The 461373-nt window shown below is 35.9% G+C and carries 405 protein-coding genes, 3 tRNA genes, 3 rRNA genes, 1 pseudogene, 2 riboswitches and 1 other annotated feature (1 of these 415 running past the window's edge); of the genes and pseudogenes, 85 read left to right on the top strand and 327 right to left on the bottom strand.

Features of this window, described 5'->3' with window-relative positions; all coding sequences use genetic code 11:
- The 3 genes from galT to AC4BB7_RS04520 all read right to left on the bottom strand — a co-directional run.
- Positions 1-1196, bottom strand: the 5' portion of a protein-coding gene (gene galT, locus AC4BB7_RS04530; protein ID WP_490484558.1) for a UDP-glucose--hexose-1-phosphate uridylyltransferase. The gene continues 286 nt to the left of window position 1, outside the view; the window shows 1196 of its 1482 coding nt (coding positions 1-1196); its start codon is at positions 1194-1196; its stop codon lies off the left edge, out of view.
- Between the two features lie 116 nt (positions 1197-1312).
- The gene (galE, locus tag AC4BB7_RS04525) at positions 1313-2305 is read right to left on the bottom strand and encodes a UDP-glucose 4-epimerase GalE (protein ID WP_086312023.1); all 993 of its coding nucleotides are present in this window, start codon (positions 2303-2305) and stop codon (positions 1313-1315) included.
- A gap of 60 nt (positions 2306-2365) precedes the next feature.
- Positions 2366-3526 carry a galactokinase gene (locus AC4BB7_RS04520; protein WP_490484557.1) on the bottom strand — a complete coding sequence of 387 codons (1161 nt, stop codon included), beginning with the start codon at positions 3524-3526 and terminating at the stop codon, positions 2366-2368.
- Between the two features lie 192 nt (positions 3527-3718).
- On the opposite strand from AC4BB7_RS04520, the gene AC4BB7_RS04515 reads away from it, so the two are divergent.
- Positions 3719-3886, top strand: coding sequence for a DUF3042 family protein (locus AC4BB7_RS04515; RefSeq protein WP_010760505.1), 168 nt, complete (start codon positions 3719-3721; stop codon positions 3884-3886).
- Between the two features lie 56 nt (positions 3887-3942).
- On the opposite strand, the gene AC4BB7_RS04510 is transcribed toward AC4BB7_RS04515, so the two are convergent.
- From AC4BB7_RS04510 to AC4BB7_RS04475, 8 genes are all read right to left on the bottom strand, one after another.
- Positions 3943-5808, bottom strand: coding sequence for an FAD/NAD(P)-binding protein (locus AC4BB7_RS04510; protein WP_490484556.1), 1866 nt, complete (start codon positions 5806-5808; stop codon positions 3943-3945).
- A gap of 33 nt (positions 5809-5841) precedes the next feature.
- Positions 5842-6201, bottom strand: coding sequence for a DUF488 domain-containing protein (locus AC4BB7_RS04505; protein ID WP_490484555.1), 360 nt, complete (start codon positions 6199-6201; stop codon positions 5842-5844).
- A gap of 136 nt (positions 6202-6337) precedes the next feature.
- Positions 6338-6736: a rhodanese-like domain-containing protein gene (locus AC4BB7_RS04500; protein WP_086312019.1), complete on the bottom strand. Its 399-nt coding sequence runs from the start codon at positions 6734-6736 to the stop codon at positions 6338-6340.
- Between the two features lie 15 nt (positions 6737-6751).
- Positions 6752-7723 (bottom strand): ROK family glucokinase, encoded by a 972-nt coding sequence (locus tag AC4BB7_RS04495; protein ID WP_086312018.1) that lies wholly within the window; start codon positions 7721-7723, stop codon positions 6752-6754.
- Positions 7724-7942: a YqgQ family protein gene (locus AC4BB7_RS04490; protein ID WP_010760500.1), complete on the bottom strand. Its 219-nt coding sequence runs from the start codon at positions 7940-7942 to the stop codon at positions 7724-7726.
- Between the two features lie 16 nt (positions 7943-7958).
- Positions 7959-8669 carry a rhomboid family intramembrane serine protease gene (locus AC4BB7_RS04485; protein ID WP_086312017.1) on the bottom strand — a complete coding sequence of 237 codons (711 nt, stop codon included), beginning with the start codon at positions 8667-8669 and terminating at the stop codon, positions 7959-7961.
- A 9-nt stretch (positions 8670-8678) separates the two neighbouring features.
- A complete protein-coding gene (locus AC4BB7_RS04480) occupies positions 8679-9218 on the bottom strand; it encodes a 5-formyltetrahydrofolate cyclo-ligase (RefSeq protein WP_490484554.1) in 540 nt (179 codons plus the stop codon).
- A gap of 120 nt (positions 9219-9338) precedes the next feature.
- Entirely contained in the window at positions 9339-10271 is a 933-nt protein-coding gene (locus AC4BB7_RS04475; RefSeq protein ID WP_086312015.1) for an alpha/beta fold hydrolase, read from the bottom strand.
- A gap of 116 nt (positions 10272-10387) precedes the next feature.
- On the opposite strand from AC4BB7_RS04475, the gene AC4BB7_RS04470 reads away from it, so the two are divergent.
- Positions 10388-10918 (top strand): shikimate kinase, encoded by a 531-nt coding sequence (locus AC4BB7_RS04470; RefSeq protein ID WP_490484553.1) that lies wholly within the window; start codon positions 10388-10390, stop codon positions 10916-10918.
- A 44-nt stretch (positions 10919-10962) separates the two neighbouring features.
- On the opposite strand, the gene AC4BB7_RS04465 is transcribed toward AC4BB7_RS04470, so the two are convergent.
- From AC4BB7_RS04465 to AC4BB7_RS04435, 7 genes are all read right to left on the bottom strand, one after another.
- Positions 10963-12696 (bottom strand): Na/Pi cotransporter family protein, encoded by a 1734-nt coding sequence (locus AC4BB7_RS04465; RefSeq protein ID WP_490484552.1) that lies wholly within the window; start codon positions 12694-12696, stop codon positions 10963-10965.
- Between the two features lie 243 nt (positions 12697-12939).
- Positions 12940-13659: an MIP/aquaporin family protein gene (locus tag AC4BB7_RS04460; RefSeq protein WP_490484551.1), complete on the bottom strand. Its 720-nt coding sequence runs from the start codon at positions 13657-13659 to the stop codon at positions 12940-12942.
- Between the two features lies 1 nt (position 13660).
- Positions 13661-15496, bottom strand: coding sequence for a type 1 glycerol-3-phosphate oxidase (gene glpO / locus AC4BB7_RS04455; RefSeq protein ID WP_490484550.1), 1836 nt, complete (start codon positions 15494-15496; stop codon positions 13661-13663).
- 17 nt (positions 15497-15513) lie between these two features.
- Entirely contained in the window at positions 15514-17022 is a 1509-nt protein-coding gene (gene glpK / locus AC4BB7_RS04450; protein WP_086312004.1) for a glycerol kinase GlpK, read from the bottom strand.
- A gap of 287 nt (positions 17023-17309) precedes the next feature.
- Positions 17310-18782 (bottom strand): helix-turn-helix domain-containing protein, encoded by a 1473-nt coding sequence (locus tag AC4BB7_RS04445; RefSeq protein ID WP_490484549.1) that lies wholly within the window; start codon positions 18780-18782, stop codon positions 17310-17312.
- Entirely contained in the window at positions 18772-20106 is a 1335-nt protein-coding gene (locus tag AC4BB7_RS04440) for an FAD-dependent oxidoreductase (protein WP_490484548.1), read from the bottom strand. Before AC4BB7_RS04440 ends, AC4BB7_RS04445 begins: the two co-directional genes overlap by 11 nt.
- Before the next feature lie 156 nt (positions 20107-20262).
- The gene (locus AC4BB7_RS04435) at positions 20263-21177 is read right to left on the bottom strand and encodes an LCP family protein (RefSeq protein ID WP_086312001.1); all 915 of its coding nucleotides are present in this window, start codon (positions 21175-21177) and stop codon (positions 20263-20265) included.
- 131 nt (positions 21178-21308) lie between these two features.
- Positions 21309-21477: riboswitch (M-box (ykoK) riboswitch) on the bottom strand.
- A gap of 267 nt (positions 21478-21744) precedes the next feature.
- Here AC4BB7_RS04435 and AC4BB7_RS04430 point away from each other — a divergent pair.
- The gene (locus AC4BB7_RS04430; protein WP_490484547.1) at positions 21745-22242 is read left to right on the top strand and encodes a hypothetical protein; all 498 of its coding nucleotides are present in this window, start codon (positions 21745-21747) and stop codon (positions 22240-22242) included.
- 79 nt (positions 22243-22321) lie between these two features.
- Here the strand turns inward: AC4BB7_RS04430 and AC4BB7_RS04425 are convergent, their stop codons facing one another.
- Positions 22322-22714 (bottom strand): DUF4809 family protein, encoded by a 393-nt coding sequence (locus tag AC4BB7_RS04425; RefSeq protein WP_490484546.1) that lies wholly within the window; start codon positions 22712-22714, stop codon positions 22322-22324.
- A gap of 261 nt (positions 22715-22975) precedes the next feature.
- On the opposite strand from AC4BB7_RS04425, the gene AC4BB7_RS04420 reads away from it, so the two are divergent.
- Entirely contained in the window at positions 22976-23806 is an 831-nt protein-coding gene (locus AC4BB7_RS04420; protein WP_086311998.1) for a YusW family protein, read from the top strand.
- Positions 23807-23874: 68 nt separating this feature from the next.
- On the opposite strand, the gene AC4BB7_RS04415 is transcribed toward AC4BB7_RS04420, so the two are convergent.
- The 3 genes from AC4BB7_RS04415 to AC4BB7_RS04405 form a co-directional block, all read right to left on the bottom strand.
- On the bottom strand, positions 23875-24924 hold the full coding sequence (locus AC4BB7_RS04415; protein WP_490484545.1) for a WxLIP family cell surface protein: 1050 nt from the start codon (positions 24922-24924) through the stop codon (positions 23875-23877).
- 85 nt (positions 24925-25009) lie between these two features.
- Positions 25010-25612 carry a WxL domain-containing protein gene (locus AC4BB7_RS04410; protein ID WP_086311996.1) on the bottom strand — a complete coding sequence of 201 codons (603 nt, stop codon included), beginning with the start codon at positions 25610-25612 and terminating at the stop codon, positions 25010-25012.
- Positions 25613-25647: 35 nt separating this feature from the next.
- Positions 25648-27846, bottom strand: a complete 2199-nt coding sequence (locus tag AC4BB7_RS04405) for an adhesive domain-containing protein (protein ID WP_490484544.1) — start codon at positions 27844-27846, stop codon at positions 25648-25650.
- Between the two features lie 578 nt (positions 27847-28424).
- On the opposite strand from AC4BB7_RS04405, the gene AC4BB7_RS04400 reads away from it, so the two are divergent.
- The gene (locus tag AC4BB7_RS04400; RefSeq protein ID WP_490484543.1) at positions 28425-28964 is read left to right on the top strand and encodes a DUF924 family protein; all 540 of its coding nucleotides are present in this window, start codon (positions 28425-28427) and stop codon (positions 28962-28964) included.
- 111 nt (positions 28965-29075) lie between these two features.
- Here AC4BB7_RS04400 and AC4BB7_RS04395 read toward each other — a convergent pair whose 3' ends face one another.
- Positions 29076-29501, bottom strand: a complete 426-nt coding sequence (locus tag AC4BB7_RS04395; protein WP_490484542.1) for a hypothetical protein — start codon at positions 29499-29501, stop codon at positions 29076-29078.
- Between the two features lie 397 nt (positions 29502-29898).
- Between AC4BB7_RS04395 and AC4BB7_RS04390 the strand changes: the two genes are divergently transcribed.
- Entirely contained in the window at positions 29899-30114 is a 216-nt protein-coding gene (locus AC4BB7_RS04390) for a hypothetical protein (RefSeq protein WP_490484541.1), read from the top strand.
- Positions 30115-30130: 16 nt separating this feature from the next.
- Positions 30131-30580, top strand: a complete 450-nt coding sequence (locus AC4BB7_RS04385) for a hypothetical protein (RefSeq protein ID WP_490484540.1) — start codon at positions 30131-30133, stop codon at positions 30578-30580.
- A 61-nt stretch (positions 30581-30641) separates the two neighbouring features.
- Here AC4BB7_RS04385 and AC4BB7_RS04380 read toward each other — a convergent pair whose 3' ends face one another.
- From AC4BB7_RS04380 to AC4BB7_RS04340, 9 genes are all read right to left on the bottom strand, one after another.
- Positions 30642-31403: an alpha/beta fold hydrolase gene (locus tag AC4BB7_RS04380; protein WP_490484539.1), complete on the bottom strand. Its 762-nt coding sequence runs from the start codon at positions 31401-31403 to the stop codon at positions 30642-30644.
- 89 nt (positions 31404-31492) lie between these two features.
- Positions 31493-32401, bottom strand: coding sequence for a hypothetical protein (locus AC4BB7_RS04375; protein WP_490484538.1), 909 nt, complete (start codon positions 32399-32401; stop codon positions 31493-31495).
- Between the two features lie 251 nt (positions 32402-32652).
- Positions 32653-32802: a 50S ribosomal protein L33 gene (gene rpmG, locus AC4BB7_RS04370; RefSeq protein WP_002296119.1), complete on the bottom strand. Its 150-nt coding sequence runs from the start codon at positions 32800-32802 to the stop codon at positions 32653-32655.
- Between the two features lie 127 nt (positions 32803-32929).
- On the bottom strand, positions 32930-35053 hold the full coding sequence (locus AC4BB7_RS04365; protein WP_086311989.1) for a penicillin-binding transpeptidase domain-containing protein: 2124 nt from the start codon (positions 35051-35053) through the stop codon (positions 32930-32932).
- 183 nt (positions 35054-35236) lie between these two features.
- Positions 35237-37177 carry a threonine--tRNA ligase gene (gene thrS, locus AC4BB7_RS04360; protein ID WP_086311988.1) on the bottom strand — a complete coding sequence of 647 codons (1941 nt, stop codon included), beginning with the start codon at positions 37175-37177 and terminating at the stop codon, positions 35237-35239.
- Positions 37178-37558: 381 nt separating this feature from the next.
- Positions 37559-37738, bottom strand: a complete 180-nt coding sequence (thmT, locus tag AC4BB7_RS04355) for a 2-hydroxymuconate tautomerase (RefSeq protein WP_086311987.1) — start codon at positions 37736-37738, stop codon at positions 37559-37561.
- Positions 37739-37806: 68 nt separating this feature from the next.
- Entirely contained in the window at positions 37807-38433 is a 627-nt protein-coding gene (locus tag AC4BB7_RS04350; RefSeq protein WP_490485117.1) for a class I SAM-dependent methyltransferase, read from the bottom strand.
- Between the two features lie 41 nt (positions 38434-38474).
- Positions 38475-39944, bottom strand: a complete 1470-nt coding sequence (locus AC4BB7_RS04345) for a L,D-transpeptidase family protein (protein WP_086311985.1) — start codon at positions 39942-39944, stop codon at positions 38475-38477.
- A gap of 428 nt (positions 39945-40372) precedes the next feature.
- Positions 40373-41224, bottom strand: a complete 852-nt coding sequence (locus AC4BB7_RS04340; RefSeq protein ID WP_490484537.1) for an aminoglycoside 6-adenylyltransferase — start codon at positions 41222-41224, stop codon at positions 40373-40375.
- Between the two features lie 162 nt (positions 41225-41386).
- Between AC4BB7_RS04340 and AC4BB7_RS04335 the strand changes: the two genes are divergently transcribed.
- Positions 41387-41968 (top strand): YdcF family protein, encoded by a 582-nt coding sequence (locus AC4BB7_RS04335; protein ID WP_490484536.1) that lies wholly within the window; start codon positions 41387-41389, stop codon positions 41966-41968.
- A 180-nt stretch (positions 41969-42148) separates the two neighbouring features.
- Here AC4BB7_RS04335 and AC4BB7_RS04330 read toward each other — a convergent pair whose 3' ends face one another.
- From AC4BB7_RS04330 to AC4BB7_RS04270, 13 genes are all read right to left on the bottom strand, one after another.
- Positions 42149-43222 carry a WxLIP family cell surface protein gene (locus tag AC4BB7_RS04330; RefSeq protein WP_490484535.1) on the bottom strand — a complete coding sequence of 358 codons (1074 nt, stop codon included), beginning with the start codon at positions 43220-43222 and terminating at the stop codon, positions 42149-42151.
- 93 nt (positions 43223-43315) lie between these two features.
- Entirely contained in the window at positions 43316-44053 is a 738-nt protein-coding gene (locus tag AC4BB7_RS04325; RefSeq protein ID WP_490484534.1) for a WxL domain-containing protein, read from the bottom strand.
- Between the two features lie 62 nt (positions 44054-44115).
- On the bottom strand, positions 44116-46320 hold the full coding sequence (locus tag AC4BB7_RS04320) for a hypothetical protein (RefSeq protein WP_490484533.1): 2205 nt from the start codon (positions 46318-46320) through the stop codon (positions 44116-44118).
- A 151-nt stretch (positions 46321-46471) separates the two neighbouring features.
- A complete protein-coding gene (locus AC4BB7_RS04315; protein WP_490484532.1) occupies positions 46472-46600 on the bottom strand; it encodes a hypothetical protein in 129 nt (42 codons plus the stop codon).
- Between the two features lie 205 nt (positions 46601-46805).
- The gene (locus AC4BB7_RS04310; protein ID WP_086311980.1) at positions 46806-47525 is read right to left on the bottom strand and encodes a YebC/PmpR family DNA-binding transcriptional regulator; all 720 of its coding nucleotides are present in this window, start codon (positions 47523-47525) and stop codon (positions 46806-46808) included.
- A gap of 96 nt (positions 47526-47621) precedes the next feature.
- Positions 47622-48791: a nucleotidyltransferase gene (locus AC4BB7_RS04305; protein ID WP_490484531.1), complete on the bottom strand. Its 1170-nt coding sequence runs from the start codon at positions 48789-48791 to the stop codon at positions 47622-47624.
- Between the two features lie 124 nt (positions 48792-48915).
- Positions 48916-49653, bottom strand: a complete 738-nt coding sequence (locus AC4BB7_RS04300) for a class I SAM-dependent DNA methyltransferase (RefSeq protein ID WP_086311978.1) — start codon at positions 49651-49653, stop codon at positions 48916-48918.
- Position 49654: 1 nt separating this feature from the next.
- Complete coding sequence (rsfS, locus tag AC4BB7_RS04295; RefSeq protein ID WP_071877577.1) at positions 49655-49993, bottom strand: ribosome silencing factor; 339 nt, start codon at positions 49991-49993, stop codon at positions 49655-49657.
- A gap of 178 nt (positions 49994-50171) precedes the next feature.
- Positions 50172-50774: a bis(5'-nucleosyl)-tetraphosphatase (symmetrical) YqeK gene (yqeK, locus tag AC4BB7_RS04290; protein ID WP_490484530.1), complete on the bottom strand. Its 603-nt coding sequence runs from the start codon at positions 50772-50774 to the stop codon at positions 50172-50174.
- Positions 50764-51408, bottom strand: a complete 645-nt coding sequence (locus AC4BB7_RS04285) for a nicotinate-nucleotide adenylyltransferase (RefSeq protein ID WP_086311976.1) — start codon at positions 51406-51408, stop codon at positions 50764-50766. Before AC4BB7_RS04285 ends, yqeK begins: the two co-directional genes overlap by 11 nt.
- An 18-nt stretch (positions 51409-51426) precedes the next feature.
- On the bottom strand, positions 51427-51738 hold the full coding sequence (gene yhbY / locus AC4BB7_RS04280; RefSeq protein ID WP_025873132.1) for a ribosome assembly RNA-binding protein YhbY: 312 nt from the start codon (positions 51736-51738) through the stop codon (positions 51427-51429).
- Positions 51739-51769: 31 nt separating this feature from the next.
- Positions 51770-52885, bottom strand: coding sequence for a ribosome biogenesis GTPase YqeH (gene yqeH, locus AC4BB7_RS04275; RefSeq protein WP_490484529.1), 1116 nt, complete (start codon positions 52883-52885; stop codon positions 51770-51772).
- Entirely contained in the window at positions 52882-53409 is a 528-nt protein-coding gene (locus AC4BB7_RS04270) for a YqeG family HAD IIIA-type phosphatase (protein ID WP_086311974.1), read from the bottom strand. Before AC4BB7_RS04270 ends, yqeH begins: the two co-directional genes overlap by 4 nt.
- A gap of 219 nt (positions 53410-53628) precedes the next feature.
- Here AC4BB7_RS04270 and AC4BB7_RS04265 point away from each other — a divergent pair, with 219 nt between their 5' ends.
- On the top strand, positions 53629-54021 hold the full coding sequence (locus AC4BB7_RS04265) for a VOC family protein (protein WP_086311973.1): 393 nt from the start codon (positions 53629-53631) through the stop codon (positions 54019-54021).
- Positions 54022-54073: 52 nt separating this feature from the next.
- Here the strand turns inward: AC4BB7_RS04265 and AC4BB7_RS04260 are convergent, their stop codons facing one another.
- The 24 genes from AC4BB7_RS04260 to AC4BB7_RS04145 form a co-directional block, all read right to left on the bottom strand.
- The gene (locus AC4BB7_RS04260; protein WP_086311972.1) at positions 54074-54859 is read right to left on the bottom strand and encodes an acetyl-CoA carboxylase carboxyl transferase subunit alpha; all 786 of its coding nucleotides are present in this window, start codon (positions 54857-54859) and stop codon (positions 54074-54076) included.
- 2 nt (positions 54860-54861) lie between these two features.
- Positions 54862-55728 (bottom strand): acetyl-CoA carboxylase, carboxyltransferase subunit beta, encoded by an 867-nt coding sequence (accD, locus tag AC4BB7_RS04255; RefSeq protein WP_086311971.1) that lies wholly within the window; start codon positions 55726-55728, stop codon positions 54862-54864.
- Between the two features lie 14 nt (positions 55729-55742).
- Positions 55743-57113 (bottom strand): acetyl-CoA carboxylase biotin carboxylase subunit, encoded by a 1371-nt coding sequence (locus AC4BB7_RS04250; RefSeq protein ID WP_086311970.1) that lies wholly within the window; start codon positions 57111-57113, stop codon positions 55743-55745.
- A 7-nt stretch (positions 57114-57120) separates the two neighbouring features.
- Entirely contained in the window at positions 57121-57540 is a 420-nt protein-coding gene (fabZ, locus tag AC4BB7_RS04245; RefSeq protein ID WP_010760451.1) for a 3-hydroxyacyl-ACP dehydratase FabZ, read from the bottom strand.
- Positions 57541-57665: 125 nt separating this feature from the next.
- Positions 57666-58157, bottom strand: coding sequence for an acetyl-CoA carboxylase biotin carboxyl carrier protein (accB, locus tag AC4BB7_RS04240; protein ID WP_086311969.1), 492 nt, complete (start codon positions 58155-58157; stop codon positions 57666-57668).
- Position 58158: 1 nt separating this feature from the next.
- Positions 58159-59394, bottom strand: a complete 1236-nt coding sequence (gene fabF, locus AC4BB7_RS04235) for a beta-ketoacyl-ACP synthase II (protein ID WP_490484528.1) — start codon at positions 59392-59394, stop codon at positions 58159-58161.
- Positions 59395-59420: 26 nt separating this feature from the next.
- Positions 59421-60158 (bottom strand): 3-oxoacyl-[acyl-carrier-protein] reductase, encoded by a 738-nt coding sequence (fabG, locus tag AC4BB7_RS04230; protein WP_490484527.1) that lies wholly within the window; start codon positions 60156-60158, stop codon positions 59421-59423.
- A gap of 3 nt (positions 60159-60161) precedes the next feature.
- Complete coding sequence (fabD, locus tag AC4BB7_RS04225; protein WP_490484526.1) at positions 60162-61091, bottom strand: ACP S-malonyltransferase; 930 nt, start codon at positions 61089-61091, stop codon at positions 60162-60164.
- Positions 61092-61135: 44 nt separating this feature from the next.
- Positions 61136-62092, bottom strand: coding sequence for an enoyl-[acyl-carrier-protein] reductase FabK (fabK, locus tag AC4BB7_RS04220; protein ID WP_086311965.1), 957 nt, complete (start codon positions 62090-62092; stop codon positions 61136-61138).
- 186 nt (positions 62093-62278) lie between these two features.
- Entirely contained in the window at positions 62279-62503 is a 225-nt protein-coding gene (locus AC4BB7_RS04215; RefSeq protein ID WP_010760445.1) for an acyl carrier protein, read from the bottom strand.
- A 51-nt stretch (positions 62504-62554) separates the two neighbouring features.
- The gene (locus tag AC4BB7_RS04210) at positions 62555-63514 is read right to left on the bottom strand and encodes a beta-ketoacyl-ACP synthase III (protein WP_490484525.1); all 960 of its coding nucleotides are present in this window, start codon (positions 63512-63514) and stop codon (positions 62555-62557) included.
- 15 nt (positions 63515-63529) lie between these two features.
- Positions 63530-63970 (bottom strand): fatty acid biosynthesis transcriptional regulator FabT, encoded by a 441-nt coding sequence (gene fabT, locus AC4BB7_RS04205; protein ID WP_170922906.1) that lies wholly within the window; start codon positions 63968-63970, stop codon positions 63530-63532.
- An 808-nt stretch (positions 63971-64778) separates the two neighbouring features.
- Positions 64779-65009 carry a YkuJ family protein gene (locus AC4BB7_RS04200; RefSeq protein ID WP_010760442.1) on the bottom strand — a complete coding sequence of 77 codons (231 nt, stop codon included), beginning with the start codon at positions 65007-65009 and terminating at the stop codon, positions 64779-64781.
- Positions 65010-65109: 100 nt separating this feature from the next.
- Positions 65110-66000 (bottom strand): NAD(P)-dependent oxidoreductase, encoded by an 891-nt coding sequence (locus tag AC4BB7_RS04195; protein WP_490484524.1) that lies wholly within the window; start codon positions 65998-66000, stop codon positions 65110-65112.
- A 75-nt stretch (positions 66001-66075) separates the two neighbouring features.
- Complete coding sequence (locus AC4BB7_RS04190; protein WP_490484523.1) at positions 66076-67299, bottom strand: glycosyltransferase family 4 protein; 1224 nt, start codon at positions 67297-67299, stop codon at positions 66076-66078.
- 21 nt (positions 67300-67320) lie between these two features.
- The gene (bgsA, locus tag AC4BB7_RS04185) at positions 67321-68367 is read right to left on the bottom strand and encodes a cell wall glycolipid biosynthesis glucosyltransferase BgsA (protein ID WP_086311959.1); all 1047 of its coding nucleotides are present in this window, start codon (positions 68365-68367) and stop codon (positions 67321-67323) included.
- A gap of 285 nt (positions 68368-68652) precedes the next feature.
- Positions 68653-68726: transfer RNA gene (locus AC4BB7_RS04180), tRNA-Asn, on the bottom strand.
- Between the two features lie 10 nt (positions 68727-68736).
- Positions 68737-68852, bottom strand: a 5S ribosomal RNA gene (gene rrf / locus AC4BB7_RS04175).
- A 96-nt stretch (positions 68853-68948) separates the two neighbouring features.
- Positions 68949-71860 (bottom strand): 23S ribosomal RNA (locus AC4BB7_RS04170).
- A gap of 187 nt (positions 71861-72047) precedes the next feature.
- A tRNA-Ala gene (locus AC4BB7_RS04165) sits at positions 72048-72120 on the bottom strand.
- 83 nt (positions 72121-72203) lie between these two features.
- Positions 72204-73764 (bottom strand): 16S ribosomal RNA (locus AC4BB7_RS04160).
- Together the 16S, 23S and 5S rRNA genes with 2 tRNA genes alongside form the textbook arrangement of a ribosomal RNA operon.
- Positions 73765-74320: 556 nt before the next feature.
- The gene (locus AC4BB7_RS04155) at positions 74321-74830 is read right to left on the bottom strand and encodes a GNAT family N-acetyltransferase (protein ID WP_490484522.1); all 510 of its coding nucleotides are present in this window, start codon (positions 74828-74830) and stop codon (positions 74321-74323) included.
- A gap of 130 nt (positions 74831-74960) precedes the next feature.
- Positions 74961-75332 (bottom strand): hypothetical protein, encoded by a 372-nt coding sequence (locus AC4BB7_RS04150; RefSeq protein ID WP_170923060.1) that lies wholly within the window; start codon positions 75330-75332, stop codon positions 74961-74963.
- Positions 75333-75396: 64 nt separating this feature from the next.
- The gene (locus tag AC4BB7_RS04145) at positions 75397-75765 is read right to left on the bottom strand and encodes a CvfD/Ygs/GSP13 family RNA-binding post-transcriptional regulator (RefSeq protein ID WP_086315679.1); all 369 of its coding nucleotides are present in this window, start codon (positions 75763-75765) and stop codon (positions 75397-75399) included.
- 198 nt (positions 75766-75963) lie between these two features.
- On the opposite strand from AC4BB7_RS04145, the gene AC4BB7_RS04140 reads away from it, so the two are divergent.
- Entirely contained in the window at positions 75964-77130 is a 1167-nt protein-coding gene (locus AC4BB7_RS04140; RefSeq protein WP_490484521.1) for a MalY/PatB family protein, read from the top strand.
- Between the two features lie 63 nt (positions 77131-77193).
- Here the strand turns inward: AC4BB7_RS04140 and AC4BB7_RS04135 are convergent, their stop codons facing one another.
- Positions 77194-77781 (bottom strand): peptidylprolyl isomerase, encoded by a 588-nt coding sequence (locus AC4BB7_RS04135; RefSeq protein WP_025871441.1) that lies wholly within the window; start codon positions 77779-77781, stop codon positions 77194-77196.
- Between the two features lie 226 nt (positions 77782-78007).
- Between AC4BB7_RS04135 and AC4BB7_RS04130 the strand changes: the two genes are divergently transcribed.
- Complete coding sequence (locus tag AC4BB7_RS04130) at positions 78008-79021, top strand: NAD(P)/FAD-dependent oxidoreductase (RefSeq protein ID WP_086315677.1); 1014 nt, start codon at positions 78008-78010, stop codon at positions 79019-79021.
- Positions 79022-79062: 41 nt separating this feature from the next.
- Here AC4BB7_RS04130 and AC4BB7_RS04125 read toward each other — a convergent pair whose 3' ends face one another.
- Positions 79063-79305 carry a DUF1450 domain-containing protein gene (locus AC4BB7_RS04125; protein WP_490484520.1) on the bottom strand — a complete coding sequence of 81 codons (243 nt, stop codon included), beginning with the start codon at positions 79303-79305 and terminating at the stop codon, positions 79063-79065.
- A gap of 86 nt (positions 79306-79391) precedes the next feature.
- On the opposite strand from AC4BB7_RS04125, the gene AC4BB7_RS04120 reads away from it, so the two are divergent.
- Positions 79392-79898, top strand: coding sequence for a phosphatidylglycerophosphatase A family protein (locus tag AC4BB7_RS04120; RefSeq protein ID WP_086315675.1), 507 nt, complete (start codon positions 79392-79394; stop codon positions 79896-79898).
- Positions 79899-80710: 812 nt separating this feature from the next.
- Here AC4BB7_RS04120 and AC4BB7_RS04115 read toward each other — a convergent pair.
- From AC4BB7_RS04115 to AC4BB7_RS04085, 7 genes are all read right to left on the bottom strand, one after another.
- Entirely contained in the window at positions 80711-81583 is an 873-nt protein-coding gene (locus AC4BB7_RS04115; RefSeq protein WP_490484519.1) for a hypothetical protein, read from the bottom strand.
- A gap of 361 nt (positions 81584-81944) precedes the next feature.
- Entirely contained in the window at positions 81945-82577 is a 633-nt protein-coding gene (locus AC4BB7_RS04110) for a hypothetical protein (protein WP_490484518.1), read from the bottom strand.
- Positions 82574-82771, bottom strand: coding sequence for a P-loop NTPase family protein (locus tag AC4BB7_RS04105; RefSeq protein WP_212637431.1), 198 nt, complete (start codon positions 82769-82771; stop codon positions 82574-82576). Before AC4BB7_RS04105 ends, AC4BB7_RS04110 begins: the two co-directional genes overlap by 4 nt.
- A 384-nt stretch (positions 82772-83155) precedes the next feature.
- Positions 83156-83228 (bottom strand) — tRNA-Lys (locus AC4BB7_RS04100).
- A gap of 112 nt (positions 83229-83340) precedes the next feature.
- Positions 83341-83472, bottom strand: a complete 132-nt coding sequence (locus AC4BB7_RS04095; protein ID WP_086315672.1) for a FeoB-associated Cys-rich membrane protein — start codon at positions 83470-83472, stop codon at positions 83341-83343.
- Between the two features lie 4 nt (positions 83473-83476).
- Positions 83477-85630 (bottom strand): ferrous iron transport protein B, encoded by a 2154-nt coding sequence (gene feoB / locus AC4BB7_RS04090; RefSeq protein WP_490484517.1) that lies wholly within the window; start codon positions 85628-85630, stop codon positions 83477-83479.
- Between the two features lie 4 nt (positions 85631-85634).
- Complete coding sequence (locus AC4BB7_RS04085) at positions 85635-86102, bottom strand: FeoA family protein (RefSeq protein ID WP_086315670.1); 468 nt, start codon at positions 86100-86102, stop codon at positions 85635-85637.
- A gap of 470 nt (positions 86103-86572) precedes the next feature.
- On the opposite strand from AC4BB7_RS04085, the gene nrdH reads away from it, so the two are divergent.
- The 4 genes from nrdH (at position 86573) to nrdF (ending at position 90476) form a co-directional block, all read left to right on the top strand.
- Positions 86573-86797, top strand: a complete 225-nt coding sequence (gene nrdH, locus AC4BB7_RS04080) for a glutaredoxin-like protein NrdH (RefSeq protein WP_010760423.1) — start codon at positions 86573-86575, stop codon at positions 86795-86797.
- Between the two features lies 1 nt (position 86798).
- Complete coding sequence (nrdI, locus tag AC4BB7_RS04075; RefSeq protein WP_010770961.1) at positions 86799-87176, top strand: class Ib ribonucleoside-diphosphate reductase assembly flavoprotein NrdI; 378 nt, start codon at positions 86799-86801, stop codon at positions 87174-87176.
- Complete coding sequence (gene nrdE / locus AC4BB7_RS04070; RefSeq protein WP_490484516.1) at positions 87157-89316, top strand: class 1b ribonucleoside-diphosphate reductase subunit alpha; 2160 nt, start codon at positions 87157-87159, stop codon at positions 89314-89316. The genes nrdI and nrdE overlap by 20 nt, the downstream gene beginning before the upstream one ends.
- A gap of 197 nt (positions 89317-89513) precedes the next feature.
- On the top strand, positions 89514-90476 hold the full coding sequence (gene nrdF / locus AC4BB7_RS04065) for a class 1b ribonucleoside-diphosphate reductase subunit beta (protein WP_490484515.1): 963 nt from the start codon (positions 89514-89516) through the stop codon (positions 90474-90476).
- Positions 90477-90546: 70 nt separating this feature from the next.
- Here nrdF and AC4BB7_RS04060 read toward each other — a convergent pair whose 3' ends face one another.
- Positions 90547-91977, bottom strand: coding sequence for an LPXTG cell wall anchor domain-containing protein (locus AC4BB7_RS04060; RefSeq protein WP_490484514.1), 1431 nt, complete (start codon positions 91975-91977; stop codon positions 90547-90549).
- Positions 91978-92244: 267 nt separating this feature from the next.
- Positions 92245-93372 carry an AI-2E family transporter gene (locus AC4BB7_RS04055; protein WP_490484513.1) on the bottom strand — a complete coding sequence of 376 codons (1128 nt, stop codon included), beginning with the start codon at positions 93370-93372 and terminating at the stop codon, positions 92245-92247.
- 160 nt (positions 93373-93532) lie between these two features.
- Between AC4BB7_RS04055 and AC4BB7_RS04050 the strand changes: the two genes are divergently transcribed.
- Positions 93533-94354, top strand: a complete 822-nt coding sequence (locus AC4BB7_RS04050) for a DUF92 domain-containing protein (protein WP_490484512.1) — start codon at positions 93533-93535, stop codon at positions 94352-94354.
- A gap of 71 nt (positions 94355-94425) precedes the next feature.
- Here the strand turns inward: AC4BB7_RS04050 and AC4BB7_RS04045 are convergent, their stop codons facing one another.
- The 20 genes from AC4BB7_RS04045 to AC4BB7_RS03950 form a co-directional block, all read right to left on the bottom strand.
- Positions 94426-95133: an MgtC/SapB family protein gene (locus AC4BB7_RS04045; protein ID WP_490484511.1), complete on the bottom strand. Its 708-nt coding sequence runs from the start codon at positions 95131-95133 to the stop codon at positions 94426-94428.
- A 117-nt stretch (positions 95134-95250) separates the two neighbouring features.
- The gene (nagB, locus tag AC4BB7_RS04040) at positions 95251-95952 is read right to left on the bottom strand and encodes a glucosamine-6-phosphate deaminase (protein WP_490484510.1); all 702 of its coding nucleotides are present in this window, start codon (positions 95950-95952) and stop codon (positions 95251-95253) included.
- Between the two features lie 130 nt (positions 95953-96082).
- A complete protein-coding gene (locus AC4BB7_RS04035; protein WP_490484509.1) occupies positions 96083-97204 on the bottom strand; it encodes an LCP family glycopolymer transferase in 1122 nt (373 codons plus the stop codon).
- A 139-nt stretch (positions 97205-97343) separates the two neighbouring features.
- The gene (locus tag AC4BB7_RS04030; protein WP_490484508.1) at positions 97344-98510 is read right to left on the bottom strand and encodes a nucleotide sugar dehydrogenase; all 1167 of its coding nucleotides are present in this window, start codon (positions 98508-98510) and stop codon (positions 97344-97346) included.
- A gap of 37 nt (positions 98511-98547) precedes the next feature.
- Positions 98548-99666, bottom strand: a complete 1119-nt coding sequence (glf, locus tag AC4BB7_RS04025) for a UDP-galactopyranose mutase (RefSeq protein WP_490484507.1) — start codon at positions 99664-99666, stop codon at positions 98548-98550.
- 43 nt (positions 99667-99709) lie between these two features.
- Entirely contained in the window at positions 99710-100732 is a 1023-nt protein-coding gene (locus AC4BB7_RS04020; RefSeq protein ID WP_490484506.1) for a nitroreductase family protein, read from the bottom strand.
- An 11-nt stretch (positions 100733-100743) separates the two neighbouring features.
- Complete coding sequence (locus tag AC4BB7_RS04015; RefSeq protein ID WP_490484505.1) at positions 100744-102147, bottom strand: lipopolysaccharide biosynthesis protein; 1404 nt, start codon at positions 102145-102147, stop codon at positions 100744-100746.
- 22 nt (positions 102148-102169) lie between these two features.
- A complete protein-coding gene (locus AC4BB7_RS04010) occupies positions 102170-103354 on the bottom strand; it encodes a polysaccharide pyruvyl transferase family protein (protein ID WP_490484504.1) in 1185 nt (394 codons plus the stop codon).
- 89 nt (positions 103355-103443) lie between these two features.
- Positions 103444-104478, bottom strand: coding sequence for a glycosyltransferase family 2 protein (locus AC4BB7_RS04005; RefSeq protein ID WP_490484503.1), 1035 nt, complete (start codon positions 104476-104478; stop codon positions 103444-103446).
- The gene (locus AC4BB7_RS04000; protein WP_490484502.1) at positions 104471-105544 is read right to left on the bottom strand and encodes an O-antigen ligase family protein; all 1074 of its coding nucleotides are present in this window, start codon (positions 105542-105544) and stop codon (positions 104471-104473) included. Before AC4BB7_RS04000 ends, AC4BB7_RS04005 begins: the two co-directional genes overlap by 8 nt.
- A gap of 217 nt (positions 105545-105761) precedes the next feature.
- Positions 105762-106679, bottom strand: a complete 918-nt coding sequence (locus AC4BB7_RS03995; protein WP_490484501.1) for a glycosyltransferase — start codon at positions 106677-106679, stop codon at positions 105762-105764.
- A gap of 40 nt (positions 106680-106719) precedes the next feature.
- Positions 106720-108672, bottom strand: a complete 1953-nt coding sequence (locus AC4BB7_RS03990) for a hypothetical protein (protein ID WP_490484500.1) — start codon at positions 108670-108672, stop codon at positions 106720-106722.
- Between the two features lie 35 nt (positions 108673-108707).
- Positions 108708-109493: a DUF4422 domain-containing protein gene (locus tag AC4BB7_RS03985; protein ID WP_490484499.1), complete on the bottom strand. Its 786-nt coding sequence runs from the start codon at positions 109491-109493 to the stop codon at positions 108708-108710.
- A 25-nt stretch (positions 109494-109518) separates the two neighbouring features.
- Positions 109519-110166: a sugar transferase gene (locus AC4BB7_RS03980; protein ID WP_490485116.1), complete on the bottom strand. Its 648-nt coding sequence runs from the start codon at positions 110164-110166 to the stop codon at positions 109519-109521.
- A gap of 142 nt (positions 110167-110308) precedes the next feature.
- A complete protein-coding gene (locus tag AC4BB7_RS03975) occupies positions 110309-111073 on the bottom strand; it encodes a tyrosine-protein phosphatase (protein ID WP_490484498.1) in 765 nt (254 codons plus the stop codon).
- A 24-nt stretch (positions 111074-111097) separates the two neighbouring features.
- On the bottom strand, positions 111098-111799 hold the full coding sequence (locus AC4BB7_RS03970) for a CpsD/CapB family tyrosine-protein kinase (protein ID WP_086315654.1): 702 nt from the start codon (positions 111797-111799) through the stop codon (positions 111098-111100).
- Between the two features lie 11 nt (positions 111800-111810).
- Complete coding sequence (locus AC4BB7_RS03965) at positions 111811-112641, bottom strand: YveK family protein (protein WP_490484497.1); 831 nt, start codon at positions 112639-112641, stop codon at positions 111811-111813.
- A gap of 124 nt (positions 112642-112765) precedes the next feature.
- On the bottom strand, positions 112766-113581 hold the full coding sequence (locus AC4BB7_RS03960; RefSeq protein WP_490484496.1) for a hypothetical protein: 816 nt from the start codon (positions 113579-113581) through the stop codon (positions 112766-112768).
- Between the two features lie 84 nt (positions 113582-113665).
- On the bottom strand, positions 113666-114649 hold the full coding sequence (gene dapF, locus AC4BB7_RS03955; protein ID WP_490484495.1) for a diaminopimelate epimerase: 984 nt from the start codon (positions 114647-114649) through the stop codon (positions 113666-113668).
- A 133-nt stretch (positions 114650-114782) separates the two neighbouring features.
- Positions 114783-115391 (bottom strand): superoxide dismutase, encoded by a 609-nt coding sequence (locus AC4BB7_RS03950; RefSeq protein ID WP_086315650.1) that lies wholly within the window; start codon positions 115389-115391, stop codon positions 114783-114785.
- Between the two features lie 168 nt (positions 115392-115559).
- On the opposite strand from AC4BB7_RS03950, the gene AC4BB7_RS03945 reads away from it, so the two are divergent.
- From AC4BB7_RS03945 to AC4BB7_RS03935, 3 genes are all read left to right on the top strand, one after another.
- The gene (locus tag AC4BB7_RS03945; RefSeq protein WP_490484494.1) at positions 115560-116372 is read left to right on the top strand and encodes a DUF1189 domain-containing protein; all 813 of its coding nucleotides are present in this window, start codon (positions 115560-115562) and stop codon (positions 116370-116372) included.
- Between the two features lie 143 nt (positions 116373-116515).
- Positions 116516-117607: a flavodoxin-dependent (E)-4-hydroxy-3-methylbut-2-enyl-diphosphate synthase gene (gene ispG / locus AC4BB7_RS03940; protein ID WP_490484493.1), complete on the top strand. Its 1092-nt coding sequence runs from the start codon at positions 116516-116518 to the stop codon at positions 117605-117607.
- 102 nt (positions 117608-117709) lie between these two features.
- On the top strand, positions 117710-118672 hold the full coding sequence (locus tag AC4BB7_RS03935; protein WP_086315647.1) for a phosphoglycerate dehydrogenase: 963 nt from the start codon (positions 117710-117712) through the stop codon (positions 118670-118672).
- Positions 118673-118720: 48 nt separating this feature from the next.
- Here the strand turns inward: AC4BB7_RS03935 and AC4BB7_RS03930 are convergent, their stop codons facing one another.
- A complete protein-coding gene (locus tag AC4BB7_RS03930) occupies positions 118721-119656 on the bottom strand; it encodes a glycosyltransferase family 2 protein (RefSeq protein WP_086315646.1) in 936 nt (311 codons plus the stop codon).
- A 416-nt stretch (positions 119657-120072) separates the two neighbouring features.
- Here AC4BB7_RS03930 and AC4BB7_RS03925 point away from each other — a divergent pair, with 416 nt between their 5' ends.
- Positions 120073-121560, top strand: coding sequence for a helix-turn-helix domain-containing protein (locus AC4BB7_RS03925; protein WP_490484492.1), 1488 nt, complete (start codon positions 120073-120075; stop codon positions 121558-121560).
- Between the two features lie 137 nt (positions 121561-121697).
- On the opposite strand, the gene AC4BB7_RS03920 is transcribed toward AC4BB7_RS03925, so the two are convergent.
- The 8 genes from AC4BB7_RS03920 to nox all read right to left on the bottom strand — a co-directional run bounded on the left by AC4BB7_RS03920 (position 121698) and on the right by nox (position 129394).
- Entirely contained in the window at positions 121698-122009 is a 312-nt protein-coding gene (locus AC4BB7_RS03920) for a HesB/YadR/YfhF family protein (protein WP_086315644.1), read from the bottom strand.
- A gap of 115 nt (positions 122010-122124) precedes the next feature.
- Positions 122125-122790 carry a potassium channel family protein gene (locus AC4BB7_RS03915; protein WP_086315643.1) on the bottom strand — a complete coding sequence of 222 codons (666 nt, stop codon included), beginning with the start codon at positions 122788-122790 and terminating at the stop codon, positions 122125-122127.
- 238 nt (positions 122791-123028) lie between these two features.
- The gene (locus tag AC4BB7_RS03910) at positions 123029-123661 is read right to left on the bottom strand and encodes a response regulator (RefSeq protein WP_086315642.1); all 633 of its coding nucleotides are present in this window, start codon (positions 123659-123661) and stop codon (positions 123029-123031) included.
- Complete coding sequence (locus tag AC4BB7_RS03905) at positions 123636-124739, bottom strand: sensor histidine kinase (RefSeq protein WP_086315641.1); 1104 nt, start codon at positions 124737-124739, stop codon at positions 123636-123638. Before AC4BB7_RS03905 ends, AC4BB7_RS03910 begins: the two co-directional genes overlap by 26 nt.
- On the bottom strand, positions 124736-125467 hold the full coding sequence (gene liaF / locus AC4BB7_RS03900) for a cell wall-active antibiotics response protein LiaF (protein WP_086315640.1): 732 nt from the start codon (positions 125465-125467) through the stop codon (positions 124736-124738). Before liaF ends, AC4BB7_RS03905 begins: the two co-directional genes overlap by 4 nt.
- A gap of 178 nt (positions 125468-125645) precedes the next feature.
- A complete protein-coding gene (gene greA, locus AC4BB7_RS03895; protein ID WP_025871513.1) occupies positions 125646-126119 on the bottom strand; it encodes a transcription elongation factor GreA in 474 nt (157 codons plus the stop codon).
- A 250-nt stretch (positions 126120-126369) separates the two neighbouring features.
- Entirely contained in the window at positions 126370-127512 is a 1143-nt protein-coding gene (mltG, locus tag AC4BB7_RS03890; RefSeq protein WP_422392092.1) for an endolytic transglycosylase MltG, read from the bottom strand.
- Positions 127513-128056: 544 nt separating this feature from the next.
- On the bottom strand, positions 128057-129394 hold the full coding sequence (nox, locus tag AC4BB7_RS03885; protein ID WP_086315638.1) for a H2O-forming NADH oxidase: 1338 nt from the start codon (positions 129392-129394) through the stop codon (positions 128057-128059).
- Positions 129395-129601: 207 nt separating this feature from the next.
- On the opposite strand from nox, the gene AC4BB7_RS03880 reads away from it, so the two are divergent.
- Positions 129602-129970, top strand: coding sequence for a hypothetical protein (locus tag AC4BB7_RS03880; protein WP_490484491.1), 369 nt, complete (start codon positions 129602-129604; stop codon positions 129968-129970).
- 67 nt (positions 129971-130037) lie between these two features.
- The gene (locus tag AC4BB7_RS03875) at positions 130038-130541 is read left to right on the top strand and encodes a cupin domain-containing protein (protein WP_490484490.1); all 504 of its coding nucleotides are present in this window, start codon (positions 130038-130040) and stop codon (positions 130539-130541) included.
- Between the two features lie 135 nt (positions 130542-130676).
- On the opposite strand, the gene AC4BB7_RS03870 is transcribed toward AC4BB7_RS03875, so the two are convergent.
- On the bottom strand, positions 130677-131348 hold the full coding sequence (locus AC4BB7_RS03870; RefSeq protein ID WP_170923056.1) for an HAD family hydrolase: 672 nt from the start codon (positions 131346-131348) through the stop codon (positions 130677-130679).
- Position 131349: 1 nt separating this feature from the next.
- Positions 131350-132219, bottom strand: coding sequence for an SPFH domain-containing protein (locus AC4BB7_RS03865; protein WP_086315636.1), 870 nt, complete (start codon positions 132217-132219; stop codon positions 131350-131352).
- A 165-nt stretch (positions 132220-132384) separates the two neighbouring features.
- On the opposite strand from AC4BB7_RS03865, the gene AC4BB7_RS03860 reads away from it, so the two are divergent.
- Both AC4BB7_RS03860 and AC4BB7_RS03855 read left to right on the top strand, forming a co-directional pair.
- Complete coding sequence (locus AC4BB7_RS03860; RefSeq protein ID WP_490484489.1) at positions 132385-133356, top strand: ring-cleaving dioxygenase; 972 nt, start codon at positions 132385-132387, stop codon at positions 133354-133356.
- 21 nt (positions 133357-133377) lie between these two features.
- Entirely contained in the window at positions 133378-133998 is a 621-nt protein-coding gene (locus AC4BB7_RS03855; protein ID WP_490484488.1) for a flavin reductase family protein, read from the top strand.
- A gap of 90 nt (positions 133999-134088) precedes the next feature.
- Here AC4BB7_RS03855 and AC4BB7_RS03850 read toward each other — a convergent pair whose 3' ends face one another.
- From AC4BB7_RS03850 to AC4BB7_RS03835, 4 genes are all read right to left on the bottom strand, one after another.
- Positions 134089-134442 (bottom strand): iron-sulfur cluster biosynthesis family protein, encoded by a 354-nt coding sequence (locus AC4BB7_RS03850; protein ID WP_490484487.1) that lies wholly within the window; start codon positions 134440-134442, stop codon positions 134089-134091.
- Positions 134443-134528: 86 nt separating this feature from the next.
- Complete coding sequence (locus tag AC4BB7_RS03845; protein ID WP_086315632.1) at positions 134529-135020, bottom strand: gamma carbonic anhydrase family protein; 492 nt, start codon at positions 135018-135020, stop codon at positions 134529-134531.
- 130 nt (positions 135021-135150) lie between these two features.
- Positions 135151-136917, bottom strand: a complete 1767-nt coding sequence (gene efrB, locus AC4BB7_RS03840; protein WP_086315631.1) for a multidrug efflux ABC transporter subunit EfrB — start codon at positions 136915-136917, stop codon at positions 135151-135153.
- Positions 136914-138644, bottom strand: coding sequence for an ABC transporter ATP-binding protein (locus tag AC4BB7_RS03835; RefSeq protein ID WP_490484486.1), 1731 nt, complete (start codon positions 138642-138644; stop codon positions 136914-136916). Before AC4BB7_RS03835 ends, efrB begins: the two co-directional genes overlap by 4 nt.
- A 193-nt stretch (positions 138645-138837) precedes the next feature.
- On the opposite strand from AC4BB7_RS03835, the gene AC4BB7_RS03830 reads away from it, so the two are divergent.
- From AC4BB7_RS03830 to rnjA, 3 genes are all read left to right on the top strand, one after another.
- The gene (locus AC4BB7_RS03830; protein ID WP_490484485.1) at positions 138838-139227 is read left to right on the top strand and encodes a YbaN family protein; all 390 of its coding nucleotides are present in this window, start codon (positions 138838-138840) and stop codon (positions 139225-139227) included.
- A 292-nt stretch (positions 139228-139519) separates the two neighbouring features.
- Entirely contained in the window at positions 139520-139732 is a 213-nt protein-coding gene (locus AC4BB7_RS03825; RefSeq protein ID WP_086315628.1) for a DNA-directed RNA polymerase subunit epsilon, read from the top strand.
- Position 139733: 1 nt separating this feature from the next.
- Positions 139734-141404, top strand: a complete 1671-nt coding sequence (gene rnjA / locus AC4BB7_RS03820; protein ID WP_490484484.1) for a ribonuclease J1 — start codon at positions 139734-139736, stop codon at positions 141402-141404.
- A gap of 54 nt (positions 141405-141458) precedes the next feature.
- Here rnjA and AC4BB7_RS03815 read toward each other — a convergent pair whose 3' ends face one another.
- Entirely contained in the window at positions 141459-141908 is a 450-nt protein-coding gene (locus tag AC4BB7_RS03815; RefSeq protein WP_086315626.1) for a universal stress protein, read from the bottom strand.
- Between the two features lie 177 nt (positions 141909-142085).
- Between AC4BB7_RS03815 and AC4BB7_RS03810 the strand changes: the two genes are divergently transcribed.
- A complete protein-coding gene (locus AC4BB7_RS03810; RefSeq protein ID WP_086315625.1) occupies positions 142086-142235 on the top strand; it encodes a hypothetical protein in 150 nt (49 codons plus the stop codon).
- A gap of 334 nt (positions 142236-142569) precedes the next feature.
- Here the strand turns inward: AC4BB7_RS03810 and AC4BB7_RS03805 are convergent, their stop codons facing one another.
- The 4 genes from AC4BB7_RS03805 to AC4BB7_RS03790 form a co-directional block, all read right to left on the bottom strand.
- A complete protein-coding gene (locus AC4BB7_RS03805) occupies positions 142570-142770 on the bottom strand; it encodes a cold-shock protein (protein WP_010760372.1) in 201 nt (66 codons plus the stop codon).
- Positions 142771-142917: 147 nt separating this feature from the next.
- A complete protein-coding gene (gene radC, locus AC4BB7_RS03800) occupies positions 142918-143586 on the bottom strand; it encodes a RadC family protein (protein WP_170923067.1) in 669 nt (222 codons plus the stop codon).
- An 87-nt stretch (positions 143587-143673) separates the two neighbouring features.
- Positions 143674-144336: an HAD family hydrolase gene (locus tag AC4BB7_RS03795; RefSeq protein WP_170923055.1), complete on the bottom strand. Its 663-nt coding sequence runs from the start codon at positions 144334-144336 to the stop codon at positions 143674-143676.
- A 205-nt stretch (positions 144337-144541) separates the two neighbouring features.
- Entirely contained in the window at positions 144542-145867 is a 1326-nt protein-coding gene (locus AC4BB7_RS03790) for a bifunctional folylpolyglutamate synthase/dihydrofolate synthase (protein ID WP_490484483.1), read from the bottom strand.
- Between the two features lie 364 nt (positions 145868-146231).
- Between AC4BB7_RS03790 and AC4BB7_RS03785 the strand changes: the two genes are divergently transcribed.
- Together AC4BB7_RS03785 and AC4BB7_RS03780 are read left to right on the top strand one after the other, a co-directional pair.
- On the top strand, positions 146232-148799 hold the full coding sequence (locus AC4BB7_RS03785; protein WP_490484482.1) for a YfhO family protein: 2568 nt from the start codon (positions 146232-146234) through the stop codon (positions 148797-148799).
- Positions 148800-148820: 21 nt separating this feature from the next.
- Positions 148821-149414, top strand: coding sequence for a TVP38/TMEM64 family protein (locus AC4BB7_RS03780; protein WP_086315619.1), 594 nt, complete (start codon positions 148821-148823; stop codon positions 149412-149414).
- 258 nt (positions 149415-149672) lie between these two features.
- On the opposite strand, the gene AC4BB7_RS03775 is transcribed toward AC4BB7_RS03780, so the two are convergent.
- From AC4BB7_RS03775 to AC4BB7_RS03745, 7 genes are all read right to left on the bottom strand, one after another.
- Positions 149673-152318, bottom strand: a complete 2646-nt coding sequence (locus tag AC4BB7_RS03775; protein ID WP_490484481.1) for a valine--tRNA ligase — start codon at positions 152316-152318, stop codon at positions 149673-149675.
- 151 nt (positions 152319-152469) lie between these two features.
- Positions 152470-152689 (bottom strand) — a binding site (T-box leader).
- Between the two features lie 44 nt (positions 152690-152733).
- Complete coding sequence (tpx, locus tag AC4BB7_RS03770; protein ID WP_490484480.1) at positions 152734-153225, bottom strand: thiol peroxidase; 492 nt, start codon at positions 153223-153225, stop codon at positions 152734-152736.
- A 105-nt stretch (positions 153226-153330) separates the two neighbouring features.
- A complete protein-coding gene (locus tag AC4BB7_RS03765) occupies positions 153331-153984 on the bottom strand; it encodes a redox-sensing transcriptional repressor Rex (RefSeq protein ID WP_086315616.1) in 654 nt (217 codons plus the stop codon).
- Between the two features lie 155 nt (positions 153985-154139).
- Positions 154140-155345 carry a tRNA uracil 4-sulfurtransferase ThiI gene (thiI, locus tag AC4BB7_RS03760; RefSeq protein WP_490484479.1) on the bottom strand — a complete coding sequence of 402 codons (1206 nt, stop codon included), beginning with the start codon at positions 155343-155345 and terminating at the stop codon, positions 154140-154142.
- 43 nt (positions 155346-155388) lie between these two features.
- Positions 155389-156537 carry a cysteine desulfurase family protein gene (locus AC4BB7_RS03755; RefSeq protein WP_490484478.1) on the bottom strand — a complete coding sequence of 383 codons (1149 nt, stop codon included), beginning with the start codon at positions 156535-156537 and terminating at the stop codon, positions 155389-155391.
- A 111-nt stretch (positions 156538-156648) separates the two neighbouring features.
- Positions 156649-158370: a septation ring formation regulator EzrA gene (ezrA, locus tag AC4BB7_RS03750; RefSeq protein WP_086315613.1), complete on the bottom strand. Its 1722-nt coding sequence runs from the start codon at positions 158368-158370 to the stop codon at positions 156649-156651.
- A 229-nt stretch (positions 158371-158599) separates the two neighbouring features.
- Entirely contained in the window at positions 158600-159265 is a 666-nt protein-coding gene (locus AC4BB7_RS03745; RefSeq protein WP_490484477.1) for an HAD family hydrolase, read from the bottom strand.
- A 195-nt stretch (positions 159266-159460) separates the two neighbouring features.
- On the opposite strand from AC4BB7_RS03745, the gene AC4BB7_RS03740 reads away from it, so the two are divergent.
- The 3 genes from AC4BB7_RS03740 (at position 159461) to AC4BB7_RS03730 (ending at position 163282) form a co-directional block, all read left to right on the top strand.
- On the top strand, positions 159461-160813 hold the full coding sequence (locus AC4BB7_RS03740) for an aspartate kinase (RefSeq protein ID WP_490484476.1): 1353 nt from the start codon (positions 159461-159463) through the stop codon (positions 160811-160813).
- A gap of 128 nt (positions 160814-160941) precedes the next feature.
- A complete protein-coding gene (locus tag AC4BB7_RS03735) occupies positions 160942-161706 on the top strand; it encodes an ABC transporter ATP-binding protein (RefSeq protein WP_490484475.1) in 765 nt (254 codons plus the stop codon).
- Positions 161699-163282: an ABC transporter gene (locus AC4BB7_RS03730; protein ID WP_490484474.1), complete on the top strand. Its 1584-nt coding sequence runs from the start codon at positions 161699-161701 to the stop codon at positions 163280-163282. The genes AC4BB7_RS03735 and AC4BB7_RS03730 overlap by 8 nt, the downstream gene beginning before the upstream one ends.
- Positions 163283-163543: 261 nt before the next feature.
- Here the strand turns inward: AC4BB7_RS03730 and AC4BB7_RS03725 are convergent, their stop codons facing one another.
- From AC4BB7_RS03725 to AC4BB7_RS03710, 4 genes are all read right to left on the bottom strand, one after another.
- Positions 163544-164074, bottom strand: a complete 531-nt coding sequence (locus tag AC4BB7_RS03725) for a pyrophosphohydrolase domain-containing protein (protein WP_086315608.1) — start codon at positions 164072-164074, stop codon at positions 163544-163546.
- A gap of 72 nt (positions 164075-164146) precedes the next feature.
- On the bottom strand, positions 164147-164986 hold the full coding sequence (locus AC4BB7_RS03720; protein ID WP_490484473.1) for a Cof-type HAD-IIB family hydrolase: 840 nt from the start codon (positions 164984-164986) through the stop codon (positions 164147-164149).
- Between the two features lie 33 nt (positions 164987-165019).
- Entirely contained in the window at positions 165020-165853 is an 834-nt protein-coding gene (locus AC4BB7_RS03715; protein ID WP_086315606.1) for a DUF72 domain-containing protein, read from the bottom strand.
- Between the two features lie 149 nt (positions 165854-166002).
- Entirely contained in the window at positions 166003-166740 is a 738-nt protein-coding gene (locus AC4BB7_RS03710; RefSeq protein WP_086315605.1) for an acyl-ACP thioesterase domain-containing protein, read from the bottom strand.
- A gap of 447 nt (positions 166741-167187) precedes the next feature.
- Between AC4BB7_RS03710 and AC4BB7_RS03705 the strand changes: the two genes are divergently transcribed.
- From AC4BB7_RS03705 to AC4BB7_RS03695, 3 genes are all read left to right on the top strand, one after another.
- Positions 167188-168033: a helix-turn-helix domain-containing protein gene (locus tag AC4BB7_RS03705; protein WP_086315604.1), complete on the top strand. Its 846-nt coding sequence runs from the start codon at positions 167188-167190 to the stop codon at positions 168031-168033.
- 241 nt (positions 168034-168274) lie between these two features.
- On the top strand, positions 168275-168859 hold the full coding sequence (locus tag AC4BB7_RS03700; RefSeq protein WP_490484472.1) for a lytic polysaccharide monooxygenase: 585 nt from the start codon (positions 168275-168277) through the stop codon (positions 168857-168859).
- Between the two features lie 24 nt (positions 168860-168883).
- Complete coding sequence (locus AC4BB7_RS03695) at positions 168884-169933, top strand: chitinase (protein WP_086315602.1); 1050 nt, start codon at positions 168884-168886, stop codon at positions 169931-169933.
- A gap of 48 nt (positions 169934-169981) precedes the next feature.
- Here AC4BB7_RS03695 and AC4BB7_RS03690 read toward each other — a convergent pair whose 3' ends face one another.
- The 5 genes from AC4BB7_RS03690 to AC4BB7_RS03670 all read right to left on the bottom strand — a co-directional run bounded on the left by AC4BB7_RS03690 (position 169982) and on the right by AC4BB7_RS03670 (position 178820).
- Positions 169982-170605 (bottom strand): recombinase family protein, encoded by a 624-nt coding sequence (locus tag AC4BB7_RS03690; RefSeq protein WP_086315601.1) that lies wholly within the window; start codon positions 170603-170605, stop codon positions 169982-169984.
- Between the two features lie 48 nt (positions 170606-170653).
- Positions 170654-172795: a peptidase domain-containing ABC transporter gene (locus tag AC4BB7_RS03685; RefSeq protein WP_490484471.1), complete on the bottom strand. Its 2142-nt coding sequence runs from the start codon at positions 172793-172795 to the stop codon at positions 170654-170656.
- 12 nt (positions 172796-172807) lie between these two features.
- A complete protein-coding gene (gene lanM / locus AC4BB7_RS03680) occupies positions 172808-175921 on the bottom strand; it encodes a type 2 lanthipeptide synthetase LanM (RefSeq protein ID WP_490484470.1) in 3114 nt (1037 codons plus the stop codon).
- Between the two features lie 109 nt (positions 175922-176030).
- A complete protein-coding gene (locus AC4BB7_RS03675; RefSeq protein WP_139844071.1) occupies positions 176031-176219 on the bottom strand; it encodes a serine-rich class II lanthipeptide in 189 nt (62 codons plus the stop codon).
- Between the two features lie 129 nt (positions 176220-176348).
- Complete coding sequence (locus AC4BB7_RS03670; protein ID WP_490484469.1) at positions 176349-178820, bottom strand: SpaA isopeptide-forming pilin-related protein; 2472 nt, start codon at positions 178818-178820, stop codon at positions 176349-176351.
- A 259-nt stretch (positions 178821-179079) separates the two neighbouring features.
- Between AC4BB7_RS03670 and AC4BB7_RS03665 the strand changes: the two genes are divergently transcribed.
- Positions 179080-179952 carry a helix-turn-helix domain-containing protein gene (locus tag AC4BB7_RS03665; protein ID WP_086315597.1) on the top strand — a complete coding sequence of 291 codons (873 nt, stop codon included), beginning with the start codon at positions 179080-179082 and terminating at the stop codon, positions 179950-179952.
- A gap of 28 nt (positions 179953-179980) precedes the next feature.
- On the opposite strand, the gene AC4BB7_RS03660 is transcribed toward AC4BB7_RS03665, so the two are convergent.
- The 6 genes from AC4BB7_RS03660 to AC4BB7_RS03635 all read right to left on the bottom strand — a co-directional run bounded on the left by AC4BB7_RS03660 (position 179981) and on the right by AC4BB7_RS03635 (position 186574).
- Positions 179981-182350: a vWA domain-containing protein gene (locus AC4BB7_RS03660; protein WP_490484468.1), complete on the bottom strand. Its 2370-nt coding sequence runs from the start codon at positions 182348-182350 to the stop codon at positions 179981-179983.
- Positions 182272-182931 (bottom strand): hypothetical protein, encoded by a 660-nt coding sequence (locus AC4BB7_RS03655; RefSeq protein ID WP_490484467.1) that lies wholly within the window; start codon positions 182929-182931, stop codon positions 182272-182274. Before AC4BB7_RS03655 ends, AC4BB7_RS03660 begins: the two co-directional genes overlap by 79 nt.
- A gap of 17 nt (positions 182932-182948) precedes the next feature.
- Positions 182949-183821, bottom strand: a complete 873-nt coding sequence (locus AC4BB7_RS03650) for a BsaA family SipW-dependent biofilm matrix protein (protein ID WP_086315594.1) — start codon at positions 183819-183821, stop codon at positions 182949-182951.
- Between the two features lie 62 nt (positions 183822-183883).
- Positions 183884-184642 (bottom strand): hypothetical protein, encoded by a 759-nt coding sequence (locus AC4BB7_RS03645; protein ID WP_490484466.1) that lies wholly within the window; start codon positions 184640-184642, stop codon positions 183884-183886.
- Positions 184643-184679: 37 nt separating this feature from the next.
- Positions 184680-185729 carry a BsaA family SipW-dependent biofilm matrix protein gene (locus AC4BB7_RS03640; protein WP_086315592.1) on the bottom strand — a complete coding sequence of 350 codons (1050 nt, stop codon included), beginning with the start codon at positions 185727-185729 and terminating at the stop codon, positions 184680-184682.
- 92 nt (positions 185730-185821) lie between these two features.
- Positions 185822-186574 (bottom strand): signal peptidase I, encoded by a 753-nt coding sequence (locus AC4BB7_RS03635; RefSeq protein WP_490484465.1) that lies wholly within the window; start codon positions 186572-186574, stop codon positions 185822-185824.
- A gap of 481 nt (positions 186575-187055) precedes the next feature.
- On the opposite strand from AC4BB7_RS03635, the gene AC4BB7_RS03630 reads away from it, so the two are divergent.
- Positions 187056-187625 carry a recombinase family protein gene (locus AC4BB7_RS03630; RefSeq protein ID WP_490484464.1) on the top strand — a complete coding sequence of 190 codons (570 nt, stop codon included), beginning with the start codon at positions 187056-187058 and terminating at the stop codon, positions 187623-187625.
- A gap of 216 nt (positions 187626-187841) precedes the next feature.
- On the opposite strand, the gene AC4BB7_RS03625 is transcribed toward AC4BB7_RS03630, so the two are convergent.
- The 3 genes from AC4BB7_RS03625 to AC4BB7_RS03615 form a co-directional block, all read right to left on the bottom strand.
- A complete protein-coding gene (locus AC4BB7_RS03625) occupies positions 187842-188156 on the bottom strand; it encodes a DMT family transporter (protein ID WP_490484463.1) in 315 nt (104 codons plus the stop codon).
- On the bottom strand, positions 188153-188488 hold the full coding sequence (locus AC4BB7_RS03620; protein WP_490484462.1) for a DMT family transporter: 336 nt from the start codon (positions 188486-188488) through the stop codon (positions 188153-188155). Before AC4BB7_RS03620 ends, AC4BB7_RS03625 begins: the two co-directional genes overlap by 4 nt.
- A 1680-nt stretch (positions 188489-190168) precedes the next feature.
- A complete protein-coding gene (locus AC4BB7_RS03615) occupies positions 190169-191497 on the bottom strand; it encodes a C1 family peptidase (protein ID WP_490484461.1) in 1329 nt (442 codons plus the stop codon).
- A gap of 143 nt (positions 191498-191640) precedes the next feature.
- On the opposite strand from AC4BB7_RS03615, the gene AC4BB7_RS03610 reads away from it, so the two are divergent.
- Complete coding sequence (locus AC4BB7_RS03610; protein ID WP_086315586.1) at positions 191641-192015, top strand: GntR family transcriptional regulator; 375 nt, start codon at positions 191641-191643, stop codon at positions 192013-192015.
- A gap of 14 nt (positions 192016-192029) precedes the next feature.
- Positions 192030-193412 (top strand): DUF5808 domain-containing protein, encoded by a 1383-nt coding sequence (locus AC4BB7_RS03605; protein WP_490484460.1) that lies wholly within the window; start codon positions 192030-192032, stop codon positions 193410-193412.
- A gap of 315 nt (positions 193413-193727) precedes the next feature.
- Here the strand turns inward: AC4BB7_RS03605 and dagF are convergent, their stop codons facing one another.
- From dagF to AC4BB7_RS03570, 7 genes are all read right to left on the bottom strand, one after another.
- The gene (gene dagF / locus AC4BB7_RS03600) at positions 193728-194471 is read right to left on the bottom strand and encodes a 2-dehydro-3-deoxy-phosphogluconate aldolase (RefSeq protein WP_010770858.1); all 744 of its coding nucleotides are present in this window, start codon (positions 194469-194471) and stop codon (positions 193728-193730) included.
- Positions 194472-194499: 28 nt separating this feature from the next.
- Complete coding sequence (locus tag AC4BB7_RS03595) at positions 194500-195591, bottom strand: DgaE family pyridoxal phosphate-dependent ammonia lyase (protein ID WP_490484459.1); 1092 nt, start codon at positions 195589-195591, stop codon at positions 194500-194502.
- Between the two features lie 99 nt (positions 195592-195690).
- Positions 195691-196527 (bottom strand): PTS system mannose/fructose/sorbose family transporter subunit IID, encoded by an 837-nt coding sequence (locus tag AC4BB7_RS03590; RefSeq protein ID WP_010770856.1) that lies wholly within the window; start codon positions 196525-196527, stop codon positions 195691-195693.
- A complete protein-coding gene (locus AC4BB7_RS03585; protein ID WP_010770855.1) occupies positions 196527-197276 on the bottom strand; it encodes a PTS mannose/fructose/sorbose/N-acetylgalactosamine transporter subunit IIC in 750 nt (249 codons plus the stop codon). Before AC4BB7_RS03585 ends, AC4BB7_RS03590 begins: the two co-directional genes overlap by 1 nt.
- Before the next feature lie 22 nt (positions 197277-197298).
- Positions 197299-197796 carry a PTS sugar transporter subunit IIB gene (locus AC4BB7_RS03580; protein WP_490484458.1) on the bottom strand — a complete coding sequence of 166 codons (498 nt, stop codon included), beginning with the start codon at positions 197794-197796 and terminating at the stop codon, positions 197299-197301.
- A gap of 16 nt (positions 197797-197812) precedes the next feature.
- Positions 197813-198220, bottom strand: a complete 408-nt coding sequence (locus tag AC4BB7_RS03575; protein ID WP_086315583.1) for a PTS sugar transporter subunit IIA — start codon at positions 198218-198220, stop codon at positions 197813-197815.
- Between the two features lie 563 nt (positions 198221-198783).
- Positions 198784-201606 carry a sigma 54-interacting transcriptional regulator gene (locus AC4BB7_RS03570; protein WP_490484457.1) on the bottom strand — a complete coding sequence of 941 codons (2823 nt, stop codon included), beginning with the start codon at positions 201604-201606 and terminating at the stop codon, positions 198784-198786.
- A gap of 163 nt (positions 201607-201769) precedes the next feature.
- Between AC4BB7_RS03570 and AC4BB7_RS03565 the strand changes: the two genes are divergently transcribed.
- Positions 201770-202249 (top strand): GNAT family N-acetyltransferase, encoded by a 480-nt coding sequence (locus AC4BB7_RS03565; protein ID WP_086315581.1) that lies wholly within the window; start codon positions 201770-201772, stop codon positions 202247-202249.
- A gap of 118 nt (positions 202250-202367) precedes the next feature.
- Here AC4BB7_RS03565 and AC4BB7_RS03560 read toward each other — a convergent pair whose 3' ends face one another.
- From AC4BB7_RS03560 to AC4BB7_RS03495, 14 genes are all read right to left on the bottom strand, one after another.
- Positions 202368-202985: a P-loop nucleotide/nucleoside kinase family protein gene (locus AC4BB7_RS03560; protein WP_490484456.1), complete on the bottom strand. Its 618-nt coding sequence runs from the start codon at positions 202983-202985 to the stop codon at positions 202368-202370.
- Positions 202986-202989: 4 nt separating this feature from the next.
- On the bottom strand, positions 202990-203853 hold the full coding sequence (locus AC4BB7_RS03555; RefSeq protein WP_490484455.1) for a class II fructose-bisphosphate aldolase: 864 nt from the start codon (positions 203851-203853) through the stop codon (positions 202990-202992).
- 24 nt (positions 203854-203877) lie between these two features.
- The gene (locus tag AC4BB7_RS03550; protein ID WP_490484454.1) at positions 203878-204279 is read right to left on the bottom strand and encodes a tetratricopeptide repeat protein; all 402 of its coding nucleotides are present in this window, start codon (positions 204277-204279) and stop codon (positions 203878-203880) included.
- A 14-nt stretch (positions 204280-204293) separates the two neighbouring features.
- Positions 204294-205583 carry a PTS sugar transporter subunit IIC gene (locus tag AC4BB7_RS03545; protein ID WP_086315577.1) on the bottom strand — a complete coding sequence of 430 codons (1290 nt, stop codon included), beginning with the start codon at positions 205581-205583 and terminating at the stop codon, positions 204294-204296.
- Positions 205584-205612: 29 nt separating this feature from the next.
- Positions 205613-205918 (bottom strand): PTS sugar transporter subunit IIB, encoded by a 306-nt coding sequence (locus tag AC4BB7_RS03540; protein WP_010770846.1) that lies wholly within the window; start codon positions 205916-205918, stop codon positions 205613-205615.
- A gap of 39 nt (positions 205919-205957) precedes the next feature.
- Positions 205958-208042: a BglG family transcription antiterminator gene (locus AC4BB7_RS03535; RefSeq protein WP_490484453.1), complete on the bottom strand. Its 2085-nt coding sequence runs from the start codon at positions 208040-208042 to the stop codon at positions 205958-205960.
- Positions 208043-208260: 218 nt separating this feature from the next.
- A complete protein-coding gene (locus AC4BB7_RS03530; RefSeq protein ID WP_010770844.1) occupies positions 208261-208461 on the bottom strand; it encodes a heavy-metal-associated domain-containing protein in 201 nt (66 codons plus the stop codon).
- A 36-nt stretch (positions 208462-208497) separates the two neighbouring features.
- A complete protein-coding gene (locus AC4BB7_RS03525) occupies positions 208498-208944 on the bottom strand; it encodes a CopY/TcrY family copper transport repressor (RefSeq protein WP_490484452.1) in 447 nt (148 codons plus the stop codon).
- 246 nt (positions 208945-209190) lie between these two features.
- Entirely contained in the window at positions 209191-209709 is a 519-nt protein-coding gene (locus AC4BB7_RS03520) for a GrdB-related putative oxidoreductase (protein ID WP_490484451.1), read from the bottom strand.
- A 15-nt stretch (positions 209710-209724) separates the two neighbouring features.
- Positions 209725-211083, bottom strand: a complete 1359-nt coding sequence (gene celB, locus AC4BB7_RS03515; protein ID WP_490484450.1) for a PTS cellobiose transporter subunit IIC — start codon at positions 211081-211083, stop codon at positions 209725-209727.
- 21 nt (positions 211084-211104) lie between these two features.
- A complete protein-coding gene (locus AC4BB7_RS03510) occupies positions 211105-211434 on the bottom strand; it encodes a PTS sugar transporter subunit IIB (protein WP_086315575.1) in 330 nt (109 codons plus the stop codon).
- Between the two features lie 24 nt (positions 211435-211458).
- On the bottom strand, positions 211459-212412 hold the full coding sequence (locus tag AC4BB7_RS03505) for a glycosylasparaginase (protein ID WP_086315574.1): 954 nt from the start codon (positions 212410-212412) through the stop codon (positions 211459-211461).
- A 164-nt stretch (positions 212413-212576) separates the two neighbouring features.
- Positions 212577-212900, bottom strand: coding sequence for a heavy metal-binding domain-containing protein (locus tag AC4BB7_RS03500; protein WP_010770838.1), 324 nt, complete (start codon positions 212898-212900; stop codon positions 212577-212579).
- 89 nt (positions 212901-212989) lie between these two features.
- Positions 212990-213865, bottom strand: a complete 876-nt coding sequence (locus tag AC4BB7_RS03495; protein WP_490484449.1) for a helix-turn-helix domain-containing protein — start codon at positions 213863-213865, stop codon at positions 212990-212992.
- 332 nt (positions 213866-214197) lie between these two features.
- Here AC4BB7_RS03495 and AC4BB7_RS03490 point away from each other — a divergent pair, with 332 nt between their 5' ends.
- Entirely contained in the window at positions 214198-214812 is a 615-nt protein-coding gene (locus tag AC4BB7_RS03490; RefSeq protein WP_490484448.1) for a CPBP family glutamic-type intramembrane protease, read from the top strand.
- A 69-nt stretch (positions 214813-214881) separates the two neighbouring features.
- Here the strand turns inward: AC4BB7_RS03490 and AC4BB7_RS03485 are convergent, their stop codons facing one another.
- The 17 genes from AC4BB7_RS03485 to AC4BB7_RS03405 form a co-directional block, all read right to left on the bottom strand.
- Positions 214882-216201 (bottom strand): Sapep family Mn(2+)-dependent dipeptidase, encoded by a 1320-nt coding sequence (locus tag AC4BB7_RS03485; protein WP_490484447.1) that lies wholly within the window; start codon positions 216199-216201, stop codon positions 214882-214884.
- Between the two features lie 30 nt (positions 216202-216231).
- A complete protein-coding gene (locus AC4BB7_RS03480) occupies positions 216232-216954 on the bottom strand; it encodes a GntR family transcriptional regulator, LSA1692 subfamily (RefSeq protein WP_490484446.1) in 723 nt (240 codons plus the stop codon).
- A gap of 76 nt (positions 216955-217030) precedes the next feature.
- Positions 217031-217867, bottom strand: a complete 837-nt coding sequence (locus AC4BB7_RS03475) for a YitT family protein (protein WP_490484445.1) — start codon at positions 217865-217867, stop codon at positions 217031-217033.
- A gap of 130 nt (positions 217868-217997) precedes the next feature.
- Positions 217998-218531, bottom strand: coding sequence for a dihydrofolate reductase family protein (locus AC4BB7_RS03470; protein WP_490484444.1), 534 nt, complete (start codon positions 218529-218531; stop codon positions 217998-218000).
- Between the two features lie 173 nt (positions 218532-218704).
- Positions 218705-219388, bottom strand: coding sequence for a uroporphyrinogen-III synthase (locus AC4BB7_RS03465; RefSeq protein WP_490484443.1), 684 nt, complete (start codon positions 219386-219388; stop codon positions 218705-218707).
- The gene (hemC, locus tag AC4BB7_RS03460; RefSeq protein WP_490484442.1) at positions 219385-220293 is read right to left on the bottom strand and encodes a hydroxymethylbilane synthase; all 909 of its coding nucleotides are present in this window, start codon (positions 220291-220293) and stop codon (positions 219385-219387) included. The genes AC4BB7_RS03465 and hemC overlap by 4 nt, the downstream gene beginning before the upstream one ends.
- A 46-nt stretch (positions 220294-220339) precedes the next feature.
- Positions 220340-221125, bottom strand: coding sequence for a formate/nitrite transporter family protein (locus tag AC4BB7_RS03455; RefSeq protein ID WP_490484441.1), 786 nt, complete (start codon positions 221123-221125; stop codon positions 220340-220342).
- A 256-nt stretch (positions 221126-221381) separates the two neighbouring features.
- Positions 221382-222362, bottom strand: a complete 981-nt coding sequence (gene cobA, locus AC4BB7_RS03450) for a uroporphyrinogen-III C-methyltransferase (protein ID WP_490484440.1) — start codon at positions 222360-222362, stop codon at positions 221382-221384.
- Positions 222363-222364: 2 nt separating this feature from the next.
- On the bottom strand, positions 222365-222670 hold the full coding sequence (gene nirD / locus AC4BB7_RS03445) for a nitrite reductase small subunit NirD (RefSeq protein ID WP_490484439.1): 306 nt from the start codon (positions 222668-222670) through the stop codon (positions 222365-222367).
- A gap of 2 nt (positions 222671-222672) precedes the next feature.
- Positions 222673-225075: a nitrite reductase large subunit NirB gene (gene nirB, locus AC4BB7_RS03440; RefSeq protein WP_490485115.1), complete on the bottom strand. Its 2403-nt coding sequence runs from the start codon at positions 225073-225075 to the stop codon at positions 222673-222675.
- A 218-nt stretch (positions 225076-225293) separates the two neighbouring features.
- Positions 225294-225851 carry an NAD(P)H-dependent oxidoreductase gene (locus AC4BB7_RS03435; RefSeq protein WP_010770825.1) on the bottom strand — a complete coding sequence of 186 codons (558 nt, stop codon included), beginning with the start codon at positions 225849-225851 and terminating at the stop codon, positions 225294-225296.
- Complete coding sequence (locus AC4BB7_RS03430; protein WP_086315561.1) at positions 225848-226288, bottom strand: MerR family transcriptional regulator; 441 nt, start codon at positions 226286-226288, stop codon at positions 225848-225850. The genes AC4BB7_RS03435 and AC4BB7_RS03430 overlap by 4 nt, the downstream gene beginning before the upstream one ends.
- A gap of 110 nt (positions 226289-226398) precedes the next feature.
- On the bottom strand, positions 226399-226845 hold the full coding sequence (locus AC4BB7_RS03425) for a precorrin-2 dehydrogenase/sirohydrochlorin ferrochelatase family protein (protein WP_086315560.1): 447 nt from the start codon (positions 226843-226845) through the stop codon (positions 226399-226401).
- Positions 226833-227570 carry a sirohydrochlorin chelatase gene (locus AC4BB7_RS03420; protein WP_490484438.1) on the bottom strand — a complete coding sequence of 246 codons (738 nt, stop codon included), beginning with the start codon at positions 227568-227570 and terminating at the stop codon, positions 226833-226835. Before AC4BB7_RS03420 ends, AC4BB7_RS03425 begins: the two co-directional genes overlap by 13 nt.
- 10 nt (positions 227571-227580) lie before the next feature.
- Complete coding sequence (locus AC4BB7_RS03415) at positions 227581-228228, bottom strand: response regulator transcription factor (RefSeq protein WP_010770821.1); 648 nt, start codon at positions 228226-228228, stop codon at positions 227581-227583.
- A complete protein-coding gene (locus tag AC4BB7_RS03410; protein WP_490484437.1) occupies positions 228225-229244 on the bottom strand; it encodes a sensor histidine kinase in 1020 nt (339 codons plus the stop codon). The genes AC4BB7_RS03415 and AC4BB7_RS03410 overlap by 4 nt, the downstream gene beginning before the upstream one ends.
- A gap of 9 nt (positions 229245-229253) precedes the next feature.
- Positions 229254-229682 (bottom strand): GAF domain-containing protein, encoded by a 429-nt coding sequence (locus AC4BB7_RS03405; RefSeq protein ID WP_490484436.1) that lies wholly within the window; start codon positions 229680-229682, stop codon positions 229254-229256.
- A gap of 102 nt (positions 229683-229784) precedes the next feature.
- On the opposite strand from AC4BB7_RS03405, the gene AC4BB7_RS03400 reads away from it, so the two are divergent.
- From AC4BB7_RS03400 to AC4BB7_RS03380, 5 genes are all read left to right on the top strand, one after another.
- Entirely contained in the window at positions 229785-231299 is a 1515-nt protein-coding gene (locus AC4BB7_RS03400) for an amino acid permease (protein ID WP_490484435.1), read from the top strand.
- Positions 231300-231446: 147 nt separating this feature from the next.
- Positions 231447-232223 carry a MurR/RpiR family transcriptional regulator gene (locus AC4BB7_RS03395; RefSeq protein ID WP_086315555.1) on the top strand — a complete coding sequence of 259 codons (777 nt, stop codon included), beginning with the start codon at positions 231447-231449 and terminating at the stop codon, positions 232221-232223.
- 151 nt (positions 232224-232374) lie between these two features.
- Complete coding sequence (locus tag AC4BB7_RS03390; protein WP_490484434.1) at positions 232375-232794, top strand: hypothetical protein; 420 nt, start codon at positions 232375-232377, stop codon at positions 232792-232794.
- A 240-nt stretch (positions 232795-233034) separates the two neighbouring features.
- The gene (locus tag AC4BB7_RS03385) at positions 233035-234366 is read left to right on the top strand and encodes a PTS sugar transporter subunit IIC (protein WP_490484433.1); all 1332 of its coding nucleotides are present in this window, start codon (positions 233035-233037) and stop codon (positions 234364-234366) included.
- Positions 234367-234506: 140 nt separating this feature from the next.
- Positions 234507-235937 (top strand): 6-phospho-beta-glucosidase, encoded by a 1431-nt coding sequence (locus AC4BB7_RS03380; RefSeq protein WP_490484432.1) that lies wholly within the window; start codon positions 234507-234509, stop codon positions 235935-235937.
- A gap of 294 nt (positions 235938-236231) precedes the next feature.
- Here AC4BB7_RS03380 and AC4BB7_RS03375 read toward each other — a convergent pair whose 3' ends face one another.
- On the bottom strand, positions 236232-236519 hold the full coding sequence (locus AC4BB7_RS03375) for a hypothetical protein (protein WP_490484431.1): 288 nt from the start codon (positions 236517-236519) through the stop codon (positions 236232-236234).
- On the bottom strand, positions 236494-236796 hold the full coding sequence (locus tag AC4BB7_RS03370) for a hypothetical protein (protein ID WP_490484430.1): 303 nt from the start codon (positions 236794-236796) through the stop codon (positions 236494-236496). Before AC4BB7_RS03370 ends, AC4BB7_RS03375 begins: the two co-directional genes overlap by 26 nt.
- An 848-nt stretch (positions 236797-237644) precedes the next feature.
- On the opposite strand from AC4BB7_RS03370, the gene AC4BB7_RS03365 reads away from it, so the two are divergent.
- Positions 237645-237896 (top strand): hypothetical protein, encoded by a 252-nt coding sequence (locus tag AC4BB7_RS03365; RefSeq protein ID WP_490484429.1) that lies wholly within the window; start codon positions 237645-237647, stop codon positions 237894-237896.
- Positions 237897-237978: 82 nt separating this feature from the next.
- Here the strand turns inward: AC4BB7_RS03365 and AC4BB7_RS03360 are convergent, their stop codons facing one another.
- The 3 genes from AC4BB7_RS03360 to AC4BB7_RS03350 form a co-directional block, all read right to left on the bottom strand.
- Positions 237979-238332 carry a type II toxin-antitoxin system PemK/MazF family toxin gene (locus tag AC4BB7_RS03360; RefSeq protein ID WP_490484428.1) on the bottom strand — a complete coding sequence of 118 codons (354 nt, stop codon included), beginning with the start codon at positions 238330-238332 and terminating at the stop codon, positions 237979-237981.
- Positions 238329-238601, bottom strand: a complete 273-nt coding sequence (locus AC4BB7_RS03355; protein ID WP_490484427.1) for an AbrB/MazE/SpoVT family DNA-binding domain-containing protein — start codon at positions 238599-238601, stop codon at positions 238329-238331. Before AC4BB7_RS03355 ends, AC4BB7_RS03360 begins: the two co-directional genes overlap by 4 nt.
- A 141-nt stretch (positions 238602-238742) precedes the next feature.
- Positions 238743-240965: an ATP-binding cassette domain-containing protein gene (locus tag AC4BB7_RS03350; RefSeq protein ID WP_490484426.1), complete on the bottom strand. Its 2223-nt coding sequence runs from the start codon at positions 240963-240965 to the stop codon at positions 238743-238745.
- Positions 240966-241289: 324 nt separating this feature from the next.
- Between AC4BB7_RS03350 and AC4BB7_RS03345 the strand changes: the two genes are divergently transcribed.
- On the top strand, positions 241290-242021 hold the full coding sequence (locus tag AC4BB7_RS03345) for a MerR family transcriptional regulator (protein WP_490484425.1): 732 nt from the start codon (positions 241290-241292) through the stop codon (positions 242019-242021).
- A gap of 301 nt (positions 242022-242322) precedes the next feature.
- Here the strand turns inward: AC4BB7_RS03345 and AC4BB7_RS03340 are convergent, their stop codons facing one another.
- From AC4BB7_RS03340 to AC4BB7_RS03275, 14 genes are all read right to left on the bottom strand, one after another.
- Complete coding sequence (locus AC4BB7_RS03340) at positions 242323-242640, bottom strand: hypothetical protein (protein ID WP_086315538.1); 318 nt, start codon at positions 242638-242640, stop codon at positions 242323-242325.
- Positions 242633-242902: a hypothetical protein gene (locus AC4BB7_RS03335; RefSeq protein ID WP_490484424.1), complete on the bottom strand. Its 270-nt coding sequence runs from the start codon at positions 242900-242902 to the stop codon at positions 242633-242635. Before AC4BB7_RS03335 ends, AC4BB7_RS03340 begins: the two co-directional genes overlap by 8 nt.
- 164 nt (positions 242903-243066) lie before the next feature.
- Positions 243067-243351, bottom strand: coding sequence for a hypothetical protein (locus tag AC4BB7_RS03330; RefSeq protein WP_490484423.1), 285 nt, complete (start codon positions 243349-243351; stop codon positions 243067-243069).
- A gap of 19 nt (positions 243352-243370) precedes the next feature.
- Positions 243371-243679, bottom strand: coding sequence for a hypothetical protein (locus AC4BB7_RS03325; protein WP_490484422.1), 309 nt, complete (start codon positions 243677-243679; stop codon positions 243371-243373).
- Positions 243680-243700: 21 nt separating this feature from the next.
- Positions 243701-244957, bottom strand: coding sequence for an alpha/beta hydrolase family protein (locus AC4BB7_RS03320; RefSeq protein ID WP_490484421.1), 1257 nt, complete (start codon positions 244955-244957; stop codon positions 243701-243703).
- Entirely contained in the window at positions 244954-245361 is a 408-nt protein-coding gene (locus AC4BB7_RS03315) for a hypothetical protein (RefSeq protein WP_490484420.1), read from the bottom strand. Before AC4BB7_RS03315 ends, AC4BB7_RS03320 begins: the two co-directional genes overlap by 4 nt.
- 108 nt (positions 245362-245469) lie before the next feature.
- A complete protein-coding gene (locus AC4BB7_RS03310) occupies positions 245470-245793 on the bottom strand; it encodes a hypothetical protein (protein WP_490484419.1) in 324 nt (107 codons plus the stop codon).
- The gene (locus AC4BB7_RS03305) at positions 245794-246210 is read right to left on the bottom strand and encodes a hypothetical protein (RefSeq protein ID WP_490484418.1); all 417 of its coding nucleotides are present in this window, start codon (positions 246208-246210) and stop codon (positions 245794-245796) included.
- Between the two features lie 644 nt (positions 246211-246854).
- On the bottom strand, positions 246855-247385 hold the full coding sequence (locus AC4BB7_RS03300) for a DNA-3-methyladenine glycosylase I (RefSeq protein ID WP_490484417.1): 531 nt from the start codon (positions 247383-247385) through the stop codon (positions 246855-246857).
- 111 nt (positions 247386-247496) lie between these two features.
- Positions 247497-248420 (bottom strand): transketolase family protein, encoded by a 924-nt coding sequence (locus tag AC4BB7_RS03295; RefSeq protein WP_490484416.1) that lies wholly within the window; start codon positions 248418-248420, stop codon positions 247497-247499.
- Positions 248420-249250, bottom strand: coding sequence for a transketolase (locus AC4BB7_RS03290; protein ID WP_490484415.1), 831 nt, complete (start codon positions 249248-249250; stop codon positions 248420-248422). Before AC4BB7_RS03290 ends, AC4BB7_RS03295 begins: the two co-directional genes overlap by 1 nt.
- The gene (gene ulaA, locus AC4BB7_RS03285; RefSeq protein WP_490484414.1) at positions 249250-250617 is read right to left on the bottom strand and encodes a PTS ascorbate transporter subunit IIC; all 1368 of its coding nucleotides are present in this window, start codon (positions 250615-250617) and stop codon (positions 249250-249252) included. Before ulaA ends, AC4BB7_RS03290 begins: the two co-directional genes overlap by 1 nt.
- A gap of 23 nt (positions 250618-250640) precedes the next feature.
- The gene (locus AC4BB7_RS03280) at positions 250641-250922 is read right to left on the bottom strand and encodes a PTS sugar transporter subunit IIB (RefSeq protein ID WP_490484413.1); all 282 of its coding nucleotides are present in this window, start codon (positions 250920-250922) and stop codon (positions 250641-250643) included.
- A complete protein-coding gene (locus AC4BB7_RS03275; RefSeq protein ID WP_490484412.1) occupies positions 250919-252970 on the bottom strand; it encodes a BglG family transcription antiterminator in 2052 nt (683 codons plus the stop codon). The genes AC4BB7_RS03280 and AC4BB7_RS03275 overlap by 4 nt, the downstream gene beginning before the upstream one ends.
- A 769-nt stretch (positions 252971-253739) precedes the next feature.
- Here AC4BB7_RS03275 and AC4BB7_RS03270 point away from each other — a divergent pair.
- The 4 genes from AC4BB7_RS03270 (at position 253740) to AC4BB7_RS03255 (ending at position 257398) form a co-directional block, all read left to right on the top strand.
- On the top strand, positions 253740-254339 hold the full coding sequence (locus AC4BB7_RS03270; protein WP_490484411.1) for a LemA family protein: 600 nt from the start codon (positions 253740-253742) through the stop codon (positions 254337-254339).
- Between the two features lie 6 nt (positions 254340-254345).
- The gene (locus AC4BB7_RS03265) at positions 254346-255152 is read left to right on the top strand and encodes a TPM domain-containing protein (protein ID WP_490484410.1); all 807 of its coding nucleotides are present in this window, start codon (positions 254346-254348) and stop codon (positions 255150-255152) included.
- Positions 255153-255333: 181 nt separating this feature from the next.
- Positions 255334-256602: a PTS cellobiose transporter subunit IIC gene (gene celB, locus AC4BB7_RS03260; RefSeq protein ID WP_490484409.1), complete on the top strand. Its 1269-nt coding sequence runs from the start codon at positions 255334-255336 to the stop codon at positions 256600-256602.
- Between the two features lie 73 nt (positions 256603-256675).
- Positions 256676-257398 carry a GntR family transcriptional regulator gene (locus AC4BB7_RS03255; RefSeq protein WP_086315523.1) on the top strand — a complete coding sequence of 241 codons (723 nt, stop codon included), beginning with the start codon at positions 256676-256678 and terminating at the stop codon, positions 257396-257398.
- A 56-nt stretch (positions 257399-257454) separates the two neighbouring features.
- Here AC4BB7_RS03255 and AC4BB7_RS03250 read toward each other — a convergent pair whose 3' ends face one another.
- The 8 genes from AC4BB7_RS03250 to AC4BB7_RS03215 all read right to left on the bottom strand — a co-directional run bounded on the left by AC4BB7_RS03250 (position 257455) and on the right by AC4BB7_RS03215 (position 266142).
- On the bottom strand, positions 257455-258855 hold the full coding sequence (locus tag AC4BB7_RS03250; protein ID WP_490484408.1) for a glycoside hydrolase family 1 protein: 1401 nt from the start codon (positions 258853-258855) through the stop codon (positions 257455-257457).
- Between the two features lie 143 nt (positions 258856-258998).
- Complete coding sequence (locus tag AC4BB7_RS03245; protein ID WP_086315521.1) at positions 258999-259757, bottom strand: ABC transporter permease; 759 nt, start codon at positions 259755-259757, stop codon at positions 258999-259001.
- On the bottom strand, positions 259754-260404 hold the full coding sequence (locus AC4BB7_RS03240; RefSeq protein WP_170923053.1) for an ABC transporter ATP-binding protein: 651 nt from the start codon (positions 260402-260404) through the stop codon (positions 259754-259756). The genes AC4BB7_RS03245 and AC4BB7_RS03240 overlap by 4 nt, the downstream gene beginning before the upstream one ends.
- 176 nt (positions 260405-260580) lie before the next feature.
- On the bottom strand, positions 260581-262878 hold the full coding sequence (locus tag AC4BB7_RS03235; protein ID WP_490484407.1) for a lectin like domain-containing protein: 2298 nt from the start codon (positions 262876-262878) through the stop codon (positions 260581-260583).
- 615 nt (positions 262879-263493) lie between these two features.
- Positions 263494-264339 carry a VOC family protein gene (locus AC4BB7_RS03230; protein WP_490484406.1) on the bottom strand — a complete coding sequence of 282 codons (846 nt, stop codon included), beginning with the start codon at positions 264337-264339 and terminating at the stop codon, positions 263494-263496.
- Between the two features lie 25 nt (positions 264340-264364).
- Positions 264365-264961 carry a nitroreductase family protein gene (locus tag AC4BB7_RS03225; RefSeq protein WP_086315496.1) on the bottom strand — a complete coding sequence of 199 codons (597 nt, stop codon included), beginning with the start codon at positions 264959-264961 and terminating at the stop codon, positions 264365-264367.
- Positions 264962-265124: 163 nt separating this feature from the next.
- Positions 265125-265490 carry a DUF1304 domain-containing protein gene (locus tag AC4BB7_RS03220; RefSeq protein ID WP_086315495.1) on the bottom strand — a complete coding sequence of 122 codons (366 nt, stop codon included), beginning with the start codon at positions 265488-265490 and terminating at the stop codon, positions 265125-265127.
- Positions 265491-265503: 13 nt separating this feature from the next.
- Positions 265504-266142, bottom strand: a complete 639-nt coding sequence (locus AC4BB7_RS03215; RefSeq protein ID WP_086315494.1) for a nitroreductase family protein — start codon at positions 266140-266142, stop codon at positions 265504-265506.
- A gap of 103 nt (positions 266143-266245) precedes the next feature.
- Here AC4BB7_RS03215 and AC4BB7_RS03210 point away from each other — a divergent pair, with 103 nt between their 5' ends.
- Positions 266246-266557 carry an ArsR/SmtB family transcription factor gene (locus AC4BB7_RS03210; protein WP_490484405.1) on the top strand — a complete coding sequence of 104 codons (312 nt, stop codon included), beginning with the start codon at positions 266246-266248 and terminating at the stop codon, positions 266555-266557.
- Positions 266558-266600: 43 nt separating this feature from the next.
- Here AC4BB7_RS03210 and AC4BB7_RS03205 read toward each other — a convergent pair whose 3' ends face one another.
- From AC4BB7_RS03205 to kdpF, 10 genes are all read right to left on the bottom strand, one after another.
- Entirely contained in the window at positions 266601-267542 is a 942-nt protein-coding gene (locus AC4BB7_RS03205; protein ID WP_490484404.1) for an NADP-dependent oxidoreductase, read from the bottom strand.
- Positions 267543-267814: 272 nt separating this feature from the next.
- Positions 267815-269098, bottom strand: a complete 1284-nt coding sequence (locus AC4BB7_RS03200; protein WP_490484403.1) for an ABC transporter permease — start codon at positions 269096-269098, stop codon at positions 267815-267817.
- Positions 269099-269779 (bottom strand): ABC transporter ATP-binding protein, encoded by a 681-nt coding sequence (locus AC4BB7_RS03195; protein ID WP_086315490.1) that lies wholly within the window; start codon positions 269777-269779, stop codon positions 269099-269101.
- A 222-nt stretch (positions 269780-270001) separates the two neighbouring features.
- On the bottom strand, positions 270002-271120 hold the full coding sequence (locus AC4BB7_RS03190) for a glycerate kinase (protein WP_490484402.1): 1119 nt from the start codon (positions 271118-271120) through the stop codon (positions 270002-270004).
- Between the two features lie 31 nt (positions 271121-271151).
- Entirely contained in the window at positions 271152-271835 is a 684-nt protein-coding gene (locus tag AC4BB7_RS03185; RefSeq protein ID WP_490484401.1) for a response regulator transcription factor, read from the bottom strand.
- A complete protein-coding gene (locus tag AC4BB7_RS03180; RefSeq protein WP_490484400.1) occupies positions 271835-274507 on the bottom strand; it encodes a DUF4118 domain-containing protein in 2673 nt (890 codons plus the stop codon). The genes AC4BB7_RS03185 and AC4BB7_RS03180 overlap by 1 nt, the downstream gene beginning before the upstream one ends.
- Positions 274508-274578: 71 nt before the next feature.
- Positions 274579-275109: a potassium-transporting ATPase subunit C gene (locus AC4BB7_RS03175; RefSeq protein ID WP_490484399.1), complete on the bottom strand. Its 531-nt coding sequence runs from the start codon at positions 275107-275109 to the stop codon at positions 274579-274581.
- Between the two features lie 223 nt (positions 275110-275332).
- Complete coding sequence (gene kdpB / locus AC4BB7_RS03170; protein ID WP_086315485.1) at positions 275333-277393, bottom strand: potassium-transporting ATPase subunit KdpB; 2061 nt, start codon at positions 277391-277393, stop codon at positions 275333-275335.
- Positions 277394-277412: 19 nt separating this feature from the next.
- Positions 277413-279095 (bottom strand): potassium-transporting ATPase subunit KdpA, encoded by a 1683-nt coding sequence (gene kdpA / locus AC4BB7_RS03165; protein ID WP_086315484.1) that lies wholly within the window; start codon positions 279093-279095, stop codon positions 277413-277415.
- Positions 279092-279172 (bottom strand): K(+)-transporting ATPase subunit F, encoded by an 81-nt coding sequence (gene kdpF / locus AC4BB7_RS03160; RefSeq protein WP_069635352.1) that lies wholly within the window; start codon positions 279170-279172, stop codon positions 279092-279094. The genes kdpA and kdpF overlap by 4 nt, the downstream gene beginning before the upstream one ends.
- A gap of 308 nt (positions 279173-279480) precedes the next feature.
- On the opposite strand from kdpF, the gene AC4BB7_RS03155 reads away from it, so the two are divergent.
- Positions 279481-279567, top strand: a complete 87-nt coding sequence (locus AC4BB7_RS03155; RefSeq protein ID WP_490485114.1) for a type I addiction module toxin, Fst family — start codon at positions 279481-279483, stop codon at positions 279565-279567.
- A 134-nt stretch (positions 279568-279701) separates the two neighbouring features.
- Here AC4BB7_RS03155 and AC4BB7_RS03150 read toward each other — a convergent pair whose 3' ends face one another.
- Complete coding sequence (locus AC4BB7_RS03150) at positions 279702-280175, bottom strand: glutathione peroxidase (protein ID WP_086315483.1); 474 nt, start codon at positions 280173-280175, stop codon at positions 279702-279704.
- Between the two features lie 83 nt (positions 280176-280258).
- Positions 280259-282595 carry a helix-turn-helix domain-containing protein gene (locus AC4BB7_RS03145; protein ID WP_490484398.1) on the bottom strand — a complete coding sequence of 779 codons (2337 nt, stop codon included), beginning with the start codon at positions 282593-282595 and terminating at the stop codon, positions 280259-280261.
- Between the two features lie 188 nt (positions 282596-282783).
- Between AC4BB7_RS03145 and AC4BB7_RS03140 the strand changes: the two genes are divergently transcribed.
- Genes AC4BB7_RS03140 through AC4BB7_RS03130 form a run of 3 tightly spaced genes read left to right on the top strand, consistent with a single transcriptional unit; the run spans position 282784 to position 286544 of the window.
- Complete coding sequence (locus tag AC4BB7_RS03140; RefSeq protein ID WP_490484397.1) at positions 282784-283980, top strand: M20 family metallopeptidase; 1197 nt, start codon at positions 282784-282786, stop codon at positions 283978-283980.
- A gap of 2 nt (positions 283981-283982) precedes the next feature.
- Positions 283983-285383 carry an MFS transporter gene (locus AC4BB7_RS03135; RefSeq protein WP_086315480.1) on the top strand — a complete coding sequence of 467 codons (1401 nt, stop codon included), beginning with the start codon at positions 283983-283985 and terminating at the stop codon, positions 285381-285383.
- 15 nt (positions 285384-285398) lie between these two features.
- On the top strand, positions 285399-286544 hold the full coding sequence (locus AC4BB7_RS03130; protein ID WP_490484396.1) for an ArgE/DapE family deacylase: 1146 nt from the start codon (positions 285399-285401) through the stop codon (positions 286542-286544).
- Between the two features lie 68 nt (positions 286545-286612).
- Here AC4BB7_RS03130 and AC4BB7_RS03125 read toward each other — a convergent pair whose 3' ends face one another.
- Together AC4BB7_RS03125 and cls are read right to left on the bottom strand one after the other, a co-directional pair.
- Complete coding sequence (locus tag AC4BB7_RS03125; protein ID WP_490484395.1) at positions 286613-288094, bottom strand: AcpB/EbpR/MafR family transcriptional regulator; 1482 nt, start codon at positions 288092-288094, stop codon at positions 286613-286615.
- A 110-nt stretch (positions 288095-288204) separates the two neighbouring features.
- Complete coding sequence (cls, locus tag AC4BB7_RS03120; RefSeq protein WP_490484394.1) at positions 288205-289701, bottom strand: cardiolipin synthase; 1497 nt, start codon at positions 289699-289701, stop codon at positions 288205-288207.
- Between the two features lie 394 nt (positions 289702-290095).
- On the opposite strand from cls, the gene AC4BB7_RS03115 reads away from it, so the two are divergent.
- Genes AC4BB7_RS03115 through AC4BB7_RS03100 form a run of 4 tightly spaced genes read left to right on the top strand, consistent with a single transcriptional unit; the run spans position 290096 to position 293536 of the window.
- The gene (locus AC4BB7_RS03115; protein WP_086315476.1) at positions 290096-290305 is read left to right on the top strand and encodes a hypothetical protein; all 210 of its coding nucleotides are present in this window, start codon (positions 290096-290098) and stop codon (positions 290303-290305) included.
- Positions 290306-290337: 32 nt separating this feature from the next.
- The gene (locus AC4BB7_RS03110; RefSeq protein ID WP_490484393.1) at positions 290338-291477 is read left to right on the top strand and encodes a M20/M25/M40 family metallo-hydrolase; all 1140 of its coding nucleotides are present in this window, start codon (positions 290338-290340) and stop codon (positions 291475-291477) included.
- Positions 291474-292319 (top strand): YitT family protein, encoded by an 846-nt coding sequence (locus tag AC4BB7_RS03105; protein ID WP_490484392.1) that lies wholly within the window; start codon positions 291474-291476, stop codon positions 292317-292319. The genes AC4BB7_RS03110 and AC4BB7_RS03105 overlap by 4 nt, the downstream gene beginning before the upstream one ends.
- Before the next feature lie 47 nt (positions 292320-292366).
- Positions 292367-293536 carry a hypothetical protein gene (locus AC4BB7_RS03100; protein ID WP_086315473.1) on the top strand — a complete coding sequence of 390 codons (1170 nt, stop codon included), beginning with the start codon at positions 292367-292369 and terminating at the stop codon, positions 293534-293536.
- Positions 293537-293605: 69 nt separating this feature from the next.
- Here AC4BB7_RS03100 and AC4BB7_RS03095 read toward each other — a convergent pair whose 3' ends face one another.
- From AC4BB7_RS03095 to AC4BB7_RS03085, 3 genes are all read right to left on the bottom strand, one after another.
- Complete coding sequence (locus tag AC4BB7_RS03095; RefSeq protein ID WP_490484391.1) at positions 293606-294862, bottom strand: MFS transporter; 1257 nt, start codon at positions 294860-294862, stop codon at positions 293606-293608.
- 273 nt (positions 294863-295135) lie between these two features.
- Positions 295136-296524 carry a dihydrolipoyl dehydrogenase family protein gene (locus AC4BB7_RS03090; protein ID WP_490484390.1) on the bottom strand — a complete coding sequence of 463 codons (1389 nt, stop codon included), beginning with the start codon at positions 296522-296524 and terminating at the stop codon, positions 295136-295138.
- A 240-nt stretch (positions 296525-296764) separates the two neighbouring features.
- Positions 296765-298201, bottom strand: coding sequence for a glycoside hydrolase family 1 protein (locus AC4BB7_RS03085; RefSeq protein ID WP_086315470.1), 1437 nt, complete (start codon positions 298199-298201; stop codon positions 296765-296767).
- Positions 298202-298763: 562 nt separating this feature from the next.
- On the opposite strand from AC4BB7_RS03085, the gene AC4BB7_RS03080 reads away from it, so the two are divergent.
- Positions 298764-299306: a LysM peptidoglycan-binding domain-containing protein gene (locus AC4BB7_RS03080; RefSeq protein WP_086315469.1), complete on the top strand. Its 543-nt coding sequence runs from the start codon at positions 298764-298766 to the stop codon at positions 299304-299306.
- Between the two features lie 359 nt (positions 299307-299665).
- On the opposite strand, the gene AC4BB7_RS03075 is transcribed toward AC4BB7_RS03080, so the two are convergent.
- The 6 genes from AC4BB7_RS03075 to AC4BB7_RS03050 all read right to left on the bottom strand — a co-directional run bounded on the left by AC4BB7_RS03075 (position 299666) and on the right by AC4BB7_RS03050 (position 305775).
- Positions 299666-301192 (bottom strand): bifunctional metallophosphatase/5'-nucleotidase, encoded by a 1527-nt coding sequence (locus tag AC4BB7_RS03075; protein WP_490484389.1) that lies wholly within the window; start codon positions 301190-301192, stop codon positions 299666-299668.
- A gap of 6 nt (positions 301193-301198) precedes the next feature.
- The gene (locus tag AC4BB7_RS03070) at positions 301199-302413 is read right to left on the bottom strand and encodes a metallophosphoesterase (protein ID WP_490484388.1); all 1215 of its coding nucleotides are present in this window, start codon (positions 302411-302413) and stop codon (positions 301199-301201) included.
- A gap of 17 nt (positions 302414-302430) precedes the next feature.
- Positions 302431-303204 carry a phosphonate ABC transporter, permease protein PhnE gene (gene phnE, locus AC4BB7_RS03065; RefSeq protein ID WP_490485113.1) on the bottom strand — a complete coding sequence of 258 codons (774 nt, stop codon included), beginning with the start codon at positions 303202-303204 and terminating at the stop codon, positions 302431-302433.
- 5 nt (positions 303205-303209) lie between these two features.
- A complete protein-coding gene (gene phnE, locus AC4BB7_RS03060; RefSeq protein ID WP_086315465.1) occupies positions 303210-303989 on the bottom strand; it encodes a phosphonate ABC transporter, permease protein PhnE in 780 nt (259 codons plus the stop codon).
- Positions 303986-304753 (bottom strand): phosphonate ABC transporter ATP-binding protein, encoded by a 768-nt coding sequence (gene phnC / locus AC4BB7_RS03055; protein ID WP_086315464.1) that lies wholly within the window; start codon positions 304751-304753, stop codon positions 303986-303988. The genes phnE (AC4BB7_RS03060) and phnC overlap by 4 nt, the downstream gene beginning before the upstream one ends.
- A gap of 83 nt (positions 304754-304836) precedes the next feature.
- The gene (locus AC4BB7_RS03050) at positions 304837-305775 is read right to left on the bottom strand and encodes a phosphate/phosphite/phosphonate ABC transporter substrate-binding protein (protein WP_490484387.1); all 939 of its coding nucleotides are present in this window, start codon (positions 305773-305775) and stop codon (positions 304837-304839) included.
- Positions 305776-306478: 703 nt separating this feature from the next.
- Here AC4BB7_RS03050 and AC4BB7_RS03045 point away from each other — a divergent pair.
- The gene (locus AC4BB7_RS03045) at positions 306479-306958 is read left to right on the top strand and encodes a hypothetical protein (protein ID WP_490484386.1); all 480 of its coding nucleotides are present in this window, start codon (positions 306479-306481) and stop codon (positions 306956-306958) included.
- A gap of 97 nt (positions 306959-307055) precedes the next feature.
- Here AC4BB7_RS03045 and AC4BB7_RS03040 read toward each other — a convergent pair whose 3' ends face one another.
- The 25 genes from AC4BB7_RS03040 to AC4BB7_RS02920 form a co-directional block, all read right to left on the bottom strand.
- Positions 307056-308063 (bottom strand): ABC transporter substrate-binding protein, encoded by a 1008-nt coding sequence (locus AC4BB7_RS03040; RefSeq protein ID WP_490484385.1) that lies wholly within the window; start codon positions 308061-308063, stop codon positions 307056-307058.
- Positions 308064-308100: 37 nt separating this feature from the next.
- A complete protein-coding gene (locus AC4BB7_RS03035) occupies positions 308101-308865 on the bottom strand; it encodes an ABC transporter ATP-binding protein (protein ID WP_490484384.1) in 765 nt (254 codons plus the stop codon).
- Between the two features lie 2 nt (positions 308866-308867).
- Complete coding sequence (locus AC4BB7_RS03030; protein ID WP_490484383.1) at positions 308868-309959, bottom strand: FecCD family ABC transporter permease; 1092 nt, start codon at positions 309957-309959, stop codon at positions 308868-308870.
- A gap of 37 nt (positions 309960-309996) precedes the next feature.
- Positions 309997-310617, bottom strand: coding sequence for a nitroreductase family protein (locus AC4BB7_RS03025; RefSeq protein ID WP_490484382.1), 621 nt, complete (start codon positions 310615-310617; stop codon positions 309997-309999).
- Between the two features lie 198 nt (positions 310618-310815).
- Complete coding sequence (bglX, locus tag AC4BB7_RS03020) at positions 310816-313032, bottom strand: beta-glucosidase BglX (protein ID WP_490484381.1); 2217 nt, start codon at positions 313030-313032, stop codon at positions 310816-310818.
- Positions 313033-313034: 2 nt separating this feature from the next.
- A complete protein-coding gene (locus AC4BB7_RS03015; protein WP_086315457.1) occupies positions 313035-314303 on the bottom strand; it encodes a PTS sugar transporter subunit IIC in 1269 nt (422 codons plus the stop codon).
- Between the two features lie 113 nt (positions 314304-314416).
- Positions 314417-315244 (bottom strand): AraC family transcriptional regulator, encoded by an 828-nt coding sequence (locus tag AC4BB7_RS03010; RefSeq protein ID WP_086315456.1) that lies wholly within the window; start codon positions 315242-315244, stop codon positions 314417-314419.
- 167 nt (positions 315245-315411) lie between these two features.
- Positions 315412-315948 carry an HdeD family acid-resistance protein gene (locus AC4BB7_RS03005; RefSeq protein WP_086315455.1) on the bottom strand — a complete coding sequence of 179 codons (537 nt, stop codon included), beginning with the start codon at positions 315946-315948 and terminating at the stop codon, positions 315412-315414.
- A gap of 188 nt (positions 315949-316136) precedes the next feature.
- Positions 316137-320996: a MucBP domain-containing protein gene (locus tag AC4BB7_RS03000; RefSeq protein ID WP_490484380.1), complete on the bottom strand. Its 4860-nt coding sequence runs from the start codon at positions 320994-320996 to the stop codon at positions 316137-316139.
- 226 nt (positions 320997-321222) lie between these two features.
- Entirely contained in the window at positions 321223-322275 is a 1053-nt protein-coding gene (locus tag AC4BB7_RS02995) for a WxLIP family cell surface protein (RefSeq protein ID WP_490484379.1), read from the bottom strand.
- A 136-nt stretch (positions 322276-322411) separates the two neighbouring features.
- The gene (locus AC4BB7_RS02990; protein ID WP_490484378.1) at positions 322412-323134 is read right to left on the bottom strand and encodes a WxL domain-containing protein; all 723 of its coding nucleotides are present in this window, start codon (positions 323132-323134) and stop codon (positions 322412-322414) included.
- A 90-nt stretch (positions 323135-323224) separates the two neighbouring features.
- On the bottom strand, positions 323225-323449 hold the full coding sequence (locus AC4BB7_RS02985) for a hypothetical protein (protein ID WP_207111917.1): 225 nt from the start codon (positions 323447-323449) through the stop codon (positions 323225-323227).
- A gap of 9 nt (positions 323450-323458) precedes the next feature.
- Positions 323459-323776 carry a hypothetical protein gene (locus tag AC4BB7_RS02980; RefSeq protein WP_490484377.1) on the bottom strand — a complete coding sequence of 106 codons (318 nt, stop codon included), beginning with the start codon at positions 323774-323776 and terminating at the stop codon, positions 323459-323461.
- Between the two features lie 2 nt (positions 323777-323778).
- The gene (locus AC4BB7_RS02975; protein ID WP_490484376.1) at positions 323779-324882 is read right to left on the bottom strand and encodes a WxLIP family cell surface protein; all 1104 of its coding nucleotides are present in this window, start codon (positions 324880-324882) and stop codon (positions 323779-323781) included.
- Between the two features lie 34 nt (positions 324883-324916).
- The gene (locus AC4BB7_RS02970) at positions 324917-325570 is read right to left on the bottom strand and encodes a hypothetical protein (RefSeq protein WP_490484375.1); all 654 of its coding nucleotides are present in this window, start codon (positions 325568-325570) and stop codon (positions 324917-324919) included.
- A gap of 72 nt (positions 325571-325642) precedes the next feature.
- The gene (locus AC4BB7_RS02965; protein WP_490484374.1) at positions 325643-326392 is read right to left on the bottom strand and encodes a winged helix-turn-helix domain-containing protein; all 750 of its coding nucleotides are present in this window, start codon (positions 326390-326392) and stop codon (positions 325643-325645) included.
- A 262-nt stretch (positions 326393-326654) separates the two neighbouring features.
- A complete protein-coding gene (locus AC4BB7_RS02960) occupies positions 326655-327746 on the bottom strand; it encodes a tyrosine-type recombinase/integrase (protein WP_490484373.1) in 1092 nt (363 codons plus the stop codon).
- Positions 327747-328767: 1021 nt separating this feature from the next.
- Positions 328768-329058 (bottom strand): CRISPR-associated endonuclease Cas2, encoded by a 291-nt coding sequence (gene cas2, locus AC4BB7_RS02955; protein WP_490484372.1) that lies wholly within the window; start codon positions 329056-329058, stop codon positions 328768-328770.
- Positions 329059-329067: 9 nt separating this feature from the next.
- Positions 329068-330099: a type I-C CRISPR-associated endonuclease Cas1c gene (gene cas1c / locus AC4BB7_RS02950; RefSeq protein ID WP_490484371.1), complete on the bottom strand. Its 1032-nt coding sequence runs from the start codon at positions 330097-330099 to the stop codon at positions 329068-329070.
- Positions 330096-330749 (bottom strand): CRISPR-associated protein Cas4, encoded by a 654-nt coding sequence (gene cas4 / locus AC4BB7_RS02945; RefSeq protein ID WP_490484370.1) that lies wholly within the window; start codon positions 330747-330749, stop codon positions 330096-330098. The genes cas1c and cas4 overlap by 4 nt, the downstream gene beginning before the upstream one ends.
- A gap of 1 nt (position 330750) precedes the next feature.
- Positions 330751-331608, bottom strand: a complete 858-nt coding sequence (gene cas7c, locus AC4BB7_RS02940) for a type I-C CRISPR-associated protein Cas7/Csd2 (protein ID WP_490484369.1) — start codon at positions 331606-331608, stop codon at positions 330751-330753.
- Positions 331609-331611: 3 nt separating this feature from the next.
- Positions 331612-333534 (bottom strand): type I-C CRISPR-associated protein Cas8c/Csd1, encoded by a 1923-nt coding sequence (gene cas8c, locus AC4BB7_RS02935; protein WP_490484368.1) that lies wholly within the window; start codon positions 333532-333534, stop codon positions 331612-331614.
- Positions 333534-334265 carry a type I-C CRISPR-associated protein Cas5c gene (cas5c, locus tag AC4BB7_RS02930; protein WP_490484367.1) on the bottom strand — a complete coding sequence of 244 codons (732 nt, stop codon included), beginning with the start codon at positions 334263-334265 and terminating at the stop codon, positions 333534-333536. The genes cas8c and cas5c overlap by 1 nt, the downstream gene beginning before the upstream one ends.
- Positions 334266-334309: 44 nt before the next feature.
- On the bottom strand, positions 334310-336739 hold the full coding sequence (gene cas3 / locus AC4BB7_RS02925; protein WP_490484366.1) for a CRISPR-associated helicase Cas3': 2430 nt from the start codon (positions 336737-336739) through the stop codon (positions 334310-334312).
- A 669-nt stretch (positions 336740-337408) separates the two neighbouring features.
- A complete protein-coding gene (locus tag AC4BB7_RS02920) occupies positions 337409-337501 on the bottom strand; it encodes a type I toxin-antitoxin system Fst family toxin (RefSeq protein WP_490484365.1) in 93 nt (30 codons plus the stop codon).
- An 832-nt stretch (positions 337502-338333) separates the two neighbouring features.
- Between AC4BB7_RS02920 and AC4BB7_RS02915 the strand changes: the two genes are divergently transcribed.
- Positions 338334-338606, top strand: a complete 273-nt coding sequence (locus tag AC4BB7_RS02915; RefSeq protein WP_490484364.1) for a hypothetical protein — start codon at positions 338334-338336, stop codon at positions 338604-338606.
- Between the two features lie 277 nt (positions 338607-338883).
- On the opposite strand, the gene AC4BB7_RS02910 is transcribed toward AC4BB7_RS02915, so the two are convergent.
- The 5 genes from AC4BB7_RS02910 to AC4BB7_RS02890 form a co-directional block, all read right to left on the bottom strand.
- Entirely contained in the window at positions 338884-339159 is a 276-nt protein-coding gene (locus tag AC4BB7_RS02910) for a type II toxin-antitoxin system RelE family toxin (RefSeq protein ID WP_490484363.1), read from the bottom strand.
- Positions 339156-339377: a type II toxin-antitoxin system RelB family antitoxin gene (relB, locus tag AC4BB7_RS02905; RefSeq protein ID WP_490484362.1), complete on the bottom strand. Its 222-nt coding sequence runs from the start codon at positions 339375-339377 to the stop codon at positions 339156-339158. The genes AC4BB7_RS02910 and relB overlap by 4 nt, the downstream gene beginning before the upstream one ends.
- Positions 339378-339601: 224 nt before the next feature.
- On the bottom strand, positions 339602-340222 hold the full coding sequence (locus AC4BB7_RS02900) for a DJ-1/PfpI family protein (protein ID WP_490484361.1): 621 nt from the start codon (positions 340220-340222) through the stop codon (positions 339602-339604).
- Between the two features lie 297 nt (positions 340223-340519).
- Entirely contained in the window at positions 340520-341458 is a 939-nt protein-coding gene (locus AC4BB7_RS02895; protein WP_086315431.1) for a helix-turn-helix transcriptional regulator, read from the bottom strand.
- A 170-nt stretch (positions 341459-341628) separates the two neighbouring features.
- Positions 341629-342285, bottom strand: coding sequence for a Crp/Fnr family transcriptional regulator (locus AC4BB7_RS02890; protein WP_086315430.1), 657 nt, complete (start codon positions 342283-342285; stop codon positions 341629-341631).
- A gap of 252 nt (positions 342286-342537) precedes the next feature.
- On the opposite strand from AC4BB7_RS02890, the gene AC4BB7_RS02885 reads away from it, so the two are divergent.
- Together AC4BB7_RS02885 and AC4BB7_RS02880 are read left to right on the top strand one after the other, a co-directional pair.
- Positions 342538-343737 (top strand): MFS transporter, encoded by a 1200-nt coding sequence (locus AC4BB7_RS02885; protein ID WP_086315429.1) that lies wholly within the window; start codon positions 342538-342540, stop codon positions 343735-343737.
- A gap of 15 nt (positions 343738-343752) precedes the next feature.
- Entirely contained in the window at positions 343753-343935 is a 183-nt protein-coding gene (locus AC4BB7_RS02880) for a hypothetical protein (RefSeq protein ID WP_490484360.1), read from the top strand.
- A 369-nt stretch (positions 343936-344304) separates the two neighbouring features.
- Here AC4BB7_RS02880 and AC4BB7_RS02875 read toward each other — a convergent pair whose 3' ends face one another.
- From AC4BB7_RS02875 to AC4BB7_RS02830, 10 genes are all read right to left on the bottom strand, one after another.
- Positions 344305-345126 carry a MetQ/NlpA family ABC transporter substrate-binding protein gene (locus AC4BB7_RS02875; RefSeq protein WP_086315427.1) on the bottom strand — a complete coding sequence of 274 codons (822 nt, stop codon included), beginning with the start codon at positions 345124-345126 and terminating at the stop codon, positions 344305-344307.
- A gap of 17 nt (positions 345127-345143) precedes the next feature.
- Positions 345144-345818 carry a methionine ABC transporter permease gene (locus AC4BB7_RS02870; RefSeq protein ID WP_490485112.1) on the bottom strand — a complete coding sequence of 225 codons (675 nt, stop codon included), beginning with the start codon at positions 345816-345818 and terminating at the stop codon, positions 345144-345146.
- Positions 345815-346546: a methionine ABC transporter ATP-binding protein gene (locus AC4BB7_RS02865; protein WP_490484359.1), complete on the bottom strand. Its 732-nt coding sequence runs from the start codon at positions 346544-346546 to the stop codon at positions 345815-345817. The genes AC4BB7_RS02870 and AC4BB7_RS02865 overlap by 4 nt, the downstream gene beginning before the upstream one ends.
- A gap of 15 nt (positions 346547-346561) precedes the next feature.
- Complete coding sequence (gene lplA, locus AC4BB7_RS02860) at positions 346562-347575, bottom strand: lipoate--protein ligase (RefSeq protein WP_490484358.1); 1014 nt, start codon at positions 347573-347575, stop codon at positions 346562-346564.
- Between the two features lie 366 nt (positions 347576-347941).
- Positions 347942-351229: a KxYKxGKxW signal peptide domain-containing protein gene (locus AC4BB7_RS02855; protein WP_490484357.1), complete on the bottom strand. Its 3288-nt coding sequence runs from the start codon at positions 351227-351229 to the stop codon at positions 347942-347944.
- Between the two features lie 337 nt (positions 351230-351566).
- Positions 351567-352658 (bottom strand): tyrosine-type recombinase/integrase, encoded by a 1092-nt coding sequence (locus tag AC4BB7_RS02850; RefSeq protein WP_490484356.1) that lies wholly within the window; start codon positions 352656-352658, stop codon positions 351567-351569.
- Between the two features lie 1016 nt (positions 352659-353674).
- Positions 353675-354367: a thioesterase II family protein gene (locus AC4BB7_RS02845; protein ID WP_490484355.1), complete on the bottom strand. Its 693-nt coding sequence runs from the start codon at positions 354365-354367 to the stop codon at positions 353675-353677.
- A gap of 21 nt (positions 354368-354388) precedes the next feature.
- Positions 354389-360019 carry an amino acid adenylation domain-containing protein gene (locus AC4BB7_RS02840; protein ID WP_490484354.1) on the bottom strand — a complete coding sequence of 1877 codons (5631 nt, stop codon included), beginning with the start codon at positions 360017-360019 and terminating at the stop codon, positions 354389-354391.
- A 2-nt stretch (positions 360020-360021) separates the two neighbouring features.
- The gene (locus AC4BB7_RS02835) at positions 360022-367617 is read right to left on the bottom strand and encodes an amino acid adenylation domain-containing protein (RefSeq protein ID WP_490484353.1); all 7596 of its coding nucleotides are present in this window, start codon (positions 367615-367617) and stop codon (positions 360022-360024) included.
- Entirely contained in the window at positions 367610-377053 is a 9444-nt protein-coding gene (locus tag AC4BB7_RS02830) for an amino acid adenylation domain-containing protein (protein WP_490484352.1), read from the bottom strand. Before AC4BB7_RS02830 ends, AC4BB7_RS02835 begins: the two co-directional genes overlap by 8 nt.
- 331 nt (positions 377054-377384) lie before the next feature.
- On the opposite strand from AC4BB7_RS02830, the gene AC4BB7_RS02825 reads away from it, so the two are divergent.
- Positions 377385-378071 carry a 4'-phosphopantetheinyl transferase family protein gene (locus AC4BB7_RS02825; RefSeq protein ID WP_086315417.1) on the top strand — a complete coding sequence of 229 codons (687 nt, stop codon included), beginning with the start codon at positions 377385-377387 and terminating at the stop codon, positions 378069-378071.
- 131 nt (positions 378072-378202) lie between these two features.
- Here AC4BB7_RS02825 and AC4BB7_RS02820 read toward each other — a convergent pair whose 3' ends face one another.
- From AC4BB7_RS02820 to AC4BB7_RS02800, 5 genes are all read right to left on the bottom strand, one after another.
- Positions 378203-379444 (bottom strand): MFS transporter, encoded by a 1242-nt coding sequence (locus AC4BB7_RS02820; protein WP_490484351.1) that lies wholly within the window; start codon positions 379442-379444, stop codon positions 378203-378205.
- A 138-nt stretch (positions 379445-379582) separates the two neighbouring features.
- Positions 379583-379786 carry a hypothetical protein gene (locus tag AC4BB7_RS02815; protein ID WP_490484350.1) on the bottom strand — a complete coding sequence of 68 codons (204 nt, stop codon included), beginning with the start codon at positions 379784-379786 and terminating at the stop codon, positions 379583-379585.
- Between the two features lie 20 nt (positions 379787-379806).
- Positions 379807-380034 (bottom strand): hypothetical protein, encoded by a 228-nt coding sequence (locus tag AC4BB7_RS02810; protein ID WP_086315414.1) that lies wholly within the window; start codon positions 380032-380034, stop codon positions 379807-379809.
- A gap of 20 nt (positions 380035-380054) precedes the next feature.
- Positions 380055-380741, bottom strand: coding sequence for an ABC transporter permease (locus AC4BB7_RS02805; protein WP_490484349.1), 687 nt, complete (start codon positions 380739-380741; stop codon positions 380055-380057).
- The gene (locus AC4BB7_RS02800) at positions 380738-381451 is read right to left on the bottom strand and encodes an ABC transporter ATP-binding protein (RefSeq protein WP_490485111.1); all 714 of its coding nucleotides are present in this window, start codon (positions 381449-381451) and stop codon (positions 380738-380740) included. Before AC4BB7_RS02800 ends, AC4BB7_RS02805 begins: the two co-directional genes overlap by 4 nt.
- A 247-nt stretch (positions 381452-381698) precedes the next feature.
- Here AC4BB7_RS02800 and AC4BB7_RS02795 point away from each other — a divergent pair, with 247 nt between their 5' ends.
- Positions 381699-382286: a TetR/AcrR family transcriptional regulator gene (locus tag AC4BB7_RS02795; protein ID WP_086315411.1), complete on the top strand. Its 588-nt coding sequence runs from the start codon at positions 381699-381701 to the stop codon at positions 382284-382286.
- Positions 382287-382308: 22 nt separating this feature from the next.
- Positions 382309-382545 (top strand): hypothetical protein, encoded by a 237-nt coding sequence (locus tag AC4BB7_RS02790; protein ID WP_490484348.1) that lies wholly within the window; start codon positions 382309-382311, stop codon positions 382543-382545.
- 97 nt (positions 382546-382642) lie between these two features.
- Here the strand turns inward: AC4BB7_RS02790 and AC4BB7_RS02785 are convergent, their stop codons facing one another.
- The 4 genes from AC4BB7_RS02785 to AC4BB7_RS02770 all read right to left on the bottom strand — a co-directional run bounded on the left by AC4BB7_RS02785 (position 382643) and on the right by AC4BB7_RS02770 (position 388483).
- Positions 382643-384070 (bottom strand): family 1 glycosylhydrolase, encoded by a 1428-nt coding sequence (locus AC4BB7_RS02785; protein ID WP_490484347.1) that lies wholly within the window; start codon positions 384068-384070, stop codon positions 382643-382645.
- Between the two features lie 48 nt (positions 384071-384118).
- Entirely contained in the window at positions 384119-385978 is a 1860-nt protein-coding gene (locus tag AC4BB7_RS02780; RefSeq protein ID WP_490484346.1) for a beta-glucoside-specific PTS transporter subunit IIABC, read from the bottom strand.
- Positions 385979-385982: 4 nt separating this feature from the next.
- Positions 385983-386831: a PRD domain-containing protein gene (locus tag AC4BB7_RS02775; protein WP_086315407.1), complete on the bottom strand. Its 849-nt coding sequence runs from the start codon at positions 386829-386831 to the stop codon at positions 385983-385985.
- Between the two features lie 203 nt (positions 386832-387034).
- Positions 387035-388483 carry a glycoside hydrolase family 1 protein gene (locus tag AC4BB7_RS02770; protein WP_490484345.1) on the bottom strand — a complete coding sequence of 483 codons (1449 nt, stop codon included), beginning with the start codon at positions 388481-388483 and terminating at the stop codon, positions 387035-387037.
- 162 nt (positions 388484-388645) lie between these two features.
- Here AC4BB7_RS02770 and AC4BB7_RS02765 point away from each other — a divergent pair, with 162 nt between their 5' ends.
- Positions 388646-389437 (top strand): MurR/RpiR family transcriptional regulator, encoded by a 792-nt coding sequence (locus AC4BB7_RS02765; protein WP_086315405.1) that lies wholly within the window; start codon positions 388646-388648, stop codon positions 389435-389437.
- Between the two features lie 23 nt (positions 389438-389460).
- Complete coding sequence (locus AC4BB7_RS02760) at positions 389461-390063, top strand: hypothetical protein (protein WP_490484344.1); 603 nt, start codon at positions 389461-389463, stop codon at positions 390061-390063.
- Positions 390064-390260: 197 nt separating this feature from the next.
- Here AC4BB7_RS02760 and AC4BB7_RS02755 read toward each other — a convergent pair whose 3' ends face one another.
- From AC4BB7_RS02755 to AC4BB7_RS02680, 16 genes are all read right to left on the bottom strand, one after another.
- Positions 390261-392546, bottom strand: coding sequence for a glycosyl hydrolase family 18 protein (locus AC4BB7_RS02755; RefSeq protein ID WP_490484343.1), 2286 nt, complete (start codon positions 392544-392546; stop codon positions 390261-390263).
- A 311-nt stretch (positions 392547-392857) separates the two neighbouring features.
- Positions 392858-393652, bottom strand: a complete 795-nt coding sequence (locus AC4BB7_RS02750) for an LssY C-terminal domain-containing protein (protein ID WP_490484342.1) — start codon at positions 393650-393652, stop codon at positions 392858-392860.
- Complete coding sequence (locus tag AC4BB7_RS02745) at positions 393653-393868, bottom strand: hypothetical protein (protein WP_086315401.1); 216 nt, start codon at positions 393866-393868, stop codon at positions 393653-393655.
- A gap of 215 nt (positions 393869-394083) precedes the next feature.
- Positions 394084-394659, bottom strand: coding sequence for an aggregation-promoting factor (gene apf, locus AC4BB7_RS02740; RefSeq protein ID WP_086315400.1), 576 nt, complete (start codon positions 394657-394659; stop codon positions 394084-394086).
- Positions 394660-395096: 437 nt separating this feature from the next.
- Positions 395097-396326: a hypothetical protein gene (locus AC4BB7_RS02735; protein ID WP_086315399.1), complete on the bottom strand. Its 1230-nt coding sequence runs from the start codon at positions 396324-396326 to the stop codon at positions 395097-395099.
- A gap of 21 nt (positions 396327-396347) precedes the next feature.
- On the bottom strand, positions 396348-398123 hold the full coding sequence (locus tag AC4BB7_RS02730) for a glucosaminidase domain-containing protein (RefSeq protein ID WP_490484341.1): 1776 nt from the start codon (positions 398121-398123) through the stop codon (positions 396348-396350).
- A 17-nt stretch (positions 398124-398140) separates the two neighbouring features.
- Positions 398141-399277: a hypothetical protein gene (locus AC4BB7_RS02725; RefSeq protein WP_490484340.1), complete on the bottom strand. Its 1137-nt coding sequence runs from the start codon at positions 399275-399277 to the stop codon at positions 398141-398143.
- Between the two features lie 880 nt (positions 399278-400157).
- Positions 400158-402116: a heavy metal translocating P-type ATPase gene (locus AC4BB7_RS02720; protein ID WP_490484339.1), complete on the bottom strand. Its 1959-nt coding sequence runs from the start codon at positions 402114-402116 to the stop codon at positions 400158-400160.
- 184 nt (positions 402117-402300) lie between these two features.
- Positions 402301-403938: a peptide ABC transporter substrate-binding protein gene (locus AC4BB7_RS02715; RefSeq protein WP_490484338.1), complete on the bottom strand. Its 1638-nt coding sequence runs from the start codon at positions 403936-403938 to the stop codon at positions 402301-402303.
- A 33-nt stretch (positions 403939-403971) separates the two neighbouring features.
- A complete protein-coding gene (locus AC4BB7_RS02710; RefSeq protein WP_490484337.1) occupies positions 403972-404349 on the bottom strand; it encodes an OsmC family protein in 378 nt (125 codons plus the stop codon).
- A 161-nt stretch (positions 404350-404510) separates the two neighbouring features.
- Entirely contained in the window at positions 404511-405827 is a 1317-nt protein-coding gene (locus AC4BB7_RS02705; RefSeq protein ID WP_490484336.1) for a metallophosphoesterase, read from the bottom strand.
- Positions 405828-405941: 114 nt separating this feature from the next.
- The gene (locus AC4BB7_RS02700) at positions 405942-407366 is read right to left on the bottom strand and encodes a 6-phospho-beta-glucosidase (protein WP_490484335.1); all 1425 of its coding nucleotides are present in this window, start codon (positions 407364-407366) and stop codon (positions 405942-405944) included.
- Positions 407363-409255, bottom strand: a complete 1893-nt coding sequence (locus AC4BB7_RS02695; protein WP_490484334.1) for a beta-glucoside-specific PTS transporter subunit IIABC — start codon at positions 409253-409255, stop codon at positions 407363-407365. The genes AC4BB7_RS02700 and AC4BB7_RS02695 overlap by 4 nt, the downstream gene beginning before the upstream one ends.
- Positions 409256-409363: 108 nt before the next feature.
- Positions 409364-410200, bottom strand: a complete 837-nt coding sequence (licT, locus tag AC4BB7_RS02690) for a BglG family transcription antiterminator LicT (protein WP_490484333.1) — start codon at positions 410198-410200, stop codon at positions 409364-409366.
- Positions 410201-410386: 186 nt separating this feature from the next.
- Positions 410387-410719: a thioredoxin family protein gene (locus AC4BB7_RS02685; protein ID WP_490484332.1), complete on the bottom strand. Its 333-nt coding sequence runs from the start codon at positions 410717-410719 to the stop codon at positions 410387-410389.
- A gap of 73 nt (positions 410720-410792) precedes the next feature.
- A complete protein-coding gene (locus tag AC4BB7_RS02680; protein ID WP_490484331.1) occupies positions 410793-411560 on the bottom strand; it encodes a MerR family transcriptional regulator in 768 nt (255 codons plus the stop codon).
- Positions 411561-411658: 98 nt separating this feature from the next.
- Here AC4BB7_RS02680 and AC4BB7_RS02675 point away from each other — a divergent pair, with 98 nt between their 5' ends.
- Positions 411659-413401 carry an ABC transporter ATP-binding protein gene (locus AC4BB7_RS02675; protein ID WP_490484330.1) on the top strand — a complete coding sequence of 581 codons (1743 nt, stop codon included), beginning with the start codon at positions 411659-411661 and terminating at the stop codon, positions 413399-413401.
- Positions 413401-415176 carry an ABC transporter ATP-binding protein gene (locus AC4BB7_RS02670; protein ID WP_490484329.1) on the top strand — a complete coding sequence of 592 codons (1776 nt, stop codon included), beginning with the start codon at positions 413401-413403 and terminating at the stop codon, positions 415174-415176. The genes AC4BB7_RS02675 and AC4BB7_RS02670 overlap by 1 nt, the downstream gene beginning before the upstream one ends.
- Here AC4BB7_RS02670 and AC4BB7_RS02665 read toward each other — a convergent pair.
- Positions 415173-415460 carry an MFS transporter gene (locus AC4BB7_RS02665; RefSeq protein ID WP_490484328.1) on the bottom strand — a complete coding sequence of 96 codons (288 nt, stop codon included), beginning with the start codon at positions 415458-415460 and terminating at the stop codon, positions 415173-415175. The genes AC4BB7_RS02670 and AC4BB7_RS02665 overlap by 4 nt on opposite strands.
- 253 nt (positions 415461-415713) lie before the next feature.
- Between AC4BB7_RS02665 and AC4BB7_RS02660 the strand changes: the two genes are divergently transcribed.
- Complete coding sequence (locus tag AC4BB7_RS02660; protein ID WP_490484327.1) at positions 415714-417573, top strand: Ig-like domain-containing protein; 1860 nt, start codon at positions 415714-415716, stop codon at positions 417571-417573.
- A gap of 127 nt (positions 417574-417700) precedes the next feature.
- On the opposite strand, the gene AC4BB7_RS02655 is transcribed toward AC4BB7_RS02660, so the two are convergent.
- Positions 417701-418504, bottom strand: coding sequence for a hypothetical protein (locus AC4BB7_RS02655; RefSeq protein ID WP_490484326.1), 804 nt, complete (start codon positions 418502-418504; stop codon positions 417701-417703).
- A 278-nt stretch (positions 418505-418782) separates the two neighbouring features.
- Positions 418783-418954, top strand: a riboswitch (Lysine riboswitch).
- A gap of 149 nt (positions 418955-419103) precedes the next feature.
- Here AC4BB7_RS02655 and AC4BB7_RS02650 point away from each other — a divergent pair.
- The 3 genes from AC4BB7_RS02650 (at position 419104) to AC4BB7_RS02640 (ending at position 424495) form a co-directional block, all read left to right on the top strand.
- Positions 419104-420687, top strand: coding sequence for an ABC transporter permease subunit (locus AC4BB7_RS02650; protein ID WP_086346433.1), 1584 nt, complete (start codon positions 419104-419106; stop codon positions 420685-420687).
- A 132-nt stretch (positions 420688-420819) separates the two neighbouring features.
- Positions 420820-421560 (top strand): amino acid ABC transporter ATP-binding protein, encoded by a 741-nt coding sequence (locus AC4BB7_RS02645; RefSeq protein ID WP_490484325.1) that lies wholly within the window; start codon positions 420820-420822, stop codon positions 421558-421560.
- A gap of 178 nt (positions 421561-421738) precedes the next feature.
- A complete protein-coding gene (locus AC4BB7_RS02640) occupies positions 421739-424495 on the top strand; it encodes a SpaA isopeptide-forming pilin-related protein (protein WP_490484324.1) in 2757 nt (918 codons plus the stop codon).
- Positions 424496-424597: 102 nt separating this feature from the next.
- On the opposite strand, the gene AC4BB7_RS02635 is transcribed toward AC4BB7_RS02640, so the two are convergent.
- The 19 genes and pseudogenes from AC4BB7_RS02635 to AC4BB7_RS02545 all read right to left on the bottom strand — a co-directional run bounded on the left by AC4BB7_RS02635 (position 424598) and on the right by AC4BB7_RS02545 (position 447957).
- Entirely contained in the window at positions 424598-425164 is a 567-nt protein-coding gene (locus AC4BB7_RS02635; protein ID WP_490484323.1) for an LOG family protein, read from the bottom strand.
- Positions 425165-425208: 44 nt separating this feature from the next.
- The gene (locus AC4BB7_RS02630) at positions 425209-425847 is read right to left on the bottom strand and encodes a histidine phosphatase family protein (protein ID WP_025871164.1); all 639 of its coding nucleotides are present in this window, start codon (positions 425845-425847) and stop codon (positions 425209-425211) included.
- A gap of 418 nt (positions 425848-426265) precedes the next feature.
- On the bottom strand, positions 426266-427156 hold the full coding sequence (locus tag AC4BB7_RS02625) for an NAD(P)H-dependent oxidoreductase (RefSeq protein ID WP_490484322.1): 891 nt from the start codon (positions 427154-427156) through the stop codon (positions 426266-426268).
- A 119-nt stretch (positions 427157-427275) separates the two neighbouring features.
- Complete coding sequence (locus AC4BB7_RS02620) at positions 427276-427707, bottom strand: hypothetical protein (protein ID WP_490484321.1); 432 nt, start codon at positions 427705-427707, stop codon at positions 427276-427278.
- 412 nt (positions 427708-428119) lie between these two features.
- Positions 428120-431386 carry a bacterial Ig-like domain-containing protein gene (locus AC4BB7_RS02615; RefSeq protein ID WP_490484320.1) on the bottom strand — a complete coding sequence of 1089 codons (3267 nt, stop codon included), beginning with the start codon at positions 431384-431386 and terminating at the stop codon, positions 428120-428122.
- A 246-nt stretch (positions 431387-431632) separates the two neighbouring features.
- Positions 431633-432382: a hypothetical protein gene (locus AC4BB7_RS02610; RefSeq protein ID WP_490484319.1), complete on the bottom strand. Its 750-nt coding sequence runs from the start codon at positions 432380-432382 to the stop codon at positions 431633-431635.
- Positions 432379-433353 (bottom strand): DUF5067 domain-containing protein, encoded by a 975-nt coding sequence (locus AC4BB7_RS02605; RefSeq protein ID WP_490484318.1) that lies wholly within the window; start codon positions 433351-433353, stop codon positions 432379-432381. The genes AC4BB7_RS02610 and AC4BB7_RS02605 overlap by 4 nt, the downstream gene beginning before the upstream one ends.
- A complete protein-coding gene (locus tag AC4BB7_RS02600; protein WP_490484317.1) occupies positions 433350-435950 on the bottom strand; it encodes a YfhO family protein in 2601 nt (866 codons plus the stop codon). The genes AC4BB7_RS02605 and AC4BB7_RS02600 overlap by 4 nt, the downstream gene beginning before the upstream one ends.
- 18 nt (positions 435951-435968) lie before the next feature.
- Positions 435969-436538, bottom strand: a complete 570-nt coding sequence (gene lepB / locus AC4BB7_RS02595) for a signal peptidase I (RefSeq protein WP_490485110.1) — start codon at positions 436536-436538, stop codon at positions 435969-435971.
- A gap of 35 nt (positions 436539-436573) precedes the next feature.
- Entirely contained in the window at positions 436574-437254 is a 681-nt protein-coding gene (lepB, locus tag AC4BB7_RS02590) for a signal peptidase I (protein WP_490484316.1), read from the bottom strand.
- Positions 437255-437276: 22 nt separating this feature from the next.
- On the bottom strand, positions 437277-437942 hold the full coding sequence (locus tag AC4BB7_RS02585) for a YccF domain-containing protein (protein ID WP_490484315.1): 666 nt from the start codon (positions 437940-437942) through the stop codon (positions 437277-437279).
- A gap of 16 nt (positions 437943-437958) precedes the next feature.
- Positions 437959-439050 (bottom strand): WxLIP family cell surface protein, encoded by a 1092-nt coding sequence (locus AC4BB7_RS02580; RefSeq protein ID WP_490484314.1) that lies wholly within the window; start codon positions 439048-439050, stop codon positions 437959-437961.
- A 256-nt stretch (positions 439051-439306) separates the two neighbouring features.
- A complete protein-coding gene (locus AC4BB7_RS02575; RefSeq protein WP_490484313.1) occupies positions 439307-440113 on the bottom strand; it encodes a WxL domain-containing protein in 807 nt (268 codons plus the stop codon).
- Positions 440114-440143: 30 nt separating this feature from the next.
- Positions 440144-440944: a WxL domain-containing protein gene (locus tag AC4BB7_RS02570; RefSeq protein ID WP_490484312.1), complete on the bottom strand. Its 801-nt coding sequence runs from the start codon at positions 440942-440944 to the stop codon at positions 440144-440146.
- Positions 440945-441283 carry an EF2685/EF0750 family sortase-dependent surface protein gene (locus AC4BB7_RS02565; RefSeq protein ID WP_490484311.1) on the bottom strand — a complete coding sequence of 113 codons (339 nt, stop codon included), beginning with the start codon at positions 441281-441283 and terminating at the stop codon, positions 440945-440947.
- A 16-nt stretch (positions 441284-441299) separates the two neighbouring features.
- Positions 441300-444125 carry a hypothetical protein gene (locus tag AC4BB7_RS02560; RefSeq protein WP_490484310.1) on the bottom strand — a complete coding sequence of 942 codons (2826 nt, stop codon included), beginning with the start codon at positions 444123-444125 and terminating at the stop codon, positions 441300-441302.
- A gap of 77 nt (positions 444126-444202) precedes the next feature.
- Positions 444203-444865, bottom strand: coding sequence for a helix-turn-helix domain-containing protein (locus AC4BB7_RS02555; RefSeq protein ID WP_490484309.1), 663 nt, complete (start codon positions 444863-444865; stop codon positions 444203-444205).
- Between the two features lie 191 nt (positions 444866-445056).
- On the bottom strand, positions 445057-446175 hold the full coding sequence (locus tag AC4BB7_RS02550; RefSeq protein ID WP_490484308.1) for a tyrosine-type recombinase/integrase: 1119 nt from the start codon (positions 446173-446175) through the stop codon (positions 445057-445059).
- A 353-nt stretch (positions 446176-446528) separates the two neighbouring features.
- A pseudogene (locus AC4BB7_RS02545) lies at positions 446529-447957 on the bottom strand (IS1182 family transposase).
- A 181-nt stretch (positions 447958-448138) separates the two neighbouring features.
- On the opposite strand from AC4BB7_RS02545, the gene AC4BB7_RS02540 reads away from it, so the two are divergent.
- From AC4BB7_RS02540 to AC4BB7_RS02515, 6 genes are all read left to right on the top strand, one after another.
- On the top strand, positions 448139-448897 hold the full coding sequence (locus AC4BB7_RS02540; RefSeq protein WP_490484307.1) for a LytR/AlgR family response regulator transcription factor: 759 nt from the start codon (positions 448139-448141) through the stop codon (positions 448895-448897).
- Between the two features lie 21 nt (positions 448898-448918).
- A complete protein-coding gene (locus AC4BB7_RS02535; RefSeq protein WP_490484306.1) occupies positions 448919-450187 on the top strand; it encodes a sensor histidine kinase in 1269 nt (422 codons plus the stop codon).
- A gap of 109 nt (positions 450188-450296) precedes the next feature.
- Entirely contained in the window at positions 450297-450785 is a 489-nt protein-coding gene (locus tag AC4BB7_RS02530; RefSeq protein WP_490484305.1) for a GNAT family N-acetyltransferase, read from the top strand.
- Positions 450786-450900: 115 nt separating this feature from the next.
- Positions 450901-452253, top strand: coding sequence for a branched-chain amino acid transport system II carrier protein (brnQ, locus tag AC4BB7_RS02525; RefSeq protein WP_490484304.1), 1353 nt, complete (start codon positions 450901-450903; stop codon positions 452251-452253).
- A gap of 254 nt (positions 452254-452507) precedes the next feature.
- The gene (locus AC4BB7_RS02520; RefSeq protein ID WP_490484303.1) at positions 452508-454025 is read left to right on the top strand and encodes a helix-turn-helix domain-containing protein; all 1518 of its coding nucleotides are present in this window, start codon (positions 452508-452510) and stop codon (positions 454023-454025) included.
- A gap of 79 nt (positions 454026-454104) precedes the next feature.
- Positions 454105-454440: a hypothetical protein gene (locus tag AC4BB7_RS02515; RefSeq protein ID WP_490484302.1), complete on the top strand. Its 336-nt coding sequence runs from the start codon at positions 454105-454107 to the stop codon at positions 454438-454440.
- 194 nt (positions 454441-454634) lie between these two features.
- Here AC4BB7_RS02515 and truA read toward each other — a convergent pair whose 3' ends face one another.
- From truA to AC4BB7_RS02475, 8 genes are all read right to left on the bottom strand, one after another.
- The gene (gene truA, locus AC4BB7_RS02510; protein WP_490484301.1) at positions 454635-455381 is read right to left on the bottom strand and encodes a tRNA pseudouridine(38-40) synthase TruA; all 747 of its coding nucleotides are present in this window, start codon (positions 455379-455381) and stop codon (positions 454635-454637) included.
- A gap of 19 nt (positions 455382-455400) precedes the next feature.
- The gene (locus AC4BB7_RS02505) at positions 455401-456198 is read right to left on the bottom strand and encodes an energy-coupling factor transporter transmembrane component T family protein (protein ID WP_490484300.1); all 798 of its coding nucleotides are present in this window, start codon (positions 456196-456198) and stop codon (positions 455401-455403) included.
- Positions 456195-457064 carry an energy-coupling factor ABC transporter ATP-binding protein gene (locus tag AC4BB7_RS02500; RefSeq protein ID WP_490484299.1) on the bottom strand — a complete coding sequence of 290 codons (870 nt, stop codon included), beginning with the start codon at positions 457062-457064 and terminating at the stop codon, positions 456195-456197. Before AC4BB7_RS02500 ends, AC4BB7_RS02505 begins: the two co-directional genes overlap by 4 nt.
- Positions 457040-457879: an energy-coupling factor ABC transporter ATP-binding protein gene (locus AC4BB7_RS02495; protein ID WP_086315362.1), complete on the bottom strand. Its 840-nt coding sequence runs from the start codon at positions 457877-457879 to the stop codon at positions 457040-457042. Before AC4BB7_RS02495 ends, AC4BB7_RS02500 begins: the two co-directional genes overlap by 25 nt.
- Positions 457880-458184: 305 nt before the next feature.
- Positions 458185-458871, bottom strand: coding sequence for a winged helix-turn-helix domain-containing protein (locus AC4BB7_RS02490; protein ID WP_490483038.1), 687 nt, complete (start codon positions 458869-458871; stop codon positions 458185-458187).
- A 25-nt stretch (positions 458872-458896) separates the two neighbouring features.
- Positions 458897-459523, bottom strand: a complete 627-nt coding sequence (lepB, locus tag AC4BB7_RS02485) for a signal peptidase I (protein WP_490483039.1) — start codon at positions 459521-459523, stop codon at positions 458897-458899.
- A 13-nt stretch (positions 459524-459536) separates the two neighbouring features.
- Entirely contained in the window at positions 459537-460214 is a 678-nt protein-coding gene (locus AC4BB7_RS02480) for a hypothetical protein (protein ID WP_086314058.1), read from the bottom strand.
- Between the two features lie 24 nt (positions 460215-460238).
- A complete protein-coding gene (locus tag AC4BB7_RS02475) occupies positions 460239-461318 on the bottom strand; it encodes a WxLIP family cell surface protein (RefSeq protein ID WP_490483040.1) in 1080 nt (359 codons plus the stop codon).
- Positions 461319-461373: the final 55 nt, after the last annotated feature.

Raw genomic sequence — 461373 nt, 5'->3', positions numbered from 1 at the left:
ATATTCTCTTTTTTAATATGTTGAACCTCTTGATGAGGATGAAAAATACCATCTGGGTGTTCAACAGAGGTATTGTTGTCACGTAAAACCAAATCCATTTCAAATAATTGCCCCTTGCGGCGGGCAATAGGAGTTATCGTGTGATGAGGTGTTCCATCTGCCGAAAATGCTTGAATCGATACATCCTCATCAGAATAGTTCCGCCATTTTTCTAAAATCAACGAGGCTGCTTCAACTAAATCTTCTGAATTAGGACTTTGCAAGCGAATCACAGACATCGGCCATTTAACGATTCCTGCATTCATTAAAGGATAGTCACTTAATTCAAAGTATTGCTCGATCTCTGCTTTTTCCATCGGGAAAATATGACGTCCAGCTTGATAATGATTGTGAGTCAAAATCGATCCTCCTACAATCGGTAAATCAGCATTAGAGCCCACAAAATAATGAGGTAGGACTTCAATGATCCTAGTCAATCGTTTAAAGGTTTCTTTTGAAATCACCATAGGACGATGCTCTTCTGACAGAATAATTGAATGCTCATTGTAATAAGCGTAAGGTGAATACTGAAACCCCCAACTTTCGCCATCTAAATTCATTCGAATGATTCGATGATTGGTCCTAGCTGGATGATTGACCCGACCTTTGTATCCTTCATTTTCCATACACAAAACACATTTAGGATAATCAAGCTGACTGTTTTGGCGTTCAGCTGCAATTTGTTTTGGGTCTTTTTCTGGTCTTGATAAATTGATCGTGATCTCTAGTTGACCATATTCTGTTTCAACAGAAAAAAGATTATTTTTTGCAATTGCTCTTGTTTTGATATAGTCATTCTCTTGGCTTAGTTTATAGAAGTAATCCGTCGCATCAACTGGATCTTTTTCGTAATATTGAGCAAAAAGAGCATTGACGACCGAAGGCGGTGGTGTAAGAAAATCCATCAATTGTGCTTCGAAAATTTCTAAATCCGTTGTTTCCTCTTTCACTTTTCCATTTTTTTTAGCTTGAGCAACTAGTTCATCCAATAATTCCAATGATGACTTTGTCACTAATTTTGGAGAAATTGGTTCTAACGATTCTTCTCCAAGTACGCCCAACACACGATTTTGCAAATAAAGCCGATCTAGTTCCATCCATCCACCTGCTTGAATTGCTAGCGTCACAAAATCTGTAATAGTTTGACTAATTGACACAACGTTTCCTCCTAAATATAAAAGCTAAATAGGCTCATTTTACTCCGATTAAAAATATGAGCGCTCTTTAGACTATATTTATTTTTTATTTTTGTTCAATGAGACTGCCTTGTAAACTAGAAAGAATCATATCCTTTTGGATGGCTGACATGCCAGTCCCAAGCTGTTTGAATGATCTGTTTGATATCTGTCACTTGCGGTTGCCAATCTAAAATCGTTTTGGCTTTTTCACTAGAAGCAACCAATTTACTTGGATCTCCTAAGCGACGCGGTAGTACTTTAGCTGGAATTTCTTTGCCAGTTACTGCTCTTGCTGCTTCTAGCATTTCTTTGACTGAATAACCAGTGTTACTACCTAAGTTGAAGACATTACTTTCGTTGCCTTTTTGTAAGTAGTCCAGCGCTGCAATATGAGCTGCGATCAAGTCTTCAATATAAACATAGTCACGAATACATGTACCATCTGGCGTATCGTAATCATCGCCATAAATCCCTAGGTACTCTCTTTGGCCTAACGCTGTTTGTAAAATAATTGGAATCAAATGCGTTTCTGGATCATGATCTTCACCAATTGAAGCATCTGATTTAGCCCCTGCAACATTAAAGTAACGTAGCGCAACATAACGCATACCATATGCTTTGTCACACCATTTCATCATCTTTTCCATCATTAATTTACTTTCGCCATATGGGTTTTCTGGATTTGTCGGCATCGTTTCTACAATTGGCATCTCTTTAGGCTCACCATAAGTCGCAGCTGTTGAAGAGAATACAATGTGCTTAACACCAAATTCTTCCATTACTTCCAACACGATTTGTGTGCCTTGCACATTATTGTTAAAGTAAACTAGCGGCTTTTCTACTGATTCACCGACTAATGAACTTGCAGCAAAATGGATCACGCCATCGATTGTTTCTTTTTTGAAAACACTCTGCATAAACGCTTTATCTCTAATATCGCCTTGATAAAATGTAGCTTTTTCATGAACAGCCTGTTTGTGACCAGTCTGAAGATTATCGACAACAACTACCTCATACCCTTTTTGAATCAATTGATCCACTGCATGGGAACCAATGTAGCCTGCCCCGCCTAAAACTAAAATTGACATGTTACTGCCTCCTTATTGATTGTCTGCGAAATGAATATCCTTTTTTTCGTATTCCTTATTTTACAGCTTTCTAGCTCCGTCATCAACATTCGCAACATAAAAGTCTGCTGAGTAGCCAATTTGCTCTTGATACGTTTGTCCAACATTCTTAATAAAACGTGCCAAGTCTGCTTCTTTTACTAAAGCAATTGCACAACCGCCAAATCCTGCTCCTGTCATCCGAGCACCTAATACACCAGGTTGTTTCTGAGCTGTTTCTACTAAAGTATCGAGTTCGATCCCTGTTACTTCGTAATCATCTTTTAAAGAAGCATGAGACTCATTTAGTAATTGACCGAAGCGATTTAAATCATTTTTAACAAGTGCTTGTTTTGCTTTGATCGTTCGTTGATTTTCAGTTACGGCATGCTTTGCCCTTTTAATCAACGTTCCGTCTTTAATGATTGGTTTATTTTGTTCAAAGCACTCTTCTGTTAATTCTCCTAATGATTCGATTGATAAAATAGTTTGTAAGCGACTCAAAGCGAGTTCACATTCTGCTCGGCGTTCATTATATTTTGAATCCGCCAATTCTCTACGTTTGTTTGTATTCATGATTACAATCACATGCTCACCAAATTCTGCTGGCACCAGCTCATAATCTAGTGTATTTGTATCCAACAAAATAGCGTGATCTCGTTTCCCCATACCTATAGCAAATTGATCCATGATCCCCGAATTCACACCAATAAAATGATTTTCTACACGTTTTCCTGTAATCACTAAATCCAACATTTTAATATTTAACGCAAATAAATCATTTAAAATAACCCCAGTCAACAATTCGATCGAAGCAGATGAAGAAAGACCTGCACCATTTGGAATTGTTCCGTAAAAGAGAATATCAACACCCTGCTCGATAGGATACCCTTGTTCAATTAAATAAGAAATCATTCCTTTGGGATAATTCGTCCAATCATGTTCTTTCTTATAAGCTAAGTCTGTTAATGAAAGTTCAATAATACCTAACTCAGAAAAATTTTCCGAATACAATCGAATCATTTGATCCTCTCGTTTTCTAGCAACTCCATACGTTCCGATTGTAATCGCTGCTGGGAAAACAGAACCGCCATTATAATCTGTATGCTCCCCAATTAAATTGATTCTTCCTGGAGCAAAGTATATTTCTGCAGAAGCAATTCCAAAAACAGAATGAAACAACTCTTTTAATTCATTTTCCAAAATTTCCACCTCTCCGTTCTTTTTAGTAAATTTATTATAAAACATTTACTAAACATTTACAAGTTTTTTTCGTAAAACGGTTACAAAACTACTTTTTAAATGACTCGAAAAGTCCATTGCTCCTCTCTATTGGATTTTTTTCTTACTTTAGTTCATAATAGAGGTGTCTAAATAACAGAGAGGAGAATGTATATGAAAAAATTTATTTCAGGTATGCTTGTAGGAACAGCCGTGACATGTGCTGCGGTTGTAGGATTTGCAGCTACAATCAAAAAAACAGTTCTTGATCCAATCGAAGAAAAAGAAGATATGATTGAGGAAAACCGTAAAAAAGCAATGCGTAAACGTATCTCTCGATAAAGGGCTAAGTGAACAAAGCGCTTAATTCAACTAAAAAAACAAAAGAAAACAACTGTTTACATATCGTTGTTTTCTTTTGTTTTTATTTTGCCTTCAAAAATGTTTCTCGCAATCAAATCTGCTTCCCTTAAATTCCAAGGATCCGTTCCTGGTCTAGAAGTAGTTGCGGTTAGCCAATGAACACCTTCTGTTGGAATTCCATAACAAAATAATCCAGTGATCACTTTTCCTGCTTTTGATTGTATTTGATTTGTTTTTGCATCTACTAAAAGTGCACCCGTATAATAAACATCACCTGATCCTAATTTCACCTGATGTAAACTTGCCGTTTGATCTCTTAAAAGCTGCTGAACTAGTGGATTCAAACTAAATTGGTTAGCTATTTTGGGCAATCTAGCCTCTATCAAAAAATGCGTTTTGAATTTTTGTAATGGGTATTTTTTTGAAAACCCGACGAACCAATCTGCTTCTGTTGTTATCTGCATTTTTGGTCCCAGCAGTGTCACCACTCCAGCATTGATCAGTGCCTTAAGTTCAGCAGTTCTTTCAACAGGAGGACCAATAGATAAGAATGCATTTAATGGCGTAAACCAATCCCACAGCCATGTTTTATACTCATCATTTGAAAACAGTTCATGATCTTGCATAAAACGAACTTCATCCCGCAAATCTTTCAAACTATCCAAAGCAGCCGCAAAAGGTCCAGCTATCGTCCCTTTTTTTGCTTCCTTAAAATCCCAATTCAAATAATCAATAATGAATTTCTGAAAAGAATCTTCATCTCCTACATTTTGATCTGGACATTGAATAGCAGACCAATCCCAAAACTCTTTTTTATGAATTCCATATTTTTCAAGGATCGTATCTGCGCCTCTTGTACGAATAAACTCTTCATTAAAACGTGGCTGATTCACATTCGGATATTTAGCAACGATCAATGCCGAATAATAAGCAAATTCTACTTCTTTTTTTAAAAGCTCAAAAAACTGCTCTGCAGAAAAATTCCCTTTTCGCTTAAATTTATTCAAACTTTTTTCTTTTAGAAAACGTGGCTGATATTCTTCCCCGTAGCCTTTTTGGTTAACACCTCTAGCATGGTATGGAATACCCCGACTTGACCCCGCAATAATTTTAGGTTCTTTACCAGAAGGAAAATAAATCAATTCTCCCTCTTTTTCTCGGAACTCTCCACCACGATCACTTGTCAGCAAGGTGAGATAATCATAAAAAACTAAACCCAACCCTCTAATCAAAACAGGCGTGTTCTCGGTTATTGCTTCAAGGTATGCATCCGCTGCATTTTTAGGTGAAGAATAAAATAATCGATGATCACTTGCAAAAGCAGCCAGCTCTTTCTCGTTTCCAATCAATTCATTTTCTTGATGGCCTAGTGCTAAAATAACCGTGTCTACTGTTGTTTCTACCGCTTTTGTATACACTAAAAATTTATCCTCTTGCATTTTCACAGCCCGAACGGTGTCTTTAAAAAATTTTACTGAGGTCTGCTCTGTCATCCTCGTTTGAACATATTCATAAAACCACTTTTGATATAATCCATAAAAAACGCGTGAGCAGTGGTCGTTTGGCCCTAAGTTTTCACACTCTTCAAGTAAGATAGTTCTATTTTCAAAATTATGTTTTTTGATAAACTCAGTCGCCTCACTTTGAGCCCATTCATATAGATTCGGACCTTTAGCAACGGGACCTTTTGTACTCAATGTTTCATCTGTAAATAACGTGACATGCGAGGCAACTGAATTCATCAATAAGGATAGTGGTTGATCTTCTCGCCACACCTTTCCCCCTGGACCATACGGATCAAACATTGTAATCTGAATCACCTGTTCTTCTCTTGACCATTCAACTATTCTCTCAAAAATCGAAAGTCCTCGAGGTCCGCCACCAACAATCGCTATTTTCATACTTTTCCTCCTTTCGTTTTATTCTCTTTTCATTCATTGATTTATTTTTTCTAACATTTCCTGAAGGACAACTGCATTATTATGTACTTCATCTTTTGCCCCATAAACTAAGGTAACTATGGGGTGTTTGTTTATAATTTGAATAAGTCTTTGGCATGCGTCATTCGCTTCACCAGCATTTAATTCAATTAGATATTTTTCTTTAAATTGGGAAAATTTATCGGGTTCATGGTTGAACCATTTTCTAAGATCATTGCTAGGTGCAATTTCTTTTAACCACAAATTCAAGTGTTCTTTTTCTTTTGACACACCTCTAGGCCATAAACGATCAACTAGTACTCGGTAACCATCTGTGTCTTCAGCTTCTTTGTATGCTCTTTTGATTCGGATCATGCTGATCACCTCTTCTTTATTTTATCCTAATTAATAAAAAAAGAAACGATTTACGATTTTGATCTCGAAGAAAAAGCACAGAGAAGTAAACGTTGTCCAGTTTTGAACACTCGTTTATCTCTCTGTACTTTATTGATTAAGCATTTTTCTTTTTTGTTTTACCAGTCCAGCCTTCATAGCCGCCTTTTAAAATATATAAATCTTTGTAGCCATTTTTACGTAATTGATTCGCCGTACGAATACTTAATGATTTTTTTTGATCATAAATGTAAACAGGTTGATCTTTACGAATTGAATTCATCGTTGTTTTGATGGTTGTGTAAGGCATGTTTCGTGCACCAAGAATATGACCTGCATCAAATGAGTCTTTTTCACGGACATCAATGATTTGGGCTTTTCTCATACCTTCTTTAAATTCTTCTTCTGTGATTGTTTTGGCAGAGCGTTTTGCCATGATTCTAAGATATAATTCGTTGATCCCCATTGCTAGTAAAATTGTTAATAAAATTCCATTGATAATCCATAAAACGTTCATTCCAAAATCCCTTTCTTACTCTTTCTCCATAAATTGTAATGCAAGTGAAGCAGCACCGATAACGCCTGCTTCATTCCCTAATTGGGCAAGTTTAACTTGCGTGCTATTACGAACTTCCGGGAAAGTAAATTCTTCAAAATATGTTTGAACACGGCTACGTAAAAATTCACCTGCCGCAGAAACGCCACCGCCAATGACCACACTAGATGGATTCAAGGTATTCCCTACATTACCGATTGCAAGACCTAAGAAATAACATACACGATCGACCACCATCAAGGCAAATGGATCATCAGCCTGCGCATACTCAAAGACGTCTTTACTTGAAACATCTTGACCGTCATCAATAGCTTGTTTTAACTGAGAATCACCCGCATATTCTTCCGACATATGACGAGCAACCCGAACTACCCCTGTAGCACTAGAGACAGTTTCTAGACAGCCACGTTTACCACATGTACATTCAAACCCACCAGGATCAACTGTTACATGTCCAATTTCACCAGCACAGCCATTAACACCATGTAATAAATTGCCTTCAGCTATAATACCGCCGCCAACACCTGTCCCAAGTGTGATGAACACAACATCTGGATTGTTTTCGCCAGCACCTTTCCAGCGTTCACCTAACGCCGCTACGTTGGCATCATTATCTAAAACAAAAGGAATTCCTGTTGCTTCTTCGATTTGTGCTTTTACATTTTGCTTTTTCGTCCAGTTAAGATTATAAGCACCAACTACTGTGCCTTTTTTAATATCGACACTCCCAGGTGTGCCCATGCCGATCCCAATAAAATCATCATGCTTCATCTCATAAAGAGAAATTCGGTGATTGATTGATTCGATGATATCCGGCACGATATGACTGCCTTCATCTAGAATATTGGTTTCAATACTCCATTTTTGCTGAACATCTCCATCTGTTGTTAAAATCGCAAACTTAATCGTTGTTCCGCCTAAATCAATCCCAATCAATTTCTTATCCATTTACTCGGTTCCTTTCTCAGTCGCTCTGCTTTCTTCAATTCGATGTTCTCGTTGCAAAACACTTCTCGCATGGAGATACGTGTCTCTATCAATCAAGTGACCTTCATAAATATTTTTCAATTCAATCATCATCAACTCGATATCATAAATTCTAGCACCTACATAAATATAAATGCCGAATTGTTTAAATAACTGCTGTACATCGTATAGCGTTTCCATTAAATGCACTTCCTTATTATACAAGTAAACCGAATTTTTTAAAACCCAAGACTAGACAAACACCTAACAAAAATACGAAAATGATTCCGGAAATGATTCGTTCATGGATATTGAACTCATCAGAACGATCTGGTACAGCTAAAGCAGACGCAACTAAAAGCCCGCCAATCAAGCCTCCGATATGGCCCATGATGTCCACAGAACTACTAAATAAGTTAAAAATCAAGTTGATTCCAATAAAGGTCGCATAGCGCTGAACCATAAATGAAATCGCAGGATTATTTCTAAAATGACGACCAAGAATAATGAACGCACCAAATAATCCAAACAAAGATGTGCTAGCACCCGCTGAAATACTATTTGGTGAACCAAAGGTAAAACTAATAATATTTCCAGCCACACCACTCAATAAATAAATCAAGAGATAGCGCCAATGACCATAAATACTTTCTACTTGAGAGCCCACATAATAAAGTGTCACCATATTTACAACAAAATGCAGCCAACCGATATGTAAAAACATCGGAGTAAAAAAGCGCCAATATTCATGTAAATAAAGAATTTCACCTCGCGACATCGCTCCCCAGTTGACCAAAACCTGACCATTTTCAGATCCACCTGTCAGTTCCATCCCTAAAAAAACAATCGTAGTGATTCCTAGTAACATATAGGTTACTAGTGGTTGTTTCAATATTCTTTTAATTTTCATCTGTGTTTGATAATTCATGTGTTCCTCCTAGCTGATAAATAATCGTTTTACAGGCAAGTCAAACATTTCTGCCTGCCAATCTTCTTGAATCTGTTCACTGAATACCAAACTGCATGTTTCCCCCTGATAGTGCTTTAGGAAACGATCATAAAAACCTCCCCCAAACCCAATTCGAAAGCCGTCATGTGTAAAAATGATCCCTGGTACCACGACTAAATCGATTATTTCATTAGAGACAACAGATACATCTTGCGGCTCTTCCACACCAAATGCTGTTTTTTCAAAAACAGTTTCAGGCGTTACAGTATGAAATGTCAGCGTTCGATTTTTACCAGTGATTGGCATCAACATCTGCTTTCCTTCTTGCCAACCTCTATGAAGTATAATATGCGTATCAAATTCAAAAGCAAGTGGTTTAGTGATTGCGATCGTTTTCGCATTTTTCCAACATGGATCGTTAAATAGCGTCTGACTAATTTTGTGTTCTTTTTGCTCTTTTAATTCTGGATGTTCTTGAAGCCATTTCAAGTTTGCCAAACCGAGTTTCCTTAGTCGCGTTTTTTCCACAATCAACCCTCCCTGATCAGAAAAATCCTCCACAAAAAATTACTTTACTTTTTCACTTTTTTATCTTTTTAACCTTACTTTGTAGTGTATATAAAAACCCATTAAATAGCAAACAGATTTCTAGTCTTTTACGTCAAGATCTAGTCTTTTTTGCAACCAATTACTAATCGCTTTATAGACCTCATCTTTTTCTTCTTCCAGTAAAATTTCATGACGTAAATCAGTAAACAAAACAAGAGACACATCTTTGATTCCAGCCTCATCAAGTTCTTTTGCAACTTTTCTAGGACCTTTACCAAAATCCCCTACTGGATCTTGTTCCCCACTGATTACTAAAATCGGTAAATCTTGGTCGATATTTTGTGCCCAGCCATTCCGATTTGCTCCATCAACTAATCGAAATAACGTATAAAAACCGTTATTGGTGAATGTAAAACCTGTTAACGGATCTTCTTCATAACGTCTTACATTTTCTTGATTTTTACTTAACCAATTAAAGCTTCCAGCTTCTGGAAATTGCTTGCTAAAAGAGCCAAAAGCCATATGATCCAGCCATTTATTTTGTTTTTCTGGAACAGTTAGATTCAAGCCTTTCGTTAGAGAAAGGGCTACTGATAACATCGAAGCATTTTTACCTGTTCCCATAAAAATAGCACCGCTGATGTCAGATTTATATAGTTGTAAATAATTGCGCAAAGCAAATGAGCCCATACTATGACCCAACATAAAATGAGGCAAGTCTGAATAAGTATGTTCGATCCACTCTTTGACCTGATGAATATCTTCCAGGACAAAAGTTACTGGCTCTCCTTGTGCGAAGTATCCATGCTTTGGTTGATCGCTTGCTACAGATTCACCATGCCCTAAATGGTCATGCCCAACCACAATAAAACCTAAATTATTTAAATATTTAGCAAAATCATGATAACGCTCAATATATTCTGCCATTCCATGGATGATTTGAACCGTTCCGATTGCCTCTTTATCAGGTTCCCAACAGATAAAATGACTTGTAGTTGTTTGATCGGATGACAAAAAAGTATTATGTTTCATATTCTTCCCTCTTCTCAATTGATAGTATTTATTATAAAGTATTCTTAGTAAATGAAATAGTCTAATGTGCATTTTCTTTTAAGATTATTTCTTATTTAAGCGGAGGAAGAATAAAGATGAAAATTCAACTCATTGGCGCCTCTGGTACTGGAAAAAGTACCTTGGGAAATTATATTGCTGAAAAAAAGCAGATCAAGTGGATCGATACGGATGACTATCTTTGGAAAGATGAGAATTTTTCTGAGACTTATCCAATCCAGCAGCGCTTAAAAATGTACCATGATGATCGTGAAACATTCGAGCACTTTATCGTTTCAGGCTCAGTATTTTCTTGGAATCCTACTGGTTTTACGGATCGAGATCTTTTAGTTTTTCTCATGTTAGATGACGAGCAACGATTCCAGCGTTTAATAAAAAGAGAAATAGTTAGAGGCGGTATTGACTCACTCTGGTTAGATGAACAAGGACACCAAACCAATGACTTTTTAGAGTGGTGCAAAACGTATTATACCGCTCAAACGCCTTCTGATATTGGGACATTTGCTGAGCATAATTATCAAATCGCCCATTCCAAAAGCCCCGTTTTAAAACTCGATAGTAATCAATCTTTGGACACTTTGTATCAAGCGATCCTGCACAACTTATAAAAGAACCCTTTATGACTCTTAAAACAAGTCACAAAGGGTTCTTTTTATTCCTGCGGTTGAAGAGTAATTACTGGATTTATTGACTGATCTACTGTAATTTCTTCTGTTCCATAACGTTCACCTAAAACATACTTAGCCATATGGATGGTACGATCACTCATTCGCTCTAGGTTGGATGCTATATCAATAAATAGCACTCCATCAGCCGCTCGACCTTTACCACTATTCATGATGGAAATATATTTTTTGCGAAGCATTTTGACCATTTGATCGATCTGTTCTTCCCGACTCAGCATATGGGCAGCCATTTCTTTGTCATCATTTTCAAAAACAACTAAAGAATCACGAATATTTTTCAAAACTTTCTCAAATAAATCGACCACATCTTCATCATACAAAATCAGTGTATCACGTTCAGAAACTTTACCAGCTTTTTTCTCTTTGGCTTTTTGTTTCTTTTCAAGATGGATTGCTTCATTGAGATTTTGAATAATATTCCGGCAATGATCGCCGATTCGTTCTAAATCCTTTGTTAACTCCAACATCATCGTTTGCTCATGACTTTCGGAAATCGTTAATTCTGTTGCCGAAAGTTGTACCAAGTATTCAGTCAAGCGATTATCCGTATCATTGATCGCAGTCTCATACTGGCTTGCATTTTCCTTGTCGATACTGTCTTGTTTCTCATAATAAGATTTTGTTGCTTCAAAGGCACCTAAAACATATTCACCCATTTGTAATAGTTCGATTTTAGCTTGATTCAATGCTAAGGTAGCCGAATTTTGAATAATTGATTCATTTAGATTTGATGGTTTAAAATCAATACTTTTATCTTTACCAGGAATAATTTTCCTGACAAGCCACTCGATTTTGTCGATAAACCAAAACTGGATCAACAAATTAGAAATATTGAATAAACCATGAGCAACCGCGATCTGCATTGCAGGTTTTAAATCCAACAAGCTAGAAATACGTACCACAACCGCTGTAAATGGCGTCAGTAACGTCGTAAAAATAATTGCTCCAACTAGATTAAAGATTACATGAGAAGCCGCAGTCCGCTTCGCAGCGACACTGACGCCTAACGCTGCGATCACAGCAGTGATTGTTGTACCGATATTGTCGCCAAACAAAATTGGCAGTACTGCACCAATTGCTAAGCTCCCTTGGCTATACAATTGCTGTAAGATCCCGATCGTCGCACTAGAACTTTGCAAGACCATTGTAAGCAAGGTTCCGATCCCCACACCTAGAATAGGATGATGAGAAACATCTACCATTAAATCTGCAAATTGAGGCAAGGTACTTAACGGTGCCATCCCTTCTCCCATCAACTTTAGTCCATAAAATAAGCAACCAAAACCAAACAAAATTTGCCCTACATTATTGACTCGCTCTCTTTTAGAGAAAAACAGTAAAATCGATCCCACTCCAATGATCGGTAACGAATATGAGCTTAAATTAAACCCAATAATAAATGCAGTTACTGTCGTGCCGACATTCGCCCCCATGATTACCCCGATCGCTTGACGTAAAGACATGAACCCAACACTAACCAACCCCACTGTCAAAACCGTCGTCCCAGAACTACTTTGAATAATTGCTGTCACGATCAATCCAGCTAATACGGACCTTAATGGTGTAGATGTAAAAGTGTTCAAAATTTCCCGTAACGAATCCCCTGCAGATTTCTGCAGACCATCCCCCATATACTTCATACCGAATAGAAAAATCCCTAATCCTCCGAGAAAAGGAAATAATATTTCTTGATAGGACACACTTGTTCCTCCTTTATTTTAAAAGCTGAAGAGGCTTGTTCTGCCTTGTCTGAAAAATAGGAAAAATCGACTGGATGCTTTTTATCACATCAACTCCATTTAAGAGTACAGAAAAACACCCCTCTTGTAAATAAAATATCTGTTTTTTTCATAAGAAAATTAGTTAGCCCTTGATCAACTCATCATAAAAACAAAAAAAGCGCTGAAAGTAATCACTTCCAACGCCTGAACTTACGATAAAAATCAAACCATCAACATATAAACACCGGAAGCAATAGCCGCACCGATCACAGGTCCAACGATAGGAACCCATGAATAGCTCCAATCAGAATCCCCTTTTGTTGAAATCGGTAATAATTGATGAGCTAAACGAGGACCAAAATCACGTGCTGGATTGATTGCATACCCTGTAGGTCCACCTAAAGACAAACCAATCGATAAAATCAATGCCCCAACAACTAATGGATTTAAACCATCTGTAAAACTGTGTTGTGAGAATGAAAGTAATCCTAAAACTAAAACGAAGGTACCAATTACTTCTGTAACCATGTTCGCTGGATAATTACGAATAGCAGGACCTGTAGCAAAGGTTCCTAAAATCGCTCCTTGATCTTCTGTTGCTTGCCAGTGAGGTAAATAAGCTAACCACACTAAAACTGCCCCAACAATTGCTCCAAGAACTTGCGCTACAACAAACGGTACAACTAAACTCCATTCAAAACTTCCCGTCATCGCCATTGCGATCGTCACCGCTGGATTTAAGTGAGCAGGCCCCATATAGCCTGCAACATAAACGGCAATCGTCACTGCCATCGCCCAACCAAAAGCAATTACGATCCAACCAGACGCTTCGGCTTTACTTTTCTTTAAATTAACTGCAGCACATACGCCATCACCTAAAAGAATCAAAATCATCGTGCCTAAAAACTCACTGAAAATCTGTGTCATATTTGAAGTATCCATTTTACTTCGTCCCTTCTTTCAATGTACTCAAGTCAGATTCTGCAATTAATTGATTTAGCTCATTGGTATAGTGTTCTTTTTGCTCTTTAGACCAATTATAATAATGACTCATTTCAGAAATCACACCTTCTTTGACTTCATCCAGCGTATCTCTCATAAAGAGCAAATGATTTGTTCTACGTACAAGATAATCCGCAGGTGTCAGTGCCATTTCATTTTCTAATGCATAGTGCAATGCTAAGGTTTCAGCTAAGCTTAAACCTGTTACCACTTCCGTTGTCGAAATTTTTTCAAAAAGTTCTGTTACATTTGAACCATAAAGATGAGCAAGATACTCTGCTTCTTCTTGGCTCAAACCTTTTTCCATTCCTAATACGGCCAGATCATTTAACTCATTTTCCACGTTTGCTGCATCAAGATTTCCTCCTGAAACAGGATACGTTTTAGAATCGATCAACTCAAACATGCAATTAAATTCTTCTTTCAAAATACGTTGAATTTCCTTCAACGCACCCTCTGCCATCTTGCGATAATCTGTGATTTTCCCACCTGATAATGTCAATAATCCATCATCTGAGCGTTCTAGCAAACTACCGCGGGAAACAGCTGAAGGATTTTCCTTGCTTTCAGCCAATGAATCTTCTAAGTTATTCAACACATTTTCGACATCAAAACGTGTCGCTTGCTGATTTTTATATTTCTCAACAATAGTGATAACTTGATCGAAACTTTCATCAGAAACTTTGCCATTATTGCCGCCATTATAATCAGAACCGCCATTTTCTGAAATCAATGGTCTAAGACCAGCCCAACTGGCTTCAATATCATTGATCGTTACGTTTGCTTTAGGATAATGGCTATTGACGATTTCCAGTAAATAATCAACATCTTCTTGGGTAACAGTTGGATGTTCATAATCGCCTGTATAATCTGTATCCGTTGTGCCAAAATAGGTTTTCTTCTCTCTTGGAACCACGAAAACCATTCGACCATCATGCTTTCCAGTATCAAAATAAGTTGGTTGAGGTACGTATAGTTTGCTACTGTCCACAACAAGATGAACCCCTTTTGTCGGACGCATTTGCGGCACTAAGTTTTCTTTCGTATCCAATCCTCGAACTTTATCTGACCAAGGTCCTGTCGTATTGATTATTACTTTCGCTTTGATGTCAAGCTGCTCACCTGTTAGGATATCTTCTGCTTTTACACCAATGATTTTGCCCTGATCATTTTGAATGAATCCAACGGCTTTGACTTTACTGACCATCAGTCCGCCATCAGATGCGGCACGTTTGATATTTTCAATCACCAGACGAGCGTCGTTATTTCTAAAATCAAGATAAACACCGCCCCCTTGCAGACCTTCACTTTTTAACTGAGGCTCTCTTTCCAGTACTTCTTCTTTTGTCAACGTATAATTTTCATATTTAGTTCCGATCACATTTGCTAAACGATCATAAAGATCCATCGCCACTTTGACCGAAAACATATTAAACGTTGCTTTTGGTTCATCATAAATCGGTAAAAGCATTGGGTCTGGCTTTGGAATATGAGGCGCAATTGCTTGAACAACTGCGCGCTCTTGGACTGTATCTGCAACAACTTCTACATCAAAATTTTTCAAATAGCGTATTCCACCGTGAACTAGTTTAGTGGAACGAGAGGAAGTTCCTTCTGCAAAATCCTGCATTTCGATCAAACCAGTTTTCATACCAGCAGCACTTGCTTGTAAGGCAACACCAGCTCCTGTAATACCGCCGCCAATGATCAATAAATCTAATTCTTCAGACTTCATCTTTTCAATAGATGCTTGTCTTGTTTTAATTGAAAATGACATACCACTCACTTCTTCCTTTATTTTGATTTATGTTTGAACATTTGTGTGGCTGCGACTGCTTGTTGCCACCCTTCATATAAATCATCCCGTTCTTCATCAGGCATTTTAGCTTCAAACACTTGTCCATCTTCATAAAATTCTTTTAACTCATCTAAGTCTTTCCAAAAACCAACTGCTAAGCCGGCTAAAAATGCTGCACCCAATGCAGTTGTTTCTAGATTTTGAGCTCTTTGAACGGATGTATTTAAAATGTCTGCTTGAAATTGCATAAGCAAATCGTTATTAGCCGCTCCGCCATCTACTTTCAAGATTGGGATAGCGATTCCTGTATCCTTTTGCATCGTATCAATGATATCTCTTACTTGATAAGCAACCGCTTGCAAAGTAGCTTTTACAAAATCTTCTCTCGTCGTTCCTCTTGTTAAACCAAAAACAGCTCCCCGTGCATCTGAATCCCAATAAGGTGCGCCAAGTCCTGTAAAAGCAGGTACGACATATACTTCATTTTTATTATGTGATTCTTTTGCTACAGCCTCAGATTCAGCAGCAGTTTGAATCATCTTCAAGCCATCACGCAACCACTGAACGGCAGAACCTGCTACAAAAATACTTCCTTCTAAAGCATAATACACTTTGCCATTGATCCCATAACCGATTGTTGTTAATAAATTATTATCAGAAAGCTGAGGTTTTTCACCTGTATTCATCACGATAAAGGAGCCTGTACCATACGTATTTTTTACCATGCCAGGTTCAAAAGCCATTTGTCCAAACAACGCTGCTTGTTGGTCTCCTGCCATACCTGAAATAGGAATTTCACTGCCATAGAAATGATAATTTTTCGTCAATCCATACACTTCTGAATTCGATGTCGCTTTCGGCAGCATTACGCGTGGAATATTCAGAATATCTAAAATATCTTGATCCCAATCTAGATCATGAATATTGAATAACATCGTACGACTTGCATTGGAATAATCTGTTACATGAGTTTCTCCGCCAGTCAATTTCCAAACCAACCAAGTATCGATCGTGCCAAATAATAGCTCGCCTTTTTCAGCTCTTTCTTGTGCCCCTTCTACATTATCTAAAATCCAGCGAACCTTCGTTGCTGAAAAATAAGCATCTACGATCAATCCCGTTTTTTCATGGATCATGTCACCATGTCCGTCTTCTTTTAATTGATCTGCAATCGGTGAAGACTGACGCGATTGCCAAACGATTGCATTATAAATCGGTAATCCTGTTAATTTGTCCCAAACAACCGTTGTTTCACGTTGGTTGGTAATACCGATTCCGGCGATATCAGAAGGTTTGACACCTGACTCGATCAAAGCACCTGCGATAACTGACTGAACGGAATTCCAAATTTCATTTGCGTTATGTTCTACCCAACCAGCTTTAGGAAAAATTTGCGTAAATTCTTTTTGAGAACTGCCAATGTTATTCCCTTTTTTATCAAAAATAATTGCTCTTGAACTTGTTGTTCCTTGGTCGATCGCCATGATATACTTTTGTTCTGTCATTGTTGATTCCTCCTAATGTTTAAAATCCGAAGTGTTAGCCCATTTCATTAGATCAAATAAAAACATAATAGACACAAACTCTCTCTTTTTCCTCAGAAACTAGCTACAATTTGAAAACGCTTTATATTTCATGTATTTATAATATACGCAAATGCTTTTATAAAAACGTCATCTTTTTTTTTATTTCAAAAATAAATGAAAGTTTTTCTGAATAAGCCCATCCTACTAATGAAAAAGCCAAAAATAAAATAGCGAACTATCTTTGTTTTCGGCTTTTTCCCCTTAACTCATCTTTTATTGTGCAGTTCTCGAATCTTCATTCTGATTTGATTGATATCATAAGACGATCCCAGTTCTGAAAGCACATAAACTTCTTTAGCAGAACGGTAGTAACTGGGCTGCATGATATTTGTGATCATCAGATCGTAGGTCATTTTCGAATCGTAAGGCTCAATGGTCAGACCATTTAAATTTTTCAAGCTCAAGACCAATACCTGAGTCATTACTTCTTTATACAAATGATCCATCTTCAAATCAATTCCGATTCGAGTTTCACCGACAATTTCAAAATCAATGATTGCAAGAACACTAAGATACTTAACAAGCGACCATTCATGTAAACTATTGCCTTTTTCATAACGTTCTCCAAAACATTCCAAACTCCTGTCTAAAAGGGTATGAGAAAACTCCGCCAATTGATGACTGGACAAATTCTGTTCCTTTTGCCAAATATTTTCCCGATCAAACAGCTCTAGCTCTCCTTTGAAAAAGTAAAGCCGACTATGAATCTGAGAGAAATAATAAAAAATCTTCTTCTCAAGGTTCGGGAAAAATTTTTGTGGACGATAATACAAAATCACATGCTCTAAGACAAACGTATCCGCTAGTGATGTTGGTGTACGTCTTCCTCGAATCAAACTATAATCAGCAAAATCAGATTCCGCCAAAACCGACATACTTGTTAAAAAGATAAAATGCAGTAAGCTTTCTTCTTCATCGATTTCAAGAGGATATCGACTAAAGAACCGTAAAACAAAAGAACGAACTGTTTTAAAAAAAGGATCTTGTTCATATACTTGACTTTTGCTGTATAATTCTTTAAATGTTTTTGGCTGTACTACGATTCTTTTCTTACTGATCGTCAACCACAAACTGATTTTTAATTTACTATGCTCTTCAAAAGTAAGAGTCAACGCTTTTTCTAGTGCTTCAATGATCCTCAGATTTTGAACGGTCAATGTTTTTTCCTGATGAACTTCATAAGGTGTCAAAAACCAATAAATTTGAAAATAAAAATAACGAATCTGCAACTCTTCCCCTTTTAATTGACCATTGCGGATTTTAAGATCGAATTCTTTGAGTAACAAATTTAACTCTTTGATTTTTCTGAATAAAGAAGACTCGCTGATCATAAATTTAGTCGTCAACTGAGCAATCGTAAATTCACGATAATGAAATAAATAATCAATCAACTGAAACTTGATCGATGCTCGAACATAATCTTCTATAACCTTACTAATAGAAAACTGATCTGACATATGGATCGCCACCCATTGCCCGTCATAAAACAGTGAGCAGTCTTTTTCGTATGGTTTCAAATAATAGCCTAGCTCTTTTAAATCACTTTCAAAAGAAGCTTTTGACACTCCTGAATAATCCAATAACTCAGTATCCTTGATCCGGCCACCAGCTAAGATCACCTTCTTTAAAATCCCAATTTCTCTTGCTTCTTTTTTGTCTAATAAGGCTTCAATCTTCATCCGCTTCACTCCACAAACCTTCAAAACCTAGCTGGTTCGTGATATCTATCACGTTGGAATAATAAGGATGATATAAAAAATCTTTTTGATAAAAAGTTTCTAAGGTTTGCCCCGTTTGGATTCCAAGTGCCAATGTATTGATTTTCTCCAAGATATCCGCTTTTGAAACCAATTGCGCCCCTAATAGTTTATGACTTTCTTTTTCATAAATAATTTTACCGAAAATTGTTTCACTACCAGAAAATAAAGAGCTTTTTTGCTGAACATGAGCAACCGAAATAGGCTGGTCATGAAATAATCCTTCTGCTTCCGTCAATCCTGTACTCGCTATATAATAGTCCACAAGTTTTGTCCCGATCGTTCGAATTGAGCCGACAAATGGCGTAGTTGCTTCTACAAGGTTTTGAGCAACAACTAGTCCCGTTCTTACGGCATTGTTCACTAATGGGATGTAAATTGATTCATTAGATAAACTGTAAGGCACTTGAATACAATCACCGATCGCAAAAATATCTGCTTGGGACGTTTGCAAATACTCATTCACAAAAACGGTCTGATCCGTGTGTGTTCTGATGTGTTCATCTAAATAAGCTAAGTCAGGGCGAACATTCATCGCAAAAATGGCACTATCACATATTAATTCAGACTTTTTTGTTTCGATCAAAAGACCTTCGTCCGTATCCATGACTTTTTCTACGGTTTCATCAAAATGAAACACAACACCACGAGCAACCATTTCAGCTTGTACTGGTCGAATCATTTCTTCATCGAAATACTTAAAGAGCAAATAATCCATTCGCTCAAACAGATGTACTTCTTTGCCTTTTTTTAGCAACGTATCTGCTGCTTCTCCGCCAATTTGACCACCGCCGATCAGTGCTACTTTATTACTATTTTCTAAGTGGTTGATCGCATCCAACACCCCTGGTAAAAATTTATATTTTAAAACTTTTTCTGAATCACTACCGAGAATTTTCTGCGACCACTGACTTGAACCTGTTGCTAAAATCAATTTATCAAATGACATAAAAAAGTCTTCATCCTGTTTTTCATATTTGATGATATGCTGTTTTGAGTCCATGCCAACTACTTTTGCACTCATCAGCAAAGTAATCTCGTTGTCGATCAATTGTTGTTCCGAAATAAACTGAGCCGTTTCGATCGGATCGATCCTCTCATTAAAATAAAGATTGATACCTCCCGATAAGTAGCCGATGGTTTGTTGTTTCTCGATTAAATGGATTTCAGCTGTGGGATATTTTTTTCTGATCGCTAAAGCAGCTGATACTCCAGCAAATGAAGCACCGATGATTACGACTTTCACAGTAAAACCTTCTTTCTAAGTAAACCGTTTTCCTAAAGAATAGCATACCCCTGCTCTTAACGCATAGAAATAAGCTGATATATTTCATATCAAAAAAAATCTGTCTGCTCAGTATAAAAAGAGCAGACAGATCACGTTCACTTGTATGATTCCATTTTACTTATCTTTCATAAAATCTTGAATTGCTTGAGCATTTTTTTGTTCATCAAGTTCGATCACGCTTCCTGATTCCGTATAATCATTAAAATTCCATGATCCTTCTACTGGAACTGAAAGTGATTTTAAGGGCTTCACTTTTCCAGAAAGAAAATCCTTCGCCAAATCGATCAATAAACTTGTTGGTACATTTGTATCGATTTTGCCGACCATTTTCCCAGCAACTTGAGGAAGTTCCCAGACTGGAATCAAATCTTTAGATTGCTCAACTAGCGCATCCATCACTTGCTGCTGGCGTCTGATTCGACCAAAATCGCCTTCTTCATCCATTCTAAAACGAGCATACTGCAATAAACTATTCCCATGCAAGGTTTGCTTTCCTTTCAGAATATCCACACCATCTAAGTTAATATCTTTTTCAGCATCGATCGTTACCCCTTTTGGATAAAGTTCATCAATGATGTCACTAAATTCTTTAAAGTCCATGACAACATAATAATTGATCGGTAAATCAAAGTTGGTTTTCAAGACATCTTTTGTCATTTGTGCGCCGCCATATGCATAGGCTGCATTTATTTTATCTTGCCCGCCATCAGGGAACGTTACATAGCTATCCCTCATGATTGAAATCAATTTAGGCTGTTTGGTTTTCCCATCATAGTGAGCGACCATCAACGTATCTGAGCGTCCTTGGTCTTCATCATCATCTCTAGAATCATTCCCAACGACCATGACCGTTAGCTCTTTGTCACTCGTTTGTTCATCACCCGTAAAATTTTGGTTCTTATTAGGAAGTTTTGATTCACTCTCCTCTTTGGCTGTTTGGAAGGAAATCGCCGCATAACAGCCTGCGCTTACAATCACCAGCAGAATTGATAACAGGGTAATAATCATTATTTTTACAGATTTTTTCATTGTTTATTCCTTTCTACAGCTCTATTCATTTCTTGGATAAAAGAAAAATCCCCGCACCAAGAAAACTCAGCGAAGGGATTAGATTACAAAGTTTAAATACATGACATTCGCCACTTACTTATAACTTACCATGATCTTCTCTTCGTTGAGTTTTAGCACTATATAACGTAAAAAGCATTGCTTTTAGCTACTTTGGAAAACGCCTTAATTCGACGAATTCTGTCCTACCCGTGCCTGTCTTTCGACATTTCTGAGCAGTAGCCTATGTTTATATAGGAGCCTCACCTAACAAGTATTTAATTCATTTTAAACTATAAGCGTATCGTATCACAAAGTCAAATTAAATTTTATATAAGAGACTCACTTTTACAACTATGTTATTTAATTGAAAGTACATTACATCTAAAGCTACATTAGATACCCAACATAATAAACAAATATTCCAAACTAAAAAATCTTTACATTTTCTTAAATAATAGCTATTTTCTATCAAATCGTAACTTTCCATAGACAGACAAGGGTTTATCTGTTTCAATGTTTAAAGAACCTAACATTGGGAGGATAAATATGGAAAATTTTTTAGAGAAACAACAAGAATTCTTTTTCAGCTTTTTAACAGATAGTATCGATAATTTTCTATTAGATCATTCTGATGATACCTTTTATGTATTTGCTTTAGACTGCACTATTTATGAAGAAGGTGAAATCAACCTTTACTTTAATACCGTAGACCTTTGGCAAGAAACAACCGATTATTATACAAGTAAAGGTCATACTTCATCACAGTTAGAAGAAATGAAATATAATGCTCGTGACTGGGATGAAAATCAACGTTTTGCCACTCTTCATCTATTTGACGATTGGGTGGAAGACGAACAAGATATCGAAACAGTTCTTGACTGGCTTTGTAAGCAAATAGTGCTCTTAACGGATAGTGAATCATTCGAGCGTATTCCTAAAACAGAAGATTTCAAGGTATTGGTTTACGATCATGGTGAAAATCCATCTGACTCACAAGAAAGATTTGAAAAAATCGGAATGTCTGAACTTTTTCAAATAGAATAATAAAAAAGCCTAACTTTTGGGTCTCACAACAGATTGCAAAAGCAGGCTTTTCTATTTTCTTGAAGTTTGTCTTCACCAGCTAAAAAGAAAATGCTAACTCTTCCAAATTAAAAAGTGTTACCAGAATTTCATTTACTTTCTCTGCTAATTTTTTCTCATCTCTGATCTGATCATTTGTTTCGATCTTTGTTGCCTCATTTGAATAAGTCAGAAAATCATATTCTTCTTTAAGTGTGATTTGATAATCAGCTTTTTTATATAATGTATAATCATCAATCTCATCCATTTGATATTCGCGTTTGTAACCATTTTTTAACACAATCGCATTTAGCAACGTGTTGACCGTCAAAGCTTCTAAGAGAACTGTTTCTTCATCTAATTTCAATGTATAATTTTCATCTTCAATAATGCCGCAAGCATTACAGCCTCCATCTAATAAGTTGACCGTTCTAGTGATTATCGCTTTTTTCATCTGTACAACTCCTTCCTTCTATTTCTAAACACATTATATCAAAATCAAAACGCTAATGAGACACTATTTTTCCTAAAAAAAATCATTACACACAAATAAGGCTTTTTTTAAATAAAATAAATAGTAAATGACGATAATAACAAATATATTTTAAACATTATGAGAAATTACTCATATATATTTACTTTATATTTACTTTAGATAATAATATAGACAAGCTACTGTTCATAAAACAGTAGCAAAAAAGAGGAGGTATTTTTTATGAAATTTTTTAAAGGTATGATGGTTGCAGGTTTAGCAATCAGTTTATGTTCTGCTAGTTTAGCAACAGTATCAAGCTCAGCAGATGCTGCAACAGTGGTGGAGTCAAATTACAATAAGACAGTTACTTTATTTAATAAAGCGGACATCTTAGCGTACACAGGTTTATCATTAACTAGTTCAAATGTATCATCTGTTTATAATGAATTAGTTAAAGCAAGTACATGGGAAGCTGCAGGTTATAGTTCATCACAAGCAGCTGTGATTGCAAGAGATTTTGGTAGAAACTATTACAAATCAGTAAACCTATTGCAAAAAATGACTTATCAAAATGATTTACATCTTAAAGTTATTTTAATCACTAAAGGCTATGTAAAAGCAGAATTTGGTTTACAATCATACTATGTTCCAGAAGCGCCAGTTACTCCAGAAAAACCTGAAGAACCTGAAGTTCCTGAAACTCCTGAAGTACCAGAAACGCCCGTTACTCCTGAAAAACCAGAAACACCTGCTGAACAATCTGATTTGAAAAAATTAGAAATTCAAATTAAGTATACTACTGGACAACAAATTCAATTACAATATCAAGTGAATTCTAACGGCACGATCAAAGCTCAATACCAAGATAAATCAAACAAAGTTCAACTACAAGGTAGTGCAGCTGAAGAAAAAATCGAAGGAATCATCGCTGGCTTAGACTTGAAAAATGGTAGTGAAAAAGAAATTACTTCACACATTTTAAACAAATTGGGTCGTGGTTCAAGCTACAAACAATTCCAATATCAAGCTCAATTTAACGACAATAAACAAGTTAAATTTAAACTTAAATAAGCAATAGAATAATCAATCATCAAAATTAAAAGACCTCTTTTCTATGTTGTAGAAAAGAGGTCTTTTAGTCACTTAATCTGTTTCTTTTTCCGCCACAAAATGTATGACTGAATCAATACTAGTAAAACCAATAAAATAATTAGTAAAATCAACCAAAACGGTACTTTACTTTCCACCTTAGGTCCCTTGTTTTCTTCATTGATCTGTTTTGCCTGTTCTCTTGTAATCTCAAACTCATTTTCAAATGTCCATTTTTTACCATCTTGCATAATCTGAGTATTACTGATATATTTTCCAGCTGCTAGTTGTCTTTTGATTGGTACAGGGAAATCCATTACAGAATCAGGTGCCATTTCTAGCCCCTCTTTTTCTAATTTGATCAGAGGAGCTTTATCTCCTTTTTTTTGGATAATAAATTTTAGATCCATTTTTTTTGAGATTGCTGCATTTTTATTCCGAATAGAATGGATCACAGATATTTTCTTACCTTGTTTTGATTTCGCTACCTTTACTGAATCCATTTCATAATCTGGTAAAATCGTGACATCCGTTTCATTCAGCACAACCCCAACAACATAATGAAATCTTTGTTGGATGGTCACATCTTCATTTTTTGTTTCACCCTCAGATAGATTTTTGGTAAAACGTAATCCACCCACTATAACACCATCATATTTCTCTTTTGGTATCTTCAAATGAAAGCGAGCAATTTTCGTTTCATACGGCTGTAAAGAAATAGTTGTTTCTAGTACTTTAACCAAAGATTCAAAAGGATATTTCAAGCTTTTATCTTTGACTCCTTTTACCGTATAATCGATCATCCCTTCTTCTGTTGTCGTAGCATTTATTGCGTTGATCGACACTGAGATCGGCGTATCTTCTGGATTCACTAGCTTGACTTGTAATTCTTGTTCCTCTTCCGGCTGCATTTTTAAATCAAAATAAGATTTATTGAAATCGATTTGATTCTGGGGAATCACAGCTTGTACATAAAAACTATTTGTTTCATTACTCTTTTCCTGCGCTAAAATGGTCTTCGCATTGAATAAACCAAATAAAAAAATAAGTCCGACTGAAAATAAGATCTTGATGCCCTTTAACCTATAGCAACTATACATATAAATCACACCCTTCAATTTAATCAAAAAAAGAGGGCGGAATATACTAATGCTCATTCCACTCTCTTTAAATCACTGTTTGATGTTATGGTGCATCGGCTAATGTCCAGTCGATTGTAGAAGTGTGTTTTCCAAGAGTTGCCATTGCGGCTGGTACATCAAGTGTTACACCTTTACTTTGGGCGTCCGGCCAAGTAAAAGACCATGTCCCTGCCCCAGCACCTGCTGCGGCAGTTGCAAATGGTGACGCAGTTGAAGCGCCACTTGTTAATTTGATTGTATTAACAGGTGTTGGTGCATCAGCATCACTATTCGTTTCAGCTTGGGTATTTTTAAAATTCAAACTAGCATTTGGCAATGAAGCTGCAGCAGAACTATTTTTAAATCCATTCAATTTCCCACTAAGTTTCCAACCAGCATTTGTCCCTCTGGCATCTGAAACAACAACATTGATTGCTTCTGGATTTGTCGGAATGTACGATGCATCATTCACTGAAATCGTTTGTGACGCATAACTGATCGTAGAAACTGCTTCTAAGGTTAAAGCACCTGGGGTAAAAGTGACATCCAAATCAGTTGACTTATTAATATCAGCAGCTGACGCAGATTGTCCTAAAAATAATGTACCAAAAACAACTGATAATAATAAAACTTTTGAACTAGTAGTAACGCATCTTGAACTCTTCATTTTATACACCCTCTCTTTATTGGTGAAGCTTATATTTATTTGGCACCGACAGAAACAATCGTTCTACCGCTTGAAGCTGTTTCAGTGCCAAGTGTTGCCGTTGTATTAAAAGTAATTGATGTGCCAGCTGTTAATTGGCGACTTGAAATATCTAACGTGAACGTACCGTCTGAATTAACAGGTGATTCTTCGTACACATTACCAGGAAATCTTACTCTAACTTTAAATTGAGTTCCTTCTGGAGGATTAACGATTTTTACAGACCCTTTAATCATTGTATCTCCAACAAAAATTGGCATTACAATGGGTGTTGAAACAACATATCCTTCTAATGAAGGAATCTTGCCAACCGCAAAAACTACGCTTTCACTATTTTTACCTATGAAGGACAGTGGATGTTCTGCAATCGTAACAAGTCGAAGTGGATTGCCCTCTTTTAGATTTTTATCAGCTATAGAAATGGAGTAAGTACCGTCTTTTTCAATCGCTACTTTTCGAGATGAACCATCTAGAAATTGAACTTGGATAAATAATTCAGTCCCTGTTGGAGCATTCTTTGTGTCAACGGAACCTGTGATAAACTTACTGGCCTCATTTACAGTTTTAAATTGTGGCTTTGGCACTTGGTAGCTTTTCAATGGGTCAAGGATCACTTGCTTGATTTCAGGCTCACTGATTTTTGTTCTTTTGCCATCACTTGCTTCTACCACTACTTTTAATTGGTCATTCCCTTGAGGCTGATACTTGCCAAAAGGAATCGTAAAGCTTCCATCTTCATTGATCAATCCAGTTAGACTGGTGTCACCAGGTAACACGACCTTCGCTATAAACGTCACACCATTTGGAACTGGTTGATTTAAATCAACCTTGCCTTTAAGACTTGGCATCCCTTCTAGAATATCTGCAGTTACTGGTTTTGCAACAACATAATGTATAAAGGGATCCGCTATTACTTGCTTGATTGTTGGTTCGCCATTTTTACTATATTTACCGACAGTTGCTTCGATCACAATTTTTAATTGATCATTCCCTTTAGGCTCATAATCACCAAACGGAATCACAAACGTCCCATCTTCATTGACCGTTTCAGATAATATAGTTCCATTTGGTAATTCTGCTTTCGCTTTAAACGTTATACCTTCTGGACTCGGTTTTGCTATAACTACACTTCCGCTAAGACTAGCCATTCCTTCTTTAACATCTTCAACATTAGGTTGTGCGATTGGATAGTCCACAAGTGGATCCTCTTCCACCTTATCGAAATAGAGATTGATTGCATCACCATTTGCATGAATCGTATTTAGTAATTCTAAATCGATCACTGGTTTATTAACCGCCATCGCAGTCACTTTTGCTTTCTCAGCTGTTACGTCTAAAACTTTAGTAGTGAAATTAAAATCAACATCTCCAAGAACATTAGCTTGTAGGGCTTGTGTTAAGACATCAGATGTTCCATTCGCTATTTTCCCTACAAGATCAAGTAAACTATTGACAACTGGTTTTAATAACTCAAGAACTGGATTCAAAATAGCTAAAAGGCCAGTAAATTTTAATCCAGCAACAGCTTCTTTCAATGGATCAAATAACTTTGCATACGTTGTACGAACATATTGTCCTAAACCATCTGTGAAATCGACCATCACATATTTTCCATCTGGTGATAACTGCCCTTCAACCGTCGCCTGATAGCTACCTAAATCTTGAAGAGAGTTCAGCCCTTCAAACGCTTTTTCCAAAGAATCCAGCTGTAAGCCTAAAGGCTTCGCGAGCCCCAAGAGTCTGGTTACAAGCCCGCCTACTTTTAAGACCAAATCTTTGACTACCGGAACATCACCTGGAACGATCGGTAGTAGTTTAGCATTGGCGTTGATCAAAATCGGTCCATTGATTTTTCCTCGTAATTCTTCTGGAATCGCAAAAACAATGACTTTCGGTGAAGCCAATCCAACATCAGCAACTGCAGTTCCTTTAAAAGAAAGATCTAAATTATATGTAGAATCAGCATTTTTTTCCAACTTAACACCATCATTGATGACTGTTCCATTGTTGGCAGATAATTGTGTTCCTTTTAAGATACTAACATCTGCTAAATCAGCGGGACTTGCCGCTTCCATAGCACTTACTTCATACTGAGTTTTGTCTCCAATGAAGGGGAGAGAACTTGGTATGATTGCCACCACCAACAAAATTGTAACCCCCACTAACGAAACTTTAGAACGGTAAAACCTTTTCATGATTGCCTCCTTGATTTAACGCATAAAGAGTTCTTAGTCTAGGAAAAAGAAATCCTATTGCGAGATGGGATAAAAGTGAATAGCTTATTCAACTTTTAAACAAATTTATCTATTTACTTCTAGGTTAACCTGCTAGACAAATCAGTAATACATGATTGCATTGTAAAGAATACTATCTATATAATTTTATTTCAACTATTACGATTGTATTCCTGCTTGATAAATGCTTTTAAATGACATGTTTTATTGATGTAAAGTGAGTGGAATCCAGATAAACGGTGGGAGCAGAAGCAATCCCTTTGGAAATAAAGTAAAATTCACAAAAATTTGAAGAGCAATTTTCGTGAATTCCTTCTTATTTCTCGGGATTAATCACTCCTGTCCCAACCTCTTTACAAACAATCCACTTAAACAAAAAAATATCCATAGTTCTAAAGATTGTAAACCAGTATTCAACTAGTAAAATAACCAATATTTACTAATCAAAAAATGTAGAAAATTTCCATTAAAAGCCTTTTTAATAACCTATGTGATATAATAATTCAAAAGAGAACACACTTGAAATTGGAGGCATCATTATGAACTATCAAAAAATACTTACATTTTGGTTCGATGAATGTGAACCTAGTCAGTGGTTTAAAAAAGATTTAGTCTTTGATCAATTGATCAAAGACAGATTTTCAGGTATTCATGGAAAAGTTTCTCAAGGTGAAAAAGCTTCTTGGCGAAAAACTATTACAGGACGTTTAGCTGAAATCATTGTATTAGATCAGTTTTCACGGAATTTATTCAGAGATGAACCTAACTCTTTCGCTTATGATGGCATGGCTTTAGTTTTGACTCAAGAAGCCATTGCGACAGGCGAATCAGCACAATTATCTACGCAGCAACGTGCATTTTTATATATGCCCTTGATGCATTCTGAATCCTTAGTGATTCATGAAGAAGCGATGAAGTATTTTGGCGAAGCTGGTATGGAGTCTTATCTTGAATTTGAAAAGAAACATCGTGACATTTTGATTCGCTTTGGACGATATCCACATCGAAATGAGATCCTAAATAGACAATCAACTAGTGAAGAGATTGCCTTTTTAAAAGAACCTAACTCTTCATTTTAATCAAAAATTTAGAGAAAACGGATTACATCACCCTCTCCATATAGATGTCCATGAAACAAAGTGAGAGATTGGGCCATGACTCAAAGAGTCAAGCCCAATCTCTCGTTTTCTTTATAATGTCCAATCAAAGTTGTAATGTTTTTTCAAGTTAAATTCCTGCTGACTTTGTTCAAGAATCCCCAAAAGCTGATCCTCAGGAAACTTGTCAACATCCAAGGTTTTCAAATTGATATAATAATAAAGTTCACTTTCTTCTTCAAGCAATAGGGCATATTCATCATTAAAGTCCAGACGATCAAAAAATCCTGAAACAACAATTTGTTCATCCTCACGTTCGATAATCAAACTATCCCTTTTGGCTGATGTTCTTGAAAGACTAACACTATTTGCAATATTAATAACATGTCCTGTACTTGTCGCCCCCTTTTCTATATTGTTTTTTGGAAATATTTCCTGATACGCTTCACTATACAAAAAGGCAATAATTATTCCAATAACCCCAACAAACATAATAATTCCTATCACTTTTTTTACCATATACTCACTCTCCTTTTTCTGTAAAAATATAGTCATACTCTCTAAATTTTAATCAAACTACAAAATTATGTAGTTTAATATTGAACGTTATTTTATTTAGACACATCAGCTAACCAGTAAAAATACCTCCATCTAACTCTATCAAATAGATTCTTACTATTTGATAATAACTCATCTTACATATAAAAATAAATACTTACTAAAACAATTTTGATTAATGAACCTCGACAATCCTACTTTTTCCTCTTGATCCTTTTCTCATAGACAATCTTGTTATTGTAATTGCTTAAAAAACGAACTGTACCAATTTAACTAAAAAAAGTGCTTGACTATACTATTGATAAAACATATTATTTAAAAGAAATTTAAATAATAAACATAGAAAAAAGTTTAAAAATTGAAAAATATATTTAAAAAGAAGCCTTTGTTGACAATTTTAGGTATTTTATTAATCGGCACATTTACTTTATTTAGTTTAAAATCTGTAGCGGATAAAGTTGTCTTATGGGGTGGTGAGGAAAACATTGAAAAAATCAATAACAACCTAGACCAATTAGATACAATGTTAACTTCAAAAGAAAAAAAAAATTACCGATTTAGAAGTCCAACTTAACCAAAGAAGTAGTCAATTGACCCAAAATGAAACAGATTTGACGAATTTAAGAAGTCAAATAACAAATTTAACCAATGATAAAAATCAAATACAAGGAGCAATCACCTCCTTACAATCACAGCTAACTAATAAAAATGATGAGATCAAACAAAAAATTGTTGAACTACAACAAAAAGATACCCAGATTCAGCAAAAAATTGAGGAAGGCAAGCAAAAAGAAGCAGCCAAACAATTAGAAATCGATGCAAAAAATAAAGAAATTACTACATTAAATCAAAAGATCAATGATATAAACAATGAAAAAAATACACTTCAAGCTCAGTACGACGATTCACAACGAAAATTAGTCGATGCTACCAACCAAATCACCAGCTTGCAAGACTACGTCAAAAAACTAGAAAAAGCTAAAAATGATGCAGCTTCAGTGACTGCAAAATCCAATAGAATTATTGATCAACATAAATAAAAACAGACCTCTGCTAAAACTTTCGTTAGAATGTTCGAAAGTTTGAGACAGAGGTTTATTATTAATTGACTAATTGACTTTCAAAAAAATCGGCTACGACGTCCATCATCTCACCTTTGACCAAGTGTCCATCTCCCTCTCCAGTAAGAAACTGACTATTCTTAGCATAAGGTTCAGTCTCTATCCTTCGATAAAAATCCGCCATATCTTCATAAGGTATTTTAGGATCTTTTGTTCCGTGCCAAAATAAAATAGGACGCTGCGCTAACTTTTCAGGATTCTGTGAAAGGTCATAATTAGCGACCCAACTGAGCAATAAAGGTAAATCTTGCGGGACAAAAAAATCCAGTTCTGCAGACCGTTCCATTACACGCTCAATATAGCGTAGTGGAGCAGGTGTCCCCATCATACAAGCTGCCGTTTTTATTTCTGGATGTTGTGTCAATAAAGCACATGTTGTGATTCCCCCCATTGAAACACCTCCAACACCAATGTTTCCCTCTTCAATCAGTTGTTGCTTATCGAAGTGACGGACTAGCTGTGCAAATTCAATAATATTGTATTGAATACTCGACCAAAACGTTACTGACGGAATCGGAGACACTGGTCCAGTTTTTCTTTCACCATGGTTCATCGCATCAGGCAGAATCACACGCATTCCTTTTTTGGCTAACTTTCTAGCTTGAGTTAATGATAACTCCTTTGATGATTGCCAACCATGATAATAGATAACTAAAGGCAATATGTTATTTTTATTTTCTTCCGCGACAACTTCTAATACGGGAATTTTTTTAATATATCGATGCCTAATACTAATTTTCATATTTTCACTCCTAAAAAAACTTCTTGTTTTCTAGTATACATCTTAAACTAACATTCACTACTATGTTTAATATTACGCATTAAAAGACTCTATCGCTTATTTTTTTTTCGTCGTTTTAAAAGAACCCTTATGCGCAGCAGTGTTAAAATTATTACAACTACACCTATTATTCGAATAAAAATGATCATAACCATTCCTGATAAATCATTTTTATTCTTATTCTTTACCTCATAACTTTCTTTTATCACCTTTAAAGCCTCTGGTGGAATAGGATAATTCGTTACTCCTTCTTTTGTAATATCACAAGCATCCGCATAATTGCCTAAACCATCGCTTGCTCTGAGGTACATCTTTCCCTCAACAGCTTCTCGATTTAAATCAATAGTAAATCGGCCGTTTTTATCAACTGAAGCTTCTTGATAGTGATAGTCTTCATTATCCGTATAGAAAAGTTCGATTTGATACGTATTTATTGATAGTGGCATTTTCACTTCACCAGATATTGTTTTCTTTTCTTTATTAAAATTTATCTCTGAAAAATATATCGTTGGCTTATCACTACGAACCTGATATGGTACATTTTTGTAATGATAAATAACTCCTTCTTCTGAAGTAAAACATAAATCGGTTGAATAAATTCCAATTTTATTGGTTTTGACTGGATCCTTCTCATAATACATATCTTTGATCTTAATTTTATCCCGATAAAAAATCGTTTCAATGAATCCACTGTAACAGTTCGTTGGAGCATTTAATACGAATTGCGCAAAACTCATGTATGGACTATTATCAAAAGGAAACTCCAAATAGACTTCCTCTTTTTTTCTTTTACTATTCGTTGTTTTCCCATTTAAAATCTGCTTACGAGCATACCTACTCGTCAAGTCACTTGAAGCATCGAAACTTGATTCAGAAGAAAACTCTCCAGTGTTCTCTCCGTAGCAAATGCTAGGTAAAAATAAAAATACCAGACTAAACAACACCATCATCTTTTTCATAAAAAAACTCCTTCAACAACCTTGTAACAAAATAGTAACACAACTGACATCATATAGACATCTTTTAGATATTTTTAATTTTTTCTTAACTTTTGGTCATTAAATAACTAACGTCACCTTTTATAAAGTATAAAGAATTTTTTCTATAAAGCAAAGTTTATTTTTTGCTTTTGCATTTATTTAAGTATAATGACAAACAAAAAAGCTTTGAATCCATAGATGACAAGGATTCAAAGCTTTGAGTCAAAACCTTATTTTGTTTCACGGTGTAAAGTAACTTTTCTTTCACGTGGGCAATATTTTTGCTTTTCCAAACGATCAGGATTGTTACGTTTATTTTTGCTTGTAAGATAGTTACGTTCTTTACAAGAAGTACATTCTAAAGTAATGTTTACGCGCATGTGTTTTCCCTCCTATATCTAATTTCGTATTTCTAAGATATTTCTTAGCCTCAAATATCATATCATGTTTATTCAAGAATTTCTACCCTTTTAGCTAAATTTGTAAAGGAAAACTACTTTACAAATCTTATTGCGCTTTATATTCAGCATACGCATTAACGATGGCTGTAACCATTGATTGATTCGGTCTAGTACTTTCGCTGGTTAGATGAGGTAAAATCACACTAACGGCAATTTCTGGGTCATTATAGGGGGCATAAGCCACTACATTACTATTAACAGTAACATGTTCCCCTACATTGGTTTCAGCTGTACCCGTTTTAGCCGCAATATCAAGTGCTGCGCCTTGCATATATTTTCCTGTCGTAAAGACGCCATTTCCGTGTACAACATCATAAAAACCTTTTTGTATAATTTGCATTTGTTCCGGAGTGATATCAACTTTATTCAATTCTTTAGGTTTCGTCTCTTCTTTTAATTCGCCAAGTGAACCATCTGATTTATTATCGTAAATCCCTTCAACCACATGTGGAGCTAATCGAGTACCGCCATTGGCTACAGTCGAAGCATATTGTGCTAATTGCATCGCTGTATACGTATCATACTGACCGAAAGACAAATCAAGTAAATGCCCTGGCATTGGCGCACGATCAGGATTATCAAAGTCTTTATTTGTGAATCCTGTTTCTTCTCCAGGTAAATCGATTCCGGTTGGAACTCCCATTCCATATTCACCAAATGTTTTACGTAATACGTTGAACAGGGTTGGGTCACCTGTTTTATAAGGCAATTGCATATTATATTGATAATCTGTGTTCATCATTTTTAATACTAATTTCATCATGTAAGCATTGGACGAATACTCCAGCGCTTGTTCCGCACTCAGAGGAATTTGATTTCCTACAATCGTGTTATTAAAGACAGAAGCTTTCTGCTTACTCCCAAAAATTTGAATTGGTTCATCGATCAACACATCATTTCCAGAAATCACACCTTGTTCATAACCTGCTGATATCGTGGCACCTTTGACGACAGAACCTGGTTCAAAAGCTTTATTGATCGTTGCCAGTGGATTAGATGTCAACTCATTTGTCGCTAAATCGCGATCTAACGCAACCATAGCCATCACAGCCCCTGTCTTAGGGTTCATGACAACAACATAAGCACCATCAGAATAAGCAGCATTTCCTGTTGCTAATAGTTGTTGATACTGTGCCCGGACCACTTCCTCGATTTTCGCCTGAAAAGCCATATCGATCGTTAATTTTAAGTTCTCACCTTTTTTACCTTCTGATACAGGTGTTTGTGTCACAATTTTTCCATTACTATCTAACGTTACTTCTGAAATTGCTTTTTGACCTTGAAGAACATCTTCGTATTGTTTTTCTAAGTAGCTAGTCCCTACACGATCATTTAGTTCGTATCCTTTAGCGATATACTCATCTGCTTCTTCTGCTGGTAACCCAGCCTTTTGAGAGGATACTTTTCCTAATAGGTTTTTGAGATCTGTATCGGTTGGGTATTCTCGATCCCAGTCCATTCCAGTTGAAACACCAGCGATTTCTGAAGTGTGTTCTCCGATTATCGCAATTTCATCTTGAGTGACTCCTTCATTTTTGATGAAGGCCGTATTTAATTCTCCCACAGAATTCATTCGTTTAAAAATTGTCGCAGCTTGTAATGTATGCTCGTCAAAATTGATCTCTTCCGGTGTTACTTTTTCCACCGTTTTAACATACAATGTTCCTTCATCCGTAATCTTATTCCCTTTTTCATCAACCTTGTCTGCATCTTTCAATCGCTTTTGGGCAGCTTTTAAATTCTCTGGATTAGCCAACCAAAAGTCTTTTTTGTCCCGCTCGGTCAATTCATCTGCTGGAACATGGATCAAATCATTTACTTTATTTGCAATCGGCACAAGATCTTTCGTCTGAACCTTTTTACCACGTGTGTAGGTAATAGCTAAATTAGCTTTATTCCCAACAAGTAAATTGCCTTTAGCATCATAAATCTGTCCACGAGGTGCACTACTTTTGATTTTTAATATTGAGTTCTCTTCGGCTTTTTGTGCATACTGCTGTCCTTCAGCAATCTGCAAATAGCCTAAGCGAACAATCAACGCCACAAACAAACCAAAAATCACAAAAAACAATAAGTTCAAACGGAACGGAATATGGGATTTTTTATTCTTTTGTGTGATTGGTTCTTCACTGTCATTTTTTAATTTATCTAAAAAGCTCATTTTTTTCATTTATTGTTAATCCTCCATATGAGAAAAGTCTCGCTTCTCTATTGTAACGAAAAAATGCAAAAAAAAATAGAGGGAATCCTCTTACTAAGAAAATATTTAATTTTTATTGAATAAATGAAGAAAAAAGTGTTTAGCCTCTCGTGATTTCCCAGAACTAAACACTTTTTCTTCATTTCTTTACGATTATCTTCTACTATAATTGCCTACATCAGCAACCATGCTATCAACAAAGATATTTAAATCGATGACTTCTGTTTCTTTACTGCCATAACGACGGATGTTAACCGTTGCATCATCCATTTCTTTATCTCCAACAACGATTTGATAAGGAATTTTTTGTGTTTGAGATGCACGGATCTTATAACCCATTTTTTCATTGCGGTCATCTACTTCGATACGTAAACCTTGTTCTTGTAGACGTTTTTTCACTTCATATGCATAATCTGAATGTGCTTCAACTGATACTGGAATAATTGTCGCTTGAATTGGAGCTAACCAAGTTGGGAAAGCGCCTTTGTATACTTCTGTCAAGTAAGCTACGAAACGTTCCATTGTTGAAACGATCCCTCTGTGGATAACCAGTGGACGATGTGTATTTTCACCATCTTCACCTACATAAGTCAAATCAAAACGTTCTGGTAATAGTGCGTCGATTTGAATTGTAGAAAGTGTTTCTTCCATTCCTAATGCAGTTTTTACTTGAACATCAAGTTTAGGACCATAAAAAGCTGCTTCACCTTCTGCTTCAAAATAATCAATTCCAGCTTCATCTGCTGCTTCTTTGATCATTGTTTGAGATCTTTCCCACATTGCATCATCATCAAAGTATTTTTCTTTATTGTTTGGATCTCTTAAGCTTAGGCGGAAACGATAATCTGTTACATCAAAATCAGCGTATACTTCTACCATTAATTTTAATGTACGCAAGAATTCTTCTTTGATTTGATCTGGACGAACAAACGTGTGGCCATCATTCAACGTCATTTCGCGTACACGTTGTAACCCAGATAATGCTCCTGATTTTTCATAACGATGCATCATACCAAGTTCGGCGATTCTAATTGGTAGTTCACGGTAGCTGTGGATATCGTTTTTATAAACCATCATATGATGTGGACAGTTCATTGGACGTAGAACTAACATTTCGCCATCTCCCATATCCATTGGCGGGAACATATCTTCATGATAGTGATCCCAGTGTCCTGATCTCTTATAAAACTCAACATTGGCCATGATCGGTGTATACACATGTTGATAACCTAAGCTAATTTCTTTATCTGTGATATAACGCTCAATGGTACGACGAATTGTTGCACCTTTTGGCAACCAGAATGGCAAACCAGAGCCAACGTCTGGATTAAGCATGAATAAATCTAGCTCTTTCCCTAATTTACGGTGGTCGCGTTCTTTGGCTTCTTCACGCATTTTGATAAATTCTTTTAAGTCTTTCTTATCGAAAAAGGCTGTTCCGTAAATGCGTTGCATCATTTGGTTGTTAGAATTCCCTCTCCAATACGCACCTGCTACTGATAATAATTGGAATACTTGGATACGTCCAGTTGATGGTACATGGACACCACGACATAAATCAACGAAATCACCTTGGTCATAAACAGTGATAACTTCATCTTCTGGAAGCTCTGAAATCAATTCAACTTTGTAAGGATCGTCTGCAAACAATTCTAATGCTTCGTTCTTAGATACGACTTTACGGACGATCGGGTTGTTTTCTTTCACGATCTTCATCATTTCAGCTTCGATGGCTGGCAAATCTTCTGCTGTTATTGGATTTTCACCATTATCAGTATCATAGTAAAAACCAGAATCAATGGCTGGACCTACACCGAATTTGATCTTTGGGAATAAACGACGTAAAGCATTGGCCATTAAGTGAGCAGATGAATGACGTAAGATACCTAACGCATCCTCATGATCTGGTGTTACGATTTCAATACTTCCGTCTTCTTCGATTGGACGAGTCAAATCTATTAATGTACCATTGAATTTCCCTGCTAATGCTTTTTTAGCTAAACTATTGCTGATGCTTTTAGCAATGTCTAACGTTGATGAACCAGCCTCAAATTCTTTGACTGCGCCATCTGGAAAAGTAATTTTGATTGACATTTTTGTTTCCTCCTTTAGTAAACTATGATTGAAAAGATCGTATATTCACTTTATTTAGATCGTCTTTTTCAAACTTTTTGCAAAATACAAAAAGTCCTAGCACCTGACACTAAATCAGATACTAGGACGAAAAATTCGTGGTTCCACCTATTTTTAAACACAGCAAACAGCCATGTTCCTCAAGCGTATTAACGGTACGACCGCCTTTGTTTCGACAAAGGTTGGAAAAAGTGGTCATTCCTTGCGCGGGTCTGGAAAATTTTCAGCCAAGATTTTCCTCTCTAAAAGACTGCTTACAAGTTCAGTTGTCTTTCTCATCAATCATTTATGTGTTAATTTAAACACTTCTTCAACTAAAAAGCAAGTATTTCTTAAAAATGATTATTTTTTCCATTTTCCACCTTGTGCATAGCGGTCTTTTTTCATTTCATTTACGATAACATGGATATTTTCTTGTGGTGCTCCTGTATTTCTAGAGACAACTTCTGTGATCTCTTTGACCATGTTCGTTAGTTGTTCTTCACTACGACCTTCAATCAACTCTACATGAATAAATGGCATCTATTTCCCTCCGTTCACTTTTTGTAATTCTTTATAGTACAATCATAACATGTTTAGATTCTATTCATTCATTTTTCTGCACTCAAAATAAACAATGACGCCTCTTGATTCATAAATAGTTTCTTGCCATGATAAAACGTTCTACTTATAACAGATTTAAACCCAAGTTCCTCTAATTGCTTACCTAGTTCGGTCTGTGAAAAGCCGTTATGCACTTTCTCATGTTGAACGTTTTCATTTTTGTTAAAGTCAACGATCAAAATACGCCCCATTGGATTCAATGCTGAATACAATGATCTCAATAGATCTAGTGTGTCTGGAACATGTAACAGAACCAAAGAAACAACGATTAAATCAGCTTTTATATCAAAAGTATTCTCATTAGAAAAACTTCCAACAATCGTTTTTGCATTTGTTTCTTCCAGTTGGTCGATTTTTTGTTCCACGATACGAATCATTTCTTTTGATGGATCAACAAATACTATTTCTCTAAATTTATCTGCAATCTGAAGCCCAATCAATCCCGTCCCACAACCATAGTCGAGTGCGATTTCTCCTGAAAAATTTCTTAAATCTTTCTTGATTTCCTCAGCGATAATGCTTGCTAATTCTAATTGTTTCGGTGAATCATACCGATGGGCGATTTGATCAAAAATATTCATATGCTCCTTCTCCTCTTTAAACGTTCTTACTATGATAAAAAAAGAAGCCCTATCGGACTTCTTTTAGTTTCTTTTTAAGCAGGTTCACCATAGTCAACAGGCTTATCAAATTCTCCTGGGGCATCATCATAGATATGTCCATAAATGATTACAGGCATTCCTGCATACGCACCATTAAAGATTTGAGCCACGGCTGCTCCTGGTGTGTTGATACACCCATTACTCCCAAAGTTGGTCTTATATGCTTCTTTGTTACCAAAATACTCTGCTTTATAGTCTGCATCATGAATTCCAATTTGGGTTACCACACCACCGAAACTCTTCAATGGCATCCAATACTTGACCGGTACACTGTAACTTGATCCGTCTAACATTTCTCCTTCCAATTTTGTATCTGTATCTTTATACAAAATTGTGTGGAAGCCAGGAACAGTTGCTGTTCCCTTATTGTAGCGACCTGTGATCACATCTGTTTCAACTACTTTTACACCATCTTTAAAGAAATACATTTTTTGATCATTTAAATCAATTTCCACATAATCTTTATCAACTGTGGTTGACTGATTTACATCTCCATCGATCGGCACTGTGATCGTTTCGGTATCTTTATCACTATTGATCGCTTGAACAAGTAGATCTCTTGTTTGCGGCATATTGATATCCCAACCATAGCTACCATTATTTTTATACTTAGTCGTCACACCATGAACATTTTTAAAGATGATCGGTTTGTAAATTGAACCATATTTTTGATTCGTTTGTTCCACCCAAGCATAAACTTTATTCGGATCGACATTTCCACTTTCATCCATAAAGGATTGCAATTCTTCTTTGGTCAAAGTTAATTTTTCACCATTGATGTCAAGTGTGATTGCTTTATTTTCTTTTTTTGATAAGAGCGTTAGTTTTTCTTGAAGACCTTTATCATCTTTTGTCACTGCTGGCTTTTGATAAAACTCTTTCACATCATATACATAACTACCCTTGTTTTCATCTACATCTTTTAAAACTTGGTTCATCAAAGCTTCTTTATCAACAGTTGTTCCTGTTTGCTCAGGTATAATTTGATAATTACCCTCAACTTTTTCGATTCTAGCATCCTGACTTGGCGTTCCTTCTTCAAACGTCAACTCACTTAATTTATTTTTCAATTCTGATTTGTAATCTTCATTGATCGGTAACTTGATTGCTCGGTCACCAATATTTTGTTTCAAATATTCTTCTGTAATCTCATATTTTTCAGGTAACTCTATCTTTTCTTCTTTATCATTTACTTTAATGATAACAGATTCGGCTTTATTCAATTCTTCCAGTTTCTTTTTTGCAGCTTTTGCATTCAATAAACTGATATCAACACCATTAGCCTTTGCTGAAATAAAAAAGTGAGATTGGAAATAAACAAGCCCACCAGTAAAGACTAGTGCTAAACAAATCAACAAACCAACTACTGGAACTAACCATTTCTTTTTCTTATTCGGCTGATTTTTATTTTGGGGTGATCTTGCATTTTTCGCCGAGCGACTAACTGATTCTTCATTTTCCATTGAGCTATCTTCCTTTTTGATTATTTATATGCTTACTTTGATTCCACGCTTTTTCCTGTTTTAGACATAAATCGAAAGGAAGTCATCTTCCTGAGTATCTTGAAATTTTTCTACAATCTTCTGTAAGAAAGTTAGTTTAACGCTAGTTTAGTTAAATTTCTCTCAATCTTCAATTATTTTGCTTACATATGAGAAAAAATTCATATTTTATGTATAAATGCTAGTTTTTGACTTTTATCTGTTAAACAGGACTCAGCAACTCTCAAAATTTTGATACAGTGTACCTATCATTCTACCACACATGAGGGAGAGGAAAAAAGACTATTTGATGATATCTTTTATAAAATTCTAATTTATTTACGATAAACTTTAAAATGTGACTTGAACTTTGCTCGATACATCAAAAAAGTGCGATCTATTCAGTAAACTTATTGTCTGAAACTAAATTTTTTTGTATAGTCCATCACTTTTTCAGCGGTTTTTTGATCATAAATCAAGTTATTTTTGTGTGAGATTGCCTTTGCCACAAAATCAAATTGTTTTTGTAAAGTGAGCAAAGCAGTCCATGCAGCAGAAACACTCGAAACATCCATTGTTTTTAAGACAGCTTTGTATTGTTCATCTGACAAATAATTAGGTAAATATTTATAATTTTTCCCTACACTGAAATGATCTCCCTGATCAAAGCCCACTTGCCAAGACAATAATCGGAAAAGTTCTTTTCGACAGTTCTCATTCAAATGATCAGCTGCATAAAACAACTCATTACGACACAACCCCTTAACAACATATGTGCTGACCCACCAAAATTCATTACAGCAATCCGAAAATTCAGCCTGACTTGGACGTTTGATCCAATATTCTTGATCTGTGGCTTCTGTTAAGCTAGGTAGTAATTGATTTTTATCTAATAAAATAGTAGCTAAACGATCTCCTTCATTCCAATTGTCCGCCTGCTCCTTTGGACAAAGAGTCAAATCAATCCGATTGCCATCTTCAAATAGCATCAAATAGGTAAATTTCCCATTTCTTGATGGTGGAAACAAAACCATATCTTCTGGTGTCTGCATAATCAAACGTGACCCAAACTGATCGATCCACGTAGGATCTTCGATAAATTCCTCAATCGAATCCACAATATAAACAATATCATAATCTTGAAATGAATCTTTCGGAACATTCTTGTTTGTCCGAGAACCATTCATTCCAACAGCAAGTATTCTAACATCATTTGCGGCTATATCTAAAATCAATTGAAACATCTCTTCCTCTGCCCTCATAATTCCGCCTCCTATTTTTAGCTTTGTAACTATAGTATAAGACAAGAGAGCCTGCTATGTTATACTTTCTCTTAAAAACGTTAAAAAATTGTTAAAAAGAACTATATCCTATCTATTAAAATTTGTTTATCTACTACACTAGATATGAAAGGTTGTGTTGTTATGAAATGGGTGAAACGAATTATGTCGATTGTTGTAGGTTTAGGAATTATTTATGCTGGACTGATTCTTTTTTTGATTATAAGTGGAACAAAAGATCAGCCAACGAAAACCCCTGATACGGTGCTTATTTTAGGTGCTCAAGTAAAAGGTTCGTCAAAAGACAATACCTATCCAAGTACTGTTTTAAAAGAACGATTAGATGCAGCGATCCCTTATTTGAAAGATCATCCAGATGCAACAGTCATTGTTTGTGGCGGTCAAGGATCTGACGAGCCAGATAGTGAAGCCAATGTGATGGCTGAATATTTAAGAGTACATGGGATCACACAAAAACAAATCCTGATCGAGGATACATCCACTCGTACAAAAGAAAATATTCAAAATGCTCAACATAAACAAGCGCTAGGAAACACAGTTATCGTTACAAGTGATTTTCATATGTACCGCTCAAAACTTTTAGCAAAGCGCTTAGGAATAACCAAAATCAGCGGACTTCCTGCGATTTCTAAGTCTTCTGCTACTTTCAAAACCTATGTTAGAGAAATCTGTGCGTTAGGCTATGGATTGCTTTTTGATCATTGATTTTATCTTAACATGAGAAAAAGAACCCGTCCTTTGGGGAAGGACGGGAAAGGAGTTAAAAATGAAAAAGTGTTTTGTTAGGTTGTTGTTGGTATATTTACATAATACTAGGTAACTATGAAAAAAATGTGATATTTTTTCTTTTATTTTATTACTATTTACACTTTCCAATTTAAACCTCTATTCTTCTGATTTAGTTAAGCTTTTTTTTAACTGCTCATATTTTTCCTGTTGTCTTTTTTGTTCTTTTTTCATTTTTTGATTAAAGTAATAAATAATACCTAAAATCACTGCTAAAATTCCTGCTCCTATTCCAACAATCAAATTCCATGGAAATTGATTGTTGGAACCAGGAGGCAAGTTAAGTGCTGTCGCATTATATTTTTTTGCTTCTTTTTCCTCTATTTTAAACTTTCTTTCCCATGACCAATCTTTATAACCATCATTTGCCTTTAGCTTAACAGTGTAATTTCCCGCAACAAAAGGTTGGTCCTTTAAATCTATTTTATAGTTAAAATTCGTATTGGGTGCCATCGTTAAAGATTCTTGATGGTTTTCATAGCGTGGTTTGGTTTCATCTTCATAGTAAAGTTTCGCATCTAATTGTAGTTTTTTGATCATTGCCGCTTTTTTATCTTGAATATTCATAATGACAGCATTATTTCCATTTAATTGAGTCGCCTTAACATCATTCAATGCTAACTCTGGTTTGACTTCTTTATCTGTCTCGCTCAGTAAAACCCCTACAACATATGAAAAACGGTTACCAACTGCTAAAGCCCCTTGACTTTGTGCTTCTTTTTCTTCTTTTTGCTCGAAATAAAGACCACCTAAAACGTATCCGTCAAACGGATGTTTTGGGATATCCACTGTACATTCAATTGTCTTATTTGATTTTTTTGGTAAAATGATCTCCTTAGGCATAGAGGCGATTTCACTGAATGTAAAAACTGCAGATGAATCCTTTTTGGTATCCTTATAAGAGTAATCAACAACACCATTGTCGTTTGTGATAGCTGAATTTGCTGAAGCGTAAACCGTAATCTCTTCGTCTGTATCATTTGTCAATTCTATACTAAGTGTTTGAGTTTCTCCAGGCACTACTCTTAAATCGAAATAACTAATCTCTTTACTAAGCTGGTTTTCTGGTAAGATCGCCTTCACACTAAAATCGATTTCACTAGCTTGACTGACTGATCCAATAGTCAAAAATAATAATAAAATAATAGCGGCTAAATATCTCCTCTTCTTCATACCTAAAACTCCTTATAATTATACTGAAAAGAAGCCTATCACAAAACAGCTTCTTTTCAGTCTCTTAACACCCATTTTCAGATAACCTATTCGTTAAAGCGGACTATCATTCAACGTCCAAGTAAGTGTTGTTTTATATTGATTATTCGCAACTTTGGTCGTTGCGTTAGGCACGGTCAATTTAACTCCTTGAGCTGCTCCCGCACCTGATCCAAATGCAAGTGTCCAAGTCCCCATCCCTGTAGAAACTAATGCTGTAGCTACTGGTGATGAAGCTGCACCGGTAGGATCCAAAGTCACTGGTAATGTTGTCGGTGCTAATGCAATTAATTCTGTAGAATTAGGTGTTGCAGCTACAAAACTCATCTGAGCATTTGTTAAAACAGCTGGAGTACTATCGGCTGTTTGAAACTGACCATTTTGCTTCACTGTTAATTTCCAGCCAAGATTCAAGCCCCGTTTATCCGTTACTTGTGCGTAATTAGGGACACTGATCAGTGTCGAAAGTGAATTTTGAACTTGGTCTAATTGCGCATAGTAGGTGGCATCAACAGTTTGAATCACTTTAGTTCCAAAGTGAAAATTAGAGACATAGTCCAAACTAAGTGGACCGCTAGTTCCTGGTTGATGAGGATCTGCTGGATTCGGCGTTACTGGCTCAGTTGGGTCTGTCGGATTAACTGGTGGTGTTATTGTAGTGTCTTGAGAGAAACTGATATCTGCATTTGACGTCAACGACCCTACATTAACGGCTTCTCCAACTATTTCTCCTATAAATCCGCAAGAAGCAATGACACCAACAGTTAACAAAGAACCTAAAATCTTTTTCATTATTACTACCTTCTTTCAGTTTTTATTTTAACTTCTCACTATTTTAAGAAGCCAAATCAAAATTATAAAGGAGCATCTGATAATATCCATTGTAATTGAGCTGTGTATGACTCATTTACATTGATATTTACACTAGGTGTAAGATTTAAAAAAACACCGTTCTGTTGATTCCATGAAATCACAACATTATTATTATCAGAAGAAGTATAGGCATACGCTTCTGAAGCAATTGTAGTTATTGCAGCATCTTGACCATTTTTCCGATAGACAAAAGCTTGGTTAATCGTTTTATTCGTCGTTGTAGATTTCATCGGTTGACTTTCTCTAACAAGTAAGTGCCACTGACTTTTAGCCACTCGACCGTCAGCAACGATCATTGAAGTATCTACTACGCTCGGACTGTATGTTGTTGTTTTAGTCGGAACAGGTATACTTTTAAACGAGATCTGCTGAGGTGATTGAACAAAACGCAACGTACCATCTCCTACTGGAATTGAAGTTGCACTATTTTGCGGCGTAATCGCTGTGTTACCACCATCAACGCCTCCTATAATACTGGAAAACGGCAGCGATTGTCCTGTCATATTTTGAGCAATAACACCGGTATATTGCAATTTAAAACTTGTATTTGGCTGTGTAAAATTATTTATTGCCAAGGGATTTTGATAATACCAATATTGCATGTTCAAAGTAGAGTCCGTTAAAAGCTGTGCTCCTAACACCGGTGTTTGAACACCAGTATTGGAAATTCTGGTCAGAGTTACTGGACTTAACTGGGATAGTCCATTTGGAACGTATGCTTTTAACATTTGCTGTCCCCATGTTGCTGGCTGATTCGTCAAAGTTGTTGTCAGTGTATAGCGAATGGTTTGACCTGTGACTGCAGATGGTGCTGCTTCCCAATTTCCTTGAGCATTTAATCGTTCAATCGTCTGTATAACTGAAATAGTGGGTGTTAAATAAGGAATCGTTTGGCTGTATCCCGTGCTCGTTACCAACACATTTCCAGTACGGTCACTTAATCCTCGAACCGATAAACTAACTGTTTCCCCTCCATTAAACATTGGTAAATTTGAAAATTGAAAACTCCCATTTGCATTTAATGGCGTTGTGTATACAGTTCCCCCATTGATTTGCAGAGCTACTCGATATGTCCCTGCATTCGTTTGTCCTGCAGATCCAGAAAGCTGAGTACCGCCTGGTGTTACTTGAATGGCTGTTACTGGCTGAATCGGCCAACTAACTGATTGCGCTATCGATGATGGACTTTGAATATAATTACTTGTCGTTTTTGATTGGGCAATAATAAGTGCTGTAACACTATCACCATATTGTAAAGCAGATGCTAAAGATGTGCTAAAATTTCCCGCTGCATCAACTGGTATACTATTGATAACAATCGGCGCAGATGTCCCATCGGAGCGAGTAATTGTCAGTTGAACAGTGTAAGTATAAGCACTATTTTGGACTTGTTGAATCTTACCTCCAATAGATGTCTGTAAATTCAAAAGCGGACTATTTAAACTAGGTGCTGTAACATTTGGAACACCAGTCCCGATTGACATAGAGGGCAGAGCAATCACACCAGACTGGGAAACATTTCCTAAAACTAAATTTATAATGTTCAAGCCATCCGTCGATGAACCAAAGACTCCTTTAATAGGATAGTTTACGCCGTTACTTGCTGGTGGAATCGTGATGCCATTTTGATACAAAACTGCTACATCAAAACTGAAACTAACTGCCCAACGGCTAAGGCCTAATAGACCGACAAGATTGGTAGGAAATGTGACATACACTGAATTATAGGTGCTACTATACGCCAATGTAAATCCACGTGTCGTATCATGAATATTATAAGAGGTACTTCCAATTATCGGAGCAGGAACAGTTACCGTACCTGTAAGCAGAGCTAAGAAACTCTGTTGCTTTGTCGTACTGCCGTTGATTTGATTTGCGATTTCAGCCGGCAATTGAAGCATGATTAGAGGTTGTCCTCCTAAGGATAAATCTAGCGTAGGTGTATAAGTATACGTCATTGTAATAATTGATTGCCCTGTTCCACCAGTTGTGTAAGTTCCACTTAGTGCACCAGATCCAACAGTAACTAGTCGTTCCTGAACATCCCTCATTACTTCTGGTTGCTCGTTTTCAACTTCAGTTTGTTCACTGATCGTTTCATCCTCTGCAAACGCTTGATTTACCCCGACCTGAAAAACACTCAGTATCAATCCTAAAAAAAATAGAAATAACCACTTATGTTTCACTACGACGCCTCCTTTTACTAGCCGTTGTTTAGCGTACCTGTTTCCAATAGTATAAAATAATAAATAATTATTATTTAAAAATTATTTTAGATAAAAAAAAGCCTAATAAATATTGGTTCAATTGTTTCGTTACATTGATTCTATACTGTGGTTACAATAAAGTAAAATATTTGCGATTGCTATTTTTCGTTTCAACGATTTGAAAATACTGGTCTAAAATTGGCTTCTCTTCTTTCTTTATTGATAGTTTTTCATCAACTGGTTGATTACAAGTTCTCATCTATATTTTCACACGACACTAAATTCTCAAAAATTTAGATAAAATGCTAAATATTTGAGAATTTAAAACAAAAATGCTATTATACTATTGTTCTTAGTTTTTTCATATTGTGTTTCCCTTCATATAGTGTGTGTATGAAGGGTTTTTTTTGCTCAAAAAAATGGTTGGGCATAACTCTACGAGTCACATCCCAACCACTATTTTCTTACTCACCTAAATCAACATTGTGATAAACCTTTTGAACATCATCAAGATCTTCCAAAACATCGATCATTCGTTCAAATTTTTCTAGGTCTTCTCCAGTTAATTCCACATCATTTTGTGCAATCATTTCTAATTCAGCTACTGAAAATTCTTCAATGCCTTTTTCTTTCAGTGCTTCTTGTACTGCATGCAGTTCTTCTGGTTCTGTATAAACGATGATTTGACCTTCTTCTTCTGTAACATCACGAACATCAATGTCTTTTTCCATCAAATATTCAAGGATATCATCTGCATCATCACCAGCAAACCCAATAACACCAGTATGGTCGAACATATAAGCTACAGCACCACTGACACCCATATTTCCACCATTCTTACCAAATGCCGCACGAACATCTGAAGCTGTACGATTCACGTTATTCGTCAAAGCATCCACAATAACCATTGAGCCGTTTGGTCCAAATCCTTCATAACGTAATTCAGAATATTGTTCATCACCAGAACCTTTTGCTTTTTCGATTGCTCGATCGATGATATGTTTCGGTACATTATATGTTTTTGCGCGCTCGATAACAAACCGTAATTTCTGATTTGCTTGAGGGTCAGGATCACCCGATTTCGCTGCTACGTAAATTTCAATACCGAATTTTGCATAAACTCGGCTGTTATTTGCGTCTTTGGCAGCTTTTTTCTCTTTAATATTTGCCCACTTACGACCCATATTCTCACTTCGCTTTCATTCATTATTATTATTTTGGATTGTATTGCCTTTATCATTATACTTGGCAAATGGACTTTTGTTAAGTGTTTTTTGCTTTTAAGAGATACGAATTGGAAAACGGCCAAAACTTTGTTCTAAAATGCGCTGATTACCTAACTGATAAAGCTGATTACTGCGGATATCTAACGCTAATTGAGAATTCAAACGCTTTGACACCTTTGTGACCAAGGGCAATGCTAGATTCTTTTTTTTTTCTCGTAAAAAATGTTGTCCTTGTTCTGTGAAACCCAGAACTTGTAAATGACTGTTATTCCAAGAATTTTCTATTTCCTGTTGTTTCACATTATTTAGAATGTAAGTCGCCAATCGTTGCAAGCGCGTCCATGTATAGCGTTTTGTTTTTGCCTGCTCCATAAAATTTTGAAAAGAATCAGAAGTCTTAGCTGCTTCTTGTAAGCGATATTCGATGCCTTCTTTCATTTGGTAAATCTCTTGTAATTCAGTAATCGAACTGCTGATCAACTTATATTTTAATAAAGTCCAATAATCTTCCCATGAAACGGTAGCTGAATTCGCCAAATCAATTGCTACTTGCTCTGGCAATACTTGCTTGATTTGATCTAATTTCTCTGAGAAAACAGCTTTCCTAATTGCAGTAGCACTGGCAAAATTTTGATATATGTTGGTATCATGATACCCTGCTTGTTCTCTCTTTAAAGGATACAATGTCATCGGTTTTTCATACGCAGCATTTTCTTTTGCATAACTTAATCCTAAAATATGATTAGGTGAAGAAAAATCCAATCCATTTTGCGGATATAACCTACGAAAAACTTCTGTCATCTGTTGTGGATAACTCATACCGTTATTTTTGATTTGTTGATACGTTTGATCGATTTCTGTTTGGTTCTTATTCACAAAATCCCCAAACTGTTCATAATCCATCTCTGTCTGATTATCTGTACCAAAACATAGTCCATCACAATGTAAAGCCTGAAGCAACTTGATTCCACCTGCGGCAAAATAGTCGGCTGATTGCACCGCATACGCAAACGGTAATTCAATAACTAAATCGATGCCATGATTCAAGGCTTCTTTAGCTCTTGTCCATTTGTCTATAATCGCAGGTTCGCCTCGTTGTAGGAAATTCCCACTCATTACAGCTATCACAACTTCTGCACCACTTAACTCTCGTGCCTTTTTTGCATGATACAAGTGTCCGTTATGAAAAGGATTGTATTCAACAATAATGCCGCAACTTTTCATCTTTTTCTCCTTCATTCAGATCATTTCTATTTGAATTTCATCATACCATGTTTATTTCGGTACGAAAACAAAAGAAAATGAGCGAACTAAACTTTTAAAAGTTTTGCTCCGCTCATTTCCTTGATTATTTTTTACACACAAAAAACCAGCGTTTGCTTTCTTCTGTAGGTGCATCGTCTGTGAAATCTGCATAAACTGAAACATCCATAAAACCAGCACTTTCCAACATCATCAAATAGTTCTCCATTGTATAAGTACGTTCTTGATGCAATTCATCTTGTCGAATAAACAATTCGTCATTTCCATGCTCTTTCACAAAAAATGTTAAAAAGTGTTCGATGCTATGCTCTTTTTCTCCTGGATAGCTATCCCATAAGAAAGCAAATTCTTCTGTCTGGTAATGATAGCTGTATTCAGGAAATACTTTGTCGACTTGATAAATAGAATGGACATCAAAAATAAAGACACCCTCATCTTCTAAGGCTTGATAGACATCGTCAAAAACTTGTTGTACTTCCTGACGGTTTGCCATATAACAAAGTGAATCAGAAAAACAAGTGATGGCATGATATTGACCCATTTCAGATAAATCCATCATGTTCCCTTGGACAAACTGAACCTGAACTTCTTCTTCCGCTGCTCGTTTACTCGCCATCATCAACATTTCTTCAGATAAGTCCAACGCTGTTACTGTAAATCCCGCTTTAGCAAAATTCACAGCTAAAGCACCTGTCCCACAAGCCATTTCTAAGACATCCTTTTTTCCTTCTGGTAAATGACGTTTTGAAAACGCCAACCACTGATCATAAAGGCTGTCATCCATTACTTCATCATAAACGAAAGCAAATGTTTCATATGCCATATTACTCGACCCAAGCGTGAAGATCAACCATTGGTGCATCTGACCAAAGTTTTTCTAAATTATAAAATCCGCGTTCTGCTGATTGGAATACATGAACAATGATATCACCTAAATCGATCAATACCCATTTGCCGCCATCTTTTCCTTCAATTCGTTTTACTTCCACATTTGCTTCTTCTTCTTTTTCGATAATTTCTTCTACAATGGCATTGATTTGACGTTCACTTGTTGCTTGGCAAATCATAAAGTAATCTGCTAAAAGTGAAATCTCATGCACATCTAAAGCGACAATTTCCTCTGCTCTTTTTGAATCCGCTGCTTTTACAGCGATTTCTAAAATCTGTTGACTATCTATGATGGTTTCCTCCCATTATTTAATTAAATTTTTTTATCACTGATGAACGAGTTCAATCAGCTTTTCCTTGATTCAGCTTCTCAAAGCAGCCCTTGAGGAAATTAGACAATCTTCCCATGGAACAAGTAACCTTCCATGATCAGTTTCCTTAATCTCTAAAGAGCTAATCGCTCTGCTCAGCTTTTCCTACTACCCAATAATTATATGTCTCAATTGTTTTAGGATAAATTTTTTGTTCTTGTTCAATAAGATGTAACAAGGTATGTTTTGTTTCGTAAGCAACTGCTTCATCCAAATCAACTAAAGCAAGTTCTCGTGCTTCTTTTACACCAGGAAAATGTCGACCTGGTTCGATATAGTCTGCAACATAAATAATTTTATCTAGTAAACTCATTTTAGCAGCACCTGTCGTATGCAGTCGAATTGCTTCTAAGATCTCTTCGTCGTCGATTCCAAGTTCTCGTTGAACCATACTCGCACCGACAAGACCATGCCAAATCGCATTGCCATAATCGAGTAAATCTTGATCGTAGCCATCACGCTGTATGATTAGCTGAAATTCTTCATCTGGACGTTCTTTAGCATAATCGTGGGTCAAAGCCGCAATACTTGCTTTTTCTTCTGAGGCACCATATTTAGCCGCAAGCGCTACAGCCATTTCTTCAACACCTAAAACATGTTTAAAACGGCGCTCACTCATATGCATCTGGACTTTTTGCATCAGTTCTTCTCGTTTAAACGTCGTATATTTTCCGCTAAAATCCATCTACATACAGCCCCTTCTCTTCTATATAGTGTATCACACTATCAGGCAATAAGTAGCGTGCTGAACAACCATTGTTGATTTTTTCGCGAATCAGTGTGGAACTAATATCCATTTGCGGAACATCTACCCAAATGATTGGATAAGGGGTAATCGTTCCATAATGCGGACGACGAATACCGACAAAACTTGTTAAGGTCAATAATTCATCAATCTTATGCCACTTTGGTAAATATTCTACCATGTCTCCGCCAATGATAAAATAGTAATCTGTATCTGGGTTATTTTGTGTTAAAGCTTTCATTGTGTCATATGTGTAACTTTTTCCTTTTCGGAACAATTCGATAGGCTCAACAGCTAAATTATGATTGTCAGCAATTGCAAGTTCCAACATTGCTAATCGATGTTTACTATCTATCGTCTTTTTTTCATCTACATGAGGCGGTAAATAAGTAGGCATCAAATAGACTTTGTCCAACCCAAGCTGTTGTTGTACTTGATCGGCCATTACTAAATGTGCCAAATGAACCGGATTAAAATTCCCGCCTAAAATTCCTACCTGTTTACGCTTTTGAAAAAGCTCTGCTTCTTCTACAATTACTTCTGCTTTTAATGCTGCATTCGTATTTGTCCCCATTTTTCTTACCTCCAAGTTTTAAATTGCTTTAACTTCTTTAGAGATCTTTTGATATTTTTCGTTAGATGATGGTTTAAATAAAACTAATACACGACCAATGATTTGAACGATATCACAATGAATATCTGCTTTTAATGCAGCGGCTACATCTTCAGCGATTTCATCGGTATTTTGTAATAATGTGACTTTGATCAATTCACGTTTTTCTAATGCTTCATTGATTTGTACCACCATCGCAGAATTTAACCCGCCTTTACCAATTTGAAAAATCGGTTGTAAATGGTGCGCTTGACTACGTAAAAAACGCTTTTGCTTTCCTCTTAAATCCACTAATTTTCCTTCTCTCTGTTCCTATCTCTTATTAAATCAAGGCTTTTCTTCTTAACACATCGACACCTTTTGGAGCCCAGCCAGCAACTACACATGGTTCTGTTACTGTGATCCAGCCAAGTCCAGCAAATACAATATCTGTCTTCTCTTTAATTGAAAATTCAAAGCGAACCAACTCTGGAAATGCCGTCACTTCATCTGGACGTGGTGGTTGCAATAATCCGCCCACATGTTTTTCGTAAAAAGCATCAGCTGTAACTGATTTAGTACGGTGGATCGATAAATCATTTGACACATAAGCAATAAATGAACTACGCTCTCCCTGAATGAAATCAAAACGAGCCAAGCCGCCAAGAAATAGTGTTTGTTCAGGATTTAATTGATACACTTTGGGCTTGATTTCTTTTTGTGGCGCAATGATTTTTAAATCTTTTTTCCCAAGATAATGCGCCATTTGATGACGATGAATGATTCCTGGTGTATCGATCAAGAAATGTCCATCATCTAAGGGAATTTCAATTTTGTCCAATGTCGTTCCAGGAAATTGTGATGTTGTGATAACATCTTGAACACCTGCAGTCTGCTTAATGATTTGATTGATCAACGTTGATTTCCCAACATTTGTCACACCAACTACATATACATCTTTACCTTCACGATATTTTTCGATCGTCTCAAGTAAGTTTTCCATTTCTTTAGGTTTCTTGGCACTAGTCAACAAAACGTCAACAGGACGCAAACCTTCTTCATGGGCGCGTTCTCTCATCCATTGAATCATTTTAGGTTTCTTTAATGATTTCGGCAGAATGTCGACCTTGTTTCCTACCATCAAAACAGGATTATCACCGATAAAACGATGTAACCCAGGAATCAGAGAACCATTAAAATCAAAAATATCAACGACATTTACGATCAATGCATCTTCTTTGCCCAATTCATTTAACAAACGTAAAAAATCATCATCCGTCAATTGAACGTCTTGAATATCATTGTAATGTCTTAAACGAAAACAGCGTTGGCAATAAACTTCCCCAGTCTCCATTCCTTTTTCAAATGCTGCTCTTGGCGTATAACCTAACTCATTTGGTTGCTCTGTTTGAATGACCGCACCACAACCGATGCAGTGAATTGCTTCTTGCTCACTCATTCTAGTCCGCCTTTCCATATCATATCTGGATGCTTCTTCGCTAAATGTTTCATGATTTTCCGTTCAAAAAAACGATTGATTCGTGTATTCCACCCGTCTGTATCAACGATTGGACGAACTAAAATATTTCTGATCCCAGCAGCATTTGCCCCACGAATGTCTGTCATGATCTGATCACCGACCATCACTAGTTCTTCTGGTTTTAACTGCAGTCTTTTTTCAGCTTCTCTGAACCCTCTTGTAGAAGGCTTCAATGCTCTAGATACATACTCTAGATCAAATTTTTCTACCGCACGTTTGATACGGCTAGATTTATTATTTGAAACGACCACAACTGGAATTCCTGCATTTTTCATTTCTAGAATCCACGTCAATAACTCTTCCGTTCCATCTGGATTATCCCAAGCGATCAAAGTATTATCCAAATCTGTCAACACAGCTTTGATTCCTAATTTTTTTAATTGGTTCGGCGTGATTTTATAAATCGCATCGACCATCCAAGTTGGTTTAAATTTTAAAAACATAGTAACTCCTCTCATCTCCACGATGAACTTTCTCATAATGAAAGGAGTACTAAGCTAGCACTCCTCCAATTTGTATTATACTGCATTTTCCTAAAAAATTCTATAAATGCCAACCATAATTTCGCTCATTCAAAATATAACTAACAATCACTATTTTTCTCAAGTACCTATTAATGTGCTAAACTTCTTCTAAAGTAAAAAATGAAGTGAGGGAATTTAATGACGGTCAATATAAAAAAAGCATCTATCAATCTCTTTGTTCCAGATACAGAGATAGCGATGACACTTTATGAAAAAATATTTGATGCAAAGAAAATAGAACTATCGGTTACAGATAAAATAAAATCTGGACGTTTTAGTATTGGAGAAAGCCTCTTTGCTCTGGCAGATGAACAACCAGAAAGTGGTGGAAAATCCCCTTTGACATTACAAGGAACACCATTTTGCATTCAGTTAATCTGTGATAATGTGGAAGAACTTGTTGAAAAAGCATTAAATTCAGGTTTTAATCTAGAAATGCCGATCACCATTGTTCCTGAGAAATTTAAAGTAGCAAATATTAAAGACCCTTTTGGCTTTGTTTGGTCGATTTCTGAAGTTTATACGGATTAATGCATATATAAAAATGGAGCAAGCCAAATTGGGCTTGCTCCATTTTTTATACTCAATATTTACGAAAGCGTTGATAGCGATTGTCCAATAAGGTTCCTGTTTCCAGTTTGGAAAGCTCAGAAAATTTACTAATAAGGGCTTTTTGTATCATTCGATTAATCTTCGATTGTTCTAATACTTCACCATTCATTTCTTCTGGAATCACTCGATCAATGATTGTTAATTCTTTTAGCTCTGTCGCTGTAATTTTCATTAATTCTGCGGCTTCTTTAGCTCGACTTCCGTCTTTCCAGAGAATCGAGGCAAATCCCTCTGGTGATAATACCGCGTAAATCGTATGCTCCAGCATCCAAACTTCATCTGCTACAGCAAGTGCTAATGCGCCACCACTGCCACCTTCACCAATGATGATTGCGATGATTGGCACACTTAAATCAGCCATTTCTATCAAATTTCGAGCGATTGCTTCCCCTTCACCACGTTCTTCCGCTTCAATTCCGCAATAAGCGCCAGCAGTATTGATAAACGTAACAACCGGACGACCAAATTTTTCTGCTTGCTTCATTAAACGCAAGGCTTTACGATAACCTTCTGGATGCGGTGCACCAAAATTCCGCTCAATATTTTCAGGTAAGTTACGTCCTTTTTGGATTCCAACAACTGTTACAGGTTTTTCTTCTAATGTTGCAACACCACCTACAACAGCTAAATCATCGCCAAAATAACGGTCTCCATGAAATTCAATAAAGTCATCAAAGATGGCAGCAATATACTCTAAGGTAGTATAACGATCCTGAGCTCGAGCTAGCGTGACAATATCATTGGCTGTTTTTTCCATCGCTATTTCCACCCTTTCATCGTATGAATCTTGACTAATCTACTAAGTACTTCCTGCAACTGATTTCTAGGAACAATTTTATCAACAAATCCATGATCCAATAAAAATTCAGCTTTTTGGAAATCATCTGGTAGCTCTTGACGAATCGTTTGTTCGATCACTCGACGACCTGCAAACCCAATCAAACTTTGAGGTTCAGCTAAAATAACGTCGCCATCCATCGCAAAACTAGCCGTGACACCGCCAGTTGTTGGATCCGTCAATACAGTAATATACAGTAAACCTGCATTACTATGTCGTTTAAGTGCACCAGAGATTTTTGCCATTTGCATCAGAGAAAAAATCCCTTCCTGCATTCGTGCTCCACCTGAAGCTGTAAAAATGATCACCGGCAAGCGCTGTTCTGTTGCTCGTTCAAATAAACGAGTGATTTTCTCACCTACAACAGTTCCCATACTTCCCATAATAAAATTGGCGTCCATCACACCAATACCGATTTCTTGGCCGTCAATTTTAGCTTTCCCCGTCAATACTGCTTCATGTAATTCTGTCTTTTCCTGCATAATAGCAATTTTATCCAAATAATCAGGAAAATCCAACGGATCTTTAGTGACTAAATCTGTATCCCATTCTTCAAAACTCTTCTCATCTACCGTCAATGCAAGACGTTCCCAAGCACCGATTCTAAAGCTATAACCGCAATAAGGGCAGACTTTTTCTGCCCCCATATCTTTTGTGTATAACGTACGTTTGCAACAAGGGCATTTAGCCCACATGTTATCTGGAACTGCAGGTTTTTTTACAGAAGATTGGTCGCCCGGGCGATTTGGATTGATTCGAATGTAGTTTTTCTTTTTAAATAAAGCCATACACCTGCTCCTTTTTAATTATCGCTTTCTGGTTCCCAATTTGGTAAAAATGTTTCTTGTAAAAAACTCGTATCATACTCACCAGCTAATACATTTTCATGTGTAATAAGATCTAGCTGAAATTCTGCATTCGTGATGATCCCCTCTGTTACGATCTCATGTAACGCCCGCTGCATCTTCATCAGCGCATCCATCCGGTCATTTCCATGTACAATCACTTTAGCGATCATTGAATCATAGTAAGGCGGAATCGTATAGCCTGAATACATCGCACTATCAACTCTTAATCCCATTCCGCCACTTGGAAGCAACAAATTCTTGATTTTCCCAGGAGAAGGCGCAAAATTAAAGGCAGGATTTTCAGCATTGATCCGACATTCAATCGCATGACCTGAAATCATGATATCTTCTTGTGTATACGCTAATTCTTCACCAGAAGCCACTTGTAACTGTGCTTTGACAAGATCGATCCCTGTCACCATTTCAGTAACAGGATGTTCAACTTGAATTCGAGTATTCATTTCCATAAAATAAAATTCACCAGATTTATCCATCAAAAATTCGATTGTTCCAGCATTTTCATAATGAACAGCTTTTGCTGCACGCACAGCCGTTTCACCTAATAATTGACGTTTTTCAGGTGAGATTGCGATCGATGGTGATTCTTCAAGAACTTTTTGATTATTTCTTTGTAAAGAGCAATCTCTTTCGCCCAAATGAATCACATGCCCATACTGATCACCTAAAATTTGTACTTCGATATGACGTGCTGGATAAATAATTTTTTCCAAGTACATATCATCATTACCAAAAGCTGCTTTTGCTTCTTGTTGAGCAGAAGTAAAGTGCTGAGGTAGTTCTTCTTTACTCATCACTTTACGAATTCCCTTACCACCGCCGCCAGCTGCTGCTTTCAGCATAACAGGATAACCTATATCATCAGCAATTTTTAAAGCTTCCTCAACAGAACTGATCACACCAGTGCTTCCAGGAATAACTGGAACTTTGGCTTTTTGCATCAATTCACGTGCATTGATTTTATTGCCCATTGCATCAATCGTTGCTGCTTTTGGACCGATAAAAGTAATATTGCATTCTTCACACATTGCCGCAAATTGGCTGTTTTCTGATAAGAAACCAAAACCAGGGTGAATCGCTTCTGCGTTCGTTACGATAGCCGCACTTAAAACACTTTGAACATTTAAATAAGAGTCTGCCGCTTTCGCAGGACCTATGCAAATCGCTTCATCTGCAAGTTGTGTGTGTAACGCTTCTTTATCCGCTTCAGAGTATACGGCAACAGTCTGCACGCCTAATTCACGACATGCACGAATGATCCGAACTGCGATTTCTCCTCTATTTGCAATTAAAACTTTTGAAAACATAGCTCACCTATCCAATCATAAAGGTCAATTCTGCTTCCGCTACTTTTTTCCCGTTCACAGTCGCAGTTCCTTTGCCAATACCGGCTATTGATTTTACTTTCATAATTTCTACTTCTAACATCAAAGTATCACCTGGAACAACTTTTTGTCTAAATTTAGCTTTATCGATACCACCAAAATAAGCTGTTTTACCCTTAAAATCTGGCATAGACAGCAATGCTACCGCGCCTGCTTGAGCTAACGCTTCAAGAATCAAAACCCCCGGCATAACAGGCTCTCCTGGAAAATGCCCTTGAAAAAAAGGTTCATTGATCGTAACATTTTTTTTGGCAATAACTTTTTCACCCACGACGATTTCTTCAACTGTGTCTAACAGTAAAAAAGGATAACGATGGGGAATAATTTCTTTGATTTCTTGAATGTTCATAGCTACACTCCTTTGCTGTGAAATACAGCGGATATTTTTTATGAGCTGATGTTAAACAGTACAACGAATGAAGTGTTCGTTGATTCTTTATTTGTCTTGATATTATTTCTGCAGTAAATTTAATTCTAAGAAGTCGCTACACGGAATAGCGGTTGATTAAATTCAACAACATCCTCATTTTGTACCAACACTTCACTGATTACACCATCTACAGTGGACGTGATTTCATTCATAAGCTTCATCGCTTCTACAATACAAATGACCTCACCTTTTTTCACTGAATCTCCTACTTGCTTAAAGTTTTCTTTATCTGGAGCAGGTTTTAAGTACACAATCCCGACAATTGGAGAAATGACTTCTTCTGTGTTTTCCGGTTTTGTTTCATTTTTTACAGTCTCATTTACAGTTTCTTTCACTTCTACTGTTTGACTAGAAACTTCTGCTGTTCCTTGGCTTACTATGTTGCTGTCAGCTGCTTGTTTTACTTCATTTGACGATTTTAGTGCCACTTTATTTTTATTCATATAAAGACCAAAAGAACCTTCTTTAAGGTCAAATTCTGTTAGTGTTGATTGATCAAATTGTGATAATAACTCTTTTACTTCATTGATATTCATCTTAATCCTCCCAACGTTTTAAACAAAGTACTGCATTATGACCACCAAAGCCAAAAGAATTTGTTAAAGCATAATCAAATGTATGTTTTTGACTTTCATTGGTGACAATATCGATTTCGATGGCTTCATCCACTTGCTCAATATTGATCGTTGGTGGAATAAATTGATGTTGTAAAGCATTCAAAGTAGCAATTGCTTCAATACCACCGGTTGCACCTAATGCATGTCCTGTCATACTTTTAGTACTGCTGACACGAACATTTTTAGAAGCTTCACCCAATGCCGTTTGAATGGCTTTGGTTTCTGCAACATCATTTGATGGTGTACTTGTGCCGTGGGCATTGATGTAACCTATTTTAGAAGCTTCGATTGTCGCTTCATCAATTGCCAGTCTCATAGCTTTAGCAGCTCCACTTCCATCAGGTCTAGGTGATGTCATATGATATGCATCACAATTTGAACCATATCCAACAATTTCACCCAAGATTTTGGCGCCTCTATTTTGTGCATGTTCCAAAGACTCGAGAACTAATATCCCCGCTCCTTCTCCCATCACAAAACCACTGCGGTCTTTATCAAAAGGAATCGACCCTCTATTTGGATTTTCTTCTGAGGTAACGGCTGTTAATGATGCAAAACCTGCAATGCCTATTTCAGTAATTGAGGCTTCGGTTCCTCCTGCTAGTATTACATCTGAATACCCATGTTTAATATTTCTAAAAGCCTCACCAATTGAGTTATTCGCTGTAGCACAAGCGGTGACAGTTGCGGTACATGTTCCTCTTGCTCCTACACGTAAAGCGATATTGCCTGCAGCCATATTTCCAATGGCCATTGGTATAAATAAAGGTGCCACTCTTTTAGGTCCTTTTTCACGCATTCGGGTCACCTGATCTTGTATGGTTTGAAGTCCACCGATTCCAGAACCTACCATAACACCAAAACGATCAACATCTATTTCATCTATATCCAATTTACTCATTTCCATTGCTTCTAATGCTGCATAAATACCAAAGAGAGAAAACATATCCATTCGTTTAGCATCTTTTTTGGCAAAATACTTATCAAAAGGAAAATCCTTTACTTCTGCCGCTAATGTAATACCCGTCTCAGCTGCATCAAACTTTGTAATTGGACCAATCCCGTTTTTCCCTGTTTGTAAACTTTCTAAAAAGGTTTCTGCATCATTCCCAATTGGAGATGCTACACCATAACCTGTAATAACTACGCGATTCATTCAACCGCTCCTTTCATGCTTATTCATTAGCCGTGCATGACTAAACCGCCATCTACATTCAAGACTTGTCCTGTAATATACGGGCTTTTTGCTAAAAAGATAGCTGTATTCGCAACATCTTCCACTTGACCAAAAGATTGCAATGGAATTTGTTGATTCATTTGTTCTTTGACTTTATCAGATAACACTTCTGTCATTTCTGTTTCAATAAAACCTGGCGCAATAGCGTTACATGTAATTCCACGTGCAGCAACTTCTCTGGCTACAGATTTTGTTAAACCGATGACCCCAGCTTTACTTGCAGCATAATTAGCCTGACCGATATTCCCCATCAGACCGACAACACTAGACATGTTGATAATACTTCCACTACGCTGTTTCATCATCTTTTTGATTGCATGTTGTGTCATATTGAATGTTCCCGTTAAGTTAATTTGAATACAGTGAGTAAAGTCTTCTTCAGACATTCTCAATAATAGTTTATCATTAGTAATCCCTGCGTTATTCACTAAAATATCAATCGAGCCTAAGCCATCAACAATAGCTTGAATCATTTCTCCAGCAGACTCAAAATTAGCAATATCTCCAGAAACACCGATACATTTAACGCCAAAAGATTCTATTTCTGCAATTAAATCAGTGCTGATTTCTCCACGTCCATTTAGGGCAATATTGGCGCCTTCTTTTGCAAAAGCTAAAGCAACAGCTTTACCAATGCCACGCGTACTCCCTGTAACAAAAACGTTCTTTCCTTTTAAATCCATTCGTTACCTCCCGTCCAACAGTGCTTGCGCTTCAGACAATGTTTTTTCATCTTCGACACGAGCTGTGTTGATTTCTTTATCGATTTTCTTGATAAAACCAGTCAATGTTTTACCTGGTCCAACTTCTATAATTACATCAACATTCATTTTTTTAATTGTTTCGATACTATCAGCAAAACGAACAGCAGACATGACTTGTTTTTCTAATAACTCTTTGATCTCTGTTTGCTCCATTACTTGTGCTGTAGTATTACTTATCACAGGAATCGTCATTTCTGCAAAGTTTATTTTTTTCAGTTCAGCTGCTAATCTTTCAGAAGCTGGTTTTAACAGTGCTGTATGAAACGGACCACTGACTTTTAGCGTGACCGTCCGCTTCACACCAGCTTCTGTTAATAACTCGACAGCTTTATCAACAGCAGGTGTTTCGCCACCAATCACGATTTGTTGAGGCGTATTATAGTTTGCAGGGGACACGATTCCAAAAGAACTTGCCTTTTGACAGCATTCTTCAATCAATGAACGATCTGCATTCATTACTGCAACCATCTTCCCTGTTCCAGATGGCGCAGCCTCAGCCATGAATTTACCTCTTTTAGCTACTAGTTGAACAGCCTCTTTAAATGGAATCGCACCACTAGCAACAAGGGCACTGTATTCTCCAAGACTTAATCCGGCGACAATATCCGGCTGATATCCTTTAGCATTCAAAAGACGATAAAAAGCAACACTAACTGTTAAAATCGCGGGTTGTGTGTACATTGTTTCGTTTAACTTGTCATTTTCAGTAAAACAAAGCTCTGCCATATCATAACCTAGAGCATCGCTTGCTTCTTGAAATGTTTCGCGAACAATCATCTCTTGATCAAATAATTCTTTACCCATTCCAATATACTGAGCACCTTGCCCACTAAATAAAAAAGCTGTCTTCATTACTTTACTCCCTTACATTAAATGCTAGATAAATTTAATCGTTCTTACAGCCAGCGACTGCATTCAGCGGCCATAACTTTCTTTGTTTCACTAATATAAGATTCAATAATTTCTTTTGCAGTTTCTTCTTTTGTTACAAGACCTGCAATTTGTCCGGCCATAATCGATCCATGATTCACATCTCCATCTACAACTGCTTTACGCAATGCCCCTTGACCTAATTCATCAAATTGCACGAGATCTGGATTGGCTTTTCTTAGTTCTATTTTTTCTAAGCGATCATATTCATTGGTTAACTTATTTTTGATTGCTCTCACAGGATGCCCAAAATGTTGGCAAGTAACAGTTGTATCGACATCTCTGGCTTTAATGATCCTTGCCTTATAATTTTCATGTACTGTACACTCTTTTGCGACTAAAAAACGCGTACCAACTTGAACTGCATCTGCGCCTAACATTAGTGCAGCTGCCATTCCGCGACCATCACCAATCCCACCTGCGGCAATAACTGGAATAGTCAACGCATCTACAACTTGCGGTACAATACTCATTGTCGTCAGTTTACCTATATGTCCTCCAGCTTCCATCCCTTCAACTATCACTGCATCTGCTCCAATTTTCTCCATTCGAACACCTAATGCAACAGAAGGAATCACTGGAATTACTTTAATTTTATGTTCTTTAAAACGAGCCATATATTTGCTAGGATTCCCCGCTCCTGTAGTAACTACTGGTACGTTCTCTTCACAAACTAAATCCACAATATCTTGTGCAAATGGCGATAACAACATAATGTTGACGCCAAATGGTTTATCTGTTATTTTTTTGATTTTCTTAATCTCAGCTTGAACAACTTCTTTTGGCGCATTACCTCCAGCAATGATGCCTAAACCTCCAGCTTCAGAAACAGCACCCGCTAAAGAAGCGTCTGCAATCCACGCCATGCCCCCTTGAAAAATGGGGTATTCAATTTCGATCAGCTCACATATCTTTGATTGCATAAATTACATCCTTAAAATCCTAGAATCATTAATCAAAAAAGAGCTGGAACAAAACCCTATAAGTTTAGTACCAGCTTTTTTAATTCCAACGAGCGGTGTGAAAAAAGCAAGGCTTTTCAGCAATTGTTGAGAATCACATAAAGACTTGCTCATCCAACTTTTTATTTTACCTAATCGCTTTAATTATTACGCTTTTTGTTTTTCTACATATGTTACCAAATCTTGAACAGTAGTGATACCATCTTCAGATTCAATTTTAATATCAAATGCATCTTCGATTTCATTAATGATTTGGAATAAGTCTAAGCTATCCGCATCTAATTCTTCTTGAATGTTTGTTGTTAATTTTACTTCCTCAGGTTCTTTACCTAATTCTTCTACAATAATTGCTTGAATTTTTTCGAATACCATGTGTATATTCCTCCAATAATTTTCTTTTTTTAGTTTATATAGTTACAGGTTTTACAGCGTTAAGAGGATTGATCCCCACGTTAAACCGCCGCCGTAGCCTGTTAACACAATTTTTTGTTTGGAGCCTAATTGAAGCACTCCCTTTTCTATTGACTCATCTAATAACAACGGAATACTTGCACCAGATGTATTACCATTATGTTCCATATTTGTGAGAAATTTTTCTCTTGGAACTTTGAGTTTTTTTGATATTTTCTCAATGATGCGTTTGTTGGCTTGATGCAACAATAAATAATCAACATCGTCTTCAACAATTTCCTGAATATTTCTGGTCACATCGTTTAATGAAAAATCATAGATATCTCTACCCGTCATTTGTAAATATGCTGAGCCTTCAGATCCTCCAGAATAAAAAGGACTTTTATTCTCTACATAGCCGGAAGTCAGTGACTTTCCTCTTTTTCCATCAGATTGAAGTTTTTCTTTGAGGAAATGTTCTTCATCACTAGCTTCAATGAGTACACCGGCCGCGCCATCTCCAAATAATACAGCTGTACTACGGTCGTTCCAATCCAGAACTTTTGATAATGTCTCTCCACCAATGATCATTCCTAATTTATGACCAGTACGAATTAATTTTTCTCCCACACTTAATGCATAAACAAAACCTGTACACGCTGCACTGACGTCAAAAGCAAAAGCATGTGTGGCCGAAATACTTCCTTGAACAAGACAAGCTACAGAAGGTGTACCATAATCTGGTGTCATTGTTGCGACAAGAATAAAATCTAAATCTTCTGCTTTTCTACCAGATTTTTCCAATAGCTTTTCAGCTACTTTAATACATAAATCCGAAGTATTTTCATTCGTAGTAATATTTCTTGAGCGTATGCCTGTTCGACTAGAAATCCATTCATCTGAGGTATCCATCATCATTGAAAGATGATCATTTGATACAGCATTTTCAGGAACATAACGGCTCGTACAAGTTATTTTCGCGTATTGATTCATCTTGATCCTCACTTTTTATTTATATTCCTTTAAGAAATCATGAAGATTTTTCAATGCTTTTAATAAAGCTTTTTCTTCTGCTTTATCCATTCCATTCAAAATTCTTTTGACCATTTCTCTATGGAAATGCTGATGAACACGAAAAAGTAATTTTCCTTTTTTGGTCAAACCTAACTTGACTACTCGGCGATCATCTTCACTTCGTAAGCGCTCAACATAGCCTTTTTTTACAAGGTTATTAATCGCTACTGTCAATGTTCCTACAGTGATTGACAATTCTTTAGCAACTTCTGAAGATGTTTTCTTCTTATACATTCCAATTGCTTCAATTGTGTGCATCTCAGTAATGGATAAGTCATTGAATTGCGATTTTTTCAATTCAGATTCTTCAATTGTCAAAATATCATTAAAAACACTGACAAGATAATCATTGACTGTTTCTAAATTAGGTTCCATTGTGTACACCATCCATATACTTTGATTATCAAATCATTTGATGTTCAAACTATATCGCATATAAAAAAAGATTGCAAGTAAAATCTTTAATTTTTAATTTTTCTTAATCATGGGATGAAGAAAATCAATCACTTAACCCAAAAAAAAAGAGAGTAGATCTTGACAATTTAACTATAGTTAAAAAACATTTGGCAGTTCTCTCTGAATTTACTATCATTTCATTTAGTTTGAATGTCAAACTATTTCTAATTTATTTAATAGAACGGAACACAATAATGTCTTTGAATCCCCTAGTATTAGATACACTTGTAGCATAAGTTCCTATCGTTCAAGGAGGAATTCAGTTTGACTAAATTAGCTGGTGCTGTCGGACGTAAAGGTGGCATTGCTATTCTGTCCACTGCAAAAATCGGCTATCAGGAAGAACTTTTTTGAAAACTCACCAATGAGAGCTAATATGAATGCTATAAAAAAACAGCAGACTTTTTTGTAATCGAAGGACCTAAAGCTGGTAGATATTTAGGATTTAAAGCTGAAAAGTTGGAAGAAAGTATTGCCCACATGAATGAAGAGATTATTAAAATTATAGAAACGGTCAATGGTTTTGCTAAAGAATTCAACCAAGCTATTATAATCATTTTACTGGTTCTAATGCGTTTAGAATAAAAGGAAAAACAACCGTTAAAGCGATTTTTGCTGAATTAAAAACTTCATAAATAAAAAAATCCTGTGGCGTACAAAATTGTACGCCACAGGATTTTCGATTATTATCATTAATTTTTGTTAAATACTTACTGAAACTTTCTAATTATTGAATTAAATCATAAATTTCCATCGCAACAATATCAATATTATCAAATTGATAACTTTGTTGAGAATCAGTTTCAGTTAATTCGAATGTTTCAGTTGATTTATCATAAGTTACGATACATTTTTCTGCACCTTCACGTTCAAAACGACGAACTTGAATTTCATTGTCTGTTGCTTCAGTCATTGCTTCAAGTCGCTTGATAATCGCCACAAGTTGTGAATGTTTCATAAATGGGCCTCCCTTTAAAAACTAGTTCTGTACCATTGTATCAAAACATTGTCTTTCTTGCATGATTTTTCGTCATTTTTTTTAATTTTTTTGCTGTTCTTTAATTTTTAACAGATGGTTGTTTCCCATCTGGCCACCAAAGCTTGATCAAGGCTTGTGTTCCATCATCCTCAAATCCTTTATTAGCAAGCTTTTCATAGAGTTCTGTAGCCAATTTAGTAGCGGGTAACTCAAGATTCAATTTCTCAGCTTCATCTAAGGCAATCTTTAAATCTTTGATAAAATGCTTTACAAAAAATCCAGGAGAATAGTTTTCATTTAAAATTCTTGGGCTGTAATTACTTAACGACCAGTTAGCTGCACTTCCACCAGATAGCGTTTCAATGACTTTATTTAAATCTAGACCAGCTTTATTAGCATACACCATCATTTCAGTCATTCCAGTCATTGTACCTGCAATCATAATCTGATTAGCCATCTTAGTATGTTGACCCTTTCCAGAAGTTCCGTGTAACGTAAAAGTTTTTCCAAATGTCTCAAAAATAGGCAAGACTTGATCATAGACTTCTTTATCACCGCCCACCATAATGGTCAGTGTCCCATTTTTAGCTCCTAGATCGCCTCCAGATACAGGAGCGTCTAATGCATCTCCACCCAGTTCATTTGCTCTTGCAGCTATCTTTGTAGCCAATGTTGGTGTGCTTGTAGTCAAATCAACAACTATCTTATTCTTAATCTCTTTTGAAAAGATGCCATTTTCATCGAAGTAAATCGTTTCAACATCTTTTGGAAAGCCTACCATTGTAAATATAATATCACTATTTGCGACAACATCAGCAGGAGTATCTTGCCAAAATGCTCCTTCTTTTACAAGCTCATCAGTCTTGCTTTTAGTTCGATTATAGACGTTTACATTTAATCCTTTTTTCATCATATTTCTGACAATTGCAGCACCCATGACTCCAGTTCCAATAAATCCAATTTGTGGCATTATCATAATCCCCCTATTGTTTTTAATCAAAAAACTTCTAACCTTAGTATAAACCAAGACTAGAAGTTTTAACATTTATTTTCTTAAAGATGTAAATTTGACTTTGATTCGTTCGATTGAAGCCGCAGCTTCCTTCTCTAAAGTCAATTGATCATAGTATTTGATCATATCTTCATAAAATTCAAGCATTACATTTCCAAAACGAGTTGCTGATATTTCATAAAGTTTTCCCTTTAAAACAGCTTCATCTGGTTGGATTCCTGACTCAACATAGTCAATAAAAGTTGGTGCAAAGTCTAAATCTGTTTTAAATGTCCGACCTAAGCTTTCATGATCAAATAAATTATTCAAATAGGCATTTCCTTCAACTATACAAGGAACACCTGAGGCCATCGCCTCAGTATAGGTCAGTCCTTGTGTTTCTGAGGTCGACGCACTGACGAAGTAATCAGCTGCTTTATAATAGATAGCAACCTGATCATTTGGCACCTCGCCAACAAATTGAATCTTATCACTTAATCCTAGTTCTTCACCTAAACAGCGCAGTTTATCAACATATGGGCCATCTCCTACAATCACGAAACGTGCATTGGAAAAACGTTCAAAAATAGCAGGCAAACCGTTAACTATTGCTTGAATATTTTTTTCATATGAAATACGGCTCAAAGACAATAACATGATATTGTCTTCAGTCAATCCCAACTCTTCTCGAAGTGCTGTTTTCATCTCAACTGTAATATCTGGTCTTTCAAACTTTTTAATGTCGATTCCTGTTGGAATAATCCTCATCGGTGATGTTACACCGTATTCTTTTAACTTATCAATAACTCTTTCACTTGGACAAACAACACCAGTTGTATGATTGGCAAAAAAACGAGAAAAATACTTTACATGAGTTGGACGTACAACTTTTCCCTTAGCGATATAATGTAAATAATCTTCATACATCGTATGATAGGTGTGAATAACAGGAATTTTAAGCTTTTTCCCAACCATTTTTCCTAGCAAACCAGCCCCAAATTCTGTATGAGTATGAATCAAATCTAAATCCAATTCTTTCGCAATCAAGTAAGCATACCACATACCACGTACTACGATCCGACGATCTTTAAAAGATACAAACGGAACACTTGGCATCCGAATAACATCTTCTTCAAATTCTTTTGCATTTGGATCAGTCGTCGTAAAAATATAGACTTCGTGTCCTTTTTGTTCTAATTCTTCTTTAAGTGTTTTAATTGATGTGGCAACCCCACTAACTTGGGGAAAATATGTATCTGTAAAGAAACCAAATTTCACTTTGTTCCCCTCCATTAATTTTTAATTTTCCTGATGTTTGCATTCAGCTTGTTCTACTACTGCAGTACCTAAAACTTTTTCATAAACACTTTTTAACTCATGACCAATTCGTTCAATACTTTTTTGTTTTGCAACGTCATAACCTGCTTGGCGTGTATTCGGTATTTTATCTTCAATAAGTGCATCAATAAAATAAGAAAATTCTTCATTTGTTTTTCCCATATAACAGTTTACTTTATCTTCAAGCCAGCCTTTATATACAGGAATGTCCCTTACCAAAACTTGTTGTTTACTAGCCAGAGCCTCTAATATGACAATTCCTTCTGTTTCCTCATAAGAAGGAAAGAAAAATAAATCTGCTGCTGAATAGGCACCTTCAATGATATCTCCTTTAATGTAACCAGGGAATAAAACATTTTCAGGATGATCTTCCTTAACTATTGTTCTAATGGTCCGAGGGATCGAATACATAGGCGTATGTCCAAACCAGATAAAACGATAATCAGGAAATCTTCTTGCAAGTTCAACAAAATCAATAATACCTTTTCTTTCAAAATAAAGACCTACACAAATAATTACTTTTTGTTTTTCTTCTATTTTAAAATACTCTCTAAATTTTTGTTCTTTTTCTTCAGAACGTTCAAAGCGTTTCAAGTCAATCCCATTTGAAATTGAAGCAATTGGAACTGTTATTCCATACCCTTCTAATAAGTCCTTAGAATAAGGTGTAGGTGTAATCAAATAGTCTGCTTTAGAATACAAACTAACTAAGTATTTTTTAACTAAAGGAGAGACCTGATTGGACCCGATAAATGAATTTCTGAAGTCTTCCTCTGTTGAGTGGGCGTGATAGATGACCTTTTTCCCTAATTTTTTTGCTTTATTTACCATACTATGGCTATTTATTCCATAAGTATTAATATGTAAAATATCGTAATCCGTACAATCAGCATCTAGTGTATACTCTATACCTACTTCAGAGAGTGCACGCTTCTGGTGGTCTAACGCTCGTCCTATTCCAGACTTGGCTAATATTTTCTCACCTTCAAAATATAATAAAACCTTCACGTTGCCCCTCCTAACTTCTTAAAAATATTATAACATAGCTTAAAGAATCCTCACTCAATCTAAAGTCGTAATTTAATCTAATCACAAACATTATATCAAAAAATAGCTCATGAAAGCCATTATTCCACAAAATAGATCATTAACATGACAAAACTGTTAGATTAAGATAAGCAATTTTACTCCTTAAGATCATTATTTCATCTTTTGTTGTTTCTATCAAATAATAAAATTTATTTTACAATAAAATAAAAAAAAACGAAAACTTATTCAGTCTTCGTTTTTTTACTCCGGCAGTAGGACTCGAACCTACGACATCATGATTAACAGTCATGCGCTACTACCAACTGAGCTATGCCGGAATAACAACTAGCGTGGCGACGTCCTACTCTCACAAAGGGAAACCCTTCACTACAATCGGCGCTAAGAAGCTTAACTTCTGTGTTCGGCATGGGAACAGGTGTATCCTTCTCGCTATCGCCACCACACTGGGTGTTGTTGCTATTAAGTTGAGTGATTATTCACTCAAAACTGGATTGAAGTAGTAATCAAACATTCCGAAAAAACTTTTTTATTTCGTTTCTTTGGTTAAGTCCTCGACCGATTAGTATTGGTCCGCTCCGTACATCACTGCACTTCCACTTCCAACCTATCTACCTGATCATCTCTCAGGGGTCTTACTTTCTTAAAGAAATGGGAAATCTCATCTTGAGGTGGGCTTCACACTTAGATGCTTTCAGCGTTTATCCCTTCCCTACATAGCTACCCAGCAATGCCCTTGGCAGAACAACTGGTACACCAGCGGTAAGTCCATCCCGGTCCTCTCGTACTAAGGACAGCTCCTCTCAAATTTCCAACGCCCGCGACGGATAGGGACCGAACTGTCTCACGACGTTCTGAACCCAGCTCGCGTGCCGCTTTAATGGGCGAACAGCCCAACCCTTGGGACCGACTACAGCCCCAGGATGCGACGAGCCGACATCGAGGTGCCAAACCTCCCCGTCGATGTGGACTCTTGGGGGAGATAAGCCTGTTATCCCCAGGGTAGCTTTTATCCGTTGAGCGATGGCCCTTCCATGCGGAACCACCGGATCACTAAGCCCGACTTTCGTCCCTGCTCGACTTGTAAGTCTCGCAGTCAAGCTCCCTTCTGCCTTTACACTCTGCGAATGATTTCCAACCATTCTGAGGGAACCTTTGGGCGCCTCCGTTACTCTTTAGGAGGCGACCGCCCCAGTCAAACTGCCCACCTGACACTGTCTCCCACCACGATAAGTGGTGCGGGTTAGAGGGTTCATAACACAAGGGTAGTATCCCACCAGCGCCTCCACCGAAACTAGCGTTCCGGGTTCATCGGCTCCTACCTATCCTGTACATGTGGTACAAACACTCAATATCAAGCTACAGTAAAGCTCCATGGGGTCTTTCCGTCCTGTCGCGGGTAACCTGCATCTTCACAGGTACTAAAATTTCACCGAGTCTCTCGTTGAGACAGTGCCCAAATCGTTACGCCTTTCGTGCGGGTCGGAACTTACCCGACAAGGAATTTCGCTACCTTAGGACCGTTATAGTTACGGCCGCCGTTTACTGGGGCTTCAATTCTGAGCTTCGCCGAAGCTAACCCATCCTCTTAACCTTCCAGCACCGGGCAGGCGTCAGCCCCTATACTTCATCTTTCGATTTTGCAGAGACCTGTGTTTTTGATAAACAGTCGCTTGGGCCTATTCACTGCGGCTGACCGAAGTCAGCACCCCTTCTCCCGAAGTTACGGGGTCATTTTGCCGAGTTCCTTAACGAGAGTTCGCTCGCTCACCTTAGGATACTCTCCTCGACTACCTGTGTCGGTTTACGGTACGGGCAGTTGTTTTCTCACTAGAAGCTTTTCTTGACAGTGTGACATCAGGAACTTCGGTACTATTATTTCCCTCCCCATCACAGCTTGTCCGTATAGAGTAAAGCATTTGACTCTACTCAAGACTTACTGCTTGGACATGCACTTCCAGTCGCATGCATTCCTTAGCCTCCTGCGTCCCTCCATTGCTCAAACAAAAACAACTGGTACAGGAATATCAACCTGTTGTCCATCGCCTACGCCTATCGGCCTCGGCTTAGGTCCCGACTAACCCTGGGCGGACGAGCCTTCCCCAGGAAACCTTAGTCATACGGTGGACGGGATTCTCACCCGTCTTTCGCTACTCATACCGGCATTCTCACTTCTAAGCGCTCCAGCCGTCCTCACGATCGACCTTCAACGCCCTTAGAACGCTCTCCTACCATCACACCAGAGGTGTGATCCACAGCTTCGGTAATATGTTTAGCCCCGGTACATTTTCGGCGCAGGGTCACTCGACTAGTGAGCTATTACGCACTCTTTAAATGGTGGCTGCTTCTGAGCCAACATCCTAGTTGTCTGTGCAACCCCACATCCTTTTCCACTTAACATATATTTTGGGACCTTAGCTGGTGGTCTGGGCTGTTTCCCTTTCGACTACGGATCTTATCACTCGCAGTCTGACTGCCGAATATGAATGAATGGCATTCGGAGTTTATCTGAATTCGGTAACCCGAGATGGGCCCCTAGTCCAAACAGTGCTCTACCTCCATCATTCTTAACTTCGACGCTAGCCCTAAAGCTATTTCGGAGAGAACCAGCTATCTCCAAGTTCGTTTGGAATTTCTCCGCTACCCACAGCTCATCCCCGCACTTTTCAACGTACGTGGGTTCGGTCCTCCAGTGCGTTTTACCACACCTTCAACCTGGCCATGGGTAGATCACATGGTTTCGGGTCTACGACTACATACTCATTCGCCCTATTCAGACTCGCTTTCGCTGCGGCTCCGGCTCTTCACCTTAACCTCGCATGCAATCGTAACTCGCCGGTTCATTCTACAAAAGGCACGCCATTACCCATTAACGGGCTTTGACTTGTTGTAGGCACACGGTTTCAGGATCTATTTCACTCCCCTTCCGGGGTGCTTTTCACCTTTCCCTCACGGTACTGGTTCACTATCGGTCATTAGGGAGTATTTAGCCTTGCGGGATGGTCCCCGCGGATTCCGACGGAATTTCTCGTGTTCCGCCGTACTCAGGATCCTCCTAGGTGTTGCCAACATTTCGTCTACGGGGCTATTACCCACTTTGGCGAACCTTTCCAGATTCTTCGACTATCTTGACAGACTACCACAACGGAGTCCTACAACCCCAACAAGCAAGCTTGTTGGTTTGGGCTCTTCCCGTTTCGCTCGCCGCTACTCAGGGAATCGAATTTTCTTTCTCTTCCTGCAGGTACTAAGATGTTTCAGTTCTCTGCGTCTACCTCTAACCAGCTATGTATTCACTGGCAAGTAACATCCTATAAAAGATGTTGGGTTTCCCCATTCGGAAATCTCTGGATCATAGCTCACTTACAGCTCCCCAAAGCATATCGGTGTTAGTCCCGTCCTTCATCGGCTCCTAATGCCAAGGCATCCACCGTGCGCCCTTATTCACTTAACCTTATGACCTTACGGTCAGTTTGTTTGGTTCGTTTCTCTAGCGATAGAGGCGTCACCAATAAAATAAGCATTCGAACTATTTTAATTAAAAAACTCATTCAACGCGGTGTTCTCGGTTTGTTTTGATTACTTTTTTACTTCAATATCCAGTTTTCAATGAACAATTCTAGTAACCCATTGGTTACTAATGGAGCCTAGCGGGATCGAACCGCTGACCTCCTGCGTGCAAAGCAGGCGCTCTCCCAGCTGAGCTAAGGCCCCGTGGTACTTATTAATTTGAGAGTAAACCTCTCAAAACTGAACAAAGTGTCGACGAATGTGTAAGTTTCCGTAATATTCCTTAGAAAGGAGGTGATCCAGCCGCACCTTCCGATACGGCTACCTTGTTACGACTTCACCCCAATCATCTATCCCACCTTAGGCGGCTGGCTCCACAAGGGTTACCTCACCGACTTCGGGTGTTACAAACTTTCGTGGTGTGACGGGCGGTGTGTACAAGGCCCGGGAACGTATTCACCGCGGCGTGCTGATCCGCGATTACTAGCGATTCCGGCTTCATGTAGGCGAGTTGCAGCCTACAATCCGAACTGAGAGAAGCTTTAAGAGATTTGCATGACCTCGCGGCCTAGCGACTCGTTGTACTTCCCATTGTAGCACGTGTGTAGCCCAGGTCATAAGGGGCATGATGATTTGACGTCATCCCCACCTTCCTCCGGTTTGTCACCGGCAGTCTCGCTAGAGTGCCCAACTGAATGATGGCAACTAACAATAAGGGTTGCGCTCGTTGCGGGACTTAACCCAACATCTCACGACACGAGCTGACGACAACCATGCACCACCTGTCACTTTGTCCCCGAAGGGAAAGCTCTATCTCTAGAGTGGTCAAAGGATGTCAAGACCTGGTAAGGTTCTTCGCGTTGCTTCGAATTAAACCACATGCTCCACCGCTTGTGCGGGCCCCCGTCAATTCCTTTGAGTTTCAACCTTGCGGTCGTACTCCCCAGGCGGAGTGCTTAATGCGTTAGCTGCAGCACTGAAGGGCGGAAACCCTCCAACACTTAGCACTCATCGTTTACGGCGTGGACTACCAGGGTATCTAATCCTGTTTGCTCCCCACGCTTTCGAGCCTCAGCGTCAGTTACAGACCAGAGAGTCGCCTTCGCCACTGGTGTTCCTCCATATATCTACGCATTTCACCGCTACACATGGAATTCCACTCTCCTCTTCTGCACTCAAGTCTCCCAGTTTCCAATGACCCTCCCCGGTTGAGCCGGGGGCTTTCACATCAGACTTAAGAAACCGCCTGCGCTCGCTTTACGCCCAATAAATCCGGACAACGCTTGCCACCTACGTATTACCGCGGCTGCTGGCACGTAGTTAGCCGTGGCTTTCTGGTTAGATACCGTCAAGGTAAGAGCAGTTACTCTCCTACTTGTTCTTCTCTAACAACAGAGTTTTACGATCCGAAAACCTTCTTCACTCACGCGGCGTTGCTCGGTCAGACTTTCGTCCATTGCCGAAGATTCCCTACTGCTGCCTCCCGTAGGAGTCTGGGCCGTGTCTCAGTCCCAGTGTGGCCGATCACCCTCTCAGGTCGGCTATGCATCATGGCCTTGGTGAGCCGTTACCTCACCAACTAGCTAATGCACCGCGGGTCCATCCATCAGTGACACCCGAAAGCGTCTTTCAAATCAACACCATGTGGTGTCGACTGTTATGCGGTATTAGCACCTGTTTCCAAGTGTTATCCCCCTCTGATGGGTAGGTTACCCACGTGTTACTCACCCGTCCGCCACTCCTCTTTTCAAATGAGTGCAAGCACTCGGTAGAAAAGAAGCGTTCGACTTGCATGTATTAGGCACGCCGCCAGCGTTCGTCCTGAGCCAGGATCAAACTCTCATAATAAAAGTTGAACACAATCCGAAGATTGTTAAGCTCATTTGTTTGCTAGCATATTGCTTCGCTTTGTTAAAAATTGTTGTTTGTTTTTACCGTTGTAAAAACAACCTACACATTTGGTTCGTCTTACTTTGTTCAGTTTTCAAAGGTCTACCGTGTTACCTCGCAGCAACTTTTATATCGTATCAAATCTTCGATTTGATGTCAACACTTTTTTTAAAAAAAAGTTTCAAAGTTTTTTCTGCTTGATGTTATCGAATGTTTCGCGACAACTTCATTAGTTTATCAGGTCGTTTGTTATTTGTCAACAACTTTTTTCCTGATTTTTCAAGTTTTTTTAAAACCTGAAATGTTATTCTATTTTTGTCGTTTGGCGTATTTCATCAGTGCCTTGCGACAAGATATAATATAACAAGTTTTTCTTAATTGGTCAACCATTTTCTTTAAAAAAATTAAAAAGTTTTTTCTTCGATTTTGTTACATTTAAATGTTCTTTCGTCTTTACGATATAAATTTCATTTCACATTATAGTTTACATTGAAATACTATCTAATCACGATTGTTATTTCATATCATACGAAAATAGTTCGAATTTATTTCCTTTTGAATCGGTTGAACTTCCCACGTTAATGAATTCATTGCTTCTATAAAATCGTACCAACTTCTGATTACTGGCTAAACAATCTAAGCGCAATTCAGAGACTTCACCGCTAAATCGTTGCTTTAATGCGTTTAACAATTCTTTTCCATATGCATTTCTTCTATAGAGTGGTCGGATGATTACACGATGAAAGTAACAGGCCGTTTGATCGAACCCAAACTCTTGCCAAAGCATTTTATCCCATTCCGTTGGTACTTTCCATGCAGCTGCCATTCCTACTAGTTCGTTTTTACTATTATAGAAGAAATAGACCTCTCCTTTTCCAACAGCATCAGCTAAGCCATGTTTATCTTTTCCTTGTAAAACATCTGACCATTGATCACTACCTGTTTCTTTCAGCCACTGCGCACTTTCTTTCAATAATCCGATAGCCGTTTTAGCATCTGTGATTTTTGCTTGCTCTAGTTTCATAATGTATCCTCCATAATAAATTTAAAAAAAGACGGTACAAAACCATACATTAGGTTTGCTCCGTCCTTTAATTCTAGAATAAAAGGTGTACAGTAAAAATATCCTTTTATCTTTATGTATCTGTTTAATTTTAAAACATCGGGACTCCTTCAATATCATAAGAAGCTAGTAAATTTTTTAATTCAGATGGTTTTTCCCACACATAGTTATCATTGATTGTAGGAACTGCATGATCTTCATTCATTTCAAATACAAATAAAGGCATATTTTCAGCATCCGTATGTGCATTTGTTAGCTCTACTAAATTAATTGAAGTAACATCTAGTTGAATTTCTTCTTTGAAAACTTGCAACATACTTGCTAATCCCGTCATATCTTCAGAAACTTTTGTTGTAACAAACGCCATTGACTCACCCACTGGATGAACAAGAAACTTCTTTGAACCATCATTTAGGTTCAGCATAATAGTACCAGCGACTTTTTTGTTAGACAAAACATCCACCTCAATTAATTTTTGTTTTCAGAAACTAGGAAAATTGTACCATATTTTCTGAAAAAAAACAGAATTATTTCTCGAACAATTCATCCATGGCTTCATCAGTCCAGATAGGGAGCTCTTTTCTTAACGTTTCAAAGCCAATTTTTTTATTTTTGTTCGTAAAATATTTTTTACGTCGGTGGTTTGGCGGCAATACTTGGGTTTCTAAAGTTCTTAAAGATAAACTAATTTTTTGTGAATATTCATCAATATCGATTACTTGAACTTTGACTTTTTCTCCAACCGTTAATATGCTATGAATGTTTTTAGTATACCCTGCCTGTACTTCTGAAACATGTATTAATCCTTGAACTGTGTCGCTCAATGAAACAAAAGCACCATAGGGCTGTAGTCCTGTGATTGTTCCGTTAAGAATCAATCCTATTTTGTATTCCATATTAGTATCCTCTTTTCATTATTCCCATCAAAATAATTATCTCAACTAAAATGATATCACGTTCCATTAAAAAGTGCATGACTTTATTTCTACTATATATATTATTGATTCTTTTTGTTCATATTTTATGAAAACTCCATTATACTATAGTTAAGTTTTATTTAACGAAAAATAGTTTTAATAGAAAGGAAGAATTGAATGATAGAATTTGATACAGTCTATAATCGCCGTAATACAAATTGCTCTAAGTGGGATTCCATTAAAGATACCTACGGAGAAGATGGCTTATTGCCATTATGGATAGCTGATATGGATTTTAAAGCGAATCAACCTGTGCTAGATGCATTAAAAGAAAGTGTAGAACAAGGTATTTTAGGGTACTCACCTGCTCCTGATTCATTATATGAAGCAATTCAGAGTTGGCAAAAGCGGCACCATGATTATTCTGTCAATAAAGAAGCAATCCTTTTCAATAGCGGTGTTGTGCCAAGTCTCTCTTTAGCTATTCAAGCTTATACTGAACCTGGTGATGCAATTTTGATCCATGATCCAGTCTATCCTCCGTTCGCTAAAGTTGTAGAACAAAATGATCGGAAACTCGTTCGAAGTCGATTACTAATTGAGCAAGACCACTTTGTTATGAATCTCGAAGAGATAGAAAAACAAATTATTACCGAAAATATCCGTCTTTTCATCCTTTGTAACCCTCATAATCCCGGCGGACGTGTTTGGACTAAAAGTGAGTTGGAAGCTTTCGGTAAATTATGTGCAAAATACGATGTGCTTGTTGTCAGTGATGAGATCCATCAAGATTTGATTTTTGCTCCTCACGTATTTACGACATTCACAAATGTTCACTCAACATTCAAAGATTTTTCGATTACTTTAACCGCTGCAACGAAAACATTTAACCTAGCTGGCATTAAAAATTCAATGATTTTTATTGAAAATCCTGATCTACGTAAAAAATTTCTGGTAGCCCAAGAACGTAATTCTCAAAATGAAATCAATGTTTTCGGTTATGTTGGAACAGAAGCGGCCTATCAAAATGGCGATACTTGGTTAGAAGAATTGCTTGTTTATCTTAAAGAAAATATCGACACTGTCAGTGAATTCTTAAAAGCTGAACTTCCTGAAGTCAACATGATGAGACCTGAAGGAACTTACTTGATTTGGTTAGATTTTTCTGCTCTCGGTTTAACCGATGCACAATTACAAAAACAACTGGTGCATAAAGGAAAAGTTGTCCTGAATCCAGGAATTAGTTTTGGTCCTGGCGGCACACAACATATGCGTCTAAATGTTGCTTGTCCAAAAGAAACTCTTTTAGAAGGCTTACGTAGAATCAAAAATGCTTTTGAATAAAATAAAAAGTGGAGTCTAAACGGTCATATGTTTAGGCTCCACTTTTTTTACGTTACAAAACTATTATTCGCTGATTTCGACTTTTTCGATCACTACATCAAAAGTTGGACGATCTTGAGAATCTCTTTGTACTCCGCCGATTTCATCAACTACATCCATGCCCTCTACAACATGTCCAAAGACAGTGTGGCGGAAGTCTAGCCATGGTGTTCCACCTTTTTTATACGCTTCGATCACCTCTGTAGGGAATCCTGCTCCTTCTAATTGACCAAACATATTAGCTGGTACGTTTTGATTGTTTACGATGAAGAATTGACTTCCATTAGTGTTTGGTCCAGCATTAGCCATTGATAGCGCCCCGCGTAAATTGAACACATCTTTTGAAAATTCATCTTCAAATTTTTCTCCGTAAATACTTTCCCCGCCCATACCTGTTCCAGTAGGGTCGCCTCCTTGAATCATGAAGTCAGGGATCACTCGATGAAAGATTACACCATCGTAGTACCCTTTTTTCGCTAGTTGAACAAAATTTTCAACTGTTTTAGGTGCATGCTCTGGGAAAAGTTGAACCGTAATATCTCCGCGGTTCGTTTTTATCACGGCTTTAGGGCCTTTAACATTTGCTAAATCTAATTGTGGAAATTCTGACATACTTATTTCCTCCTCGTTAATTTTTACTTACTTATAATATCATAACGAAGTTCACTTGGAAATTCCAATATCTTTGATAATCTTTTAAGAGAAACTTTTTTTCACAAACTCCTACTTGCTTTTTTCTGTTACAAGTGATATTTTGTGAAAAACGATATACTACATTTTTGGTTTCATTTTTTATAGATGAAAACTTTTTTTATTATAGAAACAGGAGGAAATTTTGATGTCTGATTCAAAAAACATATATGATCTAACCATCGTCGGTGCAGGTCCTGTCGGCCTTTTCGCCGCTTTTTATGCAGGGATTCGTAAAGCAAAGACTAAAATCATTGATAGTTTGCCCCAACTTGGTGGTCAGTTATCGACGCTTTACCCTGAAAAATATATTTATGATGTTCCTGGTTTTCCGGCAATCAAAGCGAGTGAACTGATTGAAAATTTAGAAAAACAAATTGCTCCTTTTGCTCATGAAACTTGTCTAGAAGAAGAAGTGAAGAATTTGGTTCAAGAAGATGGCTACTTACGCATCGAAACATCCAAAGGTGTTCACTATTCTAAAGCGGTCATCTTTGCGATTGGAAATGGCTCATTCCAGCCTCGCCGTTTAACCATTGATGGTGCAGCAGAGCTTGAAGGGAATCATGTGCATTATTATGTTACAGATATGGACAAGTTTTCTGGAAAAAAAGTTGCTATAGCTGGCGGGGGTGACTCTGCTATCGATTGGGCCTTGATGTTAGAACCTATCGCAGAAGAAGTTTCGATTATCCATCGTCGACCTGAATTCCGCGGGCATGAGCATAGTGTGGATAATTTAAAAAACTCTGAAGTCTCTATTTATACGCCTTATGTTATTGACCAATTATTGGTAGAAAACAACTCATTCAAAGGCATTCAATTAAAAGAAACAAAAGCCGATAATTTTGAACAACTTGATTTGGATTCATTGATTATCAATTATGGCTTTACTTCATCACTAAGTCATTTAAAAGACTGGGGCTTAGATGTCAGCCGAAATGCGATTGAGGTCAATTCAGATATGTCCACAAATATTCCTGGCGTATATGCTGTTGGTGATATTTGTAATTATGATGGCAAAGTAAAACTGATTGCCACAGGTTTTGGTGAAGCGCCTACTGCTGTAAATAATGCATTGCACTATATTAAACCTGACGCAAGAACTCAGCCAATGCATAGTACTAGTTTATTTGAAGGAAAAGAAGCTAAAATACTTTAATAAAAAATGGAACCTGCCGTTTTACGGTAAGTTCCATTTTTTTATCCCATTTCTTCCTGCCAACGTAAAATAGCTTTTTTTACATTTTCAACCAGCTCTTCTGGTGTAACACCAGTTATTCGTTCGCCTTCAAACAAAACAAAGAATGTTTGAGCACAAAGAACACATTCATTCATACAAGAATAAGAGATTACATCACCATTTTCTTCAATAAACGGATCACTCAACAATAGTTCTGCGCCTTTGGCTAAATTTTGTTCACAACATTCTATTAGTGGATTCATTGATCTTCTCCTTGCATTTTTCTCTTTAAATAGTATACCATTGATGTATCTTAATTTTAAAATTGAAGCATTTGGAGGTTATCATTTTGGTCATACAAGGAGAAACGTTAGAGAAAAAGGCCCGTCAGCTATTAAAAGATCGCGGTGTCGAAATGGAAGATTTAGCAGAGTTAGTTTTATTTTTACAAAAACCTTATATTGAAGATCTTGATTTGGCAACTTGTATGGAAAATATTGATAGTGTTTTATCAAAACGTGAAGTTCACAATACGATCATTACTGGTATTCAGTTAGATATCTTAGCTGAAGAAAAAAAATTACTGCATCCCTTACAAGAAATTTTAGAGGAAGATGAAGGTCTTTATGGTATCGATGAAATTTTAGCACTTTCGATCGTTAATGTTTATGGCTCAATCGGTTTTACCAATTATGGGTATATCGATAAAGTAAAACCAGGTATTTTAGCTAAGTTGAATTCCCATGAAGGACCACAAGTTCATACATTCTTAGATGACATTGTCGGTGCAATCGCGGCAGCTGCTGCCAGTCGCTTGGCTCATTCTCAACCAGACAAAAGCAGCATTACGCAATAACTATTTTAATTATAGAATAAGAGCAGAACCTGATTGTACTAAGTTTTTTTGTACTTAGATTTAGGTTTCTGCTCTTTTTTACATTTTTAACGGCTTTTCAATTGCTTCAATAGTAATTCTTCTATTATAATAAGTTTAAAGTATATGACATCCTCTTATACTTCTGTTTAAAGTTACCACTATAGGCAACAAGAGTTGCTTCTGATTTTAAATGAGCACATTTTTCAGTCGTTGATTTTCTTCCCCAATAGATAAATCAAACGCCTATAGTGGTAAACTTTATTCATTATACCCCAAATCGTTAAATCATACTTACCTCCAATATATACGCATGTTCAACAAGGATATTTAAAATAAGAGATAGAAGTAAAAAATAAAAAACGGTATCAGAATTCCTTCCAATACCGTTGTATCGTACAATAAGTAAACGCTAGCATGTTCACCATAACAAGTATTTTTAGGGGTAGATATTTTCCTAAAAATTGAGTACAATGAATCATGTCAGTGCTTTTGCATTGACGAGGGCAACTTGATCGGTCAGTGTCTTGACTTATCAGGGCTTCGTAGTTTGGCGGCCACCAAACTGTGAAGTGCCTTTTTTATTTTATTATTTCACTTCTATCCTGTACTCATTGTACAAGATGAGTGAATGTTTCGTCAATGCTGATTCTGCTTTATTTTTCCATTGAAAATCGATCTTTCTTTAAACAAATAATAGGCGTAAGGCTTTCATCAATATTTTTTGATTAGTAGAATTTTTTATTAATCTGCTAATACTTTGTTTAAATTCCTTGAAAAAACAATTATTGGCTTTATTGATTTGTCGATACAGCCATTTTAAGTGCTTGTATGGCATCGAAGTGTTGAATCGTGTAGACAGTCGTTCCGATTTGCCATACTACTGAATTCGTTTGGTAACTATCACTTACACTGGCAGTTAAAGAGATTTGACCAACATTTTGTGGTGCTGGCAGCATTGCTGTTTCTAAATAGGCCACTGCTTCTTTGGCTAAAGGTTCAGCCACTTCTCCACCAATATTAGATGCTCTCACAACCATACTCCAGTTTCCTTCTTGCCATGATAAGAAACTAGATCCTGCCGCGCCTTGTTGATACCCTTTAATTCCATAGCCTAGATCAATCTGACTACCACCATTATCAATAATTTGATTTACTGCGCTAGCAGCGGCGTCAGCCGAACCATACGTTTTTTTCTCAAATGAGGCAATTGGTTGTAAATCATTCACTGCAAGATCATTGACCACAATCCCATGATCTTCAGCATAATATAAAATTCTGAAGTTTCCTTGATCAGCAGCGCTTGTCGTTGCTGCCGTTAAATATTCAGCTGTTCTGCTTGTTAGTATGGCTTGTGGTAAGCGATCATTTGGAAAAGCTGAACTTAGCTGGCTTAAAACTGCATCTGCTTGTTTAGCAGGTGTATTATTTTCTGACTTCACAGCAGATTGACTTTCACTTGTTTTGGTTTCTGATGAAGCTGAAGATGAGTTTGTGGAACTTTGACTTGTGGTACTAGATTTTGTTGTACTCCCTTTAGTTGTTTGGCTTGTTTTTTCTGTATGCTTAGCGGAAGTTGAACTTTCAGCCGTCTTGCCTTTGCCTCCACAGGCAGCTAGCGATAATCCTGCTAGTAATATAAATGAATAAATCAGTTTCTTTTTCATCTTTTCCCCTCCTGTATACTTCTTTTCTTTAGTTTATCATCAAATAACGGAATACTCACTTCATATGATTATTATGATTGATCGGTCAAAAATAAACAAAAAAAGAGAACGCATATTCCATCTTCTAAACGTCCGAAGACGCCGACAGAATACCATTCTCGTGGGTTTGGCACCCAATGGGTCGTAAGGGGCTCGAACCCATGACCCGCTGATTAAAAGCGGTTTAATTCAAATCACATACAAGTAAATATTATCGCTATTCCCTTTTTATGCTCTTTCAACCATTTTTATTAGTATAGTGTTCAAAGAACTAGACCACTAAACTTTTTTTATGAACAAAATATATTTCTCTGAATTAGTATTATGATATTGGAGTAACTGATATAATTAGATCTTTGTTCCCTGATTTTTTAAAGAAGGAAATGATAGTATTTTGCTTCAATGACTTTACAATATCAGTAGAATTATCAAACACAAAATCTTCTAAAACATTATTTATAAACCCCGTATTTTCATTAATATCCTGTATTTGACAGAAAACTTTACCTTCCCCAATAATTTCAAATCTGTATTCTCCATTTATTGAATCTGGAACAAAAAAATTACCATAAGTATTTTTCAAACGAACGTTGCCGTTTTTTTCTAAAGGTAAATATTTTTCTTTTGACGGAGTTAAGTAGACTGAGCTTTTCTTTGGTGTTTGAATCTTGTTTGTATTATAAAATGCTTGATTACGTATAACATCTTTTTTATTTAAATTTTCATTAGCTAAAAACAACTCTTTGCTGTTGATTTCAGATACATCGTAATATCCTGATGCTAGTTTCTCAGAGTTTGCTACTACTGTATAAGTATTATTATTTTTTAAAGTCGTTTCTTTAGCTAGATTATTTTCATAAGTAAAATTGTCGGAATTATTATTATTATTAAAAAGCTTTATTCCGACAAAAACAATCAAGCATACACACACAATAAACAAAAATACTTTTCTCATGAAACAATACTCCCATCTTTGATAGCAATAATCGAATCACATAACTCTTCTATATCTTTTTTATTATGGCTAGCGATAACAATGATTCTTCCATTGGATTTTAATTCTTTTATAAGCTGATAAAATCTATCTATAGCTTCATCATCAAGCCCGTTCGACAGCCAAGACATTAACCACAGTACTTTCTTTTTCATTTTTCATCCTCCTAAAATCATTGGAATTCAATGAATTCCAGAGCTAATTGTAACATTCACAAAAAACAGAGTCAATTTAATCTTCCATTTTGTTTTAAACATCCATTTATTGAAAAAACATGCGGTATCTACGAACAAAAACTATTGAAAGTTGGCATCGCTGATACGTAGATCATTCGACGAAATAGTTTGGGGAAAAGAGTTTCAATACTTCTGCCTAGTTTCTGAATTAATCTCAAACAGCTTAATTTTATATATTACTGCATATTTACTATTTTTTAGAAGGCAAGTAGTCTAGAAATACAAAAAAAGAGAACGCATATTCCATCTTCTAAACGTCCGAAGACGCCGACAGAATACCATTCTCGTGGGTTTGGCACCCAATGGGTCGTAAGGGGCTCGAACCCATGACCCGCTGATTAAGAGTCAGCTGCTCTACCAACTGAGCTAACGACCCAAATAATTTAGTACTTAAATATTGTAGCACTTGAAAGTCGTTTATTCAAGAGGAAACGTCAGATACAACAAAATAAATTACGCTCGTTTTATCTCATTATATCTGACCTTTTTTACTCCCCTTGTTCTTTTTTTACAGGACATGTCGTATGACAATCATCGCAACTCTTCCCTTTTTTGATACGAGAATAAACAACATATCCAGCTCCACCAAAAATCAATACTGCTAAAATGAATGTTGCCATATACTTACCCTCTTTCTAAAGTCGCCATCGTCACTACAGGTTCTATTGTTACTTTTGGCTTTCTGACTAAGTAATAGCCCATGACTATCACAAGTAATGCTGCAATAAATATGCCAGCTCCAATTTGACCCTTCTCAAAGATCACGTGTCCAAATTGATAGATAATAAAGCTTACCACATAGGCTAAACCACATTGATATCCAATCGCGCCCCAGGTCCATTTCCAGTCGCCCATTTCTCTACGAATCGCACCAATCGCTGCAAAACACGGTGCGCATAATAAATTAAAGACTAAAAATGAATACGCAGCGACAGGTGTAAAAGCACCTTGTAAGGCTGACCAAACTTCTACACCATCTTCCGATACTTCTCCTAAGTGTCCAAACAAGATACCAAAAGTGCCAATTACGTTTTCTTTTGCCACTAAACCGGTTATTGTAGCGACCGCGCCTTGCCAAGATCCCCACCCAAGTGGTGCGAATAGTGGTGCAATGACTTTCCCTAAGTTTGCCAAAATACTTTGGTCAGCCTCTGCCTCTTGCAATGTAAATGAATAAGTGGAAGTAAACCAAATAATAATACTCATCACAAAAATGATCGTTCCTGCTTTTTTCACAAATGATTTACTACGATCATAAGCATGACGGAGCACACCACGTAATTGCGGCATATGGTACGCTGGTAATTCCATGATAAATGGAGCCGGATCTCCCGAAAATGAACGTGTTTTCTTCAACGCGATTCCTGATAATACAATTGCAGCGATCCCAATAAAATAAGCGGATGGTGAAACCCAACTACTTTTTGGAAAAAAAGCGCCCGCAATCAAAGCAATGATCGGTAATTTTGCTGAACACGGCATAAACGTCGTAACCATGATCGTCATCTTACGATCTTTTTCATTTTCAATCGTACGACTGGCCATAACTCCAGGCACACCACAGCCTGTCGCAATCAACATGGGAATAAACGATTTACCTGATAAACCAAACTTCCTAAATAAACGATCCATCACAAACGCAATTCTCGACATATAACCACAATCTTCTAAGAACCCCAAACATAAGAATAAAACGACTAATTGCGGCAAGAAACCCAAGACTGCCCCAACTCCCGCAATGATCCCATCTAAAATCAAACTTTGCATCCACGGTGCTACTTGCCAATTCACTAATAACCCTTCAACAGTATTTGGTACAAAATTGCCAAACAACTCATCATTGATCCAATCGGTTCCCATTGTGCCTACAGTTTGAATCGCTAAATAATAAACGAACCACATAATCAAAGCAAAAATCGGTAAAGCCAACCAACGATTGGTGACGATGCGATCAATTTTATCACTTGTACTGAATGTGATTTCATTTTTTTCGATCGAACAAAGAGCCGTTAAACGGGTAATAAATTCATATCGTTCATTGATTACGATGGCTTCACTATCATCTCCAAAAATTTGTTCTGTGATCTTAATGATTTCTTCTATTTCATTTTGTTGTAACGAGCTTAACTCTAATTCTTCATGGACTCTAGCATCTCTTTCGAATAATTTAATACTATACCAGCGGACTTGTTTCTCCACTACATTGTTCCCTAATACATCCATGATTTCATTTAAGGCGGCCTCTAAGCGATTGTCATAAGTCGGATAGTTTAATTCTGAGGAAGAGGCTTCTACTGCTTTAACTGCTTTTTTTACTAACTCGTCAAGTCCCCGATTTTTCAACGCGCTAATCCCTAGTACATCCACACCTAAACCATAAGAAAGTTTTTCAGTATTGATTTTCCTTCCAGTTTTATCTAAAATATCCATCATATTCAATCCAACTACAACAGGAATACCCGTTTCCATCAATTGAGTCGTTAAATACAGATTTCTTTCTAAATTTGTCGCATCAACAATATTGACGATGACATCTGGTTCCCCAGTTAGTAAATAGTCTCTGGCAACTACTTCTTCTGGTGTGTATGGAGAAAGAGAGTAAATACCAGGTAAATCTTGAATCGTTATTTGTTTCTCTTTCTTTAGCTTGCCTTCTTTTCGCTCGACAGTCACACCTGGCCAATTTCCTACATATTGATTTGCCCCTGTTAATGCATTGAACGCTGTTGTCTTTCCACTATTTGGATTCCCCGTCAGAGCAATGTGCTGTTCTTTCATTTTTCTACCCCTCTTTCTGTACCAAGACTAATTCTGCTTCATTTTTTCTTAACGTTAATTCATACCCGCGAAGATTGATTTCGATTGGATCCCCTAAAGGCGCCATTTTTCTGACAAGAATATCCACCCCTTTGGTTAGTCCCATATCCATCAATCGTCTTTTGACCGCCCCTTGTCCGTGAATTCCAATTACACGGGCTTTTTCACCCACTGTTAATTGATCTAGAGATAGCCAGTTTTCTTCGTCAATGCTTTTTTCTACTATTGTAATCTGTTTTAATACAGATAAATTGATTGCAATTCGGCTGTTGCGCAACAAAACAATACCATTCTCACTAGAATAATTCACCAACACAACTTTCCCACCCGGCACAAGACCAAGATTATTCAAGTGCTTTTTCGCAAAACCTTCTGCCTGTATCTCTTCAATTATATAAACTTTGTTCAACTTTGCCTGTGCCAGTGTCAACATTGTGTGGTCCTCCTATTTTTTGTCAGTTTTAGCTCGTGAAATTATCTATTCAAACCTATTTCATGATTGTGAAAAAGTTTCATAAAAAATACCATTGATATTGATAATCGTTCTCATCAAGTATACCTTTTTGTGATACTTAAATCAATCTTCTTTCTACCTATAGTAAGAAAATATTTCCCCCACAAAAATAGGTTCCCTTTTTTGTGTGTCTCTTATCGATTGGCCACTACATCTTGTGCTTTACGAATAAAAAATTTCAAGTCAAAATTTAATAAATTTCTTTTTTAAACACAAAAATAGCAATAAAAGTCGCTCAAATCTAGAGAATACGTGCTTTCATATTTCTTTCAAAAACACAAAACATGGTATTACATCTAAAAACAACCACAATATGTAGTGCCTAAGTGTTGACTTTTTCCGTGAGAGATTTATACTAGTGAAGTAAACTAATTGAGGGGGAATTAAAAATGAACGTAAAAATCTTTTCTAAAAATAATTGTATCCAATGTAAAATGGCAAAACGCTTTTTAAGCGAGAATAATATAGCATTTGAAGAAGTAAATATCGATATCCAACCAGACGCAATCGACTGGTTAAAAGAACAAGGATTCCAAAGTGTTCCGGTTATCACTTCTGATGCTACAACAGTTGTAGGATTCCGTCCTGATCAATTAAAACAATTGGCTAGCTAAAATGAAAATTGTTTATTTTTCAGTCACCGGACAAACGAGACGCTTCATTAAAAAATTGGATTTAGCAGCTTATGAAATTGAGCCTGCGAATCCTTTTTTTGAGATAAATGAGCCTTTTGTCTTAGTCGTTCCTACTTATGACCAAGAAATCACTGAAGTAGTGAACGATTTTCTTGATTACAAAAACAATCAAGAATACTTGCAAGGCGTTGCTGGAGGCGGAAACCTCAATTTCGCAGAGTTATATGTGTATACAGCCAAAGACATAGCACGTGATTACAACGTTCCAATGCTTTTTGCGTTTGAATTTAGCGGCACGAACGAAGACGTGGAATCCTTTAAGAAAGTAGTGAATGAACTTGAGTCTAAAAGAAATTAAAGATGTTAGCTATTTTAAGCTGAATAATGAGATCAATCGTCCTGTAGATGGACAAATTCCTTTACATAAGGATAAAGAAGCGTTGGAAGCTTTCTTCAAAGAAAATGTTCTTCCTAATACAAGAACTTTTAATACTATAGAAGAAAAAATTAATTACTTGATCGAAAATGACTACCTAGAAACAGCATTTATTGAAAAATATTCTATGGGTTTTATTGAACAACTATATACGTTTCTTGATGAACAACAGTTTGAATTCAAATCATTTATGGCAGCGTACAAGTTTTATTCACAATATGCACTTAAAAATAATGAAGGAACTGAATACTTAGAAAGCTACGAAGATCGTGTGGCTTTCAATGCATTGTATTTTGCTGATGGCAACGAAGAATTGGCTTTAGTTTTAGCTGATGAGATGATCCACCAACGTTACCAACCTGCGACACCTTCTTTCTTAAATGCTGGACGTAAACGTCGTGGTGAGCTTGTTTCTTGTTTCTTGATCCAAGTGACAGATGATATGAACAGTATCGGCCGTTCGATCAACTCTGCTTTACAATTATCACGTATTGGCGGCGGTGTGGGGATCACATTAGCAAATTTACGTGAAGCCGGAGCACCGATCAAAGGATACGAAGGCGCTGCTAGTGGCGTGGTTCCTGTTATGAAATTATTCGAAGATAGCTTTAGCTATTCTAATCAATTAGGTCAACGTCAAGGCGCTGGAGTTGTTTACCTAAACGTTTTCCATCCAGACATCGAAATGTTTCTTTCAACAAAAAAAGAAAATGCGGATGAAAAAGTTCGTGTGAAGACTTTATCTTTAGGTATTGTTGTTCCTGATAAGTTTTATGAATTAGCTCGTAACAATGAAGATATGTATTTATTCAGCCCTTACAGTGTAGAACGTGAATATGGCGTGCCTTTCTCTTATGTTGATATTACAAAAGAATACGATAATCTAGTGGCTAACCCTAAAATTCGCAAACGTAAAATCAAAGCCCGTGATTTAGAAAATGAAATTTCTAAATTACAACAAGAATCTGGCTACCCATATATCATCAATATCGATACAGCCAATAGAAGTAATCCTGCTTATGGCAAGATCATCATGAGTAACTTATGTTCAGAAATTTTACAAGTTCAAACACCTTCTGTTTTAAATGGCAAACAAGAATATGAAACACTTGGTACAGACATTAGCTGTAACTTAGGTTCAACAAATATCGTCAACTTGATGGACAGTCCTGATTTTGGTAAATCTGTTCGTGCAATGACACGTGCGTTAACTTTTGTGACTGATGCATCTGATATCGATGTGGTTCCTTCTATTCAAAACGGCAATAAACTAAGTCATACGATTGGACTCGGTGCAATGGGTCTGCATACTTTCTTTGCTAAAAACCATATGGAATATGGTTCTAAAGACTCACTTGATTTCACCAATGTTTACTTTACTTTATTGAACTACTGGACTTTAGTAGAAAGTAATAACATTGCTAAACAATATAACGAAACTTTTCATAATTTTGAAAAATCAGATTATGCGAATGGTTCCTATTTTGACAAATATATTGAAGGAGACTTCACACCACAATCAGATAAAGTCAAAGAAATCTTTAAAGATATTTTTGTTCCAACTTCTGAGGACTGGGCGAACTTACGTGATGCAGTGAAAAAAGACGGTTTATACCACCAAAATCGTTTAGCTGTAGCACCTAATGGTTCTATTTCTTATATCAATGATACAAGTGCTAGTATCCACCCGATCACTCGTATGATCGAAGAGCGCCAAGAAAAGAAAATCGGAAAAATTTACTACCCTGCTCCTTATCTAGCAAATGATACGATTCCTTATTATACATCTGCTTATGACATGGATATGCGAAAAGTAATCGATGTCTATGCGACAGCGCAACAACATGTGGATCAAGGAATGAGTTTGACATTGTTTATGCGTTCTGAAATTCCAGAAGGTTTATACGAATGGAAAGATTCACCAAAACAAACAACACGTGATCTGAATATTTTACGACACTATGCTTTCCATAAAGGCGTTAAATCGATTTATTACGTACGAACGTTTACAGATGATGCTGAAGAGATTGGTAGTAACCAATGTGAAAGCTGTGTGATCTAAAAAAGCGGTATAGGCTTGACCAGCTCTTGAGCAAGTTAGGAAATTTTTTCAAAGATACTCTTTGTCCTTTAAAGAAATTTATCTACTTGTCGATAGAGCTAGCCTGTGAAGCTGGATCAACGAAACAAGGCGCCCTCTGGTCGCCTTGTTCTATGATTTACTGTATTTTATTGTAAAGGTAATGAGGAGGAAAATACATGGCAAGATATTATGAAGCAATCAACTGGAACGCTATCGAAGACGTGATTGATAAATCAACTTGGGAGAAACTAACAGAACAATTTTGGTTAGATACTCGGATCCCTTTATCAAATGATCTAGATGACTGGAGAACTCTTTCAGACCTCGAAAAAACAACTGTAGGTTACGTCTTTGGCGGTCTGACCCTGTTAGATACTGTTCAGTCTGAAAGTGGTATGGAGCAGTTAAGAAATGATGTCCGTACACCACATGAAGAAGCGGTTTTAAACAATATCCAATTTATGGAATCTGTTCACGCTAAAAGTTACTCATCGATTTTCAGTACATTAAACACTAAAAAAGAAATCGACGATATCTTTGAATGGACAAATACAAATGTTTATTTGCAAACAAAAGCAGAAAAAATCAATGAGATTTATAAAAACGGTACACCATTAGAAAAGAAAGTTGCGAGCGTATTTTTAGAAACGTTCTTATTCTATTCTGGTTTTTATACGCCTCTTTATTATTTAGGAAATAACAAACTAGCAAACGTTGCTGAAATCATCAAATTGATCATTCGTGATGAGTCTGTTCATGGGACTTACATTGGATACAAATTCCAATTAGGATTCAATGAATTATCTGAAACAGAACAAAATGAAATGAAGGATTGGATGTACAACCTTCTTTATGAGTTGTATGAAAATGAAGAGCGTTATACTGAAGAATTATATGACGGTTTAGGCTGGACTGAAGAAGTGAAAACCTTCTTACGTTATAACGCTAACAAAGCCTTGATGAACCTTGGTATGGATCCATTGTTCGCTGATACAGCAAATGATGTTAACCCAATTGTTATGAATGGTATCTCTACTGGAACAAGCAATCACGATTTCTTTTCTCAGGTCGGTAATGGTTACCTATTAGGGACTGTTGAAGCGATGAAAGATGACGATTATTTGATTGGTATGGATTAATACTTTCTCTTAAAAATCAAAAAAGTCCCGGATAAAACTGTTTCAGTGTTTATCTGGGACTTTTTTATCTTTATTTACTATTTCTTTTTCTGCTATATATCGTCACAACACCAATAACTAAAATAAATAAGCCGATAACACTTAGGAAAAATCGATTTTTCTCCCCAGTATTAGGAAAAGCTGATTTTTTAGAAGTACTTGCTTTATCAGCAGTTTTTCCTTCAGGTTTTTCTTTTGATTCAGGTGTTTGTGTTCCAAATTTATTATCCGTTATCGTAGTCACAGCTGAATACGTTCCTAACTCCTCATCTAGAGCCATGAAGTAAGCATTTTTACCTGCTTCTAGAGTAAAATAGCCCGCTCTATCCGTAATAGTTTGTTTTGTTGTATAAGGTCTCATTTGTTTTATATCTGACAAATCTGCCTTAAAATCTAGTGTTGCTGCAACTCTATTACCATCTCCAAAAATCGATACGTTTGGTGCTGGTTCTCCATTTTTTGAAAGTACTCTTCCTCTTATAGTATTCGTACTTTCGTCAAATGAATCAAATTGAATATCGTATGCTGCTGAATTTTCGATCACTGTATATCTGAATACTTTAGTGACAGGAATCTTTCCTTCAGGTGTATTATTTGTGAAACTTGCTTTTACATAGTTGATTCCTAATCTATCAGTCGGTGTTCCTAAAAACTTAAAATTATCATATGATGCATGATGAAAGTGAGCATTCTCTTCTAGCATATCCGTGCTCAAAGTATCTCCTTGGTATAATAAAATGGATGTAGACATAAGGTCTTCTTCATTCATACTTTGTTCGTGAATAACCAAATATTTGAATAAACCGGTAGCCTCTTTGCTTCCATTTTCGTCATTGACCGTAAAGCTTGCTCTAACTATCTGAGGACCTAACTTATCCGTTACAGGTACTTCCAATAACTTAAAATTTGCATAGGGTTTGTTATTTTCTTTTGCATCTTTTTGTAACATATCAGCGGTCAGTTTCCCGTCTATCATAACAGTAACATTCGTACTGATCACTTCTTCCTCTGCTGATTTACGTGCAATCACTTGGTATTCAAAAATTGCAGTATTATCAGAACTTCCACCAGGTCCATGTGCTGTGTAACTGGCTTTTACATAATTAGTTCCAGTTTTTTCAGTTGAAGCTTCTTCTAAAAGTTTAACGTTATCATAAGGAGCATGCCCTTCATGCATATTCGCTTGCAACATTTCAGCGGTCAGTTTTTCTCCTTGAAATAGAAATAATGATGTTTTGATTACATTTAATTCTGTTTTAGATGCAGAAGACTCAGTTACGTCTTCTGAAGTTGCTGTTCCAGTCGTTAGATTCGTTTCATCTATAGCCGATGGAATAGTACTTTCCACAGTCGATACTGGTGTTTCTGATTCAGTCGATGAAGCTGACGTATTTTCTTCCGCCAATACGCCTATCGGAAATAGCCCCCCTATTAATATTAAACACATAACAATTTTTTTCATCTTAATCCTCCTGTTCTTTTCCAAAACCACTCCGTAACAACATCGTAACACAACAGTAACATTAGACAAGTGATTTTCAAAAGAATAAGTACTCTTAAAACTTTCTTAATATCTATTTATATAAGCTGATTCAGATCAAATGCATATATTATGACATCAGTTTATATTACGAAATCATTACAAATCCATAATCATTACGGCTAAAAGAAGAGGATGGAGCAAAAACGTTTATTCAGCTTTCAAAAAGCTGAGGTATCACGCAACGCATTATATATCAGTCCCAATTTGTTCCTCTAAGGCCTGCTTCTTACCTTCTTTTCTAAGACTATAAATCTTACTGATATTAATAACTAACGTCTTGATCACTGCATAAACAGGAATACAAATCAACATGCCAATAATGCCCCCAACGCTTCCAGATGCAATTAATACCAATATGATCGTCAATGGATGAATATTCAATGATTTTCCCATTAATAAAGGCTTGATTAAATTCCCATCTAATTGTTGAATCACTAAAATAGACAATGCCATATACAATGCCTGCCAAGGAGAAATAAATAGACCAACTAAAATCGCTGGAACTGCGCCAATAAAAGGGCCCACATAAGGAATAATATTCGTCAAACCACAAAATACAGCCAATAGTAAACTATAAGGTTGTTTAAAAATTGTCATCGCTATAAAACTTAGTATACCAATAATCAAAGCATCTAACACTGTACTGCTGATATAGGCTGACAACGTTTGATTCATCTCTTTGACCGTTTGTCTTAATTCATTTCGAATACTTTTAGGAAAGAAATGCGACATTGCATCTAAAAATTTATGACCATCTTTAAACATAAAAAACAAAATGAAAGGTACTGTAAAAAGTAAAATGAAAAACTTCAGCAAGACACCAACGATTTTAGACAAACTACTCGTCACTCCAATAATCGCAAAATTCAAAATATTACTGATCGTAATGTTTGCCTTATCTAATTGTTCCTGAATATTAAAACTTTTTACTCCTTCTAAATTCCCTAAATCATTCAACCACTGGTTCATCTCTTCTGCATAACTAGGAAGTGACTGACTTAGCTCTAAGGACTGATTCACCAATTGAGGAACAACATTCATGATGACAAGTGTAATCAATACAATTAAAAATGTAAACGAAAGTAGAAACCCAGCAATCCTAGGTAGCCCCCGTTTTTCTAAAAAAACGACGATTGGATCAAACATATAGTATAAAAATCCTGCAATCAGCAAGGGCATAAAAACTGCAGATACCATCCCTAATATAGGACTAAAGATATTCGGCATTTTTAGCAAAAAGAAGACGCCAATAATCGTCAGTACAATTTCTACTGTCCAAAATAACAATTTTGATTGTTTAAATAAAGAACCCATATAAAACCTCCAATTCATGATACATTCATTCTACCATTATTTTTCAGTATAAAAAGAGTATTCTGTATTTGGATAATTGAAATTTCTCCTCCGAATTTTATAATCATTCCATGATATACTTATTCTGTTAATATAAATCAATTGTTTAAAGAGGTGTCTCATGACTATTTTCCTTTATAAATTATTTCTAGGCTTTATCACAGGAAGTCTTATTGGTACATTCTCCTACATTACTAACTTACTCACAAAGTCTGGTGCTTTTGCTGTACTTTTTATCGCTATAATCGTGTGTGGCTTTGGACCATGGTTAACTTGGGCCTTGCTTATTTTATTTTTTACCAGTTCAGGCTGTATCCATTTTGCAAAAAAGATGCTGAAAGTAAATAACATTGACACAATTACCGAAAAAGGACACACCCGAGATGCTTGGCAAGTACTTGCTAACAGCCTTCCAGCAATTACTTCTTTGATTATTTTCTACTACACCAAAAATCAATTATTCTTAATTGGTTATGTTAGTGCAATCGCAGGAGCAACTGCAGATACTTGGGGTTCCGAGATTGGAACGTTAAGTAGAAAGGCCCCTCGATCAATCATTTCATTTAAATCAATCGAACAAGGAATTTCTGGTGGCGTCTCTGTACTTGGGAGCATCGCCTCGTTTTTTGGTAGTCTGCTAATTTCAGTGAGCTTTTGGCTGCTTTATGAGTTATATCACACTTCTAACCTTTCAGTATCTATGTTACTTCTCGTACCACTTATTTGTGGTGTTGCTAATGCTTTTATAGATAGTTTATTAGGAGCAACACTTCAAGTGAAGTACTCCTGTCCCGTCTGTGGGCAAGTAACTGAAAAAAGACAACATCACCTAAATCAAACACAACGAATCAGCGGTATTTCATGGTTAACAAATGATTGGGTCAACTTTTTTAGTGGTTGTTTAACGGTCACGTTAAGTTGGTTCATTGTTTTTTATCTGTAATAAAAATAAGGCACTCTGAAAAATTCCACTTTTCAGGATTGCCTTATTTTTTCTTATGCTATAGGATTAGTTTAAATACTGACTAATCGTAGTTTGGTTATATTTTTATAAATCGACAGATCTTCTATAACTTCAGCGTAGGTCATACCTTTTGGTAAATCAATGGTATAAATGTTTGTATAGATTTGTGTGTCTTCAACTAAAACTACATTAAAGTTTACATCTTCGATTTCTATTTTATGTTCTTCAAAATATTGATTGATAAATTCTTTGGTTTCCTGTTTGTGTATATAACGGATTTCTAATTTTTTTGTTGTTGGTACATGGATTACTTTTCTCACTAAGGTCAGAGCAGTAAAAACACCTATAGAACTGGTAATCGCAATCGCATAGTACCCCATTCCGATCGCAATTCCTAAACCAGCCACCGCCCATAGCGAAGCAGCTGTTGTTAGTCCTGTGACAGACTGTTTTGTTACAATGATCGTTCCTGCACCTAAAAAGCCGATTCCGCTCACTACTTGAGCAATCAAGCGAGCTTGATCCGAACGAATCACTCCAGTCAGTTCTGGATGATTGATTGCATCTTGTAAGGCGCTTGCAGCAATTTCAACTTGAATCAATGCGATGATCGTAGCACCCATACAAACTAAAATATGCGTTCGCATACCAGCTGGTCGATTTTTATATTGCCGTTCAAAGCCGATCACTCCACCAATCAGCATCGCTAAGCATAGCCGAATAATAATTTCAGGAACTGTTAAATCTATATCCATCATACTTATTCCTCCTACCACTCTTCCATTTCATTATAGCACTAATTATAATGCTGGGCATGATGCTCATCCAAAAAAACTGTGACCCAAGTTAAATACTTCGATCACAGAGTCTTATTTTTATAATTTACTTCCGGCAGCTTCATCAATGATAACCACTACGTCAGAGTGATTTTGTAAAGCACTTGCTGGCAAATCAACAGAAACAGGCCCATCGATCATTCCTTTGATAGCGTCCGCCTTAGCTTCGCCATATGCCATTAAAATCATTTTCTTGCCTTTCATGATTGAACCGATTCCCATAGAAACAGCTCTTGTTGGAACATCTTCTACTTTTTCAAAATTACGTTTGTTTGCATTGATTGTAGATTCTGTTAATTCAACTACATGAGTTAAACTATCTAGAGGCGTTCCTGGTTCGTTAAAACCGATATGGCCATTTTGACCAATTCCTAGAATTTGAATATCAATTGGATTGCTATCGATAATGCCTTCATAATGCTTGCATTCAGCTGATAAATCCTCTGCCTTACCATTTGGTACGTATGTGTTCTTGAATGGTTTTTTGTTGAATAATTGGTCGTTCATGAAATAACGGTAACTTTGATCGTCATCTCCACCCAACCCAACATATTCATCCAAGTTAACAGAAGTCATATCTGTAAAATCTAAATCACTTGCTGTCATTTCTTTATATAATGTTTCCGGTGTGCTTCCTGTAGCAAGACCTAAAACTTTAGCGCCGTTGTTCATGCCTTCTTTGATCAATTCAAATGCTTTTTTTCCGCCTTCTTCAGCGTTCGCTACTTTGATAATTTCCATTAAAAATTGCTCCCTTATGTCCATATTTGGTATAGTCCAATTATAACACCCTATAAAAAAGATTTCTAGTCTAAAATGATTAGAAAATAAAAAAAACTTCTATTCCTTTTCAAGAATAGAAGTTTCCTAATTAATATCCGCCGGAATATACCTCATTCGCGGCATTTTGATCCGTATATGAATTTGGATCAGCATTTGCTGCATCCTGAGCGTAACCATAGCTATTCGTAGTATCTGACACTCCAGTGCCGCCATATTCATACGAGCCAGTCTCATTACCACTAATATAATTACTATAGTTGCTATTATCTTTTGCTTGCATCTCTTTATTTTCAGGTAAACCTAACTGAGCCCGCAAGTTTGTTTGCACATCATATAATTTAGTCGGATCTAAAATTTGGTAATAAATACCGCCAATTTCTTGACCCTCACCTTCTAACTGTAAAGAGTCGATATCTTTGAATGCAGGCATATACTTCTTCTGAATATCTACCATATTATCCCAAGTCAAATCCGTTTTTACATTATCTTTTACAGCATCTAAAATCTTTCTATATTTGGCAACGCCATCTAAACTGATGACTTTATTCACGATTTTTTCAACAACTTCTCTTTGGCGACGTTGACGTCCAATATCCCCTTCCGGATCTTCTTCACGCATCCGAGCATAGGCTAAACCAGTCTCACTATCAAGCTTGATATGACCTTTTGGAACTGTAATACCATCTAATGTAAATTCAAATGGATTATCAACTTCAATACCACCAACAGCATCAATTAAATCTTTCATACCTTTCATGTTGATCGATACATAGTTGTCGATTGGAATATCTAATAAGTTTTCAACTGTATCAATCGCCATCTTTGCACCACCAAACGCATAGGCGTGATTTAACTTATCTTCTGTGCCGTATCCAACGATATCAGTTAAAATATCCCGATCCAAACTGATCATTGTAGATTTTTTTTCTTTAGGATTAATAGTAACTACCATTGTCGTATCAGAGCGACCTTGTTCTGTTCGTCCTAAATCGCCAGTATCAATTCCCATCAGTAAAACTGAAAAAGGTTCTTGAGCATCAATATTTACCGCTGTCTCTCTTCTTTTAGACGTACGATCAATTGACTCATATACACCTTTTACTGTACCAGTTGCATCAGAATACATTTTAATCCCGTATGCACAGAAGCCTGCAACTGAAACAAGAACTAATCCTAAAGCAGTTAATATTACTTTTTTCCATAGGTTCATAAGACACTTCCTCATTTTTGCAAGAATAATTCATGAAATCTATTTTCTCACAATTTGAACCACGCCGCAACTTTTTTGGGGAATTGGCATGATATCTTAATGTATTTGTAAAATAATGCTCAGTAAAGATAGTTAATTACTAATCTCTTCTGAATAAATCCCGAGTGTAGACTTTCTCTTCACAGTCACTGAGCTCATCTTCAAACCGATTTGAGACAATAATATCTGAAATTTTTTTAAATTCTTTAAGATCTCTAATAACTTTAGAATTAAAGAAAGTATCCTCTTCTAAAGTTGGTTCGAATACGACTACTTCTACCCCTTTGGCTTTCAATCGTTTCATTATTCCCTGAATCGAAGAATATCTGAAATTATCTGAGTTTGCTTTCATTGTTAATCTAAAGATCCCTACAACTTTAGGCTTTTTCGCTAAAATTTGTTCAGCTATAAAATCTTTTCTAGTCGTATTTGCTTCCACGATTGCACTAATAATATTATTTGGCACTTGATCATAATTTGCTCGTAATTGCTTCGTATCCTTAGGCAAACAATAACCTCCATAACCAAAAGAAGGATTATTATAGTGCGTGCCAATTCTTGGATCTAGCCCCACACCTTCAATGATTTGTTTAGCATCTAAGCCACGCACTTCAGCATAAGTATCAAGCTCATTAAAATAAGCGACCCTCAAAGCTAAATACGTATTAGAAAACAATTTGATTGCTTCAGCTTCTGCAGAATTTGTTAAAAGAATTTCACTGTTTTTTTCAGCAGTATTTTCTAAGAACATGTTTGCAATATTCTTAGCACGTTCAGAGCATTCGCCAACAATGATTCTAGAAGGATATAAATTATCGTAGAGGGCTTTTCCTTCGCGAAGAAACTCAGGTGAAAATATAATATTTTCTGTATTGTATTTCTTCTTTAGAGAATCTGTATAACCCACAGGTACTGTAGATTTAATGATAAAACACGTATCTGGTTTTATTTTCAAGACTCTTTCTATCACAGACTCAACTGTAGCAGTGTTAAAATAGTTTTTCTTTTCATCATAATCTGTGGGTGTTGCAATGATCAGGTATTCTCCAAATTGAACTGCGGTTTCAAATTTTTTTGTGAATGTTAAATTCAAATCTGAACGTTCTAAAAATTCATTGATTTCAGGATCTTCTAGAGGAGAGCATTTATTATTCAGCATATCAATTTTTTCATCTATAATATCATATGCGATGACTTCTTCCTTTTGAGATAATAGTAGTGCATTTGCCAGGCCAACATACCCTAAACCGATAATCGATAATTTCATACACACACTCCTTTTTTAGACATCTTAGTTTATAAATCTACCTGTTGTTCCCAAATTCTTTTTTTACCGCTATCAAAGCTTCATTAATAACCATATGCATATCATAGTATCTATACATACCTAATCTTCCACCAAAAATAACTTTATTCTGCTCTTTTGAAAGTTTCAAATAACGCTTAAATCTTTCTGTATTTTTTGCATCATTTACTGGATAATAGGGCTCATCACCTTTTTCCCATTCTTTTGAATATTCTTTTGTAATAACTGTTTTTGACTGCTTGCCAAATTCAAAGTGTTTATGTTCTATTATTCTCGTATAAGGTACTTCTTTACTAGTATAATTAACTACGGCGTTCCCTTGATAATTATCAATATCTAATTCTTCTGTCTCAAATTTTAAGGATCGATATTCCAGTTCTCCGAATTGATAATCAAAGTATTGATCGATCATACCTGTGTAGACTATTTTATGAGCTTCCTTCTCAAATTTTTCTTTATTTTCAAAATAATCAGTATTCAGCTCAACTTCTATATTAGGGTGATCAAGCATTTTTTCAACAATCTGCGTATATCCACCAATTGGAATCCCTTGGTATGTATCATTAAAATAGTTATTATCATAAGTAAACCTAACTGGTAACCTTTTAATAATGAATGCAGGCAGTTCAGTGCAGGATCTCCCCCACTGTTTTTCTGTGTACTCTTTTATTAGTTTTTTATAAATATCAGTTCCAACCAAAGAGATAGCCTGCTCTTCTAAATTTTCAGGCTTTTTTCCTTCTAATATAGCTTTTTGATTTTCAATAACTATTTTTGCTTCCTCAGGTGTTACCACTCCCCATAATTTGTTGAATGTATTCATATTGAATGGTAAATTGTATATTTCATTTTTGAAATTAGCAATCGGTGAGTTGATGTATCCGTTAAACTCTGCAAATTGATTCACATAATCCCAGACCTCTTTGTTACTTGTATGAAAAATATGTGCCCCATATTTGTGAACATTGATTTCATTGATCTTCTCCGTAAAAATATTCCCTGCAATATGATTTCTTTTCTCAACAATTTTTACTCTTTTACCAAGTTTTGCTGATTCATGTGCAAATACCGCTCCAAATAATCCCGCTCCAACAACCAAATAATCATAATTTCCCATCAAATGTCTCCTTATCCCAATTACTATTTTTTATTCTCAAAAATTAACTTAGCACATTTATAATTTTCTGTGCATCTTTTCTTGTAGATTTAGGCACTACATTAGATTCAGCAAAATTTCCAATTGAGATGAACATAATCAAATCTTCCGTCTCTTTAATATTTGCTAGTCTTCTAATACCATCTTCTCTATCAATCGTTTGATTTGTGCTCAATGCGCATGCTGCTAATCCAACATACTCTAAAGAATACAATAAAGACATCGAGAACATTCCACCGTCTACATAACTTTGATTTCGTTCTGGACTTCTAAGATATACTTGGTTATTACCAGTGACCAGAACTAAAACGGGAGGAATTGGATAGCCATTTAATCCTCCTTGTAATGTTAATAATTCTTTTATTGTTTTATTATTTGTAATTATGTATACTTTCCATCCTTGTCTATTACAAACAGAAGGGGTTTTCATTGACAATTCGATTGCTTCATATACTAACTTTATATCCACAGTTTCATCTGAATAAGTTCTCACACTATGTCTTTCTTCACTTAATTGCTTAAAATCTTTACTTCTGTTTAGAGCTTTATCTTCAATTGATATTTCCAGTACACCCGAGCTAACAGAAGAAATTTCATTTATAAAATCAACTGGAATTAATTCGGAAAAACAACTGATCCTTTCATGGATATCATAATTATATGCCTCATGAAATTTCCTATACTCTAAAATTGCCGAAACAGCCATTTGATAGACATAATCATTTTCATCATACTTTTTTTCCTTATACAATTTCATATCATTATACAAATTTTGAAAAACAGTTTTTCCAAAGCCTAACCTCAGCTCATCACCAGAGTGCGTCATTCCCTTTTCTATAGCATGAACACTATAAATAATTCTTGAAGCAATTTGATCATAACTATCAGCTTTTTCAGTTAAAGAAGCTGATTCCCAAAATCTATTCATATCTCTTTTTTTAAAATCTTTAAGCTCTTTACGAATCGCATATTTTTTATAACCATTTATCAGGCTATTTGGTAACACTTTTTTTAAGGTACTTTTCATTTTTGATTCTCCTATTTTCTTTTCATCATATTTCCATATACTCCAACAACTACATCATAATTTAACACCAAAGCAACCACTATACCTATCGCTAAATTAATTAAATTACCAATTAAAGAATTATAATAACATAGACCGCACATGATGATTACGGCTAACATACTCCAAAATATTTTTCTCCATCTATACTTTATTTTAACCCATCGTGTCAAATCTCTTCCTCTATATAAAGCCATCACTAAATAGCTGATAATTCTTGAAAAAGAAGCTGCATATAATCCTAGATATTTGATAGCTAACAGCACTAAGACAATATTAACCGCCCCGCCAATTATTGAAGAGATCGCGATATGTTTAGTTTCTTTTAAAGCTACATATATTCCACCATAATAAGAAGTAATACAAGACAATAATACTGCTATATACAATATTGGAAGTTGAGCATACGCTTCTGCATACGATCCTTTTATTAAGAGTTTGAATAAAAATGGTGTTATACTAATCAATAAAGTAGTCATTCCTACCAAAACTGATGTTAATCTGTTAAAAATCGAGCTATAGTAGCTACTCACATCTGAGTCTGCTACAACTTCAGAAGCATTCTCTTGCCAAGATAGATTAAAAACATCATAGAATTGTCCCAGTAGGTTAGGGATTTTATTAGCAACAGCATAGATAGCATTAAATTCTATACCAAGAGCGGCAGTAATAATCAGTCTGTCTGACAAACCTACAACCCATAGTGAAATCGAGCTAGGAACTATTGGAATTGAATATTTCAGCATTTTCCTTAAAAGCTTGAAATTAAAACTTTTTACTTCTAACCAATGAAATAGACGTATTTTTTTTATTAAATAGATTAATGCAATTAACTGTGCCAAATTCAGCGATAGCATTAGTCCTATTAAACCTAGCTTAAGAAAAAACAACATTATAACGACTGTTATAACATTGATAGCAGAATTTAATACCGCACTGAATGAATAACTTTTAGTATCACCAAAACCTCTAGATACTTGCATTGCTAAATCAAGAAAAGTCCCCAAACCTAAATACACACATACTAATAATTTTTCATCAACCGTCATGTCCCCTAAAAAAAGTGAAACTATCCCAAGTGAAATAGTGGTTGATAATACTATAAACAGACAAGCTGTGGTAATTATTTGCCTTAAATCCTTTTCCTTCTCACGAAAGTCAATCATAAACCGAAAGGCCGCTTGTTTTATCTGTAACGTCACGATAGGGATAAATAATGCAATTAAAATACTTAATAAATCAAAGGTCCCATACTCTTTCTTCGTTAGATACCCTGTATAAAGCGGCAAAGTCACTATAGCAGCTAATTTGGGAAGAAATGTACCTATGCTTAATATTAATGTGTTTCTCAATAATTTCTTTTCTCTGCTTACCACTATGTGCCTCCTTCACTGTCAACTACTCAAATAACGCAAGACTATTGGCTTTTTGCTTCTCAGTTATCATATTCTCAATTACTTTTGATTCTTCATCATAGTTTTGATTGATAAAATACAAAGTGTTATTCAGCTTTTCTACATCTATATCATCTCTTACATCAAATAGATATTTTTCTTGTTTAAAGTTCGTTAATAATTCATAATATTTTGTTGCCCAGCCCACTGCAATACAAGGAATCCCATGTTTGTATGCATGAACAATTGAATGGTAGCGAGAAGCAATCAAGTAATCAAATTGAACCACTAACTTCTCATACTCGATGCAACTATACTCTTCTTTCAACAAGTTCAGTCTTTCTTCTTTTGGAAAACAATCTTTTAATTTTTTACAGATACTTAAATCTTCTATGGAATGACTAATTAAATATACATGTTTACCCATTTTTAGTAATTCTGTAATCATTGCTTCATACGTTTTAGTAACATTTTCTTGATTCCCGTGTTCAAAATTCTTTTTGTTTGGTAGGATTGCAACACTATTGTCTTTTATCTTTTCTGTCTTCAAATCTGGAATATTTTTATAGATATTTTTAAGTTCTAAGCTTTTACCAAATAACACCATATCCTCACACAATTGAACATTATCTAACCCAAACTCTTTTAACATTCCTAGCCCTTCATGTTCTCTAGCATAGATAATTTCTGGATGACTCATCACTTTTTTTATAAACGATCTCATCATGAAATGATTGGGAAATTTATAATTAAAAGGTCCAAAAGATTGAGGATATACATGCACAGGTATATTATATTTTCTTCCCAAATTGATTCTCAACAAATAGGTTACTTGAATACTTTGCTTCCAAACTGATGATAATGCGTAACCACTGACATCAATGATCAGATCAGTATTTTCCAATATTTCTTTCAACCGTTGTATATCAACCTTGTTTATCCTTTTTAACAAAGATACTGATTTAAATATGTTTCCAGTCAAATAGAGCAGATTTTTTAAAGAACTATCACAAATTTCAAAGTTATAATTTCGCTTTTCAGCTTTAGATCTCTTGTAATCCCCACTGGAAAAAAGTACTACTTTTTTATCTGGGTATTTTCGAGCAATTTCATTGACTACAGAAAAAGTCATAGCTTGTGCTCCTTTATTATATAAATCTCCTCCAGTTATTACCACATACCTTGTCATTATTCTCTCCTCAATTCATTATCCTAATCTTTTTAGTAGCCGTTCATTCTCTGAAAAATCAAAAACCTAAACATGATTTCTTATAACTATTAAATAATGTTTTTTAGCAAACTTAGTTTTGACAAAACATAAAGTAAATAAAACTTTTTCCTTTTGATTCCCCAAAACTTAATTTTCCTAAAAAAAGTCCGCGAGTCATTTAATCGCAAATCTAATAAAACTTCCTTAATTACTTTATCCTCTATAAAAAAATGAAATTTTTCCTTTTTTATTTTGATGCTGCTATTGTTGTTTTTATTCAAATAATCCTTCTCAAAGAGGTCAATAATCAAGCTAGCAGCATAATAAGCCAAATAATTTGAGTACTCGTTATTACTAAAATGATTGTTCTGAGATAACTCCTCTACTAACTTCAAATAGGTTCCTGCAATTTCAGGATTATATTTATTGTTGACTGAATTGACATGATCTAACCTATAATTATATATACTTTTCTCAACAGTTTTAAAAACAGGTTCTTTTCGAAAAACGTTTATCATAAATAACGCATCTTGCCTTTTTATAATTCCCTCTCGATAAAAAAGACCATTCTCAGTTAGGAATTTTCTTCTAAACATTTTTGCCCAAGGCGTTCCTAAATAATATCCTGAATTTTCATTATAGTCCCATTTCAAAATTGAATAGATCATCTTTAGAGATGATTGTTCGTTAGATTCAATTAATGAGTCTATTTCATACGTATTTATTCTTTTATTTTGCTTTACTGTACTGTACCCCAGCAACAACAAATCCACATTTCCATCTATATTTGATAGATAATCTAGATTGAAAAAATCGATATAATCATCAGGATCTAAAAAGAATAACCATTCTTTTTGCGCTTTTTCCATACCGACATTTCTTGCAACTGAAACCCCTTTATTCTCTTGAAAAAAATAGATAAACCGATCATCCTTTTTTACATAATTGTTGCAAATTTCTTTAATATATCCGTCCGAGCCATCATCAATTAATAAAAACTCACAACTCTCTTCAACTAAATTATGTAATTTTTCTAATCCTTCTATTAGAATAGATTCCTCTGTATTATAAATAGGTAAAATGAAACTAACTGACTTACTCATGTACTTCTCCTATTTTTTTATTTTCACTCCCAAAAATCATTAAAGTATACCCGAAACTTAAAAAGAGTATAATAAAATAAGTGTATGGAAAGAGAAGCGTTGCGTAAAGTATGAACAATACTAGTGCAAAAACCAAGACTGATATACTTTTTACTTTTTTAGAATATATAATGCTACCAACAAGAGGAATCAAATACATCATTGTTAAATACAAGCCACCTTGGCTGAGCAATTGCATTATAGAATTAGATAAAAAGCCATTTTTGTTAGTTCCAAGTAACTGGTCAAAAATACTCCTATCCAAATAACCGTGCCCTAATATTGGCTTGCTTTTCCATGCTTGCAGCCCAACAATATAGTCATTCTGTCTAACTGAAACTGAATGACCTCCATATAAAGACTTTTGGACAAAAACAATATATATAACAGCCGCAGATAATATTGCTAAAAAAAGAAATAATAATAACAATAACATGTATCCATATGACCTTATTCCTTTAGAAAAATACTGTATAAAAATATATGAAACGACTAACACTATAGCTAATACAATACCAATTGTTGAAAAAGTTGTCAGCATTGCCAAACTTAATATAACAACAGATAAAATTTGCGGTTTGTTGTATAAATAAAGTTTAGCAGTTAGCGCTACTACTAATTGTAGAGCATACATTGGTGCTTCAGCGAAAATTGCCGAGTTTCTAAGAAATAGTTCTCCATTGAATAAAATAGGCTGTGTTTCAAAATAAATATTATAGTATGACTTTACATATCTTGCCGTTCCCCAATCAAGAAATCTAAAGCTATTATTTTGAATAACATTTAAAATACTCCCAAAAAAATAGAAAAACAAAGAGATACAGGCAATCATCAACATTATATTAGAATATTTTCGAATAAAAACTTTACATACTGATGGATCTTTAAACGAGACAAAATAGACAATTAATATAGGCAATAAAATACTGTAATTCAATAAATAGTTACCTACATTGCCTACATTCCCAATAATCAGATAAAGAAGAGAGTAAGCACTAATCATCATAACTGTTACTATGGTTCTCATTGACAAACGCTTATCTGTTTTAAATGAGCCTAAATTTTTAATTGCAATTGCGACTAAACACACTATTACGGATATAAACAAATAATTAATTAATGCACTCTTTCTCGGCTGTATATAGACGCTTGAAGAGTATATAATAATTAAAATTACCAATGCATAGTCAATACACTTAGAAAATATCTTACTTATTACTTTCCCCTCCTTTTTACTGTATAACTTATGGAAGATACTTAACGTTTACTCCCATGACACCGTGATTAAATGCTTTATAAGCATCATAAACCAATCTCATTGAGGCTATTTTCCCTCGGTCTCCTCTTTTTTTAAGCAAAGAACCAATCAAGGCCTTATAATATTCAAACTTTATTCTTCTATGGGCAACGGCTTTGTCTTTGCTATAAGTCTGCATCATACTCCATCTGTTTCGATAACCGTAATAATCTTTCCATACGATTTTTCTATCTCTACCAGAATATCTGATCAATTCTTTTCCTACTTCATGATAGATAGTTGCCTCCGAAACATTAATGATGTTAAACTTTTCTCTAATTTTCATGGAGTACTCTACATCATCATACCAAATAAAATAATCTTGTCTTGGAAGTCCTATTTGTTTTATAACTTCTTTATTGACAAGTAAACCTACAAATGAAACAATATCTAGTTCAAAATTCTTATTGTATTCCTCTTCAGACACATCATCAAATAGAGATACTTTATCTGAAATCAGTCTTCCTCTGTGAGCTGTATTGATTTTACCATTCTCATAAACACTACCAGAAAAACATTTTACATTAGGATTGCAATCGCCATATTCTTTGATTTTCTTGAAAAAATGTTTGGATAAAATAGCATCATCATCTGAAATACTTATCCATTCACTATCATCCAACATAGCTGATTCTATGCCTTTTTTAAATCCTCCTGCACCACCAATATTTTCTGTTAAGTTTACAACTTTAATTTTTGAACATTGACCAAATTTATCTTCTAACATTTCCGAAGTACCATCTGTTGAACAGTTATTAACAACGATGATTCTGTTCACTTCTAATTCCTGATTCAATATACTTTTTAAGGATTTGTATAATAATTCCTTACGATTATACGTAACCACTACTGAAGTTATCTTCATTTGATTCAAATTCCTTTCATTCTTAGTAACGCGATCTATTTTATCTCTTTAACAGTTTTGAATAGATTTTTCCATAAGATAACTTTAGTTTAATTAGCTTTTTTAAAAATCCAGTTTTCCATCTAGAATCTGAAAAATCTTTTATAAATTTTTTAGGGTTTATCAGATAATAGAATACACTTTTAGGATTCGCCAGATCATACAATTGTGTATCATGATATCTTATTTTCCCAAAATACTTTATATTTTTCATCGTTGGATTCTGTCCAAATTCCTTCATATTGAAAAACAAATCATCCTTCTCATAGGATAAAAGATCAGACAAAATAGACTTATTATATTCTGATACAAATTTCAAAGAGCTTGTCTGAATTTCATTGACTATTCCTTCTTCTACTTCTCCTGAGTATTCATATTTTTCAAATTTAGGTAATGGTTGATTTTCCTCCCATTGGTACTCTTTGGTTGAACCCATAGGTGCTAAAAAACAAGTCTCAAAAAGTCCCATAAAGGATCTAATACTATCTTGCTCATCATAATTAAATAAATAGCCCTTACTCTTAAGATTATTTTGTTCAATCACTTTTTTAGCTTCAGAATTCAATCCAATAAAATAGCCCTCAACGTTAGCATCAATTTTACTAACTGCTAATGCCTGTTCAAAATAAGACTGCATATTGGCTCTCCAGCCAATATCAATAATTGCTATATTGCCAGAAAAATCAAATGATTTTAAGTAAGCTGTTACCAGTTCTTTTTTAGCTTTATTAGCAAGGAAAACTTTTTCTTTCAGCAAATAAAAAAAAGTAGCATAGTTTTCTTTATTTAAAAAATCTTTTTTCAATAGTATCTCATCTAATTTATAACCTTGTGCTTCAAAAAAATCATAAAAAACGGCAATATCCAAATAGTTATCAAATAAGTTTATAACCTCTCTAAGTGTAAAGGAAACTCCTAATCCTGCATTAAAGCAGAAACTTTCAGCAGTATCAAACATTTCATAAACAACCACAGGTCTTAAACTTTTTCTAGAAACATAAATATATTCCGTTCTATATTTTGGATACAATAGTGAAAAAGCCTTTTGCATTATATAACCATCTCTTGAGAAAAATAGAATTCTATCATATGCTTTGTTCTCTAAAGATTTCTGTAACCACTCAGTAAAGCCTAATAAAACTGGCCCAAGACAAGAGAAACCAAATTTACTGTATTCACTGATATCTTTGCTATTAATCCTATTTTCAATAAATGCCGTTAAACAACGATACTCTAATGTTTGCGGTATTTGCTCTCTTCTTTTATCATTAAATCCATACCTAGAAATATAATATGAATCAATTTTTTTCTTTCTAGAACCAACTAAATCAGCTTGGATAGAGTCTCCCAAATGTATTATCTTATTCGAACGACCATTTTCTGACTTCAATAAATAGTCGTATAAGGTACCGTTTTTCTTAGTAGCTCTTTTTTCAGAAGATATCAGTAGTTTTTCATAATTAGTAAATCCATTCTTTAACAGAATCTCTTCTACTACTACTTTAGGAAGATACATATCCGACACGATATAAACTTTTTTATGATTCAGTAAACACCAATCATAAACTTCTTTGATTGTCGTTGAAGCCACGCAGATTCTTTTCTCGATCTCAATTTCAATTGTTTTTAGCTCAGCTAGTATTTCAGGATCAAAATCTTTTATTTCAAAAAAAATATCATCATATAAAATCTCTTCATACTGAGTTTTTTCCCTAGCGATCCTTTCAGCTTCTAATCTAGTCTTTTTATAGTTATAAATCTTATGACGTTTCTCTTTAGTTCTATTAAAATATCGTTCAACTAAATCAAATACATCTGCTGGAACATACACATCGCGTTTAATCAGAGTATCAAAAATGTCAAAGGATATTATGTCATAATTTTTTATTTTATTAATAATTTGTGTACTACTTTTTTTAGGATAAGAAAGAAGCAACTTTTTTATTCTATTCATTCTACCCACTGCTCCCCACTAGCACTCTTCATTTCTTAAAAACTGGATTCAAATTTTTTTCCAAAAAACTTTGCTTTTAAAAAAGAAAAAACCTTTTTTTTAAAATTTACCTTACCCATGTATGTATATGGAAACTCCTTCAATTTGGCAGAATTTTGTTTCAACCATACATTGAATAGTATTTCACTTACTCTTCCTAAGTATCTCTTTTGAAAATCAGAGTATCCACTACTATCTATAACTTCTTCTAATTCAAACAAAATATCAAATAACCAGTTACAGTATGCATCCATATATTCCTTATTCATAATAAACATATTAAACATATAAGCACTTCTTGACTCCATTACTGCTACAAATGAGTCTTCATACTCAGGATATTTTTTCTTAATGATTTCTAGACTTTTATCCAAGTGCTCAGAATAATGAGTGTGAGAATAATGAGTATAAATTGTTTCTATATAATAGTTTCTTTTGCTTGGAACAATGATTTCATTTAATGATAAATACTTTGATATGTCTGCTTCTGAAACAACTTGTTTATATTTATCTTTAAAAAACCAAGTATATCTATTCTTTGTAAAATATCTTCGGTAGTGTACCAATCCAATATAGTCGGAATCTAGGTTTTTCCATGCCCAGTATAAAGCAGTCAGTTCACAGTATAGATTATTTTTGTTTGAAATATTCTCTCCAGTATCATCCGTTTGATACCCCAAATAATCCTTACCATATTTTCCAACTTGCAAAGGTAGATATAAATTATCTTCTGGCATTTGACACTTTTTATGCGTCGCAATTATAACTTTTATTTTCCCCAACTAGTTACTCCTTTTATTCTATTTTTTAATGTCCATTTGAGTTATTCAAACATAATACCACCGTAACAGTTTTCAATAATATCTTAAAATCATTCATGAGTGATTGATTATTTATATAACGTAAATCAAGTTCTACCATCTCCTTAAATCCGATACTATTTCTGCCACTGATCTGCCACAAACCTGTGCAACCAGGCTTAACACCTAATCGCTGCAAATCATTTTGACTATATTCAACGACTTCTCTTTGTAACGGCGGACGCGGACCTACTAATGACATCTCTCCTTTTAATACGTTCAAAAGTTGAGGCAATTCATCGATACTTGTCTTCCGAATTTTTTTCCCGATTTTTGTCACTCTAGGATCATCTTTTATCTTGAACATAGCACCTTCGATCTCATTTAATTCAATCAAGTCATGGAACTGCTCCTCAGCATCTGTACACATAGAGCGGAATTTGTACATGGTAAATAAACGGCCTTGTTTTCCCACTCTTTTTTGTGAAAAGATAACTGGGCCATTTGGATCCTCTTTTCGTATTAAAATAGCAACAATTAAAAACACCGGACTTAACAAAATCAAACCAAGTAAACTACCAAATATATCTATCATTCTTTTAGTCAGTCTAAAAGATAAAGATCGTTGTTCAGAAAATTCAATTTTTTTGTGCATACTTCTGCCAACATCTACAAACTTTCCCTCCAAATTTAACCACTCCTTTAGCATAAAAACCTATACCAACAATGTATTTAATTCTATGTTTTCTTTGACGATTATTATGTAGCTACTATTCCTAAAAAAACAGCTTCTCCCTTTAAAATAAGCCGAATTTTTTCTTTTTGATTTCTCTAAAAATAGGCTTTTGGACATCATCCCCATTTAAAATATCTCTAGCCATTCGCTGCATTGCCTCGACATATTTATCGCCCATATCTTTTGCAATAGCATCATATGCTTTTTTCATAAAAAAACCGCGCTTGCTAATATTATGCGCATCTGAAGCCATCATGTAGACCATATTATGTGCAACCATCAGTTTCGCAGTTCGCTCAATTTGTTTGCCGAAAACACCGACATAACTTGGCGCCGTCAATTGAGTCAACACACCCATCTCTAAAAATGGCAATAGTTTGTTGGGTTCTTGAATAAACTTGCTATTTCTTTCTGGATGAACGATTACAGGTATGTGACCAGCTTTTAGCAACTCAAAAAATAAATGCTCTGTATATGCAGGAATGTCATTGCTAGGAAGTTCAATCAAAATATAGCGATTATCAAGATCTGCAAATAAAATATTTCCTGTCTGGATTTGCTCTGTTAAATCTCCGCTGATTCGCACTTCTTGTCCTTCAAATAAGGTAAGCGGGATACTTCGAAAATCTAATTCTTTCTGTAACTCTGCGACATGAGTAATTACCTGACCAGCAGGATTATCATATCTGCCATTATTATGATGAGGTGTACAAAGAATATGAGTAATTCCCTGTTTTACGGCCATCCTAGCCATATCAAGCGAATCGTCGATTGTTTGTGCACCATCATCAATTCCTGGTAATATATGGCAATGTAAATCAATCATTGGCTTTTTCCTTTCCTGCGATTATTATGAACCGTAGTAATAGCCTTGATCTGCTACATTTTTAGAGCCATTGTATACGACACCTAAAATATTCGCATCTACTAGTTCTAATAAACTTTTAGCTTTCAATAAAGAATCTCTTTTTGAGACATTTTCCCGGACGACTAAAATCGTTCCGTCTGATTTTGATGATACGATTTGTGCATCTGTTACCGCTACGACTGGTGGCATATCAAAGATTACCAAATCATACTGTTGTTTTAATTCCATCATCAATTCTTTCATTCGTCTAGAGTCCAACAACTCGGAAGGATTTGGCGGCTTAGGTCCACTTGTCATTAAGAACAAATTATCAACACCTGAAGCTTGTACCACTTGATGCAGTAATGTTTCACGGCTCCCTAATAAAGTACTTAATCCACGGATATTATCCAAAGAAAATGTTTTGGCTACTGTTGGTTTACGCATATCTGCGTCTACTAACAGCACACGTTTACCCGAATTAGCAAATACAATAGCCAGATTGGCTGAAGTCGTAGACTTTCCTTCGCTTGGTCCTGAAGATGTGATTACTAATGTTTTTAGATCTCTATCTACCATAGCATATTGGATATTTGTTCGAATCGTTCTATATTGTTCAGAAATTGGTGAAGACTTATCCGCTAATGTAATTAAGCTTACTGCTTTAGTTTTCTGCTTTTTTTGAGGCCTTACTTTATTTGTCATTCTATACTCCTTTAAACTCGTGGACGACTTCTACGTGCTGGGGGTGTAGAGTTATCTGGTTTACTGTTTTCTTTTGGTGCAGATCTAGGAACATCTCTGTTTGGATATCTTGAATCGTTAGAAAATGATTCTGAAGGTGTGCGGACAACTTTTGCGTTTAATTCTTTCGCTGTCATATTAGGAACAACTCCCAATATCGTAAATCCAAGTTCATCTTCCACGAAACTGTCATCCTTAATCGTTTTGTCAAATAGTTCTAAAATAAAGGCTACAGCTACTCCAAACATAACTCCTAAAGCCAACCCAATAATCAAGTTTAGCTTATTATTTGGGGACACTGGGTTCACATTAGCTGTTGCTGCCGATATAATCGTGATTTTATCCACATTCAACATATCTTTAGCTTGCTCTTGAAAAACTAAAGCTGTTTGATTGGCAATATTTTGTGCCACAATTGGATCTGTTACTTTAGAAACAATAGAAAACATTTGTGAGTTTTGTGACTGATTTACGGAAATACTTTCTCCCAGCGCTTCAACTGATAAATCATTTTCATGCTCTGTTTTCATTCTTTGTTGTACTTCAGTCATCACAGTATCGCTTTTGATCAAGTCTTTATAGGTGTTGATCATTTGTAGATTTCCATTGATATCATTAACATTCGTTGTTTCATTTTGCGGTAATCGAACAATTAATTGAGCTTGAGAACTGTATTTAGGCGTAATCACAAAATAGGTTAACATTCCAGCAACACCTAATCCCAAAAACATACTGACAATAATTAAACCAACACGTTTCTTCAATACTCCAATTAATTCTTGTAAACTGATCGTCTCTTCCATTTCTTCCTCCAATTAACTACATACAAATAATTATAAATTCTAGTTGAATCAAGTACAAGGTTATTTGCAAAGAATACACTATCAATTATTTCAAGAATTATTGAAATAATTGATAGACAGGTCATTATTCATTTTGTTGAACTTCATCTTGTTCAGTTGCTGAACCATCGATTGCTTGCTTTTCTAGCAACTTATCAATGACATCCAATTGATCTGATAATTCTTTTTTCAATGTTTCATTTTTAATCTCAGATAGCTGATTGAAAATAAAAATAAAGTTTTCCATATTTGCTTCACTCGTCAGGACTCCATCACGATTCATTTCAGCGATGGATTGTTTTATCTCATTGTATTGTTTAACTTGAACGTCCATTTGATCTAATACACTAGTGATTGCCTCGCTCCATTGATTTTTCATTTTGGAAACATCATTGCGTATCTTTATAATATCCTCTGCAGTTGTATTTTCTTTTATAACAACATCTAGATTTTCTGTTGTCCAGTCAGTCGGAGCTTGAACAAGTAAGTCACTTACTCTTTTTTGAATGCCGCTTTTGTTTTTGACCTCTTCTATTTTAAGCAATAGTTCTTTTTTGCCTTGCCATACTTCCGAGTTGTCTGTTAAGAAATCTTTGCTTTTCAGTCCAAAATCTACTGCTTCGGTTTTTAATATAATGATATCTCTTTCTATATCCTTTATTTTTGCTTTTTCTATTGGTTCTACTAAAAATTCTTCTTGATCATTTTGATACAATTGACGGATTTGTTTGTTCAAGCGTTTGATTTTTACAGCTTCGCTTTTTATCGTTGATTTTGCATACTCAACTTTTCTTTGTTGTTCTTGATTTGCCTTTGACCTTATCCCTATTAAACAGATGCTAATTGAACTTAGGATAACAATTATGTAAATAATTTTACCAACCCAACCACTTTTTACCACTATTACACTCCTTTTAAAGATACCTTTCTTTTCATAACCAACCTTTTATTATTGCCATTTAGACATACCAACCTTGTACGTCTGCTAATTATTTCTTTTGATAGATTCTAAAAATGCTATATAGTCTGTTTGCTCAATCGTTTCTATAATACTTAACTGTCCAAATTGCCCTTGGGTAACTTCTGCTAAAGTACCAGCTATCAAATGTGTTACCGTCGCATTTCCTATCAATTCCATCCAATAACCGTCTGAATCCTCTTCATGCACCACGGTTTTTACCATACCGCCAGTATTTTTGACAGTAATCGTTTCGTTAAATTCACCATTGTACAACAATACATACATCAAGCTACTCGCACACATTGCAGTTCCACAAGCATTAGTAAAACCAACTCCACGTTCAAACGTTCGAACAAAAATTTGATTTTCACCTAGTATTTCTACAAAACTTACATTGACCCCATCAGGAAATAGAGGATTATCTCCATTTACATATGTTGCAATTCGCTCAAACTCTCTGCTCATCAGTGTTTTATGATCTACAAATGCAATCAGATGAGGATTAGGAACTGCTACAGCTGAAAATTTTAATTCACTTGATAATTCTGGAATCACTTCATTCATGATCGTATTTTTTTTAGTGTTCATTGGGAGTGCTGCCGCTTCAAAACGGACAGGTGAAATCTCAACTTGATAGGTTACTACTTTTTCTGCTAGTTTAGGTGCTTTACGTACCTTGAGATCTGCAAACATTGTTTCTACAGTAAAGGATTCTTTGTTGTATTTTTCAGCTAAATACCTAGCAACCGTACGTAATCCATTACCACACATACTCGCTTCACTGCCATCACTATTGATCACACGCATCTTCGCTAGTGACTCTCCTTTAACGACTTTTTGTACCAGTAATAGACCATCTGCTCCACCCAAAAGTCCCGTATCTCTGTCACACAAAAAAATGCGTAAATCATTGATTTCCTTATCGGTTAATGGTCGTTCCAACTTTGTTTCATCTATCAAAAAGAAATCATTTTCAGATCCATGAACCTTCTGCATAGTTATATCCATGACAAAACTCCTTTATTCTCTGCCTTTACAGATTTTCTATCCTTAACTATTAGTATGCCATAAACAAAAAGAGGAAAACAGTGTATTTTACTGTTTTCCTCAAAAAGTTTATAAAAATATTCTTTTTTTCTGGTTATTTAGCCGCTGCAAAACGTTTGTTGACTTCATCCCAGTTTACAAGATTCCAAAATGCGTCAATATAATCTGGACGTACATTTTTGTAATTTAGATAGTAAGCATGTTCCCACACATCTAGTCCTAAAACAGGTGTTTTACCATCCATCAAAGGAGAATCTTGATTAGGTGTTGAAGTAATTTCTAGTTTGCCGTTATTTAAAACTAACCATGCCCAACCTGAACCAAAACGACCAGTTGCAGCTACTTTAAATTCTTCTTTTAATTTATCGAAACTACCAAATGTTGAATCAATTGCCTCTTTGATATCACCTGTTGGTGCGCCACCTGCATTAGGTGCCATGATTTCCCAGAAGAAGGCATGGTTGGCATGTCCGCCGCCATTATTACGTACCGCTGTACGAATATCTTCAGGAATACTATCCATGTCAGCGATCAACTCTTCAATTGATTTAGTGCCAAGTTCAGGATGTTTGTCGATTGCTGCATTTAAGTTTGTCACATACGTGTTATGGTGTTTGTCGTGGTGTAGATGCATTGTTTCTACATCAATATAAGGTTCTAATGCGTCATAAGCATAAGGTAAATCTGGTAAAGTGTAAGTCATAAAAAAATCCCTCCATTAATTAAGTATAAAGTTTCATACATTTATAGCATAACAGATTTTATGGCAACCTTCAAAGTAATTGCTTACAAAGTTTGGTATAAACTTGTTTTTCCCTGTTAACTCCTTTAAAATGACGTGTGTACTCAATTTCAAGTCAGGAGAAAATTTATGAACTCATTTACGCTCTTTAAACACTCATTATTTCAATTAAATGACCTCCATCAAGCAAAAAAAATGCCGTTTTGGAAAGTCATTTTATATGTTCTTTTTCTAAGTATTATTCTTGCACTTCCTATAACAAAACAAATCTTTTCCATAATGCAAGACATCAAAAATGATGGACAAAAAATTGCTGCAAAACTGCCCGATTTTAAAATTTCTGACGGAAAATTCCAAACAGCAAAAGGTGCTGAAGGATTCATTTACCAGACAAATTCTATCATCTTTACCTTTGACCCTGATGGAAAACGATCCGTTAATGATGTAACTGCTGATTCCGTTGGAAACGCTGTTGGTTTAGGCTTTTTACAAGATGAATTTGTTATCGCTCTGCCCAACTCAGGTGCTGCGGATTCACTACTGGGAGCTAGTCAATTTGAAGTCCCTTATTCTAAAGGGACGCTAGATGGGCTAAATAGTGATAATTTAAAAAAATCATTAGATGAAGCCAATGTCCCTTTTTGGATAAAGCTAGTTGTTTTTATCTTTACCTTATATCCAACTTTCATTAACTTGATCATCAATTTACTAATGGTTACAATCGGTGCTAACTTATATAGTAAAATTCGTTTATATAAACTACGCTTTTTAGACTGCCTAAAGATTTCAACTTATTGTGCGACATTGCCTGTAATCATTAGCAGCGTTCTTCATTTTATCAATTCGGCTTTTGATGATAGCTTTTTGATTGTCTTCATTTCTTTATTGATATTTTTCTTTGCTATCCGTAAAGAAGAACGACAAGTACCGCCTTTAGCTTAAACCTAAATAAGAAATAGCCGCTCTATTCTTAACCTTTTCTTAGATTCTCAGTTCTATTATTATATGTTAAGATAGACCATGAATTATACTTGTTGAAAATTAGTAACCAAAATAATTGCGCAGCATTAAGGAGAGAATTCATTATGGGAGAATTGACCCATCGTAAAAATACACGTCGAGTTAAAGTTGGAGACTTAACAATCGGTGGCAGTGATGAGCTTTTTATTCAAAGTATGTGTACAACCAAAACACATGATGTTGACGGCACTGTAGCTCAAATCAAACGCTTAGAAGACGCAGGTTGTCAAATCGTTCGTGTTGCCGTTCCAGATGAGGCTGCTGCGGATGCATTAGGGGCAATCAAACGTCAGATCTCAATTCCCTTAGTGGCTGATATTCACTTTGACTATCGTTTAGCTCTGAAAGCAATTGAACAAGGTGTAGATAAAATTCGGATCAATCCTGGTAATATCGGACGTAAGGACCGTGTAGAAAAAGTTGTTACTGCTTGTAAAGCAAAAGGAATCCCAATCAGAATTGGTGTAAATGCTGGTTCATTAGAAAAAAAATTCTTGCAACAATATGGTTACCCCACTGCTGAAGCTATGGTTGCTAGTGCAGTTGAACACATTAAAATACTTGAAGAATTAGAGTTTTACGATATCATTGTGTCACTAAAAGCTAGTGATGTTAATTTAGCTATCGAAGCCTATTCTTTAGCTGCTCAAACTTTTGACTATCCTCTACATTTAGGAATTACTGAAGCTGGGACAAAATTTTCTGGCGGGATGAAATCTGCAGCAGGCTTAGGTGCCTTGCTTTCTCGAGGTATTGGAAATACTTGTCGTGTTTCCCTTTCAGCTGACCCTGTAGAAGAAATCAAAGTAGCCAAAGAAGTCCTAAAAGCCTTCGGTCTGGCAAGTAATGCTGCCACACTGATTTCTTGTCCAACTTGCGGACGAATCGAAATTGATTTGATTCCGATTGCGAATGAAATAGAAGAATATATTGAACAGATCAAAGCACCGATCAAAGTGGCTGTTTTAGGCTGTGCTGTTAATGGTCCAGGTGAAGCTCGCGAAGCAGATATCGGAATTGCTGGTGGAAACGGCAAAGGAATGCTGTTCAAAAAAGGGAAAATCATCCGTACTGTTCCAGAAGAAATAATGGTTGACGAATTAAAAAAAGAAGTGGATATCCTTGCAGCAGCGTATGCTCGTGGAGAAAAAATATAAGTTACGTGATCCTAAAAAAGATTGAACTGTTTAATAAACAGTTCAATCTTTTTTTGTTTGCGGTACATTTTTGTTACAATAGACTAGCAAGGAGGAATTCAAATGGGACAACCACTAATCTATCTTTATGAACAAATGAAAGAAGAACAAGTTGAAACAATCAGACAAAGTGCTCCTGATCATATAATCATTGATGCGAAAAGAGAAGTACCGCAAATAATTGAGGATGATATTGAAATCATGTTAGGCTGGGACAAGGACTTAGGACAACGTTTGCTTGACTCAAAAACAAGTCACTTGAAATGGGTCCAATCTGTTTCTGCCGGTGTTGACTCATATGATTTAAATCGTTTTGCTGAGAAAGGTATTTTATTATCCAACGCTAGCGGCATCCATAGCATCTCAATTGCAGAACATGTTTTAGGTGTTTTATTGGCTGAATTTAGAGGAATCCGCGCCAGTATCGATAATCAGTCAAAAAAAGAATGGTCCACCAATAACATTTCCTACCAACAATTATCTATGCAAAAAATGTTGATTGTTGGAACTGGCCGCATCGGTCAACAACTTGCTGTCTTTGCACAAGGCTTAGGTATCCAAACATATGGAGTCAATACTTCCGGTCACGTAACAAATGGTTTTATCGAGTGTTATTCTCATAAGAATATGAGTCGCATTGTTAATGAAATGGATATTGTTGTGAATATTCTACCTCTAACCGATGAGACTTATCAAATGTATAATGAAAGAATGTTTCTTTCGATGAAACCAGGAACTGTTTTTGTTAATGTTGGACGTGGGCCTTCTGTTAATACAAGTGATTTAATTCATGCATTAAATACAGGCCAACTAAGTTTTGCAGCACTAGATGTCTTTGAAGAGGAACCTTTACCTGAAAACAGTCCACTTTGGACTATGAAAAATGTTTTGATTACCCCTCATATCTCTGGCTTAACGCCTAAATTCAAAACAAAATTGTTGACTATATTTATGCAAAATCTCAAACAATATTTGACCGATAAAACTCTAGCTAAAAATGAAATAGCGTTACACCAAGGTTATTAAAAAATACTGACTCGAATCACTAATGAATAGTTTCGAGTCAGTATTTTATTATTTTTGATCTTTTTCTGTTTCTTTAACAAGATAGATCGGGCGCTTTTTTGTTTCCAAGAAAATTTTACCAATATATTTTCCTATAATTCCAAGGCAAAGTAACTGAAGTCCTCCAACAAACAAAATGATACAAACCATAGACGGCCATCCGCTAGTAGGGTCCCCTTTGATAATCGTTCTAAAGAAAATAACAAGCATTGCAATAACGGATCCCGCACATGAAAAAGCCCCTACATAAGAAGCCAGATTCAATGGCGCTTCTGAAAAGTTCACGATTCCATCAATCGAATAACTCAGTAAACTCCAGAATGACCATGAGGTAGCCCCAGCTACTCGTTCACGATTCTCGTAAGAAATATACTCTGTATTAAATCCTACCCAGCTGAAAATCCCTTTTGAAAAACGGTTATACTCTGTTAATTCTAAAATCCCATCAACCATTTGTCTTGTCATCAAGCGAAAATCTCTAGCTCCATCGACCATTTCAGTTTCACCGATTTTATTGACTAAACGATAAAACATCTTAGCAAAAAAGCTGCGGATAGGCGGTTCACCTTCGCGGTCACCTCGTCTGGTGCCAACACAATCTAATTCTTTATTCGTCTCTAACATTTGAATCATTTTCGGCAATAATTCAGGAGGATCTTGTAAATCCACATCCATCACGGTAACTAAACTGCCTTTCGCCTCTTTAAGTCCAGCATATAAGCCCGCTTCTTTCCCAAAATTTCTAGAAAAAGAAAGAAAACGAACCTTTTCAGGATGTTCTTTATATAAGTTTCTCAGTGTATTTAATGTTTGATCTTTTGACCCATCGTTAATAAATATATATTCTATATCATGGTGAATTTGCGAACTCACTTTCTCCACTTCTTCAAAAAACAATGGAATGGATTCCTCTTCATTGTAACAAGGAACAATAATTGATAGCATGAAATTTCCTCCAAAAAAAAGTATTATTTGTTGATTATAGCATACATCTACGCCTTAGTAATAAAAAAATTACGAATAAGATCATGACCTATTTCCACACGCTCATGACAGTACCATAAAAATCACCTAAAACAAATTTACGCGATATAAATAACACACATTTTTTAATCGATTCATTTAAAAAAAACGAACACCTCAATAATTATAAGGTTTACAAACAAAAAAATAATATTAATGTAACTTTAAATAATTATTACATTTTTGATTTATATTTAATTTACAATTGAAATCTATTGAGCAAATGGTTATTATATAAAGAGAAAATGATTTTTAATCTATTAATATATTTATTTTTGTGAAATATATAACTTTCAATTATTATAAAAATCATAATTTATTACTAAGGGAGACTACATATGCTAGAAGACATTTTGTTAGATGACGTTGCGCAGCGTAAAATAAGCGTTTTTAATCAGTTATTGAACACCGCAAATGGTACATATAGCGTTCACTATTTTGAACAATTCACAGATTTTTCTTATGCCCGCTTAAACTCGTTGTTCTCTGAAATACATGAAGATCTCATGGAAAAACAAGGGCTTGCGTTATTAACTAGCCAAGGCAAAGTACATATTGATTTATCTAAGTTACGTGATATTCCATATTCACAATTTCTCTTTCGTAAAAGTTTGCCTTATAAATTTTTACTGGCAACCATTTTAGAGAAGAATTATACAATAGAAAATTTTTGTAGAGACCATTTTATTAGCCGGGCTTCCATTATCCGTAGACTACAACCATTGATCAATTATTTAAAGGATTTCGATATTCAGTTAAACTGTTCAAAACTTCAGTTAACTGGAAAAGAAAACTTGATTCGTATTGTTTATTTAAACTTCTTTTGGATCGCATCTTATGGAGAAGACCTATTTTTAGCGTTGGATGAAACCAAACGAGGCTTTGATTTATTTGATCCGGAAGATCGTCAATGGATGACATACACAGAACCTAGAGAATGGTATTTGCTGACAACGATTTCTCAGCTACGTATCAAAAAAAAACATTTCATTATCGAACCTCCGTTTAAACAATTGGCTTTTCCTAAAGTAAATATGTCCTTTATTAAAAAATTAGAGCAAGTAAATCTACCTCAACATTTCATAGAACGAGAATCCACTTTTCTTTCTTTTATGATGTTTTACTGGAATATTTATTTTTATGCAGATGATCCTAGAATTAGCTATGTAAAAGAATATATGACTAGCGCGCAGCAGCCTTTAAGTAATCTGATTGAACGTTTTGAAGATTTTTATCTTCCTTTATTCACAGAAAAACAACTTTCTGAGGCTGAGAGAGAGGTATTGAATATCAATATCTTTACTACTTGCCTCAATCACTCTGTGATAAAAGACTCACTACCACTAGCTATCAACTTTATGGAAACGTGTATAAAAAAACAAAACCCTTTATATGATCCTCTTTCTGCAAAAGTGAGAGAATTCCTTAAACAAATTGTTTTAACTCCTGAATTTACGTGGATAAAAAATTGTTTGGAAGACTTAACCTATATTTGTTCATTTTTATTACTTCCTTTTTATGAACGAAGTAATCCAAAATATCAATTGAACGTGGGTATTATTTTATCACCAAATGCTATTTTTCTGCAGTCTCTTTTTGATTTTTTAGAACAAATTTCCTTTATTTCAGTTTCTTTTGTTTCTTCAGCTTCTGAGGATGACTACGATTTTTACATAGCTGCATCAAAGCTTTTGATACCAGATAGAGTCAAGGATAATGGTAACTTCCAAGTCATTCCATTATCTCCTGCATTAGATTATCAAGTAGGACTTATTGATACGTTACATAAAAAATATACAGCCAAGTCTTCTTCTTTAGACAGCTGATACCGTTAAATCTATTTTTCTCTGTACACTAAACAAAAATATCTAGCTCCTTCGCCGCTATGTCGAAGGAGCTTTTTCCAGTCACTTGTCCCGCTTACTCTGTCTTTTCTTTCTAAATAAGTGAAATACGAGTCAGACTATTGTTTCAAGTCTTCTTTATTTCCAGCAAATTTATATTGAGGTTCCTCTTTTTCCTCATCATAATCCACTAATAAATCATATCCTTTAAAGAACCAATCGTCTGTCTCTTCGATAAAATAAGTAATTCCATCGATTACTTCTTTGACTAATGGCTGATCTGGTGCTTCTACAGACATTGCGATTGAAAATCCTTCATGAACATCTGTTTTACCATAAATTTTACCATAAAAACGAATACCACTATCTGAAGTGACACCTACTTCATCTTTGAACCATTGTTGTGCACGTGGTGTAATTGTTAATTCCATCTTTCATTTCCTCCTAACATAAAAGCATCGCAATCTCGTTCAGCCGAGACTAATGCCATCTCACTCCTTGTCATTTTAGCATATAGTCAAATTTTCAGGGAATAAACTGCTTACCCTACTCATTCATTTTTTCATCTAACAAATCAACGTCATCTGTTTCACCTACGACTAATAAGTTATCATTTTCTCTAACCATTTCTTCTGCTGCAGGTGATGTGATGACTTCAGATTTTGAGCGACGTATAGCAACAACCGTCAATCCAAACCGCTGACGGAAGTTTAATTCTCCTAATGTTTTGCCATAAAATTTTGGATTAGAGACACGCACCTCGGCTAAGGAAACTTCATTTGATAGCTCAATGTAATCTAAAATATTTCTAGAAACCAGTTTATGGGCAACCCTGATTCCCATATCTCTTTCCGGATGAACAACTAAATCTGCACCAATTTTTTCTAAGACTCTTGCATGGTATTCATTGACTGCTTTAGCCAAAACATTCGGTACACCCATTTCCTTCACCATTAAGGTGACCAAAATACTCGCTTGAATATCCTCTCCAATAGCCACAACTACATGATCAAAATTGCGAATACCCAAAGAGCGCAACGTCGCCTCATCCTGTGCATTTGCCACAACTGCGTGTGTTGCTATATTCATATATTCATTTACTCGATCTTCATTACTATCAATCGCCAGAACTTCTTGACCAGATTCAATCAACGTCTGACAAATACTGCCACCAAATCTCCCTAATCCAATAATTGCAAAATTTTGCTTCATGTTTATCATGCTCCTAGTGTTAAGTTTAATTTAAGTATAACAAACTGATACACAATTGAACAGAAACAGCGGTTCTATTTTATTATGCTTACCTATTGTTATACAAAGAGGTATAAAACGTTTTGAGAAAAGTTCAAAGCCACAGAGGAGCCAATCGCTTTTTCTTTTATTTCTTATTATAAATGCTAAAAAAAATAGAGAATAGAGTCATTAGTGGATGACTCTATCCTCTATTTCTTTATTTTGCCAATCCATGTTGAAACGCATAAATAGCTGCTTGTGTGCGGTCTTCAACATCTAGTTTCGCTAAAATATTTGAAACATGAGTTTTAACCGTTTTAAGCGTGATAAATAACTCATCCGCAATTTCCTGATTGCTGCGTCCTTTGGCAATCAACATTAAAATTTCATGTTCACGATTCGTCAAATCTTCATGCAACACGGGTTCGTGTTTTTTCGTTAAACGTTCCATCATTTTTGTTGTTACTTCTGGTTCTAAAACACGTTCTCCTCTAGAAATTGCTCGAATAGCATCTGCAATCTCATGAGCTGTCGAAGTTTTCAAAAGATAACCAGCAGCTCCTGCTTCAATTGCCGGATATACTTTTTCATCATCTATAAAACTAGTAACAATGATGATTCGAGCTTGCGGCCAATCTTTTAAAATCGCCTTCGTTGACTCGATTCCATCCATGACATCCATGACTAAATCCATTAGAATTACATCAGGTCTTAATTCTAATGCCTTCTCATAGCCAATCTGACCATTTTCAGCTTCTCCAACCACTTCAATATCTTCTTGAATCGACAAATAAGAGGATACGCCTAATCGTACCATTTCATGGTCATCTACTAACATTACTTTGATCACTTGCTAATTCCTCCTTTATTACAGGCACTTTGATCTCAACACTTGTTCCTTGACCTTTGAAGCTGATTATCTTAACAATACCGCCCATACCAGCTACACGTTCGCGAATATTTTTTAAACCGTAACTACCGGCTTTATTATCATTCTCACTCATATCAAAACCAACACCATCATCAACTAAACGCAATAACACATTTTTATCCACTTGATGTAAATAAACTTCAAGTTCTTTTGCTTTGGCATGTCGCAATGTGTTTGAAAGTAACTCCTGAACAATTCTAAATAGATGATCTTCGATGCTGTTATTCAAATGAACATCTTCAACATCCCAAGTCAATTCGATCTTGATTTTTGTTTGCAATTCTTTTAACAATTGCTCTATCCCTTTACGTAAGCTTTTTCCTTCTAAACTTACTGGACGCAAATGTAACAATAATGCGCGCATCTCAGATTGAGACGCGTTGATGATATCTGTTACCGTTACTAATTGTTTACGAAACATTTCAGGTGTCTCACTTCGTTGTGCTTGTTCATTCAGTGCTGATAGCATCATCATCGCAGCAAACAGCTGTTGACTGACAGAATCATGCAGTTCTCTAGCAAGCCTGTGCCGTTCTTCTTCTAAAATTTCTTCTTTTGTTTCCCCGTCCATCAATTGCGGACGGCTATTCAATAATTGCAATTCCTTTGACATTTCTAATAATTTCGTTCGGATTTTCAAGATATCTTGGTCAACTTCACCAATATATTGATCATTACTTGCATGCGGTACATTCTTAGTAAGAGCAGGGCTTTCATAGCTACCTCTTGCTAATAAGCGAAGTTTTTCTTCAATTCTACCATATTGTGATTTTTGTACAATAGATACGAGTAAAAAAGTTGATAATCCGACTAAAAGAGAAATCAGGATCATATGGAAAATCAAAGGAATGTAAAATACTTTCCTTTGAAGTAATTCCAACATCCAATTTTTCTGTTTGATTGAATGAAAATATGAAAATAATGTTAGTAAAACAACAATAAATGTGCTGCAAGATGCGTATAAAGAAAGCATCTGTCGAGACATCTTACCCATCATACGCGAATCACCTCTAGATCCCCGACTAATGTATTTGTGATGATTTTCAATCGACGGTTATTCGTATCAAAGTCATTGCTATAGACTTTTAAAGATTCATTTTTCAGATGGTATTTTTCTTCTTCAAAGTTAACATTTCCATAGAAAGTTGAATGTTCCAACATCACAGCAACACCTAATGGAACCAAAATTCTCGTCCGACCAAAACCTTTACGAATAATGATAATGCTATCATCTTTAGGTAATAATGTATTGCCTAAGTCAACGATTGTATCACCAGAAAGAATATCTATATTGATGTCATTCCACTCGTAAACATTACTTCCTATACGCTCATTGGCAAACCATGGACGCTTAAAACGACGACCGCTTTTCGGTTCTACATTTGTCGTTTCTACCATAATCATTTGTTTCTTTCTCCATGGAGCTCGTTGTGTGATATCAACGCCAGCGATCTCTACACCCTTTAAGCCAACAAACAAAACAGCAAATACTAACATCAGCCAAAAAGCGGGACTATTCATTACTCCGATCAAAATTAAAATGATTCCTAATACTAATTGAAAGTTATTGAAATTACTGCGATGAACTTTTTTCATTGCATATACAACACTTAAGATACCCAACACTAATAAAACAGCTAGACCTGGGTTATGTATAATTTGCCATAAAGCTAAAATAAAAAGTAATGATTCTACTACAATAAAAAAACGCCATGGGTTATTCATCATAATCCCCCTTCCTATGAAATTAGTATACCTTGATTCCCATATTAATGTTAGTTGCTAAAGCCCCATTTTACTATAGGACTTTAGCCCTAATTTTTTCAGTATCTATTCAGGTTTAAAGGGCAAGTCAAAGCTAATAATAGCTTTGGCCCGCCCTTTGTGCTTATTCATTGTTTTGTTAGCCAACTTTTATGATTCTTACCTGCATATCTCCACCCGGAGTTGCAATAGCCACTTGATCGTTCAAGCGTTTACCAATCAATGCTTGTGCAATTGGTGAATCATTTGAAATTTTACCAGAAAATGGATCTGCTTCTGCACTACCTACAATAGTATACTCTTCCTCATCACCATCTGGCAATTCAATAAATGTCACCGTTTTTCCAATCGAAACTTCGTCTGAATCAACACCACCATTATCAATGATCTGTGCAAAGCGAATCATATTTTCTAAGGTTGTGATTCGACCTTCTACAAAAGCTTGCTCATCTTTAGCGGACTCATACTCAGAGTTTTCTGATAGATCCCCAAAGCTTCTTGCAATTTTTATACGTTCAACGATCTCTTTTCGTTTAACTGTTTTTAGTTCTTCTAATTCTTGTTCTAATTTTTCTTTTCCTTCAAGTGTCATAGGAAATACTTTTTCTACCATGTTAATTTCTCCTTCTAAACTTACCACAATGTTTTATTTTGTTTTCATTGAAAAATTCCGCTTTCAATCCACAAAAGAGTACCACGCTTTAAGCAAATTGTAAATAATATTCACTTAATTTTTATAAATACAATAGATTTTCCTTGTAACAGAGCCCTTATCATGGTTCTCCTTGACTAGATTAATGGTAAAGCGAAACGAGCCGCCTAAATTATAGGTTGGCTCGTAATAAGATACGCAAACTTAAAAGCTATTCACTTTTTTCAGTTTCTGTGTTATTAACATATTTGTCCACAAATTCTTGATGTTGTTCATATGTCTCTGCAAAATAAACATTTCCAGTTGAGATATCTGCAACAAAGTAAAGATAATTATTTTGGATTGGATTTAAGACAGCGTTGATTGCTTGCTCACTTGGACTATCAAACGGTCCAGGACCATATCCGGTATTTTTATAAAGATTATACGGTGAATCTACTTCTAAATCTTTATACGTTACCAGTTCTTTGTGTTCACCTAGAGCATATAAAATTGAAATATCTGATTGCAATGGCATATTCGCTGCAATTCTATTAAAGAAAACTTGAGCGATTTTTTTACGGTCTTCTTCTTTCACGCCTTCTTTTTCTACCAATGACGCTAGTGTTAGTACTTGTTGGATCGTCATTCCCTTAGCATGAACCATTGGAATAAATGGCTCGATCACACTACTGGTTTTTGCGATCATTTGGTCAACAAAATCTTCTAACTTAGCATCTTTGTAATAGTCATAAGTTGCAGGGAATAAGTAACCTTCAAAGCGATAACGAACATCGCTTGCTTCAGCTGCACTGCCTAATAACTCTGGATACTTCTCTTTCATCTTATCGAAGAATGCTTGATTCTTCATTAGTTCGATAAATTGATCTTTCTTAAATTCGGTATTTTTCTCAATGGCATCCCCGATCTTATCAATATCAAAGCCTTCTGGAATCGTTACTTTTCCATCAGCCAACTGTGTGGGTTCAGCTGTTCCACCTTCTCTTAAAAGTGCACCGATCTCATCCAATGTCATGTTAGGCGACATTTGGTAGTAGCCAGCCTGAAAATCAGTCAAATTTTTAAATTTTGCGTAATAATTGAAGACCATTCCGCTTTTGATAACTTTACTGTCTTCTAAAATGTTGGAAATTTTTTTATTCGACGAGTCTTCTGGAATGTGTACTTGAACCAATTTTGTATCTTTTTTATCGAGTGGTTGCAATCCTGCATTGACATACTTATAAAAAGTGAAACCAAAAATGGCAATCACCAGTAATAGGACTGATGCAACGATCAATACGATCCGACTAACAATACGGTCTTCTTTCTTTCTGGTACGTTTGTTGGAATTATCCTCTTTAGGACTCTGCATGTTGTCCGTCTCTGATGAATCACTCGGATTTTCAACGCGGCTTGCATGATGCTCTGCACTGCGAGAACCGACTGATTCTACTACATCTGTTTTTTCTGGTTCACTCGGGTTTTCTGACTGGAAACGGTATGCCCGATTATATTCTGCTTCGTTATGCTGCGATAGGTTCTGAGCATTATGTTCAGAAGAAGCTGAATCCTCATTCTCAATTTCTTCTCCACGCAAAGAACGCAAGACCTGATCTTTGAATGAAGACTTGGAATGATCTTGATTATTTTGGTTATCTTCTGCCAAAACAAATCCTCCTTACTTTCTATGTATCTTCTTTAACTTTTACCATTATACATGAAAGCTTTTTAAATTTAAACTTTTTTAGAGAAAAGTCACTAACTTGTAAGATTTGTTTTCTTGATTTGTTAAAGAAATAAGGATCGGGATAGACGTTTATTTCTGAAAAAATTACCTCTGTTTTCGCTGTTCATTCATGCATAGAGCCCAAAACAAAACTGTATATTCGTTTTGTTTTGGGCTCTTTGATTTCAAATTATTCTGCGCTAAGCGCTGCCATTGTAATATAATTATAAGGTTGATTAAAATGCGGCAAGAAGAAAATGTCTAGTAACTTCAGTTTGTCGATCGTTACTTTTTCTTCGATGGCTAGTGAGAACATATGGATTCCCATCGAAATATCTTCATAGGAAGCCATCTGGGCTCCGACAATACGCCGAGAATCCTCTTCATAAACGATTCTGATTTTGACTTTATTGTTTTCTTTCATAAATCCAGGTTTTTGTAGATCTTCAAATTCAGTATATTTTATTTTCAAACCTAATTTTTCTGATTCTTGCACTGTCAATCCTGTAGAAACCATGTGATAGCCAAAAATAGAAATCCCATTTGACCCTTGAACACCAATTGATTCTAAAGGTGTTCCACCAACGTTATGCGCTGCGACGATTCCAGAACGAACTGCATTGGTCGCTAAAGCAATATAAGTTGTTTGTTGGACAGCATTTGAAAAAATCGTTGAACAATCCCCTACTGCATAGACATCAGGATCACTTGTTTGTTGATGAAGATCAACAAGGTATGCACCATTGTCAAACAACTGCAAATGATCTTTTCCTAAACCATTATTTGGTCTAAATCCAATTGCATTGATAACTAAGTCTACAGCATATTCTCCTTTGTCTGTTACGATAGACTCAACTTTTTCAGTTCCTTTGTACTCTTTTGCTAATTCACCATAATGAAGCTCAATCCCATTATCTGATAAGACTTTATCCATATCATCTGTGAACCATTTATCGTAGTAATTTGGCAAACATCTTTCTGCTGCGTCAAATAATAAAACATTCTTACCACGACGTTTTGCAGCTTCTGCAATTTCAACACCAATATACCCTGCTCCAATTACTGCCACAGTTTTAATTTCTTCTTTTGACATAGCAGCATCTACCGTCTGACCGTCTTGGAAAAGCTTTAAGAATTCAACATTTTTCAAGTCTCTCCCTGGAATGGTTGGATTGATTGGTGCTGATCCTGTAGCTAGAATCAATTTATCGTAACTTTCCGTAAATTCTTCACCGCTATGTGTTTTACAATGAACTATTTTTTTATCAAAATCAACAGTTTCAACACTTGTTTCCATATAAATTTTAGCACCTTTTGCTTCAAAGGCATCCTTATTCGTATAAAATAGATTTTCGTATGATTCGATTTGACGACCTACCCATAGCGCTGTCCCGCAACCAAGATAGCTAAGATTCGTATTTCGATCGATCATGACTACTTCTTGATCTGGATAAGTATCCAACAATGTGTTTGCTGCAGCGATTCCAGCATGATTGGCACCTACAATAACTGTTTTTGTTTTGCTCATAAGACTCTCCTTCATGTGATTTATTGAACTTAATTATACCCTAAGAAAAGGCTTTCTTTTCTCAATTTATCGCTATTTCATTAAAAAATTTGAGAAACTCTCATCTTTTTCACTAAATTACCATAATTTTTCCGTCTTCAAAAAATAAAGATTCAATTTCAATGACATAACAGGTAAAATGAATTATTGAAAGGGGTTAAATAAAAGATGCAATTTAAAAAAATATTACTGGGGTTGGTATCCGGATCAATGATTTTCTTTTTTACAGCTTGCACTTCGACAACTGAATCTGATGGTAAAGACGCGAAAACTATTGGATCAGTCACGTCTACTGAACGAACATCACGTTCTCAAAAAGAATTAGAAGAAATTTTAGAAAAAACAATTCCAGACACTGATAATCATTTTGAAACGAACGAGGAAGGATTAGAAGACTTCGTCAGATATGTGGAAGAGTTTTCACCACTTATTGAGCAGTCGATGATAGATAAAATCAGAGAAAATGGCGAATTATATTTTACTGAAGATCAAATGGTACGCTTAAATAAAGCGTTTGATGAGTCAAGTGCGTTATAATTTGCTTGTCTTCATTTGTTGATTTTCTAAAAACTCAGCAAACTACTTTTAATTTGGAGGAATGATCATGGAAAAAAATCAAGCTTACTGGATCGAACAACTTAAATTAGAACCACATCCAGAAGGTGGTTATTTTAGACAAGTTTTATGTTCTGAGCAATCGTTACAAGTATCAGCTGGCACAACGCGTCCTTACTATACGAGTATTTATTTTCTATTGACGAAAGGGAATCCTTCTCACTTTCATCGTTTAGTCTCTGATGAAGTCTGGTATTATCATGTTGGTTCCACTTTAAGTATTCATTTATTACATCCGAACGGCCGATATGAAAAGATTCGATTGGGTGCTGATTTGGAAAACGGGGAAGTATTGCAAGCCGTTGTACCAAAAAATGTGATTTTTGGTTCAACTATTGATGGAAACGATGAATTCGCTTTAGTAAGCTGTATGGTTTCTCCTGGGTTTGACTATCAAGATTTTGAATTATTTACAAAAAAACAGTTGAACATGCTCTATCCAGAGCACCAGAATATTATCGAGCTACTTGCTTATGATCAATTGCCGCAATAATAGAACGTTTAAAAAGAAGAGCCCATAACAAAACTAAAAATCAGTTTTGTTACGGGCTCTAAATCCGAATAAACGGCGAGAAAAAAGCATCTCCTTCGGAAATAAACGCTTTTGTCTAGATCTCTTCTTGCTTTACTATTTTGTAATTATTTCTTCGATTTCTTCAGGTGTTGAGACAATATAATCCGCCCCAGATTTTTCTAATTCTGCCTTATTTCCAAATCCATATAACACACCTATACAATCCAGTTCGTTCTCTTTTGCACCTAATATGTCATGGCTTCGGTCGCCGATCATTATTATTTCTTTCAACTGAGTTAGATTTGCTTCATTTAGGGCATAACGAATGACATCTCCTTTTTTTGATCTTTCACCATCTAAACTCGCACCATATATTCCATCAAAATAATGAGCTAAATCAAAATGAGCTAAGATTTGTTTTGCATAAATTTCTGGCTTAGAGGTTGCAATATACACGTTACAACCAGCTTGTTTTAAATCAGCCAACACTTTAGGTATCCCTTTATATATACGGTTTTCATACATTCCTTTTGCTTGATAATATTCCCGATAATAGCTCACAGCCTGCTCAGTTGATTCATCATCTAAATGATATGAATTTTTAAACGTATCATTCAAGGGCGGACCGATAAACGAATATAATTCTGTTGAATCAGGTACAGCTATATTCAATTTCTTTAAAGCATAAATTACAGAATGAATGATTCCTTCACCAGAATCAGTAATGGTTCCATCTAAATCAAATAAAATCGTTTTATATTGCATGAGAGACTCGCTTTCTTTCATTTTATCTTTCGTGAACTTCACCAGTATTTATAACAGGTTGTGTCCCCTTATCTGTGATGATCGATACTAAAAGATTATTGATCAATTGAACTTTTCGGTCATCAGTAAAATTAATTTCCTGACCATCTTCAATCTGTTCTAACGCCATTTGAGTCATGGATACCGCACCTTCAACAATGATTTGTCGCGCTGAAAGAATCGCTTTGGCTTGTTGTCGTTGTAACATTGCACTCGCAATTTCAGTTGCATAAGCAAGGTGGTTTAATCTCGTTTCAATCACTTCAACTCCTGCTACAGATAGACGTTCTTGTAATTCTCTGGCCATTTCTTCTGAAACTTCTGTTGTATTTCCACGTAATGTCAAATCATCATCGTTAAATGTATCGTATGGATATTGTGTCGCAATATGACGAATTGCTGTCTCACTTTGAATTTCTATGAAATCTTGATAACGGTCAACATCAAATAAGGCTTTCGCTGTATCAACTACTTTGAAAACAACCACTGCAGAAATTTCAACTGGATTTCCATCAGAATCATTCACTTTCAATAACGAACTATTGAAATTGCGCACTTTTAATGAAACATTGATTTTTTGAGTCAATGGTGTTGTAACAAATAAGCCATTCTCTTTGATCGTACCTAAATACTGCCCAAAAAATAGAATTGCTTTGGCTTGATTTGGACTCACGATCGTTAATGAACTTAAAAACAAAGCAGAAATTGTCCACAATACCAAAGCAATCGTGATCATACCAAAACTTTCGTCTGTTACACCACTATAAAAACTATACCCACCGATAACAATTAAAATAACCAAAACTATTAATGCAATATAGCCATTAACATGAAACGTTTTTTTCTCTTCCATGATTTCTCCCTACTTTCTTTAACCACTTAATATCAATATAGTACTCCTCTTTATTCTTTCCATCAATAGTTAGGAAAAGATAAAAGAGTTGCTTAATTCTTAGTTTAGATGTAAACTTACTTTTAGTAAGTAATTTAACAATAATACATTCGGAGGTTTTATATTATGGATAAACAAATTCACGGAATTCACCACGTTACAGCAATGACATCTAGTGCAGAAAAAATTTACCGCTTTTTTACAGATACGTTAGGATTACGTCTGATCAAAAAAACAGTCAATCAAGATGATATCCAAACCTACCATCTATTTTTTGCTGATGATCTTGGATCTGCCGGTACCGATATGACTTTTTTTGATTTCCCAGGGATTCCACAAGGGAGTAAAGGAACAAATTCTATTTCTCGTACGTCATTCCGGGTTAAAGATGATGCTTCATTAGTTTATTGGATCGAACGTTTTAATGAATATCAAATTGAGCACGGAGAAATCCAAGAACGTTTCGGTAAAAAATATCTTGAGTTTGAGGATTTTGATAAGCAGCAATATCAATTGATTTCTGACGAAAACAATCAAGGTGTATCAAGTGGGACGCCTTGGAAAAAAACAAATGTTCCAGCTGAGCATGCTTTGACTGGATTAGGGCCCGTTTTTGTAACGGTAGCAGATTTTGAACATATGCAGCGTGTTTTAGTTGAAGTTTTAGGATTTAAACTAGTTGATGCTGAAGGAAGTTTCCATTTATTTGAAGTTGCTGAGGGGGGCAACGGGGCTAGTATTATTGTCGAACATCGAAACGATCTCCCAGATGCTCAAGAAGGCTTTGGTAATGTGCACCATCTGGCTCTTCGCGTAGCGGATCAAGATGCTCTACGTTTTTGGATCAATAAAATCAATCAGCTTCAATTCCCTAATTCTGGATTTGTTGAACGTTTCTATTTTAAATCAGATTATTTTCGAGCTGCTCCTCATATTTTATTTGAACTGGCAACTGACGGTCCTGGTTTCTTACAAGATGAAACATATGAAACAGCTGGCGAAAAGTTGTCCTTACCACCATTTTTAGAAGGAAAACGCAAAGAAATCGAAGAATTTGTTCGTCCTTTTGATACATCCGATGCTAATAAGCCACGTTAAAAAAAGAATTGGAGCTGACTTATGCTACATTATTCAACGAAATACTTATCACAAAAACAAGCATATAAGTTTCTGTCTGGCAGTATCATTCCGCGCCCAATTGCGTGGGTAACAACAATGGATGATGCGCATAAAATTATAAATGCAGCACCTTTTAGCTTTTTCAACGCAGCTGCTGCCGATATACCATTGGTCACCTTATCCATTCTTAGACGAAATGGCGAAGTAAAAGATACTGCTAGAAATATTCTCGAAACAAAGGAACTCGTCATCCACTTGGTTAATGATCAAGTGATTGAATCAATGAATCAAACAGCCGCTTCTTTACGACCTGATCAAAGTGAAATCGTTGTAAATACCATTGAAACAACTGCCAGTAAATCTGTTTCAGTTCCTGGGATCACAGCTGCACCGATTCGTATGGAAGCGCGTCTACATCAATATGTTCCTATCAAAGATCATGAAGATCAAATTATTACTGACTTATTTATTGTCGAAATTACCGATTTTTATTTTGATGAAATTGTCTTTGATCAAGACAATGAGTACATTCTACCGGAAGTATTCAACCCGATTGCTCGATTAGCTGGTAATACCTATGCTCATATTGATGATCTGTTTGATTTGACTAGACCCGATTAAAAAAGGATGGGGCTGCTCCATCCTTTATCTGGATTCAGCATAAGTGGGATATGACTCTTCAGGTCATATCCCACTTATGTTTATTATCATCTATTTTGTTCGTAAATCTACGATTGGCACATTGCCATCTAAAGTACCACTAGGACTTTTAAGCTTAAGAACTTGTAAGCGAGGATCAACCTCCAACGTCATTTCTTCATCTAAATACCGTTTAGAATAATCCTTGATGTAAATAGCCCCAATATCTGAATCTAACACCAATCCAAAATCCGTTTTTTCTTGTAGTTGATCCAATATCAAAATACGAAAACTTGTATCAAGTGAACACACACCCATTTTAGAATACTTCCCAACACCATCATCTAAATCTAAAATAATCACTGATTTATTTTCAATGTAAGGGGTCAGCTTGACTTGAGCTGCATCGCTAATTTTTAAATACATGATTCTTCGCCTCTTTCTTATAAAATAAGTCTAACAGTATAGTAAGCTTTTTTCGAAAGATAAACGTTTAGTAACAGGAAAAAAGATCAAATCATCCTTGCTATTTTCCCATCATTAAATTCTTTTGATAGTTCAACATAGTGTTGAGCATTTTCTTTATTCTTACGAATCTCTTCTCTTGTCAATGGACGGATCACCTTAGCTGGTCGGCCAAATGCTAAAACATTTGGTGGAATTTGTGTTCCCTCAGTAACTAGTGAACCTGCTCCAATCAAACTATTTTTCCCAATCACTGCGTGATTTAATATCGTGCTACTCATCCCGATCAACGCGCCATCTTCTATCGTGCAGCCATGAAGCATGCACTGATGGCCGATCGTTACATTCTCACCTATCATAACAGGCGCATCTTGGTCAACATGGATCACTGTGCCGTCTTGAATATTGCTTCCAGCTTGAATAGTAATGGAATTATTATCGCCTCTTAGAACTGATTGAAACCAAATACTCACATCTTTAGCAAGTTTCACTTCACCATAAACATCAGCACTTGCTGCAATAAAATATTCTTTTGTCATATCGTTCACCTCTTCTAATATAGTTAGTATACCAAATTAAACTTAAATACTTCACTAGATACGCTTTTTAAAATTTTAATTGCACAAAAAAGGAAAGACGCCCAATCGGCTTGTCTTTCCTTTAGAGTTATTAATCGTAATCGCCATCTTCAGCAAATTGGCTGTTATACAGTTTTTCATAAAAGCCGCCTTGCTCTAATAGCTCATTATGTGTCCCTTTTTCAATGATTTCACCTTGATTCATTACGAGAATCAAATCGGCTTCACGAATAGTCGATAGGCGGTGAGCGATCACAAAACTTGTGCGTCCTTCCATCACTCGCTCCATCGCTTTTTGGATCAAGGCTTCTAAACGAGTGTCAACAGAACTTGTTGCTTCATCAAGAATCAAAATCCTTGGATCAGAAATCACTGCTCTAGCAATCGTCAGTAATTGTTTTTGTCCTAGAGAAACGTTATCTCCTTCAGAATTGATTTCCATCTCATAGCCATCTGGCATCGTGCGGATAAAGTGGTCAACATTGGCTGTCTTAGCCGCATCAACAACTTCATAATCTGTCGCATCTAACTTACCAAAACGAATATTGTCGGCAATCGTTCCTTCATATAACCATGCATCCTGTAAGACCATCCCGAAGACTGAACGAACATCACTTCTATCCATCGTCTTCGTATCAATACCATCGATTTTGATCGCCCCTTCAGTCACATCATAAAAACGCATCAATAAGTTGATCAATGTTGTTTTCCCTGCGCCAGTTGGACCAACAATAGCAACCGTTTGTCCTGCTTGAACCTCAAAATTCAAATTTCTAATCAATGGTTTTGCAGGATCATAACTAAAGCTGACATTATCAAAGTGAACGGCCCCCTGCACATTTTCTGGCAATGGAACATCGTGTTCATTTAATTCCTCTTCTGGCTCATCTAAAATTTCAAACACACGTGTCGTTGCCGCTGAAGCACTTTGTAATGCAGCAGACAATTGTGTGATATTTCCCATTGGTTGGCTGATCTGCCAAATGTATTGAATGAATGCCTGCAGTTGACCAACAACGATGACACCCGTTATAACATAGTAGCTTCCTAAAACTGCCATACCAATATAAGCACTATACGCTGTCATCTGAACCAATGGAAGCATCAATCCAGAAATAAAGGCCGCTTTAAATCCAAAATTATTTAAGTTGTGATTGACTTTTTTAAAGCCATCTAACGTTTCTTTTTCTCGACCATACAATTTTAACACGCTAAAACCAGTCATATTTTCTTGAACATAACCATTTAAATTCCCTAGCGCATTTTGCATCCCTTGGAAATATTTCTGTGAAATCCCAACGATCGTTTTAGATATCAATAAAGATAATGGAATCATCACAATCGAAATCAGCGCCATCAGCCAGTTGATATAAAACATCATGACAACGGCCATCACGATCCCAAGAATAGCCGAAACAATGTTGATAAAACTCTGCTGCATGGCATTACTAACAGCATCAACATCATTCGTGACGCGAGACAAAATATTTCCCTGTTGATTTTTATCAAAATATGAAACAGGTAAACGATTGATTTTTTCATCAATATCCCGACGTAAATCACGCATAGAATGTTGAACAACTGATGCCATCAAATACCCAGATAAAAATTGTGCTGCACAATAACCTAATCCAACAACTAATATCCAAATCAAACACTGAATAATATATGAATAGTTCAGGCCCTCACCTGCTGCAACATTATTACTGATCTCCGTAATAGGCAGGCCTGAAACATACGGCAAAGCTGCATTAAAAGCAACAGTCAAAATCGTGAAAATAACGACTAAGATAAAGGTACCTTTATAAGGTCCAATATATCTACCTAAGCGTCTAATGGAAGAAAGTGCGTTTTTCATGCTAATTCCTCCTCTGACAATTGAGAAGCAGCAATATCATAATAGATAGGGCAATTCTCAAGTAATTCACGATGGGTACCGATGCCAACGACATCCCCTTCATTTAACACAATGATCTTATCGGCATGCATAATTGTTCCTACACGCTGTGCTACGATCAAAACAGTGGATTCTGTTGTTTCCTTTTTCAAACGTGCTCTTAAATTCGCATCAGTTTGATAATCTAGTGCTGAAAAACTATCATCAAATATATAAACTTCTGGACGACGAATGACCGCTCTGGCAATCGCCAAACGTTGTTTTTGACCACCAGAGAAGTTTGTTCCGCCTTCTGAAAGAAGTTCATCATATCCATCAGGTTTTTGTGAAATAAACTCAGTTGCTTGGGCAATATCTGCTGCTAATTCCATTTCTTCTATTGTTGCATCTTCTTTACCATAGCGCATATTTTCTGCGATCGTTCCAGTAAACAATAATGCTTTTTGTGGAATATAGCCGATTTTATTGCGTAATGTACTTAGTTTATAATCACGTACATCTACTCCATCCAGTAACACTTGTCCTTCAGAAACATCATAAAAGCGCGGAATCAACTGGATCAATGTAGATTTTCCACTACCAGTACTACCGATAAAGGCCACTGTTTCTCCTGGCGAAGCTGTAAAGCTCACATCTCGAATAACAGGACTTTCTGAGTGTCCAGGATAAGCGAATGTTACATTTTTAAATTCTAAATACCCTTTTGTCTCAGTTTCAGTGATGCCTGCTTCATTTTCACGAATCACAGGTTCCATATCAAATGCTTCTTGAATACGACGAGCTGAAACAGCTGCACGAGGATACATCATGAAGACACTTGCAAATAACATAAACGAAAATAGTGCATGGAAAATGTATTCAATAAAGGCAATCAAATCTCCAACTAATAAGCTGCCTTGATCGATTTGCAGTGCACCATTCCAAATAATCAAGACCATGACGATATTAAATAAGAAGAAAAATCCTGGTTGGGCTGCTGCCATCAAACGGAAAAGACTCTTAGAACTTTTCGTATAGTCTTCATTCACTTTGCTAAAACGGCTTTCTTCGAATTTTTCGTTTACAAACGCACGAATCACTCGCAAACCAGAAAGATTCTCTCTTAAAATCCCATTGATTCCATCTAAGTTTTTTTGCTGTTTATTCGACAAAGGTTCAGATATTTTAGCAATCACAACTACTGCTGCTAAAAGAAACGGCAATGCGCCTAGAACAAACCAGCCTAATGAGGGACTTGTCCGCATAACCATATATAAACTGACAAAAAACATCATCGGTGTCATAAAGCCTATTCGTAAAATATTTCCCATAAACAACATGATTTGATAGGCATCATTTGTCGTTCTTGTAATGAGTGAAGAAACACCTATTGTTTCATATTCACGATGAGAAAAAGTCTGAACTTTTTCAAATAGATCATCTCGAATATCGCGTACAATATTTGTTGTCATTCGTGCGCCAAAATAACCTAACATGATATTCATTGCTACACCAATGACCGTGATCACAATCATCAACAAACCTTGTTGTTTTACATAATCATAATCATTGTTTTTGATTCCAACATCGATCATTCGTGCCAAAATCGTTGGTAATCCTAGTTCTATCAATATAAATCCAAAAACACAAATGAAATCTAAAAATAATAATTTCTTATATCTCATCGTGTAACGCCACATCAATTTCAATCAATCATCTCCTATTCCAATTTTTGACCCAGTGCTTTCACTATAGCATAAAACCAATAGCTAGGTAAATTATATTTAAACGAAAAACATACTTTTCACTCGAATCATCAACTGGACTATTTTTACTATGGTATAATGAGAATTACTTTAATTTTCACACTAAATATAAAATGAAAGTGATGGGATCGAAGCAATGAAAAAAATACTTTATATTTCTTTAGGTTGTCTCACATTTGGATTAGGGACAATAGGAATATTTCTGCCAATTTTGCCTACAACGATTTTTTATATCTTAACGGCATTTTTCTGGATGCGCAGCTCTGATTATTTATATACGAAGTTTATCAACTCAACTTATTATCAAAAATACATTCAAGAATCCATTGTTGAAAAGAAAATCACGCCTTTAGGTCGCGTAAAATTATTTACAACTTTATTTATTATTTTCGCAATTCCTTGTATTATTGTAGGTAATCCGTTCATGACAACTACATTAGCACTTGTTTTTTTGGCACATCTGATCGGTCTTAATTTGTATTTTAATAAAAAGAAAATTCCTCCTTTAAATGAACCAAATGAATAATAAGGTTTTCGTTAAAGTCACAAGTCTGTTTCTATACTTATTCACTATTTTATGATAAAATACGTTTAATTGTTGTACAGCACAACACAATGAACGGTTGAAAGAAAGTACAGTTTCCATAAAACAAGTAAAGTGAAGCAAAGTCGAGGCTTCATTTCATCATCAACATCTGTTTTTGATGTCAATTGTTTTTAAGGTGGACAGCCACCTCATTTTGTTGTGTTCAAAATTACAGTAAGAAATTTATAAAAATAAATAATTAACTGCTCTGGCAGATAAAGGAGAAAAAACAATGATATATAAAGTTTATTATCAAGAAACAAAAACAAGAAACCCAAAAAGAGAAGATACAAAATCTATTTACGTTGAAGCCGAAAGTGATGTTATTGTGCGACAACAAGTAGAAGAAAATACCCCATATAATATTGAATACATTCAAGCGCTGGATGAAAATCATCTTGCTTATGAGCAAGAACATGCGGAATTCTCTTTAACGGAGTTTTAATATGAAAGTAAATATAAAAAACAATGAGACTGGCGTTTTTGCGATAGGCGGTTTAGGCGAAATCGGGAAAAACACTTATGGGGTTCAATTTCAAGATGAGATCATCATTATTGATGCTGGAATCAAGTTTCCAGAAGATGATTTACTTGGGATCGACTATGTTATTCCGGATTACAGCTATATCGTTCAAAATCTGCACAAAGTCAAAGCGTTAGTCATCACGCATGGACATGAAGATCATATTGGTGGTGTACCTTACTTATTGCGTCAAGCCAATATCCCTATTTATGCTGGACCGTTAGCATTAGCTTTGATCACTAATAAATTGGATGAACATGGTTTATTACGTGATGCTGAGTTACATGAAATCAATGAAGATACAGTCATTCGTTTCCGTAAAACTGCTATCAGCTTTTTCAGAACCACACATAGTATTCCTGATGCGCTAGGTGTAGTCGTTAAGACACCTTCTGGTAATATTGTTGCAACAGGAGATTTTAAGTTTGACTTTACACCCGTTGGTGAACCAGCAAACTTGCACCGCATGGCAAAATTAGGGGAAGAAGGCGTCTTGTGTCTACTTTCAGATAGTACAAATGCGGAAATTCCAACGTTTACTAAATCAGAAAAAACCATTGGTTCTTCTATTTTAAAGATTTTTGAAAAAATCGAGGGAAGAATCATCTTTGCTAGTTTTGCTTCAAATATTTTTCGTCTGCAACAAGCAGCAGACGCTGCCGTTGCAACTGGACGAAAAATTGCAGTATTCGGACGTAGTATGGAAAATGCGATTGTTAACGGCGAACATTTAGGCTATATCAATGTGCCAAAAGGAACATTTGTAGATGCCAGTGAGCTGAATCAACTTCCTGCTGGAGAAACAATGATCTTATGTACCGGTTCTCAAGGAGAACCAATGGCGGCCTTGAGTCGAATTGCAAACGGTACTCATCGTCAGATTTCAGTACAGCCTGGAGATACAGTGATTTTCTCAAGTTCACCGATCCCTGGTAATACAACGAGTGTTAACCGTCTGATCAACTTGCTTTCAGAAGCAGGTGCTGAAGTTATTCATGGAAAAATCAATAATATCCATACTTCTGGTCACGGTGGCCAAGAAGAACAAAAATTAATGTTGAGCTTAATGAAGCCTAAATATTTTGTACCAGTACATGGTGAATTTAGAATGCTGAAAATCCATGCCTCACTTGCACAAGATGTTGGTGTGCCAGCAGACAATTGTTTCATTATGGAAAACGGTGATGTTCTGGCTTTAACAGCAGATGATGCTCGTATCGCTGGACACTTCAACGCCAATGATGTTTATGTTGATGGTAATGGTGTCGGTGATATCGGTAATGTTGTGTTGCGTGATCGCCGCATTCTTTCTGAAGAAGGTTTAGTTTTAGCTGTGGCTACTGTAGATATTAAGAATAAAGAAATTCTAGCAGGTCCAGATATTTTATCTCGCGGATTTGTCTACATGAGAGAATCAGGTGAAATGATTCATGAAGGACAACGTTTATTATTCAATGCGATTCGTGAAGCCTTACGTGATGAGAATTGCACAGAAGCGAAATTGTGTGATGCTATCTCAACTGCATTACAACCTTTCCTATTTGAAAAAACAGAACGTCATCCAATGATTTTACCAATGATCATGACTTCATAAGTTTGAATATAAAGAAGCAACTGACAAAAAATCTGTCAGTTGCTTCTTTTATTTCTATACTACATTGTTTACAACTAAAACGTTGGCCTTCGTATGGTTAACAACATAAGAAGTCGTTGAACCCACCATCAATCTTTCAAACCCATTTAAACCAGTTCTGCCGATTACAATTAAGTCGATTGGTTCTTTTGACTCTGTAAAATCAGCAATCAACGTTTTCGGATAGCCATACATAACGTATGTGAAAACTTGAGATACTCCTTTTTCAAGAGCTTTTGACTCTCTTTTTTTCATTTCTTCTTCTTCTCTTGTACGAAGATCTTCCATTAGCGTTCCCATTGACATTGTTAGTTCGCCAAAATAATTGCCCATTTCTTCAATGACAGATAAAATGTGCAATGTTGCACCATTTCGTTTAGCGATTTTTACTGCCTCTTGAAATGCTTTTTCAGATTGATCCGAACCATCTACAGCTACTAAAATATTCTTATACGACTCTCCCATGGTAAAAACCTCCTTCTTTATTAATTATATTATACTACTTAAAAGGGCTTTCATCAAAAATACTGCTGAGGGTAAAACTTTCCTCTTTACACTTCTGACAAGCCATGTTATAGTAATCATGGAATTTCGTTATCAGATATCGTTGCCTTTCAGAAGAATCAAGAAAGGAGAATTATTATGACATTTGGTAATAAAGTATTAAAATACCGTGTAGCACTTGATACAAAGAAAAATTTGTTTATGGCCATCGATGCAAATGACCAAGCAAATGTAGCTTATGGTATCACGATTACACAAGCAGTAAAAGAATTGAAAAAATCTATTTAAGGAGTTATCAACCTAAATGAGCGATTCAAGTTCTAATACGATTTAAAGGCGTCTAGTGAATGTTAATCACAGATGCCTTTTTTGTTATTTTCATTTTTAAACGTTTCTCATATTATATTTTTGGATCTAAATCATTATCAGACTCATGACTAACAATTCAAAACCAAACAGCGCTAAAAGAATTATTCAACAAGTTTATCACCACTTATAGAAAAATATAAGGAGAGACTACCTTAGAAACAAAATAAAAGACCACTTTCTTCTTAACAAATACAATCATCCCAACATAAAAAAACACCTAGCAAATTTGCTAAGTGTTTTGGAATGGATTAAATTAGTTTTTTACAACGTTAACTGCTTGAGGTCCACGATCTGAATCTTCAACGTCGAAGCTTACTGATTGGCCTTCTTCGATTGTTTTGAATCCTTCACCTTGAATCGCTGAGAAATGTACGAATACATCGCTACCATCTTCGCGAGAGATAAATCCAAATCCTTTTTCTGCGTTAAACCATTTTACTGTTCCTTGTTCCATTCTTTGTTCCTCCTCGTGCTTAAGCACTAAATATTGTAACATTGCCCGTGTACGATAGAGGGTTTTAAAATTAAAACTTCTATATTGTCCCAAACAAGATTACACATACATTGTACATGCGAACCCTTATTTTTGCAAGAAATCTAGTTAATCTGAAGCAAAAAAATTTTCCTCCCGCATACTGATGTAGACTTGTTCTCCGATGATGATATGGTCTAACACTTCGATACCCATCATTTTTCCACATTCCTGCATTCTTTGCGTGAATAGGATATCACTTTCAGATGGAGTTGGATTGCCAGATGGATGATTGTGTGCAAGGATCAAACGAGCTGCAGAATATTTCACCGCACTACGAAAGATTTCTCTTGGATGGGCAACACTCTGGTTCAGTGACCCTTTAAAAACAGTCTCTTGTTTAATAACTTCATTCTTAGTATTTAGATATAAACAGACCAAATGCTCTTGTTGAAAATCTTGTAATTCATAGATCAAATTTTGAGCAATTTGATAGCTAGAAGAAACTTTTCCCAGTTTCAGCTGCGTACTTTGCTGGATTCGATAACCAAATTCAATAGCAGCTCTTAATTCAATGGCTTTGATGCGACCAATTCCCTTGATTTCCATCATTTCAGTAAGTGTAGCATTTTTCAATTCGTATAAGTGATTGAAATAATTCAAGAATTTAGAAGCCACCTCCATCACATTTGTATTCTTCGACCCAGTTCTTAATAAAATCGCCAATAGTTCTTGATTTGATAAAGCCTTCTCCCCTACGATCTCTAGACGCTCACGAGGCAAACAATCTTCGGGCATTTCCCTAATAAATAGTTTTTCTTCTTTAAGCAAAAAAATCACTCCTTTACATGCTTCTAATAAAAGATACGCAAAGGAGTGAGAATGTTATTTTTTTAAATAGGCTGGTACTTGGGTCAAACTTTCAAAAATTTCTAAGGTTTTTTCTTTGATTTCATTCGTTGGAGCTAGTAAATCTGGAACCATAATCACGGGAATCCCTGCAGCATCAGCTGCCGTTACACCATGAAATGAATCTTCAAAAATCAAGGTATTATCCGCTTTTGTTCCAAGATTAGCGAGAGCTTTTTGGAATATTTCTGGATCAGGTTTTGCTCGAGTCACATCTTCTGCCGAAACAATTCCTGAAAAGCGTTCCTTGATTCCAGCACCATCTAGCAATAATTCAATTGCTGGACGAACATTACTCGAAGCAACGATTCTCGGAATTTCTTCTTGCTCAAGAAAATCAAGCAACTCCAAAACACCTTCTTTTAATGGAACTTCACCTGATTCAAACACTTGATACGTATCGTCATATGAGCGTTGGATAAACTCATCTACTTTTTCTTTCCCAAAATCTTGGTAGATCCGATGATAATTTTCTTGTACTTCTTCATCTGATACTCCTAAAAACTCCAAATAAACTTCTTTGCTGTATGGAAAATTCATCGCATCCGCTATTTTTTGTGTTGATTGATAATAAATCAGTTCCGTATCAAATAATAACCCATCCATATCAAAAATTACGCCATCAATTTTTTTCATCATTTCCTCCTTGTATAATCTTTAATGAACAACAGTTTTTATAACGCTTTTGTACTTTCCAATCTCTAGTAGTGTTGGAAGCAATGCTTCATTTAGTGCTTAGTAACATCTCTTGTCATACGACAAGTAATCACTTGAGCTGTTGGCATCACCTCATTTCTTCGTTGTGTATCTTAGCATGTTTCATATCAAAAGCGAAGTTGACTCGTTAAAGCGAACTTGCATTATTAGAACCTAAATTCAACAACAATTCCCGTACTTGAGAAACAAAATAAAGTGATCCCGTAACTAACATCAAATCATCTGCTGACATTTTTTCTAAAATCTCACCCAAACCAAATTGCCATAGTGAAACGATTTCCGTCTTATTATCTTCAAAATGTTCCATTTTTGTTAATTCGATTGCTCTAGGATAATCAAAGGTTGTCAAACATAAATGGACATTGGGTACTTTTCTTAAGATGGCAATCATTTGATCGATATTTTTTGACGATAACGCTGAAAATAAAATATGGATATCTCGATTTGGAAATTCTTTTTTCAAGTTTTCAGCCAAACGACGCATTGCATGGTCATTATGAGCACCATCTAAAATAATCAAGGGTTCATCACTGATTTTTTCCATTCGAGCAGGCCATTGCGCTTGAGCTAAGCCATGATAAACATCTCTATCAGAAAAATTGATTTGCTGTATCTCACAATAAAGATAAAACAACTGAATGGCGACAGCGGCATTTTCCACTTGATGGCGACCTAACAAGGGAACTTTGATTTTAGGTAGCTTGCCTGCTTCACCATAAAAATCAAAAACCTCTCCCCAGTTTTTATCTGGATGCCGATATTCTGCTTTGTAGTCTTTTTCATAACGATACAATCTGCTATGTTTTTCTCTGGCAACTTCATCGATCACTGCAAAGGCTTCTTCACCAATATTTCCAGTTACAACTGGAATTGTTTCTTTGATGATCCCGGCTTTTTGAAAAGCGATCTTTTCAAGAGTATCACCCAAAATTTCTGTATGGTCTTTTCCAATTGTTGTAATCGCCGTTAACATTGGTTTTACTACATTGGTACTATCTAATAAGCCACCGAGTCCAACTTCAACGATTGCAATATCGACTTTTTCATCTAAAAAGTAGTCAAGCGCCATTGCAGTTAGAGTCTCAAATTCAGTAATGCCTGCACTCTCAGTTTGCTGATCCATCTCTTTGATCAACTCTTGATATTTTTCTACATACTGAATGATATGATTGTCCGAAATTCCCTGTCCATTGATTGCAATTCGTTCGTTAAAGTGCTCGATATAAGGAGAAGTAAAGGTTCCTACCTTTAGTCCTAATTCTTCTAACATACATCTTAAGTAAGTTACTGTAGACCCTTTTCCATTTGTTCCTGCAATATGGATCGTTGGAACTTTTTCCTCAGGGTTACCAACTCTTTTCAATAATGCTTCTACTCGATCAAGTCCTGGTCTAGAACCAAAAGGCAGTCTACTATGAATCCAATCGATCGCTTCTTCTATCGTTAATGACATCTTATCAACTCCTCGTTATCTATTATATCGAAAGCTGAGTTGCTTTTCACTAATTAACGACTTTAATTCCATAAATGATCTATTCTATAAAAATAAGTAAACAAATGACGCAACTCTTTTAAATAAAAACAACTGTGATAAAATAAACAAGACTATATGTACGAAGTGACTACCGATTCTTTTGCATCACTACCTGATCCCGTGATAGACTAGAATCTTAGAGGTCGGTACTAACACTTTCTCATACATAGATAATTCTCAAAAATAGTATTTGTTGCAGGTAGTTCGTTTGATTTTCCATAATTGATTGGACCTTTATCCTAAAACAGTTACAAATCATTAGAATAGAGGAGCAGTATAAAATATGTCAAAAATAAAAAAAACATTATTGATCAGCGGGAGTTTTTTGATTCCATTCTTGTTGCTGATCATACTATGGTCGATTTTAGGTTTAGCACCTTTCGGAAATAACAATCTCTTAGTCAGTGACTTAGGGACACAATATATGCCTTTTTTAAGTTTATTTAAGCAGTTTTTTCAAGGCGAGACTTATTCTCTTTATTCCTTTTCTGATGCGCTAGGTGGAACGATTTTACCTTTAAGTGCGTATTATTTATTAAGTCCTTTCAATATTTTGGTATTACTTTTTTCATATGAACAACTTCCGATCGCAATTTTATTGATCATCACGCTAAAAATTTCACTTATGGGGAGTTCGATGTTTTACTATCTTCAAAAAACATATCGACACTCAACTAGTTCTACCTTGCTTTTTTCGACTTCATATAGTCTGTGCGGCTTTGTGACGGTTTATTGTTTAAATTTTATGTGGTTAGATGCACTGATTTTACTTCCCTTACTTGTCCTAGGAATCCAACACTTATGGGATCATAAAAAATACGGACTGTATTCGGCATCCTTATTTCTATCGATCGTAACGAATTATTATATGGGCTACATGCTCTGCATCTTCGCTGTATGTTACAGCCTTTATTGGTACTATCAAAAAACAGAGTCATCTAAAAAGAAATCCATTTGGCAATTTATTAAAGACGGTCGTTTGTTCTTCGTTACGTCTTTTCTTACAGGGATCAGCACAAGTTTTATTTTGATTCCAGCCGTAGAAGGAATGTTGGCAACAAAAAAGACCAACTTTGACTTGGAAACCTTTTTGCCTACGCCCAATTTTGGATTAAACTTTCTTTCGCAGTTAGGTCTTGGCAGTGTTAATTTTGAATGGCGTTTAGAACATTTACCAACGATTTTTTCTGGTATCTTGATGGTTTTACTTTTCATCGCCTTTTTCCAACTGACGACAATTTCTAGAAAAGAAAAACTTGGAGCAGGCTTTCTGATTGGTTTTATTTTCTTGAGTTTCTGGCTAGAACTAGTGAATACGATTTGGCATATGTTTCAAAGTCCTGCGGGATTTCCGTATAGAAATACCTTTATCTTTAGCTTCTTGATGATTAAATTTGCTTATGAAGCGTTTCTTAAATTGAAGGAAGGTGCAACTTTACGTCTCATTGTGCCACTACTTTTCTCTTTATTTTTGATTGTCGGGTATGTTTCTCTAAAGTTTTCAAAAGAAAAAGTCTTTCTGTTATCGGACGATTACTTTATTATTAGCTTACTTATCATTTGGTTGATTTATGGTTTAGTTGTCTTGATTCAAAAAATGCAGGGAAGAAACAGAAAAAGTATTTATGTACTATTATTTTTAGTGGTCTGTTCTGAATTAGTCTTTAATTTTTGGATCAGTTTTAAAGATATTCCATTTGGTGATCAAGAAAAATTTGCGCAAACTTATCGAATTCAAGATGAGATCATTTCTGATTTGAAAAAAGAAGAAGCAAGTTTATTTCGTATAAAACAAACAATTGATTCTGATACTGCTGGCTATAATGAGAAAAATAACGGCTACAATAATCCAATTTTATATGGCTATGCAGGGGTTTCAAGTTATACTTCTACTTTAGATGCTAAAACGCAAGATACACTACATGCTTTAGGTTTATATCAAAAAAATGATCGTAGAATTGCTTACGTAGATGAATCCAAAGTAATCAACTTACTTTTAAATGTGAATTATCAACTGACGCCTGAAATAAAAACACATCAAGAAAATCGTTCAACTGATCCTTCTACCAATGTTTATGAAAATGATGAAGCAATTGGGATCGGATTTTTAGTCCCTCAGGAATTTGCTGACCTTAAACTAGCGAACAATCAACCGTTGAAAAATCAAGAAAATATTTTACAACAAATTCAAAAAAATACGCAAAATTATTTTCAAGAAACAAAAAAAATAGCTTGGACAGCTCATGAGGATCAGAATTATACACTCACTACAAAAACAACAGCAAATGGCGAACTCTACCTTTATGCACCAGAAATCAATTGGGAGAAGATCACTTCATTTAAAGTAAATGGTGAAAAAATCCAACCTGCAGTTTATATCGCAACAAATCAATTATTTAATCTTGGTTACTTCAAAAAAGATGACGTTGTTGAATTACAACTTGAATCTGAAAAAGAGCTTGAAGATAACACACTCGAATTAAGAAGCTTAAAACAAGAATCGTTTCACTCATTTATCACCAAACAAAAGTCTCAAGCAATCCAACTTAAAGAAGAAGTCTCAGGTACATTGACTGGAGAAATCACCGTAGCAGAACCAGACAATTCATTACTTTACTTAGCGATTCCATATGACAAAAATTGGCAGATCACAGTTGATGGTAAAAAAGTCCAAGCGAGATCCGTTTTAGGCAATTTCACAGGTATTGAATTAACTTCTGGAGAACATCAAATTACGATGCATTACCGGCAACGGAATTTTATTATCGGAGTTTTGATTAGCATTTCTGTTCTTTTGGGCGTATTATTTTATCAACTACTAAAACGTTTCATACGACCAAAATCAGCCTAACAGTGAGAGGAAACTGCGTACATGGGAAGAAGAATTCTGAAACGAATTATCTATGCACTACCTATTATAGGAGTTATTTGTTTTACTGGTCTAGTACTTTACGGTTATTATAAAGGTATTTTTCATTCTGTTCAGTCTTTGCAGGATTTTATGAAACAGTTTGGCGAATATGCTGTGTTGATTTTTATCTTTTTGCAAATAGTCCAAGTCATTGTGCCGATTCTTCCTGGTGGTATCTCGACATTAGTGGGCATGCTGATGTTTGGGAGTATTCCTGGATTGATCTATAGTTATATTGGTTTGATGATCGGTGATGTTATCGTCTACTGGTTGGCGCGATATTATGGTAAACCATTTGCTCAACTTATACTTTCTAAAAAGCGTTATTTAAAATTCGAAAGAATGTTAGATCGCCCTGAAAAAGGGATTAAGAAGTTGATGATTGTTACGTTGTTGATTCCTTTTGCACCAGATGATTTGACCTGTTTGGTTGCGGGACTTGCTGAACTTCCATTTAAAGAATATATGAAAATTTTAGTTATCTTTAAATTTTGGTCGGTTGGAACTTACGGATATGCTTTGTGGTTCTTGTTTAATCATTTTTTGATTAGTTGAACTAAATAAACAAGGGGCTGGGACATAACTCTTCGAGTTATATCTCAGCCCCTTAAAATCCGAATAAACAGTGGTCAAGAAACAGCTACTACGTTACACTTCGATCACATCAACTTTTAAGTGCTAAATCACAAAAATTTGAAAAACACCGATTAGGAATCATTCAACATCGGAATTAAAAAATCCGTGTTTCTTGTCATTTTCGTGAATTCCTTCTTACTTCTCGGAACTAGACGCTTTTCTCTCAACTTCTTGTTTTCAATTCACTGTACGAAGTTGTGCAATTCGTTCTTTCACAACGACTTGTTTTTCTAAATAATCTTTCTCTTTTGCTTTCTCAGCTTCCACAACATCATCCGGCGCATTCGAAACGAAACGTTCATTCGCTAATTTCCCTTGCACACGTTTAACTTCCTTCGTCCATTTCTCTAACTCTTTCTCTAGACGTGCAATTTCTTCTTCCACGTTGATCAAACCAGCTAATGGTAAATATAGCTCTGCTCCTGTTAAAACAGCTGACATCGCTAATTCTGGCGCAATAATATCACTTGAAATCGTCAACTCTTCTGGATTACAGAAGCGCTCGATATAATTTGTGTTTTCGATCAAGAATTTATCCACTGCTTCATCATTTGTTTTGATTAGCAATGTGATTGGTTTAGACAGTGGTGTATTCACTTCTGCGCGAATATTACGCACTGCGCGAATCACTTCTTTTAAAACTTCCATCCCGCGAGCAGCTGTTTCATCCGAAAATTCTTCATGAACAACAGGATAATCAGCAACAACTAAGGATACACCTTGATGCGGAATATTTTCCCAGATTTCTTCTGTCACAAACGGCATGATTGGGTGTAATAGACGTAAAATTTGGTCTAGTGTGTGTACCAAAATACTACGAGTTGTTTGTTTCGCAGGTTCATTTTCGCCGTAAAGGATTTCTTTACTCATTTCGATATACCAATCACAGAAATCATCCCAGATAAAGTTATATAATTGACGACCTGCTTCACCAAATTCAAAACGATCGAATAAGTCTGTCACACGCGCAACTGTTTCATTTAGGCGTGTCAAAATCCAGCGATCTGCCACAGTTTTCTCACCATTAAAATCAATATCTTCATAGGACATACCTTCAACATTCATGATCACAAAACGACTAGCATTCCAGATTTTATTGATAAAGTTCCAAGATGCATCCATTTTTTCATAGCTGAAACGCATATCTTGACCTGGTGTAGAACCGTTTGACATAAACCAACGCAATGCGTCTGCTCCGTATTTATCGATCACTTCCATTGGATCAATTCCGTTACCTAAAGATTTACTCATTTTACGTCCGTCTTCTGCTCTGATCAGCCCATGCATCAAAACATTTTTAAATGGCGCTTTTTCAGTAAACTCTAAGCTTTGGAACATCATACGGCTCACCCAGAAGAAGATGATATCATAACCGGTTACTAATGTACTTGTTGGGAAATAACGCTGATAATCAGCTGCTTCTTCATCAGGCCAGCCCATTGTTGAAAATGGCCATAATGCAGAACTAAACCATGTATCTAGTACATCTGAATCTTGTGTCCAATTTTCTATATCAGCTGGTGCTTCCATGCCAACGTACATTTCACCTGTTTGTTTATGGTACCAAGCTGGAATTTGATGTCCCCACCATAATTGGCGTGAGATTACCCAATCGTGAACATTTTCCATCCAACGTAAGAATGTTTGGTTAAAGCGTGGTGGATAAAATTCTACTGCATCTTCTGTGTCTTGATTTTTGATGGCTTTTTCAGCAAGCGGCGCCATTTTAACGAACCATTGTGTGGATAAACGAGGTTCAACAACTACACCCGTACGTTCTGAATGTCCAACGCTGTGATTCATGGTTTCAATTTTGATCAAGCGACCCATTTCTTTTAGATCAGAAACAATCAATTTACGTGCTGCGAAACGATCCATACCTGCATATTTGCCAGCTAAATCATTCATCGATCCGTCTTCGTTCATGACGTTTACACGAGGTAAATCATGACGATTACCTACTTCAAAGTCATTCGGGTCATGAGCTGGTGTGATTTTTACCACACCTGTTCCAAATTCCATATCTACATATTCATCAGCAATGATCGGAATTTCTTTGTCTACTAAAGGGAGTGTAACAGTTTTTCCGATAATCGCTTGGTACCGTTCATCTTCTGGATGAACAGCTATCGCAGTATCGCCTAACATGGTTTCAGGACGAGTCGTTGCGATTTCCACAACGCCTGTACCATCTGTCAGTGGATAACTCATATGGTAAAACGCACCTTCGATATCTTTGTGGATAACTTCGATATCAGATAAAGCTGTTTTCGCTTTTGGATCCCAGTTGATGATATACTCACCACGATAGATCAAATCTTTTTCATATAAAGAAACAAAGACTTTGCGGACAGCTTCTGACAAGCCTTCATCTAAAGTGAAACGTTCACGGCTATAATCTAAGGAAAGACCCATTTTTGCCCATTGTTCACGGATATGAGAAGCATATTCTTCTTTCCAATCCCAGACTTGCTCTACAAATTTTTCACGACCTAAATCGTAACGGGAAATATCTTGTTCTGCTAATTTTTCTTCTACTTTCGCTTGTGTTGCAATACCAGCGTGATCCATACCAGGTAACCATAATGTATCAAAGCCTTGCATTCTTTTTTGGCGAATGATCATATCTTGTAACGTCGTATCCCAAGCATGACCTAAATGTAATTTTCCCGTAACGTTTGGCGGCGGAATTACGATAGAATATGGTTTTGCTTCTTTATTACCGTTTGGTTTAAATAAATCTTGATCCAGCCATTTTTGATAGCGTCCTTGTTCAACTTCTGTGGGTTGGTATTTTGTCGGCAGATTTTTTTCTTCTGTCATACAAGTTCCTTCTTTCTGTTTTTAATTTAAATGAATGCTGAAGCAACACACTAAGGTGACAATGCTTCTTATCAGTCGCCTTGTACTGTTCAACATCAGATTGCTTCACAATCTGTGATGAACATGAAAAAAGCCCTAAAATACTTTCGTATTTTAGGGCGTATAAACATTATACGCGGTACCACCTAAATTGTGTCTGAAAAATCAGACACCGCTTCATTCGTGAGGTAACGATCACTACTCGAATCATCTACTACATTCAAATCATTGACTCCCAAGCTACCTTCTTACTGGTTATGTGAAAATCTTCCACCAAATGATTTTCTCTCTAGGACGATGCCAGTAATACTCCTCTTGATCATGGTCTTTGGTTTATTTTAACATTGATATTGAATATAAGTCAATTTGAAAAAAATTAACGAGCTGCTTTTACCTTCTCCAATGCAGTACCATAATCAGGCTCTTCCGCAATTTCTTTAGAAATTGCTTCATAAACAATTTTACCGTCTTTATCGATCACAAAAATACCACGAGCTAATCGTCCCATTGCAGGAATAAATAAGCCGTATGCTTCTCCAAATGTTCCTTCGGTATCATGTAAAATTTCCATATCAACACCTTCAGCTGCACACCAATTTGCTTGCTCATCTTTTGTATTATTAGAAATCGTAATAAATTTTACACCTTCTACTTTAGCAGCTTCTTCGTTGAAACGTTTAGTTTGTAGAGAACATATTCTAGTATCAATATCAGGAACAACACTAATCAAGACTGGAGTACCAGTGAACTCACTTAGATTCACTACTTCGTCATTTAAATTTTTTAATGAAAAATTTGGCGCTTTCACTCCTACTTCAGGTTGTGTACCGATAATTTCTACTTCTTCACCTTTTTTTGTTACTATCATTATTTTCCCTCCTAAATTAAAAAAATGTAACGAGTTCGCCATTACAGCTAAACATCCTATGTTAAGTATAGAGGAAGGAACGATAGAAGACAAAGTTCTTGCCTTCTATACATTTTTATGTGGGAAAGTTTCATCAAAGTAAATCAATGTTTGCAACTCTGTTGTCAAATCGATATATTGAACGTTCACATTATTCGGAACAGTTACTCGATCTGGAGCAAAGTTTAAAATCGCTGTAATGCCAGCATCAACGATTTTATCAATCGCCTCTTGCGCAAATTGACTTGGTACAGTTGAAATCGCAACAGTCACACCTGTTTTTTTGACTTCTTCAGCTAGATTTTCCATTGGTTGGATAATTATATCATCAACTGATAGTCCAACAAGCTCTTCTTCTATATCAAACGCACAAACAATATTCAAGTTTTCATTTCTTCTGAAATTATTTTTGACCAACGCTTTTCCTAAGTTACCACAACCAATCAATGCAATTCGCTTTTCTTCTTGGGTATTTAAAATATGACTAAAAACTTCGATCAAGTATGGCACATCATAACCATAGCCACTCCGTCCCAATTCACCTAAGTGAGAAAAATCACGACGAATAGTTGCAGGCGGCACTTGAATGACATCACTAAATTCTTTTGATTTAATTCTCGTCACACCTGAATCTCCTAACATTTTCAAATAACGTAAGTACAATGGTAAGCGCCTTGCTGTAGCTTTTGGCATTGTTTTTTCTTTATGTAATTCTTTCATTTTCCAACCTCCTTGTTACTTAATTCACATATATAGTTTAGCATGCTTGAAGATACTCAGCAACTTGTTTGTGAAAAAAATAGCAGATATTAGAAAAACCTAATAAATAAAAAAGAACAGATTCGATAGCGTTATCAAGTCTGTTCTTTCAACTTTTATAGTAAATCGGAAAATTCTTCGTCGTATTCACTTGATTCAGTTATTTCACTAACTTTCAATCCAGCCATTGAGCGAGCCATTAATCCTTCTATATCTAATCGAGCTTCATAAGCTTGCGCTTTATCTAATTTTGGTCTCGTTTTAGGTTGAGGGGGTGCAAAAATTGTACAGCAATCTTCAAATGGTTGGATTGCTAATTCAAAGGTATCGATTTTTTCAGCAATCTCAATGATTTCGCCTTTATCCATCGAAACAACTGGGCGAATAATCGGAGTTGTGGTCACTTCGTTGATGGCGACCATACTTTGCAGCGTTTGTGAAGCCACTTGTCCCAGTGATTCTCCATTGATAATGACTAAGCCTTTTCTTTGTTCCCGAATCGCATCAGTCAAGCGTAACATCATTCGACGTGTCACAGTCATTAGATATCCTTCTGGCACAACTCGTTTGATTTCTTCTTGAATTTCAGTAAATGGTACTTCGATAAATTGGATACTGCCAGCATAAGGCGCGATTTTAGCAGCTAAATCTTTCGCTTTTTGCAGTGCTTGTTCACTGGTATACGGTGGGCTAGCGAAATGAACAGCTTCCACTTCTACGCCGCGTTTCATCGATAAGTATCCTGCAACAGGTGAATCGATTCCGCCAGAAAGCATCAACATGCCACGACCACTAGTTCCAACTGGCAAACCACCAGCACCACGAATCGTTTCATATGAAAGATAGGCACCTTCATTGCGGATTTCTACCCGAATATTGATATCTGGTTTCTTCATTTGTACAGAAATTTCTGGAAAAACCTCAAAAACTGCTCCGCCTAGTTCACGGTTTAATTCATTTGAATCCAATTCAAAACTATGATCAGAGCGTTTAGAAGTAATTTTAAATGTTTGACCTGGCTTATAAGCAGATTTGATGATTGTTTGAACCATTTCTCGAATTGCCGGCATTGTTTTTTCTACCCGAACACTAGGAGAAAAGTTTTGGATACCAAAGACTTTTTCTAATTTAGGCAAAATTTGTGCGCTGTCTTCACCATTTAGCAGTAAGTGCATTCGATCGCGGTCAGCATGGATTTTTACTGCTGGAAAATCACCAAGTACTCTTTTAACGTTTTGTGCAAGTTGGGAAATGAATGACTTTCTATTCTTTCCTTTAGTTGAAAGTTCACCGTAGCGAACCATAATTTCAGTATAATTCAATATGTTTCAATCCTTTTCTGTGAAGCTTGATTTTTTGATTCTTCTAGCCATTTATTAGCGAGAATTTTTTATAGAGTTGATTAAAGATAATCATAAATTGTTCGGCTTCTGCAATGGTATTACTTTCATCTAAGCTGACTCGAATAGCCGATGTTGCTAAGGAATCAGGGACCTTCATTGCATGTAACGTACTGCTAGCTAATTTTTTACGACTAGAACAAGCACTAGTTGTTGAGGTATAAATTTGTTTTTCCTCTAAGGCATGTACTAAGACTTCTCCACGAATCCCTTTTAAAGCAAAACATAAAATATGAGGAGCAAAGTCCGTGGTTCCCTTTGAGAAAACTGTCACGTTAGGATATTCTTGCAGTGCTTCGATCAGATAGCGACGAATGGTTGCAGTATGCTCAGGTTTATCTGCTTTCTTATCCATATATAGACGTAAAGCTTTCGCCATAGAAACGATTCCAGCAACATTTTCCGTACTGCTTCTTTGATTACTTTCTTGACCGCCACCATTTAATAATGGTTGCAGTTTACGTCCATGTTTCCAATAAATAAAACCAACACCTCTAGGCCCATGAAATTTATGAGCAGAAAAGGTTGCGAAATCCACACGCGGTGTCAACCATTTTTCCTGTTCGACTTTACTGATTGCTTGAACCGCATCTACATGAAAATGAATAGTTGGATAATCTGCTAAGCAATCACTAATTGCTTGAATGGGTTGAATCGAACCTATTTCATTATTAACAGCCATGATCGAAACTAAAATCGTATCTTTGCGAATCAGTTTGGCTAGTTCATCCACTCTCACAAATCCACGTTCATCAACAGGGGCTATTGAAATTTCAAAGCCATTTTCTGCTAATTGCCCCGCTGTTTCAGCAACAGCTGGATGCTCAATATTTGAAATAATGATATGACGACCAAATGTTTGTTTTTCTAAAGCAGTTCCTTTTAATACCCAATTATCGCCTTCTGTTCCTCCGCTTGTAAAATAAATCTCATTTGATTTCACTTGAATCAGATCCGCGATTTGCTTACGTGACTGTTCTAACAGTCGACTTGCTTGATTACCCAAATCATGTAAACTAGACGGGTTGCCAATAATACGTTGGCTTACTTTTATATAAGTATCTAAAGCTTGAGGATAAATCGGTGTTGTTGCACTGTTATCAAAATATATCATCTAAAAAACCTTCTTCTTTTGAAATTCTTTCCTATTATATACTTTCTAATTTAGTAGTTCAACCTATCGAACAAAATAAAAAGGTGAGACGCTTGTCTCACCCTTACTTATTTAAATCGCATCAAGATTATTGAAATAGAAATCTTCGATTCTTCTAAATGCTCCTGGTTCTACTCTTTCTAAAGCTGTCCCAATTTCATCTAGAGCATCTTGATATCTGTATTCTTTCGAGAATAGTTCTAAACTATTTTCCATCGCCACGCGAATTGCTTCATGTGTATGACGGTAACGATTTGCATATTGCATCATTTGTTCTGTCAATGCAGCAGAGTTAACTAAATCGTTTGTTTTCTTATCTAGTAATTCCAAGTCTTCATTACAAAGATCAGAAAGTTTTTTGATTTCTTCCATGTTGATGCGAATTCTATTTAAAGCCTTGCTTAGCTCTTCAATACGATCGGTTGCTACGAAGAAGAATTCCAAGTAATCAGCTGGTAATCCAGGTAAACGTTGTTTTTCAACATAACGTTTGATGTTGCGTAAACGGAAATCATATTGATCGACTTTTTCTTGAGCAACTTTTTCACCTTTACGTAAATCTTTCAATGAATCATCGATTTCTACTTGTTGATTTTCGATGTCATCTAGGATTTTATAGCAATCTTTAAAGAATGCTTGAACTTCTGAAAAAGGAATCGTATGCTCTTTTAATTTTGGTTCGAAATCTTCATAGCGGCGGATCAGTTCTTCGATTTCTGTTTGGAAGCCTCTTGAACGTCCTAACTCATTATGATTCAACGTATAACTTTGAGATGTATGATCTAATTCAATCATCAATTGACGATTATTTTTCAATGCATGAGCAATATAATCTCCGACCACTTTATGGTTGGTCATTACATATTTCTTAGCATTGATCTCACGTTCCATGATTTCATATAATGCATCGATAGCATTAGCTGTATCACGATTAGCTACTTCAACTGCATCCACTTCTGTCTTCTCTAAATCGACTGTTGAATTTTTAACACGTTTTTGAACACGTCTTAATTCATCTTCAAAATTCTTTTCTGGGAACACATAATGATCCGCAAGTAGACGTTTGTAGCCATCTTCGATCTCTTTTAATTGATCAGGGAAAGTCCGATTTAATTCGTCATAAAGCGGTGGGATCCGTTTCATCACATCATCTAACTCATATGTGTGACGTTCGGCATTTTCTAAAACTTCACGAGCTTCAATCGGATCTCCTGATGTATTCAATGTTACAAACTGAGTAAATTCGATTTCGATATTTTTGATTTGTTTTTGTAATTCAGGATAAGCAGAACCAAATTCTGATTTTTCATCATGAAGTAATTTACTGATCTCTTCGTAAACATCTAACGCTTTTTGAACTTCAAGTGAATTACGTTCTTCACTTTCACGCAGTTCTTTCAGACCGTTACGGATGATCTCAACTTCTGATTCCATCTCAGTCATCGTCTGATCAGCTTCAGCAACTGCCTTTTTCGCTTTCATAAAACGGAAGGTTTCATTTAAATTTTCTACTTCAAAAATCTGACTTTCTAGCTCTGCAAAAGAACGAGTAGAAATCTCGGTCCAACGCTGATTCCATTCTCTAAACGTGTTTTGACTTTGCCCGACCATGTGCATCTTCTTGACATCATCGACCTCTTCGATCACCGGCAAGTCGAACAGTTCTTCTTTCCTCTTTTCCAGATCATCGAGTTTCATTTGATTTTTCTTTCTCATAAAATAACCAACTAAATACAAAACTGCTGCGATGATTATTATAGCTAAAACTACGATAATGATCAGATTATTCTTCATTCATGGTTCCTCCGTTTATTAGTCCATATATGATATGCAACAGCTGATAAATAACGAAAACACCTTTATCTGCAGTCACAATATTCTCTTATCTACTTAATTTTTCTTAAAAACACCTACAGAAAATTATATCACAAACCCGTCCATCAAGCACTAACTAATTGTATTTTTTTAAGAAATGTTTTGACTTTGTAATATTGTAACAAAACTATTCCGCCTATTAGTTAGTTTAACCGACTTTCTCAGTCATTTGCAACTTTTTGCACACATCACTCAACGTCTCCAACTGGACATCCGCTAATTGCTGATTCATGCCAAACCGTTTATCTTTCAAGGCCCAGACACTTGCACCAGCATCATGAGCTGAGCGAATCCCTTTTTCAGAATCTTCGATTACCAGACAGACTTCAGGTTTCAGACCTAACTCTTGTGCTGTATACTCATAAATCTCGGGTGCTGGCTTACTCTGTTTAAATTGTGTGCCACTTACGATCACATCAAAATAGCTAGCCAATTGCCCCACTTTCAATACTTCTTGAATCACATCCATCTTTGAAGAAGAGGCCAAAGCAATTTTATAGCCTTTTCTTTTAAAAAACTGCAAGACTCGTTTCGCATCTGGATCGATCAAGTCTGTGTAATCAATCGGATGTTTCTCTTTATATTGATGATATTTTTCACTTAAGAAAACTTCATCATAGATTGTATCATTAACTTCAAGAATCGTCTCCCATAAACTCCGCATATCTGCTCCAATAAATAATGCGATCGGAATCTGCTCAATCGTTAAATCATATTCTTTTAAAAATGCTTTTCTACGTTGATAATAAAACTCTTCACTATCGACCAATACGCCGTCCATATCGAAAATAATTCCTTCATATCTTTGCGTCATTTTGGCGCTCCTTCATTTGACTATTCTTATTCAGCTCTACCAGTCTAACAAATGTTTGAAAAAAAATGAAGAAATTTGTTGAAAAATAACTGAAAAGATTGAATAATTGTCATTTTTGCAGTTGCTTTTCAGTCCATATTTCGGTATTCTTTTACTATTATAATGAAAAATCTATTAAAATTAGGAGTGAAAAAAGTGAAAGTCATAAAATTTGGAGGCAGTTCATTAGCATCTGCTGCGCAGTTAGAGAAAGTTTTACACATCGTAAAAGAAGACGCTTCACGAAAGTTTGTTGTTGTTTCAGCTCCTGGTAAGCGTTCATCAGATGATATTAAAGTCACGGATTTACTTATCACATACTATAATGCTTATTTAAATAATGAAAATACAACTGATATCATCGGAAAAATCGTTGGTCGCTATGAAGCAATTTTGGATGAATTAACGCTTGATAAAGACGTTTTAGGCAATATCCAACAAGCCATTCAAACCTTAGCAACTTTACCCAAAAAAGACAACCCTCATCTTTTTGATGCGTTTTTAGCTAGTGGTGAAGACAACAATGCTAAGCTAGTTGCTTCTTTTTTCCAGCAACGCGGCTTGAATGCTCGTTACAAAAATCCAAAAGATCTTGGGATCATTGTGTCTGATGAACCTGGTAATGCGCGTATTCTGCCTTCTTCTTCAAGTAAAATCAACCAGTTTAAAGAAACAGAAGAAATTTTGGTCATCCCTGGCTTTTTCGGTTTCACAGAAGCTGGAGATATTTGTACATTTTCAAGAGGTGGTTCAGACATAACAGGATCGATCGTTGCCGCAGGTGTGGAAGCTGATCTTTATGAAAACTTTACAGATGTTAATGGTATTTTTGTTGCCCACCCAGGGATTGTTCACGAACCAAAAACAATCAAAGAACTAACTTATCGGGAAATGCGTGAATTAGCGTACGCTGGTTTTGCAGTGCTTCATGATGAAGCATTGATGCCTGCCTACCGCGCCAATATTCCAGTGGTTATCAAGAATACGAATAATCCTGAACATCCAGGCACTTTGATCACAACTTCTAGAACGATAAAGCACGATCCAGTTGTTGGAATTGCAAGTGACCAGGGATTTGCCAGCATTTATATCAGCAAGTATTTAATGAATAGAGAGCTAGGATTTGGTCGGCGTTTATTGCAAATTCTGGAGGAATTAGGGCTTAGTTATGAACATATGCCTTCTGGGATCGATGATATTTCGATTATTTTGCGAGAGCGTCAATTAACGATCGACATTGAAGAGGAACTGATGAAACGTCTAGAACAGGAACTTGAACCTGACGAATTGCGAATTACACATGGTTTGTCGATGTTGATGGTCGTAGGTGAAGGAATGCGTCAGAGAATCGGTGTAATGGCGGATAGTACTGCTGCTTTGGCTTTTAATAAAATCAACTTGGAGATGATCAACCAAGGTTCTTCTGAGGTTAGTATTATGTTTGGAATACGTGAGGATCAAGAGAAAAAAGCGATTCAAGCGTTGTATCAAACTTTTTTTGAACGTTAACATATAAAGTAAATACACAGCGAAGTCCGAATATGGAGTTCCTGTGTGTTTTTTAATAGAAAGCATTTTCTTCAGGAAATGACCAGCGTATAATAAAAATAGGTTATAAAAAACGAGGAGGACTTATTATGATTGAGTTAGTTAACGTTAGTAAAAACTATGGATCAAAAGAAGCATTGAAAGAATTGAGTTTAACCATAAAACAAGGTGAGATTTTTGGTTTTCTTGGTCACAACGGTGCAGGCAAGTCGACAACTATTAAGAGTTTAGTGAGTATTATTGAACCGTCTAGCGGTTCAATTACCGTTGATGGATTAGAATTAGCGGAGCATCGACAATCCATTAAGAAAAAGATTGCCTATGTTCCTGATACCCCAGATATCTTTTTACAGCTGACAGCAAGTGAGTATTGGGATTTGATTGCTGCGGCATATGAACTTAAAGAGACACAAAAACAAACTCGTTTAAATGAATTAGCTACTTTATTTGATATGGTAAGTCATCAGGATGAGACATTAGCCAGTTTCTCACATGGGATGCGTCAAAAAACAATTATAATCGGTGCATTGTTACCTGATCCTGATATCTGGATTTTAGATGAACCTTTACAAGGTCTAGACCCCCAAGCAGCTTTTGACTTGAAAGAAATGATGAAAGCCCATGCAGCCAAAGGAAAGACTGTGATATTTTCAACTCACGCATTAGATACAGCACAACAGTTGTGTGATCATTTAGCTATTTTAAAGAAAGGTGAACTCATCTACAATGGTTCTGTTGATAATTTGTTAGCGCAGTCTCCGAATGAAACATTAGAGTCTATTTATTTAAAAATGGCTGGACGTCAATCAGATTCGCAACTTGTCGAACGTATCGAAGGTGAATCCTATGAATAAAACACAGTTGTTAGAATTAACGCGAGTCAATCTACGTTATGCGAATCCTCAAGTAACAGAACGGGCTCGAAAAAAAGGGAAAAGCGGAAAGGCTTTGACGAAAGCTCTGATCAACCAGTATTTACTATCTGGCGTTTTGTTTTTATTCATCTATGGCATGACAATGTTTTTTATCGACTTCAGTCAGATGCCTGGTTTTTTTACTTATTATGTAGCATTATTTAGTATTTTGGCTTTTTCACAAGGGATTTCGGTTATTTATAATGTCTTTTTTGAAAGTCAGGATTTACCAGCTTATTTGCCTTTGCCTTTTCGCCAAAGTATGATTTTTACAGCGAAAATTTTGGTAGTGACCTTAACCGTTACGCCTTTTGTCTTTCCAATGCTCATTGTATTTTTATTGACTGGATGGCGGTCTGGAATTTTTCTACCACTCATGATTATTTTAGCAATTTTGCTCTTTTTATTAGTCTTAGCAACGGTTTTTGCAGTTTGCTGTCTGATTGTTTTTGGCTTAACCAGAACTGCACTTTTCAAAAAACACAAAAAACTTGTTACTAGTTTATTGTTAGGCATTTCAATGGCGATTGCGATTGTCGGGATTATTTTTATGAATGGGCAAAGTTCTTCTATCGAGACAGGTCAAATGGACCGTAATCCGATTTCTGTTTTACTTCCGTTATTTTATATTGTCTCCAAACCTTTGACTGCATCAGGGCTAATTAGTTTCGTTGGGTTACTTGGGTTGTTTCTAGTATTGATGCTAGCTATCAAGGTGTTGATCTTACCAAAACTTTATGAACAACTAACGGATGCAACCACTGCTACAGGTATAAGTCGCCGTAAACACAAAACGAATCAAAATTTAAATCAATTGCTTATAAGTTATAATACGCAATTATTGAAAGAACCAAATTTAATTATGCAAGTTTTATCGAATTCTTTGCTGATGCCCTTGATCTTCATCGTAACATTTGCAATCGGTGGATCCTTAGATTTGAGTCATATCGATTTTCGTTTTGTCGGTGTAGTTTTTTTAACTGGTATTGCTCTAGCTTGTATGACGGTCAATCAGACTTCTTTTATCAGTAATATGATTTCTCTCGATCAAGAAAACTTTAATTTTATAAAGACTTTGCCTATTTCGATGTCTAAATATATGAAACAAAAGTTTTTGGTTGGCTTAATCATTCAATCTGTATTAACTGGTGGTATTGCATTGATTGGAGGGATTTTATTCCGATTACCGATCCTGTTTACTATCATTTTATTGGCAGGGGCACTGTTTGGCAGTTATCTGCTCTGTTTACGTTTTTTTGCCAGAGACCTTCGCTTTATCTTGTTGGAGTGGACAAGTGTCAATCAATTGTTTACTCGTGGTTCTGGAAGTGTAGGATTAGTCTTTACAATGATCGGCTCAATTTTTGTAAGTTTGATTCTTTTAGGCATTTATGGTTTTGCTGCCATGACTTTCCCCTTTTGGCCGCTTAATTTAAGTGTTTTGTTGCTCTTAATCATTGTGAGTTTTCTATGGATAAGACATTTTCAAAAAAACTTTTGGGATTCATTCAATTAAAACTGGATCCTAGTTTAAAGAGTGTGAGAATTTTCAAAAAACTGAAAATTCATCACACTCTTTCCTTTTTTATTGTTTAATCTTTATTTTGATTTTTCCACGTAAATACAATCATTTATAGTCTATTTAATGTCTTAGTTCACTAGAACTTTCTATTGAATCTGAATTTGTGATATGTCTTGATTTACAGAAAAAGTCTAAGTACATGCTATCAAAATAACTCAAAACAAAACGATTAGCGTTCTGTTTTGAGTTATGATTTCAGCTATTTTTTCCGTTCATTTTAGCTTCAGACTGACGTTTTATTTCTTCTTTAATTTTTGGTTCTGGCGCAAAATCAGCTTCCCAATTATTTGGTTTTAACACTTTATGTGTTACAGGATGATAGTGAGGCTTTCCATCGGGAAATATTTTCCCCATATTTGCCTCATGCACAATTGAAAATATTTCGGTCGGATCAACACCCAACAAGGAGAATGAACCATACGTAAAATATAACAGATCAATCAAAGCATCCACTTGTTCAACTAAGGGATCTTCTACTTTCTTTTCCTTGCTGAGCACTTTTTCTTCTGCCTGATCAACAGATGTTTTCAACTGAGTTACTAGTTCTTTAAAAACGACTGGATCATTATTCGCTGATCCATAAAGAAATTCAACCAATTCTTCTACTTTAAAACCAGCTCGATCTGACGCTTGTTTGGCAGAAAATGGTGTTGGCAGCTCAGGTCTTCTATTATCAAACTTTTGGTGAAAAGCTTCTGTCTTTTCAAATGGATTATCGATTTTCATTAGGTTCCTCCTAAGTATAAAAAAGTTCAGCCTGTTTTGAATGAAAAACAGGGTTCATCATTTTCAAAAAAACTAGTCAATAATATCATAATGCAACAACGCTTGATAGATTCCTTCTTTTTCATTCGTTGTGGTCACGTACTTTGCAGCTTCCTTTACTTCTTTTTCTGCATTTCCCATAGCGACACCAATACCGACGCCAGCTAGCATTTCTATATCATTCCAACTATCGCCAAAGGCCATCACTTCATCGAGCGAAATACCATAATAATCAACACACTTTTTAATTCCAACTAACTTTGAACCACCAGCTGGAATAATATCCACTGTATACGGATTTGAGCGCGTTATATGACAATTAGGCAATTGTTCTCTTAAAGCTTGTTCCTCTGATTTAGGACTTAAAAGAACACATTGATAAATCGGCTCTTTCAATACATTCAGGTCAAAATAACGTTGTGCTTTTCTATGAATCGAAAAGCGGCTGATTAAATTTTTGACAAAGTTCGCAGGAAAATATTTGGGTAAAAAACGGACAATTTTTTTAGCCCATTTATTTTGGCCAAAGCGCATCAGCGAACTACCTTCCAGACTACTTCTTGAGCCAAACATGATCTGACGATGATAGTGGTCAGAAAATGAAACAATCCTTCTTAGGGTTTCATCAGAAAAATGTGCTGATCGAATCGTTTCTTCCTCTGTATAAACCAATTGACCGTTGTAGACAACAAAAACATCTAAATTCAATTCATCTATTTGTTTGCTTAAATGAACAGGTCCTCGACCTGTTGCTACTCCACAAATGATTCCTTGCGCCTGAGCTTGAGCAATTGCTTTTTTAGTAGATATCAACGCTTTGCTGTTTTTATCCACCAAAGTGCCGTCGATATCAAAGAAAATAGCTTTAATCATGGGAATCCTTTCTTTAATAATTCTATGTTCTTTTTAAAACAGTCCCATTTGTTTGGGGTTTAAATTCTCATATTGTAAATTCAATGCCGCTTTCATTTCCAGCAAGTTGCCTGCCGCATCACCGCCAGAATTATTGTTAAAAATCACACCGACTTCTTTGGCTTCACGAGATAATTTTTCCACAGCTTCACTTAAATCTGCGATTTCCTCTGAGTTATAGCGATATAAGGTGCGCTTTTTACGCCAATCCTTGTCATTTGCCATCCACCCAGCAGCGTTACGTCCATGAAATCGGAACAAGACAAATTGATCATTCGTAACATAAGGGAAAAATGGCACTGGATTTGTAGGAATCTGCGGTTCATCGACCACAACTAATGAAAATTCATTGTTTTTCATAAATGACAGTGTTTGTTTAATGTATTTTGCGGTATACCAAGAACCATTTCGTAATTCTATCGCAATTGGCAGATCAGCAAACCAGCGGCGAATTTTTCCCAAATACTGAACGTTTTCCTTTGTGCATGCAAACGTTCCAGAAAATTGAATCAGAAATGCAAAAAGTTTACCACTTTCGATCATAGGCGTCATACTTGTCAGAAATGCCTCAATCATTTCTTCTTCGTTTTGATAATACTGCTGCCACTCGCCTTGGCAACTGATCCCACTATAGACTTTCATCACAAAACGAAAGCCATCTGGAACCGATTTAGTCCATTCTCTAACAGATTCTTGTTTGGGAATGCCGTAATAGGCTGTGTCCATCTCAACCAAAGGTAAATAACCTGCGTATTCATATAAAGTAGAACGCTTTTTTCCAGTTAACTTGTCATGTTCATTAAAAGAAGTCAAACCTAAACGAATCATAGAGTATGTTGTCCTTTCTATTCCTATCAATTCACTATTACGTACATATCGTTAAAATGATTATTTACCTATTATTTTATACTAAAAAAGACTAAGACAAAACAAAAAGTTGCCTTAGTCCCAAAATTTGATCTGGTTCTATCAGTCTATTAGCTTTTTTTCCATTTCATATTAGCTTCACAATAGGTTTGACCATCGATTCGAATTTCATGCCGCGTTGTTATTCCTTCTTCACCTTCAAGCATTTCATAATGGCTCTCTACTACCTGACCATATTCCACTTCTTTATCAAATTTCACATTAATAAATGTCGGCTCGTGTGTACTTAGAAAATCATAACCTAACACATCTAGCAACCAATTAAAGTAGATCGCATTATTAACATGCTGGTTCCCATCAATATCAAAATAACGAACACGATAGGGTAAAAAGTCCCCTGATTCCACTTTTTCGATTTTTTCACTACGATAAATTTTCTTGATTTTTTCACTTTCATACGGCTCGATGATTTCAGGAAGAACACTGCTCATTTTGCGATTTTCTTTATCCATCAAGACAAAAGTCGACTTGATCAACACACATTCGTTTCCTTGTTCATCATGAATCCAAAAATTTCGGTAACAAAAATATTTATTATACGCAATTGCTTGCGTCGTAATAGAGAGGTTTTCTCCAACTTTAGGTAAACGCGTGATATGGATCTCATAATTGGTAATAACCCAGCCAAGTCCAAACGAAGCAACAAAATCAGAACCACGTTCTAAGGCATCGCTTTGTTCTTCAGATGTCTTGATCACAACAGCTAGCATTGCTGGAATTGTCATTTTTCTTGTAATATCGCCATCATAATAGGCAACTTCATACGGGGTCGTAAATTTTTTTGCCATTGGATCTCCTCCTTTTTTTGCTTCTATAACTGTGTAAATTATAACATAAGTTACTGAATCGAGGATACAAATAATGATAGCTTAAACAGATTCAAGTAATCGATGTTTTCTCAAAATTGTTTTTAAGATATATTTAAAATAATTGTTAAATTTTATGTTTTTAAGATATTTTTTCTATATATTCCAAAAAAACTTTTCAAAGCAGAAGTGTCTATCCCTCTGTTCTAAAAAGTTTTTTAGTCTTACCTATTTGTTAAAAAAAAAACTCTATTCACTAATTTTTTTGCACTATACGTGACCAGTATTCCCGTAGACAAGCACTTCATTCAACAGATCCAAAAGTGTTTCCATCGCTATCCCTCCAAAAAATTAGTTGATTCTAAAAGAATAATACCATACTATTATATAAAACTAGAACTATAATGCATAAACATAGAGGGGAAAAATATGAGAATCAAAGGAGACATCATCCGAACAGTAAGGAAACAGAAAAAATTGTCGCAAGTAACTTTGGCCGCTGGAATTTGTACACAAGGAACCGTTAGTAATATTGAAAACAAAAATGTCTGTGATAGCCTTGAGATTCTTGATGCGATATGCAAAAGATTAAATCTTAGTCTAGAAAGTGTCCTAGATGACAATGACGAAAAGAAGTTAATGTCTTTATTAAACAATGTAGAAGAACTGTGCAATACATTTAAACATAAAGAAGCTCATTCATTGCTAAAAGAAACGTCAATAAATGTTGCTGATTTCCAAAATAAAGAGTTGGAAGTTCGCTGGTTTTACTTTATGGGCATCACTAACTTACTAGGTTATAACAATACAACAGACAGTTTATTTTATTTTTATAGAGCGGATGAACTTGGTGATTCAAATTCTATTTATGCCATTCTTTCCGTCAACAGCCTGGGGATCGTATATGAAATGGCTAATGAACTAGATAAAGCCCAAGTTTATTATGAGAAATCGATCGATATGCTCAAAAAAATGACGATAAAAATACCTATTGAAGCGACTAAGGTGTTTTTCAATACCGCCAAATTTTATTCATTGATCAAAAATTATGCAACTGCTTTTGACCTGGCTTCTGAAGGGATGCTTTTAAATCAGACCTATCAATCATTGTACATGTTAGATCTTTTAGCATATGAAGCAGCTTTTAACGACTTTATGAAGTCACCCGATTTAACAGCACCTGACTTTACTAGTGCGAAAGTTTTTGCTACCTTTAATAACAATCAAAATTTATTAGCTGTGATTGCTAACGATGAAAAAACCTTAACTCGTTAGATTAGCAGACAATGAAGAATCGTTCGTTTGGACCATGCATTCAGCATAATCTTAACGAGCGATTTTTTACTTTCTTCTGATTTATGCCACTAAACTATACATCTTTTTTGAAGAATATATTTCGCAAATCCTCTCACTGAATTATCATTTTAAAAATAGTTGCATATTATTGGAATAATATAAAATACCATGTTACATTTATTATTGTAAGCGCTACAAAATACTTTTAGGAGGAATTACAATGAAAAAAACAATGCTCAAAGCAGTACTTACACTTAGTTTATTAGCTGGAGGTTTATCTGTTTCAGCTACTGTCACCCATGCGCATGGATATGTTTCATCACCAGGAAGCCGCGCTTATTTCGGCAGTAGTCAAGGTGGAAAAATAAATAAAAATGTTGGCCGTGCTGAATGGGAACCTCAAAGTATTGAAACAACTAAAAACACTTTTATTCCAGGAAAATTAGCGAGTGCAGGTGTTAGTGGATTTGAGCCATTGGATGTTCAAACAGCTGATCTTTGGCATAAAACAGATATTACAACAGGCCCACTTGCAATCAACTGGACTTTAACTGCTCGTCATAGAACTTCTACGTGGGATTACTATATGACGAAGCAAGGTTGGAATCCAAATCAGCCTTTAGATATTAAAAATTTTGATTTGATCGGCCGTGTTGATGACAAAGCAACAATTCCAGAAGCTTCTGTCAACCATACGATTACCGTTCCTAGTGACCGTAAAGGGTATCATGTGATTTATGCTGTTTGGAATGTTTATGATACGACAAATGCTTTTTATCAAGCAATCGACGTCAACGTCAAATAAAACAAACTATAAGGAGACAAGCATATGAAAATCAAACAATTGATTCCTGCTTTTTTACTCGTTTCAGGTATTGCTGCCGGCAGCTTTTTTACAGCCACTCCTGCACAAGCCGCTGATTCAGCCAGCGAAATGGTTAGCGTAGCAAATAAAAAAGTCCTTGTTGGCTATTGGCATAACTGGGCTTCTAAAGGTCGCGATGGCTATAAACAAGGAACTTCTGCAAATATTTCATTAGCAGAAGTGAATAAGACCTACAATGTAGTTCCAGTATCCTTCATGAAAAGTGATGGTATTAGCCGAATTCCGACGTTTGCACCTTACAACAAAACAGATGCCGCTTTTCGTCAAGATGTCGCATTACTTAATAGCCAAGGACGTGCTGTCTTACTTGCTTTAGGTGGTGCTGATGCTCATATTCAATTAAAAACAGGTGATGAACAAGCCTTTGCTGATGAAATTATTCGTCAAGTGGAAACATACGGCTTTGATGGACTGGATATTGATTTAGAGCAATCTGCCATTACAGCAGGTGATAATCAAACTGTTATCCCAACCGCTTTGAAAAAAGTCAAAGAACATTACAGAGCACAAGGTAAAAACTTCATCATCACAATGGCACCTGAATTTCCTTACTTAAAACCAGGCGGCGCTTATGAAAAATACATTACTTCTTTAGATGGTTACTATGACTACATTGCACCACAGTTATATAATCAAGGTGGAGACGGCGTTTGGGTAGATGAAATCAACAAGTGGATTCCACAAAGTAATGATGCGCTGAAATATGAATTTCTTTATTATATGTCGGACTCTATGATTCATGGCACACGGACATTCTTAAAAATTCCAAATGATAAACTTGTGTTAGGACTACCTGCAAATGTTGATGGCGCTGGCAGTGGATATGTAATTGACCCAACAGCTGTTTACAAAGCGCTTGATCAGTTAGCAAAAGATGGCAATCCAATCAAAGGCTTGATGACGTGGTCAGCTAATTGGGATGTCGGCACTAACGTAAATGGGGTACCTTACAATAATGAGTTTGCTACTAGGTATGCTCGAATTTTACAATAAAAAATAAACAAAAAGAGCCAAATCATGTGAGATTTCGGCTCTTTTTGTTTATTTTTTTCCTCCGCTGCTGACTAAATATTTATTATTTTTGGATATATCAGCTGTTTTTTTAGTCCGATAAATCCCTTCTTTTCTTAAATGATGATAAATCGTTGATGTAGAAATACCACAGCGTTTTGAAATTTCCTCTGTTGAAATATCTGTGTTGTGATAAAGCTCAAGTGCTTCATTCACTTCATTGACAAGTGGGGGGCGGCCTAAAATGACACCCTTTTTTTTAGCTGCACTCAATCCTGCCAAAACACGTTCCCTGATCAACTCTGCTTCCATTTCAGCAAATGCTCCCATGATCGTAAAAAAGAAGCGCCCCATTGGTGTAGAGGTATCAATATTATTTTCAATGCTGACAAAATGAATATTTCTTCGATCAAACTCTTCTAACAATCCAAGCAGTTGCTTCGTACCTCTAGCCAATCGATCCAATTTAAAAATAACAAATGTATCACCAGGCTTCAAAATTTGCAAAGCTTTATTCAATTCATTACGAAAACTTTTGCGTCCACTTTCATATTCTTTGAATATTTGGTCGACACCATACTCCTCCAATGCTTGTTGTTGAGAATCAAATTTTTGATAGTGCGTACTGACACGCATATAGCCAATAACTGCCATCTTATTCTCCCCCTTATTTCTCCTTAACCCCAACCAGTAATCTATTTGCTATACGGCGTTTGTTGGATCAAAATAAATCGAATGGTAATAGCCTTCTAGAGCTAATAATTCCTGATGTGTTCCTTCTTCAACAATTCTTCCTTGATCCATAACTAAAATTCGATCAAAATGTTTAATCGTATTTAATCTATGGGCCACAATAATGCAGGTGAAATCGTACGTCTTTAAGCGGTTCATGATAAAGTTTTCTGAAATATTATCTAAAGAGCTTGTCGGTTCGTCCATTAAAAGTAAACTTGTTTCTTTTACCAATGCTCGAGCAATGGAAATCCGCTGCATCTGGCCTCCCGATAAATTCATTCCACCTTCTGAAATTTGTGTTTCTAATCCCAAAGGTAAATTCATGATGATTTCATCTACTCTAGAATCAAAGATTGCTTGCTCAACTCGTTCATCAGTGGCCTCAGCTTGATTCAACACAATATTGTCATATAAAGAAGCGTTGAATATTGTTGGTTTTTGATTAACAATACTAATGCATTTTTTTAGCGAGACGTCATCAATTTGTTTGAGATCGATATCGTTGAACCTGATTTGTCCTGAAGTTGTATCGTATAAGCCTGCCAATAACTTCAATAATGTGCTTTTCCCTGAACCACTTTTCCCTACAATTGCAACTTTATCTCCATGTTCTATCTGGAAAGAAACAGAATGTAAAATCTCTTCCTCAAAGTAGCTATATTTAAATGAAACATCTTCAACACTCACCGAATCAACCCTTGTTATTGTTTCTCCGTCAATTGCCAAACGAGGATTATCTTTTGCTTCTAAAATCTCATTTAGCTTACCAAAGTACGATCGTAAAAGTAAGAACTCTGTATAAGAATCAAAGACGGTGACGATTGGCGCAATAAAGGCTCCGGACAATGCATTAAAACTGATAAGTTCTCCCAATGTCACTTGTCCTTTTGTTACTTGAAACAGCCCTACATAAATCAGAACGATCGGCAAAATAAATTGAATGGATGTTTGAATTGTTCTAACCCACGTTGAAAAGCGATTTTTCTCAGCCCGTAACATAATTTGATTTTTGAATTCATTACGCCATTTTGCATAGAATTGATTTTCTGATCCAGACGATTTAACAGTTTCCATTCCTTCAAATAATTCTACCAAGATGCGCTGAACTTTAGATTGAGCAATCAGTTCTTTATTCGTAATACTTTGCACTCGCTTCGAGTTAACAACTGAAATAGCCCCCATCATAAATGCTCCGAAAATAGCAATTAGAGTTAATTTTAGTGATAAATTAACCATTAAAATTAAATAGATGAACACAAATAAAAAATCTACCGAGATTGTCAACATCCGTTGACTCATGATTTGCTGGATGATCACACTAAGGTTCGCACGAAAAATCAAATCCCCCGTTGAACGATTAACGAAGAAACGCAACGGTAAATGAATGATTTTTTTCATAAAGGCTTTCATCAAGGTTAAATCAAATAAATTTTCCAACACGATCAACACTAAGCCTCTTGCAACTTGCAGCAGATAATAAGCGATAAAAAGAATGGCGATCGTTGAACCGATTTGAAAGATATTAGAAACAGCAACATTTGCATTATCTATGATCATTTGCGTCAGTCTAGGAATTGCAATCGTCACCATTTGAATCAACAGAGTCAGGGCGATAAACAAGGCAACTTTTGCTTTTTGATCCGTTAATATTCCTTTTAAGATCAGCCAAGTAGCATTTTTTTTATTCTTTCGCTGTGTGATCGTAACGTCAACGTCTGTTAAAATCAAAGCAATATTAGAGAAGCTTGCTTCAAATTCTGCCCTTTTAATTTTTTTCCGTCCACTTGCAGGATCCAAAATTGTTGCTTCTTTCCCTGTTAGTTTCTCTAATACAATATAATGGCGTTCTTCCCAAAAACAGATCGTAGGTGTAGCTTGTTCCTCTAAAATTTCTAGATCTAGGACTCGAATCGCCTTTGTTTCAATTCCTCGATCCAATAAAATTTGTTTTAAATTTGTTAGTGTGTTTCCACCTTTAGGAACACCGTACACATCACGAAGGTGGCTCAGCGTCACATTATCGTCATAGTAGTTTAAAACCATCGTCGTACAAGCTAGCCCACATTCACTATGTTCACTTTGTTCAGTAAATGGCACTTTTTTCGTCAATATGATTCCTCCTTATTCCATTGGTAATTCCAAGGTTAGTATGTCTGCTGCTTGATTTGCATTGTGTATGCGTAACAGTTGGTGTCCAATACCGGCCAATCCTGTAAACAGTCCATATTTAGGAATCGTCGGCAGTCCTTCAAATGTATAGTTTTCTTCAAGAATTTTCTGATAAGCTTTTTTTACTTTCTCTTCAATAGCATCTTTATGTTGTTTGGTCGCCCAGCTTGATTTTCCATATTCGATCAAAAATTCCAAATCGCCAAAATTACCATGACATAAACAGTCATCTCTTTTTTCCTGATGGATCAAACGTTCTGCTGCAATTTGAACTTCTTTTCGTAAACGTGAATCTTCAAATCCGCTATTTAATAAATCTAAATAAGCCAAGCCGATTCCTGTTGATCCATAACACCACAAATCATTGACCATTGGGGGAATTGGACGTAAATCCAACCAACCATTTTGGGTAGGATCAAAAGTGGTTCTTTCTTTGACCAAACATTTTTTGATCAATAGCATAATTTCAGGATCTTTTTCAACTTTCAAAAGGCTATTAGCGGCATGGATCACTCCTGAGTAGCCATGTGCAAACCCACCTTGAGTAATTTTTTCAAGATCTAAATCGAAAAGTAACTGCTTAGCAAAAGCAAAATAGCTTTCTTTATTTGTTAGTTGATATAAATGAACAAATACTTTTATGATCGATGCTGTACCACCATTCCAATCATAACTTTCAATTACTTCCCCGTCATATCTTTCCATATATCGTGCAGCAATCGACTCTGCTGCCCTGATTAATTTAGAATCATGATTATAGTTATAGCTATAAAGTAATGGATAAACAGCAGCAAAGGAACCGTAAAAAGCTGAAACACTGTCCACATAATCTTCTTCAAGTTTCAAGACTAATGCTTCTGCTAATTCATATGGCTTTTGAAACTTCTGATCTTTTGTAATATGGTAGAGCTCACTAAAATATAAGTACATTCCGCTAATTCCGTCGTAAAAATTTTCATTCATGACATTGACGACATAATTATCTGGTGACGTTTCTTCAATATCTTTCCAGGCAATTGACTCTTCACCTAAAAAGGCAGCTTCAAGAATCGTTTCCCCCACTGCAACAGCCCCATCTAAAAAGTTGACTTGATGAATTTGCTCTTTTAATGGAACTGTTTTTTCCTGCAAATCGGTTGAATGATACAAGCCGAATGAAGTTTTTAGATAATCTAGCTGTTGCTCTTCTTCTAATTCAGAGTAATTTCTTAATCGTAAAATTTCGAGATCCAGAGCTTTTTCTTGGTACATATTTTTGATGATTTCACCTTGACTTGCCATTAAATCCTTGGTACTTGTGGGGTTAAAGAAAATCGGTACATCATGTTGCAGCATATCGCGCACTTCATAAGGTACGGGTTTGGAATTAGAATAGCCATGCATCCACAAATTTTCAAATAGTTTTTCACGTTCTATATAATCGACCATACAAGTAGGATGAGTTGAATAATCCAATAAGTCCCCGTAGCTTTGTGTTGTTTTGATCACGTTGCGGACTAAGCAATCTGAAAACGTCTTTTCTGCCAAGTGTGCTAGTGTTTGTTTGTTGTTTCTAGCAAATGCTGAAAACTCTTTAAATCCGTCAATGATCGTTTCGATATAAGGAACGAAATCAACTTTTTCACCGTTGAACAAAGGAATATTTTCTGCTGCATCTGTGATATGTTCTTGATACATAAACTGCATATTGACTGAATCAAAATTAATCAGTTTCAAGACTTTGTAAGGTAATTTTTGTTCTCCACCACTAAGAGCACTTAACTGAATCCCTTTTGTAGCACCTTCCACGTCATCTTCTGCTCGTTCTTCAAATAAATAGATTGGAACCAGACCACTCATGACTACAGATTCACCATTTTCCTGCATGACTTTCACGATTGCATTTTCACTGTCCGGCATTGGAAAATGATTTTGAATGATCGTTTCAAGATCGATCAAGACTGGATATTTTCCGAAAGCCAGAACATTTTCCAAATGGAAATCATTGCCATTCAACAAATATACTAAAGCTACAGTCTGCCCAAATTGACGATAATAGTGCGTAACATCCTCTTTCGACAAACATTCAGAATAAATCAATCGTTCTTCGAATGTGTACTTTTCTTTTATTATTTTTGTAGTCAAATAAAAATCGAATGCATTCTCCATCTCATTGATTTTCTGAACAAACTGATCAAAACGCTCACCAATCATTAAATTTTTTGGTTTAAAAACAACATCGATTTCGTTACTGAATGTTAGGATCGCTACCGATTTTCCTTGATCATGAGAATCTCCTGCTCCCATTTTTAAACCACTTAATGATAGAGGAAGCTCTACTTGAAAAATTTGATTCAACTCTGTTTCGCTTTCAGCTAGTGCTTGCAACAACTCTCTAAAATTAGTAAGTTGAAAATCGATCGTCTCAGCATAAAGTCTCATTAATACTGGATACTGATCAAAAAAATCAAGCAATTTTTCTTGTGTATCAAAACGAGCGATCAAGTATTGTTTGAATCCTTCTTTCTCATCTAGTGACTCTGAAAAGGACAGCTTCTCTTTTTCTACATGTAAATCATACACAAATGTGCGTAACCCTATGTCCATAAAACGATTGATCACTTCACCAATGAAATTTTCCATAGCAGTTGCTTGAATTTGGAGTGTTGGAAAATCCGCCACTATTTGATATAATTTTTTTTCAAAATAATCAATGTGCAAACGTAAGGCGTACGTAAAATTCGCTTTTTCATCATCAAAAACATCTTCAGATAAACGGTCCTCTTGCGACATTATCAATTTTGTAGTCTGCACCCATTGTTCTTTAGATATAGTCATAAAAATAGACTCTTTTTCATCTGTAGTTAATTCTTTTATCGCTAAACCAAAGTCCTCTTCAGTTAACTTTAACGATGCTAAAATTTCTTTAAATCGTTCATCTGTTACAGTTGTAGGACGCTTACGCCACTTTTTATAATTCTCAATTTGCCCTTTTGGAACAGTCATCTGGTTGTTTTTATAATATTCTTGTAACGCTTCATACCTTTGACGGATAGATGTGCCTTTGGCCAGGTTTTTTAGACTCATGTCAAACTCCTTTTGTTCGTTTATTTATGTAAAATTTCTTTAGTTAAAAACAAGTGCTAGACAAGCTTCCTATCAAGAGGAACTCGTCTAGCAACTTGATTATTTTAAATTACCACCCGCAACATCTTGAAGAGCAGCAGCTATAGCTACATCTTGTAGAGTAACAGCTACTTGATGATGATGAAGAAGATGATGATGACCAGCTCCATCCAAAGAAACTTCCTTGAACTTTATTCATTTCTTCCGGTGTTAATTCTTCAAAAGATTTCCCAACTTTTTTCTCAGCTTGTTTGTTCATAGTGTGTTTTCCTCCTAAATGATTAATAGTTTGAGATAATAAAATGTGCACTTTTATTATCATTTATTTAAAATAAATTGCGATTTAAGCAATCTATCTTAAAACAGTTCTTTTCTTCCCTAATTCAGCTTAGATGGTTAATCTGATAATAGTGAATTTGTTAGCTTCAATTTTGAATTTTGTTGGTGTAGTTTCATTTGAATATCCTCTTACAGTAGGTTCAATTTCATACTCACCAGGGGCCAAGTAAATACTGATTTGCCCAAACGTATTAGAAACTACAGTTGTTTCAAATGCTGCCCCTTTCGTACAAGTAATACTATATTCCAGCCCTTTTAATACCTGTTTTGTATCATTACTTGAAAGATAGACTAGAGCACGTCCTGGTATTTGTTTCGGTTTATTATAAAAAACTGCTTCTGCAATTTCTTCCACAACGATTTTTTTCGTTTGCGTTGGAGCATCAAGTTCGTAACCATCTGGGGCTTTGGTTTCAGTGATTGTTACTTCCCCTACCGGTAAGTCTGGAAAAAACAATTCGCCTTGTACATCTGTGACCCCTTTATGGCTATTTCCTGCCGAGTCAATTACTTCAAACTCTGCATTTGGTAACACAATGTCTGTTTCAAAACCATCTTCATCATTTGCATATTTCTTGATTTTTAAACCACCTAGGTTTTCTTTTTTGATATTCGCATGTCTAACTTCAGCTATTTTCCCTGATTCAACGGTAACTTCATAAAATGTTGAATCTTGCTCATAACCTGGTGGGGCTTCAATTTCGATTACATAGTATTTACCTGGGTCTAAATCTTCTAAAAGAATTTCCCCATTATCGTCTGTAGTATATGTCCCCAAGAGTTGATTGTTATTATCATAAATTTCAAATACGGCGTCCTTTAAATAAACCTCTGGATCAGAATCTTTAACATATTTGACGATTTTTAGAGAGCCAGCTGTAGGTACTTCTACTTTTTTATTGACTATATCAATAGATGCTTTACCTTCTGGATCTGTTTTAGATAGTGTGATAAATTTTGGTGTTGTATCTAATTCATAGCCTTCTGGCGCTTTTGTTTCAATCAATTTATACGTACCATATGGTAAATCATTTAATTGACCGATACCATTTGCATCTGTTGTGATTTTCCCGACTAGCTGATCCGTCACATTGTATACATCAAATTCAGCTCCAGCTAAAACAGTTCCTGCTTCATCCTTTTTCACTACTTCAAGATTTCCAGTTGTTTTTTCTTTTCTATTCTCTACAGTTACACTGATTACACCGTTTGGATCATCTTTGGAAACGACTACTGATTTTGGTGTCGCATCTAATTCATAGCCTTCTGGCGCTTTTGTTTCAATAAGCTCATACTTACCAAATGGCAGATCTTTCAATGTCCCAACGCCGTTAGCATCCGTCGTGATTTTCCCAACAACCTTATTATTTTCATCACGAACTTCAAACTCAGCGCCGGCTAATAAGTTGCCAGTCTCATCTTTTTTAATGACTTTAAGCGCTCCAGTTGTGATTTTTTTCTTGTTTATTACGCTAATCGTTGCTTTGCCATTTGGATCTGTTTTAGATAATGTGACATATTTTGGTGTTGAATCTAATTCGTAGCCTTCTGGTGCGAAATATTCGACTACTGTATATGTGCCATATGGCAGATCTTTCACCACAGCAATTCCATTCGCATTTGTGGTAACTTGCCCAACAAGGGTATTAGCGCTGTTTATAACCAAAAAGCTTGCGCCAGCTAAAACTTTACCATTTTCATCTTTTTTGACTATTTCCAGTTCACCAGTTGTGATTAGCTTTTTATTCACTATTGTGATAGTCGCTACACCCGTAGAAGAAACAGTAACATATCTCGGTGTTGTATCAAGTTGATACCCATCTGGTGCTTTAACTTCGATCAGCTTATATGTCCCATATGGTAGATTCCCTAAAGTTGCGATTCCATTGGCATTCGTAGTAATTCTTCCCATAAATTGGTTATTGGCATTATAAACATCAAACACAGCTCCAGATAGAACTTGATTACTTTCATTTGTTTTTACAACTTTAAGACTACCTTTTTGACTTGGCAGTGGTATATTGCATTTCGTTAAACAAATAAGCTGCCCTGGTAAGAAAAGGTTAAAGTACATTGGGCTGCTTTCTAATTGATAGCCCGCTGGTGCTTTCGTTTCACGAATTGAATAGTAGCCAAGCGGTAATGACCTCGTTTCAGCAACACCATTATAGTTTGTCTGAATCACTTGGACAGGACGGTTAAAGCTATCATAGATCGTAAATTGCGCCCCTGATAATCTTGCTTTTGTCCGATCATCATACTTGATTACTTGAACACCTCCACATAATTTTGGAACAAAAAATCTAGGTGTTATTTGTGAAGATCTAGGAAGTCCGCTCTGCATTGTTGATAAATAGTCATTTGATGATGTGTTTCCTCCAAACTGATTATTCATCACTGAAGTTGTGGACCATGATGCATTACTTTGAGTAGCTGCTTCAGCCTGTTTCCCTCCAAATACACTGATAGTAAATACAATTAAAACGAGTGAATAAAATAAATAGCTAATTTTCTGTTTCATACAATAAAACTCCCCCAACAAATTTGATTTTTTAACTTTTCCAAATGATGCTTTTTTAGTATGTAATAAACCAAATAAATAATTTGACCATTCGTCTCAACTCCTCTCTCATTTGAAATAAATTCCAAAATTTTCCGAATTAATTTAAATTTCTTTTTATTATCTACTAGTTATTTAATGTTTTTGCTATAATAACATAAGTATTACAAATTTTTTCACTAGGTAAAATATTTTATACCACCAGAGAGGAGAACTATTTTTGAAAAATTATGGAACTTTAATAAAGAAAATTCGACAAGAAAAAGGACTCAGTCAAAAAGATATCTACGATGGGATCATGACTAGACAAACCTATTATTTGATTGAAACAAATGTCAGCATGCCTTCTTTTGACAAATTTTTAATGATACTGGAGAAACTTTGTATTTCCGTTGAAGAATTTCTTGAGTTACTCGATTCTGAGGCATATCCAACAATCAACCATTTCTATCATCAATTAAGCCAAGCCGTTTTCAAAAAAGATCAAAAAGTATTAGATTCTATAATCGAAAAATCTCAGCAACTTTATACAACCACAAACAATAAAAAGTTCTTCCATTTAAACCTGATTACTCAAGCAATGACTTACGCAACGAATGAAACAAGTGAATCTGATGCCCTTAAGGCTTCTAAAAACTTGATGTTTCCGATCAAACAATATTTGATTGGTATTGATAAATGGTATCTCTATGAATTAAAGTTGTTGAATAATTCCTTGTATTGTTTTGAATTATCAGAGGCCATTGCTTTAGGTACCTTGGTTGGAAAAAAGATCGATACCCTTAGTAACATCGAACAATACCAAGAAATTAAATTGAGAATCTATCTAAACCTTTCATCTCTATGCTTAAATTATCAAAATTACGAAAAAACCTTATTTTTTTCTGCCTTGGCAAAAGAAAACGCTCAAACAGATTACCGCCTATTTGAAATGATCATTGCAAACTTGAATTATGAAATTGCCCAAGCAGCTATAAAAAAACAGTTAATGGATTCTCAAATAAGTCATTACCTTACTATTTTAGAAAGTTTAGGCTATCAATCTACAGTAAAAGAATACAAACGATTCCTGAAAAACAACACTATTTGTTGATTTTCATTTGTTTTTTATTCACTAATCATTAATAGCCAAAGTTATTTACTTTATAATCCCAACTATAGGGTCTAGGTGACATAATGGGTTCCCCACCACTATCTTTCCCCAAATCAGGTGTGATGAACATCGTTACCCAGTACTCATGATTTATTTGATAATCTAAAACAGCTTCATTACTCTTTACCAAGGCTGCTGTGTTACTCGATAAATGGGTCAAATTTAAGTTTTCATTTGTTGTTGTTGCAATAAAACCAAAAATTTTATAATACTCTGGTATTAAATCGGTGACTGTTAATTCTTTTTGCTGTCTCGCCAAGGTTATTTCATATTTAGTAAAAAGCTCTGCTGAAACTTCTGTTGACGTATCCTTTATTGTACTTTCAGAAATCAAGTTTAATTTTTGGTCTGTATTATCGATAACAGACTCGTAAAACCCTTTTGAGGGAATAACTAACTCCGAATTTGAATTAAGTACACTTTGCCTGATATTCAAACGAATCGTTTTCTTTTCAGGAATTTTCTTATTTGTAACAATTATTTGCTGGTGTGCGTATGCATTAAAATCCGCAGCGAATTTAAATTGGCTTTTAGTACTTGCAGTTGTTAGCCCATTAATATCAATCAATGTTTCATATTCTTGATTTGCTTTTAAGTTCTCTTCCACAACGTAATCTTGATCAGCTTTCCATGGATGGACTATTTTTTTGGTTTCGTTTGAATGAAGTGAGAAATGATCATTAATTGTGTATTGATCTTTTCCATAGTTAAAATCAAATAATTCTGTCTGATTATTTATTTCTTCACCTTTTTCATTTTCTACCTTTTTTTGTAAACTGACGATAATTGGTTTAACTTTTGGTACATCAAACTCTGCTTGTTTCATCGCATCATTGTAGTCTTTGTAAACAATCGTTGTTTTTCCATTTGTTGCTGCCAAGCCATTCGTATCAATAATATTTGGCTTTAATATTTCATTTTCAGCGCTTACGCGATACGTAATTTCAGCAAACATAACATCTTCGTCTGGATCATTAGAAACTGGATTTTTGAGAGAGCCAACATTCCAATTGATTGTAGGTCTTCCCAGTACATCTTTGATTTCAGCCGTTCCCTGAGTAACCGTGACGCCTCCGTCCATTTCAAATCCTACACCCATCGGATCAACAACAAATCCTGATTTGATGGCCCCGACGATTTCCCCTGCGATCCCGCTAAGAATATCTTCCAGGTTATTCGCAGTGGCTGAAAAACTTTTATCTTCAGAAGAAGCGATTTCTTTCATCGTTTTGTTTCCAGTTACTACTTCATCATCTTGAGAAGTAGAATCCATGTCCACACCGATCGTATAAAAGTCATCCACCAAGAGTTCACCATTTGACATTTTCTCATTTTTTGTGATCGTCGCTTCTGCTATTGCGCTGTGCGCGTGATTAGCCATTAATCGATTCTTTGAATTTTCTGGCATTTGTTCATATTCAGGAAACAATGCACCGTTGCGGTATTTTGCTCCATTTCCGTAATAGTTTCCGCCTTCTTTATTGATATACTTGTAATTGAAATTTTCTTTAGGTATTGTTTTGACACTTTCGTAATAGTCATAACCATTTTGCAAGTAGTCAAATTTCTCCATTCTCGCTAATTGATTATAAGGTGCAGTTGGTGGAAAACTGTATGTGGGTACGCCATCGGAAATTAAAACGATTTTTCTTTTTTCTCCACTTGCTTGTGCCATCACTTCCGCTGCAGATTTAATACCTGCTTGTGTAAAAGTCCCTCCATTTGGCACTGGCTCTAAAGCTCTAATTTTATCGATCAATAATTGTTTATGTTTTGAATCGACAAATTGATTGCTCCAACTGCCTTCATTAAACGTATAATCCGTTACCACTGTATCGTATGTGATAAGTGCAATTCTATTAACATAATCTTTTCGTAAAACCAACTCTACAAACTTTTCTGCAGCAACTTTTGATTTAATCATTCGATCATTTTCATTCATACTCCAAGAGGTATCAACAATCAAAACAACATCGGTCGGCGGTGGTGGAAATTGATTTCGTCCTTCGACACGTAATGTTATATCCCATTGATTGACCATCCCGACCACTGGTTCTGCCGTTTTGCTTAGGCTCACTTGTCCCGGTTTCAATACTGTTTTTTTTGCAGCTTTAACAGGTGCATTTGTGTATATTAAAGAACTTTGTACGACATAAACAGACCCAAAGAAGCATAAAATTAGCATGATCCATCTTAAAAATCTTAATTGCATTTTTTTCTTCAAAACGACATCTCCTTTCAATCGATACTCTGCTAGTACTACTCGTTGACTGTTTGTATTTTTAATAAATCGTCTATTTGCACCAACGGAGCGATCGTCGGTATTTGTCCATTCCACCAAGCATCTCTATAGGCATATCTGGTTGCACTGATTCCTTCTGCTTTGATTTCAAAAGATAATAAAACTCCTTTATATTCATCTGTGATACTTGCCTGATTCATTTTTACTTTAGTAAACAAATTGGCTGTATGCTCGTTTTTTTTTAGTTTCTTTTTATAATAAAAGTAGCCATCATTCCCATTGATCCAATCAGTTAAATTGTAGTCAATACTTAAAACTGGAGCTGGTCCATCAGTTGTTGCTGGTAATAATAAGATTGAACCATTTGCTTGCTTCTTTGTAAGAATCGGCAGTGCTAAAACGCGGATAAAACTTTCTTGTTCTCCCGTATTTTTTATAGCTACTTTTTTTAAGTAATCCTTTTCTGGTTCAAATGATGCTGGCGGATCGAATTCTTCTTCTATGGATGTTTGAAAATTCCCTACTCTAAATTCATTTTGATTTTGATCCCGATCTGTTAACGCCGCATACGTCTGATACAATCCAAATGAAAGACTAATAAGCATGACTAGAAAGCCAGCAAATAAGAAAAGCTGCTTGATGCTCAGATGTTTTTTTGAACCCTGCTTTTTTTTCATGCACTAATCCACTCCTTCTAGTCACTTAACCGATCATGATATAAGTCATATAACTCCCCAGAGCTCCCTATATTCCAAGAACTTAAAAGTCCTTTTGTTCCATCATGAGCATCCATCACTGGATTTAATTGATAGAGAGCACTTTTGAATTTATTGGGTGCACTCGCACTTAATCGGACACTTTTCATGACTGGCGTACTTATTTCGCTAGGTTGAAGCAACTCCGAATAATAAAAATACCCATTTTTATATAGCCAGTAGTCTTTCGTACCCGTTGGCGGTGCTGAATTATAGACATTGTCAGGAAAGAGTAATTGAAACCAACGTAATTCCGTTTTCTCTCTATTACTGTCTTTAAACTTATACATTTCTGTTCCCGTAAGCATATTCGGTACGATTGCTTTTTCTGAAATCAAATTTTTTCCGTCATGCAAATAAGTGCCCCCCGCGTTAGCTGCTGGCTGCCATGTTTCTGTGTTGCTCTTATCAACTAGCGGCAATATCTCTTGTGGCGAAACGGCTAAATTACCATTGCCAGTCTGATCTGTAGTATCTATTTTGAATGTTAATAGATATTCATATAAACTAATTCGAACAAATGTAGGAATGTTTCCTGTATTTTTGACTTGTATGACTTTTTTTGTGGTGATAGCTGGTTGCCATTCAAACTCTGGTTCAAATTCTTCTGTGATTTCTGCTGACAATCGTGAACCAACAAAATGATTGACCTCACTGTCTTCAGAGACAAACCAAGCATATGTACTTCCTAGAACCATCAAACCAGAAAAGAGAAAGGTACAGAGTGCAATGATCAGTTTAGTGTTTACTTGAGCTTTTTTCTTTTTTCTTCGTCTGTTTCTCTTTAAAGATTTGTTCTTATCCTTTTTCATACTGTAGCGCCTCCCATCATTTGATCGTTCTAAGAAACACAATTGGTATTTTCTTATTTACTTTAGTTTTTTTTCTCTCTGTGCGGTTTTTTTTCTTGTTTTTTATGTTTGACGATCAATAACGAAACTAATATCAAGAACAATCCTACGCACGAAAAAAGTAATGCATTGCGCCATTCTTCGCCTGTATTTGGAAGTCTCAACTTATTTATCAGCTTTTCCAAAAATGGTTTTTCTGGATCATCTGGATCGTTTGTATCTGGTAACGTTGTTTTCACCGCTTTAAAATGCCAGATATTTTCTACAACATTCTTTTTAAAAAAATCTCTATTAGTATATGTTTTGCCATCCAATTCAAAATGAGCTTCCAACATTCTGGTATCGCCCCCTTTAAATGTCCCTAGATTCAAAGGAATTGTTTTATCTTGGAGATTTTGCGTCTTATTTACTCCTGATAAAGGACCTTTATAGACTTCTTTTCCTTCATAGATCAATGTCATCTGAATCGCTTGAGACAAGTCTAATGAGCCTTCGATGATTGTTGGCTTACTTATGTTCATTGTTAAATGATAGGGGATATCTTTTTCAATATTGATGATTGTGATTTTTGTAGACCATTTTTTCCCCGGGGCTACATCTCTAATATCAACAAGATATTGACCATCATTTTTTATTTTGATTCCTTGATCATCACCAGCCACTATTCCAGGAGGAAGATTCGATTCAGAATGCACTTCTACAGGTTTTAAGGTAAGTGCTAGACTGAGCAGTAAGAATGCTCCTGCCAGTAGCCACTTTTTTCCCCTGCGTCTTCTTTTCATCCCTCTTCCTCCTCAAATATAGATAGCTATTTCCGATTTATTTAGCAGGTACTAATGCTTTCAAAGCTTCTGCTAAAGAATCATTGACACCTGTTGGTAACCAATCATCCACAGCATCTTTATAAGCTGCAATTCCTTGACCTTTTACAGTTAGGTCATAGATCAATTTACTGTACTCATTACCTGCTGTTCCTAGTAATTTAACTGCATCCATCAATTGTGTTGTATTCACACCTGGATTTAGAACACTTGTATAATAGAAGTAACCATCCGCTGCATTGAAATACCATTTGTCAGCAACTTTAGGATCTGTCGTAATATTGTTGAATGAAATTTGGATATTACCAGTTCCTGTTGCAGCAGGTGCATTCCAAACCAACGTTCCATCTGGCGTGAATGTAGGCGCATAAACTGGTGCTTTCGTCCATTCTTTTTCATCCGCTGCTTTGTATTCTAGTGATACATAGCTAAGCGTTGGTGTACCTGATTTCACTTTGATTTGATTTGATGCGTTACGAATAAATCCGTCGATACCGCTGGCATAATATAGCACGCCGCCTTTTTCAAACGCATAACGATACGTATAAGTCGTTTTTGTTCCCACTGTTTCCGCTTTTTCTTTAACTTTCAAGGTATATGTTCCAGCAAAGTCACCCGCTGCTACTGTTATTTTTGGTGCACCAGCAGTGTCAAAAGTAGAATCTGTGAATCCAGTCGGCGCATCCGTTCCTGGCAATACATAAACTTCCTTACTTGTTTTTCCTTCAAGCTCAGCACCAGTAGTTGGTTTTGCTTGATAATCTTTCAAAAGTTGCAATGATTCAGTTAAAGAAACACGAATCAATGTTTTGTATTTACCAATATTGGCAATCGCCACATCTTTATTTACTTCTGAACCTGGATCCCATTCGGTTGGCGGTTCAAATGTTTCCACCACTTCAATGTCTTTTCCAGTTGCAATTTGTCCTTCAAAGTGGTTGGTTTTTTGGTCTTCACTAGCAAACCAAGCAAACGTTGCCGCAGCAATAGCAGCAAGTGCAAATCCACTTGCTAACGCAAGGACTTTTTTCTTTCTGTTTTTATTCATTTCTCAAGTTCCTCCCAAATTTTTTTATTATTAACTTTTTAATATTGGCGTAGAAATTTATTGTTTCCCACCTTATTAAAAAGTGAATACCCTTATTTATTTAAAATGTAGTATCTGATAATTGTGATAAAGCCAAAAACTGAGATTAAAAAAATAATCGAAACAATCAGATTTTCACGCACAAAATTTAGAAAAGCACCTACTTTAGGGACTACAATAATTTTTTTCCCGACTACTTGTTTCTCATTAACAGGAACATCTTCTGCTAAATTGGCATCCCCTTGAGTAATATAATATGTGCCCTTTGTTTCACCTAGATGGTCTAGCTTTTCTTTTACTCTATGGGTCAAAAACGCTTGACTCGTGATACTTGGTCGAAACGTAATTATGTCTCCCACTTCAGCTGCATTACCAGCAATATTTTTTACAATAATGACATCACCTGAATGAAAACCACCCTTTTGTTTTTCAGGATCTCTAGGTACCATTGAATCCGTTAATACGCCAAAGAAGCGATAACCTAAAACACTCTTATTTGCATTTTTAGTCGTTGCAAACATAATTGATCCAACAATCATAAATAGAATGAAACTATAGAAAATAACATTAAATAGCACTGTATATACAGGATTTTTCGTCTTATGATATTTAGCTGGTTGCCTTTTTTTAGAAATTGGCCGTTGTTTTTTTTTCCTGTTTCTAGAATGAGATTGCTTATTGGCGGCCTTGGCTGTTGGTTTTGAATGACTTGCTATTTTTCTTTCGTTTGTTGAGTGTTTCGTTGTTGATTTTTTATTCTTTTTTCTTTTATTTGACTGTGGTTTCTTGTTTCGTTCTTCCACCATTTTTTGAACCCTCACTTTGCCTTGAACTTACCAAAAACAAGATCTTTCCATTTATAAGAAACAAGAAAACAACTAAGGCTTCAGCACAATTTCTTGAAGTTAATCTCAAGAAAAAAGGTGAATCATCAAAAAACGACATCATTCAAAGTGTCCAAAAAACTAATGATATTGAGAAAATCAACTAAAACGCAAAAAAAGAAATACACTTGAACGGATAAATCCCTTCATAGCGTATTTCTAATCGATTTTCTCTAAAAAAAATAACAGGCGTTTCAGCTCTATAAAAATCATTAGTTTATTATAGAGAAAACGTAATGTCAATAGTATTCAAATAATATTTTTTACTCTTTGTATTATTGTTTTTAAAGGAGGTGACTCAGATGATACGGAAAGTTCTACTGACCTATCAATAACTTGGAGAAAAACACAATTATTTTACCAAGAACGATTTAACTATTGAAAGTATTAGAGGTGTTTATGAATGGCCATTATTGGTTATATGCGTGTCAGCACGCACCAGCAAAAATTTGATTCTCAACAAAAAGCCCTTGAACGTTACGGGGTAGATTTTATTTACAAAGAACGTGAAAGTGGCAGAAAATCATCCAGAAGTGAACTAAATAAAGTGTTATCTTCTCTAAAACCAGGTGATACTTTTGTTATTTTTAAGCTTGACCGTTTATCTAGGGGAACAAAACAGCTGTTGAATTTACTCGAAGAATTTGATCGAAGAGATATTCATTTTGTCAGTATCCAAAATAACATAGATACAACAACCGCAATGGGTCGCTTCTTTTTTACAGTTATGGGGGCATTTGCTGAAATGGAGGCTGAATTGATTCGTGAACGAGTGATAGCAGGTCTTGAAGCAGCAAGAGAAAATGGCAAACAACTGGGGCGACCACCACGGACAAAAGAAGTGAACGAAGCGTTGAAACTTTATACTAATTCAGATCTATCTGTTCCAGAAATTGCAAAAAAATGTAACGTCTCTGTCCCAACCGTATATAATCATATAAGAAAACAAAACTTACTCAGAAAAGTGAATTAAAGACTGCATATAGAGTTTACACATAAAAAACTAAGAACATTTTATTATTCACACACACACTTAACGTAGCTGATTATCCCACTAAGTGGTACATATAAAAAGAAGTGAGTGGGAAGTCATATCCCACTCACTTCTAATCTAAATAAATGATAAAATCAAAAGCAACTCCCTCTTATTTCTTGGAATTAAACACTTCTGTGCAAACCTATCCTCTCATCAGCCAATGAGTTTCAAGCCAATCACCGACGCTAAAATAATTCCTATAAAAAGAATTCTGCGCCAATCTTTGGACTCACCGTAAAAAATCATTCCTAAAATAGCTCCTCCAGCAGCTCCGATCCCTGTCCAAATAGCATAGGAAACACCCATTGGTAAACTTTTCATAGCCAAATAAAGGAAAACAAAACTACTACCAAAGGTGAGGAATAATAAAAATAAAGACTTATTATCTTTATTTTTATTAAAACGATTGATTGAACCAACACCCAGCATTTCAAAAACTCCTGCAATAATTAAAAACAACCAACTCATTTTTGATCTGCTCCTTTCTCACCAGTTACAAATTTCAAGCCCATCACGCCAACCAGCAATACTAAGATCAATAGGATTTTTGATAACTTAAATTCCTCTCCGAAAAAGAGTATACCTGTAATGACGGTCCCTGCTGTACCTAATCCTACAAATACTGCATAAGCTGTTCCTACTGGCAAAGTTTCCCCGGCCTTTATCAATGCATAAAAGCTAATGAAAATAAATACAATGGTCAACAAAATTTCCCACCATGTATCACTATGTTTCATACCGATAACCCATAATACTTCAAAAAAAGCGCCGATCATTAATTTTATCCAATCCTTGTTCATATAAAAACCTCCTTATAATAAAAGCCTTGTCGGTACATTAGCCTCAACTTCTGAGAGACTAGTCCGCGAAGCTAGATAACACTAAAAGCAGAAAGAGCTCGTTCTGCCTTGACTGGAAAATAGGAAAAAATGACTGAGGGGTTTTTCCTCATTTATTTTTTATCTTTTTCCCGAAAGGCTAGCTCTTGATGCTAGATAACACTAAAGCTGAAAAAGCTCGTTCTGCCTTGACTGGAAAATAGGAAAAAATGACTGAGGGGTTTTTCCTCATTTATTTTTTATCTTTTTCCCGAAAGGCTAGCTCTTGATGCTAGATAACACTAAAAGCTGAAAGAGCTCGTTCTGCCTTGACTGGAAAATAGGAAAAAATGACTGAGGGGTTTTTCCTCATTTATTTTTTATCTTTTTCCCGAAAGGCTAGCTCTTGATGCTAGACAACATTAAAAGCTGAAAGAGCTCGTTCTGCCTTGACTGGAAAATAGGAAAAAATGACTGAGGGGTTTTTCCTCATTTATTTTTTATCTTTTTCCCGAAAGGCTAGCTCTTGATGCTAGATAACACTAAAGCTGAAAAAGCTCGTTCTGCCTTGACTGGAAAATAGGAAAAAATGACTGAGGTGTTTTTCCTCATTTATTTTTTATCTTTTTCCCGAAAGGCTAGCTCTTGATGCTAGACAACATTAAAAGCTGAAAGAGCTCGTTCTGCCTTGACTGGAAAATAGGAAAAAATGACTGAGGGGTTTTTCCTCATTTATTTTTTATCTTTTTCCCGAAAGGCTAGCTCTTGATGCTAGACAACATTAAAAGCTGAAAGAGCTCGTTCTGCCTTGACTGGAAAATAGGAAAAAATAACTGAGGTGTTTTTCCTCATTTATTTTTTATCTTTTTCCCGAAAGGCTAGCTCTTGATGCTAGACAACACTTAAAGCTGAAAGAGCTCGTTCTGCCATGACGATGGATAACTCACCAGTAAAAACACTCTCCTTCACCTAATACTTTTCACCATCAACTCGTCCCTCCCTAGCTTTTACAGACATGTTCCAAAACAACAAATAAAAAAAGTGCAATCAACAATTCTATCTATGGCCTAAGAATTGTTGATCCACACTTTTACTGATAAACAGCCGGCGCTGTTTATCTAAAGTTATTTGATTTAGTTTGTTTATTTCATCTATTGAAACTGCCTCTCATTTTACTCTACAAAAAACAATTTGGCAATAGCTAATTCTTCTCTTATTTATTAAATAAAACTTAATAATTCCATCGTTCCATAAAAGGCCGCCTAAAAGTATTCTATTAACCGTGTTAAGCATCTAAAATGTCTAAAAATCCAATCATTTTTACCGATATTCATTCTAGCTTTTTTTTGAAAACAATTTTATCTTATAAAAAGTGCAACTCAATCAGATAATTCTGAAAATTTTTGTCTCATGATTTTGTAAATCTAATCAACATATGATACACTTAGCTTATCAAAAAAAGATTCCTAGTGAATCGGTCAACGTTGATATTACTTACTTTAGGCGGTAGTAATGTCAACGTCTTTCTTTTGTCTATACAAATTATAACACACTAAAATCTTTTTGAAAATCTCCGTATACTTATGGTAACAAAAAAATCCCACCTCACACAAGATGGGATTAATATGCACTTATTAGGAGAGATTAAACCACTTTTTTGGCTTATGCCAAAGCCCCCATTGGGTCCCAAGGTGCTAAAACGGTTGGTTTTTGTTTCCAAACTTCTTGTAATTCTTGTGATAAAAGCTCTTTACGAACAACGATTTGATAGGTATATTCATCCATCCACTCATCACTCATCACAAAAAATCCTTTATCCCCGACTTTTTCACCCCAACTATTTTCCACTTTCCACTTAGTTGAAGCACCATCCACAAGGTCCACACCCGTTAAAACCATTGCGTGAGTCATTAAGCTTTCTCCAAAATCTAATCGTTCAGCCTTAGTCATTGTAAAATCGATATCGAATAAGTCATTCATATCATAAGCATCTAAGGACATAATACCGCTATCTCTTGTAGAAGATTGACCGACATCACAGCCAAACCAAACAGATTCTCCTTGTTCTAGCTGAGCGACAGCTAATTTTTTAAATGTAGTCATATCTACGTTGATATATTTTACTTCTTTTCCGCCTACCACATTCCCTAACATCTCTACAGTGTATGTTTGATTGTATGGTTTGTCTGCCGTTGGTGCATTGATTACACTTACATAATCATCTAAATTCACACCAACATATTTTTCATAGAAAGATTGTGGTGTTAAGTTTTGATCTAAATGGTAGTTTTTTTCTTCGTCACGGTATTCGAAATCGAATGTTTGTGGCGGGGTACCTAATGAAATCGCTAAAAAGTTGTAGACTTCACCTAACATTGCTTCTTTAGCCGCTTGAACTTCCGCTGTATTTTTTCCATTCGTTATCAATTCACGCAAAATCGTTGCATCTTTTCTAAGTTTTTTGTTCAAATAATTGTTGAGGTCGCGAGAGTTTGAGCTGTTACTGCTTTCAGGCATCGCTGTTTTTGGCACTACACCATATTTTTGAAATAGAGAAACGATCATATCCCATTGCCCACCATCTTGTTGTGGAGTCGCTAGTAGGAAAGCAACTTTACGACTGTCTAATTCTTGATCTGCGGTTGCGATGATGTTTTCGTAAAAATAATTAGATTTTTCATATTTATCCCAGAAAAATGTGTAGTTTTGAGAAAGCTCAAAATCTTTTAAATTAAAGCTATTGATCATTTTGTGTCTGAATGTATTCAGTGCTGCAAACATCCAACAACGCCCGCTTTGTTTTTGATTTGCGACTTTTCCAGTTGCAATATCAACTGAAAAAACTGGAACATTATTTACTTCAGCACTCAAGTTTTGAGCAGAAGCCGTAATACCATTTTTGATAACTCCGCGCTGTAAAGCATTTTGCTTATTATTTTCTACAAATGTATCGTGAAATTTTTGTGTAACGGTTGGTTCGATTACTGACATATTGATTCATCCTTTCACTCTTAGTATTCCTTTTTCATTATATGCCTGAATGTTCAATCCCTCAACCTTTAAATAAAATGTATTGTTTTTTTGCATCATATGTATTAGTATATATAATACAAAGACGCAAAAGAGGTGAAAGTATGTTATTGGAAATAGACGCTCAAAGTCAAACACCGATTTATCAACAAATTTGTCATCAACTCATTATCGGAATTGCTAAAAATAAGCTGAAACCTGGTGAAATGCTTCCTTCTGTTCGACAAATGGCTGACGAAATTGGTGTGAATATGATGACGGTCTCAAAGGCATATACTTTATTGAAAAGTGATGGTTATATTTTGACTGATCGTCGAAACGGGACTAAAGTAGCTGAAAAAAAATCGCTGGATCCTCTATTTCAACAACGATTTTTAAATGATCTAGAGCTATTATTAGCGGAGGCTTCTATCCATCAACTATCAGAAAACAAAATACAAGAGGAAGTCAAACAGATTTATAAAAAATTTGAACAGTAAAAGGTGTGTTGAAAATGAATTTTTTTCTATATTTATTGCTTATTGGGATTAACTTTTTAATGGCATTTACAGGGAGAATACCTGCAAATCCACATAAAAATGTCATTTTAGAAACGACTTTACCAAAAGATAAACTTCAAGATGAACAAGTTCTAATCGTCGCTAAGACTTATAAAAAGAGGTTACTGCAATGGGCAGCTGCTTTTGTGATCATTGCCTTACCAATTATCGCGATTCCTTATGACTCTTTGACATTGATTTATTTTTTGGCTACGCTGATTGGATTTATTGGTACTTTTTACTATTTAGAAATCGTCTATATTCGTAAAATGACTGTAGTCAAAGTAAAAAACAATTGGATACTACCAACAAGCCCGATTGTAGTTGATACAAAACTTGTCGCAAATAAAAATCGTAAATTGATTGCTGTTTGGTGGTTTTTGCCTAGTATTATTCTTACTGTTTCAGGCTCTATTTATTCTTTTAAGATTCTCGGTTTAGCGAACGGGAGTTGGATTTTCTCTCTTATCACAGTGCTTATCATGGGGCTTTTTGGACTTTTCTATTATTTTATCGCACGTTTTCCAGTAAATCCTGTAACGAGTGATGAAACTATCAATCAAAAAGTCAATGACTTGATGCGTCATCATTGGTCTGTTTTGATGGCTGTTTCTTCCTTTGTTTTTAGTCTGTTAGCGTTTATGCCTGCTCTTTCGATAACTATCCCTTATGAACAAATGATGGTCTTTTCGATTTGTTATGCTCTATTGATTCTGTTATTTGTATTGTTTACTTTTTATTATTTATTTTCAGCAAGAAAAAAACAAGATCAATTGATTGCTCAGGCAACAGAATATCGATACAGAGATGAAGATCAGTATTGGAAATATGGGATTTATATTAATCCAAATGATAAAAGAATTCTTGTGCCAGATCGCATCGGGATGAATATTACGACAAATTTAGGTAGAGTCGGCGGGAAAATTGCGATGGGAGCGGTTGGTGTCTTCGTTTTGATTGCATTGATTGCAGCAAGTATTCCGATGCTGATCAGTGATTTCTCAGCGAATCCATTTCAACTGACGACGAGCCATGATGGAATCCATCTATCTGCTCCATTAGCTCAAAGTAGAACGATCGATTGGAAGACTATCGAGTCCGTAGAACTGATCGACACATTACCAAAAGATAGAATCCGTGTTTATGGAACTGCTACAGAAAATTATTTAACTGGAGAATTTCAGGTTAACAATGAACCAGCTTATCTATTAGTTTTAAATCATAAAAAACCAATTTTAGAAATCAAAACTCCCGATAAACGCTACTATTATACAAATAAAAATAGTCAATTAACCGAAAAATACTACGAAACTATCCAAGCGTTGCGTGGAAAATAAAAATAAAGCCCGAACCAAACTGATTGTTCAGTTTGGTTCGGGCTTTTCGTACAAAAACGAGCTCTGTCAGCTTTTAGTTTATCTAGCTTCATGAGCTAGCGCTTCGGAAAAAAGATGAAAGTGGGCCGTGGCACAATACGCCACAGTCAACTTTCCCTATTTTTCTGTCTGCCCTGAACGAGCTCATTCAGCTTTTATCTTATCTAGCTTCATGAGCTAGCGCTTCGGAAAAAAGATGAAAGTGGGCCGTGGCACAATACGCCACAGTCAACTTTCCCTATTTTTCTGTCAGCTCTGAACGAGCTCATTCAGCTTTTAGTTGTTCAACGTATTTTTAATCATACCTAACAATGTTTTCACATCTTCTGGTCTTGTATCGCCTGTTTCTGAGTCGATGATCGAGCTGTATACGTGAGGGATGATCTTTTTCACGCCTGCGTCCACTGCGATTTGCACGATTTCTTCAAAGTTTTCTAAATCGATGCCCCCTGTTGGTTCTAGGTAGAAATCATATTTTGCACAGGCCTCTGCAACTGCTTTGTATTCTTCGATATGCGCTAATCCTTTCATTGGGAAGAATTTGATGGAGCTGCCGCCCATATCCTGTAATAAACGAATCGCTGTTTCGATCGTTACTTCACCTGCTGGTGTTTGGGAACTTAAGGGACCTGTGGCGATATTGACGATGCCGACTTTACCTGTTGGTGAGACTAAGCCATTAACGATCGTGTCATTTTGACCTAATAAAGCACGAGATGTCCCAACGCCTGTAAAGACTTGGTTGACGTGTTGCGGTTGTAGTTCTTTTGAGATTCTTGACACCATTTGACTTTGGTTTGGATCCCCTGCGCCTAAGCCAACTGATAACGCGTTATTGGTTTCTGCGGCATATTTTTTCATGTCTTCGATTGCGGCTTCATCGGTTGGGTAGTTTTTAGATAAAACACCTAAAACGATATGGCCTTCGGCCGCTTCGTAACAGTCTTTTGCGTTTTCTACTGAGTTGGCTAAAACGTTTAGGCAAATACGGTCTTCTAAATAGTTTGGTGTTAATGTCATGGTTGATTCACTCCTGTTTAATAGTTTTTTAATTCATGATTTCGCTTAAACGAGTCACGATTTTATTCATTTCTTCTTCATTGACAGAACGGATATCGAATTCGATGATCCCATTGTTGGCTTGGTATTCTCGGGTATAAATAGCGGGACTTTCAGCTTTTAATTCTTGGATGACTGCTTTGGCTGATTTCGCTCCGCTGACTTTGATACTGGCACGGTAAATATCTCTACCCGCTCCATCTTGAACGACTTTGGCTTCGATATTTGTGATAGTATTTAGTCCATCGATAAATGGGGCTAAGCGTGCTTGCATAGAAGCCCCTGCTTCACTGCCGTTTTTCACATAATCTTCTACCGCTTGGGTAAAGCCTAAGATATTATCTTTACCGATTTTCATTGCGCGGCCGATGCCTTTTCCTTGTAGGCGGATCCATTCGATATAGGCTTTTTTGCCGATCACAAGTCCGGCACTTGGGCCTTCGATGGCTTTGGCTCCACTGTAGATCACAAGATCTGCGCCTGCTTCGATGTATTTGAATAAGTCTTCTTCCGCTGCGGCATCAACGATCAACGGCAAGTTGTTCGCTTTGGCCACGGTTGCGGCTTCTTCCACACTTAACATACTTTTTTGAACAGTATGGTGGCTCTTGATGTAGAGAATCGCGGCTGTTTGGTCTGTGATCATCATTTCAATGTGTTCAGGTGAACACATATTGGCATAGCCTGCTTCCACCACTCGTCCCCCACCTTGTTCGACCATCACTTCAACAGGCGTGCCGTAATCGACGTTATGCCCTTTAGGTAAGATGATTTCACGTTTGGTGATTTTATCTGTGTATGGATGGTAAGCGTGATAAGCTGAACCTTCACCGATCAAGCCTGCCACACTTTGGGCGATGCCAGCAGATGCGGATGAAACGACTTGCGCATCTTCGACAGTCAATAATTTAGCTAGGTAAGCGCCTGTTTGAATGCTTAACTCACTCATCTCAAAGAAATGTTCCCCACCGAATTTTTGCGCGGCTAAGACATTCTCTGAGACTTTCGATACGCCTAAGATCGTCATTTTCCCTGAGGCATTGATGACTTCTTTTAGATTGAATTTTTCATAACTATCCATTTAAACTTTCACCCCTTCCAAAACATTATAACATTATATTTTTAAATGTAAAACTCAAGAAAGAGGATGAGAATTTATATTATCTCAACCTCTTCGTTTTTATAAAAGTCCTAAAAATGAACCAATAATACTGACAGCAACAATTGTTCCAATAATAATTCCATAACGAGGACCTTTTTTGACCATAAAGAAATAAATCAGGAACACCGCAGTCAACGGTAAAATCCCTTTCATGATTTGATCTAAAATATCTTGAACAACAATTGTTGCTCCGCCTGAAACATGGAATTTCATCGGGCTGGAAATATTCACATAACTTGCAGACAAAGCGCCCATCATCATCATTCCCAGTACATTTGCACCATAGATGACTTGTTTGATTTTCCCATCTTTAAGCAGTGCCATGATGGAGTTTCTACCAAGTGTATACGACTTATTGATCAAGCCCCAACTGATATACATCGTTAAAACTGTGTAAATCACTAACGGTCCTAAACCACCCATGATACTACCGTTTTTAGCAATAGGAATAAAAATTGAAATAATCAATGGCATGATCGCCGCCCAAACAATAGAATCACCAATGCCAGCTAAAGGACCCATCAGACCAGTTTTAATTGAAGTAATCGCAGAATCGCCAATATCAGCTCCGTTCGCACGTTCTTCTTCCATCGCTAGAGAAATCCCTTGAATCGATGCTCCAATAGTCCCTTCAGTATTAAAGAAGGCCAAGTGGCGTTTTAACGCCTCACGTTGTTCCTCTTCATTATCCGCATATAATTTCTTGATTGCTGGAATCATAGATGCACAGAAAATCAAGCTTTGCAGACGTTCATAAGAGTTGGATAATTCACATCCAAGTTGATAAATCCAAAAGGTTTTGCTAATTTCTTTTTTCGTTAATTTTTTTTGATTGATATCTGTCGTATTTTCCATTATGCTTCCCCTTCTTTCAGCGCATTATTTCTCACCAAGAAAGCCACACACGTACCGATTACCGCCACAGCCATCACTTCTGCACCAAAATACATAACGGCCACAAAACCAATGAGAAAATACGGAATCAATGTTTTCTTTCCAATAACCATGATCGTTAAAGCAAACCCTAACGCTGGCAACAAGCCACCCATTACTTCAAAACCGTGCATTAATTTTTCTGGAATAATATCTAAAAGAGTCGTTACCACTGATTGTCCGAAGAAATTCCCCGCAAAAACAAGTGGAAAACGTAATAAAAAGCCAACAAGTGCTGGGTACAAGAACGCTGCACGATAGATCCCTTTGTAATTTAAGTTTTCGGCATATTTATCTGCCATATGAACAAATGTTGCATTGACTGTTCTTCTGATTTGATCCATAAAAACACCTAATACTCCGAAGGGTACAGCTAAAGCAATCGCTGCTTCTGCATTCATTCCTACGCCAAGAGCAATCGGGATCGCAATGGCTGAGGCTAATGCTGGATCACTTGGAACATTTCCTCCCGGCGTTGATGTTACGCCTAAATAAACTAATTGAATGCCTGCACCTATCGTCATCGCTTCAGCAATTTTCCCTGTGGCAAGTCCTGCAACCATTGCTGCACATAATGGCTGAGACAACATTCCTGAAAATGTGTAGCCAAACCGCAAGCGAGCGAACCAATAGTATAAGCCCATTGTAATTGAAACACCTAAAACACCCATCTTTGTCACTTCCTTTTTTTAGTTATAATGAATTATATTTTTCAATCAATTTTTCGATCGGCATTGGATTATCTTCTGGAATCGCTTGGAAAAAGACGTTTAGATTTTTTTCTAGAAAACCATTTAGAACATTGACGTCATTTTCAGATAGATTGATGTTTTTAAGCACGTTTTTCCGTTCTGCGCCTCCACCTAAACCGCCAATTTGAATATCATTTTCGATTACATTTGCGTTGACCATTGCTTCTAAAGTAGGTAGATCGGGCACTAAGAATAGAACCTTGGCGTTGCTGTTAGGAGCCTCTTCTGCCCAATATTTTTGTGCTGATTCTACACCATAGATTTTCACTTCAACACCTGGAGGGGCTGCCATCACATAGATGCTTTGTAAGAACTCATCCTTCTCCAATTCATCACTCACTACAAAAATTTCATCTGCACCTAACTGTTGTAGCCATTTTGTTACCACTTGTCCGTGAATCAAACGACTATCTACTCTTGTTAATACGATTTTTGCCATGTTTATACTCTCCTATCTAATTGTTAGTTGTTGGTAATTGTAAAATCTGACAGTTATCTAATGATGCTTGTAAAATCTCTACTCCCGATTGTTCAGTGAAGGGCGTGGATTGTTTCATGATTGCATCTAAAAGCATTGCCGTATTCAAACCTGATATAGCCAAAATATCATAATCTCTTGAAAGCCTTAACGCTACATTACTTGTTGTTCCACCTTTGATATCTGTTAAAATAAGCAATTTCTCGCTCCAAGTGACGGATTTTAATTGTTGTTCTACACGTTTTATATATTCTTGTAAATTATCTTCCGGCTGTAAAACAACCTCATAAATATTCTCCGTCTCCCCAACGATCATTTTAATGCTCTTTAAAAGTCCTGCCCCCCAACCGCCATGGGTGAGTAGTATAATGGGTTCTTTTGTCATTTTTTCATCTCCTTAAATTAAAAGCGTAACGGGCTCGTTCAACCTTGACAGAAAAATAGGAAATTATGAATGACGCGCTCTTTGCCTTATTCATAATTTATCTTTTTTCCGAAAGGTTAGCCCGTGCAGCTAGATAACACATGGTAACAACGTTCAGCTTCGCTACACCTTGTACTTTTCAACATCAGTTCATTCTATTCACTGTGTTTCAAAGCAAAAGCGTAGTGGGCTCGTTTAGCTCTGACAGAAAAATAGGAAAATATGAGAGTGGCGTTCTTTGCCACAATCAGATTTTTTCTTTTTTCCGAAGAGCTAGCCCACGAAGCTAGATAACACAGCACATCTTCACCTATCTCAATCCAACAACCTTTTTTATTACTCTCCTTGCTTAACTAAATAGCAAGTCCTGTGCCAATAATCTGTCGTAAAATAAAACTCATTTAAAATGTACAATTAAATGAACTTAGCACATTACTGCGTAGTTTAATAATAAGGGCGAAGTTTAAACAGAAAAAGCCCCTAACACCCTCTGTTAAACAGAGTTACGGACTTCTTAATTATTCTCAATTGCCATAAAGCAATTCATAAATATATTTTATTTCTAATGGTGAAAATTGAACATTGTACGACACTTCCAAGGGACGAAAGGCCATTTTTATGACAGATGCTTCATTTGGGATGTCTTTGTACGACACATTATAATCAGATGTGCTGTATTCATTATTGATCACCAAACGTTCCACCGTACAACAAGTATGGATCAAAAAGCGCAACATGATTTTTTCATCACTATTCAAATTCAATTGTCGACACAAATCATCATAAATCTGGCTGACTTCGATTGATAAGCGTTGCGGATTTAACACAGTAATATGATTGATGATCGCTTTTAACGACAATCCATGTACGTAACGTTTCGCTATTTTATCTTTCAGCACTCGATTCTTTTTATCTGACATATCATAACCGAATAATAGCAAGAGACGTTCTACGCCTTTTTCTGAAAATAATTCTCCTAATGGAATAAATGGAATATCAGGTACTTCTGTTTGAAAAGTGCCCACGATCCCCACTAATTTTTCATCTGCTCGAATATGTTGGTGAATCCGCTCGATATCTTGTATTTCACTATTATCTAGTGTTAGTATTCGGATGTTTTGCAACACCTCTTCTTGGAAGACATCGATGATTAGTTTTTCGATTTTTAATGCCGTCCCAAGTCCAGTCATGCAAGAAACGATAAGTACTTTTGAATCAAAAAAATGCCCTTTTTTGCAAATAGATGAAAGGTGTCCTTTTTCATTCAATACAGGAAGTAAGTAGTTGAAATCAGTTGATTCATAAATTACTTCTCTAGAAACTTCAAGTAGTGATAACAAATTGATATTTTTGACCAGTAATACATCGATCCCAAATTCTTCACTGATCAGATTACCAAAATAAACCAGTGAGCCAATATCCACTAACAAAATCAATCGTTTATACTTATTGATTTTAATAATAGTTTTAACCTTCTCAAGTGTTTCTTCCACAGTTTGATGAATTGGCATATTGACAGCTTTTAGGAGATTACTAGAAAATAAAATATTAGAATATTCCGCCATGCTCGTAGCAGTCGTTGAGCCGTGTGCGACAACTATTACACCGCACTCGTCATTACGCTGATACTGGCTGTCTGCTTGTTTTAATTTTCTAAGCAGCAAGCCAAAATAAGTAATTTCTGTTTTAGGCAATTCTACTGAAAAAAGGGTCGAGACTTTTTCTACAATTTTTTTTGAAATATCATAATTTTCAAGTCGGCCTAACATTAACTGGCTAGAATACAGATAAAAATCATCATTAGGAATCTCCATAAATAACAAAGTAGAATAAACATGATTCGCCAGCACTTCTATAAGATTTTTTTGAATTGTAAAGCCTGTCAGTTCAGAGATATAAGCTGTTAATTCAGCTATTTTTTGCTCAAAGCTCTCATCAATGGTTCGCATCGATTGTGTTTTAGCCATCGGTTCAAATAAACGCATATCAAATAATTGATCGATTTTTTTCTGTAGAATCGAAGCCACTTCTTTTTGGGGAATATTGCTATTTTTCAAATTGGAAAATTCTTTTAATAAAAAATCATAGAACGCATCGTTGATTTTATCTCTCGTTGTAAAATAATGGCTGGCTGATGTTCGATCATCTGATTTTATCTTTAAGCTCTTACCATCCAAGAGTTCTTTTAAAGCAATTTGATCTTTCGCATCTTTTTCTAAAGGTTCTTCATTCAATAATAATGTTTGGTCGATCATCAATGACACTGATTGCTTTTCAATCTGTTTTAGATAACCTTGTGCACAAATGAATTGAATTTCGGATTTCATTTCCCCGACGTTACCTGTATATTTTTTAAACACTAATTGTTCGATCACTTGATACTGAACCGTGATATCTTTTTTGATTTTACGACTTTCATTTTGAAAAAATTTGATCACTAATTCGATTTTTTCTTGGATAGGTCTTTCTTTAACAGAAGGGAGCATCAGAGAGACAGGAATTCGACGGAGAAAGGTTTTTAAAAAGGTTTGCGAAAAATCTTCTGTTGTCGCAAAAATAAAGCGAATATTGACCGCTCTTTTAACATCCGCTTCACCCATTCTTGAAAAATAACCTTTATCCAGTAATGTGAAAAGTTTTTCCTGTCCCTCACTCGGTAACCGATGGACTTCATCTAAAAATAAAAAACCTTGGTCAGCATATTCAACAAGCCCTGCTTTATCTTCAACCGCTCCTGTAAAACTACCTTTTTTATAGCCAAAAAGATGAGTCGTCAATAGCTCTGGGTTGTTAAAATATTCTGAGCAATTAAAATAAATAAATGGCATTTCTTCACTTACAAATGTTTCGTAATAGCGATGGAGTGCTTCAGCCAATAACGTTTTCCCAACCCCAGATTCACCACCTAATAAAATGTTTAAACCATTTGGTGGATAGAGAACAGCTGCTTTTAATTTTTCAATACTATCTTTTAAACTGCCTTTATATCCGATGATTTCTGAAAACTCTTCTAACTTACGATTTTCTTCATAAAACGATTCATCTACTTTTTGTGCGTTTAAAAACATAGTCAATGCCTCTAAGTTTTTAAACGATAGTTGATCCTTAAAGGAACAGCCATAAATTTTTTCTAATTCCTGTTTACTAAAAAATAAAACAGGACGACTTTTCACTCTGACCGCTTCTTCTTTGGTCAGTAGTTTATTTAAATCTTCGCTGACAGTATTTCTTGCCAAAGATAATTGTTCACTGATTTCTTGAGCCGTAACCCCTTTCAATTGTTCAATTGTTTCTTGCTTTTTGGTTTGTTCAGCGAGAATATTGCTTACTTTTTCTAGCCGCTGCATATCTGCTCACCTCATTTGTTTATTAAGAATTATTATACTTGATTGCTTGATAAGTTAATAGAGGCGATTATTTTGCTAAAAAATACCCTATCTTGTAAATTATACTTTGACATATTTCTATTATGTGATTAAACTAAGCTTAGTGAATAGGAGTGAAGGAATAATGACTGTATTCAGTTTAAGAAAATATCAACAATCTGACCTAAAAGACATACTGACTATATTTAATGGAACAGTTCAAGCAATCAATAAAAAAGATTACACACAGCAACAAATCGATCAATGGGTCCAACTAACACCTGATTATGATCAATGGCATGCTAGACTTGAACCTACTTATGCAATCGTTGCCCTAAATCGAATGGAAGTGATTGGCTTTGGTAATATCACAGATACAGGTGAACTTGATTACTTGTATGTAGATAAAAAATGGATCGGCTATGGTATCGGGAAGATGCTAGCTAAAGATTTAATGGATCATGCACTGAAAGCTGGAGCAAAAGAGCTTACGGTCTATTCATCGATCACAGCCAAACCGTTTTTTGAATCACTTGGCTTTGAGCTAGTGGAACAAAAAGTAAAATACCGTAACGGTGTCATGCTTATGAATTATTTGATGGTTTATCGCAGAGATAAAAACTAAGCGATTCGTTTTATTAAGATTACTGAAAATCTGTATAAAGAGTATGAAATTCCTTAAAAACCGCACAATGCATAAAGCGCATTGTGCGGTTTTTGGTCAACTAATTGATGACTATTTTTTAATTTTCACTTTCGACTTTTCGTTTCAAATAGTGAATCAAATTGATATAATCTACTTTCCCATAATCAGTAACATCAAACTCATGAACTTCTCCTAACTGAAATTCGTTATATTTTCTTGTTTGGATTATTTGTTCGAATGCCTCTTTTGTAATGTGATTGTCCGCTTTGCTTCGATCCTCTAATTGATCAAGATAATGATAGTGTGTCATTAAATGACTGAGGTGCCGCTCTGGTTCCAGATCTCGCACGTTTCTTCTTTCCCATAACACATCAAAATCAGCAACTAAGCGAATCGTAATCACTTCGTACTCATAAGTATTGGCTAGTTTTGAAAGCGTGCTTTTTTGTTTATCGCTAAATGGATATTCTGACACAATCACTTGTTTCCCAGCATCCATATATAGCGCTAGAACACCATAATAAAAGCGCCAAACTCTCTTTTCTAACTCAGCCTTCTCAGCAAGTGAATCAAAACCAACTGAGTCAGCAAACAATTCTTTGCCTTCATCTGGTGTAATCAGGAAGATATTCGGAATCTGTTCCCTGATTTTTTGGATCAGATAGGTTTTCCCAGTTGCAGGACTACCAGCAAGTAAAATCAACAATTTTTTCATTTGACTACCCTATATGGATTGGATTTTCCACATTCAGAAACAAGCCTATTTTATGCTTAACGATATCGTGACACGCTTCATTAGCTGGAATTACATTGTAGCGTAATGATTTATTGACAGCTGTTTGTTCAAATGATTCTTTCGCTGTTTTAGTCCAATTAACTAAGAGTTCAGTCCCCACATTGAATTTACGGATACCATTATTAATTAGTTCAGGATAGTCTTCTTCTTTGACACCCGTTCCGCCGTGAATAACTAGTGGAATATCAACAATTGCGTTAATTTCTTTCAATAAGAGCAAATTAACTTCCGTTTTGGATTTAAATTGACCGTGATTCGTTCCGATTGCAATGGCTAAAGCATCGATTCCTGTGGCATCCACAAAAGTACGGGCATCTTCTGGTTTTGTGTAGACTTTGTCGTTTTCCTCTACATGGATCCCTTCTTCAGTACCGCCGATCGTTCCAAGTTCCCCTTCAACAGAAACACCCTTTTTATGTGCATATTCCACCACAGCCTTTGTTTTTAAAATATTTTCTTTAAAAGGTAAATGAGAGCCATCATACATGACTGACGTGTAGCCAAGATCGATTGCTTCTTTGATATCATCAAAGTTTCTAGCATGATCCAAATGAAGCACTGCATCCACCATTTCTTTTTCAGCCATTGTTTTGACAACTGAAACTAGTACATCGTACCCAATGTATTTGGCTGTATCCACACTGGTTTGGATAATGATCGGTGCACCCATTTCTTTGGCTGCTCGAATCATTTCTGGCAACATTTCTAAATTGTGGGCATTAAAAGCCCCCACTGTAAAATTCAATTCTTCTGCTGTTTTCGTGACTTCTTTCAATGTTGTATACATGTATTTCTCCCTCATCTTTCAATTTTACTGACCGCTGATCGTTACTTTTTTGGCGATTTGTCGCATATCGTCCATTTTATTCATCCACTGATCAATTCCAGCGTCATCACCATTTCTTGCAGCTTCTGCTCTTTTTTGATTGTACAAGCTCATTAATTTTTTGTAGCCTGATCCGATACTATTTTGATAGGACTGACTTTTTTCTAGCGCTATGACTGCTTGATCGATTTCATTTAGTTGTGCTAGTAATAAACCTGTTTCTTCGTATTTTTCAGCTAGTATTGTGTCTGTCAGCTGGACGCTATTTATTTCTAGCGCAAGTTCATCAACTTTTTTACGAAGTTCAATTTTTTCTTCCTCTGTCAAAACTTCTTCTACTTCTGGCTTCACAACGCTCTTTTGTTTCTTTTTCAGGAAATCAAACATATTTTCACCCCTTTTTAAAAAGCTTTCATGATCGGGCTTATGATCCAAGCATATAAGAGAGCCGCTGTGACAGTATCCACATCAGTCGCTGTAGCATTGACGAAGCCCATACTATTGAAGATCGTCACTAATAGTGCTGGTAATAACGTAATAAAGAAACCATGTGCGATCCCCCCGATGATTGCACCACGTCTGCCGCCAACTGCATTTCCAAAAATCCCTGCTGTACCACCTGCAAAAAAGTTAGTCAGCATTCCTGGTAAAATCATCGCCAAACCAAATGTCGGCAAAATGAACATCGCTAAAACAGCACCGATCGTGGTTGTGATAAAGCCTAGAATCACTGCATTTGGGCTATATGGGAAAAATACTGGACAATCTAACGCTGGAATCGCATTTGGCACTAATTTCATTGCAATCCCTCTAAAAGCTGGTACGATTTCTCCAAGTAATAAACGAACACCTGCCAGCAATACATACACACCGACTACAAATTGAATGGCTTGTAAAAAAGCAAACATAATATAGTTTTGATTGCCGGATAACGTTGACGCAAATGTTTCACCCGCAAACAATACCGTTACGATATATAAAGGAACCATCACGACCATCACAGACAAATACGTATCTTGAAGAAACTCAAAGGATTTCGGTAATTTAAGATCTTCCACCGACTTTTTGTTTTCACCACGTTCACCAAAAATCCAAGCAACACCTGCTTCAAATAAATAACCGATCGTACAAAAATGTCCCAAGGCAATATCATCTGATCCAGTTATTTTCCTAATAAAGGGCTGTGCGATCGCTGGCATAGCAACAGCGAAAACACCTCCGATAAATCCTCCGACAATGATCAGTACGATCCCACGAAGTCCGGCAAAATACCCAAAAACCGTCGTCATCGTCGCCATCCATAAAATCGCTTGACCTGTTAAGAAAATATACTTCCACTTTGTAAAACGAGCAATCAAAATATTAAATATAAAAATAGCTAAAAATGTTAACGCAATATCCCGTCCTAAGCCCAGCTCATTCATTGCTTGGCCATTGATCGCTTCGATAGAAGGAATAATTCCTTGCATATGAAATCCTTCTGTAAAAATCTCACCAAAGTAAGTCAGACTCCCCACAATAATACTAGAGCCAGCACTTAAAACTTGAAACCCTAACAATGTTTTTAATGAACCTGATAACACTTGACCAATCGATTTTTTCTGTAAAATCAATCCTAGCATAGCTATTAAACTGATCGTGATCGATGCCTGTGTCAAAATATTCTCGATGATAAAATTAACTACCCCCATGATAAAGCCCCTCCATTATGATTTTTTAGTTAAATAGCCCCTTTTGCTTGTAAAACTGGTGTGATTTTTTCATCTATTTCGGCTTTTGAAACAATATTTTTCAGATAAATGATCGCTGTTTTTTCTTCATCGATACTAAATTTTTCAAATTGCGTTTGAAAGTTTTGCGCGGTAATTATGATATCTGGATTCATAGAAACTGCTGATGAAATGTCTGTATGCTCAAGTTTTGCTTCCACCCCTTTCTGATTTAAGACATCTTCAGCCGCCATTTGAGCCGCAAAACTACTCCCTAATCCTGCTCCGCAAACAAATAAAATCGTTAGTTTTTTCATGATGATTCTCTCCAGTCATTTTTATTATTTTTGTTTCCTTTAACACTCTTCATATAAAATTGCTTCAAAATCAGAGACATTACTACACCGCACTAAACGATTTATTTTTGTCTCGTCGTTGATCAATTCAATCAAGCTTTTCATAATATTTAAGTGGGAAAATGAATCCACTGCTGCCAGACAAAAAATAATTTTTACAGGATCGTTGGCTTCATTGCCAAAGACAACAGGTTCAGCTAATGTTGCAACACTTATACCTAATCTATTAACGCCATCTTCTGGCCTCGCATGGGCTAAAGCGAGATGTTTTCCCATCACGATGTATGGCCCAAATTCATTGACAGAAGCGATCATTGCCTTTACATATGATTCTTTAATACAGTTTTCTTTTAAGAGTGGACGTGCTACTTGTCGAATCGCACTCTCCCAATCTGGACATTTTTCTAGTAACAAGATATCGCTTTTTTTCAAGACATCTTTCAGCATCGGCTGCAACTCCCTTTTATTTATCTTTAAATGATTCTGATCAAAAGTGGTCTCTAACTGTTGATAGATATCGCTAGAAATCGTACCGCCACTTTCTTTAACTAAATCAAGAACCTTATAAAATAACTCCGTAGAATCATTGTCATTATTTACTAAACGTTTAAATTGCCTATTTCGTTCTAAGAACTCTTGAATATTTTTTCGACTCTCTACTTTTATTATCGGATCTACAACTAAAATCGGCTTGTCAGGATAGGTTAAACTCAGTGTTGAAAAAATCAAATCAACATCTAGTTTTTTGATCAGTTCCATCTCACCTGTACTTAGAACAGCTACTATCTCAATACTAAATAATTCTTTCAAATGTTCTGCCAATAATCGACCGGTAGCTGTTCCGTGATTACAGACTACAACTGCCTTATAGGTATATTGCAGCTCTTGATTGATCGCACTTACCGAAGTCGAAAAGTGAATTGTCAAAAAGGCAATTTCGTCCTCACTGAGTTCATGTTTAGTGATTGCTTCAATCGTTGGCGCAAATGTTTCAATCGCAAAATAAATATTGCCGTAATACCGCTTTACCGTTTCTTTTAACGGGTTTAAAATTTGTATTTCACTTTTCACCCGACTGATCAAACCAGCCATATGACGATATAAGCCTTCATGTAGGGATTCTTCTTTTTTAGAAAAGGGAATTTGCGTCGTTTGTTCGACAAATTGAATCAGCTGAATCGACAACAATTGGGCTTGTACCCACTCAACAGAATTGCTTATGCTCCCAGTATCAAAGGTTTCCAACATAAACAGGATATAATTCAATTCTGATACCGGAGGTCTAACTGCTAAAGTGCGACACAGTTGATGAACAAAAGAAAGTCTGCGCTGATTTTGCTCCGTATCCCAAACTTCCCAATCAGAACTTGGAATCAATTCTTGTCTCAAATAGCGACTTAACCAAACAGCCGTAAACATGACTAACTGATTGCGATAAATATCTTCTCTTGAAGAAATTGTTTGATGATACACATGATCGATTTTTTTTAATACCTTTTTAGGAATATAGCGAAATAAATGTTTTTCTGAAACACTTAAACCAGCTTCTTTTTCATCAAGAAAGCGTAAGCTGTCAATTGATTGGTTGATCACATCGTAAATCATCGTTCGTATCGTTCGCTCTGATCCTTTTAAAACGATCCCTTGTTTAGGAATACTCAACACTTCGATACCATACGCGAGAAGAGTATTTCTGACCCTTCGCATATCTTCATCCATTGTACTTTTTGATATTTGATACTCTGATTCCTTTTGATATAAAAAAACAGGATGCTCCGACAAAGAAAAAGCCAAAATCAAGTCAAAAATCCGCTCTTCTCGGCTCAAATAGTCAAATTCATTTTTTTCATCAATGACGATCTCTAGTTGTTTTCTTTCTGATTGCTCTAGTGTTAAAACCATTCCTCTGTTTCGGATCGTTTTAATCTCTGACAATTTATGACTGATGAGAAATGCATTGATCTCTTTAATCTCATTTCTGATTGTTCGATTGCTGACTTGGAAATCCTCGCTTAATTCATCCAGAGTCAAAGAATAATCTGACCAAATAAATCGTTTAAATATTTGTATCGTTCGATCTTTCATTTGCTTCTCTCCTTGTCTGATTTCATTATATAGTTGGACGGGGTGATTGATTAGTGGAGATTGTTGCAACATTTAATTGCAAAATTGTAAGCGCAGACATTTTTTTTGTGTACTAGCAAATCGTTGCACCATTAGTATACAAAAAAAGTGTGGGCAAAACTGTTTTAGTTTTGCCCACACTTTTATTTGAATAAACATTCTTTTCGTTCAGCTTATTTTTACGCTACAGTAAATTTTGTTTCTGATAATGAATTTTGCAATTCAGTATTTGAAATTTCTCTATCACTTGTTACTGATGCTGATTTGTTCTCTAAATCGACATTTGCAGATTGAACCCCTGCAATTTTTTCAAAATTTTCTTTGACGATGTTTACGCACCCATCACATTTCATTCCGTTGATCGTTACTGTTTTTTCCATTGATAAACACTCCTTATAATTGTTTTTTTAGCACTACTAACTAACTAAATGACACTGACATTGCCCTTTGATACAGTTACAGGGCACTTCTTTTACTGCTGACTTTCGTTTTTCTTTCAGTAGTCTTTCCAATTGATCGATATCGTCAAAACTTAGTAGACTGTCATCGATAATTGACTCAAGAACATTTCCGACTTTCTTACTACAAACTTTGGCCAACAACTCTTTCGAGAGTGCCTCGATACTTTTGCGTTCTTCCACTAATGGAAAATAGGTAAACTTATTGCCATTACGTGTGGTACCTAACATTCCTTTATCGACTAAACGACTCAGTAAAGTCTTGACTGTGGTACTTTTCCACTCAGTTTTTTCATTAAGTATATCGGTCACTTCTTTACTTGTGGTTTCTTGTGTCGCCCAAGCAACACGCATGACTTCCCATTCTGCATCAGTGATAGTTAATGTTTTTTTATTATCTGACATAAAAAGTCTCCTTTTTACCGTTTTCTTGATCCACTAGTTAAAACTACACGTGTAGTCAATCAATATAATAATAATAGCTCTTTTTTTACGGTTTGTCAAAGGGGAGATTCCTTCTAATTTTGCTCTGACTCTCAATCTATAGAAACAGACGTAAAACAAATGCATTTGTTTTACGTCTGTTCCGCTTACTTATAGGAGTACTCTTAGAGTGTTATCTGCTTTGAACGGTTTGATAAGCTGAACTTATCAAAAGCAAACCTCTTTTTCTACTGTTGTCGTGTCTTGTCTATGTGCTTTTTTAGCAGTCAATCGTGCCATATTTTTAAATGAATCATTCAAGCCAATGCCGCCTTTTTTCGGCATTTTAACGATTGGAATTTGTCTTTTATAGTTCTCTGTCGCTGGGTTTTCAACAGACATTGCCGCAACTGCTGGAAGCCCATATTGATTAAAGGAAATCGCTAATTTAGCGGCCATTTCTCCAAAGTTTGGGTACTGCATGGCTGGACCACATAGAATAGCATCGGCTTCAAACTTTTTAGCAAAGCCTACAAATTTTTTCGTCACTTCTTCTTGATTTTCTAAATAATATTGATCCCCACAATAAAGAGTGGCTACAATTTGCGCATCCTGTTCTTCAAAGAATGGATTTAATGTCTGACCTGGCCCCATCGCTGCTTTCTTACCGCCAGGAGCTAAATGGGCATTTTCATCACTCCCCATTCCTGCCTGCACATGATTCAATACAAGTATAATTCTTTTCATCAAAGAACCTTCTTTCTAAATATCATCAAAGTCAAAATCATCGAAATCAATGTCTTCTTCTTCCTCTGTTTCTACTGCTTGTGCTTCTTCGCGTAAGTATTGATCGTCCATTACTTTAATAAATGGATAGTAGATAAACATTCCTAAAACAAATAGTAATCCTTGTAAAACAGCTCCTTGCCAGCCGCTTACCAAAAATCCTGAAAATATAATTGGTGTAGTCCACGGCAGCTGGATTCCATTTGTGAAAGGAACTAGCCCCCAATCCATTGCAAAATACGCAATAATGATATTGATCGTTGGTACTAAAGCAAACGGAATTAAAATCAATGGATTCAATACGATCGGTAACCCAAAAATAATCGGTTCATTGATGCCGAAAATTCCTGGCACTAAAGATAATTGTGATAATTTTTTAATTCGTTGGCTCTTACAAAAAATGACCATGACCACAATCAACGAAAGTGTGGAACCCGCACCGCCAAATGTGGCGAACATATCTTGAAATTGGCCAGTGATGATATTTGGAATTTCTTGCCCATGTTTATAGGCATCTAAATTTTCAACAGATAAGGCTCTTAAAACTGGATTAAAAACCGCTCCGACAACACTGCTGCCGTTGATACCGAAGAACCAGAAAAAATGTAAAAATACATAAGCAATGATCATTGCCCCAAGTGTATTACCTAATGCTAATAATGGCGTTTGTAAAAAGTCAAAAATAATTGCTTGCAAGTTGCCATATGAAGTTAAACTAACCAACCAATCTGCCACAAAGAAAATCATGACCACAATAAAACTTGGAATCAGAGCTTCAAAGGATTTCACTACAGTGGGAGGTACACCATCCGGCATTTTGATCGTCCAGCCTTTACTTAGTACCCAGACAAAAATCCGTGTGGAAATCAACGCAACGATCATCCCTAAAAACAAACCGTTAGATCCCATCCATTTTAGCGGTAAGCTCGCAACTTCAACTAATTGTTCTGTCCCTTCTGGCGTATACTCTGTGTAATAAGGCGTTACAATGAAAAATGACACCAATGCAATAATTCCAGCCTGCATTGCATCCACTTTAAATTGACGACCTAAACTGTAGGCAATACCAACCACCGCTAAAATTGTCATAACATCAAAACTCGCATTGGCAGGAACCGCCATATGCTCAGCCCAATCCGCTCCTAAGATCGCTGACATCCACTGATCCCATTGAGGCAAAGGAAAGTTTGCTATCAAAAGAAAAATAGAACCTACGATCAATAAAGGAGTAGAGAGTAAAAAGCCATCACGAATCGCGACAAGATATTTGTTTTCCCCAATGACTTTGGCCATCGGTGTCAAAATGCGTTCCAACCAATCCAAAAACTTTTTCATATAGAGACGCTCCCATCTTCGTTATTTTTTATTTGATTTAATTAGTTTCAATGCTTCTTTTAAGGCTTTTTCACCATCCATCATACCGTAGATTTCGGGTGTGATCGCGGCTACAGGAATTCCTTGCGGCGCAAATTGCTCTTTGGTTTTTTCAAGTAAAAAGCGAACTTGAGGACCTAATAAAATTGCGACTGGTTTCTCCTGATCCACTACTTCTTGCGCTCTAGCAACTGGAAATGCTGTAATTTCTAGCGGCATTTGATGTTTAGTGACCACTTCCATCATTTTGTTGACCATAATACTTGTCGACATCCCTGCATCACAAAATAAATAAATCTTCTTTTTACTCATGCTCTTCTCTCCTTCATTGGTTTATTAATCAATAGGTGCTTTGATTCGTTTTTCATAAGCATCCAGCCATTCTTGGGTGATCGGTTCAATGATCGTTTGATGATTTTCACCCATATTGGCTAGATAGATTGCTGGTTTTTCCTGGTCATTCGCTACACTAAAGGTAAACTCAACATTGGTAGCAACGCCCCATTGACCGGTATTATTCATTGCGATCAAAGAGAAGGCACCTGCTTTACCATAGCGTTTCGTCAACGTATCATGAAAGGTGTAAACTGCTTGATCGCAAGCTTCTTGTGGCGTTTTTCCTTCTCCCATCTGCCGAACGATTTCATAAGCCAAACATCCTTTCATCAAATCTTCTCCTAACCCTGTAGCCGTTGCTCCCCCTATTTCACTGTCCACGTAAAAACCTGATCCAGATAACGGCGAGTCTCCCACACGTCCAGGTTTTTTCATAAACAAACCAGAACTAGAAGTCCCAGCCGCCATACTGCCTTTTGTATCAAGAGAAATCGCGCCAATCGTATCGTGTCCATCATACGGACTTAAATTACTTTTCGCGATTTCTTCTACGCGCTTTTCCCAGATTCGATGAGCTCTTTGAGTCAACATATTTTTCCGTTCAAATCCATTAAGCATGGCATATTTTGTTGCACCATCCCCAACTCTAAAACTGTTGAATTTTTCGTCACTTAATTTTCTAGCAACAGAAATCGGATTTTTCGTATCTGTGATCCCAGCAACTGCGCCAATCTTAAATGTGTCTCCATCCATAAAAGCAGCATCCATTTCTAAAATCCCTTCAGCGTTAGGTAAACCGCCAAAGCCAACAGACTTATAGTATGGATAATCTTCAACGGTTCGAATCGTTGTCTCGATAGCATCTCCTGCTAGACCGTTGTTACTCAACGCTTCACTTGCTTGAGTGACACCATCGTGTGCCATTCTCCAAGTAGCGATCATTCCCCATGACATTTACATCCACATCCTTTAAAATAGCGTTTTCATTTTTATAATTGCATTATACACGATATATACAATTTAGTATATACTAAATTTGTTTTTACTAAAAAAGTAGGGTAAGACAAACATGGAACTGTTTGTGTCTCGCCCTACTGTTAATTGTGATTCCTATTATTTTACTGTTCTGTCGATTTAAATTTTACCGCTGTGCCATAAGCTGCCACCGATTGCATATCCGTTCCAATCGATCCTGAATCAAAACGCATCATCACAACGGCATCTGCCCCTAATTTTTCAGCATTGCTTTTTAAGCGTTCAATCGCAGTTTCTCTTGATTCTTCCAACATTTCTGTGTATGCTCGAATCTCACCACCGACGATATTTTTCAAATTGGCCCCAATGTTCTTAAACACATTTTTTGATTGTGTCGTCAGACCAAATACTTCCCCTAATACTTCATATTCTTTCCCTGGAATTTTTTCTGTTGTTGTAATAAGCATGATGATTCCTCCGTTTCTATTTGCACTTATTTTATATTCATTTTCTGAAACTATCAGAAAAAGTCTCCTATTTAGCACTTATGTTTCGCTCAATTGACAGATAATTTTTGATAGATAGACCTTGATAGCTCTGCTTGATGCTGATATCCCAAAACAGTAAATATTTCGATTGCTTGTTCAACTTTTTTTCGTCCAGATTTTGGTTCTCCCTTTAAGTCCAAAAGCAATCCTTCATAAAATAAACAATAGTTTCTAAAAAACATTTCATCCACACCCGTGGTAAACTCGTTCAGTTTATTCATCAAACGCTCCGCATTCACTAAGTCATTCGCTAACACCAACTCATGAATTTCATTAATCAAAAGCGTACAAATAACTTTTCTTCCCCGTTCAAAATTTTTATAACGATCAATTGATCGTAACAAGGTCTCAAAATACTCTGATTTCCTTTCATAATCGATATAATCCAATGTATTGGCAAACAACCTCAATTCTCCTAATGTCCACGTCTGAACCTTAGATAAGTATTCTTGAATGATCATTAACGAGTGCTTATCAATCACTTTTTTTGAATAGATACCTGTTTTTTCATAGGCAGTCAACTGTTCGATTCTGGCAGTTAATTCAGCGATTCTCAATTCAGCTTGCACAGAAGTAGGATTCTTTTGAAGTTTCGTCCTCATTGAAATTAGCCCATCTATATCATTTTGATTTCCTTTTTCACCATATTCATAGTAAAATTGCTCAATTTCAGATGAATGATACCCATTGTAAATATATAAAAATTCGTCCACTTCCATCGATAATTGCTCTAAGATCAACTTTAATAAATAAAAAGAAATTTCATGTTTTCCTTGCTCAAACCGAATTGCATAAGACTTGGACATGATTTTCTCATACAATTGTTTTTGCGAAATGCCTTTTTTTATTCGTAGTTCACGAATCAATTCCCCGTATGTTTTCATTCGTTTCCTCTACTTTTTTGGATTTCCTTTATAGTATCAGGAATATCGCTTGCTCACTAATAGAACGCTTTAGACATTATTTTTTGGTAGCAAATAGGCTACCTATTAAACGAATGCGTATTAATCGTTGTAAACTTCACCTTATCCGAAGAACTACTTGGATCAACAAGCACATCTTTTTCTTAATTTACTTATAGAAAGTATAATTGGTCAAAGACATTTCGGTTATTCTCTCTCGTTTGAGTTAAGAAATAGATGGGATTAAAAAAATGTTTACTTCTCGTGAGTCTTAGCAGATGGGTCTCATGAAATGTTAGTAGGAGGAATTTTAGATGAAAACAAATGATACTTTACCTAGCTCAACTATCGGACTTTTTGGTGGAGCCGTATTGATGATTATCGGATTTTGGGCCTTGATGACTTTTTCTTGGGCTTGGTGGGGACTTTTTGTTGGCGGTGCCCTTGCTTGGGTGTTAGCGTTTGGAAAAGAAAGTAAATCAGCATTTCGAGCCCCACGTAAATTATGGGTGATCCCTGTAGCGGTCCTCAGTTATTTTGTTATTGGACTAGTTATTGGATTACTTTCAAAAAGTTTAGGCTTTAACTGGGCAGCAAATCCTGCCTCTGGTCATTTAGGTGCAATTATTCTCATGTTGCCTTTTATGTTGATGGGTGAAGAATTATTAGGAATTGGGATACTAGAAGCGGCACAAAGTAAGGGGCTTCCTCTTATTGCTAGTACATTACTAAGCGCACTTGTTTTTGGCCTGATGCACATTCCTTCTTATTGGGATGGCTCTTGGTTCTCTACAGTGGCACATGTCTTACTTTTACAAGGTGTTGCTCGTTTGATTTTGAATATCGCTTACTTAAAAATGGGTAAGAGTATTTGGGGATCTTGGATCGCTCATGTACTGATTGATTTGATTGCTTTATCTGTAATGTAACCAATTTATAAAACAAAAGTATCCAGCTCCCTATCGTTTTAAAGGAGGTTGGATACTTTTTTATAGCGTTTATTTTTTTGCCGCTAGTTTATAAAGTGCTAAGGTATAAATTTCTAGATTTAGTAGTAAATCGTTTAAATCCATATATTCATTTTTATTATGAGCAATCCCTTTTTGCCCTGGAAATGAGGGACCGAAAGCGACGATATTCGGCATTGTTCTGGCATAAGTTGCGCCCGTTGTCGTAACCGGCGTACCATCTAATCCAGTGACTTTTTCATAAACTTCAGCTAATGCAAGAACATTCGGATCGTCTTTTGGAAAATTCGTTCCCTTCATACTTCTTACAATCACAACTTCCGTATGCGCCAATACAATCGCATGAACGCGCTCAATAATTTCTTCTTCTTGGAACGTGACAGGATAACGAATGGCAATCGACAATACCAGCTCCTTATCTGTCTTACGCAATTCATAAGGTGTTAGTATCAACTTGCCCGAATCTTCATCTGCTAATGCTAAATTAAACCCTTCACCATAATGCTTTTCGTGTAAAGAATCAAACACCCATTTAAAATATTTTTTAAGCGATTCCGCTAGACTTGCTTCATTCATCAATTTTTCAGCTAATAAGGTAATCGCGTTTACTCCTAGTTCTGGTGCATTTGTCGGTGCTCGTTTTCCGATTACTTCAACGTGTTGTCCATTCTTTAAGTCGACAATTAATTCGTCCGGCACATGATCTTTCGCTTGGTCGCCCTCAATCGACCCCAACGCTGACAAATCAGCTTCAGAAAATGGCGTTATCAGTTCAATATTAACGATTCCTCGTTCCCCATAAACGACTGGATATTTACAGTCTGGTGTAAATCCAAAAATCGGTGGTTGTTCTTCTGCTAGATACAAAGGCAAATCAGCAGAGCCGCTTTCCTCGTCTGTTCCAAAAATCACCCGAACCGTTTTTTCCAACGGAATGTCCAGTTCTTTCAGCAATTTCAATCCATATAAACATGCAAAAGCTGGTCCTTTATTATCCAAAATTCCTCTACCAAATAAACGACCGTCTTGTTCACTTAAAGAAAATGGCGTAAAGTCCCAACCACTACCAGCAGGAACCACATCTAAATGCCCCACAACACCAATATATTCTGGATCGTTCCCATATTGAGCAAAACCTACTGCATCGTTGACAATCTCTGTTTGAAAACCATAGCTTTCAGCTAACGCTAAAGTGGTTTCTAATGCTCGTCTAGGTTCTTTCCCAAAAGGTGCTCCTACTTCCGCTTGTCCCTTCACGCTTGGGACTTCCATGATTTTAGTCAACTCTTCTAAAAAATGTTGTTGATTTGTTTGAATAGCTGCTTTGATACGCGTTCTGATTGTTTCCATTTCTTTCACCTGACTTTTTTAGTTTTGATGCTAAGTTGTCGTGCGGTGTAGTGTATTTTTAAATGTATAACGATCCGCACGATAGTATGATGTATCATATAAAATCGGTGTGGCAGTAACAGAATAAGTGATTGAATGAACCATCAATAATGGCTCACCGGCTTCAACTTTTAGCAAAGGACTCAGTTCTTTTGTCACTAAAATAGCTTCAACTTCTTGATGAGAATACGCAATCTCGATTTGTTTTTCGATCAATTCAAACAGTGAACCTTGTAATTGTTTTTCTGTGACTTCGGGCAAATAAATCGACCGAATATATAAATCTTCTACTGTCATCGGTTCATTGTCGTATGAACGTAAACGAACTATGTGATACGCAGCCTCCTGATCGTTCAATTCCAAAGCCCTCGTGACTTCTTCTGGTATCTCTGTCACTAATTCAAAACGAATGACTTCGGTTTTTGATGTTTTGCCATAAGATTTTGCGGCTTCTGTAAATCCTTGTAATCCAGCACGTCCACTTTGGATTTTTTGCTGCGTCATCACATAGGTCCCTTTGCCTTTTTGTTTCACTAAAATATTTCTAGAAATAAGCTCATCGATTGCTTTTCTTACCGTTAAACGACTGACACCAAACTCCTTAGCTAAATCATATTCAGAAGGAAGGCGTTGTGAACTAACATAAAGGCCTTTATCGATTTTTTCTTGGATTTGCTTTGCTACTTCTTGAAAGACGCTTTGTTTTTTCGCCATTTTTATTCTCCTATCTAATCATATCCTTAGCTTTATTATAATCGAAAGTCGTTTCAAGAACTATCCTCACCAGAATTTACCATTCATAAAAAGCAGTATTGGTTGAGACGCCAGAAGAAACACTGACAAACGCTCCTGCATCAGCTTCATTCACTGCCTCATTTAATTGCTTCAACTCTTTTTTTGCCACTACTACAACGAGCAATTTCTTCTGTTGATGATCAAAGGCACCTTCCACATCGTTGATAACCGTGATTCCTCTCTTCAACGTTTGATGCAAGCGACCAATCACATATTCTGCTTGATTCGTCACGATCATGACTTGGACTTTTTGCTGCTTTGTGTTCACATAATCAACCATACGACCACTGATAAAAACAGACAATGCGCTATAAAATGCGAACTGCCAACCATAAAGAAAACCTGCTGCAAATTGAACACATAAATTAAAGATAATAAAAACCGTGCCGATACTCTTTCCCGTCGCTTTTCGAACAACGATACCTATTATATCTAAGCCCCCTGTGGAAAAATCACTTTTCAATGTGATCCCCACTGATATGCCATGCAGCACACCACCGAAGACAGCGCAAATCACAGGATCCGTTGTCAAGACAACAACAGGAATCATCCGCATAAACAATGCGGTCATAAACACAGCAAAAATCGTATAAACCGTAAACTCTCGATCGATTTTAAACCAAGAAACAACAAGCAAAGGTAAATTAAATACTAAAACCAGCAAAGGAATCGAGATCGTTCCCCATTGTGTCGTTTTTAAAACAGTGGAAATCAGTTGAGACAGTCCAGTAATGCCGTTAGCATAAATGTTTCCTGGTAACCAAAAGAAATTTAATGCCAATGAAGATAAGAAGGCATATGCTAGCGCTACCAATATTTTGTACGCCGCCAACTTTTTGATCGTAAAAATCTCCTTTCCTATCTACTTTTCTCTATTATACTAAGTATATACTATTTTGTATATACCGAAACAGAAATAAAAAAAAGAACGAATCGTATAAACCGATCCGTACTCATTTTACTTATTTATTAGAATAGGTTGTATACACCATATCGTTTTTCACGTAAACTTGCTCTACTTTTAACGCAACAGGTCCGTTGAATTCATTAAATAAAGGAATTCCTTTGCCTAAGATCTTCGGTATCGTTGTAAGAATATAAGTATCGATCAACTTTGCTTCTACCAATGGTGCAATAATACTAGCACCACCAACAATCCAAATCGCTTTACCCTCTTGTTTTTTTAATTCTTGAACCAATTCCACTGGATTTTGACTAGTAAACATTAATTTTTCAGTATTCTCATCTGGATGACTGGTGATAATATATGACATTTGCTCTTCATAAGGATATTCATCTGGGGATAACTCATTAACAACTTGATCATACGTTGTTCGCCCCATCACTACGGTATTGATTTTTTCCATTAATTCTTGATAACTCGTGTCTTCTTCAACTAATTCAATTCCGCCGCCTAAAAAGTCAATACTTCCGTCAGCCTCTGCAATATACCCATCAACACTTGCAGCAATGTATAAAATAATTTCTCTACTCATTTGAAATCCCCCTTATTATTTAAAAGCAAAGCAGACTATTCCGCAAAACTAACCAACTCATAATTCTAAAGTACAACAATACTCTGGACTACTCATTTTACTTGTTTTATTTTTCTAGTCAACTAGTTTGTTTAATTAAAAAAGCATCATTAAAAGGAACATCACTTGTCCTTTCAACAATACTTTTCTTTCATACAGACCTCATAGCCATCCTTTGTAATTGCTTGTTGAGTCGTAGAGCCTAGGCAATATAATTTAGGCATTTTTGTTAAACCAGTTTCCATAAAAACGGATAAAAATCGCTGCCATAATGAAGGGCTTGCAAGATACACTGCACTTACTTCTTCCTCTAGTAAGCATTTATTTAAACGTCGCTGACTATTCTCAGAGAAGACATTGTCATAAAGGATAGACGTATGCAAACAATGACCTTTTGCCATCAACTCAGCCTCTCCTAGATCATCCGCTAAATTACTTTTAGGATAAAAAATAGTCGTCGGTATCATAAATCTGCTTGACCATTCTTCAAACATGGTTTGCTTTGTAGGAACAAGGGCTTTAAAATCTACCGTCATATGATGTGTTAAAAGCACCTTCGCCGTTTTCGCTCCAATGACCGCAAACTTTTTTGTCTGCAGCTGATCGCTCATTTGATTCTGGAAAAAAAATTCCGCTGCATGCTGGCTTGTTAAAAAGACCCACTCGCACTGGTTCAACTTTTTTTCAAACGAACTGCTGGCATTTCTTTTCGTTAAAGTAAGTAAGGGAATTTCTACCGTTTTAAAGCCTTTTCCCTGAAAATACACACGATCCTCTTGATTATCTTCTATCAAACGTGTTAAAAGAATGTTCTTCATAATGATTCCTTAGCTATTCTATTTAATAAATGTTCTGCGACTTGCTTTCCAATACCGGCTAATTCTTGAACAACCACCGTTTCGGTAAAAGACTGCTTCAGTTCTTTGTCACCTAAAAACCCAGAAAAATGATAGTCTCTGCCTTCTTTAACTGCATAGGCCCCAATCGGGATATCACAATTTCCATTTAAGGTTGCTAAAAAGGCTCGTTCTTCCATCACTAATTCTCTAGTAGCTGGATGATTGATTTGCTGTAAAAACGCACGCATCTCAAGGTCTTCACTACGACATTCAACAGCCAATGCTCCTTGCCCTACAGCAGGTATACATTGCTCACTCGTTAAAATAGTATAAGGATAATTAGGAGCATCAAACCAATTTAAACGCTTCAAACCAGCAGTTGCTAGCACGATTCCATCCAATTGTTGTTCTTCCATCCGCTTCAAACGAGTCCCAACATTTCCACGAATGGATTCCACTTGGAAATCTTCCCGTAAGTTTTTCATTTGAAACTCTCGTCGCAAGCTACTAGTCCCTATTCTCGCTTTTTTTGGCAGCTCTTCAAAAGAAGTCACCTCACGAAAAATCAAACAATCAGAAGGATCACTTCTTTCTGGAATTGCCGCTAATGTCAATCCATCTGCCACTTTAGCAGGCATATCTTTCAAGCTATGTACTGCAAAATCGATTGTTCCTGCCACTAAAGCTTGCTCGACTTCATTGATAAATAAACCTTTTCCACCAATTTTCGCTAAACTGACAGAAAGCATCTGATCTCCTTTTGTCGTCATTGGAACAATTTCTACAAGAAACTCTCCATGAACTTTTTTCAGTAGATCCAAAACGATCATTGTTTGTTTCATTGCTAGGGGACTATTTCTAGTACCGACACGGACGGTTTTCATTTTGCTTACTTCCTTTATCTTTTCTTCTCTTCAATCATACTAGATTTTACTTTTTTGACAACTGCCCTGTACCAACTTTATAAGCTAAAAAGTATAGTCCTGCGACAAAAAAGCCGCCGCCGATAATATTTCCCAGATAAACACTGATCATATTTTGCCAAAACGCTGACCAAGTATTGCCTCCTAAAATAATCCCCATCGGAATCAAAAACATATTGGCCACAACGTGCTGAAATCCACAAATCACAAAACCCATGATCGGTAGGAAAATCCCAACGATTTTGCCGATAAAATCTTTAGCCGCAAAGTTTAAGTAAACCGCTGTACTAACCAAGAAATTACAGGCAATTCCTGAAAGAAATCCTTGTAAGAATGTATCTTTGGTTCTTCCAAGCGAAACCTGGATCGCCCGCTCTGCAAAATCCCCTTGCAATGCGCCACTCAGATAGCCAAAGAAATAAGCGACAAACAATGATCCCAACAAGTTAAAGATCGTCACGATCACAATATTCCTTACCCACTCTTTGCCACTGATTTTCCGAGCAAATAGCGCCATCGAAACAACCATCATATTCCCTGTAACCAATTCTCCGCCAGCAAGTAACAAACAAATCAATCCAAATGGAAAAACAGCCGCTCCAATCACATTCACCAATGATCCCCATTCTTTAGGCATCGTCCCCATCGCCCGAATCATCGCAATACCTGCCACTGCAATAAAAACACCTGCTAAAAATCCTAAAACTGCTAAAGTCAAAAAACTCCCCCGAGCCTTTTGAACCCCTTTTTCAATTGTAATATCCACTATTTCTGGTGGTTGAAGTGAACCCATATTTTTCCTCCTTAATTTAAAAGCTGAATGGGCTCGCTTAGGTTCGACAAGAAAATAGGAAAAATTAACTGTGACGTTCTTGGTCACATTTCATTTTTATCTTTTTCTCGAGATCCTAGCCCATAAAGCTAGATAGATTTAAAAGCTGAACGGGCTCGCCTAGGTTCGACAAGAAAATAGGAAAATAGGAGAGTGGCGCTTTTTGCCACAATCAGATTTTATCTTTTTTCCGAAGAGCCTAGCCCCACAAAGCTACCTAAACAAACCGTTTATTTAAAACATCCCACTGCTTTTTATACATTGTCCTTAATTCTTCATTCAAGTACACCACTTCATCAAAATAGTGATCCCTTAAATACTGCTGATGAACCTCATCAAAACGCTGATCTCGATTTTCACCAACTTGGATAGCATAGACATCTGCGCCTTGCTGAGTATACGAAATGATCGTTTCAAAATCGATTTTTTCTGTATCGATCAATAAAATTCGATGTCCGAATAAAGGCAATTGTTCAAACCAATCCGCGCCATTACGACAAGAAACCACATCACCTAAAATGATCAGCGAAGGATTTTGAATTTGATGTTCTTCAATCACTTCCACCATCGTTTGAATCGTTGCAGTAACCGTTCTCTGTCGTCCTAAACTGCCCCATTCAACGATAGCTGCTGGTAATTGAGGTGAGACACCTTGCTCTAAAAGCTTCTTTTGAGTGCTCTCTACTCGTTCTACCCCCATATATAAACACATTGTTCCGTTTGCTGTTAGTCCCTTAAAATCGATCGTTTCGCCACCTTGACGATGAGCAGTCGCCAAAGTCACTTTACTACTATGCTCGCGATGCGTTAAGGGAATACCGCTGTAACTACTAGCTGCTGATGCCGCTGTAACCCCTGGCACAATTTCATAACTGATTCCTTCACTTTGAAGTGTCGCAATTTCTTCACCAACACGACCAAAAATCCCAGGATCACCGCCCTTTAAACGAACAACGTTTTGTTCTTTCAAGCCTTCTTCCAATAATAATTGATTAATGTTTTTTTGCTTCAACACATGATTTTTCGGATACTTTCCACTATAAATAAAACGAGCTGACGCTTTAGCCAAATACAATAATACTGGATGGACCAGCCGATCGTAAATAATCACATCAGCTGATTCCAATACTCTTTTTCCTTTTAAGGTCAATAGCTCAGGATCACCTGAACCTGCTCCCACAAAATAAACTTTTCCCATCACTACACCATGACATAAACAAGATCTTCTTCAACAACAGTTTCGTATGCACGAACGCATCCTTCATCTGGCTCTTGAACTTGTCCATCAGTTAAATTGATTTTATAATCATGCAACGGACAAAAAACATACTCACCAGAAACCGTTCCTTCCGCTAACGGTCCTTGTTTATGGGGACAAACATTTTCAATTGCCTTGATACGATCATCACTTAAACGAAACACAGCTATTTTTTGTTCCCCCACAATGATTTCTTTTCCCATTCTAGGTGCTAACTCATCTATTTGTCCCACAAAAATTTTTTCCATCTTTATACTCTCCCCACTGTGTATAACTCTTGGCGCGTTTGTTGATCCTCAACCACTTCATCCCAAGGATTTCCACGACGTCCTGCGACTGCTTCATCTAATGCAGCCAACAATTCTTGACGTTTTTCAGCATTTAGCAACACTTCTTTTACAACCTCAAAGCCCATACGGTCGATCCATGGTGCTGTTCGTTCCGCATAAATACCTGTTTCGCGGTAGTATTGCAGCATTGCGCCACAAATGTCGATGACTTCTTGTTCGGTTTCAACAGTTGTTAGTAACACAGCTTCTTTAACTTCGGTTCCGCCATTGCCACCAACATAAATTTGGAATCCGTTTTCCACACCGATGATCCCAAAATCTTTTACGCCACTTTCCACACAACTTCTTGGACAAGCAGATACACCCATTTTAAATTTATGCGGCGTATCGATAAACTCGTAACGCTGTTCCAACTTAATACCAAGTCCCATTGAATCTTGCGTACCAAATCGACAGAAATTCGCGCCAACACAAGTTTTAACTGATCGAACAGCTTTGGCATAAGCCCCTGCTGACTTCATATCCAACTCTTCCCAGATTTTCGGTAAGTCTTCTTTTTTCACTCCGTATAAACCGATTCGTTGGCTTCCTGTTACTTTGACCATTGGTACATCATACTTTTCTGCGACTTTCGCAATCAAAAGCAACTGTTGTGGATTGGTTTTTCCACCGCGCATTCTTGGAATCACTGAGAACGTTCCGTCATTTTGGATGTTCGCATAGAGACGTTCGTTGACATAACGGGATTCTTTTTCATCTTCGTGTTCTTTAGGCCAGGCTACATTTAAATAAAAATTAATTGCTGGACGACACTTCGGACAACCTTCTGGATTTGTAAAATTCAGTTCACGGTAAACGTCATCGGAAGACGTTAACTTTTTCGCATAAATTTGAGTGACGATTTGATCTCTTGTTAAATCCGTACAACCGCAAATCCCAGTTGGTGCAGAAACAACTTCACCACCTAAAGCATAGGCTAAAACATCTCCAATCACTGATTTACATTTTCCACAAGAGCCGCCAGCTTTCGTATGTTTTGTTACATCTGCCACAGAAGTTAATTCTTTTTCATTGATCGCAGTCATGATCGTTTTTTTATCGATCCCATTACAACCACAAATTACTTCATCATCTGGCCATTCACTGACATCAGCGCTAGCCTCTTCACCAACCATATGGAGTAAAGACACAGGTGTGTATTCTTCAATGCTTTCATTTTTCTTTAAAATATTATAATAACGATTGCCTTCACTCGTATCGCCATACAGCACAACGCCAACGACTTGATTGTCTCTCACAAAAATCTTTTTATACGTGTAATTGATACCGTCAAAGGCTTCAATACTATTGATTCCTTCTACTTCTCTGATATTCCCAGCAGAATACAGATCACATCCAGATACTTTTAATGAGGTAAATGTGGTACTGCCTTGATAAGGTTTCGCTTCTTTGTCAGTTAACACATCTGCCAAGACTTTCCCTTGTTCAAATAACGGTGCAACTAAACCATAAACATGCCCATTATGTTCCGCACATTCCCCTACTGCAAAAACATCTGGAACATTCGTTTTCATAAAATCATCGACAATAATTCCGCGATTCACTTCGATAGCTGTTGTTCTTGCTAGTGTTGTTTCTGAACGAATCCCGATCGACATTACAACCATATCTGTTTCGATGGTAGTTCCATCGCTAAAGCTTAAACCTGTAACACGGCTTTCACCAAGTATTTTGTTGGTCGCTTTTTCCATTAAGAATTTCAAGCCTTGTTTTTCTAAATCAGCTTGCAGCATTTTCCCTGCTTTTTCATCTAATTGGGTTTCCATCAGCCATTTTTCTAAATGAACGACTGTGACTTCCATGCCTTGATCCAACAAACCTTTTGCAGCTTCTAAACCAAGCAAACCGCCACCGATCACGACTGCTTTTTGATATTTTTGAGCTGCTTCAAGCATATTTTCTGTATCCTCGATTGTTCTAAACCCGACAACACCAGGTAATTGAGCCCCTTCAATTGGTAATATAAAGGCTCTTGAACCTGTTGCTAAAATACATTTATCATAAGTGATTTCTTTACCCGATTTGGTGATGATTTTTTTATTGTTTGTGTCCATTTGGACTGCTGGATCATGATTGATTAGTTCAATTTGATTTTCTTCATACCATTCAAGTGGATTCGTAATGATCTCTGATACAGTCATTTTCTTTTGCAGGACATTACTCAACATGATCCGATTATAATTTGGGTATTGTTCTTCTCCAATGATCGTGATTTGATAGCGATCAGCATCTCGGTCTAAAATTTCCTCAATCGTCCGAACACCAGCCATTCCATTTCCAACTAAGACAAGCTTTTCTTTCATATTCATTTTTACACTCCTTTGTGATTTTTTGAGCAATACAATCTATGCTTCGTCTTTTTTAGAATAGCAAGAATGAAAGCAGGTGACTATTAGGGAATTACCTAATAACGATACAAAGCAACGCTTTTAAAATCAGAAAGGAAATTTCTTCTCTGTGCTCATACAAAAAAAGCAACTGCTCCTAATCAAGAAGCTAGTTACTTTTTATTTTCTGACTTTTAAACTTGCGCTAAAAATTGTTTTCTCTTATCTTCTGAGGCCTTGTTTAGGTCAATATACTTCCACTTCACATTTTTAATTCCAATATCTTTAAGCGTTCCTTTGATAAAAACCGTTTTGACATAATTCCCTTTAACATATTTTAAATACCACTTAGGAGCAGTACCTGTATTGATGATCGTTGTAGTCTTTATATTCGTAAATAATCCTTTTAAACTGATGCCTGAATCATCATACGCGATATTTTTCAACATGACTTTATCGAAAAAACCTTTGATGATGGCGGGAAACTCATACCACCAGGTAGGAGCAATAATAAACAGTTCACTGGTTTCTCCTAGTATTTTTTGATACTGACGAACAAGCGGATCCGTTGTTTCACCTTTGGAAAATAACGCTAGATCCTTTGCAGAAAAAACTGGATCAAAGTGCTCTTTATTCAAATCGATCAGTTGGTATTCTGTTCCTTCTGCTGCAAGACGTTGCTGTAGTTTTTCTAAAATCGCATGATTGTAACTGCCTTCCCATGGATGGGCGTATAAAATAGTCGTTTTCATTTTTTCTCTCCTGACTTAGATTGTTGAATTTCTTTATAAATAGTGTGGATTTCCTCACTGATTTCTTCTTCGTACTGTGCATATTCTTTTGCAACGATTTTTGGTTTCAATTCTTGGATCAGCTTTAAAACCATTTGTTCATGTTTGATTTTTTGTCTAATGTCATTTTCTTTTTTAGTCAATAACTGATTGGATCGTTCGCTACATTCATCACTTTCTGGAAACTCTAAAAAGTTCAATAATTCCTTAATTTCCTCTATAGAAAAACCTACGTGTTTCATTACAATTAAATATTCCAATAGGATTTTATCTTCTTCATCAAAAATACGATAACCATTTTCTTGGCGTTTGCCTATGACAATTCCTTGGCGTTCATAGTATCGGATCGTTGAAAGTGGAATGTCCATTTCATTTGCGACATCTTTCATTTTGTACATCAGCTCAGCTCCTTTTTTTATTTGTCTAACAGCATCTTAACATTGCACCAAAGAGCAATGTCAACAAAAAAACAAGTTACCTCACAAAAATCAGTAAAGTAACTTGTTTGCTATTCACAATCTGGATTTTGCTCAAAAAAGATCATTAGCTGTTCTTTCATTTTTTTAGTTTCTGTTGGATTTTTTCCATAAGTAGACAGCGCGATCAAATACTCATCCTGTTCAATCGTACTCATATTAAAAAAATCACTATTTTCTTTCTGACTACAATCATTGACCCATTGGTAATCCGCAGCATCGTCAACGATTTTTTGATTGACGATTTTGGAATCAGTACACGCAAAAATGAGGTGGGCTTCTTGAATATATTCCGCTTTGTATTTTGCTGTAATACATTTTACACCATCTAATTCTTCAAATTCCTGCAAAAAATTCGGTGCAACGACGGTTACTTGCCCTTTAGCCTTTAAAATCCCGACGGTTTTTCGTAATGCAATTTTCCCGCCACCGATAATCACGATATTTTTCCCAGTCAGTTCAAGCATTATTGGATACATGTGACGGCCTCATTGACAATTTGTTCTAAGTCATTTAGGATGCGTGGATCAAATTCTAATGTTGGCATCATAATAAAATCAGTTGTTGAAAATGTTTCTTTTAGTTTACTTTTCATGATCGTAATCAAATGACCATCAAATAAAAAGAAAGGTACGATTACAGGTCGCTGATGATTTGATACTTGTTTTTTGATTTCTTCTAGATAGTTTTCTTTCCCTTTTAAACTGACAGCAGCAATCGAAAAGCCCACTTGTCTCTGGATTTCTTCTGCTATTTCTACTAAAACTTCTTGCGGCTGCTCTGTTTGCTTTGTTCCATGAGCAACTAAAATCCCGACTAACTCATCATCTGGATAAGTCACTGCCGCTTCTTGAAATCGCTCCAACAAAACTTGGCGGCTTCCGTTTTTACTCCCAAATGTCTCAGTTTGAACAAATTGAACAGCTGGATGGCGCTCTTTTACTACGTCAAGTTCAGCGGGGATATCCACTAGCGCATGTTTTGCTGCAAATAATAAAACAGGAACAACGATTATTTTCGTGACACCGTTTTTGATCATTTTTTCCGCCACACTTGGAATCGTATCTGAATGGTTTTCTAAAAAGGCCGTTGCCTGATAAAAAGTTGGATCCATTCTTGCTTCTAGCTGTTGAATAAAATCCATAGCCGCTTGATTTTTTTCGTTTTTTTGACTACCATGAAAGACATAAAGAATTCCGATCATTTTTCTCACCTCATAAGTCGATTAATTGATGTTTCATACTATATTGCAACAATTCACTAAACGTTTCAAACTCTAACTTTTTCATCACATGAGATTTATGCACCTCTACTGTTTTGACGGAGATAAATAAACGTTCAGCGATTTCTTTATTACTATACCCTAAAGCAACTAAAGGTAAAATTTCCCGTTCTCGTTTTGATAGGCGTTCGTATTTTTCATCTTTTTCTGCTGGGTCAGCTTTTTTTAGCCAACGTTTTTTATCATACGAACCAAATAATGGATCGATCGCAATTTTACCAGCCATCACTTGCTTAATCGCTTCAAGTAATACCGTATCTTGAGAACTTTTAAGGATGTATCCTTTTGCGCCATATTCTAAGGCGGTTCGAACATACTCTTCTTCGTCATGCATACTTAAAATAATCGTCTTCACGTCAGGAAAATGCTCTTTGATGCGCCGAGTTGTTTGTAAACCATTTTCTCCTGGAGGCATCCGCATATCCATCAACACCACGTCTACGGGATACTTTTCAAGTAATAAAAAAGCTTCCGTGCCATCTGCCGCATCTCCTACCACTGAGATTCCCTTTTGCCCTTCAAGTAATAAACGTAAGCCACTTCTGACCACTGCATGATCGTCTGCTATGATGATATTCACCTTGTCACCTCCTGTTGAATCGGTAAATGTAATGTCACCGTTGTTCCTTCTAATTCTTCAGATTGAATGAGTAAATGTCCTCCGATGGATTCAGCTCTCTCTTGCATATGTAACAACCCCAAACCACGGCTGTACTTATTCACCTGTTGAAGATCAAAACCTTTGCCATGATCACGAACGTTGAGTATTAACTGTTCGTCTTGTTCACTTAATGTGACCCACAATTCATCAACATCTGCGTGTTTCACACTATTCATCACACTTTCTTGCAAAACCCGATACGTGATTGTTTCCACACTTTCAGGAAAACGTTTCGTTGTGATCATTGGAATAAAATGCAGCGCAACACCTGTTGTTTCTGTTAAACGATGCAATAAAGCTTCAATAGCTGGAACTAACCCTAAATCATCCAAAGCGGCTGGACGTAAATCAACCGCAAGTTGTTTTACTTCGCCAAGTAATGCGACAAAATCTTCGTCGATTTTTTGTAATTTTGTTGTCAGGTCTTCGGTTTGTTCAGTCCATTTTAATTGGCGTGTCTCCAGCATCAAACTATAAATACTTTGTGCAAGGCCATCATGAAGCTCTTGTGATAACGCTTTACGTTCATTTTCATGAGCTTGATTGACATATTCAATCAAACGTTTATTTTGGATCACCTGTTGTAGACGATCTTGAATAGCCATATGACGAATGCTCAATACGCTTTTTTGCTGATCTAACACAGTGTAACTTCCACTAAATTGTTCTTGAGCTCCCTGTGCATCTTCTAAAACCAACGGAAAGGCCGCCTGATCCCAGTCTGCTTTAACTTCGCAATCTAAGCATTTTTCCATTGTTGAATGCAGCATGCACCCTTCTCCTCTAGCTATTTCCAATACTTTTGCTAACGAGAATGGATAGATTTTTACTAACTCAGCCGCCGCTTTATTTTGTTTGATACAGTTGTTTTCTTCAATCAAAAACAAAGCATCTCTTGCTTCTTCAAATATTTTTTCTGCAATGTTCATATCCATTTTTCTCACCTATAAATAAACCATCAGTTCATTCGCTTTGCCTTGTGCAATAGTTAAAAAATCTTCGGTAATAGTGATTTTCTCTCGATAACCAACTAATAGAACGCCTTTTACTTCTCCCACTTTTAAAACAGGAAATGCTGCGATCGTTTCTAATTTTTCCGTTCGGGTAATTGGCAGTTCAACTAATTTTTCTGGTTGCTTTTGCAGATCCGTTGCTTGATATGCCCTGCCTGTTCGCCAAACGATGCCGCCAATTCCTTTGCCAACTTGCAGCCGAATGCGTTTATAATTTTGATTGGTATTGCCAGCCACATAACTCCAACGGATCACCCGTACTTTGGTCACTGCATTAACTGAGGATAATGCTAAAGCAACAAAATCAACTTGAAGTTCCTCTTTGATTTGAGCGATTTTTTGTTGAACTTGGTCCGTCATTTGACTACTCCTATTCCCTAATTTTTAATAAAAAGCTTGTTTTCTAGTCATTCTTCTCTTATTCTTAAGCCAACATCAATTTAATTTTAGAAGGATTTTTTTATGAAAACTACTACTACTTTTAGTCCTAAACGTTTGGTCATGATTATTACCATGACTGTTTTTTCTTTTTCTAGTATGACAACCGCTTTTTTCCTAATGGGACTTAAAGCTTTTCCCTATTTTATCGGCGCTGCTCTGTTTTATTTTATTCCTTACGCTATTATTATAGCAGAATTTACTGGCGTGTATAAAAACCATATTGGCGGTTTGTATCAGTGGCTCGCTGGGCATCTCTCTGAAAAGGTGGCTTTCACTGCTGCTTTTTTATGGTACTGCAGTTATTTTATTTGGATGATCAGCTTATTTATGAAGCTTTGGATTCCTTCCTCTATTTTACTTTTTGGTGAAGATTTAACTAAAAAAACCAGTTCGATTCCTTTTTTTTCTACATCTATTTTAATTGGTCTGTTATCGATTGGAGCGGTTTTAGTAACGTTATTTTTTGTTAGTAAAGGATTTAAGAGGATTGCTTCTTCACTGTATTTAAGCGGCATCATGATGACGCTTTTGATTTTCTTTTGTCTGGGTGGAAATCTGGTGCTTTGGCTCTCTAATCAGTCTAGTATTGTGCCAAATCTTTCCAACAGTTTCAATAGTGTTCAAGCAGGATCTTCATCTGGACAACCGCTGATTGAACAACTCTCTTTTTTGATTTTTGCCATTACAGCCTTCGGTGGTTTAGATACGATCGCAAGCTTAGTTGATAAAACAGGGAAACAAAAAAAACAATTTCCTAAGCTATTGATTTTCAGCAGTATTTTAGTCGTTCTGTGTTATTTTTTAGGCATCCTTTTATGGAGCGGAGGAACGAATTTAGCTCACTTAAAAACAAATAGTACGATTCACTTAGGAAATTTAATGTATGAATTAATGGAAAATTTAGGCTATGCTGTTGGTCAGGCTCTTTCATTAACAGCCATTCAAACTCAGTTTCTAGCTCAATTTCTTACTCGTTTTACTGCCTTAACGCTTTTGCTTTCTTACATTAGTTTATTATCTACTATTTTTTATCTGCCGATCCGCACATTGGTTGAAGGAACACCTAAACATTACTGGCACCCTCGCTTGAAACAAAAAAACAAAAAGGATATGCCGATTTATGCATTGCAGATTCAAGGTATCCTGATCAGTTTGTTTATTTTAGGGATCAGCTTAGGCAGTCAGTATGTTGTCTTTTTATATAATCAACTGACTTTGATGACCAATATCTCAAGAGCGATTCCTTATTTATTAGTGGCACTCGCCTATCCAGCATTTAAGAAAAAACAGCTGGCGGATAATCCAACCTCTGTTTTAGTTCGATCAAAAATCAGCGCAACGCTCATTAGCAATAGTGTCATTTTGAGTATTGCTTTGGCTATCTTATTTCAACTTTATCAGCCACTTTCAAAGGGGGACTATTTACATAGCCTGACCTTATTGTTGGGACCACTATTATTTACGTTTTTGGCCCATCTACTTTATAAACAGTTTCATAAAAAAAACGAAATCACTCAAAACAGTTGGGAAAGTTAACTGTTCCAACTGTTTTCTTTGTACGAATAAAATTATAGTAATAACAAGCGAAATAACAACGTTTCCTGTACAATAGAACTTGAACGCTTTTTTGTTTCTTATTTATAAAATAAAGGAGCCGCAATCTTTTGTGCAGGAGGAATCTTTTTGTTTGATTTAGAAAAAGTCCAATCGTTAAATGAATTGGAAATGCTCGTTTATCAATATATTTTAGAACATATGGACAGTGTGCCAAAGTTAACGATTCGTCAACTTTCCACCAATTGCCATGTATCCACGTCCACGATCTTACGCTTTTGTTCAAAAATGGGCTTTGATGGATTTTCAGAATTGAAATATGCGTTAAAAAAAGAAGAAGAGCAACAGCAACAGTCCTTTGATCAATATTACGCTGCTACGATGCACGTTGATTCTTTTTTAAAACGGCTGAATCAGCAAACCTATTACGAGACATTGAAACCTGCTATCAAGATGATTGTGTCTGCTCGTCATATCGTTTTTTCAGGTATTGGTACAAGCGGTATTTTAGGAGCATACGGCAGTCGCTATTTTGCAAATATGGGTCTTAATGCCTACAGCATCCGTGATCCCTTCACCCCCATTCCTCAAAGAGGTTTTGAAAATACCTTAGCGATTGTTCTGTCCGTTTCAGGAGAAACTACCGAAGTAATCAAACAGGTAACTGATTTTAAGCGGTCAGGTGCTCAAATTCTCAGTATTACCAATGATGAGCATTCAACGATAGCCCGTTTAGCTGATTACAATATTTCTTATTATATGCCCGATGAACGATCTATTTACACCGATCCTTATATCAATATCACGACACAAATCCCCGTTATTGCCTTGATTGAACTACTTGCTCATCAAGCAAGCAAGGAATTTGCTGAAAAAACAGATCGACTAGAAAACCGACCAGACTAAATTTTTTAAACCTATTCCTAATACCGAAATTTTGACAAAACCCTCAAGAGTTGCTATGGTTTTTGAGATGATGTACTCAGTGTTAGGAACGCAACATCATTCGGCCACTTAAATACATCTGATCTATTATAAAAGAGGAGCGTGACGATTCATGTCTTTTAACATCGAACATTTAGGCAACGAAGTAATCACTGGAAAACAATACAAATTTGCTATTCCTAAGACACCCGAAGATTTTGCTGAAGTGAATAACCAAAAACTAGAGATTTTGCCTACCGATAAGAAAATCGTGCAGGCTATCATCATCAATGATCCCGATGCAAGTAACGGTACTTATAAATATTTTATTGAAGATAGTGAAGGAAATCGAACCTTTACAAGGTCAGCTGGCGATTATGCTGTTTTCACAGGTACATGGGAAACATTAGCGGATATCGACCAATTTATCGGTGCAAGCTATGGTGAGCTTTACCAATCGAGTGAGTATGGCATTGGCGGAACCAATAATATTCAGCTACTCGACTTTGAACATCAAAAAATTACATTAAAACTGCCCGCAGTTCGTAAATAAAAATAAGGTCTAAAAATAAATTGCGTTTTGATTTATTTTTAGACCTTATTTTTGATTACTTTGTTTTTTTTAGCGGTACATGTTCCTCAACGTGCTCACCCTATTTTAAAACAACAAAATTTCTTTTATAGTAAACATGTAAACGTATTCAGTAGATTTAAATTAGAGCGGCGCTCTATTGAAATACTACTACACGCACTTATTTTCCGTTACTTTAGTTAACCAAAGGAGAGGTTTAGAATGAATGAATGGATCAATGAAAAAGTTCTACCACCCGTTTTAAAATTCGTCAATACTAAAGCGATTACAGCGTTAAGAAATGGGATGTTATATACCATGCCATTTACGATTGTGGGTTCGATTTTTCTATTATTAGCGAATTTACCAATTGAATCCGTGGCAAAATGGATCACCGACAGTGGTTTGGTCGTATACTTCAATCAGGCTTATGGGGCATCTTTTGCCATCATGTCAGTCTTTGCGGTAATTGGGATTGCTTATTCTTATGTGAAAACAGAAGGTTTTGAAGGCCTACCTGCCGGTATGATTTCCCTTGTTGTCTTTATCTTATTTATGGCTCCAGATGTAACTGATTTAGACAGTGGAGTAACGATCGGCAATGTCATCAATAAAGACTGGACTGCTGGTAAAGGAATGATCACAGCCATCATCGTTGGTCTTATCGTTGGTTGGGTTTACAGTTGGTTCTTACGTCACGATATTCGGATCAAATTACCTGAAGCTGTTCCTGAAAACGTAGCAAACTCATTTACTGCCTTGATTCCTGCTGCGGCTTTAATTACTGGTGCGATGTTTGTCTATATTTTCTTTGATAAATTCTTTAAAACAACGTTCTTTGATTTCATTTATGATGTCTTACAATCTCCACTTCAAGGTGTGACTGATTCCTTGGGCGGTGCGTTAGTACTTGGTTTCTTAGTCCCTTTATTCTGGTTCTTCGGTGTCCACGGTTCAACGATCGTCGGCGGAATCATGGGTCCGATTTTACAAGCGAACTCTTTAGAAAATACAGATATTTTAAAAGCTGGTAAAGAATTAACTGTTGCAAACGGCGGTCATATCGTAACGCAACAATTCTTAGATCAATTTTTAACAGTAACGGGTGCTGGTATGACACTTGGTTTAGTGGTATACATGGTGTTCTTTGCAAAATCTGCACAGTTCAAACAATTAGGTCGTTTGTCAATTGGACCTGCCGTGTTCAACATTAATGAACCCATCACGTTTGCGACACCGATCGTAATGAACCCGATCATGGCGATTCCATTTATTTTAACGCCTGTCGTATCATCTGTTATTACTTACTTTGCTTTGTACACTGGTTTAGTCCCATTATTCACAGCGGTTCAAGTGCCTTGGACAACACCGCCAATCATTTCAGGATTATTAGTTGGCGGTTGGCAAGCAGCTTTACTACAAGCATTTGTTTTAACGTTAGGATTCTTTATTTACCTACCATTTGCTAGAAAAATGGATGCTATCAACTATGCACAAGAAACAAATCAACCGATTACAGAAGAAGTGTTAGAAGAAATTGAAGCTGAAGCTTAAACACCCGTTCTAAACTAACTTAAACATCACTGCACAGCTGATCCGTTCAATTAATTCCTCCCAGCTGTGTAGTGATTTTAATGTTCAATATGAATTAAAAATAGAAATGAATAAATTTACAAGTTAAAGGAGTAGATCATATGTCAATTTTAAGAGAAAATTTTCTTTGGGGCGGCGCTGTTGCCGCTCATCAATTAGAAGGTGGATGGGATCAAGGTGGTAAAGGGGTTAGCGTTGCCGATGTAATGACCGTCGGTGCTCATGGTGTACCTAGACGAATCACAGATGGTGTGCTGCAAGGTGAAAACTACCCGAACCATGAAGCAATTGATTTTTACCATCATTATAAAGAAGATGTAAAATTGTTTGCTGATCTTGGCTTGAACTGTTTCCGAACATCGATTGCCTGGACACGAATTTTCCCCAATGGTGATGAAGCAGAACCAAATGAGGAAGGCTTGCAGTTCTATGATGACTTGTTCGACGAATGTTTAAAATATGGAATCGAACCTGTGATCACCCTCTCACATTTTGAAATGCCGTATCATTTAGTCACTGAATATGGTGGCTGGCGTAATCGTAAAATGATTGATTTCTTTGCGAAGTTTGCTCGTGTTTGTTTTGAACGTTACAAAGATAAAGTAACTTATTGGATGACTTTCAATGAAATTAACAATCAAGCAAATTATGCGGAAGACTTTGCGCCGTTTACCAACTCTGGGATCAAATACCAAGAAGGCGAAGATCGTGAAAAGATCATGTATCAAGCGGCTCATTATGAGTTAGTAGCTAGCGCACAAGCTGTTAAAATCGGTCATGAGATCAATCCTGATTTTCAAATTGGTTGTATGATCGCGATGTGCCCCATTTATCCGTATTCTTGTAATCCAAAAGATATGATGATGTCGGTCAGTGCCATGCAAAAACGTTACTGGTTTACGGATGTTCATGTTCGTGGTCATTATCCTAGTTTTATGGAAAACTATTTGGCACGTAAAGGGTTTGATTTAGATATTACGGAACAGGATTTGACTGATTTAACCCATGGTTGTGTGGATTATATCGGCTTTAGTTACTATATGTCATTTGCTATTAAAGATCATGATAAAGGCCCTGCTTTTGATTACGATGAATCGAAAGATTTAGTCAAGAATCCTTATGTAGAAGCTTCTGATTGGGGTTGGCAAATCGATCCACTTGGCTTGCGTTATGCGATGAACTGGTTTAATGAGCGCTATGAATTGCCTTTGTTTATTGTGGAAAATGGCTTTGGTGCGATCGATGAAATTGAACCAGATGGCACGATCAATGACCAATATCGCATCGATTATTTGAAAGCCCATATTGAAATGATGAAAGAAGCCGTTGAATTTGATGGCATTCCCTTGATTGGCTATACGCCTTGGGGCTTTATTGATTTGGTTTCTGCGGGAACTGGTGAGATGAAGAAACGGTATGGTTTTATCTATGTGGATAAGGATAATGAGGGACAAGGAACGTTGGCGCGTTCTAAGAAGAAGTCATTTGATTGGTATCAGCAAGTGATTAAGAGTAATGGTGAAGAGTTGTAAGAGGTTTTGATATAAAAAAAGCATGAGAGGATAAAACAAACGAGAAATTGTTTGTTTTGTCCTCTCATGCTTTTTCTCTGTCTCTTTTATTCTTCTATTGTATCTATAGCTTTTTTGAATTTGGAATAAATAAGGATACCAGCGATGCCAATTGCAATACAACAAAATCCAGAAAAGTATTTAGCCTTGATAAAGGCCCAAATGGAAAATACTAGTATAAAGCAAGAAATCCATAATATTACTAGAATTCTTTTTTTCATTTTTTTCTTAAATGTCATGTTAAAACTTCTTTCTTTAAGCTAAAGTATACCCATCATATCTGCGATCTGCTTTGTCTAGCCCACATGCAATAAAGTAACCCACACTAAAGTTTCCAACAACGCTACCTACAGCATCTATTGCACTAGAAATAAGCCCGCCAATACCAATACCTATTCTTGCAGCAATTTGTTTTTCTACAACACATGTAATGTTACGTCTATTCGCTCTAAGAATTTTCATCGTGGCTTGTGCACTCTTCGCTGCAGTACCAATTCCTATTACAACCAGTGCAGCATCAATAATTCCACCAATTTCTTCCAAAACATCGAGCTTGCATCATAGGATTAAACCCTTCCATCGCTAAGTAATTATCAACTGCTTGATTAATATTGGCTTCATCCTCAGGTGTTAGTGTATAAACATCAGCATCTTCTTCAGAGGTATTTAAAGAACTGCTTGCTTCAAGACCCATTTCTTCCTTTTCTGTTGTCTCTACCGCATCTACTTCACTTGCATAAACAGCGTAAGGTGCTGTCGCTGAACAAAATACTATTCCTGCAAAAACTGTTACTGCCAATTTAAACAACTTTTTTTTCATACATTATATCAACTTTCACTTTTTAGTTCTCATCGCGACAGAGTTAATAATATATTACTTTATGTATTTTTTCATCGTCAAGGTTTTTCTGAAAATTATTTTTCCATTTTAGTTTTATGACTAAATATTATCCATACTATTGGGAGAATCGAGCAATTTTCTCCCTTGTTCGTATTGACCATTCATGTCAAGTTCTTTATACTTATTGGTATAGGATAGAAACGAAAAAAGCTTTAAGAACTCGGAAACGTTCATAAAGCTTCATCACATATAAATAATCATTGGCACCTCAAGCATCCGGCGGGAACCAGATACTTAGAGGCCTTGTAAAGTCAGCAAGCACTGCCCAAACAAGTCGCCAATAGTCGCTAGCATTACCACTAGCTTCTTTCATTGTACAAAATTCAAGTGTCTTTGACTGCTTCTTTTTTGTATCGTTTTATTTGATGAGAAGTGAAAAAGTAAGGGTAGTTCATACTATTGATGAACAGGTATTGGGAAATTTTCCCGATATCTGTTTTTGTTTCTATCCTATTTTGTAACAACGACCTGATAGAAAATAAAAAACGGCACCTCACAATTTTGGCGGGAACCAAAATCATGAGACCCTGTAAAGTCAGCAAGCACTGCCAATACAAGTTGCCGATAGCCGATACCGAAGTACCAGCTTGTTTTATTGTACCCAATTTTAGTGTGAATTTCTACCTTATGTGAGAAATTCTTCTAAATTGCGTAGGCAAGTGTTCTGTGGTTGTGTCTATTGAAAACGATGAGGCGCGGGTCTGATCGTTTTTTGTTTGCCTATCTAGTTGGGCTTTCAATCAAATTTAGACTAGGAGAATGTGGATATGGGAAAATCACAGGAATCAAAAACAATCGGTTATCAGAATATTTTGGATGTAAAAACTTATTTGTATGAATTGAAAGAGTGGCATGAAGCATTGCATTTTATGCGTCATTTTCTTGATGGGAAGAAAATAAGAACTTCTGGCGAAATGCAAGCTTGTGCTGAAATGTTTGAAGTGGTTTATCAGAATTTTGGAGAATTGTTAGTCGATACTGAGGTTTGTTTAAGCAAGCTAGTGAAATCAAACGAATAGAATAGTTTCTACAAATAAAAAAAACAACTTGTGGAGTGCAACAAGTTGTTTTTTATTATGAGCCATGCCTATTTCTAGTTGATTAGAAAAACTGTTGGACAACTTTTCTTAGTCTATCCAATGTCATTTCATTTATTTTTGATACAGCAGACTGGTTAATTCTACATTCAGGATCAATACTCCTCAAATGCTGCAATAAAATCGTTCCATTTATTTTTTCACCTTCTGGTAAATCAATAAACAGTGGCGAGTCTCTGTACTTAGGATTTTCTTGATACTTTGCAGAACTACTGATAGGGGCTACGATGATTGTATTAAGAAAATTGTTGTATTGATTATTACTAACCACTACACAGGGTCTTATCTTGCTTGTTTCCACACCTTTTGTTGGGTTGAGATCAACAAAGACAATCTCTCCTTGCTGGAATTTTTTCATTCTGAAATAACCTCTTCACCAACATCTTCGCCCCAGTCGAATTCCGTTTCTTCATCTTTACCGTATTGCTGTTGCTGTTGGGCAACGACTTGCCAGATATCTTCTTTATCTTCATTTTTTTTCACAAGGATATCCCCATTTTCTTGGATCTCGAAAGCTAGTTCATCATGGGAATGAATGTCTAGGCGCTGACGAATTGGTTTTGGAATCGTTACTTGGTTTTTGGTTGTGATTTTTGCAACGATTGCTGTATGCTTTTTCGTTTTCATCAGATATCCTCCTCTTCGTAATTAATCTAACTTATTATAACACAAAAAGTAAGGAAAGGTAAGGAAATGCTATCACCCATCATTTTTGCATAAAGAAAGTTGAAGAGATACTTTTCCCCTCAACTTTCCGTTCTAAATCCTTTAAATAAATTGCCCCGTAATCGAGGGACTATGTTTTATGTCTCCTGGTTTCCCTTCAAACACAATTTCTCCACCTTGGTTCCCGCCATCTGGTCCAATATCTACGATCCAATCTCCTTGCTTGATCAAATCAACATGGTGCTCGATCACCACCACTGTATTTCCTTGATCTACTAAATGATTCATGATTTGAAGTAAATGCTCAATATCGGATAAATGTAACCCAGTAGACGGCTCATCCAAGACATAAATACTGCCTTTTTTGTAAAACTCACTGGCTAATTTCATGCGCTGACATTCACCGCCTGATAAGGTGTTCATCGGCTGTCCCAACGTTAAATAACTCAATCCGACTTGATCCATAGCCTTGATTTTTTTTAAAATTGCTGGCTCTTTAAAAAATTCCAGCGCATCTTCCACTGTCAGTGCTAATACTTCCGTGATATTTTTTCCTTGAAACTGATACGCTAATACTTCTTGTTTATAGCGCTTGCCGTCACATACCTCACATTCACTTTTGATCGTATCCATAAAAGCTAAGTTCGTTTCGATGTAACCTTGTCCTTTACAGTTTTCACAACCACCTTTGGAATTGTAACTAAATAAAGATGGTGAAACATCGTTTGCTTTGCCGAATAGTTTTCTAATATTATCCATGATGCCAATATAGGTTGCTGGATTGGAACGTGAATTTGTTTGTGCGGCAGCTTGATCGATCACGATTGCTTCGGGATACTCCGCTAAAAAGGAATCTTTGACTAAGGTACTTTTCCCTGAACCTGCTACACCTGTGATCATCGTCAATGTTTTTTTAGGAATCCGCAGTGCACTATCTTTTAAATTATGCATGTTTGAAGAACGTCCTTGATAAAACTCTTTCGCAGGTCGAACTTCGCTTTTTAATACGGTTTGATTGTTCAAAAAGTTTCCAGTTAGCGTATTTGATGAAAGTAATTCTTGATAGGTTCCTTCAAACATGATATTTCCGCCATGTTTTCCAGCTTGCGGCCCAACCTCGATTACATGATCGGCAATTTTGATCACATCTGGATCATGTTCGATCACGATCACAGTATTGCCTTTATCTCTCAGCTTAAACAACAATTCATTTAAACGATGGACATCTCTAGGATGCAGTCCAATACTAGGTTCATCAAAAATGTAAATCAAATCCACCAAACTATTGTTTAAATGCTTGACCATCTTCACACGCTGCGATTCACCGCCAGATAAGGTGGTCGTTTCTCGTTCTAAACTTAAATAGCCTAAGCCGATTTCAACTAAATGACTGATTTTTTCTTTCAAATTTTTAATGATCGGTTGTGCATTGGGAACTTCTAGTGTTTCTAGCACTTTCAGCAGTTTCCCAACTTCCATTGAGGTAAAATCAGCAATCGAATAGGCACCGACTTTCACAGCTAAAGAGGCTTTAGATAAACGTTTTCCATCACAAGTTGGACAGCACGCTTCCAAGGTATACTCATTGATCAACTTTTGTGTTCTTGGAGAAATTTCGCCTTCTTTTTGTAGATATAGACGATTAAATTTAGTGAATAACCCTTCGTAGGTTAAATTGACACCATCGATTTTGACTTTGAAATCTTTTCCATAAAGCAATGTTTCTAATTCTTGTTCTGTGTAGTCTTCAATTTTTTTATCATTATCAAAAAGACCTGAATCTAAATAACCTTTCATATACCATTCCGTGTTTTTGAATGCTGAAAACTGAATAGCTCCACTATTTAGAGACTGCGAGCGATCTAAGAATTTATCTTCATCGATGCGCACAGTTTTGCCGATACCTTGACATTCAGGACACATGCCTGCCTGATCGTTAAACGAAAAATAATTAGCTGTGCCAATACTTGGTTTGCCAAATCTTGAAAACAGAACTCGAAGTAAAGGATTGATATCTGTGATTGTTCCTAAGGTTGAACGAGAATTTCCGCCGAGACGTTTTTGATTGATGACAACGGAAGTCGATAAATTTTCAATACTATCCACGTCTGGTTGTTGATATTTAGGCAGAAAATTTTGGATAAAGGCGCTAAAAGTTTCGTTCAACTGTCGTTGAGATTCATTGGCTATTGTTTCAAAAACAATCGAAGATTTTCCTGAACCTGACACTCCTGTAAAAACAGTGATTTTTCGTTTCGGTATTTTTACAGAAACATTTTTCAAATTATTCTCTCTCGCCCCATTGATCGTTACATATTCTGTCATAAAAATCCTCCTTAAAATGAAAATGATCAACACTTTCTGCGAAAGTCTTGTACTGTTCAACATCAGTTCACTCTATTCACTGTGTTTCACAGCAAAAGCGGAACAAATCGGTTAATCCTGTAAAAAATTAGGAAATTGGCATTGAAATGTTTTTCATTTCACTGACAATTTATCTATTTTCCTAAGGATTGATTTGTGTAGCTGGATATCACCAGACTAACCCTATCGTAGCACATTCATGCAAGTTCTAAGGTTTCCGATTGTAATCTTTGTTAAATCAATTATAATAAGAGAAAACATTGTCATCCGGAGGAATAGTTTATAATGATTCGACCGATTGAAATTGCGAGAGAATTAACTATCAGCACAAGCTTATTACGCCATTATGAAAAAAAACAACTCCTTCCCTTGCCTGAGCGAAGCAACAGCGGTTATCGTCTTTATACAGAGGAAAGTCTGCACTATTTCCGAGCGATCAGAACGACAACGATTACTTATGGTTATCATGCGACTCAAAAAATCATGGCAGCGATCCAAGGTCATGATTTTACAACCGCATTCTGGTTATTGAATGAAGAGCAGGTAAAATTAAACCAACGAAAAAAGATATCTGATCAAACCTTAGCACTTCTTCATGAAGAAGAATGGCAAGAAATCACCCAAATGCCAACAAGGGGCTGGCTAACGATTGGAGAAACAGCTGAACGTTTAGCTATTACAGAAACAGCCATTCGCCACTGGACCAAAGAGCGGTTACTTGAAGTACCTCGAGATCCAGAGAGTAATTATCGAATGTTTGATGAACATGCGATTCAGCAATTATTATTTATCCGTATGATTCGAGCTTCAACTTGGTCACTGGATGAGGTTCGGAAAATCCTTGCTCAGTTTCAGGCTGATTCTCCTAAGCGGATGATCGAACTTGCAGAGCAATCCTTACGAGCTTTGAATGAGTTATTGAAGCGTCAAATGATTTCTACTAAATATATTTATGCATTGATTCAGTTTTTGGAACCAGAGTTTTTTGAAGATTTTCCTAGTACTGATTTTTATTAGATTACAACAAAGAGCTAGAGTTAAACTAAATCAATTTACTTATTCGCTCCTGCGATTGCTCGTCGCATAAAAAGAAATCATTTCTATAAGTTGAATAGCATCTTCTATATTTTTTCAAGGATATGTAGGATTCTAAGTAAAAAAATGATTGGGACATAACTCTACGAGTCATATCCCAATCAAGCGGAATCTGGATAAACGTTAGGAGCAGAAGCAACTCCTTCTGAATGAATGCTCCTGTCCCATCCTCTCGAAAAAAAGTTGAGGAAGAAAATGTAGTATTCTTTTTCAAATTGGCTGCTTATCTATTTTCATGTTTCCACTGTTCATAGAAAGTAGCTAACCGCTTGATATGAAGAGGAATACGTTCGGGTGAAGCTTCTAAAAAAGTCAATGCATTATTTTCTGCTGCAATCATTCGTTGGTCAACAGAAGTCATGATTTTTTCCATTTCTTGTTCTAGTGTGTGAAGATTATCTGCAAAATCTAAATGTTCTGCAACAGCTTCTGGATTATTAGGAAACTGTCCTTCTAGCTCTTTTTTTAATGCTTCACGAACATAAGGATAGTATTGTGAGGGATCCATTTCTACATTTATTTTGGGACGTTTTTCAGTCATGAGGTCCCTCCTTTGGTATTTCTGACGAGAGTGGTGGTACTAGGTGAAGGTCAGGTTTCTTTGCTAGTTGTTCAAGCCCCGACCACTTCTCCACCAATTTCTGTGTATCTTGAATCGTTTCAAGCATCCGGGCCATTATCTCACTAGTATTTTTTTCAACAGTCGCATGCATTTGTTGCTGCTTCGCTACAGTTTCCTCGCCTATTTTCCGGACAAGTTCTTTTTGCCGTTCCTTTTCACGTTCAAGTTCTTTTTCATCCATAAAAACACCTCTTTTTTATTTAATTGCTTAGTCAACATCATAAAGGATTATACCCTATTTCAACAGCTCCCGACGCGTTCATCAGTCGAAAAAAATCATTTGATCTATCTCTACATTAAAATAGAAGCCTTGTACCTTTCAAAGAACTGGAAAATCCATTTCGTCTATATTGATTGAATTTTCGAGGTCTGTTGTTTTATTGCCGCTTTTACTTTTTTTCCTGCTTGCCCTTTTAGAGAATTGCCTATATTACTCGATAAACTCTCTAAAGAACTTTTTAATTCATTTATGTACGTGTCCGTAATTGATTTTATTTCTTGTTCTCTTGATGCGTGCTCCATAAGTGCGGCAGTCCCTACGAAAGAACGAATATTATTTTTTTGTCGTGCTTTTCTAAGCTCCTTTAATCCTGCTTCATCGAGGATTTCATCTGTGAATATCTCTACCATACCTTTTAAAATGCTCCTTTTAATTTTCTAAATTACGTAGTTCTTTTCTGTAGTTCTGTTCTAACTCGTCCATCTCGTGTATTATTTTTTTTCTTTCTTGATTAAATTGATCCTCTAATTCCAACGATTCATTTTGGAAGTGATGATACGCTTCAGATATGGCTTCACGACCAAAAGGAAGTTTTCCTGCCCAATACTCTGTTTCTTTGATATAGTCATCTATTTCTTGAAATACTTTTGTTTTATTCCAAGCTAACTGATCTTCTTTTTCCTCACATATGCGTAACTCTTTTAGATACTCTAGCTTTAGTTCTTCTTCTTTATCCATTCTTAACGCATTCCTTTACAGTTATTCTGGTTGAAATTGTTTCGCTAATTGTTGATCAACAGATAATAGTGTTTCAATACTTCCATGAATTTCTGTTTTCAGCGTATCACAACTGCTTGCGATCTCTTTGTATTCAGCAATTTTCGATTCATTTCTCTCTTTAGGCCGATCAGAAACAATTGATTTACTGACACCTATAGATTCAAGTGCGTCTAGTACTTCTGGTTCGCTTAAATCAGGACCTAATGTTTTTCCTGCTTCTAAGGATTTTCGCCAAGAACGTTCTGCTTTTTCTGTTTGCCGACGAAGGAAACTTTCTGCTTCCAAAAACGTTGCATTGACTGTACTCATTTGTGCATTTAACACAAGAAGTGCTTCAACACTGTCTAAGAAGATAGCTTCATTGGCTGATAAACCGCCGCCACTTTTCTTTAACTTATTTCGCAAGAACTTCATCCATGCTTGTGTGCTGTTAAGAACACCTAGTAAGCGCTGTTTATCATTCTCAGCTCTTTTTTTGATCGCTTTTTCATTGAATGCATTGTCAGGAATTAACAAACGACCCGTCTTTTTATCAAATTCCCACATAGCCAGACTATGGTAAGCACCACCAATTCGATCAGCCATCTTTCCATCTTTTTCCATATCAATAATAATCGCAAACTCTCGACCCGTTACTCGAAGACCTCCGACAGCATCATTTCTATTGCGATAATTATAAAACATACCTGGGTTGTCTTTTGCCCATTTTTTTCCATCTTTTGACATCATACTTCCAGCATATGGACCATTGAATCCCACGTTAAGCCATTTGTTTTCTGCGGCAATGTAAAAAGCTAAACTTTCTCCTAAAGAATGACCTGTCGTTGTGATCGTCGCAAAAGGATATTTATTTCTAATAGACTCTGCGAATTGTCGGGCTGTGAGAGATTGAGGAACTACAGATTTTGGTGCTCCAAACCAATCAAATGATTTCAGTTTATCACTTCCTGCACCTACTGTTTGTATATCTGTCGCTATATCTAAACTATCTGATTGATTCGTTCCTGCATAGGCAATCACTACTTGTGTGGTGTCTGCTTTTCCGTTAACTACTGGGGCAACGGCCATTGCTTGCATTCCATTTTTGGGTTCATGTTTCACATCAAGAATTTCATATTTTTTTCCATCAATAGGAATAATCGCGCCTTTGTCCAATTTAGAGTTATATTTTTTATGCTTAGGATCTAAAAAATAAACAGTTTCACTCAATTGATTATATATTTTTTCAGATATCATATATTTACCTCAGTTCCATCAGTAAAAACCACTTTTATTTTATTTCTTGTGATTCCTTCTAGTTGAATTTCTGCATTTTCTATAACATAAGTTGCCATCTCCTCCCTTTCTTTCCAATAACTGAATCTAAATTGTAAGGATTCATCATTGAGATTAGTAAGAATAATATCCATAACATAAGATCCAGTCTGAGAATCTGGTCCATAGCTATCTATGAACTTCACAGATTTGATATTGGCAAATGTCTTTTTTAAAACAATTGCAGATTCTCGCTCTGTTTCCATTAAATTTCGTTGTTCTCCTCTAGCTTTTTCTCCTGATTTTTTATCCATATAAATTTTTCCTCCTATTCCAATAAACACTATAGTAATAACTACTGCTATTATAACAATCCGTTTATTCATTATTTCCTCCTGAAGATAGATGGTAAATTAATTACAATATAATCCAAATAATTTTATTATAAATTTCCTGAATAGCGTTATTTAATTTTAAACTTATCGTTACCTACATTAACGTGAGTTTAGTCGCTTAACTGTTTGTGTATCTGTCGCTATATCTAAACTATCTGATTGATTCGTTCCTGCATAGGCAATCACTACTTGTGTGGTGTCTGCTTTTCCGTTAACTACTGGGGCAACGGCCATTGCTTGCATTCCGTTTTTGGGTTCATGTTTCACATCAAGAATTTCATGTTTCACATCAAGAATTTCATATTTTACACTATTAAATTCTATAGTAGCTCCTTCTTTTAAATTAGGATTATACTTAGGGTGCTTAGGGTCTGTCCTATACACTCTATCACTGATTTCTTTGTATTCTTTTTCTGAAATCATTTATATTCCCCCCTTTTCTCCGCTTGTATAAATTACATCTACTTTACTCGTCGTGACTCCATTTTTTTGAATTGCTTCATCTATCACATCTATACTTCCAATATCATGTGCTTCTTTCCAATAACTAAAATTGACAGTAACAGATTGGCTATCTTCCGAAGTAATTGTCACTCTCATATCATAGGATCCTGTTATTTGGTCTGGTCCATAACTATCTAAAAAAACTATTTTTTTAAGACTTTGGTATTTATTTTTTAAAACAATTGCAGATTCTCGCTCTGTTTTTAATAAACTCTGTTGTTCTTCTTTAGCTTTATCTTCTGCTTTTTTATCCATATACAATTTCCCTCCAAATCCTATTCCTAATACAATTAAAATGACAAAAATAAATACTACTACTTTGTTTTTTTTAATCATCTCTTTTTCTCCAATCTACAGTAGTACCCATATCTGATACAAGCCACCTCATCTATCTAAATTTCTTACAGTCCGTGACCAATCACAGAAGAACTATTTTGATCTGTTCTTTCCACATTGTTTGCAACTTCGTTCAATTATTTGTTGACCTGTTCTAATAGTTCAGTAAACTCGCTTACTTTTGCATTTAAAGTAGTAAATTGATGGTTAACGTTGGCAAAACAACTACTTTCAAGGAACCTTATATCGTATTTTTTTCAGATTGTATTTCCTGTACAATATATACAACTTATAGTAAATCATATTTAATTTTACCACACTAATCTGTTGATTTTTTTCAAAATATTAAAAAAAGACCTATATTTCTGATAGAAAACAAGTCTTTTGACGGGGTCATTTATCATTCATAGCCAGACTAATGGTAAGCGTTGCCCCATCGATCAGCCATCCTTTTGTCTTTTCCATATCAATAATAATGGCAAACTCTCGACCGGTCACTCGAAGTCCTCCGATAGCATCATTTCCATTGCGATAATTATAAAACATGTCTGGGTTGTCTTTTGCCCATTTTTTCACATCATACTTCCATCAATAGGAATAATCGCATCTTTATCCTATTTTAGCGTTGTATTTCTAAGGAGTTATCATCCCTCTCGATTCAACACTTCATCTTGAATCATCCCACTAGCTTTCATAAACATATAGGTCACAACTGGGCCAACAAAAGTAAAGCCATGCTTTTTCATATCTTTCGCCACATTTTTAGATAGCGGCGTAACATTTGGCACTTCATACGCTTCTTCGTATACATTTAAATGAGGAACTCCGCCAACAAAATCCCACATATACTCAGCAAAACTGCCATATTCTTTTTGCACACCCAAAATCGCTTGTGCATTTTGAATCGTGGCATTGATCTTTCTCGGATTGCGAATCATTTTTGGATCGTTTAAGATTCTTTCTACATCATCAGGCATCATAGCCGCAACTTTTTGAATGTCCATATTATGGAAGTTTCTTAAAAAAGCATCTAGTTTACCAGCGGCCGCCTTCCAACTTAATCCAGCTTGAAAGGTTCCCACCGTTAACAGAATAAAAAGCAATCGATCATCATGCGTCGGTTTGCCCCACTGATTATGGTACCAGTCAAATTTTGATGGTTGTTTTTTTTTCATCTTTTTCTCCTATAAATAATTATTTCTTTTATAATAGCACAGTGAGGAAAGTTCGCCCTATCTTAATGAAAAAAAGAGCTTGGAATACATCCAAACTCTAAAACGACTCAACTACTGCAACAAATCACACATAGCCTTAGAAATATTATCTGCTTTCAAACCATAAACTTCTTTCAAATACTCTAACCTACCCACTTGACCGAATTGTTCTTTGACACCGATTCGCTTCATTTTCACCGGCTGATTTTCAGCAACGATCTCCGCTACAGCACTGCCCAATCCACCGATAACATTATGATTCTCTGCCGTTACGATTGGTCCTAAACTAGCCGCTTCAATTACGATTTCTTCATTCATCGGTTTGATTCTAAACAAGTCGATCACTTGAACTGAAATCCCTTGTTCCTCTAAATCATGGGCCGCTTGAAGTGCTTCTGCTACCATGATTCCACTAGCAAAAATCGTCCCATCCATCCCAGCTTTTAACTTACAGTATCCTTTGGAAAAGTCTTCATCACCTGTATATAAGGGATTCGCTTGTTTACGAATCGTCCGAATATAGAACAATCCTTGTGCGGTATGCGCATATTCTAAAATCGCTTTAAACTGATAAGGATCTGAAACTTCATATATATGATTTCTTGGAATCACCCGCATCAAGGCAAGATCTTCAAACGGCATATGAGTTCCGCCATTCATTTCAGCTGTAACACCTGGGTCGGTCCCCACGATCACCGCATGATTCTGAGCATATCCTAGAGAAAGAAAGACTTGATCAAAGGAACGTCTTGTCGCAAAAGGGGCAAATGTGTGAATAAATGGAATAAATCCTGTAACAGCCAAACCTGCGGCTGCCCCCATTTCTTCGGCTTCCATGATGCCCACATTAATGTAGCGCCTGCCAAGTTGTTCCTTTAACTTACTCGTCCCCATTGAGCTAGCTAAATCTGCTTCTAATGCTACAACTTTGGGGTCTTTTTCAGCTAACGCTAAAATCGTTTTTGTATAGACTTGCCGCATTTCTAAGTCTTTCATTATTGATTCACCTCGATCTTTTCAGCCAACGTTGCAATGGCTTCTTTAATTGCTGCTTTTCCTACCTCATCAGGTCGAATATGATGATTGTCCACTAATTCTTCAAAGTAAGGAACTCCTTGTCCTTTAACTGTATCTAAAACAATCGCCGTTGGTTTATCGATCATTTGTTTCGCTTGATTCAACGCAACTTCGATTGCATCAACATCGCCGCCATCCACACGCCAACTATTGAAACCAAAAGCCTGCATTTTTTCAACAAAATCAAACGGATCACAAATATCTGTTGTATAACCATCTAACTGTTTTTTATTATCATCGATCAACACAATTAAATGATCTAACTTCTGATGTGCCGCAAACTGAAACGCTTCCCAGCATTGCCCTTCATTTAATTCCCCATCGCCAACGATTGCAAAGGTATAATTTTCTTTCCCTAACAGCTGATTGCCTTTTGCAATCCCAGTTGCCGCTGAAATCCCTTGACCAAGTGAACCTGTCGTCATATCTACTCCAGGCGTTTTGATTCGATCTGGATGCGAAGGAAGATTCGTTCCATTTTGATTTAAACTGAAAAGAAACGCTTCATCAAAATAGTCCTTTAAAAACAACGTAGCATAAAGCGCAGGTCCTGCATGCCCTTTCGATAAAACAACATAATCACGGTCTGGATCGTCTTTTCTTTCTGGTGAAACATTCAAAACTTTTTCATACAAAACTGCTAACACTTCAACAATCGATAAACTACCGCCAAAATGCCCAAAACCTAAATTATCTAACTCTCTCATCGTATAATAACGAATCTGATCTGCAAATTTCTGCGTGTCCATTATGCAGCCTCCTTCGTTTCATTCACCTTTTTCTTGCCGAAAACCGTTAATCCAATCAATAATGCTAACACGGCTAAAACGCCAGCAACAACAGCGATTTGACCACCCATATCAGCTAATTTACCTAGGAAAATCCCCGTCACACCATAATCCGTATCAGAGAATGTCGAACCTTGGAAACCTAAATCTCCCATAACAGGCATCAATAAAATCGGCATAAAACTAATGATCACGCCATGAATAAATGAACCCACCACAGCACCACGGACACCGCCGGTAGCATTACCGAAAACACCTGCCGTCGCCCCACAGAAGAAATGCGGCACTACACCTGGAATAATCACAGTTGTTCCTGTAGCGATCATAATAAACAAACTAACGATTCCACCAACAAAACTAGTTAAAAAACCAATCAACACAGCGTTTGGCGCATAAGGAAAAACGATTGGACAATCTAATGCTGGAATTGAATTCGGTACTAATTTTTCAGAAATCCCTTTAAATGCTGGCACAATTTCAGCCAAGATCAAACGAACTCCAGCTAAAATCACAAAGACACCTGCCGCAAACATCCCTGCTTGTTGTAACGCATAAATAATATAATTAGTCCCATTGCTAAGGTTTTTAGAAATAAAGTCATTCCCTGCAAATAATGCCACGATTGTATACACGATTCCCATCGTCAATGTAATACTCACTGTTGAATCTCGTAAAAAGGACAAGCCTTTTGGAAAATTAATATCCTCTGTTGACTTCTCTTTATCTCCTACATATTTTCCGATAAAACCACTAAGCGCATAACCAAAGTTTCCAGTATGCCCCAATGCCACTGAATCATTTTTCGTGATTTGTTTGGTAAATGGCTGAGCGATTGCTGGGAAAATCGTATTCGCTAACCCTAACGCCAAACCACCGACTAACACTAACGGCACTGCACTCATTTTGGTAACACTCATAATCACCGCAATCATACAGGCCATATAAAGTGTCGCGTGACCTGTTAAATAGATATATTTAAACTTCGTAATCCGCGCGATCAATATATTAAACGCCATTCCCGCTAACATAATAAGTGCTGTATACGTTCCATATTTCGTTAAAGCTAAAGCAACGATTGCTTCATTATTCGGCACCACACCTTGCATATTAAACGCATGCTGGAACATTTCTCCAAACGGCGCCAGCGATCCCTCAATCACGCCAGCCCCAGCGGTTACGACTAAAAAACCAACAAACGTTTTGATTCCGCCACGGACAACATCTGAAATCGGCTTTTTCTGTAACCCTAATCCGAGAACCGCGATCAAGGCAACCAAAATTGCTGGCGTACTTGCGATATCGATCAATATATTTAAAATACTATTCATATTTTTCTCCCACCTTCTTCAGTTTAGAGTAACCCTTCATCCACACAAACCGCTTTGACCTTTTCTCTTAACTCATCCATATCAATAATACTGTCCAACACAACCACATTCCCTAAGTGCTGAGCACTAGCCGCTAAATCCCCACCTACAAAAAAGACATCCGCTAAATCAGGCGTTGCACTGCCCATATCATAATGCGCTACCTCAACACCTGTTACCCCCAATTCTTTTAACACACTGTTGATATTCATTTCCACCATAAAACTAGATCCTAAACCAGATCCGCAAACTGCTGCCATTTTCATAATGATTCTCCTTCCTTTACTAACTGAATGATTGTTTCTTGGTCTTTTGCTGCTAATAATTTCTCTAAATTCTCTTTGTTGGATAAAATTTTCGTCAAACTCGCCAAGGCTTTTAAATGCATTTCATTATCTACAGCTGCCAAACAGATAAAAATCGTAATGTCATGCTTTAGGTCATCTAAAAGTAAAACAGGCTCTTCCACTTTTAAAAGAGACATCCCCAATTGGTTGACCCCATCTTCAGGTCTTGCATGAGGCAATGCGATACCTTTGCCAATATGAATAAAGGCTCCATAATCTTTGACCTTTTGGATCATTGCTTCAATATAGCCCTCAGTAATTTTCCCTTGCGTTTTCAAAGGCTGAGCTGCATAAGCAATTGCTTCTTCCCACTCTAATTTTTTATCCGTCAACTGGATCATATCTGTCGTTAACAACTCCGATAGCATTGGCTTCTCATCTTCTTTCACTTTCAATTTTTTGATCATTTTGCGATTTAAGATACGGTAAATTTTTTCTTTGGTAACATCTTTTTTTAATTCGATATACGGTAATAAAGTCTCGATAATTTCATCTATAGAAGGAACTATGATTCCAGGGATCAGTAAATCTTCTTGCACACAACGGATTAAATTATTCTTTTCCAATTGAGACATGATTGGATTGACTAGATAGATTTTCTTTGGTGTATTCAATGGAACGCTAGAAAAAATCACATCATATTCAGATTCAGCAATACTTTCGAGTTGATCGACGGTTGTTGTTAAGCTAAAATCGATTGTTGGAAAGAGCTCTTTCAATTCTGATTGCATGATTAAGGATGAACTGATACCACTTGGACACAAAACCAATGCTTTATAACGGATCACCCGATTTAGCTCCCGTTGATTGCCAATTTCACCACCAAATAAAATCGTAAAATAACCAACCTCTTCGTCTGGAATTGGTTTACCCACCAACTTTTCTAATGGACACAGCGCCGTTTTGGTTAAGGTGAATATTTCACCATACTGTTCTTTGATTTCTTCGGTCAATACATTAGCTAGCGAAAATTGATACTTGATTCTAAAAAAAGCTGGCACCAAATGATAAAACAGATCTAGCAGTAATTTTCGATACGCTTTAAACTCAATTGCTGCTAAACGTTCCATTTCATGAATGATTTGGCTAGCGCATTCCAGCAAATATTCTAAGGCAGTATCTCTGATTTCCCCTTGCGTGATCGTCATAAAAATTAGAGTAAAATAAAATTGCTCCATTTCGGAATCTACTATTTCTGGGAACTGTCTCAAAAATTGCTGACTTGCTGAAAAAGCATTTAGTTCTTTTAAAGTAACGTCTACTTGTTCATCCACTCTAAAAGAATAAGTCTTAGCACGTCTTAAAACATAAGACATAAAATAAATCGTCTCTTCGATCCGGCTTGGAACAATCACTAGCTCATTGGCTTTGATCGTCTCAAAAAAATAAGAACGAACATCGGCTTCAAAAATGGTTGAATAGTTCATCAATCCCTTTGTCAAACCCCATTTTCCTGAAATTGACGTAACTACATTGGCAATCATTTGATGGGCTTGTATACGAATCTGTTCTTCAAGACCCGTCAAATAAAAACCTTTTTTTCTCGAATACTCTAAATTGAGTTGCTTCTTACTCAAACGTTCCCGCACCTTTTTGATATCCGCCAAAATGGTATTCTTACTAACTTGAAGAAATTCTTGATAATGATAAACAGATAAATCCTCATCTGCGATAAACGTCAACAGATACACTAGCGCTTGCCTTTCATACTCCGAATAGAAAATCTCTGTTTCTAGCTTTCCAAAATGAAGTTCCAACCATTTCTCAGATACTCTCTTAGAAAAATAAATTTTGTCTTTTTTCCAGTACACTTGCTCATAGGAAAATTTCTGCAGCTGCTCATTGAGTTTCCCTAGCTGATCGATGATCGTTTCAGCGGGCATTCCTGTGATCTCCTCGATTTCTTGAATGGTGTAACCTACTCCGTACGGCTTATTGATAAGATAACTCATTCGATAATCAATCATCTTGTTCCTCCTGTATTCACTATATAATGTAAACGCTACAAACCAAAGAAACGTTGGGTCTAATTTCGTTTTGACTTTTCAAAACGATTGGACTCAACTAAAAAAATAACAAAAAAACGAAGGAAGTCAATTGATTACTAACTCCATAGCTTTCTTGTTTACGTTTTAAACCAATACAAAATATAAACTCTGACAAACTATCCATTTCTATAGGAACGAATTATTTTTGAAAGTCGGTTTCTTTGGCTTATCGACTAAAAATCCTTATAATTAGCTTTATAAATCCATTTATTTATAAAAATAGGGCTTAAGATGGATGCTTCAACATTGCAATAATGTTACAATACCATTACATCAAGTTTAAAGAGCTCACTACACTTTTATTCGTATCTAGTTTCAAGAGCTAGTCTCTCGGAAAAAAGATAAAATTTGCTTGTGACATAAAGCGTCACAATCCTATTTTCCTATTTTTCTGTCGAGACTGGACGAGCTCATTACACTTTTATTCGTATCTAGCTTCACGAGCTAGTCTCTCGGAAAAAAGATAAAATCTGCCTGTGACATAAAGCGTCACAATCCTATTTTCCTATTTTTCTGTCGAGACTGGACGAGCTCATTACACTTTTATTCGTATCTAGTTTCAAGAGCTAGTCTCTCGGAAAAAAGATAAAATTTGCTTGTGACATGAAGCGTCACAATCCTATTTTCCTATTTTTCTGTCGAGACTGGACGAGCTCACTACACTTTTAAATTTTAGGAGGAAAAATTTATGAAAAACAACAAAACAAAATTTGGCTTGATTGCTGTGATCGTCATTGTGTTAATAGGCGTTTTCGGAATCAGTCAATACAACGGATTAGCGAAGAAAGAACAATCAGTTGAGTCACAATGGAGCCAAGTAGAAAACGTGATGCAACGTCGAGCAGATCTGGTTCCTAACTTAGTCAACAGTGTTAAAGGTAGTATGCAACAAGAACAAAAAGTCTTTGGTGATATTGCTAAAGCCCGTGAAGCATACGGATCTGCAAACAATGATTCAGATAAAATCAAAGCCAGCCAAGAGTTGGATCAATCTGTAGGTACTTTGATCAATGTCATCAATGAAAATTATCCAGAACTAAAATCAAATAACAATGTACAAACGTTAATGACTCAATTAGAAGGAACAGAAAACCGCATTTCAGTTGAACGTAAACGTTACAATGATGTTGTTAAAGAATACAACGAACAAGTGGTTTCTTTCCCTAAAAACATCTTTGCAAATATGATGGGTCTAGGTAAGAAGGATTACTTTAAAGCTGATCCAACAGCTAGCACTGTACCTTCTGTGAATTTTGATAATTCTACTAGCACATCTAGTGGGAAGTGATGATTCATGAAATTTTTTAGACGAGGTTTATTACCTAGCGTATTATTTTTCCTTGTCACCCTTTTCGTCAGCTTTCAAACACCAGCATTTGCTGAAAGCTTACCTGCTTCACCAGATCATTTTTATTTAGACCAACCAGGAATCTTGGATGAGACAACTAAAAATTTAGTTGAACGAAAAGGCGAGCTTTATAAAGAAAAACCAGAAGCTCCTCAAGTTGTTTTAGCTGTAATCAATTCGACTGATGGTGATAGTATTGATAGTTACGCACCCGATCTTTTTCAAAAATGGAGCATCGGAAATCAAAAAAAAAATAACGGCGTTTTGATTCTTTACGCAGTAAATGACGGTGAGCGGAATGTTCGGATCGAAGTTGGTTACGGCTTAGAAGACGTAATCACTGATAGTATTTCTGGAAATATTCTGCAACAGGCTAAGGATGATTTAAAATCAAGTAACCCTGTTTCAATCAATAAAGGTCTGCAGTATACATTTAATGCCGTAACGACCTTGATTGATAAACATTATGACTATCCTGCAGATAAAAATGCCTTGTCAAATGATGAAATAGAACAAGTTGAATCCGAAGACAGTTCAGATGGGGAAGGATTTTTCAGTGTTTTCTTTGTTCTTCTTATTATCTTACCGTTTCTATTCTCTAAAGGAGGACGTGGTGGTCGCGGCGGTGGTCCTTGGTATTGGGGCGGCGGCGGCTTTGGTGGCGGCTCTTCAATCGGAGGCGGAAGCTTTGGCGGCGGTGGCGGCTTCTCTGGAGGAGGCGGTTCTTCCGGCGGCGGTGGCGCTAGTATTTAAGAACTGATCGCACCTATTTTGGCTAGCTAAATAAAAAAAGAGTAAACCTTTTTGGTTTACTCTTTTTTTGCCCTTAAAATAATATATAATCTTTAAATACAAAAGTATAGACATTTACCAAGTAAAATGGTATATTATTTTTTGTAATCGATTACAAATCAAATATAAAGGACTGATTAGTATGAATGGTTTTATGGATTCTCTTGGCGAAAAAATCATGCCGCTTGCAAATAAACTTGGGCAAAATCGCTACCTCTCTGTTCTCAGAGATGCTTTTATGTTGTCATTTCCATTAACTATGTTCGGATCGATCATCGTTGTGATCAACAACTTACCTTTTTTCAGTGATGCGACCAAAGGAACTTTATCCTCTTTGTTTGGTAATGGTCAAAATGCAACAATGAGTATTATGGCAGTCTTTGTTACGTTCGGTATCAGCTATTATTTATCTAAATCGTATGATGTTGAAGGGATCTTTGGCGGAGCAGTTTCATTTGCTAGTTTTCTACTTTTAACGCCTTTTATGATGACGCTTGAAGATGGTACAGAAGTTTCTGGTGTATTATCTTTAGATCGTTTAGGTGCTAAAGGGATGTTTATTGGGATGATCGCGGCTTTTCTTGCTGGTGAAATTTATTGTAGAGTAACCAAAAAGGGCTGGCAAATTAAAATGCCTGATGGTGTCCCACCGGCTGTTGCTAAGTCATTTGCTGCGTTGATTCCTGCTATTTTAACGTTATCTGTTTTCCTATTTATCAATGCGATCGTGACAGGTTTATTCAATACAAATCTGCATGATGTTATTTACGAAGTCATTCAAAAACCGTTAGTTGGTTTAGGTAGTAGTTTACCTGCAACATTGATTGCCTTATTCTTTGTTCAATTCCTGTGGTTCTTCGGGTTACATGGTCAAATCATCGTCAATTCCGTAATGGATCCTATTTGGAATACCTTGATGTTAGAAAACTTAGATGCCTATAAAGCAGGAGAAAAATTACCACACATCATTACAAAACCATTTATGGAAACCTTTACGGTAGGTCTTGGTGGCTCCGGTATGACACTTGCAGTTATTTTGATCATGGCATTTATCATGAAGAAAAAACAATACCGAGATATTGGACGTTTAAGCTTAGCTCCTGGAATTTTTAACGTAAATGAACCCGTGATTTTTGGTCTGCCGATCGTTTTGAATGCAACGATTTTGATTCCTTGGCTCTTGGCTCCACTAATCGTTACAGTGCTTAATTATCTTGTAATGGTAGCAGGCATTGTTCCACCTCCAACTGGGGTTTCCGTTCCATGGACTGTTCCGATTTTCTTTAGCGGCATGTTAGCAACAAATTCCATCTTAGGTGGTATTTTACAACTTGTCGATTTAATCCTTGTTGGTTTGATTTGGTACCCATTCTTACGCTTATTAGACAAAGAAAAAGAAAGTGCGATTTAACTGCACTTTCTTTTTCTTTAATTGTCTATACATTCATAATCAGTTACAATACAGAAGAGGAGGTTGTAACGATATGAAGCCAAAATATGAAGAAATCGCAGATACCTTGCGTGAACGAATAAAAAATAATATTTACAAAACAGACACCTTGATTCCTAACCAAACCGACTTAGTAAAAGAATTCAACGTAAGTCGAATGACTGTAAAAAAGGCAATCGGGATTTTAGTCATGGAAGGTCTTTTATACTCTCAACGAGGTTCTGGGACCAAAGTATTGAATCGGTCTTTTTGGGATAAAGATACTTCACCTGCCAATGAATATGATGGTCTTAGCAAACAAATGCATGATCGCCATAAAGAGTTAAAAAGTGAAGTCATTTTATTTGAAGTGGAATTTCCTTCAAAAGAAGTCCAAGAACGGTTAGCTATTTCTAAAGAACAGCCTGTTTATAAAATCATCCGTCTTAGAATTCTGGAGAATGAGCCTTTTATTTTGGAACATACTTACATGCCTTGTGATCTAGTACCTGGCTTAACAACGGATATTCTGAAAGAATCGATTTATACCTATATTAAGGAACACTTATCGCTTGATTTTGCAGGAGCGTATCGAAATATTCAAGCAGATAAATCTGATAAATACGATCAACAATATCTAAACTGTAAAAAAGATGATCCGGTTCTTGAAGTGCAGCAAGTCGTCTATTCAAAAAATGGACGTCCTATCGAGTTTTCTTGTAGTCGAAATCGCTACGATCAAAGAAGTTACTCTATTTTAAATGTTGACTATGCCTAGTTAGAAAAAAGAATGTGAGGCCAAACCGTTTTCAGTTTGACCTCACATTCTGCGTTTTATTTATCTGTTACTGTATTTGTTTGAGCGACGGTTTTAAACCAATGCCCTGATTTCTTGATGGTTTTGATTTGTGTATGGATATTTGTAGAGATAAAGCCATAGCGGTTCTTATATGCATTTGCCCATGACCAACAATCGATCGGTGTCCATAAATGGTAGCCAAAACAATTTGAACCCTCTTCAATCCCTTGATGAACCCATTCTAAATGTTCTCGAATAAAATCAATCCGATAATCATCTTCAACTACTCCTTCTTCGTTCATAAAACGTTCCTCGCCAGAAATCCCCATTCCATTTTCAGAAACAAACCATGGAATATTATTGTAATTATCACGAATATTGATGGCAATATCATACAATGCTTTAGGATATATTTCCCAACCTCGGTCAATATTCATACGACGTCCCGGCATATTGTACTCGTCAAAATAACGATTTGGAAGCCACTCGCCCACACTATTGGGTGCAATATCTGGCGCTTTTACACGATTTGGATGATAGAAATTCACACCTAGAACATCGATCGTATTTTCTTTGATCACCGCTAATTCTTCTGATGTACTTTCCCAAAGGACACCATCTTTGATAAATAAATCAACTAACTCTTGTGGAAATTCACCATGAACAGCCGTATCTAAAAACATACGATTGTTAAATAATTCCGCAATATTTGCCGCCGCTAAATCTTCTGGACTATCAGAAGCGGGGTATGTCGGTGTTAAGTTTAAAATGATTCCGATTCTGCCACCATCATTTTGGAGTCCTAATTTTCTAAATGCTTGAATCGCTTTAGCTGATGCCAGATTTAGATTGTAGGCTACTTGCACCGCCTTTTTACCATCCACTATTTTTGGATAATGGAACTGGTGTAAGTATTCACCTTCAACAACTACGATGGGTTCATTATGTGTAAACCAGTCTTTCACCCGATCACCAAATAATTCAAAACATTTTTCAGCGAATTTCACATACAGTTCCACCACATGTTTGGATTCCCAACCACCATATTTATGATACAGCTCAACAGGCAAGTCAAAATGATGTAAATTCATCACAGGACGAATTCCAGCTTCTAAAAACGTATCAATTACCTCGTTGTAAAAACGAACTGCATCTTCATTAACCGTTCCAAGCTCCAAATCATCCATCAAACGACTCCATTGAATCGAGGTACGAACGCTATTTAAGCCAATTTCTTTCATCAAAGTAATATCTTCTTTGAAACTATTGTAAAAATTTGAGGTTACATCTGGACCCACTTGATCGTAAAAGTCAGTTGGCTCGATCTCATACCAATAATCAAACATATTCGCATGTTTTTTATTAAAACGTCCTTCACTTTGTGGACCTGATGTTGCAGCTCCCCACCAAAAATCTTCTTTAAATGTTCTTTGCATCGCTATCCCTCTTTCATCGAATCATTTTTCACTCATCGTATTCACTATTATTATAAAGCGAACCTCGAGAAATGTCTATACTTTTAATTACAAAGTATATAAAAAAGATAAGATGGATGTCATCTTATCTTTTAGAAAGTTTACTAAATAATCAATTGTTTTCTCTCATTATAATACTGTTTATACGCTAAATAAGTTGCAATGACCGAACCAATGCTTGTTGCAGAAAGCAGCATAAAAGTCACCATGATTTGATACTTTATCGCATGAACAGGATCCACACCAGCAAAAATCAACCCTGACATCATCCCTGGCAAACTAACAATACCAACCGTTTTCGCAGAATCGATTGTCGGCGCCATCCCTGTTCGAATGCTCGCTCTGACGATTGAACGTGAGGCTAGTTTGATATCTGCACCTAAAGCAAGTTTTTCAAGAACCGCTTGTCGTTGATCATGAAACAAGCTATCCATATTCCGATAACATAACCCAATCGCAATCATGGAATTGCTTGCGATCATCCCACTAATTGGAATAATTTGTGAAGGAATAAAACGAATCGCACCGGATAAAACCAGGACACCAATCGTCACTCCTGTACTGCAAAAGATCGCTAACAAAGAAATCAAAAAACTATTTTTAAGATGATTACTACGTTTTCCCGCATTCAATGCGGCATTAATGATGATGACCCCTGCCATCACGACCGTCAAAAGTGCATTATCTACTTGAAATACATACTTCAGCAGATACCCAACTAAAACTAATTGAATGATTGCGCGACACACACTAATAACAATATCCTTCGTAAACCCTAGTTTTTCTTTATAGCTGATTAGTAAGGCAACAATGACCAACATTCCAGCAAATAATAATGAAAGATCATTCACGGCTAAGTTCATTTTTCCTCCTCCAATCTTCCTGCTACGATTTTTTTAATGATTGTTGATTGCGCAATTTCTTCTGCGTCATGAGTCACACGAATCAAGGTCACATTTTGTTCTTGATTCAACTTCAATAGCCATTGATTGACGATTTGTTTACTCTCTTCATCTAAACCAGCTGTGACCTCGTCTAAAAGCAGAACTTCTGGTAGAAATATCACATTACGAATCAACGCAATACGCTGCTTTTCTCCGCCAGACAATTCGGTGATTTTTTTGTCGAGATAGCTTTCAGGTAGTTTTACTTCTTCTAGCAACTCTAGTACGTGGCTTTCTTGAAAGTCCTTTTTGCGTATTTCATATGGGAATATGAAATTATCCCGTACGGTTTCACCGAATAAAGAAGGTTGTTGAAAACAGTATGAGACTTGCATACGGTAATTTTCAGGTGTTAGTGTTGCGATATCGTCACCTTTAAAATAAATTTTTCCTTTTGTTATCGTTAATAACGAAGCAAGCAGCTTCAAAAAAGTACTTTTCCCACCACCAGATGGGCCAGTGATCGTCAGGTGACTGCCTTGTTCGATTTCCAATTCAATACTGTTGATAATTTGTTTATTTTCGATTTCATAAGAGATATGATCCGCCTTTAGAATTAGTTCCAAATTCTTTCACTCCTCGTGATTTCTTCACTTTTTATCATATCATATAATATCAACAATATTTCATAATTTATTAATCAAAAATAAGTTATCAGATGAGAATATGGCTTGAACCATACTCACACCTGATAACTACTTATAGTATATCTTGTATATGTTTTCTTTGTGAATAGTCAAATTTAAACCTTTGGTGGCGTTACCTTTATTCCTGGATTGTTGTCAGTCTGATAGGTTCCTTCCTTAAGTTTTAGATTTTTGCTTAAATCTAGTACTGATAATTGATTATTCCGAACATCTAGAGAAATCAACTGTAAGTTTACGCTTAAATCAAGAGCTTTTAGCTGATTCTCCCCGATGCTTAAAAAGCGAATCGCTGGATTATTTTTTAAGTTAATAGCTGTTAGTTGATTTTTAGAAATATATAGATTCTCAAGTTTCGGATTCTTGGTAATATCAATCTCTTTTAACTGATTTCCAACAAGTTCTAAATATTTTAAGTTAGGAAGCTTTGACGTATCGATGTTTCTCACACTTGTTTTACCCGCACCTAGCTCTAATAAGGATGGATTGTTTGAGAGATCGATTTTTGCAATTTTAGAATTGGAGTCTACCCTTAAATAGTACAATTTGGGATTTTTGGTCACATCAATTGCAGCCAACTCATTTAATCCTAAATATAGATGATTCAATTCTGGATTTTTACTGACATCGATTGATTCTAATTGATTACGATAGATACTTAAAAAACTTAGTTTAGGATTTCGGCTAAGATCAATTGTCTTTAATTTATTCGTGCCTAATTGCAGCGACTCTAATTTAGTACAATTAGTTATATCAATTGAAGTTAGTTTGCTTCCTGTAGCGTCAATCCATCTCAATTCTGGATTATTCTTTAAATCAAGAGTTGTTATTAACGATCCCGAAACTTCAAGCCAGTTAAGCTTTTTATTTTTACTAAGGTCTAATGTTGAAAGTTTTCCATCTTGAAATTTTAGATACTCTAAATTAGACAAATACTCAATACCTTGAGCATTATCTACTTCCTGATTGTGATATCCGCTTAACACAATAGATTTTATTTTATCTGCTTCTTCTTGTGTCAGCGAATCATGTATCGATTTACCTAGTTGTTTAGCAATCTCAGCAGCAAAATTTGGTGCTGGGAATACGTCTTTAATAAGTCCTAGGTTAACAGGCTCATTGCTGTTCGTATAAACATTAAATAGGTAATTTGTGTCACTCTCTTTTTTCCAATTGTTATTTTCATCTAAAGAGTGGCCTCTAAATATTTCTCTGCCTATTGCACCCAGTTCTGCTGGAATAGGCATTTTATCCAAATTACTTGGTTTAGTAAGCTTAATTACGACAGAAAACTTCTCTTTCGATGTAATTGGAATTGATTGCTCTAGTTTGATTGTTGCTGCACCAATGTCGGCTTTGGTTCCAGCTGCCACTTTGGTAAACCCTTCTAATCCTTTTGTTGGTACACCATTTGGATTAACATATATCTCATAAGGAACATTTTCAACGGCTGTCCGAATACTGATTGCATCAATTTTTTCTGCTTCTTTTGGTGCATCAAATACATGACCGAATGTTTTGCTGCTCTTTGTCTCTATGCGCCTTCCTCCATTTATAACTCCTTCACCATATTTTGCTTTGTAATTGTTAGGGCTTTCGACAGAATTAACAAAATATAGCTCTTGATTACGAAGGTAAGCATCTTCATAAGAGATATAATAGTACCCCTTTTGTCCCCAATTCGTTCCCCACGTATTTTTTGCAATAAAGGCGCCATCTCTAGCAGGTTTATATGTGAATTTATTTTTCGAAAAAGAATCATCCCAACCAACAATAGTGACCACGTGGTCAGGGTAATCAACTGCGTTTTGCACCAATACATTTTGTGAATCATGGTCAGTCCGATAAGATTGTAGACCATTTCTAGAAGAAGTAACATTACCATGGTTATAAATTGCGCTCTTAATTTTATTGATTCGATTGGTAATTTCATCTGCCGTATTCGTTTGGAAATTTGTCAATGCAGGTAATGTTGTAAATCCTTGAACATGAACCGCTGCTGGAACTTTTTCCAGTTCTTCTTTTGAATGAGAGCCTGGTCCGTCACTAGAAAAATCTTTTTCTAAGACTGGTCCTTGCCAGCCCATCGCTCTTTCAAAAACCATATCTGCACCTGAATATCCATTCTCCTCTAAAAGACGTGCATAGTAATCTCCGGATAGATCCGCTTGAATACCAGTTTTATTTACATAATTTTGTTCAGTTGCCGTCACTGCCGCATACGCCCAACAAAAATTACCTACTTGTTGTTTTACAGGTGTCACAGTTCCCATTTGCCTCGGATCAAAAGCAGCTGGATAACTTTCTGCTATCGCTTGCTTTGATAAACCAAAACTACAGAATGAAAATACCGCTAGCACACCAACACACCATTTATTTTTCTTTTTACTAATCATTTCCCAACCCCCAATTTTCTTTTTTCAAAAATACAAACTTTAAGTATTACAATGATAAGTATAAACAGATAACATTATTAAAAAAATAGATTTTCGTCAGACAAACATAGAATTTCTTTAGATTTTCACTATTTTTCTGGATCCCAAAAAAGAAAATCAAAATCTTCATCAAAATGGAAGCCTGATAACTAGGTGCATATTATCCATAGAATATTTTGAATAACAATCCATAGAGGAGAGAGATACTTATACGATAAAAAAATATATCCTAACTTCTGCTTTATTTTTTCCATCTTCAGTTATTAACTTTTTTTAGTAAGCTTAACTTCCCTAGCTTAATCATTTACTACTATATAAATCAAAAAAAGTGAGTGGGACATAACTCTACGAGTCATATCCCACTCACGTGGAATCCGGATAAACGATGGAACCAGAAGTAACTACTACATTACACTTCGATCACCTTGCTCCTTTATTTTCTAAGCGCTAAAGCACTAAGAGCTGAAGACTTTGGAAATAAGCTGAAATTTCTGTGACACACAACGAGGACAAATTGATGTTGCATAGTACCTACCTGGTTCTCAGAGTTAAATACTTTTCCCATTCTCTTCTTTATTAATATCCAAACTTAATCTTCATCCCATTTGGATCTTGGATCACTACTTGCTCATTTTCCTTCACATACTCAACAGAAGTTTCATCAAGCTGCTTAACAAACAACTCAAACGCTTCTCTAGAAGGCAACTGGAATGTATACCACGCTAAACCTAACTGGTTCTCACCAATTAAAGATACATGCTCTCCATTCCAAGTATTCGTCCCGATATGATGATGATACTCACCTGCGGCAAAGAATTTCGCACGTCTGCCAAAATTTGATTTTAAAGAAAAACCAAGCTTTTCATAGAACGTCTCCGTCTCCTCTAAATCTGCAACTTGTAAATGAACATGTCCAATTCTTGATACTGGTGCCATACCTAACCATTGACCGTCTGCTTCTGCGACGACGCCATCTCCATCCAATTCTTCCGTTACACCAATGATTTCTCCATCTGCTCGAATATCCCATTCTGTCATTGGTTTATCTCGATAGATTTCGATACCATTGCCTTCTGGATCACTTAGATAGATTGCTTCGCTGTAACCATGATCAGCTGCACCGATTTCAATATTATTTTGTAATAGCCATAACAAGCTATTCCCTAAATCTTTACGCGTTGGTAAGAGAAAAGCGGTATGGTACAATCCTGTTGTTTTATCATTTAGGATAGGATCAACAAGCTCTTCCAGAATCACAATTGCTTCAGAAGAATTCTGTGCACCTAAGAAAGTTGTATTTTGTTCTTTGTTCAATAAAACAAGGCCAATCATTTGTGTATAAAATTCTGTCATTGCATCCAGATTTTCCACTTTCAACTTCACTTGTTTTACGATCGTTTCTTTAGGTAATGTGTACACCATACTTTTCTCCCCCATTTGCTTTTAATTAGTTAAATTCTAAGAAACGCGCGCTATCTTCCATGTATTCTTTTTCGCCAGCTTCAGCTTCGATTGAACCGAAAACAAGTTGTGCTCTTAATTTCCATTGACTTGGAATAGACCATTCTTTCGCAACGGCTTCATCGATTACTGGGTTGTAATGTTGTAAGTTGGCACCGATATTTTTTTGTGCTAATGCAGTCCAAACGTTGGCTTGTGTCAACCCACTTGCTTGTTCTGACCATACTGGGAAGTTATCTGCATATAATTCAAATTGTTCTTGTAAGTTTTTAACGATATCCATATCTTCAAAGAAAAGCAATGTACCCGTTCCCGCTGCAAAGCTTTGTAATTTCGCTTGTGTATTTGGAAATGCTTCTGCAGGTGTCAAAGGTTTCAACGCTTCTTCTGTCATTGACCATAATTTTTTATGCGCATCGCCGAATAAGAAAACCACACGTTGTGTTTGTGAGTTAAATGATGTTGGGCTTTCTCTAACAACTTCTTTCACCAAAGCTTTGATTTCTTCTTGTGATTGAGGTAAGTTATCTCCTAAAGCGTAGATTGAACGGCGTTTTTTTAATGCTTGAATAAATTCTGTCATGTGTATTGCTCCTTTTCGATTCGAATTAGTTTTTAGATTACCTTCACAGTATATCGTCTTACTAAAAGTAAGTAAAGAGATTTGACTTACTTTTTATAAGTTTTTTCAAAATAAAAGAAAAAAGCCTAAGACAAGAGATTTCTCGCCTTAAACTTTTCTATTTCTATCTAAAAATCAACAGCGCTACAACTGTAATAATTGCCGGAATACCTTGTTTTATCAAAATCGATTTAGATGAAGTCAGTCCTCCATAGACTGCAGCAACAACTACACAGATGATAAAGAACATTACCACGCTCCAACTATTAGCAGCAAAAAATGCCCCCCATAAAATTCCTGTAGCTAAAAATCCATTGTACAAACCTTGATTTTTAAATAATGTTTGTACTCTTGGATCATTCAAAAATTCTTTATCCAATCCAAAGCTACGTTGTGCCGCAGGAGAGGTCGTTTGAAACATTTCTAAATATAAAATGTAATAATGTTCAATTGCAACGATCACAGCTAAAACTAAAGGAATAATATGCATGAGATTTCTCCTTCTATTTCCAATTTGTAATGTCAGTAGCTGGTAGTCGGTATGAAGGATAACCTTCTTCATTTGCTTTACCGATCGAAACAATCATCACTGGATAATAACGTTCTTTATCCATATCCAATGCTTCTGCAATTTTCTCACGCTCAAAGCCACCAATAGGGTTTGTATCGTAGCCATACGCACGAGCTACTAGCATCAAGTTCATCGCAGCCAATGCGCCATCGATCGTCGCCATTTCCTTTTTATCTTCTGTAGACATTTGCTCAAACAAAGGGCTCAACATCTCTAGTTGACGTTCTTTCACTTCTTGGGGCATTAAATTTTGTTCAACAGCTGTACCATAGATTTTTTCAGCATGTTCAAAGCTATTTAAATCACCAAAAATCACGATCATCGCAGCTGAAGTTTCATTTTGTACTTTATTAAAACGGACAAGAGGTGCTAAAGCTTCTTTCCCTTCATCACTTTCAACAACAGTAAAGCGCCATGGCTGCATATTCACTGAAGATGGTGCTTTAACAGTATCATTAATGATTTGCTCCATTTCTTCTCGGCTGATTTTAACTGTCGGATCGTAGTTACGAACCGATCTTCTGCCTTTCATGATCGTATCAAAATTATTTTCTTTATATGTGTTTTCCATAATATCCCTCATCTCTCTCTTTCGTTCGATTATTTTCGAACATTAAAAATATATCATTCCCTCCGTGATATGTAAAGTAGAATGTTTATGTTATAATCTGTTTATGAAAAATAAAATAGCCGATAACAACCATGATCCTGTTCTTCAAGCGCTTCAAGCTGTCAGTGATCCAATTCGTTTGAATATCCTTACTTGCTTATTACTTGATGGTGAAAAACGAATTACTTCAGAAAAATATAATATTGTAAAATCGACTTTATCTCACCACATAAAGTTACTGAAGGATGCTCAGCTGATTCAAGAAATTAAAATCGGAACTGCGAAAACCTATGTTTTAAATCAAGAGTACATCCAGCAAGAGTTGCCTGGATTAATAGAACTGATCCGCTTTAGAGCAGGAAACACAACTAAATAGACCATCCTCAACAAATTCACCTGTTGGGGATGGTCTATTTTATTTAGTCAGCCATCTTGATAACAATTTTCCCTACAGCATGGTGTGTCTCACTTAATGCATGCGCATCGTAAACACCTTGTCTAGAAAAAGGAAAGACTTCTCTAACTACTGAAATCACTTTTCCAGCAGCCATTAAATCAGCAATTTCTTGTAATTGTTTCCCGTTTGTTTGAAGCCAGATGCTTTCGGCTTTGATGTTTTTTTCTTTCGCCAATGCTTCATCTGCAATCCCAACGATTGAAATCAAACGTCCTGTATTCGGTTTTAACACAGAAAAACTTGATTTTTGGATATCGCCACCCATTGTATCAAATACTAAGTCGATATCTGTTAGGACATCTGCAAAATTCGTTGTGTGATAATCGATTATTTCATCTGCGCCTAGTTTTTGGAGCAATTCATGATTTTTTTCACTCGCTGTTGTGATGACGTAAGCGCCCGCTTGTTTCGCAAGTTGGATTGCATATGTTCCTACGCCACCAGCTCCAGCATGGATCAAGACTTTTTCGCCTTTTTGAAGTTTTCCATGATCAAAAAGCGCTTGTAACGCTGTCAAGCCAGCTAAAGGAACAGCTGCGGCTTCTTCAAAAGAAACATTTTCAGGGATTTTCGCTAACAAATCAGCATCAACGATCGTTTCCTCTGCATACGTACCAAAACGTGTGGTTTCAGGACGAGCAAAAACTTTATCGCCAACTTTCCAGTCAGTTACATCACTACCAACTTCTGTGATAACACCTGCAACGTCCCAGCCTAAAATAATCGGGAATGGCCAGTCAAACATTTGTTTTAAATAGCCTTCTCTTAATTTCCAGTCGATTGGGTTGATGGATGTGGCATGCTCTTTAACAAGCACTTGGTTTGCTTTTAACTCAGGTAAAGTTACGTCTTGTTCCGTTAGTTCTTCTTTACTGCCATATTGATTGATGACTACTGCTTTCATATTTAAGATTCCTCCGTTTTTAACTAAATGTGAACTCAGTATACTCCTTATTTTTTATTTAGGTAAAAAATATGCTTACAAAAAATAAGAATTTGATACAAAAGTGCCTATTGGCAAAGCCTTCAACTCTTAGTGGTTTAGGACTTAGAAAAAAGGGAGCACTGTGATCGAAGTGTAACGTAATAGTAGCTTTTTCACTACCGTTTATTCAAATTTTAAGGGGCTGAGATATAACTCCTCGAGTTATATCTCAGCCCCTTATACATTAGTTCTTATTCATAACGCAATGATTCAATTGGATCGAGTTTCGCTGCTCTACGTGCTGGTAATGTTCCTGCAAGGAATGCGATTCCCATGATTACCAGAATAATCACAGCAGATGAAGATGGTGAAAATTGGATCAATGTAAAGCCTGTTAATGATTTCAAGAAGGAATCAGCTGCGATTTGATTGATCAACGCACCTGCTCCGACTGCTCCTAAGATCCCTAAAAGAGAACCTAAAAAGCCAATCAACGCCGCTTCTACACTAAAAATCGTAAAGACTTTCCCACTGCTAAGTCCCATTGCTTTCATCAAACCGATTTCTCTTGTACGTTCTTGAACTGACATATACAACGTGTTGATGATTCCAAAACTTGCTGCTAATAAGGCAATCGCACCAAACATTGTTAGAACACCTGTAATTGCATTGATCACATTTCTGATCATGCCGATTTGGTCTTCTACTGTTTGTCCCATGTAACCCGCTTTATCTAACCGTTCTTTTACATCTGCGATTTCTGTCTTAGTCACATCTTTGCTCATTTCACCCATGATCAGACCATATTGTCCAGTCATCGCTTCTGGTAATCCTGCTTCATTGATTTTTGAAATTTCATCAACAAGAGAGCGATTCAATAGAGAGATTCCACCTTGTATCAAGCTAGTATTACGTACACCAACGATGGTCGCTTCAACTACTTTTTCTTCTCCAGTAGCAGCAGAAGGTGCTGCAATTTTAACGGTTTTACCAATAGCTTCTTCACTTGATTTATACCCTAAAGATTTCACATATTCTGGTGCTAAATTGAGTTGAAATTCTGAACTATTTTGGTCAAGCTTTTTGCCTGCTTCAAGATCTACATTCAGTTCTTCCACCATCGGCATTCCTGAAAAAACATATTTCTCATTGTTATTTCCTGAAATATAACTTGTTGAAACAGATTTCATTGCCTCTGCATTTTTTATGCCTTTGATCTCTTTGATTTTCTCAAGATCTTTACTATCTAAAGCTTCCTGTTGTTGCATTGAGCTTGTTTTTTTGTTTTCATCATATTTTTCTGGTTCGCCATCTTCACTAGGTCCCCCAGTCATTTTGGGTTGGATCATGATTTGATTTTGGCCGCCTACGCTGCCGACTTGTTTATCGATGTAATCATTGACTCCAATATTAACGCCTGTTGTAAGCGAAATGGTAAATGCCCCAATAAAGATGGCTACTATTGTTAAAATTGTCCGCCCTTTATTCCGCATTAAATTTGAACTGGCTGATTTTAAAATATCACTAAATTTCATCTACTCGTTCCCTCCCACAATTAATCCGTCACGCACATGGATTTGTCGATCACAGCGTGCGGCAAGTTCTGGATCATGAGTGACAATAATCAGTGTGATCCCTTTTTCTTTATTTAAATCAAATAACAGCTGCTCGATCTTCTCACCCGTTGTGGAATCTAAGTTTCCTGTAGGTTCATCTGCAAAAATGATTTTGGGATTATTGACCAATGCACGCGCAATACAAACCCGTTGTTTTTGTCCACCAGATAAGTTGTTGGCCTTATTATTGATTTTATCATCCAATTCAACAGCTTTCAGTGCTTCAAGCGCCATTTCTTTACGTTTGTTATTTGAAATACCACCGATTTTCAGCGGTAACATGACATTATTTAAAACTGTATCTTTAGAATTCATGAAAAATTGCTGAAACACAAAACCGAATTGTTTGTTTCGTGTTTTATCCAATTCTTTTTTGCTGATGCTTGTTACATCTTGGTTATTTAATAAAATTTCTCCTGAAGTTGGTTTATCTAATAATGCCAAAATATGCATAAATGTCGATTTCCCTGAACCGCTTTTCCCGATAATTGCAACGGATTCACCTTCTTCGATTTTTAAATCCACACCTTTTAATGCATCAAATTTTGATTCATTACGGCCATAACTTTTCTTTATATTTCTTGCTTCGATTACAGACATGCTTTCCCCTCCATTGATTCTATCTACTTACTTTTTTGTTATATAATACTTCGTTCACCCTTTTTTCATTTTACTCCCTTCTACACTATTCATTTTGCAGGAAGTTCTCTGACTTGTCATGGTACCTAAGACCTATCTCTTTGTTAGACCTAAGTCAAAAAAACGTTTACATACAAAAACAAGCGGATCTGGCTAGAGAAACCAAATCAGCTTGTTTTTTAATTATTTTATTAACGTGACTAAACGCAAAGCTCGCTTTGACGCTCGTCCTAGATTTTCGCTTGCATGAGTCATCGCTTCTTCCAGCGTCATAATCTGATCGATGATCGGAACGATCACTGATATTCCCTCATCATAAAAACTGGACTCATCTCCTGAAAAATGACCAACAAAAGCAATGACTGGAATACCATATTTTTTGGCGATTCTTGCAATGCCAACTGGTACTTTTCCTTGTAAACTTTGGTTATCCATTTTCCCTTCACCCGTGACTACTAAATCAACTTGTTGAATCAACGTTTCCAGTCCCGTCTGCTCAGAAATAAAGTCAAAACCTGAACGTGAAGTACCCTTCAAAAAAATTCTGATTGCAAACCCCAGTCCTCCTGCAGCGCCATCTCCTGGAGCTGATGATTCATCTTTAAGTACAAGAGTTTGATAGTGTGTCATTGCCAGTTCATACTCATCTAATTCTGCTTTCTCTAGACCTTTTTGCTGTCCGAACATTTTAACTGCTCCATCTGGCCCAGTCAAAGGACTTTTCACATCTGCTGCAATCTGAAAATCGATCATTTGTATCCTAGGATCTAATCCCTCTTTTGAAATACTATTTATCTTAGCAAGACTACTACCTTTAGCTGACAACTTTTGATGCTCCCTATCAAAAAATTCAATTCCTAATGCACTTAATAATCCCATACCACCATCAACTGTTCCAGTTCCCCCCAAACCAATGACAATGGTTCGAGCACCTCGATCAATTGCAGCTAAGATCAACTGGCCAGTTCCATAAGAAGATGTATTTTTGGGATGGGTCATAGCTGTGTCGTTTAAAAATTGAATACCAGAAGCCGCCGCCGATTCAATAACAGCTAGTTTTTCTGCCTCAAACCAACCAAAATACGCAACAATCATTGAGCCATCTAATGCTTGTACATGGGCTGCAACTTTTTGACCGTTATTATTTTTCACGACAGCCTCAACCGTTCCTTCACCACCATCGGCTATCGCTACTTGCTCGATAGTATACCCCTCTTTCGTAACGACATCGGCAATGATTTGATTCGCTTCAATGCTGCTTAAAGATCCTTTCATAGAATCAATTGCTGTCAATATCTTCATCTTGCCCCTCTTTTCAAGAATGATGTGCTTTCTATTTTTCTAGCATTCGATAACCAATCCCAATCTCTGTCATAATATATTCTGGCTCGACTGGATTGTCTTCGATTTTTTTACGGATATTGGACATGTTCACCCTCAGTGTTTGGCTTTCATTACTATAGGGTCCCCACACTTTTTGAGAAATATACGTATGCGTCAATACTTTTCCAACGTTTTCAGCAAGAACTTGGATGATCTTATATTCATTTGGCGTTAGATGGATCACTCGTCCCTCTTTACTAACAGTATGATGTTCGATATCGATACACAATTTGCCATTGATTATCTTTTTTACTTCAGTCAGATTCGCTCCATTTGTAGCATGCCTTAGAGCAGTTCTAATTCTGGCAAGTAATTCTGGCGTTCCGAAAGGTTTTGTAATATAGTCATCTGCGCCTAAATCTAGTGCCTCTACCTTATTGTCTTCATGATCACGAGCAGAAATAATGATGATCGGCACAGGTGAGGTTTCTCGGATTTTTTTCAACACTTCGATCCCGTCTTGATCGGGCAAACCTAGATCAAGCAAAATTAAATCAGCTGGCCACATCCGAAATGTTGAGAACCCTTCTAGTGCTGAATAAGCTAAACGGATATCATGCTTTTCTTTTTCCAACACCGCCCCAATAAATTCAGCAATCACAGTATCATCTTCAATAATCAAAATCGTTGCCATTATTTTGGCTCCTTTCTTTCCAATGGTAAAGTAAAGGTAAATACTGCACCACCTTGTGGTCGATTAGCCACATTCAGTGTCCCATCATGGGCCATAATGATTGTTTTTACGATCGATAAGCCAATCCCCATACCGCTTTTAGAGTCAACAGGTGTATTTTGTTTGCTCATTCCATCAAATAGCAATTTGATCTGTTCGCTCGTCAATCCTTTTCCTTGATCGGCTACTTCAAAGGTCACATCTTTACTAGTAGCTGTAACGGCCACAAAAATCGGCGCATGACAATTTGAATGACGAATCGCATTTTCCATCAAGTTGAATAACACTTGCTCAATCAAAATCGAATCCATCGGCACCATAACAAATTCGTCTGGCAAGGTCACACTGATTTCACTTTCTGGGTAACTTTTTTTAATACGCTGAATAGCAGATGAAACGACTTCTTCCGCCGCTTCTTTGCTTTTAGCCACTTTCATGGTTTCTTCATTGATACGGGTGATCGACAGTAGATTTTCCACCATGCGGATCAGCCAATCAGCATCATCTTTAATGCCTACAAGTAGTTTTCGCTTCGTTTCTTCTGGTAATTTAGTTGTCTCATGGTCATTTAAAATCGTTTCTACAGATCCGGAAATACCAGTTAATGGTGTTCTTAAATCATGAGAAATAGCTCGTAATAAATTCCCGCGCATTCGTTCTTTTTCATTTTCAAATAGAATTTGTTGTCTTTCTGAAGTTAAGTTATTTTGTTCGATTGCTAATGAAAGCTGAGTAGAAATTAGTTCAATAAAGGTAATGATTTCGTCTGTGATTGGGTTTTCTTTACTTTTCTCAATTCCGATTACAGCTAAGGTCACACCATTTGATAAAACAGGCAAATATAAAGCTTTAGCCCCCATCAATGTATCGGTTCCATATCCTGCTTCTTTTTGATTAACAAACACCCAATTGGCAACAGCTAATTCTTCTAGACTTCTTAACGGACCTTTGATTGGTGCTCCTGAAGGATTTTTAAGTTCTTCTTCTCCGTACAAGACGACTTCTCGGTCCAACATATTCGATAGATATTCAGCAGTCGTTGTTAAAATCTCTTTTTGATCATGTGTCACAAGATATTTCTTATTCAGCTCATATAAAATTTCTAATTGATGCTCTCGTTTCATAGCATAAAAGGCTTGTTTTTTGATCTGCATCATTAAATTACTAACTAATAAGGCCACTAATAGCATGAAGATCAACGTCACTGGGTATCCTTGTTTATACACCGTCAATGAATACAACGGCTCAACAAAAAACCAGTTAAACATCAGGACACTGGCAATCGATGCCAACGCTGCCCAAAGATATCCCGTGGTTAGTCGAGCAACCAGTAAGACAAACAGAATATAAATCAAAATCAAATTTTGATCCCCAATATGAAAATAAGAACCTAATTCAGAAAGTATTGTTGCTACAGTAAGTAAGCCACATGTCATATAAAAATCTTGCCACGTGAAAATGCTTTTCAGATTCTTTTTCTTTGTTGCGTATTTATTCAATAAATACTTACTAGATTGGTATGGAACTAAATGAATGTCCACATCTGGAATAAATGCAACTAACTCATCTTCTAGATCAGGACGATATAAGCGGAGAAAACGTGAGCGTTTGATGACTTTGCCCATCACTAGATCAGTGACGCCGCGCATTTTCACATACTGAACTATCGTTTCTCGTTGGTTATCACTTTCTAAAGTAACAACTTCGCCACCTAGTTTTGTGGCTAACTTTGAATTTTCGGATTCAGCATGTTCAGACGTATCCTCCAAAATTTCTAAGGCGATCCATTCTGTGCCCAAAGCTTGTGCTAAACGAGCCGTCCAACGTAAACATTTTTTGGTCATATCTGGATTTTTTTCGTCGATGATCGTTAATAACTTAGAATGGATCCCTGTACTTTTTTGTGTTTCTTGTTGATTTGTCGTATTGATATGATCTGATGCTTTACGAATCGCAAGACCTCTCAATAACGTCAAATTATCTGTGGTAAAAAAATTTGCCATTGCTTTTCTAGCATTTTCAGAGTGATAGATTTTTCCTTGTTTCAATCGATCAAGTAATTCTTCTGTTTCAATATCAACAACTTTTAGTGAGCTCGTTTCAAAAAATGTATCTGGAACTGTTTCTGAAATATGCACGCCTGTAACTTGTTCAACAACGTCATTCAAACTTTCGATATGTTGAACATTGACCGTTGTATAAACATCAATGCCAGCTTTTAATAACTCTTCAATATCCTGATATCTTTTTCTATTTCTGGCACCAATAGCATTCGTATGGGCCAATTCATCCACCAAAATAATATCTGGTTTTTCTTGTAGTGCCGCATCCACATCAAATTCATTGATCGTAATGCCTTTGTACTCATATTTTTTTGTAGCTAAAGCAGGAAGGCCATTCACTAATGCTTGTGTTTCAGGGCGAGCATGGGGTTCCACATAGCCAATCAGCACTGTTTTCCCTTCTTCTTGTTGTTCATGGGCTTCTTTAAGCATCGCATAGGTTTTTCCCACACCTGCCGCATAACCGAAGAAAACCTTCAGTCTACCAGACCTCAGGCTTTGTTCGTTCTTCTTCCATTTTGCTAAAAGTTGTTCTGGATCTAAACGTTCCTCTTCCACTTTTTGCTCCATCCTTTATTCTTAGGTGAGACAGAAGTGTTCAACTCCAAGAATTATGAAGGAGTTGCTTCTGATCCTACCATTTATTCAGACTCATCCAGCATTTGATTAACACCCAAAACATTCACACGTTGTGACGTGATTGTGCCAATTTTGATGCCAGTGATGTTTTGTTTGATTATAGCACGGACATCATCTTTTTTCATATTTCTGGCTGTAGCGATTCGCTCACTTTGAAAAAGGGCTCCTTCAATTGAAATTTCAGGATCGACACCACTAGCTGAAGCTGTTACTAAATCGACAGGAATATCTGTTCCATTGATTTTTTCTACTCGCTGTTCGACACGCTCTTTTTGTTCTTTTGAAACGGGTGATAATTGACTCACCTCTGTAGGGCGTCCTTGGAGATATTGTTCTCCTTCAAACTTCTGACCGATCAATTTGGACCCGATCACAACTTCTTTCCCAGCTTCTTGTTTTTTGATTAAACTGCCGTTAGCTTGAGCTGAAAAGACAACTTGTCCAACAAGTGTGACTGCAACTGTATAAACTACACCGCACAATAATGTAAATACTAGAATACTTTTTAATGATGCAATCATTATTTTTTTCACGGTTCTTCTCTCCTAACGTTTAAGGCTGAACAGGCTCATCAGCTTCGTCTGAAAAATAGAAAAAATCGATTGTGGCGCCTTTTGGCACACTCTATTTTTATCTTTTTTCCGAGGAGCTAGCCTGTAAAGCTAGATATTTTAAAAGTGTAATGGACTTGATTTGTTTTGACCGAAAATGGAAGCAATGTTCCTTTTAGTCACTTACTGTTGTAAAACAAGTCAATTAATATAAAACAACTGTCAAAAGGATATCGATCAATTTGATTGCAATAAAAGGTGCCACGACACCACCCAATCCATAAACTAATAAATTGTGGCGTAAAATCTGACTCGCTGGTTTCTCTTTATAAGACACACCTTTTAAAGCCAACGGAATCAACGCTACAATAATCAGCGCATTATAGATGATTGCTGATAATATTGCCGTTGTTGGGCTCGTTAATCTCATGATGTTCAACGCATCCAATGCAGGATAAATACTGAAAAACAACACAGGAATGATCGCAAAGTATTTCGCAATGTCATTAGCAATACTAAAGGTTGTTAAGGCTCCACGGGTCATCAATAATTGCTTACCGATTTTTACAATACTGATTAATTTAGTTGGACTGGAATCTAGATCGATCATATTGCCCGCTTCTTTGGCTGCTTGTGTTCCTGTATTCATCGCCACTGCCACGTCTGCTTGAGCTAAAGCTGGCGCATCATTTGTGCCGTCTCCAGTCATGGCAACTAAGTGTCCTTTTTCTTGATAGTCACGAATCAAACTCATTTTATTTTCTGGTGTTGCTTCTGCTAAGAAATCATCTACTCCTGCTTCTGCTGCAATGGCAGCAGCCGTCATTGGGTTATCCCCAGTGATCATAATGGTTTTGATCCCCATTTTGCGCATATCATCGAATTTCTCTTTTACACCATTTTTCACGATGTCTTTTAAGTAAATGACGCCGTAAACTTGGTTGTTTTTAACTACTACTAGCGGTGTTCCACCTTCATTGGCTACCCGTTGAACAATCGCATCACATTCTTCTGGATATAGACTACCGTTTTCTTCCACATATTTCTTCATTGTATCGGCGGCACCTTTACGGATTTCATCGCCTTGATAGTTGATACCGCTCATTCGTGTTTTGGCTGTAAACTCAATAAATTCGACTTCAACATCATTTAATTCTCGACCACGGATATCAAATTTTTCTTTCGCCAAAATTACGATACTTCGTCCCTCAGCTGTTTCATCTGCTAAAGAAGAAAGTTGCGCCGCATCCGCTAAGTCGTATTCTTTAATGCCTGTCACTGGAATAAATTCGCTAGCACGGCGGTTTCCTAATGTTATGGTTCCTGTTTTATCCAATAACAAAATATCAACGTCACCGGCCGCTTCGATTGCACGCCCACTCATGGCAATAACATTTTCTTTATTCAACCGACTCATCCCGGCAATCCCAATGGAAGAAACCAGTGCACCGATAGTTGTTGGTGCTAAACAAACAAGTAAAGCAATGATCACGGTTAAAGATAACGCAGAACCTGTTCCTACTAACTCGCTTGAGAATTTCGTAAACGGCAGCAACGTTGCCGAAACCACTAAGAAAATAATCGTTAGCATAATCAAAATAATTTGTAAGCCGATTTCATTCGGTGTTTTCTTACGTTCTGTTCCTTCGACCATGGAAATCATTTTGTCTAAGAACGACTCACCATTTTCAGCCGTCACTTTGATCACAAGATAATCTGATACAACCGTTGTTCCACCGGTTACCGCACTACGGTCACCACCTGATTCACGAATTACTGGAGCCGATTCACCTGTAATAGCACTCTCATCTACAGAAGCTGCTCCATCGATCACATCACCATCCATTGGAATTTGTTCGTTGACCGCAACATAGACAAGGTCGCCTTTTTTTAGTTCGGATGATTTGATTTGTGTAAATTTTTGATTCTTTACATCATCTAATGAATTGACTTTATGTGCTGTAACGTCTTTTTTAGCTTGTTTCAAACTTTCAGCTTGTGCTTTTCCGCGTCCCTCAGCAATTGCTTCAGCAAAGTTAGCAAATAAAATCGTCAGCCATAAGATAATGGCGATCGCTAAGATGAAAAATGGATTCGCATCTGTATAACCAAAGAATGTTAAGACATAAAGTATGGTCGTTAAGATCGCTCCTGTATAAACCACCAGCATCACTGGATTTTTGACTTGAATGTTTGGCGCAAGTTTTTTAAAAGAAGATTTAAATGCATCCATATAAACACTGCGCTTGTTTTGCGTATTTTTCAAAAGAATCCCCTTCTTTTTCTTATTTTGTAATGAAGTGTTCTGCAATTGGCCCCAATGCCATTGCTGGTAAGAAGCTCAATGCCCCAATAACTAAAATCACAATGATCAACATTGTTACGAACGTTGCATTTGTTGTTGAAAGTGTGCCTGATCCAGTTGCTACGATTTTCTTTTTCCCTAAATTAGCAGCAAGATAAATGATCGCAAGCATTGGAATAAAGCGAGAAAGGATCATGATCGTACCACCTAAAATATTTAAAAAAGTTGTATCTGCAGTCAATCCAGCAAAAGCACTACCGTTATTGTTCGCCAAAGAAGAGAACCCATACAGGACTTCAGAAAATGCATGGGGACCTGAATTCGTCAACCAACTCATTGCTTGCGGATTTAAAATAAATAACATGGTTCCAAGTAAAGTTAAAAGAAGTGGTGTTAAAATCACTAAGCAAACCATTTTCATATCAAAAGGCTCGATTTTTTTCCCTAGATATTCCGGTGTACGTCCAACAAGTAAACCTGCAATAAAAATCGCTAGCAAGATGAACGCAATCATGCCATACAAACCGCTACCTGTACCGCCGAAAATAATTTCACCTAATTGCATCAAGAACATTGGAATCAATCCGCCCAGAGGCATAAAACTGTCTAACATGGCATTGATCGAACCGTTAGAAGCAGCTGTCGTACTTACTGCCCAAAGACTAGACCAACCAATACCAAAACGCATTTCTTTTCCTTCTAAGTTCATTTGACCCAGCACATGATTAAACTGTGGTCCATAATACTCACTCAAGGTCACACCAATCATCGCCGCAATTAAAAATCCAAGTGAAACGATCATGATCGTTCTGCCTTGTTTCCAATCCTTAACGAATAATCCGAATGCAACGATCAAAGCGGCTGGAATCAATAGAATCGAAATATTTTCAACAAAGTTACTGATCAAGTTCGGGTTTTCAAACGGATACGTAGAGTTTCCGCCATAAAAACCGCCGCCGTTCGTTCCTAATTGTTTGATTGCTACTTGACTGGCTACTGTTCCTAAAGGTAAAAAGATTTTTTGGCCTAGCTCTAAACTTGTCGTTTCAACAGAACCAGCAAATGTTTGCACCACACCTTGAGAAATCAAGATCAATGAAACAATAAATGACAGTGGCAATAAAACATATAAGGTAATTCTCGTTAAATCTTGCCAGAAATTTCCAATATATTTTGTTGTTCGATTGGTAAATCCTCTCAATAAAACAAACAATACAGCAATTCCGACCGCCGCTGATACAAAGTTTTGAACCGTCAACCCGAAAGCTTGCGTAAAGATCGATAAGGTATCTTCTCCAGCATATGCTTGCCAGTTCGTATTGGTTACAAAACTTGCAGCTGTATTAAAAGCCAGCGAAAAGCTAGTACCCGGAAGTTTTTCTGGGTTTAGCGGTAAAAACTGTTGCCCCATCATCATCGCCATAAGCAATATCAGAGAAAAAATACTAAAAAACAAAACGCTGAAACTATATTGTTTTGCATTCATTTCTTTTTGAGCAGGTGTTCCTAAAAACTGGTAAATTTTTTCTTCGACTGGATTGATGATTTTCGTCAATATCGTTTTTTGTCCAGTCATGATTTTATGAATATAAAAGCCTAGCGGAATTGCTAAACCGATCAATACAATAAAAAAGATAGCTTGCTGAATAAAAATAGCGCTCACTGTTGATCCCCCCAAAATAGTTCATAGAATAAATAAATTAGCAGTAATGCTGCAATAATGCCGGAAATAATCGTCATCAAAATTCCTCTCCTTCATTTGATAAAAGTATGATATCAAATTCTGTATAAAGATAGTGTTAAAGTTGGCGTTGTTTCTTTATACAATCTTTATACGTGAAGAAAAAAAGGTTTAAGTACGCAAAAAAAAACTCTAAAAACGTCTTCTAGAGTAGCTTTTTAAATAATTAATCTCTTTTGTTTTTATTACACAGAGGAAAACAAACGGTGATTTCAAGTGATCAAAATAATGGATTTATACATAATATAGCGTATTTTACCTTGTCGCCTATCTTACAGTCTTGCGACTGAACGGAGGTGTCCTCTTTATGTTTTTAGCGTTTATCTGTCCACTTCTTGTTGGGATCTTGATCTCGTTATTCAAGTGTTGGTTAAATAAAAAATACAAGAAGTAACAGAAAATAAGGCGACATTAGCCAAAAAAGCCCCTGGAGATCACACTCTCCAGGGGCTTACTCTTTATGTTTTTTATTAGCAACACCATTATACCATGAGACAATCCTTGATATCAAGAACAAAAAAGTATTTCTTACAATAGTTTTTCGATATCATCCGCAATTTTTACTGGCTCCACAGTCGGTGCAAAACGTTTTACAACATTTCCCTCACGGTCAACTAAAAACTTAGTAAAATTCCACTTGATTGCGCCTCCTAGAAGTCCACCCTTTTCACCTTTCAAAAAATCGTACAACGGGTCAGCGTTCTCACCGTTTACATCGATTTTTCCAAATGTTTGAAAAGTCGTTTGGTAGGTCAACTGACAAAAATCACTGATTTCTTGATTGGTTCCTGGCGCTTGATGACCAAATTGATTACAAGGAAAATCTAGAATTTCTAACCCTTGCTCACGGTATTTTTTATACAATTCTTCCAAGCCTTCGTACTGAGGCGTAAAACCACAACCTGTCGCTGTATTTACGATCAAGAGTACTTTTCCCCGATAATCTTCCATTGAAACAGTTTCATTTGCAGTCGTTTTTACCTGATAATCATAAATACTCATTTTACTTCTTCCTCTCCAGTTGCCTATCTTAACTAAATACTAGCTAGTAGAAGTCTATTCGTCAAGAAAACAAACTCTGTTTCTCATCGCATCGGCGTCAATTCTAACAGCACGATCCCATTTGTATCTAGTGTCACATAATAATTAAAGTCATCATCGATTTGCGTATCGAAGACTTTAATCTTCGGGCGAGTACTATCAACAATATATTTTTGTGTTTCTAAATCAAGCGCTTCAGCATTTCTGAACTCTTCATACGTGTAAAATAACGCTCCATTATGACGATTAAAGTCAATTTGCTTAATCTGATACGGCGCTGATTTAATCGCTGCTAGTTCAATCTCAAAGGTCACCGCCTGGCTTTCAAGAAATGCCTCTTCTGAAGAAAGATGAGGGTCAAAATAATTCGTATTAAACAATAATAATTGATATTTCCCATCCAAATAAGTCAGCAAATATTCTTCCCCTTGTGCCAAAACCTTCCCTTCCATCCTTCTCGCTAGCCACAAACAAAAATAGACAGGTCTTTTTCCACTGTAAAAATGGAATAGTTCCAAGCCATCATTTTTCAACGGACGTTCTTGTGTTTGTTTCTCATACAACTCGATATTCAGCCAAAATCCAAACCCAGACACTAACAGATCCAACATCAAAAGATCTTTTAAAATAATTGCCCCTCTAAAGAAAGTGCCATTACTATTTCTAGTCATTCCGGTCAAGGTATTCCATTCCGTAAGATAAAGCGGTAATTTGATTTCGTATTCTTTTAAAATATGCTTGATATGCAAGGTTTTATTCAACACATATTGGTGATAATTTTTTAAATCAGGAAACGTGCTGTCTAAATTTTGAAACACATAATTTGGCTCCGCAGAAAATGACAAAAAATCACAATTTGCAGCAATCGTCTCGCAAAAAAATTGCGTTTGCTGCGGATCATTTTGCTCAAAAAATGGATCAGGTGAAGGAATTTCTGCGCCTACTGCTATTTTAGGAGCGATCTCAAATAGACTTCTTTTTACTTTGAGAAATACAGGATAGTACTCCGCAAGGTTTTGTTCTTTAAATAGACAATTAATCTTCCATTGCTCCGTCATTTTTGCCCCGAATTTATTTTGAACATGACAAAAGAACTTACGGTAAATATCTTTCACACTAACACTCAACTCTTTAAATTCTACAAGAGATAATTGATAAAAAATATTTAACCGAGCCTCTTCTAAAAATGTCAAAACATAGTCCCACTCTTCAAATGCGGGAAATGAATTCATCATCGCTTCTTGATGGATCTGAACGGATAGCGGAATTTGTGTAAATAGAGATTGGATGCTAATATACTTGATCCCAATTTGCTTTTTTATGTCCAGAATTTCAGCTTGGATCTTCTTAGAAGCTAAAGCTTCCCATGATCCAACATGTATAATTACATCTTTTTTTAAATAATCAGATTCAAATTGCTCCGTTGTGATATGAAGCTGTTTCGTCTTTAATGATAATTCTGATGGTCGAGCTTCTTCTAACCCCGTTTGAATATAGCTGTACAATGGTACCAAGATTTCTTTGATCTGAAGTTCAGTTGTTTGGATTACTTGATTGATTTTCTGTGGTGCTTGCGTTTCTTCTAAGTGTGAGGAACGATAACTAGTTGGCGAATCATTAAAGATCTTTTTAAAGTGTTGACGATAGGTTTTACTATTGCTAAAACCGCTATCTAAAGCAATTTGCTCAATACTTTTTTTCGTATACAAAAGCTCTGATAAACTATGCTTTACACAAATCGTCCGCACATAATGAGAAAAGTAGTCTCCTGTTTCCTTCTTAAAAAATTTCGATAACGAGGATTCTGACATAAAAAAATGTTCCGCTACATCAGATAAGAGAATCCCATCGTGATAATGCGCTTCGATATATTCCAAAATCTCTCTTAATTTTTGATTATCAGAAGGGTGATATTCGGTCACTTCTTCTTTTTGAAAATGATGAACGAGAGATAAAATGATCTGTGTTAAAAACAAAGTGATTTTGAGCCTTTTGGAAGGATCGTCGCTAAATTCAACTAAACATAACTCAGCAACTTGTCTTCTTAAAGCTGCGATCGCCTGCATCTTCCCATGCTCTTTTTGAATCGGTGTACAGTCAAAACGAGTATAGAAAAAAGCAGGAAATTGAGCCGCAAAAAAAACACTGTTGATTCTCAATTCTAAATAAGAACAGCTTTGTGATGAATTCGCGGTCATAAAAAGATGATCCCCAGTATTGACCACAACCAGTTCACCTGCACTCACTTGATTCGTTATTTCCTCTATCGTTATAAACATGCTGCCTTTTAAAACAATCAAAATCGTCGTTTCCTTGCATAAGGCAGTCTGTTCTGTTAATAGCTGTTGATAATTGATCTGATAATTTTCATTTACAATCATTTAATGACCTCTTTTATTTATTCTCTTCTTATTATAGCACTAGAAATAGAAAATATCGTCTGTTAGATAGCCTTTTATTTTCCTTCCTATATACTCCAAAAGGGATTTCTGGAATTTAGAAATTCCTATCATTGTGAACTTTTTAATTAAGCATACAATATGAAGTGTAATTGAAAGGAGAATATAAGATGGACGATTTACGTACACAACTATTCACATTGCTTCAACAAAAAGAAGCTGACATGATCAAGATTCGCCGACATTTTCATGAGAATCCAGAACTATCTTTTCATGAGACTGAAACGGCAAAATACATTGCTGATTTTTACGCTGGCAAAGAGTGCGATGTTCAAACAAATGTGGGCGGCGGTAACGGTATTTTAGTCGATATTCATGGTAGTAAAAAAGGCCCGTTCTTAGCGATTCGAGCTGATTTCGATGCCTTGCCGATTCAAGAAGATACAGGATTGCCATTTGCTTCCAAAACACCAAACGTCATGCATGCCTGCGGACATGATGGTCACACTGCCTATATGATGATTTTAGCGGATTCATTGATTGAACTAAAAGATCAATTAGCTGGAACGATTCGTGTGATTCATCAACCAGCAGAAGAAGTACCACCTGGTGGTGCAAAAGGAATGATCGAGGCTGGTTGTCTAGACGGAGTAGATCATGTTTTAGGAATTCACGTGATGAGTATGATGCCGCTTGGTGATGTGCTTTATCATCCAGGTTCTGTTCATACAGGTCGGGCAACCTTTAAGGTTATTATGCAAGGAAAAGGCGGTCATGGTTCTACACCGCAAGATGCTAACGATACAATCGTAGCTGCCTCTCAATTTGTCACAGCCGTTCAAACTATTGTCAGTCGCAGAATCGATCCATTTGATACCGCAACTGTTACGATCGGTTCATTTGACGGTAAAGGTTCAGCCAATGTCATCAAAGATTCTGTGACATTAGAAGGCGATGTTCGAATCATGAAAGAAGAAACACGTGCAATCGTTGAAAAAGAATTTAAACAAATTTTAGATGGGATCTGCCGTACATTCGGAATCAGCTATGAACTTGATTATACCAATGACTATCCTGTCTGTGTCAATGATGCCAAGACCACTGAAATGGTCGCAAAATCCTTATCTGAAGCACAAATACCCGAAGTGAAGCAATTGATCGAATGCGGTCCTCAAACCCCTTCTGAAGATTTTGCTTATTACGCAAAAGAACGTCCAAGCTGTTTCTTTTTCGTTGGTGCTCATAAAGAAGGAACACCAATGTATCCACATCATCATCCAAAATTTTATATTGACGAAGATTGTTTATTGATCGCTGCCAAATCAATGGGTGCAGCAGTTTTACATTATTTATTTGAAGGAGTTTAATCATGAAAGCAACAACACATACAGCAGCAAATGCTGCAACATATAAAGGGACAAATAAATTACTGATAGGAATCGTATTAAGTGTTTTGACCTATTGGTTGTTTGCCCAATCTTTACTAAATATGGCGCCAGCCGTTCAAAGTGACTTAGGTGTTTCTTCTGGCGTATTAAACATAGGAATTTCCATGACTGGTTTATTCTCAGGTATTTTTATCGTTGTAGCTGGAGGCCTAGCAGATAAGCTGGGTAGAATGAAATTAACGTATATCGGTCTTATTTTAAGTGTTATTGGGTCAGGGGCTTTAGTCATTGCACACGGACCTGTTTTATTTGTCGGTGGACGGATTTTACAAGGTTTATCAGCTGCTTGTATCATGCCTGCTACAATGGCTTTAGTTAAAACATACTACGAAGGAAAAGATCGGCAACGTGCTTTAAGTTACTGGTCAATTGGTTCTTGGGGCGGTTCTGGTTTATGTTCGTTCTTCGGTGGTGCCATTGCCAGTTCTTTAGGTTGGCGTTATGTCTTTATTTTTTCAATCATCGTTTCAATTTTAAGTGCATTATTGATTTTTGGTACACCCGAAAGCAAGGTTGAATCTAATAGTAATAGTAAATTTGATTCAATCGGTTTACTTTTGTTTATCGTTTCAATGGTTGCCTTGAACGTTGTCGTTTCTAAAGGGTCAGAATTAGGCTGGACTAGCCCCATTGTCCTTATCTTAGCGGCAGTAGTTATCATTGGATTGATTGCTTTTTATAAAGTAGAACAAGCAATGGATAATAGTTTTGTAGAATTTTCTTTATTTGAAAACCGCGGCTACCTTGGTGCAACGATTTCAAATTTCTTGTTAAATGCGGTTGCCGGTACTTTGATCGTAATCAACACTTATGTCCAACAAGGGCGTGGTCTTTCTTCTGCAAAAACAGGGATGTTATCGATCGGTTACTTGTGTCTAGTTTTGATCACGATTCGCATCGGTGAAAAATTATTGCAAACGATCGGCGCAAAAAAACCAATGTTATGGGGCACGATTCTTTCTGGTACTGGTGTTGGTTTGATGGCTTTAACTATGGTTACAGGAACTGCATACTTTGTCTTAGTTTTTATTGGCTACAGTTTATTCGGAATGGGTCTAGGTATGTATGCAACACCATCTACTGATACTGCGATTTCCAGTGTACCGAATGAAAAGGCCGGTGTAGCTTCTGGTATTTATAAAATGGCCAGCTCACTTGGCGGAGCATTAGGAGTAGCCATTTCTGCTGCTGTCTATAACGGCTTTAGTGCTGGAGGAAATTATACTCAAGGAGCTACATTCGGCTTACTGACAAATATTCTTTTCTGCGTTTTAGCTTTAGGTTCTATCGTATTTATTATTCCAAAAGAAAAACAAGTATAAGGAGAGAAAACATCCATGAATAATCAAGAAGCATTACAATTATTAAAAGAAGTTGTTCAAATCAAAAGTATTTTAGGAAAAGAAAAACTAGTCGCTGATAAACTACAAACGCTCTTTGAACAGTATGATATTCCTTGTGAACAAGTTGAATATAGTGAGGGACGTAATCAGTTAGTTGCTACATTAAAAGGCAATGAAGCAGGTCCTGTCTTAGGTTTTTCAGGCCATATGGATGTCGTTCCTGTAGGCGAAATCCCTTGGGAGGAAGATCCATTTGCAGCAATTGAAAAAGATGGTTTACTTTATGGACGCGGCACATGCGATATGAAATCAGGCTTGATCGCAGCTGTTGTTGCGATGATTCGTTTAAAAGAAGCAGGTGCTAATTTCAAAGGAACAATCAAACTCTTAGCTACTGTGGGAGAAGAAACTAGTGCTATCGGTTCTGGTCAATTAGTCGACAAAGGCTATGCCGATGATCTAGACGCATTAGTGATCGGTGAACCAACAAATGTTGAAATTGGTGTAGCGCACAAAGGTGCTTTATGGCCTCGCATCACAACTTACGGGAAAACAGCGCATGGCTCAATGCCAGATCAAGGAGTAAATGCGATTGAGCATATGCTTTTAGTTTTAAATGCCTTTAAAGAAACGTTTGATTTCTCTCAATCTGTGGATGAATTAGTGGGTGCATCGACTTCTAGCCTAGATATTATCAATGGCGGCAACGGTACAAATGTTGTACCCGATAAATGTACAGTAGAAATCGACATTCGCACAATCAAAGCACAAGATCACACTGAACTGAAACAACAATTCAAAGACATGTTGGATAAATTAACAGCAACAGTACCAGATTTTAAAGCCGAAATTGAATTCATCAATGATTTACCCTCAATGAAAACTGAACTTGACGATCCATTCACTGTCTTAACACAAAAAGTCGTTTCAAAAGTGACAGATAGCCCAGCTAATACATTTGGTATGACAGGTTATACCGACGGCTCTCAATTTGGACGGGTAAAAAAAGAGTTCCCAATTTTGATCCTCGGTCCAGGTGAAACAAAATACGCACATCAACCGAATGAATTCGTTGATATTAATGATTTTTATCAAATGATTACAATCAATGAAACTCTTGCAAAAGAATTTTTGAAATAAACAATAAAAAAAGTCGAAATGAACTTCAGTCCGTTCATTTCGACTTTTTCTATCGTTTTCAACTCCACTCAAATTTCAAATAACTTTTTCGTCAATCTTTCCAGTTCTCCTATTGCTGGAAACTGCGAAACCTTGATACTTAGGCACCCTTCAAGTGCTACTAACATTACGTGGTTATAAATAATCACGTTGATTCCTTCTTTTTTTACATACTCTTCTGTAATTTTTTCATTAAAAACCCAGACAACATCAAAATTACTTGGAATTCTCTTTTTTAAAAGAGCGATCAAATGTTGTACATAACAGGCTTCACCAGAAATACTTAAAAGAATTTTTTTATTATTTTCGATCGTCGTGTCGATTAAATATGAACTAAAAAGCAAACTTAAATTGGTTGCTACATCCTCTGGATAAAGCAACTTCGCATCATGTGTTAATTGAACTTGTTTTAATTTAGTCAAACAAGCTTGATAAATCTCAGGAAATTCTGTTTTTGCATACTGATTTAATTCAAATGAGTTTCTTTGAAACAGCGGTGTTATTCTGGATAATAAGCTGATATTTTCCAAAAATGAATTCACACAATGATACATCTCTTCGCTTTTTAATGGATCTAGAGGAATCGTTCCTTCAAAATCAAAGATCGCATTATACTTATTCTCATAATTAGATTTTCGTGTCAGATTGATCGAATAAATTTCCCCTTCAGGAGGCAAATAGATCACACTTGCCAAGGTTGTTATATAAGCATAAATATGTTCTTCATAAGGTAGATTTTCTATTGAAAAATACTTTTTCATCAATTGGTCATAAATCTCAGAAAATACGTCAAAACGCTTTGTCATAGGATATTTTTGTGTAGGATCTTGTTTTTTTGGCATATATAATTGCTTGTTGACTCTTTGTAAGATCACATGATGCCATAACTTCGCCCGATTAGCATCCAATGTTAAAACTCTTTGGTACTTTTTTAAAAATGCTTCCTGAAACTCATAATAAAATTTTTGTACCATTGTATCTAAGTGAATATCTTCTTCTCTCCATCCACGCTGACTTGTATAATCAAAATAGAGATACCGAATATTCGCTTCCTCACCAACCAAAGCTAGAAAAGGAGACAATTGTAAGGTTAGGTTATACCGTTCCAATACTTCAGTCAGACTAGGTAAATAGCGTCTTAATGTACGTTCTGATAGCCAAATACGTTCACACCAAGTTTCGATAGAATATTCTTCACCATCCAAAAGAGCACTCAATAACGTAAAAAGCGGTTGTTGATCAATAATATCTGATAAGACTTCTTCAATCGTATAGGTGCTATCTCGATTAAAAATAATTGTTTCTTTTTTCACTTGCACAAAACCATCTATCACGGGGCTATATTCTTGTAGCAGCTCTAAATCACTCTTTAACGTCTTTTTAGTCACACCTAAACTATCTGCCACATCTTCCATTGTTAATAAATCAGACGTATCCGCCAAAAAATAAATCAACTGAATCAATCGGATCGCTTTTTTGTCTGTTACTAAATCTATATACAATTTCCGCATGCTTTTTCCCCCTTAGGTGTGTCGTTCAGTTTAGTTATCTTTATTGAAAATACCTAGTAATAGTATAGCATGCGCGCTTTTAAAAGACGCCTGATATGATTCTTTTCCTCTTATAAAAGTGGGGCAAACAAGCCGCATATTTTGCCTTTGATTTTTTGCCAAGTGCTTCTTTGTGCTAATTCAAGCGCAGTTATTTTTCTGGCATTGATTTTGTCCTTTTTAAAATCAGCTGTTAATTTTTGAATCGCTTGTCCACTATACAAAATGGCGGACACTTCGTGGTTGATATCAAAACTACGAATATCAAAATTAGTTGAACCGATCGTGGCTACTTTTTCATCAATAATCATTATTTTACAATGTAAAAAAGCTGTATTATCATACTTATAAACATGGATGCCCGCACTAACTAAAGCTTCTAAGTAAAAGTCATTCCCATAATAAGAAAGTTTTCTGTCACCTTTCCCAGGAATAATAATTTCCACTTTGATTCCATTGCGGGCTACTCTTCTTAGCAAAGCCAGCATCTCGTCATCAGGAACGAAATACGGGCTTGCGATAGAAATTTTTTCCGTAGCCGAGTCCATCAAATTAAAAAGAACATCACGAACTACTCGCTCTTGATCGTAGGGTCCGCCATAAATCACTTGTCCTTCGTCATTTCCTTCCTCAATAATCGGAAAGTAATTTTCTGTCATAAACTCATTGGCGCTTCCATGACTGTTTTTCATATACAACCAATCATATAAGAACGCTTCCTGAAGTTCTGTAACTAACGCCCCTGTTACTTGCAAGTGTGTATCCCGCCAATGAGAAAACTTTGATGTGATTCCTAAGTATTCATTTCCAACATTTAAGCCTCCAGTGAAACCAACTTTGCCGTCTATGACGATCACTTTCCTATGATTGCGCCAATTCGCCCTAGCAATGTGATAAAACGATCGAATCGGATTAAAAATTTCTACTTCTATCTGGGCAGCTTTTAAAGAATCCAAATACTCATCAGATAATTTAACTGAACCTAAGCCGTCCACTCCAAATCGAACCTGCACGCCTTCCGCTGCTTTCCTTATCAGGATATTTCTAAGTTTATCAGCAAGTTCATCCTCTTTGATTATAAAATAAAACAAATGTATATGATGTTCCGCTTTGTTTAATGCCGAAAAAATCGCTGTAAATGTCTCTTCTCCATCCGTTAGTACATCAAACCGATTGCCACCCAACACTGCTTTTCCAGACAACTGTTTGTTTTTTTCTTCTACATTACTTAAATGCTCAAGATCCTTCGTTTCTAAATTCTGAACATAGTAAATCAAGTCTTCTTGCTCTCGCTTTTGAATCGCATTGCTTTTTAGATTCTTCCGTCCAAAAAAAAGATACAGAAATAGCCCCACAATTGGTACAAAATACAAAGTCAGCACCCAAGCTATTTTTACACTCGTTACATCTGTTCGTCTAAAAACAATGTAGATACTTAATAAAATCGACAGCAGCTCAAACAATGTGAAAATAATCAACATAAACTGCGGGAAAAATATGAAAATCATACCAAATGTGAGTAACGTAACAAATAAAATGATACAAAACTGCCGTACTGTTTGATTCATGATTACCCTCCTCTAAAAAATAATTATTCTATCGATTTCATCTAAAGAACACTATAATTTTTTACACAAAAAACTTATTTATTCATTATAATAACGAATTAAAATCCAATAATACAGGCATTTTTTTCACTTTAAGGGAAAATGTTGCCAGATACACATCAAGTATTGCATTAATCCCTTGCGGTTATTGGGTTCTAAGATAAAAAAATTATAATAATGGCAAAAAATGCCAATTCACTACTTTTTTTGCCATTCAATTTAACAACTTCCCGTGATAAATTTGTGATATAGAAAACAAGCAGGGAAAATAGACACTGCTCAAAAAATACCACATCCTATTTTCCTGTCAAAGCTAGCTGAACTCATTACGCTTTTATAAAAGGGAGGGTTAAACATGAAAATAGAGCAGTATTTCTCTTACGGATACCTTTTTGAAGCCATACTATTGAATAAGCATGGCGAAACGATTGCAAAACAATTTGTTTCTATGGAATCACATGAAGAAATTGCTATGGAAAAAATTATTTGTCACATTTCTTTGTTGCAAGATTTTAAGTTACATCAGATCAGATTGATTGATGAAATTTGGATGGTTAAGGAATAAAAATAGGCATAAATAAGAAAGGATGTTTTTAAATGAATAAAAAAAGATTAGTTGATACATTTACTGAGTTAGTCGAAGTAGCATCAATTTCTCGTCAAGAAGGGGCCTTTGTCCAATTATTAAAAGATAAACTAACAACATTAGGTTTAATAGTCTATGAAGATGATTCTATGGAGACAACAAAACTTGGAGCAAACAATTTAATCGCAAAACACGCTGGAAATTTAGCTAAAGAGCCAATCTTTTTTTCTTGCCACGTGGATACCGTAGAGCCTGGTGAAAATATTGAAGTGGTCGAAAAAAACGGTATTCTTTACTCTAAAGGCGAAACGATTTTAGCCGCAGACAATAAAGCCGGCATCGCGATTCTTTTAGAAATGATGGAAACAATTCTAGAAAACAATATCGAAACAGGCCCAATCGAGTTGGTCTTTTCCCCTGGTGAAGAAATCGGTTTGATTGGAGCAGCAGCATTGGATATGTCATTGATCGATTCAACATTTGGCTACGTATTTGATAATTCTGGTCCAGCTGGACACGGAATTGTTGCCAGCCCTTTCTTATATATGTTCGACATCGAAGTGACAGGAAAAGCGGCACACGCAGGTTTAGAACCAGAGAAAGGAATTTCTGCCTTTACAATTGCTCAGACTGCGCTTGAAGCCATTCCATTCGGCCGACTTGATGAACACACTACTTCAAATATCGGAAAAATTGCTGGTGGCGCTGGTGTCAATGTCGTGATGGAGCATTTGACAATCCAAGGAGAAGTAAGGGCGATCTCAGATGAAACAGCACGTGCCTTTCTTGCTTCGTTAGAACATGCATTCCAACAAGCTTCAATCCAGTATGGCGGTAACTTCACTCTTTCTGTTGATCAAAAAGCAACTGGTTTTCATTTAGCTGACAATTCTGATCCTGTTAGAATTGCTAAAGCCGCAACAAGTAAAATTGGTCGTACCTTTATCCCTGAAATTAGCGGTGGCGGCAGTGATGCCAATATCTTTAATGCACATGGTAAACCAACATTGAATCTATCCATTGGATACGAAGAAATCCATACAGTCAATGAATACATCCCAATTACTGAAATGTTGAAGTCAATTGAACTAGCTTTAGCAATCCTCGATGAAATCCCGAACATCGATACTTCAAGCGGGTCGCCAAGATGACTGCGCTTAGGAAAGGCCAAAATATTTTTCTGATCATTCTTGCGGTCTTGCTGCTGAGCATCTCGATCAATATGTTTTTGGGTCCCCATCATATAGCAGCAGGAGGCGTAAGTGGATTAGGTATTCTGGCAGAAGCTGCTTTTTCGATCGATAGATCAATCATCGTGTTGTTTTTAAATTGTTTGATGCTCCTTTTAACAATCATCTTTTTAGGAAAAAAAGTGTTCTTTAATACACTGATCGGCAGCTTATTGTTCCCTTTATTTTTAGCCGTCGTTCCTGAAATAATGGTTACCTCAGATCGATTATTATCGGTTATTTTTGGCAGTGCCATTTTTGGGATCGGCGTAGCAATTCTATATAAGATTGGGGCTTCTAGTGGCGGAACTACCATTCCTCCACTAATCTTACAAAAATATTGGCACATTAATACCTCAACAGGTCTACTAGTTACGGATGCTTTTATTGTCTTACTGAATGTTTTCATCTTTGGTATTGAATCATTTCTGTTTGCAATATTATCGATCATCATCACGTCGATCGTCATGACCTATATCGAAACTGGAGTTAAGCGAAGAAAATCTATTTTGATTTTCAGCCAAGATAAAACAAATGAGATCAAAGAAGAACTATTGCAAACTGTTAATCGAGGTGTCACACTCTTCAATGTTACTGGTGGAAAAACCGAGCAAGAAAATCAAATGTTGATGATTGTCAGTTCAAATAGTGAATATCCAGCAGTCATGCAGATTATTGATCAGATTGATCCAAAATCATTTGTCATCGTTTCAAATGTCGCTGAAGTTCACGGTTTAGGTTTTACTTATCACCCTATTCAGTGAGTTAGTCAAAAAAGAAAACATCTATCAAGAAAAGGAGCGCGAAAATTATGAATTCTGTGTTAGCTTTTACAATTATTATGCTTGTTTGGACGGTCAGTGATTATATCTCAAAAAAAACAAAATCCCTACTCTCAACCTTGCTAATTGCCTCATTAATCTTTTTGATTGGATTTAAAACAAACTTGTTTCCAGAAGATTTACTTCCTAGTTCATCGTTATTAGCCTTAGGAACAACTGTTGTCGGGTTTATCTTAGTCCATCTAGGAACCACGATCAGTTTGAAAGAATTTAAACAACAATGGCGAACCTTTTTGATTGGCGTCGCCGCAACACTGGGAATCGTGGCTGCTTTACTTCTTGTTGGTCCTTTATTTGAAAGCCAAAGCTATGCGATTGCAGCAATTGGCGCGATCTCTGGCGGTACAATTTCGATCATCATGGTTCAAGATGCAGCAATAGCTGCGGGCTTATTATCAGTGGCTGTTTTACCAGTTTTGATTTCTGCATTTCAAGGATTGATTGGTTTCCCTTTAACTTCATTGATTCTAAGAAAAGAAGCCAACCGTTTACATCAGGAATATCAAGCAAACCCAGATGCTTTTGCTAATACTGATAAAATCGAGGAAAAAGAAGAAAAGAAAACACGTCTACCTGAGCTTTTCCACACAACAGCTGGTACACTCTTCGTCGTTGGAGTTACTGTTTTACTCGCTACGTTTGTTAATAACTTGACGAATGGCATGATCAATACCTTTATCCTTTGTTTGTTATTTGGGATTGCACTAAGAGAGTTAAATCTTTTCAAACCAAATATTTTGAATGGCATTGATGCATATGGTTTAATGATGTTGGCTATCTTAATCATCATTTTTGGTCCTTTAGCTACGATTTCCATTCATGACCTGATCGAATTGATTTTACCATTAACACTTTCATTTTTAGTTGGTGTTACTGGAAATGTTATATTCGCCGCGATTGCTGGAAAGTTTTTAGGGTATAGCTTGTCTATGTCCATTGCGATCGGTTTAACTTCATTATATGGATTCCCAGGTACGATGATTCTCAGCCAAGAAGCTGCAAAAAGCGTGAATGGAACTCCTGAAGAAATCGCCTTGATCGAGGGACAGATTCTACCTAAGATGGTGATTGCAGGATTTTCTACCGTAACGATTACGTCTGTTTTTATAACTGGGATTTTAGTGAATTTGATTGGTTAGATTAAAAAAAGAAAAAGTATGTCCTTGAAAAAATTGGACATACTTTTTCTTTTACTTCTCTATCATCTATCAGTCTATAATCCCATTTAATTCAACGATCCCTTTATCGATTTCTTTCCATTCACTCATTACTTTTTTATAACGATATCGAATAATCACTGCCGCAATCACTCCGATAGCAGTCAAAAAGATATTCAATCCAAAAATCAATGACACATTGATTTTTGCCAATTGACCCGTGATATAGGGAACGACCATTACAGAGACAGATGTTGCAATTGAGTAGTAACTCGTGATTCTTCCTTTTCCTTTTGAAAACAACTCCAACAATACGGCAAGTCCTAATTGCCAGATACCTCCGGCCGCAAAAACACCGATACCGATCGAGCCAATTAAAAACATTGGCACACTTGGAAATACCGTCATACCAATTAACAAGAATAGTGAGATCAACGTACACCAAACAAGTAATAACGTCGGCGCAACCCCTCGTTTTACGATCAATGACGTTAAAAATACGGATGCAAAGGATCCAATGCTATAAGCACTGACCAAAACCAAGCTATTTGAATGATTCATAAGATTTAGTGACTCTGCAAAAGATGGCACCCACAAAATAAAAATATTGAACGTAGATACACAAGTAAAGCTAAAAACTAATAATGCCAATCCTTCAACCTTGAATAGTGGTCGTTTCTCTTTTGTATTCGCCTCGTCTTTTTCAATCGGTGATACATGTTCCTGTATCTGCGTTCTTTCTGGAAATCTAAGTTTAGAAATATACAGTAAATTAAGAAATAGCCCTAAAGCACAGCCGATAAAAACAAGTCCGTAGTAAATGTCATGGTTCAACATAAAGCGTGTCAGCAAAGGTAAAATAAATTGTCCTAAAGAAATAAAGGCTTTATTCAACACGCTAAGAGAGCTATTATCTTTTTCATTTGGATAAGCTTCCATCAAGGTTGGATAAGTACTTGTATCCAAAAAAGCATTGCTAAATCCGGCAAATAGGGCGAAAAATAGACCTTGTATATAATTTTGACTGATCAAAATCCCTAAGAAAAAGATCAAATAACTAATGATCCCCAACTGTACCGTTTTTTTACGTCCAAACTTATCTGAAAAATAACCAGCAAAGTACAAAATCAACACTCGTCCCAAACCAATACCGCTAATAACTAAGGTCACTTGTTGAACAGTTGCTTGCCAGTTATCCATCAAGGCATTAAGATTTTGAGATAAAATAATTGCCGCCATACCTTGAAAAATAAAATTCGTATATAAAGAGCCGATCAAAGAGGTATAATTTTTTTTTGTCGTTTCCATTGCCATTCTCCTAGCTGTTTAAGTTTAACTTTGCTCACCATTTCACTATATATAGTTTAAGAAGAATCGTCTATAATATCTAATGCTTTATTTTTATGTAATCGATAAATGAAATTTATGAATTACTTTTCTATAAACAATTTCTCTAGATCTTTAAAGTAATTATCCTATTATTGCTTACAGAGCGCTACAAGTCAATATTTTATTTTTTTATTCGGCATAATCAAAATAAGCTATAAACGAACTTTTCTAGGTTCGCTTATAGCTTATTTTTTAGTATAGATAACTTAAATCACTAGAAACTGTTGGATACAACATAATCATTTCATTCACTTGTTCTGACAGTAATTTTTGATTGATCATCAAGGTAAACAGATTAATCAGTTGATCTGCCTCATTACCTAGGACTGTTGCTCCAACTAATAGACCTGTCGCTTTTTCGATAATGATTTTCGCTTTGACCAAGGATTCATTGACATGTTTATACGTAAACCATTGAGATAAATCGAGATCTTGCACTTCATATCTTTCATTTTCAAGAGTATCCTGATTTGTTAAACCAACTTGTGCTAATTTAGGTGAGCTAAAAATAATTGTAGGTAAAGCAGGATATTTAATCCCTGTCTGTAAGTTTTCATTAAACAGTTTAACAAGATATCTTCCTTCAAAACTAGAAACAGGTGTTAATTTGGGTTTATCTTTTTGTATACAATCTCCTATTGCGTAAATATTTTCTACAGATGTTTGTAGATATTCGTTTACTTGAATACCTTTATGAGTAAACACAACACCTATTTTTTCCAAATTTAGACCTTCAACATTAGGAATCCGACCCGTTGCGCAGAATACTCGATCTACCAGCAGGGTTCCTTGACTGGTTAAAGAAACTTCAAACTGCTCCTCTATTTTGGTGACTGATTCAGCAGACTCATTTAAATGAAATTGAATTCCTCTGACTTTCAGATTTTCAATCAACGCTTTGGTCAAGTCCTTATCAAATCCTTTCAAAGGTCTTTCATTGTGATGCAATAAATGAACCTCACTGCCGCAGCTGTTGGCAATATTAGCCAGTTCAAGAGAAATATACCCACCACCGACAAATGCGATTTTTTCAGGTAATTCTTTCATATTTAGAAAATCTGTACTCGTACCAAAGTTTTCTTTTCCAGGAATATCTAAAATAGCTGGTCTTTGTCCTGTCGCTAAAATAAATTTATCGGACCGATACTCTTGATTCTCCACTATAATTGTATGCTTGTCTTTAAAACTAGCTTTTCCAGTGATTGTTTGAACCCCAGCATTCCTTAATCCTGCTTTTTGTTCAACTGGTACAGGTTTGGTAAAGGTTTCTTTGAATGTCATTAAGTCGTTCCAGTTTATTTCAGGTACTGCATCAAATCCTATATTTTTCAATTGCAGAAGATTATCCCTTGCTTCAACAGCGCCATAAAGAACTTTTTTAGGATCACACCCTCGATTAGGACAGGTCCCACCCCAAAGATCTTCTTCCACTACAGCAACTTTCGCACCTTTGGCTGATATGTCATATGCTGCTGCCATACCACCAGGTCCACTACCAATAATGATTACATCAAATTTCTCCATTGTAACGTCCTCCTTTATTTTCCAACGTAGTGAAGCTTTATTACAAATGGCTCTCATCACACAATACAGTTTTATTATAGCAAGGGTTTAGAAATAGTGCATAGGATTGACGCTTCACCATATGGAAAAAAACTTGAAGTTTGTTTATCTTCAAGTTTTCCCGTTATTCTTTGTCAACATTAACTCGCTTGACTATTTGATGATCCTACATTTCGCTATCATTAATCGACATTTTAGCTTCGTTCCCTTGACGAAGTATCCATCCACCAATCATCTGTTTCTCCACCCACAACTACTTTATACATTATTTCCATTTTCTTGAATAACTTTTTGATACCAATAAAAACTATCTTTTTTATACCGATTTAAGCTGCCATTTTGAGTTTCATCTTGGTCCACATAAACAAAACCATAACGTTTTTGATAGCCATTCAACCAACTTAATAAATCCGTATACGACCAAGTACAGTACCCTAAAACATCAACACCATCAGTAATCGCTTCTTTGATTGCATGAATATGGCTACTTAAATAGGCAATTCGATAGTCATCATGAATTTCTTTTTCATCTGTCAATTTATCATATTCACCTAGCCCATTTTCAGTGATCAATACAGGAATCCGATAACGGCTAGTAATTCTTCTAAGTGCAATACGCAGCCCTTCTGGATCGATCTCCCAATCCCAGTTTGTTCGTTCAACAAATGGATTTTCCACACGCTTAAAGACACCAGGAAGTCCAGTTTCTTCTGAAGATCCTTTTTCCCCTGTAGTATTCATCTTCCCTAACCCAACTCCATCAATTGGATTAAAAACGACTGTATTCGTTTGATAATAATTGATTCCTAAAAAGTCTGGTTTTCCAGCAGCTAAAAGCTCTTCATCGCCTGTTTCTATCAACGGAGCTAGCCCTTGTTCTTTTAGAATTTTTAGTGCGGCAATCGGGTATTGGCCAAACAAATAAACATCCATCCAAAAATGAGCATTTAAATCTTCAGCGTCTTCTGCTGCTAAGATATTTTTAGGATCACTATTTAAAGAGTAGTTTGGACTGTAGGCAAAACTTGGACCAATTTTTCCCGGCATACCCATTTCATGAAACTTCTTTATAACTGATGCATTCGCTAGATTAGCATAGTGATTTGCTTGATACATTCGCTTAGGATCGCTTACTGCTGGTGGGTGTGAAGCCATTAGATAGCCATGACTGATAAACACATTTTGTTCATTCAAACTAACCCAATAGTTGACCTTACCTCGAAATGCTTCAAATAATGTAACAGCATAATTTGTAAAATCAGCTACAATTTTTCTAGATTCCCAGCCTTGGTACTCGTCTTGAAGCGCTTTCGGTAAATCCCAATGATATAGTGTCAATACAGGTTCAATTTGATTTTTGATTAACTCATCCACTAAATCAATATAAAATTGTAATCCCGCTTGATTGACTTCTCCGCGACCATTAGGAAAAATTCGCGTCCAAGCAACTGAGAAACGATATGCCTTTAAACCTTGCTCTTTCATTAAGGCGATATCTTCTTTATAGCGATGGTAATGGTCAACAGCTTTATCACCATTGGTTCCTTTAAATGTCTTACCAGGTATACGGACAAATTCATCCCAAACAGAAACACCTTTACCTTCTTCATTCCAAGCACCTTCTACTTGATAAGCCGCTGATGCCGAACCCCATAGAAAATCTGTTGAAAACGGATCTAATTGTGTATGCTCCATCTTTATCCTCCTATTTTGTTTTAACCTTTTAGTCATCTTATATATGAAATAATAAATCGACTCACTATAGTAATCATAGCAATTCATAAGAACATACGTCAAATATCAGTTCATCAGAAAGATGGGGACTCAACAAAAAAATCTACATTTTCTGAAAATACAGCTCGCACGCACTTGCATGAGCTCGATTCAACAAACATTAGACATAACTATTGAATTACTTTTCCCACTTTAATTAGCCTTTGAAAAATAATTTTTTTGACTATTTACTGAAAATAAAATAATTTCAAATTAAAATTACTTATATTCTAAAAAAACAAATAATTAAAAACTAAACAGCACAAAAAACAAACGAATCCAAAACAATCACATGATTATAGAAAAATATTTAGTTATTTCAAAAAAATGTTTTTTTAAAATTGATTACTTGTTACTACAAAATCTATACAATCCACGCTTTTATTATTTTCCCCTTTGAGAGTAGTAGAGCATTGTGATATACTAGTAATGCTTTATTTTTCAGTATTTATCTCATATTTTTTTTGAAAGGAGTGAAACTATTTTGGAGGAAGAATACTCACGACGTAAACAGCAACGCCCGCCTTCATCATCCAAAGGCACTATCTTCATTGTTATTTTATTGTTATTTATAAATACACTCGCATTGGGTATTTTGCTATTTCTAAATGTTCAATCAGGTTCAAAACAAGAAGAACAATTAAGTAGTATAGAAAAGCTAGTCAACCAGCTAGACAAAAATCAAGTGACAAACAACCAAACAGCTGCCACAGGTAATACCGAACACAACGTTCCAGTTAGAGAAACTTCTACACAAACAAGCAAAGTAAATGAATCAAGTTCAACTGTTGAAAGCACCAGCCATCAAACTCAAACAACGCCCTCTTCATCAGACGTTGTTGAACAACAAACTGAACGTTCAACGGAACCATCAGTAGCACCTACAGCAACGACTTACACTGTTCAGCCTGGTGATACTCTGTCGGTGATTGCTGAAAGAAATAAGCTATCTCTTCAAGATTTGATGTTAAAAAATAATTTAACTGATTCAACTGTTTATATCGGGCAAGTGTTATCATTACAGTAGAGAACTATTTTCCCACTACATAATTTTATCTAAATGATGACACCTGTTATAAAAAATACAGAGCAAAACGAATAATGTTTTGCTCTGTATTTTTTATGATATTTCCCAAGTTGGCATGGAGACTTATAAAACAAGATACTCAGGAACTTTAATTCGGTCAGGGAATGAGTCAAAACATTAAAAAGGGAGTAGAACATAACTTTACAAGTCATATCCCACTCCCGAGGAATCCAAATAAAAGGTGCGACTCCTTGAAAAAAAAGCTTCTGTTCCGTTCTCTTTTTCTAAATTATCTCAATACATGACCAAATAATTGATTGCATTCCTACATTTGATCATGTCTATAAATTTTTAGCCTTTTACTTATGGCAATGATCTATTCTAAAATTTAAGTTCTTTGGAATCATAACTTCGTCTTTAGAATGAATAAAAGAGATAATCAACTCCACGATTTCTTCTGCCCCTTCATTGATTACAGGGCACTCCTGATAAACTGGAAAACCACCGCCACCACTGGCCCGATAATCGCTTAAAGCAATCGTAAATTCATCAGTATCTTTAATTCTTTGCTTTTTATAAGATAATTCAGTGACACGTTCTCCCGGCTGTTGACAAAGATCGATCGTATAATCAATACCGACAAAAAAGTCAAAATGATAATGTTCAATTTTAGGATACAAGTAACTCGGTGAAATAATCACTTTATTTTGCTCATCTAAACTAAAATAATCCGCATTTTTATCCACCACTTGTTTCAATTGAGCCCCAGTGATTTTGAGCGTAATCAACTGATTCGTATACGGATATGTTGCAATGACATCCCGCATCGTTACATTTCTATGAAATCCAGGTGAGGTATTAGCTAGCGAGACCACTGTGATTTGTGCGTTACTGGCTTGTAACTGAACTGCTCCAATCAATTCTACAACTGGGCTGCCATATAAAGCCATATCTAACTTGTCACTAGCTTTTGCATCACTATTCAGTTTTCCGATTGCTTGATCCAACCAATTTTGTACCTTTGTTTCCAAGGGATCAAGTTTAGCTGTCAAGCTAGCATCTGGTGCTCCAATAGGCTTACCGATTTTAGATGTTATTATGCTGTTATTTTGTCCTTTTTCAATCTCTATTTCAAAATAATTTTGTCCATTTGACGACGGTTGTACAATATATGTTCCGTGTAGTAATTGTCCTTCGATCAACAAATGCTGATGTCCTGTCAGCAATAAATCAAAATCAAGCTCTTCACAAATTTTATAGCCAATATTTTCACTTGTCTTTGATAGAATAGTCCCTGATTTTACGTCTCTTTCAAACCCACCATGATAAATACAAATAGTCAGATCAACCTGCGGCTTCATTTCCTCCAGAGCTTGTTTAGCTGCTATAAATGGATCAGAGATTGTAATATCTTTAATGTTTTCTGCTTTTTCCCAAACATTGATGTAGTCTGTCACTACACCAACAATGCCGACTTTCAAACCATTTTCTAAAGTCTTGATCGTCCAAGGAAATTTTTGCTTCTTACTTTTTGCATCTAGTAAATTTTCGCACACACACGTAGCATCTAATGCTTCTACATAATTATATAAATAGCTTGTTCCATAATTGACATCGTGATTTCCCACTGTTACAAAATCATAACCTGCGCGATTTAGTACTTCTGCTTGCGGAAAGCCCTCTTCTGGATGCGTTTGACAGTATGTTGCCAAAGCAGAACCTTGAAGCATATCTCCACCATCTATAATCAATGTATTCTCCTCTTTTTTAAAATTGGAAATGCATTTTAAAAGCCCTAAATCTCTTTCCTTAGTATCAGCATAATTAGTTGGGAATAAATAACCGTGGATATCAGATGTGTAATAGATTTTCATATGTTTTTCCATTTAGTTTCACCTCAGATCTAATAAATCATTGTTATTCACACTAGCAATATATTCATCAAACACATTATATATATAGTTTGTTTCTAAACGATAGCTTGGGAAAAGTGCTACATTAGATGTTATACGATAATCTGATTGATCCGGCACAAGTTGACCATTTTCTACCCTTAGCCCTTTAACGGTTTGGCTTAATGCTAGTTCGAGTAATTCACTTTTGGACACATGATAGGTCGAAAGTGTATAAGGTGGAATAAAACTAGTTAAAAACGCTCCAATCGTTTTCCCTTTGAGATCAACAGCATAAAAAGTACCTGGGATTTTCTTAGCCAAATACTGATCAAAAAAACTTATATCGAGGTCTTTTTTTAACCATTTTTCATACTCCTCTTTATTATATAAAGGATAACTAACAGAAGGGTATTGTTTTGTCTCAAGCAATTGGGCTTTTTTAGCAGTTACTTGGTTAGCGTGAAGCGAAAAAGTCAATGCACCAATATAATTTCCTCGATAGCCAGGCTGTACAAATGCAGTATTATTTAATACTCCTGCATTGATGCGATGCTGGTGTCCACAAATCACACCATCTATTCCTGAAATTTCACTAATGATTCTATAGGTCTGATCTTCCCCTGTATCATATTGTGTTGGTTCGCCTGTGATCATATCCCGTTCAATTCCGCCATGATAACTGATTATCAATACATCGACCTGCTCGCGGACAAGCGGCACCCATTTGTTTAAGCTCTCAATCACATTGATAAATTTAAGATCCATGATTTGTTCGTAAGCAGTAATTTGCGGCATCGCACTAGTCGTCACTCCAATTATACCAACCTTGCATCCTTTACGCTCAATGATCGTATAAGGCTCAAAGATTAATTCATCTGACAAATCCAAAACATTGGCACAAAGATATTTCCCATTGAATGCGGCAGCTTGACGTTTTAAAAATTCGATACCATAATCAAAATCATGATTTCCCGGAATCATTACATCAAATCCAATTTTGTTCGCAAGCTCTATCAACGGTGAAATTGCTGTAGTCGTATTAAAAAAAGTAGTCTCAGGACTACCTACTAAAAAATCACCATTATCAATCAAAATTGGTTCATGATAGTTTTCAGCAATTGCAGGAAGAGAACAGATACCGTTCTCTTCCTTTGCTGTTGCTGTAAAAAAACCATGAACATCCGTCGTACTTAATATCGTTAATTCATTCATTTTTTCATCCTCACGAATTACTGTAATTTTTTACGTAAATAACCAGTTACAGCATCAATCAAGAATACTGTAATGATAATGCCAAACAAAATGATTCCAACTCTACCCCAATTTCTAGCTTGAATCGCAAATATCATCGGAGCGCCAATTCCACCAGCTCCAACTAAACCAAGTGTAGCTGCACTACGGACTGCGATTTCAAAATGATTCAATGCTAACGATAAAAATGTTGGAATCAATTGCGGCAGGCGTGCATAAAACAGGGTCTGCCAAAAGTTTGCCCCAACAGCCGTCATTGATTCTACTGGCGCTTCATCCATTGATTCGATTTCTTCTGTATATAACTTACCTAGCATACCAATCTGATGAACACCAATTGCTAATACTCCAGCAAATGGTCCAGGACCTACCATTTTCACAAAAATGATCGCATAAACAAGTTCTGGAAATGCTCTTAATACATTACAAATGAACTTACCTATTTTGGAAACGATCGTATTTGATTTCCACAAATTATGGGCACTAATAAAAGTTAATGGTAATGCTAAAACTGTCGCAATCACAGTACCTAAAAAGGCAATACCGATCGTTAATAACAATAAACTTAATAGATCTTCCCCGCTGCCATCATAAACATAGCCCCAATCAGGTTGAAACAAGCCAGAAAGAACCGATTTGACCATATCAAACGACATATTACCAGCTTCTGAATAATCGATGCCTGCTGCTGAATACAGAATAATTGCTAAAACAACGATAATTGGTAAATAGCTTTTTACTTTTCGACTCATGCTCATTATACCAACCTCTTTCTGATAATTTCACTGATCCAATCAATCGTGATCACTACCACTAATATAGATAGAATAATGATCGACACACGATCATAGCGCATCAAACTCAATGAAGAGTTCAAGATCACACCAATACCGCCGGCTCCAACATAACCTAAAATCGTCGATGCACGAATATTTACTTCAAAAGCATACAAAGAATAACTAGCAATTTGGTGAGAAATCTGCGGTGCAATCGACCAAAAAGCAATCTGTGTTTTTGTTGCCCCAACGGATTCAGCGGCTTCGATCGGTCCATGATCGATCGTTTCGATGGCTTCATAAACTAATTGTGAAACCATCCCAAATGTAAATACTGCAATCGTCAATACACCCGTGAATTCCCCGATCCCAAACATGGCAACAAACAAAGCTGCTAATAATAAATTGGGAATCGTCCGAACAATACTCATTAGAAAACGGATAATCGTTGTTACAAAAAAGTTTCTTGTCACAACAGTTGTTGCTAGAAATGCAAAGGGTACAGCAAAAATCACCCCAAGTGTTGTACCGACTACAGACATTTTGATTGTTTTCAGCATCGGTTCAATGATTTTAGGAATATAACTCCAGTCAGGACTGAGAAAACGTTGTAAAAAAATCCCCATCTGATCCAAGTTATTAAAGACATCCGCCATTTGTGCTCCTGTGACTTGAGCACTTGAAACGACACAAAGAAGAACTAACGCCACAATAAATAAATGCTTATATAAATCACGATGAATCGTATCTCTCAATTTCATTGTGCAACACCTTCAGTTTGTTTCAAAATATCTGCACCATAAATGCTTGTTAAGACTTCGTCTGTCGCCTCTTCTGCTGTTCCATCAAAAACCACTTCTCCATCACGTAAGCCAATGATTCGACTAGAAAATTCACGGGCCAAATCAACCGAGTGAAGATTGATTACCACAGTGTGGTTCAATTCTTGATTGATTTTTTTTAAATCTTTCATGATTTTTTGTGTCGTGATCGGGTCTAGTGAAGCTACAGGTTCATCCGCCAAAATAATTGATGCTTGCTGAACCAACGTTCGGGCAATGGATACACGTTGTTGCTGTCCGCCACTTAATTCATCGCTTCGTGAATGCAGTTTATCCGCTAAGCCAACACGTCCTAATGCATCGTTTACTAAAGCATAATCGTCTTTTGAAAAAATGCCAAAGATACTTTTAAATGTAGAGTAATAACCTAACCTACCTGAAATAACATTTTTTTGAACAGAGCTTTTTTTCACTAAATTAAAGTGTTGAAAAATCATACCGACATTTCTACGAATCTTACGTAAGTCTCTCTTATTCGCTTTTGTGATCGAAGCACCATCAATGATAATATTCCCTTCACTGATTTCATTCAAACGATTGATTGAGCGCAGTAAAGTACTTTTTCCAGCACCACTTAGTCCGATCACTGAAACAAACTCCCCATCATTGATCGTTAAATTAATATTTTTTAGTCCTTTGACCCCATTATTATAGGTTTTTGTTACATTTTCAAACTGAATCATGATTTCTCCTTTTGATAATATAAAATAGAAAAGCTGAACGAAACCCGCTCAGCTTTCAATCTTTCCATAAATACAACAAAGCTTTATTCTGCTGCTTTTTCTGTATATTCTTCAACTGTATCGTAGTTTTTATCATCTGCTTCTACATAGCCTTTGTGTCCCCACATTGCCATCGCTTGTGCACCTTCAGTGTCATTAGGCATTGCCAAGAAAACGTCTTTGACTTTGGCTTGTAACTCTTTATCCATTTTTGGTTGAACAGCGATTGCATCATTTGGAATGTCGCCTTTTGTTAGATATAAGACTTTTAAGTCTTTGAATAAATCGTCTTTTTCAAATTTTGAAGCAAACACGTTACGAGCACCTTCAAAGACAAAACAAGCATCTTGTTGTCCATTTAAAACAGCAGTGATTTCACTTGGGATATCATTTACCGTTGTCAATGTCACATCTTTTGTTGGGTCGATCCCAGCTTCCTTCATTTCAACGACAGGATAAATGTAACCGCTAGCTGAATTGGGACTTAAGCTAGCAATTTTTTTGCCTTTTAAATCTTTTAAAGAATCGATCCCACTATCTGCACGAACTAACACTTCACCTTTAAATGTGCTTGATAGTTTATCTGGTTCTGGTTTACCTGTTTCACGATTAAAAGCTCCTAATTCAGAAGATAAAATCGCTGTTGCTGCTTTTTGATTTCGCGCTTGAACATATGCTGATGGCGGCATGATCCCGATATCTACCTTGCCCGATGCCATAGCTTCAACAATCGTCGAATAATCCGTTGCCAAAGTAACATTGACATCACGACCTAATTTTTCAGTTAAATATTTTGCGAAAGGTTTCGCTTTGGCTTCCATTGAGCCATCATTATTGGTTGGGACAAATTGTAACTCCAATGGTTTCGTATCATCTGCAGCTTTTTTGTCATTTGCCCCTCCGCATCCTGTAAGTAATCCTACACTTAAACCAATAACAGACAGCAACCCTAACAATTTCGTTCTCTTTTTCACTCTTTCCATCCCTTCGCATTGCGATATTACTAAAGCTGATATTCGTCTCATACTCTAGCTATATCCATTGTATTTTAGTGGTGTAAATTTATCATAATAATGAAGTAAATATTGTGTAAATTCTCTGAAATCCACTTCATTATTACTTATGTAAAACAATGGAGCAAATGCTCGGTACATTTCAGTAAATTTCACTGAATTTCTCATTAAAAATGAATATACCAAACTAAAATTAGTATAGCATAAATTCGATTTTTTTCTAGACTACTTTTCATTTTCCACTTATTTTATTCTCATTTATCTTTTTTGCAAAAAGGTACAAAAAACCTTTATTATCCAGTTCTTTTTGTGTTTTATTACTAATTGTTATTGCCTATTTACATCTAATTATTGTTATACTTTCAGCTTAAATCTCTCATTCTCACTAAAACGTAATAATCAGCTTTATTTCAGTCTCCAAAAATCAACTATTTTTTTACACTAAGTTTAATATATACTATCTTTATTCCTTACTACTCAAGTAAGATTTTCAGCGTCTAATAAACAATTTTAGGTGCTCTATACATGCTTTTATTGATAAAAAAACGTTAGACAATCGTTTATAAAAATAATTATGTAAATAATGATCGAATAATGACATCATGAAAATATCATAATTAATTTTTTATAATACGTTTTCAACATTGGTTAATCGAAAATAAGGAGGATATTTATGAAAATTTTTAAAAAATTATTTGTCATTAGTACCATGCTCGTATTTTTTGGTACTTTCTTTTCTAATTATGCAAATGCAGAGGAGCAAGAATCACCTCGCTCAGGTGCCTATACTTCAACTACGGCATTCTTATCTAACCTTGATATGAGAATCGAAGATGAACAATATACAGGTAAAATGAATGATTTATTATTAACTGTGGATAAACAATCATTTACACTAAATTTTAAATTAAACAATGAAACGCACGTGTTTAAAGGGAAAAAAGACCCAAATAAATCTGCATTCACTGCTTGCGATCGTTACGTAATCGATACAATTGATGAACAAAAGGTTGGCACAAATATAGTCATTGAGTTTTTCCATTTTTCTGGTTCTAATTACCAAACCTTCCAAGCTTACACTACTAAAAATGCTCAAACAATCGTAGGAGCAAATGTAAGTTTAAGAACAAGCGGCGCTTTATACAAAAAATAATAACTATTTTCTCTACCAATGTTGAAAATGAGTACAACTAAAAAAGGATGTTCAGAACAAACAACAATTGTTCTAAACATCCCTTTTTTTTATTACATTATTTTTCCGGATACATTTGGTCTGCCAATTTTTCGATTCCATCCAATGATTGGTATCCATAGCCAAACATGTAATTGTAATCCACCGCATAAACTTTTTTATTTTTTACCGCCTTCATGCTGGAAAGTTTTTGATTTTTCAACACAGCATCGATCATTTTCTCACCAGATATTCCATCTTTCATGGTGCTCCAGTCAGCTACGATCAAAACATCAGGATCGGTTTCGATCAGTTTTTCTACACTAACTTCCCCTTTCTCATTTTTAAAGACATTCTCTAGTTTTACCATTTTAAAAATATCATTGAAAAAAGTTTCGTTGTTCGCTGGATAAACGTATAATTCTTCTGGATCAGTTGTATGAAGATAGGCAAAAGTTTGATCGTCTTTGATTTTAGTTAACTTTTTATCCACTGTTGCTTGACGTTCTTTCAACTCCGCTTTAAAAGCATCAGCTTTCTCTGTTACATTGAAAACTTCACCTAAATTGTCGATATCTTCATAAACGGAATCAAATGTCCCACCTGTGACAGAAGAGTTCAAAACGAACGTTTTTATCCCCATATCATTTAGCGAATCTACAGTTCCCACACCCCAATCCTGGTTGTCAAACAAACCACCACGTCCATATACCAAATCAGGATCAACACTTAACGCCATTTCTTTGCCAATATAATCTGTTGATAAATGGTTCAATTCATTAAATTCTTTTTCAACAGCTTTATCTGGTTCACCAAAAACAGCGCCGACACCAACGATTTTATCTTTTAACCCTAAATGCAGTAATAATTCTGCGGCTGGTTGTGTATTGGCCAGAACTTTTTCTGGTACTTTATCGAAAGTTTGCTCTTTCTTTTGCCAGCTTTCCGCCCCTTCTGCTTTCGTAAAATTTTGGACCGTTACAGGATATCCTTCACTCTGGTTCTTTTTATCCGTCTTCTGCTCTTTTTGTCCACAACCAGCTAACATTGTTAAACCTAGTAAAGTAATAATAAGTGTTTTTTTCATTTTTTCCCTTCCTCTACTTAAAATTGAAATCTAGTGACTAATCTAATGAATAGGCAAAACCTAAACGATGCGTCACTGGATTTTGATAAATCGTACATTTAACCCCATAAATTTCTTCGATCAACTCAGCTGTAAATAACGCTTTCGGAGTACCTTCGGCAATGATTTCCCCCGCTTTCATTGCATAAATGTAGTCACAGTAATGGGCCGCTAATTCTAAATCATGTAATGCTGCTAATACACCAATTCCCAGATTTTTCACACAATTCAGTATTTCCAATTGATAACGAATATCCAAGTGATTGGTTGGCTCATCTAAAATCATATAACTAGGCTGTTGTGCAATTGTCCGAGCTAAAATGACCCGCTGTTTCTCTCCGCCTGATAACGATAAGAAACTTCGGTCCGAATAGCTAGTCAGATTAGTCTTAGCTAAAGCATTCATCACAATGTCGATATCTTCTTGAGTGTCTGATTCTAATAATTTTTTATGCGGTGTTCGACCCAATAACACCATTTGAAAAACGCTTAGATCAAAATTTAGTTCATTAAATTGATTAACAACTCCTAGTTTTTGAGCGACTTTCTTTTCAGAAACTGACAAAAGATCTAAATCATCTAAAAATACACTGCCCGCTTGCGGTTTGATCCCTTTATAAATTCCTTTTAACATCGTCGATTTACCACAACCATTTGCTCCGATGACCCCCACAAATTGTTTCTTTTGTGTTTGAAAAGAAATGCTTTTAACGATCGACTCTTGCCCGATCATAATGCCTAAGTCTTTTACCTTTAGCTCCATTGTTAGCCTCCAAAATTGTAGCCTTTTTTGACGATGATATAAATAAATAGTGGCGCACCGATCACAGAAGTAATGATCCCGATCGGCAGTTCAACGCTTGGAATGATGGTTCTCGAAAGGACATCCGCCCAAATCATAAATAGTGAACCCGATAAAGCGACGATCGGTAATAATCGTTTATGATCCGAACCAATCAATCCGCGCACAATATGAGGAATGATCAACCCCACAAAGCCAATCATTCCAGAATAAGCCACGATCACACCTGTCAAAAGTGCTGCTAACAATAAATACAACTGACGATATTTACTCAAGGGAACCCCTAAAGTAATTGCCGCCTCATCGCCTAGTAACATGACATTTAAAATACGATGTTGAAATAAGAAAAATCCTGTAATCACTACAACCGTGATCGATAACACCGAAAGCTTATTCCAACTAGCTGATGCCAAGCTTCCCATAGCCCAAAAGGTTACTGTCTTCATCCCTTCAGCATTATTCGCCAGATACACAATAAAACTGGAAATCGAGCTGCATAGCGCGCCAATCACTGAACCTGATAAAACGAGTTTAACAGACGTCATCCGACCACCGATCCCTGATAAAATCAATACTCCGAAAGCCGCTGCCATTGCTCCCACAAAAGCACCAAAAGCCAAACCAAACTGAGAAAAAATACTTCCTGTACCAAATCCAACTAAAATCGCAAAAGTAGCACCTAGCGAAGCACCTGAAGAAATCCCTAAAATATAAGGGTCAGCTAATGGATTTTGAACAACAGCCTGCATCACTGCACCAGTTATAGCCAAACCCATTCCTACAAAAACAGCTAAAATCACTCGCGGCGTCCGGACAAACCAAATAATATTTACCGCTGAATTACTGCTGATCTCTTCTAGAGAGCCGACTCTGCTACCAGATATTTTAGTTAGTAAAATCTGAACAATATCTTCCGCTGAAATATTGGCTTGCCCATTGATCAAAGAATAAAGAATTGAAAAAAATATAAGAACTACTAGAAATAAAAGAATCAATGGATAATAGTGTTGTGTTTTAGCTTTGACCTTGTGATCGTTTGTCTTGATTGCCTGCAAAAAAATACGCCTCCTGTGTATCTGAAAATCTGTACTGCTAATTGCTGCCCTTTATATCTGTCAGTTTATCAGACAGATGAGTTGTCCATTGTTCTACTGGTTTTCTACGACTTGTTGGTAATTTCATCGTTGCATCAACTACGCTAATATCAAGCAAACCGATAATTTGTCGATTCGTTTCTACCCCAACAGCTTGTTTGAATACTTCGTCGAAAATCACTGGAATCGTGCGCCAAGTAACGCCAATGTCTCTTGACCAAGCCGCTAATTGAAAGTTTTGAATAAACGCTGAAACTGCCCCAATCGCTTCTAAGTTCAACTTTTCACTTTCACAAATAGGCGCAGTGACAATCAATGTTAGTGGAACATCCAAAAAATACTCACGTGTTCTCTTTTTAGCCTTCGTTACATTTTGTGGATCATAATTTGCCCAAGTATCCAACCGATCATAACTGTCCATGATTTTTTCTACGAATAACTGACGATCGTATGGATTAGCAACAATAATTACTTCCCACGGCTCTTCTTTAGAGTGATAAGGAGCATAACTGGAACTTGTTAATAGTTCATCTATAACTTCCAGAGAAATCGTTTGATCCGATACTGTTCGAATCGTTCGGCGAGCTCTTATGATTTGCTCAACTGAATCTATGTTCATCGTTTTTCTCCTATTCTTTTACCATTTTATGTTCGATAGATCTATAGAATAACTTTACACACCATTTGAAAGTGATAATCATTCTCAATTAGATTTTAAGAGTACCATTACATTATTTTATTTGCAAGTTTCTTTTCTATTTTTTAGAACAAAAAAACTGCCTGATCGGGCTATATCAAATCAGACAGCTTTTGTTTTTTATAACAATGTAAAGGATTTCTCTTGTGTGTCTTTCACATTTGGGCCAACAAAAACAATAAATGCTCCTGGTTCTGCGTCAAATGTCATATTCTTCGTATAAAATTTTAATTCTTCTTTGGTTAAATCAAAATATACGGTCTTTTCTTCGTCAGCATCTAACGCCACTTTTTGAAAAGCTTTCAATTCTTTTACTGGACGGACAACGGAACCTGTCACATCTTGAACATATAGCTGAACGGTTTCGGTTGTTGTGCGTTTGGATATATTTTTCACTTTAACCGAAACTTTTAGTGTCTCATGCATCTGTTCGCTACTTAATGTTAAATCAGTATACATAACTTTACTGTAGGATAAACCGTAACCAAATGAGAACAAAGGATCATTTGGACTGTCTAAATACTTAGAAACGAAACGTCCTTTATGAGTTGGACTTGTTAACGGACGCCCTGTTTTAAATTCACTATAATACATTGGCAATTGTCCGACCGAATAAGGGAAACTCATACTTAAACGTCCAGTTGGATTGGTTTGGCCGAAAATAATATCAGCTAAAGCATTTCCGCCTTCTGTTCCTGGAAACCATGCTTGAACGATCCCATCTACAAGTTCTACTTCTTTTGTTAAAACTAAGGGTCTGCCACTGATTACAATCAAGACTGTTTTCTTATTTAACTCTGCTATTTTTTGTAAAAAGTCTTGTTGTATCTTAGGCAACGTAATGTCCGTGCGACTGCCTGCCTCACCACTTTGCATCGTATGTTCGCCTAACGCAAGTACGACCGTATCTGCTTGTTTTGCTAATGTTAAAGCTTGGCTAAGTTCTTGTTCTTTCATCGCATCTGTTAATCCTAATTGTTCGATCTGATCTTTAGTTGCACCGAACTCACCTAAAAATGTGTAATCTTCCAACATGTCGCATCCTTGAGTATAGAGTAGATGCTCAGAATCCAGATAGTGTTCAAATCCTTTTTTGATCGTCACGACATCTTCACGTTTTCCATGAACAGCCCACAAGCCAATCAATTCTTGGTTATCGCCGTAGGGACCGACTAATAAGACCTTCTCTTGATTTGGCGTTAATGGTAAAACATCTCGTTTATTTTGCAGTAGCACAACGGATTCAGAGGAAACTTTTTTCGCTAAGTGACGTTTTTCTTCGGTTAAAAAAACACATTCTTCCTGTTCCTGACTTGCACCGCGATAAGGATCTTCAAATAATCCTAAATCATTTTTCAGTTTTAAAACGCGGTAGACGGATCGATCAACCAACTCAGTACTGATCTCACCATCTTCGATCAAGGGTTCCAACTCTTTCGCATAGCAAGGGGTCTTCATATCAATATCTGTTGTTGCTTCAATAGCTAGTTTCGTCGCTTCTCGATCATCAGTTGCTACACCATGAGCGATCAATTCTTGAATTGCTGCATAATCAGAGATAATGACCCCATCAAAGCCCCATTCTTTCCGTAAAATATCTTCCAATAAAAATTTACTCCCTGTCACTGGCATGCCATCATATGTGTTAAATGACGTCATGACTAATTGACAGCCAGCATCGACAGCTGCTTTATAAGAAGGTAAGTAATCTTGACGTAACCTGCGTTCTGACATATCAACTGTATTATATTCTCGACCGCCTTCTGCCGCACCATAAGCCGCAAAATGCTTCACACAAGAAGCGATTCCTCCGCCATTAAGTAAATCTTTTTGCAAACCTGTCACCATTGCTTTAGCAAAGGCTGAATTCAGCACTGGGTCTTCCCCAGTAGATTCCAAGCTTCGCCCCCAACGAGCATCGCGTACTAAATCAACCATTGGTGCAAACGTTACATGAGCACCCGCTGCCTTTGATTCTTCTGCTGTTTGCTCATAAGCTTCTTCGATCAACGCAGGATTCCACGTTGCACCTAATCCTAATGGAATTGGAAAAATCGTACGATAACCATAAATAATATCTGCCATGAAAAGTAACGGAATCTTATGGCGACTTTTCTTCAAATAACGATCTTGGATTTCCCTTGTTTTCTCTGCGCCAGTGACATTTAAAACCGAACCAACTTTATCCACGATTTTTTGATCGATCCCTAATTTTTTTTGTGGTCCAACAGCTAATTGATCCGCATGGAAAAAATCACCTGACAACTGAACCAATTGTCCGATTTTTTCTGGCCAACTTAACGAATCAAGTAATCCTTTTAATTTTGTCTCTTCCATTTTTACACCTCTTCACTTTGCTCTCTCAGATATGTTTTTTTATCTAAACGCTTGAACCATGGATACCAAAGAAGTGGTGATAATACTAGTTGAATCACTAATTGTAAAATAATCACAGAAATACTTCCTTGAACAGCAGCATGAAACCCGACTGGCAACCCAAAAATCGCTTGCACTCCGACAAATTTTGACACTAGCCCGATTTTCGTTAAAACATACGCTAAAATCAAGCCAATACTATTATTAAATATAAACGGCACCGCTAAATCAAAATTCAATACTAAAGGCGTTCCAAAAATTACTGGCTCTGTAATTCCAAACAATGCCGGCACAATGGAGATTTTCCCAACTTCTCGATACTGCTTACTTTTAGCCCGCAACATCAATAGCACTAAACCTAATGCCATGCCCCCAAATGTAATAATATTGAAAAATGCTAAACCAACGATATTCGGCGGCGTTTGACCAGCTGTTACAGCATTCATATTTTCAACATCCATTGCCATCCACAATGGCGTTACTAAAGGTAGGATCACATTCGTTCCATGAATTCCGAAAAACCAAAGTATCTGTTGGATTAAACTCAAAATAATCATAGCACCGATTGAACCGCCAATTCCTTTTAATGGTTCTTGAATAATCGTGTAAACAAACTGATGCATATTACCAAACGCAGTTAAACTAAACCCGAGATCAACTAAAATAAATAATATCCCGATCAAGACTGTTGGAATCAATGATTCAAACATACGTGTCACCATTGGCGGTACACCTTCCGGCATTTTGATCGTCCAACCTTTACGCTTGATCGCTATAAACAAACGTCCAACAACTAACCCTACGATCATAGCCGAGAAGACACCTTGCGCACTTAACCAAGTGGTTGGTAATGCCGCAATCTCATCAGCCGTCTTATCTAGAGGTGTGATCAAAAGAAAACTCATTAATGAAATAATTCCTGCCGCAACGTAATCTTCTTTTTCATCCAATTTACGAACTAAATTGATCGCCATCAAAACTGAAATGTATAATGCTAGAGAACCAATCGTAAAGGTATTGACTTTTCCTAATAATGCAATCACTTGTGTAAATTCTTGTAACGTTTTAGACATGTTCATAAAAACAACTAATAATACCGCAATCGAACCGATAAAGACTGGACCTAATGTTGACATCATGGCGCCAGAAATAGCTTGAAGATAAGGATTATTTCCCATTTTATCAAAAAATGGACTCACCTTATCAAAAAGACCGATTAACTTTTTCTTCATGTTTATTTCCCCTCTCAATATCCAGTAAGCGCTTTACTTAAATTCAGTATACTGAGTATTCCTTCATATTTCTGTGCTAATTTCGTCTTCAAATCGGAAAAATAATGACTTTTTTATTTAAAATATTTTTGTCGATATTGTTGTGGAGACAAGGTGTAATTCTTTTTAAACACATTGTAGAATGACTTCACTGAGAAAAAACCATTTGCCATCGCAATATCTAATACGGTCATATCAGTATCTCTTAATTGATAATAAGCGTGCTCCAATCGAACGGTATTTACATATTCAGAAAAAGGAATGCCCATATATTTCTTGAAAAATCGTGAAAAATAGGCAGGATCATAGTTAAAAGTTTCTGCTACTTGTTCTAACCTCAGTGACTGATTATAATTCATTTGCACATATTCATTGATTTGTTTTAGCCGCTCTAAATGTTTCAAGCTTTTGATGGTTTGTTTAGTCGCTATCGGGATACTATAATGTTTAGTTAACACAGAAAGAAACGCCAACACCCGACTTTTGACCAGTAAATTCATGGATAAGTCATTTTCCTGATAATCGTGATAAATGTCATTCAATAAGGATTGAACAATCGGATCTTTTCGTTTTAATGGAATCAAATTAAATAAAAAGCGATCATTGTACTGTTGCTGTGTCATTTCTTTCAAAAAAGGAAGCGGAAACTGCATCACAAATACTTCATTGGGTAACGGACTTCTAGAAGAATGGATGATATTTGAATTGATGAATAATGTATCCCCTGGCTCTAACACATACGTTATCTGGGGAAAACGGACTTCTAAAGTCCCTTTCAAACAATACAATAACTCAGCACTTTCATGCCAATGCGTTGAAATCATTCGATCTGGATTTCTAGATGTGAATGAAAAGAGTTTAAATGGATAATTTTTGTTAGGTGAAATCATTTCATGTTTCATATCGATACCTCTTTTACTTTTATTAAGCTGGTTAAATTATAAGCTATTTCAAACTTTGTTAAAAATGTTGATGTTTTGATTTTTTCAAACTATTTATCGACTCCTCCAAATTAATAGTGGTTTATCGGGCAAAAAAAAGAAGCTGGAAATCAGCTTCTCTTTTAATGCTACTTAATATTACGCAATTGGAAAAATGAAACAATTTCGCCAATGCCCATAAAAATCAGAATACCACCAAATAATTGGAAAAGTACTAGTAAGCTACTGAATGGATTAAAGGTTAAAACCAATCCAGCAATAATCAAAATCACGCTATAAATCAGCATCGGCAGCCAGCTAACATTGACATACGTCCGTAAATTCACTGATTGGATCGCACGAGTAACACCAACAACCACGATCACTAGACCAAGGAAAATCGGTAGAATACTTACGATTCCTTTTGCAAAGACTAGCACGATTCCTGCAATCACTAATAAAACGATCCCACCTAGAAAGCTCATTCCATATGTGCCCGTAGCTTTTTTGACTTTAAAACCATCATAAAGATTTAACACACCGATTATTGCAATATAGGCTGATATAAAGTAGACAGCCACCTGAAACACACTTCTAGGATTGATCAAAATCAACAACCCAAAAATCATATAAACAATTCCTCGTAACAATGCATATTTTCTTAATTGCTCCATAACGTTATTCATTATTATCCCTCCATTAACACATTACTTATTTGCTACCTATATTGTATAGAATTTCTTTGAATAAAACGAATAATATGGATCGATAATTGTTATTTTTTTAGAAGTTAAAAACAAAAAATACAACGAACTCGCCAGAAAAAGCTTCACCCATCATAAATTCTTTTGGGCGAAACTTTTTCATTTGTCTATTAAGGTGTTTGTTCTACTTGCCATAGAATCGTTGCGCGGTAGCCACCTGCTTGTAACACTTCACCAGAAGGAACTTCTAACAGTAAGCCTGACTGATTTTTATCCCATTCTGAACTTACATTGTATTGCCCTTTGGTTTCATGTGTTCTTTCTGCTATCGATTGTGTCTCATTTTCCGATAAAACAACCGTTTCCGCGTCACTTATCTTATAACGGATAGCAGAAGGTAAGACTTTGCTCGGATCTTCTTGGCTTGTCAGTGGTTTCTTCAACGTTGCTGTTAGATCCCATGCTCCGCCATTTTTACGATTATCCCAAACAATCAATGGTTTATCATACTTCGCTTTTTCTACCTTTATAAACGGAATTCCTAACGTTTTACGACCAAAATTCAAAAAGGTTGGTGAAGACTGTACGAATAACATCCCTTTAAATTGATATTGTACTGTACTCTCTTCACTTGTAACTGGAATTTTGGTTTCGTTATCTGGTTTTTTGACTAACTGATAGTTCTTTGCCAGAATTGATTCCAAGGCTTGTTGGACTTCTGTTTCTTCCGTTAGATCGATCGTTGTGCCGATGATCTTATCAAAAGTAATTTTGTCATGTAAAGAATCGCCTGTTTCATCTACGAATTCCACGTTCACTTTTTGGTTGCTTTGAATATCGATCGTGATTGTTTTTTTGGTTACTTCTGTCCCACGAACAGCTTTTAAAGTTGCCTTATAGCTTCCTTGTTCAGGATTCAGTGGTAATGTCGTTGACTCTACTGAAAGCGTGATATCTTTACTTGAACCAGTTGCAACATCCCAAGCAATCGCTTCAGATTTTTTAAGAATCAGTTTATTGACTTCGCTTTCAGTCAAGTTTTGAAATGATTCTGGTCTGCTATTAAAATTGTTCGCTGCAATATAAAGACCTCTAGATGGTGGTGTTTCATCGATCACTTGAATCGGAACCTTGATCAACGTCGTTTTATCTGGTTGATCGGCATCCGTCATTCGCACCATTACGCTGGTTAAACCTGTCACCGACGTATCTGGCATATCGCCTTCATATGCATATGAAGCGGTATGTCCAGGCAAGATAACTGCATCCTGAATGACTTCAGAAGCTTTTTTATTAAAAGTAGTTCCTTTTTTGATGATTTGCGGAATTGGTTTTGCCCCGAAATTGTAAACTTTAATCTTTATTGCATAATCTTGTGAAGGCAAACCTTTGTATGGTCCTTCTGATTCATTGATTGCCAGTAAAGAAGTATCGTAGTCTTTGACTGTAGCTGGTTCTTCGTTCAACTGTTCAGGTAATCCTGTTCTTGGTATAGTCAATGGACTATCAAATTCTTTTTGACTATTTGCAACAAATGGCATCGTGACTTCAACATCTGTCGGATACGTTATATAAACCGTACCATAATCTGTTGCGGTAGGGATTTTACTTAACTTATAGCTAGTCTTAAAATCACCTGCATAGTCTGAATAGATATCAAAAACTTCTGGATTAGCTTTTATTTGCATATATGGAAGTTCATCACCGGCAAATATCTCGTAACCTGTGTTTAATGCTCCGTCTGGAGAAATATCTTTCCACGGTGCACCTAATTGATACGCTGAATCGACATTCGAAGCGATAACTTGTCCGGCACTGTAATTTTTACTTTCGGAACCTGTTCCCGTAAAATAGTTTCCGAAGTAATTTCTTCCATTGGCAACTTCTGTACCGCTATATGAACCAGCTATATATTTGGTATAATCTGACAGCCAATTTCCTCGGGAATCTTTTAGTCGAATTGTAAATCTTTTTCCTGACGAAGGTTCAATGTAAAAACCACTATTATTCCCTAGTGCGTAAATTGGAACTCTATCTGTATAATAATCCGTATCCACGCTTTCTAACATCGAAAAACTCTTCGTTGTATTAGAAAGATTGTACATGTCTAACTGGACAGTGAAATTTAAATTTCGATTCAAAGATAGGTTATATACATAAAGAATCTGATTGGGTTCATCTATTAGAATTTGCTTTAGCTCGTTGCCTTTTCGTAAAAAGTATTTGGAGGTCATCTTTGAATCAACCCCATTATAACCAAGTCCGCTTCCTCTAGCCCAACCAGTCCCATAAATAGTGCTCGTATTTAATCCAGGAATATCTGATACTCTTCCTTCACCACCGCTGTAAATATAGCCTCTACCAGCATTGTCTTTGATAATAAATCCTACTTCATTTTTCTGTGAAGTTACAGAAATTCCTCTTTCTGGAAATCCCATTTTTGAACCGTTTAATGGATTAATAATAACACCATCAGCGGAATTTAAGGGTATATTATTCCACTCCTCTGTAGTATTGCCTCCAAAAACTTGATCCGGAACAACCACAACATTCAATTTATAGGTCAATAACTGTTCACCCAATGTTATTGTGATCGTTACTTCTTTAGAACCTCTGCTAGAATTAACAATCATAGACTTAGTAATTTGCGCATCCAATTCTTGTCCTGTCGTCAAATCCCAAGCTTTTGGTGCTAATTTTTGGGTGAGCATTTGGATGATTTTCGGAACAGTTTTGCCTTTGATTTCACTTGCTTTCAAAAGCGGCAAATAATTAAAACTCATTCCTGCTTTTGCATCTACAATAACTATTTGATTATCTAACGTTACTGTAATCGGCACAGGAATAATTGTCGACACACTTGTATCTTTTTTATCCGTCATTTTTATATAACCCCAGTGAAACCCTGTTTTGCTTGTATCAAATTTATTGACAGGTTCAGTAGGATCACCGGCTGGGTTTTTGACCCATTCATAAGTGGAACTGGCGGCAGCCGCATCATTTAAGGACTGATATTTTGAAAAAATATTCGCTGCATTTGTTCCCATTACCATGTCTTTGTTTTGCTCAACATTAAAATAATAAGGCGATTTCACATCGGCACCGAAAACCGTGACATTTCGGGTAGTCGTATCAGATGTACCATCTAATTCTACTTTGATTGTCCCTGTATATGAGCCTATAGAATTATTGACTACTGTCGTACCCGTAAATGATACTGGAACTGCGGCTCCTGTACTCATATTCCAAGCACTCAAATGCGCTCTTGACTGAATGAGCGCAATTAGCTCTTCTTTACTTTTTCCTTTTGTTTCATTCGGGTAAAAAAGAACCTTCGCATCGGCTTTCACCATCACTCTATTTGTTAATAAAGCGGTAGTGTCCGCGCTTGTCACATTGATCGGTACTTTGATGATCGTCGACACAGTGGCGTCATTTCTCTCTGTCATTTTTATATAAGCCCAGTGAAATCCAACGATGGACGTATCAAACTTGTCGATTGCTTCACCATTCTCACCAACAAATTGATACAGCGCATTCGTTGCTGTCGTACTATTTAGTGTTTGAAATTTCGTAAATAAATGTGTTGGACTTGTCCCTAGAGATAAGGTAGTATTTTGAGCGATAGATACGAACGGTTGCGGATTAGCACCGAATACCGTAACATTTCTAGTCGTTGTAGCCGAAACGCCATCTAATTCTACTTTAATCGTACCTGTGTATGAGCCTATAGAATCGTTGAGTGTTGTTGTTTCTGTAAATGATACAGGAACGGCTGCTCCTGTGCTCATATTCCAAGCACTTAAATGCGCTCTCGATTGAATCAACGCAATCAGTTCTTCTTTACTTTTTCCTTTCGTTTCATCAGGATAAAGTATCACTCTTACATCAGATTTCACCATGACTTTATTGGTTAATAATGCTGTAGTATCTGCGCTTGTCACATTGATCGGCACTTTAATGATTGTTGTTACATTTTCATTCGTGTTTGCTGTCATTTTTACGTAAGCCCAATGAAATCCAACGGTGGACGTATCAAATTTTTCCAATGCTTCGCCGTTTTCATTTACAAATTGATAGGTAGCATTTGATCCTGTTTCACTATTCACCGTTTGAAACTTCGTAAATAAATTGGTTGGCCTTATCCCTAAACCGAGTGTTTCATTTTGAGCAACAGACACAAAAGCTCGTGGATTAGCTCCGAAAATAACAACATCTTTTTGAACAGAAGCTTTTTGTTCCGCTTCACCTGTTCCTACTGTAATTTCAAACTCAGCTTTATAAGTCCCTACAGAAGTTGTTACGATCGTTGTTTTGATTACATCCACTGGAACAGACGCGCCGTCTTCCACTTGCCAAGAGCGGACATTCGATTTTGTTTTGACCAACTGCTGTAGCTGCTTTTCTGTTTTATTTGAGATTTCGTTTGGATACAGAATAATTTTTCCTTCCACGTTATCTGTTTGAAGAGCAATTTGATTGTCCAATAAAAAGGATGTTCCTATGTCAGTAACAGTTACTGGTATGGGAACACGAATACTGGTCAGCTCATAATTTTCGGTAATTTCTACATAAATTGTTTGAAATCCCGCCTGTTCACTGCCAGGTGTGGCAGGCGTTCCATCAGCGTTCACATATTCATATACAGCATCGTATTCTGGATGTGGAATAACTCTTTCTGAAAAGAGTTTTGCCAGACCTGATTCGGTGTTGAGATTTGGGAAAGCTTCATTTTGTTTCAGCGTCAAGACTTTAGGAGTCGCCTTCAATCCGGCTTCATTTTCTACTGGATCTAGCGCCTTAGCTATATAGTTTTTCTGTGCTTTTACTGTTGCTGATTTAGCGACACTTGCAGCTGACTCTTTATCGGTCGTCTGTTTAGTTACTTTTTTCACACTTGTTTCAGGCTTTGCTAATATCGGGTTGGTTATGGTGAATAAAGCAGTACCACAAAAAATGACAACTATCGTAAGCCCAATGAGCATCCATAGTAGTTTAGCTTTAGAAGGATTCTTTTTTTTGTTATCCATTTTTTCTCCTTTCTTCTTTATTTTTGATCGCCTACCTAATTACTCTCTATCGCAACACCTCCTTTGTATCACTATCACCTATTTAGTTCAGCTCAAACCAAATCATTGATTGAGCGATTTTGCTTGCTGATTAGAGGTGATGCACATGAAGAGTGTTTGAGTCAGTTCACTATTATTTCTTTTAACGCTGTTCTTTTTCACGATTACAGTCGTAAAAACGGGTTGCTTAACGTCTCTTTTCATTTTCTGCTTTTTTTCGTGTTATCACTTTATAACCTAAAATGAATCCAAGTGCACCTACACATAAAATTAAAAAAATGACCAAAAAAGTCTGTTTTGCGTCTGGTTTATTTTCTTTGAGCTGCATATTAAGGCTGTTCGCCTCTAACGTATTAATCGTAAAATCTTCCGTCCATGACCAATTACCACCATTTTTGGAAGAAACCTTGATCTCAGCGGAATAGGTTCCTGCGCTCAATCCTTTATCAGTTAAATCAATAGGAAAATCAATCATCGAATTCGGAGCCATTCGCATGTCTTTTTTTTGGTATTCAATTAATACTTTTTGCTTGTTGGCTTTTCTTACTTGAACAGCGATCTTCATCCCTTCGACATATACCGGATGACGATTAGAAAGATTGATAAACAAATGACTTTTTTTATCTTTGAATGCTATGTATGTTTTATTTAATTTCAGCTCTGGTTTTATGCTATCCGTATCACCAACACGTAATAACATCCCTACTAAAAAAGCAAATTCATTTACAACAATATCTTTTTTCCCTTGATCACTTGCTTTATGATTCACCACAGGTTTCAATTGGATACCGCCAGCAATCAACCCGTCTTTCATTTCCTTAGGCAGTGTGATCATCAACTCGACTTGCTTACTCCCACCAGAAGGAATCACCACTTTAGTTGGTCCTTTGACGATAGTTGTGAAATCAGTTGTCAAAGAGGTATCTTTTGGCAAATCATTCGGTCCATATTCAACTTTCCCAATACTATTGGTTTTTGCTGTGTTTAAGTGGATTTCAACTGTTAGGTCTTTTGCTAATGAATTATAGAGTTTGAGGGAAACTTGTTGTTCTTGCCCTTTCTTCATCGTCAGATCAAAGTAACCTAAGTTCTTATTTTTCTGATTCTCTGGATATACAATTTCATAAGATAATCCGCCAATCAAATTGGATGAATCTTGTTTTGCGATGCTTTTAACGGGATCAACGAACAGTGCCAAACAGAAGAATAATACTATTAGATATATACGATGTTTTTTCAACGACTGATCCCTCCTTCTCTTTTCAACAATAAATCCTCGATTCTTTGTCATACAGACAATTCTGTGAACAATTTATAACAATAACTGTCTACCAATCTACTTACTTATTTATATCAACACACTACTAAGCTATTTCTTAGTAAGTATTGTCAAGACTCCAGTTCACGCTACCTTTAAATGCTTTACCGGCAGCTCCTGTTCCTGTAGTAACAGTTAATTTAGTATCTGATAATTTTGTAGCAAAACCGCCTTTGACAGCATCTGCTTGCGTTTTCGCAATGATATTTGTTGCAGTCGTATTGCCAGCTTCTAATGTTACACTTTTGCTAACAGTGATATTGTTAGGATCAGCAAGTGCTCCTAAGTTTCCTTCGACTGGATTTGGTAAAAAGTCATTTGTATCTGGATCAACTTCACCAATATCGTACGATTGTGCATCACCTAAAGTAAATGTTAGTTTTGATGGCAATTCTGTAGCTGAGTTGTCTTTAGAAACTAATTTAGACAATGATGCCGTCACTTTCCAAGCAGAAGTTGTTACGGCTTTTGTGCCTTCTCCGCCTGTTTCAGTACCTTGTCTGTCATCATTCACGACAATATATTGATCTCCGGCTACAGTATTGCTATATGTAGCAATATTCGCTGTTGCTGCTTGACGACCAAAATCAAATTTAGATGGTGTCCATACCAATGCTAAGTTATCTTTGAATGGTCCTGGTCCAGGTTTTACTGGTCCATCAGTGTCAAAACGAATCCCCAAGTCTGTCTGCTCATTTCCGACTTCTTCTGCATTCGCAGGTTTTGCAAAAATCAGCAACGCTGATGAAGCAAGTAATGTTGTAAATAGTATTTTTTTCAAAATTTAATCACCCTTCTTATTTAACGTAAGTAAGATTGGCGACAGTTACTGTTATAAATTGTTCACAGATTAATACGTTGTTTCACCAGTCTAGCCAATCAGTTTGATTTGGTCTTTCAGTAAAACAAACAAATAAATAATCAATCCTAGACTTGTGATAGACACAGCTAATAGACTAAAGTTAAAAGCTAAATCCAGCTTCTTTTTTCGTAGCTTTCTAACTAAAAATACGTCTCTTGAAAGTGTCACTAGAAAAAATAGTAACGATGCAGAGGCGATTCCTCCTAATATATAAATCCATAAATAATCTTTCATTTTACCCTCCTATACATGTATGCTGTATACCTTCCGTAAACTGATAACACCTAAAAAGACAATCAAACAAGCGACGCCTAACAATAATAGAATGAACGACGTCATCATTTGTCCTAAATGAGGTAACGCACCATCCGTTGCTGGATAGACGGGAGGTTTTGTCTCATAAATTGGCGGTTTCGGTTTATCTGGTTCAACAGACTGATTGAATGATATACCTGTTTCTGTTTTCTCTTGCTCCGCTAACGCTTGAGGCGCTTGGCTAAACAAAATCCCAAACACACACACTACAAGAAACAACGGCCAAATAAAGTAAGGCTTTTTCATCCTTATTCACCATCTTTTCTATTGATTTTTTTTCGTTTTTTCTTTTGATTCCCCTGTTTTTTTCGTTTTGCAATTCTGACTTTTTTCCATTGTTTTTCCCATTTGTTTCTTCTAAGAACGGTCGACGACATGATCAAGACGCTGATCACCAAAAGGAATATCGCAGTACTTTTGATCCAAGTTGGCGTAATAATTTTAAACGCACTTTCTTCATTCATTTTTTTTGCTTGTTGGTTTGTGATCGTGAATTCTTTGCTCAGCTGCCATTCTTGATAATCATTTGATGCATCCAATTTCAAGATATAGGTTCCAGATGGCAGATCGGCAATGCCCCAATCCATTTCAAAATCAAACGAACTGTTCGGTGCCATACTGTAATTTTCGACAGATTTTCTTTTGACCACTTCAGCGGTCCCTTTTTTCGTCATCGTGCCGACGATACTTAAATTTTCTAATACTTTGGGTTCAGGATTTTGTAAGTTCGCTAAAACCATTTTTTTCCCGCGTTTTATCGAGGCTTTTGCTGAGTTTAGATTCAATGTTTGAGCGTTATTGAATTCATCGCCAGAACCTGACGTGATCAATCCGACACGGTAAGAAAATTCCGTTGAAACACCACTTTTTGCTTTTTCGCCTTGATCCAAAGCAAAAACGATTGCGCCCATTTTGACTCCATCATACTTTTCTTTTGGCGGTGTCAATTGAATTTTCACTGTCTTTTCCTCATGATTACCAACTGTAATCTCTGGTGTGGCTATTTTGATCATTGAGGTCACTGGTTCTTTTAGCGTTGAGTCGAAATATGTTTTATCATCACTATATTCAATGGTTCCGCCATCACCTGTGATGGCATTGGTGCCATAGATCTTGATCCGCACATTCTCTTTTTTGGTACTTTTGATTCTTACTTCTAATGTTTGGGCTTCACCTGGTTTGGTTTGCACATAAAAATAGCTTTTGTTTGGATCGATTTGGGTATTGGACTGAACTAGCGTCACTGTATACCCTAGATTATTATCATCATCTGCAGCCATTACTTGATCAGCAAAAAAAAATAATGAAAAAACACAGATAAGGCTTAGATATATCGCATTAATCTTTCTCATGAAAAAAGGTTCTCCTAACTACTAGTATTTATTCTTATTGAATTGATTGAACAATGATTTCAACATACCACTCATCATTTTCATCACATTTAGTAATTGCTACTAAATTAAGACCTTGCTTAGTAAAATGCTCCATCCAATGTTTCAAAAATTCTTTGGTATATTCTTCAGCTACTGCCTTTGTTTGGAAAGGACCTTCTACTTTAACTAGTTCATTTTCTTCGTACGATTCATCTTTTTCTTCATATAAAGATTTTGTAATGACATATATGATATAGACGATCGTCAGAGAAACGATAAATAGTAATAAAAACAGCGGCCAAATAATTGTTATCAATAACGCTATAGCACTGATTCCGATAATCGCTAGAAACACGATCATTGAATAAGTTCTCTCTTTTCGCTTGATTCCTTCGCGCTTATTTTTGGTATAAAACATCAAGATCAGGAAGAGATTTAATGTCATCAGTAAGAAAGCAACAAATAAATACGTTAGTACATCACTCAAGTAATAAGTCATGATGAACAATAACTGAATAATAAATTTGGCATTTTTATCGACATAAAACATAGCCCCTTCATAAAACCTTGAAAAAAGAATAAAATTAGTGATCCATCCTACCAAAAGGATCAATTGACCGAGATAATACCCTCGATATTTTTGATAATAGGTCTTTTTGTCTTTCACACATTTAGCCATCCATTTCTTTAAATAATTACGTAGTCTTTTAAATCCATCTAGTCATTCTGATATGAGGGATCATTGTAAGACTTTTTCGCCTCGATTTTCGAAAAGAAATCGTTCGTTTTTTGAATAGGTAAGTAGATATCCTTTTGTTCGAATAATTTCAATTTTAAAATAGCTTTGTTCTTTTAATTTATTTCTGATATGGAAAATGAAGTTTGCCACCCGATACTTTTCTAATGATTCTCCTGTTGAATTACCATAAATTGCCTCATTGATTTGCTCATAGGTCACGACGTTATCCAGGTTCTCATATAGCAGCTCAATAATTTTGAATTCTTTTCTGGTTAGTGCTATTATTTTGTCATGAACCACTAGACTTAGCTTGGTTGGATCTAAGTAATGATGATCTGATATTTTTTTCGGTTCTATCTTGTTTAATAAGTGATTTTTGTAATTGAGCGCATTTTTTATTTTGATGCCTAGTTCCTCAAACCCTTGATCCGACTCAATAATTTCAATTACTGAATTTTTACTTAAATGAGGATATAATTTTGTTAGCTCAGAATCCTTTCCTTCACTTAGAACCCAAATAAATAAGGAATGTTCTTCTTCTAGATCGATCAACCACTGAAATGCTTTAACATAATCAGATGATTTCTCCAACTGAAGCACCAAACCATCTAATGTTCCTATTTGTTCTTTTTCTGTAATTTCTATTAGCGAATACTGTTCTTCAATGAGAGCCTGCTTTATCAATAACTCTATGTGATCGTTCTGTTCAGAATCATCTCTGATATGTAATAGGCCAATTGTATTTTCCATATGGCTCCCTCCTCTTCAAATCTTTCTAGCATTTATTTTCTTGTTTTAATAACAAACGAGAAATATCCTTACAAAACCACTTATATCAACACTCAAAATACTTTATGACGGCAAAATTGACGGCGTAGGTTTCTTAAATATCAAATAGCTAGCAAACAATCGTGCAACTGTTGAAACTCCCTAACGAAAATGGTACGTTAAATGAAAAACAAAAATTGCCTTACTACTTTCCAAATGTGATAATTTTTGAAAAGTAGTAAGACTAGCTGATTAAATTAATGGCTTTTCTTTTCTCTGACATAAAAGAATTTACGTAAACGTCTAGCGTCATTTTAGTCGAATGATGACCCAACAAAGCACTGATCGTTGCTATGTTTACTCCTTTTTCTAGACAACGAGTTGCAAAACTATGTCTCAGCTGATGAAAACGAATATTAGCAAAATGAAAACTTTGACAGATTTTCTTTAACCACGTTGAAATGAGACGTGGTTCTGCTGGTTTATTTCCTCCTAACACAAAGTCACCACTCGTTTGTTTTTTTTGTTGGATCAAAAGACTCTTGATATTTTTAGAAATTGGAATAGTACGTTTAGACGTAATACTTTTCGGTGCCCCTTCAATAACTTGTGTTTTTTGGTTCACGCCATTAACCATTTGGATTCTTTGAATCGTGCGCTGGACTGTTAGAATATCGGATGAAAAATCGATATCTTCCCACTTTAATCCAGCAATCTCCCCGATTCTCATCCCAGTTTCTAGAGCCAAAATAATCGCAAGTCCTTTGGGATGCGTTGCTGCTTTTTCTTTTAATTTTTTTTGGTCTTGAGAGGTGATTGCCTCTATATTATTCGGAGTTTTTTTTGGCAAAGCGACATATTTACAAGGATTATCTGGGATCAACCCTCTTTTTACCGCGGCCGTACAGCAAGACATCAATACTTGATACACGATTCGAACAGAGTTAGGTGACAAATCACCTTCTATTTTTTTGATCCAATCATTCAAATTGCTCGTTGTAATGTTTTGCAGGGGACTGTCTCCTAAAAAAGGCAGGATGTGTTTCGTCATTTTATTAGTATAGCTAGCATGTGTGCTAGGCTTCAATTGCCCCTGTATTTCAGTTAGCCAACAAGTTGACCAGTCATTAAGAGTCCCTTGATACTCAATGGTTTTAAAGGTATAGTTATGTGAATAAAGAGCTTTCATCGTTAATAATCTTTCTTTTAAATCCATATATGTTTTATTATATACATAGCCATATAGAGCACTTCCATCACTCTTTCTTCCTTTTATGTATCTTCCTTCCCAGCGACCATCTTTTCGTTTATAAATATTTTCACCTTTTCTTACCATAAATCATTTCCCCCTTATTTTAATTTTGACGGCGATTTGACGGCGAATAAAAATTATTGTAAAACAGCCATCAAACAATAAGATATAAAAGTGAACACAATGATTAAAATACAAAAAAATACTTAAAACAGTGTTGACAAACTGAAAAAAACAATATATCATCAGCTGAGAGACCTAAATATTACGGCATTTACATAATTTTCTCGTTTGTTATTATAACAAGAAAATATTATTTTAAATAACAAATACAAAATAAATTTTTAAAAAAATAATCTGATTTCAGATTTACGACTAGAGACTATTTGTGATTTTGATTTCGGTGGTCTTTTTTTATGTGAGTATATATGTTTAAGTCCTGTCCAGTTAATTATCTGGATAATTCTTTTCTCGAAGTACCAATAACAATGACATCATGTCACTCTATTATACCTTTTATGAATGCAAGTTCTAGTTCCATTTTGTGATGTAGAAATTTTAGGAAGCAAAAAAGACCTAATAGAGATATTAGGTTTTTTTGTTTCCCGCTCTTCGGTTTTGATAGAGGTTCGTGTTTTTTTAGTAGAGCGGAAGATATACTGTTTAAACTGAGCTAGACTAGGTTGTATCGTTTCCTCTACTGATTCAGACACATTTCAATCCACTATAGACGAGCCTGTTCTTGATATTTGAGCTTCCCAAAGCGATTTCAATCCACTAGCTCTAAACAGAGCTAGACTTAAGATTAAACTGATAACTCACTTTTACGTTCTATTTCAATCCACTAGCTCTAAACAGAGCTAGACGAAACCCTAAAAACTTACGTTTCTAACGATCAGCTATTTCAATCCACTAGCTCTAAACAGAGCTAGACCGTGAAAATAACAAAAATACATGACATTTTTCTGCTATTTCACAAAAAATCAACTTAAAAATTAAATTCAGATGAGAAAAAGAGCTTTTTATTGATGTTAAACACCTATTTATTGGTGCGGATCTCCTAGTGTTTTCATGTGCACTTTGGGTCCGCACCAAAATGTTAGTGCTAAAATATCAAAGGTGCTTCAATATCAAAGCTTTCTTTTGCACCTATATGTTCTACTTTTTTTTGATAGTTATTTCCCAATCGATAAATTCGCAAACTGTCTAATTCTTCATCAATTAAATCAACTAATTCTTTTTTCAACTTTGTTAGTTCCGTCGCATCAACAACACATTCAAAAACGGAATTTTGGACACGTTGTCCATAATCTTGACATTTCTTAGCGACTTTTCTTAAACGACGGGTTCCATTTTTCGAACTTGTTGCAACATCATAAGTGATCAACACTAACATACTTTTCACCTACTTCCATAAAAATGGCGGGTAACCATCTAAATCTTCTCTTAAAAAGCGACTTAGTAATAATGCTTGAGCATAAGGAACTAACCCCCAATTGATTTTCTCCCCTAAAAACGGATGCTGAATTTGTTCTTGCTTTTTTTCTTGCCATTTTTGAAAAAAAATTCGCCTACCATCGTCCGTTAAAATCACAGCGCCACTTTCTTTTTTAACGAAATCCTTTTCAGTGATCATTTTTTTATTGATCAATGTCAAAACAAAACGATCTGCATAAATTCCACGTAATTCTTCCATTAAATCTAGCGCCAATGAAGCCCGACCTGGTCGATCTTGATGCATAAAACCAACATACGGATCAAGACCAACTGTTTCTAAGGCTACTGCACATTCTTGCGCTAACAAAGTATACGCCAAAGAAAGCATTGCATTGACATTGTCCAAAGGTGGTCTGCGGTTTCGACCATAAAAACCGAAATCACTTTTTTGTTGTAAAATCATTTGGTCAAACAATAGAAAATAGCGATTTGCTGCTTGTCCTTCGATCCCCCTGAGCGATTCTAGGTTATCGACTAGACGTATATCTTCTATATAATTTTTTAACTCTCCAGATATCTGTTTAAAGCGCTCAACATCAATTCTCATCGGATTCTCTCTTGTCAGACGTTCCAACATCCACCGTTGATTGTACAATTTACCAATAATAAAATGACGGGCAATCGCTAAGCTTTCTTCTTCAATGTCAGATAGACGATATTGCTTTTTACGTAATGTTACATTCCCCGTTGTGCCTCCTGTAACCCGACTACCAAACTTACCAGTATTCGTCAAAAACGTTAGACCGATATTTTTTTCAGCACATTTGCGCATCAAAGCTGGACTTGCGCCCAAATAGCCTGTTGTTACAATTGACTCTAAATTATGAAGAGGAACTCGTCCTAATGTTGTGTCTTCTTTTTTTATCACAATATTTTCACCATCTAAGGCTAGATAGGTTTCAGGAGTCGTAACGAATAATGTATTCAATAATTTTCTCATTCACATAACCTCCGATCTAAATAACCTTTAACCGTTTGAACATTCATCAATTTAGGTAAACAGATATTTTGTAACGAACACTTTTTACAGAAATTACCTGTTTTAACTTTAGGTGTGTAGCGCCTTGTCCAGTATTGATGCATTTCAGCTACATTTTTCTTGAGTTCTTCACGCAAAGCAGGCGTAATGTCGATTTCTTCTCTGCGTTTTGTTTCATGATAATAAAGATAGCCTTTTGGTACTTCACAAACGAGCATTTCTTCTAAACAGACTGCCTGTGCGGTTAACTGTAAAATATCACTAAGTTCTTGCTTAGGCTTTCCATGCTTGTATTCAACTGGAATCGGTGAAAAGGTTCCTGATTCTCCGTTTAAGGGCACACCATTTGGATCTTGTACAAATTCCACAACATCACAGATTCCAGTAATACCCAAAGTTGGCGAATGGATAGGTAATGCACGAACAATTAAACGATCTTTGCGTTTTTCCCGAATCGTCGGTTGGTCTGCTTTTTCATGTAAATATTGTCCTTCTAGCGGCAAAACATTTTCTTGCCATTGCTGTTCAATGTGAATCAAGGCCCATTGACGGCGGCAAAAGAGAAAATGTTGGATACCAGAGATCATTAAATAATCTTGTTCATCGTACATATTATAGCCCTTTGATGACTGTTAGCTCGATTCCTTCTAGTGGTTCAACCATTATTGTATAATCATCGAATGATTTTGCTCGATCTACTTCAGGATTTTTTTCGATTTTTACAGAACGATGGACTTTAGCGGATGAGGCTTTGCCCATTTTACTTGGGTGTTCCCACCAGTACACTTTCTCTACAGCCATGCTGCCGTCTGGACGAGCAGAGGATGCATCATTTTCGAAAAGAGTTGTTAGGGCTGCTTTGATTTTTTCTGCATCCGCTTCGGTAAAGCCTGTTTTTTCGGCTAGTTGAACGTTGATGCTGCCGCTGAAAACATAGACACCAAAGTCAACGAAATGTTTGGTTCCCATGGTGTCGGAGCCTTTTTTATCACCCGTAACAGAGTTCACACTTTTCGTAATTTGCATCGTGTTGATATCGATTGGCTCTACACTTACAGCGGTCTGTATAGAAACAGGTCCACGAACACCAACCGATAAATCAGATCCCTTAAACGCAAAAACTTGCCCAAAACTTCTAGTATCCATGAATGTTTTACAAGCGATTTGTGCGTAACGATCCGCATCCTTTTTCTTGTCTTTACTAATTGCCTCTAATTCCTCGACCGCATCTGCTCGGTCTTTCAAACTTTTAAAGCCATCATCCGCACGGTCATCAGACTGAACAAAAATACGTTCACCTAAGTCTTGTAGTCGATTACGAATTTTACGTTTAATTGCTACATCTGATATTTCACCGAAACCATCAAAATTTTGACGAGGTCGGTTTCCGTTTAATGGATCACCGTTTGGGTTTGCATTTGTTACTGAAACAATGACTTTAAAGTCGATTTTATTTTCTAATGTACTCATGATTTATTCCTCCGTTTTGTCTTCTGATTTTTTATAAGTGTCTAATTCATAACGTTGTTCAGAATAGCCCATAAGATATTCCCCATTCAATGGCTTGTTTGTTCTTTCCCCTTTTTCAAAGGATGCAACAATTTCATCTATTAAATGTTGATAATATAGGCCTCTGTCTTTCAAACGTCCGTAATATGGAATTAAGTTTTCTTGGAGTGTTTGCCAAGTTTGTAAGGGATGATTACTAAATGTATTCATGTAACGCATTGCATTTGTCATTCTGTCTTTTTCACCCAAAGAAAGTGATTTTCTCTCCACCTTATCTGCTACCGCCAACATTCTTCCAAATAGATAACTTCTATCAGTTTCACTTTTATCTAATACCACAATTCGTTCCCCCTTTTTAAAGTTTTTATTCATAACTGCACAAGCAATACTTAGTGTTTTTTCCCATTCCCATTTTTCCATGCTTACAGGATTTGACGCTCGTTGCAGGAGATTTCTAACAATATTGATTGGAATCTTTTTACCATCCACAACGCAAGGAAATAATTCATGGATTGTATTTTTTATTAACGTGTCACTAGCTCGTGCACCATAAGCTGCTTCAGCAATATCTCTAAGTGATGGAGCACCCCAAAATGTGTAGCGTTGTTTATTTTTACTACCATACGTATGACGCCAAAAACACGTTTGATGCCATGCTTCAATTCGTGTAAAGTATTGTTCTTTTTCAAATGAACGATAGTAAAGAATCCCCATTCTTCCAGGAGTTGCAGCATCTAAAATCATAATATAAATCGGCTCATGGTAAGAAAGCTTCACGCTATAACCATTCAAGGCCTTTTTAAATAATTCGGAAAATTGTTGGTGCGTTGTATCTGGATTCAATAACATTTCGGCTTCTTCATCCTTTGCAAAAATAGCATCAAAATCAAGAAAATCAACGCTTGATCCTTCTGGGTTAGGCACCTCTGTTTCTTTTCTCCCCCAAGTTAAGAAAACTCGTCCGTCCAAAATAAATGCTTGTTTGCCAATCAGCCATTTCAATGCGTTATGCCCTTTTTGAGAAACTTCGTAACTGATCGAAGCGACTTGATTTTTATCAGTAAAACGACCTTTATACGTGAAATTTGTGGAATCATTTCCTGAGATCAATTTCGCCATATCACCGCCATAGCGTACTTTTGAAGGATGGTTTTCTGTTAGTGGTAACATTTCTCCAGTGACATAATCTAGCCCTTCATTTGTCAGTTCGTTTGTATAATAAGCAACAAATGAATCAATTATTTCTTTATCTCCCCAGAGTGGTCGTTTTTCTTTTCCCTTTTCTTGAACAGCAAATCTGACAAAAGAAGCTGATTGTTCCCCAACTACCACACTAAATAATGGCGGCTTCTCACCAAGTTTTGCTTCAAGTTCTTTTGACCATTTTGGAATAAGTTGATGATTCTTCTCAAACATTACATTTCCTTGTACTAAATCTTCAATCAATGTTCCTTTTTCTAAATACTGCAAAACACTTTTAACAACTGGCTGAGAATACTCTGATTCGCACCATGCCTGCAAGTTTTCTACATACATTTGATACGAATTTTTTCCAACTTTATTCTTTTTATAGACACCACCATATTTTTCAAAGTCACCTGCCACATAGACTAAATTATCATGGATTAAATGAGGTGCAGACGTTGAGCCAGATCTTCCAGCAGACTCGATCGTTACAGGAATCATGGTTTGCGACGCTTCTTTTGGTACAACATCTGCCTCGTAAAATTCACCCTCTGGCGTTATCGTTACTTCGATTTGTGCATTTTGATAAGCATGAGCAATGGGCAAAAGAACGATTTCTTTTCCAGAAGATGTTCGTTGAACTTCCCCTACTTGGTCTTCATTTTCTTTGTACGTTTGGTACAAGTCATTTAGCCAACTCATTATTCAACCTCCTGTTCCAAAGTTTCAAATAACTGATCGACAGTTTCGATATCTGTTGGTCCAAATACTTTTGCCTGCATTGTTCTAAGTGATCGAACTAAAGTGCATTCTTCTGGACGTTTAAACTTAATGATGCCTTTTTCCATAATCGGACGCCACAAGCGAACAGCTAATTCATCTTTTCCTGTTTCATCTGGATAAGATAAACCGTGCACCATTGTGCCAAAATGCAATTCTCCTTCATAATTGTCATAGTCGCCTTTAGCTTTCCCAAACTCAACTGGCTCTACGTATCCCTGACATTCTCTTGTTCCTAGAAAAATATCTCTCCGTCCGCCAGCTTTGATCGAACGTTTTAAAATCTGATAATGCTTGTCTTCATTCCAATCTCCTTTTAAATCAGGACGATGTGGATTAAACTCAAAATGGACTTTCACTTCATAAACAGGCTTTTTCAAATACGTATAGTATGCTAAATCACAGGCACTGCTATCGTTGTATTTCATGGGTCGCATGCCTTTGGATTCCATTTGAATCGAGTTTATCACGCGAACTTCATCAATATAGTACATAATCGATGGTTTCCAATAGATGCTTTCTGTGATTCCTTTTAGCGCTTGATAGGTGGGCACTTGATAGGTCATTTTTTCACCACCCATTTTTGTCAAAGGATCTGTAAAAAGAGCATATTCACCTTCAACTCTAAATGAAATCTGATTTTTGTATCTCATCGTTGCTTCCTCCTTTATAATCAAACTCTTGAAGTCAGATACTATTAAAATCCTAAATAACCACTAGCCGCTTCTGCTTCTATATCTATGCCAAACTTCAAATCATACGCGTTACTGGTCAGAGCCAAAATATCGCCATTCAACAGTGGATAAATTCCACCACTTGTTTGAAGTTCCATCAATTCATGCTGGAAGATATTGACCATATATTGTTGTGCTTTTTTCAGCGTTGGCGCATACTCTTCAGGTCTTAGCTCACCATTTAAATCTGCAATCAATTCATTCCCATCTCTGTACGGAACAAGCACTGATGTCGTTGGACTATCAATGACTTGAAAATATTTCCCTACTGTTTTAGGACTACTTCTAAGTGCCAAAATAGGTGCAGAGCCGTATGTTCGTTTATAATGTTCCAGCGCATTAGCACCTTCTCCTAATAGACCAAACAGTTCGAGCGATGTCTTTTTAACTGGATAGTTTAATTCATGCTTAAAACAATCATAATAACGATCAAAATACCGTTTTTGAACATCATGAGAAAGTAATTCCCCTTGATCAAGTTCACTGTTTTCTTTAAGAATATCTAACGTAATTCCTTGTCCTTTTTTAATCTGTGGCAAATGAGTCAGATTTTCAAGCTCTGTGGAAAGATTGACTAGGTAGACTGGTTGTTGCTTAGTTTCCCCATGTCGATTGCACCGTCCTGCGGCTTGAGTAATTGAATCCAAGCCAGCCACCGAGCGAATCACAGATTGAAAACTAATATCTACACCCGCTTCAATTAATTGCGTTGTGATACAGATTAGTTTTGTCTCACTATTTTTTAGTTTCTCACGTAATTCATCCAACAAATCTTTCCGATGTTTGGCACACATTGAGGTACTTAAATGATATAACTCAACATCTTCTAATTGCTGTTCTTCCAAATATTGATATAAACTCCGAACAGCTTTTTTAGTATTTAAAATAATTAGCAAATTTTCTTTCTCTGCTAAAATGTCTTGACTGAAATCAGCTAATGCTTCAAGCTTCCATGGTTCATCTGTTGTTCGATCAATGACCTCTACTCGTTTAAACTTGGATTCTACTTCTGATAAATCCAAAACCATTTCCCCATCGGAATCTTTGGTTAACGCTCGTCCAACATTTTCTAAAGACGGCTGAGTTGCTGTACACAGAACACTCGTTGTTCCACCGAATTTTTTTAAGAAGTTCAAACTTTCATTAAATAAATGCGTACAGTTCGTTGGCACGCCTTGCGCCTCATCAAAAATAATCACAGCATTGGTTAAATTATGAAAACGACGTGGGTTTCGAGTTCCTCGACTGTAAATCGTATTTAGAAACTGCACCATCGTTGTAAAAATCACTGGGCTTTCCCAATTGTCTTTCATTAATGCTTGTTTTTGCTCCAGTGCTTCTTTTTCTGCTTCTGATTCCTCCGATTTCCTTGCTTTCGTTTCTTCCTGATCTGTAAAAACATTGGAATGATGCTCTAGAATATTTTCTTCATCTTTTAAAATCTCTCGAACTGTCGCAGCGTTCTGTTCAATAATCGTTGTAAACGGTACGACATAAATGATGCGCTCTTTTCCATGTTTTATAGCGTGATTCAAGGCAAATCGTAAGCTAGCTAACGTTTTTCCGCCTCCTGTGGGAATCGAAAGGGTATAAATCCCTGTTTCTCTTTCAGCAAAGGTCTTGCATTGATCTGACATTTGTCCACGAAGTTGATTGATTGGTGTGTCAGCGGTAAAAGTTGAAATATATTCTTCTAGGCTTTGACTATAAGATTTCAGTAACGCATCATTTTCATGCTTTTTAAATTTTTCATTTTCTTCAAACAACATCGTATTTGTTCGGTCAGCATCCAGCAGACAACTATATATGAATTTCAAAAGGAAAAATGTATCATTTTGTTTGACCCTGCTTTTTCCATTTGATTGATAAAACCCTTTCAATTCTTCTATTGCTTCTGTCAATAATTGTTGAAATTGTTCTTCTGACATCACTTCTTCAAAAAAACGAAGTTTAATCTGCTCATAGTCCACAACCTCTATTTCTGCTACTCGCCTAAGATAATCAGACGTTGCTTCTCCCTCTGGTGTAAAAAAATCTTGCAGCCCTCGACTGCTGTGATGAGAAATAATCGCATTCCCCACCAATTCAGCAAAAATATATGAAAATGGATCACGACTATTTTTGTGGCAATAATCAAAAAGAAGTTTACCACCCGCAGTTGAATGATCCACGCTACCACGTGTCACACTTTTCGGATCAGCAATAGCTTTTCGCAAATATTCTTGGAATTCGTTGGAATATTTCCCTAAATCATGAAGTAAACCTGCTATATAGCTAACTTTTCTTAATCCAATTTTTGCGCCCCAATCACCACTCAACACGGCACATTCTAGTAGGTGATCTTTTAAGCGTTGCTTTTCTCCATCTGATTTCCTTACATGTGCGATATACATACTTAAACTCCTCAATTGATTTCTAAATGTCTTAAATAAATTATACCACTTATAAAAAAAGAACTATCTAAAATTTTAGATAGTTGGATTAATTTTTTAGTTAAAGAAAAAAAGGTAGACTAGTATTAATATTAGCAATAATAAAATAAACAAAACAGAAAGAACATCCCAAAGCTTCTCTGCTATAACTACAACGAGTGCACTAATAGCTACCAACAACAATTTTTTACTTTTATCTCTATTAATCATTTTATTATTACCCTTCCTGCTAATTCTAATACTAAACACTGAATTGAGCATAAAAATATTTACTAGTTTAGCGTACTACATTAAAACTTTTTAGTCAACTTTTTCTTCCTTATTAGTTAAAATATAAATAATGTGTTATAATTTAAATAAGTTTTAGAACCTGTCACATTTTAAATGTGTGGATTGAAAGAATTCTGTGTTTAGTACCTAATGATAGTATCAGCCCAAGTTCTGGAATTTGGGCTGGTTTTCATTTATCTAATTAAATCCGTCCTCAATAAATAAAGCTATCAAGAAAGAACTTGACTCCACCTTTTTTTTCATGTATCTTATAAGTAGAAAATAACGAGTATGTAGATACACCAAAGACCCCATCACTTTCGGAGAGTGATGGGGTTTATTTTGGCTTTCAGCCGCTTTCTAGTTCTGCCGATTATCAAGCCAATGTTTGAATAGTCCCAAGACCACTCCAACAATAATCGGACCAATGATTGTGGAAAATAAAACGAGCATGTCGAAACACCTCCTTTATGCGATACGTATCGCCATCGCAAAAGAGAAAGCGACCACTTTTAGCATAGCAAAGGTTTTGTTTCTTGCTAGCTTTTCTTCGTAATTAATTCTGCTTTTGTCAAATTTGTCCTATTCTTAAAACTATTTTGATTATTTTCATTAATTTTTACTTCGCAGAAAAAAATCTCCATTTCAAAAAATTTCTGTTATTTTTCTTTATATATAAGGGAGCATGATTTCGATGTTATTTAATACCGTTCCGCAAAAAAACTCATTGTGAACAAGCTACTCTTTATGTATAATAAAACGCATAGGATAGAAATAACTAACATTAAAACTAAATAAATTGGCTCTTCGTGGTCTGGCGCCAACCAAACCAGAAGCTTTGTTTAAACAGCAGTATCTGTAAAACGACTTTGCCAATAGCGTAAGGATAAATCTATGTTTTGTTGTACAGTCGCAACACATTTTATAGGTTCTTTATCTTGCCTATTTGTAGACGATTACAGGATACCTGTGGATCGTCTTTTTTTATTTCTATCCTACAAACTTTGAGAAAAAGAAAAATAGGCACTTCATTGTTCGGCGCCAACCGTTCAATGAAGCCCTGAATAGAAAGCAGTATCTCTCTATCCAAGTTGCCTATTTGCTAGTACCGTAGTACCAGCTTCTTTATTGTACCTAATTCTTGTAAGAATTTCTAGACACTTTTGAAATTTTTCTCTGGGTACTCAAAGGAGTTCCCTACATACTAGCATAATTGAACGATAGAGACGGACAGCTTTTACATTTTTCTTTTGCTCTACATACTAAAAAGAAAAGGAGCATTTCCATGAAAAATTCAGCCATCTGCATCAAAACTGTCCCTTATCAAGAGATTCTAAATCTTCGAGATTCACTCGAGCGTTTAGAATCTTGGAAAGAACCGCTAGAAGTTTTGGAAAAGTACTTTACCAATCCAACTACACCAATCAATAAAAAGCAAGTAGTCAAACAATACTACGCAAGTGCAAAATTGTTTGAAACCTTTCATAAAGAATATGCGCTTTTGATAGCCGAATCGCAAAATCAATTAGCGAGTATTGTACAAAATCAAAAGATCTAATCAAAAAATAAAAAGGACTATTTTTTGCGTATTTAGATATTGTAAGGGATAAATTGAAAAAACGCATACGTTACTGCAGCAGAAAAATTTTGCAAGATGTAACAAGTTTACTCACCAGATTTTACAGAAAAAGGTGGACAGACTGTTCAAGTAATCGGTCATTTAAAAACAAAGGATTTTTTAAATGTTGCGCAACATTTTCTACTAAACTTCAATTTTCCTTTTTAAAACAAACGAAAGACTTAGAAGTTCCTTACCATCTTCTAAGCCTTTTCTACTAATTATATTCATCTTTTTTATGTCCAATTGTTACAACAAGAATTGTTATCGTCTCATCATCTATATCCGCAATAATACGATAGTCTCCAATTCGATAGCGCCATTGACCATTTTTATTGCCAACCAAGCCTTTTCCTATTGCTCTAGGATTTTCAATACCTTTCAGATATTTATCAATCCACGAAAGAATTAATTTTGCTTGAAATCGGTCCATCTTTTTTAGTACTTTTTGTGCTTCCTTTTCATACCGAACAACATACTTTTTTTCTGTCATAAACCAAGCTTCTTCACCATTTCAACATGAGAAATACTTTCATCTTTTATTCGATGCTCTGTCATTAATTTATTATAGGTGTCCAAATCAATTTGATCTTCTAAACTTTCCAAAATTTTAGTCCTAGCAAGTTCAGATAAGGATAGCCCATTAAACTCAGCCATTTTTTGCATGAACTCTTTTTCATCCTCAGATAGTCTGAATGTTACTGTGCTCATTTCGTTCCCTCCTTTTGTATACAAATGTCTTACAGATGTTGTAACACATTTGTACACAACTCTCAATTGCACGCTCTAAAAAAACTTGCCTGTTATCGAGCTCTTGAAAGTTCTTCCATTCCCGCCTTTTCTTTTATCAAGAATTCATTTTTCGAAGGACTCTGTTCAATGGACGTTCCGCAACGAAGTTCTCTAATAACTCTTCATCCCGTGAAGCACTACTTTTAATCAACATCCTCATCACTTGTACTTCTAAGTTCTTGTTTTAGCGCTTCATAATACCCTAATTTGAAAAAGTTATACCAGTTTGCTACTTCTTTCTCTGGCATTACTTGAAGTGCCAATAAAATTTCTCTAGCAAACTCTAAATACCCCGTCCCGTTAGCTGTAATCAAATTATTCGCTCTTATTGCTTGGGTTTCTACAAATTGATTTGCGCCCGTATAATGATCACCTGCGTACTCTTGCAAGTCTTGTAGTTGATTACTTGTATGTTTGCCATCATTTAGTAAACCCAGAGTCCCCAGATAAACAGTCGCATCGCAAATCGCAGCGATCAAAGCGCCTTGCTGTTCCGCCTTTTCTACTAAAGCCGCAACAGCGTCTGCTTTATCCTTTCGCCAAGACTTTCCGCCAATTAAAACCAATGCGTCAAACTCTTTTTGACACGCTTCAGCAAATGTATAATCCGGCAATGTAGAAAAACCGCCCATCGAATGAATGGCTTGTTTTTCATTTGACACTGTTTTAACGGTGAAACCTTCTTCCTGATTCAGAACCGCCGCAATTGAGGCCGCTTCCCAATCTGCATATTCTTCTAATAACACAAAAAGTACTTCTGTCATATTTTATTCCTCCTTATATATAGGTAACAACGCTCCGCTACACCTTGTACTTTTCAACATCAGTTCGTTTTATTCACTGTGTTTCAAAGCAGGCTCGTTTAACTCTGACAGGAAAATAGGAAAAACGAACTGAGGTGCTTTTTGTCTCATTTAGTTTTTATCTTTTTCCCGAAGACCTTCAATCCTTAGAGCTTTAGCTCTTAGGAATTGTTGAGATCGAAGCACAGCGTAGTGATAGCCCGTGTAGCTAGATACCTTTCGGACTTCATCATACAACAGAAGTGTGACAACTGATTGTCAGCTTTTATAAAGAAAATACATTTGTTCAATTTTCGATTTGACTGCTTCAACGATTATCGGCGGTTCAATGACTCGTACCTTGTCTTGGAAACGTAAAATGAAATCCACTGTTTTTTCCTGATCGATCAATGGAAACACGATTGTTCCAACAGCCGAGGCTTTATCCTGTTCCTCAAAAAATTCTGCACCAAATTTGTCAATCAAATATAATTTATCCTTTTGATCATATGTTAAAACTACTTGTTGGCTTGCTGGCAATGCCATCGCTTCTAGATAATCATTTTCAGACTCAATAGTCAGCTTTATAGCTTCTAAAGGTCTAGGCTCAAATCCCTCATCTAACAACTCGTATGTTTGAATCCTGGTCAGTTTAAACAAGCGAAATGCCTTTCTTTTTAAGCAAAAACCATAAAGATACCAATGGGACGCTTTAAATACAAGTTTATACGGTTCTACTTTTCGTTCCGAATAGCCTTTTTTGGAATGATACTGAATAACAATGATTCGCTGCATTGCTATTGCTTGGCGTAAATCATTTAGTTTGTTCTTGCCTTCATTGAGTGTAAACCACGACGATAGATCGATCAATAAATCGCTTTGCGGTTGCTGCAAGCTTGTATTTGGCGCAATTTTTGCTAGTAAGGGACTGATGTCAGAGGACGCTGAGATACTTTGAATCGCTGAAAGGCCAGTCAAAATAGTCGAGATATCTTCTGTTGAAAAAATATGTTTACTAACTTTATACCCCTCAACTATGCCATAACCGCCACGAATTCCTGAATAAGAAACAATCGGAATCCCTGCTAAATTCAACGTTTCAATATCACGATAGATAGTTCGTTTAGATACTTCCAATCGTTCAGACAATCCTTTGGCAGTCATTCGGTCATTTTCGGTTAACAAATTTACTAGACTGAGTAAGCGATCGATTTTCATATTTTCTCCTTTTCATTGCATAGATACGTAATAAAAAAGGAATCTATTTGCTAAATGCGCATTGATTCCTTCTTTCTTGATTTTTGTATCATCATTATACTGTGTAATTTCTTACAGCACAATTCAAGTTATTTGTTGATCGTGTCAACATCGGATTTATATACGCTTTTCTACAAAATTATATTATCTTTCAAAATATCCATATCCGTAATCACAATCTTCCGATCTTGAATCTTAATCGCTCCTAAATCCTTCAGCTGCTGCATCATGCGATTTACACTACTAGCAGAAGTGATGCCACAAAAATGGGCAATCTCTTCATTAGTGACCACAAAATCAACCAACAGCCCATCTTCTAACTGCACGCCAAACGTATCATATAACTCATATATCTGGGTACAAACCGCTCCAAATTTGCCATTCATCAACATTTGCTGCATCTTCTTCATCGAATACATCAACCGAACACGGTAATAATCCTTCACGTACATCTGTAATTCTTTACTCTGATTGATATCCTTCCAAAACTGAACCCGATCAATTTGATACAATTCTGCTTGCTCTGATTCGATCCGAATATTAAACGGCGCGTCGATAAACTGGGAATATTCATCTCTCAACAACGATACGATTTCCAAACTATTGATATACCTCAAATTAAACTCTCGTCCATCCGGAGAAATAACGCTAGTTTTGATGATACCGCTCTTCAAAATATACGCATAGCGATCCTGCAATCCTTCATAGGTTAAATAGGTTCTTTTTTTCTTCACAACGATTGGAAATGAATGATTATCTAAATATTCTTGTAAGACATGACTATCCATTTAATGACTCCTTATCCTTTTTTGAACATTTTCTGTAAAAATCTATTCTTATTTAAAAGCATAACACATCGAAAAACAATAACAAATGTATATGACTTTTGTTGTGTTTTTTTGTTTCTAACTTTTTTTTAAAACAAATCCGCATTTTTTTTCATGGCTTTTTTCGTATAGTATCTATACAACTGGCTTTCAGAAAAAAATTGTAACTTGCAATTTAAGCTTATCACACTAGGAAAGAAGGAACTCTTTACAATGACGGAACATTCAGAAGAAAAATTATTTAACAAAGGTTTTATCAGTATTACGTTGATCAATTTTGTGGTGTATCTCGTGTACTACTTACTAATGGTGATCATTGCAGTGATTGCTCAAGATACCTTGCACGCTTCATTAGGTCAAGCAGGTCTTGCTTCAGGGATTTATATTATCGGCACCTTATTTGCACGATTGTTTATGGGTAAACTCTTAGAACTCATTGGTAGAAAAGCAGTACTGAGATATGGCGCTTTATTTTATCTCATAACTACGATCGCTTATCTATACATCCCAAGTATCGGAATTCTTTACCTTGTCCGCTTGCTAAATGGTTTTGGCTATGGAACTGTCTCAACAGCAACAAATGCCATCGTAACAGCTTATATTCCTAAATCAAAACATGGGGAAGGGATCAATTATTACGGATTAAGCACGAGTCTAGCTGCTGCTATAGGTCCATTTATCGGGATGGTTTTACTTAATACTATGAGTTTTTATTTTATTATTTTATTTTCGATCGTACTGATTTTCTTGACCACGATCGCCTGTTTTATCTTCCCTGTAAAAAATATTCAATTGAGTGCTGAGCATAAAGCGAGTTTATCTCGTTGGACAGTTGATAGCTTCATTGAAAAGAAAGTGCTATTTATTTCATTTATTGCTTTTCTAATGGGACTTTCTTATTCAAGCGTACTGTCTTTCCTTTCATCTTACGCTAAAGCAATCGATCTTGTCAGCGCAAGCTCATTTTTCTTTGTGGTCTATGCTTTAGTGATTACAGCTACTCGTCCCCTATCTGGTCGCATTTTTGATGCAAGAGGTGAAAATGCCGTGATGTATCCTAGTTTTTTATTTTTAACAGTCGGATTATTTTTTCTAAGTGTTACAAATTCAAGCTGGATGCTGCTAGTTTCAGGTGGTTTGATTGGTCTAGGTTATGGAACGTTCATGTCGAATGGTCAAGCAATTTGTTTAAAGGAAAGTCCTAATAGTCACCGTATCGGTATTGCGTTATCTACCTATTTTATTGGTTTGGATCTTGGTCTTGGCGTGGGGCCTTATGTTTTAGGAGAATTACGAAGTATTTTGTCATTCCAAGGTTTATATTTCGTTGCTGGTCTGATTCCGATAGTTTGTACGATTCTTTACGCTTTGTTTTACCGATCAAAAGTCTCTGTTTATGAAAATATCAAATAAAAAAGGAGTAACATGATGAATACAGAAGAACGTATGCTTGAAATTTTACAACAAACGTTAAACAAGATAGAAGAACTAAACACTCGCCTAGGTCATATTGAAAAGGATTTGACCTTGATCGACAACTATCAAGCAAATACAAATCAATACGCAAGAGCAATTGAATCAGCTATCGAGAATAATAATATCATGGGTTAAAAATAATAATTAGGAAATAGAAATTGGTTTTTTTTCCATTTATTTACTGTATATTTCAGTTGATTACGCTTCACCTTTGGAGGTCATAACGTTATGGAAAAAAAGTGATGAGTAAAAACTTGATATTTTCAAATTGATTTTCTTTGGTAAAAATGGCATTTCCGTCAATATGATTGCGGAAAAATCAACCTTGCCATTAAATCTGATTTACCGAAAGATCAAAGTAAATCGTGATGATTTGAAAGAAGTTTCCTCTCCAGAATCAGTAATAAATTATATTCTACGATCTTCTACAAACAGCACTAATTTTTTTTATCCAGATAAACAATCAGAGAGCAGAATAATTTTCTGCTCTCTGATTGTTTATTTTTAAAATGCCGGTGTTAATGTTTCACTGTATTTTGTTTCTAATAGCTCACGAACTTTATCACTAGTCATTGCTTTTTTTAGTGCCTTTATTTTGTCGGAGTCTTTGTTATCTTCTCTGGCAACCAAGCTTATGGCAAAGCGATCATCCACTTTCTTCTCCAATAAAATCGCATCTTTTGGTGTTAAGCCGATTTTAGCAATATAAGTCGGATAGTTGTAAATCATTGCCATATCTTTTTCATTATATGCTTCTGCTAAGTTTAGTAAATCAACAGAAACCCATTCAAACTTTTTAGGATTTTCAACTACATCTTTGATTGCGCCATTGAACCCTACACCGTCTTTCAGTTTGATCAAACCAGCGTCATCTAAAATTGCCAGTGCACGGCCTTCGTTGGAAATATCACTTGGTAGTGCAATTTTGGCGCCATCTGGGAGATCTTTAATATCTTTGAACTCTTTCGAATAAAAGCCAACTTTAGCATTATAAATTTTTTGTACAATCACTAAATCACCATTTTTTTCTTCATTGAATTTTTGCATAAAGGGTTCATGTTGAGCAAAGTTGGCATCGATTTCTTTGGCATTTAAAAGTTCATTATATTGAATATTATCATTGACTTGAACCAACTCTACTTTATACCCATCTTCAATATTTTTGCCCGCCAATTCAACAACTTCAACAGTCGATGGAATATGAGAAGCAACTTTGATGACCTTATCTTCCTTCTTCTCCGTATCCGCTTGTTTTTTCTGTCCACCGCATCCTGCAACCACTAGACCCGTTACCATTAACATACTAATCAATACTTTTTTTTTCATGTTTCTGCTCCTAACTACTATTTTTTATTTATCTTTTTAGATACCCAACTACCACTTATTTGAATAAAACTTACGAATAGGATCATAACAACGATTGCTGTGTACATTATGGCATATTCATAACGTTGATAACCATACCTTAATGCAAAATCACCTATCCCACCGCCACCAACTACACCCATAACCGTTGAATAAGAAACCATACTGATTATAACTGACGTCAATGACAACACTAGACCCGAGCGTGCTTCAATATAAAGAAAACGGGTGATCAACTGAAACTTAGTACTACCTAAAGATTGAGCCAACTCTAAAATGTCATTTGGTATTTCTAACAACACCTGTTCCACAAGCCGGGCATATATAGCAACCGCTACAAAACTTAAAGGCAAAGAAGCAGCATATGTCCCAAAAGCAGTCCCTAATACGAATCGAGTAAATGGGATCATAGCAACCACGAGTAATAGAAATGGAAATGAACGCACAATATTAATGTAGCCATTTGCTAACATGCCCAGCCACTGATTCGACTGAGTTGGTATCTTCTTTGTTAAATAAACAAATGTTCCAAGTGGTAACCCTAATGCCACAGATGCAATGATTGAAATCAAAATCATTATGCCGCTTTCTGATAAAGCCTTACTTAATTCTGGAAGGTAATAACTAATTTTACTTATATACGCTGCCATTATCCCAAACTCTCCCGTACTCTTTCATAATAAGATCCAAACTGCGTTGATTGTTGACTTCTTTGAATGGCTAATATATCCAATACTTTTCCATTTTCTAGAATCGCTGTTCGATCGCATAATTGTTTGATCAAATTCAATTCATGGCTGACGATAACCATTGTCGTTCCAAACGTTTGATTGATTCTTCGCAATAACTCTAAAATATCATAAGCATTTTGGCCATCTAGAGCAGAAGTTGGTTCATCGCAGAGTAAAATTTTGGGCTGTGTAATCAACGCCCTGGCAATTCCTACACGCTGTTTTTCACCACCACTAAGCTGGCTTGGATAATATTTGCCTTTATCAGACAAACGTACAAACTCCAAAACTTCTTGAATACGTTTTTGGTCATATGCTTTATTCAATCGTAAAGGAAGCCCAATATTTTCGTTGACAGTTTGGTTGTATAGCAAGTTAAATTGTTGAAAAATCATCCCAATTTGCTTACGACTTTGCCGTTTTTGTTTCTCATTTAACTGCATCAAATCCGCATCAAAGACTTTAATAACGCCTTGACTCGGTTTTTCTAAGGTGTTGATCATTCTTAGTAATGTAGATTTACCAGATCCACTTTCACCAATCACACCAAATATTTCATGTTCTTGGATTTTAAACTCAACATTATCTAATGCTGTGACAACTGATCCATTATGATTATAAAACTTTGAAACTTGGTCAAACGTAATCATTTTATTTCCTCCAACTCAATCTACCAGCAACTGAACAAATTCGGCTTTAGAAACATTAGTAAAATAATCTCCTACTATGACATCAGCTAATACTTGCTTAATTGCTGCTTGCTCATATTTACAGCCAATCAATAACTCTGCTATTTCTTTTGTATCTTTTTGACTGAAGTAATCACCGTAAATTGTGATAGCTGAAATTCTTCCCTTTTCTACAGAAATATTTGCTTCTATGAGTCCACCTTGGAATTTTTCTTCTCTTTTGATCGTATACTTAGGTTCCTCACCAAATACCCAAGTCTCATTTCCATATATCTCTGCTACCAATTGATCAATCGCTCGTTCATCTTCTTGGGTTAGATGATATTTTCGTGTCTGAATTGCGTCCATTGTCTTAGCTTTAAATAAATGCAATAATATGCGGTCTCGAAAATCTTCAGTGGAAATCCCTTGATATTCTTTAGCTAAGTAAGGTTTTAAATTGGTCACTCGGCTTCTAACAGACTTCGTCCCTTTTGATGCTAACTTTTTTTCAGAAACGGTAAGCACTCGACTAACTTCGTCTAAATCAACATCCAACATCAATGTTCCATGGGAATACATCTTTTTATTTTTCGTATACATAGCATTTCCAGAGAATTTTTTCCCATCGATCAGTAAATCATTTCGACCACTAATTTCTGCCCCGAGCGCACCCATTTCATGTAAAGCATCAATAATTGGCTGTGTAAATGCCTTAAAATTCCCAAATGACTCATGGGTTGCATCAACAACAAAACTAAAACTTAAATTACCTAAATCATCATACACTGCACCACCACCAGATAACCTTCTGGTAATAGTGATTTGGTGTTCCTTAGCATAATTCAAATCGACCTCTGCACGTACATTCTGATTGCGTCCGACGATAACACATGGTTTTTGAATATAAAACAATACCAGTGGTTCGTCGAATGTCCGCTGATTCAACAAGTATTGCTCTGTCGCTAAATTCCGACGGATATCGTTAGAGGGCATAATAACATAATACATTTTATTCCTCTTTTCTTATTGTCTAAGCTTATAGGCATTTCAGCACCATATGAAAATGCTTTCAATATAAATTTCTGATAATTCCAACAATAGATTTAGTCTATCATTCTTAATTATAATATTACATATATTTGCTCAAAAAAGCTTTATATTATAAGAAAAAATCATATTTTATATAACAGAAATTTTAACTTAACACAGATTTTAGTACACAACAGTGATGATCCCTATATTCTAACGATATGTATAAATAGAAAAACGACACAACAACCAGAAGTATCTCTGATTCATTGTGCCGTTTTTCCATTTCAAGCTATTTAAGTGTTAGGTAAACATCTCAGAGTAATAAACGAGATTAGTTTCCCACTATTTTTTTTCGACTAGGCGAATTTGAACAGCTTCCATACGTAATGCCTTACCAGTTGTTCCTGCTGTTGCACCATTTGAAACATACGCGCCCCAGCCTTTGTTTTTAGAGTGAGCACGATATTGAACATCATATCTCTTCGCTAACTCACCAGTCAATCGAATTTGGATAGCTTCCATTCGTAAAGCTTTACCAGTTGTACCAGCTAATTCTCCATTAGCTTTGTATCCTTGCCAACCAATATTACGAACGTGAGCACGGTACTCGATACCGCCTTCGATTTTCTTAGCTGATTCAGGCATGTCTACATCTTCTAGATTCAATTTAACAGCTTCAAGAGCTAATTTTCTACCTGTCGTCCCAATGATTTCATTGGTATCAACAGTTTTTTGCCAGCCTATATTACTAACATGACCTGTTCCTCTAATATTTGGCGCTACTTTTTGAGCGTCCTCTAATTGTTTTTGTAATTTAGCTTTTGTATCAGCATCACGAATTTTCTTGATTGTTTCCGCTGCTTTATCAAAATCTTTGGCTTTGATTTGAGCTTCTGCTAATTCAATCAATGGTTTGTCGTGAACAAGGTTGTCTGCTTTTACTAACGCTTCAACTTCTTTTTCAACAGCTGCTTTAGTTGTTAATTTAGAAATCTTGTCTTTAGCTGCAACTTTTTCTTCAGCAGTTAAGTTTTCTAATGCATCGATTTGTTTGTTTGCAGCGGCTTTTGCTTCAGATAGAGCAATACCGTTATTTAGTTTAGTTTGATATTGTTTACGTGTCGTGTCTGATTTTAATTGATTGATCATTTTTTGCGCTTCTACGTATGAACCAGAATCAATCAATGAATCAATTTCATTGGTAAGTTCTTTATCATATTGCTTGATGGCTTCTGCTTTGGCTTCTTCGTAAACTGCTACCATATCTGCTTTTTCTGATAAGCTATTTACTTTATTTGTATAAGCAACTTTTTGGGCAGGTGTTAAGCCTATCAAACCGTTAATCGCATTATTAATAGTAGTTTTAGCAGCATTTAAATCTGCCGCCGCAACTTGACGATCTGTGATTAATTGCTCTACTTTTCCTTTAAGAGTCGCCACTTCCTCTGTAGTCGAACAATCAACTACTTCTGATGAGAATTTTTTCTTTTCAGCATCAGTTAATTCAGATGCTCCATTAATAAATCCTGCAAGAGCCTTTTTATCCGTCAAAAGCTGCTCTTGTTTATTCGCAAGATTAGTATCTGCAGCCATAGCACGATTTACTACATCAGTAATATCATCTATTGTAGTTTTGGCATTAATTTCAGCTTTATATCCATCTTTGACACTCTTTGAAAGATATTTTAATTCATCAATTTGCTTGTTTGCAGCAATTTTTGCTTCCGCTAGCTCATTGGCTTTGTCTTTGGTCGCTTTATTCGTAGCATTTAACGCTTCTGCTGTTTCTAAAGCAGTTTTAATCTCTTCGTTATTTTTTGCATCTGTAATACTTTTTAGCGCAGCTTTAGCTTGTGTTACTGTTAAATCTTCTAATTTATTCAAAATATTTTTAGCAATTTCTTTTGCTTCATCTAATTCGGCTGTCTCAATTGCTTTAATATCATTTGCATAAACAGCTTTAGCTAAGATATCTGCTACTTTTTCTAAAGTATCAACTGTATCAACATCAAGTTTTGCTTTATGAGTTGTTCTTTCAGTTTCATTAAGAGCTTCCAATGAATCAATTTGTTTTTTTGCATCAAGTTTTGCTTTTGACAATTGAGCTGCTTTATCAGCATCTTTAGCAAGTTCTAATTTGGTATTTACTTCACTTTTTGTAGTTGCAGCTTTTACAGCTGTAATGTGCGGTTCTTTCTCATCAGCTTTTAAATTAGATAATGCTTGAATTTCTTTGATTGCTGTCTCTTTGGCTACTTCTAAAGCTTTGATTTCTAACTTTCTAGCAGCTTGAGCTTGTGCAACAATTTCTGCAACGGCTTCTGCGGTTTTTGATAAGCCAACATTTGCTTTATACGTAGATAAAGCAATTTTATCTTCTAATTCTAAAGCATCAAGTAATGTTTGCGCCTCAGCTTGTGCTGCTGCTAAATTCTTTTGCTTAAGAGATTCTACTTCATAAAATTCATTCCATTCCTGCATAACAGCATCAAGTGCTTCAGTTGTTTTTGCTGCATCAACTTTACCTTGGAATCGTTTAACGTCTTCTGCTTTGACTACATCGCCTGCTTCTGAAGCAATTTGATTTTTCATATTTGCTTTTTTCTCATTTAAATCAGCCGTTTCTTTGTTTGCAATTGCCTGATCTATATCTGCTTCTAGATTTGTTAAATCTACTAAATCTTGTTCTGCTTTTGGCGTTTTATTTGCGATTTTTTCAAGACGATCGCTGAATGCATCATCTAAGGTAGCCGATAAGTCTGCTTCTTGTAATTTGCTACTTAACGCATTTACTTTAGCATTAATTAGTTTTGTTAGAACACCTTGGTAAGCAGTTTTTGCTGCCTCAACCGCTAGGTCTACCTCTTCTTTAGTTTCAGCATTATCAATTGCAGTATAATGGAGCTCTTTTTCTAAATCAGAAAAATAGGTCATTCCTTTAATAACTTCTTTTTGCTGAGTTTGATATTTCGGAAGATTCGCAAATGCTGTATTGGCTTCTGTTGCCGCTTTTAAAACTTCTTCTGCTGCTTTTTGATTCTCTGCTAAATCAGCAGCAAAAACCTCTTTAGCTACACCATAATTTTTTGATTCGTTAGCCAATTCTGCATTAAATTTATTTATTAATCCAGTTTTAGCAAGTGCTGTAGCGATTTTGCCTTTATATGCTGCTTTAGTGCTTTCACCAGTTTCTGGTAAAGAGTTTAAAGCTTCGATTTGATTATCATAACTAGCTTGTAATAAATCAATTTCAGCAACAACATCGGCCTTATATGCATCTACCGTAGCTGTATTGACTTCAACTTCATTAGTAGCCTTTCTAACATTGGCAAGATGTACAGCTTTAGCTTCTGGTGACAATGATTTTAGGGCTTCGATATTTGTAACTGCTTGATTAATCAGCTTCTGTAATTCTTCATCATCTACTACTCTCATTTGCGCTGTTTCTGCGTTTGCTTGCTCAGTATCTGTGACCGCTAAAGCAGCAACCGGACTAAACGCATGCAGTAATAATCCAAATACTACAGGGGCTACTACCCACTGTTTCTTTCTCTTATACATCTTGTAAATTTTCTTCGTGTTGCTTTCAGGACTCAAATCGTCTTTTCTGAAATTTTTGTTGCTCTTCATGAACCATTACCTCCATAATAATAATTTTTTTGTTAAATACCAATTTGAATTAGTACTCACGCAAAGTAAAATAATGGACACGACCAAAAAAACCCATATAATAAAGTACATAGCATATTAGATTAAGGCGTATCCGATTAGCTTCCCATTTCTTCTTTTTTGTAGGAACAAGAAATGGCTTTTTTGTTATTGATTACATGCGTCCTATTTTTACCTTGACGGCTTTCTTGACGGCTGAAATCCAGTGTTAATGCTAAAAAAACATAATAAAAAAACCATATGAGCTTATCAAATGGTTTTAACTGGATCATTAATTTGTTTTTTTTAGAATAAGCAATTAAATAGTAGAAATTTTTTCAATTGCTTGTCTTTCATCTTTCATAAATGAATTTGTGTAGACATCCAACGTCATCTTAGTTGAGGTATGACCTAACATTGAACTTATTGTAGCAATGTTCACCCCCAACTCTAAGCAACGAGTTGCAAAGGTATGCCGCAATGCATGAAAAGGTAACTGTGTTATTTGCAGCTGCTCCAAAAGGTTTTTAAATCGATACGTAATCGTTCGTGGTTCAGTACAAGAATCGGCAATTCCAACAACATATGAACTTTTAGAAGATTGCTTGATTTCAATTAGATAGGCTTCAAGTTGGTTTGACAATGGCAAGGTTCTCTCAGATTGAAACGTTTTTGGTGTTCCTTCAATCAAAGCCGTTTTACCACTGTCCACTTGCAATCGTTGGAGTGTTCTTTGAATATGAATTGTTTTTTCAGTAAAATCTATGTCACCCCATTGTAAGGCACTGATCTCACCGATGCGCATTCCAGTTTCTAACGCTAGAATAATCGGTAAGTATTTTTCATCTGCAATGGCAGCTTCTTTAATTTTTTTTTGTTGTGCTACAGAAAAAGCTCGTACTTTTTGTTTTTCCAACTTGGGTAAATCGATATTTAGCGCTGGATTCTTTTTCAATAAATTTTGACGAACCGCTTGAGCTAAACCATTTTTCAAAACGCGATGAACAGCATGCACTGAGCTTGGCGATAGTGACAGACTTAACTGCAAAATCCATTGATCGATATCTGTCGGTAATAATTCAGTTAATCGAATAGCACCAATCCTCGGCAAAATATGCAATTGAACTTTACTTTTATAACTATTATAAGTACTTAGCTTAACTCTTTTTTTGACGATTGTATCAAGCCAAACTTCAAACCACTCAGTCAGTGTTCCAGTATAGGTTGATTGAAACTCAGGATCTCTAAGTGAATCAGCTTTTAGCATCATTAATTTATGTTTTACTTCCAAATACTTTCTAGAATAAATGTAACCATAACGAATTTTCCCATCCATTTTTCGTTCCTTTATATAACGGCCTTCCCAGCGACCATCTTTTCTCTTATATATGTTTTCTCCTCTTTTTGCCATGATAAAATCCCTCTCTCATTTTTTGATTTGTGACGGCGTATTTGACGGCGTTGAAATTAAAGTACCGAATCGTTGTATTCTCAGTATTTTATTCAACTAAATATACGCATTCCCAATTTTCAGGGGAGAATTATTCATTCATAAAATATCAAATTAGTACTATATTTCTTTTGCAAAACGTTTTTATATCCGCAAGAAAATATCATTATGAACGTTTTTTAATAACATAAGAGATTAAGGCTTTTTTTTATAAAACCAATTACACCAATACCTATTGACATTCAGCCTACTTAAATAGTACAATACTAGGTGTTGAGTGAATAAGACTGTTTATAAAACCAACATTTTTTATTCATCAAAATTTCATTTTCTCATTTCTTGTTCCTACAAAGAACAAGAAAAAATATCATTAAATTTTTTTCCTCAAAATCAACTCAGTTAAGTCGATTTCCAACATTTTTATCCTTCTCTCCAATGCATTTTTACGTTTTCATTACTAACTCCCCATAACTCATGGTACTAACTTTATAACTTCCCTTTTTTACTATCTTACAACCAACATTTCTTAAGTCTCACCTAATTTTTTTCATTTTCAATCACCTTTTAATACTCTTTCATTTTTTTGGTTGCGCATTCATAATTCTCTAAATAAAACAGATCTATCTGTCACAGTATAGAAGGTAAAAATGACACGCGTTATTAATTACAATGTTACAATACCAAGGCTGAAGTTTCCAATCTAATTTTTTTTTTTAATCTTTTCTTTCCTTCTAAAAAAAAATAATTCTATAAATAGTTTTTTTTTACAGTTAAATTCCCATCCTCTTTTTTATTACCCTGTTTTTTTATCACGAACTATCATCTACTCTAAGCAAAGTTAGAAAAAATAAATGTTTTTTTATAGAAAAAAGCACCCCTGTTTATCTTTTCAGGGGTGCTTTCTTTTTTCTTTTTTTTATTCTTTTATATTAGTTTTTTTCTTTCACAGCACTATTCAACAAAGCATCGTCAATAAGCTAGCTTTCATTCACTTTTTTCTTAATAGCAGAAAGAATTTCTTGAACATTATTTCTAATAAAGAAATGATCTCCTTGAAAAACGATCTGTTCGCAATTAGAGCCTATAAGATCCATCCACTCTTTTAGCTCGCTCTTTTTCTCTTGTGTTCCATTAAAAATAAGTACTGGACAACTTACTCTTGTTTTTTTGGGGCTAATGCTGAACTGATTTAATAATGCTAAATCTTCCCTCAAATAATCTGTCACTAGCTCTAACAGCTCAACTTCTTCAATGACTTCCTTGGGAATTCCACCTAACTTAAAGAAAAATTGATTAAATTTTTTAGTTGGTGCAGATAAAATCGATTCATAAGTCTTTGAACGAAAAGTCTCACTTCCAGAAAATATCAACAGTTTGGGTTGTCTGATCGTCATCTTTTCAAGCTTCTTATAAATATCCATTGCAACTCTGGCTCCCATGCTATGGCCAAATAAAATATACTCTTTGGTAAAATCCACACATTCTAATACTTGTTTTAAGGTTTTGTCAATCAACATCCGCCAAGATTGCGGTCTATCTGCAAAACTTCTCCGCCCCCGACCATCATATTCGATTTGAATAATTTCAAATTGCTCATCATTCAACTCTAACCATTCTTTATAAGGATTTACGATACTCCCGGCATAAGGAAGCATAACTAATTGAATCATCTTTTTTCTCCTATTTCCATTCTAACGTAATTCCAGTTCTAGCTGGTCGCAAGCACTTTGTAGTAGAGTATCCAGTTGTTTTTTCTGGTTTATATTTTCTGGGTAAATTAGAACTAGTTGATCTAAATATTTGTTGATAACGATCTCAAACCCATCAACGTTTTCCATTATCTCTACTTGTTTTTTAGCGGTTTCCAAGGTTTCACTTGTGAATTCAAAAACAGTTTGGTTATTGATTGAATATATCTCTTTATTTGTATAGTCACTATCCATTTTACTCAATTCATCGATCAGGCTAATCTGAGTATCTAGTTTTAACTGCTGCAAATAGCCCATCTGTTCTTCTATATTGTCGACTGACTGATTAAGTAAAACTGGCCATAAGTCAATATACGGACCAATCGCTTGTGCAAAATCTGCTGGTAAGTATTTTCTATTTTCTTGCACAACATAAACAGGAATTGTTTTAGGATAATCGATCTCATGGTTTTTACGAATAATAATTTGAGCTAAATACATAATAAGTGCCCAATGATTTTTCCCATAATATTTTTTCGTCTTTTCCCCTAAACTTAATGTAGACAAGCAAATAGAAAACTCTTGCTTTCTTTTTTGTTCAACATGAATATGCTCTTTATTTTGCTTAAACATCAACAGATGTGCTTCCAGTTTTTTCAGCTCTGATTCCTCGTCAAGGATAGGTTTAGGTAAAAGATAGCCAATGTTAGGTTTAGGATTTTTGACAGGATTCATAATGTATTCTTTTATTCGATCGTAAAATACTGTATCACTATACTTATCCCAAATAGTATGAGAAATCAGTAGATGTAAAATCGTTGTTTCTTCATTTATTTGGGTAAGCAGCATATGATATAGGGCATTTGTTGTTTCATTTTTAAGTGCTGATACCATGTTATCTTTTATTCCCTTTTGGAAGATAACCTTATCTTCCTCTGGTCTATCACTTAAATCAATAAAAGGAATTGTAAACGACTCCTCAAAAGGATGTTCATACAACCTGAATTTTTCTCCCTGCCATCCATAACTCGTACGCAGTAAAGGCTGCTCATACACAACTTGTTTTACTGCTTCAATGATTCGTTCAGAATCTGATGTAGGTAGCTCAAATGCTGCATAAACCATCGTAGCATCTAACGTATCCAAAAACATTCTTTGCATAGCTGAAGGCTGAATCACTTGCTTAACTGGTGAACCTTCCCAATTAATTGGAACAAATAAGTCCCCTTCATCTGTGACAGATTGCGGTTCATTCTGTAAAAAATCTAAAATTTCATCTATTTCTTTTAAAAATCGCTCATTTACATTTTGAATAAATTCCTTTGAAAAAAGACGATTGTCATAGACGATATTACTATTCAAATTTTTGTCTACGATCACTAAATTAACTGCAATCGGCGTTCCAAATTGATTATTAGGACTAACTTCATTTCCTTGCGGCGCAGGACTCACCTTGAATAAGTGATCTCCTTGCTGTGACTCATTAAACTCTCCTGAATAATTGAATGTAACCATTGGTTCAGCCTTAGAAATTTCAGGTAAAACTGTTTTAGCAAGCCCATAACCAATACCATTTTTAGGAATTGCTTTCAATGAACGGTTTACTTCTAAAATATCAGCTTCAATACTATTATTCCCCAACGAAAACGCAACTGGATAGGTGACTGTAAACCATCCAACTGTTCGATCAATCTCAGTATCATCCGTTAGTTGTTCCCTACCATGGCCTTCCATAAGTAAAGAAACCGCTGAATTTCCAGTTACTCTCGCTATTGCTCTAGTTAGAGCGGTAATCAAAATTTCATTGATGTAGAAATGACTAAAGCGATTTTTCTGCATTAAAAGCTCAGTTGTTTTTATCATACCTAATTGAGTGGATAAGATTGTTACTTGTTTGGTTCGTTCAGCATCTAAATCATTTTTCAACTGACTTTTTTCAACAATTGCCGCTGTTTCTTGCCAAAATAATAGCTCATTAGCTAGTTCCTCACTCTTACTGTAGTCAACTAATTCTTGACTCCATTTTTGATAAGACATGGTTTTTAATGGGAGTTTTATTTTTTGTTCAGCTTTGAGTGCAGTATAGGCTGTTTCAAGATCCTCCAAGATGATTTTCCAAGAAATGGTATCAACAACCAAATGATGGGCAATTAGCAATAAGAAACTACGATCTCTAAACTGATAAATAACTGCTTTAAAGACTCTACCATCTGCCAAAGAAAGGTCTGCTTGTGCAGCATTGCTTAATTTTTGCATTGATTGATAGATTTCAGTTGTTTGATCAAACCAATCGATTGTCCGACTATCTTGTTCAAAATTATAACGCTTCAGTGTAAATGAAGAGACCATTTCTCTCGGCTGAACAGACTGCCCTCCATTATAAATAGCCCGTAACATATCATGATGGATCATGATTTCTTGCAATGCTTGTGTCATTTTTCCTTCATTCAATTGTTCTGTCGCAAATTCAAGCATGATCGATTGATTAAAATGATTAGGTTCCGCTAACTGTTCATCCATAAATTTTTGCTGGATCGGTGTAAAAAGAACTGCTCCTGTCACATCACTCTGATCAAGAGCCATCTTTTCGTTTTGTTTCAGATTCGTGCTTAATTCTTTGATCGTTCGGTACTGAAGAATGTCATTGATTGTAAGTGAGTACCCCTGTTCTTTCAGTTTTGATACAATTCGGATAGCTTTAATTGAATCTCCACCTAAGTCATAGAAATCTTCATTTATCCCAATCTCATCTTGATTAAGGATTTCTTTAAAAATCGCTAAAATATTCATTTGTATTTGCGTTTTTGGTTGTTCTTTTTCTTCTTTATTTAGATCGAGCTGATGCTCTGGTAATTGGTCAACAGCTAATTTTCCATTTTTAGTGGTTGGTAACGAATCTAAGAGAATAATCGCTTTTGGGATCATATACTCGGGTAATTGCGCTCTTAAAGATTCTTTTATTTGTTTTTCAGAAATATTCTTTGTAGTACTCACATAAGCAATAAGCTGTTTTTCTGCTGAGGTTTCGCTTTCAACAACAATCACAGCTGCTTCTTTCATTTCAGAAATATCTAACAGATGTGCTTCAATTTCTTTAAGCTCAATTCTAAATCCACGAATTTTTACTTGTTGGTCGATTCGCCCTAAAAATTCAACTTGACCTGCTTCATCCCACCGAACTAGATCTCCAGTTTTATATAATTTTTCTTTGGGGTTAAATGGATTTTTTATAAATTTTTCATCTGTTAATTCATCCTTCCCTAAATAACCTCTGGCAAGCCCTTCGCCACCCAAATATAATTCTCCTGGCATTCCGATCCCGCAAAGCGACTCGTCAGAAAAAATCAACGCCGTAGTATAATTGATTGGCTTACCGATCGGAATCGTCTGCATGAATGGCTCAGAAATTTCATAAGTCAAAGCAAAAGTTGTACACTCCGTCGGACCATAGCCATTGATCAAGTGAGTTTGCTGATTGGCTTGTTTAAATTTAGAGACATGATAATTTGACAGCTTTTCACCACCGATCAATAGATAGTTTAGGGATGAAAAAATTTGCTCATTTAAGGAAACTAATTGATTAAACAAAGAAGATGTCAACCACATAACATTGATCTGGTTCATTTCAATTATTTCTTCTAATTTATCTGGATCAACTAAATTTTCAATTTCTGATAAATGTAATGTTCCACCATTTAACAACGCACCCCAAATTTCAAAAGTGCTTGCATCGAAAGTTAGGGAACCAGTTTGCAAAATTCTTGGCTGAGACAATTGGACATAATTGGGTTCTTTGACTAAGCGAATAATACTTTTATGCTCAATCATTGTTCCTTTAGGTTCCCCCGTTGTACCAGACGTATAAATCACATATGCTAATGAATGCTTTGAAAGTTGGGCAGGCTGATAACTAACGATTAAATCAGGTCTTTCTAAATCAGCTAATGTTACTTGAGCTACTGAGAAATCATCATCACATTGTTCTGAAGTAAAATCGATCAGTAACCCAGCCTGACTTTTTTCTACAATTTCTTTATTTCTCTTTTTCGGACTTTTAGGATCTAACGGCAGATACGCACAACCTGCTTTTAAAATACCTAAATACGCTATAATGGTTTGAACTTCTCTTGCAGCAAGGATCGCAACAATCTCTGATTCAGCTTTTTTAGATTGGATCAAAGAAGCAATTTTTGTTGATTCATGATCTAATTCAGCATAAGTCAAGGTTTTGTCTGGTCCTGCAATAGCAATACTCGTCGGATAGTTCTTCACTTGTTCTTTGAAATGATCGATGATCGTCGCATCTTTGGGTAATTCAGGTTCTGAGCTATTAAATTGAGTCATGATTTTTGTAATTTCTTCTTGCTCCAAACATGAAAACTCTCGAATTGGTTTAGTTACATCTGCTAAAATAGCCCGCATCAATGTTACAAAATGCTTCTGCATTCGTTCAACAGTTGATTTTTTGAATAAATTAACATCATATTCCCAAACCAGCTCTACTTGATTTTCTGCTATACCTAAATTAAACGTCAGATCAAATTTTGCCACATGAGACTCTCTTGGAACCTCAGTTAATTGGCTATTTCCCAATGTTACATCCAATTGTCCATTACTTTGATAGTTAAAAAGAATATCAAAAATAGGATTTTTATTTTCACAAATCGGAGCCTTCAAATCCTCAATGATTTCATCTAATGGATAATCTTGATGATCAAAAATACGCATTAGCTTATGCTTGATACGATCTAAATACACAAGGAAATTTTCGTTTGATTGTATCTTATCATTGATCGGAACTGTATTAACAAACATCCCCAATAGATTTTGAATATCTGGATGATCCCGCCCCGACATGGTCGTACCGATCACGACATCTTCACTGCCTGAATATTTTGATAAAAAGATCATAAAACACGCAATAAAAATCATGTAATTTGTTGCACCCGTTTTTTCAGTCAATTGATTCAACTGTTTGATCTGTTCGGCAGATAAACACGTACTAATCGTATCACCACAATATTCTCTCTCTTTAGGGCGTGGATAATCATAAAATAATTCAAATTCTGGTAAGCCATCTGAAAACTCATCAAGCCAAAATTGTTTGCTGGACTGCTTATCTTTTTTTCTATGCCATGCACTATAATCTTTATATTGCAACTTCACAGGCGGCAACGACTTATCATCATATAAATAACTCAATTCTTCTAAAAAAATCCCCATTGAGCCACCATCCATAATAATATGATGGGCATCAAATAGTAGATATCGTTCGCCTGTTACAAGTGTGCAGTAGCACACTCGTAACAAAGGCAAAGCATCAATAGTAAAGGGTCTAACAAATTCATCTATGATCACCGATAGCGGTTTGGCAGAATCACTAATCATTTCAATTGAAAATTTATAATCTTCTTCTACGATTTGTCCGAATTTACCATCGATCATATCAAAATAAGTTCTTAATACCTGATGTCGCTCAATTAGTTTGTTTAAAGAGCTGTTTAATTTTTCTAACTCTATCGGTTGTGATAATTGAAAAGCAATTGGAATATTATATGTGATACTTTCTCCTTGGACTTGCTCAATCGTGTAAATTCTTTTTTGAGCAGAACTCATTAAATATTTTTTACTCACCTTTATAACTCCTCATCGTCCACAATTTCAATGCTATCAAGAACCAAAGAACCTGCGGAAGTTAATTCTTTGACTTTTTCTGCTATACTACGAGCATTTTTCTCTTGGAGGATGTCACTTAATGGAACCTTCACCCCTGAGAATGTTGAAATGCCATTTGCTAAATGAACAGCTTTTAAAGAATGACCACCTAGTTCAAAGAAATCATCGTCGATTCCGACTTGTTCGATTTCTAAAATTTCTTCAAACAAATTACAAATCGTCGCTTCTAACTCATTTCTTGGTGCTTCATAAGAAATACTTGGATTCAGTTCTGGTTCAGGTAAATTTCGTTTGTCGATTTTCCCTGCTTTAGTGACAGGCAACTTATCCATAATCGTGATATAGCCTGGAATCATATAATCTGGTAATGTTTTTTTCAATTGCTCTTTCACTTCAAACGCAGTCATTTCTTCATTTGTTACAAGATATGCGCACAGTGCTAATTCATTGTTAATCGTTTTAGTAATCACACAGGCATCCCAAACACCTGGAATAAGTCCCAACTGATTTTCAATTTCACCTAGTTCAATTCTAAAACCACGTATTTTCACTTGTTCATCGATTCTTCCTACATATTGAATATTGCCATCTTCCTGCCACTTCACTAAATCACCGGTTCGATACATTTGCTCTGTTGGAATCACAGGATTTTGAACAAATTTTTCTGCAGTTGTCTTATGATTATTTAAATACGCCAAAGCTAAGTTATCACCACTTATACATAACTCTCCTAGCATACCTATTCCACAAATTTTCTCTTGGTGAAAGACAAATAATTTAGAATTGGCAATAGCACTGCCGATAGGAACAGATTTATACAATTGGTTTGACACTTGATAGGCAGAAGCACAGACAGTCGTTTCAGTTGGTCCATAAAGATTATAAAGAAGTGTCTTTCCTTTGGTCATTACCTGATAAAATTTCTCGACTAACGCCATCGTTGTCGCTTCCCCAGCAAGTCCGACCTTGCTTAGTTGATTGATTTCGTCTTGTCGACCATTTTCTTCTGCAAACTCTAATAACATTTTGAAAAGGGACGGTACTGTAATAAGGATTTTTTGATCTAGTTTTTTCAAGAAACGATCTGGATCATTTTTCACCTCATCCGATATAATCTCAAGCGTTCCACCAACTAGGCACCCTGCAAATAGTTCAAATACCGATCCATCAAAAATAAATGAAAATTGTTGTAAAATCGTCTGGTTTGAATCAAGATCAAAGTAATCTTTCTGCCAGTTGACCAAATTCATCAAAGAGGCATGACCTACAATGACTCCTTTAGGGTTACCCGTTGTTCCTGAAGTGTAAATGACATACGCATTATCTTCTGGTGTCAGCTCTGGCAACATGATTTGAGCGAATTCATCTGGCTCTAGTTCTTCAACTGTGTAGTTGATCACTTTTGCATCTAAGGATACGGCTCTCTCCGTTTGACCGTTCAATACAAGATTAATCTCGCTATCTTTCAAAATATAAGCGATTCTTTCTTCTGGTAAAGTTGGCGATAATGGAATATAAGCCGCGCCAGCTTTCATAATCCCATAAATTCCTACAACCATTTCGATTGTTCGGTCACAATATAAGCCGACAAAAGCTGTCTCTTGAACTCCCGTTGCAAGTATCCGTTTCGCCACTATCGTTGATTTTTCTTCTAATTGCGCGTACGTCAATTGCTCTTGTTCAAAAACAACAGCGACTTTATCTGGATGTTTTTGAGCTTGTGCTTTTAACGCTGCTAAAATCGTTGGATAGCTACTATTCTCTTGTTTTTCTGGGTTAAATACAGTGATTACCTGCTTTTGCTCCTCCTCATTTACTAAAGAAAAATCGCCACAGGTCAATGCTGGATTTTGAGCCAGCTCTTTCAACCCACAAATAATTCGAGATAAAATCAATTGCGCCTCAGTTTCCGTAAACAAACGCTCATCAAACATCAATTTGAAGCTCAGTTCATCTGCCGCACCAACACTCAATGAAATTGGATAACTTGTTTGCTCGCGATAATCTTCCATTTCACCTAGCAAACTGATTGCTTCATCTGCTTCTTGTACAGCATAATTTTCAAAAACTATAATTGTGTGAATCAATTCTTTTCCTAATAGTGTTCTATTTTGAATTTCAGATAATGAACAATACGTATGTTCATCGCTTTCGATCGATTGATTCTGAATCTCTTTGGCTAAGTGTACAAATGAATCTTTTTCATCGCTTTTAACTCTTACTGGTATTGCATTGATGAACAATCCAACAGCCTGTTCGATTCCCTCTAATTGTAAATTTCTACCAGAAACCATTTTACCGAAAACAGCGTCGTTTGTATGATTGTATCGTTGCAAAATGAGTCCCCAAAGCGTTTCGACAACTGTATTCATAGTTATGCTGTTTTCTTTGGCAAACGTTTGGATTCTAGATGTGTCTTCTTTTGAAAGTGAGTCAAAGATCGCTTTAACCTCAGCATTTTGATCGTTTTTAGGATACATTCCTGTAAAACTTGCTTGTGTTTCGTATTCTTCTAATAAGCTTTCCCAGTAATTTAAACTTGCTTCTTTATCTAGATCTGCAACTGTTCGTGCATAGTCCTCGTAGATTGTATCTGTTTCAGACTGAATTAAAACAATTGTGTCATCGTTATTTTGCAATGCCTCGTATATCTTCATCCAGTCATTTAAAACAATCGACAAACACCAGCCGTCCATAATAATATGATGGAAGGTAAAAATAAGGCGTTGTCCTGCCGGCATTTCCACGAGCGACACTCTAAAGAGAGCTTCTTTTTCTAGATCAAAACCTCTATTCACATCAGCGACTTTGTATTGAGCAAACTGTTCTTCAGCATTTGCCGCTTTAGAAAAATCATAACTTGAACATTCTAAGTCTCGATCTGAAAAAATGACTTGCCTTGGTTCTTTGATTTCTTTGTATAGTATATTGGTTTTTAATGCTGGATGCTTTTCAGCAAGGATACTCAAGCTTTTCTCTAACAATGGTTGATTCATTTGTGTATTTACTTCATAAGAACATTGGATCACATAACTTGTTGACGTTTCGTCAAGCAATTTATGATACAGTAGTCCTTCTTGCATCGATGTCAACGGAATGATTTTTTGGATTTTTCCACCTAATAATTCTTTAGCTCTTTGTTGAGCCAAATCAAATTCAGCTTGGTTCCATGAGAATTCGCCTAAATCAGAAGCGGTTTGTTGCGGTTCGGTTACACATTGACAATAGTCAATGATCGCTGACAGTTCTTTTTGATAACTATTACTGATAACGTCGATTTCTTTACTTGAAAGAATAGGTGTAGCGTAAACTAAATCAGTGATCAACTGATCATTTTGAATGTAGCAATTGACTGATAATGGACTACCAATTGTATTTTCTTTAGCACTATCATTCACATTGGCAATATCACTGATTGTAAATAATTGTGTATTGTCTTTACTGTTCCCTAATTCACCAAGATAATTAAATACCACATCGGTTTGTTGGGTTGTCAGTTTATCTGTATACGTCGCTAATAAACCATAACTCATTCCCTTATTCGGAATTTTTCTAATTGACTCTTTAACATTTTTGATTGTTGCCTCCAACGTTTCTTCTAACGTAACCATTAAAGGATACATGGATGTAAACCAACCGATTGTTCGATCTACAGAGCCCACTGATTCAAACAATTCGCGACCATGTCCTTCTAACGTAAAGGAAACACTGTTTTTATCAAAGATATTTCCTAGAGATTTTGCTAAAGCAGTTAATAGTAAGTCACTGATATCTGTAGAAAATGCCTTATTTGCCTCAAAACGAAGTTGCTTAGTTTCTTTTACACCTAATTCAAACGTAAACGTCTGACTTTGATTTGTTGGAATCGTCTGATCAAATAGACTTGTACTTGTTATTTTCTGATTGACTTCTTGCCAATAGTCTTCGTCTTTTTTTATTTCATAACGTTGCGTCAACTCTTTCAACCCTTCACTCCATGCTGGGTAAGAAGTCGTTTTTTGCGGCAATTGGCTAGTCTGATCATTCAGCAAACTTTCATAGCTTCGATTTAAATCCTCAATAAAAATTTGCCATGACACCGCGTCAACAATCAAATGATGCATTTGGACCCAAAGATACGATGTCTGTTTCGATTGAAAAACTAAAATTCTTAGTAATGGTGACTGATCAAAAGTAAACATTGCCTGAAATGGAGCACCGATCGTTTGAATTTCTTCCGTTGGTGTTGGTCCATCTTCCCTCAATTGGAAAGAATGAAAATCGTAATTTGCTTCTTGTTTCCATTCAAAAATCATTTGTTGCTTTTGCTTGACACCCATTCTTAGCATGTCATGATGTAAAACAAGTTCATCTATCGCTTTTTTCAATAGCGATTCATCTATCAACCCATTTATTTCTAAAATCAGTGACTGATTGAAATGTTCTGGGTTATTTAAATTACTTGAATAAAAGAACTGCTGTACTGGACTTTGAGGAACCACACCTGTTACTATTTCCTGATTCATTTTTTGAGTGATAACATGTATTTTTTTGATAATTTCTTTGATTGTACTAGCTTGCATGATCTCTTTTACAGTTAGTTGATAATCAAGTTCTCTCACTTTTGAAACGACCCGAATAGCTTTGATCGAATCCCCACCTAGTTCATAAAAACTATCCAAAAGGTTGATTTGCTCCAATTGCAAAATATCTTTCAATACAGTGGCAATCTGTTCTTCTTTCTCAGTCTTCGGTGCCAAAAACACTTTAGTTTTGGAAGTATCTGGTGTAGGTAACTGTTTTTCATCTAACTTCCCATTTGCAGTAATCGGCAATTTTTCTAAGAAACTAAAGTAATTCGGTACCATATAATCTGGTAATGATCGGCTTAAATAGTCTTTTAAATCATTTTCCGTTAATGAATGATCTGTTACTACATAGGCACACAGATAGTCTGTTCCTTTTTGTTCTTTTACAGTCACAGCAGCTGATAGTATTTCAGGTATTTGTAACAGAGTCTGTCTGATTTCAGCTAACTCCACACGAAATCCACGGATTTTCACTTGATTATCTATTCTTCCAAGGTAATCGATCGAGCCATCTGCTCTATATTTTCCTAAATCACCGGTTTTATAAATAACCTCTCCATCCAATGTTACGAATTGTTGAGCGGTCAATTCTGGTTGATTTAAGTAGCCTCTGGCAACACCAGCACCACCAATACATAATTCTCCTGGAATTCCGATCCCACAATATGTCTGATCGTTCATTACATAAACTTGTGCCTGATGAATGGATTTACCTATCAGTGTATCTTGACTATCCAGCTGATCAGGATATTGATAGTACGTTGCACACACAGTGCCTTCAGTTGGTCCATATAAATTCCGAATGATCGATAGTTTTTTCCCTGTAGTGTCGACAAATTGAGTAAGTAAATGATTGGTCACTTTTTCAGCCCCCACATAAACCGCTTCAATCGTTTCAAATGCTTTTTCACGTTTGTTTTCTTTTGTATAATTTAATAAAGCTTCTAAAAATGTCGGTACCATTAGGAAATGCGTCACATGATTTTTTTCAAATACATCTAGTAATTTGCCGAAATCCTCATGTTCTTCAGATGACATCATCTGTAACGAAGCACCTGAAAGTAAAGCTAGAAAAATTTCCCAAACTGATGCATCAAAAGTATAGATTGCCTTTTGCAAAATGGTACTTTTTCCTGAGACATTTCCTTCATTTCTTTGCCACTCTATCAAATTCATCAAAGAATGATTTTCTATCATGACACCTTTGGGCTTTCCTGTACTACCAGAAGTATAAATAATATAAGCAAGATCTGAGCCTTCGACTTGTTCTCGTTCAACCGATTCTTTTTGACAGTCCTCTGCATGAAGAATCATAGGCTCACAAACAAGTTCTCCAGAGACTCGTTTTTCAGTCCCAGCTGAACAAAGAACTGCTTTAGATCGACTATCTTCTATAATGTAGTTGATCCGTTCAATCGGTGTTGTCGGTGTAATCGGCAGATAAGCCGCCCCTGCTTTTAAAATACCTAATATACCGATCGTTAATTCTGTAGACTGTTCAACGATCAACGCCACAACATCATTTTTCCCGACACTTTTCTGCTTTAATTGTTGCGCTACAGCATTTGCTCGTTCATTCAACTGACTATATGTCAGTTTTTCTTCTAAATAATAAACAGCAGGTTTATCTGGATTTTTCATTACTTGTTCTTCAAAGCACTGAATTGGAGAAATAAAGGATTCTTGTACTATTAGGCTGTTTGGTTGATTGAATTCTTCTTTGATTTGCGTGATTTGACTTGCACTCAAATATTGCAGCTCACATACAGGTTGATTTGTTTGTGTTACTAAATTAGTCAGCAATACTTCAAAGTGATCAGCTAATCGTTGAATCGTTTCTTCTTTAAAAAGCATTGAATTATATTCCCAATTGATCGTGTAATCAGAAGCGTGCTCGATCAATGTGACCGTTAAATCAAATTTTGAGACTTCCAATTGAATTTGTTCTACTTTAGCAAGTTGACCACCTATATAAACCGTCTCATCATAGCCTACTTCATAGGAAAACATTACATCAAAAAGTGGATTTTTCGTTCCTAGCTCTGCAATTTTTTCATACGGATAATCTTGGTTCTCAAAGACATCTAGACTCTTATTTTTAATATCTTCTAAAATTTCAATGAAGTTTTTCTGATGATCGATCGTCCCTATGATCGGCAAGGTATTTACAAACATCCCTATCATTTCTTCTGCTGAAGGATGGTTTCTACCTTCAGCAGCTGTTCCAATGACTACACGTTCTTGACGGTTTAACTTGGTGAGAAAAATCATCAATGCCGATAAATAAACCATAAAACTGGTTGTCTGATTTTGCTTGTTTAGTCCATCGATTTTCTCTTTAATCGAAGCATCGATTTTCATTTCTACGTGATTGCCTTTAAAAGACTGCTTTTCATGCAGTTTAAAATCGACTGGTAACTCAGTTTCTGGCAAAAGCTCATTCAATTCTTCTTGCCAAAACTCTTCTTGATCGTCTAAATCCAAACTATTTTGCCAAGCTGAAAAATCTTTATAATGCAGCTCAATTGGCTCTAAAAGATTGCCGTCATAAAGCTCACTCAATTCTTCTAACAAAATACCTGTGGAAGCACCATCTGAAATAATATGATGGACATCTATCAGTAAAAGTGTACAGCCTTCTTGATCTTTTCCTAATCCTATCCGAATCAGAGGTGCCTGACTTAAATCAAACGGTCGCACAAATTTCTTAATCATTTCTTCTGAGGTGTATCCTTCAACGATTTCAACCCGATTTTTTTGAGGTGAATGAACTCGCTGTACAAATTTATCTTTTTCAATTGAAAAACTTGTCCGAAATGCTTCATGTCTTTCGCATAATTGATTAAATGCTTGATCCAAACGAGCATAATCCAACGCCTTTTCTACTTTCAAAATAATTGGCATGTTATAAGTGACACTAGAATTTTGTGATTGCTCAAGTGTATATATTCTTTTTTGATTGGAACTCATTAAATATTTTTTACTCATCTAAGCACTCCTCAGCAGCTTTTAATAACGGTTGAAAAACCTTTTTATTTTTCTTTTTAATGACTTTAGCAATGTTTTTTACGTTTTGTTCTTTCATAATATCTTTTAAAGACACCCGCAAATCAAATTCTTTTTCAATTCTTCTGGATAATTCAACAGCTTTGATCGAATAACCACCAAGTTCAAAGAAACTGTCCGTTATACCAATATCTTCTACATTCAAGACTTCTTTAAACAACGGCAATAATTTTGCTTCATCTTTTGTTTTTGGCGGAACAATGGTTGTATTATATTCAATCGGAATTTCCTGTAAGACTTTTTCATCCAATTTACCATTATGATTTTTTGGTAGTTCATCGATTTGTTTGATAAAGCTAGGAACCATATAATCTGGGAAAACATCTTTTAATTCTGCTGAAATCGTTGAACTATTCAGAACTGACTCACTGACTACATACGCGCATAATTGCGGATTTCCAAGACTTTCGTTGACAATCACCGCTGCACTTGAAATATTCGGCAATTTTAGTAGCCCTTTTTCGATTTCTTCAATTTCAATTCTAAATCCACGAATTTTAACTTGTTTGTCGATTCGACCAAGATAATGAACCTGACCATTTTCATCAATTTTCCCAAGATCTCCTGTTTTATATAACTGCTGATTAGAATCAATTGGACTTTGAATTAATTTCTCTTTAGTTAAACTTTCCGAGCCCAAATATTCTTTGAATACACCAATACCGCCAACACAAATTTCCCCTGCAACATCAATTCCGCACAAGTTGCCATCATTCATAATATAGACTTGAGTATTTCGCACGGGTTGCCCAATCGCTACTCGATTATTTAAGTCTTCTACACTCACTTCATGGAAGGTAGCACAAACAGTTGTTTCAGTTGGTCCATATAAATTCGTAATTTTAGATACATTACTTCTATTTTTAGTGACGTCTATATATTTTTCTAAAAGTTCTGTCGTTAAAGACTCCGCTCCTAGATAGATTTTTTCCAATCCATCCAAAGCATCCGTTACATTTTCGGCTCTCATATAGTCCAAAATAGAATCAAAAACAGTCGGAACCATCAAGGTATGTGTAACCTTTTTTTCTTGGATCAATTGCAGTAATTTTGTATAATCTTGGTTTTCATCATCTGTGAGCATTTGAAGTTTTACACCAGATAATGTTGCTAGAAAAATCTCCCACACAGATGCATCAAAAGAACAAGTCGCTTTTTGTAAAACAACGCTCTTGTCATTGATTTCACTCTGTTCTTTTTGCCACTCAATCAAGTTGACCAGACTATTGTGTTTGATTTTAACGCCTTTGGGTTGCCCCGTACTTCCTGATGTATAAATAATATACGCACAGTCATCTGCTGAACTTTCCACTGTTTGGTTTTCTTCTAGTCTCTCTTTTGGGGACACTAGGATTGTTTGGCGTTTTAATGAACTGGATGGTTCATTTGTTAAAATCACTTTTGTGTGACTGTTTTCTAAAATATAGTCGATTCTCTTAGATGGAAGCTCCACATCAATCGGTAAGTAGGCTGCACCGACCTTTAAAACACCATAGATTGCTGCAACAAATTCAATGGAGCGATGGAAAAGTAACCCAACTACATCATTTCTTTCAACTCCAGAAGCTTTTAACTTTTTAGCAACTGCATTCGCCATTTGATTTAATTCAGCATACGTGACTTCCATTCCCTCAATACCTACAGCAATTCTATTTGGATAATGCACTACATTTTCTTCAAACCATGAAATAACTGTTTCATGCTGCAATGGGGATTTTTCTTGCGTGTTGAACGTGTAACAAAGTTTTTCTTTTTCTGCTTTATCGATCATTGAAAGTTCAATTAATTTACTCTCTGGCTGTTCAAGTGCAGATTTGATCAACCTTACAAAGTGTTCTGATGTTTTTCTCATCGTTTCTTCTTTAAATAACTGAATGTTATAATCCCAATTGATCGAGACTGTCTCAGGATGTTCTTTGATGGTCAATGTTAAATCAAATTTCGCTGTATTATTAGGCAGCTCATAATAACTCATCTGAGCGTCACCTAAAGAATAGCTTTCATCCTCTAAATTTTCATAAGAGAACATTACGTCAAAAATGGGATTGCGCGTTTGATCTGGTTTAATAGCTAACTTCTCTACTAATTGCTCAAAGGGATAGTCCTGATTGTTGAACACTTCAAAGAAATTAGTCTGAACTTGTTTTATATAGTTCAAAAATGATACATCAGGCTCAACATCTTGCTTTAAAGCTACCGTATTTACGAACATGCCTAACATTTTCTCCACATCGGGATGAGTTCTACCCGAGATAGCCGTTCCTGTGATAATTTCTTCTTTCCTTGTATATCTTGAAAGTAATAAATTAAAGATTGCTGCGTAGAAAATATAGCTAGTTACGCCATTTTTCTTTCCAAAAGCTTGAATTTTTTCATTCAGTTGTTTAGGTAAGTCTATTGAGAAACTCTCCCCTACAAAACTTGCCTCAGATCCTCTAATAAAATCAGTTGGAAATTCGGTATTTAATTCTGCACCGTCTAATTGATCCAACCAGAATTTTTCTTGCTTTTGTAAATCCAACTGCTTATTCCAAGAACTATAATCTTTGTATTGAATAGCCGCCTCTTTTAATTCTTCGCCATTGTAGGCAGCCGCTAGTTCAGAAACAAACATCGGAATCGATTCTCCATCAAAAATAGCATGGTGAATATCTATAACAAAATAATGTTCATTTAACGAAGTAGAGAAAACATGTCCTCTAATTAGTGGCCCTTTATTTAAATCAAATGGCTGAATGAAATCAAAAATAGCTTGATTTAATGTTTCTTTTTCAACTGTAGAAGTAGACATTGGGATCTGTATTTGATCGGCGATAACCTGATGATAGGTTCCTTCCTTAAACGCAAAAGTTGTTCTTAAAATTTCATATTTTTGGCTTAGTTTTTGTAATGACTCTTTCAAGCCTTTAACTGAAATTGCACCTTCGATCGTTAATACAACTGGAATATTGTAGGTCGTATTATTCACTAACGTTTCTTCTACCAAAAGAATTCGACTTTGTGCAGGACTTGCCTCTAAGCTAGATCCTTTTGGAATCGGCTGATAGGTTTCTCCTTTTTGAAGTTTAAGCGCAATTTTCTCCACAGTCCGACCAGTCATTATTTCTTCCAAAGTTAGTTTTGTGCCTGTTTTTGCCGCTAATTGCCCTGACAATTGCATAACTTTCAATGAGTGACCACCTAAGGTAAAGAAGTCATCCGTAATACTGATTTGTGGTACATCTAAAATTTCAGCGAATGTTTCACAAACAATCCTTTCTGCTTCATTTCGAGGAGATACAAAATTCTGCATTTCTGGCATCTGAGGTTTAGGTAAAGATGATTTATCGATCTTTCCATTTTTATTCAGCTTAAATTTATCCACATCCATTAGCACTTTGGGTACCATATAATGCGGCAATTTCAACATCAACTCATGACGGATCGTTTCAAGGTCTATCACTTCTTCTAGTTGAACATAAGAGCAAATATCTTTTTGGCCATTTTCTTCAAAAATGATGGTTATGGCATTGCTAACATAAGGTAGTTGCTTGATGACGGTCGTGATTCCTTCTAATTCAATCCTGAATCCTCGGATTTTGACTTGATCATCTACTCTTCCTAGATAATCGATTGAACCATTTTCAAGCCACCGAACAAGGTCTCCTGTTTTGTATAAACGCTGATTTGATTCTGTCACAATGAACTTTTCATCGGTACTTTTCTCTAAATTCAAATAACCTGCAGCTAAACCATCTCCACCCAAATAAAGTTCTCCAGGAATTCCAATACCGCACAGTTGCTCCTCTTTCATTACATAAGCCGTTGTATTTGAGATCGGCTTTCCAATCGGCACGAGCGTTTCGATTTCGTAATCCAGATCTTCAAATAAAGAAAACGTCGTATTTTCAGTAGGTCCATAAATGTTGCAAATGCTAACAGTTGGATTATATTCTTTAAATCGTTTGATTGGTGCAGAAACAATTTTCTCACCACCAACTAAGATCCGATTTAAAGAATGAAACGCTTTAGGATGCATTTCAACAATATTGACGAATAAGGCAGTTGTAATAAATAAAGTATTGATTTTTTGGGATATGATCACGTCTTCTAATGATTCTGGGTCCAACAAGACATTAGAGGTCGTCATAAACAATCTTCCGCCATTTAGTAACGCACCCCAAATTTCAAATGTGCACGCATCAAACGTTAGTGAACCTGTTTGTAAAATGTGACTGTTTGTAAAATCGACATAATTCGTATTTCGAACCAAGCGAAGAATATTTTTATGTGTGATCATCACTCCTTTAGGTACACCAGTTGTACCAGAAGTATAGATGACATAGGCTAGATCATCTGCACTAACCGTAGGTAAATCTTGTCTATCATCACTTTCTTCAAATGCATCATTTGTGATTACCGTACAGTTTTCTATTACAGGATACTCTTGTAACTGCTGACCAAAATCACATAGAACTTTACATTTTGCATCATTGAGAATAAATTTGATTCGTTCTATTGGACTATTGCTATCAATTGGTAAATAGGCCCCACCAGCCTTCAAAATACCTAAAAATAGTACTATTGTTTCAACTTCCGGATCAGCTACTACAGCTACTAAATCGCCTTTAGCAATCCCTAGATTTTTTAATTTATACGCTAAATTTGTGGAAAGTATATCTAATTGCTCATACGTCAAAACTTGATTCTCAGATGCTATAGCAACTTGTTTATGATAAGTTGGTAAGATTTCATCAAATGCAGTTACGACCGAAACATCATTTGGATACTTAGTCGTAGTTTGATTAAAACCAGATACAATGAGTTTACGTTGCTCATCTGTAAGGAAATCAATGGTCGAGATTGGCTGCTGCGGTGATTGGATAGCCGCTTTCAACAATTGACAAAAATGAGTCAAAATATAGTCCACACCTTGTTTTGAATACTTGGAAACATCAAATAAAAGATTTACTGCGAAACGTTCACCATTTTGAATAGAGAGAGTCAAATCATAATTTGTTTCTTCTCTGATATCCTCTAGTAAAAACTGCGGTACTTCTATGTCAGACAACACATTTTCTTCATAATTTTCAAAAGCAACAATCGTTTGTACTAATTTATTTCCTAGTTCATTTTCATTTTGAATCTCGCTTAACGGATATAGATCATGGGCTCCACTTTGATTCAGTTGTGTCTGTAAATTAGTCACAATCGTTGTAAAATCAGCATTTTTTTCATTCTGTACTCGAACTGGAATCGTGTTGATAAACAACCCAACTTTATCTTCAATATTTGCAATTGGACTATTTCTTCCTGAAACTACTTGCCCAAAAACAACATCTTCAGTATTCGTATAATTTTGCAATAAAATACCCCAAGCTGATTCAAAAATAGTATTGACTGTTACGTTTAAAGATTTTGCTAAAATGCGGATTTGCTCACTTGTTTGACTATCTAGAACTTGTTTAATTTGATTGTTTTCTGTTTTAACAGTTTGTACAGCCGTTGGCAGGATACTTGCAACTGTGGTGTAATCTTCTAATAGAGTATGCCAATATTTTTTTGCCTCACGGGTATTCATTTCCGCTAAATATTTCACATGTTCTGCATGTGCATAATCTGGTTCAATCCCTTGTTTGATTGCTTCGCAGTCTTGACCTGCAAGCAATGATTTATAAAATTCTTGTAAATCATTCAGCAAAATGGCATTACACCAACCATCTAATATAATATGATGGAAGCTCATTAGCATCTTATAATTATCGGCCGCTACTTTTATGATCTTTATACGGAACAATGCATCTACTTCAAGATCAAACCCTCTTCGGATATTTTCTTGTTCGATATTCTTCATTGCATCTTCAATTATTAAAGTCCCAGTTAAATCAATACTTTCCACATCACAACTAGCATTTTGATGGATCACTTGTCTTGGAATACTGACATTTTTATAAATAACGTTTGTTCTTAAAACGCTATGTTTCTGTACTAATAAATGAAGTGCTTGCTTAAATTCTGTTATTTCAATGTTCCCTAGCTCATAGATTGCTTGGACAATATAGGCACTAGAATCGGCTTTTTCCTGTTCATGAAACAACAAACCTTCTTGAAGGGGAGTTAAAGGATAAATCTTTTCGATCTGATCATTACCTTTAGTAAAATTTGTCTCTACCTGTCTAAACTCTTCTTCGCTCCAATTCGTCTCGCCAAAATCTGATGCTGTTTTTTCAGGTACGACTTTTTTAAGACAATGATCGACAACCATTTTCAGTTCTGTTTCAAACAACGTTTTAAGTTCTTTGATCATTGTGTCATCACACATTGATTTATCGTAAATGAACACAAATGAAATGACCCCATTGTTCAAAGAACCATCTATAGAAATTGGCGTGCCAAAATGATTGTTTTCTGAAATCTGATAACCATACTCTACTGTCTTTATTTGAATATCATACTCTGAAGACTCTTGCTCAAAATCGCCCAGATAATTAAACGTCACTTCAGTCTGAACTCCTTCAAACTGCTCATCGTAACAATCTAAAACACTGTAACCCAAACCATGATTCGGGATACGACGCAGATTCTCCTTCACTCTTTTCAGATCATTTTGTAAACTACCACCGATTCCTGTACAAACTACTGGATAAATCGTTGTGAACCAGCCAATTGTTCGATCGATGTGAATTGGCTTATGAATCGGCTCACGACCATGACCTTCCATTCGTACACTAATTGTATCCGTGGCAGTCATTTTATTTATCGTTCTGAATAGAGCTGTTACTAACAAGTCGTTTATTTCTGTATTGTATGATTTATTAGAGTGTAAAATAAGATTTTCTGTTAGTTCTTTGGATAATGAAATCTCGTCAATGCCTGTTCCACGGTTATCTTGTGGTGCACATAAAGTAGTATTAGCTTGGGTTGCTAATTTACTGATTTTATTCCAATAAGGGCGTTCTTTTTCCAATGTTTCGGACGTACTAAATGCTTCTAATGACTCACACCATCTAGAAAATGATGCTGTTTTCATAGGTAATTCAATCGTTCTTTCTTCTAGAGATTGCCTATAGGCAGTATTGATATCTTCCACTAAAATACGCCAAGAAATACCATCCACTATTAAATGATGAACGATCAATGAGATATAGTCCATTTCTCTTGTATGAAAAACAACCACCTTAATCAAGGGGCCTTCAGTTAAGTTTAAAGTTGGCTGTATTTGGTCACTGATAGCTTCCATTTTTTCAAAAATAAGCGCCTCTTTTTCATTCATTAAATCGAAGGAAATCATCTCAAATAAATTTGAGCTGTCTTGCTCCTTAATTATTTGTTTCCCCTCTATATAAATCGCTCTCAGCAAGTCATGATGGTTACAAACCGCTAGTAAGGCTTTTTTCAAACTATCTATTTCTAGGTTTTTACATTCCAATAAAAATGTTTGATTAAAATGCTCCGGCACAGGCAGTTTACTGTTAAAGAAATAATTCTGAATTGGAGATAATGGTGTTTCGCCAACAATTATCGGCTCGTTTTGATCTTGCGACTCGATTTGGTTCAATCGCATGTGATTCGCAATATTTCCTAAGTTTTTCTCAGTCATAATCGTTGGAACACTTAAGTTATAGCCAATTTCTCGCAACTTTGAGACAATTCTGATAGCCTTGATCGAGTCTCCACCAATCTCGAAAAAGTTATGATTACATCCGATATTTTCGTTATTTAAAACAGTTGAAAACACAGAAATAAGTACACGTTCTTGTTCCGTTTTTGGTGCTACTATTTCTTTTGTCCTAACCGCCGATTCTTCTTCAATCATAGGCAATTTACTCTTATCTAATTTGCCATTATTATTTACAGGCAACTCATTGATTTTTATAAACCTTTTTGGAATCATGTATAGCGGTAGTTTTTTCTCTAAAAATTCTTTTAATTGTGTTTCTTGATACTCTGATTTAGATACATAATAGGCAACGATCTGATTTTTTTCAGAAACAATTACCGCTGCATCATCGATATTCGGATAGCTAGCTAACGTATTTTTAATTTCACTTAATTCGATTCGCAAGCCATTGATTTTAACTTGCTCATCAATTCGACCTAAATATTCTAAATTGCCATTATCTTGCCACTTTGCTAAATCCCCTGTTCTATAAATCTTTCCTGGCAGACCAAAACAGTTATCGACAAATTTCTCGTTGGTCAACTCTGGTCGATTCAGATATCCCCTAGCAACACCGACTCCTCCAATACACAATTCCCCAGGTTCATCAATCCCACACAACTTATCACCATCCATTATATAGATGGCGGCATTGTTGATACCTTTACCAATCGAAACAGTTGATTTATTGTCTAAATCAGCTAGATGAAAATAAGTAGCACCGATAGAAGCTTCTGTGGGCCCATAGAGATTATAAATGTTTTCTTTGGTTAAAGGCGTTAGTCTACAGATTTTGTTCACCAGTGATTCTTCTAATTTTTCACCAGCGATATATAACGTATTTAAACATGCTAAATAAGACTCTTTGTCGACTTCAACAGCATAATCTAAAAAGACAGAGAGAACCGTTGGGATCATCACCATATGTGTTACTTGATTTTTTTTAATAACTTCTAGTAACATGCTGAAATTGTTATTTTCTTGGTCAGTTAATAGTTGTAGCTTTGCTCCACCTAGAATCCCTAAGAAGATTTCTCCAACTGCGGCATCAAAAGAACAAGTAGCTTTTTGAAGCATTACACTTTTTTCATCAAATTTTGCTGTTCCAAGTTTCCATTTGACAAAATTTACTAATCCTTTATGCTCGATCATAACGCCTTTGGGATTTCCTGTTGTTCCAGAGGTATAAATAACATAAGCTAATTGATTTGGGGAATAAGTTACATTGACTTTCTCTTCACTTATATTGGTAAAGTTTGGACAAATCATTTTTTTATTTAATCGGTTTTCCCACTTTTCTCTCGAGCTTATATCTGTTATTACTTGTTTCACATTGCTATCTTCGATTATATATTTGATTCGTTCTTCAGGATTTTCAGAATCTATCGGCAAAAACGCAGCACCTGATTTTAAAATCCCCAATATCGTCACAACTAATTCAATGGAACGATTTAAAATAACACCAATCAAATCTTCTTTTTCGATACCTGCTTGTACTAAAGTTTTTGCAATGTGATTTGCTCTTTGATTCAGTTGTTCATATGTCAGAGTCTCACCACTGATACCAACAGCTGTTCTTTGTGGATAGTGTTGAACTACCTCTTCAAACCAGCTAACTAAATCCACTTCATCATAGGTTGTATCTCTGTTCGAATTAAACGTATGAACGACTTTTTCATATTCATCCTTTTCCAATTGATTAATTAATGTATTCTCCAACGTATAACCCACTCCATTTTGTTATATTAAAAAACAAGCTAAATATTTTTATATTCTTTTGATAACTCTCCTTGAATTAAAAATATTGAATATTCACTTGTTTTAATTCAAAGTCTATTAAATATTTCACTAAATGTCAAATTGATTTTTATCATAAAAAAACAAATACTTTAATTTTATTTTTTATTTTATAATGTAATATTTTAAATTTCATAACTTGTGTAAATAAATACTACATAAAGCAGCAAAAAATAGAGTTGACTTTTTCCAAAATGTAAAATATACTTACGATGTTTTAACTATTCTATTTACTACTATTTGTGGGGGCGCTATGCTAATTACACATTTACTAAAACTAGATCATTCATTAAACTCAGATACTTGGAACAACTGGTATCATTCACTTGAATCTGAGAGACAAAATAAAATAGATAATTTAAGATTCCCTGATGATCAGCTCCGCTCACTTACAGCTGGAGTTCTTTTACAATCGATGTTGTTCAATTATTGTCAACTGCCACCTGATGAGCTATTTTTTTCAACTTCTAAACAAGGAAAACCATTTTTGGCATCCCATCCAGATATTTTTTTTAATTTAACTCATTCTGGTGAGTATGTTTGTTGTTCAGTAAGCACTGCTCCAGTTGGGATAGACATTGAGCAAATGGAGAGCATTGATGTTAACGGTATCGCTCGTTTTTTTTCTATTCACGAGCAAAAGTACATACACTCTAGACAAACCAAGACGGAACAATTAGATGCCTTTTATTCAATTTGGACACTAAAAGAAGCTTTCAGTAAAACAGTTGGTCACGGTCTATCCCTGCCAATGGATACCTATCATTTTATCTTGAATGGAGAGTCAATTTCTCTGTCAACACAAATAAAAAATGATTATCAATTTTACTCTCGCATCATTGATAATCATTATAAATTTGCTCTTTCTTCATCCATACTTTCCAAAAATGTTGAAAAACATTTAACGCTAACTGAACTTGTTAAAACTGTTTCTTTGTAAATAAAAAGAGATTGAGCCATAACTTTTCAGTTATCACTCAATCAATTAAAAAATGGATTAAACCTTGGAATTATATTGCCTTATTAGTGATCTTTATTCAGCATTCAAATCTGATTTTTTTCAAGTTGTCCTCATTGATTGAAATTTTTAAACGAATTTTTTGAAAAGTAACTCACTAAGAGCATAACTAATCCCGTAAATATAAACAGTATGTAGACTGAATTTGAAAAAATATCGAATAATAAACCATAAACTGCTTGAGACAACGGCTGCGCACATAAACTTAAAGTGGTTACATAGGACATGACTTTTCCAACTAACTGAACTGGGGTGTTTGCTTGGATATTTGAAATAACAAAAATAGAAAATAATGTAAACAAAGCTTGTAAAAGCATGATTACAAAAGTAAACAACGTAAAGGTTACTGCAGCAGGCATATCAATCATAAAGATGACGCCCATAACAAGAACCAAAAGACTCGATGCCCCCACAATCAAGTAGCTATTTTTCATGTTCAATTTTTTTGAAAGTAATCCAACCATAACAGCTCCAGCAATTCCAGCCAGAGAAATCATGCCTTGGTTGATTCCTAAATACTGACTGTTAAGACCTAAAACAATTCTAATGATATATGGAATTCCAACAAATAATAGTCCTGAAATGAAAAAGCTAATAGCACCTAAAACAACGATTATTTTTACTATCGCAGGCTCTTCTTTCCGAATAAACAACCAACTTTCTTTCAAATCTCTGATAACAGTTGCAATTGCCCCATGTTCAAATTTGACAGCTAATATCGGGATTCTAATAAAACACTCAATTAAAGCAGCTCCAAAAAATAAGATAAAGCAAATAACGAATATCCATTCAATCTTCACCAAACTATATAAAAAACCCGCTAGTATTGGTCCAACAAAATTAGCAAACAGCTGAATTTGATTGACAACTGAGTTGGCTTTTAATAAGTTATCTTCTTTAAATAATAACGGCATACTTGACTGAACAATTGGCGTTTCAAAGGCTGACACTACAGACATCAGCAATAAGCATATGGCAACAATAGCTATATTTGCTCTTGATACCACCGCTAAGTAAACCAAAATCGCAATACAAGCATACAAGCCATCCATGATGACCATCATATTTTTCTTGTTGAAATTATCTGCTAACACACCACCGATTGGTGAAAAGATAATGGTCGGGATTATTGATACAGCTAAAAGTGTTCCAAATAAGGCTGCTGACTTCGTTAAATCTAAAATATACAGTGATAGAGCAAACTTCATCACAGAGTTTGCTAAAACTGAGAGTGTCTGTCCCATAATAATGTAAGCAAAATTTCTATTCCAAATCACATGCTTTTCAATTTCCATTTTTTTCCTCCTACTATTTAAACGCTAAATAAGCTTATTTAGCTCTAACTGAAAATAGAAAAACTGAATGAGTGGTGTTCCCCCTCATTCAGTTTTCATTTGTTGTGAAGTCTTACTCGAAAATATTAACGCTTCTTTTTAACGTTTTCTATTTACTAATAAAAAATTAGCTCCAGCCAAAATGCCTGGTATTAAAAAGGCTACTGAGAATTTTAAACAAACAAGACTAGCTATCATAATAAGTAGGCTAATAACAGAATATTTGTTTGTTACTCTTGGTAACTTCACTTTTACACCTAAACTTTGTCCGATATTTTCAAAAAAGCGCGTCATTTGTTCCATTATAAATCAGTCCTCTCTGTTTATAGTAAACTCGTTAACAGTTGTGCGCCTTGGGCCAACACAATGACGATGCCGCCCCAGATCAAAACTTTAGAAATATTTTTATTTTTAAGCTTATTTCTCTTTCCTAAAATCAATCCAATAATGAGCAGCACAATTCCTAGAATAATGGTTCCGATCCATACGTATATTAAAACCGATTGATCTGGAATTTTGATGAATGAATTATCTAAAAGTTTATTTGGCATGATGTATATCTCCTTTTAATTTAAATTTCTTTGACTAACATTGAGCGATAGGTCATGATCATTAAAATCACACTCACTGCACCTAAAAATAATGACACAATAGGAATGCCTAATAACCCAGTTGGTGATGCTTGGGAATTAGAACCAATCACTACAATCACTAATGATGAAACAACTGTTGCAATAACCGAAACGTTTCTCATTCCAATAAATAAAGGCAAAAAGCCTAGACAAATATTTGAAATAAGTACGATCATTAAAGACCACAAACTTTCTGAAACAAAGGTAACAAATGCCAATCGTTGACTTAATAAATAAATGCTAACTTCTTGAAATAGAGTTGAAAATACAGCAAATGCTGCAGTTAACAGAAAGATAAGTAAAAATTTAACTAAAATCAATTGTTTTTTACTATACGGATAAGTAAAAAGTACTGTGATCGTTTTTGTTTTATATTCTTCAATAATGATTTGAACAATTAGAATTGCTTGCCAAACGATCAAGACTGCTCGCGTAATCAACAAGGCTAATTCTGATGTTGTCAGTTGAACTGCTACACCTGTTGGATTTACTTCACTTGATGGATCAGCTAACAATGTTGATGTAAAAATGGAAAGTAGTAATACGATGCTATTCATCACGACCAGAGAAATAATCTGGCTTTTTAAATTTATTTTCTTTAATTCGATTTTCAACAATTTAATCATGCACTCGCTCCTTCTTTAACTAAGGATAAGTAATACTCTTCAATCTCTAGATCCATCTCTTCTAAAGCTCGCTTACTGATTTCTTTGATCAATTTTCCTTTTGCCACGATTCCAATCATATCAGCGATTTTAAACACTTCAATCAGAATATGACTAGAAATCAAAACTGTCGTTCCATACGTTTGATTAATAGTTAAAATCAAGTTTCTGAAATCAATAATCCCTTCTGGATCTAGCCCATTAATCGGTTCATCTAAGATCAATAGCTCGGGTTCATTTAAAAGCGCTCTTCCTAAGCCTAAACGCTGTTTCATTCCTAATGACAGCTGATCGATCATCTTCTCCTTTTCATTGAATAGTCCAACATCTTGTAGGACTCTGTCTATATTACTTTTAAACTGTTCTCCCATGTAATCGCAATGAAGCAACAAATTTTCTTCCACGGTCATATTCTCATAGAAGACAGGTGTTTCGATGATACTGCCTAGTTTTTTGTATTGCTCCACCGATTGAGGCATTTTCTCATTGAAGAGAGAGATTTCTCCACTATCGGGTTTTACAAGATCAAAAATCGACTTGATGATTGTCGTTTTACCAGCGCCATTTGCACCTAACAAACCGTAGATTGTCCCTTTTTTTAATGAAAGTGATACATTGTCTAAAACAAGTTGCTCGCCAAATGACTTCGTCAACTTTTGAATTTCCAACACATTAGTCAATAAAAATTTCACTCTTTTCTTTTTTGAATATTTTATTATGAATATTCATAACTTTATATTCACATATTAATGCTTGTAATTCGTTCTGTCAAGTGTTTATAACATTTTTGTTATTATGTGTTGATTTTTTACTAGACTTACGGATTGTGCTTACGATAAAAACTTGACAAATATTTTATTTAAACTACAATTATGAATATTAAGATAAATATATTCAAAGTCAGAAAGTAGGCTACTAATGAAAACAGGCACTAAGGGATTTTCAGAAGAAAAAAGAGCAGAATTAAGAAGTACTCTATGTATGGAATGTGAAAAAAGCTGGGGAACTAATGGATATAAGAAGACGAATATTGCCGAATTAACGTCTAAAGCCTCTATTTCTACCGGTGCATTTTACTTACTATATGGAACAAAAGAAGACTTATTTGTAGATACATTGGACAGAGTACAAAATCGTTTAAAAACAAATTGGCGTAACATTTTAAATGCCTCACCTTCGAAAAAAGGTTTTGTCGAAGCAATGAAATTCTTATTCAGAGAATACAAAAATTCACCTTTTCTTTATGACTTCTCAAACCCTGATTTTTTAGCCTTTATTGGTAAACTACCACCAAATCTCATTACTGAGCTTGAAACGGACAACTGGAAATTTTTTGAAGAGGCACTACACATTGCCAATTTAGAACTTAAAGTGAGTGAAAAAAAAGCCTTTGAAATTATCAATACTCTGTTAAGTATTATTATTATTCGTGATAGAGTAACAGATGATTTCGAGAGTATTTTTGAGTTTATTTTAGACTCTACTATTGATAATGTGATTGAATAACTATACGACAGGAGGAATAACTATGTTATCTGAAATTAATTCTACTTTAAACAAGGTCAATGACTCATTAAATGTAAATGTTGCTTTGCCTACACCAAACAATGAACGTTTAGCTAAAGCTTCCGCTGTCAATTTATTACTAGGGACAACAGCAATTTGCTATGGTTTGATAGCAAAAAAGAAAAGTTATTGCTTGATGGGTGGACTTTCTGTATTGTCGGCTTGGTTCCTAAATGAAGAAATTGACTCAACAAAATGATTTTTCCTTTTATTGCTAGCTACCTGCTTAAAGTAAAACGATTGACTTAAAACATATCCTGTTTTAAGTCAATCATTTTTTTATTATTTCCGCTTTTCTAGACGGTAAAGGTTTGATTTTTTTTAATGATTTCTTGATACCAACTAAAGGATTTTTTCTTTTTCCTTTCTAAAGTTCCAGTTTGATCATCATTTTTGTCTACGTAGATGAAACCATATCTTTTTTTCATTTCACCAGTCGTTGCACTAACTAGATCAATTGGTCCCCACATTAAATAACCGAAACAATCAACATAGTCTTCAACAATTGCTTTTTCCATTTGTTCTAGGTGTTTTTGTACATACTCTATCCGATAATCATCTTGAATTGAACCATCTGTTTCTAATTGATCTACGGCACCTAAACCATTTTCAGTAATAATGATCGGTAGTCCATAGCGCCTATAGACGTAGTTTAATGTATAACGTAATCCAATCGGATCAATCGCCCAGCCCCATTTACTTTGTTGGAGATGAGGATTTTGGACACCACCGAATAAAGTTTCTTCGTTGGTTTCATCACCTTCATAATGCGCCACACTGGAAGAATAATAGTTTAAGCCAATAAAGTCTAGTTTTCCCTCTTTAAATGCGAGCTGATCTTCTTTTGAGACCTTTAAGTCGATTCCTTGTGCTTGGTATTCTTTCAATTTGTATTCTGGAAATTTCCCCATACACATGGCATCTATTTGATAAAATTCGCGATCGGTTTCTTTCAATGAATTCATGACATTTTGCGGGTCACAATTTAAAGGATACGCGGGAGTTAAACCAAAGACACACCCAATTTGGTTGGCAGAATCGACCGTCCGTGCTAGCTTAACAGCTTTTACACTTGCTAGTGTCATATTATAGCTAATCGTTGCCAATGTCTGTTTTTTGTTTTCCATCTCTGTATATTTCAAGCCTGCAATAATGTACGTAAAAATATCTGATGCTTCTGTTTGTGGATCGATATGATTCATCTCGTTAAACGTTACCCAGTAGCGCACTTTTCCTTTCAACGCTTCAAACATTGTTTGACAATACTTTAAATAAAAATCGATCACCTTTGGATTAGTCCATGAACCATATTCTCTCACTAAGTGCACAGGCATCTCAAAATGATACAAGGTCACGATCGGTTCAATATTGTTTTTTAGTAACTCATCAACCACATTTTGATAAAACTGAATGCCTAATGAATTTGGTTCTTGTTCGTCTCCTTTAGGGTAAATTCTTGACCAGTCAATTGAAATACGTAGGGCTTTAAACCCCATTTCAGCAAATAGCGCAATATCTTCTTTATATCTATGATAAAAATCGATCCCATCATGAGAAGGATAATATTTACCAGTGTCGATCGTTTTGCAGATTTCCCGCGGTTTGTCATAGGTTCCTTGTGTAACAAGATCCATGATCGCTACACCTTTGCCGTCTTGATCCCAAGCACCTTCACATTGATGGGCTGCAATACTGCCGCCCCATAAAAATTCATTTTTTTTCATTTCAAACGCTCCTTGATCTGTTAGTAAAAAATACATCTTCTAGTCTTATTATAATATAACCGTTAAGCATTCATCATCCGTAAATACACTCTCTTTTGCTGCCGGAATCACATCTAAATAGTCTATTGTATTTGTAACAACTACAATCACAGTTGGATCATAGCCCTCTTTTTGAATCTCCGCAAAGTCAACCGTTGATAGTAATTGACCTCGTTCTATCATCGCACCTTGTTCTACGATCGTATCAAAATATCTTCCATCAAGTTCTACAGTGTCGATTCCAATATGGATCAGCACCTCTATTCCTTGTTCTGTCTTGATGCCGATTGCATGCTTTGTTGGAAAAACAGCTGATACTTCACCCGAAACTGGCGCAACAATTTGAGCATCGGTTGGTACAATTCCTATCCCTTTACCTAATGCTCCCGTTGAAAATGCTTGATCCTTGATTTCTGCCAAAGGAATTACTTTGCCTTCAACTACTGAATTTAGTGGAACTTTCTTTAACTGACTATTTTTTTCTGGTACTTTTTCTTTTAACAGATCTTTAGTCTGTGTTTCTTTTTCGTCTTGAGGAATCCCTAAGAAATATGCTGAAATTGTAGCTGTAACAAAGCCGATCACAACACTGATGATCATAAAAACTAAATTTGAAAAGTCTTGATTATCCGCATAAGATGGTAATCCCATCAAGCCCCAAACGATAGAATACGTTTTAACATTCGTCAATCCCGCAAACAATCCACCAAGACCACCACCGATCATAACGGCAATAAATGGTCTTCTAAATTTAATAAATGCACCATAAATAGCTGGTTCAGTCACGCCCATAAGCGCACTAAAGCTAACTGTTCCAAATAATTGCTTTTGTTTAGAATCCTTTGCTCTTAAAAAATACCCTAACATTGCACCAGATACGGCTAAATCAGAAATCGTCGCTGCTGCTAAGAAAATTGGATCATACCCCATTTTATTCACAAAGTTCAATGCTAGTGGCATCATGAAATTACCTGCCCCCAACATAATCAAAAATGGCTGAAATGCTGCATATAGCATCACAACAATCCAACTACCAAAGGTATTGTGAAGCACCTCAAAGAACCAGCCGATTCCATCACCGATCCAAATACCAATTGGACCGAAAATCAGTAAAGTCACAGGTAAACAAATCACCATGATCAATAGAGGGTTTAAAAAGTATTGTAAAAACTTGGGAACATATTTTTTTAGTAAAACAGTTAATTGCCCCATAAACCAAACTGCTAAAATGATTGGAATAAATGAATTTGCATAAACCATCTGCGGTAATTGAATTCCAAAAATACTCAATCCAGATACATCATTAATTGAGCTTGAAACTAGCGTCACTGCTAAAGCCACTGCTAAATAGGGACTGGCTTTTAATCGCTTTGCACATGACATTGCAATAAAAATTGGTAAAAAGAAGAAAACTGCTGAACGAATTGAATCCAATAGTTGATAGGTTGGACTATCAACTGAGATTAGCCCAGTTATTGAAAATAAAGATAGAAAACCTGCAAGCAGTCCAGATGCAATGATTGGTTCAATAACTGGGGTCATTGTCTCCGAAAGTAAATCCATTGCAGCTTTCAGGGGATTTTTTTTCTCTTTAATTTTTGATTCTTCATCTGAACTAGGCGTTAATCCTAGCATACTGATCAACTCAGCATGTACTTCACTAACATGTGTGCCTATAATTACTTGATAAGCAACATTGTTAGACACAACGTCGATCACTCCATCTAGCGCTTTCAATTCTTCTGTGTTGGCTTTTGTTCGATCTTTCAAAGTAAAACGCAAACGAGTCATACAGTGAACCACTGCCTGAATATTTTCTTTTCCTCCTACAAGGCGGATAATTTCTTCATTAAATGATTGATACTTCATTGTCTTATGTCCTCTCTTTTTGACTTCGATTCGTCACTCGATGGATATGGAGCATAAGATATGTTTCTTCATCGATCGTTAGGTCACAGGCGTACTTTTGCTTGATATAGACTCTGATTTTCTGAACACATTCATAAGATGAGGCATACATCAATTTAATTTGTTCGTTTAAATTGACGTCACTTTCATCATAGCTATTTTTAGTCATGACGCGTTGAATGAAATATTGCAGATGAGTCATCAGTCTCATATAATTCAAGGAGCCTTCATCTAATTTGAGTTGAAAATGGTACTGAATGATCGACAAGATATCTCTTAAGCTTTCCATGGAGCGGATCGTTTCGTCTAGATTATTCTTATCCTCTTGCAGATTGACAAAGTGCAATGCAATTGAAACAGCTTCGTCTTCTGGAAATGTCAATTGGAATTGTTCGTTGATCAAGTTCAATGCATACATGCCGATATCAAAATGCTGTGGATAAAATTTCTTCACTTCCCACGTTAAGGGACTACGGATAAATTGTCCTTTAGCTGCACGTTTCAATGCAAATTCAATATGATCTAGCAAGGTCAAACTGAGATAATCATTTGATTTCTCACCCAACTTTTCTTCTCCGTAAGCAATGATTTGATTCACTAAAGTGATATGACTAGCATCAGAATGGGACAATAAATAACTAAAATGCTCTAGCATATCATTCGAATCTAGAACATAAGTCTTTTCGATTTCATTTTCATAGATTACTTGTCCAACTTTCTTCTTGAATGCCAACCCTTTAGCATAAACAATAACCTCATTATTTCCTCTGCTCACGATTGCTACATTGTTGTTTAAAATTTGACTTACTTTCACTTGATTTACTCCTTTCCAGAAAAAAAACTCAAATTACCCAGGAAAGGACATTCCTAGGTAATTTGAGTTCTGCCTGCATCATTCAGTAACATACTCTATAAAATGGCTACATCGCCACTAACGTTTTTTTTCTTGTTCTTAGTATAATGCATTTCTTTTCAATATGCAACGCTTTCATCGGATTTGTAATGATGATTGATTCCTTATTTTAGGTCCGTACCGTTTGTTTCAATCACTTTTTTATACCAATAGAAAGAATCTTTTCTTGATCGATCTAACGTTCCTTTTCCTTCATCATCTAAATCAACATAGATAAAACCATAGCGCTTCGACATTTCGCTGGTACTTGCACTGACTAAATCAATACAGCCCCATGGCGTATATCCCATTAAATCAACGCCTTCATCGATTGCTTGCTCCATTTGTTCAATGTGGCTTCTTAAATAATCAATTCGGTAGTCGTCATGAATACTGCCGTCAGGCTCAACGACATCTTTAGCTCCTAAACCATTTTCTACGATAAATAATGGTACTTGGTAACGATCATACAATTTATGCAACGTAACTCGAAGTCCAATCGGGTCAATTTGCCATCCCCAGTCACTTGCTTTTAAATATGGGTTTTTCTTAGATCCTAACAAGTTTCCACCAGTGGTATCTCCCTCTTTTTTATGAGAAGCAATACTGCTCATATAATAACTGAAGGACATGAAATCAACGGTTCCCTCACGTAATATTTGATCGTCTTCCGTTTCCTTTTTGATCGTGATATTGTGATCACGGAAGAATTTATTCATATAAGTTGGATAATAGCCTCGAATTTGTACATCTGAATAGAATAAGTTCATGTGGTCACTGTTGACACTTTCCATCACATCTAGAGGGTTGCTCGTTTCTGGATAAGCTTCCATTCTAGCTAACATACAGCCGATTTTTGCATCTGGAATGATTTCATGACAGGCTTTGACCGCTAAAGCACTAGCAATAAATTGATGGTGTGCCGCTTGATATTGCGCTTGAAGCATATTTTTCTCCCCATCAGCTAAAATACCACCACTTAAATAACCAGTCATTCCAATGATATTGATTTCATTAAACGTCAACCAATAGTTTACTTTATCTTTATAACGATTGAAAAGAACGCGTGCATATCGTTCAAAGGCTTCTATTGTTTTACGACTTTCCCACCCATTTTGCTTAAATGCCAAGCCTAACGGAAACTCATAATGTGAAATCGTTACTAAGGGTTCAATACCATATTTCAAGCATTCATCAAAAACTGCATCATAAAATGCCAAGCCTGCTTCATTAGGTTCTAATTCATCACCATTTGGAAAAATACGCGGCCAAGAAATCGACAAGCGAAACGTTTTAAAACCCATTTCAGCAAATAACGCGATATCTTCTTTATATCTATGATAAAAATCGATTCCGTGACGTTTTGGGTAAACTCCTTCTTTATCATTCATTGCAAATTCAACGTCTGCCTTTGTCGTAGGTCGTAATAATTCTGTCATGCTTATACCGTTTTCTTTAATATAGCGAGCTGTATCTGCAGTTGACCAACCTTTACCGTCTTCTAAAAAAGCACCTTCGAACTGATTGGCTGCAGTTGCGCCGCCCCATAAAAAATTTTGTGGAAATCCACTCATATGTTTCCATCCTCTCAGTCATTGATTTAGTGTATAATTGATTTATTACCTTTATCTTAGCATGAGAAACCGTAAAGTTATTTTTTTGTTTTAGAGGTTATTTTCATTATTTTATTTCATTTTCATATTCACGAAAATATCTTACCGTAGAGGAGTTTTTTGATGCTTGATCTTTTTGATTTTCTTCATTATTTAAATACAAACAAACGAGATGCGACATATTCACGGATCATCATTTATCTCTTTACTCATCTTCATGAAATTCGTACATTGACTATCACCGAAATTGCTGAACGCTGTTTTGTTTCACCAGCAACCTTAACACGCTTCTGCCGACATTTTGGAATTGCAACTTTTGCTTCTTTACGGGAATCACTCGTTTCATTAGGAACGATGAAAAAGCATAGCGGCTTAAGAATGAAAGAGCAAGAATTGACCGACTTAAAAAACGATCCAAAAACTTATCTTGATTCTTATGCAGCAGAAATCATTACAGCTGTAAATGATGTTTTGCAAACGATCGATATTAAACAGGTCGATCAGATTCTGGCAGATATCCACCGCGCAGAGGAAGTTGTGCTTATTGGCTATAGCGCAACATTGGAACTTGCTAAAGATCTCCAAACTTCTTTTCTACTGAGCCAAAAACTAATTTTTGTGGGAGAAACTGAAGAAACCCAGCAAGCCTTTGTTGAAGATCTTAGCGAGAAATCTATCGTGATCGTGATTTCATCTTATGGTTCCTTACTCAATCGAAGTAGTGAATTAATGAGAATGATCAGTGATAGTCCTGCAAAATCAATTCTTTTAACGCAGCATACACAAAATACCTTGACGAATCAGTTCGATCTGTCTATTAATGTGACTACGACCAATTATGTCCGAATCGGTAATTATCCGTTAACTTTTTTTCTAGATTATTTTGTCCGACGGTATGCAAGTTTGTATCAATAATACATTAAATAAAAGGAGTTACTATGGGAATATTTGATTTTTTTAAACAGGAAGAACCTAAAGAGAGCATCAACTTGGATGATGAAGTTGCTAAAATCGTTGCAATTTATGAAACTTATCCTGAATTTCCAGTAATGTCAACAGACCGAAATGTTGACGACTGGCTAAAAATGATTGCTATTGGCACGGCTAAAATCGTTCCTAAAGAAAATATGATCAGAAATGCTGATGGTTTGCTACCTGGAGAAGTTCTTTTACTTGATTGGCTCACTGAAAAAGATTCTACGACTGCAGTCTTTCCAGATTTTTTTGAACTTGAGTTTGGGATCGACCCTATAACAAATACTGATCGGTTGTTGTTTGCTGATTATCTGGATATTTTGAATGACGCGTCTGTGATTAATTATTGGTCACTATTTCAGCTAAATGAAGTTCTAAAAGAAAACGGATTGATACAATGTAACACCAAAGAACAAGCAATTCAATTATTGAAAAAAGAATTTACAACTGACTATATTATGAACATGGTAGATCCAGGAATTTATATTTTGATGGATAAAGGGCAAGCGATCGTAGAAAAATATGCTGATTTTATTCATGATTACTTGGATACGCCACCGAAATAAAGAGGTTGAGATAAAAGTCGATTAGGTTCGAGCAATTGAAGTAAAAAGCGAACAATACAAAAAATGTATTGTTCGCTTTTTGCGAAATTGCCGAAAAACCTGACTTTTGGCCATCGTTTATTAAGTTTTAAAATGCGGAACAAAACTGAGTTTTAGTTTTGTCCCGCACTCTTTATTTTACCTTGTTTTTTCTTGTTCTAACCAACTAATTCCCAAGGTCCCCATTGTTCTGTTCCCGGTACGTTGCCTTGAGTCCACCATTTTGCTTTGTACGTTTTTCCTTGATACGTCACTATATCTCCACCATTATAGGCTTTAGCAGCATCCCATTCTTTGCTTATAGGAGGCGTTGTGCTTTCTTTTGTTTTCACAGCAACTGAGTTACTATCTGCTGAAAGATTCCCGGCTGCATCATATGCTTTCACAGTGTAATTATAGGCTGTGTTGGGTTTCAAGTTTGCATCTGTGTAAGTTGTTTCAGCAACCGTTCCAACTAATACGCCATCGCGGTATACTTTGTAGCCAGCTAACTTCACATTGTCAGTTGAAGCTGTCCAGTTTAATGCGACGCTAGATTCAGTAATTGCTCCAACTGCTAGGTTGGCAGGTGTTGATGGTGGTGTTGTATCCGATGGATCTGGATTGACTACGCCACCGCCATAAATTGTTTGTTTGCTGAGTTCTGCTCCATTTTTGGCAATTCGTTGCGTTAGTGAAATACTACTGATTCGATTTACGTCAACCGCTGTGGCACTTGATTTTAATCTAAATGTATAACTTGTTCCTTGTGGAATTTGTTGTGCATCGTAAACGGATGATAAATCTACGACCACATTTCCATTTTCTACCGTTACAGTTCCAGCTTTATAATCTCCCGCAGTCAATGTTTCTGCTGCATTAATCGGAATGTATAGTTTAGGTAATTTCACTGTTTCAAAAGCTGCTTCTACCGCTTTTAAGACATCACTTGTTTCGTTTGAAGTCTCATTATTTTTTACAGTGATTTCATATCCAGCACCATTTTCATTGTATGGCGTGATTGTTGCTTTGACATTTAAATCAGCATAAACTGTTTTATTCCCTGGAAGTACAGCCGTACCGAATAAACCTGTTTTAATGGCTTTTGTTAATTCATCACGTTTTGTTGTATCGGTCGCTTTATCTTGTGACTGCATCCAAGAAATCACGCCGCCTAATTGGTTATTTTTCACATATTCTGCTTTATAGCCAATCGAACGAGTATTGTCATACGTGTAAAATTCTCCTGTTTTTTGATTGTACATATATGGAGCTTTGGCTACATCATCCCAATACTCTTTTAAATCAGGAGATTTTATTTTAAGATCGGCAATGTTGCGATATGGCCAAACACCGCCTGCACGACCACCATCACCTGACTTCAATGGATTTTTATTGTTAGCACCATAGGTTGGCGATAAGTCTGCATCTTTATTATTTTTTTCTGCTGCTTGGAATAAACCAGGATGCGCAGCATCTGTTCCAGCCGCTACTTTATTCCAACCACGTGTATAAAAAGCTGCTCCAATTACGATTTTACTTGCTGGGGCGCCGTTTGTTTGTAAGTATTTGACTGTTTGATCGACAGAAAAACCATTTGCATAATTAGGATCTGCAGGATTACCGTAAAGTGCGCTGTGATGAGCACTATTTGGTGTCCAAGCGCCATTCATATCATAGGTCATTACATTGGCAAAATCGACTACTTTAAACAATTGTGCCACATCTACACCATTTTTCAAGGTATTTTGTGCAGCTGGCAGTGCAACGGAAAGTTCATAGGTTTTTCCTAACTCTTTCCCTTGTTTATCGATAGCAGAACGAATGTCTTGTAGTAGCGTGATAAAATTTTGTTTATCTTCTGGTTTTGCATGAGGTGTTCCTTCGTCATTGGTATTATCAACTTTGTCTGGTTCACGAACAGACGCAGGATACTCCCAATCTAAGTCAACAAAATCCATATTAGTATACTTGATAAACTTAGCGATATTGCTGACAAAAGTTGCACGTACAGCTGGATTAGCAGCTACATCAGAAAAATCTCCTGATTTAGACCAGCCACCAATTGAAATACCGATTTTTAAATTAGGATTTTTTGCACGAATGTCTTGGATTGCATTTAAAACACCTGCACTAGCACTATTCCACTGAACGCCTTCTTGTCCAACGGGAGCTCCAACTGCGGCATCTTTATCAGTAAACTTCAAATTGCCACTACTGTCAAAATCTAAAAAAGCATAGTTTAAATGAGTCAACTGATCTGCAGGAATATCTTTTGGATAAAAGTTATCCTCCCCTCCCCATATCGACCAATCCCCATAGTACATGACATTGCGGTATTGAGACGGTTCTGCAGCTTCTACAGTCTTAGTGGGTACTAATACAGATAAGGATAAAACCAAACTTGAAACAACAAGTACCAAAACAGATAAAACGTTCATATTTTTTCTAAACACTTTTTTCAAACTTTCCACCTCGTTTTAAGTTTTTTTTACGCTATTTAAACATCCACATTTGACTCTGCTTCCTTCACTTAAAAGAAGGAAACTTTTTTAGAACTACACCTCCCGCTATTCGTTTCATTTCCCTTATAATAATATAACAATTAGATTGCAAACGCTAACAATATACTCTTTCAAGCGATATTTTTTTATTATTTCAAAAATATTAATTGAAGTAACAAAAAGTGTGGACCACGCTAAGAATCAGCCCACTCCACACACTCTATTCAAACTGGAAAAAATACAACTGTGCCCTTATCTCTTCTTGTACTTTTTTATTTGTTTTCTATTTTAATAAATGGCAATGAACCATCGGTAAAAATTTCGTCTCCACCACCGTTACGTCCATGATAACTCGTAGTAAAATGTGCGACTAATTCAATTGAGACTGATTGCTCTGAACGTTCAAGCAACTCTAAAACAAAGTCTCGTTCTTGGTCTACATCAGAATTGATTTTATGAGTGATTTGTCCTGTAAAAAGCGAAAAACCAACTTTTTTATCATAAGTTGCAGCCCCTAACCAATCCGCTTTTCTGCCACCAGGTAAATACCAGTTTTTTGGCGTTTTCCAAAAACGAACATGATGTCTTCTTCTGGGATTATTTTCTATCTCTCGTTCAAATGCTAGATCTTGCTTTTTATTAAAAAGAAATAATGAACTTACCGGAGCTTTAGGGTAGGACTTAGCAAGAACACTAGCAACAATCATTCGTAAGCTTGATTTTAGTGTTAATGGTTCTGCCTTCATCCAACCTGATTTTATAAAAAGTTCCTCCAGTTCATCTTCTGTTCCAATAAATGCAAGATTGATTGGATCACCAAGCAGACCATCACTTGTTCTAGCGCGACCAATAAAATAATCTGGTAAATAGCGTCCTGTCATTAATTTATTAATAAAAGGAAGGATCAAATAGGAACTAAACAACCAAAAAAAGATATAAAGGAAGATATGGATTTTTCTTGTTAAAATTTCGGATAATAATGACTTATAAACTAAATAACCAATAATGGTAATAAAGATAAACCTAACCAACCTAAACGCACTATTTCGTACAGTCTGCTTCTTCATTTAGCTCCTCCCATTTTCTTCTGGATCATAAGGAGCATACTGACTATAATTATCCAACTCACCTTCAAACACCTTATTGGCAAAGCTACTATATGCTCCTAGTCCCATTGTACTAAGATCTGCAGTCGTTTCCGCCATATTATTTACAATTTTTGCTTGATATTCCCTTGCAGTGATCACAGCTCCAGTTTTGAGATTCTTATAAAATTTCGGCATATTCCTTCATCCTTTCTTAGATCAAGTGCATTTAATTAAATTATACTCACTTCTGAGATAAAGTCGCCTAATACCTTCTCCATTGCAAAAAAAGTCTAGGATATGACTCTATGAGCCATATCCTAGACTTTTGACGTTTGGTTACCACATTATTTTCTAAACGTTGATGTGAACATCTTCAGTTAAAAAAAGTTAATCTATTAATAATGGTTTGCTTAATACCAACCATTCGCCATCCAGAAAGCTTGTGCTGCTTCCCATGATCCATAACGTCCTGCTACATAGCTATCTGCTACTCGTTCTTGGTTGGCTTCAGAATAGTCACCATTTAAATAAGAGGCATCTAATTGATATCGACCAATATACTTACCATTAGTTGCTGCATAAGAACCGCTAGATTCTTTTTGTGCGATCCATTCTTTTGCAGAAGAACTGTCTGCTGCTACTGTTGGAGCAGGTGCTGCTTCTGTAACTGGAGTTGGAGTTTGTTGTACTGCCTCTACAGTTGGTGTTTCAGCTTCTTGTTGAGTCGGTGCTTGAGCTGCTTCTTCAGCTGTACGAATTACTAATTCTTCTCCTTCAAAGATCATATTTATATTAGAAATATTATTATCTTTTGCAATTAGATCGATCAAGCTATTGTCTCCATTAAATTGATGAGAGATAGTAGATAATGTATCTCCTGATTTTACTGTATATAAGCTATCAGCGTGTGCGTCAGTCGTTCCCATAAAAATGCCAAATCCTGCAGTCAAAGTTGTTGCTAATAAAATCGTTTTAAGTGATTTCATGTTGTTTCTCCTTTGTAAAAAATATTTTCGTCGTTTGTTTATCGACTTTGCATACTTTAACATCTAAAAATATTTCATAGGTGAAGATCCAGTAACAATTCGTTACGAGTGTTTTCATTACGTAACAGCTTGTAAAATACAATCAAAAAAACACTTGTTCGCACTGAGTTTGTCTCTATCTTGTTGAATGTAAAAAATCATGTTTTTTTCTGAAATTCTACTCTTCTTCAGTTCAATAACGATTGTCATATTACAAAATTCTAGAATTATTACAAGGTTTTGGCTAAAAACTTTTATTAATTATCACTTTTCTTCCATCAATTTTACGTCTTTAAGAAATTAAATCAGACTAAAATCGACACTTTATCCTCTTTTATCCATACAAAAAAAGCAGAAACATCTCTAGCTTAGCTAGCGTTTCTGCTTTCTATTAATGATCATCCATTAAAATCTTTCTGTTCGATTACTGATTCTAATAGTCTATTTTCAGTTTGAATAATATCAAAAAATGCACTAATTTTCTCTAATTGTTCATAATCGATTTGATATAATTTTACTCTAGGTTTAAAAAATAGGAAGCCTTGACGAATTTTTACGCGTTCGTTAATCAAATGACATTGCTCCATCATTGATTGTAAATCCATCTCTGATACACTATTTTTTATTTTTTCAACACGGGCTCGTTCATAAACCCATTGATCTTTTGTTACAGTCATTCTTTCAGTAATCGTGACCAACTGTCGATTCAAGCGCCATGATTGTTCAATAAACTTCGCTTTTTTGTACAAATCATCATACTGGATCAAATCAATTCGAACAGGCTTATACCAGTCTTCCTCATCAATTGAAGTTTTTTGATGTTTTTTGAATCTTTTTAATCCACTAACGAGTAAACTATTTTCTATGGCGAGCAGCTCGTACTCCAATTTTTCTTTTGCTACCCGCACGCGTTCCTTTGACGCCTTTTCTCGCTTTAAACTTTCTTTTAAGAAAAGTACTTCACTCTCATCTGAACGAACAAGCGCAGTTAGCTCACTTTCATTATCTGGCTCAATTTCAATTCTTTCCTCTTCCCCAGATTCATCCTTCTCCAAAAACATTGAATCTACGTCCAACGGAGGTTCAACATTTTCTTCTATTGAAACTTCTACTGGAAAACTAAGCGTTTCACCAGTTAATGGAATATTTTCTTCTTCTTGGAAAATAGAAAGGAGTTTTGCTTGTAAAATACTACTAACAGACTCACTTTTTGAATAGCCCATCTGTTCTAGGCTAGCTGAAACAATAAACTGAATCGGTTCTTCTTCAGAATTAAAAGAAACAGGAATCAATTCACAGAAATATGTACTAAAAATCCCATCGACTTCTTCCACTATTTTTGTCCAAACAAATTGTGGGAAAAGTTCTTCCAACTCTTCCAATAAAACATCCCAATTTAATTGAGTTTGAAAAAACTGAATTTCCACATGTTTTTTAATAGGCGAAGAAATAACTTTTCGGGAAAGTTCATCATTTTCCCGAAAAGTAAGAAAATCTCCTGTTGAGCGTTCATAGAGTGTTTCACATGCCTCAACGATTTCTTCTGTGTTGTCTTTTTGATAGAGAACGGTTCCCACAGTGAATGGAATTGCCTGTTGATGAAAAAAAACATCGAAATAATCATTCATTATACCGTTCTCCTTTCTTTTTTATGATTGAAGATCATAAACTGGCGCTAAGATAAGCTGCTGTCCTTCAGTCAAAAAGTACTGATCTAGATCGTTCCACTCTTTTAACGACCACACTGAAATGCCTGTTTTCTTGGAAATACTCGCTAAAGTATCACCTTTTTTCACTTCATATGTTTCTTTTGTTTTTTTGCGTGTTGCACTAACTTGATAATCTTTTGTTTCCTTTTTGGTTACTGCTTCACTTGTTTGAGTTGTCGATTTTGTTTCTTTTTTAGCTTTCGCTTCTTTAGTTGTTGTAGCTTTTGTTTCTTTTTTAGCAGCAGATTGTGTGGTTTCTTGACCTGTGAATGCATTAGATAATTTTTGAACCATATCTAATGAACGGTCTACTGCATCTTCTTTTACAACAGTGGTAACTTTTTCTTCTTGTTTAGGAACACTTAATTTTTGACCGATGAATAACATCCGTCGATCTAATTGGTTCTTCTCTAAAATAGCTAATGTCGAAATATCATATAACTCACTGATTGATTTTAATGATTCACCTTTTTTCACGATGTGTGTAAGATATTCAATATTTTGATCTTTTTGATCATTTTTCTTCTCTAGCTTATCAAAAGAAGTATTCAGTGTGATTTTTTTAGCTTTTTTCGTTTTCTTTTTATCTTTTAAGGTATCATATTGCGTTAAATTATACGCATCTATTAGACCATTCAATTTTGAATTGTAGCTAGTATCCGTTGCATAACGTCCTGTTAGAAACTTCGTCGCATCTTTATATGATTTCGTGTTTGTTTTCCACGTACCACTATAAAAACCACTGCTAGCGTCTGTTCCACCTCTAAGAAGTTTCACATAATCGCCAAGAGATTCTTTGTATGAGGGATACTTTCTAAAATTAGAACGAATCGTAAACATACTGCCTGATCCATTATCTTCACTAGTCAAAAAGTTAGCACTAGCTCCTTCATAGCTACCTTTGATACCAAATAAATTATAATTTGGCGCAGAGGCTAGTGCACTGTTTCCAGAAGCACTTTCTAAAATTGCTTGCGCAATCATCACTGATGCGTATAAATTATTCTCACCAGCAATTGAGCGAGCATCCTCCCCAATGACCTTAACAAAGCTTTTCGTTGTTAGATTAGGGCTGATATGGAACACCTGATCTGATCCACCAGTATTGCTACCTGTTGTCGTTCCAACAGTAGAGTCAACGTTTGGCCTACTTGGTTGCGGAGCTGTGACACTTGGTTGTTGGATTGGACCTTGCACTGGTGGTGCTGGATTACTTGGTGCAGGTTTTGGTTCATTCGGTTTTGGCTTTGGTTTACTCGGTTTTGGCTTACTTGGTTTTGGTTTATCAGGTTTCGGTTTTGACGGAGTTGTTGTTGAACTCGTCGTACTTGTGCTTGTGCTACTTGTACTACTTGATGTTGATGTATCAGATGTACTTGTTGTATCGTTTGTGCTAGATGTCGAACTAGTATCATCTGATGAACTCGTCGAATCACTACTGGTCTCGTCTGTCGACTCTTCAGTCGAAGAAGTCGTACTATTTTCGGTAGAGGAACTAGTTTCTATTCCTTCAACTGTACTTTCTGTCGTCTCATGTTCCTTAGTTGAAGATAAAATTGCTACATCTTCATGTTCTTCGGAACCTGAAGTTGCTTGATTATCAATTTCTTTAGCAACAATGGGTTGAACATCGGTAACAGAAAGGACAGCACTTGAAGTAAGTAACCCTACACTTAATAATCGTAACTTTTTACTGTTTAGATTTCTTTTTTTCATTCTGTGTCCTCTCTTTCTTATTGATATGGATCTTCTTTTACCAAGTTGATGATTTGATTGAATGCTTGTTCTGATTCTTCCTTAACATCCTTGATACGTTTATAGTAGTTTTGGTATTCTTGTTCGGCACGTTCTAAACGTTTTAAGACACTGGCTTTTTTCTTTGTTTCTTCATTGATAAGTTGTGCTCTTTGATTTGCTTGATTCACAATTTCTTTAGCTTGTCTCTTAGCATCTAGTAATACTTCACCAATATCTTCTTTAGACAATTGTTGATCGACATCGATCGTTTTTTGCGCTAATTGACGTTTTGTCGCTTCTAACTCTTGACGGACCTTAGCCAATTCCTCGTAAGCACCTGTATCTGTTGGCGTATCTGATGCCATGATCACAATACGATCTTCTGAAAGTTTATCGATTTCTTCTTGTTTCGCTAATAACTCTTGCTCATATTGCCTAATTTTATTTGCAAAACGCTCTGCTTTCTTGCGATTTAAATCAGTTTCATCGATTTGACGATTACTTTCACGTAATAAACTATTATATTTACTTCTTACTTGCTCTAGTTCTGCCATACGAGCATCGTAGTCTTTTGGCACAGCTTGTACCATCGACAACTCGTTTTCTAACGATTCATTTGTTTGACGTGCTGCTTCAACTTCATTTTGTAATTGAGAATTTTCTCTTTTACTCTTACGCAACTCAGCTTTTAATTCCCGAAGCTCACTTTGAAGCTGTTCATTTTCTTCTTGAAGTTCTTCTAGCTCATCATCATCAATGACCACATTGACTGGTGGTCTCTTTTTCTTTGGTTGAGCTTTTTTAGGCGGTGGCGTTTGTTTTTGTTTTTTCTTTTTCAGTGAGAATAATGGACGGGCATCTTCATCGTCGTCTTCATCGTCATCATAATCGTCATCATCGTCGTCATAGTCGTCGTCGTCATCATAATCGTCATCGTCGTCATCTTCATCATCATAATCTTCATCGTCTTCGTCATAATCGTCGTCATCTTCATCATCATAATCGTCGTCATCATAATCGTCATCGTCTTCGTCATAATCATCGTAATCTTCATCATCATAATCGTCGTCATCATATTCATCGTAATCTTCGTATTTTTTTCTTTTTTTACCTTTGCCAAAAATTTTTAGCATATGCTCACTTCCTTCTAATATAAATGGGACTATCTCTTTGATTATTTTTAACGTACTAATTTTAAATACTAAGTAAATTATGTGAATTGTCTATTATGTAACTATAGTGACAAGTTGCGGTAATCTTTTTATTCGTAAAAATAATCAGCTTCACTTCTAATGTACTGTTTCTAGCGGCTACAACACATCATACTTTTGAATCATCATGTTCAACACAAGTTAGTTATTATTTTATTTGATAAAAAAAGATGTTAACCTCCTTGCAAAAACGTGCCTACCTCTTTCTATTTTAGCAGATAAAGACTAAACAAACAAACCGATTTAGTGGATTATTTTCATTTTCGCAAAACGCAAATCCTACTCTCTTATAATTTCAAAATAAACAAATCCACTTCCGTCAATATATATGTTTTTTTATTATAAAATTCTAAAAAAAAGAACTTTTTAATTTCAAAATTATATATATGATCGAAAAATTATACATTTTATTCATATATCGAATCGTCTTTCCATTTGTTCGGAAAAAAATTGATTTCCACATTCTTATATCCACAAAATCTTTATATAGCTGACTTACACTTCTTAAAAAAAGGGTTAAAACGTACACAAAAAGAAGTGCTCTCTGATAAAATAAGAAACCACTTCTTTTCAAAATGAAATTTTAAAATTTCAAAATCAATATTATCTAAAAAAACGAAAATTATATTTCATTGTTTATTTGTTATTAAATTAATTTTAATTAAGCATTACCCGTAACTATGTTTTTTGGTCCTTCACTATTTTTTCATAAAAAATACTCATTTTTTTCACATTTTCCCGATTTAACCTATTATATTCTCACTATAAAACAATTTTTAGAATTAAACAAATTTTCATCCTGCTAATCTTTTGATGGAATCAACAAACGTAAACCATTCAAAATAACAAGTAACGTGCTGCCTTCATGAGCTATAACTCCTACTGTGATATCCATTTTCCCAAGAATATTCAAAGTAATCAATAGAACTACAATAAACATGGAAAAGATAATATTTTGCCAAACGACCCGATCTAATCGTTTAGAAATTTTATGGGCATAACTGAATTTTGTTAAATCATTTTGCATCAGTACTGCATCTGCTACATCAATAGCGATATCCGTACCATCTCCCATTGCCACACCAATATCGGCAGTTACTAATGCAGGAGCATCGTTGACTCCGTCACCTAACATAGCTACACTACCGAAACGAGCTTGCTGATCTTTGATGATTGCAGCCTTATTTTCTGGCAAGACATTTCCAACCACCTCATCGATCCCAATTTGGCGACCAACTGCCTGACCTGTTAATTCTGCATCGCCAGTAATCATTGTTGTGTGAATCCCTTGTGATTTAAGATACTGAATCACTGTTTTAGCATTTTCATTTGGTACATCCATCATGGCAATCAAACCGATCACTTCATTATTTTTCGCAAAATAAACCACGGTTTTACCTTCTTTAGCGTACTGCTCATTATGAGCAGTGATTTGGGTGTTTACTCGATCAAAAATTTCTGGTTTACCGATTTGATACGTATCACCACGATATTCTGCTACTAGTCCTTTTCCAATTTCATTTTCGACTGTCAAAGTCAATTCCGTTTCTGCTTTGAACTTATCCAGAATTGCATTGGCTAATGGGTGATTCGCAGTTTTTTCCATTGCAACAATTAGATCGATACATGCTTGTTCCGTTAATTGTGCTGTCTCCGTCAAGAAATAAAAATCAGTAACAGATGGCTTGCCTTTGGTCAATGTTCCAGTTTTATCAAAAGCAACTGATTTAATTGTAGCTAGATTTGCTAAGTACGAACCACCTTTAAATAAAACTCCTCTTTTCGCTAAATTTGAAATACCTGATAATGTTGCTGGAACAGCACTCGCTGCAAGTGCACACGGTGATGCTGAAATTAAAAATACCATACCACGATAAAAACTTACATTCCATGACCAGTTAAATAGAAATGGACTTGCTAGTATAAAAATCGGTACTAAAATCAAGACGATCGTTACATAATAAGGTTCTAGTTTTTGAATCTTCGTTGCAGTTTTCGATAAATTGGATTGTGATTGGTTGACTAGTTGAAGAATTTTAGCAAAAACTGTATCACTACTATCCTTCGTAACTTCCATGGTAAAAGTACCGCTACCGTTGATAGTACTACCAAACACTTCATCACCAACCGTTTTTTCTCTAGGTATACTTTCACCATTAATAGAAGATTCGTCAATTGATGTTCGCCCAGATAAAATGATCCCATCTGTGGCAATTTGATCGCCATTTAATACTTGTAGTTTGTCACCAATCTTTAATGTAGTAACCTCAACTGTCTTCACACTACCATCAGCTTGGATCAAACGCGCTTCTGTTGGATTCATTTTAAGTAAATTCGTGATTTCTCTTTTACTGCGGCCTTCTGCGTATTCTTCAAGAAAATGTGCTGCAGCAAAAATAATAATCAGCAAAGCTCCTTCTTCATAATTCCCAATGATCGTTGCACCAAAAGCGGCTAGTGTCATCAAAATGTGGACATTTGGCACAAATTTCCTTTGCTCTTTCGATTCATTGATCGTATCAACAATACCTTCTATGATAATGTGATATCCAGATAGTAACATTGCGCTTATAAAAAGAATATTCTGTAATAGCGAGCCTTCATTGATGAAAAATGCAACGATAAAAATAGCTAAACCTGAAAAAAATAAAATGACTGGAGATTTCCCGTGGTCATGACTATGTCCATGTTCGCTTTCATGCTTATGATCATGGCCTTTTCCAGTTGAGCAATTGTGTTCATGTGCTTTTGTTGTTTCCATTTTATTCGTCCTCCTTTTGATTGTTTTCTGAAAAGATGCATCTTCTTTTCAAATGAACATCCATTCATATATCTTATATTCATAATACATGAACGAACATTCATGTGTCAAGCGAAAACTGTATTTTATTTGCATAAAAAAAGCTAGAGCCAAATCTTTTACGATTTACACTCTAGCTTCTAGCTTATTTTTCTTCTACTTGGATATATTTAAAACTATATGGTGACCCAAAACTATGTTTTACCACACCGTTAACTTTTTTCTTTTGCAATAATGCTGTTTGTTGCTGATAAATTGGCGCGATTGTGTAATCTTCTGCCAATAGCAGATGTTCTGCCTGTAGTAAATCCGACCATCTTTTTTCTTCATTTGCTGCGTCTGTAAGAGAAGCAGCTTCAATTAGTTGATCGTATGCAGAATTTTTATAATTGACATGATTTAAGCCAGAAGTCGAAGCGAACATATCTAAAAATGTAATGGCATCTTTAAAGTCCGGCATCCATTGACCAAAAGCAATGTCATAATCACCTGATAAATAGCGCTCTTGTAAATTATTACTTGGTAATGTAGTCAGCTCAAATTTGATTCCAGGCAACACTTCGGCAATTTGGCTAGCTAAATATTCTGCTGTCTTTTTCTCTGTATCTGTATCCTTCGTTAAGTAAACCAAGGTGATCTCATCTTTACTCAACTCTTTTTTGGCTTCCGTATAAGCCTTTTGTGCTTCTACTTTATCAAATGTTTGTTGTACGCCATTTTCTTTACGGAAATCTTCTCCGGTTTTAGGATTTTGAACAAAATTTTGAGGGACAAAACCTGTAGCTGCAATTGAACCGTCTCCTAAGACATTTTTTACAAAGGTCTCACGGTCGATTGCTAAAGAGATTGCTTTTCGGAGGTTGGTATTTTCCAATAGCTTTCCTTGACCTTGATTAAAGCGTAGATACCCCATTTTTGTATCATTTTGATTTTGAAAATCTGGATCATTCTTATATTGTTTAGAAAATTCTCCATCTAAAACAACTCGGTCAAGTTCATCTGTCTGATATAAATTAACAGCTGTGCTCGTTGATTTCACAACAGTTGTTTGGATTTCATCGACCTTTACATTCTTTTGATCCCAATACTTTGGATTTTTGACATACTTCCAAGTATCAGAATTTTGTTCCCAACCTTCTAAAATAAACGCTCCATTATAAAGAGTTGATTTTGCCGAAGTGCCATAATTACTCCCCTGTTTTTCAGCAAAAGCTTGATTGATTGGGAAAAAGGTTTCAAAAGTTAGTAAAGAAGTAAAATATGGAATCGGCTTGATAAGATGAATCACTAATGTATGCTCATCTGGCGCTTCCACCCCAAGTTGTTCTGGTTTCATTTTCCCTTGATAAATAGTATCTGCATTTTTTATAGAAGAAACAAATAAGCTAGCATATGACGGTGCAGTCTCTGGTGTGACTGCTCGTCTCCAAGCATAAAGGAAATCATCTGCTACGACAGGATCTCCATTCGACCATTTTGCATCCTCTCTTAAAGAAATCGTATAGGTTTGCTTGTCTTCACTGATTTCTGGTAATTCTTTAGCTACCGCAGGTATGGCTTCATCTTTTTCATTTAATTGGTAAAGTCCTTCAAGAACTTGATTTTGTGCGTTGAAACTGGTAAAGTCTTCTTCTTGTGTGGTATCTAGCGTTAATAGTTCTGCTGGTTCTGTGAAATGAACGATCGCTTTTTTTACTTCATTCGACTCTTTTTTTCCAGCTGAATTGCAACCGGTCACAAAAAATAACAGTGCCAGCGCACTAATTGCGAAAAACTTTTTCATCTTCTTCCTCCTTGTGTCATAATCAATGATCGACTAGACAAAAATCACCTGTTCAACTACAGCTATTTCAGGATCTAATGATTGCATGACTGGACAGTTTTTCCCAATCAATTTCAGCGCTCGTTCTGCTTTTCCTTGTTCTTCTTCTGAAACACGGAGCGAAAAAGTAATGTCAACACGACTTAACGGTTTCGCTGGCTTATTTTCTGCCCGGTCATAAGAAATCTCTACCTTATTGATTGTAAAATCGACATGAGAATTGCTTAATATTTTTTCATACACATAAGCTCCACATGCTCCAATGGACGCGACTAACATTTCAACAGGAGAAAAACCAATCTCTTTTTTTAGTACCCAGTTACCACTTTGATGGACTAATTCAAATCCCTTTTCACTTGGAATCAATTCCATTTTTTACACTCCTCTGTTTCTCTATTTTTATAGCGTTTTCTTTATCTTACTATGATAGTACAAATTCCAGCAAACTTATAATAGTTAATTAGCAGGTATGATAACAAAAAGCTATCAATAAAAAACTTCCCTCATTCACTTGGAATTCAGGAAGCTAATTATCAGTATAGATTTTTCTTTAATTGATTATCTTTTTGGTTCTTATCTTGAATAATAGAATCAATATAGTCTTTTAAAAATTTACTGTTGTCCGAAATGATCTGATAGCCTGGCTCTGCCTTGATTTTCTCTACTTCTTCACCTGAAATAAAATCATTCCCTGAAAAGAAGCGATAATTTACTTGCCCCACAAATTCAGACGCTGTGTCCAACTTTTGACTATCAGATAAGCCTGCGTCGGTCAACTGAGTGTAGCCTAATCTTTTCCCGTCTTCGATAAAAAGTTCTTTGATATACTCTGGATAATTTTCTACTTGTGGAATTTTGTGGGTATTTTCTTGTTTTTGATAGTCAAATGAATTCCCATTTAATTTCACCACACCATATCCTTGCGGTGCAATCGAAAAAGAGCTAGAGACGATTTCTGTTAACGGATGATCATTGACCGTTTCTGTCATGATATCTTGAGCATGGATATGACCTGAAAAGACAATAGGAACTTGATAATCAGCTAAAACGTTCTTGAATTCTTCTGCATTATTAAGGACAAATCCATTGGATAATAGTTCATTATGCGCAAAGATGTTATGATGCAGAAAAACCACTGTTTTTTTCTTTTCTTCTGTTGCTTTTTTTAATTGTTTTTTGACCCATTTCATGGTCTTACCCCGAATCGTCCCACCTGTTGTCGGGCTTGTTTGAGGTTGACTATCTTCAGGGTAAATATTGGAATCAAGGAACAGAAAGTTGTACCGTTGATTGACTGATACTGAGTAACTTAACGAACTTTTATCATAACTTGTTGCATTTTGATACCCAAAATCGGCAAATATTTTTTTAAAGTCAGCTAGCGAAATTGCCTCAGTTTTTTCTTGCTGGTCACCGACAAATTTTCTAGCCCAACCATCATTAATATCATGATTTCCAGGGATTACAAAAACGTTGATTCCTTTGTCGGTCAATTGTTTCAGTAGTTCTGCAAGTTTTTCCGCACTGACTTTTTCCCCATTCAAAGTTAAATCACCTGTAATGATCAACATCTCTGGCTTTTGCTTGATTGCTTTATCGATAAAAGCTTGCCAGCTCTCTTTTTGGAAATCTAGCTCTTTTCCAGCCGCTGTTTGTTTGATTTTTTTAAATGCTATACCTGAATCAGTTAGGCTTTTATCAATGTAATGAGGATCGCTGACTACCCAAAATTCAATTGCTTCTTTTTTAAATAAAGTTTCTTCTTTCTGTTCTTTATCTCGGCCAAAGTAAATCGTTGCACCTAACACAATGATTATACTCAGTAACACAAATCCTATCTTTTTTCTCATTTCGTCATTCCCCATTCTCTTTTGTTCCCTTCTATTTTATGCTTTTTTGCACAAAAAAGCTCTCACTGTTTTTATTTTACTAAAATCCAGTGAGAGAACCTTCTATATTATTGTTTATATTTCTGCTCCGTTTGTTTGGATCAAATGCTTGTACCAATTGAAGGAATCTTTTTTGATCCGTCTCAAGGAGCCATTTCCTTGATTATCACGATCGACATAAATGAAACCATAGCGTTTACGCATTTCTCCAGTCGTAAATGAAATAGGATCGATACAGCCCCAAACCGTGTAGCCTATAACATCTACACCGTCTATCTCAATCGCTTTTTTCATCTCTTTGATATGCTGGCTAAGAAAATCGATTCTTTCTACATCGTGGACTTTCTCTTCTACTAATGTGTCTGCATAGCCAAAACCATTTTCTACAATAAAGATTGGCCGTTCATAGCGATTACTTAACAGATTTAGATAATGACGTAAGCCGGCAGGATCGATCGACCAGCCCCATTCTGTCATACTGACATAAGGATTTTCCACAAGGGAACTATCGCCAAGTAAGTCATCGTCTAAGCGAACTGCTTCTGGTCGTGTTGAGATTGTATTGCTTAAATAGTAGCTGATACCGATATAATCTACTGTGCCAGCTTTTAGTAACTGTAAATCTTCCTCCGTAATATCCAGATCATAGCCCTTTCTTTCCCATTCTTTGACTGCCCAACGAGGATAGTTTCCTCTTACTTGAATATCTGTAAAAAATAATTGTTTCTCATCTTCTTGTTGGGCTGCTAGGATATCACTTGGATCACTTGTCAGCGGATAATTCGGTGTGGCTGCCAACATACAGCCAATTTGAAAATCAGGATTGATTTTTTTCCCTTCAGCAACTGTGATAGAACTGGCCACAAATTGATAATGTGCTGCTTGATACATTGTCTTTAATTTGTCTTCATCTGCTTGATAAAGGATACCTGAATTGGTAAATGAATAAATTGGATTTTCTAAGATTCGTTGATTATTGATTTCATTAAAGGTCATCCAATACTTTACTTTATCTTTATAACGCTCCATTACAGTTACAGCAAATTTAGTGAAAAAGCCAATCAACTCACGACTACGCCAACCACCATAATGTTTAACCAAATGATACGGCATTTCAAAATGGGACAATGTGATCACAGGCTCGATCCCATATTTCAATAATTCATCAAACAAATTATCGTAAAAAGCAAGACCTGCTTCATTCGGTTCCTGCTCGTCACCCATTGGAAAAATTCTAGTCCAAGCGATACTAGTTCTTAAGCATTTAAACCCCATCTCGGCAAATAACTTAATGTCTTCTTGATAATGTCCGTAAAAATCAATGGCTTCATGGTTAGGATAAAATTTTCCCTCTATAATACCGTCTGTGATTTCTCTAGCATGATCTTTTGAGCCAGAAGTCATCACGTCCGCAATACTTACGCCTTTTCCGCCTTGAGTAAAACCGCCTTCTACTTGATGAGCGGCTACTGCGCCACCCCATAAAAAATCATTTCTCATTTATGTGCTTCCTCCAATCCCGTTCCTACAACGAATAGTTTTGTTGCGGGAGTTACTGATTCACTTGTATTGATGATATTCATTGTATCCATACTTGGGCCATCTGTTAAAATCACTGGTGATGTCATCGCATAGCCTTCTTGTTCGATTTTTTCACGATCAAAGACTAGTAATGTTTGACCACGTGTGATCGTATCACCCATTTCAACTTTTGTTTCAAAATGTTCGCCATTTAAATTAACGGTATTGATACCGATATGGATCAATAGTTCACTACCGCCCTTTGATTTCAACCCAATCGCATGTTTTGACGGGAAAATCGCGACAACGATTCCGTCAAATGGGGCTACAACTTTATTATCTGATGGGATGATCGCAACACCTTTACCAGCAATTTCGCTAGAAAAAACATCATCATCAACCTCTTTTAAAGGAATTACCGTACCTTCAAGCGGTGCGTACACAATCGTTTCAGTTGTACTTGCAGCTGGGATTGGTCTTTCATCAGTTGTTTCTTGAAAATCATCTTCACCTTGATCTGTTTCAGGTAAAAAATCAGTCATTTCATCGTCTTTAACACCAAAGAAATACGTCAATACAGCTCCTGCAATCAAAGCAGAACCAACACCAATAAAGTATCCTAATTTTGGTGTATAAACTGGTATAGAGAAAATGTTATGGAATACATAAGCATTCATCGTAACACCTGTCACACCACAAATTGCTCCACCAATGGCGCCAGAAATTGCTACAATCGGCAATAAACGTTTGTATCTTAAAATCAAGCCATAAACGATTGGTTCTGTTACCCCTGCAAATAAACCAATTAAGGCTAAAGGACCAGCTAAAGCTTTCATTTTTGAATGTTTTTTAGATTTTAGATAGAAACCAATCGCGATCCCAATTTGAGCAAATACTGCTGCAACGGCCATTCCTTCGATTGGGTCGCCGCCCATCACAGTCAAGTTTTCAAGTGTGATAGGAGAAAAGCCCCAATGCAGACCAAACATTACCATAAACGGCATTCCGCCACCTAAAACGATTCCTGAAAGTAAGGCACTTTTACCGATCAACCACATGACACCTTGTGATAATGCATCCCCAATAACCGTTCCAAATGGGCCAAACAGCAAAGCCGTTAGTGGAACCATGATCATCAAACTAAACATTGGTACTGCAAATAATTGCAAGTCTCTAAAAATAATTTTACGTAAAATTTTATCCACGAATGAATAAATAAAAATTGCGACAAAAATAGGGAAAATCGTCGTTGCATAATCAACAACGTTTAAATTGATTCCAAGGAAATCAAGTTTTTCCTGACCAATCATACCCGTGAATGATGGTTCTAGCAAGGCCGCACCGATCACACCACCAACATACATATTCCCACCAATTTTTTTCGTTAAGGTAATCCCTAAGAAAACAGGTAAGAAGTAAAAGATCGCATTACTTGCTGCACTTAGTACCATATAAGTTGAACTAGTATCCGCCAATAATTTCATTTCAACTAAAATCGTTAAAACAGCTTTGATCATTCCAGAACCTGCCATCGCTGGAATCAGTGGTGAGAAGGCACCAGAAATCACTTCAAATACATAATTAAAACTTAGCTTTTTCTCAGTCTTAGGTGCATCTTCGTTTAAATCAGCGAGTGATTGGATTGCCGCATAATAATCTGGTACTTTACTGCCGATCACCACTTGATATTGCCCACCGCTGTTGACCACTGACATGACATAAGGAAGTTTTTCTAAGGATTCTTTATCTGCTTTTTTTGTATTTTTCAAACTAAATCTTAAACGTGTGGCACAGTGAACTAAACTATTGATGTTCGATTTACCACCGACAAGTTCGATGATTTTTTTACTCTCTTCTTCATAACGCATGATGATAGTTCCTCTCTTTGATTCATTTTTTTATAAAAAAAGTGACCTAAGAAACACTTAGAAACTAAGTGTTTTTCTTAGGTCACGCCTGCTTAACCAGTAACGATCCTATTGATTGCTTGATAAGCGATTTAAGTGAAGCGTTAAGTACATCAATTCATCATTGGAAATCGTCCAATCATATTGTTGTTCCAAAAATGTTTTGATTTTGACTGCACACTGATAATCTTGTTCATATTTGACAGCGATCAAATTAATCAAGGACGAATCCTCATTTGAGGAAATTTCTTTATCTAACTGTCTTTTAACAAAGTAACGAATATGGGTAATGAAACGAGTAAAATCATAAGATGTTTCGTCATATTCTTTGCCATAATGATATTTAATAATATCGATAATGCTTTGAATGATTTTCGTTGTCAGCATGGTTTCGTTCATATTGCTGGTAGAGTTATAGGCATTTACAAAATGAAGGGTAATAAAGGCTGCTTCCTGGTCTGGAATCTCAATCCCTGTTTTCTCCCGCATCATTTGAACAGCTTTCAACGCAAATGCATATTCTTTTGTATAAATTTGTTTGATGTCCCATTCTAATGGCGAGCGCATTTGTAATCCTTCTGCAGCTCGATTTAAGACAAAACCAATATGATCGGACAATGTCAGCAAAATGGAATCATCGATTAATTGTTCTAATTCTGCTTCCCCTAATTGAATAATATCACTGGCCAGTTCAATATCTTCAATATCGATTCGTGCAAGCAGATTATCTAAGTTACTAACGGAATTGTTACCTTCAAGAACAAATCTTTTTTCAATCAGGGCTGAATCGATCACATCACCTTCACGCTTGTTGAAGCCGACACCTTTGCCCATAATGATTTCTTCGATGTTGTCATCATTTAAAACCAAAGAAACATTATTATTAAAAACTTTCAGTATTTTCATTGAAATTATCTCCTGTTCTTGACTTGAAAAACGAAAAAAGACCTGACCATATCAAACATCACCAAAAAAAGTGATGTGAGAGGTCACGCCTGCTTAACCAGTAACGATCCGTTGACCAAAGTATACAACGTCTTATTTCCTTTGTCAATAGTACGCTTACATTTTGATGACAGATGGCTCCTCACCTTACATTTTGCTCTCTTTGAACGAATAAATTTGCTCAATAGAATTGGCTAATTTTTTAAATTGAACAAACTTCCCTTCACGAAGATACTCTTTTCCATCAACGAAAAAAAGTAAGGTCGGTGCTGAAAATATCAAATATTCAGCTGAAATCTCTTTAACTTTATCCGCTTCAACTTCTCTCAAATCGATTTTAGGATAGTGTTTTAATAGCTCAATCAATTTAGGTTTGAGCGCATGACACACCGAACAATCTTCTTGTGAAACATATAAAAAAGCAAGGTGTGTTTCATTTATAAAGGTTATTACCTCTTGAATTGTTTGTAATTTTTTCATTGGTCGATCATCCTTTTTTGATTGGCTAAATCATAGCACCTTCTCAGCAAGATTACGATATTTATGCCTAACTTTACCTACCCACTTCGATCCAAGCTTTGTAATAATCACGGTAAAATCCTTCTTGGTCCTCTGCCGTCATGATATAGCGCCCAATCATTGTCCCCGTCTGATATCCATTTTTCTCCAATTTTTCTTTCATTGATAGGAAATTATTTTCTGAAGGATTGTCTGACTTGATTGTCAGCAGGAATTGTTTGTATGAATATTTTGGTTGCTCTATTTGTTGCCAAATCGTGGCTTCTTCTACAAATTCTTTTGTAGTTACGGCAAAACCATAGATGATTTCTTTTTCATTTTTAGAATCGATATAAACTACTAAACTGGAAGGATTATCAATGTATGTCTGTAATTCATTGGGATCTTTTAAATCAATTGGAATAATTCTTTCCACATCTAATGGCTCGTCAATAAATTCTTTTTCTTTCAACTCGATCAAGCTCAATAATTGGTCTTTTCTGTGTTTGATTCCTTGTTGCTTTTTCTCTAGTTCAGCTAACTCTGCAGCTACTCTCGTTTCTGTTTCATCTAATATAGTCCATAATTCCTCTGGCGATTTTCGATAAAGGTTCGTCATTTTATTGATGGGAATATCCAGTCTGCGATAAAAATCAATGTCACTGATTGTCAGTATATCCTCCATATCAAACATTCGATAGCCATTCTCCCTATTTCTGGAGGATGTTAGTAAATTCATATCATCCCAATAACGAATCTTCGACTTTGGCAATTTCATGATTTCAGCCACTTGTCCCACCGTCAATAATTTCTCTTTTTCCATAAACTCACCTCTTATTTTAATTATAAACAAAAAACATTGACCTTCAAGTAACTTGAAGGTGTAGAATTCATTTTGAGTCTTGAAAAGGAGGAATTTACATGAAAATCATTCAGTTTTTCATTAAAAAGAATAGGACACTTATTTTTGCTACAATCATCTGTTTATGTTTACAAATTATCGGAACACTTGGGGTACCGTTACTCGTTGCTCAGTTGATCGATGTGGGGATTGCGAGCGGCAACGAACAATCGATCAAAATCATTGGGCTCAAAATGCTCGCAATGGCTTTATTTGGTGCGCTCTCAGCAATTGCTGGAAGTTATCTTTCAGCTAAAGTAGCAGCGAAATTTGGTTTAGAAACACGGGAAATGTTTTTCGAAAAGCTTCAAACATTTTCTATTAAAGATGCAGACAATTTCGGAACTGGCTCGCTACTGACACGAATGACAAATGACGTTGACAATATTCAACAAATGATCGTGTTGTTTCTACAGCTAATTTTACCAGCTCCGATCATTGCTATATTCTCACTTTATATGACATTCACTTACTCAGCGACATTAGCTTTAGTTCCATTGATCGCAATTGCAGCTTTTGGATTGATCGTTTATATCTTAATGAAAAAAGGGACACCTCTTTCCTTATTGATCCAACCTAAAATGGACAAGATCATCGTGACCTTACGAGAATTTTTTACTGGAATCAATATGATTCGGGCTTTTAACAATCAAGATTATGAAGAAGAACGAACAAATAAAACATTTTCAGACTATGCGAATGGCATGATTCGAGTAAATAGTATTTTTGCTTTCATTACGCCGGTTGCCTTCTTGCTGATGGGGATCGTTTTCTCTTCTATTCTATGGTTTGGCGGAAATTTAGTTGCGCTTGGGACTTTGCAAATTGGAACTGTTTCAGCCGTCGTGGAATATTCTTTACTAACGCTCGCTTACTTGATGATCGCAGCAATGGTTTTAGTTATGTTGCCTAGATCCCTTGCTTCAGTAAAAAGAATCGAAGAAATTTTGAATACACAAGACCAAATTCTTGATACTGACCAACCCGTTTTACTTGAAAAATCTGATTCACAAGATACCTTGATCGATTTAAATCACGTAACATTCAGTTATGACCAAGCGGATGAACCTGTTTTAGAAGATATCCATTTTAGTATTCCAAAAGGAAAAACAACTGCAATCGTCGGCGGTACAGGTTCTGGTAAAAGTACCGTTGCTAAATTATTATTACGACTTAGCGATGTCTCCGCGGGAGCAATTTTATTCGATGGTGTGGATATTAGAAATGTTACCCAGGAAGAATTACGCTCTAAAATCAGTTACGTTCCGCAAAAAGCTTTCTTATTTAGTGGAACGATCAAGAGCAACTTATTGATGGGTTACCCTGAAGCAACAAAAGCAGATATGGATCGAGCGTCCGAAATCGCTCAACTTGCTTCTTATCTTGCCACACTAGAAGATGGCTACGATTCATTTGTGGCACAAGGTGGAACGAACTTCTCAGGTGGTCAACGACAACGTTTGTGTATCGCTCGAGCTTTGATCAAGCCTGCAGATATTTATATCTTTGACGATAGCTTCTCAGCGCTTGATTATCAAACAGATGCCGCATTAAGACTCGCATTAAAAGAAGAAATGGCGGACAAAACCTTACTGATCGTCGCTCAAAGATTAAGCACGATCCAGCAAGCAGACAACATTATTGTCCTAGATGAAGGGAAAATCGTTGGTCAAGGAACACACAGCCAACTGCTACAAACGAATAAAACGTACCAAGAATTCGCCCGCTCACAAGGGATTATCATGGAAGGAGCGCTAGTCTGATGGAAAAATTAAATAAACAAACCTTAAAACGATTCTTTCAATTGATTCGACCTGAACGTCCGATATTTTTCGGCTTGATTTTATGTAGTTTGCTCGGCAATGCCTTAGTTATTGCTATGCCATTTATTATGGGTATCGCTATTGATGATTTGCTGTCTCTGATTAAAACACACAGTGTTGGTCACATCACGTTTCCAATGATCCAAGAAGCTTTATTAACACCCGTTTTGATTCTGATTGTATTTTCGATCATTAGTAGTTTGATGTCCTACACACAAGAGCGTGTGATGGCTTCTCTAAGTGAAAGGATCACGTTAAGAGTCAGAAAAGAAGTTACGAAAAAGTTCAAATCATTACCGATGGTCTTTTTTGACCAACACCAAGTTGGCGATATTTTGAGCCGAACAACAACCAGTTTAAATCAATTGTCTCAAGTTTTTCTAACAGGGATCAATCAATTCTTCACATCGATTTCGACGATTGTTTTTGCTGGGATCATGTTGTTTTATATTGATGTCAAATTAACATTGATCGTGGTTTTACTAATTGCTGGAAGTTCTTATTTGACGGGTAAAATTGCTAATAAAAATAAAAAACTAGCCGAAGCAAGTCAGGCAGAGCTCGGGATTTTAAATAATAAGACAGAAGAATTTTTATCTGGAAACTTAGTGACGAAAACGTTTAATCAACAAGATCATGCTAAAGATGTCATTTCACAAACGAACCAAAAGCATTACAAAGCCTTTCTAAGTGCGCAATTTATGAACTTTGCGATTTATCCAGCGATTCGTTTGATCAATCAATTGGCATTTATCGTCAGTGCGATCATCGGTGCATTCTTAGTATTACAAGGTGGGATCACGATTGGATTACTTCAAGCTTACCTACAATATATCAATCAAATTTCTGAACCGATTTCTACTGCTTCTTATGTTATCAACTCGATTCAAGCAGCCTTGGCAGCTGTTGATCGGATTTTTGAGATTTTAGATGCAGAAGATGATGTTCCAGAAAAAACAAACTTACAACTCATCGATCAACCAACTGGCGCCATTGCTTTTGATAAGGTTCAGTTTGGTTATACAGAAGAAAAAATATTGATGAAACAAGTTGATTTTACTGTTAAACCGAAACAAATGGTGGCAATCGTTGGCCCAACTGGTGCTGGTAAAACAACCTTAGTAAACTTACTGATGCGTTTTTATGAATTAAATGGTGGGCGAATTACCTTTGACGGCGTGGATATCACAGATCTTTCAAGAACAAATCTACGCTCTATGTTTGGAATGGTTTTACAAAATACATGGCTGTTTGAAGGAACGATTGCGGAGAATATCGCGTATGGACGAATGGATGCAACACGAGAAGAAGTCATCGAAGCTGCTAAAATCGCCCAATGTGATCACTTTATTCGGACATTGCCAAATGGTTATGATTCGATCATTTCCAGCGAAAATGGCTCATTGTCACAAGGACAGCAACAATTATTGACGATTGCTAGAATCATATTGGCAAATCCTCCTGTGGTTATTTTGGATGAAGCGACGTCTAGCGTGGATACTCGAACGGAAGCTCATATTCAAAAAGCGATGGACGAAGTGACGAATAATCGAACAAGTTTTGTGATTGCACACCGGTTGTCTACGATTGAAAATGCCGATTTGATTTTAGTGATGAAAGATGGCGATATCGTGGAGAAAGGGAATCACCAAGAGTTATTGGCGAAACCTTCGTTGTATGCATCGTTGTATAATAGTCAGTTTCAACAGACTTAAGAATTAAAAAATATACTAAGATTCGAGGAGAAAGTTATCTGTAGATGACTTTCTCCTCTACTCTTACTATATTTTGTGTACGAAAATTCTAATGTATTACTATCATAAACGAAGAATCCAACTGACGCGCCCAAAAACCTGAATAATAATAGCGGTCGCCGTCCAAATCGATCACTTAAAGCCCCCAGAATAGGAGCTGAAAAGAACATGCAGATGGCATAGACTGAAATTAAAAGTGTCACAACGATTGCTTGGTTATTTGGATTAATAATATAGGGTTGCACTAAGAACGGAATGACAGGCGCTATGATACTAAACCCTATTCCGAATTCAGATTAGAAATACAAAGATTAAACTGAAAGCTAATGCATGTTTATCTCAGCCACTTGTCTCGTATTTATTTTAAATTTTGAAATTGATTGTTCTCCTTTCTATCTTTTCTTCATTGCTATTTTTTGATATTTATATTACAATTATATTATCTACTATTCTATGAATAGTAGATAATAACCTTAAATGGGAAAGGAAAGAGTTATATTGAAAAATTGGAAATTAGGTTTAATTGGTATTTCTTTATTGGGAGCATCTCTTGTTAATTTTGTTCCAGAAGCACACGCAGTCGAGATTGAAAATAGAACGATCATTGGATCAGATGATCGCGTGCAAATCACTGACGGTACAAAGGCACCCTATCAAAGTACTACATTTATTGCGGTGGATGGTAGTATGGGATCTGGAGCAGTTATTGGGAAAAATACAGTATTAACAGCTGCTCATGTTGTTAATAAAATCCGTAATAATCCAACTCAAGATAATGTTTATGTAGTTCCTGGCAGAACAGGTTCAACAACCCCTTATGGAAAATTTAAAATCAAAGAAGTTTTTATTCCTCAAAGTTACCTTGACGCGCATAATCCTGATAGTGATATTGCGGTTATAACCCTTGAACAAAATAATGGGCAAAGCATCGGTGATCTCGTTGCTCCAATGCCATTTATTGAAACAGACACAGTTGGTAATGATACTAAAGTTACTACTTCTGGTTATCCTGGTGATAAACCATGGGCAACATTGTGGGAAGCTTCTGGAAAAGTTGTTGGAGAAACAAAAAACAGAATCAATTTTGATATGGATGTTATGGGCGGACAATCTGGTTCTCCAATTTATAATGATCAACAACAAATAATCGGTGTTGTAGCGTATGCTTCTACTTATTATAATTTTGGAACTAAAATGAACTCAGAATACTTTGATTTTGTCTCACAACATCTAGATAGCTCGATTGAAGTTAAAGATATTCAAGTTGAGAAACAAAAGGTAACATTAAATATCGGTGAATCTACTGACGTTAAGGCGAACGTTTTACCAGTAAATGCTACGAATAACAAATTACATTGGGACACTACTGCTGATCAAATCGCTACCGTAGATCAGAATGGAAAGATTACTGCAACTGGACCTGGTGTAACTATTATCGACGTGTCAACTGATGACGGAAAAATCACAAAATATATTGAAGTGACCGTAACAAATATCGTTAAGCCTAAAGAAATCGTCGTTGAAACAGAATCAGTAGAATTAAATGCTGGAGACTCTTTTGATCTTAAAGCATCCGTTTTGCCTGAAAATGCATCAAACAAACAATTAAATTTTGAAACAACTGAAGAAGAAGTTGCTACAGTGGATTCAAATGGGCGAATTACAGGTGTAAATCCTGGTTCTACGATTATCCAAGTGCAAACAGCCAATGGAGAAATCACAAAATACATCGATGTCACTGTAAACGAAGTCGCTCCTAAAGAAATCGTTGTTGACAAAGACAATGTAGAATTAAATTTAGGCAACTCATTAACGCTTAAAGCTTCTGTTTTACCAGCCAATACAACAGACAAAGAATTATTCTGGATTTCAATGGATGAATCAATCGTTGATGTTGACGATAATGGCACAATCACAGGTAAAAAAGAAGGAACAACTGAAATTTTGGTATTATCTGTGACTAACTTTGGTGAAATTGAAAAAAGAATTACTGTTACAGTTAAAGGAAAATTACAGTCAGTAGACTTAAACTTCCCAGCGAAAAAAGGATTATATTTTTCTAAAAAAGACCTAACAGATACGTTTGAAATGAAAGCCATTCCTGATGGAACACCTCATATTCTTTTCCATTTAAATAAACTAAATACTATGTATGATCTAAAAATCGGTGAATTAGATTTTGTTGGTGGAACAGGCATGTATAATGTTCGACCATTGACATTGGGTCGTCCAATCATTCAAACACTCTATGAGGTAGACGTTGATCGAAAATTAGAAAATAGTAAAATGGTTATTATGTATGTAGATAAGAAAAATCCAACAATTGTAAAAGATTATTTTATCGTTGAACAACGTTAAAATTTACTACTTCTTATCCTTCATCTAATTTAAACTAGACGAGACAAATGTTAAGTCTGTAGTGAAAATCAAAAATGATTTTCACTACAGACTTTTACTATTGTTTAAAGTGTTTGTTCCTTGTCATTTATCCTGGCGTTTGTTCTACAGACCAAGTTAATGTTGTCACGTAAGAACCCGCTGTTGGGATTTTAGTATTGGCATCAATTCCTAATGAAATATTTTTCTCTTGATAGGTTTCCTCGCCAGGAGCATATCCACCGGGATACGGATTATTTCTATAACCATTTTCATCAGTCTCAGGAACTTGGAAAGGTGATAACCAATGTTCTCCAACAGCTGCCTCACCTCGATAATCAGCAATCAAAGCAGAACTGTCTTTTTCTAAAGTAACATATTCAGCTAGCCAATATTTATCAGCTTCACCAGCATTTTTAGAGCGTTTCTCTCCTTTAAAATCTAAACTATCATGAAATTTACCCATGTAAAAATTAACACCAGTCATTTCTTTTCCAGATTTTTTATTAGTAAACCCTGTACGTTTTAATGTGATTTTAAAATCTGGGGCACTCGTTTTATTATTCGTGATTGTCATCATCACATCTTTCCAAGGATACCAAGGTTCCGGTGGAACTACTGGCTGCTCTCCACTGTATGGATTTACTGTTTCTATCACAGTTTTTTGATCTGATTGGCTGATACTTTCCTTATCGATCGTTGGATAAATGTATTGTGTTTCTTTATTTCCATATTTGATATTGTCAAAGGATAAATTTATATCCTTTGCCTTAACTGCAAGATTCCCATCCATGACCTCTGTCTTGATTTCCTGCTTAGCTTCTATGTTATCTGCAACACCTACTTTAGGACACAAAACAACACTTGCAAATGCGGAAGTAACTACCAACTGTTTAAACAACCTTTTTTTCATTTTTTCCTCCTTTATGAACGTATTTCATTACAATTTAATTATAACAAATTAAAATACAAATAGTAGTTTTTTTAGATAAAATCGAGAATTTTTCGATATTATCTTCATTTTATCACTTCATCCCTCACTAATTTTGTAGATTATTTTCTCAAATAACAAAGGAAAAAAATTACTAAACAATTTTCTCATTATTCAAGCTGTTTTTACCTAAAGCATTGACTTTTCTGCTCAGATATCGTACACTTTCTACTTGAATCTAATAATTAAATAGTACCTCAAATTGAGGTAGAGGTTGCGATTTTTAATAAGCTTGTGGAGTGAGAGGACACGTCGAAGCAAGTCTAGGGGAAATCGCCGAAATGTATAACAGCCTCCCTGTTATGCGTTGGGACGTAAGCGAACAACTTACGGACTGTCTTAGTAGTGATGCTAAGTTGCGCTATGTTTTTGTTGAGAGTACCTGACGATAGTAGGCAACCATGCATTTTTGTATGGTTGCTTTTTTTGTAGGAAGAATATGTTTAGACAGATTCTTCAAAACTCTTTAAACTAAATTATAGTAGAACAAATTAAGTGGTTAAAAAGAAAGGAAGAAAAACATGAACAAGAAATCATTTTCACTTGGCTTACTTTTTGCAATTATTTTAAGTGTGTTCTGTTCTCCAGTATTCAGTCAAGCAGAAACAAACGGTGAATTCCGCGTCGGGATGGAGGCAGGATACGCCCCTTTTAACTGGTCGCAAAAAACAGATGCAAATGGCGCAGTACCAATACAAGGAAATTCTTCTTATGCAGGAGGATATGATGTTCAAATTGCTAAAAAAATTGCAGACGGATTAGATAAAAAACTAGTGATCGTTCAAACAAAATGGGATGGTTTGGCTCCAGCCTTACAATCAGGTAAAATCGATGCCATTATTGCTGGGATGAGCCCCACTGCAGAACGTCGTAAGGAAATTGATTTTACAGATCCTTACTATGAATCACAATTAGTTGTCGTTGTTCAAAAGAAAAGCAAGTTTGCAGATGCTAAAAATCTGAACGATTTATCAGGTGCTAAAATCACAGCACAGTTAAATACCTTCCATTATAGTGTGATCGATCAAATCCCTGGTGTAAATAAGCAACAAGCTATGGATAATTTTTCAGCAATGAGAACAGCTTTAGCCTCTGGCATGATCGATGGCTATGTCAGTGAACGACCTGAAGGAGTAACTGCTACCAGTGTCAATAAAGATTTAACAATGCTTGAGTTCTCTAAAGAAAATGGTTTCCAAACCAATGCCGAAGATGTTCAAATCGCAGTGGGTATGCGCAAAGCAGATCCCGAAATCAGCAAGGTCAACCAAATTTTATCAGGTATTTCATCAGACGAGCGCACAAAAATCATGGATCAAGCAGTCAAAGATCAACCAGCTGCTGAAGCAAGTGATAGTGAAAAAACAGGTATTTTAGCTGATTTTAAAAATATCTGGGATCAATACGGCGGTATGTTCTTACGTGGTGCAGGTTTAACCTTATTTATTGCTTTGATCGGTACATTTGTCGGAACGGCTCTAGGTTTATTGATCGGAGTTGTTCGTACGATTCCAGAATCTGAAAATAAAGTGAAACGTTTCTTCCAAAAATTAGGCAATGCCTTGCTTTCGATCTATATTGAAGTCTTCCGTGGTACGCCTATGATGGTACAAGCCATGGTCATCTTCTATGGTTTAGCCTTAGCTTTTGGGATTTCTCTGGACCGAACAGTTGCCGCTTTGTTTATTGTTTCTATCAATACAGGTGCTTATATGTCTGAAATCGTCCGTGGCGGAATTTTCGCAGTTGATTCAGGGCAATTTGAAGCGGCACAAGCAATCGGAATGACCCATGGACAAACAATGCGCAAAGTTGTAGTCCCTCAAGTCCTACGCAATATTTTACCAGCAACCGGAAATGAATTTGTCATCAACATTAAAGATACAGCTGTTTTGAGTGTTATCGGTGTAGCTGACCTATTCTTCCAAGGAAATTCTGCATCTGGTGCGAACTTCCAATTCTTCCAAACATTTACGATCGTCGGGATCATGTATTTGATCATGACCTATGCAATCACACGTGTCTTACGTGTTGTTGAGAAAAAAATGGATGGCCCTTCTGCTTATGTAAAATTAGAAGAAACAGAAAATACAAAAGAAAGCTAGTTAATTGTACAAATAAATCTTTAATAATTCAGATGAATGGTCATTGAAACATCGAACGCTTCAATGACGGTTTCCTAAATTTTTACAGGATCAGCCGATTTGTTTGACTTTTAACTATAGGAGGAAATAGTGATGAATACAATTATTGACGTCGAGCATTTACGAAAAAGTTTCGGTGAAAATGAAGTTTTAAAAGATATCAATGTGACAGTAAATAAAGGAGAAGTTGTAACCATCATTGGTTCTTCTGGTTCTGGTAAATCCACCCTTTTACGCTGCATCAATTTATTAGAAAAACCAACTGGTGGTAAAATCATCTACAATGGTGAAAATGTTTTGGAGCGTGGCTATAACTTACCAAAATATCGCACACATTTAGGCATGGTTTTCCAATCGTTTAACTTATTCAATAATATGAACGTTTTAGAAAATTGTACGTCTGGACAGATCACTGTCTTGAAACGTGGTAAAGAAGAAGCTCAAAAAATCGCTTTAGAAAATCTAGATAAAGTTGGTATGAAACGATTTATCGATGCAAAACCAGCACAACTGTCTGGTGGGCAAAAACAACGTGTAGCTATCGCTCGTGCCTTATCAATGAATCCTGATGTAATGTTATTCGATGAGCCTACTTCGGCCCTTGATCCTGAAATGGTTGGTGAAGTACTAAAAACAATGAAGGATTTAGCGCATACAGGATTAACGATGATCATCGTGACCCATGAAATGGAATTTGCGAAAGAAGTATCAGATCGTGTGATCTTTATGGATAAAGGTGTGATTGCAGAGGAAGGCACCTCAGAAGATATTTTTGTTCATCCAAAAGAAGAACGGACGAAAGAATTTTTACACCGTATTTTATCAAAGGAATAAACGAATAACTATCAAAACAAACTAGACCTTTTTCTAGTTTGTTTTTTTACACTTTTGTTCATTTGTTTAAAAAAAAAGACTTTCCAAAGTAATATATTTGGAATAAATAAAAAATAAACCTACAATGTAAGGTGACATCTATTATAATTATAAAAATTTGGAAAGCAGGGAGTTTTACATGAGAAATTATCAAGGAAAATTAATTACTTTCGTAAGTCTACTAATATTAACAGTTGTCCAGATACTTATTCCTTTGGTAGCCACGGCCCAAGAAATAACTGGGCAACCCACTGCCTTTGTAGATTTAGAAGATATCCATATTGATAACGATAAAGAAGCAAATGAATTGAATGTTTCTTTATCGTTATCAAAACCTGTCGGTGATATTTCAGAACAAATTATTATGTTTTCAAACGATATACAATTCACGGATAACGACAACTTATTATTAAGTGATCAGAACAGTCAAACCGTTGGTGTTGGCTCATTAAAAGAAAACAAGCTTCAATTAACAATTGCTCCAACCTATCAAGGCTTAATTAAGTTATCGTTAAAGTCACCTATTAGTGCATTTTCACCTAATTCTTTTTTGAAAATCACAAGTGCCAATTTTTCTAAAGAGATTCTTTTACCATCCAAGGAAGTAACTCCTAGTCCTAACAATCAGTCGCTACAGGAGAAAGCTACAACTGTACAAACGAAAGAAGATCAAACAGATTTTGAACCCGCACTCCATGATTCAGTCATTCCAGATTTAATCTCACCAACACTGCAAACAATCAATTTTGATTATACAACTAACTCAAGTGGAGATTATATAACAAATAATGATCAAGGGAAATCAGGTGAAAACACATTAAATTATGCGTATGGAGCTACAACAGAATCACCATTCGATAATGAAGGATATGTGAATTATAATGATGAAGCTTACGTGAAAAAAACAGTAAAAGAAGTAACGGGTAAACAAGGATTATTCGACATCACTTTAGACATAAAAGGAAACGAATTACCAAATCCGATAGAGATAGCTTTAGTTATTGATTATTCTTCCACAATGAACGGACAAAAGCTGCAAAATACAATTCATGGTGTTGAGGAATTTTTAGACCAAATCGATAACTCTTTAGCAAGCGGAAAAGTTAGAGTTGGCATTATTGCCTATAATCGGGATAGTTATGTTCAACCATTTACTGGGAACAAAGAAGAATTAGTAAACTTTCTTGAAGATTCCAGTAAGAGCCATTCTGGAACATTTATACAAAAAGGTTTGGTAGCTGCTGATAATTTATTTGAGACATCTGCCAAACCTGACGTTCAACGTAAGATGATCGTACATATTGGAGATGGCAGCGTTAACCGTGCTTATCATCCTGCCGATGATGCAATTTTATACACAAATGATGGACAAATAAAACCTTACAATGGATTTAGTGACAAAACCTATTATCGTGATTTTGCTATTAATTCCCCACTGTATTATTCAAGTAGTCAAACAACTGTGGACGAAGATCCAGCAAATGCAACATTCATGAGTGCCAAAGAAATTGCTAATTTATCTCTAGGTACTTCTGTCGACTTAAAATTAAAAGGGTATGACCTTTATTCCATTGGAGTGGCACCAAGTGATCGTGGCGAATATGTCTCTAAAAACTTGGCAAGCAGCGAAGCCAAATATTTACCTATTGATGCTGATCTCTCACAATTAGGAGAAGCTTTAAGTAACGTTGCCGCACGAGTGGAACATTCTGTCCCAAATGGAACTGTAATTGATCCTATGGGGGAACAAATTCTATTGCAAAAAAACAGTAGTACATTTTCGCCAGAAGATTACACTTTACAAGGATTTCGAAAAAATGAATCTGGTTCCTGGGTAGTTGCACCTGAGTTAGTGAATAAAGTGGTTATTGCTGCAGCAGATAATCAACTGGAACTAACAGGAATAACTTTAGGTAAAGATGAACACTTAAGCATGACTTATCAAATACGAATCGATACGGAAGCGTCCTCCTTTATTCCGGATCATTGGTATCTAGCAAATGGTCGAACAACCTTAGATACAACTAGCAAAGGGAATCTTGTAGATTTTCCAATTCCTTCTGTGAAAGCTCCAGGAACAATGGTGAACATTGAAAAAAATTGGATAGATAATAACAACCAACTTGGCTTACGACCAGATGCTATTTCCGTTATTCTGAAACGTACAGCCGTAACAAGTACCGCTTGGCAAGAAAGTCAGCCTATTTTATTAAGTAAGCCTACCGAAACTTCTGATCAATGGTCATTTACTGTTGATTCGATCACGCCGAAAAATGAAACAAACAGTGTCTTTTTAGCAGCTTTTAATAATAAAGGGGAAGACTTTACCTATTCAGCAACTGAAGTCAATACTGATCCAAATTATATTTCTAGTACTGACACTACTCACGATAAAATAATTCTGACGAATCAGTTGAATAAAACGAATTTAATGTTTACTAAAGTTGATGAAGAGGATCAACCTCTGCAGGATGTACGCTTCAAATTGCTAAATGCACAAGGTGTACAGGTTGGAGATGTCCAAACATCCGATAAAAATGGTGTGGTGACCTTTACCAATTTGGATAAAGGAAGCTATCAATTAGTTGAAAGTGCACCTTTATCAGGTTATGAAGCAATCGCTCCGATCCAGTTAACGATCGATCAAAATTCAAAAGGCGAACTAGCAGTTACTACTCCTGAAAATTGGTCCTACAAAGTCGTCAATAAAAAAATAAAAGACGCTGTAAAACCAAAAGATACCATAAATCCAAAAGTTCCAGAAACACCAAAAAGTAGTGGACAAATTCCTAATGCTGGTGAAAAAGTTCAGTCATGGTTATTGCTGATTGGATTGATCATCATTGTTGTAGCTGTCATTTTGTACTATAGAAATAAGCGGAATAAAAAAGAATAACGAATTTTTAGCCAAATGATGGTGCGTTTAGAAAAGAAATCCGGTGCTTGTGTATAACGTTAAAAGTTACGCACAAGCACCGGATTTTATTAGTCTTTCCAGCTATTTATAAGAACGGATTTCAGGTGGCGTATATTTTTCAATAAACTGTTGTATCTGATCCAGATCTTCTGAAAAGAATATTTTTGCTCGATCTTCCTTAGTTAAAAAACCATCCATAACCATCTTATCAAAGAAATCGGCTAATAAATCATAATAGCCAGCCACATTAAAAAAGATACAAGGATTTTGATGTTCCCCAATACGTCCCCAAGAAACAACCTCTGAAATTTCTTCCAATGTTCCTGGACCGCCTGGTAGTGCTAAATAGCAATCTGCTAAGTCGATCATTTTTCTTTTACGTTCGTGCATATCATTCACAATATGCATTTCTGTGATTGCTTGATGGGCTAGTTCTCTTTCCATTAGAAAAGTCGGCATAACACCGATTGCTTTACCACCATTTTCAATAATGGTATCTGCCAAAATGCCCATTAAACCAACTTTTCCTCCACCAAAGACAAGCTCATATTCATTGTTACTCATCCATTGCCCTAATTCTTCAGTTCGTTCTTGATATATTAAATTATTGCCTGTACTGGCACCACAATATACGGCCATTTTCTTCATATAATCTCCACCTATTCCAGTTAAATATAACCCTTTCTTTACTTTTATGCCTCTTCATTTTGTGATTGGTAGGAAATATCATTAAATGATTTTATCGTATAGTTTTTTTGCTCATGTTTATTTTCTAAGATCGTAATACTGGTATTTGCTAGCGGTCCGCCTTCACGCCATTTCGATTTTTCTTTTCCAGCCAATGAATTGATCAACGTAATCAATAACACACCATGGGCGACAATTAGTACTTTCCCATTTGGATAGCTTCTGCTGAGCTGTTCGATCATTTCCGTCGAACGGGTAACTAAAGAATCGATCGTCTCACCGCCAAACGCCGTGGGATCATATAAATCTGGACGGTTACGTAAATAATTAGTTTGTTCATCGTTATGATCAATCTCAGCTCCCTCTCGTTTTCCAAATCTAATTTCTCTCAAACTATTATGATACTGAACGGTTAAACCATCTAAAAAGTTATTTTCCTTAAGAAGATAATTGGCCGTGTCCATCGCGCGCTTTTGAGTACTGACTGCAACTGCATCAAACGAGATATCAGAAAGATAACGGCCAGCCTGAATTGCTTGTTCGATCCCTACAGGTAATAAGGGCGAATCGATCTCTCCTCCTTGAAAGCGCAAGCTTAGATTCAATTCAGTTTTTCCATGTCTAACAAAATAAAATGTGGTCATTTGCTTATTCTCCTCCATTTTTTGAGTTATTCCTTATATTTGATTATGATACTACAAATAGGAACTTTTTGCTTTATTTCTATGTGAGGTCAAAAAGTGGATACAGTTCTAGAAATCTCATTATATACATAACTTTTTTTCTTTAACCATCTGTATACAGACTCATTTCAATCGTATTATTTTTCTCTTTTCCATCTAAAAAAATTGCCGCACTACCATCTATTTAATAATGATATTAATCGTTTAGCCTAAAGCAAAAAGCAATTGATATCTTCATTATTAATAAATATTTTTAAATTAAAATATAATGCCCCCCAAAAAGTTAAATCTAAAAATCTAACTTTTTGGAAGCACTATAGAAGTAAATATAGCTTTTATATACACTTAATAATTTATACCTAAAACAGTATAATATTATTTAGTCAAAATAGATATTATCTACATAGCTCGTTAAGGTATCTTGTAGTTTTTGAAGTTCCTTTTCATACGTTTTGGAATTATTTTTAGGCGTCTGATCATTCATAAATCTCCCTTTATTTGTAACACCCCAGAATTGCGCAGTATCATCATCAAATACTTTAAAAGCTTTCATATATCTATCCCAAATCTCATCATTCTGACCAATACCATCCCCTATAAATCCTTGACCACCACCAAGATATCCACAGTTCATAATAGTAAAAATATCTTTATCTTTTAATAGTCCTTCCAATCCACTCTTAGTATCTTTATACGCAAAATTTTTCGCGAAAACTCGTTCCATATATCCTTTAACAAGTGGTGTCGGAGTATCATGCCAATTTGGATAAACAAAAATAATGTGGTCGCTTTGGCTAACATATTCTTGTTCTGGTATTATATCTTTTGGTGTTTCACCACTTCCATCTTTAGCATTAAAAAATGCTTCACCTTTCATAACAGGGTTAAAATTCATATCATACAAATCTCTTAGCATGACTTCCATTCCCTTTTCTTCAAAGTGCTTCATTGCTGTGTTTGCCAAATCATATGTGACACTGTCTTTTCTTGGATCAGCTATGACAAATAGAAACTTTTCCTTTTCAGAATCAGTAAACCCCTTAGGCTTATATTGCTTAACAAATTCTTTTGGAACTACAGAGGCAGAGGTGGTAACATCCGTGTCAGCACTAGTACTCTGAGAGGCTCCAGCGGTTACTTCATCCTCTTTTTTTGTTGTGCTCATCTCTGTTTTAGTGTCAGTGCTCACAGATTTTTTTGATCCATCAGGAGTACACCCCATCAAACTAGTAACTACAATAAGTAGCATTGAAATAAATATTTTCTTCATCAATATTCTCTCCCCCGTGATTTTTTCAATATACCGTATAAAATACCAACCAATTCGGTGGTTCATCATTTAAACTAGGAATACACAAAAGTAACTTACTAACGCTTTCTAACATTTTTTTATTGCTCTTCCATTGAATTCTCCTTTGTTTCTTCGATAATTGAATAAATTTTACACCCCTCTCTGACGGAATAAATATAACGGCCTTGATTAAATGGATTGATAAACAATAACCACGATATTGGTTTCTCGTATAGACACATTTTTTTGGATAACTCACTAACAAAAGAAAACACCTTATTGAAATCATTCTCTGATCCATTTAGAAGGGCGTAAAATCGTTTTATATCTATCCATTCTGATGATGCATACATATATCCTAACCTTGGATTATCAGTTTCTACTATATAAAAACTTCGTTCTAAAAAAACTTCTCCGATTGGATAATATTTTTCTAACTCTTCTTCTGTTAATGAATAGATCATTTTTGATTTATTTTCCAGTTGTTTCCAAGCAACGCCTAAATTTTTCAACTTATTTTTTCTGGACATTACGTATTCTCCTATACCCCTACCAATACATTACTAGTTACCTTGTCCTAGTCATCTTTTTTAGATTTCAAATACTTCTTTATAAATATGTATTCAACAGCTATGAAATACATATCAGTCTCTAATTACTTTCAGCTGAATTCTAATTATCTAAACGACAATAGCAAAGTACCAAAAAGTGTTGACAATCACAATACTAAAAAATCAATTAATAGCGCTCAGGAAAAAGTAGATACAGATACTAAGACAGAACAAATATTTACTATGACTATGCGCCACCACTTTTCTTCATTCAAAAAATCACTTCTTTCTACTACAAACATTATATTTTTTAATTTTTATGACTAGCTACTCAAAATTTTTGAATACTGTTATTAATATCTGTTTAGTCTAAATAAAAGTTTAGACGCGATTATTCACTTTTAAAACCTTGTAATAGAACCATACAACTTGATACAGATAATACGTATCCTAGTATTACAACTAATACATTTTGTTGTTCGCCTGTTTTTGGTAGAAACTTTTCTTCATTCGTTTTTTCATCTATATTTTTATTTTGAATTGGAGTACTTGCTTTTTTATCGCTAGTAAAATTACTAGGTTGATTATCATTATGTTTTAGTGAGTTATTTGATTGATTATCCTCTGTTATCTGATCAAGCTTATTAATTACATCCTTATTTTTTACTGTGATCACGGCTTCTTGGATCATTGAACCATAACTGTACGTCACCGTGTATTCCCCAGCTTTACTTGTATCTACACTACCTTCTACTTTTACTTCTGTAAATGATACTTCTTTTCCTTCTTTGTCTGTTGCTGATGCAAAATTATCCTCAGGATTCCAATTGTCTCCTACTTTTATAGTTGAGTCGGCTGTTTTAAGGCTTGTTTGGTCTTCAATATCTGCTTCTTTTACTGTGATCACGGCTTCTTGGATCATTGAACCATAACTGTACGTCACCGTATATTCCCCAGCTTTACTTGTATCTACACTACCTTCTACTTTTACTTCTGTAAATGATACTTCTTTTCCTTCTTTGTCTGTTGCTGATACAAAATTATCCTCAGGATTCCAATTGTCTCCTACTTTTATAGTTGAGTCGGCTGTTTTAAGGCTTGTTTGGTCTTCAATATCTGCTTCTTTTACTGTGATCACGGCTTCTTGGATCATTGAACCATAACTGTACGTCACCGTATATTCCCCAGCTTTACTTGTATCTACACTACCTTCTACTTTTACTTCTGTAAATGATACTTCTTTTCCTTCTTTGTCTGTTGCTGATACAAAATTATCCTCAGGATTCCAATTGTCTCCTACTTTTATAGTTGAGTCGGCTGTTTTAAGGCTTGTTTGGTCTTCAATATCTGCTTCTTTTACTGTGATCACGGCTTCTTGGATCATTGAACCATAACTGTACGTCACCGTATATTCCCCAGCTTTACTTGTATCTACACTACCTTCTACTTTTACTTCTGTAAATGATACTTCTTTTCCTTCTTTGTCTGTTGCTGATACAAAATTATCCTCAGGATTCCAATTGTCTCCTACTTTTATAGTTGAGTCGACTGTTTTAAGGCTTGTTTGATTATGGGGATCATCTACCTCTACCCAGTTATTTTCTTGAATTCGATAATAATAGGTATCCTTAGTTGTAGGAAGGAGTTGCCCATCTTTATAACGATTCACACGTTTAGCGGCTTCTTTATGAGTTAGTTCAATAATATCTCCCATTTCTACTGGAAAATCATTTAATTCTTTCGCAATATCCGTACCTTTAGAACTACCATATCCAACTACTTCTTTTTTTACAGTATCCATTGTTTTGTTATAAATCTTGATATCTGGATATTTATTGTCAGGCAAATTCTCTAAGATTCTTTTTTCATTTCCTAATGCTACCAATTTCTTACTTTTTTCATCATAACCCACAGCAGCATAATTCCCTCTTTGTCCAGCCATAACATAAGAATTACCTGGCGTAATTTTTACCGATATATTCAGTTTATTGTGTATATCCAAAGCATTTTTTAAATAAACAGAAATAATAGCATTATTTATGAAATCAAATGATTCAGCGAATGAATTAGTTGAAACTGCAATCAGACTAGCTTCACTTTCAATAGGTGTTGAGTATAATTTTCTAAAAACTGAATCATAGCTTGAAAGTTTTTGTATTTCTTCAAAGGGAATTGAAGCACTTTCGTATAAGTCACCCGTAGGAACAGTATAAGGTCCAACACTATCAGAAATACGATATGTTCCATTTTGTTCGTCCTCTTCACTAGCCAATATATCTTTCCAAATATCTTTTTCTAGTGGTTGAAGATTTAAGTTGGACATCTCTTCTCGTGTTTCATCTGTCACAGTAAAGCGCCAATAATCAAAAAACGGTAATAAATTTCTTTTAGCTACCTTTGATGTCATCAAAATAAACATTTGTTTCTTTTCTAAATCCGTTTTAGGTTTTTCAGTCTCTGACAGTGAACGATAATTTTGACTTAAAACGGAATAAAAATCATAACCAAATACACGGGGAAGAGTCATATATAAACCAAGTACTGCAAAATGATAATCACTGCTTTCTAATGTTTCTCGATCAAAATTCCACGTTGGATCTTCCGAAAGTCTATTAAGATAATTAGCTACCGATTCACGACTGCCATTAGATACATTGACAGCATCATATCGACCAGTCCCTTCAGAATTCCAATTTTTTTGGGCATAATCCGCATAGATATTTACTGTTACTTCTTTCATATTTTTCCACAAATAACTATTATCCTGATAAATATGACCAATCTCATGACTTAAGCCCCAGTCTGGAGTATTTCCATCTGAAGCAAATATTATTCTATCTTTTGTTGTCTCACTATGCAGTCCTACAAAATAATTAGTAGCAAACAGAGTTCCAGCACCAAATGAAGGATTTACAATGTGAATACGTTGCTTTGATTTTTTGGCGACACCAAAAGAATCATCTGCCAAACCAGCCACATTATCTGATAGTATCTTTACTTTTTTTACTGTATCTATAAATACCTTTTCTTGGCCTTTTTTTAGAAAAATGTCTTTAGCACGATCAATACGAATAGTTGCAATGACATTATCATTCTCCATTTCCATAAAAGGAACATCTTTATATGTCTCTAACTGTGTTTCAAAATCGTTAGTGCTAGTTATTCCTTCAATATAATGTGGAACCTTTACACCGCCTTTAATCGTTACATTTTCAGGTCTTGTTTCAGAGTAATTTACAAGATAAACCATTCCACCAGATTCGTCTCTTTTAACACGATTAATTCCTTTATGAAGAGAAAATATTCCATTAGTAAATGGTTTTGTTTGCGTTCCATTCAAAATATAGGGAACATCATTGTAACCACCCCATTGACCAATACGTACTTCTAATTTTTCAGGTTCGTCTTTAACATCAATTTCAAGTTCTTCTCCTTGATATAAGAATAATCCTGTTGACTCAAAAGATGTAAATTCCTTTAATCGATTCTCCATTTCTTTAGTCTTAGTTGGATTTCCTCGTGGTTCAATAATCATTTCTTTTTCTATATTCCGTACACCATCATATGTTTCTGCAAAAGCAACTTTTGACGAAAATACTGATATAAAACAAAGTAACATAAATAATAATTTAATCTTTATTTTTTTTGATTGACGCATTCATTTCACTCTCATTTCCATTGGTTTAACAATTTTACTCCAACTATTCTTCATTTAGATTTTTCCATTACATATTAAATCGACTCCAGAAAAAATACGCTTATAACTGTAATAAGCAACTGTACAAAAAAATTAAAGAATCATCCTAATAAACTAAAAGCCACTTGCCTAATATCAGGTAAGTAGCTTTTAGTAACGGTTATGCTTTAAACTACGTTTTTTTGTTCTATCGATATATAGCTATAATCATTTGGCCATTTGATCAGAAACTTCTGCATGAAACTCTCTAAGCGTTCCTGACGGATCATATCCCACAGCTATTTCTTTCAAAAAGGCCTTTTCTGTGTTTAATCCTCGGCTTGTGGAGATAACCGGAAGATATTCAGTTGTGATAATTGAATCCGTTTCTTTAACTTGCTTTTCATATCCTGCCAAACCAGAATTAATTTCTTTCTCCGATATATTCATATTTTTTCCAAGTACCTTAATAAGTTCGCTCACGTTCTTATTTGGTAATTCTCCTTTTACTGGCGCTATTTTTATATTGATGATTTGTGATTTTAAATAAGCTTCTTTACGATCAACAGAATAGGTATAGGTGAGCACAACTTCCGCAAATACTTGTAATTCCTCTTCTTTATAGAAAGGATATAGTGTTTTAAACACTAATTCCTTATTTTGAGAAAAAATAGAGTAAAGGGACTCTTCTGGGGTTACTGTTTTTGAAGAGAGTTCATCAAGTAGCGTTTTTTTTGTTATTTCATAATACTCTGGTATCTTTACTTTGTACTTATCTTGAAGTAAATCTAATGCTTCCGCTTCAGTTTTAATTTTCGAATAATCAAAGTCACCAAAGGGGCGGCTACGCTCACCAACCCACATCAACGATTGATCCTTTTTAGAAAAATCCGCATAACGCTCTTTTTTCCCGCAACCACTAAAAACTATTAATAAAACAAGGACTAGCAAAACAAGGATTCGCTTATTTATACTCATTGGGGAATCACCACCTCAACAGCCTTTTCACCTGGAAAAGCGTCTTGAGAAAAACTTAATTCGATATTACTCATATCTTTTAATTCATAAAGTACAGTAGTTTCAATTGCTTCACCACATTTTACTTCTTTCGATTGATTATTTATCAGCTCTTTTAAATCTAATAGATCAGAGTCTGCAGATAATTTTCCTATACTAAGAATATTTCCATTTTGTTTTGCAGTCACATAATTGGTCCAAACAGCTGGTTGGATCGGCGTATCCTTTAAATTGGTAAAGGTGTAACGAATTGCTAATAATTTTTTATTATTTTCTCCCGTTACTTGGCGTACACCAGTGGTTTCCATCTTGATATCGTGATTTACAATTGAAATCACGTCACCTTCCTCTTCTTTCTGTTCATTTTTTGCAGCTTCTGCCGCACCTTTATCAAAACCTATTTCTTTAAAAGTGGCAACTGATTCGTCAATTATTTCAGAACGTTTCTTATAAGAATTATCATCCGCTGAATAATAGGTTAGTTGAACAAATCCGTGTTTCGTCCAAATGTAGTACAAATGAGCCCAAACACTTTTCTCCTTATAGGTTGTATTTAATGTGTATTTATATCCTGGAGCCTTATTTACTTTGATTTTTTTCATATATATTCCTTCGATATCTTTGTAATGATACCGTTTTTTTAATTTTTCCCTAGTTTGTTTTCCAAAATCTTTTTGGGGTACATCTTTAACTGGTACACTACTTATAAAAACATAAGAATTACTTTTTTTATCTTCCGCAATAAACGTAGCTTGAAGTCCATATTCATTATATCCAGCTTTAGATTTTTCCCAGCCTGCTGGTAATTGAACTTCATAAGATACACCTTTATCTTCGATCTGTTGTTTTTTTTCTGATAATTTTTTTGTACAACCAATTAAGAGAAAGATATTTAAGCTTAATAAACAGATTACGAGAAAAATTTTTTTCATTGGACTTTCCCCTCCTTTGCTATTTTCCTCAGCCAATAGATATAACCTGTGAATGCTAGAAGGCAACTTGTAAATAAGAAACATCCAACTTTCATTCCTTCTGGGTAATAGATTAACTTAATCTTATGCTTTCCTTCTGGAACCTTTACTGATATTAACGCATCTTGAACAGCTTTAATTGTCACGATTTTACCATCGATCGTTGCTTTCCAGCCTGAATCATAAGGAATTGTTGTAAAGATGAGTTGTTCTTTTTTTACGTTCACTTCTGCTTCCGCTTTGTTGCCTTTTACATCAAATACAACCTCTTTTTGTCTGATTGATGCGATGGCTTGGTCTAATGCTTCTGTTTTCAGTAAAAGAACCGATGGGCGAACAATCTTGATTATTGTATTTCCAGTAAATTCGGCTGTAACTTTGATTGTTTTCGCCTTTTCATAGTAACCAAGATTATGATAAATACCCGTAGAGGAAAGTGGACTGATTGTCTTCTGACCAGAAACACTTATTTCAACAGTACCATCATCTAACCCCTTAGAAGCTCTGGTATCTAAAGTTAAATAGGCTTGGCTTTTTTCTGGAATAGAGACTTCCCATGTAATTTTTCTACTTTCACCATCTGACGTTTTCTCCGAAAAATAAGTATAATCTCCTTGCTCACTTACCACTAAGTTGCTACGACTAGCTTCTTTCAAACTAGTAAATTGGAACAATGTATCTTCTTGTCCAGATAAATAATGGATCAATGCGGTCTGATTACTATTATTCTCTGACCGATAAATTCCTTCATCGGTAAACATACCTAATGGTAAAGCATATTTATTTTCGTAAAGATTGTAGTTTTTCTCAGAAGCAATTTTTTTAAAGCCATATTTTCTTGGGTCACTTTTTGCTAGATTATATTTCACTCCTAAGAGCTCATCCATCAAAAGTGTATTATTTTGATAATGAATATTAAGATTCGTGTCTGGTGAACGATAACCTAATTGATCCATATATTGGGATGAGTGACGATTACGTATAGATGAAAACATAGTAACGCCTGAATAGTTATAATTAAAACTATCTGTCCGACTAATTGGGTCTAAATTTTCCATACGATAAAAGCTTTTGTTTCGTTCTTTAGTTTTATTTACTAGAGGACTGATTTGCTGATACGCTTGTGTATAGTACTTTCTATTTACATATCCCCACTCTCGATCGATTCCTCCTGTCATTTGCTGTGTGTTAAAAAATAATTCTCCACATACACATAAAAACAAAAGAACGGAAAGAAGACCTGTATACTTTGGAGAGTTTTCTTTTATAGCAATAAATAAAAGATATGTAAGTAATAGTACAACAGACACGATCAATGACTCCTGCGTGATATAACCATAACGTTTTTTATTCGCTACAATAACAATTATAATAAATAGTCCGACCAGAGACAGGGTGATATTTCCTAGTATATTTACATCTTTTTTTTCAAATTTTTCTAATCCATACCCAGCTAAAATCAAAATTAGTACGGAATAAAGGAAACTATAGCGGAACAAAAACATATTTGGTGAATGCAGACCTTGCCAAAATAAATTCAATGGTTGAATAAATACACTCGCTACCATCACTAGCAGTAAACTGCCATATAGTAACTTGTTTTTCAAAGGAACTTTTTTCGTCACAAAATAAAAGATAGCAAACAATAACGGTAATAACCCAATATAAATAAATGGGGCGCTCTCAAACTTCGATGTATCATAAACACCAGACATACTCTTGACAATAAAATCCCAAGGACCTACATCTTCTGTAAAAAAATGTTTAATTGCATCTGTCTTTTCACCATTCGTCCGCAAATCTATTACTGAAGGTAAAATAATGATCATAGATGACCCACCTGCAAGTAAAGAGGTAATAAAATAATGCAGAATCGTCTTTTTATATCGTTCCCAATTTGTCAAAGTCCGTACAAAGAAATAGATACAACTAAATACCCCAACCATAAAAGCCATATAATAATTTGTTATAAACAACAAAAAATAGCTAACAAATAATAAAATTGGCTTATTCTTATCCATTACTCGGTGAATACCTAATAAAATAAGAGGTAAGTAGATCATTGTATCAAGCCACATCAGCATAATTGAATACGCTACAGTGAAACTCATTAATGCATAGGAAATACTCAAAATGACCTTTAACAATTGTGATAAGTGGAAGGTCTGATTAGAGAATATCCAAAACGTAATTCCCATAGTCCCAATTTTCAATAATAAAATCACATACATTGCATCTGGTATATATAAATTATCGAAAAAAAAGACAATAAAAGTAAACAAACTATTGGTGTAATAACTCATCAATGACACGAAATTTAAACCTAACGAGCTAGACCATGTGTAAAAAAAAGATTGTTCTCCATGTAAAAAATTATTAAATCCTGAATAAAAATTAACTAGCTGTCCAAAACCATCACTCGCTAAAATCGTACGATCACTTGTTGGATAAATACCTAATTGAAAGTAACAAGTTGCCATTATTGCTACAGGTATAAAAAAACTAGGACCTATAGCTAAAACATTCTTTTTCAAAATATGTTTCTGTGTTTGTTTCATTTGTTTCCTCACTTTTCTTTAGTTGACCAATCCAAAACGAGTGAACGGATAATATCGAAAGATTACTTTCCCCTTCACTGTTTGCTTATCAATCAGTCCCAGCTCCCTGCTATCAGTGGAATGTCTTCTATTATCTCCTAAAACAAAAAACTTATCTTTTGGAATCTTTGAAAGCCCCGCTAGTTGCGCTGCAACTTCCCATGTCACTCGAACCTTTAACGTTCCATCTGGTAACTCGATCCCTGATAAATTACTATTGTCAGAAGGTGTTAGATTATTTGAAGCCATTTGTGCATTTAAATAAACAACATTTCGATCCAACCAAATTCGATCGCCAGGAAGTCCTATAATCCGTTTGATATAAGATTCATCTGCGTTTACTTGCGGCTGAAAGGTAATCAATGAATAGCGAGTCAAAGTAGCCGTTTTTTTTATGAACAGTCGATCTTTATTTTGAAATGTTGGCTGCATAGATTCTCCGCTGACTATGTATGTTTTTACTTTAACTAAAAATAGAATGCTCAATAACGCAAAAAGAGAAAATACACTCTTTCTAAGCCATACGCTTTTTCTCTCTACTGGTTCTATGTTTTTCCGCCTCTTTCTTCTTTACCTACTGATCATTAAAATTGTTTGAGGTTTTGAATAGGTAAAACTCTCATTTCTACGATCCCTACAATATTTTTTTCATCAACACAATCATAGTCACGACTATCTATCCCATAAGGCCGATTATCACCCAAAATAAGGTACTTTCCTTCTGGAATTACCTTTTGTCTAGGTGTCCAGTCATCCGTGTATAAACTCTTACTCTGTTTTGCTCGTTGTACCTCAGAATCTATAAAACGTTCATATACTTCATGATCATTAACATACAATTTATCTTTTTTATAATAGATTTTTTCTCTCGGTAATCCAATCAATCTTCTTACCGAGGTTTCTTTACTTTCTGGGTCTTTATAGAGAATTAATTTAAAGCGCCTACGTTTGGCTAATTTATTCACGAATACCCATTCACCATTTGTTATAGTCGGTACCATTGAGTAGCCTTCAACCTTTACTAATGAAAAAGTAAAAAGCGAAAGGATATAAATTACTATCGTTAATGCTATCAAGCTGACTCCTAGCTCAAAAAGAATTTTTTTACGTCGAGTTGCTTGCCGCTTTTTTGCCGCTTCTTTTTGCTTGATATAACGGATATGTTTTTTTGTCTTTCGCTTTTTAGAATGATTAGTTTTTTGCTTTTTGTTTTTGAGTCTTTTATCAGGGCATGCATGAGCTTTTTGTATTTGTTTTCCACTCATAATAAAATCCCTTCGCTTGCTGTTATTTTTTTTGTTTCAGGGCCTGCTCGTTTATTTTAAATCGTGTAAATACTTTCTTTTGTGTTTCCTTGATTTTATTAATATCTGCTACATACGCTTCTATCGTATCTGAGTCACTCAATTGTTCTACTTTTAATGAATAGAGATTTGTTCCAAACTCACGCAATTGAACATAGTAACGATTCAATAATTGCTGACCGTCTTTTGACAAACTATTAGAAGCTGTGGAGCTTCCATATGATGCTAACAGTGAACTTAATTCCATTAATTTTTCTTTACTGTCTTTTACATCTTCTCCATTTTGGAGCGCATGCAATTGTGTATTTACTTCATTAGTTATAAAATATGTTTGGGCCATTACAGTGCTATCCACAGAGGAAAGATTTGTTTTCTCGTAGTAAGTAGTGTACAAACTAGCACATAACAGAAATACACTACTGACAATTAAGATAATTCCTCTTTTTAAAAATTTCTGAACTTTATTTTCCAATTTATGTTTGATTCTAAGCCATTTTTTTCTTTTCCGCTTTGCTTTTGACCTTTTTCGTTTGAGTACACCCAACTGTTTTTTATACGAAATAAAGAGTATAAACTGAAAAATACTTAAACAAAAAGCAATTAAAAATGCTGAAAAAAAGCATACAAAGAGCCAATTTAGTATTGTCATGGTCTACATCTCCTCTTTATCTTTTTCTCCGCCTTTTTTTCGCCTTTTTTACTTTATTATTAGATATACGATGAATAATCAAGTAAATCACTAGAAGTGTCCCTAAAACGCCAACAACAATCATTACAATGATCTTCCAACTGATCCCTCTATCTTGTACTAATGAAACATCTTGCGCATTGTATTTCTCGGCTTCTTTTTGAGTAACCTCAAATTCTTCTTGCCATTCCCATTTTTTATCTCCTGCAGTTACTAAAATATGACCAACATAATCTCCTGCCACAAATGACTCTCCATTTAAATTCACAGGAAATGTTATTGCAGAATTTGGTGCCATTCGATAATTTTCTTTTTTTGATTCATATAAAACTTCATCTGATCCTTTTTTGAATATCTGCACATCAACAGTCATTCCTTCTACGTAAGTTGCTTTGGTATTGGAAAAATTGGTTAGAAATGCATTACGATAGTTCGTTACACCTGCATTAATTTTATTAAAAACTAACTCTGGCTGTACCTTGACATCTGTTTCACTTAAAAGCATCCCTACGATAAACGCGTATTTATTTACTACACCTTTTTCAGCTTCATCTGCTTTTTTTTCTTCATCCGTCTCAGTTTTTTGTAGATATATACCACCTGAAATATAGCCATCAAATTGTTCTTTTGGCATTGTGATGTTCACAGGTATATTTTTCGTCTCTTTAGGTTGTAATGTGACTTTTTTTGGTACTTCTATAATATTTTTCATATCATAAACTAAAGAGGGGTCATTTTTTAGTTTTGTTGGTCCGTATTCAATCACACCGTTACTGTTTGTTTTAGCACTATTTACCGAAAGATCAACAGATAATTCTTTATCTGTCATATTATAAAATTCAATCTCTACAGTTTGCTTTTGCTCTGGTGTCATACGTAAATCGAAATAACCAGCATTACCTATTTGATTTTTTGGTTTAATTATTTTATAGGTATAGCCTATACCAGCAGGGTTCTCTTGCGCATGTACAGTTTGTGGAAGAATAAGTAGTAAACAGCTTATATAAAATAACAAAAAAAACATGTGCTTAAACGATAATTTCATAGTTAATTCCTTTCTAAATAACATTTAATTCACTCGAGATACAGATAAAGTAACCGATATGTGCGTGTTCTCATGCTCTATAACAATTAATCACAGTACCCATTGACAAATCAAATTGTCTACTATGTAAGAAAAAATCTGACATACAATTTAAATCCTTAAAATACCTTTATCACTTTAAGATTTAGTCACATCATTTGTCGGATTTAGAGTGTGCGCTAAAACTGATTAGTCGTTTTAACACACACTCCTTCACCCTATTTGTAAATAGATAATTCAACTATTTAGTAGCTGATAATACCCAAGTTACTTCACCTTTATATTGGCCTTCAAAAATTGTTTGATCTTTACCAACGGTTAATTTTACTGATTTATCAGAAGCAGTATCGCCTGCTGCATTTAATTTACCAAATTGAATATACGTTTGACCTTGACCTTTGTCTGGAGTAGCTGCGTTTGTGTTATTAACGACTGCTTCTGGAGCATCCTCTTTTACAGTTACAGTAGGTACCACTGCATCAGATGACAAAGCAATCTCATCCGCTACATTTGTTTGGCGTTGAATATTAGAGTAAGTCAATGTTGCACCTTCCAATTTACGCTCTACAGATGTACTTCCTTCAGTCACTGTTGTTGTCATTGGTTTAGTAATTTGCGCAGTTAATGTATAATTGTGGTTTAATGTGCTGCGGACATCTTTGATTACAACGTTGTTAGCCATCTCTCCATTTTCTTCTTTATAATTTTTTGCCCAGAATTCACGAGTATTTCCGTCTGTAACAATCGCATGTTGACCAAAGCTTAATGGTGTTACATCTTGAATTCCGAAAACTGCTGGTGTTAATGGACGAGTAACTGTACCTGAACTAATATCTGTTACTGGAGTACCATCAGAGTTAGTAATTTGTGGTCGAGTGGTATCAGTATCATCTGCTGTATTACGTGTAAACTGAATGTCCATATCTCCTTTATTAGTAGAGATAGCTTGTTCTGGTTCCTCTGCTGCTTTCGTGATGCTTGGGAGTGCTATCGATACCCCAACTGCTGCTAATAATGCTGCGCTGCATAATTTGTTTGTTAATTTCATTTGTGTTTCCTCCTACTATTTTTCTACTATTTATGGTAGCTCGGATATAATCCAAGTTAACACCGTTGCATAAGTCCCTGGTTTTTTTTTCGTTTTACCAGGTAATGATAAACGGACTGCATTATTCATATACAGTGCTTGATTTTTCTGAGGATCAGAAATAATTTTCCCATTTTTATCTAGACGTGGGTTTATAGTTCCTTCCTCATCTTCTGGATTGTCTTTAGACGCACCAAAAATGATGCTCCAGGTTCCATTTCCTGTCCCCTTTGGTGAGTGCGCTAAAGTGTATGTTTCTCCTATATTATCTAATCGAATTACTTCTTTTGATACATCTGGTTTTCTACCTGCACCATTACGTGTGCTGACCCAAGAGTTGTCAAAAGATAACACAGCGCCATCTAATTGTATCTTTGAATCTTTTATATTGGTAAACTGTGTATCTTGACGAACCTGTAAGCTCCAACCAGTTTGTCCTTCTCGATAATCCGATACTTGAATAAATTGACCTCTAGGGGCTATTTCACCTTCGAATAGTAATGCATTTGCAGAATAACTCGTATTTGACAGATTAATTGCACTGCGACCAAACTGAAAATTGGGGACAAAATCAATTCGTAAAGGCCCCGATGTTTTTCCATAATCGCTCCCTGAATTTAATGTTTTTTCTGGATGCTCAGGGTCCAATATTCCATATTTGGGATCCAACATTCCTTTAAAAGAAATGTCCATGTCCCCTTGGTCTTGCGCTTGAGCAGAGCTAGATGCTAGAGTGTTGACTAAACCTATAGAGAAGAACAGACATAGTATTAGCCATTTTTTTTTTTTCATTCACTCATTGCTCCTTCCTATTTTTTGACGATGTCTTCTCAGACCATAAACCAAACAAATAGTTGCAATGAGCAAACCACCGCTTATGGCTAAGCCATTTTTTACAAGTTCACCTGTAGAAGGCATCCGCCCTTTAGGCTTAGAAACAGGTATATTTGATGCACTAGTTGACGTTTTGGTTCGTCCATCACTGGATGTACCCTCATCAAATAATGTGATTTCTCCTTTAATCGAAACTTCTGCTCCTTCTTGAGCAAAAACTTTTCCTATAGGAACTATTAAAAGAAAGAGTAAAAGAAAAGAAACACTTAGGTACTTTATGAATTTATTTATTTTCATCCTTTTCCTTCTCCTTTTACTTTGCATTCTCTAAAGTAATCGTTATTTGTGCCTTATACTTTCCAAGTACTTTAACAGCTCCTGGTTGTAAATCTAGCATAAATCCATCTCCTTTAGACCAGCGCTCTTGTGTCACATTATAGCTTCCTGAATCTGTATTTTGATGACTAAAAATAACTGTATCCTGATCTGTCAACGGTAATTCGTCATCTTGATATTTATACTTGATTGCATCAGGTATTATTATATCTCCTTGTATTTCATCTGAATGAGTTAATGGCTGATCTATCCTTGCCTTTAGACTCCATTTCACCTTATCGGCTCGTGTATCCGATATAACTAGTGGCTCACCAATAATTGTAGGGTTTGTATATTTAACTGCATCAATCGTTGCCTTTTTTGTTTCAAAATCTAGTACGTCAGGAGCTGAACTAATTTTTAAAGTACCGCTAAATTGGTAAGTATAATCATTCGTTCCATCAACGATTGTAATCGCTTCACGATCGGGTTTTTTTACTAAATTATAATTGGCATTGGTTAATTCTTTTATAACATCTGTAACCTCAGCCAATTTAGTTAAATCTATTGGTGTTCCCACAGGTTCTTCTGATGTGTATGGATCACGTAATGGATTCCCTTTTTCATCTAAAAAATTAACATTTAATTGTGCAGTGTTCACCTTTACAATAACGTCTTGAGTAAAGTCTTTTAAAAATTGATTACCAAAACCGCTATCCATGGTTAATAATCTAAATTTAAATTTATAATCGGAGTTGGAAGGTTGTTCATTTGAAACAGTAGCATCATATTTTAAATGGATTCCCGTTCCCACTGGTACATCTTCATTTATCTTTCCTACCATTCGACCAGCTGGATCTCCAGTGGGTTGATAATCGACAGTGCCTACGGATTTCCCAGTGTCATCTACTAATTGCATATTGGTTGGTTCATCTTTAAATACATCTTTAGGAAAAAAGGTTATAACCTGACCACTTTTAAAAGTAAAATCTTTAAATACTCCCTTGTAAATTGTATTAAAGCTAACCGTTAGCTTATCCTCATATTTCAAAACATTGTTTTCTAGCAACTGTCCATCTTTATAAAAGTTAATATTTCCGTCAAAACGTTTATCTTTAAGAATGATTTTTATCAAAACGTCTTCTGGGGGCTGAATTCCTTTTATATTGTCCGTAACAGAATCAAGTGAAAAACCCCAGTCATTCACTTCATCAAGGAGATTCGTATTGTCATACTCAGTTCCTACAGTTTGTTTTACTGATTTTTGGAAAACCTGCTCATTATTTTCATCTCTAAAGTCAAATATTTGTGATGATTGATTTGTGAATATAACAGGATCTGAGGTAGCCGATCCTATTGAACCTCCAAAATCACTTGAGAAAAGTGTTGCAGCCGCATTCACTTTAATTAATTTACTACCCTCATCCCCCTCTGATGGGTCATCTATTACATAAGCACTATAATCTTTTTTGAAATCTAGTTTAACTGGGACGGTAATTTCAAAAACATTACTATATAGACCCGACCCATCTGATAGATTACTCTGCAAATATTCGTCTGTTGCATTTATTCTAATTACTTGTTGTCCATCTGCTTCTGTCGTAATTTCCCTATTAAACTCACTACTATCAATAACCTCACCACTCTGATCCTTGATGACGACATCTTCAATATTCACATCTTCAAAAACATTTGGCAATAACACCGCTAAGTCAAATTGTTTAAGTACTTTACTTGGCTGAGACGGAACAGCTTGATAGATTGTGTATGCACTACTATCTACCGGCTTAGTCACGGTACTCTTTCCAGTAATAATTGGTATAGGAGGTCTAATAATCAATGGTGGTGTAGCACTTAATATTTGGGTAACATTATTCGTCGTTTTAAGCATCTTAATTCCTACAGCTCTAGTTGCCAAGTCTTTATATTGTTGAACTATTCTATTTGTTTCTAGATCAGTATCAGTTGCAGCTTGAAATGTATAAGCTTCTTGTCCATTATTAATTGTAATGGGTGGACTAGGGTCATATTTTACAATACTTCCACTTGGCGTAAATAACCTCTCAATTTGATTTTTTTGTAATATTAATGTTTTCCAATCGGTTATTTGATTATAGGTAACCACACCAGATGTTTTCACTTCATTTTCCGTACCACTTTCTACTGTTGTGATTGTGATATTTATTTCTGTACCCGTTTTACCAGACATATATAAATTCAAAAAATTACTTTTTTCTACTCCTAATTCAAATTTTGCAGGAGTTTTTATTGTTCCCCAAATAACATTAATATCATTTACTTTCAGTATATAAGTAACATTGATTATTATATCTAGCTTAACTCCATTATATCTGCCGACATCAGTAACTCTCAATTTTCCTGGAGTAGCTGCATCAGTTATTGGAACCACGTTTAGATCCTTATCCTGTATAGTTCCTTTTGAGAATTTGACTTTCTCTTTACTTGTTGCATACGTTCCTTCATAATACCACTGTGAATCATCATTCATTCTAGGAAAGAAGGAATATTCTGAATCCAGAGGCTTAGTATAATCGTTTGTCACTCCTGGAAAATTAGGAAATACATCAAGTAAACCAGTAGCATATGTTTGAATAGATGCCTTTGGAGTTGATGGTTTCTTATTTATTTGTTCTGCGCCAAGAACAGTTTTGTTTATTGGACTAATTGTTGTTTTTTCAGTAGATGACTTTGTATTTTGATTTTCTTCCTTAGTATCTGCCAATATAGTATTCGGTTTTGCAATGGAGAACGCTATACAATAAAATAAAACTAACATGCTGAAGATAGTTAAATACTTTTTCACTTTCTCAGCTCCTTTTCAATTTTCTCTTTTTTCTATTTCAAAAATTCTCCCGAATAGCTACGTCACTCTATTTAAATTCATCCAATTAATCGATACCCTTTAGTACGAACAGTTTGGATATATTTTTCACCCTGTATTCCTAATTTTTTACGAAGATGAAAAATTAAATTTGCAATTCGATATAAATCATCGTTTGATTGTTTATTCCAAAGTGTTTCATTGATAGTTTGATAGCTTACTGTTGATCCCTTATGTTTGTACAGGATTTGAAGAATTTGATATTCAGAACGTGTTAACAGAATTTCTTGTTCTCCATTGATCACCGCGCACATGTTAGTCTCATTTAGAACTATGCCTTCTTTTTTTTGATTTTTTTCTTTGGGATATCCAGAAAAAATACGACTGAATGTGTTTTTAATCATTAATGGAAGTTCGTTTGTTTCATTTTCTTCTAACATGCATCCGTTCATGCCCAAATGAAGGTACATATTAATTTCACGTATATTGATATTAGGCAAAATAACCCATATAAATACCTGTGGTGCTATTTGACAGTGAATCAACCATTCACACACTTGTGAAAAGCAATTATCTTTTCCCACATCCAAAATGATTCCATCCAAATCTTTTATTTGAGACTTATCTGATATTTTAACAGCTATGTAATTACTTTCATTTAGTAATTGATGTATCGCTTGACTATTTTCTTTTTCTAAAGTTACAACTCCGATTTTATGCACTATGTATCATCTCTTTCTTAATTTATTGGAACATCTGTTATTTTTCCTAATTCTCTATATTAATAAATGGTTAAACTCTAGCTGAGCATATATTTTGATTTTTATCTTAATTTTTCTACAATTGAGATAAATAAAACATTATTTCGATATTCACAACTGTTTTTAGCTCATATGACCATTTTAATGACGTCTTACATTTCATTTACTAATAGTTTATCAACTGTAGAAATCGCTTTTTTTCTTGTTTCGAAAAGGGAGCCTGTATACGTGTCCAAAGTCATCTTAATCGACTGGTGTCCAAGTATTTTACTAACACTTGCAATATCTGCACCTTTTTCAATGCACCGTGTAGCAAAAGTATGTCTTAATACGTGGAATTTAAAATCTGGTAAATTAGCGGTTTTGATTGTCTTTTTGAATTTGTACGTGATTGCTCTTGGTTCCATCAATTCAGATCCTGTACCGATAACATAGACTGATGAACTATCAGCTTTTTTATTCATTAAATACTTTTTTAGATTTTTTGCTAAAGGAATCTTCCGAATAGAACTTGCTGACTTGGGCGTTCCAGCTACTAACTTTGTTTTAGAATCAATTGAGTTTTCATTAGTTATTCTCGAAATCGTTCTTCTCACATGAATCACATTAGATTCAAAATCAATATCAGACCATTTTAATCCGCTGATTTCGCCAATTCTTATCCCTGAGTACAACGATAAAATGATTGGAGAGCAACCAAGCTCTTGCAAAGCAACTTTTTCAAGCTTACGTTGTTGTGGAATAGTCAGCACATCAATTTCTGCTGTTTTTAATTTCGGTAATTCAAGTGTTTTATACAGATTGCCAGTTACATATCCTTTTTTATGCGCCTCGCAAAACGCCTTTCTTAACAGTGTTATCACATTCCTAACAGAACCTGGAGAAAGACCTTTGTCTTGTAGCTCGTAGATAAAATTTTGAAGATCATTCGACCTAATTTTGGTTAAAGGAGTTGATCCTATAGATGAAAAAATATGTTTTTCAGCTAAGCGTACATAATTAGAGTAGGTCGTTGGTTTTACCCTGTTTTTTACATCCACTGTTAACCAGAAAACAAGCCATTCTTTTACAGTTCCTTCATATGGTACAAACCTTTCGTTCGTTTCTAAATGTTTTGCTTTTAAATGAATCAATTGTTCTTTGGCACTTGCATAAGTTCTTCCATAAACAGAGCCGTATATAATTTTTCCCTTTTGTGTTCTTCCTTTTATATATCGTCCTTCCCAGCGACCATCTTTGCGCTTGTAAATATTCTCTCCTTTGCGTGTCATAAAATGACCTCCTTCTTTTGACAATTTTTTTGACGGCTTTCTTGAGAAAAAAGCAATGAAAATAAATATATTCCATCCTTAATGTCTGTTTATACAATGAAAAACAAATATTATATAAAATCATATTGACATTTTTCAAAAAAAAGATAGAATTACCTTATAAGATTTATTTCATTCCAAAGTTTTTTCTATCTCAATTGTAGAAAAATTAAGATAAGCATTTACAGATATTCCCTTTAAGAATTGATGGTTTCTATCAATTCTTTTTTAGTACTTAGTTATATTAATTCAACATTTAAATGAATGACTTGCCTTTCAAACAAAAAAAATGCTTTTTGTGTAAAAGGCATTTTTCAGACTGTAGACAAAAAGGAGTTGGTAATTAAACCAGCTCCTTTTGGCTATCCTATACTTAATTTTGAAACGAAAAGCTATAGGCTTTTCTTCTTTCCATAGCCATGTAGCCAGTTTCTTTAAATTCATGGTAGCAAACGTAAGCATCGTATGCGTGGCGACTTTTTCAATCCCTCGATAGTTCGTCCAACGCATCCCATGCTTCTCTTTTGCATCTGCAAATATTCGTTCAATGGTTTGTTTTCTCTTTTTGTAGATTTCTTTATTCAACGCTGTATGGCGCTGGTGCTCAAGTTCGTCCATCAGATCAGCCCAAATATGTCGAGTCACAACTTTTTGATGTGTTGCGCTCAATGTACAAGTTTTAAGTAACGGGCAGCTCATACAGAATTTTGGATTTGATTTATATGTCCTATAGCCCTCACGAGTAATTGTTGAAAATAGCAACGGTTGATTATTAGGGCATAAATAACAATCAAAATAGTCATCATAGACAAAGTCATTTTTACGAAACATCCCTTTCACACCATGAGGTGCAGTATAGGGAAGAACTGGATAAAGGTTCAAGTGTGTCAGAAAATGAACAAATTTCGGATTTTTATATCCCGCATCAGCGACAACACGTTTTATATTTGGAAAAGCTCTTTTTGACTGTTTAACCAGAGTAATTGCGACTTGACTATCATGTACATTTCCTGGTGTGACTAGCGTAGATAAGACAAATCCATTGTCATCGCAAGAAGTGTGTGCAGAATAAGCAAATTGTTTTTCTCGTTCGCTTTTAACATAGTAACCACTTTCTGGGTCTGAATAACTTATTTTTCGAAGACTCAACTCACTTTCTGTGTCCCATGTAAAAGGGCGTTTTCCCGTCGCAATACGTTCTTTATTTATTTCATCTTCTAATTCATCTTGATAGGCTTTTGCTTGACTGTAGGTCATTTCTTTCGTGAATTTATGTTTATTGGCATTTGCTTTGATATGAGTAGAATCAATATAAAGGTTGTCTTCCGTAACAAAACCAGCTTTTACAGCTTGTTCTAGAATATGAGAGAAAATGTCTTCAAACAAAGTGGTTTCTCTGAATCTTCGGACATAATTTTTACCGAATGTGGAGAAATGAGGGACTTTTTCGTTAAAAGAAAAGCCTAAAAACCAACGATAAGCAACATTTGTTTCGACTTCTTTAATTGTCTGTCTCATCGAACGAATACCAAATAAATATTGGATAAAAACTAATTTAATTAAGATCACCGGGTCAATACTAGGGCGACCTAAGGTCGAATAGGTAGATTCTACAATGGGATAAATAAAATCAAATTGAATCGCGGCATCAATTTTTCGAACTAGGTGATCTTTCGGTACAAGATCATCAAGCGTTAACATAGCAAATTGATTTCTACCTTCAACAGATTGTTTTTTCATCATTAGAATCACTCCCAAAATAGTTTATACAATTAGTATAAAACAAAAAAACTGTAAACAACACTCCAAATTTAGGCGTTTGTCTACAGTCTGAAAAATGCTTTTTGTGTAAAAGGCATTTTTTTTTAATATTTTTCTATTTTTTAGTATAGTTAATTAAAATACTTTTCTAGAGGATAAAACAATGACAATGACAATCACCTGCTTTATCGTAGAAGACGAATTGCAACATGGAAAAATAATTGCTGAAAGTATTGAAAACTTTTCTCCCACTAACTCTGAAATTACATTTCAGCCAAAAATCATAAGTGAATTTATCCATTTCTATGAAAATTTAAATGACTTTGTCTTTGCAGATAAAGATATATTTATTATTGATATACACCTAAATACCTATTTTTCAGGTATAGAGCTTGCGAAAAAAATTAGAACTTTAAACCAGAAAGTTCCGATTATTTTTCTCACCAATGATGAGCATAGCGGCATACAAGTGATTAATGCACAAATCTCCCCCTTAGGATACGTAGTGAAGCATATCTTGCCAAATATTATTTTTAAAGAAGAATTATTTTCACTGCTTGAACAAATCAGATCACAGCTCCTAGTTAATCTAAATAGTGGAGAATTACTCGTTTTTCGATCTGGAAATAGACAAATTATAATTTATCCAGAAGAAATATTTTATATTGCAACCATTAAAGGCGTTCGTGGGAAAGTGCTTATTAAAACACAAAAAAGCGAAATCACCTGTACAGAACAATTTCATCAGATAAAGAAAAAAGTTAGTCATACTCACTTTTTTACAGAGCTCAAGTCCTACATTATTAATCTTGCTCATATCAAGTCGTTCTCTAGATTGGAAGGAATTATTTTATTTGATCATGGTCAAGAACTTTATGTCGGGACTAAAATTGTTGATAAGATTTCTAAAAGATTGAAATAAAAGCTGGGATGGTGAACAAATATGTTCTACTTTACGATCTTATTCACTTTAAAAAATTTTTTATTTTTATGGTTAATAGAATATAATATTGTCCTAAAACGAAATCAAGTACTTTTGTTATCCAGTTTTTTATTTCTAATCGTTCTTTCAAGTTTCTTTGTTACTCAAACAGTTACTTCTTTATTAAATATTCTTTTTGTAGTAATAAAGATTTTTGTGTTGATTAAAATCTATAGAAATTGGCTCGTTCCTGTTCTTTCTTTTTCATGGATGACATTTGTTTTCTTGATAGTATGGACGATTACTTATGCACTCCCAACTCTGTTATTTTCATTCTCACATACTTCTGTAGTTTTATTATTGATATCTCAACCTCTCCTATTAATAGTGATTTGTTTATCTATGAGATTTTATATAAAAAAATACGATTTCTTTCTTATTCTTAAAAGTATACAAAAAAAGTATCGACTTTTATCATTAGCGATTTTTCTATTTGCTTGCATACTTTTTTATATGTATCGATCAATTGTCTATTCTATTTCCGCACAGCTACTGGCTTTTTTTTTCTTATTAATTTGTCTTAGTGGCTTTTTGTTTAGTTTTTTCTTCTATTTAATTGCTTCATCTTATAATCAGCGACAAGCTTATGCAACAATGGCTAAATCAATGAATTCAGTAAAGGAAACTTATGAAACTACCCTTGAATTTAGGCACGACTATAGAAATATATTAACTAGTGTCAATGGCTATCTTAATGAAGGGCAAATTACTGATGCCCAAAAATATATACAATCAATCATTAATTATTCATCTTCTATTCTAGTTCCTGAATATTATTCACAGTTACTCAATCTGTCTATTCCACCAATCCAAGCTATTTTGCTAGCTTTTTTTGAACAAGCCTCTTCAAAGGGAATCAATTTATATGTAGATATTCCTCAAAAAATTTATCAGATTGATATGGATTTAATTGATCTGACTCGTTGCTTGTCGATTTTATTAGACAATGCTCTAGAAGCTTATAATGAAGATAAAAACTATATGATTCAAGTATCAATATATCAAGAAAATGATCATACTTTTTTCCTCATTAAGAATCCTTTTACTGCTGATACTCATCTCTCACTAGACAAGATGCTTGAAAAAAAATATACCACTAAAAAAGGACATCTTGGAAAAGGGTTAACCATAGTAAACAAAATCACATCAGAATATACTAATGTTATAATGGATTTTTCTATAGAAAATGATCTTTTTTCTTCTAATTTAATAATAGGTACTCTTACTTGATTTAACAATTTTACTTTTGGATTTTTCAATTTTTATAAATCTGATACATAAATTACCAACACATAGAAAACAAAAAATATATTTAAGTTGAAATGAAAGAAGGGACAAAATGAACACCAAAATAACGATTCGCCCAGTTGAAGAAAAAGATTTTCCAGCATTGCTGCAAATAGAAAATAGGATTTGGACGAATGAAAACTCTCCAGTACTTCATTATTATGCATCGATAGAGGAATATAAAGAGAAAATAGACGGACGGATTATTTTTGTTGCGGTAGAGGAAGACAAGGTTCATGGCTTTGTTGACGTTCATCATCCAACACCACTACTCTCTCATAAAAAACAATGGATGTTCGGCATTGGCGTTCATCCTGACAGCCAGTCACTAGGCATCGGTCGACAATTACTCGATCATTTAAAAAAGGTTGCTGTCAAAGAAGGCATTCATAAAATTTCTTTACGAGTTATGGGATCGAATACTAAAGCAATTCAGTTTTACCGTAAAAATGGGTTCACTCAAGAGGCCCTATTTAAAGATGAATTTTTTATTGATGGACGATACTGTGATGACTATCAATTTGCCTATTTTACAAATTAATCTCAGATCGTTTTAATGTTTTCAGAAAATATTGGTTTTTTTCTGAAAATCAGCTTGCTGTAGGCTTCTTATTCTGTTACTTTTATTAAGGACAAAATTTAAGGAGTGTTGAAGTGTGACAAAGAAATTATCATGGCGTGATTACCTTTATGTAGGTTCCATGCTATTTGGCTTATTTTTTGGAGCGGGGAATTTGATTTTTCCTGTTCATATGGGGCAAGAAGCTGGTGCTAGCATTTTTCTAGCTAATTTGGGCTTTTTGATCACAGGTATTGGATTGCCGTTTTTAGGGGTGATTGCTATTGGTATCTCCAAAAGTAATGGTGTTTTTGATTTAGCAACTCGTATCAATCGCCGTTATGCCGTTGCTTTTACCATATTATTATATCTGACGATCGGACCTTTTTTTGCATTACCACGTCTAGCAACGACGTCTTTTGAAATTGGATTGGCCCCTTTTATTCCTAATGACCAGCATAAATTATTTTTAGCAATTTTCTCTGCACTGTTCTTTTTGATTGCCTGGGCATTTTCTCGTAAGCCTTCTAAATTATTAGGGTATGTAGGAAAATTTTTAAATCCATTATTTCTATTTTTATTAGCAATTTTGATTCTATTTGCTTTTCTTACCCCTCTTGGAGCTGTATCATCTGCACCTGTTACGGATGCCTACGCAGTAAATCCTTTTTTCAAAGGCTTTACAGAAGGATATAATACCTTAGATGCACTAGCTTCTTTGGCTTTTGGAATCGTCATTGTTTCAACGATTCGAGGAATGGGAGTAGAAAAACCAAATGATATTGCAAAGGATACGATAAAATCAGGAGCAATCAGCATTGTCTTGATGGGCATCATTTATACTTTGTTATCTTACATGGGAACGATGAGTTTAGGCAAATTCCCTCTCAGTGAGAATGGTGGTATTGCTTTAGCTCAGATTGCTAACCATTATTTGGGTAATTTAGGCAGTATTTTACTCGCTTTTATTGTTATTTTAGCTTGTTTGAAAACAGCAATCGGATTGATCACTGCTTGCTCTGAAACATTTAGCGAGCTTTTTCCAAAAGGTTCTTATGCCTTTTACATCGCTGGTGCTAGTATTTTACCTTGTTTGTTCGCAAATGTTGGGTTGACCAATATTATACAATTTTCGATTCCCGTTTTAATGTTTCTTTATCCTTTAGCAATGACGTTGATGATTCTAGTTATCATCAGCCCGCTATTTCAACATCGCAAGGAAGTCTATCAAATGACAACCTATGTGACTCTTATAGCTGCATTGTTGGACGCTTTAAATAGTGCTCCTGATTTCATCAGATCCAATACTGGTGTTGCAACTATTTTGAAGTCCGCTCAGAACTACTTGCCGTTATTTACTATCGGTATGGGCTGGGTCGTTCCTGCAATTCTAGGTTTTATTGCTGGGTTGATTTGGATCAAGATAAAAAAAGAATCGACTTATCATTAAAAATGAGAGATGTGATAAAACAGTATGTTTTATCCATCTCTTTTTTAACACTTTCTCACCACAAACTTATCTATCATACTGATATTTTTTTCGACCCAAATGAGAAATAATGTTCATCACATCCTATCTTTTGTTCATTTCAGGAAAAAGCTTGCCTTTTTGTTAAGGATGCATCACTAACTGTTCTACCGTTATCGTTTGAGCTGACAAGTGACCATGAAGTACAGTAGAATAGGGGCAAGGAAGTGATTAGCATGCTCTATGAAGAATTGATGATGGATTCGGGAATGCTTACAAAATTCAAATTGTTCAAACGAATCACACAAATCAATCAATCAGATATTTCTATTACCCAATTATCTGAAGAACTCTCGTTAAATTATCAACAGACGTTTATTATTGTAAATGAAATAAATAATGATCTGGTTAAAGTAATCTCTAGTCATCCCTCTATTTTAAAAAAGGCTGGGAAAATCGATAGTACTAAATTGCTTGTAACAATTGATGAATATCGTTATTTTTTGCTGAAAAAGTCAGTGCCATTTCAATTTATTCTTTATTTTCTAAACTATGATTCTCCTAACATAGATGATTTTTGTCAACGATATTACGTTAGCCGTTCTACAGTTTCTAGAAAGATGCTGCCTTTGAAAAAGCACGTAAAGCAATATAATCTACGTTTTACATATACTGAAGCCAACTTATCTGGCGATGAACGTGCTGTTAGAGTCGCTCTTTTTGATACTTTGTGGTTAGGAACAAGAGGAACTGCTTGGCCATTTAAAAGTGTTGCACGTGAGGATGCTGAGCGCCTTGCTAGTGCCTTTTCTGAATATTTTCCTTTATCCAGAACTTATTTAGGTGCAAAGGAATTAACCTATTTTGCTGCAATTTTTCTTTGCCGTACTCGAAAAAAGATTTACGTTTGCTATGATGATAAATATGACTTTTTAATGATGGATAACCCTTATTATGATTTTGAGCGCCTAAATAAAGAGCTTGGTCCCATCCAAGCATTGCCTGCTAAATACAGTAAAGGAGAAAGCAGCTTTATCTTCTTCTTAGCACACTATGCTCCTTTTTATACGCTAGATGATGATCCTTCCTTGTTTCAAACACTGCAGGATTTTTCCGCACGGCCTAATCCCGTCTATGAATTAGTTCAGGAATTTTTAGACTATGCTAAAATCAACATCTTTAAAAAGGAACCAGACGTCCTTAATAAACCAATTATTATTGGAAATCTGCTAAATATTACCTTTGCTTTCTTTGTCTTACGTCAACCTTTCCCAAATCTTCAAAAATTGGTAGAATTACCGCGTAAAAAGAAAAAAGCAGGCGAACTTCTTGAAGCAAGAATTCAAACTTTCTTTGATGAAAAAGCGAAAGAGAAAGAGTATAAATTTATTTATACGATCAAAAAACCATTAGTTAACGCATTCAAAAGTGTCTTACTGCCCGCTTATGATAAACCAAAACATTCTGAACATCTAAACGTCGGGATTGCTTTTGAGCATAATTTTCTTTTAGTTAGGAGAATCTATCAGTTTTTAAATGATCTAGGTTTTGTAGATTCTGCTCCTTATCAAGAAGAGTTGAATGAACAGTATGATTTAGTAATTAGTTCTTCTTTGTTGCCAAGAAAAAAATATCCAGAATTACCACTTTATTTCTGGGATTTATCTTATGATGAAGAGGAGTTAGCTGACTTATATCGAACATTACAACAGCTTTTTGAGAAGAAAAATATTATACAAGAAGAATCAAACTGACACTTCACGAGTTAACGGACGATTTATTTCACTCAACTTTATATACTAATTATAGAAGGATACTTTTGACTAATTTTTAATGGCTATCAATTTTTCACATAGTGCATCTCCTATTATCGGTCAATACTATAATTTTTTGAGCTTTGTTTTTGAAGGATATCAGAAAATCCATCAAAAAACACGCGTCGTTGCTAACTTTTCAGGAAAAAAACTAGCGACATTTGGTGATTGTGATGTTATTAATGACGGCAATGAATTGCCCGTTATTTGTTATTCCCTCAAGGAGGATAAAAACCTACACTGGCTACTTTACGCTCTTTCAGATCGTTTAAGAATGAAAGGTTGTAAAGTTCCCACTTATCGTTTACCAAAACTCCTGTCCAACGAATCGTTGTTCGGGAGGACTTTAGAATGAATTTAGCAATGATTTCATTAAGGACTTACAAAGTAGATTGATCGTACTAAATCAAGCACATATTCTTTTTCATGATAACGATGGATTACAATCTTATGACTTCACTCGTTAAGCATGTTTCATGTTTAACACTTAAATAGATACAGATAAAAAAGTTCTCAGCTAAGTTATAAGCTGAGAACTTTTTATTCACACTATTCATACTTTACTTCAACTAAACACAATCCTTCTGGATGCGCGGTGGGTCCAGCTAAATTTCGATCTTTGGCCGCCAGAATTTCTGGAATTATTGTTTCATCCATCCGCCCATTCCCTATTTTAAGTAGTGTACCTACCAAGATTCGAATCATTTTGTATAAAAAGCCGTCACCTCGAAACGTGAAAAGCAGCTCATCTTCTGCCTCATTAACATTCAAAATCACTTCATGGATCGTACGTACCTTATCTTCTATTTCAGTACCAGAAGCACAAAATGAAGTAAAATCATGAGTTCCCACTAAATCAGTTAACGCTCTCTGGATTTTTTTTGTATCTACTTCATAAGGAAAATAACTCGCATAGAATCGACTAAACGGACTTCTCGGTTTTCCAATATCTACCCGAAATTGATAGGTTTTCTCAACAACATGATAACGAGCATGAAAATCATCTGAAACGATCTCCACACTTTTCACTGCGATATCTTCTGGTGTTTGGGTGTCCAACGCATAACGCATCTTCTCTAAATCTCTCGTTTGTGGATAATCAAAATGAATGACCTGTCCTGCAGCATGAACCCCTGCATCTGTTCGACCAGAACCAAAAATCGTAATTGTTTTACCATTATTCATTTTCCTCAATGTTTTTTCAAACTCTTCCTGAACAGTTCGGCCATTTGGCTGAGTTTGAAATCCATTAAAATTCGTTCCATCATACGCAATTATCGCTTTATAGCGCGGCATTTCTTTTCCACCTTTACTTCTAACTTCTTATTAAAACTAACACTACAGTTAAAATGGCAAACGCCAACATCACTACTGTGTCTTTCAAGTGCCAATGAAGAATCCGATATTTCGTTCGGCCATCTCCGCCTTGATATCCACGAGCCTCCATTGCAGTCGCTAAATCTTCTGCTCGATTAAAACTGCTAACAAACAACGGTATCAACAAAGGAACGACTGCTTTCATTTTCTGGATCAAATTTCCTTCTCCAAAATCTACTCCACGTGCTCGCTGCGCATTCATGATTTTTTCAGTCTCATCCATCAATGTTGGCACAAAGCGCAACGCAATCGATAACATCAATGAAACTTCATGAACTGGGAAACGAACAACTTTCAAGGGACGCAATAAATATTCGATCGCATCTGATAAATCAAGAGGCGGCGTTGTCAATGTCAATAATGTAGACATAAAAATAATCAATACAAAACGGCAAAATATAAACAAACCATTGATCACACCAAATTCGGTAATCGTAAAAATTCCCCAACTAAAGTAAACTTCCCCACCTTGAGTAAACAGCATCTGTAAAGCCACTGTAAATAAAATCAACCAAATCAGCGGTTTGATGCCACGAATAAAGAATCGAATATTTACTTTAGATAGAAAAATCGCAAATAAAGTAAAAATAGCTAAAATAGCATATGTTTGCCAATTATTCGCTAAAAATATGATCCCAATAAAATAAAAACTAGCGATCAATTTTGCCCGCGGGTCCATCGTATGGATAAAAGAAGTTCCTGGGATATAGCGACCAAAAATCAATTTATTCATCATAGATCTCCACCAGCCTTTTTGAAGCCTTTTAATAAATCATCCGCTAAAGCTTCCGCAGTCAATGGTAATCCTTCAAAAGAAAAACCTTTCGCTCGTAATTTCTCTGCAAAGATCGCAGCAGTTGGTACACCTAATTGTTTTTCTTTCAACCAATCAATATCCTGAAAAACTTCTTGTGGTGTGCCAGCCTTAACAATTTGGCCTTGTTCTAATACGATCACATGATCTGCATAATTAGCCACGTCATCCATTAAATGGGTCACCAAAACAATCGTCATACCGCGTTCTTCATGTAAACGCTGAAACATTTCCATCATGTCTTTACGCCCTTGTGGATCAAGTCCTGCTGTAGGTTCATCCAAAACGAGCACTTCCGGTTCCATCGCCAGAACACCAGCAATCGCCACACGACGCATTTGACCTCCTGATAATTCAAATGGAGAGCGTTCCAAATAACTAGCATCTAGTCCAACTAACTCAAGCATTTCAGCAGCTAATCTAGCAGCATCTTCTCCTGATACGCCAAAGTTCTTCGGACCAAAAGCGATGTCTTTGGCTACCGTTTCTTCAAATAGCTGAGCTTCCGGAAACTGAAATACGATACCAACTTTTTTACGGATCGGCTTTAAATTTTTATTATTTGTCTCAGGAACGATCACTCGATCACCAATCGTTACAGTTCCTTTTGTTGGTTTTACTAACGCATTCAAATGCTGTAACAAAGTGGATTTCCCACTACCAGTATGCCCTACGATTGCTGTATAAGAGCCATTTTCTATCGTCAAATTTAAGTTGAATAATGCCCGTTGTTCAAATGGTGTATTCGGTTGGTACGTAAAATCTACTTTTTCAAAACGGATGTCCATAACCAATCCACCATCCTTTCTTCAGTCAAATATTCATTTGGCACCTCGATACCACGCTGTTTCAAAGAAATTTTTAGTTTTTCTGGAAAAGGTAAATCTAAGCCCATCTGGATCAATTCCGTTCCAGCAGAGAAAATTTTCTCTGGAGTGCCTTCATTAACAAGTTCTCCTTGTTTCATTACTAAAATCCGATTCGCATTAGCAGCTTCATCAATATCATGTGTAATAGAAATAACGGTTAAGTTACTTTCCTCTTTAATTTTTTTAATTGTCGAAATAACCTCTTCTCGTCCCTCTGGATCAAGCATGCTTGTAGCTTCATCCAAAATAATGATATCTGGACGTAAAGCAACTACACCTGCAATTGCTACACGCTGTTTTTGTCCGCCTGACAATCGAGCTGGCTCCCGTGTGGCAAAGGCACTCATTCGAACTTTCTCTAACGCATCTTTAACTCTAACAAGCATTTCCTCGCGAGGAATCCCTTGATTCTCTAAACCAAATGCAACATCATCTTCTACTGTTGACCCAACAAACTGGTTATCAGGATTTTGAAACACCATCCCTACCATTTTGCGAATATCCCAAACGTTGTTTTCATTTAGCTCTTTTCCGCCAACTGAAATGCTGCCAGAAGCAGGTAGTAATAACCCATTGATCGTTTTGGCCAACGTTGATTTCCCTGACCCATTGTGTCCAATAATCGCAATCCACTCACCTTGTTGGATGGAAAAAGATACATCTTTCAAAGCGGGAGAAGCATCTTCTGGTTGATAGTTAAAATCAATATTTTTTAATTCAATTATCGGTTGCATCGCGTACTCCCTCAATTATTTAGTCTTACTAACACTAACAAAAAATCAGTGTTTTTTCAATCATATATTCTTTTAAATACAACAATACTCATTATAACAAAAATAACTCCGTTAAGGGAGAAATGAACCTACCAAGAGCGATTTTTTATAAAATAAGCAGTAAACTTTCAAACAACTTTTTCTTAGAAAAAACATAGTACTTTTTTACGTTATTTCTTTGATTCAACAAAAATAGCATAAATATAACTTTTCCAGTTATATCTATGCTACTTTTTCAGTTTTCTAAACTTGTTATTCACTGTTATTTAAACATTATCCAACCAATAACCTCTAGAACGAACTGTTTTAATCACTTTGGGTTGTTTGATGTCTTGTTCGATTTTACTTCGTAGGTGAAAAATGATATTACTGACTCGATATAGATTAGACTCTTCTCCGTCTTGTTGCCATATCTCTTCCCAGATTTCCTCATACGTTACTACTTGTCCCACATTTCGATATAATAAGTCCAATACTTGGTATTCTAATCGGGTTAACCGTATCGCTTTTTGATCTCCGATCTTTACTGTGCTATTTCTTCCGTTAAGCAAGATCTCTCCTGCTGGTGCTTTCACAAAAGGCTCTTCCTCTCGGGGCGTTCCTTTCGTCTTAAAACGATTTAAATGATTCGTCAATGTCAGTAACCACTCTTCTACCGTCAATTGATCCGTCACTACTCCATCGACTCCCAAACTTCGGTAAACTTTTCGGGTACTTTCGCTTTCTAACGTTGTCCAAACCCATAATAAGGCATTGGTCACTTTTCTTGTATGCAATATATATTCGCAAATCTTCGCAATCTGTTCCATCGATTGTTCATAAAAAAGAAGTAAATCATACGTATTTTTTTCTAACGGTTCTTGTGTGTCAATGACTCCCACTTGCCACTCGTTTGGCCATTGTACGTCATTCAGGTTCTCTTCTCCAAACGTCACTATTCCTACTCTGTACATCTTATTCTCCTCTCCACCTCTCTTATTACCGACTTGTATTCACCACACCAATAATCTCTTCTTTTTTTATCACACTGTACTCTCGACTATCCGTTGAATACAAGCGGTTATCTCCCATCACAAAATAGGTATCTTTTGGGATGGTTTCAACTCCAGTTAATTCATAGAAACTAAAATCTTTCGTGTAGACAAAGCCATTCTCAAACGCCGCTTTTTTTTCCGAAGCGATAAACGGTTCTGCTCGTTCTTCTTCATTTATGAACAGTTGGTCATTTTGATAGGCTATTTTTTCTGTGGGCAACCCAATAATACGTCTTAACTCTGATTTCTGTGCACTTTTGCGTTTAATCAACACGATCGCTTGACGCTGAATGGGGGCTTGTTTTTCAATCAAGACATACTCCCCCAGTTTCAAGGTGGGACTCATTGCGTAGCTGTCGACTTTCGCTAAACTGAAGAAGAAATAAGATTGTGCATATATCAATAAAATAAGGAGGCCCATACCACAGATTACTTCTATAAACAGTCTATTCCGCTTTTTACGACGAACTAGTTTGTTTAGTGCCTGCTTGTTCTTCTTCGTTCGCTGAATGGATTGACTATTTCTAGATCGTTTGTTCTTCGGTTTACCTGTTTGTTTTTTTGCGCTCATGATCCGATCCTACTCAAGAATTGCTTTTGGCTTTTTTTAGGGCTGCTTCATCGACTTTGTACAATTCAAAGACTTTCTTTTGGTACCCACGTATTCGGTTGATATCTTCTTGATACCCTGCGATCACTTCTTCATTCCCATAAAAACCATCCGTCATGCGCATCGCATTCGTGCCAAGATCCAACATCGCCTTATAGTAACGATTCAAGATCAACTGACCTTCTTCTGTGTTCAAATCACTCGCTCGATTCGCACCATAACTCGTAATAGCGCTCGCTAAGTAGCGGATATTTCCATCTAGTTTTTCCTTACGTTCACTTTCTGTTTTCGCCTTTTCCAACTGCTCATCAAAATCATTCAATAAAAAGTAACTTTTTACAACGGACTCTTCATCTTCATGACTTAGGCTCATTGATTGGTAATAGGCTACCAATTGACTTCCCCCAAAAAATAGAAACGTGACGACCAAAAAAAGGAGTGTTCGACGCTTGTTTTTCTTCTTTTGTCCTTGTAAGTGTTTCCGTTTTCGAGCAAGTTGTCGTTTTCGTTTGGCCCCTTTTCCTCGTTTTTTTGCCAGTTGTTTGGCTTCTTTGGTTAGTTTGACAGAAATCAATACGCACAGAAGGAAAAGCAATCCGCTCAGTATCGTCAATGTTAGAAGGACGAGTATGGTTATTTCCAATACAGTCATTTCTTTACCCTACCTTACTTCGGTCTATTTCTTTCTGTTTTTTCTTTCTGTTTTCTTCTTTTTGGTATTCACGAAACGGATTCCGCCAATAAGACCAATGACGATCACAAATATTCCTACCGCTACCCCTATGATCAAGGGCCAATTCACGCCTTTTTCCCGCACTAAATCGACATCATCTTGGTTAAATTTATCTGCTTGTTCGTCTGTAATGGTGAAGTCTTCCTGCCATGTCCATTTTTGATCCCCAGCTTTCGCAAGGATATTCGCTGTATAGGTTCCTGGCACCATCTTTTCCCCATTCATCGTAACGGGGAAATGCAAAAAGGTGTTGGGGGCGATATTAATGCTTGATTTCTTGGTTTCGTATAGCACTTCCGCTTTGCCTTTTGGCGTTATTTGGACTTCCATTGATAATTTTCGTAAAAATGCTGCCTGAGTATTGGAGACATCCACAAAAATCGTATTACGATAATTGAATTGGCCTACTTCTACTTTGTTCAAGGCTAGTTCTGGTTTGACTTCTTTGTCTGTTTCTTGTAACACCATCGCAATGACATAGGCATATTTATTGGCGATATTCGCCCCTTCTTTTGCGGGTTTTTCTTCTTGGTTCTCCCCTTCAATCGTTTTTAATTGAATTCCGCCAACAATAATCCCATCATATGACGTTTCCGGCATTGTAATCGTAATCGGGACCGTTTTCTCTTCTTTAGGCGCTAAGGTGACTGTTTCAGGGGCGTTCACTAAATCCACAAAATCAAATTTTAACGACGCATCTTTTTCAATTTGGCTAGGGCCATATTCAATCACACCACTAGAGTTCGTTCTTGTACCATTCAAGCTGATACCGATCGTTAACTCTTTCTCCCCTAAATTTTTCATCAAGAGGCTGACTTCTTGTTTTTGTCCTGGTGTCATCTTCAAATCAAAGTACCCATTTTCTTCTTTCTGATTCTCTGGATAATTGAGTTCATAATAAAAACCTGTTGCCCCTTGTGCATCTTGTGCGGAGGGTTCGTTGGCATATGTATAGTGATTGGTACTGATGATGCTTATCATTGCCATCATCAAAAATAACATGTATGTTCGTTTTAATTTCATTCGATCTTCTTCCTTTACTTATAAGATAAACAAGGGCTGACAGTTAGAAACTGCC

Source organism: Enterococcus sp. AAFC-DPL-5182 (assembly GCF_058216605.1).
Note: the sequence above shows the minus strand (reverse complement) of the source record. Positions and strands in the feature narration are given on the sequence as shown.

Excerpts from the sequence above, each read along its gene's own strand:
- galE (WP_086312023.1), bottom strand. The coding sequence starts at position 2,305 with ATGTCAATTTTAGTTTTAGGCGGGGCAGGCTACATTGGTTCCCATGCA.
- AC4BB7_RS04515 (WP_010760505.1), top strand. The coding sequence starts at position 3,719 with ATGAAAAAATTTATTTCAGGTATGCTTGTAGGAACAGCCGTGACATGT.
- AC4BB7_RS04510 (WP_490484556.1), bottom strand. The coding sequence starts at position 5,808 with ATGAAAATAGCGATTGTTGGTGGCGGACCTCGAGGACTTTCGATTTTT.
- AC4BB7_RS04505 (WP_490484555.1), bottom strand. The coding sequence starts at position 6,201 with ATGATCCGAATCAAAAGAGCATACAAAGAAGCTGAAGACACAGATGGT.
- AC4BB7_RS04500 (WP_086312019.1), bottom strand. The coding sequence starts at position 6,736 with ATGAACGTTTTATGGATTATCAATGGAATTTTATTAACAATTTTACTA.
- AC4BB7_RS04495 (WP_086312018.1), bottom strand. The coding sequence starts at position 7,723 with ATGGATAAGAAATTGATTGGGATTGATTTAGGCGGAACAACGATTAAG.
- AC4BB7_RS04490 (WP_010760500.1), bottom strand. The coding sequence starts at position 7,942 with ATGGAAACGCTATACGATGTACAGCAGTTATTTAAACAATTCGGCATT.
- AC4BB7_RS04485 (WP_086312017.1), bottom strand. The coding sequence starts at position 8,669 with ATGAATTATCAAACACAGATGAAAATTAAAAGAATATTGAAACAACCA.
- AC4BB7_RS04475 (WP_086312015.1), bottom strand. The coding sequence starts at position 10,271 with ATGAAACATAATACTTTTTTGTCATCCGATCAAACAACTACAAGTCAT.
- AC4BB7_RS04470 (WP_490484553.1), top strand. The coding sequence starts at position 10,388 with ATGAAAATTCAACTCATTGGCGCCTCTGGTACTGGAAAAAGTACCTTG.
- AC4BB7_RS04460 (WP_490484551.1), bottom strand. The coding sequence starts at position 13,659 with ATGGATACTTCAAATATGACACAGATTTTCAGTGAGTTTTTAGGCACG.
- glpO (WP_490484550.1), bottom strand. The coding sequence starts at position 15,496 with ATGTCATTTTCAATTAAAACAAGACAAGCATCTATTGAAAAGATGAAG.
- glpK (WP_086312004.1), bottom strand. The coding sequence starts at position 17,022 with ATGACAGAACAAAAGTATATCATGGCGATCGACCAAGGAACAACAAGT.
- AC4BB7_RS04445 (WP_490484549.1), bottom strand. The coding sequence starts at position 18,782 with ATGAAGATTGAAGCCTTATTAGACAAAAAAGAAGCAAGAGAAATTGGG.
- AC4BB7_RS04435 (WP_086312001.1), bottom strand. The coding sequence starts at position 21,177 with ATGAAAAAATCTGTAAAAATAATGATTATTACCCTGTTATCAATTCTG.
- AC4BB7_RS04430 (WP_490484547.1), top strand. The coding sequence starts at position 21,745 with ATGGAAAATTTTTTAGAGAAACAACAAGAATTCTTTTTCAGCTTTTTA.
- AC4BB7_RS04425 (WP_490484546.1), bottom strand. The coding sequence starts at position 22,714 with ATGAAAAAAGCGATAATCACTAGAACGGTCAACTTATTAGATGGAGGC.
- AC4BB7_RS04420 (WP_086311998.1), top strand. The coding sequence starts at position 22,976 with ATGAAATTTTTTAAAGGTATGATGGTTGCAGGTTTAGCAATCAGTTTA.
- AC4BB7_RS04415 (WP_490484545.1), bottom strand. The coding sequence starts at position 24,924 with ATGTATAGTTGCTATAGGTTAAAGGGCATCAAGATCTTATTTTCAGTC.
- AC4BB7_RS04410 (WP_086311996.1), bottom strand. The coding sequence starts at position 25,612 with ATGAAGAGTTCAAGATGCGTTACTACTAGTTCAAAAGTTTTATTATTA.
- AC4BB7_RS04405 (WP_490484544.1), bottom strand. The coding sequence starts at position 27,846 with ATGAAAAGGTTTTACCGTTCTAAAGTTTCGTTAGTGGGGGTTACAATT.
- AC4BB7_RS04400 (WP_490484543.1), top strand. The coding sequence starts at position 28,425 with ATGAACTATCAAAAAATACTTACATTTTGGTTCGATGAATGTGAACCT.
- AC4BB7_RS04395 (WP_490484542.1), bottom strand. The coding sequence starts at position 29,501 with ATGGTAAAAAAAGTGATAGGAATTATTATGTTTGTTGGGGTTATTGGA.
- AC4BB7_RS04380 (WP_490484539.1), bottom strand. The coding sequence starts at position 31,403 with ATGAAAATTAGTATTAGGCATCGATATATTAAAAAAATTCCCGTATTA.
- AC4BB7_RS04375 (WP_490484538.1), bottom strand. The coding sequence starts at position 32,401 with ATGAAAAAGATGATGGTGTTGTTTAGTCTGGTATTTTTATTTTTACCT.
- rpmG (WP_002296119.1), bottom strand. The coding sequence starts at position 32,802 with ATGCGCGTAAACATTACTTTAGAATGTACTTCTTGTAAAGAACGTAAC.
- AC4BB7_RS04365 (WP_086311989.1), bottom strand. The coding sequence starts at position 35,053 with ATGAAAAAAATGAGCTTTTTAGATAAATTAAAAAATGACAGTGAAGAA.
- thrS (WP_086311988.1), bottom strand. The coding sequence starts at position 37,177 with ATGTCAATCAAAATTACTTTTCCAGATGGCGCAGTCAAAGAATTTGAG.
- thmT (WP_086311987.1), bottom strand. The coding sequence starts at position 37,738 with ATGCCATTTATTCATGTAGAGTTGATTGAAGGTCGTAGTGAAGAACAA.
- AC4BB7_RS04345 (WP_086311985.1), bottom strand. The coding sequence starts at position 39,944 with ATGGAAAATGAAGAATCAGTTAGTCGCTCGGCGAAAAATGCAAGATCA.
- AC4BB7_RS04340 (WP_490484537.1), bottom strand. The coding sequence starts at position 41,224 with ATGAGGGCAGAGGAAGAGATGTTTCAATTGATTTTAGATATAGCCGCA.
- AC4BB7_RS04335 (WP_490484536.1), top strand. The coding sequence starts at position 41,387 with ATGAAATGGGTGAAACGAATTATGTCGATTGTTGTAGGTTTAGGAATT.
- AC4BB7_RS04330 (WP_490484535.1), bottom strand. The coding sequence starts at position 43,222 with ATGAAGAAGAGGAGATATTTAGCCGCTATTATTTTATTATTATTTTTG.
- AC4BB7_RS04325 (WP_490484534.1), bottom strand. The coding sequence starts at position 44,053 with ATGAAAAAGATTTTAGGTTCTTTGTTAACTGTTGGTGTCATTGCTTCT.
- AC4BB7_RS04315 (WP_490484532.1), bottom strand. The coding sequence starts at position 46,600 with ATGAGAACTTGTAATCAACCAGTTGATGAAAAACTATCAATAAAGAAA.
- AC4BB7_RS04310 (WP_086311980.1), bottom strand. The coding sequence starts at position 47,525 with ATGGGTCGTAAGTGGGCAAATATTAAAGAGAAAAAAGCTGCCAAAGAC.
- AC4BB7_RS04305 (WP_490484531.1), bottom strand. The coding sequence starts at position 48,791 with ATGAAAAGTTGCGGCATTATTGTTGAATACAATCCTTTTCATAACGGA.
- AC4BB7_RS04300 (WP_086311978.1), bottom strand. The coding sequence starts at position 49,653 with ATGGCATATGAAACATTTGCTTTCGTTTATGATGAAGTAATGGATGAC.
- yqeK (WP_490484530.1), bottom strand. The coding sequence starts at position 50,774 with ATGGATTTTAGCGGAAAATATACGACGTTTAAACGAGAAGAACTGATG.
- AC4BB7_RS04285 (WP_086311976.1), bottom strand. The coding sequence starts at position 51,408 with ATGGGGACAAATACGAATGCAGCATTAAAAGCAGAAGTAATTGTAGAA.
- yqeH (WP_490484529.1), bottom strand. The coding sequence starts at position 52,885 with ATGAGTGAGCAAGAAGCAATTCACTGCATCGGTTGTGGTGCGGTCATT.
- AC4BB7_RS04270 (WP_086311974.1), bottom strand. The coding sequence starts at position 53,409 with ATGTTTTTAAAATTTAAACCAACTTGGATGGTCGATGCGATTTATAAA.
- AC4BB7_RS04265 (WP_086311973.1), top strand. The coding sequence starts at position 53,629 with ATGACGGTCAATATAAAAAAAGCATCTATCAATCTCTTTGTTCCAGAT.
- AC4BB7_RS04260 (WP_086311972.1), bottom strand. The coding sequence starts at position 54,859 with ATGGAAAAAACAGCCAATGATATTGTCACGCTAGCTCGAGCTCAGGAT.
- accD (WP_086311971.1), bottom strand. The coding sequence starts at position 55,728 with ATGGCTTTATTTAAAAAGAAAAACTACATTCGAATCAATCCAAATCGC.
- AC4BB7_RS04250 (WP_086311970.1), bottom strand. The coding sequence starts at position 57,113 with ATGTTTTCAAAAGTTTTAATTGCAAATAGAGGAGAAATCGCAGTTCGG.
- fabZ (WP_010760451.1), bottom strand. The coding sequence starts at position 57,540 with ATGAACATTCAAGAAATCAAAGAAATTATTCCCCATCGTTATCCTTTT.
- accB (WP_086311969.1), bottom strand. The coding sequence starts at position 58,157 with ATGAATATCAATGAAGTAAAAGAGTTATTATCACAATTTGATCAATCA.
- fabF (WP_490484528.1), bottom strand. The coding sequence starts at position 59,394 with ATGAATCGCGTAGTTATTACAGGTTATGGTGTAGCATCTCCAATTGGG.
- fabG (WP_490484527.1), bottom strand. The coding sequence starts at position 60,158 with ATGGATTTAAAAGGAAAGAACGTTTTTGTTACAGGGAGTACGCGTGGC.
- fabD (WP_490484526.1), bottom strand. The coding sequence starts at position 61,091 with ATGAAGACAGCTTTTTTATTTAGTGGGCAAGGTGCTCAGTATATTGGA.
- fabK (WP_086311965.1), bottom strand. The coding sequence starts at position 62,092 with ATGCAATCAAAGATATGTGAGCTGATCGAAATTGAATACCCCATTTTT.
- AC4BB7_RS04215 (WP_010760445.1), bottom strand. The coding sequence starts at position 62,503 with ATGGTATTCGAAAAAATTCAAGCAATTATTGTAGAAGAATTAGGTAAA.
- AC4BB7_RS04210 (WP_490484525.1), bottom strand. The coding sequence starts at position 63,514 with ATGAATCAATACGCGAAAATAACTTGTACGAGCCGTTATGTTCCTGAA.
- fabT (WP_170922906.1), bottom strand. The coding sequence starts at position 63,970 with ATGGAACCTAATTTAGAAACAGTCAATGATTATCTTGTCAGTGTTTTT.
- AC4BB7_RS04200 (WP_010760442.1), bottom strand. The coding sequence starts at position 65,009 with ATGAAACATTCACAACTTGTGGCGATTATCAAGCGACTTGAAGCAATG.
- AC4BB7_RS04195 (WP_490484524.1), bottom strand. The coding sequence starts at position 66,000 with ATGCCACAAATTGGATTTATTGGAACTGGAGTCATGGGTGCTGCAATT.
- AC4BB7_RS04155 (WP_490484522.1), bottom strand. The coding sequence starts at position 74,830 with ATGAAACTAGAGCAAGCAAAAATCACAGATGCTAAAACGGCTATCGGA.
- AC4BB7_RS04145 (WP_086315679.1), bottom strand. The coding sequence starts at position 75,765 with ATGGAATACAAAATAGGATTGATTCTTAACGGAACAATCACAGGACTA.
- AC4BB7_RS04140 (WP_490484521.1), top strand. The coding sequence starts at position 75,964 with ATGATAGAATTTGATACAGTCTATAATCGCCGTAATACAAATTGCTCT.
- AC4BB7_RS04135 (WP_025871441.1), bottom strand. The coding sequence starts at position 77,781 with ATGTCAGAATTTCCACAATTAGATTTAGCAAATGTTAAAGGCCCTAAA.
- AC4BB7_RS04130 (WP_086315677.1), top strand. The coding sequence starts at position 78,008 with ATGTCTGATTCAAAAAACATATATGATCTAACCATCGTCGGTGCAGGT.
- AC4BB7_RS04125 (WP_490484520.1), bottom strand. The coding sequence starts at position 79,305 with ATGAATCCACTAATAGAATGTTGTGAACAAAATTTAGCCAAAGGCGCA.
- AC4BB7_RS04115 (WP_490484519.1), bottom strand. The coding sequence starts at position 81,583 with ATGAAAAAGAAACTGATTTATTCATTTATATTACTAGCAGGATTATCG.
- AC4BB7_RS04110 (WP_490484518.1), bottom strand. The coding sequence starts at position 82,577 with ATGAGAAAAGTATTTTTGTTTATTGTGTGTGTATGCTTGATTGTTTTT.
- AC4BB7_RS04105 (WP_212637431.1), bottom strand. The coding sequence starts at position 82,771 with ATGAAAAAGAAAGTACTGTGGTTAATGTCTTGGCTGTCGAACGGGCTT.
- AC4BB7_RS04095 (WP_086315672.1), bottom strand. The coding sequence starts at position 83,472 with ATGGCAACATTCATTTTAGCAGTATTGATTTTTGGTGGAGCTGGATAT.
- feoB (WP_490484517.1), bottom strand. The coding sequence starts at position 85,630 with ATGAAAGAACAGCACATTGCTCTGACGGGGAATCCAAATAGTGGAAAG.
- AC4BB7_RS04085 (WP_086315670.1), bottom strand. The coding sequence starts at position 86,102 with ATGTTGACACTGGCACAGGCAAAGTTGAACAAAGTTTATATAATTGAA.
- nrdH (WP_010760423.1), top strand. The coding sequence starts at position 86,573 with ATGAACGTAAAAATCTTTTCTAAAAATAATTGTATCCAATGTAAAATG.
- nrdI (WP_010770961.1), top strand. The coding sequence starts at position 86,799 with ATGAAAATTGTTTATTTTTCAGTCACCGGACAAACGAGACGCTTCATT.
- nrdF (WP_490484515.1), top strand. The coding sequence starts at position 89,514 with ATGGCAAGATATTATGAAGCAATCAACTGGAACGCTATCGAAGACGTG.
- AC4BB7_RS04060 (WP_490484514.1), bottom strand. The coding sequence starts at position 91,977 with ATGAAAAAAATTGTTATGTGTTTAATATTAATAGGGGGGCTATTTCCG.
- AC4BB7_RS04055 (WP_490484513.1), bottom strand. The coding sequence starts at position 93,372 with ATGGGTTCTTTATTTAAACAATCAAAATTGTTATTTTGGACAGTAGAA.
- AC4BB7_RS04050 (WP_490484512.1), top strand. The coding sequence starts at position 93,533 with ATGACTATTTTCCTTTATAAATTATTTCTAGGCTTTATCACAGGAAGT.
- AC4BB7_RS04045 (WP_490484511.1), bottom strand. The coding sequence starts at position 95,133 with ATGATGGATATAGATTTAACAGTTCCTGAAATTATTATTCGGCTATGC.
- nagB (WP_490484510.1), bottom strand. The coding sequence starts at position 95,952 with ATGGAAATTATCAAAGTAGCGAACGCTGAAGAAGGCGGAAAAAAAGCA.
- AC4BB7_RS04035 (WP_490484509.1), bottom strand. The coding sequence starts at position 97,204 with ATGAACCTATGGAAAAAAGTAATATTAACTGCTTTAGGATTAGTTCTT.
- AC4BB7_RS04030 (WP_490484508.1), bottom strand. The coding sequence starts at position 98,510 with ATGAAATTATCGATTATCGGTTTAGGGTATGTTGGCCTGGCAAATGCA.
- glf (WP_490484507.1), bottom strand. The coding sequence starts at position 99,666 with ATGGGAAATTATGATTATTTGGTTGTTGGAGCGGGATTATTTGGAGCG.
- AC4BB7_RS04020 (WP_490484506.1), bottom strand. The coding sequence starts at position 100,732 with ATGAAAAGTACCTTAAAAAAAGTGTTACCAAATAGCCTGATAAATGGT.
- AC4BB7_RS04010 (WP_490484504.1), bottom strand. The coding sequence starts at position 103,354 with ATGACAAGGTATGTGGTAATAACTGGAGGAGATTTATATAATAAAGGA.
- AC4BB7_RS04005 (WP_490484503.1), bottom strand. The coding sequence starts at position 104,478 with ATGAGTAAGTCAGTTAGTTTCATTTTACCTATTTATAATACAGAGGAA.
- AC4BB7_RS04000 (WP_490484502.1), bottom strand. The coding sequence starts at position 105,544 with ATGAGAACCATAGTAACAGTTATGATGATTAGTGCTTACTCTCTTCTT.
- AC4BB7_RS03995 (WP_490484501.1), bottom strand. The coding sequence starts at position 106,679 with ATGAAGATAACTTCAGTAGTGGTTACGTATAATCGTAAGGAATTATTA.
- AC4BB7_RS03990 (WP_490484500.1), bottom strand. The coding sequence starts at position 108,672 with ATGAATAGAATAAAAAAGTTGCTTCTTTCTTATCCTAAAAAAAGTAGT.
- AC4BB7_RS03980 (WP_490485116.1), bottom strand. The coding sequence starts at position 110,166 with ATGCACAAAAAAATTGAATTTTCTGAACAACGATCTTTATCTTTTAGA.
- AC4BB7_RS03975 (WP_490484498.1), bottom strand. The coding sequence starts at position 111,073 with ATGATTGATTTACATTGCCATATATTACCAGGAATTGATGATGGTGCA.
- AC4BB7_RS03970 (WP_086315654.1), bottom strand. The coding sequence starts at position 111,799 with ATGACAAATAAAGTAAGGCCTCAAAAAAAGCAGAAAACTAAAGCAGTA.
- AC4BB7_RS03965 (WP_490484497.1), bottom strand. The coding sequence starts at position 112,641 with ATGGAAGAGACGATCAGTTTACAAGAATTAATTGGAGTATTGAAGAAA.
- dapF (WP_490484495.1), bottom strand. The coding sequence starts at position 114,649 with ATGGATATAACTATGCAGAAGGTTCATGGATCTGAAAATGATTTCTTT.
- AC4BB7_RS03950 (WP_086315650.1), bottom strand. The coding sequence starts at position 115,391 with ATGACTTACACTTTACCAGATTTACCTTATGCTTATGACGCATTAGAA.
- AC4BB7_RS03945 (WP_490484494.1), top strand. The coding sequence starts at position 115,560 with ATGAACTCATTTACGCTCTTTAAACACTCATTATTTCAATTAAATGAC.
- ispG (WP_490484493.1), top strand. The coding sequence starts at position 116,516 with ATGGGAGAATTGACCCATCGTAAAAATACACGTCGAGTTAAAGTTGGA.
- AC4BB7_RS03935 (WP_086315647.1), top strand. The coding sequence starts at position 117,710 with ATGGGACAACCACTAATCTATCTTTATGAACAAATGAAAGAAGAACAA.
- AC4BB7_RS03930 (WP_086315646.1), bottom strand. The coding sequence starts at position 119,656 with ATGCTATCAATTATTGTTCCTTGTTACAATGAAGAGGAATCCATTCCA.
- AC4BB7_RS03925 (WP_490484492.1), top strand. The coding sequence starts at position 120,073 with ATGCTAGAAGACATTTTGTTAGATGACGTTGCGCAGCGTAAAATAAGC.
- AC4BB7_RS03920 (WP_086315644.1), bottom strand. The coding sequence starts at position 122,009 with ATGGAATTAACAATTACACCACGTGCACAACAATGGTTCAAAGATGAA.
- AC4BB7_RS03915 (WP_086315643.1), bottom strand. The coding sequence starts at position 122,790 with ATGAAGCAAAATTTTGCAATTATTGGATTAGGGAGATTTGGTGGCAGT.
- AC4BB7_RS03905 (WP_086315641.1), bottom strand. The coding sequence starts at position 124,739 with ATGATGGGTAAGATGTCTCGACAGATGCTTTCTTTATACGCATCTTGC.
- liaF (WP_086315640.1), bottom strand. The coding sequence starts at position 125,467 with ATGAATAACCCATGGCGTTTTTTTATTGTAGTAGAATCATTACTTTTT.
- greA (WP_025871513.1), bottom strand. The coding sequence starts at position 126,119 with ATGGTAGAAAAAGTATTTCCTATGACACTTGAAGGAAAAGAAAAATTA.
- mltG (WP_422392092.1), bottom strand. The coding sequence starts at position 127,512 with ATGCAGAGTCCTAAAGAGGATAATTCCAACAAACGTACCAGAAAGAAA.
- nox (WP_086315638.1), bottom strand. The coding sequence starts at position 129,394 with ATGAGCAAAACAAAAACAGTTATTGTAGGTGCCAATCATGCTGGAATC.
- AC4BB7_RS03880 (WP_490484491.1), top strand. The coding sequence starts at position 129,602 with ATGCAATTTAAAAAAATATTACTGGGGTTGGTATCCGGATCAATGATT.
- AC4BB7_RS03875 (WP_490484490.1), top strand. The coding sequence starts at position 130,038 with ATGGAAAAAAATCAAGCTTACTGGATCGAACAACTTAAATTAGAACCA.
- AC4BB7_RS03870 (WP_170923056.1), bottom strand. The coding sequence starts at position 131,348 with ATGAAAGAAAGCGAGTCTCTCATGCAATATAAAACGATTTTATTTGAT.
- AC4BB7_RS03865 (WP_086315636.1), bottom strand. The coding sequence starts at position 132,219 with ATGGAAGAGAAAAAAACGTTTCATGTTAATGGCTATATTGCATTAATA.
- AC4BB7_RS03860 (WP_490484489.1), top strand. The coding sequence starts at position 132,385 with ATGGATAAACAAATTCACGGAATTCACCACGTTACAGCAATGACATCT.
- AC4BB7_RS03855 (WP_490484488.1), top strand. The coding sequence starts at position 133,378 with ATGCTACATTATTCAACGAAATACTTATCACAAAAACAAGCATATAAG.
- AC4BB7_RS03850 (WP_490484487.1), bottom strand. The coding sequence starts at position 134,442 with ATGTATTTAAAAATTAGCGATGCAGCTCAAGTCAAGCTGACCCCTTAC.
- AC4BB7_RS03845 (WP_086315632.1), bottom strand. The coding sequence starts at position 135,020 with ATGACAAAAGAATATTTTATTGCAGCAAGTGCTGATGTTTATGGTGAA.
- efrB (WP_086315631.1), bottom strand. The coding sequence starts at position 136,917 with ATGAAAAACGCACTTTCTTCCATTAGACGCTTAGGTAGATATATTGGA.
- AC4BB7_RS03830 (WP_490484485.1), top strand. The coding sequence starts at position 138,838 with ATGAAAAAAATACTTTATATTTCTTTAGGTTGTCTCACATTTGGATTA.
- AC4BB7_RS03825 (WP_086315628.1), top strand. The coding sequence starts at position 139,520 with ATGATATATAAAGTTTATTATCAAGAAACAAAAACAAGAAACCCAAAA.
- rnjA (WP_490484484.1), top strand. The coding sequence starts at position 139,734 with ATGAAAGTAAATATAAAAAACAATGAGACTGGCGTTTTTGCGATAGGC.
- AC4BB7_RS03815 (WP_086315626.1), bottom strand. The coding sequence starts at position 141,908 with ATGGGAGAGTCGTATAAGAATATTTTAGTAGCTGTAGATGGTTCGGAT.
- AC4BB7_RS03810 (WP_086315625.1), top strand. The coding sequence starts at position 142,086 with ATGACATTTGGTAATAAAGTATTAAAATACCGTGTAGCACTTGATACA.
- AC4BB7_RS03805 (WP_010760372.1), bottom strand. The coding sequence starts at position 142,770 with ATGGAACAAGGAACAGTAAAATGGTTTAACGCAGAAAAAGGATTTGGA.
- radC (WP_170923067.1), bottom strand. The coding sequence starts at position 143,586 with ATGCCCGAAGATTGTTTGCCTCGTGAGCGTCTAGAGATCGTAGGGGAG.
- AC4BB7_RS03795 (WP_170923055.1), bottom strand. The coding sequence starts at position 144,336 with ATGATGAAAAAAATTGATGGCGTAATTTTTGATATGGATGGGTTATTA.
- AC4BB7_RS03790 (WP_490484483.1), bottom strand. The coding sequence starts at position 145,867 with ATGTCATTAACGATAGAAGAAGCGATCGATTGGATTCATAGTAGACTG.
- AC4BB7_RS03785 (WP_490484482.1), top strand. The coding sequence starts at position 146,232 with ATGTCAAAAATAAAAAAAACATTATTGATCAGCGGGAGTTTTTTGATT.
- AC4BB7_RS03780 (WP_086315619.1), top strand. The coding sequence starts at position 148,821 with ATGGGAAGAAGAATTCTGAAACGAATTATCTATGCACTACCTATTATA.
- AC4BB7_RS03775 (WP_490484481.1), bottom strand. The coding sequence starts at position 152,318 with ATGACAGAAGAAAAAAATCTGCCGACAAAATACCAACCCACAGAAGTT.
- tpx (WP_490484480.1), bottom strand. The coding sequence starts at position 153,225 with ATGATAGTAACAAAAAAAGGTGAAGAAGTAGAAATTATCGGTACACAA.
- AC4BB7_RS03765 (WP_086315616.1), bottom strand. The coding sequence starts at position 153,984 with ATGAAAGAATTACATAAAGAAAAAACAATGCCAAAAGCTACAGCAAGG.
- AC4BB7_RS03755 (WP_490484478.1), bottom strand. The coding sequence starts at position 156,537 with ATGATATATTTTGATAACAGTGCAACAACACCGATTTATCCTCAAGCT.
- ezrA (WP_086315613.1), bottom strand. The coding sequence starts at position 158,370 with ATGAAGAATAATCTGATCATTATCGTAGTTTTAGCTATAATAATCATC.
- AC4BB7_RS03745 (WP_490484477.1), bottom strand. The coding sequence starts at position 159,265 with ATGACGCAAAGATATGAAGGAATTATTTTCGATATGGACGGCGTATTG.
- AC4BB7_RS03735 (WP_490484475.1), top strand. The coding sequence starts at position 160,942 with ATGATTGAGTTAGTTAACGTTAGTAAAAACTATGGATCAAAAGAAGCA.
- AC4BB7_RS03730 (WP_490484474.1), top strand. The coding sequence starts at position 161,699 with ATGAATAAAACACAGTTGTTAGAATTAACGCGAGTCAATCTACGTTAT.
- AC4BB7_RS03725 (WP_086315608.1), bottom strand. The coding sequence starts at position 164,074 with ATGAAAATCGATAATCCATTTGAAAAGACAGAAGCTTTTCACCAAAAG.
- AC4BB7_RS03720 (WP_490484473.1), bottom strand. The coding sequence starts at position 164,986 with ATGATTAAAGCTATTTTCTTTGATATCGACGGCACTTTGGTGGATAAA.
- AC4BB7_RS03715 (WP_086315606.1), bottom strand. The coding sequence starts at position 165,853 with ATGATTCGTTTAGGTTTGACTTCTTTTAATGAACATGACAAGTTAACT.
- AC4BB7_RS03710 (WP_086315605.1), bottom strand. The coding sequence starts at position 166,740 with ATGGCAAAAAAATTTACGACCCCGTATGAAGTTGCCTATTATGATGGC.
- AC4BB7_RS03705 (WP_086315604.1), top strand. The coding sequence starts at position 167,188 with ATGAGAATCAAAGGAGACATCATCCGAACAGTAAGGAAACAGAAAAAA.
- AC4BB7_RS03700 (WP_490484472.1), top strand. The coding sequence starts at position 168,275 with ATGAAAAAAACAATGCTCAAAGCAGTACTTACACTTAGTTTATTAGCT.
- AC4BB7_RS03695 (WP_086315602.1), top strand. The coding sequence starts at position 168,884 with ATGAAAATCAAACAATTGATTCCTGCTTTTTTACTCGTTTCAGGTATT.
- AC4BB7_RS03690 (WP_086315601.1), bottom strand. The coding sequence starts at position 170,605 with ATGGCAGTTATTGGCTATATGCGTGTCAGTACGCACTATCAAAAATTT.
- lanM (WP_490484470.1), bottom strand. The coding sequence starts at position 175,921 with ATGAGTCTAAAAAACCTGGCCAAAGGCACATCTATCCGTCAAAGGTAT.
- AC4BB7_RS03675 (WP_139844071.1), bottom strand. The coding sequence starts at position 176,219 with ATGAACAAACAAGCTGAGAAAAAAGTTGGGAAATCTTTTGAAGAATTA.
- AC4BB7_RS03670 (WP_490484469.1), bottom strand. The coding sequence starts at position 178,820 with ATGAAACAGAAAATTAGCTATTTATTTTATTCACTCGTTTTAATTGTA.
- AC4BB7_RS03655 (WP_490484467.1), bottom strand. The coding sequence starts at position 182,931 with ATGAAAAAAAAGCAGGGTTCAAAAAAACATCTGAGCATCAAGCAGCTT.
- AC4BB7_RS03650 (WP_086315594.1), bottom strand. The coding sequence starts at position 183,821 with ATGAAAAAGGATAAGAACAAATCTTTAAAGAGAAACAGACGAAGAAAA.
- AC4BB7_RS03645 (WP_490484466.1), bottom strand. The coding sequence starts at position 184,642 with ATGAAAAGAAGACGCAGGGGAAAAAAGTGGCTACTGGCAGGAGCATTC.
- AC4BB7_RS03640 (WP_086315592.1), bottom strand. The coding sequence starts at position 185,729 with ATGAATAAAAACAGAAAGAAAAAAGTCCTTGCGTTAGCAAGTGGATTT.
- AC4BB7_RS03635 (WP_490484465.1), bottom strand. The coding sequence starts at position 186,574 with ATGGTGGAAGAACGAAACAAGAAACCACAGTCAAATAAAAGAAAAAAG.
- AC4BB7_RS03630 (WP_490484464.1), top strand. The coding sequence starts at position 187,056 with ATGGCCATTATTGGTTATATGCGTGTCAGCACGCACCAGCAAAAATTT.
- AC4BB7_RS03625 (WP_490484463.1), bottom strand. The coding sequence starts at position 188,156 with ATGAGTTGGTTGTTTTTAATTATTGCAGGAGTTTTTGAAATGCTGGGT.
- AC4BB7_RS03620 (WP_490484462.1), bottom strand. The coding sequence starts at position 188,488 with ATGAACAAGGATTGGATAAAATTAATGATCGGCGCTTTTTTTGAAGTA.
- AC4BB7_RS03615 (WP_490484461.1), bottom strand. The coding sequence starts at position 191,497 with ATGTCAGTAATCGAACCAACCGTTACACAAAAATTTCACGATACATTT.
- AC4BB7_RS03610 (WP_086315586.1), top strand. The coding sequence starts at position 191,641 with ATGTTATTGGAAATAGACGCTCAAAGTCAAACACCGATTTATCAACAA.
- AC4BB7_RS03605 (WP_490484460.1), top strand. The coding sequence starts at position 192,030 with ATGAATTTTTTTCTATATTTATTGCTTATTGGGATTAACTTTTTAATG.
- dagF (WP_010770858.1), bottom strand. The coding sequence starts at position 194,471 with ATGACATTAACACCAAACTATTTAGAAGACCGTATTTGCCTAAACGTT.
- AC4BB7_RS03595 (WP_490484459.1), bottom strand. The coding sequence starts at position 195,591 with ATGGATAGTTATGAAAAATTCAATCTAAAAGAAGTCATCAATGCCTCA.
- AC4BB7_RS03590 (WP_010770856.1), bottom strand. The coding sequence starts at position 196,527 with ATGGAAAATACGACAGATATCAATCAAAAAAAATTAACGAAAAAAGAA.
- AC4BB7_RS03585 (WP_010770855.1), bottom strand. The coding sequence starts at position 197,276 with ATGGGTGTTTTAGGTGTTTCAATTACAATGGGCTTATACTATTGGTTC.
- AC4BB7_RS03580 (WP_490484458.1), bottom strand. The coding sequence starts at position 197,796 with ATGGCAAAAATCGTATTAACAAGAGTAGATAGTCGTTTGATTCACGGA.
- AC4BB7_RS03575 (WP_086315583.1), bottom strand. The coding sequence starts at position 198,220 with ATGACAAAAGAACCCATTATACTACTCACCCATGGCGGTTGGGGGGCA.
- AC4BB7_RS03570 (WP_490484457.1), bottom strand. The coding sequence starts at position 201,606 with ATGCAGCGGCTAGAAAAAGTAAGCAATATTCTCGCTGAACAAACCAAA.
- AC4BB7_RS03565 (WP_086315581.1), top strand. The coding sequence starts at position 201,770 with ATGACTGTATTCAGTTTAAGAAAATATCAACAATCTGACCTAAAAGAC.
- AC4BB7_RS03560 (WP_490484456.1), bottom strand. The coding sequence starts at position 202,985 with ATGAAAAAATTGTTGATTTTACTTGCTGGTAGTCCTGCAACTGGGAAA.
- AC4BB7_RS03555 (WP_490484455.1), bottom strand. The coding sequence starts at position 203,853 with ATGTATACAACATTGAAAGAAGTCACGAAAACAGCAGAAGAATTGAAT.
- AC4BB7_RS03550 (WP_490484454.1), bottom strand. The coding sequence starts at position 204,279 with ATGTTTGATTTCCTGAAAAAGAAACAAAAGAGCGTTGTGAAGCCAGAA.
- AC4BB7_RS03545 (WP_086315577.1), bottom strand. The coding sequence starts at position 205,583 with ATGGGGGTAGTTAATTTTATCATCGAGAATATTTTGACACAGGCATCG.
- AC4BB7_RS03540 (WP_010770846.1), bottom strand. The coding sequence starts at position 205,918 with ATGAAAAAACTAACGATTTTATTTGTTTGCGGAGCAGGATTAGGGAGT.
- AC4BB7_RS03535 (WP_490484453.1), bottom strand. The coding sequence starts at position 208,042 with ATGAAAGATCGAACGATACAAATATTTAAACGATTTATTTGGTCAGAT.
- AC4BB7_RS03530 (WP_010770844.1), bottom strand. The coding sequence starts at position 208,461 with ATGGAAAAAACAGTAACGATCAACGGAATGAAATGTGATGGGTGCGTA.
- AC4BB7_RS03525 (WP_490484452.1), bottom strand. The coding sequence starts at position 208,944 with ATGTCAGATAATAAAAAAACATTAACTATCACTGATGCAGAATGGGAA.
- AC4BB7_RS03520 (WP_490484451.1), bottom strand. The coding sequence starts at position 209,709 with ATGAAAAGAATTATACTTGTATTGAATCATGTGCAGGCAGGAATGGGG.
- celB (WP_490484450.1), bottom strand. The coding sequence starts at position 211,083 with ATGAAAAAGTTTTTGGATTGGTTGGAACGCATTTTGACACCGATGGCC.
- AC4BB7_RS03510 (WP_086315575.1), bottom strand. The coding sequence starts at position 211,434 with ATGAGTAAAAAGAAGATTTATTTATTTTGTGATGCAGGGATGTCGACA.
- AC4BB7_RS03505 (WP_086315574.1), bottom strand. The coding sequence starts at position 212,412 with ATGTCATGGGGAATGATCGCTACTTGGAGAATGGCACACGATGGTGTC.
- AC4BB7_RS03500 (WP_010770838.1), bottom strand. The coding sequence starts at position 212,900 with ATGCTTATTACAACAACAGAAAAAATTCCAGGGAAAGAATATGAAGTA.
- AC4BB7_RS03495 (WP_490484449.1), bottom strand. The coding sequence starts at position 213,865 with ATGAAAACATACGGGGAATTGATTCGTGAACTACGAATAAAAAAAGGC.
- AC4BB7_RS03490 (WP_490484448.1), top strand. The coding sequence starts at position 214,198 with ATGAAAACAAATGATACTTTACCTAGCTCAACTATCGGACTTTTTGGT.
- AC4BB7_RS03485 (WP_490484447.1), bottom strand. The coding sequence starts at position 216,201 with ATGGAAACAATCAGAACGCGTATCAAAGCAGCTATTCAAACAAATCAA.
- AC4BB7_RS03480 (WP_490484446.1), bottom strand. The coding sequence starts at position 216,954 with ATGGCGAAAAAACAAAGCGTCTTTCAAGAAGTAGCAAAGCAAATCCAA.
- AC4BB7_RS03470 (WP_490484444.1), bottom strand. The coding sequence starts at position 218,531 with ATGAGTAGAGAAATTATTTTATACATTGCTGCAAGTGTTGATGGGTAT.
- AC4BB7_RS03465 (WP_490484443.1), bottom strand. The coding sequence starts at position 219,388 with ATGAAGAACATTCTTTTAACACGTTTGATAGAAGATAATCAAGAGGAT.
- hemC (WP_490484442.1), bottom strand. The coding sequence starts at position 220,293 with ATGAAAACCGTCCGTGTCGGTACTAGAAATAGTCCCCTAGCAATGAAA.
- AC4BB7_RS03455 (WP_490484441.1), bottom strand. The coding sequence starts at position 221,125 with ATGGGTTCACTTCAACCACCAGAAATAGTGGATATTACAATTGAAAAA.
- cobA (WP_490484440.1), bottom strand. The coding sequence starts at position 222,362 with ATGGGAAAAGTTTATTTTGTGGGAGCAGGTTCAGGTGATCCTGAGCTA.
- nirD (WP_490484439.1), bottom strand. The coding sequence starts at position 222,670 with ATGGAAAAAATTTTTGTGGGACAAATAGATGAGTTAGCACCTAGAATG.
- nirB (WP_490485115.1), bottom strand. The coding sequence starts at position 225,075 with ATGAAAGAAAAGCTTGTCTTAGTTGGAAATGGAATGGCTGGTGTTCGG.
- AC4BB7_RS03435 (WP_010770825.1), bottom strand. The coding sequence starts at position 225,851 with ATGAAAACGACTATTTTATACGCCCATCCATGGGAAGGCAGTTACAAT.
- AC4BB7_RS03430 (WP_086315561.1), bottom strand. The coding sequence starts at position 226,288 with ATGTACAAAATGAAAGATGTCGCAAATGAAATGGACATTCCACTTTCA.
- AC4BB7_RS03425 (WP_086315560.1), bottom strand. The coding sequence starts at position 226,845 with ATGTATCCAATAATGCTTGAACTGACTGGGAAAAATATCGTGATTATC.
- AC4BB7_RS03420 (WP_490484438.1), bottom strand. The coding sequence starts at position 227,570 with ATGATCGGAATTCTTTATGTCTTTCATGGTAGTCAAAAAAACGAAAAA.
- AC4BB7_RS03410 (WP_490484437.1), bottom strand. The coding sequence starts at position 229,244 with ATGGATATGAACATTGCAGAAAAAATATTTGAAGAAGCAAGAGATGCT.
- AC4BB7_RS03405 (WP_490484436.1), bottom strand. The coding sequence starts at position 229,682 with ATGACGGACCAAGTTCAACAAAAAATCGCTCAAATCAAAGAGGAACTT.
- AC4BB7_RS03400 (WP_490484435.1), top strand. The coding sequence starts at position 229,785 with ATGAAAACTACTACTACTTTTAGTCCTAAACGTTTGGTCATGATTATT.
- AC4BB7_RS03390 (WP_490484434.1), top strand. The coding sequence starts at position 232,375 with ATGTCTTTTAACATCGAACATTTAGGCAACGAAGTAATCACTGGAAAA.
- AC4BB7_RS03385 (WP_490484433.1), top strand. The coding sequence starts at position 233,035 with ATGAATGAATGGATCAATGAAAAAGTTCTACCACCCGTTTTAAAATTC.
- AC4BB7_RS03380 (WP_490484432.1), top strand. The coding sequence starts at position 234,507 with ATGTCAATTTTAAGAGAAAATTTTCTTTGGGGCGGCGCTGTTGCCGCT.
- AC4BB7_RS03370 (WP_490484430.1), bottom strand. The coding sequence starts at position 236,796 with ATGAAAAAAAAGTTGTTTAAATTGGCAGTAACAGTTTTTGCAGGAATA.
- AC4BB7_RS03365 (WP_490484429.1), top strand. The coding sequence starts at position 237,645 with ATGGGAAAATCACAGGAATCAAAAACAATCGGTTATCAGAATATTTTG.
- AC4BB7_RS03360 (WP_490484428.1), bottom strand. The coding sequence starts at position 238,332 with ATGAAAAAATTCCAGCAAGGAGAGATTGTCTTTGTTGATCTCAACCCA.
- AC4BB7_RS03355 (WP_490484427.1), bottom strand. The coding sequence starts at position 238,601 with ATGAAAACGAAAAAGCATACAGCAATCGTTGCAAAAATCACAACCAAA.
- AC4BB7_RS03350 (WP_490484426.1), bottom strand. The coding sequence starts at position 240,965 with ATGACAGAATATGTAACGATCAATGGGGCGAGAGAGAATAATTTGAAA.
- AC4BB7_RS03345 (WP_490484425.1), top strand. The coding sequence starts at position 241,290 with ATGATTCGACCGATTGAAATTGCGAGAGAATTAACTATCAGCACAAGC.
- AC4BB7_RS03340 (WP_086315538.1), bottom strand. The coding sequence starts at position 242,640 with ATGACTGAAAAACGTCCCAAAATAAATGTAGAAATGGATCCCTCACAA.
- AC4BB7_RS03335 (WP_490484424.1), bottom strand. The coding sequence starts at position 242,902 with ATGGATGAAAAAGAACTTGAACGTGAAAAGGAACGGCAAAAAGAACTT.
- AC4BB7_RS03330 (WP_490484423.1), bottom strand. The coding sequence starts at position 243,351 with ATGGTAGAGATATTCACAGATGAAATCCTCGATGAAGCAGGATTAAAG.
- AC4BB7_RS03325 (WP_490484422.1), bottom strand. The coding sequence starts at position 243,679 with ATGGATAAAGAAGAAGAACTAAAGCTAGAGTATCTAAAAGAGTTACGC.
- AC4BB7_RS03320 (WP_490484421.1), bottom strand. The coding sequence starts at position 244,957 with ATGATATCTGAAAAAATATATAATCAATTGAGTGAAACTGTTTATTTT.
- AC4BB7_RS03315 (WP_490484420.1), bottom strand. The coding sequence starts at position 245,361 with ATGAATAAACGGATTGTTATAATAGCAGTAGTTATTACTATAGTGTTT.
- AC4BB7_RS03310 (WP_490484419.1), bottom strand. The coding sequence starts at position 245,793 with ATGATTTCAGAAAAAGAATACAAAGAAATCAGTGATAGAGTGTATAGG.
- AC4BB7_RS03305 (WP_490484418.1), bottom strand. The coding sequence starts at position 246,210 with ATGATTAAAAAAAACAAAGTAGTAGTATTTATTTTTGTCATTTTAATT.
- AC4BB7_RS03300 (WP_490484417.1), bottom strand. The coding sequence starts at position 247,385 with ATGAAAAAAAAACAACCATCAAAATTTGACTGGTACCATAATCAGTGG.
- AC4BB7_RS03295 (WP_490484416.1), bottom strand. The coding sequence starts at position 248,420 with ATGAAAGACTTAGAAATGCGGCAAGTCTATACAAAAACGATTTTAGCG.
- AC4BB7_RS03290 (WP_490484415.1), bottom strand. The coding sequence starts at position 249,250 with ATGGACACGCAGAAATTTGCAGATCAGATTCGTTATTATACGATGAGA.
- ulaA (WP_490484414.1), bottom strand. The coding sequence starts at position 250,617 with ATGAATAGTATTTTAAATATATTGATCGATATCGCAAGTACGCCAGCA.
- AC4BB7_RS03280 (WP_490484413.1), bottom strand. The coding sequence starts at position 250,922 with ATGAAAATGGCAGCAGTTTGCGGATCTGGTTTAGGATCTAGTTTTATG.
- AC4BB7_RS03275 (WP_490484412.1), bottom strand. The coding sequence starts at position 252,970 with ATGATTGATTATCGAATGAGTTATCTTATCAATAAGCCGTACGGAGTA.
- AC4BB7_RS03270 (WP_490484411.1), top strand. The coding sequence starts at position 253,740 with ATGAAAAACAACAAAACAAAATTTGGCTTGATTGCTGTGATCGTCATT.
- AC4BB7_RS03265 (WP_490484410.1), top strand. The coding sequence starts at position 254,346 with ATGAAATTTTTTAGACGAGGTTTATTACCTAGCGTATTATTTTTCCTT.
- celB (WP_490484409.1), top strand. The coding sequence starts at position 255,334 with ATGAATGGTTTTATGGATTCTCTTGGCGAAAAAATCATGCCGCTTGCA.
- AC4BB7_RS03255 (WP_086315523.1), top strand. The coding sequence starts at position 256,676 with ATGAAGCCAAAATATGAAGAAATCGCAGATACCTTGCGTGAACGAATA.
- AC4BB7_RS03250 (WP_490484408.1), bottom strand. The coding sequence starts at position 258,855 with ATGCAAAGAACATTTAAAGAAGATTTTTGGTGGGGAGCTGCAACATCA.
- AC4BB7_RS03245 (WP_086315521.1), bottom strand. The coding sequence starts at position 259,757 with ATGAACTTAGCCGTGAATGATCTTTCATTATTATTTGCTGGAATGTTG.
- AC4BB7_RS03235 (WP_490484407.1), bottom strand. The coding sequence starts at position 262,878 with ATGATTAGTAAAAAGAAAAATAAATGGTGTGTTGGTGTGCTAGCGGTA.
- AC4BB7_RS03230 (WP_490484406.1), bottom strand. The coding sequence starts at position 264,339 with ATGGTGTACACATTACCTAAAGAAACGATCGTAAAACAAGTGAAGTTG.
- AC4BB7_RS03225 (WP_086315496.1), bottom strand. The coding sequence starts at position 264,961 with ATGACAGAATTTATTCAAGCATTAAAAAAACGCCGTTCAATCTACGCT.
- AC4BB7_RS03220 (WP_086315495.1), bottom strand. The coding sequence starts at position 265,490 with ATGCATATTATTCCTTTAGTTTTAGCTGTGATCGTTGCAATTGAACAT.
- AC4BB7_RS03215 (WP_086315494.1), bottom strand. The coding sequence starts at position 266,142 with ATGGAAAACACATATAAAGAAAATAATTTTGATACGATCATGAAAGGC.
- AC4BB7_RS03210 (WP_490484405.1), top strand. The coding sequence starts at position 266,246 with ATGAAAAATAAAATAGCCGATAACAACCATGATCCTGTTCTTCAAGCG.
- AC4BB7_RS03205 (WP_490484404.1), bottom strand. The coding sequence starts at position 267,542 with ATGAAAGCAGTAGTCATCAATCAATATGGCAGTAAAGAAGAACTAACG.
- AC4BB7_RS03200 (WP_490484403.1), bottom strand. The coding sequence starts at position 269,098 with ATGAAATTTAGTGATATTTTAAAATCAGCCAGTTCAAATTTAATGCGG.
- AC4BB7_RS03195 (WP_086315490.1), bottom strand. The coding sequence starts at position 269,779 with ATGTCTGTAATCGAAGCAAGAAATATAAAGAAAAGTTATGGCCGTAAT.
- AC4BB7_RS03190 (WP_490484402.1), bottom strand. The coding sequence starts at position 271,120 with ATGAAGATATTGACAGCAATTGATTCTATGAAAGGATCTTTAAGCAGC.
- AC4BB7_RS03185 (WP_490484401.1), bottom strand. The coding sequence starts at position 271,835 with ATGGCAACGATTTTGATTATTGAAGATGATACTGTGATTGCTGAATTT.
- AC4BB7_RS03180 (WP_490484400.1), bottom strand. The coding sequence starts at position 274,507 with ATGGAGCAAAAAGTGGAAGAGGAACGTTTAGATCCAGAACAACTTTTA.
- kdpF (WP_069635352.1), bottom strand. The coding sequence starts at position 279,172 with ATGACGATTATTTCCGGCATTATTGCAGCATTACTGCTAATTTATTTA.
- AC4BB7_RS03155 (WP_490485114.1), top strand. The coding sequence starts at position 279,481 with ATGTTTTTAGCGTTTATCTGTCCACTTCTTGTTGGGATCTTGATCTCG.
- AC4BB7_RS03150 (WP_086315483.1), bottom strand. The coding sequence starts at position 280,175 with ATGAGTATTTATGATTATCAGGTAAAAACGACTGCAAATGAAACTGTT.
- AC4BB7_RS03145 (WP_490484398.1), bottom strand. The coding sequence starts at position 282,595 with ATGATTGTAAATGAAAATTATCAGATCAATTATCAACAGCTATTAACA.
- AC4BB7_RS03140 (WP_490484397.1), top strand. The coding sequence starts at position 282,784 with ATGGACGATTTACGTACACAACTATTCACATTGCTTCAACAAAAAGAA.
- AC4BB7_RS03135 (WP_086315480.1), top strand. The coding sequence starts at position 283,983 with ATGAAAGCAACAACACATACAGCAGCAAATGCTGCAACATATAAAGGG.
- AC4BB7_RS03130 (WP_490484396.1), top strand. The coding sequence starts at position 285,399 with ATGAATAATCAAGAAGCATTACAATTATTAAAAGAAGTTGTTCAAATC.
- AC4BB7_RS03125 (WP_490484395.1), bottom strand. The coding sequence starts at position 288,094 with ATGCGGAAATTGTATATAGATTTAGTAACAGACAAAAAAGCGATCCGA.
- cls (WP_490484394.1), bottom strand. The coding sequence starts at position 289,701 with ATGAATCAAACAGTACGGCAGTTTTGTATCATTTTATTTGTTACGTTA.
- AC4BB7_RS03115 (WP_086315476.1), top strand. The coding sequence starts at position 290,096 with ATGAAAATAGAGCAGTATTTCTCTTACGGATACCTTTTTGAAGCCATA.
- AC4BB7_RS03110 (WP_490484393.1), top strand. The coding sequence starts at position 290,338 with ATGAATAAAAAAAGATTAGTTGATACATTTACTGAGTTAGTCGAAGTA.
- AC4BB7_RS03105 (WP_490484392.1), top strand. The coding sequence starts at position 291,474 with ATGACTGCGCTTAGGAAAGGCCAAAATATTTTTCTGATCATTCTTGCG.
- AC4BB7_RS03100 (WP_086315473.1), top strand. The coding sequence starts at position 292,367 with ATGAATTCTGTGTTAGCTTTTACAATTATTATGCTTGTTTGGACGGTC.
- AC4BB7_RS03095 (WP_490484391.1), bottom strand. The coding sequence starts at position 294,862 with ATGGAAACGACAAAAAAAAATTATACCTCTTTGATCGGCTCTTTATAT.
- AC4BB7_RS03090 (WP_490484390.1), bottom strand. The coding sequence starts at position 296,524 with ATGAGAGCCATTTGTAATAAAGCTTCACTACGTTGGAAAATAAAGGAG.
- AC4BB7_RS03085 (WP_086315470.1), bottom strand. The coding sequence starts at position 298,201 with ATGGAGCATACACAATTAGATCCGTTTTCAACAGATTTTCTATGGGGT.
- AC4BB7_RS03075 (WP_490484389.1), bottom strand. The coding sequence starts at position 301,192 with ATGGAAAAACATATGAAAATCTATTACACATCTGATATCCACGGTTAT.
- AC4BB7_RS03070 (WP_490484388.1), bottom strand. The coding sequence starts at position 302,413 with ATGAATGAATTAACGATATTAAGTACGACGGATGTTCATGGTTTTTTT.
- phnE (WP_490485113.1), bottom strand. The coding sequence starts at position 303,204 with ATGAGTCGAAAAGTAAAAAGCTATTTACCAATTATCGTTGTTTTAGCA.
- phnE (WP_086315465.1), bottom strand. The coding sequence starts at position 303,989 with ATGAAATTGAGAGATACGATTCATCGTGATTTATATAAGCATTTATTT.
- phnC (WP_086315464.1), bottom strand. The coding sequence starts at position 304,753 with ATGATTCAGTTTGAAAATGTAACAAAAACCTATAATAATGGGGTCAAA.
- AC4BB7_RS03050 (WP_490484387.1), bottom strand. The coding sequence starts at position 305,775 with ATGGAAAGAGTGAAAAAGAGAACGAAATTGTTAGGGTTGCTGTCTGTT.
- AC4BB7_RS03045 (WP_490484386.1), top strand. The coding sequence starts at position 306,479 with ATGAAAATTTTTAAAAAATTATTTGTCATTAGTACCATGCTCGTATTT.
- AC4BB7_RS03040 (WP_490484385.1), bottom strand. The coding sequence starts at position 308,063 with ATGAAAAAAACACTTATTATTACTTTACTAGGTTTAACAATGTTAGCT.
- AC4BB7_RS03035 (WP_490484384.1), bottom strand. The coding sequence starts at position 308,865 with ATGGAGCTAAAGGTAAAAGACTTAGGCATTATGATCGGGCAAGAGTCG.
- AC4BB7_RS03025 (WP_490484382.1), bottom strand. The coding sequence starts at position 310,617 with ATGAACATAGATTCAGTTGAGCAAATCATAAGAGCTCGCCGAACGATT.
- bglX (WP_490484381.1), bottom strand. The coding sequence starts at position 313,032 with ATGGAAGAGACAAAATTAAAAGGATTACTTGATTCGTTAAGTTGGCCA.
- AC4BB7_RS03015 (WP_086315457.1), bottom strand. The coding sequence starts at position 314,303 with ATGAAGAAAAAGTTAATCGGTCTTTTTGATAAGGTGAGTCCATTTTTT.
- AC4BB7_RS03010 (WP_086315456.1), bottom strand. The coding sequence starts at position 315,244 with ATGAAACATGAAATGATTTCACCTAACAAAAATTATCCATTTAAACTC.
- AC4BB7_RS03005 (WP_086315455.1), bottom strand. The coding sequence starts at position 315,948 with ATGAATAACGTTATGGAGCAATTAAGAAAATATGCATTGTTACGAGGA.
- AC4BB7_RS03000 (WP_490484380.1), bottom strand. The coding sequence starts at position 320,996 with ATGGATAACAAAAAAAAGAATCCTTCTAAAGCTAAACTACTATGGATG.
- AC4BB7_RS02985 (WP_207111917.1), bottom strand. The coding sequence starts at position 323,449 with ATGAAAGATTATTTATGGATTTATATATTAGGAGGAATCGCCTCTGCA.
- AC4BB7_RS02980 (WP_490484377.1), bottom strand. The coding sequence starts at position 323,776 with ATGAAAAAGCCTTACTTTATTTGGCCGTTGTTTCTTGTAGTGTGTGTG.
- AC4BB7_RS02975 (WP_490484376.1), bottom strand. The coding sequence starts at position 324,882 with ATGAGAAAGATTAATGCGATATATCTAAGCCTTATCTGTGTTTTTTCA.
- AC4BB7_RS02965 (WP_490484374.1), bottom strand. The coding sequence starts at position 326,392 with ATGGAAAATACAATTGGCCTATTACATATCAGAGATGATTCTGAACAG.
- AC4BB7_RS02960 (WP_490484373.1), bottom strand. The coding sequence starts at position 327,746 with ATGGTAAGAAAAGGTGAAAATATTTATAAACGAAAAGATGGTCGCTGG.
- cas2 (WP_490484372.1), bottom strand. The coding sequence starts at position 329,058 with ATGTTAGTGTTGATCACTTATGATGTTGCAACAAGTTCGAAAAATGGA.
- cas1c (WP_490484371.1), bottom strand. The coding sequence starts at position 330,099 with ATGAGAAAATTATTGAATACATTATTCGTTACGACTCCTGAAACCTAT.
- cas4 (WP_490484370.1), bottom strand. The coding sequence starts at position 330,749 with ATGTACGATGAACAAGATTATTTAATGATCTCTGGTATCCAACATTTT.
- cas7c (WP_490484369.1), bottom strand. The coding sequence starts at position 331,608 with ATGAGTACATTAGAAAATAAAATCGACTTTAAAGTCATTGTTTCAGTA.
- cas8c (WP_490484368.1), bottom strand. The coding sequence starts at position 333,534 with ATGAGTTGGCTAAATGACTTGTACCAAACGTACAAAGAAAATGAAGAC.
- cas5c (WP_490484367.1), bottom strand. The coding sequence starts at position 334,265 with ATGAGATACAAAAATCAGATTTCATTTAGAGTTGAAGGTGAATATGCT.
- cas3 (WP_490484366.1), bottom strand. The coding sequence starts at position 336,739 with ATGTATATCGCACATGTAAGGAAATCAGATGGAGAAAAGCAACGCTTA.
- AC4BB7_RS02920 (WP_490484365.1), bottom strand. The coding sequence starts at position 337,501 with ATGCTCGTTTTATTTTCCACAATCATTGGTCCGATTATTGTTGGAGTG.
- AC4BB7_RS02915 (WP_490484364.1), top strand. The coding sequence starts at position 338,334 with ATGAAAAATTCAGCCATCTGCATCAAAACTGTCCCTTATCAAGAGATT.
- AC4BB7_RS02910 (WP_490484363.1), bottom strand. The coding sequence starts at position 339,159 with ATGACAGAAAAAAAGTATGTTGTTCGGTATGAAAAGGAAGCACAAAAA.
- relB (WP_490484362.1), bottom strand. The coding sequence starts at position 339,377 with ATGAGCACAGTAACATTCAGACTATCTGAGGATGAAAAAGAGTTCATG.
- AC4BB7_RS02900 (WP_490484361.1), bottom strand. The coding sequence starts at position 340,222 with ATGACAGAAGTACTTTTTGTGTTATTAGAAGAATATGCAGATTGGGAA.
- AC4BB7_RS02895 (WP_086315431.1), bottom strand. The coding sequence starts at position 341,458 with ATGAAAATCGATCGCTTACTCAGTCTAGTAAATTTGTTAACCGAAAAT.
- AC4BB7_RS02890 (WP_086315430.1), bottom strand. The coding sequence starts at position 342,285 with ATGGATAGTCATGTCTTACAAGAATATTTAGATAATCATTCATTTCCA.
- AC4BB7_RS02885 (WP_086315429.1), top strand. The coding sequence starts at position 342,538 with ATGACGGAACATTCAGAAGAAAAATTATTTAACAAAGGTTTTATCAGT.
- AC4BB7_RS02880 (WP_490484360.1), top strand. The coding sequence starts at position 343,753 with ATGAATACAGAAGAACGTATGCTTGAAATTTTACAACAAACGTTAAAC.
- AC4BB7_RS02875 (WP_086315427.1), bottom strand. The coding sequence starts at position 345,126 with ATGAAAAAAAAAGTATTGATTAGTATGTTAATGGTAACGGGTCTAGTG.
- AC4BB7_RS02865 (WP_490484359.1), bottom strand. The coding sequence starts at position 346,546 with ATGATTACGTTTGACCAAGTTTCAAAGTTTTATAATCATAATGGATCA.
- lplA (WP_490484358.1), bottom strand. The coding sequence starts at position 347,575 with ATGTATTATGTTATTATGCCCTCTAACGATATCCGTCGGAATTTAGCG.
- AC4BB7_RS02855 (WP_490484357.1), bottom strand. The coding sequence starts at position 351,229 with ATGAAGAGCAACAAAAATTTCAGAAAAGACGATTTGAGTCCTGAAAGC.
- AC4BB7_RS02850 (WP_490484356.1), bottom strand. The coding sequence starts at position 352,658 with ATGGCAAAAAGAGGAGAAAACATATATAAGAGAAAAGATGGTCGCTGG.
- AC4BB7_RS02845 (WP_490484355.1), bottom strand. The coding sequence starts at position 354,367 with ATGATTCAATTAGTTATGCTTCCTTATGCCGGGAGTATCGTAAATCCT.
- AC4BB7_RS02835 (WP_490484353.1), bottom strand. The coding sequence starts at position 367,617 with ATGAGTAAAAAATATTTAATGAGTTCCAATCAAAAAAGAATATATACA.
- AC4BB7_RS02825 (WP_086315417.1), top strand. The coding sequence starts at position 377,385 with ATGCTAATTACACATTTACTAAAACTAGATCATTCATTAAACTCAGAT.
- AC4BB7_RS02820 (WP_490484351.1), bottom strand. The coding sequence starts at position 379,444 with ATGGAAATTGAAAAGCATGTGATTTGGAATAGAAATTTTGCTTACATT.
- AC4BB7_RS02815 (WP_490484350.1), bottom strand. The coding sequence starts at position 379,786 with ATGGAACAAATGACGCGCTTTTTTGAAAATATCGGACAAAGTTTAGGT.
- AC4BB7_RS02810 (WP_086315414.1), bottom strand. The coding sequence starts at position 380,034 with ATGCCAAATAAACTTTTAGATAATTCATTCATCAAAATTCCAGATCAA.
- AC4BB7_RS02805 (WP_490484349.1), bottom strand. The coding sequence starts at position 380,741 with ATGATTAAATTGTTGAAAATCGAATTAAAGAAAATAAATTTAAAAAGC.
- AC4BB7_RS02795 (WP_086315411.1), top strand. The coding sequence starts at position 381,699 with ATGAAAACAGGCACTAAGGGATTTTCAGAAGAAAAAAGAGCAGAATTA.
- AC4BB7_RS02790 (WP_490484348.1), top strand. The coding sequence starts at position 382,309 with ATGTTATCTGAAATTAATTCTACTTTAAACAAGGTCAATGACTCATTA.
- AC4BB7_RS02785 (WP_490484347.1), bottom strand. The coding sequence starts at position 384,070 with ATGAAAAAAAATGAATTTTTATGGGGCGGCAGTATTGCAGCCCATCAA.
- AC4BB7_RS02780 (WP_490484346.1), bottom strand. The coding sequence starts at position 385,978 with ATGAAGTATCAATCATTTAATGAAGAAATTATCCGCCTTGTAGGAGGA.
- AC4BB7_RS02770 (WP_490484345.1), bottom strand. The coding sequence starts at position 388,483 with ATGAGTGGATTTCCACAAAATTTTTTATGGGGCGGCGCAACTGCAGCC.
- AC4BB7_RS02765 (WP_086315405.1), top strand. The coding sequence starts at position 388,646 with ATGCTTGATCTTTTTGATTTTCTTCATTATTTAAATACAAACAAACGA.
- AC4BB7_RS02760 (WP_490484344.1), top strand. The coding sequence starts at position 389,461 with ATGGGAATATTTGATTTTTTTAAACAGGAAGAACCTAAAGAGAGCATC.
- AC4BB7_RS02750 (WP_490484342.1), bottom strand. The coding sequence starts at position 393,652 with ATGAAGAAGCAGACTGTACGAAATAGTGCGTTTAGGTTGGTTAGGTTT.
- AC4BB7_RS02745 (WP_086315401.1), bottom strand. The coding sequence starts at position 393,868 with ATGCCGAAATTTTATAAGAATCTCAAAACTGGAGCTGTGATCACTGCA.
- apf (WP_086315400.1), bottom strand. The coding sequence starts at position 394,659 with ATGAAATCACTTAAAACGATTTTATTAGCAACAACTTTGACTGCAGGA.
- AC4BB7_RS02735 (WP_086315399.1), bottom strand. The coding sequence starts at position 396,326 with ATGAATGATTATTTCGATGTTTTTTTTCATCAACAGGCAATTCCATTC.
- AC4BB7_RS02730 (WP_490484341.1), bottom strand. The coding sequence starts at position 398,123 with ATGAAAAAAAGAAATCTAAACAGTAAAAAGTTACGATTATTAAGTGTA.
- AC4BB7_RS02725 (WP_490484340.1), bottom strand. The coding sequence starts at position 399,277 with ATGCTAAAAATTTTTGGCAAAGGTAAAAAAAGAAAAAAATACGAAGAT.
- AC4BB7_RS02720 (WP_490484339.1), bottom strand. The coding sequence starts at position 402,116 with ATGGAAACAACAAAAGCACATGAACACAATTGCTCAACTGGAAAAGGC.
- AC4BB7_RS02715 (WP_490484338.1), bottom strand. The coding sequence starts at position 403,938 with ATGAAAAAGTTTTTCGCAATTAGTGCGCTGGCACTGTTATTTTTTGTG.
- AC4BB7_RS02710 (WP_490484337.1), bottom strand. The coding sequence starts at position 404,349 with ATGGAATTGATTCCAAGTGAAAAGGGATTTGAATTAGTCCATCAAAGT.
- AC4BB7_RS02705 (WP_490484336.1), bottom strand. The coding sequence starts at position 405,827 with ATGAGAAAAAAGATAGGATTTGTGTTACTGAGTATAATCATTGTGTTA.
- AC4BB7_RS02700 (WP_490484335.1), bottom strand. The coding sequence starts at position 407,366 with ATGAGAAATGATTTTTTATGGGGTGGCGCAGTAGCCGCTCATCAAGTA.
- AC4BB7_RS02695 (WP_490484334.1), bottom strand. The coding sequence starts at position 409,255 with ATGCGTTATGAAGAAGAGAGTAAAAAAATCATCGAACTTGTCGGTGGT.
- licT (WP_490484333.1), bottom strand. The coding sequence starts at position 410,200 with ATGAAAATACTGAAAGTTTTTAATAATAATGTTTCTTTGGTTTTAAAT.
- AC4BB7_RS02685 (WP_490484332.1), bottom strand. The coding sequence starts at position 410,719 with ATGAAAAAATTACAAACAATTCAAGAGGTAATAACCTTTATAAATGAA.
- AC4BB7_RS02680 (WP_490484331.1), bottom strand. The coding sequence starts at position 411,560 with ATGGAAAAAGAGAAATTATTGACGGTGGGACAAGTGGCTGAAATCATG.
- AC4BB7_RS02675 (WP_490484330.1), top strand. The coding sequence starts at position 411,659 with ATGAAAATCATTCAGTTTTTCATTAAAAAGAATAGGACACTTATTTTT.
- AC4BB7_RS02670 (WP_490484329.1), top strand. The coding sequence starts at position 413,401 with ATGGAAAAATTAAATAAACAAACCTTAAAACGATTCTTTCAATTGATT.
- AC4BB7_RS02655 (WP_490484326.1), bottom strand. The coding sequence starts at position 418,504 with ATGAAAAAAAGGTTGTTTAAACAGTTGGTAGTTACTTCCGCATTTGCA.
- AC4BB7_RS02650 (WP_086346433.1), top strand. The coding sequence starts at position 419,104 with ATGAACAAGAAATCATTTTCACTTGGCTTACTTTTTGCAATTATTTTA.
- AC4BB7_RS02645 (WP_490484325.1), top strand. The coding sequence starts at position 420,820 with ATGAATACAATTATTGACGTCGAGCATTTACGAAAAAGTTTCGGTGAA.
- AC4BB7_RS02640 (WP_490484324.1), top strand. The coding sequence starts at position 421,739 with ATGAGAAATTATCAAGGAAAATTAATTACTTTCGTAAGTCTACTAATA.
- AC4BB7_RS02635 (WP_490484323.1), bottom strand. The coding sequence starts at position 425,164 with ATGAAGAAAATGGCCGTATATTGTGGTGCCAGTACAGGCAATAATTTA.
- AC4BB7_RS02630 (WP_025871164.1), bottom strand. The coding sequence starts at position 425,847 with ATGACCACATTTTATTTTGTTAGACATGGAAAAACTGAATTGAATCTA.
- AC4BB7_RS02625 (WP_490484322.1), bottom strand. The coding sequence starts at position 427,156 with ATGAAGAAAATATTTATTTCAATGCTACTTATTGTAGTTACTAGTTTG.
- AC4BB7_RS02620 (WP_490484321.1), bottom strand. The coding sequence starts at position 427,707 with ATGTCCAGAAAAAATAAGTTGAAAAATTTAGGCGTTGCTTGGAAACAA.
- AC4BB7_RS02615 (WP_490484320.1), bottom strand. The coding sequence starts at position 431,386 with ATGCGTCAATCAAAAAAAATAAAGATTAAATTATTATTTATGTTACTT.
- AC4BB7_RS02610 (WP_490484319.1), bottom strand. The coding sequence starts at position 432,382 with ATGAGTATAAATAAGCGAATCCTTGTTTTGCTAGTCCTTGTTTTATTA.
- AC4BB7_RS02605 (WP_490484318.1), bottom strand. The coding sequence starts at position 433,353 with ATGAAAAAAATTTTTCTCGTAATCTGTTTATTAAGCTTAAATATCTTT.
- AC4BB7_RS02600 (WP_490484317.1), bottom strand. The coding sequence starts at position 435,950 with ATGAAACAAACACAGAAACATATTTTGAAAAAGAATGTTTTAGCTATA.
- lepB (WP_490484316.1), bottom strand. The coding sequence starts at position 437,254 with ATGAGTGGAAAACAAATACAAAAAGCTCATGCATGCCCTGATAAAAGA.
- AC4BB7_RS02585 (WP_490484315.1), bottom strand. The coding sequence starts at position 437,942 with ATGACAATACTAAATTGGCTCTTTGTATGCTTTTTTTCAGCATTTTTA.
- AC4BB7_RS02580 (WP_490484314.1), bottom strand. The coding sequence starts at position 439,050 with ATGTTATTTAGAAAGGAATTAACTATGAAATTATCGTTTAAGCACATG.
- AC4BB7_RS02575 (WP_490484313.1), bottom strand. The coding sequence starts at position 440,113 with ATGAAATTAACAAACAAATTATGCAGCGCAGCATTATTAGCAGCAGTT.
- AC4BB7_RS02570 (WP_490484312.1), bottom strand. The coding sequence starts at position 440,944 with ATGAAAAAAAAAAAATGGCTAATACTATGTCTGTTCTTCTCTATAGGT.
- AC4BB7_RS02565 (WP_490484311.1), bottom strand. The coding sequence starts at position 441,283 with ATGAAAATAAATAAATTCATAAAGTACCTAAGTGTTTCTTTTCTTTTA.
- AC4BB7_RS02550 (WP_490484308.1), bottom strand. The coding sequence starts at position 446,175 with ATGACACGCAAAGGAGAGAATATTTACAAGCGCAAAGATGGTCGCTGG.
- AC4BB7_RS02540 (WP_490484307.1), top strand. The coding sequence starts at position 448,139 with ATGACAATGACAATCACCTGCTTTATCGTAGAAGACGAATTGCAACAT.
- AC4BB7_RS02535 (WP_490484306.1), top strand. The coding sequence starts at position 448,919 with ATGTTCTACTTTACGATCTTATTCACTTTAAAAAATTTTTTATTTTTA.
- AC4BB7_RS02530 (WP_490484305.1), top strand. The coding sequence starts at position 450,297 with ATGAACACCAAAATAACGATTCGCCCAGTTGAAGAAAAAGATTTTCCA.
- AC4BB7_RS02520 (WP_490484303.1), top strand. The coding sequence starts at position 452,508 with ATGCTCTATGAAGAATTGATGATGGATTCGGGAATGCTTACAAAATTC.
- AC4BB7_RS02515 (WP_490484302.1), top strand. The coding sequence starts at position 454,105 with ATGGCTATCAATTTTTCACATAGTGCATCTCCTATTATCGGTCAATAC.
- truA (WP_490484301.1), bottom strand. The coding sequence starts at position 455,381 with ATGCCGCGCTATAAAGCGATAATTGCGTATGATGGAACGAATTTTAAT.
- AC4BB7_RS02505 (WP_490484300.1), bottom strand. The coding sequence starts at position 456,198 with ATGATGAATAAATTGATTTTTGGTCGCTATATCCCAGGAACTTCTTTT.
- AC4BB7_RS02500 (WP_490484299.1), bottom strand. The coding sequence starts at position 457,064 with ATGGACATCCGTTTTGAAAAAGTAGATTTTACGTACCAACCGAATACA.
- AC4BB7_RS02495 (WP_086315362.1), bottom strand. The coding sequence starts at position 457,879 with ATGCAACCGATAATTGAATTAAAAAATATTGATTTTAACTATCAACCA.
- AC4BB7_RS02490 (WP_490483038.1), bottom strand. The coding sequence starts at position 458,871 with ATGTACAGAGTAGGAATAGTGACGTTTGGAGAAGAGAACCTGAATGAC.
- lepB (WP_490483039.1), bottom strand. The coding sequence starts at position 459,523 with ATGAGCGCAAAAAAACAAACAGGTAAACCGAAGAACAAACGATCTAGA.
- AC4BB7_RS02480 (WP_086314058.1), bottom strand. The coding sequence starts at position 460,214 with ATGACTGTATTGGAAATAACCATACTCGTCCTTCTAACATTGACGATA.
- AC4BB7_RS02475 (WP_490483040.1), bottom strand. The coding sequence starts at position 461,318 with ATGAAATTAAAACGAACATACATGTTATTTTTGATGATGGCAATGATA.